Source organism: Cytobacillus sp. Bva_UNVM-123, from assembly GCF_046351715.2.
In the GTDB taxonomy this organism is placed as follows: Bacteria; Bacillota; Bacilli; order Bacillales; family Cytobacillaceae; genus Cytobacillus.
Map to the genome: position 1 here is coordinate 2131344 of NZ_CM177772.1, position 461373 is coordinate 2592716.

Annotated in this window: 468 protein-coding genes, 1 tRNA gene, 21 pseudogenes, 4 riboswitches and 1 other annotated feature (2 of these 495 running past the window's edge); of the genes and pseudogenes, 347 read left to right on the forward strand and 143 right to left on the reverse strand. The window is 35.3% G+C overall.

The window, feature by feature from the left end; translation table 11 throughout:
- The 66 genes from KDN24_RS10500 to mutL form a co-directional block, all read left to right on the forward strand.
- On the forward strand, positions 1–1407 hold the 3' portion of the coding sequence (locus KDN24_RS10500) for a chemotaxis protein CheA (protein WP_409974808.1). Its footprint begins 645 nt before the window's first position; the window shows 1407 of its 2052 coding nt (coding positions 646–2052); the start codon falls outside the window, past its left edge; it ends in the stop codon at positions 1405–1407.
- Positions 1408–1431: 24 nt separating this feature from the next.
- Complete coding sequence (locus KDN24_RS10505) at positions 1432–1902, forward strand: chemotaxis protein CheW (RefSeq protein WP_409974809.1); 471 nt, start codon at positions 1432–1434, stop codon at positions 1900–1902.
- 4 nt (positions 1903–1906) lie between these two features.
- The gene (locus tag KDN24_RS10510) at positions 1907–2539 is read left to right on the forward strand and encodes a chemotaxis protein CheC (protein ID WP_491348407.1); all 633 of its coding nucleotides are present in this window, start codon (positions 1907–1909) and stop codon (positions 2537–2539) included.
- A 2-nt stretch (positions 2540–2541) separates the two neighbouring features.
- A complete protein-coding gene (locus tag KDN24_RS10515) occupies positions 2542–3039 on the forward strand; it encodes a chemotaxis protein CheD (protein WP_491348408.1) in 498 nt (165 codons plus the stop codon).
- Positions 3040–3234: 195 nt separating this feature from the next.
- Positions 3235–3996 (forward strand): RNA polymerase sigma-28 factor SigD, encoded by a 762-nt coding sequence (sigD, locus tag KDN24_RS10520; RefSeq protein WP_409974811.1) that lies wholly within the window; start codon positions 3235–3237, stop codon positions 3994–3996.
- A 30-nt stretch (positions 3997–4026) separates the two neighbouring features.
- A complete protein-coding gene (locus tag KDN24_RS10525; protein WP_409974812.1) occupies positions 4027–5382 on the forward strand; it encodes a flagellar assembly protein A in 1356 nt (451 codons plus the stop codon).
- A 42-nt stretch (positions 5383–5424) separates the two neighbouring features.
- Positions 5425–5745, forward strand: coding sequence for a hypothetical protein (locus KDN24_RS10530; RefSeq protein ID WP_409974813.1), 321 nt, complete (start codon positions 5425–5427; stop codon positions 5743–5745).
- 9 nt (positions 5746–5754) lie between these two features.
- Entirely contained in the window at positions 5755–6387 is a 633-nt protein-coding gene (locus KDN24_RS10535; protein WP_409974814.1) for a hypothetical protein, read from the forward strand.
- 149 nt (positions 6388–6536) lie between these two features.
- Complete coding sequence (gene rpsB / locus KDN24_RS10540) at positions 6537–7238, forward strand: 30S ribosomal protein S2 (RefSeq protein ID WP_409974815.1); 702 nt, start codon at positions 6537–6539, stop codon at positions 7236–7238.
- Positions 7239–7450: 212 nt separating this feature from the next.
- Positions 7451–8332 carry a translation elongation factor Ts gene (tsf, locus tag KDN24_RS10545; RefSeq protein WP_409974816.1) on the forward strand — a complete coding sequence of 294 codons (882 nt, stop codon included), beginning with the start codon at positions 7451–7453 and terminating at the stop codon, positions 8330–8332.
- Positions 8333–8435: 103 nt separating this feature from the next.
- Positions 8436–9161 (forward strand): UMP kinase, encoded by a 726-nt coding sequence (gene pyrH, locus KDN24_RS10550; protein ID WP_409974817.1) that lies wholly within the window; start codon positions 8436–8438, stop codon positions 9159–9161.
- Positions 9161–9718: a ribosome recycling factor gene (gene frr, locus KDN24_RS10555; RefSeq protein ID WP_409974818.1), complete on the forward strand. Its 558-nt coding sequence runs from the start codon at positions 9161–9163 to the stop codon at positions 9716–9718. The genes pyrH and frr overlap by 1 nt, the downstream gene beginning before the upstream one ends.
- Before the next feature lie 364 nt (positions 9719–10082).
- Positions 10083–10859 carry an undecaprenyl pyrophosphate synthase gene (gene uppS / locus KDN24_RS10560; protein ID WP_409974819.1) on the forward strand — a complete coding sequence of 259 codons (777 nt, stop codon included), beginning with the start codon at positions 10083–10085 and terminating at the stop codon, positions 10857–10859.
- A gap of 206 nt (positions 10860–11065) precedes the next feature.
- Positions 11066–11854, forward strand: a complete 789-nt coding sequence (locus tag KDN24_RS10565; RefSeq protein WP_409974820.1) for a phosphatidate cytidylyltransferase — start codon at positions 11066–11068, stop codon at positions 11852–11854.
- Positions 11855–11887: 33 nt separating this feature from the next.
- Positions 11888–13030, forward strand: coding sequence for a 1-deoxy-D-xylulose-5-phosphate reductoisomerase (locus KDN24_RS10570; protein WP_491348409.1), 1143 nt, complete (start codon positions 11888–11890; stop codon positions 13028–13030).
- Positions 13031–13204: 174 nt separating this feature from the next.
- Entirely contained in the window at positions 13205–14467 is a 1263-nt protein-coding gene (gene rseP / locus KDN24_RS10575; protein ID WP_409974822.1) for an RIP metalloprotease RseP, read from the forward strand.
- 166 nt (positions 14468–14633) lie between these two features.
- Positions 14634–16337 (forward strand): proline--tRNA ligase, encoded by a 1704-nt coding sequence (locus KDN24_RS10580; protein ID WP_409974823.1) that lies wholly within the window; start codon positions 14634–14636, stop codon positions 16335–16337.
- 102 nt (positions 16338–16439) lie between these two features.
- Positions 16440–20759, forward strand: coding sequence for a PolC-type DNA polymerase III (locus KDN24_RS10585; RefSeq protein ID WP_491348410.1), 4320 nt, complete (start codon positions 16440–16442; stop codon positions 20757–20759).
- A gap of 198 nt (positions 20760–20957) precedes the next feature.
- Complete coding sequence (rimP, locus tag KDN24_RS10590; RefSeq protein WP_409974824.1) at positions 20958–21428, forward strand: ribosome maturation factor RimP; 471 nt, start codon at positions 20958–20960, stop codon at positions 21426–21428.
- A gap of 152 nt (positions 21429–21580) precedes the next feature.
- Entirely contained in the window at positions 21581–22705 is a 1125-nt protein-coding gene (gene nusA / locus KDN24_RS10595; protein ID WP_409974825.1) for a transcription termination factor NusA, read from the forward strand.
- A gap of 15 nt (positions 22706–22720) precedes the next feature.
- Entirely contained in the window at positions 22721–23005 is a 285-nt protein-coding gene (gene rnpM / locus KDN24_RS10600) for an RNase P modulator RnpM (RefSeq protein WP_409974826.1), read from the forward strand.
- Positions 23002–23304, forward strand: a complete 303-nt coding sequence (locus KDN24_RS10605) for a YlxQ family RNA-binding protein (RefSeq protein ID WP_409974827.1) — start codon at positions 23002–23004, stop codon at positions 23302–23304. The genes rnpM and KDN24_RS10605 overlap by 4 nt, the downstream gene beginning before the upstream one ends.
- Positions 23305–23323: 19 nt before the next feature.
- Positions 23324–25549: a translation initiation factor IF-2 gene (gene infB / locus KDN24_RS10610; protein ID WP_409974828.1), complete on the forward strand. Its 2226-nt coding sequence runs from the start codon at positions 23324–23326 to the stop codon at positions 25547–25549.
- The gene (locus KDN24_RS10615) at positions 25546–25827 is read left to right on the forward strand and encodes a DUF503 domain-containing protein (protein WP_409974829.1); all 282 of its coding nucleotides are present in this window, start codon (positions 25546–25548) and stop codon (positions 25825–25827) included. The genes infB and KDN24_RS10615 overlap by 4 nt, the downstream gene beginning before the upstream one ends.
- A 15-nt stretch (positions 25828–25842) precedes the next feature.
- The gene (gene rbfA / locus KDN24_RS10620; RefSeq protein WP_409974830.1) at positions 25843–26211 is read left to right on the forward strand and encodes a 30S ribosome-binding factor RbfA; all 369 of its coding nucleotides are present in this window, start codon (positions 25843–25845) and stop codon (positions 26209–26211) included.
- A gap of 83 nt (positions 26212–26294) precedes the next feature.
- A complete protein-coding gene (gene truB, locus KDN24_RS10625; protein ID WP_409974831.1) occupies positions 26295–27218 on the forward strand; it encodes a tRNA pseudouridine(55) synthase TruB in 924 nt (307 codons plus the stop codon).
- A 29-nt stretch (positions 27219–27247) separates the two neighbouring features.
- Positions 27248–28195: a bifunctional riboflavin kinase/FAD synthetase gene (gene ribF / locus KDN24_RS10630; RefSeq protein ID WP_409974832.1), complete on the forward strand. Its 948-nt coding sequence runs from the start codon at positions 27248–27250 to the stop codon at positions 28193–28195.
- Between the two features lie 165 nt (positions 28196–28360).
- A complete protein-coding gene (gene rpsO / locus KDN24_RS10635) occupies positions 28361–28630 on the forward strand; it encodes a 30S ribosomal protein S15 (protein WP_409974833.1) in 270 nt (89 codons plus the stop codon).
- 250 nt (positions 28631–28880) lie between these two features.
- Positions 28881–31001 carry a polyribonucleotide nucleotidyltransferase gene (gene pnp, locus KDN24_RS10640; RefSeq protein WP_409974834.1) on the forward strand — a complete coding sequence of 707 codons (2121 nt, stop codon included), beginning with the start codon at positions 28881–28883 and terminating at the stop codon, positions 30999–31001.
- 223 nt (positions 31002–31224) lie between these two features.
- Entirely contained in the window at positions 31225–32172 is a 948-nt protein-coding gene (locus KDN24_RS10645; RefSeq protein ID WP_409974835.1) for a polysaccharide deacetylase family protein, read from the forward strand.
- Positions 32173–32258: 86 nt separating this feature from the next.
- A complete protein-coding gene (locus KDN24_RS10650) occupies positions 32259–33494 on the forward strand; it encodes a M16 family metallopeptidase (protein WP_409974836.1) in 1236 nt (411 codons plus the stop codon).
- A gap of 110 nt (positions 33495–33604) precedes the next feature.
- Positions 33605–33853: a YlmC/YmxH family sporulation protein gene (locus KDN24_RS10655; RefSeq protein ID WP_409974837.1), complete on the forward strand. Its 249-nt coding sequence runs from the start codon at positions 33605–33607 to the stop codon at positions 33851–33853.
- Between the two features lie 175 nt (positions 33854–34028).
- Positions 34029–34925: a dipicolinic acid synthetase subunit A gene (gene dpaA, locus KDN24_RS10660; protein WP_409974838.1), complete on the forward strand. Its 897-nt coding sequence runs from the start codon at positions 34029–34031 to the stop codon at positions 34923–34925.
- A gap of 1 nt (position 34926) precedes the next feature.
- Positions 34927–35526, forward strand: coding sequence for a dipicolinate synthase subunit B (dpaB, locus tag KDN24_RS10665; protein ID WP_409974839.1), 600 nt, complete (start codon positions 34927–34929; stop codon positions 35524–35526).
- A gap of 179 nt (positions 35527–35705) precedes the next feature.
- Positions 35706–36755 (forward strand): aspartate-semialdehyde dehydrogenase, encoded by a 1050-nt coding sequence (locus KDN24_RS10670; protein WP_409974840.1) that lies wholly within the window; start codon positions 35706–35708, stop codon positions 36753–36755.
- 41 nt (positions 36756–36796) lie between these two features.
- Positions 36797–38041: an aspartate kinase gene (dapG, locus tag KDN24_RS10675; RefSeq protein ID WP_409974841.1), complete on the forward strand. Its 1245-nt coding sequence runs from the start codon at positions 36797–36799 to the stop codon at positions 38039–38041.
- Positions 38042–38170: 129 nt separating this feature from the next.
- Positions 38171–39046, forward strand: coding sequence for a 4-hydroxy-tetrahydrodipicolinate synthase (gene dapA, locus KDN24_RS10680; RefSeq protein ID WP_409974842.1), 876 nt, complete (start codon positions 38171–38173; stop codon positions 39044–39046).
- A 121-nt stretch (positions 39047–39167) separates the two neighbouring features.
- A complete protein-coding gene (locus KDN24_RS10685; protein ID WP_409974843.1) occupies positions 39168–40835 on the forward strand; it encodes a ribonuclease J in 1668 nt (555 codons plus the stop codon).
- Positions 40836–40960: 125 nt separating this feature from the next.
- A complete protein-coding gene (locus KDN24_RS10690; protein WP_409974844.1) occupies positions 40961–41713 on the forward strand; it encodes a ClpP family protease in 753 nt (250 codons plus the stop codon).
- Entirely contained in the window at positions 41710–41922 is a 213-nt protein-coding gene (locus KDN24_RS10695; RefSeq protein ID WP_409974845.1) for a YlzJ-like family protein, read from the forward strand. Before KDN24_RS10690 ends, KDN24_RS10695 begins: the two co-directional genes overlap by 4 nt.
- Positions 41923–42068: 146 nt before the next feature.
- Positions 42069–44408 (forward strand): DNA translocase FtsK, encoded by a 2340-nt coding sequence (locus KDN24_RS10700; RefSeq protein WP_409974846.1) that lies wholly within the window; start codon positions 42069–42071, stop codon positions 44406–44408.
- 319 nt (positions 44409–44727) lie between these two features.
- Positions 44728–45453 (forward strand): GntR family transcriptional regulator, encoded by a 726-nt coding sequence (locus tag KDN24_RS10705; RefSeq protein WP_409974847.1) that lies wholly within the window; start codon positions 44728–44730, stop codon positions 45451–45453.
- Positions 45454–45511: 58 nt separating this feature from the next.
- Positions 45512–46624, forward strand: a complete 1113-nt coding sequence (locus KDN24_RS10710; protein ID WP_409974848.1) for a BMP family lipoprotein — start codon at positions 45512–45514, stop codon at positions 46622–46624.
- A gap of 315 nt (positions 46625–46939) precedes the next feature.
- Positions 46940–48475, forward strand: coding sequence for a guanosine ABC transporter ATP-binding protein NupO (nupO, locus tag KDN24_RS10715; protein ID WP_409974849.1), 1536 nt, complete (start codon positions 46940–46942; stop codon positions 48473–48475).
- Complete coding sequence (locus KDN24_RS10720; RefSeq protein WP_409974850.1) at positions 48468–49514, forward strand: ABC transporter permease; 1047 nt, start codon at positions 48468–48470, stop codon at positions 49512–49514. Before nupO ends, KDN24_RS10720 begins: the two co-directional genes overlap by 8 nt.
- Positions 49515–50474 (forward strand): ABC transporter permease, encoded by a 960-nt coding sequence (locus KDN24_RS10725; protein WP_409974851.1) that lies wholly within the window; start codon positions 49515–49517, stop codon positions 50472–50474.
- A 222-nt stretch (positions 50475–50696) separates the two neighbouring features.
- The gene (gene yfmF, locus KDN24_RS10730; protein WP_491348411.1) at positions 50697–51974 is read left to right on the forward strand and encodes an EF-P 5-aminopentanol modification-associated protein YfmF; all 1278 of its coding nucleotides are present in this window, start codon (positions 50697–50699) and stop codon (positions 51972–51974) included.
- Between the two features lie 2 nt (positions 51975–51976).
- On the forward strand, positions 51977–53269 hold the full coding sequence (gene yfmH / locus KDN24_RS10735; protein WP_409974853.1) for an EF-P 5-aminopentanol modification-associated protein YfmH: 1293 nt from the start codon (positions 51977–51979) through the stop codon (positions 53267–53269).
- Positions 53270–53491: 222 nt separating this feature from the next.
- Positions 53492–54214 (forward strand): elongation factor P 5-aminopentanone reductase, encoded by a 723-nt coding sequence (gene ymfI / locus KDN24_RS10740; protein ID WP_409974854.1) that lies wholly within the window; start codon positions 53492–53494, stop codon positions 54212–54214.
- Positions 54215–54301: 87 nt separating this feature from the next.
- Complete coding sequence (locus KDN24_RS10745; RefSeq protein WP_409974855.1) at positions 54302–54559, forward strand: DUF3243 domain-containing protein; 258 nt, start codon at positions 54302–54304, stop codon at positions 54557–54559.
- Between the two features lie 168 nt (positions 54560–54727).
- Positions 54728–55522: a DUF3388 domain-containing protein gene (locus tag KDN24_RS10750; protein ID WP_409974856.1), complete on the forward strand. Its 795-nt coding sequence runs from the start codon at positions 54728–54730 to the stop codon at positions 55520–55522.
- Positions 55523–55539: 17 nt separating this feature from the next.
- Positions 55540–56442 (forward strand): helix-turn-helix domain-containing protein, encoded by a 903-nt coding sequence (locus KDN24_RS10755; RefSeq protein ID WP_409974857.1) that lies wholly within the window; start codon positions 55540–55542, stop codon positions 56440–56442.
- Positions 56443–56494: 52 nt separating this feature from the next.
- Positions 56495–57073: a CDP-diacylglycerol--glycerol-3-phosphate 3-phosphatidyltransferase gene (pgsA, locus tag KDN24_RS10760; RefSeq protein ID WP_409974858.1), complete on the forward strand. Its 579-nt coding sequence runs from the start codon at positions 56495–56497 to the stop codon at positions 57071–57073.
- A gap of 12 nt (positions 57074–57085) precedes the next feature.
- Positions 57086–58339 (forward strand): competence/damage-inducible protein A, encoded by a 1254-nt coding sequence (locus KDN24_RS10765; protein ID WP_409974859.1) that lies wholly within the window; start codon positions 57086–57088, stop codon positions 58337–58339.
- Positions 58340–58613: 274 nt separating this feature from the next.
- Complete coding sequence (recA, locus tag KDN24_RS10770) at positions 58614–59654, forward strand: recombinase RecA (RefSeq protein WP_409974860.1); 1041 nt, start codon at positions 58614–58616, stop codon at positions 59652–59654.
- A 252-nt stretch (positions 59655–59906) separates the two neighbouring features.
- A complete protein-coding gene (gene rny / locus KDN24_RS10775; protein ID WP_409974900.1) occupies positions 59907–61472 on the forward strand; it encodes a ribonuclease Y in 1566 nt (521 codons plus the stop codon).
- 108 nt (positions 61473–61580) lie between these two features.
- Positions 61581–62378: a 2',3'-cyclic-nucleotide 2'-phosphodiesterase gene (gene ymdB, locus KDN24_RS10780; RefSeq protein WP_409974861.1), complete on the forward strand. Its 798-nt coding sequence runs from the start codon at positions 61581–61583 to the stop codon at positions 62376–62378.
- A gap of 252 nt (positions 62379–62630) precedes the next feature.
- Positions 62631–62891 (forward strand): stage V sporulation protein SpoVS, encoded by a 261-nt coding sequence (gene spoVS / locus KDN24_RS10785; RefSeq protein WP_409974862.1) that lies wholly within the window; start codon positions 62631–62633, stop codon positions 62889–62891.
- A gap of 320 nt (positions 62892–63211) precedes the next feature.
- Positions 63212–64948, forward strand: a complete 1737-nt coding sequence (locus KDN24_RS10790) for a 2-oxoacid:acceptor oxidoreductase subunit alpha (protein WP_409974863.1) — start codon at positions 63212–63214, stop codon at positions 64946–64948.
- Positions 64949–65815, forward strand: coding sequence for a 2-oxoacid:ferredoxin oxidoreductase subunit beta (locus KDN24_RS10795; RefSeq protein WP_409974864.1), 867 nt, complete (start codon positions 64949–64951; stop codon positions 65813–65815). It begins immediately after the preceding gene.
- A 253-nt stretch (positions 65816–66068) separates the two neighbouring features.
- Positions 66069–67613 carry a tRNA (N6-isopentenyl adenosine(37)-C2)-methylthiotransferase MiaB gene (gene miaB / locus KDN24_RS10800; protein ID WP_409974865.1) on the forward strand — a complete coding sequence of 515 codons (1545 nt, stop codon included), beginning with the start codon at positions 66069–66071 and terminating at the stop codon, positions 67611–67613.
- A gap of 1 nt (position 67614) precedes the next feature.
- Entirely contained in the window at positions 67615–68046 is a 432-nt protein-coding gene (locus KDN24_RS10805) for a YlbF/YmcA family competence regulator (protein ID WP_409974866.1), read from the forward strand.
- A gap of 276 nt (positions 68047–68322) precedes the next feature.
- Positions 68323–68871: an outer spore coat protein CotE gene (gene cotE, locus KDN24_RS10810; protein ID WP_409974867.1), complete on the forward strand. Its 549-nt coding sequence runs from the start codon at positions 68323–68325 to the stop codon at positions 68869–68871.
- A 130-nt stretch (positions 68872–69001) separates the two neighbouring features.
- Positions 69002–69604, forward strand: coding sequence for a LysE family translocator (locus KDN24_RS10815; RefSeq protein ID WP_409974901.1), 603 nt, complete (start codon positions 69002–69004; stop codon positions 69602–69604).
- A 153-nt stretch (positions 69605–69757) separates the two neighbouring features.
- Positions 69758–72343 carry a DNA mismatch repair protein MutS gene (mutS, locus tag KDN24_RS10820; protein WP_409974868.1) on the forward strand — a complete coding sequence of 862 codons (2586 nt, stop codon included), beginning with the start codon at positions 69758–69760 and terminating at the stop codon, positions 72341–72343.
- Positions 72344–72395: 52 nt separating this feature from the next.
- Positions 72396–74267: a DNA mismatch repair endonuclease MutL gene (gene mutL, locus KDN24_RS10825; protein WP_409974869.1), complete on the forward strand. Its 1872-nt coding sequence runs from the start codon at positions 72396–72398 to the stop codon at positions 74265–74267.
- A 38-nt stretch (positions 74268–74305) separates the two neighbouring features.
- Here mutL and KDN24_RS10830 read toward each other — a convergent pair whose 3' ends face one another.
- The gene (locus tag KDN24_RS10830) at positions 74306–74575 is read right to left on the reverse strand and encodes a tyrosine-type recombinase/integrase (RefSeq protein ID WP_409974870.1); all 270 of its coding nucleotides are present in this window, start codon (positions 74573–74575) and stop codon (positions 74306–74308) included.
- 89 nt (positions 74576–74664) lie between these two features.
- Between KDN24_RS10830 and KDN24_RS10835 the strand changes: the two genes are divergently transcribed.
- From KDN24_RS10835 to KDN24_RS10845, 3 genes are all read left to right on the forward strand, one after another.
- Positions 74665–74874 carry a hypothetical protein gene (locus KDN24_RS10835; RefSeq protein ID WP_409974871.1) on the forward strand — a complete coding sequence of 70 codons (210 nt, stop codon included), beginning with the start codon at positions 74665–74667 and terminating at the stop codon, positions 74872–74874.
- A gap of 370 nt (positions 74875–75244) precedes the next feature.
- Positions 75245–75769 carry an MT-A70 family methyltransferase gene (locus KDN24_RS10840; RefSeq protein WP_486303962.1) on the forward strand — a complete coding sequence of 175 codons (525 nt, stop codon included), beginning with the start codon at positions 75245–75247 and terminating at the stop codon, positions 75767–75769.
- Positions 75770–75797: 28 nt separating this feature from the next.
- The gene (locus KDN24_RS10845; RefSeq protein ID WP_409974872.1) at positions 75798–75929 is read left to right on the forward strand and encodes a hypothetical protein; all 132 of its coding nucleotides are present in this window, start codon (positions 75798–75800) and stop codon (positions 75927–75929) included.
- Between the two features lie 408 nt (positions 75930–76337).
- Here KDN24_RS10845 and KDN24_RS10850 read toward each other — a convergent pair whose 3' ends face one another.
- From KDN24_RS10850 to KDN24_RS10875, 6 genes are all read right to left on the reverse strand, one after another.
- Positions 76338–76523, reverse strand: coding sequence for a hypothetical protein (locus tag KDN24_RS10850; RefSeq protein WP_409974873.1), 186 nt, complete (start codon positions 76521–76523; stop codon positions 76338–76340).
- 145 nt (positions 76524–76668) lie between these two features.
- Entirely contained in the window at positions 76669–77091 is a 423-nt protein-coding gene (locus tag KDN24_RS10855; protein ID WP_409974874.1) for a VOC family protein, read from the reverse strand.
- A gap of 165 nt (positions 77092–77256) precedes the next feature.
- On the reverse strand, positions 77257–77709 hold the full coding sequence (locus tag KDN24_RS10860) for a hypothetical protein (protein ID WP_409974875.1): 453 nt from the start codon (positions 77707–77709) through the stop codon (positions 77257–77259).
- A gap of 274 nt (positions 77710–77983) precedes the next feature.
- A complete protein-coding gene (locus KDN24_RS10865; RefSeq protein WP_409974876.1) occupies positions 77984–78469 on the reverse strand; it encodes an FUSC family protein in 486 nt (161 codons plus the stop codon).
- A 116-nt stretch (positions 78470–78585) separates the two neighbouring features.
- A complete protein-coding gene (locus KDN24_RS10870) occupies positions 78586–78978 on the reverse strand; it encodes a DUF1259 domain-containing protein (RefSeq protein WP_409974877.1) in 393 nt (130 codons plus the stop codon).
- A gap of 311 nt (positions 78979–79289) precedes the next feature.
- Complete coding sequence (locus KDN24_RS10875) at positions 79290–79424, reverse strand: hypothetical protein (protein ID WP_409974878.1); 135 nt, start codon at positions 79422–79424, stop codon at positions 79290–79292.
- Between the two features lie 328 nt (positions 79425–79752).
- On the opposite strand from KDN24_RS10875, the gene KDN24_RS10880 reads away from it, so the two are divergent.
- The 3 genes and pseudogenes from KDN24_RS10880 to KDN24_RS10890 form a co-directional block, all read left to right on the forward strand.
- On the forward strand, positions 79753–80007 hold the full coding sequence (locus tag KDN24_RS10880) for a hemolysin XhlA family protein (RefSeq protein WP_409974879.1): 255 nt from the start codon (positions 79753–79755) through the stop codon (positions 80005–80007).
- A gap of 59 nt (positions 80008–80066) precedes the next feature.
- A pseudogene (locus KDN24_RS10885) lies at positions 80067–80393 on the forward strand (glycoside hydrolase family 73 protein); the annotation flags it as partial.
- A gap of 87 nt (positions 80394–80480) precedes the next feature.
- A pseudogene (locus tag KDN24_RS10890) lies at positions 80481–81017 on the forward strand (N-acetylmuramoyl-L-alanine amidase family protein); the annotation flags it as partial.
- A 322-nt stretch (positions 81018–81339) separates the two neighbouring features.
- Here KDN24_RS10890 and mreBH read toward each other — a convergent pair.
- Complete coding sequence (gene mreBH / locus KDN24_RS10895) at positions 81340–82347, reverse strand: rod-share determining protein MreBH (RefSeq protein WP_409974881.1); 1008 nt, start codon at positions 82345–82347, stop codon at positions 81340–81342.
- 368 nt (positions 82348–82715) lie between these two features.
- Between mreBH and miaA the strand changes: the two genes are divergently transcribed.
- The 9 genes from miaA to glnA all read left to right on the forward strand — a co-directional run bounded on the left by miaA (position 82716) and on the right by glnA (position 91657).
- Positions 82716–83678, forward strand: a complete 963-nt coding sequence (miaA, locus tag KDN24_RS10900; RefSeq protein ID WP_409974882.1) for a tRNA (adenosine(37)-N6)-dimethylallyltransferase MiaA — start codon at positions 82716–82718, stop codon at positions 83676–83678.
- 29 nt (positions 83679–83707) lie between these two features.
- Positions 83708–83941 (forward strand): RNA chaperone Hfq, encoded by a 234-nt coding sequence (gene hfq, locus KDN24_RS10905; RefSeq protein WP_409974883.1) that lies wholly within the window; start codon positions 83708–83710, stop codon positions 83939–83941.
- Between the two features lie 415 nt (positions 83942–84356).
- The gene (locus KDN24_RS10910; protein ID WP_409970504.1) at positions 84357–84611 is read left to right on the forward strand and encodes a hypothetical protein; all 255 of its coding nucleotides are present in this window, start codon (positions 84357–84359) and stop codon (positions 84609–84611) included.
- On the forward strand, positions 84553–85815 hold the full coding sequence (gene ltrA / locus KDN24_RS10915) for a group II intron reverse transcriptase/maturase (RefSeq protein WP_491348469.1): 1263 nt from the start codon (positions 84553–84555) through the stop codon (positions 85813–85815). Before KDN24_RS10910 ends, ltrA begins: the two co-directional genes overlap by 59 nt.
- 209 nt (positions 85816–86024) lie before the next feature.
- Complete coding sequence (gene spoVK / locus KDN24_RS10920; protein WP_409970524.1) at positions 86025–86972, forward strand: stage V sporulation protein K; 948 nt, start codon at positions 86025–86027, stop codon at positions 86970–86972.
- Positions 86973–87179: 207 nt separating this feature from the next.
- Positions 87180–88436, forward strand: coding sequence for a GTPase HflX (hflX, locus tag KDN24_RS10925; protein ID WP_409970525.1), 1257 nt, complete (start codon positions 87180–87182; stop codon positions 88434–88436).
- A gap of 20 nt (positions 88437–88456) precedes the next feature.
- Positions 88457–89725: a methionine gamma-lyase family protein gene (locus KDN24_RS10930; RefSeq protein ID WP_409970526.1), complete on the forward strand. Its 1269-nt coding sequence runs from the start codon at positions 88457–88459 to the stop codon at positions 89723–89725.
- Positions 89726–89872: 147 nt separating this feature from the next.
- Positions 89873–90271, forward strand: coding sequence for a MerR family transcriptional regulator (locus KDN24_RS10935; protein WP_491348412.1), 399 nt, complete (start codon positions 89873–89875; stop codon positions 90269–90271).
- Positions 90272–90322: 51 nt separating this feature from the next.
- Positions 90323–91657 (forward strand): type I glutamate--ammonia ligase, encoded by a 1335-nt coding sequence (gene glnA, locus KDN24_RS10940; RefSeq protein WP_409970528.1) that lies wholly within the window; start codon positions 90323–90325, stop codon positions 91655–91657.
- Positions 91658–91772: 115 nt separating this feature from the next.
- On the opposite strand, the pseudogene KDN24_RS10945 reads toward glnA, so the two are convergent.
- The 3 genes and pseudogenes from KDN24_RS10945 to KDN24_RS10955 form a co-directional block, all read right to left on the reverse strand.
- Positions 91773–92928: pseudogene (locus KDN24_RS10945) on the reverse strand (tyrosine-type recombinase/integrase).
- 90 nt (positions 92929–93018) lie between these two features.
- A complete protein-coding gene (locus tag KDN24_RS10950) occupies positions 93019–93477 on the reverse strand; it encodes an ImmA/IrrE family metallo-endopeptidase (protein WP_409970529.1) in 459 nt (152 codons plus the stop codon).
- 1 nt (position 93478) lies between these two features.
- On the reverse strand, positions 93479–93793 hold the full coding sequence (locus KDN24_RS10955; RefSeq protein WP_409970530.1) for a helix-turn-helix domain-containing protein: 315 nt from the start codon (positions 93791–93793) through the stop codon (positions 93479–93481).
- Between the two features lie 128 nt (positions 93794–93921).
- Between KDN24_RS10955 and KDN24_RS10960 the strand changes: the two genes are divergently transcribed.
- Complete coding sequence (locus KDN24_RS10960) at positions 93922–94950, forward strand: helicase-related protein (protein ID WP_409970531.1); 1029 nt, start codon at positions 93922–93924, stop codon at positions 94948–94950.
- Positions 94951–95225: 275 nt separating this feature from the next.
- Positions 95226–95327 (forward strand): DUF3983 domain-containing protein, encoded by a 102-nt coding sequence (locus KDN24_RS10965; RefSeq protein ID WP_409970532.1) that lies wholly within the window; start codon positions 95226–95228, stop codon positions 95325–95327.
- Between the two features lie 21 nt (positions 95328–95348).
- Here KDN24_RS10965 and KDN24_RS10970 read toward each other — a convergent pair whose 3' ends face one another.
- Positions 95349–95552: a hypothetical protein gene (locus tag KDN24_RS10970; RefSeq protein ID WP_409970533.1), complete on the reverse strand. Its 204-nt coding sequence runs from the start codon at positions 95550–95552 to the stop codon at positions 95349–95351.
- A gap of 148 nt (positions 95553–95700) precedes the next feature.
- On the opposite strand from KDN24_RS10970, the gene KDN24_RS10975 reads away from it, so the two are divergent.
- Positions 95701–96516 carry a DNA adenine methylase gene (locus KDN24_RS10975; RefSeq protein ID WP_409970534.1) on the forward strand — a complete coding sequence of 272 codons (816 nt, stop codon included), beginning with the start codon at positions 95701–95703 and terminating at the stop codon, positions 96514–96516.
- Positions 96517–96552: 36 nt separating this feature from the next.
- Here KDN24_RS10975 and KDN24_RS10980 read toward each other — a convergent pair whose 3' ends face one another.
- Complete coding sequence (locus KDN24_RS10980; protein WP_409970535.1) at positions 96553–96945, reverse strand: hypothetical protein; 393 nt, start codon at positions 96943–96945, stop codon at positions 96553–96555.
- Between the two features lie 152 nt (positions 96946–97097).
- Here KDN24_RS10980 and KDN24_RS10985 point away from each other — a divergent pair, with 152 nt between their 5' ends.
- Positions 97098–97253 (forward strand): hypothetical protein, encoded by a 156-nt coding sequence (locus KDN24_RS10985; protein WP_409970536.1) that lies wholly within the window; start codon positions 97098–97100, stop codon positions 97251–97253.
- 181 nt (positions 97254–97434) lie between these two features.
- Here KDN24_RS10985 and KDN24_RS10990 read toward each other — a convergent pair whose 3' ends face one another.
- Entirely contained in the window at positions 97435–97560 is a 126-nt protein-coding gene (locus KDN24_RS10990; RefSeq protein WP_491348413.1) for a hypothetical protein, read from the reverse strand.
- A gap of 40 nt (positions 97561–97600) precedes the next feature.
- Here KDN24_RS10990 and KDN24_RS10995 point away from each other — a divergent pair.
- Positions 97601–98959: pseudogene (locus KDN24_RS10995) on the forward strand (IS3 family transposase).
- Positions 98960–99120: 161 nt separating this feature from the next.
- Here KDN24_RS10995 and KDN24_RS11000 read toward each other — a convergent pair.
- The 5 genes from KDN24_RS11000 to KDN24_RS11020 all read right to left on the reverse strand — a co-directional run bounded on the left by KDN24_RS11000 (position 99121) and on the right by KDN24_RS11020 (position 102154).
- The gene (locus KDN24_RS11000) at positions 99121–99414 is read right to left on the reverse strand and encodes a hypothetical protein (protein WP_409972494.1); all 294 of its coding nucleotides are present in this window, start codon (positions 99412–99414) and stop codon (positions 99121–99123) included.
- A 131-nt stretch (positions 99415–99545) separates the two neighbouring features.
- Positions 99546–99731 (reverse strand): hypothetical protein, encoded by a 186-nt coding sequence (locus KDN24_RS11005; protein ID WP_409972495.1) that lies wholly within the window; start codon positions 99729–99731, stop codon positions 99546–99548.
- Between the two features lie 86 nt (positions 99732–99817).
- Complete coding sequence (locus tag KDN24_RS11010) at positions 99818–100177, reverse strand: YhjD family protein (RefSeq protein ID WP_409972496.1); 360 nt, start codon at positions 100175–100177, stop codon at positions 99818–99820.
- Positions 100178–100305: 128 nt separating this feature from the next.
- Positions 100306–100980, reverse strand: a complete 675-nt coding sequence (locus tag KDN24_RS11015; protein WP_409972497.1) for an Ltp family lipoprotein — start codon at positions 100978–100980, stop codon at positions 100306–100308.
- Positions 100981–101950: 970 nt separating this feature from the next.
- Positions 101951–102154, reverse strand: a complete 204-nt coding sequence (locus KDN24_RS11020) for an integrase (protein WP_409972498.1) — start codon at positions 102152–102154, stop codon at positions 101951–101953.
- A gap of 12 nt (positions 102155–102166) precedes the next feature.
- Here KDN24_RS11020 and KDN24_RS11025 point away from each other — a divergent pair, with 12 nt between their 5' ends.
- On the forward strand, positions 102167–102421 hold the full coding sequence (locus KDN24_RS11025) for a DnaB-like helicase C-terminal domain-containing protein (protein ID WP_409972499.1): 255 nt from the start codon (positions 102167–102169) through the stop codon (positions 102419–102421).
- 832 nt (positions 102422–103253) lie between these two features.
- Here the strand turns inward: KDN24_RS11025 and KDN24_RS11030 are convergent.
- Entirely contained in the window at positions 103254–103718 is a 465-nt protein-coding gene (locus KDN24_RS11030; RefSeq protein WP_409972500.1) for an aminoacyl-tRNA deacylase, read from the reverse strand.
- 137 nt (positions 103719–103855) lie between these two features.
- Between KDN24_RS11030 and KDN24_RS11035 the strand changes: the two genes are divergently transcribed.
- Complete coding sequence (locus tag KDN24_RS11035; protein WP_409972501.1) at positions 103856–104068, forward strand: hypothetical protein; 213 nt, start codon at positions 103856–103858, stop codon at positions 104066–104068.
- A gap of 1115 nt (positions 104069–105183) precedes the next feature.
- Here the strand turns inward: KDN24_RS11035 and KDN24_RS11040 are convergent.
- Complete coding sequence (locus KDN24_RS11040) at positions 105184–105672, reverse strand: hypothetical protein (protein WP_409972502.1); 489 nt, start codon at positions 105670–105672, stop codon at positions 105184–105186.
- Positions 105673–106194: 522 nt separating this feature from the next.
- Between KDN24_RS11040 and KDN24_RS11045 the strand changes: the two genes are divergently transcribed.
- Positions 106195–106395, forward strand: a complete 201-nt coding sequence (locus KDN24_RS11045; protein ID WP_491348414.1) for a hypothetical protein — start codon at positions 106195–106197, stop codon at positions 106393–106395.
- 241 nt (positions 106396–106636) lie between these two features.
- On the opposite strand, the gene KDN24_RS11050 is transcribed toward KDN24_RS11045, so the two are convergent.
- Entirely contained in the window at positions 106637–107086 is a 450-nt protein-coding gene (locus tag KDN24_RS11050) for a DinB family protein (protein WP_409972504.1), read from the reverse strand.
- Between the two features lie 458 nt (positions 107087–107544).
- Between KDN24_RS11050 and KDN24_RS11055 the strand changes: the two genes are divergently transcribed.
- The 5 genes from KDN24_RS11055 to KDN24_RS11075 all read left to right on the forward strand — a co-directional run bounded on the left by KDN24_RS11055 (position 107545) and on the right by KDN24_RS11075 (position 113625).
- Entirely contained in the window at positions 107545–109011 is a 1467-nt protein-coding gene (locus KDN24_RS11055) for a WD40/YVTN/BNR-like repeat-containing protein (protein ID WP_409972505.1), read from the forward strand.
- A gap of 439 nt (positions 109012–109450) precedes the next feature.
- On the forward strand, positions 109451–109741 hold the full coding sequence (locus KDN24_RS11060) for a magnetosome magnetite crystal formation protein family (protein WP_491348477.1): 291 nt from the start codon (positions 109451–109453) through the stop codon (positions 109739–109741).
- A gap of 51 nt (positions 109742–109792) precedes the next feature.
- A complete protein-coding gene (locus tag KDN24_RS11065; RefSeq protein ID WP_491348415.1) occupies positions 109793–110545 on the forward strand; it encodes a MerR family transcriptional regulator in 753 nt (250 codons plus the stop codon).
- A 615-nt stretch (positions 110546–111160) separates the two neighbouring features.
- The gene (locus tag KDN24_RS11070; protein ID WP_409972508.1) at positions 111161–112609 is read left to right on the forward strand and encodes a DEAD/DEAH box helicase; all 1449 of its coding nucleotides are present in this window, start codon (positions 111161–111163) and stop codon (positions 112607–112609) included.
- 335 nt (positions 112610–112944) lie between these two features.
- Entirely contained in the window at positions 112945–113625 is a 681-nt protein-coding gene (locus KDN24_RS11075) for a hypothetical protein (RefSeq protein WP_409972509.1), read from the forward strand.
- Between the two features lie 357 nt (positions 113626–113982).
- On the opposite strand, the gene KDN24_RS11080 is transcribed toward KDN24_RS11075, so the two are convergent.
- Positions 113983–114294, reverse strand: coding sequence for an SDR family oxidoreductase (locus KDN24_RS11080; protein ID WP_409972510.1), 312 nt, complete (start codon positions 114292–114294; stop codon positions 113983–113985).
- Positions 114227–114613 carry an SDR family NAD(P)-dependent oxidoreductase gene (locus KDN24_RS11085; protein WP_491348478.1) on the reverse strand — a complete coding sequence of 129 codons (387 nt, stop codon included), beginning with the start codon at positions 114611–114613 and terminating at the stop codon, positions 114227–114229. The genes KDN24_RS11080 and KDN24_RS11085 overlap by 68 nt, the downstream gene beginning before the upstream one ends.
- A 109-nt stretch (positions 114614–114722) precedes the next feature.
- On the opposite strand from KDN24_RS11085, the gene KDN24_RS11090 reads away from it, so the two are divergent.
- From KDN24_RS11090 to alr, 6 genes are all read left to right on the forward strand, one after another.
- The gene (locus KDN24_RS11090) at positions 114723–114875 is read left to right on the forward strand and encodes a hypothetical protein (RefSeq protein WP_409972511.1); all 153 of its coding nucleotides are present in this window, start codon (positions 114723–114725) and stop codon (positions 114873–114875) included.
- Between the two features lie 284 nt (positions 114876–115159).
- Positions 115160–116821 carry an ABC-F family ATP-binding cassette domain-containing protein gene (locus KDN24_RS11095; RefSeq protein ID WP_409972512.1) on the forward strand — a complete coding sequence of 554 codons (1662 nt, stop codon included), beginning with the start codon at positions 115160–115162 and terminating at the stop codon, positions 116819–116821.
- A gap of 110 nt (positions 116822–116931) precedes the next feature.
- Positions 116932–117690 carry an SDR family NAD(P)-dependent oxidoreductase gene (locus tag KDN24_RS11100; RefSeq protein ID WP_409972513.1) on the forward strand — a complete coding sequence of 253 codons (759 nt, stop codon included), beginning with the start codon at positions 116932–116934 and terminating at the stop codon, positions 117688–117690.
- 368 nt (positions 117691–118058) lie between these two features.
- Positions 118059–119507 carry a MocR-like pyridoxine biosynthesis transcription factor PdxR gene (gene pdxR / locus KDN24_RS11105; protein ID WP_491348416.1) on the forward strand — a complete coding sequence of 483 codons (1449 nt, stop codon included), beginning with the start codon at positions 118059–118061 and terminating at the stop codon, positions 119505–119507.
- Between the two features lie 4 nt (positions 119508–119511).
- Complete coding sequence (locus tag KDN24_RS11110; RefSeq protein ID WP_409972515.1) at positions 119512–120423, forward strand: D-alanine--D-alanine ligase; 912 nt, start codon at positions 119512–119514, stop codon at positions 120421–120423.
- Positions 120416–121531 (forward strand): alanine racemase, encoded by a 1116-nt coding sequence (gene alr, locus KDN24_RS11115; RefSeq protein ID WP_409972516.1) that lies wholly within the window; start codon positions 120416–120418, stop codon positions 121529–121531. The genes KDN24_RS11110 and alr overlap by 8 nt, the downstream gene beginning before the upstream one ends.
- Before the next feature lie 352 nt (positions 121532–121883).
- Here the strand turns inward: alr and KDN24_RS11120 are convergent, their stop codons facing one another.
- Positions 121884–122474 (reverse strand): TetR/AcrR family transcriptional regulator, encoded by a 591-nt coding sequence (locus KDN24_RS11120; RefSeq protein WP_491348417.1) that lies wholly within the window; start codon positions 122472–122474, stop codon positions 121884–121886.
- Between the two features lie 225 nt (positions 122475–122699).
- On the opposite strand from KDN24_RS11120, the gene KDN24_RS11125 reads away from it, so the two are divergent.
- Positions 122700–123299, forward strand: a complete 600-nt coding sequence (locus tag KDN24_RS11125; protein WP_409972518.1) for an HD domain-containing protein — start codon at positions 122700–122702, stop codon at positions 123297–123299.
- A 174-nt stretch (positions 123300–123473) separates the two neighbouring features.
- Positions 123474–124097 (forward strand): DUF2306 domain-containing protein, encoded by a 624-nt coding sequence (locus KDN24_RS11130; protein ID WP_409972519.1) that lies wholly within the window; start codon positions 123474–123476, stop codon positions 124095–124097.
- 162 nt (positions 124098–124259) lie between these two features.
- Here the strand turns inward: KDN24_RS11130 and KDN24_RS11135 are convergent.
- A pseudogene (locus KDN24_RS11135) lies at positions 124260–124544 on the reverse strand (reverse transcriptase domain-containing protein); the annotation flags it as partial.
- A 183-nt stretch (positions 124545–124727) separates the two neighbouring features.
- On the opposite strand from KDN24_RS11135, the gene KDN24_RS11140 reads away from it, so the two are divergent.
- Positions 124728–124919, forward strand: a complete 192-nt coding sequence (locus KDN24_RS11140) for a hypothetical protein (protein ID WP_409972520.1) — start codon at positions 124728–124730, stop codon at positions 124917–124919.
- Between the two features lie 426 nt (positions 124920–125345).
- Here KDN24_RS11140 and KDN24_RS11145 read toward each other — a convergent pair whose 3' ends face one another.
- On the reverse strand, positions 125346–125477 hold the full coding sequence (locus KDN24_RS11145; protein ID WP_491348418.1) for a hypothetical protein: 132 nt from the start codon (positions 125475–125477) through the stop codon (positions 125346–125348).
- A gap of 520 nt (positions 125478–125997) precedes the next feature.
- Between KDN24_RS11145 and KDN24_RS11150 the strand changes: the two genes are divergently transcribed.
- Entirely contained in the window at positions 125998–126345 is a 348-nt protein-coding gene (locus tag KDN24_RS11150) for a hypothetical protein (RefSeq protein ID WP_491348479.1), read from the forward strand.
- On the opposite strand, the gene KDN24_RS11155 is transcribed toward KDN24_RS11150, so the two are convergent.
- Entirely contained in the window at positions 126302–126661 is a 360-nt protein-coding gene (locus KDN24_RS11155; RefSeq protein ID WP_409972521.1) for a hypothetical protein, read from the reverse strand. The two genes, KDN24_RS11150 and KDN24_RS11155, sit on opposite strands and share 44 nt — an antisense overlap.
- A 176-nt stretch (positions 126662–126837) precedes the next feature.
- Here KDN24_RS11155 and KDN24_RS11160 point away from each other — a divergent pair, with 176 nt between their 5' ends.
- Both KDN24_RS11160 and KDN24_RS11165 read left to right on the forward strand, forming a co-directional pair.
- Positions 126838–127323 (forward strand): hypothetical protein, encoded by a 486-nt coding sequence (locus KDN24_RS11160; RefSeq protein ID WP_409972522.1) that lies wholly within the window; start codon positions 126838–126840, stop codon positions 127321–127323.
- A gap of 241 nt (positions 127324–127564) precedes the next feature.
- Positions 127565–127732 (forward strand): LexA family protein, encoded by a 168-nt coding sequence (locus KDN24_RS11165; protein WP_491348480.1) that lies wholly within the window; start codon positions 127565–127567, stop codon positions 127730–127732.
- 20 nt (positions 127733–127752) lie between these two features.
- Here KDN24_RS11165 and KDN24_RS11170 read toward each other — a convergent pair whose 3' ends face one another.
- Both KDN24_RS11170 and KDN24_RS11175 read right to left on the reverse strand, forming a co-directional pair.
- Positions 127753–128172, reverse strand: a complete 420-nt coding sequence (locus tag KDN24_RS11170) for a putative periplasmic lipoprotein (protein ID WP_409972523.1) — start codon at positions 128170–128172, stop codon at positions 127753–127755.
- 420 nt (positions 128173–128592) lie between these two features.
- Positions 128593–129018, reverse strand: a complete 426-nt coding sequence (locus KDN24_RS11175) for a ferritin-like domain-containing protein (protein WP_409972524.1) — start codon at positions 129016–129018, stop codon at positions 128593–128595.
- Between the two features lie 50 nt (positions 129019–129068).
- Here KDN24_RS11175 and KDN24_RS11180 point away from each other — a divergent pair, with 50 nt between their 5' ends.
- Entirely contained in the window at positions 129069–129332 is a 264-nt protein-coding gene (locus tag KDN24_RS11180) for a DNA cytosine methyltransferase (protein ID WP_409972525.1), read from the forward strand.
- A gap of 46 nt (positions 129333–129378) precedes the next feature.
- Here the strand turns inward: KDN24_RS11180 and KDN24_RS11185 are convergent, their stop codons facing one another.
- Both KDN24_RS11185 and KDN24_RS11190 read right to left on the reverse strand, forming a co-directional pair.
- Positions 129379–129861 (reverse strand): hypothetical protein, encoded by a 483-nt coding sequence (locus KDN24_RS11185; protein WP_409972526.1) that lies wholly within the window; start codon positions 129859–129861, stop codon positions 129379–129381.
- A gap of 260 nt (positions 129862–130121) precedes the next feature.
- Positions 130122–130256 (reverse strand): hypothetical protein, encoded by a 135-nt coding sequence (locus KDN24_RS11190; protein WP_409972527.1) that lies wholly within the window; start codon positions 130254–130256, stop codon positions 130122–130124.
- A 1136-nt stretch (positions 130257–131392) separates the two neighbouring features.
- Here KDN24_RS11190 and KDN24_RS11195 point away from each other — a divergent pair.
- Positions 131393–131713: a YqfO family protein gene (locus KDN24_RS11195; protein ID WP_409972528.1), complete on the forward strand. Its 321-nt coding sequence runs from the start codon at positions 131393–131395 to the stop codon at positions 131711–131713.
- A gap of 165 nt (positions 131714–131878) precedes the next feature.
- On the opposite strand, the gene KDN24_RS11200 is transcribed toward KDN24_RS11195, so the two are convergent.
- On the reverse strand, positions 131879–132013 hold the full coding sequence (locus tag KDN24_RS11200) for a hypothetical protein (RefSeq protein WP_409972529.1): 135 nt from the start codon (positions 132011–132013) through the stop codon (positions 131879–131881).
- A 128-nt stretch (positions 132014–132141) separates the two neighbouring features.
- On the opposite strand from KDN24_RS11200, the pseudogene KDN24_RS11205 reads away from it, so the two are divergent.
- The 3 genes and pseudogenes from KDN24_RS11205 to KDN24_RS11215 all read left to right on the forward strand — a co-directional run.
- Positions 132142–132333, forward strand: a pseudogene (locus KDN24_RS11205) (2-oxo acid dehydrogenase subunit E2); the annotation flags it as partial.
- A 198-nt stretch (positions 132334–132531) separates the two neighbouring features.
- Positions 132532–133209, forward strand: a complete 678-nt coding sequence (locus KDN24_RS11210) for a response regulator transcription factor (protein ID WP_409972530.1) — start codon at positions 132532–132534, stop codon at positions 133207–133209.
- The gene (locus KDN24_RS11215; RefSeq protein ID WP_409972531.1) at positions 133202–134437 is read left to right on the forward strand and encodes a sensor histidine kinase; all 1236 of its coding nucleotides are present in this window, start codon (positions 133202–133204) and stop codon (positions 134435–134437) included. Before KDN24_RS11210 ends, KDN24_RS11215 begins: the two co-directional genes overlap by 8 nt.
- 37 nt (positions 134438–134474) lie before the next feature.
- Here the strand turns inward: KDN24_RS11215 and KDN24_RS11220 are convergent, their stop codons facing one another.
- The 5 genes from KDN24_RS11220 to KDN24_RS11240 form a co-directional block, all read right to left on the reverse strand.
- Positions 134475–135023, reverse strand: coding sequence for a ferric reductase-like transmembrane domain-containing protein (locus KDN24_RS11220; RefSeq protein WP_409972532.1), 549 nt, complete (start codon positions 135021–135023; stop codon positions 134475–134477).
- Between the two features lie 8 nt (positions 135024–135031).
- Positions 135032–135952, reverse strand: a complete 921-nt coding sequence (locus KDN24_RS11225) for an FAD:protein FMN transferase (protein ID WP_409972533.1) — start codon at positions 135950–135952, stop codon at positions 135032–135034.
- Entirely contained in the window at positions 135927–136169 is a 243-nt protein-coding gene (locus tag KDN24_RS11230) for a hypothetical protein (protein WP_409972534.1), read from the reverse strand. Before KDN24_RS11230 ends, KDN24_RS11225 begins: the two co-directional genes overlap by 26 nt.
- A 16-nt stretch (positions 136170–136185) precedes the next feature.
- Positions 136186–136845, reverse strand: a complete 660-nt coding sequence (locus tag KDN24_RS11235; protein WP_409972535.1) for a copper amine oxidase N-terminal domain-containing protein — start codon at positions 136843–136845, stop codon at positions 136186–136188.
- Positions 136846–137739: 894 nt separating this feature from the next.
- Positions 137740–137931 (reverse strand): hypothetical protein, encoded by a 192-nt coding sequence (locus KDN24_RS11240; RefSeq protein ID WP_409972536.1) that lies wholly within the window; start codon positions 137929–137931, stop codon positions 137740–137742.
- A 265-nt stretch (positions 137932–138196) separates the two neighbouring features.
- Here KDN24_RS11240 and KDN24_RS11245 point away from each other — a divergent pair, with 265 nt between their 5' ends.
- Complete coding sequence (locus KDN24_RS11245) at positions 138197–138775, forward strand: rhomboid family intramembrane serine protease (RefSeq protein ID WP_409972537.1); 579 nt, start codon at positions 138197–138199, stop codon at positions 138773–138775.
- Between the two features lie 212 nt (positions 138776–138987).
- Here the strand turns inward: KDN24_RS11245 and KDN24_RS11250 are convergent, their stop codons facing one another.
- Positions 138988–139233, reverse strand: a complete 246-nt coding sequence (locus tag KDN24_RS11250) for a hypothetical protein (protein WP_409972538.1) — start codon at positions 139231–139233, stop codon at positions 138988–138990.
- 220 nt (positions 139234–139453) lie between these two features.
- Between KDN24_RS11250 and KDN24_RS11255 the strand changes: the two genes are divergently transcribed.
- Positions 139454–139987: a hypothetical protein gene (locus KDN24_RS11255; protein WP_409972539.1), complete on the forward strand. Its 534-nt coding sequence runs from the start codon at positions 139454–139456 to the stop codon at positions 139985–139987.
- Positions 139988–140538: 551 nt separating this feature from the next.
- Here the strand turns inward: KDN24_RS11255 and KDN24_RS11260 are convergent.
- From KDN24_RS11260 to KDN24_RS11270, 3 genes are all read right to left on the reverse strand, one after another.
- Complete coding sequence (locus KDN24_RS11260; RefSeq protein ID WP_409972540.1) at positions 140539–140691, reverse strand: hypothetical protein; 153 nt, start codon at positions 140689–140691, stop codon at positions 140539–140541.
- 393 nt (positions 140692–141084) lie between these two features.
- On the reverse strand, positions 141085–141243 hold the full coding sequence (locus tag KDN24_RS11265) for a hypothetical protein (RefSeq protein ID WP_409972541.1): 159 nt from the start codon (positions 141241–141243) through the stop codon (positions 141085–141087).
- Positions 141244–141537: 294 nt separating this feature from the next.
- Positions 141538–141852: a VOC family protein gene (locus tag KDN24_RS11270; RefSeq protein ID WP_409972803.1), complete on the reverse strand. Its 315-nt coding sequence runs from the start codon at positions 141850–141852 to the stop codon at positions 141538–141540.
- A gap of 563 nt (positions 141853–142415) precedes the next feature.
- Here KDN24_RS11270 and KDN24_RS11275 point away from each other — a divergent pair.
- Positions 142416–142700: a DUF4183 domain-containing protein gene (locus KDN24_RS11275; protein WP_409972542.1), complete on the forward strand. Its 285-nt coding sequence runs from the start codon at positions 142416–142418 to the stop codon at positions 142698–142700.
- Positions 142701–142781: 81 nt separating this feature from the next.
- Here KDN24_RS11275 and KDN24_RS11280 read toward each other — a convergent pair whose 3' ends face one another.
- Positions 142782–143159, reverse strand: a complete 378-nt coding sequence (locus tag KDN24_RS11280) for a DUF4183 domain-containing protein (RefSeq protein WP_409972543.1) — start codon at positions 143157–143159, stop codon at positions 142782–142784.
- A 516-nt stretch (positions 143160–143675) separates the two neighbouring features.
- Here KDN24_RS11280 and KDN24_RS11285 point away from each other — a divergent pair.
- The 4 genes from KDN24_RS11285 (at position 143676) to KDN24_RS11300 (ending at position 146796) form a co-directional block, all read left to right on the forward strand.
- Entirely contained in the window at positions 143676–144005 is a 330-nt protein-coding gene (locus KDN24_RS11285) for a hypothetical protein (RefSeq protein WP_409972544.1), read from the forward strand.
- A 48-nt stretch (positions 144006–144053) separates the two neighbouring features.
- Positions 144054–144392, forward strand: coding sequence for a hypothetical protein (locus KDN24_RS11290; RefSeq protein ID WP_409972545.1), 339 nt, complete (start codon positions 144054–144056; stop codon positions 144390–144392).
- A 514-nt stretch (positions 144393–144906) separates the two neighbouring features.
- The gene (locus KDN24_RS11295) at positions 144907–146097 is read left to right on the forward strand and encodes an RtcB family protein (RefSeq protein WP_409972546.1); all 1191 of its coding nucleotides are present in this window, start codon (positions 144907–144909) and stop codon (positions 146095–146097) included.
- Positions 146098–146271: 174 nt separating this feature from the next.
- Positions 146272–146796, forward strand: coding sequence for a hypothetical protein (locus KDN24_RS11300; RefSeq protein ID WP_409972547.1), 525 nt, complete (start codon positions 146272–146274; stop codon positions 146794–146796).
- A 187-nt stretch (positions 146797–146983) separates the two neighbouring features.
- On the opposite strand, the gene KDN24_RS11305 is transcribed toward KDN24_RS11300, so the two are convergent.
- Positions 146984–147721 carry a polysaccharide deacetylase family protein gene (locus tag KDN24_RS11305; protein WP_491348419.1) on the reverse strand — a complete coding sequence of 246 codons (738 nt, stop codon included), beginning with the start codon at positions 147719–147721 and terminating at the stop codon, positions 146984–146986.
- Positions 147722–147924: 203 nt separating this feature from the next.
- Between KDN24_RS11305 and KDN24_RS11310 the strand changes: the two genes are divergently transcribed.
- The gene (locus KDN24_RS11310; RefSeq protein ID WP_409972550.1) at positions 147925–148200 is read left to right on the forward strand and encodes a hypothetical protein; all 276 of its coding nucleotides are present in this window, start codon (positions 147925–147927) and stop codon (positions 148198–148200) included.
- Positions 148201–148298: 98 nt separating this feature from the next.
- On the opposite strand, the gene KDN24_RS11315 is transcribed toward KDN24_RS11310, so the two are convergent.
- Positions 148299–148931, reverse strand: a complete 633-nt coding sequence (locus KDN24_RS11315; RefSeq protein WP_409972551.1) for a LexA family protein — start codon at positions 148929–148931, stop codon at positions 148299–148301.
- Between the two features lie 155 nt (positions 148932–149086).
- Here KDN24_RS11315 and KDN24_RS11320 point away from each other — a divergent pair, with 155 nt between their 5' ends.
- Together KDN24_RS11320 and KDN24_RS11325 are read left to right on the forward strand one after the other, a co-directional pair.
- A complete protein-coding gene (locus tag KDN24_RS11320) occupies positions 149087–149335 on the forward strand; it encodes a helix-turn-helix domain-containing protein (protein ID WP_409972552.1) in 249 nt (82 codons plus the stop codon).
- A 297-nt stretch (positions 149336–149632) separates the two neighbouring features.
- On the forward strand, positions 149633–149797 hold the full coding sequence (locus KDN24_RS11325) for a hypothetical protein (RefSeq protein WP_409972553.1): 165 nt from the start codon (positions 149633–149635) through the stop codon (positions 149795–149797).
- A gap of 368 nt (positions 149798–150165) precedes the next feature.
- Here the strand turns inward: KDN24_RS11325 and lexA are convergent, their stop codons facing one another.
- The gene (lexA, locus tag KDN24_RS11330) at positions 150166–150786 is read right to left on the reverse strand and encodes a transcriptional repressor LexA (RefSeq protein ID WP_409972554.1); all 621 of its coding nucleotides are present in this window, start codon (positions 150784–150786) and stop codon (positions 150166–150168) included.
- A gap of 155 nt (positions 150787–150941) precedes the next feature.
- Between lexA and yneA the strand changes: the two genes are divergently transcribed.
- From yneA to KDN24_RS11370, 8 genes are all read left to right on the forward strand, one after another.
- The gene (gene yneA / locus KDN24_RS11335; protein WP_409972555.1) at positions 150942–151262 is read left to right on the forward strand and encodes a cell division suppressor protein YneA; all 321 of its coding nucleotides are present in this window, start codon (positions 150942–150944) and stop codon (positions 151260–151262) included.
- A 66-nt stretch (positions 151263–151328) separates the two neighbouring features.
- On the forward strand, positions 151329–151979 hold the full coding sequence (locus tag KDN24_RS11340) for a YneB family resolvase-like protein (RefSeq protein WP_409972556.1): 651 nt from the start codon (positions 151329–151331) through the stop codon (positions 151977–151979).
- A 209-nt stretch (positions 151980–152188) separates the two neighbouring features.
- The gene (locus tag KDN24_RS11345) at positions 152189–152422 is read left to right on the forward strand and encodes a DUF896 domain-containing protein (RefSeq protein WP_409972557.1); all 234 of its coding nucleotides are present in this window, start codon (positions 152189–152191) and stop codon (positions 152420–152422) included.
- Between the two features lie 221 nt (positions 152423–152643).
- Positions 152644–154644, forward strand: a complete 2001-nt coding sequence (gene tkt / locus KDN24_RS11350) for a transketolase (protein ID WP_409972558.1) — start codon at positions 152644–152646, stop codon at positions 154642–154644.
- A 170-nt stretch (positions 154645–154814) separates the two neighbouring features.
- Complete coding sequence (gene sirA / locus KDN24_RS11355) at positions 154815–155252, forward strand: sporulation inhibitor of replication protein SirA (RefSeq protein WP_491348420.1); 438 nt, start codon at positions 154815–154817, stop codon at positions 155250–155252.
- An 88-nt stretch (positions 155253–155340) separates the two neighbouring features.
- Positions 155341–155553 (forward strand): YneF family protein, encoded by a 213-nt coding sequence (locus tag KDN24_RS11360; RefSeq protein ID WP_525931277.1) that lies wholly within the window; start codon positions 155341–155343, stop codon positions 155551–155553.
- Positions 155554–155682: 129 nt separating this feature from the next.
- A complete protein-coding gene (locus KDN24_RS11365; protein ID WP_409972561.1) occupies positions 155683–157431 on the forward strand; it encodes an ABC transporter transmembrane domain-containing protein in 1749 nt (582 codons plus the stop codon).
- 4 nt (positions 157432–157435) lie between these two features.
- Entirely contained in the window at positions 157436–159226 is a 1791-nt protein-coding gene (locus KDN24_RS11370; RefSeq protein ID WP_409972562.1) for an ABC transporter ATP-binding protein, read from the forward strand.
- Positions 159227–159288: 62 nt separating this feature from the next.
- Here KDN24_RS11370 and KDN24_RS11375 read toward each other — a convergent pair whose 3' ends face one another.
- Positions 159289–159459, reverse strand: coding sequence for a Spo0E family sporulation regulatory protein-aspartic acid phosphatase (locus tag KDN24_RS11375; RefSeq protein WP_409972563.1), 171 nt, complete (start codon positions 159457–159459; stop codon positions 159289–159291).
- 324 nt (positions 159460–159783) lie between these two features.
- On the opposite strand from KDN24_RS11375, the gene KDN24_RS11380 reads away from it, so the two are divergent.
- From KDN24_RS11380 to KDN24_RS11390, 3 genes are all read left to right on the forward strand, one after another.
- Complete coding sequence (locus tag KDN24_RS11380) at positions 159784–160491, forward strand: cytochrome c biogenesis CcdA family protein (protein ID WP_409972564.1); 708 nt, start codon at positions 159784–159786, stop codon at positions 160489–160491.
- Between the two features lie 182 nt (positions 160492–160673).
- Positions 160674–161033: a response regulator gene (locus tag KDN24_RS11385; protein ID WP_409972565.1), complete on the forward strand. Its 360-nt coding sequence runs from the start codon at positions 160674–160676 to the stop codon at positions 161031–161033.
- Positions 161034–161188: 155 nt separating this feature from the next.
- Entirely contained in the window at positions 161189–161653 is a 465-nt protein-coding gene (locus tag KDN24_RS11390) for a CcdC family protein (protein ID WP_409972566.1), read from the forward strand.
- A 100-nt stretch (positions 161654–161753) separates the two neighbouring features.
- On the opposite strand, the gene KDN24_RS11395 is transcribed toward KDN24_RS11390, so the two are convergent.
- Both KDN24_RS11395 and KDN24_RS11400 read right to left on the reverse strand, forming a co-directional pair.
- Positions 161754–162191, reverse strand: a complete 438-nt coding sequence (locus KDN24_RS11395; RefSeq protein WP_409972804.1) for a GNAT family N-acetyltransferase — start codon at positions 162189–162191, stop codon at positions 161754–161756.
- Positions 162192–162377: 186 nt separating this feature from the next.
- Positions 162378–162803 (reverse strand): DUF2621 family protein, encoded by a 426-nt coding sequence (locus tag KDN24_RS11400; protein ID WP_409972567.1) that lies wholly within the window; start codon positions 162801–162803, stop codon positions 162378–162380.
- A 142-nt stretch (positions 162804–162945) separates the two neighbouring features.
- On the opposite strand from KDN24_RS11400, the gene KDN24_RS11405 reads away from it, so the two are divergent.
- From KDN24_RS11405 to KDN24_RS11420, 4 genes are all read left to right on the forward strand, one after another.
- Positions 162946–163042, forward strand: a tRNA-Sec gene (locus tag KDN24_RS11405).
- A 140-nt stretch (positions 163043–163182) separates the two neighbouring features.
- Complete coding sequence (locus tag KDN24_RS11410; protein WP_409972568.1) at positions 163183–164610, forward strand: tetratricopeptide repeat protein; 1428 nt, start codon at positions 163183–163185, stop codon at positions 164608–164610.
- A gap of 105 nt (positions 164611–164715) precedes the next feature.
- Positions 164716–165942 (forward strand): diaminopropionate ammonia-lyase, encoded by a 1227-nt coding sequence (gene ygeX, locus KDN24_RS11415; RefSeq protein WP_409972569.1) that lies wholly within the window; start codon positions 164716–164718, stop codon positions 165940–165942.
- Positions 165943–165981: 39 nt separating this feature from the next.
- Entirely contained in the window at positions 165982–166440 is a 459-nt protein-coding gene (locus tag KDN24_RS11420; RefSeq protein ID WP_409972570.1) for a nucleoside deaminase, read from the forward strand.
- Between the two features lie 82 nt (positions 166441–166522).
- On the opposite strand, the gene KDN24_RS11425 is transcribed toward KDN24_RS11420, so the two are convergent.
- On the reverse strand, positions 166523–167869 hold the full coding sequence (locus KDN24_RS11425) for a uracil-xanthine permease family protein (protein WP_409972571.1): 1347 nt from the start codon (positions 167867–167869) through the stop codon (positions 166523–166525).
- 186 nt (positions 167870–168055) lie between these two features.
- On the opposite strand from KDN24_RS11425, the gene KDN24_RS11430 reads away from it, so the two are divergent.
- Both KDN24_RS11430 and KDN24_RS11435 read left to right on the forward strand, forming a co-directional pair.
- Positions 168056–169030 carry a Rieske 2Fe-2S domain-containing protein gene (locus KDN24_RS11430; RefSeq protein ID WP_409972572.1) on the forward strand — a complete coding sequence of 325 codons (975 nt, stop codon included), beginning with the start codon at positions 168056–168058 and terminating at the stop codon, positions 169028–169030.
- 217 nt (positions 169031–169247) lie between these two features.
- Positions 169248–170501 carry a methyl-accepting chemotaxis protein gene (locus KDN24_RS11435; RefSeq protein ID WP_409972573.1) on the forward strand — a complete coding sequence of 418 codons (1254 nt, stop codon included), beginning with the start codon at positions 169248–169250 and terminating at the stop codon, positions 170499–170501.
- 81 nt (positions 170502–170582) lie between these two features.
- Here the strand turns inward: KDN24_RS11435 and KDN24_RS11440 are convergent, their stop codons facing one another.
- From KDN24_RS11440 to KDN24_RS11455, 4 genes are read right to left on the reverse strand one after another with little or no spacing between them, the layout of a single operon-like run.
- A complete protein-coding gene (locus tag KDN24_RS11440) occupies positions 170583–170741 on the reverse strand; it encodes a hypothetical protein (RefSeq protein WP_409972574.1) in 159 nt (52 codons plus the stop codon).
- On the reverse strand, positions 170741–171994 hold the full coding sequence (locus KDN24_RS11445; RefSeq protein ID WP_491348421.1) for a Ger(x)C family spore germination protein: 1254 nt from the start codon (positions 171992–171994) through the stop codon (positions 170741–170743). The genes KDN24_RS11440 and KDN24_RS11445 overlap by 1 nt, the downstream gene beginning before the upstream one ends.
- Positions 171972–173078: a GerAB/ArcD/ProY family transporter gene (locus KDN24_RS11450; protein WP_409972576.1), complete on the reverse strand. Its 1107-nt coding sequence runs from the start codon at positions 173076–173078 to the stop codon at positions 171972–171974. Before KDN24_RS11450 ends, KDN24_RS11445 begins: the two co-directional genes overlap by 23 nt.
- Positions 173079–173088: 10 nt before the next feature.
- Entirely contained in the window at positions 173089–174618 is a 1530-nt protein-coding gene (locus tag KDN24_RS11455) for a spore germination protein (protein ID WP_409972577.1), read from the reverse strand.
- Positions 174619–174785: 167 nt separating this feature from the next.
- On the opposite strand from KDN24_RS11455, the gene KDN24_RS11460 reads away from it, so the two are divergent.
- Complete coding sequence (locus KDN24_RS11460) at positions 174786–176156, forward strand: aldehyde dehydrogenase (protein WP_409972578.1); 1371 nt, start codon at positions 174786–174788, stop codon at positions 176154–176156.
- A 53-nt stretch (positions 176157–176209) separates the two neighbouring features.
- Here the strand turns inward: KDN24_RS11460 and trhA are convergent, their stop codons facing one another.
- Positions 176210–176857, reverse strand: coding sequence for a PAQR family membrane homeostasis protein TrhA (gene trhA / locus KDN24_RS11465; protein WP_409972579.1), 648 nt, complete (start codon positions 176855–176857; stop codon positions 176210–176212).
- A gap of 143 nt (positions 176858–177000) precedes the next feature.
- On the opposite strand from trhA, the gene KDN24_RS11470 reads away from it, so the two are divergent.
- Positions 177001–177597, forward strand: coding sequence for a DUF1836 domain-containing protein (locus KDN24_RS11470; protein WP_409972580.1), 597 nt, complete (start codon positions 177001–177003; stop codon positions 177595–177597).
- 310 nt (positions 177598–177907) lie between these two features.
- Here KDN24_RS11470 and KDN24_RS11475 read toward each other — a convergent pair whose 3' ends face one another.
- From KDN24_RS11475 to KDN24_RS11495, 5 genes and pseudogenes are all read right to left on the reverse strand, one after another.
- Positions 177908–178738: an undecaprenyl-diphosphate phosphatase gene (locus KDN24_RS11475; RefSeq protein ID WP_409972805.1), complete on the reverse strand. Its 831-nt coding sequence runs from the start codon at positions 178736–178738 to the stop codon at positions 177908–177910.
- Between the two features lie 331 nt (positions 178739–179069).
- A complete protein-coding gene (locus tag KDN24_RS11480) occupies positions 179070–180203 on the reverse strand; it encodes a CAP domain-containing protein (RefSeq protein WP_409972581.1) in 1134 nt (377 codons plus the stop codon).
- Positions 180204–180336: 133 nt separating this feature from the next.
- Positions 180337–181212, reverse strand: coding sequence for a MerR family transcriptional regulator (locus tag KDN24_RS11485; RefSeq protein WP_491348422.1), 876 nt, complete (start codon positions 181210–181212; stop codon positions 180337–180339).
- A gap of 193 nt (positions 181213–181405) precedes the next feature.
- Positions 181406–181900 (reverse strand): annotated as a pseudogene (locus KDN24_RS11490) (MFS transporter); the annotation flags it as partial.
- A gap of 149 nt (positions 181901–182049) precedes the next feature.
- Entirely contained in the window at positions 182050–182478 is a 429-nt protein-coding gene (locus KDN24_RS11495) for a cell wall hydrolase (RefSeq protein ID WP_409972583.1), read from the reverse strand.
- 145 nt (positions 182479–182623) lie between these two features.
- On the opposite strand from KDN24_RS11495, the gene KDN24_RS11500 reads away from it, so the two are divergent.
- On the forward strand, positions 182624–183391 hold the full coding sequence (locus KDN24_RS11500; protein WP_409972584.1) for an exodeoxyribonuclease III: 768 nt from the start codon (positions 182624–182626) through the stop codon (positions 183389–183391).
- Between the two features lie 53 nt (positions 183392–183444).
- On the opposite strand, the gene KDN24_RS11505 is transcribed toward KDN24_RS11500, so the two are convergent.
- From KDN24_RS11505 to KDN24_RS11520, 4 genes are all read right to left on the reverse strand, one after another.
- Positions 183445–184140, reverse strand: a complete 696-nt coding sequence (locus KDN24_RS11505) for a Crp/Fnr family transcriptional regulator (RefSeq protein ID WP_409972585.1) — start codon at positions 184138–184140, stop codon at positions 183445–183447.
- 4 nt (positions 184141–184144) lie between these two features.
- Positions 184145–186043 carry a heavy metal translocating P-type ATPase gene (locus KDN24_RS11510; RefSeq protein WP_409972586.1) on the reverse strand — a complete coding sequence of 633 codons (1899 nt, stop codon included), beginning with the start codon at positions 186041–186043 and terminating at the stop codon, positions 184145–184147.
- Between the two features lie 20 nt (positions 186044–186063).
- The gene (locus tag KDN24_RS11515) at positions 186064–186288 is read right to left on the reverse strand and encodes a heavy-metal-associated domain-containing protein (RefSeq protein ID WP_409972587.1); all 225 of its coding nucleotides are present in this window, start codon (positions 186286–186288) and stop codon (positions 186064–186066) included.
- A gap of 164 nt (positions 186289–186452) precedes the next feature.
- On the reverse strand, positions 186453–188042 hold the full coding sequence (locus KDN24_RS11520) for an aminotransferase class V-fold PLP-dependent enzyme (RefSeq protein WP_409972588.1): 1590 nt from the start codon (positions 188040–188042) through the stop codon (positions 186453–186455).
- 245 nt (positions 188043–188287) lie between these two features.
- Between KDN24_RS11520 and KDN24_RS11525 the strand changes: the two genes are divergently transcribed.
- The 8 genes from KDN24_RS11525 to KDN24_RS11560 all read left to right on the forward strand — a co-directional run bounded on the left by KDN24_RS11525 (position 188288) and on the right by KDN24_RS11560 (position 192339).
- A complete protein-coding gene (locus KDN24_RS11525; RefSeq protein WP_409972589.1) occupies positions 188288–188917 on the forward strand; it encodes a hypothetical protein in 630 nt (209 codons plus the stop codon).
- A 71-nt stretch (positions 188918–188988) separates the two neighbouring features.
- A riboswitch (guanidine-I (ykkC/yxkD leader) is annotated at positions 188989–189088 on the forward strand.
- A gap of 70 nt (positions 189089–189158) precedes the next feature.
- Positions 189159–189497: a DMT family transporter gene (locus KDN24_RS11530; RefSeq protein WP_409972590.1), complete on the forward strand. Its 339-nt coding sequence runs from the start codon at positions 189159–189161 to the stop codon at positions 189495–189497.
- Positions 189497–189811, forward strand: a complete 315-nt coding sequence (locus KDN24_RS11535; RefSeq protein WP_409972591.1) for a DMT family transporter — start codon at positions 189497–189499, stop codon at positions 189809–189811. Before KDN24_RS11530 ends, KDN24_RS11535 begins: the two co-directional genes overlap by 1 nt.
- Before the next feature lie 99 nt (positions 189812–189910).
- Positions 189911–190348, forward strand: a complete 438-nt coding sequence (locus KDN24_RS11540; RefSeq protein ID WP_409972592.1) for a VOC family protein — start codon at positions 189911–189913, stop codon at positions 190346–190348.
- Entirely contained in the window at positions 190341–190532 is a 192-nt protein-coding gene (locus KDN24_RS11545) for a hypothetical protein (protein ID WP_409972593.1), read from the forward strand. Before KDN24_RS11540 ends, KDN24_RS11545 begins: the two co-directional genes overlap by 8 nt.
- Entirely contained in the window at positions 190495–190992 is a 498-nt protein-coding gene (locus tag KDN24_RS11550) for an ankyrin repeat domain-containing protein (RefSeq protein WP_409972594.1), read from the forward strand. Before KDN24_RS11545 ends, KDN24_RS11550 begins: the two co-directional genes overlap by 38 nt.
- Position 190993: 1 nt before the next feature.
- Positions 190994–191866: a M48 family metallopeptidase gene (locus KDN24_RS11555; protein WP_409972595.1), complete on the forward strand. Its 873-nt coding sequence runs from the start codon at positions 190994–190996 to the stop codon at positions 191864–191866.
- A 134-nt stretch (positions 191867–192000) separates the two neighbouring features.
- Positions 192001–192339: a YmaF family protein gene (locus tag KDN24_RS11560; protein WP_409972596.1), complete on the forward strand. Its 339-nt coding sequence runs from the start codon at positions 192001–192003 to the stop codon at positions 192337–192339.
- A 97-nt stretch (positions 192340–192436) separates the two neighbouring features.
- Here the strand turns inward: KDN24_RS11560 and KDN24_RS11565 are convergent, their stop codons facing one another.
- Positions 192437–193633, reverse strand: coding sequence for a DUF418 domain-containing protein (locus KDN24_RS11565; RefSeq protein WP_409972597.1), 1197 nt, complete (start codon positions 193631–193633; stop codon positions 192437–192439).
- A 153-nt stretch (positions 193634–193786) separates the two neighbouring features.
- On the opposite strand from KDN24_RS11565, the gene KDN24_RS11570 reads away from it, so the two are divergent.
- From KDN24_RS11570 to corA, 5 genes are all read left to right on the forward strand, one after another.
- The gene (locus tag KDN24_RS11570) at positions 193787–194506 is read left to right on the forward strand and encodes a response regulator transcription factor (protein WP_409972598.1); all 720 of its coding nucleotides are present in this window, start codon (positions 193787–193789) and stop codon (positions 194504–194506) included.
- Complete coding sequence (locus KDN24_RS11575) at positions 194503–196248, forward strand: HAMP domain-containing sensor histidine kinase (RefSeq protein ID WP_409972599.1); 1746 nt, start codon at positions 194503–194505, stop codon at positions 196246–196248. Before KDN24_RS11570 ends, KDN24_RS11575 begins: the two co-directional genes overlap by 4 nt.
- A gap of 44 nt (positions 196249–196292) precedes the next feature.
- Positions 196293–196847 (forward strand): GNAT family N-acetyltransferase, encoded by a 555-nt coding sequence (locus KDN24_RS11580; protein ID WP_409972600.1) that lies wholly within the window; start codon positions 196293–196295, stop codon positions 196845–196847.
- Positions 196848–196886: 39 nt separating this feature from the next.
- Positions 196887–197312 carry an NUDIX hydrolase gene (locus KDN24_RS11585; protein WP_409972601.1) on the forward strand — a complete coding sequence of 142 codons (426 nt, stop codon included), beginning with the start codon at positions 196887–196889 and terminating at the stop codon, positions 197310–197312.
- A gap of 77 nt (positions 197313–197389) precedes the next feature.
- Complete coding sequence (corA, locus tag KDN24_RS11590) at positions 197390–198331, forward strand: magnesium/cobalt transporter CorA (protein ID WP_491348423.1); 942 nt, start codon at positions 197390–197392, stop codon at positions 198329–198331.
- Between the two features lie 83 nt (positions 198332–198414).
- Here corA and KDN24_RS11595 read toward each other — a convergent pair whose 3' ends face one another.
- A complete protein-coding gene (locus tag KDN24_RS11595) occupies positions 198415–199119 on the reverse strand; it encodes an NAD-dependent protein deacylase (RefSeq protein WP_409972603.1) in 705 nt (234 codons plus the stop codon).
- A gap of 254 nt (positions 199120–199373) precedes the next feature.
- On the opposite strand from KDN24_RS11595, the gene pepF reads away from it, so the two are divergent.
- Together pepF and htpG are read left to right on the forward strand one after the other, a co-directional pair.
- Positions 199374–201185 carry an oligoendopeptidase F gene (gene pepF / locus KDN24_RS11600; RefSeq protein WP_409972604.1) on the forward strand — a complete coding sequence of 604 codons (1812 nt, stop codon included), beginning with the start codon at positions 199374–199376 and terminating at the stop codon, positions 201183–201185.
- Positions 201186–201376: 191 nt separating this feature from the next.
- On the forward strand, positions 201377–203257 hold the full coding sequence (gene htpG, locus KDN24_RS11605; protein ID WP_409972605.1) for a molecular chaperone HtpG: 1881 nt from the start codon (positions 201377–201379) through the stop codon (positions 203255–203257).
- Between the two features lie 109 nt (positions 203258–203366).
- Here the strand turns inward: htpG and KDN24_RS11610 are convergent, their stop codons facing one another.
- Complete coding sequence (locus KDN24_RS11610; protein WP_409972606.1) at positions 203367–203954, reverse strand: pyridoxamine 5'-phosphate oxidase family protein; 588 nt, start codon at positions 203952–203954, stop codon at positions 203367–203369.
- Positions 203955–204129: 175 nt separating this feature from the next.
- Here KDN24_RS11610 and KDN24_RS11615 point away from each other — a divergent pair, with 175 nt between their 5' ends.
- From KDN24_RS11615 to KDN24_RS11625, 3 genes are read left to right on the forward strand one after another with little or no spacing between them, the layout of a single operon-like run.
- Positions 204130–204645, forward strand: a complete 516-nt coding sequence (locus tag KDN24_RS11615; protein WP_409972607.1) for a sigma-70 family RNA polymerase sigma factor — start codon at positions 204130–204132, stop codon at positions 204643–204645.
- Positions 204629–205648, forward strand: a complete 1020-nt coding sequence (locus KDN24_RS11620; RefSeq protein ID WP_409972608.1) for an anti-sigma factor — start codon at positions 204629–204631, stop codon at positions 205646–205648. Before KDN24_RS11615 ends, KDN24_RS11620 begins: the two co-directional genes overlap by 17 nt.
- Positions 205639–205953, forward strand: coding sequence for a hypothetical protein (locus tag KDN24_RS11625; RefSeq protein WP_409972609.1), 315 nt, complete (start codon positions 205639–205641; stop codon positions 205951–205953). Before KDN24_RS11620 ends, KDN24_RS11625 begins: the two co-directional genes overlap by 10 nt.
- A 40-nt stretch (positions 205954–205993) precedes the next feature.
- Here the strand turns inward: KDN24_RS11625 and KDN24_RS11630 are convergent, their stop codons facing one another.
- Entirely contained in the window at positions 205994–207004 is a 1011-nt protein-coding gene (locus tag KDN24_RS11630) for an AI-2E family transporter (RefSeq protein WP_491348424.1), read from the reverse strand.
- 297 nt (positions 207005–207301) lie between these two features.
- On the opposite strand from KDN24_RS11630, the gene KDN24_RS11635 reads away from it, so the two are divergent.
- The 5 genes from KDN24_RS11635 to menC (KDN24_RS11655) all read left to right on the forward strand — a co-directional run bounded on the left by KDN24_RS11635 (position 207302) and on the right by menC (KDN24_RS11655) (position 212428).
- Positions 207302–208408, forward strand: a complete 1107-nt coding sequence (locus tag KDN24_RS11635) for an ABC transporter ATP-binding protein (RefSeq protein WP_409972611.1) — start codon at positions 207302–207304, stop codon at positions 208406–208408.
- Entirely contained in the window at positions 208398–209201 is an 804-nt protein-coding gene (locus KDN24_RS11640) for an ABC transporter permease (RefSeq protein ID WP_491348425.1), read from the forward strand. The genes KDN24_RS11635 and KDN24_RS11640 overlap by 11 nt, the downstream gene beginning before the upstream one ends.
- Positions 209198–210001, forward strand: coding sequence for an ABC transporter permease (locus KDN24_RS11645; protein WP_409972612.1), 804 nt, complete (start codon positions 209198–209200; stop codon positions 209999–210001). Before KDN24_RS11640 ends, KDN24_RS11645 begins: the two co-directional genes overlap by 4 nt.
- Positions 209998–211071 (forward strand): ABC transporter substrate-binding protein, encoded by a 1074-nt coding sequence (locus KDN24_RS11650; RefSeq protein WP_409972613.1) that lies wholly within the window; start codon positions 209998–210000, stop codon positions 211069–211071. The genes KDN24_RS11645 and KDN24_RS11650 overlap by 4 nt, the downstream gene beginning before the upstream one ends.
- 250 nt (positions 211072–211321) lie before the next feature.
- The gene (gene menC / locus KDN24_RS11655) at positions 211322–212428 is read left to right on the forward strand and encodes an o-succinylbenzoate synthase (protein ID WP_409972614.1); all 1107 of its coding nucleotides are present in this window, start codon (positions 211322–211324) and stop codon (positions 212426–212428) included.
- A gap of 123 nt (positions 212429–212551) precedes the next feature.
- Here the strand turns inward: menC (KDN24_RS11655) and KDN24_RS11660 are convergent, their stop codons facing one another.
- The gene (locus KDN24_RS11660) at positions 212552–214294 is read right to left on the reverse strand and encodes an AAA family ATPase (RefSeq protein ID WP_409972615.1); all 1743 of its coding nucleotides are present in this window, start codon (positions 214292–214294) and stop codon (positions 212552–212554) included.
- 178 nt (positions 214295–214472) lie between these two features.
- Positions 214473–214576, forward strand: a riboswitch (TPP riboswitch).
- A gap of 80 nt (positions 214577–214656) precedes the next feature.
- On the opposite strand from KDN24_RS11660, the gene thiT reads away from it, so the two are divergent.
- A complete protein-coding gene (gene thiT, locus KDN24_RS11665) occupies positions 214657–215253 on the forward strand; it encodes an energy-coupled thiamine transporter ThiT (protein WP_409972616.1) in 597 nt (198 codons plus the stop codon).
- 54 nt (positions 215254–215307) lie between these two features.
- Here the strand turns inward: thiT and qoxD are convergent, their stop codons facing one another.
- The 6 genes from qoxD to KDN24_RS11695 form a co-directional block, all read right to left on the reverse strand.
- Positions 215308–215655 (reverse strand): cytochrome aa3 quinol oxidase subunit IV, encoded by a 348-nt coding sequence (gene qoxD / locus KDN24_RS11670; protein WP_491348426.1) that lies wholly within the window; start codon positions 215653–215655, stop codon positions 215308–215310.
- Positions 215656–216261 carry a cytochrome aa3 quinol oxidase subunit III gene (gene qoxC, locus KDN24_RS11675; protein WP_409972618.1) on the reverse strand — a complete coding sequence of 202 codons (606 nt, stop codon included), beginning with the start codon at positions 216259–216261 and terminating at the stop codon, positions 215656–215658. It lies immediately after the preceding gene.
- Positions 216251–218227: a cytochrome aa3 quinol oxidase subunit I gene (gene qoxB, locus KDN24_RS11680; protein WP_409972619.1), complete on the reverse strand. Its 1977-nt coding sequence runs from the start codon at positions 218225–218227 to the stop codon at positions 216251–216253. Before qoxB ends, qoxC begins: the two co-directional genes overlap by 11 nt.
- Positions 218217–219176 carry a cytochrome aa3 quinol oxidase subunit II gene (qoxA, locus tag KDN24_RS11685; RefSeq protein WP_409972620.1) on the reverse strand — a complete coding sequence of 320 codons (960 nt, stop codon included), beginning with the start codon at positions 219174–219176 and terminating at the stop codon, positions 218217–218219. Before qoxA ends, qoxB begins: the two co-directional genes overlap by 11 nt.
- 395 nt (positions 219177–219571) lie before the next feature.
- Complete coding sequence (locus KDN24_RS11690) at positions 219572–220501, reverse strand: thermonuclease family protein (protein WP_409972621.1); 930 nt, start codon at positions 220499–220501, stop codon at positions 219572–219574.
- Positions 220502–220654: 153 nt separating this feature from the next.
- Entirely contained in the window at positions 220655–220795 is a 141-nt protein-coding gene (locus tag KDN24_RS11695) for a YwzD family small protein (RefSeq protein WP_409972622.1), read from the reverse strand.
- A 251-nt stretch (positions 220796–221046) separates the two neighbouring features.
- Between KDN24_RS11695 and KDN24_RS11700 the strand changes: the two genes are divergently transcribed.
- The 3 genes from KDN24_RS11700 to KDN24_RS11710 all read left to right on the forward strand — a co-directional run bounded on the left by KDN24_RS11700 (position 221047) and on the right by KDN24_RS11710 (position 224161).
- Entirely contained in the window at positions 221047–221175 is a 129-nt protein-coding gene (locus KDN24_RS11700; protein ID WP_409972623.1) for a hypothetical protein, read from the forward strand.
- 115 nt (positions 221176–221290) lie between these two features.
- Positions 221291–223447, forward strand: a complete 2157-nt coding sequence (locus tag KDN24_RS11705; protein ID WP_409972624.1) for a beta-propeller domain-containing protein — start codon at positions 221291–221293, stop codon at positions 223445–223447.
- 144 nt (positions 223448–223591) lie between these two features.
- Positions 223592–224161 (forward strand): glycerol-3-phosphate acyltransferase, encoded by a 570-nt coding sequence (locus KDN24_RS11710; RefSeq protein WP_409972625.1) that lies wholly within the window; start codon positions 223592–223594, stop codon positions 224159–224161.
- Between the two features lie 82 nt (positions 224162–224243).
- Here KDN24_RS11710 and KDN24_RS11715 read toward each other — a convergent pair whose 3' ends face one another.
- The gene (locus KDN24_RS11715) at positions 224244–224636 is read right to left on the reverse strand and encodes a globin domain-containing protein (RefSeq protein WP_409972626.1); all 393 of its coding nucleotides are present in this window, start codon (positions 224634–224636) and stop codon (positions 224244–224246) included.
- A gap of 187 nt (positions 224637–224823) precedes the next feature.
- Between KDN24_RS11715 and KDN24_RS11720 the strand changes: the two genes are divergently transcribed.
- On the forward strand, positions 224824–224973 hold the full coding sequence (locus tag KDN24_RS11720; protein ID WP_409972627.1) for a hypothetical protein: 150 nt from the start codon (positions 224824–224826) through the stop codon (positions 224971–224973).
- Positions 224970–225293, forward strand: a complete 324-nt coding sequence (locus tag KDN24_RS11725; protein ID WP_409972628.1) for a DUF3889 domain-containing protein — start codon at positions 224970–224972, stop codon at positions 225291–225293. The genes KDN24_RS11720 and KDN24_RS11725 overlap by 4 nt, the downstream gene beginning before the upstream one ends.
- Before the next feature lie 76 nt (positions 225294–225369).
- Here the strand turns inward: KDN24_RS11725 and metH are convergent, their stop codons facing one another.
- Genes metH through KDN24_RS11740 form a run of 3 tightly spaced genes read right to left on the reverse strand, consistent with a single transcriptional unit; the run spans position 225370 to position 231774 of the window.
- Positions 225370–228774: a methionine synthase gene (metH, locus tag KDN24_RS11730; RefSeq protein WP_409972806.1), complete on the reverse strand. Its 3405-nt coding sequence runs from the start codon at positions 228772–228774 to the stop codon at positions 225370–225372.
- Positions 228775–228799: 25 nt separating this feature from the next.
- On the reverse strand, positions 228800–230665 hold the full coding sequence (locus tag KDN24_RS11735; RefSeq protein WP_409972629.1) for a bifunctional homocysteine S-methyltransferase/methylenetetrahydrofolate reductase: 1866 nt from the start codon (positions 230663–230665) through the stop codon (positions 228800–228802).
- Positions 230662–231774, reverse strand: coding sequence for a methionine biosynthesis PLP-dependent protein (locus KDN24_RS11740; RefSeq protein WP_409972630.1), 1113 nt, complete (start codon positions 231772–231774; stop codon positions 230662–230664). Before KDN24_RS11740 ends, KDN24_RS11735 begins: the two co-directional genes overlap by 4 nt.
- 80 nt (positions 231775–231854) lie before the next feature.
- Positions 231855–231971, reverse strand: a riboswitch (SAM riboswitch).
- A gap of 313 nt (positions 231972–232284) precedes the next feature.
- Between KDN24_RS11740 and sucA the strand changes: the two genes are divergently transcribed.
- Both sucA and odhB read left to right on the forward strand, forming a co-directional pair.
- Positions 232285–235110 carry a 2-oxoglutarate dehydrogenase E1 component gene (gene sucA / locus KDN24_RS11745; protein ID WP_491348427.1) on the forward strand — a complete coding sequence of 942 codons (2826 nt, stop codon included), beginning with the start codon at positions 232285–232287 and terminating at the stop codon, positions 235108–235110.
- 16 nt (positions 235111–235126) lie between these two features.
- Positions 235127–236365 carry a 2-oxoglutarate dehydrogenase complex dihydrolipoyllysine-residue succinyltransferase gene (odhB, locus tag KDN24_RS11750; RefSeq protein WP_409972631.1) on the forward strand — a complete coding sequence of 413 codons (1239 nt, stop codon included), beginning with the start codon at positions 235127–235129 and terminating at the stop codon, positions 236363–236365.
- Positions 236366–236445: 80 nt separating this feature from the next.
- On the opposite strand, the gene sda is transcribed toward odhB, so the two are convergent.
- Positions 236446–236577, reverse strand: coding sequence for a sporulation histidine kinase inhibitor Sda (gene sda / locus KDN24_RS11755; protein WP_409972632.1), 132 nt, complete (start codon positions 236575–236577; stop codon positions 236446–236448).
- Positions 236578–236758: 181 nt separating this feature from the next.
- Here sda and KDN24_RS11760 point away from each other — a divergent pair, with 181 nt between their 5' ends.
- From KDN24_RS11760 to KDN24_RS11770, 3 genes are all read left to right on the forward strand, one after another.
- On the forward strand, positions 236759–237556 hold the full coding sequence (locus KDN24_RS11760) for a VOC family protein (RefSeq protein WP_409972633.1): 798 nt from the start codon (positions 236759–236761) through the stop codon (positions 237554–237556).
- Between the two features lie 371 nt (positions 237557–237927).
- Entirely contained in the window at positions 237928–238131 is a 204-nt protein-coding gene (locus KDN24_RS11765) for a DUF6501 family protein (RefSeq protein ID WP_409972634.1), read from the forward strand.
- A gap of 126 nt (positions 238132–238257) precedes the next feature.
- Entirely contained in the window at positions 238258–239730 is a 1473-nt protein-coding gene (locus KDN24_RS11770; RefSeq protein WP_409972635.1) for a pyruvate kinase, read from the forward strand.
- 55 nt (positions 239731–239785) lie between these two features.
- On the opposite strand, the gene KDN24_RS11775 is transcribed toward KDN24_RS11770, so the two are convergent.
- On the reverse strand, positions 239786–240418 hold the full coding sequence (locus KDN24_RS11775) for a YhcN/YlaJ family sporulation lipoprotein (RefSeq protein ID WP_409972636.1): 633 nt from the start codon (positions 240416–240418) through the stop codon (positions 239786–239788).
- 153 nt (positions 240419–240571) lie between these two features.
- On the opposite strand from KDN24_RS11775, the gene crcB (KDN24_RS11780) reads away from it, so the two are divergent.
- Positions 240572–240955: a fluoride efflux transporter CrcB gene (gene crcB, locus KDN24_RS11780; protein WP_409972637.1), complete on the forward strand. Its 384-nt coding sequence runs from the start codon at positions 240572–240574 to the stop codon at positions 240953–240955.
- On the forward strand, positions 240952–241308 hold the full coding sequence (crcB, locus tag KDN24_RS11785; RefSeq protein WP_409972638.1) for a fluoride efflux transporter CrcB: 357 nt from the start codon (positions 240952–240954) through the stop codon (positions 241306–241308). The genes crcB (KDN24_RS11780) and crcB (KDN24_RS11785) overlap by 4 nt, the downstream gene beginning before the upstream one ends.
- A gap of 40 nt (positions 241309–241348) precedes the next feature.
- Here the strand turns inward: crcB (KDN24_RS11785) and KDN24_RS11790 are convergent, their stop codons facing one another.
- Both KDN24_RS11790 and KDN24_RS11795 read right to left on the reverse strand, forming a co-directional pair.
- Positions 241349–242134 (reverse strand): membrane protein insertase YidC, encoded by a 786-nt coding sequence (locus KDN24_RS11790; protein ID WP_409972639.1) that lies wholly within the window; start codon positions 242132–242134, stop codon positions 241349–241351.
- Complete coding sequence (locus KDN24_RS11795) at positions 242043–242450, reverse strand: hypothetical protein (protein WP_409972640.1); 408 nt, start codon at positions 242448–242450, stop codon at positions 242043–242045. The genes KDN24_RS11790 and KDN24_RS11795 overlap by 92 nt, the downstream gene beginning before the upstream one ends.
- 161 nt (positions 242451–242611) lie before the next feature.
- On the opposite strand from KDN24_RS11795, the gene KDN24_RS11800 reads away from it, so the two are divergent.
- Positions 242612–243535 (forward strand): lysylphosphatidylglycerol synthase domain-containing protein, encoded by a 924-nt coding sequence (locus KDN24_RS11800; protein WP_409972641.1) that lies wholly within the window; start codon positions 242612–242614, stop codon positions 243533–243535.
- 29 nt (positions 243536–243564) lie between these two features.
- Here KDN24_RS11800 and KDN24_RS11805 read toward each other — a convergent pair whose 3' ends face one another.
- The gene (locus KDN24_RS11805; protein WP_409972642.1) at positions 243565–244134 is read right to left on the reverse strand and encodes a biotin transporter BioY; all 570 of its coding nucleotides are present in this window, start codon (positions 244132–244134) and stop codon (positions 243565–243567) included.
- A 202-nt stretch (positions 244135–244336) separates the two neighbouring features.
- Here KDN24_RS11805 and KDN24_RS11810 point away from each other — a divergent pair, with 202 nt between their 5' ends.
- Both KDN24_RS11810 and nadE read left to right on the forward strand, forming a co-directional pair.
- Positions 244337–245800 carry a nicotinate phosphoribosyltransferase gene (locus KDN24_RS11810; protein WP_409972643.1) on the forward strand — a complete coding sequence of 488 codons (1464 nt, stop codon included), beginning with the start codon at positions 244337–244339 and terminating at the stop codon, positions 245798–245800.
- 22 nt (positions 245801–245822) lie between these two features.
- Positions 245823–246647, forward strand: coding sequence for an NAD(+) synthase (nadE, locus tag KDN24_RS11815; RefSeq protein ID WP_409972644.1), 825 nt, complete (start codon positions 245823–245825; stop codon positions 246645–246647).
- A 53-nt stretch (positions 246648–246700) separates the two neighbouring features.
- Here the strand turns inward: nadE and KDN24_RS11820 are convergent, their stop codons facing one another.
- From KDN24_RS11820 to modA, 3 genes are all read right to left on the reverse strand, one after another.
- Positions 246701–247153: a cupredoxin domain-containing protein gene (locus tag KDN24_RS11820; protein ID WP_491348428.1), complete on the reverse strand. Its 453-nt coding sequence runs from the start codon at positions 247151–247153 to the stop codon at positions 246701–246703.
- Positions 247154–247264: 111 nt separating this feature from the next.
- Entirely contained in the window at positions 247265–247918 is a 654-nt protein-coding gene (modB, locus tag KDN24_RS11825) for a molybdate ABC transporter permease subunit (protein ID WP_409972645.1), read from the reverse strand.
- A gap of 5 nt (positions 247919–247923) precedes the next feature.
- Positions 247924–248772, reverse strand: coding sequence for a molybdate ABC transporter substrate-binding protein (gene modA / locus KDN24_RS11830; protein ID WP_409972646.1), 849 nt, complete (start codon positions 248770–248772; stop codon positions 247924–247926).
- Between the two features lie 121 nt (positions 248773–248893).
- Between modA and KDN24_RS11835 the strand changes: the two genes are divergently transcribed.
- A complete protein-coding gene (locus KDN24_RS11835; RefSeq protein ID WP_491348429.1) occupies positions 248894–249829 on the forward strand; it encodes a substrate-binding domain-containing protein in 936 nt (311 codons plus the stop codon).
- Between the two features lie 232 nt (positions 249830–250061).
- Positions 250062–250244: an ATP-binding cassette domain-containing protein gene (locus KDN24_RS11840; RefSeq protein ID WP_409972647.1), complete on the forward strand. Its 183-nt coding sequence runs from the start codon at positions 250062–250064 to the stop codon at positions 250242–250244.
- Positions 250245–250315: 71 nt separating this feature from the next.
- On the opposite strand, the gene KDN24_RS11845 is transcribed toward KDN24_RS11840, so the two are convergent.
- Positions 250316–250570 carry a YkuS family protein gene (locus KDN24_RS11845; protein WP_409972648.1) on the reverse strand — a complete coding sequence of 85 codons (255 nt, stop codon included), beginning with the start codon at positions 250568–250570 and terminating at the stop codon, positions 250316–250318.
- A 112-nt stretch (positions 250571–250682) separates the two neighbouring features.
- Between KDN24_RS11845 and KDN24_RS11850 the strand changes: the two genes are divergently transcribed.
- The gene (locus tag KDN24_RS11850; RefSeq protein WP_409972649.1) at positions 250683–250811 is read left to right on the forward strand and encodes a YuzL family protein; all 129 of its coding nucleotides are present in this window, start codon (positions 250683–250685) and stop codon (positions 250809–250811) included.
- A 66-nt stretch (positions 250812–250877) separates the two neighbouring features.
- Here the strand turns inward: KDN24_RS11850 and KDN24_RS11855 are convergent, their stop codons facing one another.
- The 3 genes from KDN24_RS11855 to KDN24_RS11865 all read right to left on the reverse strand — a co-directional run bounded on the left by KDN24_RS11855 (position 250878) and on the right by KDN24_RS11865 (position 255261).
- A complete protein-coding gene (locus tag KDN24_RS11855; protein ID WP_409972650.1) occupies positions 250878–252497 on the reverse strand; it encodes an ABC-F family ATP-binding cassette domain-containing protein in 1620 nt (539 codons plus the stop codon).
- 504 nt (positions 252498–253001) lie between these two features.
- Positions 253002–253604, reverse strand: a complete 603-nt coding sequence (locus KDN24_RS11860) for an SCO family protein (protein ID WP_409972651.1) — start codon at positions 253602–253604, stop codon at positions 253002–253004.
- Between the two features lie 172 nt (positions 253605–253776).
- Positions 253777–255261: an aldehyde dehydrogenase family protein gene (locus tag KDN24_RS11865; RefSeq protein WP_409972652.1), complete on the reverse strand. Its 1485-nt coding sequence runs from the start codon at positions 255259–255261 to the stop codon at positions 253777–253779.
- Positions 255262–255704: 443 nt separating this feature from the next.
- On the opposite strand from KDN24_RS11865, the gene KDN24_RS11870 reads away from it, so the two are divergent.
- From KDN24_RS11870 to KDN24_RS11920, 11 genes are all read left to right on the forward strand, one after another.
- Positions 255705–256301 (forward strand): 4Fe-4S dicluster domain-containing protein, encoded by a 597-nt coding sequence (locus tag KDN24_RS11870; protein ID WP_409972653.1) that lies wholly within the window; start codon positions 255705–255707, stop codon positions 256299–256301.
- Positions 256302–256429: 128 nt separating this feature from the next.
- Positions 256430–258970 (forward strand): nitrate reductase catalytic subunit NapA, encoded by a 2541-nt coding sequence (gene napA / locus KDN24_RS11875; RefSeq protein WP_491348430.1) that lies wholly within the window; start codon positions 256430–256432, stop codon positions 258968–258970.
- Between the two features lie 16 nt (positions 258971–258986).
- On the forward strand, positions 258987–259406 hold the full coding sequence (locus tag KDN24_RS11880) for a nitrate reductase cytochrome c-type subunit (RefSeq protein ID WP_409972656.1): 420 nt from the start codon (positions 258987–258989) through the stop codon (positions 259404–259406).
- A gap of 90 nt (positions 259407–259496) precedes the next feature.
- Complete coding sequence (locus KDN24_RS11885) at positions 259497–259757, forward strand: chaperone NapD (protein WP_409972657.1); 261 nt, start codon at positions 259497–259499, stop codon at positions 259755–259757.
- A complete protein-coding gene (locus KDN24_RS11890) occupies positions 259757–260311 on the forward strand; it encodes a 4Fe-4S dicluster domain-containing protein (RefSeq protein WP_409972658.1) in 555 nt (184 codons plus the stop codon). Before KDN24_RS11885 ends, KDN24_RS11890 begins: the two co-directional genes overlap by 1 nt.
- A 34-nt stretch (positions 260312–260345) precedes the next feature.
- Complete coding sequence (locus tag KDN24_RS11895) at positions 260346–261209, forward strand: NapH/MauN family ferredoxin-type protein (protein ID WP_409972659.1); 864 nt, start codon at positions 260346–260348, stop codon at positions 261207–261209.
- Between the two features lie 129 nt (positions 261210–261338).
- On the forward strand, positions 261339–261692 hold the full coding sequence (locus tag KDN24_RS11900) for an ATP-binding cassette domain-containing protein (RefSeq protein ID WP_409972660.1): 354 nt from the start codon (positions 261339–261341) through the stop codon (positions 261690–261692).
- Positions 261641–262132: an ABC transporter ATP-binding protein gene (locus KDN24_RS11905; protein WP_409972807.1), complete on the forward strand. Its 492-nt coding sequence runs from the start codon at positions 261641–261643 to the stop codon at positions 262130–262132. The genes KDN24_RS11900 and KDN24_RS11905 overlap by 52 nt, the downstream gene beginning before the upstream one ends.
- Positions 262129–263835, forward strand: a complete 1707-nt coding sequence (locus KDN24_RS11910; RefSeq protein WP_409972661.1) for a putative ABC transporter permease subunit — start codon at positions 262129–262131, stop codon at positions 263833–263835. Before KDN24_RS11905 ends, KDN24_RS11910 begins: the two co-directional genes overlap by 4 nt.
- A gap of 30 nt (positions 263836–263865) precedes the next feature.
- Positions 263866–265044, forward strand: a complete 1179-nt coding sequence (locus KDN24_RS11915; protein ID WP_409972662.1) for an MFS transporter — start codon at positions 263866–263868, stop codon at positions 265042–265044.
- Between the two features lie 13 nt (positions 265045–265057).
- Complete coding sequence (locus KDN24_RS11920; protein ID WP_409972663.1) at positions 265058–265294, forward strand: cold-inducible protein YdjO-related protein; 237 nt, start codon at positions 265058–265060, stop codon at positions 265292–265294.
- Positions 265295–265371: 77 nt separating this feature from the next.
- On the opposite strand, the gene yhfH is transcribed toward KDN24_RS11920, so the two are convergent.
- Positions 265372–265497 (reverse strand): protein YhfH, encoded by a 126-nt coding sequence (gene yhfH, locus KDN24_RS11925; protein WP_409972664.1) that lies wholly within the window; start codon positions 265495–265497, stop codon positions 265372–265374.
- 301 nt (positions 265498–265798) lie between these two features.
- Between yhfH and KDN24_RS11930 the strand changes: the two genes are divergently transcribed.
- From KDN24_RS11930 to KDN24_RS11955, 6 genes are all read left to right on the forward strand, one after another.
- A complete protein-coding gene (locus tag KDN24_RS11930; protein ID WP_409972808.1) occupies positions 265799–267946 on the forward strand; it encodes a PAS domain-containing protein in 2148 nt (715 codons plus the stop codon).
- Positions 267947–268182: 236 nt separating this feature from the next.
- Positions 268183–268764 (forward strand): TerD family protein, encoded by a 582-nt coding sequence (locus KDN24_RS11935; protein WP_409972665.1) that lies wholly within the window; start codon positions 268183–268185, stop codon positions 268762–268764.
- Positions 268765–268800: 36 nt separating this feature from the next.
- On the forward strand, positions 268801–269379 hold the full coding sequence (locus tag KDN24_RS11940; protein ID WP_409972666.1) for a TerD family protein: 579 nt from the start codon (positions 268801–268803) through the stop codon (positions 269377–269379).
- 263 nt (positions 269380–269642) lie between these two features.
- Positions 269643–271712, forward strand: a complete 2070-nt coding sequence (locus KDN24_RS11945) for a transglycosylase domain-containing protein (RefSeq protein ID WP_409972667.1) — start codon at positions 269643–269645, stop codon at positions 271710–271712.
- Positions 271713–271808: 96 nt separating this feature from the next.
- Positions 271809–271937 (forward strand): hypothetical protein, encoded by a 129-nt coding sequence (locus tag KDN24_RS11950; protein WP_409972668.1) that lies wholly within the window; start codon positions 271809–271811, stop codon positions 271935–271937.
- A gap of 84 nt (positions 271938–272021) precedes the next feature.
- Positions 272022–272459 (forward strand): peptidylprolyl isomerase, encoded by a 438-nt coding sequence (locus KDN24_RS11955; protein WP_409972669.1) that lies wholly within the window; start codon positions 272022–272024, stop codon positions 272457–272459.
- 45 nt (positions 272460–272504) lie between these two features.
- Here the strand turns inward: KDN24_RS11955 and KDN24_RS11960 are convergent, their stop codons facing one another.
- Positions 272505–272765 carry a YpbS family protein gene (locus KDN24_RS11960; RefSeq protein ID WP_409972670.1) on the reverse strand — a complete coding sequence of 87 codons (261 nt, stop codon included), beginning with the start codon at positions 272763–272765 and terminating at the stop codon, positions 272505–272507.
- A 118-nt stretch (positions 272766–272883) separates the two neighbouring features.
- Positions 272884–273417 (reverse strand): YceI family protein, encoded by a 534-nt coding sequence (locus KDN24_RS11965; RefSeq protein WP_409972671.1) that lies wholly within the window; start codon positions 273415–273417, stop codon positions 272884–272886.
- Between the two features lie 218 nt (positions 273418–273635).
- Here KDN24_RS11965 and KDN24_RS11970 point away from each other — a divergent pair, with 218 nt between their 5' ends.
- From KDN24_RS11970 to KDN24_RS12040, 15 genes are all read left to right on the forward strand, one after another.
- A complete protein-coding gene (locus KDN24_RS11970; RefSeq protein WP_491348431.1) occupies positions 273636–274280 on the forward strand; it encodes a spore coat protein in 645 nt (214 codons plus the stop codon).
- 158 nt (positions 274281–274438) lie between these two features.
- Complete coding sequence (locus KDN24_RS11975) at positions 274439–274942, forward strand: branched-chain amino acid aminotransferase (RefSeq protein WP_409972672.1); 504 nt, start codon at positions 274439–274441, stop codon at positions 274940–274942.
- Between the two features lie 17 nt (positions 274943–274959).
- Positions 274960–275883 (forward strand): DUF1002 domain-containing protein, encoded by a 924-nt coding sequence (locus tag KDN24_RS11980; RefSeq protein WP_409972673.1) that lies wholly within the window; start codon positions 274960–274962, stop codon positions 275881–275883.
- A gap of 172 nt (positions 275884–276055) precedes the next feature.
- Complete coding sequence (desA, locus tag KDN24_RS11985) at positions 276056–277099, forward strand: Delta(5) desaturase DesA (RefSeq protein ID WP_409972674.1); 1044 nt, start codon at positions 276056–276058, stop codon at positions 277097–277099.
- A gap of 132 nt (positions 277100–277231) precedes the next feature.
- A complete protein-coding gene (locus KDN24_RS11990) occupies positions 277232–278368 on the forward strand; it encodes a sensor histidine kinase (protein WP_409972675.1) in 1137 nt (378 codons plus the stop codon).
- On the forward strand, positions 278365–278964 hold the full coding sequence (locus KDN24_RS11995) for a response regulator transcription factor (protein ID WP_409972676.1): 600 nt from the start codon (positions 278365–278367) through the stop codon (positions 278962–278964). The genes KDN24_RS11990 and KDN24_RS11995 overlap by 4 nt, the downstream gene beginning before the upstream one ends.
- Positions 278965–279056: 92 nt before the next feature.
- A complete protein-coding gene (locus KDN24_RS12000; RefSeq protein WP_409972677.1) occupies positions 279057–279404 on the forward strand; it encodes a metal-sensitive transcriptional regulator in 348 nt (115 codons plus the stop codon).
- Positions 279405–279419: 15 nt separating this feature from the next.
- Positions 279420–279626, forward strand: coding sequence for a copper chaperone CopZ (gene copZ / locus KDN24_RS12005; RefSeq protein WP_409972678.1), 207 nt, complete (start codon positions 279420–279422; stop codon positions 279624–279626).
- Between the two features lie 144 nt (positions 279627–279770).
- Positions 279771–282182, forward strand: a complete 2412-nt coding sequence (locus KDN24_RS12010) for a heavy metal translocating P-type ATPase (RefSeq protein WP_409972679.1) — start codon at positions 279771–279773, stop codon at positions 282180–282182.
- A gap of 180 nt (positions 282183–282362) precedes the next feature.
- Positions 282363–283436 (forward strand): branched-chain amino acid aminotransferase, encoded by a 1074-nt coding sequence (locus tag KDN24_RS12015; RefSeq protein WP_409972680.1) that lies wholly within the window; start codon positions 282363–282365, stop codon positions 283434–283436.
- 399 nt (positions 283437–283835) lie between these two features.
- The gene (locus KDN24_RS12020) at positions 283836–284417 is read left to right on the forward strand and encodes a molybdopterin-dependent oxidoreductase (protein WP_486303958.1); all 582 of its coding nucleotides are present in this window, start codon (positions 283836–283838) and stop codon (positions 284415–284417) included.
- 48 nt (positions 284418–284465) lie between these two features.
- Positions 284466–286904 (forward strand): molybdopterin-dependent oxidoreductase, encoded by a 2439-nt coding sequence (locus KDN24_RS12025; RefSeq protein ID WP_486303959.1) that lies wholly within the window; start codon positions 284466–284468, stop codon positions 286902–286904.
- A 2-nt stretch (positions 286905–286906) separates the two neighbouring features.
- Positions 286907–287749 (forward strand): 4Fe-4S dicluster domain-containing protein, encoded by an 843-nt coding sequence (locus KDN24_RS12030; protein WP_409972682.1) that lies wholly within the window; start codon positions 286907–286909, stop codon positions 287747–287749.
- On the forward strand, positions 287742–288434 hold the full coding sequence (locus tag KDN24_RS12035) for a formate dehydrogenase subunit gamma (RefSeq protein WP_409972683.1): 693 nt from the start codon (positions 287742–287744) through the stop codon (positions 288432–288434). Before KDN24_RS12030 ends, KDN24_RS12035 begins: the two co-directional genes overlap by 8 nt.
- Positions 288435–288497: 63 nt before the next feature.
- Positions 288498–289997 carry an aminotransferase class V-fold PLP-dependent enzyme gene (locus KDN24_RS12040; protein ID WP_409972684.1) on the forward strand — a complete coding sequence of 500 codons (1500 nt, stop codon included), beginning with the start codon at positions 288498–288500 and terminating at the stop codon, positions 289995–289997.
- Positions 289998–290018: 21 nt separating this feature from the next.
- Here KDN24_RS12040 and KDN24_RS12045 read toward each other — a convergent pair whose 3' ends face one another.
- From KDN24_RS12045 to KDN24_RS12055, 3 genes are all read right to left on the reverse strand, one after another.
- Positions 290019–290405, reverse strand: a complete 387-nt coding sequence (locus KDN24_RS12045) for a winged helix-turn-helix domain-containing protein (protein WP_409972685.1) — start codon at positions 290403–290405, stop codon at positions 290019–290021.
- A gap of 76 nt (positions 290406–290481) precedes the next feature.
- Positions 290482–290934, reverse strand: coding sequence for a CBO0543 family protein (locus tag KDN24_RS12050; RefSeq protein ID WP_491348432.1), 453 nt, complete (start codon positions 290932–290934; stop codon positions 290482–290484).
- Positions 290861–291880: a DUF2515 domain-containing protein gene (locus tag KDN24_RS12055; protein ID WP_409972687.1), complete on the reverse strand. Its 1020-nt coding sequence runs from the start codon at positions 291878–291880 to the stop codon at positions 290861–290863. Before KDN24_RS12055 ends, KDN24_RS12050 begins: the two co-directional genes overlap by 74 nt.
- A gap of 213 nt (positions 291881–292093) precedes the next feature.
- On the opposite strand from KDN24_RS12055, the gene shc reads away from it, so the two are divergent.
- From shc to KDN24_RS12085, 6 genes are all read left to right on the forward strand, one after another.
- Entirely contained in the window at positions 292094–293992 is a 1899-nt protein-coding gene (gene shc, locus KDN24_RS12060; RefSeq protein WP_409972688.1) for a squalene--hopene cyclase, read from the forward strand.
- Positions 293993–294109: 117 nt separating this feature from the next.
- Positions 294110–295024, forward strand: a complete 915-nt coding sequence (locus KDN24_RS12065) for a DUF7847 domain-containing protein (RefSeq protein WP_409972689.1) — start codon at positions 294110–294112, stop codon at positions 295022–295024.
- A gap of 184 nt (positions 295025–295208) precedes the next feature.
- Positions 295209–295865, forward strand: coding sequence for a DUF4129 domain-containing protein (locus KDN24_RS12070; protein ID WP_409972690.1), 657 nt, complete (start codon positions 295209–295211; stop codon positions 295863–295865).
- A 3-nt stretch (positions 295866–295868) separates the two neighbouring features.
- Positions 295869–296999 carry a DUF4350 domain-containing protein gene (locus KDN24_RS12075; RefSeq protein WP_409972691.1) on the forward strand — a complete coding sequence of 377 codons (1131 nt, stop codon included), beginning with the start codon at positions 295869–295871 and terminating at the stop codon, positions 296997–296999.
- Positions 296996–297925, forward strand: a complete 930-nt coding sequence (locus tag KDN24_RS12080; RefSeq protein WP_409972692.1) for an AAA family ATPase — start codon at positions 296996–296998, stop codon at positions 297923–297925. The genes KDN24_RS12075 and KDN24_RS12080 overlap by 4 nt, the downstream gene beginning before the upstream one ends.
- The gene (locus KDN24_RS12085; RefSeq protein WP_491348433.1) at positions 297876–299234 is read left to right on the forward strand and encodes a DUF58 domain-containing protein; all 1359 of its coding nucleotides are present in this window, start codon (positions 297876–297878) and stop codon (positions 299232–299234) included. Before KDN24_RS12080 ends, KDN24_RS12085 begins: the two co-directional genes overlap by 50 nt.
- Here KDN24_RS12085 and KDN24_RS12090 read toward each other — a convergent pair.
- Positions 299212–300195, reverse strand: a complete 984-nt coding sequence (locus KDN24_RS12090) for a stage II sporulation protein M (protein ID WP_409972695.1) — start codon at positions 300193–300195, stop codon at positions 299212–299214. The two genes, KDN24_RS12085 and KDN24_RS12090, sit on opposite strands and share 23 nt — an antisense overlap.
- A 115-nt stretch (positions 300196–300310) precedes the next feature.
- Here KDN24_RS12090 and KDN24_RS12095 point away from each other — a divergent pair, with 115 nt between their 5' ends.
- The 5 genes from KDN24_RS12095 to KDN24_RS12115 all read left to right on the forward strand — a co-directional run bounded on the left by KDN24_RS12095 (position 300311) and on the right by KDN24_RS12115 (position 306749).
- Positions 300311–301123 (forward strand): RDD family protein, encoded by an 813-nt coding sequence (locus KDN24_RS12095; RefSeq protein ID WP_409972696.1) that lies wholly within the window; start codon positions 300311–300313, stop codon positions 301121–301123.
- A 218-nt stretch (positions 301124–301341) separates the two neighbouring features.
- A complete protein-coding gene (ilvD, locus tag KDN24_RS12100) occupies positions 301342–303018 on the forward strand; it encodes a dihydroxy-acid dehydratase (protein ID WP_409972697.1) in 1677 nt (558 codons plus the stop codon).
- Positions 303019–303121: 103 nt separating this feature from the next.
- Complete coding sequence (locus tag KDN24_RS12105) at positions 303122–305461, forward strand: xanthine dehydrogenase family protein molybdopterin-binding subunit (RefSeq protein ID WP_409972698.1); 2340 nt, start codon at positions 303122–303124, stop codon at positions 305459–305461.
- On the forward strand, positions 305442–306275 hold the full coding sequence (locus KDN24_RS12110; RefSeq protein WP_409972809.1) for an FAD binding domain-containing protein: 834 nt from the start codon (positions 305442–305444) through the stop codon (positions 306273–306275). The genes KDN24_RS12105 and KDN24_RS12110 overlap by 20 nt, the downstream gene beginning before the upstream one ends.
- Positions 306276–306749, forward strand: coding sequence for a (2Fe-2S)-binding protein (locus KDN24_RS12115; RefSeq protein ID WP_409972699.1), 474 nt, complete (start codon positions 306276–306278; stop codon positions 306747–306749).
- A 49-nt stretch (positions 306750–306798) separates the two neighbouring features.
- Here KDN24_RS12115 and KDN24_RS12120 read toward each other — a convergent pair whose 3' ends face one another.
- Positions 306799–308214 (reverse strand): glycoside hydrolase family 18 protein, encoded by a 1416-nt coding sequence (locus tag KDN24_RS12120; protein ID WP_409972700.1) that lies wholly within the window; start codon positions 308212–308214, stop codon positions 306799–306801.
- 180 nt (positions 308215–308394) lie between these two features.
- Here KDN24_RS12120 and KDN24_RS12125 point away from each other — a divergent pair, with 180 nt between their 5' ends.
- The 4 genes from KDN24_RS12125 (at position 308395) to KDN24_RS12140 (ending at position 312471) form a co-directional block, all read left to right on the forward strand.
- Positions 308395–309609, forward strand: coding sequence for a DUF438 domain-containing protein (locus tag KDN24_RS12125; RefSeq protein WP_409972701.1), 1215 nt, complete (start codon positions 308395–308397; stop codon positions 309607–309609).
- Positions 309610–309879: 270 nt separating this feature from the next.
- Positions 309880–310920 (forward strand): PP2C family protein-serine/threonine phosphatase, encoded by a 1041-nt coding sequence (locus KDN24_RS12130; protein ID WP_409972702.1) that lies wholly within the window; start codon positions 309880–309882, stop codon positions 310918–310920.
- Positions 310921–310945: 25 nt separating this feature from the next.
- Complete coding sequence (locus KDN24_RS12135; protein ID WP_409972703.1) at positions 310946–311563, forward strand: FHA domain-containing protein; 618 nt, start codon at positions 310946–310948, stop codon at positions 311561–311563.
- Positions 311564–311682: 119 nt separating this feature from the next.
- Entirely contained in the window at positions 311683–312471 is a 789-nt protein-coding gene (locus tag KDN24_RS12140; RefSeq protein ID WP_409972704.1) for an HAD family hydrolase, read from the forward strand.
- Between the two features lie 54 nt (positions 312472–312525).
- Here the strand turns inward: KDN24_RS12140 and KDN24_RS12145 are convergent, their stop codons facing one another.
- The gene (locus KDN24_RS12145; protein WP_409972705.1) at positions 312526–312744 is read right to left on the reverse strand and encodes a hypothetical protein; all 219 of its coding nucleotides are present in this window, start codon (positions 312742–312744) and stop codon (positions 312526–312528) included.
- 258 nt (positions 312745–313002) lie between these two features.
- On the opposite strand from KDN24_RS12145, the gene KDN24_RS12150 reads away from it, so the two are divergent.
- The 3 genes from KDN24_RS12150 to KDN24_RS12160 all read left to right on the forward strand — a co-directional run bounded on the left by KDN24_RS12150 (position 313003) and on the right by KDN24_RS12160 (position 315327).
- Complete coding sequence (locus KDN24_RS12150; protein ID WP_409972706.1) at positions 313003–313794, forward strand: GNAT family N-acetyltransferase; 792 nt, start codon at positions 313003–313005, stop codon at positions 313792–313794.
- A gap of 270 nt (positions 313795–314064) precedes the next feature.
- Complete coding sequence (locus KDN24_RS12155) at positions 314065–314373, forward strand: MazG nucleotide pyrophosphohydrolase domain-containing protein (protein ID WP_409972707.1); 309 nt, start codon at positions 314065–314067, stop codon at positions 314371–314373.
- Between the two features lie 195 nt (positions 314374–314568).
- Positions 314569–315327, forward strand: a complete 759-nt coding sequence (locus tag KDN24_RS12160; protein ID WP_491348434.1) for a YggS family pyridoxal phosphate-dependent enzyme — start codon at positions 314569–314571, stop codon at positions 315325–315327.
- A 101-nt stretch (positions 315328–315428) separates the two neighbouring features.
- On the opposite strand, the gene pdxR (KDN24_RS12165) is transcribed toward KDN24_RS12160, so the two are convergent.
- Positions 315429–316859 (reverse strand): MocR-like pyridoxine biosynthesis transcription factor PdxR, encoded by a 1431-nt coding sequence (gene pdxR, locus KDN24_RS12165; protein WP_409972709.1) that lies wholly within the window; start codon positions 316857–316859, stop codon positions 315429–315431.
- Positions 316860–317053: 194 nt separating this feature from the next.
- Positions 317054–317818, reverse strand: coding sequence for an alpha/beta fold hydrolase (locus KDN24_RS12170; protein WP_409972710.1), 765 nt, complete (start codon positions 317816–317818; stop codon positions 317054–317056).
- A 203-nt stretch (positions 317819–318021) separates the two neighbouring features.
- Between KDN24_RS12170 and KDN24_RS12175 the strand changes: the two genes are divergently transcribed.
- The 3 genes from KDN24_RS12175 to KDN24_RS12185 all read left to right on the forward strand — a co-directional run bounded on the left by KDN24_RS12175 (position 318022) and on the right by KDN24_RS12185 (position 320780).
- The gene (locus KDN24_RS12175; protein WP_409972711.1) at positions 318022–319236 is read left to right on the forward strand and encodes a helix-turn-helix domain-containing protein; all 1215 of its coding nucleotides are present in this window, start codon (positions 318022–318024) and stop codon (positions 319234–319236) included.
- 183 nt (positions 319237–319419) lie between these two features.
- A complete protein-coding gene (locus tag KDN24_RS12180) occupies positions 319420–320241 on the forward strand; it encodes an aminoglycoside adenylyltransferase domain-containing protein (RefSeq protein WP_409972712.1) in 822 nt (273 codons plus the stop codon).
- A gap of 236 nt (positions 320242–320477) precedes the next feature.
- Positions 320478–320780 carry a hypothetical protein gene (locus KDN24_RS12185; protein WP_409972713.1) on the forward strand — a complete coding sequence of 101 codons (303 nt, stop codon included), beginning with the start codon at positions 320478–320480 and terminating at the stop codon, positions 320778–320780.
- A gap of 488 nt (positions 320781–321268) precedes the next feature.
- Here the strand turns inward: KDN24_RS12185 and KDN24_RS12190 are convergent, their stop codons facing one another.
- Positions 321269–321577 (reverse strand): hypothetical protein, encoded by a 309-nt coding sequence (locus KDN24_RS12190; RefSeq protein WP_409972714.1) that lies wholly within the window; start codon positions 321575–321577, stop codon positions 321269–321271.
- A gap of 459 nt (positions 321578–322036) precedes the next feature.
- Here KDN24_RS12190 and KDN24_RS12195 point away from each other — a divergent pair.
- The 13 genes and pseudogenes from KDN24_RS12195 to KDN24_RS12255 all read left to right on the forward strand — a co-directional run.
- Positions 322037–322270 (forward strand): annotated as a pseudogene (locus KDN24_RS12195) (DUF1259 domain-containing protein); the annotation flags it as partial.
- 128 nt (positions 322271–322398) lie between these two features.
- Positions 322399–323025, forward strand: coding sequence for a class I SAM-dependent methyltransferase (locus KDN24_RS12200; RefSeq protein WP_409972715.1), 627 nt, complete (start codon positions 322399–322401; stop codon positions 323023–323025).
- Positions 323026–323141: 116 nt separating this feature from the next.
- Entirely contained in the window at positions 323142–323576 is a 435-nt protein-coding gene (aac(6'), locus tag KDN24_RS12205) for an aminoglycoside 6'-N-acetyltransferase (RefSeq protein WP_409972716.1), read from the forward strand.
- 229 nt (positions 323577–323805) lie between these two features.
- Positions 323806–324585 carry an alpha/beta fold hydrolase gene (locus KDN24_RS12210; RefSeq protein ID WP_409972717.1) on the forward strand — a complete coding sequence of 260 codons (780 nt, stop codon included), beginning with the start codon at positions 323806–323808 and terminating at the stop codon, positions 324583–324585.
- 267 nt (positions 324586–324852) lie between these two features.
- Positions 324853–325049: riboswitch (cobalamin riboswitch) on the forward strand.
- A 171-nt stretch (positions 325050–325220) separates the two neighbouring features.
- Positions 325221–325454, forward strand: a complete 234-nt coding sequence (locus KDN24_RS12215) for a hypothetical protein (RefSeq protein ID WP_409972718.1) — start codon at positions 325221–325223, stop codon at positions 325452–325454.
- Positions 325439–326551 carry a citrate synthase gene (gene mmgD, locus KDN24_RS12220; RefSeq protein ID WP_409972719.1) on the forward strand — a complete coding sequence of 371 codons (1113 nt, stop codon included), beginning with the start codon at positions 325439–325441 and terminating at the stop codon, positions 326549–326551. The genes KDN24_RS12215 and mmgD overlap by 16 nt, the downstream gene beginning before the upstream one ends.
- A gap of 51 nt (positions 326552–326602) precedes the next feature.
- Positions 326603–328039: a 2-methylcitrate dehydratase gene (prpD, locus tag KDN24_RS12225; protein ID WP_491348435.1), complete on the forward strand. Its 1437-nt coding sequence runs from the start codon at positions 326603–326605 to the stop codon at positions 328037–328039.
- A 15-nt stretch (positions 328040–328054) separates the two neighbouring features.
- Positions 328055–328972 carry a methylisocitrate lyase gene (prpB, locus tag KDN24_RS12230; protein ID WP_409972721.1) on the forward strand — a complete coding sequence of 306 codons (918 nt, stop codon included), beginning with the start codon at positions 328055–328057 and terminating at the stop codon, positions 328970–328972.
- 187 nt (positions 328973–329159) lie between these two features.
- Entirely contained in the window at positions 329160–330878 is a 1719-nt protein-coding gene (locus KDN24_RS12235) for an acyl-CoA dehydrogenase FadE (RefSeq protein WP_409972722.1), read from the forward strand.
- A 15-nt stretch (positions 330879–330893) separates the two neighbouring features.
- Positions 330894–331796 (forward strand): NAD(P)-dependent oxidoreductase, encoded by a 903-nt coding sequence (locus tag KDN24_RS12240; protein WP_409972723.1) that lies wholly within the window; start codon positions 330894–330896, stop codon positions 331794–331796.
- A gap of 52 nt (positions 331797–331848) precedes the next feature.
- A complete protein-coding gene (locus KDN24_RS12245; RefSeq protein ID WP_409972724.1) occupies positions 331849–333306 on the forward strand; it encodes a CoA-acylating methylmalonate-semialdehyde dehydrogenase in 1458 nt (485 codons plus the stop codon).
- A gap of 26 nt (positions 333307–333332) precedes the next feature.
- Positions 333333–334118 carry an enoyl-CoA hydratase-related protein gene (locus tag KDN24_RS12250; RefSeq protein ID WP_409972725.1) on the forward strand — a complete coding sequence of 262 codons (786 nt, stop codon included), beginning with the start codon at positions 333333–333335 and terminating at the stop codon, positions 334116–334118.
- A 14-nt stretch (positions 334119–334132) separates the two neighbouring features.
- Complete coding sequence (locus KDN24_RS12255; protein WP_409972726.1) at positions 334133–335194, forward strand: enoyl-CoA hydratase/isomerase family protein; 1062 nt, start codon at positions 334133–334135, stop codon at positions 335192–335194.
- Between the two features lie 93 nt (positions 335195–335287).
- On the opposite strand, the gene KDN24_RS12260 is transcribed toward KDN24_RS12255, so the two are convergent.
- The gene (locus tag KDN24_RS12260; protein WP_491348436.1) at positions 335288–335938 is read right to left on the reverse strand and encodes a glycoside hydrolase domain-containing protein; all 651 of its coding nucleotides are present in this window, start codon (positions 335936–335938) and stop codon (positions 335288–335290) included.
- A gap of 61 nt (positions 335939–335999) precedes the next feature.
- Positions 336000–337322: an FAD-binding oxidoreductase gene (locus KDN24_RS12265; protein ID WP_491348437.1), complete on the reverse strand. Its 1323-nt coding sequence runs from the start codon at positions 337320–337322 to the stop codon at positions 336000–336002.
- A gap of 264 nt (positions 337323–337586) precedes the next feature.
- Here KDN24_RS12265 and KDN24_RS12270 point away from each other — a divergent pair, with 264 nt between their 5' ends.
- From KDN24_RS12270 to KDN24_RS12320, 11 genes and pseudogenes are all read left to right on the forward strand, one after another.
- The gene (locus KDN24_RS12270; protein ID WP_409972729.1) at positions 337587–338558 is read left to right on the forward strand and encodes an arsenic resistance protein; all 972 of its coding nucleotides are present in this window, start codon (positions 337587–337589) and stop codon (positions 338556–338558) included.
- A 218-nt stretch (positions 338559–338776) separates the two neighbouring features.
- Positions 338777–339655, forward strand: coding sequence for an AraC family transcriptional regulator (locus tag KDN24_RS12275; protein ID WP_409972730.1), 879 nt, complete (start codon positions 338777–338779; stop codon positions 339653–339655).
- 149 nt (positions 339656–339804) lie between these two features.
- A complete protein-coding gene (locus tag KDN24_RS12280; RefSeq protein ID WP_409972731.1) occupies positions 339805–340209 on the forward strand; it encodes a GNAT family N-acetyltransferase in 405 nt (134 codons plus the stop codon).
- Positions 340210–340441: 232 nt separating this feature from the next.
- Complete coding sequence (locus KDN24_RS12285) at positions 340442–340786, forward strand: ArsR/SmtB family transcription factor (RefSeq protein WP_409972732.1); 345 nt, start codon at positions 340442–340444, stop codon at positions 340784–340786.
- Positions 340787–340815: 29 nt separating this feature from the next.
- On the forward strand, positions 340816–341331 hold the full coding sequence (locus KDN24_RS12290; protein WP_409972733.1) for an SRPBCC domain-containing protein: 516 nt from the start codon (positions 340816–340818) through the stop codon (positions 341329–341331).
- Between the two features lie 111 nt (positions 341332–341442).
- Positions 341443–341553, forward strand: a pseudogene (locus tag KDN24_RS12295) (VOC family protein); the annotation flags it as partial.
- Between the two features lie 310 nt (positions 341554–341863).
- Positions 341864–342541: a GNAT family N-acetyltransferase gene (locus KDN24_RS12300; RefSeq protein ID WP_409972734.1), complete on the forward strand. Its 678-nt coding sequence runs from the start codon at positions 341864–341866 to the stop codon at positions 342539–342541.
- 291 nt (positions 342542–342832) lie between these two features.
- Positions 342833–344068, forward strand: a complete 1236-nt coding sequence (locus KDN24_RS12305) for an IS110 family RNA-guided transposase (protein ID WP_491348481.1) — start codon at positions 342833–342835, stop codon at positions 344066–344068.
- A 188-nt stretch (positions 344069–344256) separates the two neighbouring features.
- Positions 344257–344967, forward strand: a complete 711-nt coding sequence (locus KDN24_RS12310) for a hypothetical protein (RefSeq protein WP_409972735.1) — start codon at positions 344257–344259, stop codon at positions 344965–344967.
- 312 nt (positions 344968–345279) lie between these two features.
- Positions 345280–346483: pseudogene (locus tag KDN24_RS12315) on the forward strand (IS110 family RNA-guided transposase).
- 343 nt (positions 346484–346826) lie between these two features.
- Entirely contained in the window at positions 346827–347381 is a 555-nt protein-coding gene (locus tag KDN24_RS12320; protein ID WP_409972736.1) for a hypothetical protein, read from the forward strand.
- Between the two features lie 109 nt (positions 347382–347490).
- On the opposite strand, the gene arr is transcribed toward KDN24_RS12320, so the two are convergent.
- Positions 347491–347907, reverse strand: coding sequence for an NAD(+)--rifampin ADP-ribosyltransferase (gene arr, locus KDN24_RS12325; RefSeq protein ID WP_491348438.1), 417 nt, complete (start codon positions 347905–347907; stop codon positions 347491–347493).
- 261 nt (positions 347908–348168) lie between these two features.
- Between arr and KDN24_RS12330 the strand changes: the two genes are divergently transcribed.
- Positions 348169–348684: a DinB family protein gene (locus tag KDN24_RS12330; protein WP_409972738.1), complete on the forward strand. Its 516-nt coding sequence runs from the start codon at positions 348169–348171 to the stop codon at positions 348682–348684.
- A gap of 151 nt (positions 348685–348835) precedes the next feature.
- Here KDN24_RS12330 and KDN24_RS12335 read toward each other — a convergent pair.
- Positions 348836–348952: pseudogene (locus KDN24_RS12335) on the reverse strand (CatA-like O-acetyltransferase); the annotation flags it as partial.
- A gap of 617 nt (positions 348953–349569) precedes the next feature.
- Here KDN24_RS12335 and murB point away from each other — a divergent pair.
- The 3 genes from murB to KDN24_RS12350 all read left to right on the forward strand — a co-directional run bounded on the left by murB (position 349570) and on the right by KDN24_RS12350 (position 351520).
- A complete protein-coding gene (murB, locus tag KDN24_RS12340) occupies positions 349570–350481 on the forward strand; it encodes a UDP-N-acetylmuramate dehydrogenase (protein ID WP_409972739.1) in 912 nt (303 codons plus the stop codon).
- A 35-nt stretch (positions 350482–350516) separates the two neighbouring features.
- Entirely contained in the window at positions 350517–351020 is a 504-nt protein-coding gene (locus KDN24_RS12345; protein ID WP_409972740.1) for a flavin reductase family protein, read from the forward strand.
- A gap of 188 nt (positions 351021–351208) precedes the next feature.
- Positions 351209–351520 (forward strand): hypothetical protein, encoded by a 312-nt coding sequence (locus tag KDN24_RS12350; protein ID WP_409972741.1) that lies wholly within the window; start codon positions 351209–351211, stop codon positions 351518–351520.
- A gap of 159 nt (positions 351521–351679) precedes the next feature.
- Here KDN24_RS12350 and KDN24_RS12355 read toward each other — a convergent pair whose 3' ends face one another.
- On the reverse strand, positions 351680–352603 hold the full coding sequence (locus KDN24_RS12355) for an alpha/beta hydrolase fold domain-containing protein (protein ID WP_409972742.1): 924 nt from the start codon (positions 352601–352603) through the stop codon (positions 351680–351682).
- A gap of 413 nt (positions 352604–353016) precedes the next feature.
- On the opposite strand from KDN24_RS12355, the gene KDN24_RS12360 reads away from it, so the two are divergent.
- The 5 genes and pseudogenes from KDN24_RS12360 to KDN24_RS12380 all read left to right on the forward strand — a co-directional run bounded on the left by KDN24_RS12360 (position 353017) and on the right by KDN24_RS12380 (position 356525).
- Positions 353017–353898 (forward strand): aminoglycoside 6-adenylyltransferase, encoded by an 882-nt coding sequence (locus tag KDN24_RS12360; protein WP_409972743.1) that lies wholly within the window; start codon positions 353017–353019, stop codon positions 353896–353898.
- Between the two features lie 122 nt (positions 353899–354020).
- Positions 354021–354755 (forward strand): GNAT family N-acetyltransferase, encoded by a 735-nt coding sequence (locus KDN24_RS12365; protein ID WP_409972744.1) that lies wholly within the window; start codon positions 354021–354023, stop codon positions 354753–354755.
- A gap of 50 nt (positions 354756–354805) precedes the next feature.
- A pseudogene (locus KDN24_RS12370) lies at positions 354806–354994 on the forward strand (MarR family transcriptional regulator); the annotation flags it as partial.
- A gap of 25 nt (positions 354995–355019) precedes the next feature.
- Positions 355020–355538: a spermidine/spermine N(1)-acetyltransferase gene (paiA, locus tag KDN24_RS12375; protein WP_409972745.1), complete on the forward strand. Its 519-nt coding sequence runs from the start codon at positions 355020–355022 to the stop codon at positions 355536–355538.
- A gap of 129 nt (positions 355539–355667) precedes the next feature.
- Positions 355668–355894 (forward strand) — a binding site (T-box leader).
- Positions 355895–355955: 61 nt separating this feature from the next.
- On the forward strand, positions 355956–356525 hold the full coding sequence (locus tag KDN24_RS12380; RefSeq protein WP_409972746.1) for a GNAT family N-acetyltransferase: 570 nt from the start codon (positions 355956–355958) through the stop codon (positions 356523–356525).
- Between the two features lie 252 nt (positions 356526–356777).
- Here KDN24_RS12380 and KDN24_RS12385 read toward each other — a convergent pair whose 3' ends face one another.
- Positions 356778–357719 carry a helix-turn-helix transcriptional regulator gene (locus KDN24_RS12385; protein WP_409972747.1) on the reverse strand — a complete coding sequence of 314 codons (942 nt, stop codon included), beginning with the start codon at positions 357717–357719 and terminating at the stop codon, positions 356778–356780.
- 118 nt (positions 357720–357837) lie between these two features.
- Here KDN24_RS12385 and KDN24_RS12390 point away from each other — a divergent pair, with 118 nt between their 5' ends.
- A complete protein-coding gene (locus KDN24_RS12390) occupies positions 357838–358368 on the forward strand; it encodes a dihydrofolate reductase family protein (RefSeq protein WP_409972748.1) in 531 nt (176 codons plus the stop codon).
- Positions 358369–358640: 272 nt separating this feature from the next.
- Here KDN24_RS12390 and KDN24_RS12395 read toward each other — a convergent pair.
- Positions 358641–360068, reverse strand: a pseudogene (locus tag KDN24_RS12395) (MDR family MFS transporter).
- A gap of 157 nt (positions 360069–360225) precedes the next feature.
- On the opposite strand from KDN24_RS12395, the gene KDN24_RS12400 reads away from it, so the two are divergent.
- From KDN24_RS12400 to KDN24_RS12425, 6 genes are all read left to right on the forward strand, one after another.
- Entirely contained in the window at positions 360226–360513 is a 288-nt protein-coding gene (locus KDN24_RS12400) for a TetR/AcrR family transcriptional regulator (protein ID WP_409972749.1), read from the forward strand.
- Complete coding sequence (locus KDN24_RS12405; RefSeq protein ID WP_409972750.1) at positions 360429–360788, forward strand: hypothetical protein; 360 nt, start codon at positions 360429–360431, stop codon at positions 360786–360788. The genes KDN24_RS12400 and KDN24_RS12405 overlap by 85 nt, the downstream gene beginning before the upstream one ends.
- Positions 360789–361009: 221 nt before the next feature.
- Entirely contained in the window at positions 361010–361633 is a 624-nt protein-coding gene (locus KDN24_RS12410) for a TetR/AcrR family transcriptional regulator (protein ID WP_409972751.1), read from the forward strand.
- 12 nt (positions 361634–361645) lie between these two features.
- A complete protein-coding gene (locus KDN24_RS12415) occupies positions 361646–362197 on the forward strand; it encodes a GNAT family N-acetyltransferase (RefSeq protein ID WP_409972752.1) in 552 nt (183 codons plus the stop codon).
- A gap of 98 nt (positions 362198–362295) precedes the next feature.
- Positions 362296–362448: a hypothetical protein gene (locus KDN24_RS12420; RefSeq protein ID WP_409972753.1), complete on the forward strand. Its 153-nt coding sequence runs from the start codon at positions 362296–362298 to the stop codon at positions 362446–362448.
- Positions 362449–362672: 224 nt separating this feature from the next.
- Complete coding sequence (locus tag KDN24_RS12425; RefSeq protein WP_491348439.1) at positions 362673–364109, forward strand: MFS transporter; 1437 nt, start codon at positions 362673–362675, stop codon at positions 364107–364109.
- 435 nt (positions 364110–364544) lie between these two features.
- Here KDN24_RS12425 and KDN24_RS12430 read toward each other — a convergent pair whose 3' ends face one another.
- Positions 364545–365417, reverse strand: coding sequence for a LysR family transcriptional regulator (locus KDN24_RS12430; RefSeq protein WP_409972755.1), 873 nt, complete (start codon positions 365415–365417; stop codon positions 364545–364547).
- Between the two features lie 202 nt (positions 365418–365619).
- Here KDN24_RS12430 and KDN24_RS12435 point away from each other — a divergent pair, with 202 nt between their 5' ends.
- The 3 genes from KDN24_RS12435 to KDN24_RS12445 all read left to right on the forward strand — a co-directional run bounded on the left by KDN24_RS12435 (position 365620) and on the right by KDN24_RS12445 (position 368417).
- Positions 365620–366513, forward strand: coding sequence for a DMT family transporter (locus KDN24_RS12435; RefSeq protein ID WP_491348440.1), 894 nt, complete (start codon positions 365620–365622; stop codon positions 366511–366513).
- Between the two features lie 219 nt (positions 366514–366732).
- Positions 366733–367167: a MarR family winged helix-turn-helix transcriptional regulator gene (locus KDN24_RS12440; protein WP_409972757.1), complete on the forward strand. Its 435-nt coding sequence runs from the start codon at positions 366733–366735 to the stop codon at positions 367165–367167.
- 53 nt (positions 367168–367220) lie between these two features.
- Positions 367221–368417, forward strand: coding sequence for a serine hydrolase domain-containing protein (locus tag KDN24_RS12445; RefSeq protein ID WP_491348441.1), 1197 nt, complete (start codon positions 367221–367223; stop codon positions 368415–368417).
- Positions 368418–368904: 487 nt separating this feature from the next.
- Here KDN24_RS12445 and KDN24_RS12450 read toward each other — a convergent pair whose 3' ends face one another.
- Positions 368905–369423: a GrpB family protein gene (locus tag KDN24_RS12450; protein WP_409972759.1), complete on the reverse strand. Its 519-nt coding sequence runs from the start codon at positions 369421–369423 to the stop codon at positions 368905–368907.
- 839 nt (positions 369424–370262) lie between these two features.
- On the opposite strand from KDN24_RS12450, the gene trxA reads away from it, so the two are divergent.
- The 7 genes from trxA (at position 370263) to KDN24_RS12485 (ending at position 374170) form a co-directional block, all read left to right on the forward strand.
- Positions 370263–370583 carry a thioredoxin gene (gene trxA, locus KDN24_RS12455; protein ID WP_409972760.1) on the forward strand — a complete coding sequence of 107 codons (321 nt, stop codon included), beginning with the start codon at positions 370263–370265 and terminating at the stop codon, positions 370581–370583.
- Positions 370584–370920: 337 nt separating this feature from the next.
- A complete protein-coding gene (locus KDN24_RS12460; RefSeq protein ID WP_409972761.1) occupies positions 370921–371307 on the forward strand; it encodes an Rrf2 family transcriptional regulator in 387 nt (128 codons plus the stop codon).
- A gap of 182 nt (positions 371308–371489) precedes the next feature.
- Entirely contained in the window at positions 371490–372119 is a 630-nt protein-coding gene (locus KDN24_RS12465; RefSeq protein ID WP_409972762.1) for a DUF1349 domain-containing protein, read from the forward strand.
- 82 nt (positions 372120–372201) lie between these two features.
- Positions 372202–372600: a cytidine deaminase family protein gene (locus KDN24_RS12470; protein ID WP_409972763.1), complete on the forward strand. Its 399-nt coding sequence runs from the start codon at positions 372202–372204 to the stop codon at positions 372598–372600.
- 60 nt (positions 372601–372660) lie between these two features.
- Positions 372661–372903 (forward strand): hypothetical protein, encoded by a 243-nt coding sequence (locus KDN24_RS12475; RefSeq protein ID WP_409972764.1) that lies wholly within the window; start codon positions 372661–372663, stop codon positions 372901–372903.
- 268 nt (positions 372904–373171) lie between these two features.
- Complete coding sequence (locus KDN24_RS12480) at positions 373172–373426, forward strand: hypothetical protein (RefSeq protein ID WP_409972765.1); 255 nt, start codon at positions 373172–373174, stop codon at positions 373424–373426.
- Between the two features lie 324 nt (positions 373427–373750).
- Positions 373751–374170 carry a GNAT family N-acetyltransferase gene (locus KDN24_RS12485; RefSeq protein ID WP_409972766.1) on the forward strand — a complete coding sequence of 140 codons (420 nt, stop codon included), beginning with the start codon at positions 373751–373753 and terminating at the stop codon, positions 374168–374170.
- 234 nt (positions 374171–374404) lie between these two features.
- Here the strand turns inward: KDN24_RS12485 and KDN24_RS12490 are convergent, their stop codons facing one another.
- Positions 374405–374890 (reverse strand): DinB family protein, encoded by a 486-nt coding sequence (locus KDN24_RS12490; RefSeq protein ID WP_409972767.1) that lies wholly within the window; start codon positions 374888–374890, stop codon positions 374405–374407.
- 131 nt (positions 374891–375021) lie between these two features.
- Here KDN24_RS12490 and KDN24_RS12495 point away from each other — a divergent pair.
- The 3 genes and pseudogenes from KDN24_RS12495 to KDN24_RS12505 all read left to right on the forward strand — a co-directional run.
- Positions 375022–375350: pseudogene (locus KDN24_RS12495) on the forward strand (insertion element protein); the annotation flags it as partial.
- 145 nt (positions 375351–375495) lie between these two features.
- A complete protein-coding gene (locus tag KDN24_RS12500) occupies positions 375496–375693 on the forward strand; it encodes a helix-turn-helix transcriptional regulator (protein ID WP_409972768.1) in 198 nt (65 codons plus the stop codon).
- Between the two features lie 52 nt (positions 375694–375745).
- Entirely contained in the window at positions 375746–376150 is a 405-nt protein-coding gene (locus tag KDN24_RS12505) for a hypothetical protein (protein WP_491348442.1), read from the forward strand.
- A gap of 166 nt (positions 376151–376316) precedes the next feature.
- On the opposite strand, the gene KDN24_RS12510 is transcribed toward KDN24_RS12505, so the two are convergent.
- The 3 genes from KDN24_RS12510 to KDN24_RS12520 form a co-directional block, all read right to left on the reverse strand.
- A complete protein-coding gene (locus tag KDN24_RS12510; protein WP_409972769.1) occupies positions 376317–377213 on the reverse strand; it encodes a DMT family transporter in 897 nt (298 codons plus the stop codon).
- A 61-nt stretch (positions 377214–377274) separates the two neighbouring features.
- Positions 377275–378087, reverse strand: coding sequence for a TrmB family transcriptional regulator (locus KDN24_RS12515; RefSeq protein ID WP_409972770.1), 813 nt, complete (start codon positions 378085–378087; stop codon positions 377275–377277).
- Positions 378088–378556: 469 nt separating this feature from the next.
- Positions 378557–379204, reverse strand: coding sequence for a flavin reductase family protein (locus tag KDN24_RS12520; RefSeq protein ID WP_491348443.1), 648 nt, complete (start codon positions 379202–379204; stop codon positions 378557–378559).
- Between the two features lie 168 nt (positions 379205–379372).
- On the opposite strand from KDN24_RS12520, the gene KDN24_RS12525 reads away from it, so the two are divergent.
- From KDN24_RS12525 to KDN24_RS12540, 4 genes are all read left to right on the forward strand, one after another.
- On the forward strand, positions 379373–379690 hold the full coding sequence (locus KDN24_RS12525) for a winged helix-turn-helix transcriptional regulator (RefSeq protein WP_409972772.1): 318 nt from the start codon (positions 379373–379375) through the stop codon (positions 379688–379690).
- Positions 379691–380031: 341 nt separating this feature from the next.
- Positions 380032–380499 carry a DUF2691 family protein gene (locus tag KDN24_RS12530; RefSeq protein ID WP_409972773.1) on the forward strand — a complete coding sequence of 156 codons (468 nt, stop codon included), beginning with the start codon at positions 380032–380034 and terminating at the stop codon, positions 380497–380499.
- Between the two features lie 433 nt (positions 380500–380932).
- Positions 380933–381811, forward strand: a complete 879-nt coding sequence (locus KDN24_RS12535; protein WP_409972774.1) for a LysR family transcriptional regulator — start codon at positions 380933–380935, stop codon at positions 381809–381811.
- The gene (locus KDN24_RS12540) at positions 381798–382103 is read left to right on the forward strand and encodes a hypothetical protein (protein ID WP_409972775.1); all 306 of its coding nucleotides are present in this window, start codon (positions 381798–381800) and stop codon (positions 382101–382103) included. Before KDN24_RS12535 ends, KDN24_RS12540 begins: the two co-directional genes overlap by 14 nt.
- A 461-nt stretch (positions 382104–382564) precedes the next feature.
- Here the strand turns inward: KDN24_RS12540 and KDN24_RS12545 are convergent, their stop codons facing one another.
- A complete protein-coding gene (locus KDN24_RS12545) occupies positions 382565–383020 on the reverse strand; it encodes an effector binding domain-containing protein (RefSeq protein WP_409972776.1) in 456 nt (151 codons plus the stop codon).
- An 88-nt stretch (positions 383021–383108) separates the two neighbouring features.
- On the opposite strand from KDN24_RS12545, the gene KDN24_RS12550 reads away from it, so the two are divergent.
- The 6 genes and pseudogenes from KDN24_RS12550 (at position 383109) to KDN24_RS12575 (ending at position 387826) form a co-directional block, all read left to right on the forward strand.
- Positions 383109–384017, forward strand: a complete 909-nt coding sequence (locus KDN24_RS12550) for a helix-turn-helix transcriptional regulator (RefSeq protein WP_409972777.1) — start codon at positions 383109–383111, stop codon at positions 384015–384017.
- A 392-nt stretch (positions 384018–384409) separates the two neighbouring features.
- Positions 384410–384829: pseudogene (locus KDN24_RS12555) on the forward strand (Rrf2 family transcriptional regulator).
- Between the two features lie 114 nt (positions 384830–384943).
- The gene (locus KDN24_RS12560) at positions 384944–385885 is read left to right on the forward strand and encodes a DMT family transporter (RefSeq protein ID WP_409972778.1); all 942 of its coding nucleotides are present in this window, start codon (positions 384944–384946) and stop codon (positions 385883–385885) included.
- Between the two features lie 484 nt (positions 385886–386369).
- Positions 386370–386936, forward strand: coding sequence for an LOG family protein (locus tag KDN24_RS12565; RefSeq protein WP_409972779.1), 567 nt, complete (start codon positions 386370–386372; stop codon positions 386934–386936).
- Between the two features lie 47 nt (positions 386937–386983).
- Positions 386984–387277 carry a MazG-like family protein gene (locus KDN24_RS12570; protein WP_409972780.1) on the forward strand — a complete coding sequence of 98 codons (294 nt, stop codon included), beginning with the start codon at positions 386984–386986 and terminating at the stop codon, positions 387275–387277.
- A 261-nt stretch (positions 387278–387538) separates the two neighbouring features.
- A complete protein-coding gene (locus tag KDN24_RS12575) occupies positions 387539–387826 on the forward strand; it encodes a MerR family transcriptional regulator (protein WP_409972781.1) in 288 nt (95 codons plus the stop codon).
- A gap of 231 nt (positions 387827–388057) precedes the next feature.
- Here KDN24_RS12575 and KDN24_RS12580 read toward each other — a convergent pair whose 3' ends face one another.
- Positions 388058–388549, reverse strand: a complete 492-nt coding sequence (locus KDN24_RS12580) for an RrF2 family transcriptional regulator (protein ID WP_409972782.1) — start codon at positions 388547–388549, stop codon at positions 388058–388060.
- Between the two features lie 297 nt (positions 388550–388846).
- Here KDN24_RS12580 and KDN24_RS12585 point away from each other — a divergent pair, with 297 nt between their 5' ends.
- The gene (locus tag KDN24_RS12585) at positions 388847–389290 is read left to right on the forward strand and encodes a carboxymuconolactone decarboxylase family protein (protein WP_409972783.1); all 444 of its coding nucleotides are present in this window, start codon (positions 388847–388849) and stop codon (positions 389288–389290) included.
- Between the two features lie 259 nt (positions 389291–389549).
- Here KDN24_RS12585 and KDN24_RS12590 read toward each other — a convergent pair whose 3' ends face one another.
- On the reverse strand, positions 389550–389723 hold the full coding sequence (locus tag KDN24_RS12590) for a hypothetical protein (RefSeq protein ID WP_491348444.1): 174 nt from the start codon (positions 389721–389723) through the stop codon (positions 389550–389552).
- A gap of 97 nt (positions 389724–389820) precedes the next feature.
- Positions 389821–390078 (reverse strand): DUF1871 family protein, encoded by a 258-nt coding sequence (locus KDN24_RS12595; protein ID WP_409972784.1) that lies wholly within the window; start codon positions 390076–390078, stop codon positions 389821–389823.
- Between the two features lie 676 nt (positions 390079–390754).
- Between KDN24_RS12595 and KDN24_RS12600 the strand changes: the two genes are divergently transcribed.
- From KDN24_RS12600 to KDN24_RS12620, 5 genes are all read left to right on the forward strand, one after another.
- Complete coding sequence (locus KDN24_RS12600) at positions 390755–391012, forward strand: DUF1292 domain-containing protein (protein ID WP_409972785.1); 258 nt, start codon at positions 390755–390757, stop codon at positions 391010–391012.
- A gap of 220 nt (positions 391013–391232) precedes the next feature.
- Positions 391233–391859, forward strand: a complete 627-nt coding sequence (locus KDN24_RS12605) for a spore coat protein (RefSeq protein WP_409972786.1) — start codon at positions 391233–391235, stop codon at positions 391857–391859.
- Positions 391860–392525: 666 nt separating this feature from the next.
- Positions 392526–393365, forward strand: a complete 840-nt coding sequence (locus KDN24_RS12610) for a beta/alpha barrel domain-containing protein (protein ID WP_409972787.1) — start codon at positions 392526–392528, stop codon at positions 393363–393365.
- 136 nt (positions 393366–393501) lie between these two features.
- Positions 393502–395088 carry a PTS sugar transporter subunit IIABC family protein gene (locus KDN24_RS12615; RefSeq protein WP_409972788.1) on the forward strand — a complete coding sequence of 529 codons (1587 nt, stop codon included), beginning with the start codon at positions 393502–393504 and terminating at the stop codon, positions 395086–395088.
- 174 nt (positions 395089–395262) lie between these two features.
- Positions 395263–396015 carry a GntR family transcriptional regulator gene (locus KDN24_RS12620; RefSeq protein ID WP_409972789.1) on the forward strand — a complete coding sequence of 251 codons (753 nt, stop codon included), beginning with the start codon at positions 395263–395265 and terminating at the stop codon, positions 396013–396015.
- A gap of 215 nt (positions 396016–396230) precedes the next feature.
- On the opposite strand, the gene KDN24_RS12625 is transcribed toward KDN24_RS12620, so the two are convergent.
- Both KDN24_RS12625 and KDN24_RS12630 read right to left on the reverse strand, forming a co-directional pair.
- Positions 396231–398219: an iron ABC transporter permease gene (locus KDN24_RS12625; protein ID WP_409972790.1), complete on the reverse strand. Its 1989-nt coding sequence runs from the start codon at positions 398217–398219 to the stop codon at positions 396231–396233.
- 10 nt (positions 398220–398229) lie between these two features.
- On the reverse strand, positions 398230–399201 hold the full coding sequence (locus KDN24_RS12630) for an ABC transporter substrate-binding protein (protein ID WP_409972791.1): 972 nt from the start codon (positions 399199–399201) through the stop codon (positions 398230–398232).
- Positions 399202–399504: 303 nt separating this feature from the next.
- Between KDN24_RS12630 and KDN24_RS12635 the strand changes: the two genes are divergently transcribed.
- From KDN24_RS12635 to KDN24_RS12710, 16 genes and pseudogenes are all read left to right on the forward strand, one after another.
- Positions 399505–399645: a M28 family peptidase gene (locus KDN24_RS12635; RefSeq protein WP_491348445.1), complete on the forward strand. Its 141-nt coding sequence runs from the start codon at positions 399505–399507 to the stop codon at positions 399643–399645.
- Between the two features lie 171 nt (positions 399646–399816).
- Positions 399817–400326, forward strand: a pseudogene (locus KDN24_RS12640) (alpha/beta hydrolase family protein); the annotation flags it as partial.
- A gap of 216 nt (positions 400327–400542) precedes the next feature.
- Positions 400543–401460 carry a DUF3885 domain-containing protein gene (locus KDN24_RS12645; RefSeq protein WP_409972792.1) on the forward strand — a complete coding sequence of 306 codons (918 nt, stop codon included), beginning with the start codon at positions 400543–400545 and terminating at the stop codon, positions 401458–401460.
- Positions 401461–401839: 379 nt separating this feature from the next.
- A complete protein-coding gene (locus tag KDN24_RS12650) occupies positions 401840–402898 on the forward strand; it encodes a phosphotransferase enzyme family protein (protein WP_409972793.1) in 1059 nt (352 codons plus the stop codon).
- A gap of 396 nt (positions 402899–403294) precedes the next feature.
- Positions 403295–403438: a hypothetical protein gene (locus KDN24_RS12655; RefSeq protein ID WP_409972794.1), complete on the forward strand. Its 144-nt coding sequence runs from the start codon at positions 403295–403297 to the stop codon at positions 403436–403438.
- Between the two features lie 181 nt (positions 403439–403619).
- Positions 403620–404045: pseudogene (locus KDN24_RS12660) on the forward strand (agmatine deiminase family protein); the annotation flags it as partial.
- A gap of 13 nt (positions 404046–404058) precedes the next feature.
- Positions 404059–404685 (forward strand): GNAT family N-acetyltransferase, encoded by a 627-nt coding sequence (locus KDN24_RS12665; protein ID WP_409972795.1) that lies wholly within the window; start codon positions 404059–404061, stop codon positions 404683–404685.
- Positions 404686–404755: 70 nt separating this feature from the next.
- Positions 404756–405505: a class I SAM-dependent DNA methyltransferase gene (locus KDN24_RS12670; RefSeq protein ID WP_409972796.1), complete on the forward strand. Its 750-nt coding sequence runs from the start codon at positions 404756–404758 to the stop codon at positions 405503–405505.
- Positions 405506–406122: 617 nt separating this feature from the next.
- Positions 406123–406815, forward strand: coding sequence for a FadR/GntR family transcriptional regulator (locus tag KDN24_RS12675; RefSeq protein ID WP_409972797.1), 693 nt, complete (start codon positions 406123–406125; stop codon positions 406813–406815).
- A 103-nt stretch (positions 406816–406918) separates the two neighbouring features.
- Positions 406919–408082 (forward strand): CynX/NimT family MFS transporter, encoded by a 1164-nt coding sequence (locus KDN24_RS12680; protein ID WP_409972811.1) that lies wholly within the window; start codon positions 406919–406921, stop codon positions 408080–408082.
- Positions 408083–408368: 286 nt separating this feature from the next.
- Positions 408369–408842 (forward strand): RNA polymerase sigma factor, encoded by a 474-nt coding sequence (locus KDN24_RS12685; RefSeq protein ID WP_409972798.1) that lies wholly within the window; start codon positions 408369–408371, stop codon positions 408840–408842.
- A 5-nt stretch (positions 408843–408847) separates the two neighbouring features.
- Entirely contained in the window at positions 408848–409363 is a 516-nt protein-coding gene (locus tag KDN24_RS12690; protein ID WP_409972799.1) for a hypothetical protein, read from the forward strand.
- 362 nt (positions 409364–409725) lie between these two features.
- Positions 409726–410049, forward strand: coding sequence for a hypothetical protein (locus KDN24_RS12695; protein WP_409972800.1), 324 nt, complete (start codon positions 409726–409728; stop codon positions 410047–410049).
- 43 nt (positions 410050–410092) lie between these two features.
- Complete coding sequence (locus KDN24_RS12700) at positions 410093–410344, forward strand: DUF1292 domain-containing protein (protein WP_409972801.1); 252 nt, start codon at positions 410093–410095, stop codon at positions 410342–410344.
- 285 nt (positions 410345–410629) lie between these two features.
- Positions 410630–410817: pseudogene (locus KDN24_RS12705) on the forward strand (Rrf2 family transcriptional regulator); the annotation flags it as partial.
- Positions 410818–410968: 151 nt separating this feature from the next.
- On the forward strand, positions 410969–411874 hold the full coding sequence (locus KDN24_RS12710) for an NAD(P)/FAD-dependent oxidoreductase (protein ID WP_409972802.1): 906 nt from the start codon (positions 410969–410971) through the stop codon (positions 411872–411874).
- A gap of 219 nt (positions 411875–412093) precedes the next feature.
- Here KDN24_RS12710 and KDN24_RS12715 read toward each other — a convergent pair whose 3' ends face one another.
- Entirely contained in the window at positions 412094–413329 is a 1236-nt protein-coding gene (locus KDN24_RS12715; protein ID WP_491348258.1) for an IS110 family RNA-guided transposase, read from the reverse strand.
- Positions 413330–413706: 377 nt separating this feature from the next.
- A complete protein-coding gene (locus KDN24_RS12720) occupies positions 413707–414663 on the reverse strand; it encodes a DMT family transporter (RefSeq protein WP_409973886.1) in 957 nt (318 codons plus the stop codon).
- A 113-nt stretch (positions 414664–414776) separates the two neighbouring features.
- Here KDN24_RS12720 and KDN24_RS12725 point away from each other — a divergent pair, with 113 nt between their 5' ends.
- The 7 genes and pseudogenes from KDN24_RS12725 to KDN24_RS12755 all read left to right on the forward strand — a co-directional run bounded on the left by KDN24_RS12725 (position 414777) and on the right by KDN24_RS12755 (position 422320).
- Positions 414777–416189: an aminotransferase-like domain-containing protein gene (locus KDN24_RS12725; RefSeq protein ID WP_409973885.1), complete on the forward strand. Its 1413-nt coding sequence runs from the start codon at positions 414777–414779 to the stop codon at positions 416187–416189.
- A gap of 389 nt (positions 416190–416578) precedes the next feature.
- Positions 416579–418009 carry a serine hydrolase domain-containing protein gene (locus KDN24_RS12730; protein ID WP_409973884.1) on the forward strand — a complete coding sequence of 477 codons (1431 nt, stop codon included), beginning with the start codon at positions 416579–416581 and terminating at the stop codon, positions 418007–418009.
- 232 nt (positions 418010–418241) lie between these two features.
- Positions 418242–418573: pseudogene (locus tag KDN24_RS12735) on the forward strand (metal-sensitive transcriptional regulator).
- A gap of 74 nt (positions 418574–418647) precedes the next feature.
- Positions 418648–418854, forward strand: coding sequence for a copper chaperone CopZ (gene copZ / locus KDN24_RS12740; protein ID WP_491348446.1), 207 nt, complete (start codon positions 418648–418650; stop codon positions 418852–418854).
- Between the two features lie 72 nt (positions 418855–418926).
- On the forward strand, positions 418927–421359 hold the full coding sequence (locus KDN24_RS12745) for a heavy metal translocating P-type ATPase (RefSeq protein WP_409973882.1): 2433 nt from the start codon (positions 418927–418929) through the stop codon (positions 421357–421359).
- 47 nt (positions 421360–421406) lie between these two features.
- Complete coding sequence (locus tag KDN24_RS12750) at positions 421407–422024, forward strand: nitrite reductase (protein ID WP_409973881.1); 618 nt, start codon at positions 421407–421409, stop codon at positions 422022–422024.
- Positions 422025–422092: 68 nt separating this feature from the next.
- Positions 422093–422320 carry a hypothetical protein gene (locus tag KDN24_RS12755; RefSeq protein ID WP_491348482.1) on the forward strand — a complete coding sequence of 76 codons (228 nt, stop codon included), beginning with the start codon at positions 422093–422095 and terminating at the stop codon, positions 422318–422320.
- Here KDN24_RS12755 and KDN24_RS12760 read toward each other — a convergent pair.
- From KDN24_RS12760 to KDN24_RS12770, 3 genes are read right to left on the reverse strand one after another with little or no spacing between them, the layout of a single operon-like run.
- Entirely contained in the window at positions 422250–423263 is a 1014-nt protein-coding gene (locus tag KDN24_RS12760) for an alpha/beta hydrolase family protein (protein ID WP_409973880.1), read from the reverse strand. The two genes, KDN24_RS12755 and KDN24_RS12760, sit on opposite strands and share 71 nt — an antisense overlap.
- Positions 423264–423293: 30 nt before the next feature.
- Positions 423294–423929 carry a GNAT family N-acetyltransferase gene (locus KDN24_RS12765; RefSeq protein WP_491348447.1) on the reverse strand — a complete coding sequence of 212 codons (636 nt, stop codon included), beginning with the start codon at positions 423927–423929 and terminating at the stop codon, positions 423294–423296.
- Entirely contained in the window at positions 423904–424716 is an 813-nt protein-coding gene (locus KDN24_RS12770) for a helix-turn-helix domain-containing protein (RefSeq protein ID WP_409973878.1), read from the reverse strand. Before KDN24_RS12770 ends, KDN24_RS12765 begins: the two co-directional genes overlap by 26 nt.
- A gap of 315 nt (positions 424717–425031) precedes the next feature.
- Between KDN24_RS12770 and KDN24_RS12775 the strand changes: the two genes are divergently transcribed.
- The 9 genes from KDN24_RS12775 to KDN24_RS12815 all read left to right on the forward strand — a co-directional run bounded on the left by KDN24_RS12775 (position 425032) and on the right by KDN24_RS12815 (position 433164).
- Positions 425032–425181: a hypothetical protein gene (locus tag KDN24_RS12775; RefSeq protein WP_409973877.1), complete on the forward strand. Its 150-nt coding sequence runs from the start codon at positions 425032–425034 to the stop codon at positions 425179–425181.
- Positions 425182–425260: 79 nt separating this feature from the next.
- On the forward strand, positions 425261–426061 hold the full coding sequence (locus tag KDN24_RS12780) for an aminoglycoside nucleotidyltransferase ANT(9) (RefSeq protein ID WP_409973876.1): 801 nt from the start codon (positions 425261–425263) through the stop codon (positions 426059–426061).
- A gap of 591 nt (positions 426062–426652) precedes the next feature.
- Complete coding sequence (gene speD, locus KDN24_RS12785) at positions 426653–428185, forward strand: adenosylmethionine decarboxylase (protein WP_409973875.1); 1533 nt, start codon at positions 426653–426655, stop codon at positions 428183–428185.
- Between the two features lie 591 nt (positions 428186–428776).
- Positions 428777–429079: an ArsR/SmtB family transcription factor gene (locus KDN24_RS12790; RefSeq protein WP_409970499.1), complete on the forward strand. Its 303-nt coding sequence runs from the start codon at positions 428777–428779 to the stop codon at positions 429077–429079.
- Between the two features lie 20 nt (positions 429080–429099).
- The gene (gene arsB, locus KDN24_RS12795; RefSeq protein WP_491348448.1) at positions 429100–430158 is read left to right on the forward strand and encodes an ACR3 family arsenite efflux transporter; all 1059 of its coding nucleotides are present in this window, start codon (positions 429100–429102) and stop codon (positions 430156–430158) included.
- Positions 430159–430185: 27 nt separating this feature from the next.
- On the forward strand, positions 430186–430608 hold the full coding sequence (gene arsC / locus KDN24_RS12800) for an arsenate reductase (thioredoxin) (protein WP_491348449.1): 423 nt from the start codon (positions 430186–430188) through the stop codon (positions 430606–430608).
- A 107-nt stretch (positions 430609–430715) separates the two neighbouring features.
- Complete coding sequence (arsD, locus tag KDN24_RS12805) at positions 430716–431084, forward strand: arsenite efflux transporter metallochaperone ArsD (protein WP_491348450.1); 369 nt, start codon at positions 430716–430718, stop codon at positions 431082–431084.
- Position 431085: 1 nt separating this feature from the next.
- Positions 431086–432861: an arsenical pump-driving ATPase gene (gene arsA / locus KDN24_RS12810; RefSeq protein WP_491348451.1), complete on the forward strand. Its 1776-nt coding sequence runs from the start codon at positions 431086–431088 to the stop codon at positions 432859–432861.
- 18 nt (positions 432862–432879) lie between these two features.
- The gene (locus tag KDN24_RS12815; protein ID WP_409973869.1) at positions 432880–433164 is read left to right on the forward strand and encodes an iron-sulfur cluster assembly accessory protein; all 285 of its coding nucleotides are present in this window, start codon (positions 432880–432882) and stop codon (positions 433162–433164) included.
- An 830-nt stretch (positions 433165–433994) separates the two neighbouring features.
- Here KDN24_RS12815 and dsdA read toward each other — a convergent pair.
- The gene (dsdA, locus tag KDN24_RS12820; RefSeq protein WP_409973868.1) at positions 433995–435383 is read right to left on the reverse strand and encodes a D-serine ammonia-lyase; all 1389 of its coding nucleotides are present in this window, start codon (positions 435381–435383) and stop codon (positions 433995–433997) included.
- 426 nt (positions 435384–435809) lie between these two features.
- Between dsdA and KDN24_RS12825 the strand changes: the two genes are divergently transcribed.
- The 7 genes from KDN24_RS12825 (at position 435810) to KDN24_RS12855 (ending at position 442996) form a co-directional block, all read left to right on the forward strand.
- Positions 435810–436667 (forward strand): MurR/RpiR family transcriptional regulator, encoded by an 858-nt coding sequence (locus KDN24_RS12825; RefSeq protein ID WP_409973867.1) that lies wholly within the window; start codon positions 435810–435812, stop codon positions 436665–436667.
- A gap of 27 nt (positions 436668–436694) precedes the next feature.
- Positions 436695–437804, forward strand: coding sequence for an o-succinylbenzoate synthase (gene menC / locus KDN24_RS12830; protein ID WP_409973866.1), 1110 nt, complete (start codon positions 436695–436697; stop codon positions 437802–437804).
- Positions 437805–438045: 241 nt separating this feature from the next.
- Positions 438046–438270 carry an ABC transporter permease subunit gene (locus tag KDN24_RS12835; RefSeq protein WP_409973865.1) on the forward strand — a complete coding sequence of 75 codons (225 nt, stop codon included), beginning with the start codon at positions 438046–438048 and terminating at the stop codon, positions 438268–438270.
- A gap of 76 nt (positions 438271–438346) precedes the next feature.
- Entirely contained in the window at positions 438347–439234 is an 888-nt protein-coding gene (locus KDN24_RS12840; RefSeq protein WP_409973864.1) for a serine hydrolase, read from the forward strand.
- 203 nt (positions 439235–439437) lie between these two features.
- Positions 439438–440592, forward strand: a complete 1155-nt coding sequence (locus KDN24_RS12845) for a M20 family metallopeptidase (protein WP_409973863.1) — start codon at positions 439438–439440, stop codon at positions 440590–440592.
- A 6-nt stretch (positions 440593–440598) separates the two neighbouring features.
- A complete protein-coding gene (locus KDN24_RS12850) occupies positions 440599–442374 on the forward strand; it encodes a M3 family oligoendopeptidase (RefSeq protein ID WP_491348452.1) in 1776 nt (591 codons plus the stop codon).
- Between the two features lie 484 nt (positions 442375–442858).
- Positions 442859–442996: a hypothetical protein gene (locus KDN24_RS12855; protein ID WP_409973861.1), complete on the forward strand. Its 138-nt coding sequence runs from the start codon at positions 442859–442861 to the stop codon at positions 442994–442996.
- Between the two features lie 906 nt (positions 442997–443902).
- Here the strand turns inward: KDN24_RS12855 and KDN24_RS12860 are convergent.
- On the reverse strand, positions 443903–444646 hold the full coding sequence (locus KDN24_RS12860) for a polysaccharide deacetylase family protein (protein ID WP_409973860.1): 744 nt from the start codon (positions 444644–444646) through the stop codon (positions 443903–443905).
- A gap of 555 nt (positions 444647–445201) precedes the next feature.
- Positions 445202–446185 (reverse strand): glycosyltransferase, encoded by a 984-nt coding sequence (locus KDN24_RS12865; protein ID WP_409973859.1) that lies wholly within the window; start codon positions 446183–446185, stop codon positions 445202–445204.
- 270 nt (positions 446186–446455) lie between these two features.
- Between KDN24_RS12865 and KDN24_RS12870 the strand changes: the two genes are divergently transcribed.
- Complete coding sequence (locus KDN24_RS12870; protein WP_409973858.1) at positions 446456–447460, forward strand: DUF4855 domain-containing protein; 1005 nt, start codon at positions 446456–446458, stop codon at positions 447458–447460.
- A 73-nt stretch (positions 447461–447533) separates the two neighbouring features.
- On the opposite strand, the gene KDN24_RS12875 is transcribed toward KDN24_RS12870, so the two are convergent.
- Both KDN24_RS12875 and KDN24_RS12880 read right to left on the reverse strand, forming a co-directional pair.
- Positions 447534–448523 (reverse strand): glycosyltransferase family 4 protein, encoded by a 990-nt coding sequence (locus KDN24_RS12875; protein ID WP_409973857.1) that lies wholly within the window; start codon positions 448521–448523, stop codon positions 447534–447536.
- Positions 448498–449469 carry an NAD-dependent epimerase/dehydratase family protein gene (locus KDN24_RS12880; RefSeq protein ID WP_409973856.1) on the reverse strand — a complete coding sequence of 324 codons (972 nt, stop codon included), beginning with the start codon at positions 449467–449469 and terminating at the stop codon, positions 448498–448500. The genes KDN24_RS12875 and KDN24_RS12880 overlap by 26 nt, the downstream gene beginning before the upstream one ends.
- 337 nt (positions 449470–449806) lie before the next feature.
- On the opposite strand from KDN24_RS12880, the gene KDN24_RS12885 reads away from it, so the two are divergent.
- Complete coding sequence (locus KDN24_RS12885) at positions 449807–451117, forward strand: nucleotide sugar dehydrogenase (RefSeq protein WP_409973855.1); 1311 nt, start codon at positions 449807–449809, stop codon at positions 451115–451117.
- A gap of 143 nt (positions 451118–451260) precedes the next feature.
- Here the strand turns inward: KDN24_RS12885 and KDN24_RS12890 are convergent, their stop codons facing one another.
- The 11 genes and pseudogenes from KDN24_RS12890 to KDN24_RS12940 all read right to left on the reverse strand — a co-directional run bounded on the left by KDN24_RS12890 (position 451261) and on the right by KDN24_RS12940 (position 460825).
- Complete coding sequence (locus KDN24_RS12890) at positions 451261–451788, reverse strand: thiol-disulfide oxidoreductase ResA (protein WP_409973854.1); 528 nt, start codon at positions 451786–451788, stop codon at positions 451261–451263.
- 89 nt (positions 451789–451877) lie between these two features.
- Positions 451878–451991, reverse strand: a pseudogene (locus KDN24_RS12895) (cytochrome c biogenesis protein CcdA); the annotation flags it as partial.
- A 284-nt stretch (positions 451992–452275) separates the two neighbouring features.
- Complete coding sequence (locus KDN24_RS12900; protein WP_409973853.1) at positions 452276–454630, reverse strand: heavy metal translocating P-type ATPase; 2355 nt, start codon at positions 454628–454630, stop codon at positions 452276–452278.
- A gap of 323 nt (positions 454631–454953) precedes the next feature.
- Positions 454954–455292: an ArsR/SmtB family transcription factor gene (locus tag KDN24_RS12905; RefSeq protein ID WP_409973852.1), complete on the reverse strand. Its 339-nt coding sequence runs from the start codon at positions 455290–455292 to the stop codon at positions 454954–454956.
- Positions 455293–455677: 385 nt separating this feature from the next.
- Positions 455678–455878, reverse strand: coding sequence for a hypothetical protein (locus KDN24_RS12910; protein ID WP_409973851.1), 201 nt, complete (start codon positions 455876–455878; stop codon positions 455678–455680).
- A 77-nt stretch (positions 455879–455955) separates the two neighbouring features.
- Positions 455956–456399, reverse strand: a complete 444-nt coding sequence (locus KDN24_RS12915) for a GNAT family N-acetyltransferase (protein WP_409973850.1) — start codon at positions 456397–456399, stop codon at positions 455956–455958.
- Positions 456400–456448: 49 nt separating this feature from the next.
- Positions 456449–457360 carry a GNAT family N-acetyltransferase gene (locus KDN24_RS12920; RefSeq protein ID WP_409973849.1) on the reverse strand — a complete coding sequence of 304 codons (912 nt, stop codon included), beginning with the start codon at positions 457358–457360 and terminating at the stop codon, positions 456449–456451.
- Between the two features lie 86 nt (positions 457361–457446).
- Positions 457447–458430 (reverse strand): phosphotransferase enzyme family protein, encoded by a 984-nt coding sequence (locus KDN24_RS12925; RefSeq protein ID WP_409973848.1) that lies wholly within the window; start codon positions 458428–458430, stop codon positions 457447–457449.
- A gap of 452 nt (positions 458431–458882) precedes the next feature.
- Entirely contained in the window at positions 458883–459455 is a 573-nt protein-coding gene (locus tag KDN24_RS12930) for a GNAT family N-acetyltransferase (RefSeq protein WP_491348453.1), read from the reverse strand.
- An 18-nt stretch (positions 459456–459473) separates the two neighbouring features.
- Positions 459474–459611, reverse strand: a pseudogene (locus KDN24_RS12935) (GyrI-like domain-containing protein); the annotation flags it as partial.
- Between the two features lie 98 nt (positions 459612–459709).
- Positions 459710–460825 (reverse strand): DegT/DnrJ/EryC1/StrS family aminotransferase, encoded by a 1116-nt coding sequence (locus tag KDN24_RS12940; RefSeq protein WP_409973846.1) that lies wholly within the window; start codon positions 460823–460825, stop codon positions 459710–459712.
- Between the two features lie 283 nt (positions 460826–461108).
- Between KDN24_RS12940 and KDN24_RS12945 the strand changes: the two genes are divergently transcribed.
- Positions 461109–461373 carry the 5' end (the start) of a LysR family transcriptional regulator gene (locus KDN24_RS12945; protein WP_409973907.1) on the forward strand. Its footprint extends 605 nt past the window's final position, so 265 of the gene's 870 nt are visible here — the first part of the coding sequence; its start codon is at positions 461109–461111; its stop codon lies off the right edge, out of view.

The window sequence follows — 461373 nt, forward strand, 5'->3', positions numbered from 1 at the left end:
CAATTTGATCAGGAATTTACGGTCACAATTGTTTCAAAGGAATCTAGAGAAGATATTCAGAAGAAAGTAATGAAAGTTTCCGAAGTTGATAGAGTTGATGTGACCAATTTATCATTAGAGGATCTACGCCATTCTGAAAATGAGGACGTAGAAAAAATGGTTTCAAATGATCATGTTGTAACGGAAACGATAGAAATTGATAAAGATAAGGATAATGAGCAAGGAGAAAAGAAATCAGCAACTTCGACAAAACACTCAAGCAGTAAGACAATACGTGTCAATATTGAAAGATTAGATATTCTTATGAATTTATTCGAAGAATTAGTCATAGACCGCGGTAGACTTGAACAAATTTCAAGAGATTTGAATAATCAAGAGCTACACGAAACGGTAGAGAGAATGTCAAGAGTAACTGGTGACTTGCAAAATATTATTTTGAATATGCGCATGGTCCCAATTGAAACTGTCTTTAATCGCTTCCCACGGATGGTCCGTCAATTAGCTCGTGATTTAAATAAGAAGATTAATCTCGAAATCGTCGGTGCAGAAACAGAATTAGACCGGACGGTTATTGATGAAATTGGTGATCCTCTTGTCCATCTAATTAGAAATGCGTTAGACCATGGGGTTGAAACACCAGAAATAAGGAAAGCAAACGGGAAGAATGAAGAAGGAACAGTCATTCTGACAGCTTATCATAGCGGAAATCATGTATTTATTGAAATTGAAGATGATGGTGCTGGAATTAATAGGGAAAAGGTACTTGCCAAGGCTTTAAGTAAAGGTATTGTCACAGAGCAAGCTGCTGCAACAATGACAGATAAACAAGTGTACGAGTTGATCCTTGCATCTGGTTTTTCAACGGCAGATAAAATTTCCGATGTGTCTGGCCGTGGAGTAGGCCTAGATGTTGTAAAGAGCACGATTGAATCGCTAGGCGGATCAATCTCCATTGATTCTAAACTTGGTCATGGCTCTATTTTCTCGATTCAATTGCCACTGACATTATCAATTATTTCTGTCATGCTTACTGAAATTCATCAGGAAAAATTTGCAATACCGCTTTCATCTATTATTGAAACGGCTATTGTAAAGAGACAGGATATTTTAAATGCACATAATCAAAGAGTAATAGATTTTAGAGGTAAGGTTGTTCCACTTTTATTCTTAAATGAAATTTTTGAAGTACCAGGAATAGTTGAAGAAGATGAATTTTACTCCGTTGTTATTGTCAGAAAAGGGGATAAAATGGCAGGGCTTGTTGTCGATTCCTTTATTGGTCAGCAAGAAGTTGTATTAAAGTCATTGGGGAATTACTTAACAAATGTTTTTGCAATCTCCGGTGCGACAATCCTAGGTGATGGCCAAGTAGCGTTGATTGTGGACTGCAACGCTTTAATCAATTGATAATGCTAAAAGGAGTGTTTCAGCATGACTGATACAATTGCTTCAAATATTAAATTTATTGTTTTCCAATTAGTGAATAAAGAATATGCTATTCCGGTTCATCAAGTTCAAGGAATTGAGAAAGTTGAACATATTACGAGAGTTCCTCGCACAGAAAAGTTTGTAAAAGGAGTTATCAATTTACGTGGGGTCATTACTCCTATCATTGATCTTAGGAGCAGATTTAATCTTGAGGAAGAAGTGTATTCTGAAAGCACTCGCGTGATTATCGTTGGATTTAATGATTTAGAAGTGGGATTTATTGTTGATTCAGCAAATGATGTTATCGATATTCCTTCCAATGCGATTGAACCTACTCCAGAAGTTGTTGGTGTTGAAGAAGCTGAATATATTAAAGGTGTAGCCAAAATTGGAAAAAGATTGTTGATTTTAATTGATCTTGAAATGATTCTAAATACTGAGGAACAACTTAGTAAACTAGGAATTGAAGGGTAAACGAATGGATTTTTTTAATAGAATTTCATCGATTCATCTTGATATTTTGAAGGAAATTGGCAATATCGGTGCAGGAAATGCTGCAACGGCCCTATCAAAATTATTAAATAAAAAAATAGATATGAAAGTTCCAGATGTGAGAATTGTTTCATTTGATGAAATGATGAATATAACAGGTGGCGCTGAAAATGTTGTTGCAGGTGTGTTTTTAAGAATTGAAGGAGAGGCACCTGGAAGTATGTTTTTTGTATTGCCAATTGAACAGGCCACAAAGTTTATCCAAGAAATGATTGGGGATGAGAGCTTTAACTTAGAATCTCCTCCCTATAATGAAATGGGTTTATCAGCTTTGCAGGAATTAGGAAATATTCTTTCCGGTTCTTACCTGTCATCATTATCTGACTTTACGAATCTTTCGTTATATCCGTCAGTCCCTGAGATAAGTATTGACATGGTAGGCGCTATCATTAGCTATGGTTTAATTGAACTTTCACATGTAAGTGATTATGCAATTGTTATCGATACTGCTTTGAATGAAGGCGAAATTATTAATAAAGAGAGTGTTAAGGGACATTTCTTCCTTTTGCCTGATCCAGAGTCGTTTGATACTATTTTCAAAGCCTTAGGGGTTATTTAGTAATGATCGATGTTAAAGATGTCATTAAAGTCGGAATTGCTGATATGAATATTGTCAAAACACCGAATACGATTAGAACCTCTGGATTAGGTTCATGTGTAGGCGTCGTTGTTTATGATCAAGGAAAGGAATTAGCAGGTTTAGCGCATGTAATGCTTCCTGACTCATCATTAGCAAAAGCAGGTATGATTAATATCGCAAAATATGCTGACACGGCCATCAAGGATTTAGTAGCTAGATTGATTCAACATGGTGCAAGATCTTACTGTTTGAAGGCAAAAATTGCTGGAGGAGCTCAAATGTTTCAGTTTTCTAGTACGAATGATATGATGCGTATCGGTCCGAGAAACGTTGAGGCTGTTAAGGCTGAGCTTGCCCTATTAAAGATTGCAATTATTTCAGAAGATGTAGGTGGAAATAGTGGAAGAACTATCGAATTTAACCCACAAACCTCCATTTTGCAAATTCGTACAGTTAATAAAGGAATTCAAGAAATTTAATATCATTTAGTAGAATGCTTGCATTATAATAAATGGCAATAGAATGAAATTTTGGATTTAATTGAATACGGTTTAAAGGCACAGGAAGAAATGAAATTTAGCCTTTCGCGAATGCCTCAGATTTTTTCATTTGTTAAAAATAAAATCTGAGTGCAGTTTCGCTAAGGCAAATTCAAGATTTTGAGGGGGATGGCAATGGCACAGCAAACGCTTGAGGAACAATTGTATTGGCAAAATTGGGTCGACTCTCGCGAGGCTCAAGCGGGTAACTATCTTGTGAAAAAGTACATGCCTCTCGTTAGTTATCATGTCCAGCGCATCGCAGTCAATCTTCCACGAAATGTGTCAAGAGATGATTTACGTAGTCTCGGATTGATCGGACTGTATGATGCATTGGAAAAATTCGATCCTAATCGCGATCTGAAATTTGATACTTATGCTTCATTTCGTATTCGTGGTGCCATTTTGGATGGTTTAAGAAAGGAAGATTGGTTACCGCGAAACACACGTGAAAAAGCAAAAAAAATAGAAGTAGTGATTGAAAAACTAGAACAGCGTTTAATGAGAAACGCCACCATTCAAGAAATTTCTCACGAGTTAAATATGAGCGAAGAGGAAGTTCAATCTATTATGAATGAACATTTCTTTGCTAATATTCTTTCTATCGATGAAAAACAAAATGAGCAGGATGATAAAGAGGGACACTCATTTATTATTAAGGACGATCGAGCGGAAATTCCTGATGAAAAAATTGCGAAGGATGAATTAATTCGCGAAATGGTAGAACTGATTTCTCTATTAAATGAAAAAGAGCAGCTTGTTATTAGTTTATTTTATAAAGAAGAATTAACACTTACTGAAATTGGACAAGTTATGAACCTTTCAACCTCTAGAATCTCACAAATTCATTCTAAAGCCATTTTCAAGCTAAGACATGCTTTGGAAAAGATCGTTTAGAAGTTCTCAAACTGAAAGAGGGGATTAAAGATGGAGGAGCATTTTCGAATCAGTATTTCTCAAGATCGTTTATCTGCAAAAATAGATTTAATTAAAAAAATTGAGCCGGAATTTTCATTTACGGTCAATGAATTAAATGAATTCCTCAAGAAGGAAAAGATTACTTTCGGGCTTAAAGAAAATCGATTGGCAGAAATTTGTGAGAATCCTAATTCTAATGCGTATCCAGTTATTATTGCTGAAGGATCTGCAGTAAAAAATGGGGTAGACGCTTATTTAGTAAATGAAGTTCGTTTTGATAAAACAGAAAAAAGAGAGAAGTTTAATTTTCGCAATGTATTAAAAATCCCATCGGTCAAAAGCGGCCAACTACTTGCTTCTATAATTCCTCCAACTCCAGGAACAGATGGTACCGATGTGACTGGGAGAAAGATTCCTGCCAAAAACGGTAAACAACTAAAAATTCGTCCAGGTAAAAATGTTATTGTAAATGGAGAAAATTTTTATTCAACATCTGACGGACAACTAAGTGTAACGAACAAGATGGTTTCTGTAAATCCAGTCTTTGAGGTAAATGGAGATATTGATTTAAAAACAGGGAATATCGATTTTATCGGAAATGTAGAAATTAGAGGTAATGTCCCAAGCGGCTATGAAATAAAAGCCGGAGGTGACATAAAGATTTTCGGTTTAGTTGAAAGCGCAACCATTCATGCTGATGGTAATATTGTAATTTCTGGTGGGGTAACAGGTGGTAATAAAGGAAGTGTAACAGCTGGTGGAAATATACAGGCTACCTATTTAAACCAAGCTATTGTTCGGGCAGGCCAAGATATCATCGTAGCTAGTTCGATTTTGCATAGCAAAGTCGAGGCTGGTGGTTCAATTTACTGCAATAATGCGCTTGTAATTGGTGGTGTATTATTAGCAAACGGTAATTTACACATAAAAGATGTAGGGAATCATTTGTTTACAAAAACTGAATTGAAAGCTGGATCCGACACAACATTAACTGAAAAAGAACATGAGCTGAAAAAACAAAAAGCTATTCTTTCTGATAATGTATCAAAACTAACTGGTATTGAGCAAAAGATATTACAAATAGGGAAATCTACTGGGAAATTAACAGAAGAACAGAGAACTCTCATTCTGAAACAGCAAAAAACAAAGAGACATCTCCTTGAACAAATCCAAGATATAGAGGACGAACTTGAAGAAATTGAAGCTGAAGTAAATGAAAAGCAAGATACTTCCATTTATATATACAATATTATTTATCCGAATTCATCCATTCAATATGGGAAATACACGAGACAAATTCAGAAGGAATTTTCGAATGTGCGTTTTTATTTTTCAAATGGAGAAATTCTCTTTTCTCCAATTTAATATTATTATGAATTTCTGCATTGGATAAAGGATGTGAAAGTGATGAGTTTGAAATCGATTGAAATGCAAGTTGCTTTACCAAGGACGATGGATGTTGGGAAGATTCAAGAACAACTGCAGCAGCGTGGGCAAAATATGAATGATTTTGCGACAATGCGCAACCAAAAGGAAGACGAACAAAAAAGAACATCAGTCATAAAGCATGAGCAAAAATCGAACGTAAAGCTTTCGCAAGAGGAAAGAAATAATAATAAGAAAGAGCAAGAAGAGCGAGAAAATAAACAAATGAAAAAAACAAAGGATATCAATGACATGAAAGAGAAGCACCCTTATAAAGGCAATGTTATTGATTATAGTGGATAGAGGGATTTTATGACCACTTTTCTAGTCGGAATAAGTATACTATTAAATATTTTAGCTTTATTTGCTATTGTCGTTTTATTTTTAAGACAAAACAGGCTTATTCAGGTTGAACAAAAACAGGAAAAACTGATTACCGAAATGGAAGAAATTATTTCGAACTATTTAGTTCAAATGAAAGAAGAAAATGAAGATTTCATTAATCGCATAAAAAAAATAGATGCAGAACCAAAACGAACAGAAGCCAGGGTTGACAATGGTGGAGAAATGAAAGGAGTAAATCCAAATCCCCAATCAAACGAGACTGGTCTGAATATTCGAACTGGAAAAGTACACGTACACAAAGCAGTTCATGCTTATAAGCAAAATGTACGTGCTGCAAATACGCAGCCACTTGAAGAGGAAAGTATTGAGCTGCCTCCACTTGAAAATAGGATTGAAAAAACAACACACTCACCTTTATCCGAAGAAAAAAATAATGATATTAATCGTAATGAAACAATTGGACGGCTTGAAGAGCAATCTTTATTAAGCCAAGTACTTAACTTAAGGAAACAAGGTTTATCAGAAGAACTAATTGCTCGAAAGTTAAACAAAGGAAAAACAGAAATTGCACTTTTATTGAAATTCAACCAAAATAAATAGAAACCGCTTGAATGTCAGGTGGGATTATGTTATATTAACAAATGGTGTTATTACACACGCTTATTGATTTAGTCGGATGGTGCTGAATGACTCAGTCCCGATTGAAAATGATATAAGCGGAGGAAATCAAACCATTAGGAGGAAAAATCATGTCAGTCATTTCAATGAAACAATTACTTGAAGCTGGTGTACATTTCGGTCACCAAACTCGCCGTTGGAACCCTAAGATGAAAAAATATATTTTCACTGAGCGTAACGGCATTTACATTATTGACCTTCAAAAAACAGTTAAGAAGGTTGAGGAAGCTTATAACTTCGTAAAGGAGCTTGCTGGTAACGGTGGGACGATCCTTTTCGTAGGTACGAAGAAACAAGCACAAGATTCTGTTAAGGAAGAAGCAATCCGTTCAGGAATGTACTATGTAAACCAACGTTGGTTAGGTGGTACTTTAACAAACTTTGAAACAATTCAAAAGCGTATTGCACGTCTAAAAGATATTGAAAGAATGTCAGAAGACGGAACATTTGAAGTACTTCCGAAAAAAGAAGTTGTACAACTTAAAAAAGAACAAGAACGCTTAGAAAAGTTCTTAGGTGGAATTAAGGAAATGAAGAGTCTTCCTGACGCTTTATTCATCATTGATCCACGTAAAGAGCGTATTGCTGTAGCGGAAGCACATAAATTAAACATTCCAATCGTAGGTATCGTTGATACAAACTGTGATCCAGATGAAATCGATGTTGTGATTCCTGCAAACGACGACGCAATTCGTGCTGTAAAACTATTAACAGCAAAAATGGCAGATGCGATACTTGAAGCAAAACAAGGTGAAGAAGTAACAACTGCTTAATAAAAAGCGAAAACGCCTTCGGAACAATCAAAGGATCATTGTTCCTGCGATGACGTTCGCAGAAATATCCTTTGTGTGACGGTTTTCTAAATACTTTTTCAATAAAGAAGGTGATAAGAGGGAGCACCCTTTATCACCTTTTTTTAAAGGTTTGCTTGCAACGATACAGGGAAAGATAAAAATACATAGTTCAATACAAGGAGGATTTCAAAATGGCAGTTACTGCACAAATGGTTAAAGAACTTCGTGAAAAAACGGGTGCTGGGATGATGGATTGTAAAAAAGCACTTCAAGAAACAAATGGTGATATGGAAAAAGCAATCGACTTCCTTCGCGAAAAAGGGATTGCTAAAGCTGCTAAAAAAGGCGATCGTATCGCTGCTGAAGGTCTTACTTCCGTTAAAGTTGATGGAAATGAAGCGGTAATACTTGAAGTAAACTCTGAAACAGACTTTGTTGCTAAAAATGAAGGGTTCCAAACGCTTGTTAAAGAATTAGAGGACCATTTACTTTCTAATAAGCCTGCTTCTGTTGAGGATGCTATGGGTCAAACGATGGCAAACGGCACTACAGTTGAAACATATATTAATTCAGCTATTGCAAAAATCGGAGAAAAGCTTACTTTACGTCGTTTTGAAATTAAAACAAAAACGGATAACGATGCATTTGGTGCGTACTTACACATGGGTGGACGTATTGGTGTGTTAACCGTAATTGAAGGAAGCACTGATTCTGAAGCTGCAAAAGACGTAGCTATGCACGTTGCTGCTTTAAACCCTAAATATGTTTCACGTGATCAAGTTTCTGCAGAGGAAGTTGAGCGTGAGCGTGAAGTATTAACTCAACAAGCTCTTAATGAAGGAAAGCCTGAAAATATCGTGGCTAAAATGGTTGAAGGACGTTTAAGCAAGTATTTCGAAGATGTTTGTGTGAATGATCAGCCATTTGTTAAAAATCCTGATCAAAAGGTTGGAAAGTTTGTTGAATCTAAAGGTGGAAAAATTCGTGAATTTGTCCGTTTCGAAGTAGGAGAAGGTATTGAGAAACGTGAAGATAACTTTGCAGAAGAAGTAATGAGCCAAGTTAAGAAATAATTAGAAATTTATTGTCTTTTATTCAGGGAACACAATGTGTTCCCTGTTTTTCAAAGACTTTTTATCGTGTCTACTTTTTTCGAAAATACATATGGAGGTTTTTATGAGCAGCCCTAAATACAAACGTGTTGTCTTAAAGTTAAGTGGAGAAGCTTTAGCAGGAGATAAAGGCTTCGGTATTAATCCAGCTGTAATTAAATCTGTAGCTGAACAGGTAAAAGACTTAGCCGAACTAGATGTTGAAGTTGCCGTTGTAGTCGGCGGCGGCAATATTTGGAGAGGAAAAATCGGCGAAGAGATGGGCATGGATCGTGCTACTGCAGACTATATGGGCATGCTTGCGACTGTCATGAATTCGTTGGCGCTTCAAGATAGTTTGGAGCAACTAGGAATTGAGACAAGAGTACAGACTTCTATTGAAATGAGACAAGTAGCAGAGCCTTATATACGCAGAAAAGCGATTCGTCATCTTGAGAAGAAGCGTGTCGTCATTTTTGCAGCAGGCACTGGAAATCCTTATTTTTCAACAGATACAACAGCCGCTTTACGTGCTGCTGAAATTGAAGCGGATGTCATTTTAATGGCAAAAAACAATGTTGACGGCGTGTATTCAGCAGACCCTCGTGTTGATAAGGATGCGAAAAAATATGACGAGCTTTCATATTTAGATGTGTTGAAAGAAGGGTTAGCCGTTATGGACTCGACAGCCTCGTCTTTATGTATGGATAATGATATACCATTAATTGTATTTTCAATCATGGAAAAAGGAAATATTAATCGTGCTGTAATGGGTGAAACAATCGGAACCATTGTGAGGGGGAAAAAATAATGCCAAAACAAGTTATTGCAAATGCAAAGGACAGAATGACGAAAGCAATTCAAAGCTATACACGTGAACTAGCTGGAATCCGAGCAGGCAGAGCAAATGCATCTTTACTTGATCGAATTTCAGTCGAATATTATGGTGCTCCTACACCAATTAACCAATTAGCCGGAGTTTCTGTGCCAGAAGCGCGTCTTCTTGTTATTCAACCATATGATAAATCTATTCTTGGAGAAATTGAAAAGGCTATTCTTAAATCTGATCTTGGCTTAACTCCATCAAATGATGGGAACATTATTAGACTTTCAATTCCTCAGCTTACTGAAGAGCGTCGAAAAGACCTTGTTAAGCTTGTTAAAAAAGAGTCGGAAGAAGCAAAAATTGCTATTCGCAACATACGTAGAGATGCGAATGATGATTTAAAGAAACTTGAGAAAAATGGTGAAATTACTGAGGATGACTTGCGTGGTTACACAGAAGATATTCAGAAGCTAACGGATGAACAAATTACTAAAATTGATTCAATTACGAAAGATAAAGAAAAAGAAATACTAGAAGTTTAATTATGATTTAAGGAAGTAAATAAGGAATGTGGATATTGACCCTCTATGAATAGGGGGTTTTTTAGTTAAAGTTGTAATACAAACTGATTGTCTATTCTTATTTTTCTAGTATTCACATATTCTTTTATAGAGATATATTGGAATGTTTTTGGTATGATAATATCATGCGGAATTTGGAAAGTCATCACAGCTTTTCTGTTGTCTAGCTTCGGCGGCTAGGAGCTCGATGTCTTTAGCCATGCTGTCAAGAAGGCTAAAGAACAGTATTCTCGTCAGCCTGTCTTAAGCTTGTCGCCCCTTAGCAAGCCGCTTCAGCTTATCTTATAATCGGAGGTAAGATTACCTATTCTAAAGGAGCAGTCTTATGTTAAATAAATTGAAACGATGGAAGAATGGAATTAGCTCTTCCGATCTCCGAGAAAAAATATTAAAGATTAAAGAACAAGAAATTCCTTCACACATTGCAATTATTATGGATGGTAATGGTAGATGGGCAAAAAAAAGAGCATTGCCAAGAGTAGCTGGACACCATGAAGGAATGAAAATTGTTCGAAAAATAACGACTTTGGCAAATGATTTAGGTGTTAAAACATTAACGCTATATGCTTTCTCGACTGAAAATTGGAAAAGGCCGAAAGTGGAAGTAGATTTTTTAATGAAACTTCCTGAAGAATTTTTAGGAACTTTCCTTCCTGAATTAGTAGAGGAAAATGTGAAGGTGCAAATGATGGGCTATAAAGAAATGCTTCCATCACATACGAGAAATGCAATCGAAAAAGCGATGTCAGACACACAAAATAATACTGGTCTTGTTTTGAACTTTGCGCTTAACTATGGAAGTAGAGCAGAAATTATCGAAGGGATCAAACGTGTCTTAAATGATTGTAAAAGTGGTATAATGAATGAAAATGATTTAGATGAAGGAACTTTTTCCTCTTATTTAATGACAGATGGACTTAAGGATCCTGATTTATTAATCCGGACAAGCGGTGAAATTCGCTTAAGCAACTTTATGTTATGGCAGCTAGCTTATACAGAATTTTGGTTTACCGATGTATTATGGCCTGATTTTAGTGAAGAACATTTTGTTGAAGCGATAGAAGAATTCCAGCACCGCCAAAGACGGTTCGGAGGAGTTTAACTTCATCCAGCTGAAGTTTTGCACTTTTATAAGTGGTAAGATGAATGTAAGCATGCAAACAATTCAGATGGGTTCAAACCTCGGCTGAATAAAGTTAAAGCCTCCGGCGGATGTCACAGATTTTGAATAAAGCCTTTTAACAGGCGAAAGAAAAATCTGGGCGCAAATTCGCCAAGTCGAATTTGATCAAAGGTGATGAAAACTAAATGAAACAAAGAATTATTTCAGCGATCGTATTCGGTGCAATTTTTCTACCTATATCCATTTATGGTGGGATTCCTGTAATCATACTAGGTTATTTAATAGCCTCAATTGCACTTTATGAACTATTGAAAATGCGCAAGCTAAGCCTTTTTTCTGTTCCAGGGTTTATTTCCTTATTATTATTATGGATATTTTTACTGCCTAGACAGTTTCAAGCAGTGCTAGAAACCCTTCATTTTACGAAAATCGAATTCGTTTTGCTAGCAGTATTATTATTTTTAACATACACTGTGGCGACAAAGAATAGATTTGATTTTGATGATGTTGCGTTTTCTGTATTATCGATTTTATATGTTGGGATTGGCTTTTACTATTTCATCGAAACAAGAGAAGCGGGTTTAGTTTATCTTTTTTATTCAATCTTTATTATTTGGGCAACAGATTCTGGGGCCTATTTTATCGGTCGTGCGATAGGAAAAAGAAAGCTTTGGCCAGAAATAAGCCCGAACAAAACGATAGAAGGTTCTTTAGGTGGAGTTGTTTGTGCTCTTATTGTAGCTTTTCTATTTAGTACATTTACAGATATTGAAGCTTCTTTCCTGCAATTAGCCATTATCACAGTGATCCTTTCTATTTTTGGACAAATTGGCGATTTGGTTGAATCAGCGTTAAAGCGTCATTATGATGTGAAAGATTCAGGAAATATTATGCCAGGTCACGGTGGAATGTTAGATCGTTTTGATAGCTTATTATTTGTTTGGCCACTATTGCATTTTATTTATTTATTATAAGTAAACTGTTTTTTTCAACAGGAGTTGAATGTAATGAAATATATTAGTTTAATGGGTGCTACTGGTTCGATTGGAACCCAAACACTTGACATTATAAAGCAACATCCTTCTGAGTTTAAGCTTGTTGCTTTATCAGTTGGTCAAAATATTGAGCTTACGAGAAAAATAATCCATGATTTCCAACCAGAGCTCGTCTCAATTGCAGAAAAATCACTAGCAGATAAACTTAAAGTTGAATTTCCACGGATTCAATTTATGGATGGAAATGATGGATTAATTGAAGTAGCTGTCTATCATAAGGCAGATATATTAGTAAATGCAGTAACTGGCAGCATTGGTCTTATTCCGACCTTACAGGCGATAAAAGAGGGGAAGACGATCGCTATTGCGAATAAAGAAACTTTGGTAACAGCGGGTCATCTTGTTATTGAGGAAGCAAAACGCCATAAAGTCTCTTTACTTCCAGTTGATAGTGAACATTCAGCTATTTTCCAAGCATTACAAGGAGAAAAGCAAAAGAATATTGATAAGCTAATATTAACAGCTTCAGGTGGCAGCTTTAGAGATCGAAGCCGCAAAGAATTAGAAAATGTGACAATTGAAGAAGCCCTAAACCATCCAAATTGGTCAATGGGTGCAAAGATCACAATTGATTCTGCGACCATGATGAATAAAGGGCTAGAAGTTATTGAAGCACATTGGCTTTTTGCTGTTGATTATGAAAAAATTGATGTATTATTGCATAAAGAAAGCATTATTCATTCGATGATTGAGTTTCATGACAGCAGTATGATTGCTCAACTCGGAACACCAGATATGAGAGTACCGATTCAATATGCTTTGTCATATCCTGATCGGCTTCCATTACCATCAGCAAATCATTTGAATTTAGCACAAATAGGTACACTTCACTTTCAAGAAATGGACCTTGAACGTTTTCGTTGCTTAAAGCTTGCTTATGAAGCAGGGAAAGCAGGCGGGACGATGACGACTGTCCTAAATGCTGCAAATGAAGCTGCTGTTGCCGCTTTTTTAAAAGGAAAAATTAGTTTCCTGCAAATTGAAGAACTAATTGAGCGAGCATTGAGTGTTCACACAAACATCATTAGTCCAAGTTTATTTGACATTCAAGAAGTAGATATTGAAACGAGATCATTTATTCATTCACTTGTTTAAATGCTTTTCAGTAATGAACTAAGTGAAATAGGTTAGCTTTCATCTCGCTCTTCGTTCGCACTGAAAAAAAGTTAAGACCCTTGGCATTCCCTATAGATATTTGTAGGAAAGCTAATAAAATCAGGACACTCACATGCCAAGCTTGATATTAGTGTTCAAAAAGGTGGTTATATTTTGAGTACAGTCATTGCGTTTATCATAATATTTGGTGCCCTCGTATTTTTTCATGAATTAGGACATTTTATATTTGCAAAAAGGGCTGGCATTCTATGTCGTGAATTTGCAATTGGCTTCGGTCCTAAAGTTTTTAATCATAAAAAAGGGGAAACTGTATATACAATTCGACTATTGCCAATAGGCGGCTTTGTTCGAATGGCTGGTGAGGACCCTGAAATGGTTGAAATTAAACCAGGTTTTCGCGTTGGCTTACTATTCAATGAGAAAAATGAAGTAAATAAAATAATTATAAACCAAAAGGATAAGTTTCCTGATGCAAGAGTGATTGAAGTTGAACATGCTGATATTGAACATGATTTAATTATGAAAGGGTATGTAGAAGGGGAAGATGAAGAAAAACTACAAACCTTTAAGATTAGTCCGAGTGCAGAATTTGTTGAAGATGGAGTCGAAACACTCATTGCTCCATATGATAGGCAGTTTGCTTCGAAAACACTTGGTCAAAGAGCAATGGCCATTTTTGCAGGGCCAATGATGAACTTTATCCTTGCATTTGTCGTGTTTGTGCTCATTGGCTTACTGCAAGGAATTCCTTCGAACTCACCTGTTTTAGGCAAATTGACTCCTGATGGAGCTGCCATTAATGCAGGATTAAAAGAAGGGGATATTGTTCAAAGTGTGAATAATGCTGAAATATCAACCTGGCCAGATGTTGTAGAAATTATTCGCCAAAACCCAAACAAAGAATTACAATTTTTCATTGAAAGAAATGGAGAAGATTTGACCGTCCCGATTACTCCAAATATGCAAATGGTTGATGGAAAAGAAACTGGCATAATTGGTGTTTATCAACCGACAGAGAAATCACCTTTAAAATCCATTACACAAGGTGCGAAAGAAACATATCTTTGGACAAAAGAGATATTCGTTATGCTCGGAAAATTATTAACTGGTCAATTTTCGATTGATGCATTGTCTGGACCTGTAGGGATTTATGTTTCAACAGACACTGTTGCAAAATCAGGAATTTTTTATTTAATGAAATGGGCAGCCATCTTAAGTATAAACCTTGGTATAATGAATTTGCTTCCTATTCCTGCTTTAGACGGTGGAAGACTAATGTTTTTTGCTGTTGAAGCTGTCAGAGGAAAACCGATTGATCGCCATAAAGAAGGTATGGTACATTTTATCGGCTTTGCATTATTAATGTTATTAATGCTCGTTGTAACATGGAACGATATTCAAAGATTTTTCTTATAAGTTATCTTTAGTTTTTAATTTGATATTTCATAGAAACGGGTCAATTTATCTTATGAGAGCCTTTATGTAAAAAGCAGCTTGAAAGATAAAGGTCCCGTTTTCTACTAAATCATATTATTTATACATAACGGCGAAATAAAAGTGATATTAAAAGAGGTGCTACTAGATGAAACAAAGCATGATGCTTATTCCTACATTAAGAGAAGTACCAGCAGACGCTGAAATTAAAAGTCATAAATTATTGTTAAGAGCTGGATTTATTCGTCAAAGTGCAAGTGGAATTTATAGTTATTTACCATTAGCGCAAAAGGTATTGCGTAAAATCGAAAACATTGTTCGTGAAGAAATGGATGCCGCTGGGGCAGTTGAATTGTTAATGCCAGCTATGCAAGCTGCAGAACTATGGCAGGAATCAGGTCGTTGGTATACATATGGTCCAGAGCTTATGAGAATGAAGGATCGTCATCAACGTGATTTCGTTATGGGGCCAACTCATGAAGAAGTTATTACAAGTTTAGTTCGTGATGAAATTAAATCCTATAAAAAACTACCGTTAACATTATATCAAATTCAAACTAAATTTCGTGACGAACAACGTCCTCGATTCGGGATTCTTCGCGGCCGTGAGTTTATTATGAAGGATGCTTATTCTTTCAGCACGACACAAACATGTCTCGATGAAATATATGAAAAAGTATATAATGCCTACTCCAATATTTTTACTCGCTGTGGATTAAATTTCAGAGCAGTTATTGCTGATTCAGGAGCAATGGGAGGAAAGGATACGCATGAATTCATGGTTTTATCTGAAATAGGAGAAGATACAATTGCCTATTCTGATACATCCAACTATGCTGCAAATATTGAAATGGCTCCCGTGATAACGAATCATGAGCAAAGTGATGAAGAGCTTAAAGAAATTGAAAAAGTTAAAACAGAGAATCAAAAAACAATTAATGATATCGCCTCATTTTTTAATATTACGGCAGAAAAATGTCTCAAATCTTTACTGTTCAAAATTGATGATAAATATGTATTAGTGTTAGTTCGTGGGGATCATGAGGTCAATGATGTTAAGTTAAAAAACTTATATGATGCAGATATAGTTGAATTAGCTAGCGCTGATGTTACGAAGGAAATTTTACATTGTTCAGTGGGTTCTTTAGGTCCAGTACATGTTGAGAATATTGATATTATCGCAGATGAGGCTGTTAAGTCATTAGTAAACGTTGTATGTGGTGCAAATGAAGAACATTATCATTATATAAATGTCAATCCAGAACGTGATTTTAATGTTAATCAATATGCGGACCTTCGTTTTATTCAAGAGGGGGATCTTTCTCCAGATGGAAATGGATCCATTCTTTTTGCGAAAGGAATTGAGGTTGGGCATGTATTTAAATTAGGAACTCGTTACAGTGAGGCTATGCAAGCGACATTCTTGGATGAGAATGGTAAAAGTCAGCCAATGATTATGGGCTGTTACGGGATTGGTGTATCACGTACGATGGCGGCTGTAGCAGAACAATTTAATGATGAGAACGGGTTAGTTTGGCCGAAAAATATCGCTCCACTCGATCTTCATTTAATTGCCGTTAATATGAAAGACGAAGCTCAAGCTGCTCTTGCAATGGAATTATATACAACATTAAAGCAAAAAAATTATGATGTGTTGCTCGATGATCGTCAAGAGCGACCTGGGGTTAAATTTGCTGATTCAGACTTAATTGGTTTGCCAATTCGCATAACGGTTGGAAAGAGAGCACAAGAAGGTATTGTTGAAGTGAAAGTTCGGAAAACCGGTGAAATGCAAGAAGTTCATAAAGATGAACTTGAAAATGTGATTTCAGCGTTATTCGCTTCACTTTAAAAAAAATGGATTCCCCTTTTGGGAATCCATTTTTGATAAATAAATAATATGCTATAATTAACATCGTCTGTAATTAAATATTAATAGATAGGAGAGAGAACAATGGAGGAACCTTTAGGAAATAAAGAGCGATTCCAACTCTTGCTCCAACAGTTGCAATTAACTGATGATGCGATTGTTAACCATTTTCACTATGCAGAAATTAAAAAAGTTGTCATCGAAAAACGAGAAAAAAAATGGCACTTTCACTTTATATTCAATCGAATTTTGCCATACGATATCTATCAGCTTTTTTCTGCACAATTAATAAAAACTTTTTCTCATATTGCTAAAATAAGCTATACGATCGAAGTGAATGACCAGTCATATAATGAAAAACTTATATTAGAATATTGGCATTATTGTATTCAGGAAATGGAAGGAATTGCTCCACCTTTATTAAAACGATTAAATGAGCAAGTTCCTGTCATTCAAGGAAATAAAATTATCGTACATGTTCAAAATGAAACAGAAGGTCTCTCGATAAAAAGAAAGTATGCTGAAATGATCGCGAATACTTATCAAACAATGGGTTTTCCGATGCTAACCATTGACACCGAGATATCATTAGAATCATCCAATCAAGAATACGAGAAATTTCTTGCAGCTAAACAAAAAGAAGATGCAGAAAGAGGTCTTCAAGCATTATTAGATATGCAAAAGAAAGAGGCTGAAGCAGAATCTTCTAGTGTTGTTGCTGAAGGTCCTCTCACAATTGGGTTGACCATCAAAGATGATGCAGATTATCGAAAACTGATTGATATCGTTGATGAAGAACGTCGTGTGGCGGTTGAAGGGTACGTATTTTCAGCAGAAACGAAGGAGCTTCGCAGCGGAAGGACTCTATTAACCTTCAAAATTACTGATTATACAAGTTCCATTATTGTTAAGATGTTTTCTAGAGATAAAGAAGATGCAGCTCTCTTTGAACGAGTCCAAAAAGGAATGTGGTTAAAAGTACGAGGAAGCGTACAAAATGATACATTTGTCCGTGACCTCGTCATGATTGGAAATGATATAAACGAAATTAAGCCTCTTGAGAGAAAGGATACAGCTCCAGAAGATGAGAAACGAGTTGAGCTTCATCTTCATACGCCGATGAGTCAGATGGATGCTGTTTCTTCTGTAAATGCACTTGTTAGTCAGGCGAAGAAATGGGGACACAAAGCTATTGCCATAACTGATCATGCTGTTGTCCAATCATTCCCGGAAGCTTTTAGCAGTGGGAAAAAGAATGATATTAAAATTTTGTATGGTGTGGAAGTAAATTTAGTAGATGATGGTGTTCCAATTGCGTATAACGATGCACATCGGTGTCTTGTAGATGATACGTTTGTCGTATTTGACGTTGAAACGACTGGATTATCGGCTGTTTATGATACAATCATCGAACTTGCAGCAGTTAAAATTAAAGACGGAGAAATTATTGATCGGTTTGAATCATTTGCAAATCCGCATCACCCACTTTCTGCAACTACGATTAACTTAACAGGCATTACGGATGATCTAGTCGAAAATGCTCCTGAAGTGGAAGAGGTATTGCGAAACTTCCACGATTGGATAGGGGACGCTGTATTAGTTGCGCACAATGCTTCTTTTGATATGGGCTTTTTGAATGTCGGCTATAAAAAGCTAAATTTTGAAAAGGCTCCAAACCCTGTTATCGATACTTTAGAACTGGCGCGTTTTTTATATCCCGAAATGAAAAACCACCGTTTAAATACACTTGCGAAAAAATTTGATGTTGAACTAACTCAACATCACCGAGCAATTTACGATGCTGAAGCAACTGGATATTTACTCTTAAAAATGCTTAAGGATGCCCATGCAAAAGGAATAGAATATCATGACCAGTTTAATGAGCATATGGGTGAAGGCAATGCATATCAACGTGCGCGCCCGTATCATTGTACATTGCTCGTTCAAACTGAAGCTGGTTTGAAAAATTTATTTAAACTAGTCTCGATTTCCCATATTAACTATTTTTATCGTGTACCTCGTATTCCAAGATCACAGCTCCAAAAATATCGCGAAGGGATTCTCGTCGGTTCTGGGTGTGACAAAGGGGAAGTTTTTGAGGGAATGATGCAAAAATCACCGGATGAAGTCGAGGCAGTAGCGAGTTTTTATGATTATATTGAAGTGCTTCCAAAAGAAGTGTATGCTCACCTCTTAGAACTCGAACTCATCAAAGATGAGAGAGCACTTGAAGAGATTATTAGTAATATTATTAAATTAGGAGAGAAATTGGGGCTGCCAGTTGTTGCGACGGGAAATGTACATTATTTAAATCCAAATGATAGCATCTACCGGAAAATTCTTATTAACTCACAAGGCGGTGCAAACCCGCTCAATCGTCATAAGCTACCAGAAGTACATTTTAGAACGACAAATGAGATGCTCGAATCCTTTGCCTTTTTAGGAAAAGAAAAAGCAAAAGAAATTGTCGTTCATAATACAAATAAAGTTGCTGATATGATTGAATCGGTCAAACCAATTAAAGATGATTTATATACACCAAAAATTGAAGGTGCAGATGAGGAAATGCGCCAAATGAGCTATGATATGGCGAGAAAAATATATGGCGACCCCTTGCCTGAAATTGTTGAGGCCCGCCTAGAAAAAGAGTTAAAAAGTATCATAGGACATGGTTTTGCCGTTATTTATTTAATATCTCATAAGCTAGTAAAAAAATCTTTAGATGATGGCTATTTAGTAGGATCACGTGGCTCAGTTGGTTCATCTTTAGTAGCGACGATGACAGAAATAACAGAGGTAAATCCGCTTCCACCTCATTATGTTTGTCCGGAATGTAAGAATTCTGAGTTTTTTAATGACGGGTCTGTTGGTTCTGGTTTTGATTTGCCTGATAAAAATTGTCCTAATTGTGGTGCGACTTACAAAAAGGATGGGCATGATATCCCGTTTGAAACTTTCCTCGGATTTAAAGGAGATAAAGTTCCTGACATAGACTTAAACTTTTCAGGAGAATATCAGCCTCGGGCTCATAATTATACGAAAGTGCTTTTTGGTGAAGAGTATGTTTACCGGGCTGGAACAATTGGCACAGTTGCCGATAAAACAGCTTTCGGTTATGTGAAAGCATATCAACAGGATAATAATCTTCAAATACGAGGGGCAGAAATAGAAAGGCTAGCTACAGGCTGTACAGGTGTAAAAAGAACGACAGGACAGCATCCAGGTGGTATCATTGTTGTTCCAGATTATATGGATATTTATGATTTTTCACCCATCCAGTTTCCTGCAGATGATAAAAATTCAGAATGGAAGACCACACATTTTGATTTTCACTCAATTCATGATAACGTATTGAAATTAGACATTCTTGGACATGATGATCCAACTGTTATTCGGATGCTACAGGACTTGAGCGGAATCGACCCGAAAACAATTCCAACTGATGACCCCGAAGTGATGAAGATTTTTAGCAGCACAGAATCACTAGGGGTTACAGAGGAACAAATAATGTGTAAAACGGGTACATTAGGAATTCCTGAATTTGGGACAAGGTTTGTTCGCCAAATGCTTGAAGAAACGAAACCGACAACTTTTTCCGAGTTAGTCCAAATATCAGGATTATCACATGGAACAGATGTATGGTTAGGAAACGCACAAGAATTGATTCAAAATAAAACTTGTAACTTAAGTGAAGTAATTGGATGTCGTGATGACATAATGGTGTACTTAATCTATCAAGGACTAGAGCCTGCATTTGCATTTAAAATTATGGAATCTGTCCGTAAAGGAAAAGGTTTAAACGATGAGATGGAAACAGAAATGCGCCGCAACGAAGTTCCTGAATGGTATATAGATTCTTGCAAAAAAATTAAATATATGTTCCCGAAAGCGCATGCTGCAGCATATGTTTTAATGGCAGTTCGCATTTCCTATTTTAAAGTTCATCACCCGCTTTTCTATTACGCAGCTTATTTCACTGTTCGTGCAGAAGATTTTGATGTAAATGCAATGGTGAAAGGTTCTCAATCAATTCGTGCTTTAATTGAAGAAATAAATGCGAAAGGTTTAGACGCTTCTACGAAAGAAAAGAACTTACAAACTGTTATGGAATTAGCATTAGAAATGACTGAGCGTGGATTCTCATTCAAAAAAGTAGACTTATATCGATCGAGTGCAAATGAATTCATTATTGATGGGAACTCATTAATCCCTCCGTTTAATTCGATCCCAGGACTTGGGACGAATGCGGCTATCAATATTGTGAAAGCAAGGGAGGAAGGAGAATTCCTTTCGAAGGAGGATCTCCAACAACGCGGTAAAATTTCCAAGACAGTTATTGAGTATCTAGATAATCAAGGCTGTCTAGATTCTTTGCCAGAGCAAAATCAACTTTCTCTCTTTTAATATTATCTTGTAAAATGTACGATAAACCCTTGTGTTTACAGCTATTCCATTTGCATAAAGAATTTGGTTATGGTATAGTTTTAGTGGAAATACTATTTATAACTCTCGTTTAAGAAGAGTGGGGCAACCCACTCTTTCGTGTTTTTTTATTCATTCTAAAGTAAACAATGTTAAGCATGCTAGTAAAGGAGGGAAAGTATGAGTCAAGTGACTGAAACGGTCGAAAAATTAGTCACTCCTATATTAGAAGAATTAAATTTAGAATTGGTCGATATTGAATATGTAAAGGAAGGAAGAGACTGGTTCCTTCGAGTATTTATCGACAAGGAGAATGGAGTCGACATCGAGGATTGTGGACTCGTTAGTGAACAATTAAGTGTTAAACTCGATGAGATAGATCCGATTCCTTATAACTATTTTCTAGAAGTATCATCTCCTGGAGCAGAGCGTCCTTTGAAAAATGATAAAGATTTTCAAAAAGCTGTCGGGAAAAATGTGTTTATTAAAACTTATGAGCCGATCGATGGTGAAAAAACATTTGAAGGCATATTAACAAGTTTCGATTCGAAAACAGTAACAGTTGAAATTAAAATAAAAACGAGAAAGAAAAGTATTGAAATACCATATGAAAAAGTGGCCAATGCTCGTTTAGCAGTGGTTTTTTCTTAATAATAATATGACGAGCTTCAGCGCTTCGAGGCTCTCGGGTCTAAGCAAATCCGCCAAGAAGGTTAAAAAACATTCTTCCTGTCGATTTGACTAATGTTTGTTGCCCGAGTCAATGCGCTTACGCTTTAAGATCAAAGGGGGATAAAAATCTCATGAGCAGCGAATTATTAGATGCTCTTGTTTTGCTAGAAAAAGAAAAAGGAATTTCGCGCGATATTATTATAGAAGCGATTGAAGCAGCGCTTATATCTGCATATCGCAGAAATTTTAATCAGGCTCAAAATGTTAGGATTGATCTGAACCTTGCGAGTGGGACTATGCGAGTATTTGCGAGAAAAGAAGTTGTTGATGAAGTATTTGATCCCCGATTAGAAATTTCACTCGAGGACTCTCAGAGAATTAATCCAAATTATCAAATTGAAGATATCGTCGAGCTTGAAGTAACACCGAAGGATTTTGGACGAATTGCGGCTCAAACTGCGAAGCAAGTTGTTACACAACGTGTTCGTGAGGCTGAAAGAGATATTATTTATTCTGAATTTATTGATCGTGAAGAAGATATTATGACTGGTATTGTTCAGCGACAAGACTCAAAGTTCATCTATGTAAGTTTAGGAAAAATTGAAGCCATTCTTCCAGCAAATGAGCAAATGCCGAATGAGCAATACAAGCCACATGATCGAATAAAAGTGTTCATCACAAAAGTTGAGAAAACAACAAAAGGACCTCAAATTTATGTTTCAAGAACTCATCCTGGATTATTAAAAAGGCTTTTCGAAATTGAAGTGCCTGAAATTTATGATGGTACAGTTGAAATTAAATCGGTCGCTCGCGAAGCTGGAGATCGTTCGAAAATTTCTGTTCATTCTGCAAACGAAGAGGTCGATCCAGTAGGTTCTTGTGTTGGTCCTAAAGGAACACGTGTTCAAGCGATTGTTAACGAATTAAAAGGTGAGAAGATAGACATTGTTAAATGGTCTGCAGATCCGATAGTTTTCGTTGCGAATGCTTTAAGTCCTTCGAAAGTGCTGGATGTTATTGTGAATGAAAATGATAAGGCGACAACTGTTGTTGTTCCTGATTATCAACTTTCTTTAGCAATTGGAAAACGTGGTCAAAATGCGAGGTTAGCCGCCAAATTAACCGGCTGGAAAATAGATATTAAATCAGAGACGGAAGCACGTGAACAGGATATTTATCCTCGTGAAGAATCATTATTAACATTTAAAAATGATGATTATGAAGAAAATTTCGATCTTGAAGATGAAATGGAATAAATGAGGTGGATGAGCGTGAACAATCGAAGAAAAGTTCCGTTGCGTAAATGCATCGCTACAGGTGAAATGAGGCCAAAAAAAGAACTCGTTCGCATCGTTCGCTCGAAAGAAGGAGAAGTATCTGTTGATCCGACTGGGAAAAAATCAGGTCGCGGTGCCTACCTTTCGAAAGATAAAGAAGCAGTGCTTCTTGCAAAAAAGAAAAATATACTAGCCAATCATTTAGAAGTTTCAATCGCTGATTCTATATACGATGAGCTTTTAGAACTAATTGAGAGGGAGAAACGACTATCTAAATGAATTCGAATCAATGGATGTCATTGCTTGGCTTAGCAAATCGAGCACGTAAAATTACTTCAGGTGAAGAGCTGACGATTAAAGAAATTAGAAATGGTAAAGCAAAGCTAATTCTTCTTTCAGCTGACGCTTCTGAAAATACAGCTAAAAAAATTACTGATAAATGTACCTCTTATCAAGTTCCTTATAAAATTGTTGAAAATCGGCAAATTCTCGGAGCTGCGATAGGAAAAGAGGCCCGCGTAGTTGTAGCTGTATTAGATAATGGATTCGCAAAAAAATTGCAGTCGATGCTCGATTAATTCTAGCGGGGGTGAAAATATGAGTAAAATGCGCGTTTACGAATATGCTAAAAAGCAGAACGTATCTAGCAAAGACGTAATAACAAAATTAAAAGACTTAAATATTGAGGTTTCTAATCATATGACAACAATCGAAGCGGCAGCCATTCAAAAACTGGACGGAGTTTATAACAAGAAAGAAGATAAGCTGCCGCCAAAACAAAATAATAAGCAACAAGCGTCAAGTCACCAAAAGCCACAACAACAAGCCAAACCAAAACAAACGGTTGACTCTGCTATTAATGAAGATGACAATGTAGCACCTAACAAAAAAGGCAGTAATCATGATCCAAAAGCAAGAGACGGAAAAAAACCTAACCAAGAAAATTATGGAAAAGAGAATAAGCCTATTAATAAAAACAACAAAAATAAATCAAATAACAATAAAAATCGAACTAACAAAGGAAAGAACCAGCAAACCTCAGCACCAGCTCCTAAAAAAGTAAAAGAACTTCCTACAAAGATAACTTTCAGTGAATCTTTAACAGTTGCTGAGCTTGCGAAAAAGCTGCACCGCGAGCCATCGGAAATAATCAAAAAGTTGTTTATGCTTGGTGTAATGGCAACGATTAATCAGGATCTGGATAAGGATGCCATTGAACTAATTGCTAGTGATTTCGGAGTAGAAGTTGAAGAAGAAGTGAAAATAGATATTACAGATTTAGAAGCTTATTTCACAAATAGTGACGATGAAAAATTAGTTGAACGTCCAGCTGTTGTGACAATTATGGGGCACGTTGACCATGGTAAAACAACAACTTTAGATTCGATTCGTAATACGAAAGTGACTGCAGGAGAAGCAGGTGGGATTACTCAACATATTGGTGCTTACCAAGTTGAAGAAAATGGAAAGAAAATTACTTTTTTAGATACACCAGGTCACGCTGCATTTACAACAATGCGTGCTCGTGGTGCTCAAATTACCGATATTACCATATTAGTTGTTGCAGCTGATGACGGTGTTATGCCTCAAACAGTCGAAGCAATTAATCATGCAAAAGCAGCTGAAGTACCAATCATTGTAGCTGTTAATAAAATGGATAAAGAATCGGCAAATCCTGATCGTGTTATGCAAGAATTGACTGAGTATGGTTTAATTCCCGAGGCGTGGGGTGGCGATACGATTTTTGTTCCGATTGCAGCTTTAAAAGGAGAAGGAATTGACAATCTTCTTGAAATGATTCTTCTTGTAAGTGAAGTTGAAGAATATAAAGCGAACCCGGACAGACATGCTGTCGGTACAGTTATTGAAGCTCAGCTTGATAAAGGCCGTGGCTCTGTTGCAACTTTACTTGTCCAAAATGGAACACTAAAAGTAGGAGATCCAATTGTTGTTGGGAACACATATGGTCGTGTCCGAGCAATGGTTAATGACTTGGGTCGCCGTGTAAAAACTGCTGGGCCATCAACACCGGTTGAAATTACTGGTCTTAACGATGTTCCTCAAGCAGGCGATAGATTCGTCGTCTTACCAGACGAAAAAACAGCAAGACAAGTCGGTGAGTCACGTGCCCAACAAGCTTTACAAGCTCAACGAAGCGAGAAGACGCGTGTAAGCCTAGATAATTTATTCGAACATATGAAAAAAGGTGAAATGAAAGAATTAAACATCGTTGTCAAAGCAGATGTCCAAGGTTCTGCAGAAGCACTTACAACAGCTTTACAAAAAATTGATGTTGAAGGTGTAAATGTTCGAATTCTTCACACTGGTGCAGGGGCGATTAATGAATCAGATATTACGCTTGCTGCTGCATTTAATGCCATTGTAATTGGTTTCAACGTTCGACCGGATAATAATGCAAAACGGGCTGCAGAGGCAGAAGGCGTTGAAATTCGTTTACACAGAATTATTTATAAGGCGATAGAAGAAATAGAGTTAGCGATGAAAGGTATGCTTGATCCTGAATTTGAAGAAAAAGTGATTGGGCAAGCTGAAGTTCGTCAAACCTTTAAAGTATCAAAAATTGGTACAATTGCTGGTTCATACGTAACGGATGGGAAAATTACTCGTGATAGTGGTGTTCGCTTAATTCGTGATGGAATCGTCATTTTTGAAGGTGAAATAGATGCTTTAAAACGTTTTAAAGATGATGCGAAAGAAGTTAGCCAAGGCTATGAGTGTGGAATTACCATTAAGAACTTTAATGATGTGAAAGAAGCTGACGTCATTGAAGCGTTCATTATGCAGGAAATTGAACGCAAATGATAATCGGACTTGCAGCTTGTGAATGTATCATTTATGACACACATTCCTTAAAGGAAAAACGAGCTGTTTTACAACGGATTCTTTCAAGGCTGAAGCAAAAATATAATGCTTCTGTATCAGAGGTGGAGTTTCAAGATTTATGGCAGCGAACGAAAATTGCCATTGTTGTTGTCTCCTCCTCTCGAGCCTCGACAGAGAAAGAATTACAAAATGCATTAAAGCTAATCGATTCATTTCCAGAAATCGAACGAACAGTAACAGATATTGAATGGCTTTAAAAAGAGGTGAATAGAATGAGCCTTCGAGCAAATAAAGTTGGAGAACAAATGAAAAAAGAACTTGGAGAAATTATTGGTCGTAAACTTAAAGACCCACGTGTTGGTTTCGTTACGGTCACAGATGTTCAAGTTACAGGCGATCTTCAACAAGCGACCGTATTTATTTCAGTTCTTGGAAATGAGGAGCAGAAAGAAAATACACTTAAAGGACTTGCGAAAGCAAAAGGATTTATTCGTTCTGAAATCGGTCAACGCATCCGGTTACGGAAAACACCAGAAATTTTCTTTGAATTTGATGAATCCATTGATTATGGTAATCGTATTGAAACATTACTTAATCAAATTCAAAGCGAGGACAGCACGAAAGATAAAGAGGACGAATAAATAGCAAAAATGAATTAATTTTTAGTTTGGATAGACACGAGTCTATCCATTTTTTTCGAAAATGACGAAAAGAGGGAAAAACAATGGAAGGGATATTACCTCTTTATAAGCCAAAAGGGATGACATCACATGACTGCGTGTTTAAGCTTAGAAAAATATTAAAAATGAAAAAAATTGGTCACACTGGAACTTTAGATCCGGATGTAACGGGTGTACTTCCTATTTGTTTAGGGAGAGCAACAAAAGTGGCTGAATACATCACAGAAGCTGGTAAAGCATATGAGGGAGAAGTGACGATTGGATTTTCAACAACGACTGAAGATTCATCAGGTGAGCTTGTTGAAAGGAAGAAAATAAATGGTTCGATTTCGCGTAAGCAGCTAATAGAAGTGTTAACGAAATTAACAGGCGAAATTACTCAAACCCCTCCTATGTATTCAGCGGTTAAAGTAAATGGTAAACGGCTATATGAATATGCAAGACAGGGAATTGAAGTAGAAAGGCCTTCGCGAGTAGTGAATATTTATTCAATTGAACTTCTTGATGATAGAGATAGCTTTAATGGAGAAACAATTAGCTTTCGGTTTCGTGTTTCATGCAGTAAAGGAACGTATATTCGCACTTTGGCTGTGATGATTGGAGCAGAGCTAGGCTATCCAGCACATATGTCGGAACTAATTAGAATTCAGTCTGCTTCCTATTTTTTAGATGATTGTTTAACCTTTGAGGAAATTGAAAAAAGAGTAGAAGCGGGAATACTTGAAGAAAAGATAAGACCGTTAGAGTCTGCGCTTTCTCATTTGCCGAAATATACGATTAATGATACAGTAGCAAAGAAAGTACAAAATGGAGCGGTCCTTCCGACCGCACATCATTTATTAAACATAAATGGTCCTTTCGTTTTTGAAACAATTGATCATATTGCATTGGCAATCTATGATCATCATCAGCAAAAGCAAGGACTGTTGAAGCCTGTTAAAGTATTAAGAAATGAACAATTAGGCTAATGCTCTATATAGGAAAAAGGTGAATCATCATGGAAGTTATTTCATTGCATCATCCACATGATATGAGTAGAGATGTCAAACCTCAACTCGTCATGGCACTAGGATATTTTGATGGTGTCCATTTAGGGCATCAAAAGGTCATCTTAACCGCAAAAGAAATGGCTGAACAAAAAGGAATGAAGAGTGCAGTAATGACCTTTGATCCTCATCCATCTGTCGTGCTTAGCAAAGATGTTAAACACGTTGAATACATTACACCTCTGAAGGATAAAATTGAATTGATCTCAAGTTTAGGGATTGATTATTTATTTATCATTAACTTTACTCGTGAGTTTGCCAATTTGTTACCACAGGAATTTGTTGATCGTTATTTAATTGAACTTAATGTTCAGCATGTTGTGGCAGGGTTTGATTATACATATGGACGTATGGGCAAAGGAACAATGGAGACATTACCCTTTCATTCACGTGAACAATTTGGGTTTACAGTTATTCCAAAAGTAACAAAAAGTGAAGATAAGGTCAGCTCAACTTTAATTCGATCTCATCTTCGTGTTGGAAATTTGGAGGAACTTCCATCCCTTCTCGGTCGTTTTTATACAACAAAAGGCATCGTTATCCACGGTGACAAAAGAGGCCGTACAATCGGATTCCCAACCGCAAATGTTGGGTTAGAAGAAGACTATATTATCCCTCCACTTGGCGTTTATTGTGTTCGTTTTTATGTTCATGATAAATGGTATGAAGGGGTTTGTAATGTAGGATTTAAACCTACATTTCATAAGGAAGCTTCATTGAAACCCTCGATTGAAGTTCATATTTTTGATTTTGACCAAGATATTTATGGTGAAGAAGTTGCGGTTGAATGGCATCAATACTTAAGAAAAGAACAGAAATTTTCTAGTATAACAGAACTCATTGCCCAAATTGAAAAAGATAAGGCTGAAGCATTAAACTATTTTGCTAAAATGAAATAATACCTTTTAGTTTCGTTATCATTTTAGTTTTTCTCTTTATAAGTCTTGCTTTTTTTCATAAAAAGAGGTATTCTTATTAACGTATTAAATGAACCTTTGCTTGGCAAGTCGACTCACCGACGCTTGCTCGGTAACAGGGGATTTATCATTTAGGAGGTGAAATGGATGGCTATCACAAAAGAACGCAAAAACGAACTTATTAATGAGTATAAAACTCATGAAAATGACACTGGTTCTCCAGAGGTTCAAATTGCTGTCCTTACAGAAGACATCAACAAATTGAATGAACATTTACGTACACATAAGAAGGATCACCATTCACGTCGTGGTCTTATGAAAATGGTAGGTAAACGTCGTAACCTATTAACTTACTTACGTAACAAAGATGTTCAACGTTATCGTGTGTTAATCAATAAACTTGGCTTACGTCGATAATTGAAAAAAGCGGGATTTATCCCGCTTTTTTACTGTTTACTAGAAAGTCCACTTTTCAATAGGTGGTTTAGCTAAATCGTTCGTTTACTTAAAATGTTATAATTACTTTTATAAAAAAGCTATACTTGAAATATACATATTTTATTTTAATCAGTAATTATTCTGTGCATACTAAGTTTATGATATAAACAAAAGTAAAGTAAGATTTTTCGTAAAACCTTATAGGGAATTGGTAGAGAGGGGTACAAAGATGGGACAAGAAAAGCACATCTACTCGATAGATTGGGCTGGACGCAAGCTGTCTGTTGAAATTGGTCAGCTAGCGAAACAAGCAAACGGCGCAGTATTAGTCCGTTATGAAGATACAGCTGTACTAAGTACTGCTACAGCATCAAAAGAACCGAAGAATTTGGACTTTTTTCCATTAACAGTAAATTATGAAGAGCGTTTATATGCTGTTGGAAAAATTCCTGGAGGTTTTATTAAAAGGGAAGGACGCCCAAGCGAAAAAGCTATTTTAGCAAGTCGTTTAATTGATAGACCAATTCGTCCATTGTTTGCAGATGGATTTCGTAATGAAGTACAAGTAGTAAGCATGGTTATGAGTGTTGATCAAGATTGCTCATCAGAAATGGCAGCTATGTTCGGTTCTTCATTAGCACTATGTGTTTCCGATATTCCTTTCGGTGGACCAATTGCTGGAGTCAGTGTAGGAAGAATTGATGGTGAATTTATCATTAATCCAACAGTCGCGCAATCAGAAAAAAGCGACATCCATTTAGTTGTAGCAGGAACAAAGGATGCCATTAACATGGTGGAAGCTGGAGCGGAAGAAGTTCCCGAAGAAACAATGCTTGAAGCAATCATGTTTGGCCATGAAGAAATAAAGCGTTTGATTGCTTTTCAAGAGGAAATTGTTGCGGAAATAGGGAAGGACAAGCTTGAAATCACTCTTTATGAATTAGATAAAGAGCTAGAAGACAAGGTTCGTTCACTTTGTGAAAAAGATATGATTACGGCCATTCAAGTACAAGAAAAACATGCTCGAGAAGATGCGATAAAAGCTGTAAAAAAAGAAGTGATCGAAAAGTTTGTTGAAATGGAAGCAACAGATGATGACTTGAAACATGTTACGCAAATTCTAGATAAGATCGTTAAAGGTGAAGTACGAAGATTGATAACAGAGGACAAAGTTCGACCAGATGGTCGTGGCCTAGATGTCATCCGCCCACTTTCTTCTGAGGTTGGCATTCTTCCGCGAACACATGGTTCAGGATTGTTTACACGTGGACAAACTCAAGCATTAAGTGTATGTACTTTAGGTGCTCTTGGTGATGTCCAAATTCTTGATGGATTAGGCATTGAAGAAGAGAAACGCTTTATGCACCATTATAATTTTCCTAACTTTAGCGTCGGAGAAACTGGTCCAATGAGAGGCCCAGGCCGTCGGGAAATTGGCCATGGTGCATTAGGAGAACGTGCTTTAGAGCCTGTCATTCCGTCTGAAAAGGATTTTCCTTACACAGTGCGTCTCGTTTCTGAAGTTCTTGAATCTAACGGTTCCACTTCCCAAGCAAGTATTTGTGCAAGTACGCTTGCGATGATGGATGCTGGGGTTCCAATTAAAGCTCCAGTTGCTGGGATTGCAATGGGTTTAATTAAAACAGGGGAGCACTACTCCATATTAACGGATATTCAAGGAATGGAAGATCATCTTGGTGATATGGACTTTAAAGTTGCAGGTACGGCTAAAGGTGTAACGGCATTGCAAATGGATATTAAAATTGAAGGTCTCTCTCGCGAAATACTTGAAGAAGCACTTCAACAAGCTAAAAAAGGCAGGATGCAAATTCTTGATTCAATGCTTAGCACGCTTGCCCAACCTCGTCAACAACTTTCAGAGTACGCACCGAAGATATTGATGATGACAATCAATCCGGAAAAAATTCGTGATGTCATTGGACCGAGCGGTAAGCAAATTAATAAAATTATTGAAGAAACTGGCGTGAAAATTGACATTGAACAAGATGGTACGGTGTTTATTTCTTCTGTTGATGAAGCAATGAATCAGAAGGCGAAGAAAATTATTGAAGACATCGTTCGTGAAGTTGAAGTTGGCCAAATGTATTTAGGAAAAGTAAAGCGAATTGAAAAATTCGGAGCATTTGTAGAAATCTTCAATGGAAAAGATGGTCTTGTTCATATTTCTGAACTTGCTGAAGAGCGTGTTGGCAAAGTAGAAGATGTCGTGTCCATTGGGGACGAAATACTTGTGAAAGTTACTGAGATTGATAAGCAAGGTCGAGTGAATCTATCTCGAAAAGCTGTTCTTCGTGAACAACGTGAACAAAAAGAAAAAGCCCAGCAGTAAAATTTACCTTAAAATTGAAAATACATTCATCTAGTCAGGGAAGCCCCTGGCTTTTTTAATTTTTAGAAAAGTTAAGAGACGCTTGTACAATGGTACAGAAAAGTTCGTAATAGCGAAAGGAAATATATTTATTAAAACTATTTAAATAATCCATACTAATAAGTGAGGCCTCGTTCTAGCTTGTTCTTACTAATCATACTGTTTAGTGAAGGAGGCGAAGGATATGAGGAAGTTTATTCATTTAGTTATTATTTTTTTATTTGCTTTATTTATTGTGAATAATCCCTTTACAACGAACTATGTATCCGGATTGAAAAAAGATTCATTTTATGTGACAAAGCAAAGGGATGCGTTGTACAAAGAAATTGAGCAGCAAGCGAAGGAATACTATATCCCACCAATTGACGCAAAGATTGATCGTGTGTGGAAGGCAATACCTGGACTTAATGGGTTACAAGTAGATGTTGAGGCCTCTTATAAAAAAATGAAAGCGGATAGTCAGTTTAGTAAAGAGAAACTCGTTTATAATCAAATAAAGCCGCAAATCCAATTAAGCGATCTCCCACCTAGCGTCATTTATAAAGGGCATCCAGATAAGCAAATGGTAAGTTTTTTAATTAATGTAGCCTGGGGAAATGAATACTTGCCAAAGATGCTATCGATATTGAAAAAATATAATGTTCATGCAAGCTTTTTTTTGGAAGGAAGATGGGTGCAAAATAATCCGGAATTTGCAAAGATGATTATTGATGCCGGTCATGAAATTGGCAATCATTCATATTCACATCCAAATATGGAACAAATCTCCGCTGGCAAAACAAGGGAAGAAATTCAAAAAACGAATGAAGTAATCCAAGCGATAACAGATAAGCCTGTTCAATGGTTTGCACCACCAAGTGGAAGCTATCGTGAAGAAACAGTACAAATTGCAGCAGAGATGAAGCTTGGTACAATTATGTGGACCGTTGACACAGTTGATTGGAAAAAGCCTACTCCAGAACAATTACTTCAACGTGTCATAAGTAAAGTCCATAATGGCGCAATGATATTAATGCATCCGACAGATTCTACAGCAAATTCCCTTGAGCAATTAATTATTCAACTGCACCAGAAAAATTTGCAAATTGGCACAGTTTCTGAACTTTTAAGCTCAGATAGGCCAATAAATTAAATAAGTTATGATAAACTTTGGTAAAATTTATCGTAATGCTATATGATTAGAAAGTCAGCAAAGTTTTTGGAACAGGAGGAAGTTAATTGATAAGAAAATACACATGTCAAAACGGAGTAAGAGTCGTACTTGAAAATATTCCAACCGTTCGGTCTGTCGCAATCGGAGTTTGGATTGGGACAGGCTCAAGAGATGAAAATATAAAAAATAATGGGATTTCTCATTTTTTAGAACACATGTTCTTTAAAGGGACAGAAACAAGATCGGCAAGAGAAATTGCAGAGTCATTTGATAGTATTGGTGGACAAGTAAATGCCTTTACTTCGAAGGAATATACTTGTTACTACGCAAAGGTTCTTGATACACATGCAGATTTTGCTCTAGAAGTACTTGCAGATATGTTTTTTAATTCCACATTTGTCACAGAAGAATTGAATAAAGAAAAAAATGTCGTTTATGAAGAAATAAAAATGTATGAAGATACGCCTGATGATATTGTCCATGATTTATTAAGCAAAGCCATTTATGAGACTCATCCACTAGGTTTTCCGATTTTAGGAACAGAAGAGACGTTAGCTACATTTAATGGAGAGACTTTAAAACAATATGTACATAATATGTATACACCTGAAAATGTTGTTATTTCTATTGCAGGGAATATTACCGAGTCTTTCATTAAAAATGTGGAGCAGTTTTTTGGATCATATAAAGGTGGAAATCGAGAAGGAGTAAATGATAAACCTCATTTTCATACAAATCAAGTTTCTCGAAAAAAAGATACAGAACAGGCTCACTTATGTATAGGTTTTGAAGGATTGCCAGTTGGACATGACGATATGTATAATTTAATTATTTTAAATAATATACTTGGCGGCAGTATGAGTAGTCGTTTATTTCAAGATGTTCGTGAACAAAAAGGTTTGGCCTATTCTGTATTCTCTTACCATTCGGCTTTTCAAGATAGTGGAATCGTGACTTTATATGGGGGAACAGGTGCAAAACAGTTAGATGTACTGTTTGATACGATGCAAGAAACATTGAAAAAGCTAAAGCAGGAAGGGATTACAGAAAAGGAATTGAATAACAGTAAAGAACAGTTAAAAGGAAGTTTAATGTTAAGCTTAGAAAGTACGAATAGTCGTATGAGCCGAAACGGTAAAAATGAATTACTTCTTGGCCGTCATCGTACATTAGATGAGATCCTTGAGCAAATTGATGCTGTTTCTAAACAAAAAGTAGATGAGATGGCTAGAACTATATTTACTGACAACTACTCAGTTGCTCTAATCAGTCCGACTGGTGAATTACCAAAAAATATATGATAAAGGAAGGACAGTCTGTTTTTGACAGGCTGTTTTTTTATGGGCGATAACTTAGTCTAAAAACGGCGACGAGCATATAGATTATATAAAGAAGGAAAAGGGGGATGACAATGAGGTTGAGTGAGTTGAGTGGGAAAGAAATAGTTGACGTTAAAAGAGCAGAAAGATTAGGAGTGTTAGGGCAAACAGATCTTGAAATAAACGAAAAAAATGGACAAATCCAATCGCTCGTAATTCCATCAGTCAAATGGTTTGGGTTAAAAAGGCAGGGAGAAGAAATTAGAGTACCATGGAGTCATATTAAGAAAATCGGAAATGATATGATCATTTTGGACATTCCAAATGATGACGAGCAATAAATTATAAAAAAATGTAACGGCAATATTTCACAATGATGTAGATTAGAAGCTCTCTAGCTAATCTGCATTTTTTTGTTTTGGCTTCTTATTCAAGTCAACTCACCGTTTTTTAAATAAGTACATATGATGTGGAAGTAGTTGTAAAAATATTTCCGTTAGAAGAAGGTGGAGGTTCATGCTAACAGGAGTACAAATTGCAGTAATCGGCGGTGATGCAAGGCAGCTAGAAATCATTCGGAAATTGACAGAACTAGATGCCAAGCTTTCATTGATTGGTTTTGAACAATTAGATTATGCCTTTACCGGAGCCGTAAAGGAAAAAATAGATGAAGTAGAGTTTGAAAATAAAGATGCACTCATCTTGCCAGTTCCAGGAACAAGTCTGGATGGTCAAATTGAAACGATTTTTTCGAATGAAAAGGTTTTTTTACGAAAAGAGATGCTTTTAGAAACACCTGCTCATTGTACGATTTACTCAGGTATCACAAATTCTTACTTAGATAGTATTACGAAGCAAACAAATCGTAATCTTGTGAAATTATTTGAACGGGATGACGTTGCCATTTACAACTCCATTCCAACGGTTGAAGGAACCATTATGATGGCTATCCAACATACTGATATAACCATTCATGGCTCAACTGTCACAATACTTGGTTTAGGGAGAGTCGGGATGAGTGTTGCTAGAACTTTCGCAGCTCTTGGTGCAAAAGTAAAAGTTGGTGCAAGAAGAAGCGAACATCTTGCTCGAATTACCGAAATGGGCTTAATTCCATTTCATTTAGATCAATTAGAAAATGAAATAAAAGATGCAGACATTTGTATTAATACAATCCCTTCTCTTATCGTCACAGCGTCTGTCATTTCCAAAATGCCGATTTCCACATTAATAATTGATTTAGCATCTAAGCCAGGTGGTACAGATTTTAGATATGCAGAGAAAAGAGGTGTGAAAGCTTTGCTTGCACCTGGACTCCCAGGTATTGTCGCTCCAAAAACAGCTGGACAAATTTTGGCAAATGTTCTTTCACAATTAATTAAAGAAAATACGAAAAGTGAAAGGGGAAAGTAAGATGAGCTTAACAGGCAAACGAATTGGCTTCGGCTTAACAGGTTCCCATTGCACATATGATGCGGTATTCCCTGAAATAAGAAAACTTGTAAATGCAGGTGCTGAAGTGCTGCCAGTCGTAACGTTTACAGTGAAAAATACAGAAACTAGGTTTGGCAAAGGGGAAGACTGGATTGAGCGGATTGAAGAGTTAACAGGAAAAAAAGTAATTGACTCGATCGTTAAAGCAGAGCCACTCGGTCCGAAAATCCCACTTGATTGTATGATTATTGCCCCATTAACCGGGAATTCTTTAAGTAAGTTTGCGAATGCAATGACCGATTCTCCAGTGCTAATGGCAGCAAAAGCAACATTACGAAATGGAAAGCCAGTTGTTCTAGGAATTTCAACTAATGATGCGCTTGGCTTAAATGGTGTCAATTTAATGAGGTTAATGGCGACAAAAAATATCTATTTTATTCCTTATGGTCAGGATGATCCAATCAAGAAGCCGAATTCAATGGTTGCTAGAATGACTTCTCTTTCAGAAACCGTAGAGGCCGCATTAGTAGGAAAACAGTTACAACCAGTTATTATTGAAAAATATAAAGATGATCATTAATTTTCTTCCTTTTCTAGATAAATGAGAATGTGAAAGTTTAGATCGAACAAATACACAGCTTAAAATTCACCTAAAAAGTTTATTTCTTTAATGAATGAATATGTTAAAATGAACATTATTATAAGAAAATTCTTTCACATTAATAGAAAAATTATTTTTCTTGGAAGGGGAGCATAAAATTGAATCAACAAAAAGGTTTTCATGTAGCCATATTAGGAGCAACTGGGGCAGTCGGGCAGCAAATGTTAAATACTTTAGAAAAGAAGAATTTCCCAATTTCCCAACTCACGTTATTGTCATCAGCACGTTCAGCAGGTAAAAAAGTGCATTATAAAGGGGAGGAATATATCGTACAAGAAGCAACAGCCAATAGCTTTAAAGATGTTGATATCGCTTTATTTAGTGCTGGGGGAAGTGTATCAAAATCACTTGCAGCTCATGCGGTTGAACAAGGAGCAATTGTTGTTGATAATACAAGTGCCTTCCGAATGGATGCAAATGTTCCACTCGTTGTTCCTGAAGTGAATGAAATAGATCTCACTACTCATCAAGGAGTCATTGCTAATCCAAACTGTTCTACGATTCAAATGGTTGTTGCGCTTGAGCCCATTCGTAAAAAGTATGGACTGACTAAAGTGATTGTCTCTACTTATCAAGCTGTATCAGGCTCTGGTGCAGCCGCAGTAGAAGAGTTAAATGAGCAAACAAGGTTGATTATCAATAATGAACCTTTTGAGGCAAAAATTCTACCTGTAAAAGGGGATCAAAAGCATTACCAAATCGCTTTCAATGCCATTCCACAAATTGATAAATTTGAAGATAATGGATTTACTTTCGAAGAAATGAAAATGATTAATGAAACAAAAAAAATTATGCATTTACCGGAGTTACAAGTTGCCGCTACTTGTGTTCGTCTACCTGTTGCAACCGGACATTCTGAATCTATTTATTTTGAAGTAGAAGAGCAAGGAGTAAGTGTACAAGATATAAAAACATTACTAGAAACGGCTCCAGGAATAGTTTTGCAAGATGATCCCGACAATCAAATTTATCCGATGCCTGCAAATTGTGTTGGTAAAAGTGATGTTTTTGTTGGGAGAATTAGGAAAGATTTAGATGTACCAACAGGATTTCATATGTGGGTTGTTTCAGATAACTTGCTTAAAGGTGCTGCATGGAATTCTGTGCAGATTGCAGAAAGTTTAATTAAGCTTGGAATTGTAAAATAATAGGTGCCATTTTAAAGTTATGACTACCCCGAGGTGTAGCAATGAAAATTATTATACAAAAATACGGAGGAACATCGGTTCGTGATGAAGCGAGTCGTCTTCATGCGCTTAAACATATTAAAAAAGCATTATCTGAAGGATATAAAGTGATCGTTGTTGTTTCAGCAATGGGGCGTAAAGGTGAGCCATATGCGACAGACACATTACTATCCTTAGTTGAAAAAAATGGTTCATTTATTAATCGAAGAGAACATGATCTTCTTTTATCCTGTGGTGAAATTATCTCTAGTATCGTCTTTACTAATTTGCTTTTAGAGAAAGGAATTCGGGCTACTGCCTTAACTGGTGCTCAGGCTGGGATTCGAACAAATAATGACCATTCAAATGCAAAAATAATGGATATTAGAAGAGAAAGAATTTTAAGAGAACTTGAAGCTTATGACGTTTTAGTCGTTGCAGGCTTCCAAGGTGCTGCCAAAAATGGTGATATCACTACTTTAGGTAGAGGTGGAAGTGATACGACTGCCGCTGCTTTAGGGGTAGCTCTTAATGCAGAATGGATTGATATTTTTACAGATGTAGAAGGAGTAATGACTGCTGATCCTAGACTAGTAAAAAATGCTCGCCCATTAATCGTTGTTACGTACAATGAAGTTTGTAATATGGCTCATCAAGGAGCAAAAATAATCCATCCTCGTGCAGTTGAAATTGTTATGCAGGCAAAGATTCCGATTCGAATTCGTTCGAACTATTCAGATAGCGTGGGAACGCTCGTAACGACAATAAATAATAACGCCCAAGGGATTGAGATTAAGGAGAGATTAGTAACCGGAATTGCACATCTCTCTAATCTCACTCAAATAAAAGTTTTAGCTAAAAAGAATCAATATAATTTGCAAGCCGAAGTTTTTCAAGCGATGGCGAACGAAGGAATAAGTGTTGATTTTATTAATATTTATCCGAATGGGGTTACGTATACCGTTACAGATGATATGGCAGAAAAAGCGATTACGATTTTAAATAGATTAGGTCATAATCCGAAAGTAGAGCGAGAATGTGCTAAGGTTTCTGTGATTGGGGCAGGTATGCAAGGTGTACCCGGGGTTGCTTCGAAAATTGTTACTGCCTTATCAGAAAATGAAATCCATATATTGCAATCGGCAGATAGTCATACAACCATTTGGGTGTTAGTGAAACAATTTGATTTAGTAAAAGCAGTAAATGCTCTTCATCATGCTTTTCACTTAGAAAAAGAAAACATTCTTTTGCCTGAACATATATGTTAATAACCTCTATCGTGTGAAAGGTAAGCGGTTGTTATCAGTTGTCAAAAGACATATAATGGTTATTTATTTACTTGTAAAGCAAAAATCAAGTAGAATAGTTTTAAATACTAGAGTTAGAGGAGTGTAAGTATGATTCAATTTGGCCGTGTATCAACTGCAATGGTAACACCATTTGATAAAAATGGTCATATCGATTTTCCGAAAACAACACAACTTATTAATCATCTAATAGAAAATGGAACAGATTCCCTTGTCGTCGCTGGCTCAACAGGTGAATCATCTACATTAACGAAAGAGGAAAAAATTGCTTTATTCCAACATGTTGTAAAAATCGTTAATAAAAGAGTTCCAGTCATTGCTGGCACAGGGGGAAATGATACGTATGCTTCAATTGACTTAACGAAAAAGGCTGAGAAAGCTGGAGTAGATGCCATTATGGTTGTTGCTCCTTATTATAATAAACCTAATCAAGAGGGGCTTTATCAGCATTTTAAGGCGATAGCAGAAAATACGAGTCTTCCTATTATGTTATACAATATTCCTGGGCGTTCAGCTATAAACATCACGCCAGAAACGATTATTCGCCTGTCCAAAATATCTAATATTGTTGCGGTTAAGGAAGCGAGTGGTGACTTAAATGCAATGACAAAAATAATAGCAGGGACGGATGAAGAATTCATCCTTTATAGTGGGGATGACAGTTTAACTCTCCCGGTGTTAGCTATTGGAGGTCAAGGGATCGTGTCGGTTGCATCTCATGTGATCGGAAATGAAATGCAAGAGATGGTACAATCATTTTTAAGTGGAAACTATAAAGAGGCAGCAAGACAACATCAGCAGCTATTGCCAATTATGGAAGGCCTTTTTACTGCGCCAAATCCAACACCTGTAAAAACAGCTTTACAACTAAAAGGGCTTGACGTTGGTTCGGTTCGTCTTCCATTAGTTCCATTAACTGAATATGAAAGAAATTCACTTTCAGCCTTATTTAGAATAGAAGCTTAATTAATATCGCGGATTATCATTTGAAGTTTTTTTATATAGGTTGTCATGCTTTTCCTCCTTCAAGTATAATATTGGTAACTGATCTAAGGTCGGCCCAGCAGATTATAGGAGGAAAAGTAAATTGAACATGAGAAAGAATGAAAGCATCAAGCTAATGGCTTTAGGAGGGGTTGGAGAATTCGGCAAAAATATGTACCTTGTGGAAGTAGATGGGGACATATTCGTTTTAGATGCCGGGTTAATGATCCCAGAGAATGAAATGCTCGGAATTGATATTGTGATTCCAGATATCACATATCTCACTCAAAACAAAGAAAGGGTTCAGGGAATATTTTTGACTCACGGACATGAGGACCATATTGGAGCCCTTTCTTATGTGCTTAAAGAATTAAATATTCCAGTCTACGGTACGAAATTAACACTGGCCATTGCGAAAGCAAAAATGAAAGAACAAGAGTTTAAGGGGAAAACGAACTTTATCGAAGTTCATTCTCATTCAATCATCGAATTTGAAACGGCAAAAGTATCATTTTTCCATACGACACATAGTATTCCTGATAGTGTCGGCATTTGTATTCATACTTCAGAGGGAAGCATTGTTTATACTGGTGATTTTAAATTTGATCAAGCAGCATCAGATAAGTATAAGACCGAAATTGGGAAAATGGCCAAAATCGGTGAGGAAGGAACACTATGCTTGTTGTCTGATAGTACGGAAGCAGAAAAACCTGGTTATACTCAATCTGAATCAAAAGTTGTTCAGCAAGTGATCGATGCATTTTATAATGCACCTGGTAGAATAATTGCCGCATCGTTTGCTTCAGATATTATTAGAATCCAACATATTTTCGACGCTGCTTATGAAAGTAAAAGAAAAGTAGCTGTTGTTGGAAAAATCCCTCAAACCGCATATGATATTGCACTACAGCTAGACTATTTGCATGCCCATGATGAGTTAATTATTCCAATTTCTGAAATTAGCACTTATCCAGATGATGAGATTGTTATTTTGACTTTAGGCGTACAAGGTGAACCGATCGAAGTATTGCAAAAAATGGTGAAGCAAACACATAAGCAGGTAAATATTCAGAAGGGTGATACGGTCTTATTTGCAGCTTCACCACTTAGAGGTAGTGAAGTACTGATTTTTAAAACAGTTGATATGATATACAGAGCTGGGGCAACAGTGATCTCTGGCAAAGGTTCATTTAATACATCGAGTCATGGCAGTCAAGAAGAACTTAAATTCATGATAAATTTAATTAAGCCGAAATTTTTTATTCCTGTCCATGGTGAATATCGAATGTTAAAAGCTCATGCTAAAGTGGCAAAGGAGACAGGTTTAACAGACGCTCAAATTTATATTCCTGACAAAGGAGAAATTGTTGAAATTAAAGAGGGTCAAATTCGTCCTAGCGGTCGTATTCCTGCAGGAAATGTTTTAATTGATGGCAGTGGTGTTGGGGATGTCGGTAATATTGTTTTAAGAGATAGAAAGCTTCTTTCCCAAGATGGAATATTGCTCGTCGTCGTCACATTAAACAAAAAAGAAAAGAAAATTGCTGCTGGTCCAGAAATCATTTCTAGAGGTTTTGTATATGTAAGGGAATCAGAAGAACTTCTCGTGGAAGCGACAAATAGAGTAAGAGATATTGTTGAAAAAAGCATTACAAAAGATGCCTTTGATTGGTCAGGAATTAAGCAAGATATGCGTGATGAATTAAATCAATATTTATTTGAGAAAACAAAACGTAGACCGATGATCCTGCCGATCATTATGGAAGTATAGTTAAAAATGGAAAGCACAGCATATGCTGTGCTTTTTCACATGATTAGAAAGTATTAAAAAACCATCATCGCTCATACTAAGCGCATATAGTATCTAAAAAATTATCGCGTGAAGGGAGAAAAATGATGGATAATGATAAGAAACAAAATGATTCGGGGAATAATGAAGCAGAGCAGCAGCCAAAAGAAGAACAATCATCAAGCCTGATCGAAAAAATCCAGCAGCTCGGACAAACGAATGTCCCACAGCTTTCACAAGATTCGAAAATACATTGCTTAGCGATTGTTGGACAAATTGAAGGCCATTTACAGCTACCTCCGCAAAATAAAACGACGAAATATGAGCACCTCATTCCACAAATTGTCGCAATTGAACAAAATCCTCAAATAGAAGGATTATTAGTTATATTAAATACGGTTGGTGGTGATGTGGAAGCAGGGTTGGCTATTTCAGAAATGCTCGCTTCGTTATCAAAACCAACTGTGTCGCTCGTCCTTGGTGGAGGCCATTCAATTGGCGTACCAATTGCCGTTTCATGTAATTCTTCTTTTATCGCTGAAACGGCTACAATGACGATACACCCAATAAGATTGACCGGGTTAGTGATCGGTGTACCGCAAACATTTGAGTATTTGGATAAGATGCAAGAAAGGGTTGTCAATTTCGTTACGAAGCATTCGAATATAACAGAAGAAAAGTTTAAAGACTTAATGTTTGCAAAAGGGAATTTGACAAGAGATATCGGAACGAATGTGATTGGAAATGATGCGGTTGAATACGGACTAATTGACAGTGTTGGTGGGATTGGACCAGCGATGAAAAAATTGAACGAATTAATTGACTTAAAAAAACAAAAGAATGAGGGGATTATTCAATGATTCTCTATACGATGATGCCTGAGCAATTAATTTTTCCAACCGAACTGAATGAATTTGAAAAGAAAAAAATAATCTCGTATGAAGGGATTCCGTTGCTCGTAAATATGGATGAGGGGCAAGCATGTACGGTTATTCGAGTAATGAGCAGTAATCCCAATGATTTTTTGAATCATAAATTTTCGCCAGGCACAAAAATTACTTTAACTTAACAGGGAGTAAGGGCAATATGCTATAATTAAAGTAAACTTCAGGCAGCCAAAATCTGGCTGCTTTCTTCGTTCAGAACATGGATGAAGAAAGCAAATATTTTTAAAGGAAAGTAGTAATAGAGAAAGAAATAATAAAAGGTGATGAAATGGCCAAACGAAAGAGAAGAAATACAAGAAAGAAAAAAAATTTACAGGCAACTATAAAATATGAGCTTTCGGCACTTATCCTGTTAGCTTTTGTGGCAATTGCGATGGCAAATCTTGGTGCTGTAGGGAAAGCGTCTGTGCTATTCTTCCGCTTTTTTATGGGTGAGTGGTACATGGTTAGCCTAATCGGACTTATAATATTTGCAGTTTACTTAATGTGGAAAAGAACGATCCCATTCTTTTTTCATAGTAAATTAATAGGCATTTATCTCATCATTTCTTCGCTTCTATTACTTAGCCATGTTGGACTTTTTCAGCTAATGTCAAACGGAGGGAAATTCCAAGATCCGAGTGTTATTGCAAACACTTGGGATATATTTTGGATGGAAGCAAAAGGAGAAACGAGTACAACGAATTTAGGCGGTGGAATGATCGGTGCGATATTCTTCGCCCTCTTTTATTATTTATTTGATGAAGCAGGTACAAAAATTTTCGCGATAATCCTTATTATCATTGGAATCATTCTTCTAACAGGGAAAACATTCGGAGAATCACTAGCTAAATTTATTTCAGCTTGTTGGACTTTTATTCACAATCAATGGAAAGCTTTTAAAGCAGATATCATGGAGTGGAAGGAAGGTAGGAAAGAGAAGAAGGTAGCTAGAAAAGCTCAAGTGAATGATCATACAAGTGAAAGGAAAGACGTGGAAAGTGAACAAGAACCTGTCATTAAAATTAACAGTGCTCAAGAATTGAAAGAAGAGAAAGCTTCAGAACCGATTATTTCTAGCTTTACAGAGAGAGCCCAATTTGAGAAGAATAATGAATTAAAATCAACTGGAAGGAAACCAGCTGAGAACGATTCAAATATAGAAGCAGCTCAACCGATTTCGTTTATTGAAGTTGAAAATTTGGATTATGAGCTACCACCGATACATTTATTAAAACTCCCTCGTCAAACGGATCAAAGTGGGGAGTATGAATTGATTCATGCGAATGCCGCAAAGCTTGAAAGAACGTTTCAAAGCTTTGGTGTTAAAGCCAGAGTTACCCAAGTACATCTTGGGCCAGCAGTAACAAAATATGAGGTTCACCCAGATGTTGGCGTAAAGGTTAGTAAAATTGTAAGTTTACATGATGATTTAGCATTGGCTTTAGCTGCGAAGGATATAAGAATTGAAGCACCAATTCCAGGGAAATCGGCAATAGGGATTGAAGTTCCGAATTCGGAAGTGGCAATGGTTTCGCTAAGAGAAGTCATTGAAGCGAATCAGCATGACAAACCAGATTCCAAATTACTAATTGGGCTTGGGCGAGATATTACGGGTCAATCCGTCCTTGCGGAACTGAATAAAATGCCTCATCTTCTTGTTGCTGGGGCTACAGGAAGTGGAAAAAGTGTATGTATAAACGGTATAATTACGAGTATTCTGATGAGGGCTAAGCCTCATGAGGTCAAAATGATGATGATAGATCCGAAAATGGTAGAGTTGAATGTATATAATGGAATTCCGCATTTACTAGCACCTGTTGTAACCGATGCGAAAAAGGCATCACAAGCATTAAAAAAAGTAGTGAGTGAAATGGAAAGAAGATATGAGTTGTTTTCCCATACTGGAACACGGAATATTGAAGGATACAATGAATATGTAAAAAAACATAATGCTGAAGATTTGGGGAAACAACCATTATTGCCATATATTGTTGTAATCGTGGACGAGCTTGCAGATTTAATGATGGTTGCTTCATCTGATGTTGAAGATGCGATAACAAGATTGGCTCAGATGGCAAGAGCAGCAGGCATCCATTTGATTATTGCTACACAGCGTCCATCCGTTGATGTTATAACAGGTGTAATTAAAGCAAATATTCCATCAAGAATTGCCTTTGCAGTCTCTTCAAGCACAGACTCTAGAACGATCCTTGATATGGGCGGAGCTGAAAAGCTGCTTGGCAGGGGCGATATGCTATTCCTTCCGGTTGGAGCGTCTAAGCCTGTCCGAATTCAAGGGGCGTTTTTATCAGATGAAGAAGTTGAAGAAGTTGTCGATTTTGTAATCGAACAGCAAAAAGCACAATATCAAGAAGAAATGATTCCTGAAGATATTCCTGAGATGACGTCAGAAGTAGATGATGAATTATATGATGAAGCGGTTGAACTTATATTGGAAATGCAAACTGCTTCTGTTTCAATGCTCCAGCGGAGATTTAGAATCGGATATACGAGAGCTGCAAGATTAATTGATGAAATGGAAGCTAGAGGGATTGTTGGGCCATACGAGGGTAGTAAGCCTAGAGCCGTTTTACTAGGGAAGCCTTCCGATGAAGCAAGTTCCTAATTGAAAAATGAAGGATCCTCATGAAAGAGGGTCTTTTCTCATTTAATGATAGGAAATATATAAATAATAAAAAAAAATAGTAACTTCAGGAAATAAATATATGATGTGAGAGGGAAAAAATTACGAAAAAACTGAATAACGTTATACTAATAATGAATTTTTATCGAATCGTCAAGCTTTATTTAACAGTGTGTCTAAAATATTTTCGAATAATACTATTTCATTATTGGGTAAAAAGTGTTATAGTATTTTCGATTAGTAGGAATGATTAAACATCAGAGGTCTGATGTCTTTAAGAAAATGGCTGGAGGAACCTTGCATGTCAATTAAGTCAGATAACCGACATCTTTATTTACAAGTGATCGATCGTTTAAAGCAAGATATTGAGGAAGGGATATATAAAGAAAAGGAAAAATTACCTTCTGAATTTGAGCTTGCGAAACAACTAGGGGTATCAAGAGCGACTCTCAGGGAGGCCCTTCGGATCCTAGAAGAAGAAAACGTTATCATCCGCCGTCATGGAGTGGGGACATTTGTAAATGCCAAGCCTTTATTTACATCAGGCATTGAGCAGCTAAACAGTGTGACTGATATGATCTTGCAAGCAGGGATGAAACCAGGTACGATTTTTTTAAGCTCAGCTACAATGGGACCAACTGAAGAGGATATTCGCCGTTTTTCGTGTTCTGAGGATGAAGACATTCTTATGATTGAGCGGGTCAGAACAGCAAATGGGGAGCCGGTCGTTTATTGCATCGATAAGTTGCGTGGAGAAATTCTTTCTGAAACGTTTTCTTATGAGCGAGAATCAATTTTTGAGTTGATTGAAGACGTGGCTAGCCGAAAGATTACATATGCTGTTGCCCAAATATTGCCAATTGGCTATCATGAGAAGGTTTCTCCCATTCTTGAATGCGATCCTGAAACAGCATTGCTTGTTTTAAAGCAGATGCATTTCGATGAAGCGGATGAGCCGATCCTCTATTCGGTAAACTACTTTAGAGCCGATAAATTTAGTTTTCACGTCCTTAGAAAAAGAGTATAGCGTCAGACACATTCAAGAAATTTTCTACTATCATTAATAAAAATTAGGGGGTCATACCTTGAAGAAGCGTAAATTTGGTTTAGCGCTGTCACTTGTACTAGCTGCTGGAACGATTTTAGGTGCTTGTGGGAAGGCTGAAGAGAAAAAAGAAGAAGGTACTGCAAACGGTGGAGAAGCTACTGAAAGCACATTCTCTGTTGCAATGGTAACGGATGTCGGTGGGGTAGATGATAAATCATTTAACCAATCTGCATGGGAAGGCCTTAAAGAATTCGGTAGCAACAACGGCTTAAAAGAAGGTAAGGGTGGATATGATTACCTTCAATCTAAATCAGATGCTGACTATTCAACAAACTTAAATAAACTTTCTCGTGAAGGTTTTAATTTAGTATTCGGTGTTGGATACTTAATGGAAAACGACATTAATGAAATTGCTGGTCAACAAAAAGATACTCATTTCGGAATTATTGATGGTGTCGTTGAACAGCCAAACGTTGTAAGTGTATTATTTAAAGAGCAAGAAGCAGCTTTCCTAGCAGGTGTTGCAGCTGCAAAAGCAACAAAAACGAATAAAATTGGCTTCATTGGCGGAATGGAAATTCCAGTTATTGAACGATTTGAGTCTGGTTTCCTAGCAGGTGTTCAAGCAGTAAATCCTGATATTAAAGTAGAAGTAAAATATACTGGTGCATTTGATAAAGCTGAACTTGGTAAAACAACAGCAGCTTCTATGTATTCTTCTGGTATTGACGTTATTTTCCATGCTGCTGGTGGTACTGGTAACGGATTATTCACAGAAGCAAAAGATCTTAAGAAGAAAGATCCTTCAAAAGAAATCTGGGCAATTGGTGTAGATTCAGATCAATCTGCTGAAGGTATTGTTAAAATTGATGATAAAGAACACAATGTAATTATGACTTCTGCCATGAAGGGTGTACACCATGCAGTAGTTGATATTTCTGAAAAATCAAAAGCTGGAAACTTCCCAGGCGGAACAACAATGGTTTATGGTTTAGCCGAAGATGGAGTTAGCTTAGCTCCAATTAATGACGAAGTTTCTGCTAAAGCTGATATTGAAGCAGCTGTTAAAGAGTGGACAGAAAAAATCAAGAATGGTGATATTGAGGTTCCTGGTACTTTAGATGAACTTGCTGATTTTAAAGCTGAATAATGCTTGAATCAATAAAAGGAATAAGCGGGGATGTAACCGCCCCCTTATTCCTTTTTGACTAATAATAAGGGAGTTTCATGATTTATGCTTAAGTTTTCTTGAATAAAAATCTAATTGAAGTGCAGAATGATCTTTTCTACATTTCATTTAGATTTTTATTAGTCAAGTTTCATCATTTATTTTTTATTGAAGGTCTGACATCTTACTACTAGTAAGTTTCTTATTTTTTAAGTTAAAAGTATAAAATTTTAAAGTTAGATAAGTGTCTAGCCCCATTAAGGTGCTTGCTCTTTTCTACGCTAGGAGTGAAAAAATATGGAGTATGTCATTGAAATGCTCAATATCCGAAAAGAATTCCCAGGAATTGTTGCGAACGATAACATTACCCTGCAACTGAAAAAAGGTGAAATTCATGCACTGCTAGGGGAGAATGGTGCAGGAAAATCAACGTTAATGAACGTTCTATTTGGTTTGTATCAGCCAGAGAAAGGCGAAATTCGCGTAAAAGGTAACCCCGTAAACATTACAAATCCGAACATTGCCAATGATCTCGGAATTGGAATGGTACATCAGCATTTCATGCTTGTTGATCCTTTCACCGTAACAGAAAATATCATTCTAGGAAAAGAAATAACAGCAGGCGGGAGAATTGATATTAAAAAGGCAGAAAGAAAAGTAAGGGAAATTTCTGAGAAATATGGATTAGCTGTTGATCCGAGCGCGAAAATTGCTGATATATCTGTTGGGATGCAACAACGTGTTGAGATTCTCAAAACGTTATACCGTGGTGCAGACATTCTTATTTTTGATGAACCGACAGCTGTATTAACGCCGCAGGAAATCAATGAGTTAATCCAAATCATGAAGGCGTTAATTAAAGAAGGAAAATCCATCATTCTGATTACACATAAATTAAAGGAAATTATGGAAGTTTGTGATCGAGTAACAGTCATTCGTAAAGGTGTCGGGATCGGTACATTAGATGTTAGTGAAACGAATCCAAACGAACTTGCTAGTTTAATGGTTGGAAGGGAAGTTACCTTTAAAACAGAAAAAACCGATGCAAATCCACAACAGGAAGTTTTAGAGATAAGCAATCTTCATGTGAAAGATGCTCGTGGACTAAAGGCTATCAATGGCTTGAATTTAACGGTTAAAGCTGGAGAGATCGTTGGGATAGCTGGAGTTGATGGGAATGGGCAAACCGAATTGCTTGAGGCCATCACAGGGCTCGTAAAGTCTGAGAGTGGTTCAGTGAAACTGAATGGAAAGGAAATTCTCAGTCTTTCACCTCGAAAAGTAACGGAATCGGGAATTGGTCATATCCCACAAGACCGTCATAAACATGGCCTTGTTCTTGATTTTCCAATTGCAGAAAATATGGTTTTGCAAACGTATTATCAAAAACCATACTCAAAAAATGGTGTCTTAAATTATAAGAAAATTTACACGAAGGCAAAAAGCTTAATAAAAGAATTTGATGTTCGTACACCAAGTGAATCGACATTGGCTAGAGCATTATCAGGTGGAAATCAACAAAAAGCGATTATCGGCCGTGAAGTTGATCGTAATCCTGACTTGCTAATTGCTGCTCAGCCAACACGTGGACTTGATGTTGGGGCAATTGAGTTTATTCATAAACGTCTAATTGAACAGCGTGATAATGGAAAAGCAGTTTTGCTTATTTCATTTGAATTAGATGAAATTATGAATGTAAGCGACAGAATTGCTGTTATTTATGAAGGAGAAATCGTAGCCATTGTTGATCCGAAGCAAACGACTGAACAAGAATTAGGATTATTAATGGCTGGCTCGAAACAGAAGGAAGCAGGTGAACAAGCAAATGTCTAGTCGTCTTAAAAATATGATAGTTCCTATTTTGGCCGTTTTACTAGGAATGATTGTTGGAACAATTATTATGCTTGTTACAGGCTATAATCCGATTGATGCTTTTATCGCACTTTGGAATGGAGCTTTTGGGGAAATATATTATGCAGGTGAAGTGGTTAGACAAGTTACACCGTTAATTCTTGCTGGTTTAGCTGTAGCATTTGCATTTAGGACAGGCCTTTTTAATATCGGAGTAGAGGGACAATTAATTGTCGGCTGGTTAGCAGCTGTTTGGGTTGGGGTTGCCTTCGAATTACCGAAAATCATCCATTTACCTTTAGCCATTTTGGCAGCAGCAGCTGCAGGGGCGTTATGGGCATTTATCCCCGGATTTTTAAAAGCAAGATTTCGTGTGCACGAAGTTATTGTAACAATTATGATGAACTATGTCGCATTACATGTTACGAACTATATTGTAAGAACTGTTCTATCTGAAAAGAGTGATCGAACTGATAAAATTTTTGAATCTGCTTCACTTCGCTCTTCATTTTTGGAAAGTATAACTGATTATTCTCGATTGCACTGGGGAATAATTATTGCACTCTTCTGTGTATTTATTATGTGGTTTATTTTAGAGAAAACATCTCGAGGGTATGAATTGCGCTCAGTCGGTTTTAACCAACATGCTTCAGAATATGCAGGCATGAATGTCCGCTCTAATATTATTTTATCGATGGTCATTTCAGGTGCTTTTGCTGGACTTGCAGGGGCGATGGAGGGTCTTGGTACGTTTGGTTATTCAGCCATAAGGGGTGGCTTTACAGGTGTTGGGTTTGACGGGATCGCAGTTGCACTCCTAGGAGCAAATGGACCGATTGGAATCATTTTAGCAGCATTGCTATTTGGTGCATTAAAGGTTGGGGCCTTAAACATGCCTCTTGAAGCTGGTGTTCCTAATGAACTTGTTGACATTATTATTGCTCTAATTGTATTCTTTGTTGCAGCAAGCTATATGATTCGTGTCTTTATTGAACGTATTAGCAAAAAGGGGGTGAAGTAAGTGGGCATAATGGATATGTTGTTAATTATCATACCTTCTACACTTCTTTGGGCAGCACCACTTATTTTCACTGCATTAGGCGGAACGTTTTCAGAACGCTCAGGCGTTGTAAATATTGGTTTAGAAGGATTAATGGTTATTGGCGCATTTACCGCAATTGTTTTTAACTTAACTTTTGTAGATGTATTTGGAAATATGACTCCTTGGGTATCTTTATTAGCTGCGATGATTGTTGGTGCATTATTATCAGTATTTCATGCTGTTGCTTCCATTACTTTTAGAGCTGACCAAGTAGTGTCTGGAGTAGCGATCAATTTATTAGCAGTTGGTGCAGCACTATTCCTTGTTAAATTTATTTATGGAAAAGGTCAAACTGATATTATCCAAAAAGGGTTCCATAAAGTAGATATTCCTTTACTAAGTGATATTCCGATATTAGGAAAGCTGTTTTTCACTAACACTTACTATACTTCGTTTGTAGCGATTATCGCGGCATTTATTGCTTGGTATGTGATTTTTAAAACACCATTCGGTTTAAGACTTCGTGCCGTAGGAGAACATCCGATGGCTGCAGATACGATGGGAATAAATGTAACGAAAATTCGTTATATTGCTGTTATTTTATCAGGTGCACTAGGAGGAATAGGTGGAGGAATTTATGCGCAATCCATTACTTCTGATTTTGGCCATGCAACAATTAGTGGACAAGGATTTATGGCACTTGCAGCAATGATCTTTGGGAAATGGCATCCACTAGGTGCGATGGGTGCAGCATTGTTCTTTGGTTTTGCACAAAGCTTAAGTATTATTGGATCAAGCTTACCGTTCTTAGAGAATATTCCAAATGTTTATTTGTTAATTGCTCCGTACGTACTAACAATCCTTGCCTTGACAGGTTTTATCGGTCGTGCAGATGCACCTAAAGCTTCAGGAGAACCATATATTAAAGGAAGCCGTTAGGAACCATTTTCAAAATTAATTTTATTTATGAACCGTAATATAGCCCTCAATTCTATTTAGATAGAATGAGGGCTTTATTTGTTTGTTATTTGTCAGTGATAAATGGTCTTATTTCCTTTTCTTATTGAAAATAAGAAATAGGGCAAGTTATAGTAAGAATATGATTTAATTTAAGGAAGAATGTAGAAAATAACTTCATAATAGTTAACAGGAGGATATTAAATGGAAGTTATCTCTGAAACGATTAAACAAATGAATGGTTATTCGCTTCACATCATTAAAACCGATAAATATAAGACAAATACATTCGTGTGGAAAATGAAGGCTCCCTTAAATAAAGATGTTGTGACAAAACGTGCATTATTACCATATGTTTTGCAGAGTAATAGTGAAAACTATTCGACAACTGGAAAGTTGCGGTCTTATTTAGATGAGCTTTATGGAGCAACACTTTTTGTCGACTTAGCAAAAAAAGGTGAATATCACGTCATTACCGTTTCGATGGAAATTGCGAATGAAAAGTTTTTAGCTGATAACACACCTTTATTGAAAAAAGCACTTCAGTTTCTAGCAGACATATTAACAAAGCCAAATGCGAATGGACATTCATTTGATCCAGAAACAGTTGAGAAGGAAAAAAGAACATTAAAACAAAGAATTCAATCAGTCTATGATGATAAAATGCGTTATTCAAGCTTCAGATTAGTTGAAGAGATGTGTAGAGAAGAACCATACTCCTTACATGTACATGGACAGAAGGAGGAGGTTGATCACATTACGCCTGAAAATCTATATGAATATTTTGTAACTGCTTTTAATGAGGATGAGCTTGATTTATATGTAGTTGGAGATGTAGATGAGCAAGAGGTGTATGAGTATGCTCATGAAATACTTCAATTGAAAGAACGTACGCCAATGTCGGTTAACTCTGTAAGATATCCCAAAAAGGAAAATCCTCATATCGTCCGTGAAGAGCAAGATGTGAAGCAAGGGAAGTTAAATATCGGTTATCGAACAAATATTAAATACGGCGATCCTGATTATTATGCCCTTCAAGTTTTTAATGGAATTTTCGGCGGATTCTCACATTCAAAACTATTTATAAATGTTAGAGAAAAAGCCAGTCTTGCCTACTATGTTGCAAGCAGACTTGAAAGCCATAAAGGACTTATGATGATCATGTCAGGAATCGATAATAAAAACTATGATCAAGCCATTAACATTATCAATGCTCAAATGGAAGCAATGAAAAATGGCGATTTTTCAGACGAAGAGCTAATTCAAACAAAAGCGGTCATCAAAAATCAATTGCTTGAAACGATTGATACATCACGAGGAGTGATCGAAGTCCTTTATCATAATGTCGTTTCACATAAAGACGTTTCCCTTAAAGAGTGGCTAGATAAGATGGATCACGTCTCGAAGGAAGAAATTATTGCAATTGCTCACAAAATTCATCTTGATACGATCTATTTCTTAACGGGAAAGGGGGAGAAATGATAATGGAAAAGATTATGTATGATCAGTTACAAGAAGAAATGTATTATGAAAAATTAAACAATGGATTAGACGTATACGTTTTACCGAAAAAAGGCTTTAACAAAACATTTGCTACTTTTACAACAAAATATGGCTCAATCGATAATCATTTTCAACAAATTGGGACTAATCAATTTGTTCAAGTACCAGATGGAATTGCCCATTTTTTGGAGCACAAGCTATTTGAAAAGGAAGATGGAGATGTTTTCCAACAGTTTAGCAAACAAGGTGCTTCTGCAAATGCTTTTACGTCTTTTACAAGAACGGCCTATTTGTTTTCTAGCACATCAGATGTTGAAAAAAACCTTGAAACATTAATTAATTTCGTTCAAGAGCCTTATTTTACCGAAAAAACTGTTGAAAAGGAAAAAGGGATTATTGGCCAAGAAATTACGATGTATGATGATAATCCAGATTGGCGATTGTATTTCGGGCTTATTCAAAATATGTATCACAACCATCCCGTGAAAATTGATATTGCAGGGACGATCGAGTCGATTGCTCCAATAACGAAAGATATGCTTTATGATTGTTACAACACATTTTATCATCCGAGCAATATGCTGTTATTTATTGTGGGTCCAGTTGATCCTCAAAAAATAATGAAGCAAGTAAAAGATAATCAAGCCAGCAAAAAATACGAAGACATGCCAGATATCAAGCGTAAGTTTGAAAGTGAACCAGAAGAGGTTGCAAAGAAAAAGCAAGTTTTACAAATGAATGTACAAACATCGAAATGTTTAGTTGGGGTAAAAACACTAAATGTAACTCAATCTGGCCAAGAAATGCTAAAGACCGAGTTAAGCATTAACCTTATGCTGGATATCATGTTTGGAAAAAGCTCTGAGCACTATAATTCACTATATAATGATGGATTGATTGACGATACATTTTCCTATGACTATACACAGGAAAAAGGCTTTGGCTTCGCTATGGTTGGTGGAGATACGAGCGACCCAGACAAATTAGCTCAAACATTGATTGCATTGCTATTAAAGGCGAAAGAAGATGGAAGTATTACGGTTGAAGCTCTTGAACGTTCGAAGAAGAAAAAGATAGGTGGATTTCTGCGCGCTATTAATTCACCTGAATATATCGCGAATCAATTCACGAGATATGCATTTAATGAAATGAATTTATTTGAGGTTGTCTCAATGCTTGAAAGTATTACCATAGATGATATCAAAAAAATGGTTCATGAGTTTGTTTCTGAAGAACGGATAACTGTATGTCAAATTATCCCGAAAAATAAGTAACAGAAAAGCGCCATTTGGCGCTTTCTTAAAGATAAGAAAGTATAAAATATTTGAAGTTTGAGAACTGTCTAGCTTCAGCGCCTAGCGAACTTCCTTCCCTCTCCTTACGATAAGTTAACATCGCTCGTTTCACTCATCGTGTTTCCTTTATCTTGTCGAGGTCAGTCCAGTTTGTACGTCGTTAACCAAGGCGCTTACGCTTTTCTAATTGGAGTTGGATGAATGAAAAAATTTGTTTTAATTACAGGCGCAAGTGGTGGAATTGGTGGGGCAATCGTACTTAAATTAGCAGAGGAAGGCTACTCTCTATATTTACATTACAATAAAAATAAGCGTGCAATTGACCAGCTTTTGGATGGAATACAATCATATGGGGGTGAATATATTCCAATTCAAGCAGACCTCTCCACAAACAATGGCTATAAAAAATTAGCTAAAAATATTTTTTCCATTGATGGGATCATCCACAATAGTGGAACGAGCTACTCTGGGCTCCTATATGATGTAAAAGATGAGGAGGTCGAAAATTTACTAAATGTTCATGTGAAAGCACCCATCCTATTAACAAGGGAGCTACTTCCAAAATTATTGGCAAAAGGACATGGGAATATCGTCGTCATTTCGTCTATTTGGGGTCAAATAGGTGCTGCATGTGAAGTAGCCTATTCAACTGTTAAAGGGGCGCAAATCGCATTTGTGAAAGCATTAAGCAAGGAATTAGCTTTCAATGGAATAAGAGTTAACGGGGTTGCACCAGGAGCAGTTCAAACTGCAATGATGGAAGGTTTTTCATTTGAAGAACTTGAAGAAATCAAAAATGAAATTCCGATGGGAAGGTTGGCAACACCTGAAAATATTGCAGATTCTGTTTCCTTTCTCTTATCAGAGAAGTCATCCTATATGACTGGACAAATACTAGCAGTTAATGGCGGGTGGCATACATAAAAATCCTTTCATTTTATATGCATATTTTGTCTCCTTTTTATTCAAAATAACAATGTACTAAAGCTTTGACAAAAGGAGGATATTAATATGTCTGTACTTGAAAACTGGCAGCAGTGGAAGGATTTTCTCGGTGATCGACTTGACCACGGACAAGACCAAGGAATGAATAAAGATACAATCAATGATCTCGCCTATCAAATCGGTGATTATTTAGCTAAACAAGTTGATCCGAAAAATGAGCAGCAAAGAGTACTATCTGATCTTTGGTCTGTTGCAAGCAAAGAAGAGCAGCAAGCCATTGCGAATGTTATGGTGAAATTAGTCGAGAATAATGGGACACAATAATAATAATTTTTTACAAAAAAAAGAGGGGGAAACCTCTCTTTTTATTCTTTTTCAGTTTTTCAATTTTCTTCTCAATGCTTTTGTTTTCACTTTCATCTTTATGTGAAATCATTTATGATAAAAGAGGTAGTAAATATCACTTGGCAAAGGTATTGAGGGGGTATTTAAATGTGCAAAACAGAATGGTATTTAGAATATGAAATCCAAAAGGATCGACCTGGTTTGCTCGGTGATATTTCATCCTTGCTCGGCATGTTATCTATTAATATCGTGACAATCAACGGTGTCGAACAAGGGCGAAGGGGATTATTAATTTTAGCTGAGAATAATGAACAAATTGTTCGGTTAGAATCTATTTTACATACTATGGATACAATTAAACTAATCAAGCTCCGTTTACCTAAGCTAAGAGATCGCTTAGCAGTACGACATGGGAGATATATCCAGCAAGATGCGGATGATAAAAAAACCTTTCGATTTGTAAGGGACGAGCTTGGACTATTAGTTGATTTTATGGCAGAATTGTATAAGCAAGAGGGGCACAAACTAATAGGAATAAGAGGAATGCCTCGTGTAGGAAAAACGGAATCCATCGTAGCAGCAAGTGTTTGTGCAAATAAACGCTGGCTATTTGTTTCCTCTACTCTCTTAAAGCAAACGATTCGTAATCAGCTGATTCATGATGAATACAATGAAAATAATTTATTTATTATTGACGGGATAGTCTCTTCTAGGCGTGCAAATGAACGTCATTGGCAGCTCGTTCGTGAGATTATGAATATGCCCGCTATTAAAGTAGTAGAGCACCCTGATATTTTTGTGGAAAACACAGAGTATTCAATCGAAGACTTTGATTATATTATTGAACTAAGACATGATTCTGAAGAAGAAATTACATATGATATTGTAGATAAAACGAAAATGTTTTCTGAAACTGATTTTGGAGGCTTTGATTTTTCGTGAGTTGGAAGGTGTTGTAATTGACAGAAATTGGTAGCGTTTTAAAAGAAGCTCGGTTAGCAAAAGGAATGAGTCTTGATGAGCTACAAGATGCAACAAAAATTCAAAAGCGTTATTTAATAGGCATCGAAGAAGGAAATTATAGTATGATGCCTGGGCAATTTTATGTAAGAGCTTTTATTAAACAATATGCAGAGGCAGTAGGTTTGCTGCCTGAAGAGCTTTTTGAACAATTTAAATCAGAAATCCCATCTCCTTTAAACGAAGATATTCCTGAAAAGCTTTCAAGAGTTCAGTCACGAAAAAATATTGCACCAGGCAATTCTAAGCTTTTTGATATTCTTCCGAAGATTTTGATCATTGTATTCATTATAGGAGCTTTTGCAGTCTTTTATTATTTTTTTCAGCAAAAGGACAGTGGAAAGAGTCCTCAACAAACAGATGATCAAATCCAAAATGAACAAGTGAATGTAGAGGAATCTGAAAATTTCACGAAGGATAATGAAAAAGATTCTGACAAAAATACTGAGGACATCGATGAAGAAGAAAATAAAGAAGAAGAAGTAGTGCCAGAAACGAAAAAGCAGGAGATTACTGTTGCTGAGTCAGGTGGTACTAAAACCGTTTATGAGTTGAAAAATGCTGATAAGTTTGAATTGAAAGTCGTCTCAACTGGTGAGACATGGGTTAATGTGAAAAATGGAAAAGGTGTTTCATTGTTTCAAGGTACTTTAAAATCAAAGCAACCTGATAATGACAGCCAAACGTTTGACTTTTCAAATGAAACTGAAGCCGTTATAAGAATAGGCAGATCTACTGAAACTGAAATATATGTAAATGATGAAAAAATAGATTTTGCTATTTCACCAGCTCAAGCTGTCCGGCAGGATATTACCATTCGCTACTTTCCGAACAATGAATAGTCATCTATTTGATGACTATTTTTCGATGTATATACAAAATTGGAGGTAAATCATGAATCTGCCAAATAAAATTACAATCTCAAGAATCTTTTTAATTCCTATCTTTGTCATTATTATGCTCGTTCCATTGGAATGGGGAGATGTGTCTCTTTTAGGGGCTACCCTACCTGTGACACATCTAGTAGGGGCGTTCATATTCATCATAGCTTCAGCAACCGACTGGATTGATGGTCATTATGCGAGAAAGTATAATCTTGTCACAAATTTAGGTAAGTTTCTTGATCCACTTGCAGATAAATTACTTGTTTCTGCTGCTTTAATCGTTCTTGTAGAACTGAATTTTGCGCCATCATGGATCGTCATCATCATTATTAGTAGAGAATTTGCTGTCACTGGTTTACGTCTTTTACTAGCTGAGGGTGGAGAGGTAGTAGCAGCAAAAACGTTAGGAAAAATAAAAATGTGGACACAAATTGTTGCGATATCAGCTTTACTTTTACATAATATCATTTTTGCGATGTTTTCAATTCCATTTGCAGATTTTGCGCTTTGGGTAGCGATGTTTTTTACCATTTGGTCTGGTTGGGATTATTTTGCGAAAAACTTACATGTCTTTCTTAATTCAAAATAAGGTGGCGTTTTAATGAATGCAGAAATAATCGCGGTTGGCTCAGAATTATTGCTTGGCCAAATCGTCAATTCAAATGCCCGCTTTTTATCAGAACAATTAGCAGGATTAGGGGTTAATGTTTTTTATCATACGGTAGTCGGCGATAATCCCGTTCGCCTTAAATCGACGATTGAAATTGCTGAGACCCGTTCAGATCTCATAATTTTTACTGGGGGACTTGGACCAACAAAAGATGATTTAACGAAGGAAACGATAGCGAGGCATTTAAATAAGCAGCTTATTATGGATGAGCAAGCTTTGAAAACCATCGAGCTTTTTTTTGAGCGTACAAATCGGATAATGACTGAAAATAATAAAAAACAAGCACTTGTATTAGAAGGGTCTCATATTTTACAAAATGAACACGGCATGGCTCCTGGTATGCTGCTTGATTATGGCAAACATAAGTACATGCTTCTTCCTGGTCCGCCACATGAAATGGAACCGATGTTTTTATCATTCGGGCTTCCTGCTCTTCGCTCGAAGCAACAAGATGATGGTGTAATCGTTTCTCGAGTATTACGCTTCTTTGGAATTGGTGAAGCAATGCTTGAAACAGAAGTTGAGGATTTAATTGATAAGCAAAATAATCCAACTATTGCTCCTCTTGCTTCAAATGGAGAAATTACACTCAGACTAACAGCGAAACATCAGCAAATAAAAACAGCTATGCAGCTATTGGATGAGACTGAAAAGGATGTTCTTAAACGTGTTGGTACGTATTTTTACGGTTATGATCGTACTTCCTTAATGCATGAACTTACGAAACTAATTAGTAAACATCATTTGACTATTTCTTGTGCGGAAAGCTTGACTGGTGGTATGTTTCAAGAGAGGCTTACAGCTATTCCTGGTGCAGGCAATTTACTGAAAGGTGGAGTTGTTTGCTACACAAATGAAGTGAAGTCAAATGTGTTAAATGTTAAAAAAGAAACCATTTCTGAAAATGGGGCTGTTAGCGCTCGATGTGCAGAAGAGTTAGCTACAAATATTGCGGAAATGATGAACACGGAAATTGGAATCAGTTTTACAGGAGTTGCTGGCCCAGATGAATTAGAAGGAAATCCTGTCGGTACAGTATTTATTGGTATTTTTCTAAAAGGCCAGCCCATCCAAGTTGAAAAATTGAATCTCGGTGGTTCTAGAGAATCTATCCGTGAAAGAAGTGTTAAGTACGGATGCTATTTTTTAATTAAAAGGTTAAAAGAGATTCAGAATGCCATTTGATGCATTCTGATTTTTTTCATAGCACCACAAATGTTATTCATTAAGGGCTCTAATTATTTGATTATTTACTATTTTTCTATTTTCTAAGTTAAAAGACTTTGAAAATTCGATTTTTTCCTAGCAATTTTCTCATTTTCTTCTAGAATTGTACCTTGAAAAAAGACGAATGAATGTTCGAATTTTTGCTCGACAAACAGAATGAAAACGTTTATAGTAAAGATAGGCATTAATAAGAGACTAAAACTAGCAAGGCTTAATAAAGGAGGAAAAATTCGTGAGTGATCGTCAAGCAGCCCTTGAGCAGGCGTTAAAACAAATAGAAAAGCAGTTTGGTAAAGGTTCAATAATGAAGCTAGGTGAACAGACTGACCGGAAGATTTCTACTGTTCCTAGTGGATCTTTAGCTTTAGATGCTGCCCTTGGAGTAGGCGGATACCCGAGAGGAAGAATTATTGAAGTATATGGACCAGAGAGCTCTGGTAAAACAACTGTTGCATTACATGCTATTGCGGAAGTGCAGGCTGCAGGTGGTCAAGCTGCCTTTATTGATGCAGAGCATGCACTTGATCCTACTTATGCACAAAATTTAGGGGTCAATATTGATGAATTATTGCTTTCACAGCCTGATACAGGGGAACAAGCATTAGAAATCGCAGAGGCTTTAGTAAGAAGTGGTGCTGTTGATATTCTCGTAATTGACTCTGTTGCCGCGCTTGTACCGAAGGCAGAGATTGAAGGAGAAATGGGTGATTCCCATGTTGGACTTCAAGCACGACTCATGTCCCAAGCACTGCGTAAGCTATCAGGTGCAATTAATAAATCAAAAACAATTGCTGTGTTTATCAACCAGATTCGTGAAAAGGTTGGTGTTATGTTTGGGAATCCAGAGACAACACCAGGTGGAAGAGCTCTTAAGTTCTATTCAACGATTCGTCTAGAAGTTCGCCGTGCAGAAACATTAAAGCAAGGTACAGAAATGGTCGGGAATAAAACGAAGATCAAAGTTGTTAAAAATAAAGTGGCTCCTCCGTTCCGCGTAGCTGAAGTTGATATTATGTATGGTGAAGGGATTTCAAAAGAAGGAGAAATTATTGATTTAGGCTCGGAACTGGATATTGTTCAAAAGAGTGGCTCTTGGTATTCCTATAATGAGGAGCGTTTAGGCCAAGGACGAGAAAATGCAAAGCTATTTCTTAAGGAAAATCCTGATATTCGATTGCAAATTCAAACACAAATTCGTGAGCATTACGGTCTAGATGCTAGTACTGCAAATAGTGGTGATGAAGAACAAGAGGAATTTCAATTGATTGAATAAATATGTGTAGAGAGCAAAGCTGTTTATATGCAAGCTTTGCTTTTTTACTATTTTCTATTGAATTTATCATGCAAACCCACTAAACCTTGACAATGAAATTCCACACCTTTACAATTAAAAATGTATATTTTGCATTTTATGATGATTGAAAACGTTGAAAAGCCTTTGTGCTGTATATTGAATGGACAATGTACATGCCGACACTTTAGAAACGTAACACAAAAAAAGTTCATAGCAAGAGGAGGTGAAATGATGGAAGATTTACCTGTTATCATCATCTCCAGTTTGCTTGGCCTATTCGTCGGTGCAGTTGTTAGCTATTTTGTTTGTAAGTCCATTGCTCGGGCTAAAGTTGCAGGAGCTAGAGATGCTTCTGAGCAGATTTTGGAAGATGCGAAGCGAGAAGCAGAAGCATTAAAGAAAGAAGCTCTTTTAGAAGCAAAGGATGAGATTCACAAGCTTCGGACAGAAGCTGAGCGTGAAATTCGTGACCGAAGAAATGAATTCCAAAAACAAGAAAATCGTTTACTGCAAAGAGAAGAAAATCTAGATCGAAAAGATGAAACGTTAGATAAACGTGAAAGCCAATTAGAGAAGAGGGACGATTCTCTTAACAAAAGACAACAGCATATTGAAGAGATGGAAAGCAAAGTGGACGAGATGGTGCGAGCACAACAAGCTGAACTAGAACGCATCTCGGGCTTAACTCGTGAAGAAGCAAAGTCCATCATTCTAGAGCAAGTGGAGCAGGAAGTTGCTTACGAAACTGCAATCATGATTAAAGAGAGCGAAACTAGAGCAAAAGAAGAAGCAGATAAAAAGGCGCGAGATATTTTATCTTTAGCAATCCAACGCTGTGCAGCAGACCATGTGGCTGAAACGACAGTCTCTGTTGTAAACCTTCCAAATGATGAAATGAAAGGAAGGATTATTGGGCGTGAAGGACGAAATATTCGAACGCTTGAAACACTTACAGGTATCGATCTTATTATCGATGACACACCTGAAGCAGTTATCTTATCAGGCTTTGATCCAATCCGTCGTGAGACAGCTCGCTTAGCTTTAGATAAGCTTGTACAGGATGGCCGAATTCATCCTGCTCGGATTGAGGAAATGGTTGACAAGGCCCGCAGAGAAGTTGACGAGCATATCCGTGAAATTGGTGAGCAAACAACATTTGAAGTGGGTGTTCATGGACTCCATCCGGATCTAATCAAAATTCTTGGCAGACTTAAATTCCGGACAAGCTACGGTCAGAATGTATTAAAGCATTCAATCGAAGTTGCACAGTTATCCGGAATGTTGGCAGCTGAGCTTGGCCAGGATGAAACATTAGCACGTCGCGCTGGTTTGCTTCATGATATTGGAAAGGCAATTGACCATGAAGTAGAAGGAAGCCATGTTGAAATTGGGGTTGAGTTAGCAACAAAGTATAAAGAACATCCAATTGTTATTAACAGCATTGCTTCTCACCATGGAGATACTGAACCTACATCGATTATTGCCGTTTTAGTTGCTGCTGCTGATGCATTATCAGCTGCAAGACCTGGTGCAAGAAGAGAAACACTTGAAAACTATATTCGTCGACTTGAAAAGCTTGAAGAGATCTCTGAGTCTTATGATGGTGTTGAGAAATCTTTCGCAATTCAAGCTGGACGTGAAGTTCGAATATTAGTGAAGCCAGACCAAATTGATGATCTCGAAGCACATCGATTAGCTAGGGACATCCGTAAGAAGATTGAAGAAGAGCTTGACTATCCAGGCCATATTAAAGTAACGGTTATCCGTGAAACAAGGGCTGTGGAGTATGCAAAATAAGGCGGTGCATAAGCATCGCTTTATTTTTTTTGAATATTTTTAATGAATAAAGCAAGTTAAAATTGTGTTAGACTGAAAAAGAGACAATCTATAAGGAAGGACCTGTTCATGAAAATTTTATTTATTGGTGATGTCGTCGGCTCAATCGGTCGTGACATGGTAAAAGAATATGTTCCAAAGCTAAAGGATAAATACCGCCCGCAAATTACGATTATAAATGGTGAAAATGCTGCAGGTGGAAAAGGAATCACCGAGAAGATTTACCGAGGATTTTTAGAAGTTGGTGCTCAAGCAATCACTTTAGGCAACCATACGTGGGATAATAAAGAAATCTTCGAATTTATCGATGATGCGAAATATTTAGTGCGGCCTGCTAATTTCCCCGAAGGAAATCCTGGTAGTGGAATTGTTTATTTAAGATATAATCTCGTTGAAGTTGCAGTAATAAACCTTCAAGGTAGAACGTTTATGCCGGCGATTGATTGTCCATTTAGAAAAGCGGATGAATTAATTAAGGAAGCTAGTAAAAGAACGCCCATTATTTTTGTCGACTTCCATGCAGAAGCGACGAGTGAAAAACAGGCAATAGGCTGGTTTTTAGATGGGAAGGTGTCAGCTGTAGTTGGAACACATACCCATGTACAAACAGCTGATAATCGTATTTTACCTGGGGGAACTGCCTACATATCTGATGTAGGAATGACCGGTCCATATGATGGGATACTAGGTGTTGAAAGAGAAGCAGTGTTGAAAAGGTTTTTAACAAACTTGCCTGTTCGCTTTGAAGTTCCAAAAGAGGGACGCCACCAGCTAAGTGCTGTATTAATGGAGATCGATCCTAAAACAGGGAAAGCGAAGAAGATAGACAGAATTATGATAAATGATGATCACCCATTTTATTCTTAATAATAATACGGCTGTATTCTTTTAAAAAAATTTAAAAGGATGCAGCTTTTTTATGCTTGTCACTCTTGGTCAAGCCGCTTCCGCTTTTCTATGTCTAGCTTCCGCTTTTCTAATTTATTTCGTCCAAGCCGGAATATGTGATTTATTAGCTGAATATAGTAGCAATGGAATGATTTATTCCTGAACTATTCATACGAATTAGCAAGGGTAGAGTTTGCTCGTTCATAGGGGTAAAACAAGGAGGAGCTAGGAATGGAAATATTAAAAGTTTCAGCAAAATCTAATCCTAATTCTGTAGCTGGTGCACTTGCTGGAGTTCTGCGTGAAAGAGGCGGAGCAGAAATCCAAGCGATTGGGGCAGGGGCATTAAACCAGGCCGTGAAGGCAGTAGCAATCGCAAGAGGATTTGTGGCGCCTAGCGGTGTGGATTTGATTTGTATCCCTGCATTTACAGATATAAAAATTGATGGGGAAGAACGTACAGCAATAAAGCTCATTATTGAACCAAGATAGGGAGATAACGCACGAAAATATTTAGTAATGTAGTAGTCTCGTTGTACAGTTTGACCTGCTTGCTTACATACGCAAGCAGGTTGTTTTTTTGGATAAAAATCAATTTAAAGATATAATTTTAATATAAAATAAAATTATTCATATTTTAGACAAAATTAGGCTCAAAGGGTTGCTTTTTTTAAGACTTAGGTCTAGAATTGAAAGCGTTTAGTACCCATTCAAAACATAGTATAGTATTTACCACTAGGTTGAAGAAGTACTTAATAATTTTTTGAAAACGTTTTTACATATTTTTTAACGTATCCAAAGGGGTGTACGAAATGATCAATCAACTTTCATGGAAAGTTGGCGGGCAACAAGGGGAAGGTATAGAAAGTACTGGAGAGATATTTTCAATCGCATTGAATCGTCTAGGCTATTACTTGTATGGTTACCGCCATTTCTCATCACGTATTAAGGGTGGTCATACTAATAACAAGATTCGTGTGAGCACTACACAAGTTCGTTCTATTTCAGACGATCTTGATATTTTGGTAGCATTTGATCAAGAGACGATCGATTTAAACTACAAAGAGCTACATGAAAAAGGAATTATCATTGCAGACGCAAAGTTTAATCCTACAAAGCCTGAAGATACAAAGGCAGCATTATATGCAGTTCCATTTACAGAAATGGCAGCTGAACTAGGAACATCCCTAATGAAAAACATGGTTGCGGTTGGAGCAACTTGTGCAGTACTAAACTTAGATATTAATGTATTTGAAGAAGTAGTACAAGAGATTTTTGGAAGAAAAGGCCAACAAGTTGTTGATAAAAATATGGAAGCCATTAAAGCTGGCTTTGACTTCATGAAAGATAATCTTAGCGAAACGACAGAGTTAATGGAATTAGAAAAAGCAGATGGCAAAAAACGTTTATTTATGATCGGAAACGATGCCATTGCCCTTGGAGCACTTGCAGGAGGTTGTCGCTTTATGGCGGCTTATCCAATCACACCTGCTTCTGAAATTATGGAATATTTAATTCAAAAACTTCCTCCTCTTGGTGGAGCTGTCATTCAAACGGAAGATGAGATTGCCGCTGTTACAATGGCAATTGGTGCAAACTATGGTGGTGTACGTACTATAACTGCTTCTGCAGGTCCTGGACTTTCATTAAAAATGGAAGCGATTGGATTATCTGGCATGACGGAGATTCCTTTAGTAATTGTTGATACTCAACGTGGGGGACCATCTACAGGTCTACCAACAAAGCAAGAGCAATCTGATTTAATGGCAATGATTTATGGTACACATGGGGAAATTCCGAAGATTGTTATGGCTCCAAGTACTGTACAAGAAGCTTTCTATGATACTGCGGAAGCGTTTAATCTTGCTGAAGAATACCAATGTCCTGTTATTATCCTTTCAGACTTACAGCTTTCTTTAGGTAAACAAACAGTTGAACCGTTAGAATTTGATAAAATTGAAATTCGCAGAGGGAAGCTGCTTACTGAAGAATTACCAGAAATCGAAAACAATGGCTATTTTAAACGCTATGAAGTAACTGAAGATGGAATATCTCCACGAGTTATTCCAGGTATGAAACATGGGATTCACCATGTTACAGGTGTTGAGCATGATGAGACTGGAAAGCCATCTGAATCAGCTCTTAACCGTAAAGCACAAATGGATAAGCGTTTCCGTAAAGTCGAAAATATTAAATTTGATACACCTGTTTATAAAAATGCTCCACATGAAGAAGCAGATTTATTAATTGTCGGCTTCAATTCAACTCGTGGAGTCATTGAAGAGGCTATAGGCCGTTTAGAAAAAGATGGTTTAAAAGTGAATCATGCACATATTCGTTTAATCCATCCATTCCCGACTGATGAAATGTTGCCGCTCGTTAAATCTGCGAAGAAGATCGTTGTGATTGAAAACAATGCAACTGGGCAACTGGCAAATATTATGTTGATGAACGTCGGAAATCAAGAAAAAACTCATAAGCTATTAAAGTACGACGGAAATCCATTCTTGCCACATGAAATTCATACAAGATGCAAGGAGTTGTTCTAAATGGCAACATTTAAAGATTTTCGAAATAATGTAAAACCCAACTGGTGCCCTGGATGCGGAGATTTCTCTGTACAAGCAGCTATCCAGCGTGCTGCAGCTAATGTAGGGCTTGAGCCACATAATTTAGCAGTTATTTCAGGAATCGGATGTTCAGGACGTATTTCTGGTTATATAAATTCTTATGGTTTACATGGTATTCATGGCCGTTCTTTGCCAATCGCACAAGGTGTTAAGATGGCTAACCGTGATTTAACAGTTATCGCTTCCGGTGGTGACGGAGATGGTTACGCTATTGGGATGAGCCATACTATCCATTCGATTCGTCGTAATGTAAATATTACGTATATTGTAATGGATAATCAAATTTATGGATTAACAAAAGGACAAACATCACCAAGATCTGCTGCGGGCTTTAAAACAAAATCTACACCTGAAGGATCAGTTGAACAGGCTATTTCACCTATGGAAATGGCATTAACTGCTGGTGCAACTTTTGTAGCTCAAAGCTTTTCTACAGATTTAAAAGACTTAACTTCATTAATAGAAGCTGGGATTAAGCATGATGGCTTCTCATTGATTAACGTTTTTAGCCCATGTGTTACGTATAATAAAGTAAACACATATGACTGGTTTAAAGAAAATTTAACGAAATTAAGTGAGATTGAAGGCTATAATTCCTCAGATCGTGAAATGGCTATGCAAACGCTAATGAAGCATAATGGTCTAGTAACTGGTTTAATTTATCAAAATACTGAACGTAAATCTTATCAAGAGTTATTGAAAGGCTATTCAGAAACTCCTCTAACTGAGGCAGATTTGAATTTAGAGCAAGAGCATTTTGATAAATTAGTAGCAGAATTTATGTAATGTATTGTTTAATTCGAGAGAGACAATAGAAAAAATAGAAGTCTGGGGAAATGTTCCACAGACTTCTATTTTTTTTCAAATACTGTGACTGTCATCACGTCAAATGGACGGAGAATTTTTATACTATTATCATGGGATATTAATTGCCTGAAACTTGTTAAACATGGGTTTTCTATTGTTTTCAGACGATAAAAACTATATACTATACTAATGTGTGTATGTTTTTGTAGAGACCGTGAAAGGAGTTAAAAATATGAATGAAAAACAACGTATAGAAGGACAACAAGTGCAAACGGTTAATCCATCGGACAAAAAATCCGAGAAGGATTACAGTAAGTACTTTGAGGCAGTATATACCCCACCATCCTTAAAAGAAGCAAAGAAACGCGGAAAAGAAGAAGTGAAATATCATAAAGACTTTGATATTCCGGAAGAATTTCTTGAAATGGGAAGAGGCCGTAAATTTTACATCCGAACTTATGGGTGTCAGATGAATGAACATGACACTGAAGTAATGGCTGGGATTTTCCTTGGGCTTGGTTACGAACCGACAGATACAGTTGAGGATGCAAATGTCATTTTATTAAATACTTGTGCAATCCGTGAAAATGCTGAAAATAAAGTTTTTGGAGAACTTGGCCATTTAAAACATTTAAAAACGGCAAGGCCTGATTTATTATTAGGTGTTTGCGGATGTATGTCTCAGGAAGAATCGGTTGTCAATAAAATTTTGAAAACATATAATCATGTAGATATGATTTTCGGGACGCATAATATCCACCGTCTTCCAAATATTTTGCATGAGGCATATATGTCAAAAGAAATGGTTGTTGAAGTCTGGTCTAAAGAAGGTGACGTAATTGAGAACCTTCCTAAAGTTCGGAGAGGTAATATTAAAGCATGGGTTAACATTATGTACGGCTGTGATAAGTTTTGCACATACTGTATTGTCCCATATACAAGAGGAAAAGAGCGTAGCCGCAGACCAGATGACATCATTCAAGAAGTAAGACAGCTTGCTGCACAAGGTTATCAAGAAATTACTCTTCTTGGTCAAAATGTGAATGCATATGGAAAAGACTTTGAAGATATCCAATATGGCTTAGGTGATTTGATGGAGGAAATTCGAAAAATCGATATCCCTCGTATCCGTTTTACAACTAGCCACCCTCGTGATTTCGATGACAGATTGATTGAGGTATTAGCTACAGGTGGAAATCTTGTAGAACATATTCACTTGCCAGTTCAATCTGGTTCAACTGAAGTGTTAAAAATTATGGCACGTAAATATACTAGAGAGCAATATTTAGAGCTTGTTCGTAAGATTAAGGAAGCTATTCCGGGTGTGACTTTTACAACTGATATTATCGTTGGATACCCAAATGAGACAGAAGAACAATTCGAAGAGACATTATCTTTGTATCGTGAAGTTGGATATGAATCTGCATATACGTTCATCTATTCACCTCGCGAGGGAACACCAGCAGCAAAAATGGTGGATAATGTTCCGATGGAAGTGAAAAAGGAACGATTACAGCGATTAAATGCGGTTGTTAATGAGCTTTCAGCTAAAGCAATGAAAACCTATCAAGGTAAAATCGTTAATGTACTTGTTGAAGGAGAAAGTAAAAATAATCCTGATGTATTAGCCGGTTACACAGAAAAAAATAAACTAGTTAATTTTACAGGACCAAAAACCGCAATTGGGAAAATTGTAAAGGTGAAAATCACTGATGCGAAGACATGGTCGTTAAACGGAGAAATGGTTGAAGAACTTGACGTTGTTGAGGTGGAGTAGAATGGCAAAGTTTACGAAAGATGAAATTGTTGCTCGTGCAAATGAACTAGCTCAAATGATTGCAGAGACGGAAGAAGTGGACTTTTTTAAACGTGCAGAAGCACAAATAAATGAAAATGAAAAAGTTCGAGCAACAATCTCTAACATTAAAGGATTGCAGAAGCAAGCAGTGAATTTGCAGCATTTTGGAAAAAAAGAAGCTTTGAAAAAAACAGAGGATAAAATTACTGCACTTGAAACAGAATTAGATGAACTTCCGATTGTCCAAGAATTTAAGCAATCTCAGATTGAGGTTAATGAATTGCTGCAACTCGTTGCAAATACAATCTCAAATAAAGTCACAGATGAAATAATCACTTCAACAGGTGGTAATTTATTAAGTGGAGAAACAGGCTCTCAAATTAAAAATAGTGACTGTTCCCATCATCACTAAATAGCCATTAAGTGTCTCAACTTGATGCGCCACTTTGTTAGATTTTCTTAACTGAATGAATGTTTATGAATTTTCCTTTCAAAAAACCTTGAGCATAAAAGCTCGAGGTTTTTTTACTTTAATTTTAGAAAATAATGGGTGATAGCACATCTGTTAAGAGGAAACATATGATGAATTATGCCAATACTTTTACCTAACATTCATCAAGAAATATCGCACACTAGTCTAATATCTCGCATAGGATGAAATGAAAATGAATGAGGAGGTTCGCTCGCAATGGGAGAATATAGAGAGATTATAACGAAAGCGGTCGTAGCGAAAGGACGTAAATTTACACAGTCCAACCATACGATTAGCCCAAAACATAATCCGACAAGCATACTCGGTTGCTGGATTATAAACCATAAGTACGAAGCGAAAAAGGTCAATAAAACAGTCGAAATAACCGGCTACTATGACATTAATGTTTGGTATTCATTTAATGATAATACAAAAACGGAAGTCGTTACCGAACGTGTTGAATATAAAGATGTCATTAGATTAAAATACCGTGACCCTGATTGTTTTGATGACAATGAAGTTGTCGCTCGCGTCCTGCAACAGCCTAACTGCTGTGAATGTGTAATCTCCCCTAATGGCACAAAAATCATCGTCCATGTGGAAAGGGAATTCCTTGTTGAAGTTATCGGTGAAACGAAAGTTTGTGTTGCCGTACACCCTGATAGATGCGAATGTGATGATGATGATGAAATTTGGGGATTGGACGTCGATGATGAAGAGTTTGAGGAAATAAATCCAAATTTTAGTGAAAGTGTAGAAAAGTAATGAACTAGGAGGGTTTTACTTCCTAGTTTTTCTTTTTAAAATATTCTAAATATTATATAATAAGAAAAAGTTTTATTTGTAACGATGATAGGGGAGATAAAATGTGGAAAATTATTTGCTTTTCTTGTTCATGGCATTTATGCTTATTATTTTACCAGGTCCAGATACGGCTGTTATAACGAAAAATACGATTTCCAAAGGGAAATTAGCTGGATTTAATACAACCTTTGGGACATTGACTGCATTGCTAATCCATACACTAGGAGCGGTTTTCGGTCTTTCTGCACTCATTGTTAAGTCTGCATTTCTGTTTTCAATTCTAAAATATATTGGAGCAGTTTATCTCATTTACTTAGGATTGAAATCAATTCTAGTTATTATCAAAAAACAGCAAAAGTTGACGGAAAAATCGAGTTTACATAATCAATATGATGGAGAATCGAACTTTCGCCAAGGGTTTTTAACAAATCTTCTTAATCCGAAAGTAGCTGTTTTCTTTTTAACATTTTTACCTCAATTTGCTGGAAAGGGCAATCATCACGCTTTTTCAGAATTTCTTGTACTAGGGTTCACTTATACTGTTTTAACTTTGATTTGGTTCTGCTTTTATATTTATTTAATTCATTATGTGAGTGAATTTATGAAGAAGCCAACTACGATAAAAGCTGTAGAGGGAATGACAGGAGCCATTCTTATTATATTTGGAATTAAGCTGGCTTTTGAGAAGGTTTAACGATAGGAGAGAAGAATATGCTCAATTGATAAGCAGCTTTCAGTTTTGAGAGCTGTTTTTGTTTTTCTTGATAAATGGAATATAGTAGATATATGCTATAATATAGTGGGTACTTTCTATGAAGAATAAGATTTTGATAGGTTGGAGGATAATATGGCAGCTTATACGCCAATGATACAGCAATATTTAAGAGTAAAGGCAGATTATACGGATGCCTTTTTATTTTTTCGTCTTGGAGATTTTTATGAAATGTTTTTTGAAGATGCCATTAAAGCATCACAGGAATTAGAGATTACTTTAACGAGTAGAGAGGGTGGCTCAGAGGACCGTATCCCGATGTGTGGGGTTCCATATCATTCCGCTGCTCAATATATTGAGCAGTTGATTGCTCGTGGCTATAAGGTGGCAATTTGTGAGCAAACAGAAGACCCTAAGCAAGCGAAAGGGGTTGTCCGTCGAGAAGTCGTTCAGTTAATTACTCCTGGAACGATGATGGAAGGAAAAGTTCTTCAGGAAAAAGAGAATAATTATATTGCTTCCATTTCACATTTTGAAGATGACACATTTGGGTTTGCTTACAATGATCTTTCAACTGGTGAAACAAAGGTGACACTTATTAGTACAAGCTTTGAAGAGGTGTTAAACGAGTTATCTATTTTAGGTGCTAAGGAATTAATTTTAGCTTCTAGCTTTAATAGTGAATGGCAAAGGAAAATTAATGAGCGTTCTATATTGACGCTATCTTTTGAAGACGATAGTAAGCAATTGGAACAGTATCGTCCACTATTAGTAGATATTAATCAAGATAAATTGCAGCATACGGTTTCAAGATTATTTAACTACTTATTTCGCACTCAGAAACGAAGCTTAGACCATTTGCAAAAAGTAACGACATATGAGACGAATCAATATATGAAAATTGATTTCTTCTCGAAACGAAATCTTGAGTTGACGGAAACGATTCGTTCAAAAGGAAAAAAAGGCTCTCTACTTTGGCTCCTTGATGAAACGAAAACAGCAATGGGAGGCAGACTTTTAAAGCAATGGATAGAGCGCCCACTTGTTAATGAAAAGGAAATTAATCGACGTCAAAGCTTAGTTGAAATTTTTATTTCTTCCTATTTTGAACGAGTAGAATTAAGAGAAAAACTAAAGGAAGTATATGATCTTGAAAGACTTGCTGGGCGAGTAGCATTTGGGAATGTAAATGCACGTGACTTAGTCCAGCTAAAGCGCTCCTTACAACAAATACCATTATTACAAAACCAATTAAAGCTTCTTCAAACCTTAGAAATTGAACAGCTTGTTGAAGGAATCGATCCGTGTGGGGAAGTAGCTGCTCTATTAGAGAAGGCAATCGTTGAAAACCCTCCCATCTCCCTTAAAGATGGCAATATGATTAATGATGGGTATAATGAAGAACTCGATAAATATCGAGATGCTACAAGGAATGGAAAAACATGGATTGCAATGCTGGAAAAACAAGAACGGGAAAAAACAGGGATTAAATCATTGAAGGTCGGCTATAATCGTGTATTCGGCTACTATATTGAAGTAACAAGAGCGAATTTACATCTACTTACAGAAGGTCAATATGAAAGAAAACAAACATTAACAAATGCAGAAAGATTTATAACCCCTGAATTAAAGGAAAAAGAATCACTTATTCTCGCTGCAGAAGAAAAAAGCATCGATTTAGAATATGAAATCTTTACTTCGATCCGCGAGCAAGTGAAGGAATATATTCCAAGATTACAAGCGTTAGCGAAATCAATTAGTGAATTAGATGTTCTTCTTTCCTTTGCGACAGTTAGTGAAGAAAGGCAATATGTAAAGCCTGTTTTTTCAAAAGATCGTCGAATTGTTATTAAAGATGGAAGACATCCAGTCGTTGAAAAAGTAATGAATACACAAGAATACGTTCCAAATGATTGTGATATGGATAATGAAAGAGAAATACTCCTTGTGACAGGGCCTAATATGTCTGGGAAGAGTACATATATGAGGCAAATTGCTTTGACAGCTATTTTAGCGCAAATTGGCTGTTACGTACCAGCAAGAGAGGCAATTCTTCCTTTGTTTGATAAGGTATTTACGAGAATTGGGGCGGCTGATGATTTAATTTCAGGTCAAAGTACATTTATGGTTGAAATGCTTGAAGCTCGGAATGCAATTGTGAACGCAACCCAAAATAGCCTTATTTTATTTGATGAAATTGGCAGAGGTACATCAACATATGATGGAATGGCATTGGCACAAGCGATTATTGAATATATTCATGATCGAATCGGAGCAAAAACACTGTTTTCTACTCATTATCATGAATTAACTATTTTAGAATCACAGCTTTTAAAAGTGAAAAACATTCATGTACGTGCACTAGAGCAAAATGGCAAAGTTGTGTTTTTACACAAAATTAAAGAGGGTGCTGCTGATAAAAGCTATGGGATTCATGTAGCCCAACTTGCTGAATTACCTCATGAGCTTATTATTAGAGCGAATGAAATTTTGAACCGGCTTGAACAAAAAGATGATGCGCCTGAAAAAATAGTGACGGAGTCAGCTCAACCATCTGACCAACTCTCTTTCTTTACTGAACCTATTGAAGTGAAGGAGCCAGTATTAAGTTCGAAGGAAAAAAGAATGATTGAGAAAGTGAAATCACTAGATATATTAGAAATGACCCCTATCCAGGCTTTAAATATTCTTTATGATCTTCATAAAAAACTAAAGAATTAACTGTATTCATGGAAAAGGAGATCTTAATAATACGATGGGTGGTGAATAACACGTGCGTAAAATAATTCAACTAGATGATGCCTTATCAAATAAAATAGCGGCAGGGGAAGTTGTTGAAAGACCTGCTTCAGTCGTAAAAGAGCTTGTGGAAAATTCAATTGATGCGGGTAGTACGATTATTGATATTGAAGTAGAGGAAGCAGGATTAACAAAAATCAGAATTGTTGATAATGGTGAAGGAATAGATGAGGACGATGTTCTCACTGCATTTCAGCGGCATGCAACAAGCAAAATAAAAGATGAAACTGATCTTTTCCGTATTCGGACGCTCGGATTTCGTGGAGAAGCCTTGCCTAGTATTGCCTCAGTCTCAAAGATTGAACTAAAAACAAGCACTGGTGAGATTGGCACTCGTATTGTTGTAGAAGGTGGAAAAGTTGAATCCCTTGAAAAAGATACGGCAAGAAGAGGAACGGATTTAACTGTATCAGACTTATTCTACAATACCCCAGCTCGTTTGAAATATATGAAAACAATCCACACAGAGCTTGGAAATATTTCTGATGTCGTAAATCGGCTTGCGCTTGCTCACCCTGAGGTTTCGATTCGTCTCATTCATAATGAACGTAAGCTTCTGCATACGAACGGGAATGGCGATGTCCGCCAAGTATTAGCAGCAATTTACGGAATGAATATCGTCAAAAAAATGATCCCGATTGAAGCGAAATCCCTTGATTTTCAGCTCTTCGGTTTTGCTGCTTTACCTGAGGTTACAAGAGCCTCAAGAAATTATATATCGACGATGATAAATGGCCGATTTATTAAAAACTATGCACTCGCGAAAGCGATTCAAGAAGGCTATCATACACTGTTACCAATTGGACGTTATCCGATTGTATTATTAAATATTGAAATGGACCCGCTACTTGTCGATGTAAATGTTCATCCTGCGAAAATGGAAGTTCGATTAAGCAAAGAGAGCGAATTAAATGTACTAGTAACAGAAACTTTAAAAAGAGTTTTTAAGGCACAGCAATTAATCCCAACTGAGAACTTACAGCCTAAACCAGTTCAACAAAAGCCAGTTCAGACTTATCTTGAATTGGATCATGTGATTGAAAAGGGGGATTCTCAGAAAGCTAGCACAAAATGGTCTGATTCTCTTCCAGCGTTTACAAATAGTACTTTCTCATTTGCGGAGACGAAAAATCCTTCTTTACAAGATGAAGCAGAAAAAATAAATGAACAAATTCAAGAAGAATCAATGAAATTTCCTCAAAAGGAGGAACAGAGTTACCATATCGAACATGTATTAGAAGAAACAGCCCATTTTGAACAATGTCGGGTCCCGCCATTATATCCAATTGGGCAAATGCATGGTACTTATATTTTCGCTCAAAATGAAAAAGGGCTTTACATCATTGATCAACACGCAGCTCAAGAGCGAATTAAGTATGAATATTTTAAAGAAAAAGTCAGCTATATAGAAAGCGAGCTTCAAGAAATGCTTATCCCTCTAACATTTGAGTATTCTACTGATGATTATATTAAAATTGAAGAATACAAAAATGAACTAGAGAAAGTCGGTGTTTTCCTTGAGCCATTTGGCCACAATAGCTATATTATCCGCTCGCATCCACAATGGTTGCCAAAAGGTGAGGAGCAGGAAATCATCGAAGATATGATCGAACAACTTCTTTCTATGAAACGAGTAGATATTAGAAAGTTAAGAGAAGAAGCTGCCATTATGATGAGCTGCAAAGCTTCCATTAAAGCAAATCGCCACCTAAGAAATGATGAGATTCAAGCGTTGCTTGATGAGCTTAGACAAACATCTGACCCATTTACATGTCCACATGGACGACCGATTATTATTCATTATTCAGCGTATGATATGGAAAAGATGTTTAAACGTGTACAGTAGATGGGTTTCGAGGGTAACTATAATGGTCTTGCCCACCGTTATAAATTACTAAGATAAGCTTCGAATTTTAAAACGCTCGCTTCTTCGTGTTTTTTTGTAATATGTAGATAAACATCTGCAGTCATATTAATCGTAGAATGTCCTAAGCGATCGCTTACTGTTTTGATATCTACACCACTTTCTAATAACAAAATTGCGTGAGTGTGACGCAACCCGTGTGGAGTAATGTGGTGTAGATTTGTCTTTTTCAGAATGGAATCAATTACCTTGTTTACTCCGAAAAGTCCATTTCTGCTCCATTGGGGCATTTGACCATAAATTCATTGTGTTGGTAACGTTCCCCGTATTTCATCTGATTTTTTTCTGCAAACAAGTAATAGATATCGGATTAAGGATGATGAAACCACACGAATTATATGCAGCCCAAGGATTTCCAAAAAATTATCTGTTCCAATATTATCCTAATGGGAAAAAGATTCGACATGATGAGCAAATAAAACGAGTAGGAAATTCATTTCCACCTGATTTACCCGATGCCTTGGTTCGAGCGAATCTGCCAGAAATGTATGTTGAGTATAACAGATATAAACCAGCAGTTTCTTATTAAACAAAAGAGTAAAGGAAGTTACTACACAAAAAAAGAGCCTTTTTAGGCTCAGAAGCAAACTGGTTAGGCAAAGGATATTCGGTTCGATTTATTATTTACATCTCATAATCGGCAGCTTTTATTACTTCAACTTTTTTATCAGCATGAGCAAGTGAGGAAATACCAAAAATAAGTGCAGAAGTTAAAAATGCTGTAGCAATCCATTTTTTCATTTTTTCACCTCCATTTGTATGTATTAGTTAGGATATTAACACAATGAATAAAGTAATAACGTCGAAATATGAAAAATCAGATAATTTTTTTAGCAAATAGTTATGTTGATAAGGAGTGAAGCAAAATAACACCATTTCCTAATCGAAAATATCAAATTATATATGCTGATCCACCATGGCATTATAGGCAATCAGGCAGTACTAAAAATAGCAGGGGTATGGCAAAACAACACTACGACACTATGTCGACAGATGATACTTGCGAGCTGCCAATTAGAGACATAGCAACTGACACCTCCATCTGTTTTATGTGGGCAATGTTCCCGAATGTTGATCAAGCTTTAAAAGTCCTAAAGGCATGGGGCTTTGAGTATAAGACTGCTGCATTCGTGTGGATTAAGAAAAACAAGAAAAATACTGATTCAAATTTTGGGGGCATGGGAGCTTATACACGAGCCAGTGCAGAAGTTTGTTTACTAGGTATCAGTAAAGACACTAAAGCTAAACAGCATGTCAAAAACAATGGGGTACATCAGATTATTGAAATTCCTATAGAAAGACATAGCCAAAAACCAGCTATTGTCTGTGAAAGAATAATTGAATTACTTGGAGATGTGCCTCGTATTGAATTATTCGCTAGGCAAAAAATAGATAGCTGGGATTTCTGGGGGAATGAAGTTTAAACAATAAGCCAGTTAAAGGATGATTCTAATGAATATCGAAACTGAAATCTTAAATAATGAAGTCCTTAAAAGAGTAAAAAATTTACTAGAAACACAAACGATTAAAGGTATTGAGAAGTTTGGGGATTGGCTAAGGAGTGGCAAGATGTTTTTTTACTAGAAGGTGACCATGAGCCTGTTGAAATTATTTTAGAAAGAATAGAAAAGAACGGAACTCTGTGGAGCATTAAGGAAAAAGAGTACAAAGGGTAGTTAAAATAACAAGTTTTGCTAAAAACCCGAGCATTGATTTCAGCTCCTTTTGAAATTAAGTTTTTTATTAACCTAATCATAAAGGTTTATTATTTCTTCAATATATATTTATTGTTAATTTATTGTTAATTAGTATGAGTATGTTTGGAAAAATAGTGGATTCAGGAGGAGGGAAAAAGGATAAAACTATTAATCAGGAAAATTATAATATCTAGAAAAGAGAATTGAGGCTTAAGCAAGTGAGGATGATATACGAGAAGATTTGTGTAAAACAAAGTTAGTTGCAGAGAATAAGAACATATGGTAGCTTAGTTGCTTATTTATTTTTCGTTTTAAGTTTATTGGCAAGAGGACTATTGGCTATTAGAGTACCTAATACTATAACGGTAAAATTTATCCCAACAAGTATCCAATCAATATTTTCACCAGTTACAGTATAAATAATGAATATAGTTGCAGCTACAACTAGAAAAGAAGAGGATAGACGTTTAATTAACTGCATGTATAACACCACCATAAAAAAATTAACAATATTAATCTTACTTTAATACAAAGGGAATTTTTTGTAAACAAAAGGTAGGTTTTACTAAATAATGGATACACAATGTGTACAAAAGCTGGCATTCACCAGCTTGTATTATCACAAACTATTCTATGGTATCCCATTGAGGATTCCAAACTACTTCCCAAAGGTGACCATCTGGGTCTTGAAAGTGGCCTGAGTATCCGCCCCAAAAAGTTTCGTGAGCTGGATCAGTTATAGTTGCACCAGCTTGTTTAGCTTGTTCCATGACTAAATCGACTTCGGCTTTACTATTAACATTGTGCCCTAATGTAAATTCAGTTGGACTTGGCTTAGACAAAGCAACATTTGTCTCATATGCAATGTCTTTACGATTCCAAATGGCTAGTTTTAATCCTAGCTGTAGTTCAAAAAAGGCAACAGCACCATGTTCAAATTCTTGCCCAACTATCCCTTCAGTAGGGAGCCCAAGACCATCACGATAAAAATGTAGTGATTTTTCTAAATTATCTACACCTAAAGTAATAACTGTTACACGTGGTTTCATCAAATGGAACCTCCAATTAATTTTAAAAAGATTATATCATCCAGTTGCTGTGAAAGAAATAAAGCACTTGAAAAGCAAGTGAAGTAATAAAAAGCCCCTACTCAATTAGTCGAGTAAGGGTGAATTCCTTGTGATTTTCAATTTATGATGAACGAATATCCTTTTTTATTGTTTTTCAATCACAGTTGATGTGATTTCGGGCATACCTAAATTATTTTTTCCTTTAAATGTTCCATAAATCTTGACAATGTCTCCTTCTTGATATTCTTCATCTTCTAGTATATCGACAATTGAGTAAATACCAAAACCATCCCCTTGATTAGTGGTTAAATTAAAAGTCTTAAAGGGACCAGTTTCCGAAATTACACTTACTTCTCCTTCAGCAAAAACCTTTTTATTTTCTTCAGCTGCTGGATCATTCAACTCTACAAAGTTGGCTTGAACAGCCTCGCTTTTAAGTTTTTCATTCAGTTCTTCTTGTGTAGCTTCCACTTTATTCGTTTCCTCATTCTTGCTATCTTCTTGAGTGGGCTCCTCTTTCTTTTGTTTAGTAGTTTCTTCTGAACTACATCCAAATAAAAACATAGTGCTCAGAAAAACAAACAGTAACTTTTTCAAAACTATACCTCCTAAGAAAATATTTACTATTTAATTTTACCAATAATGGAAGAGTTCTGGAAGGGGTTAAGTTCAAAAAGAATTAGAAGGGGATGTAAGAAGAAAGCAAGTGCTATGTTGGATGAGTTAATAAATAGAAGTAAATGTTGAATACAAAAGGCATTCATTGTACCACACCCCAAAAATCAGATTTTACTCTAACTTTTGAAGTGCAGTACACTTTCAAGTCGGGTGAAGCTATTGGACATGTTGAACTTTAAGATGAACAAAAAAATTATTGTTTTTTTCGTGAGATTAGACGAGACCACGTCACTTGGATTATCGCTACAATGGCAACGCCAATAAGTGTATCAATCATTCTATCCATGGCATAGTGTTTTTCTTTATGTCCAAGAGCAAAGACAAACAATATTGTGAGGGCAACTTGATGAACGACAACTTTGTCGAATTTTAAAAATTTAGTAATAAAACATCCAAATAATATTATTAATCCTAAAGTACCTCCATTTACAGGTATAAAGCTGGCAACTAGTACGGTAATAAATATACCAATAACAGTTCCGGTTACACGTTGAATAGAAATTTTGACGGTTTTGCTGTTTGTTGATTGCTGGCAAAGTATAACGGATATAGGGGCTAAGTAGGGATGTTCAGAGCCAAATAGTTTTGCCAATTCCCAAGATAATGCAGTGCCGATTGCTATTTTCCAAATTAGTTCGGAAAAATGATCATTTGAAATAGTAAAATTCTTAGTCTTCATTTTTGCACCTCGGTTAAAATACAGCATTCTTTTTAGTTATTTGTCAATATAGGTATTTTATGTATAAAAAAATGAGCCTTTAAGGCTCAGAAGCAAACCGATTAGCAATAAGAGAATTACATATGATTTATTGCTCTAAAAGCCTTTGCAACTTTTTGGACAAAGTTCAATGGTGGTTCAACTGATTGAAAATGAACATATAAAATATTTGGATTAGTGAATATCCAATGGTTATGAATTGCACTAACGATAAGATGATTTCTTACTAGAACATTTACAAAAGGAAAAATCTCTTTTTCAAGAAGGACAACCTCGCCAAGATTAAGTGTACTACCATCTCGATCCATAGATTCAAAGGTCACGCCCGCATGTAACTCAGCACGACTTGGACGCCCTTGTATGGTAACCTGAAGATTACGAGTTAATCCAATTGAACAAACACCATGTTCCACACTCGCTTTTCCATTAAGAATTTGAGCGCATTGTTGACAAAGATGATGAAATTCCAAATAATAGACACCTCTTCATTTTTTTATAGTTTATGAGATATGGTCGGAGTTTAGAACAGGATGTGATTGCAATTGTTTATACCAAAAAAGGTTGAATTAATCAGCAGCAAGGATGATAAGAGGAATCATTTCGAGGATGATCGTGAAAAATTATGTAAAGTTAAGGTGCTGATTGGTGTTCAATAATTGCCTAAAAGACTAAAAAAGGGAATTTTATCAAATATGGTTTATCCTCTATCATAACAATAGAAAATGCCACTAATAAGTGGCAAAAATATGCTTAAGTATAAAAGTTTTTTTCTTGCTATTTTTTAGTATTCACACATCCAGACACCGCCAACCCAATAACACTTCGGCCCAGCAGGTTTAATATCAGATGCAGCAGATGCTGATGTTGCCCCGAAAAGTGCTGCAGCAAAAAGAAGAATACCTATTCTTTTTTTCATCCTCATCACCTCCTCAATATGTATTTTATAGTAAATTATGGTAATTAATAACTATTTAATTGATAATTGTGAATGTTTACTTAATATATTCATTGATATTTATGAAATGACAAAACCATTCCCCATTTCTAACGACAATCATACAAACAAAAGATTCAAGCAAAGAATATACTAGCTTAAACATTACTTTATGGATCATTCAATTTTTAGGACAGGCATATGAGTGCTTGAAAATGTCAAATTGATTGCTAATGCCAAAAATAATTTGTGACTTGTTGACATGAAAATTAAAATTTATAAATCGAATACGTTTTTTGGGAGGGTAGAAATGGATGATATTAATAAATTAGAGGAGAAATTGGATGATATTAAAGATAGACTCATTGTCATAGAAACAAAAATGGAAATGATAAAAGGGGTTGAGAAGGATGCGAATGAAGCGTTACAAAGTAGTAAAGGTGCGCATAAAAGACTTGATAAATTAGAAAGTAATCATACATGGTTATGGCGTACCGTAATAGCTACACTATTAGTTGGTGCAATAAATCTTTTTATACAGTATATAAAATCTGGAGGATTGTAAAATGGAGGTGACATAAAATGAGCTTTATTGAAGATATTTCTTTTTTGGCTATTAAATATATGAAACAGGAAGGAATTCTTGCCTCATTAACAATTGCTCAAGCTATTTTAGAAAGCAATTCTGGTAAATCTGAATTAGCAGTTAAAGCAAATAATTTATTTGGGATAAAAGCGATCGCAAGTTGGACAGGGGCTATTTATAAAAAAATGACAACAGAATTTGTCAAAGGTAAGGAACTGAAAGTGCTTGCTACCTTTTGTAAATTTCAAAATATCGAAGAATGCTTTGAATATAGGAGCAAAGTTTTTTTAAAGCGTGATAGATATAAACGGATATGGGGAGTTACTGATTATAGGGAGGCAGCTAGAATCATCTATGAGTGTGGTTATGCAACAGATCCTAATTATCCCCAGAGGCTGATTGAACTCATTGAAAGGAATGAACTTTATAAATATGACAAGGAGGAAGTAGGAATGGTCAAAATATTTATTGATCCAGGGCATGGCGGATCAGATTCTGGTAGTAATGGAAATGGTTTAAAAGAAAAAGATATAACTTTATCAATATCATTAAAAATTCGTGATTTTTTACAGAATTATGAGAATGTCCAAATAAAACTTAGTCGCGAGAAGGACGAGACAATCAGCCTTGCGCAAAGGACAAATCTTGCTAATGCATGGGGAGCTAATTTCTTATTATCTGTGCATATTAATGCAGGAGGCGGTACTGGGTATGAGGACTATATTTATCTAACTGCAAACAATTTGACTCAATCATATCAGAACATTTTGCATGGTGAAATAATTAAAGTATTGGATTTGAGAGACAGAGGTAAAAAAAGAGCTGATTTTCACATGCTGCGTGAGTCTAACATGCCTGCTTTTTTATCAGAAAATGGTTTTATTGATCATACATCTGATTCAGCAAAGCTTAAGCAAATTAGCTATATAGAGAAAATAGCAGAAGGTCATGTAAATGGTATTGCCAAAGCATTTGGTTTAAAGAAAAAAGAAGGAGGAAGCAATGTGGAAGAACAAAAATTGACTGAAAGTCAGGAGAAAATTAGACAGGAAGCCATGCGCTTAGGAATTACGGACGGAAAAAATCCATTTCGCGAAGTCAATCAATTTTATACATGGGCCGTAACCGTCCCTTTAGCAAAAAGAATAGAAGAGCTCGAAAAGAAAATAAAATCCCTTGAAGATCGTTAATTTTCCTACATTCCAACTCTCCTTTCAAAAGTTATATAGATAAATGCTTCCTTTTACCTAAAAATAGAATCATAAATTGAAAACGAGGGGCTACCGCACACCTCGTTTTGCTATGCTGATTTTACTTTAATGCGGTTTGCAGCTTTCCAATATATTTCAACGCCTGACCTGTTCCGATTGCAACTGATTCAAGAGGATTCGGTGCTAAATGTACAGGTACGAAAATTTCAGTTGAAATCCAATCTTGTAAGCCATTGATTAGAGCGCCACCACCACTTAAAATAACTCCTCTATCAACGATATCTCCGCTTAATTCTGCTGGACTATCCTCTAATGTTGAACGAATAGCTTCAAGGATTTGTAATAATGATTCTTTCATCGCATTTCGAATTTGATACGAGGACAAATTGATGGTTTTTGGAAGGCCAGTAACAAGATCACGGCCACGAACATCCATTTTCAATTCAGTGTGGTCAATGAGAGCATAGCCGATTTCTATCTTAATTTGCTCGGCTGTTCTTTCTCCAATTAACACATTAAACTCTTTGCGTACGAATTGAATAATATCATCGTCAAGCTTGTCTCCACCAATCCGGATGGAATGGCACGCAACTACTCCACCATATGAAATAATCGCAACTTCTGTGGAACCACCACCTATATCTACGATTACATTAGCAATCGGCTCATCAACAGGCAAGCCTGCGCCAATGGCAGCGGCAACAGGTTCTTCGATTAAATGAACTTGTTTTGCACCAGCATTACGGACTGCATCATGAATGGCTCGTCTTTCTACACTTGTAGAACCTGATGAAGTACAAATGACAACATTCGGTTTTCTAAAAGAAATATTTGCTTTTTTCGTTGCTTTTCCCATTACATATCGCAGCATTTCTGTTGTTGTTTGGTAATCCGCAATTACGCCGTCTTTCAGTGGACGGATAGCAACGATTGTACCAGGTGTTTTTCCGATCATTTCTTTAGCTTCTTTTCCTACAGCAAGCACCTTTTGAGTGACTGTATCTATGGCTACAACAGATGGCTCATTAAAAGTTATGCCTTTATTTTTGCAATAAACTAGAATATTTGCTGTTCCAAGATCAATTCCTATTTCAGAATTTGACATCATGTTCTCTCACCTAATTCCCTTTAATTCATACTCATTTATAATCTTCTAACACGTTAACATGATTATGGGGGCTAATCCGAATTGTTATCAAAACGTTAATAAACTGTAATGATTTTTGAAAAATAATCCAATAAACTTTATTTAAAATGGGACAATAGTATGTATTAAATGGATGAATTTGAATAGGTTATTGAAATTCTGTTAATAATGCTTAAATGTTGGATCATACACTAAATTTTTATAGCAGATTAACGAATGAAGCTCCCTATAAATTGAAGTTTCACTTTATAATGGCTATTCGCTGAAAGTAATTCCACTTTATGATAGGATAGAGGGGAAGTATCCGCAGAAAAGGCAGTGAGTACAGTTTGAAAAATAAAGAAAAGCTGGTGGTGCTAATAGGTCCTACTGCGGTAGGAAAAACGAAATTAAGTATTGAACTAGCAAAGAAGTTTAATGGTGAGATCATAAGTGGAGATTCGATGCAAGTCTATAAAGGAATGGATATTGGTACGGCGAAAATCAAATCGAATGAAATGAAGGGCATTCCCCATCATTTAATCGATATTAAAGAACCTGAAGAATCATTTTCCGTTGCTGAGTTTCAAGAACTTGTTAGAATGAAAATTTCTGAAATTAATCAACGTAAGAAATTGCCCATTATTGTTGGTGGGACTGGATTATATATTCAATCTGTTATTTATGATTACCAATTTTCCGAAGCACCTTCTGATGAAGATTTTCGACGAAAACTCGAAAAAAGGGTTGAAATAGAAGGTAATGAGAAATTACACTTAGAGCTGCAGCAAATTGATTTTGAGAGTGCGGAAAGAATTCATCCGAATAATATTCGTAGAGTCATTCGAGCTTTAGAAGTTTATCATTGTACTGGCAAAACGATGAGCGAACTTCAGAAAAATCAACATCCGGAGTTAGTTTATGATGCTTCAGTGATAGGATTGACGATGGATAGAGAAGCATTATACAAACGAATTAATATGCGAGTAGACATCATGCTTGAAGAGGGATTAATATTTGAGGTTGAGAAATTTTATAAACGTGGTCTGAGGAATTGTCAATCAATTCAAGCAATCGGATATAAGGAACTGTACGATTATTTTGATAATCGCTCAACCCTTGCAGAAGCCATTGAACAATTAAAGCAAAATTCTAGGCGTTATGCAAAGAGACAATTAACTTGGTTTCGAAATAAAATGACGGTTAATTGGTATGACATGTCGAAAGTAGACGAATCAACCATATTTGAAAAAAAACTTGCGGAAATTTCAGCACATATTGAAGGAAAGCTAAAAATAAAATCGAATACATAAGTAGTAGAGATAAAAGAGGAGGATTTAGAATGAGAACTTCAATTAATATTCAAGACCAATTTCTTAACCAGCTTCGTAAGGATAATACAAACGTAACTGTGTTTCTGTTGAATGGATTCCAAATTAGAGGTCAAATTAAGGGATTCGATAATTTTACCGTTCTTTTTGAATCAGAAGGAAAGCAGCAGCTTGTGTATAAACATGCGATCTCTACTTTTGCTCCACAGCGAAATGTTCAATTAGACCTTGATGCTCAAGCTTAATGGTTAGTTTGATTTATATAGAATGATGTTAACCCGCTCTTTTTTAGGAGCGGGTTATTTCGTGCGCCCAGCATGGGTGCAATCTATAGGGTGAAAGTCCCGAACTGTGAAGGCAGAAGTAGCAGTAGCTTAACGCAAGGGTGTCTGTGGTGACGCAGAATCTGAAGGAAGCGGGCGGCAAACCTCCGGTCTGAGGAACACGAACTTCATATGAGGCTAGGTATCATTGGACGAGTTTGCGAAACAAAACAAAGTCCTTTCTGTCGAAGGTGATACAGAGTAAATGAAGCAGATAGGTGGAGGGAAAGATTGCACTCTTACCTGGGGAGGTCTGATGAGAACATGAAGTACCCTTCATAACCTACTTGGCGACAAGTAGCTGAATCATCAGAAGTCAGCAGAGGTCATAGTACAAATGGGTCTAGAACCATTTGGAAGGACTGAACAATTAAGAGAGAATAGCCCTTGGCATGCCGTTCTGGATGATGGAACACAGAAAACAGAGAAACCTCACATGATGAAGGTAGTGGTGAATCCCATGAGGTGCTTCATGGAGGGTGTAGTTCAGGCGGTTATAAGAAGACAAGTTATTCACGGAAAGGAACGAAATGGTGAAATTGAATCAAATTTTAGCACGACTGAATATGATACAAGCACTCAAGCGAGTTGAGGCGAATAAAGGAAGCCATGGAGTAGACATGATGCCCGTAAAATCCTTACGAGAGCACATCCTCGAAAATTGGGAATCCATTAAATCGCAGATTCTAGCGGGAACCTATGAACCGCAACCGGTGCGTCGTGTCGAAATCCCGAAACCAGACGGCGGTGTGCGTTTACTAGGTATCCCCACCGTGACAGACCGTTTGATTCAACAAGCTATATCGCAGATATTATCAGAGGAATATGATCCAATATTTTCGGATAATAGTTATGGATTTCGACCAAATCGGAGTGCCCATGACGCTGTCCGAAAAGCGAAAGGTTATTTGAAAGAAGGATATCGATGGGTTGTCGATATGGACTTAGAAAAGTTCTTTGACAAAGTCAATCATGACCGCTTAATGAGTACATTAGCAAAAAGAATTCAAGATAAGCCATTACTCAAACTCATCCGAAAATATCTCCAAGCCGGTGTCATGATAAATGGAGTGATTTCAAGTACAGAAGAAGGAACACCACAAGGTGGTCCACTCAGCCCGTTACTTTCAAACATCGTGTTAGATGAGCTCGATAAAGAATTAGAGAGACGAGGTCATAAATTCGTTCGGTACGCAGATGACTGTAATATTTACGTGAAAAGTAAACGTGCAGGCGAACGTACGATGGCAAGTGTACAGCGATTTATTGAAGGAAAACTACGACTTAAAGTAAATGAACAAAAGTCAGCAGTAGACCGACCGTGGAATCGGAAGTTCTTAGGGTTTAGTTTTACCTACCATAAAGAACCGAAGGTTCGTATTGCGAAAACAAGCCTACACCGAATGAAGAAAAAAATACGAGAAATTACCTCAAGAAAGATGCCATTTCCAATGGAATATCGCATTGAAAAACTAAATCAATATCTAACTGGCTGGTGTGGTTACTTCGCGCTCGCAGAGACACCAACAATATTTAAATCTTTAGACAGCTGGATTAAAAGAAGATTGCGAATGTGCCTTTGGAAGAATTGGAAGAGCCCACGAACAAGAGTCAGAAATCTCGCTCGCTTTAACATTCCTTATGGAAAAGCATATGAGTGGGGAAACAGTCGAAAAGGCTACTGGCGAATTTCAAATAGCCCCATATTACACAGAACCCTCGGCATTTCCTACTGGGAAAAGCAAGGGTTAAGAAGTCTGCAAGTTCGTTACGAATCTTTGCGTTACTCATCTTAATTGAACCGCCGTATACGGAACCGTACGTACGGTGGTGTGAGAGGTCGGGGGTTAATCACCCCCTCCTACTCGATTGTTTTGGAAAAACTTTAATGAAATCAACATAATTTGAATACATATAGAGTGAACCTTTTTTCAAAAAAATAGGCATTTGTCACAATCAGAACTTTCTTACGTATACTGTTCATGAGAACGAGAGGTGAATGCTTTTGGACCAACCGATCCGCTTAAAAAATAATGGACAAATAAGTATTGTCCTAAATTCGCAGAAACGAAAAACAGTCGAGAAAGAATTACCAGATTCTCATACCATTGAAAAAGAGATCCCTGCTGAACACGCAGCGCTGAAGGATATAGAAAATGAATTGAGCGCACTTATCGGGATGGAAGAAATGAAAAGAATGATTAAAGAAATATATGCCTGGATTTATGTGAATAAAAAACGTGAGGAATTAGGCCTTAAGGCAGGTAAGCAAGCATTGCATATGATGTTTAAAGGTAATCCAGGGACTGGAAAAACGACAGTCGCTCGCTTAATTGGCCAGCTTTTTCAAAAAATGAATGTTTTATCAAAAGGACATTTAATTGAAGCGGAACGAGCAGATCTTGTCGGAGAATATATTGGTCATACAGCACAAAAAACACGTGATTTAATAAAAAAAGCTATTGGCGGAATTTTATTTATTGATGAAGCGTATTCTCTAGGAAGAGGGGGAGAAAAGGACTTCGGAAAAGAGGCAATTGATACACTTGTAAAACATATGGAGGATAAGCAGCATGAGTTCATCCTTATATTAGCAGGATATTCAAGAGAAATGGATTACTTCTTATCATTAAATCCAGGTCTTCACTCAAGATTTCCACTCGTAATTGATTTTCCTGATTATTCAATTTCACAACTTATGGAGATTAGCGGGAAAATGCTGAAAGAAAAAGAGTATATATTAAGTCACGAAGCGGAGAGAAAGCTCCGTGAACACTTATTATGGGTCAAAACAGTGATCAATCCTCCGAGCTTTTCAAATGGTCGCTATATTAGAAATGTGCTAGAGAAGTCAATTCGTACCCAAGCCATGAGACTATTGATGCAAAATAACTTTGACCGCTACGAATTAATAACGATAAGAAGCAATGACCTCGTCTTTGAAGAGGATTAAGTGGTTGGTGTAGTAAGTGTTATATGGAGTCTTGTGAGCAAGCATATCTCGCAGACTCTTTTTATTTTATTTTGTTAAATGAGTTACATTTGTAAAAGATGCAAACGATGTTTAAACGAAAATTAGAGTTTAGCCCTCGTTTTTGCTATGATGTAAGAGGATGAATATACTTCGTGATAAAGTATTAAGAGGAAAGAAGGATTTTGATTGGAACAAAAACCAAACTTTGAAAGAGTCATTATCGTTGGGTGTCAAACAGCTGAAGATGATGCCCGTTTTAGCTATTCGATGGAAGAGCTAGAATCTTTAACGAATACAGCTAGAGGAAAAGTGCTTGCTTCGTTAATCCAAAAAAGAGATCGCATTCATTCAGCTACATATATTGGAAAAGGAAAAGTTGAAGAATTGACTGCATTACAAGCTGAGCTTGAGGCAGATATTATTATCTTTAATGATGAATTATCGCCAAGCCAAGTCCGTAATCTTTCAGCTAACCTTGATGCGAAAATTATTGATCGAACACAATTAATCTTGGATATATTTGCGCAAAGAGCTCGTTCGAAAGAAGGAAAACTACAAGTTGAATTGGCGCAACTTCAGTATTTACTTCCTCGACTGACTGGACAAGGAACCCAATTATCAAGGCTTGGCGGCGGAATTGGCACAAGAGGTCCAGGTGAAACGAAATTAGAATCTGACCGTCGTCATATTCGAAATAGAATAAATGAAATTAAAACACAGCTTTCAACAATCGTTAGCCACCGTGAACGTTATCGTGAGAGAAGAAAAAAGAACAAAGCTTTTCAAATTGCTATTGTGGGTTACACGAATGCGGGAAAATCAACATTGTTTAACCGTTTGACAGAGGCAGGAACCCTAGAAGAAAATTTATTATTCGCTACCCTTGACCCAATGACGAGAAAGTTGATTTTACCGAGTGGATTTTTGACTTTATTAACAGATACGGTTGGCTTTATTCAAGATTTACCGACAAGTCTTATTGCTGCATTTCGTTCAACACTTGAGGAGGTCAAGGAAGCCGATTTATTATTACATCTTGTTGATAGTTCAAATCCTGATTATTTTCAGCATGAGCAAACAGTCAATCAGTTACTTGTTGAGTTAGAAATAGAAAAAATCCCTCAAATTACTGTTTATAATAAAATTGATCATCAGCATCCTGACTTTGTACCAACTGCTAAAACAAAGGCCATTCAAATCAGTGCCTTAGATGAAAAGGATCGAAACGAATTAAAAAGATTTATTGAGGAAACGGTTCTCGAACAAATGACTCAATATCATGTAGAAATCCCATCTTCGGAAGGAAAATTGCTTTCTCAACTGAAAAATGAAACGATCCTACGTGAGTTGTTATTTTTAGAGGAAAAACAATTATATGAATGCAGCGGCTACTTTTTACCAGATCATCATATTGCAGGAAAATTAAATAAATATACAGTTTAGATAGGAGAATAAAGAACATCATGCTTCAACAATTAACATATGGAGAAAAATTACAGCCGATTGTAAACACGGTTGAGCAGCAAATTGCTAACGTCATAAATCAAATTGATCATCAAATTGATGAGAACCAATTCCGCGTATTGAAAAGCTTTCAAAATCATAAGGTAAGTGATTCTCACTTTATTCCAACAACAGGCTATGGATATGATGATGCTGGCAGAGATACACTTGAAAAAATCTATGCCGAAGTATTTGGAGGGGATTCAGCTCTTGTTCGTCCTCAAATTATTTCTGGTACTCATGCGATTTCGATCGCATTATTTGGCGTCTTGCGACCAGGGGATGAATTACTTTATATAACTGGAAAGCCATATGATACACTTGAAGAAATAGTCGGGATCAGGGGAAATGGCGTCGGATCCTTACAGGAATTCGGAATTACTTACAATAGTGTGGCATTAACAAATGAGGGAAAGATTGATTATTCTGCTGTTGCTAACGCCATTAAACCAAATACAAAGCTCATTGGAATTCAACGATCAAAGGGTTATGCAACACGACCATCTTTTATGATAGCGGAAATTCAAGAGATGATTAAGTTTGTAAAGGAAATCAAGCCTGATGTTGTCGTGTTCGTTGACAATTGCTATGGCGAGTTTGTTGAAGGGCTGGAACCATGTCATGTAGGTGCGGATTTAATGGCCGGCTCATTAATCAAAAACCCTGGAGGAGGACTTGCAAAGACAGGGGGATATATAGTAGGGAAAGAAAAATGGGTAGAGGCTTGTTCTTATCGATTAACTTCACCTGGTATAGGTGCTGAAGCAGGAGCCTCATTATATAGTTTGTTAGAAATGTATCAAGGGTTTTTTATGGCTCCACATATCGTCGGTCAAGCCTTAAAAGGTGCTGTATTTACAGCTGCTATTTTAGAACATCTCGGGATGAATTCGTCGCCAAAATGGAATGCAAAAAGAACAGACTTAATCCAGTCAGTCCAATTTGATGATCGTGAAAAAATGATTGCATTTTGCCAAGCAATTCAGTATGCAGCTCCAATTAACTCTCATTTCACGCCCTATCCAAGTGCTATGCCAGGGTATGAGGATGAGGTGATTATGGCAGCAGGGGCATTTATTCAAGGAGCAAGCATAGAATTGTCTGCGGACGGACCAATTAGGCCTCCATATGCCGCGTATGTACAAGGTGGGTTAACATATTCTCATGTAAAAATTGCCGTGTGTATCGCCTTAAACAGATTGTCAGAAATGGATCTTATCCAACTTTAAATAAAGTCTCAATGTTAGAGAAAAAAAGTAGCAAATTAATGCTGCTTTTTTTGTGATTTTTCAATGTGAGGAAACCTAACATCTTATTGACAACAAAGCTTACATCGATTATATTTATTTTCATAAAAAGAAAAGGAGGAGAAAAGGGTGACTGGAAGCAAGATTCGTCGTTCCATGCCGCTTTTTCCAATTGGTCCTGTCATGCAATTAACTGAATTAACAGCAAGGCAGATTAGGTATTATGAAGAGCACCAATTGATTTCTCCAGCAAGAACTGAAGGAAATCGAAGAATGTTTTCCCTTAATGATATTGATAAGCTTCTCGAAATAAAAGATTTAATTGATCAAGGCATTAATATGGCGGGGATAAAACGGATTTTCGCCACATACACGAATGAAATGCCAACAGATACACAAAAAGAGAAACAAGAGAAGGAATTATCAAATGATGAAATAAGAAGAATTTTGCGCAAGGAAATTGTCCGTGCTGGGAGGTTCAACTTATCTTCTTCACAACAGGGAAGCATGAATCGTTTTTTTCATTAATGGATGAGATTTAAGGATCGTTTTACTCAAAAAATTAGGAGGAACCTTTTTATGGCGAAATTCACCAAAGAAGATATTAAAAGAATCTCAGAAGAAGAAAACGTAAAGTTTATTCGATTACAATTTACAGATATTTTAGGAACGATTAAAAACGTCGAAATTCCGATTAGCCAGCTTGAAAAAGCGCTAGAGAACAAAATGATGTTTGACGGATCGTCCATAGAAGGTTTCGTTCGAATTGAAGAGTCTGATATGTACTTATTTCCAGATTTAGACACATGGGTTGTTTTCCCATGGACAGCTGAAAAAGGCAAGGTGGCTAGGCTAATTTGTGATATTTACAATGCAGATGGTACACCATTTCAAGGCGATCCTCGCAATAATTTAAAGCGTGTGTTAAAGGAAATGGAAGAAATGGGCTTTACCGATTTTAACTTAGGACCTGAACCTGAATTCTTCTTGTTCAAGCTAGATCAATTCGGAAATCCATCTCTAGAGCTTAATGACAATGGAGGATATTTCGATTTAGCTCCTACGGATTTAGGTGAAAACTGTCGTCGTGATATCGTGCTCGAATTAGAGGAAATGGGCTTTGAGATCGAAGCATCTCACCACGAAGTTGCCCCTGGTCAGCATGAAATTGACTTTAAATATGCAGATGCCCTTACGGCATGTGACCAAATCCAAACATTTAAATTAGTTGTAAAAACGATTGCCCGTAAGCATGGCTTACATGCGACATTCATGCCAAAACCGTTGTTTGGCGTAGCAGGCTCAGGAATGCACTGTAATGTATCACTCTTTAAAAATGGCGAAAATGCATTTTTTGATAAAATGGGCGAACTGCAATTGAGTAATGATGCACGTCAATTTATTGCCGGTATCTTAAAACATTCACCAAGCTTTACAGCTGTCACAAATCCGACTGTGAACTCATACAAACGTTTAGTTCCTGGTTACGAAGCACCATGCTATGTCGCTTGGTCTGCTCAAAACCGTTCTCCACTCGTTCGTATTCCTTCTTCAAGAGGAGTGAGTACACGAATCGAAGTGCGCAGTGTAGATCCAGCAGCAAATCCATATTTAGCCATGGCGGTATTATTAAAAGCGGGTCTTGATGGAATTAAAAATAATCTTATTCCCCCTGCTTCCGTAGATCGCAATATTTACGTAATGAGCAAAGAAGAGCGGATTGCTGAAGGCATAGCTGACTTACCATCAACATTGGCAGAAGCGCTAGAAAAACTGAAACAAAGCGAAGTCATCGTATCTGCTTTAGGTGAACACATTTTCGAACACTTTGTGGAAGCAAAGGAAATTGAATGGGATATGTTCCGTACGCAAGTCCATCCATGGGAGCGGGAGCAGTATATGAGTATGTATTAATCGGGGAAAGCCTTGATGCCTTTGGTGTCGGGGCTTTTTTATTTGTGGGCACTTTTCCTGTGAAAGGGCTCTGAAATGAACTGCCCACAAAATGCCCACATTTATTTCATTAAAATTATTCGAGTACATTTTTCATATGCTCCTCGAATTTATTTGATCTGTCTGTTTCAATTTTTTTGCTAATATGAGAATAAACATCCGATGTAATTTGCATGCTACCATGCCCAAGTCGTTCTTGAATATATTTCATGTCAGCTCCAGCTTCTAATTGCAAAACAGCATGTGTATGTCTTAAAGAATGTATCGGAAAGTTTGTAGTCCAGCTTTTTTTAAAATTCTCGTAAATGAATTAAATAAACTCGATTTCGGCATATAGTTACCATCTTCTCGACAAAGGACTAAGTTTAAATCAAAATGATAGACATCATTAAGAGCAGTCTTATTTTGATTTTGATAAATTTGGTGAAATCGTAAGTCGTTAGTAAGTGATTGAGTTAAAGTGATGGTCCGCTTAGAACGATATGTTTTTACATCTCCAAACATTTTATCTCTGTCTTTGCTTGCTTCTTTGAAATCAAGTGACTTATTTACATTTATCGTTTTTTCTTTTAGATCGATGTCAGTCCATTGAAGAGCAGCTGCTTCACCTTTTCGTAATCCAGTTTCTAAAGAACTTTATAGAATATCCAGTAGACGTAACCATACTTGTATGCCTCCTGAAGAAATTTTGAGATTTGTTCAGACTCAATAAATTTGATATTCTCATTTTTATCTTCACCCTTAATAGTAACGCCAACACATGGATTCTTATCTATTTTCTGAAGGATGAGAGCTTTTTCATAAGCGTTATTCATAGTGCTGTGAATTATTTCTACGGTCCTTTTACTATATTCTTTATCGTGCAAGTGGTTGATAAACTTTTGATACATTAGCGGCTTAACATCTTTTAACAGGATATTCTTGAAGTAAGGAATAATGTGATTTTTTACGTTTCTTTCATGTAGCTCAAAGGTATTTTTCCTTACTGAGCCTTTTTTATGTTCTTCAAGCCATGTTTCTAGGTATACTTTTAGGGAAATATCAGTTTCTTCATAGCCTTCACGAATTAAACGTTCTGCCTCCTCAGCTGCTAATTTTGCCTCAGGTTTACCTGTAAAACCTTTCTTGGATTTTTCTTTAAATTCATGAGTAATAGGATCCTTATAACGTATGCGGTATTCCCAAAAATCTTTATTCGAACCTTTCTTTTTATACTTGTGGAATGAAGCCATTTTATTTCTCCTTTCATTTAGTTTTGTATGTAGTAATTATTATCATTTACATTACTATCACCGCCTTAGGAGGTTAAAAGATAAATTTTTTCAGACAATCATTTCTAATGTTCCTAGAGGGTCGAAGTATAAAGCGATCCCATTTACGATAGTAAATAAACCATACTTTTCTTTATACCTTTTTAGTGCTTCTTCTAAAAACTCCTCAGTAATACCAAAATAATCGGCTAATTCGAACCGATTGCGTATCCCTTCCTTTTGGGCCTGTACAATTTTATGGAGAGGCACTAGCTTTTCATGAGCCCAGTAGCGCGCTCTCAATTCTTGTTTCCGATTTTCAACTTTCGTTTGGTCTAAAATATTGCCTACTGTCGTGTGATAGTGTCCAAGCTCTTCAGCAAGAATACAAGTTCTTTCTGCGGCAGAGGGGATACACTTGTTAATCCAGATGATATTGTCACTGTACAATCCCCTTATGGTCTGTTTCATGGGCTTTTCATAAATTTCTACATTCTGATCATATGCTTCTCTTAGAAGTGCTTCATACATGTCATTCTCCTTTTTGCTTTCTCTTTAATCTAACAAATTCCTTAAAACGTTCAATTTCTTCCAACTCATCTTCAGTCCAATCTTCTCCGTTATAGTGAGCTGCGATCGTATCGATATCTTGTTCTTTCGTCCTACCTAAAAGATAATCGACAGATACATTAAAGTAGTCTGCAACTTTTTCTAACCTATCGGTACTGGGAGTTCTTGTTTTCCATTGATAGATAGTATTATTGGGGAGATCTAGCTTTTCTTCTAAAATACTCACAGTGATACTACGTTCTTTACATAGTTTTTTAATACGTTCTAACGTTGCCATATCAACCATCCTTAACGATGAACAAATAAACCTAACAAAAATGTTAGCTTATTATGTTGACAACTAATTACGCTTCCAAAAGCAATTAAGTCAGGATATTTAAGCCCCATTAAGCGTTAACGATCCCTTTGAAATTAGACTTGTCTTCTGTTGGGCAGCAAGCTGGGGATTTTAAAACAAGTGATTTAGGTACAGCTTTAGAGCCTTACCTTGAATCTATCGCTGAAGAAATGTGGAAGAATGCAAATGACAGAAAGATTGTCGTGTTCCTCCCATTAGTTAAAACAAGTCAAAAGTTTACTGAACTATTAAACTCAAAAGGCTTTAAGGCAGCAGAGGTTAACGGAGAGTCGAAAGACCGAGCTGAAATATTGGAAGATTTCGATAAAGGTAAATATAACGTATTATGCAATTCTATGCTTTTAACGGAAGGATGGGATTGTCCATCAGTCGATTGTGTCGTAGTTTTGCGGCCAACAAAAGTTAGAAGCTTATATAGCCAAATGGTGGGGCGCGGTACCCGACTATTTGAAGGTAAAACAGAATTATTATTGCTAGATTTTCTTTGGCATACAGATCGACATGAGCTATGTCATCCGGCGCACTTGATTGCTGAAAATGAAGAAGTGGCAAAAGCGATGACGAAGCAGATTGAAGAAGCTGGCATTCCTCTAGATTTGGAGATTGTTGAACAACAAGCAGTCGAGGACGTTGTTGCGCAGCGTGAAGAAGCTCTTGCCAAACAGTTAGCAGAAATGAAGAAACGTAAACGTAAACTTGTCGATCCTCTCCAATTTGAAATGAGTATCCAAGCTGAGGACTTAGCAAACTATGTTCCAGCGTTCGGTTGGGAAATGGGGCCGCCAAGTGAGAAGCAAGTTAAAACACTAGAAAAGCTAGGAATCTTGCCTGATGAAATAGACAACGCTGGTAAAGCTACAAAGCTATTAGAACGTTTAGATAAACGTCGTGAAGAAGGCTTGACTACCCCTAAACAGATTCGTTTTCTTGAGGGCAGAGGTTTTGACCATGTTGGCACATGGTCATTTGATAATGCTAAGAAGCTTATTGACCGAATTGCGGCGAACGGATGGAGAATACCAGCAGGCATTAATCCTAGTGAATATCGTGGGGATCAGGAGGAACGAGTGGGATGAAAAGAGACATATGTTTTAAATCACCGATTTTTAGCGAAGAAATCAAGATTGGGATCAAATTAATATTATCTATAGGAACAGAAAAGGGAAAGTTTTATATCAAGGTTTAGGGATAGTTGATAAAAACTTAGTTGACTCCATTATTATTGTGAAATACACAGGATCAGAAGAATTGCCAGACTATCCTTTATGGATTAAGGCAAAAGATGTTTATTACGGTAAACATTCCTTGGAATTGATAGGGAAACAGTAAAAAGGATGATGCACAACGGCGGTTGAGCAAATCACTCGCTCGCCGTTGTAAAGAAATCAATCGGATGAAGGATGAAACAGCTTGGAGAAATATTTTCGTTAAGCCTGGGAAATTGAAAGATTAATTGACTCGGTTTGTATTATGTTTACTTTAAATTATCTTGTTTCTTAAGTAAATCTATTATCTTCAGCAAATATCCAATTACGAAGGATAGGAGCAAAATAATAACAAGACCAACAATCATGATTAATGAAATAGCATCCGCTTCACCCATAATTGGAGCCAAAACGAAGAAACCTACAATACAGGAAAAAGTAATCAATAAAGAAATAGCTGTGTATTTACTCATTTTTGACCTCCATCAAATATACAGATATTCCTTATTATAGCAAATGTAATCAACTAATGAATTATTAAGTTTACAAGGAACAGGGTGGACCTCCATTTCCGGTAGGAATGGGGCTACCACGACAAGTTTACTAGAAAGGGGCAGCATGATGGCTATTCCGAGAATATTGAACTACCCAGGCTCAAAATGGTCTCTAGCTAACTGGATAATTAGCCATATGCCTGAGCACCACACATATATTGAGCCATATTTCGGAAGTGGGGCAGTTTTCTTTACGAAAACCCCAAGTCCAATCGAAACAATAAATGATATTGATGACAATATTTATAACCTTTTTAAAGTTGTAAGGGAAGCTCCAGAAGAACTGGCCAGAGTTATTGAATGCACTCCTTATTCTAGACTTGAATACGATTTAACCTTTGAAAATGAAGCTCCGGCTGATGAAGTTGAAAAGGCTCGAAGGTTCCTTGTCCAATGTTGGCAGGGTCATGGTTTTAGAACAAATGGTTATAAGGTAGGTTGGAAAAACGATGTTCAAGGTAGAGAAAGAGCGTATGCATTGTTCAACTGGTACCGTCTCCCTCAATGGGTACTTCAAGTCCAAGAAAGATTAAAAATGGCACAGATTGAAAAACGACCAGGTGTTGAAGTGATTCAACGTCATAACTATAAAAATGTTTGTATCTATGCAGACCCTCCATATTTGTTAGAAACAAGGACAGCTAAGCAGTACAAACATGAAATGAACGATGAAGATCACATCGAATTATTGGAAGCTTTGTTGCAACATAAAGGACCTGTTTTGCTCTCTGGGTACCGGAATGATTTATATGACAGCTACTTGAAAGATTGGAGAAAAGAAGAGACTCCTGCTTTAGCTGAATATGGCCTTAAGAGAAAAGAAGTCCTTTGGATTAACCCATATGCTGCAGAGTACGGATATAAGCAACAGTCGTTATTTTAATAAAAAAGAGTAAAAAAGAACCCATTAGGGTTCCTATTAAAAAGAATATTCCTTATCGTTAATCCCTAGAATCTTGGCAATTAGATTAATACTAGCTGCTTCCAATTCTTTTGCATTAAGATCATTATTTGCATTATCCATTGCATCGGTATCCATTTTCTTTTCTAAATCAGTTTGACAGGGCTCATTTTCATTATCATTGTTTTTGTTAATAGACTCTTTATCAGTTTTTGGTATTTTTGCATCGCTATTACCTAAAGCTTGCATTATTTTTTTTTCATTATTTAATTTTATCATTAACAAAAGCATATCTTTAAAATCATTCTTCTCATCTATATTAAAGTCATTTTGTTTTTGGATACTAGCTTTACTTACAGATCGATTTAGATTAGTGGGTAAAACAGCAAAACTATTTCTTTGAATATTCATAAATATCACCCTATCGATAGATTATTATAATACCTATAAGTAAATAATAACACAAAACTATTAAGTAAACATAAGAGTAATAATGATGCCTAAATAGCAAGAGAGCGAATGATTCGCTCTCCCTTAGACTTTAATAGAATTCCCAACAATAAATGTTTGGGGTACTACATGCATTAGGTTTAATTATAGAAGAAGTAGTTGTAGAAGCAGAAACAGTAGATGAGAATGATACAAGAAGAACCATTGCTAGACCAATTTTAATTAATCCTTTTTTCACAATATCACCACCTTTTATCTGTTTGACATAATATTAGCAAAATTACAAAACCAAGGATACGTTATTTTGTGATTTTTTATAAAATTAGTTAATTGTTACTAATGACGATGAAGAAATGAGTTAAGCAAGGAAGTTACTACACACCAAAAAAAGAGCCTTTTTAGGCTCTGAAGCAAACTGGTTAGGCAAAGGATATTCGGTTCGATTTATATTTAAATCTCATAATCGGCAGCTTTTATTACTTCAACTTTTTTATCAGCATGTGCAATTGAGGAAATACCTAAAATAAGTGCAGAAGTTAAAAATGCTGTAGCAATCCATTTTGAACTGCACCCCAATTGTTAGACACCAACTAACAATTGGAGGTGTAGTTTTTATATGGCTAAATTTACTTCAGAAGACAAAGTACAAGCAGTTAGTCGTTACTTAAATGGAAATGAGAGTTCATATGAAATAGCCAAATCATTAGGAACTAATCATAAGGCAATTCTTAAATGGGTTAAACAATACGAATACAATGGTGTTGATGCATTTATAAAGCGATATACAAATTACACACAACAGTTTAGACTAGACGTACTAAATTATATGATTGAACACGGTACGTCCTTTGTTGAAACAGCTGCTATCTTTAATATAGCGGGCACCGTCCACAATTCTTGTTTGGAAAAAGCAATTTGAAACACAAGGATTAGATGCCCTTCAATCCAAGAAGAAAGGGTGTCTATCCATGAAAAAAGAGTCTATGAAACAAACAAATCAATTACCAGCCGAAGGATCTGTCGAAGCCCTGGAAGCACGTATTAAGCAGCTTGAAATGGAAAATGCGTATTTAAAAAAGTTGAATGCCTTAGTTCAAAACAAGGAAAAATCACCAAACAAGACAAAGCGCAAGTAGTCTATGAATTAAGGCATGAGTTTCCGGTGATAGAATTAGTGAAGCTAGCGGGGATCCATAGAAGCACATACTATTATTATGTAAAACAAATGGATAAACCCGATCCAGATGCCGATTTAAAAATCGAAATAAAAGCTATTTATGACGAACATGAAGGTCGTTATGGATACCGTCGAATTCGTGATGAATTAGCGAATCGTGGTAAAAAAGTGAATCATAAAAAAGTACAAAGAATCATGAAGGATTTAGGTTTAAAATGCCTTGTACGCATGAAAAAATATAAATCTTATAAAGGGGCAGTAGGTAAAATTGCGCCCAATATTTTAGATCGTCAATTTAGAGCGGATCATTCGAATGAGAAATGGGTAACGGATATTACAGAGTTTAAATTATTTGGAGAGAAGCTTTACTTTTCACCTGTATTAGATTTATTCAATGGGGAGATTATCACATACACGATTGGCTCTAGACCAACGTACTCTCTCGTATCAACGATGCTGGAACAAGCACTAGAACGGTTGCCGGAAGATCACCAGCCTCTTATGCACTCAGATCAAGGTTGGCAGTATCAAATGAAGAAATATCGTCAGGCTTTACAAAAAAGAGGAATCACCCAGAGTATGTCCCGTAAGGGAAACTGTTATGATAATTCCGTTATGGAGAATTTCTTTGGTATCATGAAATCAGAGTTTCTCTATTTGAAAGAATTTGAAAGTGTAGAACATTTTAAACTAGAACTAGAAAAATATATCGAGTACTATAACAACAAACGAATTAAGGCAAAATTAAAAGGCATGAGTCCGATACAATATCGGACTCATACCCAATCCGCTGCCTAATGAGATAACCGTGTCTAACTTTTAGGGGTCACTTCAATGAGTAGGGGCTTTTTTATCTTCAAAATGGAAATTATGTTTATTTTAATGTGTGTAATTTTTGTGTTTTATTGATTTGTAGTCATTATATCATGAATTCACGTTACGAATTATTTGACTTGAATTTACTTATCTTCAAATTTTAAAGCATCAACGTACTGTTTTCCTTCTAATAGTGAAAGTCCTAATGTTTCTCTAACCTTTTTTACTGCTTTAACATCATTGCCTTCATTAAGAAGTTTTAGTAATTCGTTATTTAGTAATTCGTTATTTATTGGTTTTTCAGGGGTATCCAGATGTTTAGAAATCTGATCTAAAGTGTATTTCATACCTTTAATACGACTATCAAGTTTAATAACCGCAAAAAACAAATAAACACCAATGAATAAAATCAATACTTCTATAGGATTATATTCCAATTAAATCCCTCCTACTAAGTTAATAGAAAGGCAAGAAGCCAATCTCCAAAAAACGTTATACATTACACACATTATAACATACAATGTCTTTGAGTAGAGCAGTAACAATAGATTACACACACTTAGGTTTGTTAAAAAGGTAAATCAACCACAGGTTCAGCAAATTCTTTAACTGCCTTTTTAGCATCCGCAATAGCTGCTTTAAATGTTTTACTTTTAACTTTTAGAGCAAACTCATCTGTATTAGCAATGACGGTTACCTCATCCTTGGTTGCAAAAATACTGTATGTTACACCGTTCTCGATAAATGCAATCATACAATCACCGCCTTACATTAATAATTAGACATTTAGGCAGAAAGTCCCTGTGAAAAATTTGTAAAAAAACCACTCATTGAGAGTGGCTAATCAAATCGTTTATATAAATAATGCTCTAACAATTCTTGGGTTCTATTACGTAGGCGAGGTTTAAAAAAATCCCGTTGCTCGTCATATCCTCTGTAATAAAACACATACTGTGTAAAGTTTTCATTTTGTCCAATTTTTAGAACCTTAATGCTGTCTTTTTTTATTTTGAACTTAACTTCTTTTAAATCCTTTTCCACAGCTTTTATAGTTTCTTCTATTAAAGTGAGATAAGGTTGTTTAAGTTTAAATGGAGCTTTTTCAAATATTGATCTGTCACGATCCAAAATTGTTAATACCATTGGAAGATACATAGCTTTATCAATTACTTCTAGTGCTTCAGAAGGTATAACTGCCATAGTCACCATCCTTTTATATAACTCTTTAGTAAGAGTATATACAAACATTCGTTCGATAATCAATGTAAAAAAATAACCGCCTCGTGATGAGACGGATTTGTAGTTGGATAAACCCTTATAGTTAGGGTTTATCTTAAATTCTCAATAGCATATTTTGCTTCTTCTGGAGTAAATTTCTCCCCGTATTCTGAAACCAATTGTTCGTAAATAGCAGAATTCGACATACTCATTATTTCCGCGTATGATTGTGCTTTTTTCAATGCATTTTCTTTCCAATTATGAACAATATTATCAATTGCATATTGAGCAGCTTTCGCAGGGAAATTCTCACCGTACTCAGATGTTAATTGGTCGTAAATACCTGCTTTTGACATGTGCATAGTTTTAGCATATGCTTCTGCTTTTTTTAATGCCGCCTTATATTCTCTAGGGACATTTTCCTCTTTAGTAGATCCCTGCTGTAATAGAGCTAGTTTTGATTTAGATGGAGTTTCATATTTTATTTTTGTGGACTTTTGAACATAACTTCCACCACCTACACCATATAAACCACCATGGTCATTTTTGTAGCTGTAAACCCGATATTCTTCGCCTTTTTTCATCGAACGAACAGTAGACAATGACCCGTCACTCTCCGTTTTGACCAAGTTTGTATCAGATAGGATAGTAACTTTACCTATTTGCCCTAGTTTTAGTTCCGTTTTCCCCCACATAACTTTAGCAGCACTTGCACTCTTTCCATTAAAAGATACCATTCCTACTACTAACATTAGCACAACAATTGATTTAAATAATTTAGACAACAATACCCATTCCCTCCTATATTTTTATAGTACAAGTATACTATTAATTCCAAATTTGGAAAGGGTATTGTTAACAAAAAATATTTTTAATAGGAGAGTTACAAGTTGTTTCCGTCAATATGCTCGAAACTCTCTTAATATATTCATATGAACTGCCCACAAAATGCCCACAAAAGTTTTAGCTAATATGATTCATTTTGATTTACGACTTTTACAAAAGCTGTAGACTGGTCATTTTCAGCCAACTTTGATTTGCTTTTCTCCCATAGTATATGTTCCGTACACAAGTCCATCCGTGGGAGCGAGAGCAGTATATGAGTATGTATTAATCGGGGAAAGCCTTGATACGTTTGGTGTCGGGGCTTTTTGTTTATCGGGCAATATGGTTATAAAACATTGAATTTTATAACTGCCCGATAATTGCCCGATTTTATTTTATAAAAATTATTCGAGGACATTCTTCATATACTCCTCGAATTTTCTGTTTCTATCTATTTCAATTTTTTACTAATGTGCGAATATACATCTGAAGTAATTTGCATGCTCCCATGACTTAATCGTTCTTGAAGGTATTTCGCGTATCTGTACCAGCCTCTAGCTGAAGCACAGCATGTGTATGCCTTAGTGAATGAATAGGTAGTGAAGGGAGCCCTGCTCTTTTTAATATTCTGGAAAAAGAATTAAATTGGCTTGATTTAGGCATATAGTTCCCATCGTTTCGGCAAAGAACTAGTTTAAATCGAAATGATAATTGTCATTTAATGCAATTTTATTTTGGTTCTGATATTTTTTTGTGGAAGTGTAAATCGTTAGCAAGGGGGATTGGCTTATTGAGATAATATGTTTTCGGATCACCAAACATTTCATCTGGATTTTTTGATGCCTCTTTAAAATCTAGTGTCTTATTTATGTTAATTGTTTTTTCTTTCAAATCAACATCAGTCCACTGAGGAGCAGCTGCCCCACCTTTTCACAATCCAGTTTCAATAAGGAGCTTATAAAATAGCCAATAAATATAACCATATTCGTATGCTGACTTTAAAAATTTAGCAATGTTCTCAGATTCAATAAATTCGATTGTCTTTTCTGCGACTTTGCCTTTTATCGTTACGCCAGCACACAGATTCTTTTCAACCTTTTGTAATGTAACTGCCTTTTCAATAGAGTTATACATGATACCTTTATGATGTTGAATCAATTATCAAGAGGATTTGAAGCAGCACAAAAACCACAATTTTCTCATCTTAAGGAATCGGGTTCAATCGAGCAAGATGCCGATTTCATTGAATTTCTTTGGCACGATCCGAATGATACAACACCAGGAGGAAAAGTAATTCAACAAACCATAGCCAAAGGTAGAAATATTGGATTAAATGAATTTCGCCTTTTGTTTCAAGGTTGGATTATGCATTTTAAAGAGTTACCAAGAGGGAAAAAATAAGTAACTTATTTTGTTTTATGTTTCATAAAAAAACACAGAAATTACTGTGGTTAGAAATTCAACAAAAGCACAAGAATCGTATGTTTTACGGAGATGGTAAATGAAACTCAACAATGCTTATTAATAGTTCTCTGAGTATTCATAACTTGGTGTAAAAGGAAAGTTAGTCCAAGAATTAATGATGTAATACCAGGAGCGAGTGCAGTAGCTACTCTATAAAAATTTATCCAAAGTGATGAACCCTTCTCAATAAAGTCATTTTTATAGTTTTCAAAATACTCAATGCCATCACTATCTTATATTGCTGTCAAAATGGCTCCATTAAAACCTGAATATACACTTTTGAATTCTGAATGACTTTTATCTAGATTTACAAAATTAATACACATAGTAACGCCTATGGAAATGAGAAGAGCGGATAATAAAAAACTCCAGCATTTCACATGTAACGCCTTCATTTACTGTAATTAATTAAGCTATATTTTAAAGAGGAGTTCGAAAATAGAATCTCCATACTTTGCGGCCAAATAAAGCAACGCTATGCCACTAATTAGTGAGACAGTTGGAAGGATTACATTTTTAAAAAAGAAATCTTGTAGAACATTAAGCATACAAATCAGCCCTTCCATTATTAGAAAATATCTCCTAAGTAAATTCTATCAATAATGGAATGTTGTATATGTCAAAACTATTAAAAAACATTTGATTTATAATGTTGCATTTGGACGTACTAGAAAAAGAATTTTTCAACATTTGTAAATGGGTAATTGATAAAAAATGTACAAATTAAAATACAAAAAACAACAGCATTTTATACGGTTGATAAGAATCGCTATTTACTTATTTTAACAATAGTTCCTTTGTTGAGTTCTAATAAATCTTTCACATTAATTTTAACTAATGAGTTCTCAGAACCACCACCAGTGTATACGTACTCCATATTTGTCACCTTTGGATCAACTAAAAATTTTGCTTGAAAACCAAAAGAAGGAACTCCACCTGGAGGAAAACCTGTACGTACAATAATTTCGTTTCCATTAGCAAGTCTAGGCCTTTCTATATTTAATGATTTTGCAACACGAGTTGTACTAGCTCTATTGTTTCCTTTTACAATAGCCACTATTAATTCATTATTTGAGTTAATCATACAAATGTTTTTGACGAAATCATCTGCTGAACCATTTACTGCTTCGGCAGCTTCTTGTACAGAATGGCAAGATTGCTTAAATACGAAGTGTTCAGCATTTACATTATTAGATTCTAAAAATTCCTTTACTTTAGTTTCATACGATTTCATAAAGGTATCCTCCTAGTATTTTTATTTATGTAAATATTAGCACAATAATGCAAATCTTAAAAACGACTATTGAACAATAAGAAATTAAATCACATGAAGAATTACCAGCCGGTGCGGTTATCGCAACAGTAGATATAGTGGAGTGCCATAAGGTTACAGCGGATTATATGTCTATGTACGATGAAGAAAAAGCAGGAATGGAAAATGGTTTACTCATTGAAGGTGATGAATGGTGGTTTGGGGACTACTCAGAAGGTCGCTATGCATGGGAACTTATGAATCTATATGTATTGCCCGAGCCAATACCAGCAAAAGGGCTGTTATGTTTGTGGGAGTGGGAAAAAGATTAATACCACATTCCGTTAATGTAATGAACTAAATGATAGGGAAGATAATTACGAAGAACCTTCCCCTTAATGTGAATCTAGAGCGTAATTACACCTATGTTAATACTAAATCAGTTTACGCTTTTTTACTTCTGATTCAAGTATCATTAATAGAGATTCAGTTTCGTGTCGATTAGTATTTTTACTAGATTCCCGATATCTAAGAACGCTTCTATACATGTTAAGAACAACTATATCTGAATATTCTTTGATATATTCACTAATCTTCATATTTAAACTACCTCCTTCCTTACGGGGAAGATTCCTCGAAGTTCATTATAAAGGTAGTGGAAGTCTAAAAAATGAAGTAGGAGACTATTTAAAATCAGACTAGTTGGAGGCGTTAGACGGATTTGTTGAAGAGCATTTAAATTTGGTTACACCGAAATATTATGTTTTCTATAAATAGAAAAACCCCTTCAAATCAATTAAGGGGGTCCTCATTAGTGCTTGAATGATGATAAGGGGATGAAATCATCTTAATTAAGTCTACTAAATTTTATTCAATTTTATCGGATATTTTCAATTTTTTTTATCATTTTTTAACCATGGTCCAACAACATATTATGTGTACAGAATGGAATAAAAGAAAAAAGCCCCCATTGAGGGACTTTACTACTTAATATCCAAAAGGTCGTCCTAGTGTGCAGCGAGGTTTATAAGGTGCTCCGCACATAATATGTTGTTCCTTGCATACGTTTACGACAGATTCAGTGTGAGGGAAATAGTGCTTATGGGTAATAAATGTTGATTTACCGTAGTGTTATGAGATGGATGAACATGTGACACTACTTCATTTGATAGGACTGGGCTGCATATTGTTTTGTTGGCGAAATTTGTCCTGGATCGTATTGAGTGGGTAGTGTTTTAGGTGGACAAATTTGAGGAGGACATTGTTGTCCCCAATTTTTATAATACATTTTATCTCCTTCATTATTAAAATAGTATTAATTTAGATTATGAAATAAACCTACTATTTGTCCTAATGAAATTACCTATTTATTAATTAATAAAAAAGTAATGGAAGTACCTAAATAAAAAAGAGCCCTTTAGGCTCAAAAGCAATCTGGTTTAGCATTTTATTTTTTTAATAGTGTGTGAGACAAATTGGTATTTGAATAGTGCATTTTTACAGATGGGAGTAGAGTAATTGCCATAATTAAAAGACCAAGGAATATATAAAATACATGTATAAATTCAATTAATTGAGTCAAATAAATTTGAACCGTAATCCAAATAATTAAGATAAAACTAATGTAAAGAGAACTACTCCATGACCAATGTGTGTCTTTATAGATACTAAGCTTTTCAGCGATAAATGGTTTTTCTGAGATAAGAAAGATTGCGGTGATAGATGGTACAATTCCAAGTCCAATAAATAGGATAAGGCCTGGAATAAGAAAACTTTGAAACGGTGTGTGCTCTAATATATTGAGTGGCAGCTGCAAAATCGAGCCATCAGGAAATAGAATCAAAGCTGCTCCACTAAAAAGCGCCCCTATCCCTAGAAAAAAATGCAGAGTAATCAATAAATAACAAGCGAAGGACTTTGGGTGTCTTGAATTCATTGGATTCAGCTCCTTAGGAATGTTTATACTATCACAATAATTTTACTACCCTAAAAATTAGATATAAGTGTGACATATGACAAATATATGAATTGTGTCTTTGGATTGGTGAATGAAGCTTATGAGTTTATGAAATTTTAAAACATCGTGATAATTAAATATGAAACTCGCTGATAGTTTAGTTGATTATTTATTTTTCGATTTAAGTTTTTTTCCAAGCTTACCATTACCTAATAAAATAGTTAATATTACAACGATAAGATTTACTCCAAAAAGGTGCAATAAGCAACCAATCAACACTTTCACCAGTAAAAAGATAATAAATGATGAAACCAATTAATAAACCCAGGAGATTAGAGGCTAGACGTTTAATTAACTGCATATATCACACCACCATGAAAATATTGACAATATTAATCTAACATTAATACAAAAGGCATTTTTTGTAAACAAAAGGTGAGTTTAGTTTAGCCTCACGCCTCACTCTAATAAAATATATACTGACCATAAAGGAGTGAGGTTATGAAATTGTTGGCAGTAGCAGTTGTTGTCACAATATTTTTTCTAATAAATCATAAAGAAAGGGAGAAAGTTCTTGAAACTTTTACCTTGTCTGATTTTATTCGAAAATCGAATGGCAAAGAAGATAATACAATTTACAGTATGAATGAAAGTAAATACGAAATTAACGAAGTTCTAGATTGTGATGATGGAGGAGAGTAGGAAACAAAAGAGTAAAAATGTATATCACAACACAATACAGGCACTAACAATAGTGCCTGCGTGTTGATTGCTTGTGGAGGTATCTTCTTGTAGTGGCGTGTTATATCCTATTCAATTTTTAAAAACTTGTCCGTGTTCTTTAAAAAATGTGCAATTGACTAAATAGATTAAGCATTTTATTTAGTACGTTTAGATGTATAAAACGTAAAAAAAGGGGAAATTTTCCCCTCCTGTTACAATCTTAAAATAAAGGCTTTTGAAAACCGTTAATTTTTGCAATAACTGCAATTTGTCCAATATGGTATTTTTCATGTGAATAAACATGATCAAACAGCCAGTTTAGAGTAGGCACTGTAGGTGGCTTCCATCCGTCTGAAAACTTAGGGACTTCAACTAATTTATTTAATTGAGAATCTTCTAATTGGTGTAGGATATCATCTGAATATATTCTGATCTGAATGTAGCTTTCTAAGATTTCTTTAGGGGAACAGTATTCATTAACATTTAAAATACAATTTTTATTTAGAGCAACTTCATTAATCCAATAATCTTCACTGCTAGTTATATGAGAAATTATCCAAGCAAGATTATTTGGATAAACATCTGATTTCAAAGTCCAATATTTTTCATCAAGATTGGTTAGGTAGGGGATTAAAGTTTTTCTAGGATCATTTCGAAATGGAAAAAGCAAGAAAAACATCCTTTTTGTTTATATTATGTTTTAGTTCATTATAAACAAAAAAACGTTAGCGATGTTATAAGATTCCGCGTAGACCTAAACTTAGGATGGGGTCTACAAATATGGGAGAAGTTATAATGGATGAAGGACCAAGAAATGATTACAAGTAGGCTGGAGTTTACAGTTGAAATGTATAGATTGTATAAGTTAAGAAATCAAATAATATAGACTGAAATTTAATAAGCGTTTAGAATTATTTGAGGAAGGACAAGCATAAAATAAGCTTGTTCTTTTTTGTAAAGATAAAACCGTAGGCTAGGCCTAGGGTTCTAAAAAGCTTTCAGCGTGGTATAAAAAACTCTTCTGCGGTACTAAAATATTTTTGATTCGCCGACCAAAATATCAGCGGACGGAGGAGTTTTCTTGTCATAATACAGGATGGGAACTTAATAATGATTTATTGATTAGGGGTGATTTTCATATTTAGGAAAAACATAAAAAGGATAGTTAGATCATTATTAACAAATCCAATAATAATAATTGGATACTGGATTTTTTGCTATGAGTTAGCTTCATTATGTAAGTATGGGAGAATGAATAATAATATTTATATTCTATTGTTATCTATCGTATTTTTAATATCTATCATTGCATTTACTACTATTAGAATGATAAAAGATAGAGAATATGGCTCAAAAAAATCAAATACATGGCGATATATTTCTATAATTATTATTTTGGCAATAACATTATTTTATGGAGTAGAGATTTATAAAAGTGCAACAAATTATGGTGGCAAACTTGCGTGGATTATTGAAAGATTAAAAAATGAAAGAACAGTTCAATTTGAACATAATAATATAAATGAATCTGGAGTAGAAGGTATTTTTGAAGATATAAATAAGGAGTATACTCTGCCAAAGAAACTATATATGGCAACTGATTTTATGCTTACATTTAATTCAGATGGAACAATCACGGCTTTTGATACATTTGTTTATGGGAAAAATGAGGATGGGAAAGAGGAAACTTACTTAATATCTTATGATGTAAATAAATCACAGGATATTACTGTATGGCTAAATGGATATGCAGGTGCCGATTATGATGAGGATAAACTAGTAGAACCCCTAATTAAAACGGTTAACGCTATTCCAGTTCAGCAAACCGTTAGTAAGTGGAATGAGAGTAAGTATGGATTGGTCTATTATGGAAAACGAAATTGGGGATATAACACTGAGGGGATTATTAATATTGATGATGAAGGTAAGGAGCATCATCTTGAAGTAGCAACTTCTGAAATAATTGGACATACGGTATCTATATTTGTCCCTGGAAAAGAGAAAGAGATCATACCTGCTAGATATCACTTAATAGGTGACCCAAGTTGGAGTAAACCAAAGACTACGCAAAATAAAGATAGTTCTAAAGAGAAGCAACAAGAGTTAACTAATAACAACGAACAGTTTTTCCTATCAAAAGAAGTTGGTTATCAACTAAATTTTACAGATAAAGCATTAGGAAGTAGTTTTTATACACTAAGCAAGACTATTGATGGGGGTAAAACATGGGAGGTTATAAATGAAGATCCATTCATCGGAGGAATTGGTAGTGTGTCAGGAATAACTTTTATAAATGATAAACTTGGATTTATAGGAGCAATCCGTCCTTCTGGCACGAACGGAGAGTTATATCGCACAGATGATGGAGGCATAATTTTTAAAAAGGTAAATTATTTACCTCATGAAGTTAAATTAGATAGTGGACAGACTATAAGTCCTTTCGATTCTCCAGGTATGCCTTATGAGAAAGATGGGGTTTTTAATCTGTTAGTCGGGCAAGGAGCAGATGGAGATTATAATGGTAATAGTAGTGCACTTTATCAATCAAAAGATAATGGAGAAACATGGGAATATGTAAAAGAAGTTAAAAAGTAGTTAGTATTAAATAAATAAATATATAGTGAAAAACCTCCGTTTCAGGTGTAACGGAGAGTCGTACCACAAGTGAGAGGCAAACAAGTAGTGCTGAAGCTTACAAAGGAACTTTCAAACAAGTACAATTTGGCATAATAATTCGATAAAATTTGAATAGGAGTGGAAATCCCCTGAATATGGGGGAGGGGATTAGAAAAGCTCTTTCCAGAAACTCTATTTATCAATATTCTAACTTCCTTTGACGAGATTTGAATGGTTGTTATTAGTCTTTGATAAAACTTAGTTTGGTTAATTTAAATTTTGAACTTGAATCTCCAGTTGCGTCACCTTTTATGATTAATTTAGTTACCTAGTATTAGGTAACTAATAAAAATTATGCAATTGGAGGAGCTGTAGTATGAAAAAGGAAAGTTTATTGAATAGGGTATTGGCAAGTTTAATGCATTTGTTTTCACTTTTGCTTACCTTTGTTTTACCTATTTTTGTATACTTAGTATCAAGGGGAAGAAATGATTATTTTACTAATCATGCAAAGGAAGGAATGAATCTCCATTTTACTTTCTTTCCAGTTTTTTTGACCTTAACTCTTATATCTAAGAAGTTTAATATTGCTTCAACTCTATCCTATGTACTTATAATTCTCGAAACAATATTGATACTAACAGCAACTATTTATACCCTAAAGGGAAAAAAGTTCTCTTACCCCGTTATCAAATACTTAAAAGTATAAAAATAAAACATCTAAAGAGTTAATTATAGGAACAAGAGGTGGGATAAATCGGTGGAAAAGAGTATATTTACTATCGGGGAATTTGCACATGAGTCTGGAGTAAGCGTTAGAACTCTCCGATATTATGACAGCATAGGATTGTTAATTCCAAGTGATTATTCTGAGGGTGGACATCGATTATATTCAAAGGACGATTTAACATTACTAAAAAAAATAAAAGTATTACAGTTTCTTGGTTTCCCTTTAAAGGATGTCAAAGATATGCTTGAAAAAAATATTGTTGAAGGTGGAATTTTATTAAAGTCTTTAAACTTTCAGAGGAATTTATTTGAAGCGAGAAGACTTGAAATCATAAATATTTTATCTGATTTAAGCCATATGATTGATGTTGTGAAATCGGAAAAGCTAGTTAATATAGAAGTGTTTTGTGCTATGCTTCAAAAATTAATGTTTGAAGAAGATACAGAGAAGTGGTTTAAAGAGCATTTTTCTATAAATATAGTGGATACGATATTTAATGTAAATAAATCAGAAGAAATTAATTTAGACAAAAGATGGACTAAAGTTCTATCTGAAATTAAACAGTTATCGTTCAATGAAGTATCACCATATTCAAATGAATCTCAAGAAACAATTGAAGTGCTTTTAAAACTTATGGATGAAACCGTGAAAGGGAAACTTGAATTAATTGAAGAGAAGTTGCCAACTTCAGAGCCATTGGCATTTTCAAATCCTTTTACAGAGAAAGAGCAAGAATTTTTAAAAATAGCTATGGAGATTTATAAGAATAATAATTTAAAATAATTAGGTTGATTGAAATGACACTACTCCAAAATAATAAGATATAATTGTTCAATACAACATAAAAAGTAACATTAGCACGAGATGTAACTGGGGTCTTCATACAGTATTCCTCGTGTTTTTTTATTTTCTATTGATTTAATTGAACCAGGTGTGTCCATACATTTTTACTCATCCCAAAACCAAACTTATTCTGTAAAAGAAATTAAGCAAAGAGTACACAATTAATCCGACAATCGCTTTGTTTCGTTTTGCTTTTATATTCGTTTGAATATAGCGTTTGCCATTAACGATAAGTTGAACTTTACCATAAGTAAATGAGGTTTTTAAAAAATAAATAGAGAGGATTACTCCCTCCTTATTTATTAAAAAAATCAACTTCAATAATTAATTTGATTTCATCTATTTCAATTAATTCAAATAGGGCTTGAAGATTTCTATGCTTGGAGTAATTTCCATACCGAGCACTTGACTTGCCCAAAAGGCAGGTCACTTTTTTATTAATTCAAGCACTAACTCATTTAAAAGGTGAAGTTCGCGTATAATGGTAGTTTGTATAAGGTAATGATTTTTACGGGAATAATAAGGTAAATAATCCAAAATAAAAGAGGCTTAGTTATGTGCAAAGAAAGTTTTAAAGATTATCAATTAAGTAATGAAATAGTAAACGCGCTGGATAGCTTAGAATATATAAATCCAACAGCCGTTCAAAGTAAGGTTATACCTCTTGTGTTAGAGAAAATGGATCTTGTCGTGAAATCACAAACAGGAAGTGGGAAAACTGCCTCATACGGGATTCCAATTTGTGAATTAATTGATTGGGAGGAAAATAAGCCTCAAGCGTTAATCTTGACACCAACTAGAGAACTTGCAGTACAAGTGAAAGAGGATTTCATAAACATAGGCAGATTTAAACGGATAAAAGCAACAGCTGTTTATGGAAAACAACCTTTTGCCATCCAAAAAACAGAATTAAAGCAAAAAACACATGTAGTAGTTGGTACACCGGGCCGTGTGTTAGATCATATTGAAAGAGGTACTCTTGCCTTAAATCGCATTAACTATCTTGTTATCGATGAAGCAGATGAAATGTTAAACATGGGATTTATTGAACAAGTAGAAGCCATCATTAAAGAGTTACCTCGAAAACGAGTGACAATGCTATTTTCAGCTACTCTACCAGAAGCGGTCAAAAACCTTGCACTTAACTATATGAAAACACCTATCGATATTGAAATTAAGGCGACGGGACTCACGACTGATAAAATTGATCATTCTCTTTTTAAAGTGGCAGAAGACGATAAATTTTCTATGCTTAAAGATGTAACGATTGTTGAAAATCCAGATAGTTGCATCATCTTCTGTCGAACAAAAGATCGAGTAGATACTTTGTGTGATCAGTTAGAGGATTTGGATTATAGCTGTGATAAAATCCACGGCGGCATGATACAAGAGGATCGGCTTGACGTGATGAATGACTTTAGAAGAGGAGAATTTCGCTATTTAATTGCTACGGATGTAGCTGCTAGAGGGATAGATATTGATAATATCACACATGTCATCAACTATGACCTCCCGTTAGAGAAAGAAAGCTATGTCCATCGTACGGGAAGAACAGGACGAGCGGATCAAAAAGGGAAAGCCATCACTTTTGTTACACCATTTGAAGATCGGTTTTTAAGTGAAATTGAAGAATACGTTGGTTTTGAGATTCCGAAAATGGCCGCTCCTTCAAAAGAGGAAGTTTTAGATAAGAAACCTGCTTTTGATGCAAAAATGGATGTGGAACCAACGATTAAACAAGCAAAAAGTGAAAAATTAAACAAGCAAATCATGAAGTTGTACTTTAATGGTGGGAAGAAAAAGAAGCTTAGAGCGGTAGATTTTGTTGGAACGATTGCAAAAATTGATGGAGTAACAGTGGAGGATATTGGTATCATTACAATTTTAGATACTGTTTCTTATGTTGAAATATTAAATGATAAAGGTCCGATTGTGTTGAAAAAGATGAAGAACACAACAATCAAAGGGAAGCAGTTGAAAGTACATGAAGCTAATAAGAAGTGATACTTTAGTGTTGGTAGTAGGTAGGGGGAATAAGACAAACTGGACATTTTTCTTGTTAGAAACATTAGTAGGTAACAAACTGAAAACCTCATTTAGATATAACACGGAGAACCGTATCATAAGTAAATGATGTTTTTTTAGTAAAAAATGTAAGTAAGCCTATTCAAGATTGTTTCTTGAATAGGTTTTGCATTTAGTAAAAAAAGTGAAATTTATATAACATACAGGCTATTAATAGAACTAACAGGAATTTATCACATCTTGTTGAATAATTAACAAGGTAAAAAAGTCTATAGAAGATTTTAGGTCTAGCTTTGAATTGGAGGCTAATTTTGATGATTAAATTAACCACATTTACTCAGTTTGAATGGATTCAAGAGGAGACGAATCGAAACAAAGTTGGATTCATATCAAATGTTATACCTAACCGATATCATTATTTTTGCAAAATCTTACATCCCATTTATCGTGATAAGAATATTAAGGATGAAAGACTTTTATGGAGCCAATGTGATCCGGATGAAGAAGTTCAATTCAATATAGGAGAAAGATTATGGTTTAAAGATTTAGCAAAAAAATATAACATTGAATATACAAACTCTATTAGTTCAAGGGACTTCTTCCGCTCGTTAGGAGGGTATCCAAGATATATGGTATTTCCAGATGAAGGAAGTATGGAACTTAATGAGGTTGGAAAAATTGTTTCCGTATTACAACCGTTTACCCAAGGGGAAAAATGTTATTTTTATTATGATTTATTAAAAACTGTAAACATAGATCCTGTTGCAAACGGGTATTTGTATTTCGGTGACTTAAAAGATTTAATCGATCTTTCCAAACAGCCACACGGCTCAGCGACTTATTGGTGGAATCAAAGTAAAACATGGTGTCTATATACTGATTATGATTTGGATTATTCAATTGTAGGCGGAAAAAAAGAAGTTATTGAAAGTTTATTATCTGATGACTCATTAGAATGTATTGAAATTGGCAGTGTTTCAATCCTAGGAAACTGATTCTCGCTATTTATCATTTAAATAAACAAAAACTATGATAAAAGTAAATTGACGGATGAATAGCATTTCTTTTTTAATATGCTTTTTATTTTGTGCATCCTTTTGATTCTTGATTATTTGTTGATGATGAAAGTGTTAGGTAACGAAAATAAACCGCACTTAGACTAGTAAAGGAGAACCTTATCATAAGTAAATGAGGTTTAAAATTTTTTAGGAAAGAAATATTTCTTTCCTTTTTTTATTTGAATTTTTGTTCAACTTTTTATTTCTATTTTATGCCATGTTAATGGACGGTGGCAACGTAAATAAATTAGAATCGTTTATATCAAGTGGAGGTTGAAAATATTTCGCTATATTTTATATCATAAAAGGGCGACATGTATGTTGGGTCAGGTAGGAGATGCCTTCTGGTTCGCCCAACTCACCATTATTTAGAAGAGCTACAGATGGTCTGGGTTGTTGGAAATTATTTTTTGTCATAGATGAAATTGTTGAATCAGTTAACGGTGTAACAATACCACCTGGACAAACTGCATTAATTCTAATATTATTTGGCCCATATTCAATTGCTCCATCTTGTACTAAACCTAATACGGCTCTTTTAGATGCAGAGTATACACCAAAGCCGGTTTTTGAACGAATAGCTGATGAAGAGGAAATAATGGTCATATTTTTCTGAGCTTTGTTTTAAAAACTGTTTTATTACATGCTTCATACCAAAAAATGCACCCTTAACATTAACGCTAAATACTTTGTCAACGTCTGCTTCGGGAGTATCCGCAAACATTTTTGGTTCGTAAATAACACCTTGGTTTCCTAAATAATAATCAATTTTTCCGTATTTTTTTATAGCAAAATCAACAAAATTCATAACAGCTTTCTCAATACTCATATCAGTTTTGACAAAATCGACTTTAACATCCATTACCTTTATTTCGTCAACTAATTGCTTCCCTTTTTCTTCTCCCCGGGCAGCTAAAAGGTGTATCCCTTTTTGAGCTGATTCCTGTCAAGTAGACACAAGGAGAAGCGCTTTGTTTTTTTATCAGCATATGTTAAAATAGGTAAGACTATTAAGTAATAAGGAGGAAAAAGTGATGAAAACTGTTTTCGCAAATGTAGCATTGGAAAAAGAAGTAAAGTCACATATGCTACTTGGGGATTTGCTTGCAACGGGACCAGTCTGCCCTTTTTTAAGCAAACTTCATATGGAAAACAGCTACCGGAAGCTTTTTGCATTCTTATTTTAGGATTTGTAAAATATCTTTAAATGACTGACTTTGAGTTGTGATTAAATATATGCAATTACTAGGCGCCGGTTTCGGTGTCTTTTTGTGTTTTAAAGCAAAATTTGCAGGATATTAAATAATTTTGTACTTGTTAAAGGATTACGCAATCTTTAGGCGCCGGTTTATTCGGCGCTTTTTTTGCGTTCTAAAGGAGAAAAATTGAAATGAATATGTTTTTGTGGCTTCCTGTTTGATGAAATTCATGAAACAGGCTGCTCAATATTTATAAGGAAAGAGTGATATAAATGTTACTTCAATTAAACAGTATTAGTAAAAGTTATTCAGGTGATCCAATACTTTCAAATATATCAATGAAAATTGAAGCAGGTGATCGGATTGGCCTTGTTGGAGTGAATGGTGCTGGAAAATCAACCTTATTAAAAATTATTGTTGGGGATATCCCTAACGATAATGGGGAAATTTATATTGGAAAAGAAACAAAGATTGGTTATTTGCGCCAAAATAGTGGACTAGAGATGGAGAATACGATTTGGAATGAAATGATGAATGTTTTCTCTAATCTTCTTGAGGTTGAAAAAGAACTTCGAGAGTTAGAAAGAACAATGGGTGAACCTGCTTTAATAGCAGATCCCGTAAAATATGAAAAAGTGATGAATCGTTATGCAGCAAAATCAGAATGGTTTATGGAGCATGGTGGTTATGAAATAGAAGCAAAAATTCGTGGTGTTCTGCACGGAATGGGCTTTGGAAATTTTCCTAATGACACACTCATTCACACGTTAAGTGGAGGTCAGAAAACGAGACTTGCTTTAGCTAAATTACTGTTGGAACAGCCAGATTTGCTTATTCTAGATGAGCCGACAAATCATTTGGATCTTACTACTTTAGCTTGGTTAGAAGGTTATTTACGCTCATATCCTGGTACTATCCTTGTTGTTTCACATGATCGTTACTTTTTGGATTCGCTTGTAACTATTATTTATGAAATTGAGCGAACCGAAGCACGACGATATGTAGGCAACTATTCGAAATATGTTGAGAGCAAAGAGAAAAACCGTGAAATTCTAGCTAAGAAATATTCAATGCAGCAAGAACAAATTGCGAAGATGGAAGATTACATTCAACGGAACATCACCATGGCTACGTCGTCTAAAAGTGCAAAAAACAAACGAAAGCAGCTTAAGAGAATTGAACGTATAGATAAACCTATCAAAGACTTAAAACGTGCACAGATGTCGTTTTCAATAGAAAAAACGTCTTATAAAGAGGTGTTACAAGTTCGAGATATTGATATCTATGTCGGAGTAGGTACTGAACGAAAGCCTCTATTAAAGAATATTAGTTTCCAGCTACGACGAGGTGAAAGGGTGGCATTAATTGGGCCAAATGGTGTTGGAAAGTCAACATTACTTAAGACGTTACTCGATGATTATAAACCAGAAAGTGGCGTAATAACTTGGGGAAATGGAGTTACTATTGGTTACTACGATCAAGAGCAATCGACTTTACATCCCAATAATTCGATATTAGATGAGGTATGGAATACGTTTCCTCATATTGAAGAGGGTAGAATTCGTACTGTACTTGGGAATTTCTTGTTTACCGGTGAAGATGTGTTTAAGAAAATATCTGCTCTTAGTGGTGGTGAAAAAGCACGTGTTGCGCTATCAAAGCTTAAGTTACAAAAAGCTAATGTTCTTATTATAGACGAGCCGACAAATCATTTGGATTTATTCAGTAAAGGGGTGCTGGAATCTGCACTTATGAATTATGAGGGTACATTGTTCTTTATTTCTCATGACCGTTATTTTTTGAATAAGCTAGCTGACAAAATGTTGGAACTCTCTCCAACAGGAGCCATTGTATATGACGGCAACTATGATGACTATGTTGAAGCTAAATCGCAAAAAGAGAAAGAAGTAGCGGGTCACTTGACTAGAGGATAAAACAATGATGAATAAGCAAGGTTTAAGAAGAGGGCCACCAACTACTTAAAAATCAAATTATAATAAATTAGTCCCACAATGAAAAATAACAAAGAAAAGAGGAAATATATATGTCTAATGAAAATCAAATTGCTATCGTAACAGGAGCAGGTAGTGGGATCGGTAGAGCTACAAGTATAAAATTCGCTGAAAACGGGTATAAAGTGGTTCTAGTTGATTTTAACGAAGCTACAGGTGAAGAGACGCTTAAGCTTGTTCAAAATATAGGTGGAGAAGGTATTTTTATAAAAGCAGATGTTTCGAAAGAGGAAGATGTTCAAAACTATGTGAAACAAGCTATTGATAAATATGATCGTATTGATGTCTTTTTTAATAATGCGGGTATTATTCAAAAGTTTGCTCCATTTACAACTGTGGAAACAAAAGAATACGAACGAATTATGGACATAAATGTAAAGGGCATTTTTCTCGGAATGAAATACGTAATCCAAGTGATGGAGAAGCAAGGCAAAGGATCTATTATCAATACGGCTTCATCAGCAGGAATTCGCCCAGAGCATAGCATTGCTGTTTATTCTGCAAGTAAACATGCCGTAATAGGTATGACTAAAGGGGCTGCAATTGAATACGCCAATAAAGGTATTCGAATCAATGCCGTTTGTCCAGGGGGAATCGTTACACCACTATTTAAAAGTGTTGAGGAAACTATGGAAAAAACAGGATACGTACCAGAAGAAATGTCACGTGTTAGAATGGGGCGTCATGGTGAACCTGAAGAGGTTGCAGAAGCAGTTTTGTTCCTAGCTTCCGATAAATCAAGTTTCATGGCCGGTTCGATTGTGACAGTAGATGGTAGTTTGACCGTGTAAAGAAACTTTCCTTTAAGGGGTACCACCAGCAAAACGAGGATTTACAACGTTAAGGATATTCGATTATTAAAAATCCCAATTTCTCACTTATATGACTGAGAGATTGGGATTTAATTATTTCAACAATTGTACCCGATTATATTTATTTATATTCAGAATAAAGTTCAGTTAACAACTCATTAAGTTGTTAACATTTTACATAAGTGATAAATAGTCATTGTCTTTTTCGAAACTATAATTTTTCAGGATTTTTCATTAGACTATTTTTATAGTTCCACACCCTACCACAAGACAGTAAAAATACATATTGTGTGGACCTTTTAGAATAGGTGTAGATATGTAAAAATGTCAACAAGGGGATGAATGCAGTGTTTAACGATTTTAAGCTTACGGAAGGCCGTCCTGTATATATTCAACTTAAGGAATATTTTAAAAAAATGATAACCAACGGGCATTTGCTAGAGCATCAAAAGCTTCCATCTACTCGTGAACTTAGTTCTTTATTATCAATCAGCCGCAACACCGTTCTAACTGCCTATGCGGATCTAGAACAAGAAGGCCTTATCTATGCGGTAAAAGGGAAAGGAAACTTTGTAAGTCATGTTGAGACCTTCAAATCCCAATCCCTCCAGTTAAATTGGACTGAAAAAATCAATGAGCAAACCTTTTTGGCAGATGAATTGGACCTCATGAAGCATGGAGTGCGCTGGAATAAGGAAATGATTTCATTTAATAGCATTGCACCCGATGAAAAGCTTTTTGACGTAGAAAATTTTAAAAGGGCTTTTTTAAATCGGATGTCCATTGAAGGAGACATCGTTCTTAACTATGGATATGCAAAAGGCTATAAACCACTTATCGAATACCTGCTTCACTACATGGAAATTAAAGGAGTAGACATTAGAAATAAAGATGTTTTAATTACCAATGGATTCACGGAAGGTCTGGATATCCTTTTATCCTCTCTAAATAAAAAGAACGGCCGTGTTATTTGTGAAAATCCAACCGATGATTCTGCACTTAAGCTCTTTCGATTACATGGCTTCGAAATCGATGGAATTGAAATGGATAATGACGGTATCAATGTTAGTCAGCTAGAAACATTCTTATCAAAGAAAGAATATGATTTTGCGTACTTAATTCCGTCTTATCATAATCCAACTGGAATCGTAACGTCCTCTAAAAAAAGGAAAGAAATCATGGATCTGTTTTCCGCATATCAGCTTCCTATAGTTGAAAATGGATTTAATGAAGAATTACGTTACTCAGGGTCACATCTTGCATCGTTGGCAGCCTTCGCCGGACTAGGCAATAATGTTATTTATATTAGCAGCTTCTCTAAAATTCTTTTTCCTGGCTTACGGGTTGGGTGGATCTTAGCAGACAAAGATTTGATTTATTACTTAGAAAGTATGAAAAGAGCTCGAACTATTCACACGTCTACATTAGATCAAGCTGTGTTATATCAATATTTGAATGATGGATACTTTGAGAAGTATATAAAAAAAGCTAAATCAGTCTATAAGAAAAAGTATGAATTAGCTGTTCATTATTGTAAGAAATTTATTCCTTTTAAACGAATAACTGGTGACGGCGGACTCCACCTTTTTATAGAACTAGAAAGCAACATCGATTCACGAAAGCTGTTAGAAAAATGTTATCAAAGGGGAGTTGTTTTTTTTCCAGGCAATGTTTTTTACACTGACAGTAGTGGAAAACATACTTTACGTTTAGGATTTTCTAGGCTGAAAGAAAGAGAGATTATTCAGGGAATTAGTATTATAGGTGAAACGTTAAAAAATAATTATGGAGGCTAAAAAAATGAGAGTTGGCGTAATTATGGGAGGGTTTTCTTCTGAAAAACAAGTTTCGCTCATGACAGGTGAGGAAATGATTGCGAATTTAGATAAAAATAAATATGAAATTGTACCGATCCAACTAGATAACAAAGAAGATTTAGTTGAAAAGGCGAAAAATCTTGACGCTGCTCTACTGGCGCTACATGGCAGGTATGGAGAGGATGGCACCATTCAAGGTACCCTTGAAACTATCGGAGTTCCTTATACAGGGAGTAGCGTACTGTCTAGCAGTTTATGTATGGATAAGAATATCTCGAAAAAAATCATCCGTTATGAAGGTGTGCAAACACCGGATTGGATTCACCTTACTAACATGGAAGAACTTAAAATGGATGAAATAGATAAGATGGGTTATCCAGTAGTTGTGAAACCTAATTCAGGAGGTTCGAGTGTAGGGGTAAAAATTGTTTATGACCAAGACACGATTAAGTCTTCGATTGCTGAAGTATTCAAATGGGATTCCGAAGTGATAATCGAAAAGTATATAAAAGGCGAGGAAATCACTTGTTCTATATTGGATGGAAAGCTTTTACCTGTGGTTTCCATTCGTCATCAGGGAGAGTTTTTTGATTATACCTCCAAATATAATGATGCAGATACCATTGAAGAGGTGGTCCAACTCTCTTCAGAAACACTTAACCGCGTCTCTTGTGCTGCAATGACTTGCTATAAATCATTGAAATGTAGTGTTTATGCCCGAATCGACATGATGATTAAAAACGGTATCCCTTATGTGTTAGAAGTTAATTCATTACCTGGGATGACGAAAAATAGCCTGCTGCCAAAAAGCGCACAATCAGCGGGTATTCCTTATAATAAGCTACTTGACTTGATCATTGAAAATTCACTTAAAGCGAGGGGGAATAATGTATAGACCAATATGGGCTGAAATTAACCTTAGCAATATTTCACATAATATTAGTGAATTTCGAAGAATTATTCCTAACTCAACAAAAATAATGGCTGCAGTAAAAGCGAATGGTTATGGACACGGTAGTGTCGAGGTTTCCAAAAAAGCGATTGATAGTGGAGTGGATTATTTAGCGGTGGCCAGTTTAGAAGAAGCTATTGAACTACGAAAATCAGATATTCAAGCACCTATACTTATACTTGGATACACACCTCCTTCAGCTTCGAATCATGTTGTTCATTGGGATTTAACACAATCAATTTTTAATATGGAACATGCAGAATCTTTATCAAAGTCTGGACAGATCTTAGGAAAAAAGGCAAAAGTTCACGTAAAGGTCGATACAGGAATAGGACGATTGGGACTGATAGCAGAAGAAGCAAATGATTTTATCGATATCGTTTCAAAAATGGATGGGCTCTATCTAGAAGGAGTGTATTCACATTTTGCTACCGCAGATGAAGCCGACAAATGGTATGCAGAAAAACAAAAGAATCGATGGAAAAGGTTATTGGAAGAATTGGAGAAACGAAAAGTTTCTATTCCCCTATTTCATATTGCGAATAGTGCTGCAACAATAGAAATGCCAGATATGACCTACGATATGGTTCGTATCGGAATATCAATGTATGGTCTTTATCCATCTAAAGAGGTAAATAAGTCAAAAGTTAATCTAAAACAAGCAATGCAGTTAAAAACCAAAGTCATCCATATTCAAACACTCGAAAAAGGGGATGGTGTATCATATGGAGCAACTAAAATTGAAAGAGATAAAGCAGTTATTGCAACTATTCCGATTGGGTATGCTGATGGATATTCGAGACGCTTATCTGGAATGGCTTACGTTCTAATAAACGGACAAAAATCTCCTGTTTTCGGTAGAATATGTATGGATTTTTGTATGATTGATGTTACTGATATTAAGGGTGTAAATATTGGTGATGAGGTTGTAGTCTATGGAGGTCAAGGAAATCATTTGATATCATTAGATGAAGTGGCAAATATGTTAGGAACCATATCGTTTGAAGTTGCTTGTAACTTGGGTCAAAGAGTTACTCGAGTTTACAAATAACAAGCTTAAGGTAGCATTCATAATTATCTTGATCTTCGGCAATCGGGCGCTATTCTGGAGTAATGAAAAAAATTCCAATTTCTCAAATTTAATAATAAGAAATTGGAATTTTTAAAATTTTTTTCCTTAACGTTGTATATCCGCATTTATCATAACCATCCATAACGGATGACTTTACAGTATTCAATGTAAAGTTATCCGTTTTTTTATTTCTTTAAAGACTATTTAACCACACTAATTTTTATAGTATTCATAGTAAATAAAGAAAGGAGACAGATTATCTTTCTATTTCGGATACAATCTCATCACCATTAAGTCAAAAAGCTCGTTGTTTCTCAAAATAAAAAATAAGTTAATTTTGTAGCATAAACAAATAACGCAGCACGTGTTGCTTACTATAAGTAACGTGTTTATTATCCCTTTCTAGTTTACTAGCCATAATACTTCCCTCGAGGGTTGCAACAATAAAGGAAGCTATCGCCTTTGTATCGATATCCGGTTTTAACTCCTCGTTTTGAATACCTTCTTCTACAATTCCTTCAACCATATTGAGAAATGTATAGAAAACTCCAAGTGCCTTTTCTCTTAACAGTAGATTCGTATCATCACTGTCTACAGCAGTATTCAGCAAAGGACATCCCCCTTTTATTGGTGGATTATTTATTACATCTTCGTATACATTAAAAAAAGCACCAACCTTTTCTAATGTTGTATTAGCATTGCGTATCGCCTCAGAAAAATGTTGATAGACAGTATCAATGGCGTATTCAAATGCCTCTAAAGCAATCTCATCTTTACTTTTAAAATTACGGTAAATTCCACCTTTTTGTAGCCCTGTAGCCTCCATAATGTCATTCATTGAACAGCCAGCATAGCCTTTTTGATTAAACAATTCTGCCGATTTTAAAACAATGTGTCTCCGTGTTTGTTCACCTTTTTGCATAATATCCTCCATTATTATTGTTGAAAAATTGTAACATGTTTTAGTTGTACATTAACATATAATAAGTTATCTTAAAAGAGACCGAACGGTCTCTTTTAAGATAAGAATAGAATTTCTAAAATGAGGTTGTGAGAATTAGTATTTGATTAGCACGTAATGTTCATATCATGCTATTGATATCCGACATGAATTTATTGAAAAACAATTAAAACTTAGGAGGAAATTATGCATAACATTATTATTCCAGATAGTAAGGTAGCAAAAGAAGCTACCCAATTGGTTTACGAGATTTCTCCAAAATTTCTTTATAATCATTGTTTACGGACATATGCTTTTGGTGATGCATTGGGGAAAAAATATGGATTTAAATATGATCAGGAGTTATTTTATCTTGCTTCAGTCTTACATGATATTGGTCTTACAGAGCATGTTTGTTGTAAACATTCATTTGAATATGAAGGTGCTGATCATGCAGAAAAATTCCTTCATTCTCATGGTTTTTCACAAGATAAAATTGATGTAGTACGTGAAGCTATTATTCTACATACCTCGGAAATTGCTGAAGAAAAACAACCAGAGATTGCTTTAGTTCATTTCGGGGCGGGAATGGATATAGTTGGTTTACGTATAGAAGATATTCCGGAGGAAACATTTAATTTTATAATTGAGGTTTATCCTCGATTAGGTTTCAAAAAATCTATGATTGAACTTATTAAATATGATTCCGATTTAAAAAATGCACAGCAACAGCCAAATAATTTGAGTTCTTCTATGCTTCGTATGGGGTTTGTAGATTGGGTGATGAATGCTCCTTTTAAAGATTAGAGAATAAAGAATTAGAATGCCATGGAGCTTAGGAATAAATCATTTCATTAAGAAAGAAAAACGCTACTCTTTCAGCCTCCATTTAAAATGAAAGGGTAGCGCTTCCTATCGAATTAAAATGAATTTTACTTATTAGATAAAGGCCTACAGTAATCTTCAAAAAGGATGGAAAAAATGGATCGAGTAAAAAAAGTGACAAATATTCTTATTATAATCATCCCTATAATGTGGGTACTACATACGCTTTCAAAAAACTTTATAATTGACCCGTTGTTTCAACGGTTTCTTTCCAATAAAGATCAATTCCTAATGAACCAGTCATTATGGACTGTGATGATTCGTATTCACATTCTTCTCTCTATAGCAGCTCTCATGACAGGACCCTTAGGTTTGATTAAACGAATTCGCTTGAAATCGTTGCAGTTTCACCGTTGGAATGGACGTATTTATGTTTTGTCGATTATTTTGAACTACATTCCTGGATTCTATGTATCTTTCTTTGCAACAGGGGGATGGCTTAGCACAATTGGGTTTCTCATTTTAAACACCTTATGGATTTTGACAACACTCAAGGGGTATTTATTTATTAAAAAGAAACAAATAATTCCCCACAAACATTGGATAATTCGTAGTTTTTTCCTTTCTTTTGCAAATATGACCATTTACGTTATTGTCACAATTATTCACCATGGTGTAAACCTTTCCTACGTTACGTCATACACCATTGCGGTGTGGCTTTGTTGGATTCTCAATTTATGTTTGGCGGAAATCTTTATTAGAAGGAAAATGTTTGTCTAAGCATTTGATGTATATAAAAGAGAATGACTTGTCTCGATAAATTGCTGTTAGTTTAGAGAGCATTCCTTCATAATTTTCTTTATATTTTAACATTAATGTCTAATTTATATAGAACCATTTATCGATTTACAAGCGATCAGTTCTCTTCTTTCTATGCAAAAGTTTCGCAATACGAACCTTCGGTTCTTTATGGCAGGTAAAACTTAAACCCTAAGAACTTCCGATTCCACGGTCGGTCTACTGCTGACTTTTGTTCATTTACTTTAAGTCGTAGTTTTCCTTCAATAAATCGCTGTACACTTGCCATCGTACATTCGCCTGCACGTTTACTTTTCACGTAAATATTACAGTCATCTGCGTACCGAACGAATTTATGACCTCTCTCTCTAATTCTTTATCGAGCTCATCTAACACGATGTTTGAAAGTAACGGGCTGAGTGGACCACCATAATCCTGTTACTGCACCTAGAACAGAAAAGGACAAACGTTTAATTAATTTCATATATCACACCACCATGGAAAAATTAACATTATTACCATTACATTAATATAGAGGAAATTTTTCGTAAATAAAAAGTACTGTTGGCTATAATTAAGATGTTAATTTTATGAAAAAAGGCGGAGCACGCTATGAATCTATTGAAACTAAATACAAAACAGTCAATATTTGCAGTGTTTTTTACGTTGATTGTAGTAGGCATTGTAAGTTATTTAACACCATGGAATGAAATTAAAATGTATTATATGACATTTGTCTCTGCTTTTGCTGCTTTAATTGGAAGTCTAATTGCTAAGAAAGTTATAAAAGTTCCTAAACAGTAAGTAATATCGTTTATTAAGGAAACACAAGAGTAAAGGAATTTCTTAAGAATGGATGAAATGTGGAAGGTCAATGGACATATTCGCCATTAGAAATCGAGTAGGGATATTCGGCTTTTGATACCAAAGAAGAAGCGATTGAACAGGCTAAAGCTACGTTTGATGATGGTTGTTGTATTATCGGACAAATAGAACATGTTCAGGGTGTTAATTATCGTGTTGTTAATCAAGAGAAGATTTTATTTTTTAAGAAGCAGCGAGTTTCATAGAAAATATGAGGAGTGAAAAAAAATGAATTTGATTAAGAAATGAGAAGGAAGTGAAATATAAAAGTGAGTGCGAAGAAGTTTAATTAAAATATCTTTGTTGTGCAAAAAAATAACCACAAAATAGTGGTTAATAGTCTAAAATATTATATTTTTGTTTATTTTACCATTCACAAATAGGTAGTCCACCAGGCACTTTAATACAAATAGGCTCTCTATCTGGAGGAGCTGCTGATACAGATGATACTGTGATTACTGAAAATACAAATAATAGCATTGCTATTTTCTTTTTCAATATTATCACCTCCCAAAGAGATTATATAATATAAACAAGCGAATTAACATAATATTTTGAAAGAATTCAAAAAACAGTATTTATTACCTATAATTGTAAAAAACTTGTTGTAAAACACAAATCTGGGCCAGTTTGATAGATCAGTTGATTAGGAGGGAAAGAGGATGTTGAAAAAACACAAGTTGAAAACATTGCCTGAATCCTTTTCATTTGTTGCGACAAGGGAGAAAAGTTTGAAATCCGTAAGAATGATGGTGATTTTCTGGTTGGTTATACAATGATTCTTCAAGAAGGTTGTATAGCGGTGCCAAGAAACTGCTTGAAAAGGGTGATAAATAATGAGTATTATCAAAGACCACATTCCATTTAGCACTCCTTATAATCGTAGACCGAATTTAACAATGGTACCGGATACTATCACCATCCACAGCACGGCAAATATGAAGTCTACAGCAAAAATGAGCGCTCTTGGCTTACAGATAGCCCTTTGATTAAAAGAACAGCATCTTGTCATTATGTTGTGGATGAAAACCACATTATCGAAGCTATCCCGCCGAATCATGTAGCTTGGCATGCAACGGATGGGAATGGTCCAGGTAACAAAAAATCAATATCGATAGAAATGTGCGAAATTGGTAACCGAGTAAAGGTAATTGAGAGAACTCCTTATTTAAGGAAAAAACATAATATTAGAATTGTTAAACGGTATTATGATTTTTATAAAGCCAAAAATTACCCTCGAATCTTGAATACTGATGGTAAATGGACTTTGTGGTTTCTTTCAAGAGGGCTTTTATTACATATATTAAATATTCATTATAAATTCAATGTGCATTTTTATTTATTGCTTCATTATAAAAATTATTAGCATCATTAATGTCAGATGTTTCATAGATAATTCCTTTACTATCAAGAAAAATATAATATGGTGCACTTTTAACATCTAGCTTCGGATAAATATTATCAAGCTTACTATAATAAACTTGTATTACTTTATAAATATTATTTTCTAAAAGATTGGATATGAATTCTGGTTTTTCCATATCATCATCTTCAGAGTGAATAATTATTATTGAATATCCGCCTTTATCGGGTAAATCATTTGGATAGGGGTAGCTGTTTGTACAACCAAATAAAGAAGCAATTACAACCAACAAACTAAAATAAATAAATATTCTTGGCAATATAAACTCCTCCTGTAAGTAAACTTAATTACAATTATAAGTTTTTTTTGGAAAATAATTAAATAGAAATAACAAAGATTATAGATAGCTCATACAGACCAGGTAGTCTTGCTCAAACGTATCAGGGTAATGATATATATCATTGGAGAACGTATAAAGAGTTTAATTATAATGGGATGCTAGCATATGGATGGACTTATAGAGTAACAGCTCCATTAGATTATAATTATTATAATTGGAGTAGTAATATTTATCACAGCACTGCTGGGTATATGACTACAGATTACATAATGAAGCAAGCATTAGATAATATTAGAGTAAGTGGTTTTAGGGTTCAACCAAATCCTTCAAACCATAATTTAAATTTTGCAGACAATATTCTAGATGGTGATTTTCCGGAAACAGTTTGGCAATATATATCACTTGAAACTATTGAAGAAGCAAAAATTAAATCTTTTGAGATTAATGATAAGAGCAATAACGATTCAGAAAACATTGCGGATATAGCACAAGAGATGAAAATAGAGTTAACTAATGGTGCAAACAATGAAGTTATTTCTACAGTAAGTTTAGAAGATTATCTAAGAAATACTGAATTTTATAAGTCCTTATTAAAAAATGAGTATGATAAGGCTATGTTTGATAATCCAATTATTGAATAATAATATTATTACATTTAGATGATTTTTTTATAAAAAGCAGGTACTCAGACTAGATCTTAGTCTTAGTATCTGCTTTTTTTGATATAGATTTCAGAATCAATTAATGTAATTAGATGACTGTAATAAACAGCAGCTGAGGACAGTTTACAAATTATCAGTTGTCAAACAACGGAGAAAAAGATGATTAAATTATGCAAAATTAACCAAAGACAAGAAGAGTTTAGAGGCATTAAAAATTTATATACATGAACATGGTTATCCACCTTCATATCGAGATCTTTGTGAAGTATTATATGTGAAGTCACCATCGATGATAAGTGATTTTCTTCATAAATTGAGTGACAGGGGATATATAAATTGGCTGGTAGGACAACCCAGAACCCTTAGAATAATTAAAACCGCCTCATAAGAGACGGTTTTATGGGTTTATTAAAATCCTTCTAAAACTTCTTTGTATTTGTTATATTCATCTTCTGGTAAGTCTCCATTTAACTGTACGAGAATATTTTTGTGTTTAATAGTCCAGGAGAACAACATTGCACTTTCCTTGCCTAATTCGTCATAATAAGCTTTCATTTGGTCTAAATCTTTTTCTTTTTCATAATTAAAAACACGTGCATTACAATCGTCACACAATGACGGTAGCTTTACGATCTGAGCATCTTTCGCTTTCATTGGCGCCATTCCATAATCATCTTTTGTCATTTGTTTAGGTTCTTCTGCTTCTAATCCAGCTTCTTTAAAAGCTTCTATAACTTTTGCTGTTGAAAGTTCTTCTTTTCCTCCTGTACTGTTACTACAAGCTGTCAGTAAAAATACCCCTAACAATAAAACTATTATTTTTTTCAATACTCTTCCTCCTTCGGTTAATTATATACGACTTAATATTACCAATAATAGAAATTAGAGGGAATATATTTTATAAAAGAAAAAAGAGCTCGAGCAATGACGCTCGAAACTCCGAGTGATTACATATAAAAATTGCCTGATTAAACCTTGAAATTTGCCCGATAACTGCCCGATTTTACTAGATGTGTTTAGAGTTATTTTGAAGTTCTTGTTTTTATAAACGTTTTATGAGGATGACCATGAAGGAATTGAATCCAGCGTTGATAGAGAAGGTAATGTTTCTGTAGCTACTGGACAACTTTCTATTGATGATGAAAACGAGGAAGGACCAAAGCTACAGAGGATTAAATAGTAGGAATGAAAGATTAATTGACTCAGTTTGTATTATGTTTCTTTTAAAAAAATAGAGGCATTGAACCTCTATTTTAAAAGATATAAGAACCATACAGCATGATTTTGTTCATCTGCTGCAGCTCGAGTAAATGCATGTTTAATAGTAGAATTTGTTGTTTTGTCCGCAATTTCAAGATAAAAATCTACAGTTTTCTGTTCATCATTAAATGCAAAATCAAGTCCAGAATTGTAGTCATTAGGACATTGCTCGGTGATTTTAGGGGAGTGTTTCATACCAGTAAGTTGGGTATAGATTTGAGAAAAGGTTTCGAAATGTTTTTTCTCATCATTTCGAATTTCAGTTATTCTGTTCTTTACTTTTTGTGTAGGTGCAATGTTTGCTAATTTTTTGTAGCAAGCAATTGCTGAATACTCACCATCAATTGCTCTGGCGATATCAGAAACAAGAGCGTTGTTAATCCTTTGATCGTTTGAGGATAATTGGTAATACATTTTATCAACTCCTTAGTTCATTACAATCATTTTATGAACATTGGCTACAAATGAAATTTGTACACTTAAATATATTAATCACAAGAATTATTATGTTTCGCAAGGAAGTGATCGGTATTATATTTCTAGATTTGTTTGCAGGAATTGGAGGTTTTCGTTTAGAAATGGAATTGGCCGGTCATGAATGTATCGGTCATATAGAAAAAGATAAATTTGGAAGAGTTTGTTACTCTTCTATACACGGTACGGATTTAATCAATTTTATGTATGGGCATGAGCTGCCATTGGCACGGAAAATTGCGGAATTAGAATAGAAAGTGATGTAAGAAAAAAAGCCCTTCGTTTAGAGGGGCACTTGCTCTATTCATTCATATCAATTTCAACATTATTTTCATTTGCAAGCTTTTTAAGGTTCTGTTCATAAGCGCGAATTCTTTTTCTAGCTTCGTCAAGCTTTTCGTTTGCTTCTGTTATAAGTCCAGGATCCCCTTTTTCTAACGCATCTAAAATAGTTAAAAATGCAGAGTGTTGAAGATTAGCAGCATCGATGTATTGTTCATGCAATTTTGATACTTCATTTGTATCTGGCATAATTGCCTCTAATTTATCAATGAACTCACTGTATTTTGGAACTACTTCATCTATCAAGGTATAATAAGTAGTCTCATCATCTGTGTAATTAGCACCAGTAACACTATCAAAAGCATTCATTGTTTCTAATTCTAAATAAGCTAGAGGCGTAAAATCATCATTTATGTATGATAACAAATCATCCTTTATTGGGTTACCACAAGCAGTTAATAAAATTAAAGCAAAAAATATACTTATAAGAGTCTTTTTCATTTTACTTCCCCAATCATCTGTTAATTTTCTACATTATTACATACTTTCTAATAATTAACCATATGTTTTCGGGTAAATAATCCTAGGTATTTATCTTTATTGCTGAATAAGTTATCAATATTTAGATTCTTTGAGAAGGATATATTCTTGAAGTTAAGGAATAATGTGATTTTTTACATTTCTTTTGTGTATTTGTGTTTAATAAACATCAAAAAAAGCGCTATAATATAGCGCTAAAAAACTATAAGCTTTTATATGTATTAAGGTTGAATGCAGGATCCTAATGGAGGCGGCTTAGTACAAATATGACTTGGAGTAGTTGAAGCTGTTGCACTTAAGGAAAAAGTAAAAATTGTTAGCACAGTAATGATACTTGTAATGAATTTCCTTTTCATCAGTTCACCTCCTTCCATATATAAACCTATTATAACAAATATTGGTATTTTATAAATTGGTAATATTCAGGCAATAATTGATATTAATCGACAAAAGAATTATTATGTTTCCAATTTATTTAATAAAAAAACAGACTAAAATAGTCTGTTTACAAAAAAGTACTCCATATTGCTTTAAAAAATATTCCTAGTCCACCTAAGAATACACCTAAACAAGCTAAACTTAATGGGGATCCCCACTTAATTTCTGGCATCGATAAAACCTCATTTCCTTGTAGTCTTAGAAAATTATACCATAGTTTTTGACCTAGGTATTTGGTTTCGAAAAAATATTTAGTTTACTAGAAAGGAACAAAAGTATTGGAAACAGTAAATGTTGCAGTAAGGGTGAAACGGCCACATAGTTACACCTCACATCAAGTATTTTGCAACATGTAGCAAAAATATTATCAAAAACAAAGAAAACCAAGAGTAAAAAGTAATTCACACAACACCATACAGGCACTAATAATTGTGCCTGTATGGTAATTGCTTGTGGAGGTATCTTCATGTAGTGGCGTGTTATATAGTATTCAATTTTTTAAAACTTGTCCGTATTTATAAATAAATGTGCAATTGACTAAATAGGTTTATGGCAAGAAACCATGTTGCTAGTATAACAAATATAAACCAATAGCCCATTAATCTTAGGAAAATTTTAATAATGGGATTATCAAAAAAATTATTTGAAAATCAGTTTCCATTTTTCGGTTTTTTCAACAACTTATAAGAACCCATACCGAAAATTAAAGATTTGGGGGGAAAGAGGAAGAATTCGGATGAATCTTGTTGAGTCGTTGTTGGAAAGATGGGCAATTGGGTGAAGGAGGCTGGAAACATGTAAGCGACATTTATTAAACACAAGGTAGGAGTGAAGAAGTTTGGAATGGAATAAAGAGACTGAGATATTTATTATATTCTTTTATTATGTAATGCCTGCAGTAATAATTGGCCTGGTTTCTATTGGGGTTCTTTTATTATCGAGGAATTTAAAAAGGTCTAGAAATAGTAAGAAAAAAAATCAAAGAAACAAAAGGTAGGGTTTGTTTCATTTTAAAATGCTATTATTTTTATAGCTTGAGAAAAGGGGATATAAAATGGACATTCATTTTGTTAAAGTTGAAGTTTTATTACCAAAAGAGTTTATTGTGCAGCTAAGGAATAAATTAAATGAAATTGGTGTTTTAACAGAAGGGAAATATGACAATGTTATTTCCTATACAATAGTTAATGGTTATTGGAGACCATTAGAAGGATCAACTCCATTTGATGGAGAAGTAGGAGAAATTTCTTTTGGTACAGAATGTAAAATGGAATTTAGGTGCTCGTATAGGGATATAGAACTTGTGAAGAAAATAATCAAGGATGTACATCCATATGAGGTGCCAATAATTAATATATTACCATTATTGTATTAGGATTTAAGGAAACAAAAAATAGCGCCAGTTAAATAATGTATTTGACGAGTGGGCAATTATTGTCCTTCGTGGTGGATAGGTTAATTGACACAGTTTGTATTTTGTTTACTAGATTATCTCAGACTATCAAAAAAAGCGCTAAGAAACTTAGCGCTTCGAACAGTATTAAGCTTGACAAGGTCTCGGTTTATATTTGTCATCACCAATACAAACACTAGCTTCAGCAGTAGTAGCTGGAGTTGCAGTAACAGCTATTGCAAAACCAAAAGCCATAACTATGTATAGAAGTTTCTTTTTCATAGTTTGTTTCACCCCTTTCCATTTACAAACCTATTATAACAAATATTGGTATTTTTTAGTTGGTAATATTCAGACAATTAATGATATTAATCGACAAAAGAATTACTTTGTTTACTAGATTTGAGAGAGGAAGTCTAGGCATGCATTCTATTTAAAATCGTCCTGTTGCAGTTGATAATGAAAAAATCAAAATTAGACCGATGATGTATATTGCTCTTTCATATGATCACAGCATTGTTGATGGAAGTGAAGCGGTTAGCTTTTTAGTACGAGTGAAGCAGCTTTTAGAGGACCCAGAAAAATTATTTTTGGAAGCTTAGAAAGGCTAAGATTGTTTGCCTGTTCAATAATCATGGACAAATTTTTATGCTTTGATTTTTTAGACTGCTACAAAGGAAATTTATAATCACCCTTTAAATTGAAAAAATATTAAACTTATCAGTTTTTTTCATATTCTTATCAGATTTATTTGCTATTGTATAGATAAAGTACTGTCATTTTAAGGGTGAGTGGTTTTTATGAATATTCTATTTGCGGAAGATGACGAACGATTGGGGAAAATGATTTTTCATTTACTTGAGAAAGAATTTAATCGTGTTGATTGGGTGAAAAATGGAAAAGATGCTTTTGATTACAGTTTATATACTGAATATGATGTAGTTGTACTTGATTGGATGATGCCTAAGCTAAATGGAATAGAAACATGTCAAAAATTACGAAAAAAAGGATATAAAGGCGGAATTCTATTTCTTACTGCAAAAGATTCAGTGGAGGATGTTGTCACTGGTCTAGATTCTGGTGCAGATGATTATCTCGTGAAGCCTTTTAAATTCGAGGAGTTGGCAGCGAGACTACGGGCGTTATCAAGAAGAACGGAAAAACCATTTGAAGAGTTAATAACTTGTAATGGTCTAGAATTAAATCTTAATACACACGAGGTAAAAAGGGATGGGGAAATAATTGAATTATCAAAGAAGGAATATGAATTGCTCAGACTTCTTCTACGTAATAAGCATCAAGTGATGACGAGGGAGCTTCTTCTCGAAAGAATTTGGGGCTTTGATGTTGATGTTTCCCAAAATGCACTCGATGCCTTAGTTAAACTTGTTCGAAAAAAAATTGATTGTATTGGGGAAGCCTCATATATTCAGAATATTCGTGGTGTCGGTTATAAATTGAGGAATCGCGATGTTTAAAACGCTTAAAGCTAGGCTGACCATTTTGTTTACAGCATCACTATTATTTATTTTGGTCATTTTTATTATCATTTTATATTTTACTATTTCATCAATGATTGAGAAAGAGCAAGTAAAAGAATTAGATTCCTTTTTTTACAAGGAATCACATGATTTTTTCGAGGAAATTAAAGAACATAAAAAAGGAAAATTAAAATATAAACCAGAGAAAAGTATATTTTACTATTTATATGACGCTAAGCAAAATTTTGTAGAGGGAGAAGAAACCATTCGCGGTTTGTCTAAAGAGCTTATAGAGTTAAACGTACGTAATGAAGCGTTAAAGGTAAAAAAAGAGCTAGAGTGGGAGACAGGACATTTACTTGTCATTAAATATCCATTAGAACATGAAGGGATGATCTATGGAAATGTGCTAATCGGAAAAGACATTACGAATGAAAAGCACCTAATTGAAAATATTGTCTGGGTTCTGCTTCTGTTAACTTTCATATTTAGTATATTATTTGCCTTAGCTGGTTATTTTTTTGCGGGTCAAGCGATGAAACCGATAGAAAAATCGTATAAAAAGCAAAAAAAGTTTGTCTCTGATGCTTCCCATGAACTGAGAACACCATTAAGCATTTTTTATAGTTCAATTGATTTGTTAGAACGGGAGGAGAAGGAACGTTTAAGTCCCTTTGGCAGAGAAATCGTTGCAGATGTTAAAATTGAAGCGGAAATAATGGAAAATCTTCTCAGAGACTTGCTTTTTTTAGCAAGAAATGATCAAGAACAGATGAAAATAGAAAAAAAGAAATTAAATTTATCAACTCTTCTTAGTAAACTCATTCATAGGGTTTCAAGAATTGCTTCAGATGAAGTCATTTTTAAACAGGAGATTCAAGAGAATGTTATGATGATTGGAGATGCTGTTCGACTTCAGCAATTAATGTATATTTTATTAGACAATGCGATTTGTTATACGGAAAAAGGGGAGATTAACTGTCTCTTAACCTCTAGTGAAAAAAGAATCTCCATTATGATTCGAGACACTGGTTCAGGCATTCCTTCTAAAAATCTCCCTTATATTTTCGACAGGTTTTATAGAGTGGATTCAACAAGAAATCGAGAAGGCTCTGGTCTTGGTTTGGCAATTGCCAAAACAATCGTAGATGCTCATGGTGGAAAAATAGAAGTTAAAAGTGAGATTAATGTTGGAACAATGTTTACGATTCACTTTAATAAATGAGATCGGCGTACTGACCGATCTCATTTGCTTTTTCTACTTATCTTTTCTTTTGTGCTTCTATTTTTCCTTCGAGGTTGCGAAATATGATTAAAGTCATTACTAGTACAATCCCGCTGCTATATAAGAAAGCTGCCCAAGTAAGATTTGAATCTGTACCAATCATAATGCCATGCAGGAGCATTAATGTCCATGCTGGTATAACAAGGAGATGGAGCTTCCTCCAAAACTGAACTCCTAAACGTCTTTTTAAAAAGTCTGAGCTTGCGATGACGATTAAGAAAAGAAAAAAGGAAATTGTCCCAAAAGCAGAAGAAATTGGGGCATTTTCTGCCATTAAAGGGATAAATATTTCCTTCAGTTTATAAGGGGCATAGTGATCAACTGTAAGAACAGTTAGATGAAATACGGTTGTCACTAATCCTGTCCATCCACTCGTTTCGTGCAGTTCGATCAGGAAAGGCTTTTTCTTTTGAAAAGCTAATAGTTTACTCATTAATCCGGCAGAGATTGCTAATGTAAAGAGAAAATAAGCAAGGAAGCCCGAAATGCGGATTAAATTCCAAGTCGAGAAATATGCACTAATCATTTACGATTTCACCTCATTTCCAGTTGCCCATTTGAATTTACAAGAATGTAATTGAATGGATTCGAAAGAATGCTTAAAATAGATTTTACTGGCAAACCATCATTCATAAAGCAAATTTTTGCCCCAATTTCAGCATCAAGGCAATTCTGCATGATGACTGTAGCCTGGATGATTGTATTCACAATAGGCATCCCAGTTCGTCCATCTAGAAGATGATGTTTTTTTGTTTTTCCTTGCACCCAGCTTCGATGAATAGTATTAGAAGTGGCAATTCCCCCATTTTGAATGGAGAAAACGCCCATTTCTTTATTGTCTTCAAATGGGTTCATAACGCCAATTGTCCATGTCTTTTCTCCGTTCGACCAAACAGTAATGTCACCTCCGCCATCGACAATTCCATATTTGCTTTTTGCATATCTTTTTAACCAGCCTGCTGTAGCTTCTACGGCATATCCTTTTGCGATTCCACCGAGGTCGATCTTTGCATTCGTTTTTTTCGTTATTCGTGAGTCATGTTGGAAAATGATTGGCTCTTTTTCATATTCTTTTATTGGCAAGATCCATTTTTCGGGAGCAGTTTTAAATGGGAAGCTTCGATTATATCCATGTGCTTCTAATTGTTTAAGCATATATGGTGAGAACCGCCCTCCCGTTTTTATGCGATATTTTTCCGCTTTTAATAGAATGTCATAAAGGAGCGGAGATAAAGTTAGTTCTTGATTACAACTTGCTTCGTTTAATTTCCATAACTCATTATTCTTCAAAAAACGAGATATCATTTTTTCAAACTGTCGAAGCCATGAAGTAATCTTGCTTTTCCAATTCATCACTTCACTATTTGATACAGCGATATAGAAAGTTGTGTTCATGATCTTTATTTCAATGGAATCTAATTTCGCTTGGTTAAGATCTTTTTGAAGTTCGATCACTTTTTTTTGTCCTTTCAGAATTATCGTTCAGAACGGAGAAATTGCTCCAATCCAGTTTTGCTAATTCGATTTCTCGCTCACTCATAGACTTTGTTATTTCAATCTTTGGTACGTCAGAGTTGCCTGCTGTTCCTTCATTTATTTGTCCAAGTACAAATGCAGAAAAAGCAGCCCCAGATATGCCTACAATCCATTTTGCTTTTACTTTGGCTTTCAAGACACACACCCCATTTTTAGTTGATTGTCTGTAATAAAATCGTTTCTTTCTCCGTATCCCAGCTCACTCTATAATTAAATGCATTAGCGATTACTGAAATCGGTAAATAGATTGAGTTTTCGTAGTTGACTGCTTGTGCTGGCATTGGTGTTTTAACCATATTTTCATACACTGCATTCGTTCCTGCTCGAATAATTAACTCATTTTTCTTGTTTGAAATGACAAGAATTTCACTCTGCGGGAAAAAATCTACTTCTACTCCGAGAAAGTTTGCTATTTTTTCACTAGAAATAAGCAATTGTCCATTTTGTGGCACGATAAAAAATTTCGCACTCTGCTGATCTAATTCAAGGTTTACTTCTTTTGCATCTTGGAAGGGCAAGTCATTATTTGTATAGTTGCTAGCCTCTCTCGTCCAGGCATTCCAAAATGAATTTGCAGAAAAAGGATTACTCTCCTGATAAATTTCATCATCCTTCCTATTTTCAAACTCATATTTTTCATCATCGTCGTCATCGTCATCATCATCGTCATGTTTTTCGTATCGATACTTTTCTTTATGCTCTTTTTTGTATTCCTTCTTTTCCTTATGATCCGCATTCACTATCGGACTAAATGGACTTGCTGCAAATAATAAGAAGAAAACTAACGTAAACTTAACCATTTTCCTTATCATTTCATTTACCTCCTTTGTTACTTGCTACTTTATACACGTTTTCTGAAAAATAACTGAAACTTTAAATAAAAAACATACTAAAATTAGTAGCATAAACCAAGGACATGGTTTGTGCTACTATGTTAGTATGTTTTCATTTTTTTGATTGTTACGCATTTTTTTACACCTTAGCTTCTTCATTTAAATGAACCATCTAAATAACTGCCCACAAAAGTTTCAGTTAATATGATTTATTTTGATGAATGATTTCTGATGATTGACGGATCTAATGAGGATGACCATGAAGGAGTTGAATATACGTTGATGGTGAAGGTAATGTTTTTGTACCTAATGGTAAACTTTCAATCGATGATGAAAACACGGGAAAATCTTACTACAGAGAGTAAAATAGCTGAAAAAATGAAATGTATTAAGCGGGTGGCAATTTATTGTTCTCTGTAGTTGATAGGTTGATTGATATAGTTTGTATTATCTTTTAAAAAAAGACCTATTGTTTAGGTCCAACGCTTGAAGAATTTTGCTTTTTAAGACTACTAATAATTAATTCCAGTTGGCAAGCAATGATAACAAGAATTCCGAATATGGCTCCAAGAAGAATACCAAGAGGTCCATAAAGAAATAGACCCAAAAGTACACCTGAAATTAAACAAATTATATATAGCATTATGTCACCTCAATACTATTCTAGCTTTTATAGTAAATATTGGATAGTTGAATGTAAATAGATAATCAAGTGAAGTTTTGAAATATAGAAGCCCAAAAAAGTAAGGAGTGTATGGGGCTTTGAATAGAAAACAGCTGCCTCTGTGTGGATTAAGAAAAACAAGAAAAATACATTGGTGAATACTCCTGCAAGTACAGATTGCACATAAGTAACGAAGGAGAAGTTTGCATTTATTTTTGTTTTAAAATGAACATTTCTCGAATGAATGCTCCAGTACATGCCGAAACAAAAATAATAAGAATCGTATTTATTAATCTAACCAATAGGAGTGGGGAAAGAACTACTTGAATGGCTGCTAAAATAATCATTCCTGTAAAAATAATAGACATAGCAGTCAAGTATTTTCGTGTAGCTTTTTTCAAGTAAATCACCCCTTGTTTATAATTAAACTTTTACTATATTATCACATAAAATACAGCACTTTACATTAAGGAATATTCACTAAATTGATAGTCCAGTTGAATAGGAGGTTCAGAATGATGATACAATTCTATGAAGAAGTAACAAGAATTGAAAAAGTGTTTTCTTTAATTCGGTGGTGATGTGTAGAATAAAATTTTACCATGAACAAAAAGACTAGTTAGACGAGTACTTGTAAAAGTTTTTATAAATAGGGAGACTTATACAATGAAAAATTATTTTCCTAAAGCAGCTATATTTATTATCAGCGTATTTTCCATCTTTTTTATCTTGGACACTTTCGTTCTAGATGGACGTGTATATGAATGGGGAGCATTAACGCAATATGGGATATCAACAAATCAATGGTGGAGATTCATAATCTCTAGCCTTCTACATGGGGGATTCATTCACTTTTTAGTCAATAGTCTTTCTCTTTATTTCGCAGGTGTTATCATCGAGAAAAAAATCGGAAGCCAATGGTTCTTAATTGCATTTTTTGTTTGTAATTTAATTGAACGTTTAATCTCAGGATTTCTCTTTTCTTACGATTACTCAATCGGTAGTTCTCCTGGAATCTATGGAATAATGGGGATTATCCTCATAAATTGCATAAAAGAGAAAGAATTGTTTGCTAAACATAAAAACACGTGGGAAATGAATTGGGTAATCGGATGTTTTATTATCGGAAATTTGCTTGGCTTGGATACTTTTTATGTCCATATGGTTGGTTTTATTATGGGGATCATATTAGCTATAGGACTTTTAAGTGATAAATACCGTAAAAAAATGAAGATCAATGTTTAATATTAATCGGAAAAATTGCTATCCACACACTCGTGAAGAATGGAACGTGGTAACATCGAAAGAACATCATGCGGTGCGTTAGGCATATAGCTTAGAAGCATTCATAAACTTTGTATATGACCATGATTACTCCCAAACTGCCCTATTTGAAAATATTTAAATAAAAATAAAAAACCGATGAATTATCACCGATTTTTTTATTTGAATGACTATTATTGTTCCATATCACAGCATTCTATTCCATTAGGATTAACGTTGTCGCCTCTGCATTCTGTACAATGGCTTTGAATACCGTCGTGGTTATTAGGTGTAATACGATGCGTAGTTGTACCAAAATCACTTTCAGGATAGAAAATATGTACATGCTTCGGATTATTTTGCGAGCAACGCGGACATGATTTAAATCCACCAGTACGGATTGAGTCTTTCAATGGTTTATTACAGCAAGTGCAATTCATATGGCTAACCACCTTCGGCAACATAAAATATAGTAATATATTACTATAAATAATTAGTAAATACTACCTATATCATTATAAATGGAAAAGGAACAATTTAGCTACAGAGTGCCATCTCCAAGGAAAAAATACTTGCAAACATGTTAGCAAGGGGATGTTTAAAGTTCATTAGAGGAAAATATTATCTTTTATCGAAAAGAGTAGGCGAGGAGGAGATAGTATGTCCATTTATGATTACCTAAATAAATTAGAGGTTAAAGGTAAGAAACATGTATTATTAATAGCAACACCTAAAGATAAGTATCCAAATCAATACGATGCAGAATACTATAAACTTGAAAATGCAATTTTAGCTGAACCGAAATCATATCTTGGCATCTATGAAGAAAATGAAGATGAAATTATGCAATATGTAGCATTTAGAATATTTTTAAAACCAATTATTTGTGATTATTATAGTGTTAGTAACAGAACTACAACGAAAGTTAAACGATTCGAAAGGGATGAAATCATTAGCTTTATTGTTGCAAAACATTATTATGATACTGTTCCTGTTGGTGTGAAAACTGAAGTAGAAGCTATCGAAGATGGGAATTTGCAAGCTGAAGTTTTTTTAAAACAATATCCAATTGAGAAATTTGAATTCGCTTCTGTACAATTAAGGAAAGATCGCGATGAAACAAATATATTACTTAAGTTAAACTTCAAAAAAGAAAGTGATAATTATTATTTTGATCATATATATAGGAACTAAATAATGTATCTAGAGCATCCAAATGATTGGATGCTTATTATTTTTAGATAAATAGTAGAATGTACTGGTTTTCCTAAACGCTGTTAATTAGCCATTTTCATCTAACTTTGATTCTATTTTCTTCTATAACATGTGTTCCGTATACAAGTCAATCCGTGAGAGCGGGAGCAGTTACTCCCCTTGTAGAACAGCTTTTGTGGCAGTACCCACTGAGGTTAATCGGTACATGCCAAGTATAACTGGATTAGCCTGTACCAACCCCTCATACATTAAGTCTTTAATGAGATGATTTACATAGGATAGATCCACATTTGCTTTTTTAAGCCGGCCAGTGATCTGTATTGGTGTCCACCACTCAGTGGTTAATACAAATAATACAGATTATTGATTTGGGTCAAGTTCATACTTTATATCTCCTTGCTTCTTACGGTTATCATCTGAGAATCGATAAGAATAGATGTTACCATTTTTACAAAAAATCATATCTTATTTCGACTAAAAAAACGAGCATAAGGATAATAGTAAGAAATGGCCCTTCTATTAGATGGGCCTTAAGTGTTTAACAACCTATTATATGTCTGATAACCCACAAAAACGGCAATAAATGAACCAATTAAAAAAAGTATTGAACCTCCCAAAGTAAATAATCTTCCGATTAGAGTATTTTTTGCTTCTTCAATTTCACCTGCAATAGTGTTATTCATTAAAATGTATACCTCCGTAGTAATTTAAATTGGGTTAATACCCATGTTTTTCTACAGTGTACTCATTCTAACCAAAAAAGTGCTTGATTAAAGCTCATTAAGAAAAGCCCTCTCAATGGGGTGGAGCTAATTTATCGTTTATTCAAATACCCCACATTAATTCTTGTACCTTGTTACTTAGTTGAAGAATGTAAAAATTATGTTGCTCCTTATAACTCCCTTTAAATAACTATCTCGTGAATCCTTCGTCAGAGAAATTTGTTTGTGCTTCAAATTAAATATGCTTCGATGTGAAATCATCAGCAACATTAACGAAGAAATATAATTTATTAATTTTTGAATGATGAAGTTACTAAAAAAAAGGGCACTCACAGTGCCCAACAAATCATATGGTCAATTACGCTCGCAGTCAGTAAATGATGTTATGTCATTTATCATTTTGCCAACAGAAGTAAAAGTTTCATTTACTGCTTTGTTGATTTCTTCTGATTGAGGATGGTTTTTGTCAATTTTACCAATGATGATATTTTTCCATTGAAAATATGTTTTCATTATTATCGCCTCCTAATTAGGAGTATAAAATATGACACTACGTGAGTTTCAACAGTTTCATAAAAAAATGCCTTCTAATGAAGAGATTAGGGATTCTTATTCTTTGTATGTAGATAGATCAAAAACATAAGAGTAAAAAAGTACATCTCAACGCAATAAAGGCATTATCAATAGTACCTCATGGTGTAAGGGGGTACTTGTCCGTTTATTTTAGTAAATGTGCGATTGACAAAATAGATTAAACATATAGGATTGCAATGGACAAGTATAGTGTCGCAATTAGTTTTTAAGTATTTAAATCCCTTTGTTATCCCGAAGTTCTACTATAGTTCCTTCAGGCGCTTTAATTTTGCACAGGCGGCCGTTCTCTACGTGATAGATGTATTCGTTATTTTTAAATATAAACTCTGTACCTAATTCTTGTAGACGGGTGACCTCTGCATTTAAGTCCTGAACCCATAAACAAAAATGCGAAAGACCTTGACTATTTATATTTCCATCGGTAAGTACTTCATTGTGTTTTCCAGTCTGAAGTTCAATATAAAAGTTTCCTAACTGAATCCATGTATTAAAATTTCGACCATGGAAATCAGGTGATTCTTGGACAATCTTAAACCCTAGTCATTCAGTGTAAAATCGTAATGTTTCTAAATATGTATTAGTTTGTATACATAAATGATGTACGAAACTTTTTGTCATGAAAACTTCCTCGTTTCTGGTGATAAATGTTTAATTCTATTATACCAAATTGATCATTTAATTAAGTCAATAGCAAGTAACGATACAAAAAGTGATCGTTTGTTTTACTCCTTAAAAGTATTAAGAAGTTGGTTTATTGTGATTCTGTTGAGATTTTTTAAACCCCTTTAATGAAGTGAGTTTAATGAAATTATTGGCTATGACACATTTTTGAAAGCTGCAGAAGTATGTATATAAAAATAGTCCTTCTCAATCGAGAGGGGCTACAATCACTTGCTGACGGTCATTGGATTCATATGTAATTCTTTTGCGGCAATTTATACTGTCAGTTGAACTCTATGTGAGTAAATAGATCGCAATTGCTCTAATACATAAATGTGCTAACAAAATAGTCTGTTTACCGTTACTCAATTAGAAAAACAAAATAAAATGAGAATGTAAGAAAATTATTAGTAAAGTGAGGTGAATATAGATTGGCTATCCAAAAACCTTTTTTAGCTTCCAGAAAATTCACAGCAACAATTGGAGATGGGACAGGCACAGGTGCGACATTTGCTATTGCTGCAACCGCATTTACAGATGATACTGGAGCAGCTGTAGCTGCATTTCCGGGATCGTTTGCTTATTATTCTTTGTATATAAATGCACAAATTCAGACAGCAGATACTTCAACAGTTACGACTACTACAATTACTATTCCAGACGGTGATGTACTTGATCCTGCGACACCAGTTGTGGTTGAATTTGTCGTTAACTAAGTAGTTCTTATAAAATATGCAAAAAATACCTTAATGGTCAAAGGTATTTTTTGCATAAATACATATTTAATTAATTCTAGTTCAAAGGTAAATCTTTACAAATTGAAGAGTAATTGGGCTTCCTGCAAAAGGTACATCATTCGAAATAAATGTCAGTTTTCCTGTTTCAACTATATACTGGTTTTGTGCTTGTAGTATACCATTTACAAAAAGGTTAATAAATGAGACAGTTTCTGGATTTAGTATTCCTTTATTTCCGTACTCAATTAACTCATCTTCATTTGTATAAACCGACTTTACCCCGTCTGATATAGCATGGTATTGATAAGTATCTACTTTGGCGATTCCATTATTAGTACATGGTAGCAGGACTTCCATATTAATTGTTGATGCTGATTGCACCCAGTCATATACCCTATAAGTAGATATGATCTGCTTTTTTTTATTATTGGACTTCAATTAAAATCACCTAAATTTAAAAGATATGTCATTTATGTTAACCTTCTTTCTTTTTAATTTGTTAACAGTAAATGCTGATTGGCAGTATAAGAGAACGGCTAAAGTTTAAAAGTAATACTATTACGAAAGAATCCTTTTTGTAAAACCGGTGAAAACGGACTTGTTGTAGATGGTGATAATTGCAAGGACGGGTATGCTTCATTAGGTACAGGTTTTTATTTCTTTAAAAACTCCACATATAAAAAGAACTCGGGTACTTGCACTTGAAACTTTAATTATGTATTAAATGGGAAAGTCTTGATAGCTTTGGTGTCAGGGCTTTTTGTTTATCGGTTTAATAAAGCCATAAGGACTATAGAGTATTATGTTTTGCTTTATGGAATAGGTGATAATAGCCCTTTATAAGGTAATCAAATAAAATTGTCCTTAAAAGGGCTAATTTAGTAGGGGTATTGTCTATACTAATGAATTACATCTGAATAGATTAACATTAAGTCACCGAAAGGAGGAAAATTAATGAGTAGTTCAAGGTTTGATAGAAATGGAAATCAAAATTTTTTTAGAGGGACTTCAAGAAGAAGGCGAAACAATAATAATACAAATGTAGATGTAAATTTTGATAGCGATTTTGAAACTGATATTCGAAACATAACAGACGTTGATTCTGAGGCTGAAGCAAACGTCCGCAATACAGATAAAAATACAAATATAGCGCGTTCTAATATTTCAAATTCTGGTAACTCTAAAGTGGATATACGATTAAACAGCAAAAGCAATGCGCGTGTAAGAGCTGATCAAGATCAAGAAAATGATCAAGATCAAAATACAGATGTAGATATTTTCTAATGGAGCGGTGGGGTTATTATATCCCACCTTTATATAAAGGGTGAGTATATGAGGAGAAGAAGGGTATTTAACCAGAATGAAGCAGAATTAAGCGCTGATGTAAAAGCAATTGAAAAGAGCATTAATGAAAATGAAAACGATTTGATAAATTCTATTGGGCATAGTGGAAATTCAGATGTTGATTTGAAGGTGGATGTCCACGTTGACACAACATCAATTGGATTTGCTATATTATGTTCCCTTCTTGCAACAGGTCAAATGAACAAAGAAGAATTTCAGGTTGCTGTCAAAAAATTAGAAGAACTGACAAATAGAAAGAGTGGAAACTTTTTAGGTCGAGATGATAATAGTATAACAAATGTTCGACTTTTTCAACCAAGAAAGTAGAGTAGAAGTTGAAGTTATTTCTGCTCTACGCTTTTACATAATGGATAGTCTCTTTATATCTATTTTACCTGAAAGGATGTTTCTTTAGAATTAAGTTAAAAGTAGCAGGCAATTAAGGAGAGGTTAATATACCTCTCCTTTTGTAAACGTATATCTCTTTATCTTTCGCTAACAGTACTCTTGAGGACGTTTCAAATTTAATATTCTCAGGCATTATTGTTACCCACATTCCTATCCCAACATCAAATGACAACTAATTTATCACTTAACCATAAACTCAATTTTCCTTCCGTATGAAGTAAAATCCCTTCCATTTTTAGTTTTTCCCGATCTTCCTCTTTCAAAGACCGTTTTCCTCAAATAAGCGTTACTGGTGTAGTGGCGGAGGAGAAATAAGTTTATAAAAAAGTAAGATTTGTAAATTAAAAGAAGCATAATATGTACATAAGACTGGACGAAAATGTAAAATTTAGTTAGATTGTCTTTAATATAAATATAGAGAGTAGGTAATGTAATGTTGGAGTTAAATGGAAAATATAATACAGCAAAAGTATTTACTCATAATGTTGAACATACAGCAATGTCTCAAATAATTGAGCTTTGTAACCAAGATTTTGTAAAAGGTTCTAAGATTCGGATTATGCCTGATACTCATGCTGGAGCTGGTTGTACGATTGGAACAACAATGACGATTCAAGATAAAATTGTTCCAAATTTAGTAGGTGTTGATATTGGTTGTGGGATGGAGGTTGCAATTATTGATAAAAACAAAACAGAGGTTAATTTCGATCAACTTGATGAAACAATACGAAAGTATGTGCCAAGTGGATTTTCTGTCCGTTCTAATAACAATCGCCATCCTTTCTCAAAGCGTGTAAATTTTAGAGATGTTCGTGCTCCATTTAATTTGAAACGTGCAAAAGATTCGATTGGTACATTGGGGGGTGGAAATCACTTTATTGAGTTAAATGAGATGGATGATAAAGTAGTTTTAGTTATTCATTCTGGTTCACGTAATCTCGGTAAGCAAATTGCTGAGTATTATCAGAAACGTGCTTATGATGAACTAACTAGCATGAGAGATGAAAAGCAAGAGTTGATAGAGCAGCTTACAAAAGAAGGTCGCCAATCTGAAATTCAAGAAGCTCTACATGGATTCAAGAAGCCTAAAATTCAAAAGGACTTAGCTTATCTTCAAGGACAAGGCTTTGATGACTACATGAATGATATGAAAATTGCTCAAGAATATGCTTTGCTTAACCGTAAGGCAATGGTGGATGAAATTGTTTCCCATATGGGATGGCAAATTGAAGATAGTTTTACTACTATACACAACTACATCGATATTGAAAATATGATCCTCCGCAAAGGCGCTATTTCTGCACAATCACAGGAAAGAGTTATTATTCCAATCAATATGAGAGATGGTTCGATTATTGCAATAGGGAAAGGAAATGCTGACTGGAATTTCTCTGGACCACATGGAGCTGGTCGAATCATGTCTCGTTCTAAGGCTAAACAAACTTTATTGTTACATGATTTCGAGGATTCTATGAATGGGATATGGACTACATCGGTTGGAGAAGGCACGCTTGATGAAGCTCCAATGGTTTATAAGCCGATAGATGAAATTATGAATAATATTAAAGAGTCCTTAACCATTGAACAGGTTATTAAGCCTTTGTACAACTTTAAAGCTAACTAATTAATACTGTAGTACTTGTACTTCGATTTAATAAAAGTAAAAAGAGTCATCTTTCGGGATGGCTTTTTTATCTAACTTATAATGTACAGAAACCGTATCATTTTAAATATTTTCCATTAGACCGATAATAAAATGGAAGAAGATTAACATTCATAGATTGTGAGGGGAAATAAGTTGTATACTGAATTATTGTTGCAAGGGAATATTTCAAAAGTAGGAAAATTCCTGCAAGAGGTTCAAAATAATAAAAAGCTAAATTTAACAGACGAACAAAAAATCTCATTTAAAGAAGTATTAGTAGAAACACTTTATGGTGGAAGCGAAGTAAAAAGTGTAAACAATATTCAAAAACAGTTATTGTTAAGTGGTCTGACAGAATTAAATCATGGGAATGACTATCGTAATTTGTTACTTACAAACTTAGATGAAAATAGCAATTTATCTATTTTCCAAAAACAATTACTAAACAGTATAAGTAATACGAAAAAGGACGCTGTATTAAATTCGAATATTTTAACGAATGCACTATCTGATTTGACATTGCATAAAAATACGGAAAATAGCAGCTCTCTAGTAGATAACAACATGATAAAGTCAAAAGCGAAATCATCATACCAACAACAGATGGCAATGAAATTAAGTTCAGGCTACCAAGCGATGGCTTCAAGAATTGAACAAATCAACTCTCATTTTGCTTAACTCCCTTTCTCTGGATAAGTTTGAGGAAAATCGAAGTTTTGAACATCTTCTTCCAATCAAAGAGGCGGGTAAAACTGCCTCTTTAATTGCATAAAATAATGTCTTCTCGAATAAAAAGGGAATATGATTTAAATGATCTATGTCATTATCGATCATGTATTTGGAAATAATCTTCGTTTTATGGAGGTTAAGGGAACTCTGGTAATCCCTCACTTAACATGATCATTTCTGAAACAGTTACACATTTATATTCGTTCATAGCTAAAAAGCCTAATATTGATTCAAGAGCTTTTACAGTTTTAGCACGATCTCCCCCAGAATCATGAAGTAAAACGATGTCTCCAGGTCTTGCTGATGAAGTGATATGGTTAGCAATTTTTTTAGCGTTCGTGCCATTCCAGTCTTTAGGATCTTGATGCCATGACCACATCACAACAAGATAGTCTTGATCAACCGCTGTGTTAATAATAAGATCGTTATAATATCCTCCAACTGGTCGATAAAGAGTCGGTTTTTTTCCAGTAATCCGTTTTATACTATCTTCAGTTGATTTCAATTCGTTTTTTAACTTTTTTGAGTCTATTTTATTACCACGCATATGATTGTACGTATGATTTCCCACTTCATGTCCTTCTTTAACTATTCTTTTAATAAGTTCGGGGTATGTATCTGCTTTATGTCCAGTTACGAAAAAAGTAGCTTTCGCATTGAATTTATCTAATAAATCTAAGATTTGTGGAGTGTATACAGGATCAGGCCCATCATCAAAGGTAATGGATATTAATTTTTCATCTGTTTTTATTTCCCAAATGACGTGACCCGTTTTCTCATACTCTGCTCGGCTTCGTGTGAGAGCTTCTGTAGGTACACTGGATAAGAAAAATGTAAGGAATAGAAAGAATGATACGACAAAATATTTAAACATTTTAGCTCACCTCATTTTTATATTCATTAGCATATGCCATTTTTTTAGAACTATTTATTAATTTCTTAATGAAAAGCATTATTAGGAAGGAGTTGTTCGATTCCCAATTTATTATTATTCATTTTTGGATATTTTAGAGCAAGGAGGAAATTGGACGTGTTTATTGAATAGATAGTAAAAGCTTGGAAAAATGAGGTGCTTTTTTGCATAATTTATTTGTTTGTATCGTTTTAATTGGAGGTATCGCTATTGCTGGAATGCTCTGGGCAATTATTCTTAAAACCCTTTTCAAAAAGGATAAGTTCAAGGGATTAGCTTTTGTAAGTATCATTTGCAGTGCCGTTTTCTCGTTACCCACGAATTTATTAACCATTAATTCTAAAAATATATTATCCATTTTAAGTTGGATTTCTCTTTGTCTTGGAGTATTCTTTATCATCATTTCGATTATTCAAAATAAGAGAAGGAAGCATATTTAACATTTTTGCTATTTAAATATATGATCCATTTATTCTTAGTGGATCTTTCCTATAAGTAAAAAGGCGGGTATGAATCCGCCATTTTTTTTTAGAATTCTTTATAGGTTTTGTGTAAAACGAATTGCTTTTCCAATAATTCGTGCTGGATGATCTTTTGTTACGATAATTGGCTCGTGTTCGGGGTTATCTGGCATTAATAGGATGGTTTTACTTTGTTTTTTTACTCTTTTCAAGGTGGCTTCTGAATCGCCTCTTACAAGTACAGCGGCAATTTCACCATACTCTACTTCAGCTTGTTCTCGAATAAGTACTAGTGAACCATTCGGTATTGTTGGCTCCATGGAGTCTCCCTTTGCTTCAAGATAAACTAAATTTCCACTAGGTAAATTATCAGGTGATTCATAACGATAACCGCTGAAGTTTTCCTCAATATGAATGGGGTTGCCACATGCTATTGTTCCAAGAATTGGGACACGTACGGTTTGAGGAGATACTGGATGTAGGTTTAAGGGGGCTTCTTCCGTTAAGGCTGACCTCGGTATACCGAAATAATCTGCTAGCATTTGAATTTTGTCGATTCTTGGATAGGTTTTTGCTTTTAGCCAATTAGACATTGTCATTTCAGGAATATTTAAATCTTTTGCAAGGTCTGTTTGTGTTACCCCTTTTTGATTAATATACTTCCTCAAATTCTTTGCCATAATATTTTTTAGTTCTTGGGTATCGATCATTCGTATCGCCTCACTTTCATATTCAATATTACCGTTTTTCGGTATCGTTGTAAACAAAAGAATACTTTTAAAAGGTGAATATTTGATTAAAGTATTGATACTAACTTTAAATGGTAGTATATTAAAGTCAAAGCTTGTCGAAAGGAGGTAGATTCATGTTTCAAATTACGCTTGCAGCAGCTCGGGTAAATGCAGGCTTAAAGCAAGACGTAGCTGCGGAAAAGATAGGGGTTACCGCTAAAACACTTAGAAATTACGAGCGTGGAATCTCTGTGATACCAAGCCATCTTCTTAAGAAAGCAGCAGATTTATATGAAATACCAGCTGATTATATTCGATTACCCGTGATAGACGATGGAGAACATGACGAAGAGGACTTTTCTTCACCTTCCACTACCGTTTAAAGTTACTGAATTTGTGCAACCTAAAATGGATAAAAGATCAAAATGGACTAAAATGCTGCTAAATTGAAGAAATACTTTTCTTTGTTGTAAGACTAGATTTTTTTTTATATTTATTTGGATAAAAAATCAAATTATAGGGAATCGTTCCAATTAAAAATTGAAAATATAAATTGTACTTTGAGTTTTTGAATGTAACGAATTAAATAAAGCTATCTTAGCTAGATTTTGGGTTTATAGCTAATTAGTATTAGTTGAATATTTACAAACTTGTAATGAGCATGAAAGGTGATGGGGAAATTGGAAATCTGCAAAGTGCTGTTAAATTATGTTGCTGATGCAGACTTGCATACAAAACTTAGCAGCGTTGATTACTCTACTAACGTACGAGAAATCGTAACTGTGGGATATATGATTGATAATTTTAAAATGAACATCTTGAAAAAGGTTGAAATGGTTGAATAGTGATAGCTCAATAAGTTTCGCAATACTACTTAAATTAATTATTTTAATAATAATAATGAGGATCATAAGGATTTCTTGCTGCCTCATTTGAACATAAATCATATTCAGCAAATTATGCACGAAATGGAAAGTTATTTTCAAAATGTAAGACATCGAGAAATTTAACTAGTTTACTCCACATACTACAACTTCAAGATTTACCTCTGATGATTTCGCTATAATTTTAAGCTTTCATGTAATGATAAATAAATACTCATAGCTGCTTATTTTCTTAAATTAACAAGATTTTAAAAAACTGCACTCCTATTGTTTATATTTAACAATAGGAGTGCAGCTAAAAAGCTAGATTCGCTTTATATTCGTATATTCTAGTGAATATTTCGATAAACACCAATAACTTTTCCTAAAATGGAGACATTGCGAAGAATAATTGGCTCCATTGTGGAGTTTTCTGGTTGAAGTCTTATCCAATCTTTTTCTTTAAAAAATCTCTTTACAGTTGCTTCATCGTCTTCCGTCATCGCGACAATAATTTCTCCATTATTAGCAGTGTTTTGCTGCTTTACAATAACATAGTCTCCATCCAAAATTCCGGCCTCTATCATACTTTCACCCATAATTTCGAGCATAAAAATATTTTCATCTGAATGTGCGAATCTTTCAGGAAGAGGAAAGTAATCTTCGACATTTTCAATTGCGGTAATTGGAAGACCAGCAGTTACTTTTCCGACGATAGGAACATTCACAATTTTATAATCAGGTGTTTGTGTACTATCTAAATCTAGTATTTCAATTGCACGAGGTTTAGTTGGGTCTCGACGAATTAATCCCTTGCTTTCTAATCTAGCGAGATGACCATGAACAGTAGAGCTTGAAGCAAGTCCAACAGCTAATCCAATCTCTCTAACGGATGGTGGATAGCCTTTTGCCCGTACTTCTTCTTTAATAAAATTTAAAATATCTTGCTGCCTTTTTGATAATTTTACCATCATAATCACACCTTTTATGATTTTCTTACCATTAGTATAGCATCTTAAAATTAAGAGAGCAAACATAAGTTCGAATTTTAGTTGACAAGAAACAAACGTTCGCATTATAATAAAAATCAAATACCGAACATACATTCTAATCGAGGTGTGAGCTAATGATGAAAAAATTGTGGGATTTATATTCATATGCTATTATTCTATTTATTTTAAGCTTGATAATTACAATCATAATCGCATTTCGGTTTGGGGATTCAAATAACGAACAATATATGGTCATTACAGTAAATGAAGGGGATTCATTATGGGAAATTGCAGAAAACTTATCATCGAACCATACTATGACTTCTCAAGAGTTTGTAAATTGGGTAGAAAAAAACAATAATATTTACGGGAATAGAATTTATCCCGGAGATGAACTTATGATTCCGGTAGTCGTTAATAATACCGCAGTAATCCAATATGCTAGTGTCAAATGATTTTCTCTCACTATTCATAATGAAAGCATGAAGTCAAATTTTATATAAGTGTAGGTACGGAAGTTTATGAAAACAGTCATTTATTGTCGTGTCAGTACAACGAAAGAAACACAGGAAACATCGCTATCAAGGCAAGAAGAGGAGTTGACCTTATTAGCGAAAAAGAAAGAGCTTGAAGTCGTAAAAGTAATAAGTGAACAGGCAAGTGGCTATGATTTAGAAAGAGAAGGCATTCTTGAACTTCTTTCCGTAATAAAAGAGAAGGAAATAGAGGCAATTCTAATACAAGATGAGACTAGAATCGGCAGAGGTAATGCAAAGATTGCCATTCTTCATTGTATTTTAAAAGAAGGAATTAAACTTTACAGTATTGCTCATAATGGAGAGCTGCAATTATCAGATTCAGACACGATGGTTTTGAATATTGTTAGTATGGTAGAAGAATATCAAAGGAAACTTCATAATATAAAAATTAAACGCGGTATGAAGCGCGCAGTGAAGCATGGCTATAGACCTGAAAGGAATTTGCGCAACTTGGATATTCGCTCAGGCAGACAGAAAATCGAAGTGCCTATAACTGAAATTGTTCGATTGAGAAATAATGAGTTAACTTTTTCTGAGATAGCTGCTACTTTAAGAGGTTTTGGCTATAATATTTCTAAGGCTACCGTTCATCGGCGATATCAAGAATATATCGATTCTCTTTCGAGTGAGTGAACAATTCTTGTCAAACTAGCTCATTTTTAGTATGATGGCAGTTGAGATTTAAAGTGCAAGCACCTTTCTTACATCTGGATTAATCTTCTCATTTCCAGAGGAGTGCTTAAGAACTTATTAATAAGTAGAGTGGCACTAAAAACACTCATTCGAACAAGCGTGTGTAACTCGATTATTTCTTATACTTTCTAGAATAAAGGAGCTTAAATATGCTGCCAAAAGAAAAATTAGACAGGATTAACGTTCTTGCTAACAAAGCGAAAACAACTGGATTAACTGAAGCAGAAGCGAAAGAGCAATCTGTTCTTCGTAGAGAATATTTAGAAACATTTCGTTCTTCCATGTTTAATACATTAAAGGGAGTAACGATTATTGATCCGAAGGGAAACGATGTGACCCCCGAAAAGTTGAAAAAGGTTCAAGGAAAGAATGAACTTCATTAATGGAAGGAATACATGGAATTGTATTCCTTCTTTATATATGTAAATTGTCTAGTTGATTTCATATTCTTACAATGATATTCTTCATTATTTATATTGTCGTTCGATCTAAGTAGATCATGCTTTTGTGACAAAATACAGGCTTTTTTATCAATTTGTTGTATAAAGAAGTTACTAACTATATTATTAACTTGTAATGATTATTTGAAGAAGGGATGAATCTAATGTTTGATCAAAATGATGCTTTAGCAATTAGTTCTATTCGAACTTTATCAATTGATGCGATTGAAAAGGCAAATTCCGGCCATCCAGGAATGCCGATGGGTGCTGCACCAATGGCATATACTCTTTGGACGCGTTATATGAACCATAATCCCAAAAATCCAAATTGGTTTAATCGTGACCGCTTTGTCCTTTCAGCAGGACATGGTTCCATGCTTCTATATAGTCTTCTTCACTTGTCTGGTTATGATTTATCAATGGAGGATATTAAAGAATTTAGACAATGGGGAAGCAAAACTCCTGGGCATCCAGAGTATGGACATACGCCTGGTGTTGATGCAACAACTGGTCCATTAGGACAAGGAATCTCGATGGCAGTCGGTATGGCAATGGCTGAGCGTCATTTAGCTGCTGTCTATAATAAAGAAGATTTTAACGTGATTGATCATTATACATACAGCATTTGCGGTGATGGCGATTTAATGGAAGGCGTTTCAGCAGAAGCAGCTTCATTGGCAGGCCATTTAAAGCTAGGTAGATTAGTTGTCCTGTATGATTCTAATGATATTTCATTAGATGGAGATTTACATAAATCCTTCTCTGAAAGTGTTGAGCAACGTTATAAGGCTTATGGATGGCAATATTTGCGTGTTGAAGATGGAAATGATCTTACTGAAATCGCAAAAGCCATTGAAGAAGCAAAACTTGATGAGACACGCCCTACATTAATTGAAGTTAAAACGGTGATCGGATATGGTTCTCCAAATAAATCTGGTAAATCTGATGTACACGGTGCGCCTCTTGGTGCAGAAGAATTAAAATTGACGAAGGAAGCTTATCAATGGACATTTGAGGAAGATTTTCATATTCCTTCAGAAGTATACACTCATTTTAAAACGCAAGTAGTAGAACTTGGTGAAAAGAAAGAACAAGAATGGAATGAATTATTAGCACAATATAAAACGAAATATCCAGAATTAGCTAATGACTTAAATATAGCAATAAAAGGCGAGCTTCATGAAGGCTGGGATAAAGATATTCCTGTATATGAGGAAGGAAAGAGTGTTGCAAGCCGTGCCTCATCTGGGGAAGTAATAAATGCCATTGCTCAAAACCTGCCTTCATTTATTGGTGGCTCTGCGGACTTAGCAGGTTCTAACAAAACAACAATTAAAGGAACAACTGACTACAGTTCTGAATCATTTGAAGGGAAAAATATTTGGTTCGGTGTCCGTGAATTTGCAATGGGAGCTGCTCTAAATGGAATGGCTTTGCACGGAGGACTTAAAGTATTCGGTGGAACATTCTTCGTATTCTCAGATTATTTACGCCCAGCTATTCGCCTGGCGGCACTAATGAAGCTGCCAGTAACATATGTGTTCACACATGATAGCATTGCTGTTGGAGAAGATGGACCAACACATGAACCAATTGAGCAATTAGCCGCTTTACGGGCGATGCCGAATTTATCTGTTATTCGGCCAGCAGATGGCAATGAAACGGCTGCTGCTTGGAAATTAGCAGTAGAATCAACAGATAAACCGACTGCATTAGTATTAACACGTCAAAACTTACCAACATTAAAAGGAACGAATGACATTGCTTATGAAGGTGTCGCAAAAGGTGGATATGTAGTTTCTCCTGCTCGTAAGGAAAAGGCAGATGTATTATTACTTGCTGCCGGCTCAGAAGTGAGCTTAGCAATTGAAGCTCAACAAGCTTTAGATAAAGAAGGAATTTCAGCCGCTGTTATTAGTATGCCTTCTTGGGATCGCTTTGAAGCACAATCTAAAGAATACAAAGAAAGCGTCATTCCAAAAGATGTTAAGAAAAGATTGGCTATTGAAATGGGTGCTTCACTTGGTTGGCACCGCTATGCAGGTGATGAAGGAGAAGTATTGGCCATCGACCAATTCGGTGCTTCAGCTCCTGGAGAGAAAGTGATGGAAGAATACGGGTTTACTGTTCAAAATGTTGTAGCCCGAGTTAAATCATTCATATAAGCATAGTAGAAGAAGGGCAAATGCTCTTCTTCTTTTTTTATATTCATATGAATCCTTAAATTCGACAAAACAAGTGAAAGTTTTCAACACTGTTAGACAGAACGTTAAATGAATTTTCTGTATACTAAAAAGAAAGGAGTTGTCCAGTTCCTTAAAGGAGAGATCTATGGATGAGAGCCTATCAATTATATTTAATTGAAGAAGAATTCGCTACCCATTATTTTGGGAGAGAAAGATTGTTTTTTCAGCTTTTCTCTGAATATGAGTTTTTATCAGGTGAGCTGAAAACAATTGTGACAAAGCAAATTCAATTTATTACGAAACCAATTCCAAGTTTAAAGATTCATCAATATATTAATCAACAAATGCATAGAAAGAAAGATTTTCAAGTACATAATGGTACGTACTTTATTAAAATCGGTAAAAGAAGTAGAGCGAAGCTTGAAATATATGACCGATGTTTACTACTTGAAGCTAGTGGAAATTATGATGCTGAAACGGCATTTTTTGAAGTGTTACGCAAAAATGAAGGTTCGTTTTTAGCGATTGACCTGAAACATCATCGTTATGGATGGTTAAAACCAATAAAAGAAAGAAAATTGATCTAAAAAATATGAGAAATAAGCAAGCAAATATTGTATAATAACCTTTGGTCTAGTACACTGTATGATAGACAACATGAAGGAGGAAGTTTGGATGGGGCTATATATTCTAGTTGGTACTCTAGCGTTGCTTGCTGGTGTAGCACTAGGATTTTTCATTGCTCGTAAATATATGATGAGCTATTTAAAGAAAAATCCGCCAATCAATGAACAAATGTTAAAAATGATGATGATGCAAATGGGCATGAAGCCATCGCAGAAGAAAATCAATCAAATGATGAACGCCATGAATAAACAAACAAAATAATGGTGAACAAAGCACTCGACATAGCGGGTGCTTCTTTCTTTTTGAGAAAACAAAAATCTTCCTTATTTTTTAAATATTTGATAAAATATTTGGGCTATGTATTTTTGAACTAGCACGGAGGACAGAAGAATGAAGGTTTTTTTAGATTTAATGTGGTTTTTTAAACAGGAGAAAAAAGCTTATCTGATTGGAATTGTAACGCTATTATTTGTTGCGCTGTTACAGCTAATTCCACCGAAAATTATTGGTATCTTTGTCGATTATTTAACAGATTCAACATTGAACGGGACGACTCTTATCATTCTTGTGGCTATCTTAATCATAACAGCTGTTCTAATGTATGTTTTACGATACTATTGGAGAATTATGATTTTTGGTTCATCTTTAAAGCTTGCGAACCAACTAAGAAAAGAATTGTTCCAGCAATTTACAAAGATGTCCCAATCCTTTTATCAAAAAAAGCGAGTCGGAGATCTTATGGCACATGCGACAAATGATCTTCAGGCCATCCAACAAACGGCGGGATTAGGTGTCCTCACATTTGTCGATTCCTTAGCAACAGGCGGCTTTGTAATTATTGCGATGGCTGCAACGATTAGCTGGAAGCTTACATTAATCAGTTTGATTCCGTTACCGTTCATGGCCATTTTAACGAACTGGTATGGCTCTTTGCTTCATAAGCGATTTCATAAAGCTCAAGAAGCGTTTTCCTCGCTAAATGATAAAACACAAGAGAGTGTAACAGGTGTAAAGGTTATTAAAACGTTCGGACAGGAAAAGGAAGATGTTGAAGATTTTCGAAAACTTTCAGAAGATGTTGTTCAAAAAAATATCGCTGTATCAAAAATTGATGCTTTGTTCGATCCAACGATATCTTTAATAATCGGAATCTCTTTTTTTCTTTCTATTTCTTTTGGGGCAAAATATGTATTAAATGATGAATTGACAATTGGACAATTAGTTTCATTTACGACGTATTTAGGCTTGCTTATTTGGCCAATGTTAGCGTTCGGGATGTTGTTCAATATTATTGAAAGAGGACGTGCGTCAAATGAACGTGTGACCGCTATTTTAAGAGAGAAATCTGACATAATAGATGACCCGAATGCGCTAGATGATGTTCCAAACGGAAATATTCATTTTGCCATTTCTCGCTTTACATATCCTGGAGAGAAAGAGCCGGTTTTAACAGATATTCATTTTACGTTAAATAGAGGTGAAACGTTAGGAATCGTTGGGAAAACAGGAGCAGGGAAGACGACGTTGTTAAAATTGCTTACACGCGAATTTGACGGGATAGACGGGACGATCAAGATTGCAGGATATCCATTGCAACAGTATAAAATTGGAAAGTTAAGAGAAGCAATCGGTTATGTCCCACAGGAACATTTTTTGTTTTCTGCAACTGTGAGTGAAAATATTGCTTTTGCAAATCCAGATGTGAATGTTGAGAGCATCTATGATTCTGCTAAATTAGCGAATATACATGAGGATATTCTTCAGTTTACAGAAGGTTATCATACTGTCGTGGGCGAGAGAGGGGTTTCCCTTTCCGGTGGACAAAAACAGAGAATTTCAATTGCAAGAGCTTTAATGATGGAGCCTGAAGTGCTATTGCTTGATGATTCATTATCAGCTGTCGATGCGAAGACGGAAGAACTGATTTTAACATCTTTACGACAAAATAGAGCAGGGAAAACAACGATTATTTCTGCTCATCGATTAAGTGCCATCGAGCATGCAGATTTAATTCTTGTATTAGATGAAGGGAAAATTATTCAAAGAGGGACCCATGAGCAGTTGATGAATGAAGAAGGATGGTACAAAGATATGTACTTGCACCAGCAGCTAGAAGAACTTGTTGAGCTTGGAGGGTAGGCTGATGGAAAAAACACTTGTAATGAATGGAAAGGAACAACGTAATGTGCTATTTCGTCTTCTTTCCTATACGAAGCCACATAAGAAAACAATTATACTTGCATTCAGTTTACTTTTATTAACAACGCTTGGAGAAATACTCGGACCGATTATTATAAAAATCTTTATTGATGACTATTTACGGCCAAAAAATATGGTTTTCGAACCCATTTTTATGCTTGGGGCAGCTTATATTGTCATTCAAATTCTGAATGTGCTAGTGTCTTATTTTCAACTGCTTAAATTTCAAGAAATCGCCTTAAAAATTATTCAACAGCTGCGTGTTGATGTATATACGAAAGTTCAAAAATTAGGATTAAAGTATTTTGATAAAACACCAGCTGGAAGTATCGTTTCTAGAGTAACGAATGATACAGAAGCGATTAAAGAAATGTTTGTCAGTGTGTTAGTAACCTTTATTCAAGGCGGTTTTATGCTAACAGGTATGTTTATTGCTATGTTTATCTTAAATGCTAAAATGGCGTTGATTTGTTTAGTTACACTGCCTCTCATTTTTCTTATTATGCGAATATATCGGAATTACAGTTCCGTTTTTTATCAAGATATGAGAGAAAGACTTAGTGAATTAAATGCGAAGCTAAGTGAGTCTATTCAAGGAATGAATATCATTCAAGTGTTTCGACAAGAAAAGCGTTTTCGAACAGAATTTGGCCATATTAATAACCGTCACTATAATGCAGGGATGAAAAATATAAAAATCGATGCCTTATTGCTAGGACCTGCTGTTGATCTTATTTATTTCACTGCCTTAATTCTCGTTTTAAGCTATTTCGGTGTTATTTCGTTTAATAGTTCTGTTGAGGTTGGTGTACTTTATGCATTTGTCAGCTATTTAAACCGCTTATTCGAACCTATTTTTCAAATAATGCAAAGATTATCATTATTTCAGCAGGCCATTGTCGCGTCATCAAGAGTTTTTGCTTTACTTGACGAAACTGAGCTTGCGCCAAAACAGCAAGCTACTAATAATGAAATTAAAAATGGCGAAATAGAGTTTCGTAATGTCAGCTTTTCCTATGATGGGAAGCGCGATGTCCTTAAAAATATATCCTTTACTGCTAAACCAGGGGAAACGGTTGCTCTTGTCGGACATACTGGTAGTGGAAAAAGCTCGATCATTAATTTAATGATGCGTTTTTATGAATTTGAAAGAGGCGATATTTATATTGACGGACAATCGATTAAATCTTTCCGTGAAGATGAATTACGAAAGAAAACAGGGTTAGTTTTACAAGATCCGTTTCTCTTTTATGGAACGATTAAGGATAATATTCGTCTCTTTAACCAGCAATTAACTGATGAAGAGCTGGAAGCTGCTGCTCAATTTGTTCAAGCTAATTTATTTATTGAAAAATTAGAAGATGGATACAATCATAAAGTAGTAGAACGTGGATCAACTTTTTCAAGTGGACAACGGCAACTGCTTGCTTTTGCAAGAACCATTGCCACAAATCCACAAATATTAGTTCTCGATGAAGCAACGGCAAATATTGATACAGAAACGGAAGAGGCGATTCAATTAGCGTTAGCAAAAATGAGGAAGGGACGGACAACTATTGCGATCGCCCATCGTTTATCAACGATTCAAGATGCCGAGCAGATACTTGTATTGCATAAGGGAGAAATCGTCGAAAGAGGTAATCATCAAGAACTGCTCGCAATGCGTGGTCTTTACCATAAAATGTATTTATTGCAAAACAGTTCATCTGAAAAAGTAGAGAATGTAGTTGGATAAAATAACAAGACCAGTTTGGTGTATATTCCACCAAAGCTGGTCTTATTATTTTCATAAATTGTTTAATGTGTTCGGACTTTTTTTATGAAAACTCGATTGTACTCGTTCAAAAGTTTATCTAAGTCTTGACTATATTTAATCGCTGCTGCAGAATTAAATCCATTTTTCTTGGCCACTTGAATTAATTCAAATCTTTTCTGTTCGATTAAACTAATCAATTCTTGTTTACACATGGCCCTTTGCCCCTTCGACTTGAAAATTAGCTTTACTTTCATCAAGAAAAGTAGTGTAAAATATGAAATAATATCACAATTTTTGTTAATATATTGTCTAGTATAGCGAATTATGGGAATTAATTCAAAAGAAATCGCTTGATACTCCAAAAAATTTACAGTAAACTTCATGAAAAGTTAATAATCTCTCGAAAAATATGATTTTATTCATTTTTTAATTGACAGTCACTTTTATGACATAAAATGTTCAAAACAATTTATTATCTTTTCACGAATTGTTTTGATAGAATGAATGATGAATCGTTTTGAACAGGAGTTGTTAAAATGTCAGATTTGAATGTGTTCATTGCGTTAGGAGCAGGGTTTTTAAGCTTTATTTCACCTTGCTGTTTGCCTTTGTATCCCGCTTTTTTATCGTATATTACTGGGATGTCAGTTAGTGAACTGAAGGATGAAAATGCCATGCTGCAAAGACGAAGCATGATGCATACATTATTTTTCTTAATCGGCTTTTCGCTTGTCTTCATTGCTCTAGGATATGGGACTTCTTTCTTAGGCAGCTTCTTCACTGATTATGCTGATTTAATTAGACAAATTGGCGCAATTTTTATCTTTTTCTTTGGTTTAATTGTTGTTGGGTTTATTAAGCCGGAGTTTTTAATGAAGGAGAGAAGATTTGAGTTTAAAAATCGACCTACAGGATTGCTTGGTTCAGTTTTAATCGGAACGGCTTTTGCAGCGGGCTGGACACCTTGTACTGGTCCGATTTTAGGTGCAGTTCTCGCACTTGCAGTTGAGAATCCAAATTCGGCCATGCTTTATATGATCGCTTATATATTAGGTTTTGCCGTACCGTTTTTCATTTTATCCTTCTTTATTGGGAAGCTTAAATGGATTCGGAAAAATAGCAAGCTCATCATGCAAATTGGTGGGTATATTATGATGGTAATGGGAATTGTTTTATTTTTTGATTGGATGACGAAAATTATAGCAGTATTTTCAGGTTTATTTGGTGGGTTTACAGGGTTTTAATTATAGTGAATAGATCTTGTAGGAATGTTAAACCCTTGACTAATTTTTACAAAATGACTAAAATTACTGACGGAAATTGTCGCTTTGTTTGCATTGAATTTTCACGAAATTTTCGGTATATTCATATATGTGTTGTTTGTACGGATAATTATTTCCGTTGTATTAATCAAGGGGGAACGGCGATGGCAAGAATTTTGATAGTCGATGATGCAAAATTTATGAGGATGACTCTATCTAGTATTTTACATAAAGCGAATCATGAGATTGTAGGAGAAGGAGAAAACGGGATAGATGCCATCCGACTTTATGGTGAATTGAATCCTGATTTAGTTACAATGGATATTACAATGCCTGAGATGAGCGGGCTTGAAGCGGTAAAAGAAATAAAAAAAGCATACCCAAACGCAAAAGTCATTATGTGCTCTGCGATGGGGCAACAAAAAATGGTAGTAGAAGCGATTGAAGCAGGAGCTAAGGATTTTATTGTGAAGCCATTTGACGAAGGTCGTGTACTAGAAGCAGTAAATCGAGTATTAAGTTAAAAAACTAGGCTGAGCTTAATTGATAATAAGGTTAGTACCTTTCATTTATCAATCAAGAGTAGCCTTTTATTTTTTGCGCGAGTTTTTCTAATTAACTTCAAACGATGAATTAGTATATAATGGGTAGGTAAATTCATAAAAAAGGACGAAGAATTATGGACATTGTAATTATTTCATCGGTTGGAGCCGTTTTTATGGCAGTTTTCGTCATGTTTATCCGAATGAAGGCATCAACAAAACCAACATCTGCAAAAAAAATTATTTTACCGCCAATCTTTATGAGTACAGGTGCATTGATGTTTATTTTTCCGACATTTCGTGTTACCCCACTTGAAATCATTGAAGCTGTTGGTGTCGGAATGCTTTTTTCAATCTTGCTTATTAAAACATCAAAATTTGAAATTAGAGATAATCAAATTTATTTAAAACGTTCAAAGGCATTTGTCTTTATTTTAATCGGCCTCTTGGTAGTTCGAATTATCGCAAAGCTTATTTTAAGCTCCTCTATTGATGTTGGTCAGCTTAGTGGGATGTTTTGGATCCTTGCCTTTGGCATGATCGTACCATGGCGGATTGCCATGTATCGGGATTTTCGGAAACTGGAGCAACAGCTTGGTTAAATAAAGAAATAAATATGATTATGTAGGCCACCACTTATTGTGGTGGTTGCATAATAAGAAGCCACTTCCGTTAAGAAAGGAAGTGACCCATAATCATTTCTTATAATTGTAAACTCATAGTAACGGTTCTAATGCTAAATCCCAATTTTTCATACAATTTAATTGCGTGATTCCCTGCAAATGCACTAAGGCGGATTTCCGAATAGCCAGCTTGTTTTAAATGATCAACACCAGCTTTCATTAGCAGCTTGGAAATCCCATTCCCTCTAAATTCTTCTATCACAAATAGTTCGTAAATAAATCCATTTATTATATCTGTAAATTGGTCTTTACTTGTTCCTATAAGAATCCAGCCCATTAATTTTTCGTTTTCTGTTGCTACTAAATAATAGCTTCCCTTTTCCAAAAGTGGTTTAACAAGGTCGTCAATTTTTTCTTTTGTTGGTTCTACTTGTCCTAATGTGCCATCAAAAACAGCTTGTGGAGAAAGTGATAAGATCTTTTTCAGTTCATAATCGTTAGGTTTTCTAATATCCATCATTTCATTCACTCCTTTAATATCCTTTTCTTTAGTTTAGCACAATACTCTATTAATTCTCTTCCAAAGGCAGCAATCATTTTTGGGGGGATATGGTTATGAAGCTTTTATTTTTTCTCCTGGGGAAAAGTTTTATATAAAAAAGCTGCACCCCAGATTGAAGTGCAGTTCATTAGTTTGAAGCGGCTAAAAAAGGTGCTCATAAGGAGTAATATTTATTTTTTTCTCTGTTAGTCTTTTTCGTAAAAATTTATGATCTCTCTTTGGTGTTGCTAGAATATACCCTCTAATGATTAAATCTTCATTGATAGAAGTGACTTTTTCCTTTAGAGCAAGCTCACCAATCTTTCCAGCGATTTTATGCCTTGCGACATCACGGAATAGTTCTGGGACTGGACTGACAAGTTCTTCAAGTAATTCTTTCTCTTCCTGCTGCCAAAAATCTCTTGATTTATTTACATAATATTCTTCCCAATCCATATCAGACTTTCCGTCTTCTTTAGGCATTTTTTTAAGAAACTTGCGGAACATGAAGAAACCGCCAATTGCCATTGAACCCGTCAAGATAACAACCCAGAATAGGATAAACCATAAAAACCAGCCATCAAGCATTTTATTCACCTACATCATAATATTCCTTCATTTATTATAATCGTAAATTGAAAACGAGACAAGATCATCGGTTTCACATAATGTTCAGAAATACCCCTTGTCTCTTCGATACTTCAATACTATAATTAATATGTCTGATTGAGGGGTCGAATGGGGTACTGGTGTCCTCCACGGTCTTCAAAACCGCTTGTGACCTGCGTGCCAGGTTAGCTGGGTTCGATTCCCAGGCGGTCCCGCCAATATACATATGATAATCAAACTGCTCAAGTGAGCGGTTTTTTTAATTAGTTCACTTAGAGATTTTAATGGGGGCAAATAGGACAAGGAGAATACGATTTCATATGTTATAATGAACATATACAAGAGGGAGGTTATCAATGTGAAAAAAGAACGTATTATGCCGACCGAAATGATGATAAAAGATCAGAAAAGGTCCCTAATAGGAAATGTGGTTAAAGTCGCCATATTTGCCGGAAGTAAAATCATTCATGTTAAAATCGCAGATAAAGAAGACTTTTATTTAATATTTTTTCGAGACTCATTTGTTTATGGCGATTATTTGGAAGTAGTGGAAGAAGGTTCATTTATTTCTAAAGGATTTCAAGAAGGATTCGTTATCGACGCGTCAAACCCCTTTTTATCGGCACTTATTCCTAAAAAAAGTGTTTCTATACTTAATCGTGGTAAGCTTTTCTCCCATCTTAAGCTTCATTTTTCCCCACAGGAAATTGCATATATCGCAACAACTCTTGATTCATTCTTCCAAAAAGATATTCTTATTAAAATAATTGAGCAAATTTACTTTGAGTATAGAAGAAGCGGAAAGTTTATGAGGGCTTATCAAATATTAATTATATTGACTGAATTCATGCCTGAATTACAATCTGCAAAAGAACGTTTGGCTTCAATAGAATACACGTCTTACGATGATTTTTATCATTCCTCCAGTTTACAAACCATTTTTAAGAAAGATCCCCTTTTTATCGAAATACATTGTTTTAAAAACCGTTCACATCCAAAAAAACATCAATTTTTAGAGGAAATGTTGACATTAAAAAACCGCTTCCCTGAAATAATCCTGCTTTGGTTAGAAAAAACTAGAAAAGTACAAGAGCTAGAATCAATTCGAGTCTATACACAGATTGCATTAAAATGTGTTTCGATGGAAGATTGGATCATAACTTTAGTTCATGAAAAAATAAATCCTTATATCCATTTGCCAGAGGCAAAGCCAATAATAGATGGCATGATTAGTGAGGGAGAATATGAAAAAGCTGCTAAACTATTATTACATTTCATGGATGAACTACCTGCAGCTTATGATTCAGCTTTAATGAAACTATGGGAAAATGTAGATGTTGAGTTTGTTATATCTCATTTTGCACTCTATCAGGCTGTTTTAGAAAAACAAATAAATAAAAAAAGCGAAGAACATCTAGAAGAACAAATGAATCAGCTTATTACGAACTTGTTTAAGAGATATGACTTAAAAACAATATGTGAGAAAATGTTGCCTTTTATGGAAATAATGCCTCATTCAAAGATTTTAAATCAGCTTCGTCAAATAGGAGAGATTGCAGAGGATCCTGATCGGATGCTTGAACTAGGAGACTTCTATTTCGAGTATAAGCAGTATGATCTCGCCATAGAATGTTATTCTTGGGAGATGGAACTAAGCCCTCAATCACCTGAACCTGTAGCGAAGATTTCTAAAGTATACCAACATAAAGGGATGGGTCAAGAAGCTGCTGCCTATCAAAAAGTATATACGCAAATGAAGGAGCGTGAGATAACAGAAAGATTTTGACGAAAAAATCATGAACGACTTTTTTATAATATGATAATATAAATAGTAGTTGTATGAAAATTTTGAATTATTAGCTCTCACTCAATTATTGAAAAGGAGGTTTCCATGCAGAAAGCAGTTGAAAATAATGTTAGATGGGTAAAGAATAAATTTTATTCAAGTGATTATAACCTTGCTGAGCTCCGTTTTTTTCAAGAAAAAGAAGTTGAGAAAATACATAGCTTTCAAAAAACGCATCGCTTATTTACAACAACACCGCTTTATCATTTAAAGCAATTAGCGGAATATTTAAATGTAGCCGATATAAGAATAAAGGATGAGTCGCACCGCTTTGCTTTAAATGCATTTAAAGTATTGGGAAGCATTTATGCGATGGCTAAGTTTATCGCAAATCGAATAGGTGAGGATGTAGAAAGTTTATCCTTTGATATATTACAATCTGAGGATATCAAAAAAAGACTTGGTGAACTTACCTTCATATCAGCAACAGACGGAAATCACGGGCGTGGAGTAGCATGGGCAGCTCGGGAATTAGGACATCAGTCTGTCATTTTATTACCGAAAGGATCATCGCTGGAACGGCTAAATGCAATCCGAAATGAAGGCGCCAAAGCGAAAATAACGGATCTAAATTATGATCATACTGTGAGAATGTGTGCGAAACTGGCGAATGAAAATGGCTGGATTTTAGTACAGGACACAGCGTGGCAAGGGTATGAAGAAATTCCACTTTGGATTATGCAAGGATATGCAACGATCGCAAGGGAAACGGCTATGCAATTAAAGGAATCTAATGCAGAACCACCAACACATGTATTTTTACAAGCTGGTGTTGGCTCTTTTCCGGCAGCTATTGCTGCTTGTATGATTGAGTATTTTCATGAAAGACCACCACACATCGTTATTGTTGAACCGAATCAAGCAGATTGCTTTTATCGTTCATTTTCAAATGATGAAGGCAAGCGAGAAATTGTAGAAGGGGAAATGAATACAATCATGGCCGGCCTTGCTTGTGGTGAACCAAACACGATAGCCTATCACATATTGCGTCAATATGCGATAGGGTCTATTTCCTGTGATGATTCTATCGCTGCACTTGGAATGCGCATGTATGGCAATCCACTTAAAAATGATCCCCGTATTATCGCGGGTGAATCAGGAGCTGTCTCTCTTGGATTACTACATTCTTTAAGAATGGACCAGAAGGTTGAAAATATTTGTTATGAGCTGGGATTGAATGCCAATTCCCGCGTTTTGCTCATTAATACAGAAGGTGATACTGACCCGGCATTTTATCGAAAAATTGTATGGGAGGGTGCTTACCCAAAATAATAAAAAAGCTTACACATCATAACGGAGAGGAGAATTCGAATGGATCCATTTATGAAAAAAGCTGTCCAGCTGGCTGTTGAAAATGTTGAACAAGGAGGGCAGCCATTCGGGGCTGTCCTTGTAAGGAATAATGAAATAATCGCCGAAGGAGTAAATGAGCTTCATATTAAATATGATGTTAGTGGACATGCAGAATTATTAGCAATCAGAAGAGCTCAAGAAAAACTCCAAACAAATGATTTAAATGATTGTATTATGTATGCAAGTGGCGAGCCATGTGCAATGTGTTTAACAGCGATGTATTTTGCTGGGATTAAAACGGTTTATTATAGTGCTTCAGTAGATGATGCTGAAGCAGTTGGTCTTGGAAAGTCGAAAATGATTTATGAGGATTTAAAGAAAAATAAGAATGAACGAGAAATAAACATGAAGCAAATGATGATGGATTCTTCCATTATGGATCCTATGAAATTATGGCTAGAAAAAAATAATGGGTAATCGCTAAAAAATCAAATGATAAGATGCCACTCCTACTTATAAAGGAGTGGCATTTTACGTAAAAGACTGCAAAAAAAAGACTCTAATTATTCGGCAGTTCTTTTTCATGGTTGGTGACATTTTTTTCTTTCCCAATGGGAATTGCCAAATTCAATAATACTGTTGCTAAAGCACCGACTGTAATTCCGGAGGATAAAATATAAGTTGCCCAATCTGGAGCACTGTATAAAACATCCTTTGGCAAAACTGTCACAGCAATTGTTAATAAAATTGGAATTCCAATAACCATCATATTACGGTCATCAATGATGATTGGTTGAATAACCTTCATCCCATTCGTGACGATGGCAACACAAACGATCCCAAAGATCCCGTTAATGACCGGCTCTGGAATGCAAGTAATCGCCGTTGAAAGTTTTGGAACAAGTCCAAGACAAACAAGAATGACACCACTCGCCATTATGGCTAATCTACTGGCCACTCCTGTTATGGCTAGTAATCCTGCATTAGAGGAATAACCTGTCATTGGTGTACTTCCAAATAGTGCTCCAACAAAGCAACCAAGGCCCTCACCAACAGAAGCTCGGTTTAGACGTTTTTCGTCAAGCTCTTTGCCAGTGACAGTTGAAACAACAAACCAAGTGCCTGTTGTTTCGATGAGGATAATGAAATAGACAAATACCATTGTAATAATGGCACTAATATTAAAAATAGGCTTTCCGAAAGGCAGAAAAGAAGGTAAAGAAAACCAGGCTGCTTGGCTAACTGGTGAAAAATCAACACTACCAAAAAAGCTTGCAATTACAGTACCAGAAATAATCGCAATCATAACAGAAACTAAACGAAAAAAAGTTCCGATACCATGCATTCTTCTTCCAATAAGCATGCATATCATGAGCACTCCTGCAGATACTGCAGCAACAATGATGTTTTCTCCTATATTTCCTGGAGCACTATAAATATTATTCAGTCCAATGGGCATAAGTGCGATCCCGACAATAATAATAACTGTTCCACCTACAAGAGGAGGAATGATTCTGCTGACAACTTTTGCGAACCATTTTAAAGGATATCCTAGGAGGGCAATAATAATTGCTCCAGGTATTAAACTACCTGCAATGGCTCCTAACCCAAGCTTTCCTCCAATTGCTGCAATAGCCCCAATTGGTACATACGATGGTCCTTGGACGACTGGAAGTTTAATTCCTACTCCGGTTTGGATTAATGTCGCAAGGCCAGTTGCTAAAAAACACATCTGAATAAAGAAAGAAGTATTTTCTGTTCCTAAGGCTAAAAGACCTGCGATAACGATGGGTGCAATATACAAATCCATTGCTAAAACATGTTGTGCTCCAAGAAGAAGAGCTTTTCCGTAACTAATCTTATCGTCTACTCCTATGATAATTCCACTATCTGGTCTCTTTTCCAACGAGGATTCCTCCCTGAATGTTTGGTTATTAATGTTTTCATGAGGATTATATTAAAAAAATAATCGTTTGTATATAAAAAACGAACATTTTTATAAAAAAATATAAATTCGTTCGTATTTAGGGTTGACCATTCATAATAACTATGAGTAAAATAAAAACGTAAAAATTAGATGGGGGAGAACAAGATGATTCAAGATAAAGTTTTACTAGAGGATTGGATTGTTGCCTGCCGCTCTGAAGATGTTGAAGAAAAGCCAATTCAGGTTATCGTCATGGGTGAGCGCTTAGTCGTATTTAGAAATAGTGAAGGTGTGCATGTATTTAAAGATCTATGTATTCATAGAGGAGCTGCTCTTTCACTTGGCGAAGTAAAAAATGATTGTCTTGTCTGTCCATATCATGCATGGGAATATAATCATGAAGGGGCTTGTGTAAAAATTCCTCAGCTGCCTGAAGGGAGAGCGATTCCTTCTAAAGCTAAAGCTGAAGCATATAATTGCATTGAAAAATATGGATTTGTCTGGGTAAATTTAGCGAATAACGAGCCTGAATTATTCAATTATAAAGAAATGGAAACAGCTGGGTTTCGTAATGTTATTTGGGGTCCACAAGAAGTGAATGCAAAACCACCACGTATTATTGAAAATTTTCTTGATGTTGGGCATTTAGCAGTTGTGCATGTCGGATTTTTAGGAACTGAAAGCCATCGTATGATTGAGGACTATAAAGTTAATAAAGAAAATAACCGAATTTATTCGGATGAAATTGCCATCTTTCAACCAGATCCAGACGGTTCTGGAAAACCAAAATATGTTTATTACACATACGAAATTATTCGTCCGTTGACAGTAAAATTCACAAAAAGAGATCGAGAAAATAATTCAGAGATGACTATCTTACTAACGGTTCGCCCAGTTGATAATGATAAATCAGTCGCTTATGGAATACTTTCTTTTAATTATGATACGGGAACAACTGATGAAGAAATTGTGCAATTCCAGAATGAAATTTTTGCTCAAGATAAACCTGTAGTTGAAAATCAAAAACCAGAAGAATTGCCACTTGATTTACAAATTGAACTCTCACTCGTATGTGACCGCATGAGTATCGCATATCGACAGTATTTGAAGGAGCTTGGTGTTGTTTTAGGAACTGCATAAAAAAATCAACCCATCGTGATGGTGGGTTGATTTTTTTATGTCAATTTGATCGATAAGCTATATTGTTATAATTTTGAGAAAGTATTATATTTATTTCATAAAATGTAGTATATTAGGATAATAAAGGAAAAAGCATCGGTGATGGAAAAAATACGGAAATGTTTTTTCGGAATTACTAGATAAGAATAATAATATGTTCGTAAGGAGTTATTGTTTTATGAGTCAGTTTAGCTATATGTTTCGGACGCTAATTGTAGTCATTCCTGGTGTTTTATTAATTGGATTAGGGGTATCCTTTGGGAATAACTTGGAAGGACTGCATTTTTGGTTAACGATGGGCTCAATCTTATTTTTAGGCTCTTTAATTGGCATTCTTTCTTCTATCATGAATTATCGTAAATTTATAAAGCCGATTGCAAAGATTAATCATTACTTAGAAGAGCTTGCAGATGGAGTTATGATTAATCGAATGGATGAAAATGAAGTAGGGCAATTGAAATCGATAGCCAATATGATAAATCATACTGTTGATACTTGGAAAAACGTATTAAACAATGTTCTTCAAGCTTCAAATGATGTTTCATTAAATGCACAGCGGTTATCATCCGGTGCCAAACAGTCCAATTTGGCTACCCGCCATATTGCTGAAATTATCGAAGAGGTTGCTGTTGGGGCTGAGCGCCAAGTAAAAGACGTACATATTTCTTCTGATGTCATGTCTCAAATGGTAGAAAATTTGAATCGTGTTGTCGAAAATACGGCATATGTAAAGGAAAATATTTTTGAGTCACTCGAAAAAGCGAATCGAGGCTCTGAATCTATAACAAAAGCAAATAAGCAAATGCAATCCATCCACATGAATGTTAAAGAATTATCAACTGTTGTGAAAGGTTTAGGGGAACGCTCGCAAGAAATTGGCAATATAATTGAAATCATTTCAGCCATTGCCGCCCAAACAAATTTATTAGCTTTAAATGCTGCTATTGAAGCGGCAAGAGCAGGCGAACAAGGAAAAGGCTTTGCTGTTGTTGCCGATGAAGTTAGAAAACTTGCCGAACAATCAGCAAACTCTACTTTGCAAATTAGCGAGTTAATTCTACAAATTCAGAAGGAAACATCTCATGTTGTACAAACCATGACAATTGTAAATGGTGAAGTGAAAGAGGGAATCCAAGTAGTTAATGAGTCTGGAATAACATTTAGAGAAATTCACAAAGCAGTTGATTATGTGACACAACAGATGAATCGAGCGATTGAAGCGATACAGAAAGTTTCTTCAGGATCAGAACAAATGGCTCAGGCAATGAATGAAATAACGAATATTGCGCATGAATCAGCAATGAGTACTCAAAGTGTTTTAGCCTCAACGGAACAGCAATCAGCTTCAATGGAGGAAATTTCTTCTGCAACCGTTAAACTTTCGAATATGGCTGAAGATTTGAAGAAATTGCTGGCGAAATTTAAATTATAAAGATTTCAAAGGAATAGTTGGAATCTATCCGATCTAAATAATTGGATAGATTCCATGAAAAAGGAATGAAATCGCATTTATTCATTTAAGTACACTAAAAAAAGAACATACAATTGTTGCGATTGCTAATAGAAAAACAGCAATGGAACCAGTTTTATTTTTATTATTCCAAAGTGAAATGGAGAAGCCGAACGTATATATAAATAAGATAATCAGGCTAACCCAGATAATAATCGTCATTAATCTCTAACTTCCTTTAATTTAGGTAATTTGCTTTGTCTACCAAATTCGCCAAACTCCACAATCACAGCTATATTAATTTCCATATTCGGGTATGTTTTCATCCATTTTATTTTCTTATATTCAGGAATAGTTAAAAAATGCTTTCTAGCAATTAATGACCAGCCAAATGGCTGTCCTTTAAATTCTTCTTGCGTTTTTTTTATAAACTTATCGAATTTAATTGTAAGTTGCTCTTCAAGATGCTTTTTTAATTCTTCTCTTTTTTGAACATTTTTTGCATAATTTTCTATACCAAAATCTGTTAATACATCTATTTTTAATGGGACGATGAGATTTATTTTCCACTTTCCTTGTTCGGTTCGTTCCATTTTGAAGTCATTTTTTTTATATTTTTTGATTCTAATGGCATTTTTTACTTTACTTTGAAAAGGATCCGAAATCGTTGTAATGATCGAGGGCGCTGTCACAATATTATTTAATAAATAATATAACCTTGTTTCCTCACCGTTTAATTTTCCGATCATCGTTCCTTCTTTAAAAATGGCTGAGCCGAGAAACTGAGTGTTATTCGTTTCCCCATTTGAAGGCAGCTCACCCGCAAGGAAAAGATCTCCTTTATTTGCACTTTCGTTATTTTCCTCTTCATGTATTGTTGTTGCAAAAGCGGCTAAAAATAAATCGGCATCAGCTTCTGTGACCCGTAGAAAAGTATGAAGTTCAGATCTCGGAATTAAGCCAATATCTCTCCCACGGCTTATAATTTGTTCGAAATATTTATGAGGAGCGGTCTCTAATTTTGGTGAATTGTTTAGTATGAACTGACTAGCTTTTTCTTTAACGACAATTAGGAATGAGTCTCTTCTTATTTCTCTATCTTTTGTCGCGTCATACATCCACTTAATAAAGTCTTTGTCTTTGGCAAGATTTTCAGAAATAATAAAGTATCTCAAAAGATCATAAGAAATATCTTTTGCAACAACAGTATTTGCTAAACTTTTTGCAGATATGAGGTCATTCGCCTGAAAGGTTATAACCTCTCTTGGGACGGAATTCCCCCCTCCTTGCTGTTGTGTAGCATAGTTTGGATTGGCAATTAAGTATGTAATAGTTAGACTATTGTCGTTCCCTTTATCCATACCAACCGCAACAACGAAAGCATTCTTTTCGATTTCTTTTTTATCCCAACATCCTTCTAACATTAGGATCAAGAAGGATAAACAAATGATTTTAGCCAGTCTTTGAGTTGTCATGGTTTAAAACTCCTTTAAATTTGGCGATGAGCCATATAATAAAAGGAAGAATTATAAAGAATGGTGTTACTATATTAATAAATTTTTCTCTTAAATAAAAAATAATGTTCGTTGAATTTTCTGGAATCATTCCTAATGACAGAACGAGAGTCGCGATTATTGGAATTAAATAATCGAAATGCTTAATTTTAAAAAGGCTGCCAAAAAGGATTGCAGATAAATATAGATAAAAAGAAAAACGGACAAAGGAAGAAACGATCCAAAACGGAAAAAAGAACGTTTCCACATTAGGGAGAAACCCTAAGTGAATATACCGAATCGCTTCATGGAAAGGAAAGTTCATATTTTTAATCCCATGAAAATCAAAAAGCATCATGTAACCAATTAAAGAAAAAACATGTTCAAGAATAATGAAGATAAGTGCAAACCAAGTACCTTTTGAATATGCACTTTTGCTTGCAACTAAAGGGTAAATTAAACCAATAAACAGCATGTCTGCGTAAATAGAAGTTTTATAAGCGCTTTCTTTTAATACCTCCCATTTTCCTGGTCCGAAAAGTGGAAAGAGGAATTCGATTTCACCTTGAAAAATAATGATGAATAAAACACTAAATAAAGAAATTTTCACCCAAAATAAAGTAATCCAAGCAACAGAGCCAATTTGCTCGATTCCCTTTTTGGCACCATATGCACAAATGAGCATTAAAATGGCGTAAATAGCTAATACAGGTGTTTCGGAAAAGTACATGATTGTAACAATATCTGTATAAATTGCGGTATCAAACGTCAAGGCTGTAATACTAATAAGCCATAATATTGCTAATAACAAAAATCCGAATATTTTCCCGAATAAATGTTCAATGACATCTGATAAGCCTTTATTTTCAAAGCTGCTTAAAACTTTAATTAGCAAATATATTGGTATAACGGTAATGAATCCGATGATAAGCGGTGCCATCCATGCAGCTGTATCTAGATTTTTGTATAGGATAGCTGGTGTATCATCTCCATATTTTGGTCCAATTGTCATTGCTAGAATAGCAAAAAACTCCCTAACTCCAATCTTTCCCTTATGTTCCACCATTAGCTGACTCCTAATTTTTTTTAATATCCTTTTGTTTCAAATAACCTGGACGAAACATTTCTTTTGTTAAGCGGATTCTAAAAAGTGTATCCTTAGAAGAGATATAATTTGGAGTCATGGGAGATAAATATGGGACTCCAAAGGATTTAATTGAAACTAAATAAAAAACACCTGCCGTAAAGGTAGCAGCCATTCCATAAAAGCCAAAAAGGGCTGATGAAAGAAGAAATAAAAAACGGCATAGCCGTACGGCAAAATTCATACTAATATCACCGATTACAAATGAACTTAAGCCACTTAATGCAACGACAATCACGACGATTGGACTGACAATGTTTGCTTGAACTGCAGCTTGTCCCAAAATGAGGGCACCAACAATGCCGATTGTAGGTCCAATGGGGGTGGGGACTCGTAATCCTCCTTCGCGAATCAGTTCAAAGGCAATCTCCATTAGAAACACTTCAACAAACGCTGGAAAAGGAACCTTATCTCTAGTGGAAGCGACTGCTAGCAATAAATCAGGAGGAATCATTTCTGTATGATAATTTGTAAGACCTACATATATTGCCCCTGTGAACAGAGTGATAAAGATAGCTAATATACGCAATGCTCTTGTGAAAATCGCATAGATGTACCTCATATAATGATCTTCAGGTGCGTGAAAAAACGACCAAAACGTTGCTGGTAAAACAAGAGAAGCTGGAGAATTTTCCATCAATAATACGATATAACCATCCTCTAGGAAAGAAACGGCACGATCTGGTCTCTCCGTATATAAAATGGTTGGAAAAATAGATACTTGTCTATCTTCAATAAGCTGTTCTAACAATGGAATATTTTGAATAGAATCCACGTCTAAATTGTTTATTCTTGTCTTTATGTTAGTAAGTAGTTGCTTGTTTACTAAATCCTTTATATAGACGACATGTATTTTATTGTGAGATCTTTTTGAGATGAGGGTCGACTCAATAACTAATTTTTCATTTCTAATTCTTTTTCTAATTAAAGAAATATTAGCTGTAAGATTTTCAGTAAATGCTTCTTTAGGACCTTTTATTACAATTTCATTTTCGGAACTCGCAATATCTCTATTTTGAAAATCAGAGACACTAACACAATAGGCTGATGTAAGGCCATCTACAAAAAGTACAGCATTGCCATCATTAATTTTATTAATGATATCTTCAATAATATGGAAAGTGGATACATCAGAGATTTCAAGGATGTCCACTATATTTTTGGAAGAATCTTTGTTCGTAAGAAGCGGAACTAAAACATATTTATCAATGGCATTTGAATCTGTTATTGATGTGATCGCTAGGATCGCCGCTTTCTTATTTAACGAGCTTATATTAAATTCTCTAATGTTAACATCATTATTATTTGGAATGGAATAAATTTCTTCAAAAATACTAATTGTATGATGAATGTTTGAACCAATCTGCTGTTTTTTTATTTCGATTTCCTTTGCATTAGACTTTTCATCGTAATGATAGAGATCTTTTTGTTTTAATTTTTTTCTTAACAAATCCAAAAACATGATTACACTTCCTCTCATATATAAAAGCTTTCCGCAAATATTCGAATTTATGTAAAAAACTGCTCTTCGTTCATTCAGAACAGTTTAAACTCGCTTCTTCATCTAGCTTTTATGATAGGATGAGGATAATAAATATATTGAAAAATAGAATATAAGGGAGAAAACGAATGGAGAATTATGAAGAACTGATAACGAGGCAACGTAAGTTCTTTCTTCAAGGAAAGACGATGGACTTCACTTTCCGAATTACTATGCTTAAGAAATTACAAAGTATCATTCGTACTCATGAACAAGAAATCATGTCTGCATTAAAAGCAGATTTAAATAAAAGTGAATTTGATTCGTATTTAACTGAAATTGGGTTTGTTTTAGAGGAAATTAGGTTTACTTTGAAGCATTTACGAAAATGGGTGAAACCTAAGAAGGTAAAGTCCACTTTAGCTACCTTCGGCTCGAAAGGATATATTTATTCTGAACCTTACGGGGTTGCACTAATCATTGCCCCGTGGAACTATCCGTTTCAATTAGCTGTTGCCCCACTAATTGGTGCGATTGCGGCTGGCAATTGTGCCATTATAAAACCATCTGAATTAACTCCAAATACTTCAGCGGTCTTACAGAAGTTAATGAATGAAAATTTTCCTTCAGAGTATATAGAAGTAGTTGAAGGTGGAATAGAAACAAGCACCGCATTATTGAAAGAGAAGTTTGATTATATTTTTTTTACAGGAAGTGTGAGTGTCGGAAAGATCATTATGGAAGCGGCAGCAAAAAATTTAACTCCCGTCACATTAGAATTAGGTGGAAAAAGTCCATGTATAGTCCATGAAGATGCGCATTTGAAGCTCGCTGCCAAGAGAATTGCATGGGGTAAATTTGTAAATGCTGGTCAAACCTGTGTGGCCCCTGATTATTTATTTGTACACAAAAAAATTAAAAATAAATTTTTGCAACTTTTAAAAGAAGCCATCTATGAACTATACAGTGAGGATGTAAGTGTGAGAGGGGAGTTCACAAAAATTGTCAGTAAGAAGCATTTTGAGCGGCTTGTCACGTTTCTTCATCATGATAAAATGTTTCTCGGAGGAAAATATGATTCAAAAACGTTCATTATTGAACCTACCATATTACATAATAGTAGCTTTGATGATCCGATTATGAAGGAGGAAATTTTTGGTCCAATCCTTCCAGTTATCGAGTATGAGCAGTTATCAAAAATGATTGATATCATAAAGAGCAAACCTAAACCATTATCTCTTTATCTTTTTTCAGAAAGTAAAGAAGTGCAGCAAATGGTGTTGAACAATGTTTCATTTGGAGGCGGCTGCTTGAATGATACAGTGTACCATCTTAGTTCCCCTTATTTACCCTTTGGTGGAGTTGGTGAAAGTGGTATGGGGACATATCATGGGAAGGGAAGCTTTAAAGTTTTCTCTCATCAAAAAAGCATCTTAAGCCAAACGACATTATTTGACTTGCCATTTAGATATTCTACAACAAAAAATGCATTAAAAAAGGTCAAAATGTTTCTAAAATAAAAGCGAATCCGTTCTACGAAATGTAGAGCGGATTCGTTTTCATTGAAGCAATTTTAGATTACATATAAAAAGACACATTGAAAATGAGCAATACTGCCAAGCATAATGAAAATATGAAAAATTTCGTGGAAGCCGAGATGCTTGAACTCCAGAAACTTCGGTTTAATCGCGTATATTACACCACCGATTGTATACAATATCCCACCCAATAGGAGTAAAAAGAGACCTGTTGAGCTTAAAGCTTTAGAAAGAGGGGAAAAAGCAAAGATTATGATCCATCCCATTGCAATATAAAGAACTGTAGATAGCCATCTTGGACAATTAAACCAAATCATCTTAAAGAGAATACCTGCAACAGCTACTGTAGTAACAATTGCAAATAGGATCCAGCCAGTTACACCTTTTAAGGTGATAAGGCAAAATGGAGTATAAGAACCTGCTATTAAAACGAATATCATTGAATGATCAAGTCTTCTTAAAAACGCAATGACCTTATCTTTAGCAATTACCATATGGTAAGTAGCAGAAGCAGAGTATAGTAGAATCATGCTAATGCCAAAAACGATGACAGCAGAAATGACAATTGCTGATGAATGAAAAATCGAAGCTTTAATGACAAGAGCAAGTAGTCCAACAAAAGATAAAATGGCTCCTGCAAGGTGGGTAAGTCCGTTAATTGGCTCGCGGATATAAGATGTCATAAGGGTTCCTCCCAATGTTATTGTATGTAGTTTTGGTAACTACTTAATATAATATACTGATAATGATATGTAGTCAATATTTACATATTACTTTTTTTTGAGTAAACTTATGAATAAAGAATAAATTAATAGAGGTTAAATAAATGGAAAAAATGAATGAACTCATCAATGAGCTTGGACTTAATAATCAAATTACATTAGATGAAATTCCGCAAATTGATTTATATATGGATCAAGTTATTCAGCTATTTGAAAATAAATTTAATAGCTCAAAGCGCAATGAAGAAGAAAAAGTATTAACGAAAACAATGATTAATAATTATGCGAAAGGGAAGCTTTTATTTCCAATCAAAAATAAAAAATATTCTAAGGAGCATCTTCTTTTAATTAGCTTCATCTATCAATTAAAAGGAGCACTTTCGATAAACGATATAAAAGAGACTCTTTCTATCGTAAACAAAAAAATAACAGATGAAGAGTTTGATATTAATCAGTTTTATGAAAGCTTTCTTCATCTTTCCGAAAAAAATTTTGCTAGCTTTAATGAGGACATTGAAAAAAAGATGGAAAATGTGAAGGAAGAGGTAGAGCAACTGAACGATAAAGATGCAAATGATTTAGAAAAAGTTCTTCTGATCACAACACTGGTGAACATGAGCAATCTATATCGGAGAGTAGCGGAAAAACTTGTAGATGATTTAGAGGATAAAAAGAAAGAGGCTGACCCAAAAGATCGTTGAAAACGACCTTTTAGAGTCAGTCTTTTTCTTTAAAATGATACTTTTGAATATTTTTGGATAATTTCAAATGAAAATTAATTAATCAAAGTTGATACTAATTTTTGGCACTAAGTTGATTGTAGTGGAAGACGCGAAGACTCCTGCGGGAAAAGCGGACAGGTGAGACCCCACAGGAGCGCTCTTCGACGAGGAGGCTTACCGTTTGCCCCACGGAAAGCGAAGCGTCTGGAACGGAAATCAACGGACAAGATAATAGGATCATACAAAAGGGGTCTCCCTAAAAGTCATACTTTTGGGAAACCCTCTTCGATTAGAAATATAAAAGATAGATGACACCAGCCAAAATAATTCGGTAAATAGCAAATGGGATAAGCTTTATTTTATTAATTAGTTTTAAGAAGAAACGAATAGAAATTAGCGCAAATACAAAGGCACTAATAAAACCAGCAATGAAAAATGGCAATGCATCAGGAGTGAAATATTGCCAGTTTTTCACTAAAGAAATTAAGCTTGCTCCTGCCATAATAGGAACAGCCATAATAAAAGTAAAATCTGAAGCAGCCCGGTGGCTAAGTCCTAGCAAAACACCTCCAGAGATAGTTGAACCTGAACGTGAAAAGCCTGGCCATAATGAAAAACATTGGATCAATCCGATAGAAAAGGCTTGTTTGTATGTGATCTGGTCTACCGTATCAATCTTTTGCCTTTTATCTCCGAAAAGGTCAGCAACAATCATAAAGAGAGCACCGATGACTAAACCAATTAAAACCGTTTCAGTTGAGAATAAATACTCATCAATATAATCCTCAAATAACACTCCTAGTATGCCTGCAGGAACTAATCCAACAATAATATGTGTAAGCTTTAAGCGTCTACCATTAACAGTATCTTGAGAGGCTTTTCGTTTAAGTCCAAGCATTTCAAAGAAACGGTCTTTAAAGACGATAGCCGCTGCTAAGACAGAGCCTAATTGAATAACAACCTTAAATGTATTGGCAGTTGATTTTGAGAGAAAATCCTCAGAATGAAGCCACATTTCGTCAACAATAATCATATGTCCAGTTGAGGATACAGGGGCAAATTCTGTTAAGCCCTCAACGAGACCAAGTATAATCGCTTTAATAATCATGATGAAATCTATTAGCATTTAAAAGAGTTCTCCTTTTTTTATTGAAAAAAAAATTACCTTTAATATTTTAATACATAATGTTTAAAAATGCTATCCTAAGTAAATCTATCAATTTATGAAGGTGAATGTTTAGTTTTGTTTAGAGGAAACGAGGCAGGTAAAAGTAAAAAAACGAAAGAAAACAGTTAATGTTAGCGGCCACATTATGAGAGATGTTAAGAAAAGGCAGATAAAGTGTTAGTCTTCTTTGCTTTGAATCAGTTGTTTAATTGACACTCAATTGCAATTCGTTAATGGGAGAGAGCTTTGTTTTCACTCCCATTAACGAACGAATAAATTGACATTATTTAGCGAAAAAATTCTCTGTATAATAGGGCTGAGCTTCTGAATTAAATGCTACACCAACACCTAAAAATTGAAACTCTGGCCTTAAAATATTTTCTCGATGACCAAGTGAATTCATTAATCCTTCATGGGCAAAAATACTACTGAATTGCCCGGTAGCTAAATTTTCTCCGGCAAGTGTAAAAATAATCTCATCCTTTCCCATACGATCAAAGGGAGATTGACCATTTAGGTTCGTATGGGAAAAGTAATTATTTACAGCCATGTCTTTACTATGGTTGCGAGCTGTTTCCTTTACATGTTCATCCCATTTCAAAACTTGTAAATGATGATTTACCCGTTCCGCATTCGTTAAATCAAATAATTGATATTCAAAGCCTTCTTTCAAAGATCCACTAGCCTTTGTGTATAAATCTTTTTTATTTTGTTCTAGCTCCTCGTTCATTATGAGCAATGACGTGACATGATTCTTATTGTGTTTATCGTAAAAAATAGTTAAGTAACTTCCATCAATATGAAAGATATCATAGTCACGATCGTCTTGAAGCACAAAAAACTTCATCCCTTTTCGAATTTGTTTTAAAGGTTCACCTAACTGCTGAAGTACGGTTTCTTTCGGAGTTCCAAACTTTACTCCTTTCGTAGAGGCGATTAAATCTTGATTTGTAAATAAACCTGAAACTTCATTGTTTTCATCATAAGCGACCATTAAAAAGTTTTGATAATTGTCATGATAAGTGTGCCAGTTCGTACCATATTCATTCATGGAAGAGCGTTTCTCTACACCGAGTTTTTGTTCAACAGCTCCCTTTTTTTCGCCAAGAACAACATTATGAATCGAGAAGGCATGTTCAGTCGGAATAGTTAGCTGTGGCTTATTCGTCTGGTTCGTTTGATCGTTATCATTGGAGAGAAACTCAATGTTCTTAAGCTTTCCTGTAAGCTGATAATAAGCTTCGGAAATTGTATTTGTGACAATTTGAACGTATTGATTATTTTTCATTGTATTTAATTCAGCCTTAATATTTTCAATAACAGGATAAAAGCTTGTGTTTTCTATTTGCTTATCAATAAAAGGCCAGGATTTAAATAATAAGAATATCAATAACAATGAAAGAAGAAGCCTTTTCATTGTTCATCCTCCTTTCTGAAAGCAAACAACAGTCTATTGAAGAAAAGTTGTTTTTATTCCTATTCATTATATTAAGTCGAAGCTGAATAATACAGCAATAAACATTATCTTTTTTGGGAAATTAACCATATTTTTATTTCCAAATTTTCCACCAGGGCTTCTTCTTTTCCTCTGAAGCAGCTGCAGTTCGGAAATTCTCAAGTAAATCATGAAACATGAGCTCTCTTCGATTGATATCTTTCCAATATTCCTCGCGCTCACGATTTATCGTTTCGATATATATTTCTCTGTCTGTATTCAAAGTTTCAATTAAAGCACTTATTTCTGTGTGAGTGACTTCAGCCGAGCTAGATATGTAATGAATCATCGTTTTAAATTCTTCTGAAGCTGCCTCAGATGAATCTGCAATACGACTTGACAAGTCACGAATATCTTCGGTTAACCCTTCAATTTCTGCCTTTGTTTTTTCCGTTGATTTATAAATTGAATCGGAAAGACTTTTAACGATATGTACCGATCCTTTGGAGATTTCGTTTTTCACATTATCTAACACCTCTTTGCGAATATTTGTTTGGATTTCAATCTTTATATCATTTAATAATTGGTTTTTTATCATCTCCATCGAAGCTATGACTTTCTCTATTTCTTGCCGATTATCAACCAACTGTAGAGAAGAGGACTCATGTAAACAAGCTTCTTTTTTTAATTGGAAATTATTCTCCAATAAGGACCGTATCATATCTTTACTTAAGTTTTTATCTCTCATTTGTTTAATCGTTTCAAGCAAACTTATTTCATCATCTGTATAATAACGTGCTCCTTGTTTGGAGCGAGGAATAACAAGTATACCGTTAAGCTCTTTTTCCCATTGCCTAAGTGTACCTGGTGAAACATCGAGCGTTTTTGCAACTTCTTTAACTGAGTAAGTTTTAATCGCATGACTTGCCATTTTCCACAATCCCTTCTTCGAAAAATTAAAGTGGATGACCTTTCTAAAAAGATAATTCAAGAGAGACATCCCTTTTTTCCTGCTACAAGACAAAAGCTTTCAAAACAAGACGGATTTCTGCAGAAATAGGCAAAATGCTGAATCTTGACACGTGTTTCTTCGGCCTTTCCGAAAATAGCCAAGAGAAGAATAACTTATCCATTCCTTGTAAATATTAGAAATGTTATTGATGGAAAGGATGAGACTAGTGGAAAACATAAAACTGGATTGTCAATCTCCATCCAAAGGAATTTGCTAACACCGGTGCGAAGAATGAAGTGAAGGCTGTTCCAATATTTCCAGCGCCATAAATGCCATTCACAAAGCCGTGTTTTTCTTTCGGATAATATTTTGGCAGTGATGTAACGCCAACCGAGAAGATGGCTCCACCAATACCTAGCAACAAACCGCCTACGATTAATATGGAAAATGAATGAGCTGAGCTAATGACAAAAACAGGTAGGATGAGGAGGATGAAACTAATTGAGAAAATGACTCTCGCCCCATACCGATTTGTCCAAAAACCAATAGGAATTCGCAAAAGTGAGCCTAGGATGACAGGACAAGCTGTGACCCAGGAAATTTGGCTAGCGGTAAGCGGAATATCAGCTTTGATAAAAGGCATTAATGAAGAGAGGATAACCCAAACCATAAAGCCAAGGACTAAACTAACTGTTTGTAATAATAATTGAAAACCTTTGCTAGGCATAAAGTTCTCCTTTCTCTAGTGCTAATAAGTAAGAACGAACACTATTTTCTTACTTTATTAGCATTTCACAGGAAGGAATTTGTATGCTATTCACATAAAATGAAAAACATGCTAAATCCGTTTATAAAACGAATTTAACATGTTCAAATTTAAAACGTATTATAAATATTTTCACATGTTTCTGGAGTAGGTTCATAAAAGCAATGCCGCTTAAAACGTGCAACTAATGGCTGATTATACCAAGTCGGAGGGCAATCACCTGGTGGTCGAAAATACCACAAGCTAAATTTAGCTGGCCACTGTCTTTCACCTTTAACTGCACGACGAGCTAAGCGTCTCTCAACTTCTCTTGCCCTTTGGTAAAAATATCCTTTCGTTGTTGCTTCAAATGCATGTGGCTGGAAGACCATTTGTGGAACTGTCCGCAATCCTTTAAAGTCAGAGCAATTTGCTCGAATTCGGTTGATGCCAACGTTTCCAACGAGCATCATTCCTTTTTCGCCTTCACCCTCAGCTTCTGCTCTCAGTAATCTTGCTAACAAATCAATATCTGAAGCTCGAGTTGCTACAACTGCCATTCGATCACCACCATATTAGTTATATTGTTATCATATTGATTTTTCTTCATAAAGATGACTATGTGAATTTTTCGTTTTTTATGCGCAAATATGTGTTCTATGTTACTCTAGAAATCTAGAGATACGTAAAAGGGGATATGAAAATATGAAGCTTGTTTCTTGGAATGTAAATGGCATTAGAGCATGTGTGAAAAAGGGTTTTTTAGATTATTTTAATGAAGTAAATGCTGATATTTTCTGTATCCAAGAGTCAAAACTCCAGGAAGGGCAGATAGAGCTTGATTTACCAGGTTATTATCAGTATTGGAATTATGCATTGAAGAAAGGGTATTCTGGTACGGCTGTTTTTACAAAAAAACAACCACTTTCTGTAAAGTATGGAGTCGGAGAAAACGAATCAGAACCAGAAGGACGAATTATTACACTTGAATATGATTCTTTTTATTTAGTAAATGTCTATACACCGAATTCACAGAGAGATTTAGCAAGACTTCCATATCGGTTACAGTGGGAAGAGGAACTTCTTTCCTATATTATAGAGTTGAATAAGGCAAAACCAGTAATTTACTGTGGAGATTTAAATGTTGCCTACAGTGAGATAGATTTAAAGAATCCAAAATCAAATGAGGGAAACTCGGGTTTTACAATTGAAGAGCGTGGAAAAATGACAACTCTATTAGCCTCAGGGTTTGTTGATTCATTTCGATATGTATATCCTGATGCGGAAGGTGCTTATACTTGGTGGTCCTATATGGCCAAAGTAAGAGAGCGGAATATCGGATGGCGTATTGATTATTTCATACTATCTGAACAATTGAAAAGTTCGATAACAGCTGCACAAATACATTCTGAAGTAATGGGGAGCGATCATTGCCCTATTTTTTTGGAAATGGATCTGAGCAAGGAAGCCTAATATTAAAAACGAAATAGGGTAGAGAACTCCATTTAACTCATACCCTATTTTTTCTAAATTTGTTTAAGTGCTTCAAGATTCAGTAGTTCAATTTCTTTTTGTCTCTTTTGAATGAGCAGGCCTCGTTCTTCGAAATCAGCCAGTTTACGACTAACACTTTCAGGGGTAGTACCGAGGAATGAGGCAAGATCTTTTTTACTTAAAGGAAGGGTAAGGCTAAGCTTGTTTTCGTGTTCTGCGATATTGACAAGATAGGAGGCTATTCGCTTCTCCACATCCTCTGAAGTAAGGCTGCTAACAAGCTGTTCAATCGTTCTAAGCCGTTTACTAAATTCATCAAGTAGCTTTATGGAAATGGAAGGCCATTTCAATAGAAAAGCTTGTAAATCTTTTTGTCTCATAAAGCAAATTTCTGTGCTCTCCATCGTTTCTGCATAGTGATCAAAAGTTGTCAGTGAAAATAGTGAAAGTTCACCCATAAAGTCTCCTGGTTCCATTATTCGGATAAGCTGTTCTTTCCCGGATTCAGCTAGTCGATAAATTTTTACTCGACCACGGCGAACAATGTACAAATAATCGGATGTTTCATCAGCTTCATAAATGATTTCTCCCCGTGAAAATTTCTCCATTCGTGTTGTTTTCGCAATTTCAGCCATTTCTTCAGTTTTTAAATGATTGAAGAATGGGACAGAAGAGATGCAGTGTTGATTTATAATCCCATCTATTTCAGTATGATTACATCTACTCAAAACTTCATACACCCTTTTCCGATAGAATGTGAGGAATCACTTCGTTTCGCTCCATGCCCTTTTTATGATTATATCGCACAAGTCTTATGGCGTTAATAATAACAATCAGAACACTTAATTCATGAATGAGCATTCCAGCTGAAAGAAATACTTTCTTCATTAATACACCGATAAGGAGTAGGAATACAGTTCCGACAGCTATAAATGTATTCTGTTTCATATTTCTTACTGTTGCTTTAGCCAGCTTATGAGCGTGTGTTAGTTTATCAAGTTTGTCTGCCATTAATACGACATCAGCAGTTTCCATTGCAACATCTGTGCCAGCTCCACCCATTGCTACGCCTATGTCTGCGGCAGCGATTGCAGGTGCATCATTAATCCCATCACCAACCATTGCTACTCGATAACCTTCGTTTTGAACTAATTTTACTTTTTCTATTTTATCTTCAGGAAGCATTTCAGCAAATACATGGTCAATTCCTAATTGTTTTGCTACAAGGTTTGCAGTGTGACGATTATCTCCAGTAAGCATATACACCTTTTTAATCCCGTTTTTCTTTAGGTTCGTAATCATATTGCCAGCTTCAGGCCGGATTTTATCAGCGATCGAAATAATTCCAGCAATTTTATGATCATAAACGACTAAAATTGTGGTATTTCCTTCTTTTTCACTTTTTTCAACTGTATGTTGGACATGCTCATCGAGAAAGATATTCTTTTCAACCATGAGTTTACAGTTTCCAATTACAAATGGTTTTTCATTTAATAATCCTGTTATTCCAAGTCCTTTTATGATTTCAAATTTCCTTGGCTTAGAAATAAAAGCAAGATTTCGTTTTTTTGCTTCAAGAATAATCGCTTGACCGAGATGATGCTCTGAAATCATCTCTGCTTGAGCAACGAGCTGTAGTAATTCATTTTCTTCCATTGAATAAGCATGAATAGAAGTGATTTCTGGCCTTCCAATCGTCAATGTTCCTGTTTTATCAAACATAACAGCATTGACGCGAGCAAATTGTTCTATCATTTCTCCGCCCTTTATGAGCACACCATTTTTTGCGCCGTTTCCTATACCTGCAACGATTGAAACAGGTGCAGAAATGACAAGTGCACCAGGACAGGCAATTACAAGGAATGTGAGTGTGAGTTCGATATCTTTCGTCATGAAATAAACTAAACTTGAGAATATCACAATTCCGGGTGTATATAGATTGGCGAATTTTTCTACGAATTTCTGCGTTTTTGCTTTCGCTTCCTGGGCTTCTTCAACGAGCTCAATAATTTTTGCAAACGTTGTGTCATCGCCAACCTTTTCAGCTATTACCTCAATATAGCCAGTATCAATGATGGTTCCACTGTAAACGCGATCACCGATTTTTTTATGTGCTCGTATAGACTCTCCAGTAATCGCAGCTTCATTAATATAAGCACTTCCAGCTGTGATTTTTCCATCAATCGCTACTCTTTCTCCAGATTGAATAAGAATGTGGTCACCTCCGTTGAGTTCTTCAACAGGAACGATGAATGACTGCTCATTTCGTATGACCTTAGCTTCAACTGGAGCCATGTCCATTAAGGATTTTAGCGAGGATCTTGTTTTGGCTAATGTCCTAGCTTCTAGGTAAGCACCGAAAAGAAATAAAAACGTTACGACTGCAGATTCAACATACTCTCCAATAAACAATGCCCCAATGACTGCAATTGTAACGAGAAGCTCAATACTGAATGCCTTCATACGAGCGGATTGAAATGCTTTCATCATAATCGGAAATCCGGCAATGACAGTACTAGTAATAAGCATAGTCGTTTTTAAACTGGAAAAGTTCATGATATGAAAAATGACTGCTCCTACTAGTAAAATGGCCGTAATCCAAACAATAATGGAATTCCTTTTTTCTTTCATCTGAAATCACATCCTTTTATTCACCCGACTATTTTGCTTGCTAAAACAGGGTAGCCTAGTTTAAAGACTATTTGCTGTAAATGCATTTCAGTTATCATTGATTCGTCATAATCGATCTTCACTTTACTAGAGTGAAAAAGTACTCTAGCTTTTAATACACCAGACTGTCTGTTTAAAGTACTTTCAATTTTTTTTATACATGATGGACAAGTTAGCGGTTCAAGCTGAAAATTTGCTGTTTTCATTTTTCATTCCTCCTATGATGATCTGTTGTTTTATCTTTCTAGCTTAATTTTAAAGGGTGGAAACATGGTTTACCTTGATGCAGGTCAATTTCGAAAACAAAAATGATCTCAAAAAAAACACCACCCAAAAAATTGGACGGTGTGTTAATATATTGCGAAATAAACTAGTTCAAAACAGATACTTCACTTTGTCTTCGTTCATAGTTTTTATATTGTACATACCATTTGTAGAATTTGCCCCACGCCTTTTCGAAATCAGGTTGGATAATTGAGAGTTGAACCCAATTCCTTTCAGCTAAATAAGCACTATTATAGTGTAAATTAAAGCCTGATAATGCGGCATCTTCTGCGAGGTTAGGTAAGCCTCCTTTGCCAATTAAAGTCACAATCATTGGGTATCCGCTAGAAGTAAAAAATGACATGTCCTTATTTTTCTCGGCTGTAAGTAGAAGTTCAAATCGGTTTTGTAAGAGCGTATATCGTTCATTGTTAATATACGCTGTTAATGCGTTTTCCAAACTTTTTATTAATTGGGAAGCGTATGTAAAAGGAATATTTCCTTTAGCATATAAACCTAGATCAAGATAAGAAGGAAGATGATGATCTTCTTCAATTTCATTATTAGAAAAAACAATAGCAATTCCACTTTGGGATCCGATTGCTTTACCACTTACTGCGGTTGCTAAGTAAACATTTGATAAAGAAAAAGGGAGGGCCCCAAAAGAACTCACACAATCTAAACATAATTTTACATTATAAGTAAGACAAAGCTTTTGAATGGATTGCAAGTCGTTTAGCATACCTGTTGAAGTTTCACCATGTGCCATTAAGAGCCAATCATATTCATTTGTTGCCAGTTTTTTTGATATTTGCTTTTCATCCATTTGCTCGCCCCAGGTGAACTGCAGCCAGTCATACCGGAGTCCCCATCTCTTGGCTTGCCCTTGTAAACGCTCACCGAATGCCCCGTTTGTTATTATTAAGCCTTTACTTTGAAGGCGACTTAATTGGGCGATCATCGCTTCGTTTGCGAGTGTTCCACTTCCAAATAATAGATGAACATATTTCGTCTTGCTCATAACCAACAATCTCTTCTTCACATTATCCATTGAAAGAGAAAAATCATATGAACGGTGTGAGATTGGATCTTGCGCTAAAATTTCCTTCAATTTATTCGTTGGATTGACAGGTCCAGGGAGAAATGAATAGTTTTTATGTTTTAATCTAGCTGCAATTGAATTTTCGAATTTTTCTCTTGTTAGCACCATTGGAATAAATTGAGCATCACTTGTTCCGACTGGATGAGCAAATTCTGCAAACCCCATTTGCCGATATAATTTTTCTTCGCGAACTGTTCCAGAAATGACAGCTGCACGATATCCTTTTTGATAAGCATAATCGGAAAGGGCACCTGCAAGCATGAAGAATACCCGACCATTTCGATGCTCCTTTTTAACAGCTAACAGTCGGATTTCGCATAATTTCCCACTTTTCGCTTCATCAGGTAACCTATTTTCAACTGGACCGATTTTCCTATCTAATGAAAAAGGGCGTTGATCGCGAATAGCAATCATGCCAATAAGTTCATCATTTTTTAAGACAATAATATATAAATTTTCTGCATGAAAAGGATCTATCCTTACACCTTGTTCATTCGTCTCATGTTGAGGGATTTCCTCAACAAAAGTTTGATAATTTAATTTAGCAATTTCAGTAAACTCTTTTTCAGAACGTGCAATTTTACACCAATACATGTTGATTAACCTCTCTTTAATATCCTGATTAAGAAAATCTATAACTATTTTCGCACAATTTAAGATTTAAAGAAATAGCTTTCTCCTAAATATGGAAAATGAAACGCTCCTATTTAGATAGAAAGTTTTGTCAGTTTTGTAGAAAATACAAATGAATTTTAAATATTTAGTTTTGAGAATATGTTAAAATATTGAAAATATGTTATATTTAATGAATTGAATCTCTGCTAAAGGAGTTTTTTTCTGTGGATCAATTGATGCTCTATTTCATCATAATTTCTGGATTTATTGCTGGATGTTTATCGATTTTTGATGGATTTAGAATACAAATATATAGAGGGATTACTACTGAATCTAGAGTTGCGCTACTATTTACGCTAATCATTTTTTTTATCCAGACTTTTCTTCAAAGCTATGATCTTTTTGAAGAACATTTTTTATCCATTTTCATTATTACTCTTCTGTTGTGTATGATAATCCTTATGATTAGACTCTATATAAATGGAAGAATCATTGTGATTTACAGAACATCGAAAAGCACGGTTGTTGAGAGAGTAAGAAGGGAATTAAAGTTTTTTAATATTCCTTTTACGGAAGAGCAACGAGATCATTCAGACGATCATTATTTTCATTTAGATGAAAATATGCTAATTCAAATAAGCTCAAACGGAAAAGAAAAGGAATTGGATAAATATCGTTTAAGTTTTAAGAAATGGTGGAGACAAAAACATTATCGCGAAATGAAGGAAAATATGATTGAACAATATCGCAAGGAAAGGGATGGAGAGATCTTTTGGAAGGAGATCTTCTTAAATATTGGTCTTGGACTTATCATCTTTGCTTTTATTATTTCTATGAATATATATTTTCAATAATAGTTTTTGTTTTTAGTCATTTATTTCCCTTGATTTTAAATTCGTAGTATGTATAATAAAATGAATCATATAAAAATGTTTTCTAGGGTTCCGCAGCAAATCGGCTGGTCTGGTCCGAGAGAAAACTCACAGTATTATGCTGTGCCACGGAAGGATAAAAGCCTGGGAGATAACTGTTAATCAGCTATCTCTCAGGCTTTTTTGTTTTGGGTATAATAAATATGATGAGGAGTGGGTTTACATGAATTGGTTGAAAGTATTTATTGCAGCATTTTTTGAAGTGTTCTGGGTAATTGGGCTTAAGCATGCATATGATTTTTGGACATGGACAGGAACGATCATTGCCATCATCATTAGCTTTTACTTAATGATAATGGCAGGGAAAAAGCTTCCTGTTGGAACGGTATATGCAGTATTTGTTGGGATGGGCACAGTTGGCACTGTACTTTCTGAAATTATTTTCTTCAGTGAGCCGATTAAAATTTCGAAAATGCTCCTTGTATTTTTATTATTATGTGGGGTAATAGGTTTGAAACTAGTAACGAACGAAAAGGAAACGAACAGAGAGGAGAATGCGTAATGAGTTGGATATATTTAGTTTTAGCAGGGATTTTTGAAATGATTGGTGTGACCATGATCAATAGTCTGCATAAAAATCGTAATTGGCAATCTCTGTTCATGCTATTAGGAGGGTTTGGTGCAAGCTTTCTATTTCTTGCACTGGCAATGGAAAAGTTGCCAATGGGCACAGCCTATGCTGTTTGGACAGGAATTGGTGCTTCTGGTGGTGCCATTTTAGGGATGATTTTATATGGGGAGGCAAAGGATTGGAAAAGAATATTATTTATCATGATGATATTATGTTCGGCAATAGGACTTAAGCTTATTTCCTAACGGTCTGGGAAAGTTGCTAAACTTCCCCTCACTTGGTAAAATTGAGGAAAATGTGATAGGAGGAAAAGGGATGATCTAATTTTCCCTTGACACCATTATATGAAAATACAAAGGGTAGAAATTGTTACTTCGAACTTTGAAAAGACGATACAGTTTTATCATGAAACTTTAGGGTTTTCATTATTAAATAAAAATGATGTGTTGGCAGAATTGGAAATTGGCAAAAGTATTCTTGTTTTTAGGAATGAAATAGAAGCTAATGGACATTTTTATCATTTTGCTTTTAATATTTATGTGAATATGTTTCAGAAGGCAAAGCAATGGCTTAGTCAAAGAGTGTGTTTGTTGAGGGAAGATGAGCAGGATGAAATTGATTTTGGTGGAAGAACGCAGGCAAATTCTTGTTATTTCGAAGATCCGTCAGGTAATATTGTCGAATTCATTTCAAGAAGACAAACGTCTCCTTATGCGGATGATTCCGAATTTACAATAAAACATATTATTGAAATAAGTGCATTATTTGAATTTTATGGGTAATTATGAGGATGGGTCATTTATATTATTAGGACCACCAGGTAGAAGATGGTTGTTTTCAACAAAAGAAGCTGTAGTGTCACCCGTCACCATTTATACGAATCAAGGAATTATTAGTAATCAAGACAAAAAAGGGGGACGGAAGTCTGATGATAAACACTCTGTTTCAAGCAGTACAAACGAATGATATGGAAGTATTAAAGAATTTGCTAAGTAAAGACGCTGATTTAGCAAATAACGAAAATGAAGAGGGGCTAACTCCTCTAGGTTACGCGGCTCATTTCGGTCACAAAGGGGCTGTCCAATTATTATTAGATTATGGTGCTAATGTGAATGCGATTTCTCACTCTAAAATAAATTATATTCCATCTAATACTGCTTTGCACGCAGCTATTGCAGGGGAACGCAATCTCGATGTTATTTCTCTTTTATTAGCGCATCAAGCAAAGACAGATATATTTGATAGCAATGGGCAAACATGTTTGCATACTGCAGCATATCATTCTCATAATCAGGAAATCATTAAGCTTTTAATTGATTATGGTGCACAACTAAATGCTAAAACGAAAGATGGAAAAACTGCCTTTGAAATTGCGATGGAGCAAGATCATTATCAAATTGCGCAGATATTAAAGGATGGGAAATAGAGTGAACGATAGAGGTACTGTGAAAATCATTAATACTGTTCCATATTTCACGGATAACTATGAATCTTCTATTCTCTTTTTACGAAGCTACTACCGGAAATACCCGGCAATTTTCACCGAATATTTTGCTTATCATTGCAAGGATTCAGAAGAGCGGCATCTTCAATCAATTGCTAAGTATCCACTGTTTTTCGGGACGATAGAAGAAGTTCACCGTAAAATAGTTCCGATCATTCAAGAAATAAGCGAACAATATAACCAAATCTATCAAATTAATTTTCCAATTGAAGTCAATTTAATAGTTGGTGGGTTTGGCTCTAATGCGTATACATACAGACAAATAATTCCGAATATTACATTTTCATTAGAAAAATTACTCCCTGAGCTTGACTCTTTAAGAACAATTGTTGCCCATGAATTTGGTCATGCTGCTCATAATATTATTTCAAATAATGCTCAAATTGACTGGGGAACAATTCAATGGGAGAACCCACTTATTTGGCTTTATCGAGAAGGAGCGGCCGTCCATTTTTCTCGCAAAATAGTTCCGAACTTAAAGCCTTCTATTTATTTTTCATTTGACAATGAGGGAGAAGAGTGGCTCGAGTTTTGTACTAAAAATATAGAAACGATAAAAAACGCTTTTTTTCATGATTATAACGTTTCAACCCCAGACATTATATTTAAAGAATGGTTTTCAATTAATGGTGGAACAACATTTGGTCATAGCCGTTTAGCCTATTTTATTGGTGATTTATTATTCCAAGATCAAGTTCAACTGTTCGGGGAAGATAAAGCAATCACCGCTTGGAATGATGAAAAGTTCATTGACCATGTTCAAGAATGGTTATGTGAAGGTAAAAATTTAAAATGAGTTGCATCATTATTTCTAATTGCCATTATATATAAAGCTTATCATTCACTTTATTTGAACGGGCATATAGACTTGCTCAATGAGAATACTCTGAATAAAGGGGGTTTTCAGTCAACGAAAGGGAGATGAGTTTGATGAAAAGAGTAGGGCACGATGATTTTGTTTCAGGCTTTGTCCCGAATCATAATCATGGGTCAATTGATTATACTTCTATTAATGATGGGCATGTTCATCAATGCCTTGATGTGACTTCACCTGCCATTTTAAGAGATGATGGAAGTCATATCCATTATACGGAAGGCTATGTACTTTTTGAAAATGGACATATTCATCATTATCGAGCCTATTCAGGACCAGCTATTCCTGTTGGAAATGGTATGCATGCACATTATTATGACTTCTATACAACAGAAAATGATGGGCACAGACACCATATTAAAGGAGTCGATAAACCAGCTCCTGGTTCAAAATAAAATTAGAAGTTGATTGACTATTTATATTTCGTTTTTTCGAATATCAGTGAGAAAAAGAAAGGAAGAACCATTCACTAGTTGCTCTTCCTTACTCTTTTTATATATTCATATAGGTTTCTTCAGTCTTTTTTTTCTTTTTCTCGCGTTCATTTAATCTTAAATACGTACAAACTCTCATTATTTTTTCGAATGGTCCGATTTTGAAAGATTTTAAATAATAGTAGCTTATTATCAGCTGACAGCTATAAATGACGAATGATAATAGGATTCCGCTTATAACACCCATTTTTCCGAAGTAACCAAAACCATAGCCATAAAAAATAGTTGTACAGATAATCGTTTGCATTAAATAATTTGTTAATGAAAGCTTGCCAACACTTTCAAACGCTTTAATGATAAAAGATTTATTCGTAAATGAATAAAGATAGGTAAACAAACAGATATACCCTAAAGATAGAATATTTGCACCAAGCGCTCCAATAATTCCTACCCAGCTTATGGACGGAAGCCAATAAATCGCACTTTTCATCATTAATCCAAGCACGGTAAGAATAGTTCCTGTAATTATATACCTTTTTCGTCGACCATTTATTTCTTGAAACTCTGCGCTTTTTGCAGCATACATTCCGAGTAAAAACAATGGTGCGGTGATGACTGGCATTAAAAAAAATAAAATCAAGTAAACATATTCAGGCATTTCTAATGGATCTACATTATTGCGATGATATTTAATTTCTCCATAAGTTCCATTCCCATAAACAGCTATCGTGTCATTTACATATTCAGCAAATCTATTTTTTTCCTCCACTTCAACTGGCTGATTCATTCCAAAACCCATTAAAGATGTCAACAATAAGAGAGTGATCCCCCAAATGAAAATGGTTTTTTTCTTGCGATTAACAAATAATAAGAGGAAAAAACCAGTTAGTCCATAGGATAGTAAAATATCCCCTTCCCATAACAACACCCCATGTAAAGCCCCAAATATGATTAAGACGATAAATCTGCGAGCGAGATGTCGTTTCGGCTTTAGTCCTTTTCTTACTAGGCTTTCATTCATCTTAATAAGTGAATAGCCAAAAAGAAAAGTAAAGATAGGCATAAAACTCCCTTCAATCGCAATTTTCATAAAAAGATGAGCGGCATTATCGGCTGTAGAAATTGAGAATAAATGCAGTTCGTCCTTTCCCATTATCCCATATTGAAAAATAAGCATATTAGCCATTAAAATTCCCAATAGACTAAATCCTCTAATCGCATCAATCACATGAACCCGCTGTTTTTTTATTTCCATTAGATTTCTCCTTTATAAAAGTTACTTCTCATCCATAATAAAAAATATAGATTTCAGTAAGTTTAACTTTTGCTTACCAATGGATAAATTTTTTAGCAATTTCGTAATATTTTGGTAAGGTTATTGTGCTAGCATATAAATGAGGTGTACGATATGGAAAATAAAAAAATACTCATTGTTGATGACGAAAAATCAATTGTTAAATTACTCGAAACAGTGTTAATGAAAGAAGGCTTCAAGGATTTGTTGAAAGCATATACAGCTGAGGAGGCTCTACAGTGCATTTCCGAAAATCATGTCGATATTATTCTCCTTGATGTCATGCTCCCTGATCAAAGCGGATTTGACCTTTGTCCGAAAATTAGAGAGAAAACAGATGCCTATATTTTGTTTTTAACAGCAAAAGTTTCTGATTTAGATGTGTTGACTGGTTTTGCAATAGGTGGCGATGATTACATCACAAAGCCTTTTAATCCCTTAGAAATAGCAGCAAGAATAAAAGCGCGACTCAGAAGAGGTGAAAAAACAAACGGTTCTATAATCATAAAGCAGGAGCAGCAGCTAAAGTATGATTTTGGCCGATTTATCCTCGATGAAGAAGCAGGAGAGTTGCTTGTCAATGGAACTCATATCCCTTGTCCTGCACAAGTCTTTTTACTCCTCCAATATTTCTGTAAACATCCGAATATCGTTTTCTCAAAAACTCAGCTTCTTGAGGCAGTATGGGGATTTGATAGTTATGTTGACGATAATACTGTTACCGTACACATTAGAAGAATAAGAGAGCGAATTGAAGTAGATCCAAGCAGACCGCAATATTTACAAACGGTAAGAGGACTTGGATATAAGCTAGTTAAGGAGAAAACAAATTGAAATCGTTAAAACGTAGATTAGCCATTCACTTTTCAATGCAATTCATCCTTCTATCAGTACTTATAGGGATTTTATTAATTGTCCTGCTATTCATTTTAGTCCAATTTTTAATGAATGAAGAAAGGAAGCGAAATTTTCCTCTAGGAACACTTGATGCCATCTATACAGCTACGAATATTGAAGGCGGGGAAGCGAAATTACATGAGGATGTAAAAAAGCAGCTTGATGACGATAATTTCTGGCTCCAAATTCTAAATAAGAAAGGAGATGTCATAACCTCTCATAACGCACCAAGTCAGCTGCCAAATCATTATAATCTCAACGAATTAATATTGATAGAAGAGACGCGGCAATTTCGAGGATTTTATATTTACTCACAAATGGATAGCATTTATAATGATGAGCCGTACCTTTTTTTATTAGGTTTTGAAAATAACTATTTAGATAATTTAGAAGAATGGTTTTCTTCATATGGTGAAGAAGGAGCAATTGCTGAAAACAAGCTGGAACAACTTCAAAAGGAGTTAATCGCTATTCAAGGTTCAATTCAAGTTCTAGATAAAAATGGCAGGGTTGAGCAAACGATTGGATCAAAAGTTGAACAAGATCATTATGACCCTTTGGAAATATTAATGAGAAGACAAGCACCGGGTAATTATGAGAATGAAAGTGTGATTTATCATGATTCTCATTCAGGGAAGACATGGATTATGCACATCCCAAGAGCAGGAGAAAATCTTGTCGTATCTGGTTCAATTCTTACAGATATTATCAAAATATTTGTCATTATCGGGCTCACTTTTTTAGTAGTTACGATTAGCATGTCTGTTTGGCATGGCTTTCGTTATGGTAAGCCTTTGCTCCTTTTTACTGGTTGGCTTGAAAGAATGGGCTATGGCAAATATGATGAAGTATTAACCGAAAAGGAACGAAAGAAAATTTTTCGAAAAAACGGGAATGTTCGATTAAGATATCGTTTATATAAGGAAGTTATTAATGCTTTTTATGATATGGCAGAAAAGCTAGCCTCAGCAGAGAAGGAAAGAAAACAATTAGAAAAAACGAGGGAAGAGTGGATGACAGGCATTTCTCATGACCTGCGGACCCCACTTTCAACTATAGAAGGATATGGGCATTTACTAGAGTCTGGTCAATATGCTTGGACAGAAGATGAACTGAAAGACATGGGAAAAATGATTCGCGAAAAAGGGGACTATATGACAGATCTACTTGAAGACTTTAACTTAGCCTTTCAATTAAAAAATAATTCCCTTCCACATTCATTCATCAAAATGGATGTAAATGAGCTTACCCGTAGAATTGTTTTAAAATTTGTAAATGATAAAACGCTTCAAGAAATAGCCTTTTCCTTTTTAGGATTAGATGGAGAAATTAATATTATGGTGGATCCGCGTTGGTTTGAACGAATGATTGATAATTTAATATTTAATGCGATTAAACATAATCCAAGAGGAACAGAAATAACCATTTCGTTAAAAACAAAAGGGACATTTACCTCAATCATTATTAAAGATAATGGGAAAGGCATGGATGATCAAACAATTGAACGTTTATTTGATCGTTATTATCGCGGAACAAATACCGAAAAAAGCTCTGAAGGAGTAGGGTTAGGGATGAGTATTGCGAAAGCAATCGCGGAGCTTCATCATGGAAAAATTTCTGTTGAATCGAAACTAAATAGCGGAACGACCATTGAGCTTTCGTTTCCTATTATAGAATAGTATGAATCGAGTATGTTGCTCAATCCATGAGAAAGGTGAACGTTATGAGTAAGGTAGAAAAAAGGTTTTTCGTTACAAAAAGCAATAACCATTTCACTATTCGAACTGCTTTACCGAATGATGCAGACCGCATTATTTCTTTTACGCGGAATATTATGGCTGAAGCTCCTTTTCTTTTGACAACTGAAGCTGAATTTAAAGTGACAAGTGAACAGCAGAAGCAATTCTTGCAAGATGTATTTGATAGCCGTGGTAAATTAGCATTAGCAGCAGAAATGGAAGATGAAATAATTGGATTTTTAGATTTCCATAATGGTCATAAGCAGCGAATTCAACATCAAGGTTCCTTTGGGATGAGTGTGAATCAACATTATCGTAACAAAGGAGTTGGAAAAGCATTACTAACTGTTCTATTAGACTGGGCAAAAGAAAATCCTTTGATAGAGAAAGTTTGTTTAGAAGTATTTGCAGACAATCAACATGCTATTGAACTATATAAAAAATTTGGGTTTGTTGAAGAAGGACGAAAAAGAAAGGCGATTAAGATAGATGAACAAACTTATCATGATGTACTCATCATGGCTAATTTTGTAAAATGAATAATTGATTTTTGTGAAGAAATTGAGAAAGGTGCCAAAATGAATAATCAAAATAAGTTAATTGTTGGGGTTAAAGCAGTTATTTTACACAATGGAAAGGTTTTATTAATAAAGCGGGCACATAAAGCTCACATCGATGGGGGCACATGGGAACCTGTTGGAGGGAAGCTAGAGTTTGGAGAGGATATTGAGTCTGCTCTACGGAGGGAAATTAGAGAAGAGGTCGGATTACATGTGAAAATAGAGCGCATTTTGTATGCGACTACATTTAAAACAGATCCGTCAAGGCAAGTGGTCATTCTTACATACTTGTGTGAAAGTGATAAAAATGATGTCCTTTTATCGAATGAGCATGAAGATTTTCAATGGTCCACTAAGGCTCAATTAAAACAATTACTTCCACAAAAAATAATAGATGACTTCGAGGAAAATGGTGTATTTTCATTAACTGAGATACTAGAATAACAGTTGCAAGTTTGTTTAGAATCGAATGTTGCACTCGTCTAAAGGAAAGACTTTTATTAGAAGGGGGTTGCAATGAAATGATTCGAACTTTTGCAGTGACGACAGATTTACAGCTTTTAGAAAACATCCCTTTGAATCGTTTATTTGATTCAAATATTAAATGGTTTTGGATGGATTATGACACTCCAAGTGAAGAAGAGATATTAATTTTGAAAACACATTTTCACTTTCATCCACTTGCAATTGAGGATTGCTTGCATTTATTGCAGCGGCCTAAACTTGATTATTATGATGGATATGATTTTTTTGTTCTTCATACGTTGAATCAAAGTACTCTCTTACCTGAAGAAGTTGATATTTTTGTTGGGGAAAATTTCATCGTTACTTTCCATCAATCCTCTTTAACAGAAATTGTGATGGTTAGACAGCGACTGTTAGAGGATAAAGAGATTCTAAAAAGAGGAGCTTTATATATTTTTTATCTCTTAATGGATAAAATTATTGATGAATATTTTCCCGCTGTCTATAAAATTGAAGATGAGTTAAGCAATATTGAAACAAAAGAAAGAAATAAATATATTATTGAAGATGTATTTGAAATAAGAGGGTATTTATTAAAATTACGTAAAACGATTTTTCCAATGAGAGAATTATTGTACCGTATTTTAAATTCGGAACGAGTTATCGTACCGAAAGAGGAACGAATGTATTTCATGGATATATACGACCATTTGTTAAAGCTATCTGACATGATTGAGTCGAACCGAGAAATGACAAATGATATAAGAGACAGCTATCTTTCATTAAACTCACACCGGTTAAATAACATTATGAAAACTTTAACTGTGATGTCATCGATCTTCATTCCATTAACATTTATTGCGAGTATATACGGCATGAATTTCGAATACATGCCAGAATTGAATACTCATTGGGGCTATTTCGGTGTATTAGGGACAATGTTCGTAATTGGGTCTAGTCTCCTTTTCTTTTTATGGAAAATGGGCTGGTTTAAATAAAAGGGGATGAAGTATCGGAAAGTTATGTGAACGAAGGAATGATAGTGACAAGCCTGCTCGTTATTGGAACAGGCTTGTCATTTTTATTCATCTAATTCATGTAGCAAGCTGCCAATTTTAATATTATTGATTGCTAGATCAGCGTACATATCAAAATCAGTCTTTTCCATGTTTACAATCACTAATTTTGCGCCCGTTTTCTTTGCGATTAATGGAAATTGGTTTGCAGGTGTTACGGTCAACGATGAACCTAATACAATAAAAAGCTCAGCTTTTTCAGCTTCTTCTAAAGCAAATTGAAATGCTTTTTCAGGCAAGGATTCACCAAATAAGACGACAGATGGGCGTAAAATGCCTCCACACTGACAATAATATTCCTTTTTTACATATTCTTGACTATCATATTCCTGCTTACATGTTTGGCAATGCAGCGTTTGTAATGTTCCATGAAGCTCTGCAATTCGTTTGCTTCCTGCAAGCTGGTGAAAGCCATCCACGTTTTGAGTAATGATTGAATGAATAATACCTTCTTTTTCCCACCTTGCTAAAATATGATGTCCTTTATGGGGCTTATACTCCTTTACACCAACCACTCTTTCTCGATAAAAGTGGATAAACTCATTGACATTTTCATTTAATGCTTCCGTACTTGCAAGCCTGCTTGGATCATTCTTTGTCCATAACCCTTTAGAAGAAGAGCGAAAATCAGGCAAACCGCTTTCTGTTGACATGCCGGCACCAGTGAATACAACAGTGTACTTAGATTCCTTTAACCAATCCTTTAACATTCGAATTCCTCCTTGACTGTATGGCTAAATATTGGTGAATAATATTTAACTTTTTTCTAACATGAAGAAGAGCTTTCTTTAATAGCAAAAACAAATTGATTCCTGAAAAGCGTCGTCTGCAACCGGTGAAACAGGAAAAGGTAAGCCAAACCGATTCCCAACAAACATTTGCATGAGCTTAATTTTTACATTTTTCTAATAATATTATATACTATTAATTAGTTCGAAAACCGTAATAATAAGGAGTGTATGGCATGGTTAAAAGTTTACCCCCACGTTCTCAAGTTACGATTGATGAAACATGGAATTTGAAAGATCTATTTGCGTCAGAATCTGATTATCTAGCTGCTATTGAACAAGTTGAAGCAGAAGTAGAAACTTTTGTAGAACGGTTTGAAGGTAAGATTGATAATGCTAAAACAGTTATAGAGGCGTTGCAGGGTTATGCGGCGATTTATGAAAAAATTGTTCCGATTGGTACGTATGTAAGTTTATCATCAAGCGAAGATCAGACAAATAATGATGCACAAATGCGTGCAAGTAAATTTGGTTCGATTTCTGCAAAGATTGGCAGTAAGTTGTCATTTGTTAATAGTGAATTATCGAATCTTTCTTCTGAAACATTGAAAGAGGCAATGGAACAATCGGTAGATTTTCATAAGTACATAGAAGTGATCATTCGCGAAAAACCGTATAAGCTTCATCCAGAAGTCGAAAAAACATTGGCTGCATTTTCATCTATTTTCGATGCCCCGTACGATTTATATAATATAACAAAATTAGTTGATATGAAGTTTGCTGATTTTGAAGTAGACGGGGAAAAATATCCTCTCAGTTATGTTACATTTGAGGGGGATTGGGAGTCGGAGTCAAATACTGCAAAACGTAGGGCGGCATATGAAGCTTTTTATACGAAACTAAAAGATTATCAGCATACGACTGCTAAAACATATGATACGAATTTACAAATTGAGAAAACAACATCTGATCTACGTGGATATAAATCTGTTTTTGATTATTTGCTGTTTGGTCAAGAGGTAGACCGCTCGATGTATGATCGGCAAATTGATTTAATTATGAAAGAGCTTGCACCTCATATGCGTAAATACGCAAAGCTGCTTCAAAAGGTACATGGTTTAGAAAAAATGACATTTGCTGATTTGAAAGTTCCGCTGGATCCAGCTTACGAACCGAAAATCACAGTTGAAGAGTCAAAAAAGTATATTGTTGATGCACTTTCTATTATGGGTGATGATTATCTACAGATGATCGAGCGCTCCTACAAGGAACGTTGGATCGATTTTGCCCAAAATATCGGGAAATCAACGGGGGCATTCTGTTCTAGTCCTTACGGGGTTCATCCATATATTCTAATTTCTTGGACTGGAAGCATGGAAGATGTTTTTGTGCTTGCACATGAATTAGGTCATGCAGGTCATTTCTATAATGCGCATCAGAAACAAAGCATCTTTAATTCCCGTCCATCACTTTATTTCATTGAAGCCCCATCTACAATGAATGAAATGTTGATGGCAAACCATCTGCTCGCTAATTCAGACAATCCTAAATTCAAGCGATGGGTTATTTCTTCTATTGTTGCACGAACATACTACCATAATTTTGTTACACATTTATTGGAAGCGGCTTACCAACGTAAAGTATATGAAATCGTTGATAATGGCGGTAGTGTGAATGCGAGTGTATTAAATGGCTTGAAACGTGAAGTATTAGAAGAATTCTGGGGAGATACAGTAGAAATTACAGAAGGTGCAGAATTAACATGGATGCGCCAGCCACATTATTACATGGGCTTGTATCCATACACATATAGTGCAGGTTTAACGATTTCTACTCAAGTAGCAAAACGGATTTTAGATGAAGGCAAACCGGCGGTAGATGATTGGTTGACCGTATTACAAGCTGGAGGTACGAAATCCCCTGCAGAACTGGCAAATATGGCAGGCGTCGATATTACGACTGATCAGCCACTGCGGGAAACGATCGCTTATATAGGTGATTTAATTGAACAACTAGTTGTTCTAACGGATGAAATTGAAAAACAATAAATAGGAAGCCCTATATACCGAGTATTATTCGGTTATAGGGTTTTTTCATAGAGAAGTGTATATGTATCTTTTATTGACAAGAAAAAGTGAATATGATATTAAAATATTAGCACTCTAGTGACTAGAGTGCTAAAATAATGATGAGGATTATTCCATCACTGTTTTTATTGATTTTGAAAGGAGTCAATTTCATGGAAAAAAAGCAATTTCAAGCAGAATCGAAACGATTATTAGAAATGATGATTAATTCGATTTACTCTCAGAAAGAGGTTTTTTTAAGAGAGTTAATTTCGAATGCAAGTGATGCCATTGATAAAATTTATTATAAGGCGTTGACGGATGAGAATTTAAGCTTTAATAAAGATAGTTACTACATAAAAGTTGTGACAGAAAAAGAGAACCGCCTATTGAAAATAATCGACACAGGCATCGGAATGACTAAGGATGAGATGGAAGCGAATCTCGGAGTCATCGCTCAAAGTGGTTCATTGGCATTTAAAAAAGAAAATGAATTAAAGGATGGGCATGATATTATAGGCCAATTCGGTGTCGGATTTTATGCTGCTTTTATGGTAGCTGATGTCGTAACGGTTATTAGTAGAGCATTGGGAAGTGATGTAGCATATAAATGGGAATCTAAAGGTGCAGATGGCTATACAATTGAGCCAACAGAGAAAGATACTGTTGGAACAGAAATCATTCTAAAAATTAAAGAAGGCACTGAGGAAGAACATTTTGATGAATATTTAGAAGACTATCGTCTTAAAACGATTATAAAAAAATACTCTGACTTTATCCGTTATCCAATTAAAATGGATGTAACAGAGCAAAAGCCAAAAGACGATACTGAAAATGAATATGTTGAATTTACTGAGGAACAAACGATCAATAGTATGGTTCCGATTTGGCGGAAAAATAAAAATGAATTAACTACTGAGGATTATGAGAATTTTTACAATGAAAAGCACTATGGTTTTGATAAGCCACTTAAACATATTCATATTAGTGTAGATGGTTCTATTCGCTATAATGCCATTTTATATATTCCAGAGAAAATTCCATTCGATTATTACTCAAAGGAATTTGAAAAAGGGTTAGAGCTATATTCAAATGGCGTTCTTATTATGAATAAATGTGGAGACCTATTGCCAGATTACTTTAGTTTTGTTAAAGGAATGGTTGATTCTGAAGATTTATCATTAAACATTTCTCGTGAAATTTTACAGCATGATCGTCAATTGAAATTAATTGCTAAAAATATCAATAAGAAAATTAAAAGTGAATTGTTAAGTTTATTAAAAAATGAACGTGAAAAGTATGAGGAATTTTATAAATCCTTTAGCAGACAGTTAAAGTTTGGTGTGTACAATGATTTTGGCATGCATAAGGAAGAATTACAGGATTTATTAATGTTCTACTCTTCTAAAGAGAAAAAAATGGTTACTTTTGATGAGTATATTTCCAGAATGCCAGAAGAGCAAAAGTATATTTATTATGCTTCTGGTGAGTCATACGACAGAATCGATAAGCTTCCACAAACAGAATTAGTGTCTGATAAAGGCTATGAAATTCTTTACTTTAATGAAGATATCGATGAATTTGCGATTAAGATGATAATGAATTATAAAGAGAAAGAATTTAAATCTGTCTCAAGCAGTGATTTAGGAATTGAAGCGGATGAAAATGATACAACCTCAGAAAAAGAAGCAAATGAACATCAAGAATTATTTGCACACATGAAAGATGTTTTAATTGGAAAAGTGAAAGATGTGAGAGTGTCAAAACGTCTGAAATCTCACCCAGTATGTTTATCAACAGACGGGGAAGTAACAATTGAAATGGAAAAAGTCCTCAGCGCAATGCCTGATAATCAAAATGTTAAGGCAGACAAGGTGTTGGAGATTAACATCCATCATGATGTATTCCAATCCCTAAAGGGTGCTTTTGATCATGATAAAGACAAATTAAGCTTATATACGAACTTGCTTTACAATCAAGCATTACTAATAGAAGGTCTGCCAATTCAAGACCCATTAGAATTTACGAATGATATTTGTAAAGTAATGGTTTGAGTTCATAAAGTGAAACTCAATCAGTGGGGGTCTTACAGTCCATTAATGTGGGATAAATAAAGGAGCTGTCTCATAAGTTGATCTTTCGACTTATGAAACGCTCCTTATTTTATTTCTGTAGAGAAGCTGTTTTCGTTTTAAAGAAGTCACCATGTTTCTTTTCATTAGATGCTTTTTCAATCGTAGTTAGTTTCGGAATCATACGAGAGCAATGAATATATGCCTCATGAACATGAATTTTAACCCAACAACTTGGTTTTTCAATATGATTTGATTGAACGATGTCGGACAAATCTGCTGGAAGGCTATTAATAAACTGCTCGTTTTCAACAATAGCTGCAGCACCATTAACATGCAAACCAATTTGATTTTGAAAAAAATCAATAAAGAGAATTCCGATATGTGGATTTTCCGAGATATTTCCTAAGCTAGCCATCACTCCATTGCCACTATACTCAGGATAGAAAAGTGTGGTCTCATCTAGTACGATAACAAATCCTTTTTTTCCTGCCCTAAATGAATTATCACAGTTGCCTTTTTTGTCTGCTGTTGAAATGAACATCATTTCTTGCTCAGCGATAAATGCTTTCATTTGTTCATTAATATGATCGATCATTTGATTTTCATAAAATGAGTTTGCTTTTCTAACTGTGCCGTACTTATCTTGTAGTATTTTTTCTCCATCAGAACCAAACATATTTTTCTCCTCCTGATAATGCCATGAAAGTTCGTCTAAACCAAAAATACCACATAGTGTAAAAGAAGGTGATAGTATTAGCGATAAGTTCGAAAAGAATACAAAAAAGAAAAGATATAAACTTTGCAACTTTTTGCTTTGTTAAAACGTGGATAGATTGGAAGGGGGAAAATGATTGGATTTAGATGAGGTATACCAATTATATGTGAATGATTTATACCGATATTTATTTTCCCTTTCAAAGGATCACTATACAGCTGAGGATCTTGTTCAAGAGGCTTTTTATCGTGCGTATATTCAATTGGAGGAATATGAAATCAGTAATATTAAAGCGTGGCTTTTTAAGGTCGCTTATCATGCTTTCATTGATTTTACTAGAAAGAATAAACGAATAACGTTGAGTGATGATATTCAGGAAAAAGATCAAGACCTTCGATTTAATGAAAAAACACCTGAGAATCAATTGCTTGAAAAAGAAAGCTTCTTTACACTGATGAATGATATTCACTCCTTAAAGGAAATGGAGAGGCATGCACTTATATTAAGTGATTTGCACCAGCTGACACTAAAGGAAGTAGCTGAGATTCTCGAACTTAACTTAAATACACTGAAGAGCCATTTAAGTAGAGGGCGGAGAAAAGTGATTGAAAGGGTAAAGGAAAGGAGGAAACAAGATGAAGAAAGAAAATAATGGGATGCAAACGGATGAAGAAATCTATAAGTCTTTTATACAAGAATCCATTCAAGACTATGAAGAAAAGTCAGTGATTTCTGAAGAAGAACAAAAACAAATTGTAAAAAAAGGCAGGAATTTTGCTATCAAAACAAACATAATGGTAAGTCTAGCTGTCCTTTTACTTATCGTTCCGGTGATGACATTAAGTTCATATTTATATTATGCCATTGGCGGAAAAGCAAATAATTTGATTGATGTTGCAACAAAAACAATTTATGTTACTGAGCCGAACATTAGCCTAGAAGAAATGGAACTGGAAGAGGATATTAATTTCTTTTCAATGAACATTCATTTTGATGTGTATAAAAGAATTGGGAGAGAAGATTATAAGGCGGGAAACTATCAAATATATTTTGCTTTCGATAAGCCGGGATTCCCGAAAAGAAATATGCTGACAGACCGACCGCTTTCCAAAATAGCTAGTATGGAGACTGACTTTTTAATCCATCCTAAGGCTGCTAAAGGATTTCAAAATGATTGGAGTGTTTTAGAAGGGTTACCTGATGGCACTGTAGGTGAGGTTTATCTTTCATTCAGAAGTATCATTCCTCCGGAAAAATTAGAAAAATTATTGGGGAATCAAGTTGAGGTTCGTTGGGTTGCTGTTGATACTGGGCTTGAATTAAAAGGCGTTGATAAAGTTGGCTATCCAATTGCCCCGATTGGCTACCCAATGCAAATTGATCAAACAACCTGGTCACCTTTTAATGGAAGAGAACAAACGAATCAGGAAGTATTTATGGATATCTTAGAATTTCTTGCAAAAAATGAAGAACCAGCTACGAAAATTGCTCGAGCAAAATCTCTTGCATTAGCAGAACGCATTCCTTATATAAAGGAAAACGGAATAAATATATATGGTGCAGTTGTTACAGGACCGACAACAGAATTAAGAAAGCTACAAGAAAATAAGGAAATCCGCGGAATGAAAATAGGGGAAGTGAAACTATGGAATTGAAAATGACGAATAAGAATAAAACTAAACAGAAAAGAGTGCCAACAATTACTGGTTTTTTATCCTTCCTTATTACTTTAATTGCTTTAGCAGGACTGAATGTATCGTTACTGTTAGAATCTGATGAGTTCCCTGACTTTTTTCTCATAAAGCTGCCATTGATAGGTTTAATCCTTGGATTATTTGGTATAGTTACACAGAAACGATCACGATTATATGCTTTTTGGGGCATCGTATTATCTCTTTTTATCCTTGTATTCACTTTTATGATGTTTGGCCTTTCATGGACAATTAATCCTAAGCCATAAGAAAATTATGAACAAAAAAAGCAGGAGGAATCCTGCTTTTTTACGTTGTTATTTTTTTATCTCTAACCTCTAAAACATCTAGCATAAAGACAAAGACTGGAATCCCAACAATCAAACCCCAAATTCCAAAAAATTGTTCGGAAAAAATCAAGATAATAAACGTGTAAAAAACAGGTAAGTCTGTTTTTGATGACATTAATTTAGGATTTAATATATACGCTTCTACGGCATGAACAACCGCTATGACGATAAGGATATAAACGACCTGCATGATTCCACCTAATGTGTAGGCTATCGTACAAAGTGGAATGAGTGAAATAATTACACCTGCAACTGGAATTAATCCGAGGAAGAAAATCAATATCGATAATCCCATAAGCTGTGGAAAGCCCATGATCCATAAAGCTAGTGTTGTTAATCCACAATTGACAAGTGCGATAATAAATTGAGCCTCAATGACTTTACCGAACGTAGTCACAAACTTCTTCGCAAAAAACTCAATTTCATTATAAAATGGGGCAATTTTGCTTTGTTTAAACTTTGAAGTAAAATCAATTAGCTTCGGTTTTTCTAGCAGGAAGAATAAACTCAAAATAAGGGAAAGCATAATTTGAATACTTACTTTACTCACGCCGCTAAAGTATTTCAATAGGAATGTAAAGCCTTGTTCTAAATAATTGGAAATCTGATTTGTCTCAATCATACTAAGCAAATAATTTAAAATTGGATTATCATGTTTTTGAGTGTAAAAATGCTGCAGTTGGGAAACTAGTTGGGCGATTTCTGTAATGATAATTGGTAAATATTTAATAATCCCGATGGATAAAAGGCTAATAATGGCTAAATAGGAAATTAGCACTGTTATATTTCGATTGATTTTTAATTTAGTTGTAACGAGATTTACTAAGCGATCTAATAAAAAAGAAAAAATAAATGTTAGGAGAATAAGATTTATCATACTTCGCATCATATACAAAACAAATACGAGTATTCCAAAAATTACAACTCTCTTAATACTGTGATTACTAAAAAAAGAACGAATGGTTTCCATTAATTTCATATTCCCCCAATACATGATTACGTAAAAAAAGATCCTTCTCAAAACACTAACTATCTTCTATTTTAATCTATATTGAGAATAATTCATAATTAAAGATCTATAAAAAATACAGGATTTTTGATTTTTGCAATATAGCATTATGAAATTGGCAAATGAAGATAAAATATTTAAAAAGTATCTGCCTGAATGTGTAGGAATGTGATATTATAACGTTTGAATATTTAATTCTAAATTTCGATTTTTTTCGTAATAAGCAAATGTATAAATCGGTGATAAAAGGAGATTGAAATGACAGAAAAAACTATTATTCGTTTTGAGAATGTAACAAAACAATATGATAATGACCCGCCAGTATTAAAAGATGTGAGCTTTGAAATCGAAAAGGGTAAGTTTTATACATTGCTTGGTCCATCAGGCTGTGGGAAAACGACCGTCCTGCGGCTCATTGCTGGCTTTACTGAACCTACTGAAGGGAAAGTATTAATAAATGGGAAAATCGTGAATGAAGTGCCAGCTAATAAACGTCAAGTAAATACTGTGTTTCAAGATTATGCATTGTTTCCTCATTTAAATGTATTTGAAAACGTTGCATTTGGATTAAGAATTAAAAAATTAAAAAATAGCGAAATTGCCCATAAAGTCCAAGAAGCATTGCGATTTGTCAATCTCGCAGGGTATGAAAACCGTGAGATTAAAGAAATGTCTGGGGGACAGCGTCAACGCGTAGCGATTGCACGGGCAATAGTTAATGAGCCAGAGGTAATTCTCCTTGATGAACCATTATCAGCACTTGATTTGAAATTGCGATATGAAATGCAGTATGAACTTCGTGAACTTCAGAGAAGATTAGGAATTACCTTTATCTTTGTCACACATGATCAAGAGGAAGCACTCGCCATGTCAGATGAAATCTTCGTATTAAACAATGGCAAGATTGAACAGAGTGGTACTCCAACTGATATATATGATGAACCGATTAACCGATTTGTTGCCGATTTCATTGGTGAATCAAATATTATTCCTGGTGTTATGATTGAAGATTTCCTCGTTCAATTTGCGGGAAAGACCTTCGAATGTGTGGACGGAGGCTTGAATTCAAATGAAGAGGTTGAAATTGTGATACGCCCAGAGGATTTAGAGATTACAAAGCCTGAGCAAGGAAAACTTCGTGTTCATGTAGATACACAGCTTTTCCGCGGGGTTCATTATGAAATCTGTTGCTATGATCAAGATGGCAACGAGTGGCTAGTGCATTCAACGAAAAAGGCAATTGTTGGTGAGGAGATTGGACTTTATTTTGATCCTGAAGCGATTCACGTTATGAGACATGGTGAAACAGAAGAGGAATTCGATGCACGGTTAGAAGCTTATGAAGAGGGAAGCTATGAGAACTAATTCACGCAACTTATACTTAATTCCTTATATTATTTGGATCGCCCTTTTCGTTGTAACACCTATTCTTCTTGTACTGTATTATTCATTTTTTGATATTGAAGGTCATTTTTCATTAGAGAATTATCAGAAATTCTTTACACCCGTATATTTGAAAATGACATTTAGTTCTTTTTGGTATGCTTTTTTAATTACTCTCTTTACGTTTATAATTTCATATCCGACTGCTTATTTATTGACAAAAACGAAGCATAAGCAATTATGGTTACTATTAATCATCCTGCCTTCATGGATTAATTTACTTTTGAAAGCATATGCATTTATTGGCATATTTGGCACATATGGAGCGGCAAATGGTTTTCTGGAAATTTTAGGGATTGGCAATAAACAAATATTATTCACAGATTTTAGCTTTATTTTTGTATCTGTCTATATATTCTTGCCATTTATGATTCTGCCGATTTTTAATGCGTTAAATGAATTAAATCCGTCGCTAATTGATGCGTCTAATGATCTTGGCGCCTCAAAATGGACGACTTTTAAACGTGTTATTTTTCCTTTGACACTTGATGGTGTTAAGTCGGGGTGTCAAGTTGTGTTTATCCCAGCGTTGTCATTATTTATGCTGACAAGATTAATTGCAGGGAACCGTGTCATTACACTTGGGACAGCAATTGAACAGCATTTCCTTGTCACACAAGATTGGGGAATGGGGTCTACAATTGCAGTATTCCTCATAATTGCGATGGTACTTGTGATGGTTCTTACTGGTAAAAGAAAGCGGGGGATATTATGAAAAAATCATCTAAATTATCAACTGTTTACTTAGTGATAATATTTTTGATTCTATATGCCCCGATCTTTTATTTAATGTTTTACTCATTTAATAGCGGGGGCACAATGTATCATTTTGAAGGGTTTACACTCGATTGGTATCGTGAATTATTTGATGATACAAGACTATTGATTATTGTATTAAATACAGTGATCATTGCCTTATTGTCAGCAGTAATTTCAACCATTATTGGAGTAGCTGGTGCTCTTGCCATATATTATGCTAGAAGAATCAAGGTGAAAAATGCCTTATTATCATTCAATAATGTGTTAATCGTGAGCCCTGATGTAATTATCGGTGCATCGTTCTTAATTTTATTCACAATGATTGGAATAAAGCTTGGATTTGTTTCAGTCCTGCTTGCTCACATCGCTTTTAGTGTACCGATAGTCGTTATTATGGTTCTCCCGAAAGTGGAAGAAATGAGTCCAACAATGATATATGCCGCACTTGATTTAGGAGCATCGCGGTTTGATGTATTAACAAAGGTTATATTGCCATATATAACACCTGGAATTTTCGCAGGGTTTTTTATGGCGTTAACTTATTCTTTAGATGATTTTGCGGTTACATTTTTTGTAACCGGTAATGGATTTTCTACTTTATCAGTAGAAATTTATTCACTTGCTAGAAGAGGGGTATCATTAAACATCAATGCCCTATCTACACTGCTATTTGTGTTCACGATGATTTTAGTTGTTGGTTATTATTTTATTACAATGCGAAATAATCGGTCGAATGGATTGGGGGTAAGGAAATGAAACAACTTACTCGCGCTTTAATGGCAGTTTTAATCATTTCATTCGTTTTGCTGTTTATAACCTTTAGATTAAATTCTTCGCAAGGATATACTGGCGGCAATACGTTGACGATTTTTAACTGGGGTGATTATATTGACCCTGATCTTATTAAAAAATTTGAAGATGAAACCGGTGTAAAAGTCATTTATGAAACATTCGATTCAAATGAAGCGATGCTGACAAAAATAGCTCAAGGTGGAACATCATACGATATTGCTGTTCCTTCTGAATACACTATTGAAAAAATGAAGCAAGAAAATTTATTGTTGCCGATTGACCATAATAAAATTCCAAACTTTAAATATCTCGATTCTCGATTTTTAGATCTTCCATTTGATCATGATAATAAATATTCGATTCCTTATTTTTGGGGAACAGTTGGAATTTTGTATAATCCGAAATTAATTGGAGATCATGAAATTACGAGCTGGAGTGATTTATGGAACCCTGAATTTAAAAATCAAATTTTACTTATTGATAGTGCTCGTGAAGTGATGGGGATGGCTCTAAATAGTTTAGGGTATTCATTAAATGATACAGACAAGAACCATCTTTTGGAAGCGAAAGAAAAGCTTGATTTATTAACTCCTAATGTAAAAGCTATCGTAGGTGATGAAAATCGAATGTTGTTGGCAAACGAAGAAGCAGCAATTGGTCTAGTTTGGTCGGGTACATTCCAAGAAATTTTGTGGGAGAATGAAGATGTTGAATATGTCATACCAGAGGAAGGCTCTAATCTTTGGTTTGATAATATGGTTATTCCAAAAACATCCAAAAACATTGAGGCAGCTCATCAATTTATCAATTTTATGCTTGATCCAGAAAACGCTGCTCAGAATACGGATTATGTAGGGTATTCAACTCCAAACAAAGGTGCTTTAGAATTTTTGGATGAGGAAACAATTAGTGATAAACGCTTCTATCCTGACAAGGAAGTAACTGATAAGCTTGAAGTTTATCAAGACTTAGGAAAAAGAATGGTTTCTTATTATAATGATCTTTTCCTTGAGTTTAAGATGCATAAAAAATAAAAAGCGGTGCCGTTCTAAATTGGGCGGCTCCGCTTTTGTATAAACATTTCATAATATAGAAATGAAAACAATCTTGTTCTTTAATGTATCGCATTTTCATTGACCGCCCACATTCCGATCTGGTTAGTCCCGCAACGAAGCGATGTGAAAAGTGGACGGTCTTAAAAATAGTTTATGTTCTTCGTAGAAAATTGATACGAATATTTTATATTATGGAAGGTGACTAAACCTATCCGACGAGGTGAAAAAGGTGAAAATTAAAGAAATTACGCTGCGCCAGTTAATGATGAGAATGAAGTCACCATTTTCTACTAGTTTTGGTTCGTTCCAAAATAAAGAATTTATTTTACTAGAAGCGAAAGATGAAAATGGTCATATCGGATGGGGAGAATCGGTTGCTTTTACGACTCCATGGTATACTGAGGAAACAATGAAAACAAATTGGCATATGCTTGAAGATTTTATCATTCCTGTATTACTGAATAATGAAATAGAACATCCTGATCAAGTGTCTGAGAAACTCTCATTTATTAGAAAAAACAATATGGCAAAGTCAACGATCGAAGGAGCATATTGGGATTTATATTCACAAGAAAAAGGAATTTCACTCGCAAATGCACTAGGGGGGAATAAAACAAAGATCGAAGTCGGTATTAGTATTGGCATACAAAAATCCGTCCATGAGCTTTTAAATGTAATAGATGGGTATCTTGCAGAAGGGTACAAGCGGATGAAAGTCAAAATTAAACCGGGCTGGGATGTTGAAGTGATTAGAGAAATTCGCAAACATTTTCCGAATGTTCCTCTTATGGCAGATGCGAATTCGGCATATACATTAAATGATATCGAACTTTTAAAGCAATTAGATGAGTATCAATTAATGATGATTGAGCAGCCATTAGCAGCTGACGACTTTATTGATCATGCCATACTTCAAAAGGCAATTTCAACACCTATTTGTTTAGATGAGAGCATTCATTCCTATGAGGATACACGAAAGGCAATCGAGCTTGGAAGCGGTAAGATTATGAATATAAAAATTGGGCGTGTCGGTGGATTAACAGAAGCGAAGAAAATTCATGATCTTTGTGAACAGCGGCAAATACCAGTATGGTGTGGCGGGATGCTTGAAGCAGGAATTGGAAGAGCCCATAATATTGCATTAACAACACTCTCAAATTTTGTTTTGCCAGGTGACACAGCAGGCTCATCTCGATATTGGGATGAAGATATTATTGAACCAGAAGTAATGGTTGAAAAAGGGTATATTGCTGTTTCAGATAAACCGGGTATTGGGTATGAACCAAACCGTGAAACAATTAGAAAATACACTGTCCTAGAGAAAAATTACACGTAAGAATTATTTCTTGGGAAAGCGCAAATTCAGACAATTTCTTTTTTTGCCGTCAAAACTTGGTGAAATGACGTTGAAAACTTTAGAAGATGTCGTTTCATGGAAAAAGGCGTAAGCCATTTATGCTTACGCCATGCAATATTCATTGTTGTTAAGTGAAGGAATAGTGTCGACAATCTGCTGAATTTCCGTACCTTCTACAGTTTCCTTCTTTAATAATGCTTGAACGATGAGTTCATGCTGAGTTCGATAGTTTGTAATGAGATTTTCTGATTTTTGCAAGGCTTTTTGAAATAATTCCTGCATTTTCACTTCTTTTTCAACTTTATTAAATGTTAAGGTGAACCCATCTTCTAACAAGCCTGTATCTACCATTTGTTCAATTATTTGTTTTGCTTGGTGAACATCGCCACTAACTCCGATGCTATGTTCACCAAGAATGATTCTTTCTGCTATACCACCAGCAAGGATCATTGCTACTTGATCCAACATATCAGTAGTTGTTGATAGATGCATTTCTTTCGGAATTGGCGCGACATAGCCAAGTGCTTGTCCACGAGGAATGATCGTAGCTTTTCGAACGGAACCTGGTTTTGTAATGGCTGCAACAAGCGCATGACCTGCCTCATGAATGGCTACCCGCTTTTTAGTGTTGAGTTCTTGAAGAGCACGAGTCGAGCTTCCTAAAATTGTCCGATCGAGCGCAAAGTCTAAATCTTCCTTCGTAATCATTTCTTGCCCGTTTCGAACTGCTCGTCTGCTTGCAGTTTCAAATAGAGAGTGAAGGTCTGCACCTGAAAAACCAGAAGTGCTCTCAGCTAAATGGTCGAGCGACGATAATATGTTATTAGCTAACAAACGTTTTTTCGTATGAATCGCGATTATTTCTTTCCTACCATTCGTATCTGGTAGGGGAATATTAAATGAAAAATCAATTCTTCCTGGACGAAGGAAGGCTTCGTCAAGCATATCTTTTCGATTTGTTGCAGCAATGAAAAGAACTCCATCATTGGAGTGGACGCCATCTAATTGAACAAGCAGCTCTGTTAATGTTTTTTCACTTTCCTCGCCACCATGCTGCTTCCGTTTACCAGCTAGTGCATCGACTTCATCAATAAAAACAACAGCAGGTTTATGCTTTCTTGCATTTTGAAATAACGTTCTCACTCTTAAGGCACCAACTCCAATGAACATTTCATTAAACGCAGCTCCACTTGTAGAGAAAAATGTTGCACCTAATTCTTTTGCGATTGCTTGAGCAAGTAATGTCTTTCCTGTTCCAGGAGGTCCATACAATAGAATTCCTTTCGGCGGCTTCACACCTATTTTTAGGGCTCGTTCAGGACTTTTCAGGATCGATAGTGTTTGCATGATTTCTTCTTTCATTTCACCTTGAATGCCACCAACATCGGCAAGTGAAATTTTTGGAAGTGGACTTGGTTTAGAAAGTGTTTGCTTCATTGTATTTGTTGCGCCAATTCCACCCTTATTGGATTTAAATATATAGAACCCAATGATGGCTAATATAGTAATTAATCCAACAAGTATAATAGAGGTATATGGACTGCTTGATGAGAATGTGTACTGAACATTATAGTTTTCTACTAATTTATCAATGATTTGACTATTTGGAGGAATGTGAGAAACAAATTTACCTTCACTTGTAATAATCGAAAGTTCTCCATCCTTATGTTCATTTATGCTAACTAATTCACCATTTTGTGCAGCAATTAAGCTTTCAACTGATGAAAAGGGGATTTTAACTGAATTATTTATAGAATGAAAAGCCCAAAATGAGGCTGTAATGATAATGAAGAGAGCAACAATTAAGACTATATACGTGGAAGCTTTTTTAAATGGAAATTTCAACAATATCCCTCCTTATCGTATAGTTTCATTATAAATAAAATAAAGGGGTTAGAATAGGTTATGGTTTTTGTAAAATGATGAAAATAATGGCGCAACTTCTAATAATAATGAATATTATCATTTAAACCCTTCACAAATATTGGTAAGTAGGCTATACTTACAGTGACAATATGATAAACGTAACCACAAGGGGAGCGAATTCGCTGAGAGTGAACATTTTATTGTTCTGACCCTTCGAACCTGTTAGTTAATTCTAGCGTAGGAATGTGGCTTGAATAGATTGAGCATCTATTTTTATTTGCTCTTTTATCTTTCTATTCTCCCCTTGAGGTCGCGTATCAAATCAAAGGGGAGATTTTATTTTGAAAAAATTAAGTTTACTTGCATTAATCGAGGTTTCTTTTTTTGCGGCATTTGCACTTATTTTGGATTTATTGCCTTCCTTTAAGCCAATCCCAAATATGTCGATTTCCTTCGCGATGATTCCGATTTTTATTCTTGCTTTTCGCTGGGGTTTTCGAGCAAGCTTAGTTGCAGGACTGCTATGGGGCCTTCTTCAAATTGTGTTTGATGCATGGATTGTCCATCCAGTACAAGCGGTTTTTGATTATTTATTTGCCTTTACTTTCATAGGTTTTGCTGGTTTATTATATAACCCAATTCAAAAAGAATTACGTTCAAAAAACAAGAAAAAAGCATTAGCTTTTGTCGTTGCCGCCATATTTATAGGTAGTGTTGCTCGATATTTTTGGCATTTTCTTTCAGGTGTCATTTTTATTAAATACTTTGCACCTGAAGTGACAAGCCCAATTTTTTATTCATTCGCAATAAACGGAACGACAATGCTCGGAGCTTTCATTGTTTGCTCTATCATTCTAGTTCTCATTTTAGCATCAGCACCACAGTTAGTGATACGCAAGGATCATTTGTCTGCAATGTCTGGGAAGAAAGCTTCATAAGTAAGAAAAGCAAAGTAAAAAACTGGCCACTTCGTAGTGAGCCAGTTTTTTAGCTTATTCATGCATATGATTCATTTGTTCCTCATTCATCATATGGTTTGTATGTTTCATATGTCCTGAGGACATTACCCATATAGAACCCGCGACAATAACGACGGCCATAAATACGGCATAAGCCATATTGACGACATTTGCCGAGCCATCTTCTCCTTCACGTAAGTGCATGAACATGAAGAGCTGAATTCCTGCTTGTAAAAACGCTAACGTTCCAATTATCCACATAATAATGGATGGAGAAAGGTCTGTTTTTAAGGCAATTGCTGCCGCCCCAAAGGTTAGTACGAGAGAAAATATAAAACCAATGATGTGACTAAGCGGAAAGCTTTTTTTATTTTTTTCCATTTAGCCCACCAATCCTTTCAAATAGACAAACGTGAAGATAAAGATCCAGACAACATCTAGAAAATGCCAATAAAGACCAATAATAAATGCTTTACGAGCAGTTACAGGTGTTAATCCTCTTTTTAGAAGCTGGATTATGACAATTGTTGCCCAGCCAATTCCTACTGTCACATGGGCACCATGCGTTCCAAGCAAAACAAATAGGATAGAAAGGAATGCGCTTGTTTGCATTGTCGCCCCTTCATGAACATAATGAGTGAATTCCGTAACCTCCATGAACAAGAAGCCAGCTCCTAGCGCTAAAGTTATGATAAACCAAGCAATTAATCCTTTAAGATTGTGCCGGCGCATTTCGAAAATGGCAAGTCCCATCGTAAAGCTGCTAGTTAAAAGCAACAGTGTCTGAATGATTACATCTTTGATTTCAAATAAATCCTGTTGTGTTGGTCCACCAGCGAAACGTTGATTAAGTACACCATATACGCTGAAGAGGGTTGCAAATAGAATAATCTCGGCTCCAAGGAAAACCCAAAAACCAAGTATATTCATTCGGTCTTGCTCGGTTTGGTATTCGAGCGGCAATGATGTATTGACATTAGCTGACATGATTATGCACCTCTCCATCTTTCGTGCGCCATGATTTTTCAATTGCTTTTATATCCTTTATTTTTACGTGATAGCCGTTGTTATAATCAAAGGAACGAATGATTAAACCTGCGAATATACCAATTGTTGCGATGGCAGCAGCAATATGCCATTCAAATACTAGGAAGAAACCTGCCACAAAGAATACTCCACCCATAAATACAGGTAAGCCAGAGTTATTAGGCATATGGATTTCTTCTAGTTCACTGTCTTTCAGTGTTAAACCATGTTTTTCTTTTTTCATATACCAGAATTCATCAAGCCGATTAACTTCAGGAGTTTTTGCGAAATTATAAAATTGAACAGGTGTTGCTGTTGACCATTCAAGAGTTCTAGCGTCCCAAGGGTCACTTGGTATATTTCGATCTGCATGGCGATAACTCCAATAAATGTTATAGCAGAAGATCGCAAAACCAGCTGCTAAAATGACGGAACCGATTGCTGAAACTAAGAATAGTGGGGCAAACCCTGATTCTGCTGAATACGTATAAGCTCTTCTTACTGCACCATTTAATCCGAGGAAGAACATAGGCATGAACGTAACATTGAAGCCTATGACAAATAACCAGAAATGCCATTTTCCAAGTTTTTCATTAAGCATAAAGCCGAACATTTTTGGCCACCAATAGTAAAGTCCAGCGAACACAGCAAAAACGACTGCCGGAATTAATACATAGTGGAAGTGAGCAACTAAAAATAATGTGTTATGATATTGGAAATCAGCTGCTGCCATTGCAAGCATTACTCCAGTAATCCCACCAATTAAAAAGTTTGGAATAAAGGCTAAGGCCCAAAGCATAGATGTCGTCATTTTAATCCGACCTTTTCGCATGGTAAATAACCAGTTAAACATTTTTACTCCAGTAGGGATGGCAATTGCCATTGTTGTAATGGAGAAAACAGAATTCACAGCTGGACCAGAGCCCATTGTAAAAAAGTGATGAACCCACACGAGCATACTTAGAAATGCAATCCCAATAATCGAACCGACCATAGCTTTATATCCGAATAATGTTTTCCGTGAGAAGGTAGCAATGACTTCTGAGAAAATGCCAAATGCAGGTAGGGCAACAATATATACTTCAGGATGTCCCCATAACCAGAATAGGTTTGCCCAAAGCATATCAAGTCCGCCACCAGACAATGTAAAGAAATGTGTTCCATATAGGCGATCAAATGTCATTAGGGCAAGTGCGACAGTAAAGATCGGAAATGCTGCAACGATAATGATTGATGTAATGAGAGTTGTCCAAGGGAACATCGGCATTTTCATTAATGTCATGCCTTTCGTTCTCATTTTCAAAATGGTTACAATAAAGTTAATCCCTGAAATTAAAGTCCCAATACCAGCTATTTGAATAGCAACTGCATAGAAGTTATTTCCGATACCTGGACTAAATTCTTTCCCTGCAAGCGGAAAATAAGCAGTCCATCCAGCATCAGGAGAGCCCCCAACGACGAATGAAATATTAAAGAGCATTGCCCCGCTGAAGAAAAGCCAAAAACTTAGAGCGTTCAATTGAGGGAAGGCAACATCCCTTGCTCCAATTTGTAATGGCACAATAAAGTTCATTAATCCAATAAGGAAAGGCATAGCCATAAATAAAATCATGATAACGCCATGGGTTGTAAATACCTCATTATAATGCTGTGCATCCAAAAAGTCCATTTCTGGTCCGGCTGTTTGCGCCTTCATCATGAGGCCATCCATTCCACCACGGAAAAACATAATGACGGCTGCTAAAATATACATTATTCCAATTTTTTTATGATCGACTGTTGTTAACCATTCCCGCCAAAGCCATTTCCATTTTTTAAAATAAGTAAGTCCACCTATGATGGCGAGCGTTGTTACGAGAATAGCAATCTGTGAGCCGAGAATTAACGGGTCACCAGTAATAAATATTTTATCCCATTTAATGTCCATGTTGCTCATCTCCGTGTTCTGTATGGTTGCCATTTTCCAAGTTTTGTTGTTGATCTTTATTTTCAAAGATTTTTCCTGGATAATCATGGCCACGATATAATTCTGGGTTTGTAAATGTTTTAGAATTATGATCAGCATGGTTAACCCATTCTAAATGAGTATTAGAGTATGTTGATCGTCCAAGGACAGTAGGTTTTAGAAGCTCTTCATATTGTTTTTCTGTCAGTTTTGGTGCCTTTGTTTGTGCTTCTTTAACCCATTTTTGAAAATCCTTTTCTGTTTGGGAAAGCACTTCAAATTCCATGTCAGCATATCCACGGCCATTAAAGTTTGTATTTTTACCTACATATGAACCAGGGTGGTCCGCAACAATATACAATTCAGTTTCCATCTTATTCATCGTATATTTTTGCCCACTTAATGCCGGTATCCAAAACGACTGCATCGTTCCTGAAGATGTAAGCTTGAAATGAACGGGACGATCTTCCGGAATGTTTACATAGTTAACGGTTTCAATTCCTTGTTCAGGATAGCTAAAGATCCATTTCCAATCAGCAGATGTAACATTAATCGTAATAGGTTCTTTATTTTCATAGCCATCAGGAATCTTTTCTAAGGAATATAAGGTTTTTACAGTGGGAATTGTTAAAGCGATAACAATGATAATTGGAATACCTGTCCAGATAACTTCAAGCAAAGTGTGACCGTGCTCCTCTGGAGGCTCATAATCCATATTTTCTGGTTTTTCTCGATACTTCCAAATAATGACGATAAATAATGTTATTACTACAATAACAATTAGGAGCATCCATAAAAGTGACCAGTTGATGAGGTTTGTAATGCTCCGTGCCGAAGGACCTTGTGGTTGAAATACGACTAAATCGCATCCACTTAGCAGCATCGCTGTAAAAAGTCCTACAACAGCCAGCATAACCTTTTTTGATTTCATGCAATTTCCATCCCTTTCCATAAAAGAAAAACTATTGTTAAATAATTCACAAATTAAATCTAGCAAAAATAACTTTTGCTAGATTTAAATGAATGGCTTGAAACATAATCACATTTCCACTGTGTAGATGATAATAACATAGGTCAATTTATGATTTTGTGACAAAAAAAGTAAGGAAATAATTTACATGTTGATGAAAGTAGGGCGAAGGAGAATAAAAGTTGATATATAAACGTTTTCAGGACTGTTGTATTTTTGACAAACTAGTGAATGATATATTTTGAAGTTTTTCCAATATAATAATCAATTAATGGATATTACCATAAATAAAAACACCTTCCTAAATTTCAAGAAAAAAACCACTCTCTAGTTGATAACAGAAAGTGGCTCATCCTTCATCGTTTTCCTTTTTTCCTCTTCAAAATTGAAAGCAAGAGACTGATGACAATCAAAATGATAATCCCAGATCCAATTGATTGATAGTCTTTCCCATTTGAGTTTGTATTTGTCTCTGTCTCCTTATTTTTTTGTTTTTCAGTACGTTCAGTTGATGACTTGTCCTTTTGCTCGGTAGCATACATTCCTCGTCCTGAGCTTTTCGCTTCCTCCATCGCTGAAATAATTCTTTCCTCATATAAATAATTTCCATAATCATAAAAACCTTTCACTAAACCAGCTTTCGTAATTTCCTCTTGTTGAAGTTTCCCATCTACCCAAACCCAAGCAAGCAACCGATCATATTTATCAAATAAAGCATTTCCATCTGTTTCAAGAATAATTTCTCCTTGTTTTAAAAATGAGCATGTATATTCACTAGCTTCTTTTCCATATGGTTCGATTCGATTCGTACTTTCGGGTGTATCGATATAAAGAAATCTTGTTTTATATGTTTTTCCCTTAATATTAAAATGTGCGGTATCCCCGTCAACACATTTCAATAGCTCAGCAGGATATTGCTGTCCTAGCTTCAAGTTGCCCTCAGGATTTGTCTGCTTAGTGTTTTTGTTGGAACTCACAGGGGTTTCCTGTTTTGTTTGTTGGCTATCTGTTGGAAAAGAATAACCTTCTAAGTCAATCTGGTCTTCATTTAATCGGGAAGAACAGCCAGAATTATTATTGTATTTTTTTATAAGTTCAATTAATTCGGGCATATTTTTGGCCTTTTTAGCAAGCTCTGTTGGATTATGTAAATGGTAAACACAATCTGATCGTTGAAAATGGCCGCCTAACTCATCACGTGCACCAGGATGTGCTTCGGAATTAGATGGGAAGAGGAAGATAAATCCTATTAAAAGAATAAGGAACCGCTGTCTTAAATAATGCAAATGAATCCCTCCTATGAAACAATCATTCGGTTACATATCATATCATAATTAATAGAATAATTTAACAAAGCAATTAAATAAATGCAAAAAGAAATCGGAAGTTCCGATTTCTTTTTGTTAGATTGTACCTTTCATCATATTTTTGCTGTCATGTTAATTTTTAATAATGGGCTCTAATTGCCTGACAATTTCTTTAAGAAGTTCGTTTACGGTTAAGTGTTGCTCGTTTTGTCCTCGTAAAAGTGCAGCGTGTAATAGCTTTGCAAATTCATAAGAATATACTTTTGTACCCATCCGTTTTAACACCTTCTAATGATTTCATTCTATTCAGTTTCTGATCAATTATAGTATATTTATTTGTTGTTAGATTGTGCCTATCTAATTAATTGCCTTATTGCTTTACAGATATTGGATTAAATTGTAAAATAAATTAAAATAAAATGTTCGTTATAAAGTACATAACCCCCAAAAAGAAAAAGAACCATCCGAACAGTTTAATAAATCATAGCTATTCTTTTCATTCCTTGATAAAAAGGAGGATCATGATGATTTTAAAAAAAGCTGATATTGATCAACTATTAGAAAAGACAACAGAATTGGCAGATGACGATTATAACTATTTGGTGAAGTATATAGAGATTGATACATTACTTGAAAAAACGGCAGATTGGTAAGATGAGCATTAGAATCCTCCCGAAATAAGGGAGGTTTTTTTCTGGATAATTATTGTAAAGAAAATGTAACAAAAATTGGTTCTCTTCCGTCAATTGCAATAAAGGAGTGAAGCTGATGAAGAAAAAATGGTTTTTCTTTAGTACAACAATATCATTTATTGTTATTTTGCTAACCGTTTTCCTGAGTACACAATTGAAGGTTGTAAGTGAAGTAGACGATAAAAAGTCTGTTTTAAAGAACAAAATATGGATGATTCAATTTACAAATAAGCTCGATCCAACAAGTATTAATGAAAAAACAGTGTATGTTTTAAATGAAAAGGGTGAAAAAGAAAATGTCGCCATTACATTAAATGATGATAAAACAGCCATTATAATTATTCCTCCAGAAGATGGGTATAACACCCACAATCCCAATTATACGTTGTATGTCACAAATGAGGTTAAATCAAATCTTGGACGAAATTTAGCCAAAGCTGAAAAAATAAGCTTTACAGTTAAAGAATCTTTGCCAAAAGCAGAATCAAAAAGTAATTTAAATGCGTATTTATTAAAAAGGTTAAAAGAAGAAGAAAAAACGTTTTTCGCTACCGGAAAAAGCAAGGAATCTTCAAAATCGGATTCTGCCTCTGGCAATGCATACTCCGAAACAAATGTGCAAGTTCAAGGAATCGATGAAGGAGATATGGTGAAATCTGATGGCACATATATTTATCAAGTAAAGGATGGGAAGCTCCATATTGTGAATGCACTCCCAGCAAATAATATGTCATTAGAAACGCTTATTTCATTTAATGAATCATTTTATCCGAATGAACTTTTTTTACACAAAGACCAATTGATTGTCATGGGATACAGCTACGAGAAAACAAATGATACATCTAGGAAAATGAAAGGGGATTTTAAGATTGCGCCCATTCAAGAAACAACGAAAGTCATTATTTATGATGTAAAAAATAAAAAAGCACCAAAGAAAATAAGAGAGATAGATATTGAAGGTTATTTAGTTGCTTCACGCTTAATGGAAGGGAAAGCATATTTGATCGTAAATAAATATCCGGAAATATGGCTCTTAAAAGAAAATCCTGAAATTGATATTCGTCCTAAATATTATGATTCCGCCAAGAATGGTGAGGTGCAGGCAGTTGAATATGATGACATTCAATTATTTCCTGATTCTAATGAAGCCAATTTCACGAATATTGCGGTAATAGACTTAGAAAAGCCAGGAACAGAATTTAAATTATCAACTTATTTGGGAAGTGGAAATCAAATTTATATGTCAAAAAACAATCTTTATCTTGCCATTACGAATTATATTCCTTTAGACAAAGAAGGTAGTCAATCGTATAGTCCAAACACAACGGTATATAAATATGCAGTTAATGGGATGGCAGTCGATTTTCTAAATTCAAATGAAGTACCTGGGACCGTGTTGAATCAATTTTCGATGGATGAATATAAAGGGTTTTTTCGTATAGCAACGACAAAAGGCCAAGTATGGGATGATAATCGACCTTCTGCTAATAATCTTTATATACTTGATGAAAACTTAAAGCAAGTTGGCAAACTAGAAGATTTAGCTAGAGGAGAACGAATTTATTCAGCTCGTTTCATGAATGACCGTATTTATCTTGTCACCTTCAAGGAAACCGATCCATTATTCGTTATTGATGGTTCGAATCCTCGGCAGCCGAAGGTTTTAGGAGAGTTAAAGATACCCGGCTTCAGTAATTACCTTCATCCTTATGATGAAAATCATTTAATCGGCTTCGGATATGACACGAAAGTATTGGCTGGAAAAGGTCAAGGAAATCAGCCAATTATTATTACAAACGGGGTTAAAATTTCTTTATTTGATGTAAGTGATATGAAAAATCCAAAGGAAAAGTTCACAGAAATTATTGGGGGAAGAGGAACGTATTCACCATTAAACTATGACCATAAAGCTTTACTTTTTGATAAGAACAAAAATATCTTTGCTTTTCCAATAACCGTCTATGAAAATAATAAGACTAAAAATGAATTGGAACAAGAATCTACTTTTACATTTCAAGGTGCATATGTTTATCGGATAAATTTAGATAAAGGGTTTTCATTACAGACAAAAATAACCCATCATGATGGGAAAGCCCCATATGAAGAGTGGGAAAATAATATTGACCGTATTTTGTATATCGATGATGCTTTATATATGATGTCACCAAATACAATTACTTCATATGATCTAGGCTCATATAAGCAGTTAGGAAAATTAAAGTTGACTCCTTAATTAAGTTAAGTTTTGCTGCCCCGAAAAGGATGAAACCTTTTTGGGGCTTTAAACCGTTATTGAAACTAGTCCATCTTTCGATCATAATATAGTTAAAGCATGTGTTAATAAGAGAAATTGAATTTGAACGACTGGAGTTTACTTATGATGGCAATCCTTTATTATATTGGTTCTTATTTTATCGGAAATGTATTAACTGGTTATTTATTTGTGAAGATCTTTCATCATTCAAATCTTCAAATCAGTGGTTCAGGTAATCCTGGAGCAAGAAATGCAGGACGTTTATATGGTAAAAAGGCGTTTATTGTGACGTTTCTTGGCGATGCTTTTAAAGGAAGTCTTATTATTATAATCGGAAGATTGCTCGTTCTTACAGAAGTGGAGCAATTAATTGGATTAACATTAGCTGTAATTGGTCATATTAAACCGATTCTTTTCCGTTTCAAAGGAGGTAAGGGGATTTCTACGTTTATTGGAGGAGTTATTACGTTTGAACCTTTCGTCATTCCAGCTATCATCATTGTGTTTCTTCTTGTATATCCGTTTACAAAAAGCTTCACTTTATCTGGATTGGCATCACTCTGTTTTATCCCATTCGCAATCTATTTTTTTCAAAACGCAATTTCTCCTATATGGGTGCTTGCTTTATTAATCATTATTATCATTCTTGCACATGCAGAAAATCTAAAGAAAAGAATAAAACATACTTCATAATTTGCTAGTATGAATAAGATATCCATGCAGTGAAGAAGGTATATCGTTCTCATATAACTTCTCCACCTGATTAAGTTATTGTCTATTCATGATCGGGGGAATTTACCATAATACCAGCGACCTGTGTTAATCGATCGAAAAAGGCTTTTCCGGCAGGCTGTTCATCAAGACCAATTTCCTGAAAGGCTTCCTTCATACAACGAAGCCAACATTTAGCTCTTTTTGGTGTTACTTCAAATGGCAAATGACGTTCCCTCATTGCAGGTGGTCCGAATTCCTGGCTATAAAGTGGAGGGCCACCAGTGAACTGGGAGAGAAACATTCGTTGTTTTCGTTTAATTTCTTCCATATCTCCTTCAAATAGTGGGCTTAAATCCTTATCTGCATATACACGAGGATAAAAAGCATTCACGAGCTTTTCAATTGTTTCCGCCCCACCAATTTCAGAAAATAGCGTATGAATTTTGTAATCCATTTTTATCACCTACTACTAATATTCCTATTATGATGTCAATTATAAAGATAAACAAATAAAAGTTTTGTGATGTATATCACGCTATCAAAACTATTCAAAAAATTTCCTATCATCCATCTACATGAAATGTCTTTTTAATCCCATAATAATACGTAACTTTCACAATGTTTGGAGGAATTTCGGCAGGATGAAAAAAGAAAATAAATTTGATATTGAAGAGGATAAAGATCTACTGCATCATTTGTTACAAGAACAAATTACATATATTTCTGTTCAAGAAGAAGAGGAACGAATCCGAGATGAGGTCATAGATGATTATGAAATGGGTGAAAAATGAAGACTAAATTATGTGGGAAAATGTTTATGTTGATTATTATCTTTTTTAATTTCACGTCTTTTACCGAAGCAAAGTCTGCTGGCTCATCCTATGCAAAATGGGGTCAATTAGCTATGAAAACAGCAAAGGAGAAATATCCAACAGCAAAAATCGTTGATTATCAACATATTGGGAGACAAGATAAAGAAAATTTATCAATAGAGAAATTTAAGCTTTTGTTAGTTGAAAGTGGAGAGGAGTTTAGTCTTTATATTCATATCGAATTTAATCCAGGAAATGACAGTGTAATAAGTGTGAGTGCTAAAAAATCACCCCACTAATAAATCATATAAGAAAGACGAAGCATTCGCCACTAGTAATGGCGAATGCTAATTTTATGATATTCAAAATATTGGATTAAGCCTTTAATACATTAAAATATCTTGCTTGTGGGTGAGCAAAAACGATCCCAGAAACAGAGGCTTCTGGTTCCATCATACAGCCTTCTGTTAATCGCACACCAATATCCTCAGGAGCTATTAACTTGAAAAGCTTTCGCTGGTCCTCTAAGTCAGGACAAGCAGGGTAACCAAACGAATAGCGCTGTCCAACATATTTAGCAGCAAACCGATCTTTCATGGTCATATCAATTGGATCAGGGAAGCCCCAGCGATCTCTAATTTGTCGATGAATGAATTCGGCAAAGCCTTCAGCACTTTCTAATGCAAGTGATTGTAAGGCATGACATTCGAGAAATCTCCCTTGTTCCTTTAACTCATCGGCGATCCGACGAATCCCTTTTCCAGCAGTAACGGTGAAGAAAGCGATATAATCCATTTGCCCGCTATCTTTTGATTTTAAGTAATCTGCTAAGCAAAGATAGGGTTCAACCTCTTGTCGAGGGAATTCAAATGTTTCAATAATTTCTGTTTGCTGAGCATTATAGATTAATATCTTATCTCCATCAGATTGAGCAGGGAAAAATTGATAAATGCCTGCTGGCTGAATCCAGCCGTTTGTTTTAGAATCAATAATTAATTGATCGATCATTTCATTTATCTTAATTGCTTTCACATCTTTTAGGGCAAGAAGATTCTCTAACTTGCCTTTTAAGCCCAGATGATGGCCAATGAGCATTTGCTTATTTATATAAGGCTCAATATGATCTAGTGAATATGATTTCAATATACGCCGTTTTAAATCTTGGGGTACTTTGACTGTCACATTCGTATCAAGCTTAGGTCTCGGTTTTACTGCAGTTGCTATTGCTACATTGCTTCTGTCAAAAGGGATTACATTCATAGCTGCTGACTGTTTTTTTACGTGATGAGTTTTTAATATTTCATATTCTGTCGGATCTTGTAGTTGGTTTGCAAGGGATAATCCGTTCATCGCGTCCTTGGCATATAACACAAGACCATCATATTCCTTCGCAATTTTCGTATCAGTAAACTTGCGGGAAAGTGCTGCTCCACCAACAAGGATAGGAATATTAATCCCAGCTTGTTTTAAATCATGTGCGGTTATGACCATTTGTTGTGCTGATTTTACGAGTAAGCCTGATAAGCCTACCATATCAGGTTTTTCTCTTTTAATTGTTTCAACGAGCTCTGCAGGTGTAACCTTAATCCCAAGATCAATAACTTCATAGCCATTATTGCTTAAAATGATATCCACTAAATTTTTCCCAATATCATGAACATCTCCTTTAACAGTCGCTAGAACAATTTTTCCTTTCCCAGCTGTTGCGTCATCCTTTTCCATATGTGGTTCTAAAAATGAGACGGAGGCTTTCATCACTTCAGCACTTTGGAGCACCTCCGCGACAATTAATTGGTTATCATTAAATAGTCGACCAACTTCCTTCATTCCATTCATTAATGGTCCATTAATAATGTCTAAGGGAGCAGGATATTGTCGAAGTGCTTCTTCCAAATCTGGAATGAGTCCTTCTTTTGTACCCTCGACAATATAGTAGGCAAGCCGTTCTTCCAGTGTCATGTCTGGCATTATGCTTTTTTGCTCTTTTTTCTTATCACGATAAAAATCAGTAAATACAGCTAATGATTCATCACTTGTTTCAAAAAGCAGCTTTTCTGCTAACATTACTTCTTCCTTAGGAATTGAAGCAAACCGTTCGAGTTTTTCTGTATTTACAATTGCATAATCTAGACCAGCGAGAGTGCAATGGTATAAAAACACTGAGTTTAACACTTCACGGCCAACAGGAGGCAGACCGAAAGAAACGTTGCTTATCCCAAGGATTGTTTGGGCTTTAGGTAATGCTTCTTTAATTAACCGAATTCCATCAACTGTCGCTTTAGCACTCCCGATATATTGTTCGTCACCTGTACCGACAGGGAAGACGAGAGGGTCAAAAATGATATCCTCTGGCTGAAATCCATATTTATTTACAAGTAGTTCATATGAGCGCCTAGCAATTTCTAGCTTCTTCTCAGCTGTTACACCCATGCCTTTTTCATCAATTGTGCCTACAACAACCGCAGCACCATATTTGTGAACGAGGGGAGCCGTAACTGCAAATCTTTCTTCTCCATCCTCAAGATTAATCGAATTTATGATTGCCTTTCCTTGAGAATATGTAAGAGCTTTATCAATTACTTTCTCATCTGTTGAATCGATGACAAGGGGAGCTTTTACTTTCTTTACTAACTCTTTCATGAAATTTTCGACGTCATTTATTTCCTCGCGATCTGGGTCAGCAAGACAAACGTCAATAACATGAGCACCGTTCTTTATTTGAGCACGGGCAATTTCTGCTGCTTCCTCGAATTTTCCTTCCTTGATTAATCGTTTAAATTTTCGGGAACCAATGACATTCGTTCGTTCACCTACCATGATTGGTCTGAGGGTAGGGTCATCGTAAATAAAAGGATCTATGCCTGATACTTTATGAATTGAGTTTTTTTCATATATACGAGGTGAATAGTTCTTCATTTCATTCGCAATAGCTTTAATATGTTCTGGTGTTGTTCCACAACACCCCCCAACAATATTTAACCATCCTTCCGAAGCGAAGCCTGCCAGTTTTTTTGCTAGAGATTCAGGTGTTTCGTGATACTGTCCTTCCTCATCAGGCAAACCTGCGTTTGGATAACAGCTAACAGCAGTTGTAGCAAGTCCAGCTAACGAACGAATATGATCCTGCATGAATTCTGGTCCAGTTGCACAATTTAATCCGACAGCTAATGGCTTCATATGCTCTAAAGATATATAAAAGGCTTCAATTGTTTGTCCAGCCAATGTCGTTCCCATCGGCTCGATTGTTCCAGATATGATTAGTGGTAAGCTCTTTCCAACTTGTTTGAATGCATTCTGAATTCCAATAAATCCAGCTTTCACATTTAGCATATCTTGACTTGTTTCAAGTAGAAGGAGATCTACATTGCCATCAATCAGCCCTAATGCTTGTTCTTCATATGAGCTTATGAGTGCTTCAAATGTTGTTCCACCTGTAACACTTAATGTTTTTGTTGTTGGACCTAATGCCCCTGCAACAAAACGTGGCCATAATGAAGTTGAAAGTCGATTACATGCATCTCTGGCTAATAGTGCGGCTTTTTTATTAAGCTCATATGCTTTATGAGCAAGCCCATAATCCGCTAAAACGATGCTTGTTGCCCCAAACGTATTCGTTTCGATAATATCTGCTCCTGCATATAAATATTCCAGATGAATTTTTGTAATAACATCAGGGGCGGTTACATTTAAGTATTCATTACAGCCTTCATATTCTTCACCACCAAAATCTTCAGGAGTTAAATTAGCGTTTTGAAGCATCGTACCCATTGCGCCATCCATTATGAGAATTTTTTTCTGTAGTTGTTCAGCCAATTGTAATTTCTGCACTTTGTTTCCTCCTCAAAATTTTTGCGCTTACTTCTTGGGCATAAGTTGATAATTCAACAGTCAGCTCATAACGCATAAACGGAGTAATGAAGTAAATTCCATTAAATAGATCCGCAGCAGCATCAATTAATGATTTAGTGATGGCAACACCTTCACGGGCAGCCTGTATGGGATTGTCATGAAAAGATGCCATTTGATTGCGAATTTTATCAGATATTTTAATGCCAGGAACTTCGTTATGCAGAAATTCTGCATTTTTACTGCTTGTTAAGGGCATAAGACCAATATAAATTGGTGTTTTTAAATGTTTAACAGATTGATAAACTTCGGTTAATTTTTCTTCAGAAAATACAGGTTGACTAATAAAATAATCAGCTCCAAATGAAATCTTTTTTTCTAAACGTTGAACTGCTTTTTCAAGGGATCTTACATTTGGGTTAAAGGCAGCTCCAACAGAAAATGCTGCTTTCTGGGCTAGCTCCTTACCTGAGATTGATAATCCATCATTTAATTGTTTAATCATTTGTATAAGTTCAAATGAAGATAGGTCATAAACTGAAGAGGCGCCTGGAAAGTCCCCAACTCTTGCTGGATCTCCCGTTACGGCTAATACATCATGTAACCCGAGAGTGTGAAGACCCATTAAATGAGATTGCAAACCTATAATGTTTCTGTCACGACATGTAATATGAACTAAAGGTCTTATATTAATCTCTTTTTTGACGCGATAACCAAGAGCGGAATTACATATTCTTGGTGTAGCAAGAGAATTATCTGCCAATGTAATGGCATCAATACCAGCGTTTTTTAATGCTTTTGCACCCTCGAAAAATTTATGAGTATTTAAGCTTCTTGGTGGATCGAGTTCAACGATAATGGATGCTCTTTCTTTGACAATCTCCTCAAGTGGAGGATGTTCCCTTCTTGGGTTATCAAATGTTGAAATTTGAATTTGTTTTCGATGTTTAATCTTCTTTTCCAAAATCGGCGGCAATCCTTTAAGCTCTTTCGAAAATGCGCGAATATGTTCGGGTGTTGTTCCACAGCAGCCCCCGAGTAATCGCACACCTTGACCTCGAAAAGCTTTTGCAGATTGCCTAAAGTATTCTGAATCTCCTTTATAATGGAATTTACCATCTGTATATGCAGGCATGCTTGCATTCGGATATGCTGATAAATAGGCTTTTTTAGGAATAAGTACATCTTCAAGCGTCATTAGCATATGGTGGGGACCAAGACGACAATTAATGCCAACAACATCAGCCCCAAGTGCTTCAAGTTTGTTAAATGCTTCTGTCAAGGGTGTTTGATTTTGCAGAATTCCGATTTCATGAAGCGAGACTTGAGCAATTATTGGTAATGTAGTCTCTTTTCGCGCAATTGTTAATACATGCTCAAGCTCTTCCAAGTCGTAAAACGTTTCAAAGAGAAGGATATCAACCCCTTCAAGTAAGAGGCAGTATAACTGTTCACGAAAGCTTCGTTTAATTTCATCAATTGCAACCATATTTGGTTTAATGCCACGAACACCACCAATTGTTCCTGCAACAAATGTTGATCCTTTAACAGCTTTTCGCGCATTTTTTACGGCAGCAGTATTAATTTCCTTCACACTATCTTCAAGTCCATATCTTTGTAGCTTTAAATAATTGGCTGCATAAGTATTTGTTTGAATGATATCCGCACCAGCTTCTATATAAGCTTCATGAATTTGTTGAATTTGTTCAGCATGTGAAAGATTTAATTGTTCAAAACAGCTGCCTGTTCCATAAGAATAGAGAAGGGTACCCATTGCACCATCAGCAATTAATATTTCATTTTTTAGTCTATCCAAGAAATTCATTGATGGACCTCCTTCAATGCCGCTGCAAAAGCATATTGTAAGTCATGAATGATATCCTCGCTATTTTCAATCCCAACCGAAAAACGTAATAATCGATTACAAACACCTGTTTCAATTCGAATATGCTCTGGAATATCAGCATGTGTTTGTGTAGCAGGGTATGTAATAAAGCTTTCTACACCGCCGAGGCTTTCGGCGAAAGTGATAAGGGAAAGGCTCTGCAAAAATTTATTTACCCAACTTTCATGTTTTATTCGAAAAGAAATCATTCCGCCGCGACCAGGATATAAAACATCTGTAACGGCCTCATGGTTCGTTAAAAATGTTACAATTTCCTTCGCATTTTTCTCATGACGTTCCATCCGTAGCGAGAGGGTTTTCATCCCCCTAATAAGGAGCCATGAATCGAATGGACTTAAAACAGCACCAGAAGAATTATGATGGAGCGCTATACAATCACATAATTCTTTTCCTTTCGCAACGATTAAACCGGCTAACACATCATTATGGCCACCTAAATATTTCGTTGCACTATGGACGACGATATCTGCTCCAAGCTTTAATGGCTGTTGCAGCAGTGGGGTATAAAATGTATTATCAACGATTAGCAAAAGATTGTATTGCTTCGCGATTTTCGCTACTTCTGCAATATTTGTTTGTTCCATTAATGGATTAGTAGGGGTTTCAATGAAAATAGCCTTTGTTTGAGGGGAAATTTCCTTTTCCAATCTTTCAGCTGACAGGGATTGAATGTATCTACAATGTAGCCCCCATTTTTTAAAGCCTTGTTCGAAAAGTCGATATGTCCCTCCATATAAATCTTTCGAAACTAAAAATTCATCCCCTGATTGGAAGAGTGATAGAACAGTAAGGATAGCCGCCATTCCAGAACTGCAGGCATAGCCTTGATCCCCAGCCTCAAGTTCAGCTATGGCATTTTCAAGTAAAAGTCTTGTAGGATTTCCTGTTCGGATATAATCAAAACCAGTGGATCTGCCAATCCCTTCATGGCGATAGGCAGTTGAAAAATAGACTGGTGGATTGACAGATCCTGTTTTAGTTTCACTTCGATTTCCAATTTGAGTAAGAATCGTGTCTATTTTATGCATTATTTGCACCCCTTTAATTATTTTTGCCAACAAAAAAAGCCTTCTATAAGAAGAAGACTTTCACCATTAATTAGTCATTCTTCTTATCTTTCAAGTTTTTAAGTAAACTTGTAGGAATTAGCACCTTTTCAATCTAATTTCGATTGATGGTTGCTGAGGCGTCATAGGGCCTAACCCTCGACCTCTCTTGATAAGAAAGCTTTTCAATTTTTCTCTAAACTTTACACTAATATATGTTTAAAAGTCAATGATTTTTAACATTATTCAAATAATTTTAAGAAATACAAGTATTGAGTTGAACATAAAAATATTATGTAAACTAAATTAGGGTAAATAAATTAATTTTCACTATGAACATAGTTAAAACCTTTAACATCTTACTTGAACATGATAGAATGGCAGTGAAAAAATTTTTTAACCTAATTTATTATTCCAAAATAAGATTTATGAATGTAATGATTTTGGAGAGGATAATGAATAAGTAATACTAATAATGATGGGGGTTTTTCGATGAAAAAGCCGAAGATTTTCGAGAAGTCTTATACGCAAGGCTTTCATGGCCCGAACCTTGGCTATGTCATTGAATTATATGAAAACTTTTTAGCTGATCCTGATTCAATCGATCCGGAAATTAGAGCGTATTTCGAAGCAACTGGTTCTCCTTTGATGGAAACGGAAAATAGCCGTACTGCGGTTCGTGAACCTGTGACAAATTCTAATCATTTAGAAAAGATTTTAGCAGCCATTCGCTATGCTGATAATATTCGTGCATATGGTCATTTATCAGCTAATATTTATCCATTAGGAAATGTTAAACAAGAGCAGAAGTTATTTGATTTAACAAGTTATCGCTTAACAGTGGAGGATCTATTGGCTGTACCGGCCGAATTTATTTGTAAAAATGCCCATGTTCCATTAAGAAATGGTCTAGAGGCAATTGAACATTTAAAAAAGGTCTATATGGGTACCATTGCTTTTGAATTTCATCATGTTTATGACGAGCAAGAAAAAGAATGGCTTAGAAGGAAAATCGAATCAGGTAATCTTCATCTTTCTTTAAAAAATGAAGAAAAGAAAATGCTCTTTCAAAGACTAACAGAAGTAGAGGGCTTTGAAAAATTTCTTCATCGAACATTTGTTGGGCAAAAACGATTTTCGATTGAAGGTCTCGATTCGATGGTTCCAATGCTTGATGAAATTATTTCAAATTCAGTTGCAAATGGGGCAAAAACGATAAATATTGGAATGGCTCATCGCGGCCGTTTAAATGTACTTGCCCATGTGCTTAGTAAACCATATGAGATGATTTTTTCTGAATTTCAGCATGCACCTAATAAAGAGCTTGTTCCATCTGAGGGCTCTATTGGAATTAATTATGGGTGGACAGGAGACGTGAAATATCATCTTGGTCTTGACAAACAAATTAAAGACAAAAATACGACGATAACTCGTTTAACCCTTGCAAATAATCCTAGTCATCTTGAATTTGTTAGTCCAGTTGTGGAAGGATTTACGAGAGCTGCCCAAGATACTCGAAATGAAAAAGGGTATCCGGAAAGAAGTCCTGATTCTGCCCTTTCAATCTTAATACATGGGGATGCGGCATTTCCAGGGCAAGGAATAGTAGCTGAAACATTAAATCTTGGCCAATTAGAAGGGTATAATACAGGTGGATCGATTCATATTATTGCGAATAATACGATTGGTTTCACGACGGAATCATTTGATTCTCGTTCTACAAGATATTCAAGCGATCTAGCAAAAGGGTATGAAATTCCGATTTTGCATGTGAATGCGGATGATCCTGAAGCATGTATCGCTGCAGCAAGATTAGCATGTGAATATAGATCGAAGTATAAAAAGGATTTTCTTATCGATCTAATTGGCTACCGTAGATTTGGTCATAATGAAATGGATGAACCGATGACTACTAATCCATTAATGTACAAGATTATTCATGAACATAAAACAGTAAAGGATTTGTACGGGCGAAAATTAATAAGTGCATCCATATTATCGGATGATGATTTAGAAGAAGTTGACGCATTTGTAAATGAAAAACTTAAAAGCTCTTATGAAAAGGTTGTAAACCATAAAAAGAATATTGAATTATTAGGTCCACCTGAATTTATCGAAAAAGGCTTTCAAAAAATAAAAACGGCTGTACCAATGGAGAGATTAAAAGCAATCAATGAAGAGCTTTTACAATGGCCAGATGATTTTAATGTTTTTACTAAGCTTGAAAAAATTTTAAAACGAAGATTGTCTGCTTTTGAGGAAGATGGAAGAATTGATTGGGGATTGGCTGAGACGATAGCATTTGCATCGATCTTATCAGACGGAACACCTATCCGTTTAACGGGTCAAGATTCTGAAAGGGGGACATTTGCACAGCGGAATATTGTTCTTCATGATAGTCATACTGGAAAATCATATTCACCCTTGCATATACTTTCATCTGCAAAAGCCTCGTTTGCTATCCATAATAGTCCTTTATCTGAAGCCGCTGTTCTTGGATTTGAATATGGATATAATGTATTTGCTCCAGAAACATTGGTCATTTGGGAAGCGCAATATGGAGATTTTGCAAACTCTGCTCAAGTAATATTTGATCAATTTATTAGTGCAGGTAGGGCGAAATGGGGACAAAAGTCGGGTCTAGTCATGCTGCTACCACATGGTTATGAAGGTCAAGGTCCAGAGCATTCAAGCGCGCGACTTGAAAGATTTTTAAGCTTAGCAGCAGAAAACAACTGGACAGTAGCTAATTTATCATCATCTGCACAGTATTTTCATATTTTACGAAGACAGGCAGCCATTCTTAATCATGAAGAAGTGCGCCCACTTATTATCATGTCACCGAAAAGTTTATTGCGCCATCCACTTGTCGCTTCGGCTGGAATGGAATTAAGTGAAGGTGAGTTTCAACCCGTTATAGAACAAAGTGGACTAGGTCTAGCAACTGAAAAAGTAACCCGGATCATTTTAGCTACTGGAAAAATGACAATTGATTTAGCTGAAAGTCTAAAAAATATTGAAAACAAAGATTGGTTTCACATATTACGAGTTGAAGAAATTTATCCATTTCCATTAGAGGTTATTTCGCAAATTGTTCGACGTTTTCCAAACTTACAGGAAATAATATGGGTACAAGAGGAACCGAAAAACATGGGTGCTTGGAATTTTGTTGAACCAAGGCTGAAACATATTGCACCAGCAGGTGTAGAAGTTCTTTATAGTGGAAGACGTCGTCGCTCGAGCCCTGCTGAAGGAGATCCGAACGTTCATAAGAAAGAACAAGCACGTATTATTGAAGAAGTTTTTACGATTAAGTAAGATGGAGGAAATGAATATGGCTGAAATAAAAGTGCCTGAGCTTGCAGAATCGATAACTGAAGGAACAATTGCTAAATGGCTTAAAAATAAAGGTGATCAAATTAATAAAGGTGATTATCTTGTTGAGCTTGAGACAGATAAGGTAAATGTGGAGATTATCTCTGAATACAGTGGTGTTTTAAATGAAATAATGGTGCAGGAAGGCGATACTGTAAATGTTGGAGAAAGCATTGCTGTCATTGATGAAAATGCACAGCAAGTTAGCACTCCTACCATTGATGAATCGATTGTTGTAGAAGAGGAACCTAAAGTAGTTGAGCAACAAGTACCTTTAAAAGTTGAAAATGCACAAAAGCAACAGCGCCCAATTGCTTCACCAGCAGCAAGAAAAATTGCGAGAGAAAAAGGAATAAACTTAACCGAAGTCCCGACAAATGATCCGCTTGGTAGAGTGCGCGCACAAGATGTTTCATTATATAATCCAGAGAAGAAAGCTGTTAACTTACCAAATGCAAATGCCCCTTTAGTAGGAGAGCCAGCTAAACAAGATAATGAAATGGTAGAGCGTATACGAATGTCACGTCGGCGCCAAACGATTGCAAATCGCTTGCTTGAAGTGAAGCAAACAACAGCAATGTTAACAACGTTCAATGAAGTTGATATGACAAACGTGATGAATCTTCGGAAACGTAGAAAGGACAAATTTTTTGAAGAAAATGATGTTAAGCTTGGATTTATGTCATTTTTCACAAAGGCTGTTGTTGCGGCATTGAAAAGATCCCCGTTATTAAATGCTGAAATTCAAGGTGATGAAATTGTCATTAAAAAGTTTTATGATATTGGGATTGCCGTATCTGCTCATGAAGGTCTAGTCGTACCAGTCGTGAGAGGTGCGGATCGCAAAAACTTTGCTGAAATCGAAAAAGATATTTTAGAGCTCGCAAATAAAGCAAGAAATAATAAACTTTCCTTACAAGACTTACAGGGCGGAACGTTTACGATTACAAATGGTGGTGTTTTCGGTTCATTATTATCTACGCCTATTTTGAATGGACCACAAGTCGGGATACTTGGGATGCATTCGATAAAAATTCGCCCGATTGCCATCGATGAAGATAAAATTGAAAATCGACCAATGATGTATATTGCACTATCATATGATCATCGAATTGTTGACGGAAAAGAAGCTGTTACATTTCTTAGCCACATAAAAGAATTAATAGAAGACCCAGAATCTTTATTATTCGAAGCATAAAATAAAAAGTGCGGAGTGATCGAATCACTCCGCATTTAATCATTCATTTTAATCATTCATATTTAGTTACGACGTTATTACTACTTTTTAAAAGGCTTTAATCCACGTTTGGTAATTTCTGTTTTCAATATCCTAATCCATTCTTTCTCCGAACCAGACTTTAATGCATCACGATACGAGACGACCAACTGTTCATTACTCATGATTTTCATGTAGCATTCCTCCTAGTAATGGATTGAATATTCTCTTTATTCATTCCATTTTAAACGTTTTTACTCATTTTGAAAACCCTAATTTAAAAAAAGTCGTGAATAATAGACGAAATTAAATTGAATTTGTATGATAATGATATGGATATTTACTTATTTTGGGATAGGTAAGGAGTGGAGGTAAATGGAAGTAAAGTTAGACCATGTTGTTCATTTTATGAATAATCATCCAATAGAAGCGGTAAATATGTGGAAAACATTTGGCTATAAAGCTGTAATGGGTGGGAATCATGAGCAATGGGGTACATTCAATAGCTTGCTCTATTTCCATTCATCCTACATTGAATTTTTAAGCATCAACGATATGATGTCTGCAAATAATTCTGATAATCCGCTTGTTTCACAATTAGTTTCTGATTTACCTAAGGGAGAAGGTATTGCACAAATATGCTTTAGAACAACAGATATTGTGGAAGTTAAAAGGAATCTTGAGGAGAAAGGTTGTAAGACTTTACCAATCTTTAATGGCAGCAGAAAAAGAGAGGATGGCTCTGTGCTAAAATGGAAAATGTTATTTGTAAGACAATCGATCCCATTGCTGTATCCTTTTTTTATTGAGTGGGAGCAGAATGATGTCGAAAGATATGCAGAAATGAAAGCAAAAGGAATGATTGATCGGAAATTAGAAAATAATGATCTCAAAGCCATTTATTTTGCTGCTAAAAATTGTGAGAATACAGCGGAAGATTGGTCACGGCTGTTTAATTTAGACAGTATTCATGCTCCGATTAACAATAGTTTAATGTCAAAAATGGCAGGGGTTCGTATTGGAAATACAAACATTTTCTTTTGTGAGCCTTTATCCGAAAAAGGAATTGTTTATCATACTCTCAATACAAGAGGAGAACGGCCTTTTCAAGTACAATTTCAGCATCCGATTTATCATGAACCTATTTCGCTCTATGGTTCAGAGTATGTTTAAATTGATTCATTTATAAATCTCAATGGAACTGTAGGCAAATGTCCTTCAAAGTAAAGCTGAAGGACAAAATTCCGTAGAACTGCAGACAAAATGTCCTTCAAAGTGAAGTTGAAGGACAAAATTCCGAGAAATTGCAGTCAAAATGTCCTTCAAAGTGTTGTTGAAGGACAAAATTCCGAGAAACTGCAGTCAAAATGTCTTTCAAATTTTTCCCTGAGGGGAAAATTTCGGGAATGGCGAAGAGAGATGTCCCTCATATATATTCGTTGTTATTTTTTTATAAAAAAACGACGCTGAAGCTTGCGACAGAAAGTCATAATTCTATATACTATTATGAGGAAATCTTATATAGATAGTGAGGAGTAATTACGATGATTCATAAAAACTGGCATGATCGACAAACATTGAAAAAAGTGAAATGTATACATACTGATGCTGCAAAATATATTGTGAACAGAGCACTTACAGTTGGGAAAGTATACGAAGTTAAAAATGAAACAGAAGAATTTTATTTTATTATCGATAATACTGAAAAAATCGGTGGGTATTATAAGGACTATTTCCAAAATGCATAAAAGGAATTAAACTGCTAGCTAAATTTTTAGCTGGCTTTTTTTGTAATGTTTCTGTTCTCACATGACATGAAATAAATTCATATACTGTTATCTATATTCGATACATGTCTAGAAGGTGATTTGTTGATGAGCAATGATACATCATTGGACTTAGATAATCAAACTTTAACAATGTGGCTTTTAAAAATGAAAGAAGAATTAGAGAAATTAACAGTTGAAATAGAATATGAAGATTTAAGTAAGTATCATAGTATTCATAATCTTTATTCTTATCTTTGTTTGAGAAAGTGGAATGAGAAACAAATCGATCAACTCCTTTTACAAGAAGGGTTTACATCTTTTCACCATATGAAAGCACATATTCACTATTCGATACTTAAAATGCTTTGTCATTTAAATCATAATGAAGAAAAGGCTAATTTAAATCCTAAGCTCGCAACGCTAATAAAAGAGAAGCGTACCAAAGAAATATTCGGTAAAAAAAATAACTCGGTTATGGTAACAATTGACTCAAAAATACTTAAAGAACAAATAGTAATAAAAAAACTACTATTACATGGTATGAATATTGCCAGAATTAATTGTGCACATGACACTCCAAATGAATGGAGAGCAATTGTAAAGGCAATAAGGGCAGCGGAAAAGGAGATAGGTTGTGAAGAACCAAAATGTAAAATTCAAATGGAATTAGCTGGTCCCAAAATAAGAGTACAGAAAATTCATTCCCCATTTAGTCATAAAAATGGAAGAGCTTTTATTAAAGTAAGTAATGGCGACCAAATTACGATAATGAAACAGAAAAATTCAATAAAAAGTCAAGAAGACTTACCTAATATCATTTCCATAAATGAAGTAAATGCACTTCTTAATGCTCGTCTAAAAGATAAAGTTTATATTGATGACGGGAAAATAATCGGTGAAATCAATTCCATCTCAGATGATTGGCTTCAAATCAAAATCTTGCAAACGAAAGGTCGGGCAGTAAAAATGAGTGAAGAAAATGGGCTCAATTTCCCTGATTCTCTTGTTCATTTCATTTTGCCTTCAGTAACAGATGAAGATATAAAGCAACTTCCGCTCGTACATGAACTTGCGGATATTATTGGACTTTCATTTGTTCATCATCCAAGAGATTTAGAAAAGTTCAGGATGCGTATTCAATCGATGCCAACGAAGAAGATAAGTGTCATAGCGAAAATCGAAACGAAGGAAGCGGTCCGTTATTTAGCTAAAATTATTCATGAGGGCCTTCATTTTGATTCCTTTGGAATTATGATTGCGAGAGGGGATCTAGCTGTAGAATTAGGATTTACCGAATTAGCTTTCGTTCAGGAAGAAATTTTGAATATATGTGAAGCAAGCCACACACCAGTAATTTGGGCGACAGGTGTTCTTGAAAAACAAGCGAAAACAGGTCTGCCAGTAAGAACAGAATTAACAGATGCTTATATGGGTTTACGGGCTGACTGCCTTATGCTGAATAAAGGTGTTTTTATAATTGAGGCCTTAAAAAATGTATATAAAATAATTGAAATGAAAGAAGAAGGTGCATTTCAAACCCGTTTTGGCAGTTCTTCTTTTATGCAATACGGATTTTAGTGCATGAAAAGAGGATCAAACGAAAAATGAACGTAAGATCCTCTTTGTTTGGAATTTATTTATTTATATGTGTAGGGAATACACGTTTAATGGTATTTGTGAATTCATCAAAAAAACCTTCAATTGGCTTTCCATTCCGAATATCATTTGAGTAGTTCGTTACTCTATCGTAAAAATCTGGGTTTACGGATATATACACATCATTAATATCTCGATCGGCAGACTTTACTTGATCGGCAATTTTTCGCTCAAGATTTCGAGATAAATTCTTTCCATTAGCTAGGCGAGCACCAACATAAGCATTATTGTCAGTTACAATTACATTTGCGGAATCTACTTCAGGCATGGAAGCGATTTTATCTGCTGCCCTGTCAGCCACACGCATTCTAGATGTTGCATTATGAGTATTGTTCGACAGATTATTTCCGATATTCGTATTTCGAACACCATCATTCATTCGACCATTGATCGTATCGTTATTAACATCCCTAATGCCATTATAACGATTCCCTGCACCGTTGTAATAACCTGCATTGTTGTAATTACCAGGGTAATTTACTCTCGTTGGTTCATTCATATCTCGATTTCGGTAAGCTGTATTTTTTACGCCATTCCCATCATTATTAACTCCACATGCAGATAGAAGAACTGCAGCTAATCCTATAGAAAGAAACGTTTTGCTTCTCATTTAACCACCCCTTTTTAAAATGAATCATTATTATATTTCCTAAAATTAAACCGAGTTACTCAAGAACTTTTTGCCATTCTATTTGAATGCATTTTTTTTTACACATATTTACGCTAAAATAAGAAAGTATTGGAATAGAAAGAAGGGGATGTTTTGACATACCTATTGATTGGCATAGGTGGAGGAATCGGCAGCTTATTAAGATATTTTGTCTCTATTTTATTTACTCATAATGGGAGCAACTCATTTCCCTATAGTACATTGTGTGCCAATCTTGTTGGTGCCTTTTTTCTTGGTTTATTGATGAGAATGGCTAAGAAGTATGGAAGAAGCGAATCCAAACTTGTATTAGCTATCGGTACAGGAATTATCGGCTCATTTACAACGATGTCTACATTTAGTATAGAAACAGTTCAATTTATTTATTTTGGGCATTATTTTAATGCTTTCATTTACATAATGCTAAGTGTGTTTGGAGGGATAATTGCAGCTTATTTAGGCTATTATCATCGAAAAGAAGTTGGTGAACAGCGATGATTCACATCCTTTTCGTTGTGATTGGTGGTTTTTTTGGCGCAGTTTGTCGTTATTCATGTACAAAATTATTTAATGCGAAATATACAAGTAAATTCCCGATAGCCACTTTTATCGTTAATGTACTTGGCTCGTTTGTTTTAGGATTTGTATTGGGTAATGTAGAAAATAGTAACGTTCATTTATTTGTTGGTACCGGATTTTTAGGTGCATTCACAACGTTTTCAACTTTTAATTTAGAAGCCATACAGCTTTTTGAACGGAAAGAAAAAATCCTGGCAATCATGTATATTTGTTTAACTTATTTAAGCGGAATAATATTTGCCTTTAGCGGGTTTTTATTAGGAAAAATGTAAAAACGAGCATGCTCACAGCATGCTCGTTTTTATGATTCCATTAATTTGTTTTTACCTTTGAATTATCCATTTGTGCAGGGGGATATAGCTTCCTGCCTACAAAAGTTTGAATTGTTAAGAAAATCCCCCCAACAGTCCAATAAAGCGGAAGTGCTGCTGGAGCGTTTAATGAAACCATCACAATCATAATCGGTGACAATAAGCCCATAAATTTCATTTGATTTTGTTGTTGAGCTGGCATGTTTGATAAAGAAACCTTAAATTGGAGAAAATAAACAATACCCGCAATTGCCGTAATCCATATATCTGATTGACCAAGGTTAAACCATAAAAACGAATGAGAGGCAATTTCCTCTGAGCCTCTTATCGCATAGTAAAAACCCATTAAGATCGGCATTTGTATTAATATTGGCAAACAACCCATATTCAGTGGGTTAACCCCATGTTTTTGATATAAGCCCATCATTTCCTGCTGGAGCTTTTGTTGCTCAGCTTTATCTTTCGTAGCTTTTAATTTTTTTTGTATAGCATCCATTTCAGGTTTGAGTTTATCCATTTTTTCCTTCATGTTTTGCTGGTTTTTGTACTGCTTAAGCATAAACGGCATTAGAAGCAGACGAATTAATAAAGTAATGATAATGATGGAAATACCGTAATTGTCATGAAACAATCCGGCTACCCAATGTATTAATGATGCGAAAGGCTCAACAAAATAGTTATGGAAAAATCCATCATTACTTTGACCTGGTTGACCCTGACATGCTGATAGAAGCAATGTTACAGCAGATAGCATTGCAAAAAGATAAATATTTTTCTTTCTTTTCATTAAAGATTCCTCCTATTAATTTATCCGTTTTCAAATTAATAGAAGCAATTCCATCAGCATCATCATTAGAACCTTCTTTTTTACGAATACACTTTATAAACCAAGATAAAAATGTATTTACGATAACATAATATTTCATTCTCTGTAAAGATTGATTAACAGGAGAAGCAATATTATGAGGATCCGTCATCGAATTAGTAAAATGATATTCTATATTCCAAATCCACAAAAATTTTACAATTAAACCAAGTAAAAAAGTCACATAAATTGTATATTCTGCTGGGATATTAGAGATGTCATTAAAAAAATCTGTCATTTTCTCACCTCAAAAAGGGCAATAGGTAAATTATAATTTAATTTTGCATTGGAGGCAATCATTAACTTTCCGTTAATTTTTTCATGTAAAGGTTGTACACAGTAATAGGAAGTAATAAAATATAATAATGTGGACTAAAATTGATTGAATGGAGAGGTATCTTGTCTTTTTTAAAACAAAAATCAATATTGATATTTTTAAAAATATTGATTCCAATTCTTATTATTTTACTACTTAGCTATGAGGCGAAAGAATTATTTAAAGATTTTAATTGGGACTTGCTTAACGTATATTTGGACAGACTTTCTTTCCAAAAAATAATCATTATTATCATTCTTGGCTTAGTTACATTAATTCCGATGTTTTTTTATGATATAATTTTGCTCAAAATATTCAAAATTCACGTTCCGAAAAGAAATCTTGTTTTTTATTCATTGTCAGCAAATGCCTATTCAAATTTAATTGGATTTGGTGGTGTGGCAGGAGCGACATTAAGATCTTATTACTACAGTAATTACATACATGATCGTACACCTTACATACGTATTATTGCGAAGCTTGCTTTATTTTTTTTAACTGGTTTATCAATTCTAACATGGATTATCGTTTTTTCAGATTTCCATGTGTATTCAGAAATAAAATTTATTAAATTCGCCGTTTGGGCAATTGCCCTATATACACCCGTATTTATGATTATTTTTTTCTTTAGAAAATCTTTTTGGAATTTGGGAGATTTAAATCGTGGATATATTAGTGAATTAATAATCATATCTGTTTTTGAATGGCTGTTTGTTGTTATATGTATATGGGGAATATCAAACTTATTAGGAGTTTCTATTCCTATTTTGGCCATTTTTCCAATTGTAATTATTTCAGCATGTGCTGGAATCATTAGTTTAATACCTGGGGGAATCGGTTCATTTGATCTCGTTTTTCTAATAGGGATGGAAACAAAAGGGATTCCAACAGAACTAAGCCTTCTTATTATTATGTTTTATCGATTGAGCTACTATTTAATACCCGTCTTACTTAGTACACCTTTCGTCATCTACCAGTTTATAAGAAAAAGAAAACAAAAAATATAAGGGCTACCTTTTTGGTAGCCCTTATATTTTTACATAGATTCTTCCTTCAATGAAAATAAAAGCCTGGCTGAAAGCAGTCTTCTTCTAATAATTATACCAACCCAAGAAGCGAGTGCAGCTTTGATCAATCCAACTATAATAAAAGGTGTCATGCCACTAGCAATGGCAGCAGTCCATGAAAGCTCTGCAGCAATTTTTAACCAAACAGTTCCAAATACTAAGGTGATAATCATTCCGAGCGTATTTGCAATCATCGCATTTACAAAAGTAAAACTTGTCTTTTCCATGTAATAGCCGATTATGAACGCTGCTGGAATAAAGCCGACTATATATCCACCAGTAGGACCAATTAACTTGGAAATTCCTCCAGAAAGTTCTGCAAAGACGGGAACACCAGTTGCTCCAATGGCTATATATAATAGTATAGAAATCGTGCCATATCGTGAACCAAGAATAGTCGATGCCAGGCCAATTGCTAATGTTTGCCCGGTAATGGGAACGAGCGGTAATGGAATGATTAATTGTGCCATTACACTAATGATAGCTGCAAACAATGCAGTAGTAATTAATGATCTTAGTTTTATTTGTCCATTTGTCATTTTATTAACCCCTTTTCTATATGTAAACCAATTGTCTTTAATGGTTAACATATTAAATTTATATCGATCTTATATAATTGTCAATGATTTTTTCATTAAAAGGATTCCCAGTCTTTTTTCGGGTAATCATTGACATATGAGGGTAAAATGAGATTATAGGAAATATATATAAAGTCTAAATAGGAAAAATGGGGGATAAAAAATGAACAATGAATATTTAGATGATAGCCTTTCATTACATACGGATTTATATCAAATAAATATGGCAGAGACATATTGGGAAGATAAAATTCATGAGAGAAAAGCTGTTTTTGAAGTTTATTTTCGTAAGAATCCATTTGGAAATGGCTTTGCTATATTTGCAGGATTAGAAAGAGTTATTGAATTTATTGAACAGTTTCGCTTTACGGATAGTGACATAGCCTATTTAAGAAATGAGCTTCAATATAAAGATGATTTTCTTGATTATTTAGCTTCGTTAACATTTACTGGCACAATAAAGTCTATGCAAGAAGGGGAGCTAGTATTTGGAAATGAACCATTGGTCAGAATAGAGGCACCCTTAGCACAAGCACAAATTATCGAAACCGCTATTTTGAATATCATCAATTATCAAACATTAATTGCCACGAAAGCGACTCGAATTAAAGAAGTAATTGGAGAAGATACAGTGATGGAATTCGGAACAAGAAGAGCACAAGAAATGGATGCAGCCATTTGGGGAACGAGAGCTGCGTTTATTGGCGGATTTAATGCTACGTCAAATGTACGTGCAGGGAAGAAATTTGGCATCCCAGTAGCGGGAACACATGCGCATTCACTCGTTCAAGCATATCAAGATGATTATACAGCCTTTCATAAATATGCAAGAAGACATCGGAATTGTGTTTTTCTCGTTGATACATATAACACATTAAAGTCTGGAGTCCCAACTGCAATAAAAGTGGCAAAGGAGCTTGGTGATAAAATAAATTTCATCGGCATTCGAATAGATAGTGGAGACATTGCTTACCTTTCAAAAGAAGCTAGAAAAATGCTTGATGCGGCGGGTTTTCATGAGGCAAAAATTTTTGCATCAAATGATCTGGATGAATATACGATTTTACACTTAAAAGGCCAAGGAGCAAAAATTGATTCATGGGGTATTGGTACAAAATTAATTACTGCTTATGATCAAGCTGCTCTAGGTGCAGTATACAAGCTTGTTTCCATAGAAGATGAAAATGGCGATATGGTTGATACGATAAAAATAAGCGGTAATCCAGAAAAAGTAACAACGCCTGGTTTAAAGAGAGTATATCGAATTATTAATCGTGAAACGCAAAAATCTGAAGGGGATTATATTGCTTTAGAACATGAAAATCCGCAAGATGAAGTACGGTTAAAAATGTTTCATCCAGTCCACACATACTTGAAGAAATACGTTACGAATTTCGATGCAATAGAGTTACATAAAGATATTTTTGTGAACGGAGAACTCGTCTATAAACAGCCAAGTTTACTTGAGATTCAGCAGTTTGTTCGTAAAAATTTGAACTTATTATGGGAAGAATACCGCCGTTCTCTGAATCCAGCTGAATATCCAGTTGATCTTAGTCAAAAGTGCTGGGGAAATAAAATGCAGCATATTCAAAATGTAAAAGAAAAAGTGAAGCATTCAAATTAACTAGAAGGTGGGGGAGAGCAAGATGAACTTACAAAACGAAATTATTCAGAAGCTACATGTTAGCTCAACCATTGATCCGAAAATAGAAATTAGGAAACGAATTAACTTTTTAAAAGACTATTTAATAAAAACAAAAGCGAATGGATATGTATTAGGAGTTAGTGGTGGACAAGATTCTACTCTAGCAGGCAGGCTTGCACAGCTGGCTGTGGAAGAGTTGAGAGAAGCAGGCCATGAAAATGCCACTTTCGTTGCTATCAGACTTCCATATGGTGCACAAATTGATGAAGCAGATGCAAATTTAGCATTATCCTTCATTAAAGCGGATGAGGAGTTTGTCTTTAATATTAAAAAAGCTGTAGATGAAATGCAGGAAGAATATGACAAGCTTCTTCAAAGCAAGCCTTTAAGTGACTACCAAAAAGGGAATGTAAAAGCAAGAATGCGAATGATTGCCCAATATATCTTTGGAGGAGAAAAGGGTCTATTAGTTATTGGCACAGATCATGCAGCTGAAGCACTTACAGGATTTTATACGAAATTTGGGGATGGGGGTGCTGATGTAACACCACTGACCGGTTTAACCAAAAGACAAGGGAAGGCGCTTCTACAGCAATTAGGTGCAGATGAACGGTTATATTTAAAAATACCGACAGCTGATTTACTCGACCAAAAACCAGGACAAGCTGATGAAACAGAGCTAGGAATTTCTTACGATGATTTAGATGATTATCTTGAAGGAAAACAAGTAACTAAAGCTGTAGCTGATAAAATTGAAAACCGCTACCTAAATTCAGAGCATAAAAGAAGGGTTCCAGCAACACTGTATGATCAATGGTGGAGATAATAAAAACAATGGATCCATTATGGTGAAAAGCACCGGCTAGCCGGTGCTTTTCACTAATCAACGATAATATAAGCAATCATGGGACCGTTATCTTCTCTTGAAGAATGAGTATGGCAAATTAAACGATAATATCCTTCACGATCAAATTGCAACGGGACAATCGTATCTTCACCTTTTTTGACAATTCCTTTTATGTTTGTCCCCTCTATGGAAAATGGATGCTCGGCTCCATTAATACCTGAAATCACTAGATTAACTTTTTCACCTTTTGAGAGCACAATGGTGCCTGGATCCCAGCGATAAGCCTCCATTTCTTTCCCGTTAGGCAACTTTGATTTAAATTCACCTGTTACCATATGAATTTCTCGAACCGTTTCATCATTTTGTAACTGAAAGACAGCTTCAGATTTTGTACTGACGAATAGCCAAACAGAGCCAGTTGCAACAGCAATAACGATCAGAAGAAACATAATAATTGAACTCTTTTTTAAAACAAGAAATGGCATTTGTTATCTCTCCTTTAATAAAAGATTGTCCATTATTATTGTTATGCTGTTATGGGAGGAAACTTGTCTTAAAACTAGATTGAAAGCATAAAAAAACGGGCAAGAGCCCGTTTATTTAATAAATGAAACCGCTAATAGCATAATAAATGATATCGCAATCATCGTAATGACAAGCATCCAAGCGAGTCCCATATTACTAGATTCAATTGACATATAAATCGCAGTAGACATTGTTTGGGTTCTGCCCGGAATATTTCCAGCAAACATTAACGTTGCTCCAAACTCACCTAAAGCTCTTGCGAAGCTTAAAATAGCTCCTGATATGAGAGATTTATAAGCAACGGGCATAGAAACAAATAAGAACACATACCATTCACTTGCACCATCAACTCTTGCTGCTTCCTCAATGCCAATGTCCACTTCGGAAAAGCCTGTTTTTGCAGATTGATACATTAGTGGAAGTGCAACAACTGTAGAAGCGATAACTGCTGCCCACCAAGTGAACATGACTGGGTGATCAAATATTGATTGAATCCATTTACCAATAGGACTTGAATTGCCAAACACCACAATTAATAAAAAGCCTATTACAGTTGGTGGTAATACGAGAGGAAGCATAAAAATAGTTTCCATAATCGTTTTACCTTTAAAATTCTTCCGTGACATGAATTTAGCTAACAAAGTTCCAATAATGAAAACAACTACTAATGTGACGAATGAAACTTTTAAGGAAAGTTGAACAGGTGAAATGAATAAATCACTCATTCAAATCAATCCAATACAGTAAATCCATATTTCACTAAAATATCAGTAGCTTCAGATTCTTGAAGATATTGATAAAATGATTCAGCTTGTTCAGGATGTTTAGTTTCTTTAATAATGCCAACAGGGTAAATGATTGGGTCATGAGTACTAGAATCAGCCTCAGCAATGATTTCAACTTTATCCGATGTTTGTGCATCTGTTTTATAAACTAGTCCAGCTGCAACATCACCAGTTTCGACATATGTTAATACTTGTCTTACATCTTTCGTATAGACGATATTATTTTGCATTTTTTCCCAAACACCTAACGCTTCAAGAGTCTGCTGTCCATACTTACCAGCGGGAACAGCTTCTGGAGTTCCAAGAGCGAATTTACTGTTACCAAGATTTGCGAGATCCTCAAAACTTGCTATCGAATTTTGAGCATCTTTTGGTATGATAAGAACAAGGGTGTTTTTTAACATGTCTTTACCTTGATTTTCATCAATGATTCCTTGTTCAACAAGTTCATCATATTTATCTTCTGCCGCTGAGAAGAAAATATCGACAGGTGCACCTTGAATAATTTGTTTTTGCAATGCGCCTGAACCACCAAAATTAAATAATAGTTTAATATTTTTATGTTTCTCTTCAAATAGAGGTTTTAGTTCGTTAAAAGCATATTCTAGACTAGCAGCAGCTGATATCGTAAGCTCTACAGATTCTTCAGGCACTGCTTCCGTTTTAGGGGTTGCTGATGACTCTTGTTGTTCATTGTTGTTCTCTGCCGGTTTTGAAGTTTCCTTATCTGAGCTACAGCCTCCTAGGATGAGCATAAATAAAAGCGTGAAAATCGCAGAAAATCTTAATTTCATTTTTTTCTTCCTCTCTCAAAATATGTTTATCTTTAACAAGATATAACTAATTATAACTAAATATAACAAAGCATAACAGTAATATTTATCACATAATGAAAAAAGATAGGGTGAAATGTAAATGTCTGTTCATAATGAGTCATATACAATCGAAGAGGTTGCTTCACTATTAAAGGTATCGAAATTAACAGTTTATGATCTAATTAAAAAAGATGAACTACCTGCATATCGTGTAGGGAGGCAAATGCGAGTCGATGCTAGTGATTTAGATGCATATAAGGAGAAAAGCAAAAATCGAGCATATGCACCGAATCAGAAAACAATCCAAAGTGTAAATAATGATGAGCAATTACGGACATTTGTGATTAGCGGGCAGGATATTGCATTAGATATCCTTGCCAAGCAGCTTGAAAAGGATTCAACTGGAATTAGACCGCTGCGTCTTTATACAGGCAGCTTAAACAGTTTAATCTCGATGTACCAAAATCAATGCGATTTAGTGAGCATGCACCTGTTTGATGGAGATACGGGAACATATAATATTCCTTACGTAAAAAAAATATTAACGGGCTTTCCTTTCATTGTTATTAACTTTTTATCAAGATGGGCCGGTCTTTATGTTCAAAATGGGAATCCAAAGAATATTACGGGATGGACAGATTTATATCGTGATGATGTAAAGATTGTAAACCGTGAAAAAGGCTCAGGAGCCAGAATTCTTCTCGATGAACAATTAAGAATTCATGGAATTCGTTCAAAAGATGTAAATGGTTATCAAGTTGAAGAAACGAGCCATTTAACAGTCGCTTCTGCAATTGCTGCAGAAACAGCTGACGTTGGGGTGGGAATTGAAAAGACAGCAAAAATTGTCAATGTAGATTTTATTCCACTGATCAAGGAAAGGTATGATTTAGTACTCTTAAAATCAGATGAAAATAAAGAGATAATAGAAAAAATAAAAGAGATCCTCAAGTCAGATGAAATAAAGCAAGATATTCACTCAATGGGTGATTATGATATTACAGAAACAGGGAAAGTGATGTTTGAAACATTTTAAGATTATATTTTGATAAATAAATCCCAGCAGTTAAAAAAATAGAAATTGAAGGACAGAAAAATACATTTAACCGTCTCTTATGAGGCGGTTTTCTTTATATTTTGAAGGAATCATATCAAATTGGCTTCGTTATTCAAAACATTATTTTATTTTCTTGTACTTTATTAGATAATATAAGTATGGTAAATTATCCTATATTTAGTTATTTTCTAGAAATATGGGGGTGATCTAATTGTTGGAAATTAATAATGTTTGTAAAAGTTATAGCACTAATCACCTTGTTTTAGACAAATTAACTTTAACATTGGAACCTGGTGGAGTCTTTGGATTATTAGGTCCAAATGGTTCAGGAAAATCGACATTAATTAAAAATATTTTTCAACGATTGAATCAATACTCTTTCAAACATAAATAAAGGAAGTGGAGAAAAACGAATTGTTTTTCTCCACTTCCTTTATTTAAGAACTTATCAGTCGGCAACAATTTTTAATATTGCAATCTTTGCTCCACTTCCTGACAAACTTCATCAGCTGACATGCCACTTGCTTCGATAATAGGTGCGTTCGTCGATACTTCCTGTATTCCCATTATGTTCGAATCTAGCCCACTTACAACATAGGCAGAGCAATTTGTTGTTTCAACATCAGCACTTGATTTTATATCAATCACTTCAAACCCTTTATCTCGTAGTGCCTCAGAAACATTTGATAATGATTGCTCAACTGCCACTTTTTTCGCCATTTGTCACACCTCCTCCATCGATATATTGCCTGATTAATCTTGTTTTTATTCTGAATTATGCCATGAATAAAACGAATGTGAACATGAAATAGTAAATGAGGAGGTGATAGAAATGACAAAGCGAAAAAAAGACCCATCAAAGGCTGGATTAAGTTCACCTGAAGTAAAAGGGCAGGGGACAACAAATATTGAGACCGGAGAGAGAATGTCCTCTTCAGCTCGTCATAAAAAGAAGAAGTAGATAGCTATTGAACATTTAATACCTAAAAAGAAAAAGCAGGAAGGGAGGACCCTCCTGCTAATTGATTTACTTATACATATCTGCCACTTGTTTTTGTAATTCTGTATTTTCTAAGTACTCATCATATGTCATTTGTTTATCAACAATACCACTCGGAGTCAATTCAATAATGCGGTTAGCAATTGTTTGGATGAATTGATGGTCATGAGAAGCAAAAATCATAGAGCCTTTAAAGTTAATTAAGCCATTATTCAATGCGGTAATGGACTCTAAATCTAAATGGTTTGTAGGTTCATCAAGCAGCAATACGTTGGATCCGCTTAACATCATTTTTGATAGCATACAGCGAACCTTTTCTCCACCTGATAAAACCGATGCTTTTTTTAATACTTCTTCACCAGAGAATAGCATTCTTCCAAGGAAGCCTCGCAAGAAGCTTTCTGTTTGATCATTTGGTGAGAATTGACGCAGCCAATCAACTAAATTTAACTCACTGTTTTCAAAATACTCGGAGTTATCTTTCGGGAAGTAAGCTTGTGAAGTTGTAATTCCCCATTTAAATGAGCCGCTATCTGCTTCTAATTCTCCCATTAATATTTTAAAAAGAGTTGTTTTCGCGATTTCATTTGTGCCAACAAGAGCAATTTTATCATCTTTATTCATTATAAAATGAATATTATCAAGTACTTTAACCCCATCGATTGTTTTGCTTATACCTTCAACACGAAGAAGATCATTTCCGATTTCACGCTCTGGGGTAAATCCAACATATGGATATCTTCTTGATGAAGGTTTTATATCATCAAGTGAAATTTTTTCCAACAGTTTTTTCCGTGATGTAGCTTGCTTTGACTTCGAAGCATTCGCACTAAAACGGGCAATAAAGCTTTGAAGTTCTTTTATCTTTTCTTCTTTTTTCTTGTTTGTGTCTTGAGCCATACGTAGAGCCAGTTGGCTTGATTCATACCAAAAATCATAGTTTCCAACATAAATTTGAATCTTTCCAAAATCTAGATCAGCAATATGTGTACAAACAATATTTAAGAAATGGCGGTCATGGGATACGACAATAACAGTATTTTCAAAGTTAATTAAAAATTCTTCAAGCCATTGAATCGCTTTTAAATCTAGATGGTTTGTCGGCTCGTCTAAGAGAAGTACGTCAGGCTTACCAAATAAAGCTTGAGCAAGTAAAACCTTTACTTTTTCAGAACCAGATAGGTCAGCCATTTTTTTCGAATGTAAATCTTCACTAATTCCTAAGCCCTTTAATAAGATCGCAGCTTCGGATTCAGCTTCCCATCCGTTTAACTCTGCAAATTCACCTTCAAGCTCAGCTGCTTTCATGCCATCTTCATCTGTAAAATCAGCTTTCATATAAATAGCATCTTTTTCCTGCATGACTTCATAAAGGCGGGCATGCCCCATGATTACAACCTTAAGTACTTCGAACTCTTCAAATTCAAAATGGTTCTGCTTCAGTACAGCAAGGCGTTCACCAGGACCTAAACTTACATTTCCAGTTTGTGATTCAAGTTCTCCTGACAAAATTCTTAAGAAGGTTGATTTACCAGCACCATTTGCGCCAATTAATCCATAGCAATTTCCGGGTGTAAATTTAATATTCACGTCTTCAAACAGTTTCCGGTCACCGAAACGAAGACTAACATTACTAACAGTTAACATGTATATTAATTCCTCCATCAAACATTATCCATAAAATTATAACACTTTCCTAGCTTAATCGCGAATTAGATTTTGAGCATCAAGGGTAATGTATATTTTTTTGAGAAAAAGCAGGAAGATAACTGAATTAATCGAATATTATATCTATAAATAAATACAAAATATTTTAAAAAAGAATGTTAAATCCAATAAAAAAACTTTCATTGTTCATAGTTTCTTCATAATTATCGTGTACAATAAAATTATATAGGCAGGATAAAGGGGTTTTTATTGTGGCCAAAAAACAGATCGTCGAACTAGTTAACCGTTTAAAAAAAGCCGGAATTAATGTTAGCTTCACAAAACCGAGATCGAAGATGCTCATTTCATTTCCGCAAAACAAACGATTATCTTCGACTACAAACTAGAGTAATGTGTAAGCACAAAGACACGCAGTTCTTGAAATTCAGCGAAACGAATGCAAACACAAAACCGTTGAACGATTACTCATTCAACGGTTTTGTGTTATTTAATTTCCGACATAATCTTTTTAAAAACAGCATCCTTATCAAATTTTTCACCCATCGGGAATTTTTTAATAAATTTATTGTTTTCATTGACTAAAAATACGAAAGTGCTATGTACATAAAAGCCATCACCAGGGTCTCTGTACTGAAATTGAAAAGTATTAGCGATTCTACGTATCTCCTCTTGATCCTCTTTAATATTATTTTGATCACCTGTTAAAAGAATCCAATTTCCATCATCTTCAATATCAAAGGTATCCATATATTTACGGAGTTTTTCTGGTGTATCACGATAAGGGTCAATGCTTATGGTTAAAAATTCAATATCCTTTCCAAATACCCCTTCTTTTTCTAAATCACTTCTTAATAAATTCATCCTTTGTGTTGTGACAGGACAAATATCTGGACAAAACGTATAAATAAATTCTACAAGCTTAAGTTTTTTTTCTGATTTTGAAAAATCATAAACTTCATCATGCATCGTGACAAGTGATATATCATCTGGAATTTTAGAGGATAAATCACGAATGACAAAAAAAGAAATTCCTGCAGTTATTCCTAGTGCGATAACAATTATGCTAATGATATATATTTTTTTCATTATTTCCCCTCCCCATATAAGGATAAAGAAAAGTGTTCGAAAATCCTATGGACAATGTGTGACATATTTAACTTAAATATGATTCTATACAATGATAATATGGATTGACAAAAAAGAAAAGGAGCTCATATGAGCCCCTTATGAAAATAATGCAATGAAATAGCATAAGTTTTTATTTCATTGAAATCCAAACACTTTTTACCTCTGTATAGTTGTTCAATGCATAGGAACCCATTTCCCTACCAATTCCAGAATTTTTATATCCACCAAATGGGGAAGCGGCATCAAATGCATTATAGCAATTAACCCATACTGTGCCTGCTCGAAGTTTATTAGCGATATAATGAGCATTCGAAATATCTTTTGTCCAAACTCCTGCTGCAAGTCCGTAATCGCTATCGTTTGCACGGTTAATGAGTTCATCTAAATCCTCGTAAGGTAAAGCCGAAATAACAGGACCGAAAATCTCCTCTTTAGCAATCGTCATTTCATCTCTAACATCTGCAAAAATGGTAGGGGTTACAAAGTAGCCTTGTTCTTGTGCCTTTTCGCCTCCAATAACAAGTTGTGCACCTTCATTTACACCTTTTTCAATATAGCTTAAAACACGGTTTTGCTGCTCAGTTGAAACAAGCGGCCCAATTTCGGTATCTGCATGAATTCCTGCCCCTTGTTTAATGTTTTTAGCATGACTAGCCATGTCTGCAACAACATTATCGAATTGCTTCTTTTGAATAAATACACGAGAGCCCGCACAGCAAACCTGCCCTTGATTAAACATTACACCATTTAACGCTCCTGGAATTGCTTTAGATAAGTCAGCATCTGGAAGGATGATATTTGGAGATTTACCTCCTAATTCAAGTGTTACACGCTTTAATGTTTTTGCCGCTTTTTCCATTATCATCTTTCCAACTTCAGTTGAACCTGTAAAGGCAATTTTATCTACAAGAGGGTGTTCGACGAGCGGTTGTCCAGCCGTTTCACCAAAACCTGGTACGATATTTATGACGCCAGGTGGAAATCCAGCTTCTTCGATTAATTCTGCTAAATATAAAGCAGATAATGGTGTTTGCTCAGCAGGCTTCAACACAATCGTACAGCCTGTTGCTAATGCTGCCCCTAATTTCCACATAGCCATTAGAAGAGGGAAGTTCCAAGGAATGATCTGTCCAACGACACCGACTGCCTCATGGCGTGTATAATTAAAAAATGGCCCGCTAACCGGAATCGTTTGACCAACAATTTTTGTTGACCATCCAGCATAATAACGCATGTGCTCAATGGCTAATGGAATATCCGCATTAGTTGTTTCACGAATTGGTTTTCCGTTATCTAATGTTTCTAATTGGGCCAATTCAGCTGCATTTTCTTCCATTAGATCTGCAAGCTTATACATTAAACGACTTCTTTTTGCTGCACTCATCTTAGACCATGGACCCTCATCAAAAGCTTTTCTTGCGGCTTTTACCGCCAGATCAATATCTTCTGGGCCAGCCTCAAATACGTGTGCTAACACTTCTCCAGTAGCTGGGTTATATGTTTCAAAAGTTTTTTGTGACTTGCTTTCCACAAACTCTCCATTAATATAAAGCTGCTTTTTGCCATTTAGAAATTTTTCTACCTTTTCTTTTAAATCTACAGTTAATTGGCTCATCATACTCCTCCTTCATAATATTCTCTTAAACTATGTAATTCATGTTGTGAAAAAAGATAGTTCTCTTCATTGTGAACGCTTACAATTCTATCGTATCACTGAAAGGAATTAAGTTTCAATACTAAATATATAAAATATTCTGATAAGTATCGACAATATTCTCTAATCTTTATCAAACTCTTAATTGTTACTATTTTGTGTCATAAATATGAAGAGATTGTGAAATCAAATATGAATAAATGGATGAATTTAGCTAGAAAAGTCAATCTTTTCAACGTTTTCTACTATATATGAACATTCTGTGTTGTGTGGCATATGTCACAGAATCAGCGTCTGGATAAATAATACCATTAATAGGAGAAAGAGTTTGCAATATAAACAAATTCAGGAAGTTGAATTTAAATAGAAAAAGAGGAAGTGCGATACAGGGGAGGTCCATTTTAATGAAGGGATCTGGCTTTATTAAATTACTAATCGGAGGAATTGCAGCATATGAGCTTCTTGGGATGATGAAAGCTGGGAACAAAACAGTGTTACGTCCACCTGGAGCAGCAGATGAAGATGAATTTCTTGCGCTATGTGTCCGTTGTGGAAAATGCAACCAGGCCTGCCCATATGACTCGATCAAGATGGGGAAGGAAAACCTCGGTCTTGGGATTGGTACTCCTTTTATTGAGGCAAGAGAGAATTCTTGTAGACTATGTGATGATTTCCCATGTGTTAAAGCATGCCCAACTGATGCGTTAACGGGAATTAACAATGTTTATGATGTTGAAATGGGAACAGCTGTTATAGATACAGTTGCCTGTATTGCATACCAAGGAATGCGCTGTGAAGTGTGTTATCGGGAATGCCCGTTAATAGATGAAGCTATTACGTTAAATATATATGTGAAACCTGATGATCCAACACATGCCGTATTTGCTCCGATTATCAATACTGAGAAGTGTGTGGGCTGTGGCATTTGTGAAGAAAGGTGTGTAGTGGACAATCCGGTAGCAATCCGAGTTAAGCCTAGAGAAATAAAAGGTCTATTCTAATTTCAGGTTTATCGTGGCAAAAGCTGTAAATAGAAAAATGTAATGATAACTTTATTCGAGCTTCCAAGCCACTTTAAATAAATAAATCGAAAAATATCTCTTCATTTTAAAAGGGAGGAAAGTAAGCTATGGAAATAACAAGAAGAAGCTTGCTGAAAGCTACTGCTATTTCAATGACAATGGCAGTTGCTGGTTGTAAAAAGAAAGAAACGAAACCAGCTAGTACGGAAGTAGCAAATGCAGTTGAAACTGCAGAGCCAGATGAATGGAAATCTACCGTTTGTCGTTTCTGTGGTACTGGTTGCGGAGTGCTAGTCGGAATAAAGGATGGAAAAGTTGTCGCAACAAAAGGGGATCCAGATAACCGCTCAAGTAGAGGTCTTAACTGTATTAAGGGGTTTTATGTTGGAAAAATCCTATTTGGAAAAGATCGTTTAACGAAGCCATTAATCCGTGAGGATAAATCAAAAAAAGGTACGATGGAAGGCTTTAGAGAAGCTTCATGGGAAGAAGCTCTAGATCTCGTGGCTGGCAAATTAAAAGAAAATCTTGAAAAAGATCCGAAGTCGGTAGCTTTTTGGGGTTCAGGCCAACAAACGATCATGGATGGATATGTGTCAGTTAAGCTTTGGAAAGCTGGACTATTAAACAATAATATCGACCCAAATGCAAGACTTTGTATGGCAAGTGCAGTAACTGGTTTTATGACGACATTCCAATCAGATGAACCGATGGGATCATATCGTGATATAGATGAAGCTGATGTATTTGTCACATGGGGTGCAAACATGGCAGAAATGCACCCTGTATTATATTCTCGCCTAACTGCAAGGAAGCTGGCAAATGCACATGTTAAACATTATGATTTAACAACAAGACATTCTCGTACTTCAGAAACTGCTGATACAGTAATGATATTTAGACCTCAATCAGATTTAGCGATTGCAAATGCCATTGCCAACTATTTAATTCAAAATAATTTATATGATCAAAAGTTTGTGGATGAACATGTCAAGTTTAAAGCTGGAACAGAAAATCTAGGTCACTCATTTAAAGATGATTATGATGTAACTGACGGTAAAGATGCAGATTTAGCATGGGAAATCACATTTGAAGAATTTAAGCAAAGTGTAAGTGAATACACTTTGGAAAAAGCGGAAGAAATATCAAAAGTTCCTGCGGCGGATATAGAAGCATTGGCTAAGGAATTTGGTGATCCAAAGAAAAAGATCATGTCACTTTGGACGATGGGAATGAATCAGCATACTAGAGGAACATGGATAAATAACTTAGTTTATAATATTCATTTATTAACAGGTAAAATAAGTAAGCCTGGAAGTGGACCATTCTCATTAACAGGTCAACCGAGTGCTTGTGGTACAGCAAGGGAAGTAGGGGTATTCTCACATCGACTTCCAGCAGATATGGTTGTAGCAAATCCGGAACATAGACGTTACACAGAGATGATTTGGAAATTACCTAAAGGATATTTAGATCCAATTGAAAAACCTGGTTATCATACGGTGAAAATGTTTAGAGAACTTGGAAATGGAAATGTTAAGTTCCTTTGGAGTATGTCTAATAACTGGGGACAAACAATGCCGAAGCTTAACCGCTATAGAGGGAAGGATGCCGATGGAAAAGGTGTTATCGACGGATTTATCGTCGTTTCAGAGGTTTATCCTACGAAATCGACTGAAATGGCTGATGTCGTTTTCCCAGCTGCTATGTGGGTTGAGAGAGAAGGTCAATTTGGTAATGCTGAAAGACGTACATCTGTATTTGAAAAATGTACAGAGCCGCCAGGAGAAGCAAAATGGGATATTTGGACACTTATCCAAGTGGCGAAGAGAGTGCTCGATGGGAAGAAAATTGGTGATAAACCTGCATTTGATGTCCTTTTTGGAGAAGTTTGGGATTATGAGAAAAATGATTTACTTGAAGACGGTCATGAAGTGAATAGTCGTCTTTGGGCAGAATATCGTTCATTCTCCAACCCACATGAGAGCGATAATCCAGAAATTCAAGAATTAGGGAAGAAGCTGAAATTAAAAGCGAAGCAAATGGCTCCATATGAAGAATACTTCAAACAACATGGAATTTGTTGGCCAGTTCGTGAGGTTGATGGCAAATGGCTTGAGACGAATTGGCGCTATGCTCACGGTAAACAAGAGGATGGATTTGATCAATATGGAGTAGAAGAGTTTGGAACAGTAGGAAAATACGATAATATCGATTTCTATAAATCAGATGACCATCGTCCGAGTGTTTTCTTCAGACCATTTGAAGATGCAGCTGAAATTCCTGACGAAGAATACCCTCTATGGCTATGTACTGGTCGTGTTCTTGAACATTGGCATAGCGGCTCAATGACAAGAAGGGTTCCAGAACTTCATCGTGCAGTACCTGAAGCGCTTTGCGAAATTCACCCAGAAGATGCAGAAGCATTGGGCATTAAAAACGGTGATTTAGTAAAAGTAATCTCTAGACGTGGGGAATGCGAAGTTAAAGCAACAACAAAAGGAAGAGGAAATCCACCAAAAGGACTCGTTTATGTACCTTTCTTCGCTGAGGAAACATTAATAAATCTCGTAACATTAGATTGTTATTGCCCAATTTCCAAGCAGCCAGATTATAAAAAATGTGCTGTTAAAATTGTAAAAGCATAGGGGAAGAGGTGGAATCATGAAAAGCAAACAAATCATTTATGTTCTCATTTTTGTATTGGTAGTTGCTGTCGCGATTGGCGCAGAAAAAATAAGAACATCACTGTCTGAGTCAGCAAGTACGAATTCAGAAGCACCTAAGACGGAAGCAACAACTGTTATTCCACAGCTAACAACTGAAAGAGAAGAATCTGCGACAATGGTTCTGTTAGGGGCACCACCAATGCAGCCTGCTGATCATATTGATCGTTGGAATCCTCAAATTCATCATGAAAGCTGTATGACGTGCCATGCAGTTCCAGCAACTGGTGCACCAACTCCTCCTGCAAACCATTATTATGATGAAGATGTAACAGCAGGAAAGGTTTTTAGAGATAATTGTATTCAATGTCACGCGACACAAAATGATACAAAATCCGCATTTAATGATGAAGAATAAATAATTACTCTCATTCTCTATTTAAAGCTTTGTTAAACATATTATTATGTTTAACAAAGCGAATTTATAAAGGAAGTTAGGGGGATAAACATGGTAATATCAGGCATCTATATAGAAACGATTCCAGGTGAAGCAGACAATGTGTCAAAGGCTCTCGAAAAAATTCAAGGGGTAGAGGTGCATCATCTTGAAGATGGTTTCAAAGTAATCTTAACAGTTGAGTCTGATACAGTTGATGGCAGTTATAAAATTGCTGAAAAGTTTAAACAAATTGATGGGGTTCTAACAATATGTTTAGCTTACAGTAATTTTGAAGGTGAGCCTTTTTATCAAGAGGGAACGATTTCCTAATGGATGAAAGGGTCAACAGACGACAATTTTTAACCATCAATTGGGGAGCGACTGTTGGATTTTTAAGTAATTTTATCGGGACTCAACTTGAAGAGGAAAGAGATTTTTTCAGGCCACCAGGAGCAAGAGGTGAACTTGATTTTTTAACCTCTTGCAATCGTTGTGGGAATTGTAAAGATAGCTGTCCGGAAGGAATTATCAAGCTGTTTACGTTATCTGATGGTGCAAAGTTGTTGAATACCCCTTATTTAAAACCTAATGAGAGTCCTTGTACATTTTGCCGAACTTGTATAGACGTTTGTCCAACTAAAGCATTATCGATTGCTGGGCTTGTCGAAAAACCAGCGATTGGAAGTGCTGTCGTTATCAATCATAATTGTTTGACGTTTCAAGATGTCATGTGTGATTATTGTGTTCGTTCTTGTCCTGAAAGCGGGGCTATCGAATTAATTGATGGCAAACCTTCTATTAATATTGCAAACTGTACAGGTTGTGGCTTATGTGTAGAGAATTGTATATCAGAAAATAAAGGAATACAAATTAAACCACTTTAAATAAAATCAACTCAGTACGTAAGGAATGAGTGTGATGAGTAAAATGAAATCTTTTCGAAAGTGGACGATAGCAAGAAGAATTGTCCAATTCTCAATCATTGCCCTTTTTATCTCGCCATTATTTTTGGTCGAAGTAGAGGGTGATAATTTTTTCTTTGGCTCGCTTGCATCGTCTACTTTTGTTGGAATTATTCTTTCTGATCCCTATGCTGCATTACAAATTATGTTCGCCTCAAAAAAGATAAGCTTAATGTATATGTCAGGCGCCTTTATCATCTTTGTCTTTTATTTGATCATTAGAGGTAGAGTATTTTGTAGTTGGGTTTGTCCAGTTAATACAATGCTTGAGTTTACTGACAAGCTACGAAGGTTAATTAAAGTTAAAGATAAAACATATAATCGCCAGGCAAAAAAATATATTGCACTTCTCGTTCTTATCCTTTCCTTTATTATTGGTGTCCCAGTATTTGAAATCGTTTCACCAATTGGATTTACAATGAGAAATGCATTGTTTACGTTCGGGATAGGCATATGGATTGTGGTTGCTATCGTCTTATTTGAATTACTTATTTCAAAACGAGGATGGTGCCGATATTTTTGCCCGTTAGGCGGATTTTACCAATCAATTGGTAAAGCAGGAATCTTTAAAATAGAATTTGACCATGAGGCCTGTGTAGGATGTGATAGGTGCCGTTCTGTTTGTTTTGCTGAACCTGTTATATTAGAACCAGGTATTTTTAGAGAAAGTAAATATGTTGAGGCAGGAGATTGTAGTCTTTGTGGTGCTTGTATTGATCATTGTCCTTTTAATGCACTAAAAGTCGCGGCAAAGCTACCTAGTACTTTAAATAGTAATCCCTTTTGGAAAAAGAATAGTAAGAAACGAGAAGTAGCATAATGTGTAAAGCAAAATCTTATAGGTTTTGCTTTTTATTTTGCTTAATTTCCATTAGAATCTTAAGTCAAGGAACCTTTTACCAATTTTATCGTATTGTTAAGATATTAGATTTTAAAAGAGGTGTTCGTTTTGAAAAAGGAAATTTCAATTAAAGTAAACCATCTTTCTAAAAAATTTGGAACGTTTCAAGCTGTAAAAAATATAAATTTAGAGATTAATAAAGGGGAATTATTTTGTTTTTTAGGTCCAAATGGAGCAGGTAAAACAACGACTATTAAAATGATGACAGGCTTACTCGAACCTAATAATGGTCAAATTGAAATAGCGGGAATCGACATATGGAAGTCACCAGTTGAAGCAAAAAAGAAAATGGCCTATATACCTGACCAGCCAATTCTTTATCCCAAACTTTCTGGTAGAGAGTTTTTACGATTTATTGGCAGTGTCTATCAAATGGAACAACATATTTTGAAGAAAGGGTAGAAAAATATCTTTCTCTCTTTCAATTATCTGATAGGGCAGACGAATTAATAGAATCCTACTCTCATGGAATGAAACAAAAAATTAATTTATGTAGTGCTTTTATTCATCAGCCTGATGTATTATTTCTCGATGAACCGACAGTTGGTCTTGATCCGAAAGCAGCCAAAACATTAAAAAATTTATTACAGTCACTTTGTAGACAAGGAATGACGGTCTTTATGACAACTCATATTCTTGAAATTGCTGAACAAATGTGTGATAGAGTTGGAATTATTCAAAATGGGGACATTATCGCAATCGGAACGATGGATGATTTGAGGCAGCAGGAAGGAAAATCACATTCATCACTGGAGGATATATTTTTAGAATTAACAGGAGATATTGATATGTTGCCTATCATTCAGGAGCTAGAAGAAGATGATGAGCAGGTGATTAAATGACAAAAATATTGTTACAATTATTTTGGCAGATGGGAAAAAATCAATTTCGGACCGCTCCCGATAGTACAAAAATAGCCATTGTTTTATCTTTAATTGGAGGTTTCTTAGTTACAGTTTTTCTCAGTTTTATGACTGCAATGGTAGCTTTGACAGTTCCACAACAAACTTTACTCCCTTTTTTTGGCTATGCTTTTTCCGTATTGCTTGCTTTTAATATTTTATTCGGCGTTCCACAAGTGTTTAAAAATTTATATGGGACAAATGATTTAGCATTATTATTTACTCTGCCTATTAAAACTCGAAGTATTTATTGGGTAAAATTTATTCAAAGTTTTCTAGGGATTCATGGAATCCTTTGGCTTCTGTCATGTATTTTATTAACTGTTTTTGGAATCGCAGGGAGAGCAGGTTTTTCATTTTTCCTAGTTTCTTATACTGTTTCTTTATTGATCACATTAATTGGTATGAGTATAGCCTATTTATTAAATCTCCTTCTTATACAAATAATTCCAGTCCATCGAGCAAAGGAATTAATGACAGTAATGAGTACACTTGCAGGAATTATTGTATATATTCTTTTTCAATTACCGAATTTTCTTTCAAAGAATCAAGCTGATGAAAAACTAATGACAGAGCTGCCGCCAATGTCGAGATGGATACCTATGGAATGGGGTGGACGTAGCCTTGCAGAGGCATTTTCAAATGCAACCGGATTTATTTTTCCAACGCTATTGTTATTCATTTTGTCAATCTTTTTCCTTTCTCTATCTGCAGCCCTTGTCGAAAAAGGCTTTAGAACCGGATGGATAAAAATGAATGAAGGAAACCGACGAAAGAAAAAAAGAAAAGACTTCAAAACAAATAGTAAACTTTTTCATCCTATTATTATGATTGGAGTAAAGGAATGGAGAGCTATACAAAGGGATATGCGCGAATGGATTGCATTTTTGCCATTTATCTTTTTTATGTTTTTTCCGATCATTACTTTAGCTAATAATGAAGGTGGATTCGAATTTATTATTAATAATCCTACTATTTCTTGGGTGATAGCCCAAGGACTATTTTTATTTATGTTTACTTTTTTGACCGGTGGTTTTGCTTCCGCTGCCATTGCAAGAGAAGGTTATTCTATTAATCTATTGCGAATTCTTCCACTTTCAAGCTGGTATATTGTTTTAGGTAAATTTTGGATAAATTGGCTCATTCCAACTGTTTTCTTATGTAGTTTAGAGATTATTATAGGGATCTTTTTGAAATGGGGTTTGTTTAATATTGTTCTTGGAATGGTTGTATTAGCTATTATGTCACTTGGCATAACAGGAATCGGATTGTGGATAGGTTCAATCGGTGCAAAATACAATCCAAATAATCCGCAAAATCGACTTGAAACAGGAACTTCTTTTCTTTTAATGTTTTTATGTTTTTCATATTTATTTATCGCAATATTACCAACACTACTCGTTTTAATTCCAACAGATATTTCAATCATTTCTCATGCGAATGGCCAGCATCCAGATGGTATTTTTGGATTATTTATTACTTTACTAGAATGGAAAGCTGCAAATCATGTATTATTATTTTTGATAAGTAGTTTATTTGCCATTTTAATTTCAGTTGGAACCGCATATTTGACTTTACTTTTTAGTACAAAAAAAATAGATAAAGGAATAAAGATTCATTTCGTCATACCAAATAATAAATAAAGGAATGGATCATTTTTAGGAGACACAACAATGAATAAACAAGTCAATAAAAAGATTATGACAATGCAAAGTTTTTATTTACTGACTTTTTTTGGGGTTGGTAGCTTATATCCATTACTAAGTGTCTATTTAAGTGAAGTAGAACAGCTTAATGGTTACCAAATTGGAACAATTATGTCCATAAGTCCGATTGTCATGATTTTTTTCCAGCCTTTATGGGGTTTGATAGCCGATAGAACAAATGCTCCAATAAAGATTCTTACAATGGCAACAATGGTTGCTGCGATTTTCGCTCTAGGGTTTTTAACGTTTAACGGATATTACTGGGTATTTTTGATAGCTGTTTGTGTCTCTATCTTTCAAAGTGCAATTATTCCAATATCTGATAGTTTGTCGATTAAATATACGAGTAAAGTGAAGGCGAATTATGGAAATATTCGTTTATTTGGCTCACTTGGCTTTGGATTAGCGGTTTTTTTAATGGGAAGATTATCAGAAATGAATCCAAAAATAATTTTTTTATCTTTTACGGTATCATTATTATTTGCGAGTATTCTTGCCATTAGGATGCCCTCAGAAAAAGGGGCGGGGAATCGGAATCTTCTTAGTGGTGTGAAAGAGATATTTACACATAAAAAATTTCTTATCTTTCTCGTCATTACGTTTCTCATTTTTGGACCTAATTTAGCGAACAATAATTATTTCGGCCTTTTTATTGAGCATCGTGGAGGTACATATACAGGAATTGGAGTTGCGTTTCTAATTGCCGTATTATCTGAAATTCCTTTTATGAGAGTGGCAAGTAACTGGATGAATCGAATCGGGTTGCTTCAAGTGGCAGCATTAGCAGGTGTAGTTTCGATTGGGAGATGGCTGCTTTATTTTACTGAGCCAAGCATATGGCTAATTTATAGTACGGCCATTTTGCAAGGATTTTCAATCGGGTTATTCATTCCAGCTGGATTGCAGTATATAAGAGAAATTACACCACTTCATATTACCGTAACTGGAATTACGCTCTATTCTGCAATAGGCAATGGGCTAGGCAACTGGTTCTTTACTTTTTTTGGCGGCATTATTTATGAGGAGTATAATATTTATATTTTGTATTTATTTTTTAGTATTTTAAGCGGTATTGGCTTATTACTTTGTTTATGGTTAGTAAAGGAAGAGAAGAAGAAACAAAACGAAATAGCTTACCTTTCTTAACGAATCTCTTGTAATGAAACGTTCCCATATTGCCCATACTAAAGAAAAGGGGGCGTTTACGATTTTTTTCAATCGAAGAGGTCAAGATGATAAGCCAGAAGTCGTAATGCTGAACACGGATGTTTTTGCGTGTAGCGATGATAGCTGTAATGGTTGGATGCGGAGGGAGTTTGCATCGGCTGATTTATTATGTCCATTATGTGGAAATGAAACAAATCTTGAGGTACGTGAACTGCCACAAATTGATTAAATATTTCGAAGTGAAAATGACGGGTATCCGAGACCCGTCATTTTTTCATTATGAAATGTGTATTTTAACAGAACGAATTATTCCACTTTTTTAGAAAGGCAGCGTTCACATTCCATTATATAGGAATCTGTGTGTTCTTTAACCGCTTGCCCACACTCTGGGCAAACTTTATGTGGCATTGTTTTTACTGGATTTTTTATCATTTTAATTCCTCCTTTTTATAATACAGTTATATAAATATGTTATTGTTATAGTACAGTATACACAAAAACAGATTGGATGTGTAGTATTTTCAACTGAATTTTTAAATAATTACAATAAAAAATTTCTACAAAAGAAAGTAGATTTTTGTCGATAAATGATAGAAACTGTCTTCCAACAATAAGGAATATCGATTACAATAATATTGTTGTCACAAAATATTCATAATTACATGATTAAATTGTTGCAACATCATTTTTCAAGAAGTTATGGATAAAAGGATGCTGATAATAATTGATTGAAATGATAAATTTATTTAATCCTATTCTTACTTTTATTGCGATGGTATTAACATTTATCGCTTCATATACTGGTTTAGATTTATATACACTTTCGAGAACAGCAGAAAGAGATAAAAGATTTTTGTTTTGGGGAGGCACTTTTTCATTAGGAGTAGGCATATGGATCATGAATTTTATTGGCATGATTGCCATTAATTTAAATGGAGCTGCCACATACCATATTCCTTTAACTATTTTGTCATTCGTCTTAGGGATTATTTTTACTGGTTTAGGTTTTTATTGGGTAATAGGAAGGGAGCTTACCCTTCGATATTTACTTACTGCTAGCTTCTTTATGACGATAGCAGTTCTGTCGATCCATATTACAGGCATGTATGCGATAAAAATGAATATTAACTACAACCTTAGCTTATTTACAATTTCAAGCCTTATTATTTTCGGTTCTTTTGTTTTGTCACTATGGTTTTTATTTTATTCAAAAACTCTTTCACGATTTAATGAAATTTGGATTAAGCCAATTAGTGCGCTCGTTATCACTGGGGCTATTATCGAAGGTTATTTTCTTTTGCTGCAAGCCTCACCTTCTTTTTCGAAGGTAGTCACTGGTCGAGCTGATTCCTTTGAAACCTTTTTACTTTATTTAGTGTTTTTTGTATCAATATTAATTTTGAGTGGGGTAGTAGGTTCACGCTCGGTTGTGGGTAAACAGCTAGCTGTTAGCAACACGAATTTAAAAGATATAAAAGCGGCACTTGATGAGTCTTCGATCGTTACCATTACAGATCAAAATGGGATTATCACTTATGTGAATGATAAATTTGTTGAGATCTCTAAGTTTGAAGAACATGACATAGTAGGAAAGAGTCACCGCCTATTAAATTCTGGCTACCATTCTAAAGAGTTTTTTAGAAATTTGTGGAATACGATTACTTCTGGAGAAATATGGCGAGGTGAAATTCGCAATAAACGGAAAGACGGAAAATTTTATTGGGTTGAAACGACGATAGTTCCTTTTTTGAATCGTGATGGCACCCCATACCAGTATATTTCTATTCGTTCAGATATTACAGCTTTAAAAACAACTGAAGAACATTTAAAAGAAACAATAAAAGAAGTTAGTGATATAAAGTTTGCACTTGACCAATCATCTATCGTTGCCATTACAAATGAAAAGGGAATTATTACGAGTGTAAATGATAAATTTTGTGAGATTTCAAAATTCAGTAGGGAAGAGCTGATAGGGCAAACTCATTCAATCCTAAACTCCGGTTACCATACGAAGGATTTTTTTCAAGAGCTTTGGATTACGATTGCGAGTGGCAAAGTTTGGTCAGGAGAAATTTGTAATCGGGCGAAAGATGGAACTATTTATTGGGTAGACACAACAATAGTTCCGTTTTTAAATGAAATGGGAAAGCCTTATCAATATTTAGCGATTCGCAATGATATTACAGAGAGAAAGAAAACGGAAGAAATCTTGCATAGGCAGGATAAGCTTGCAACAGTTGGCCAATTAGCAGCTGGTGTAGCACATGAAATTCGCAATCCACTAACATCGATTAGAGGCTATACAGAGTTTTTGCAAATGGATGAGACGAATACGGAAAGACTAGAATATTTTGATATTATTTTAGATGAAATCGATCGAGTGAACAATATCGTTGAGGATTTCATGATGCTTGCAAAGCCTAATGCATTCCATCTGGAAGAAAAAAATATTGTTGATATTATAAGGAATGTGCTTTCACTATTTGAATTTGAAGCGAAGAAGAAAAACATTGTTATTAAATTTGACTATCGTGTAGACCATTTAATCATTGACTGTGATGAAAATCGTTTGAAGCAAGTGTTTATTAATTTTGTGAAAAATGGAATCGAAGCTATGCCAAATGGTGGAGAAATGATCGTTCGTATTACTGAGAGTATGAAAACGATTCACATTTATGTTGAAGATACAGGAATAGGAATTCCACAAGAGAAACTAAAGAGAATTGGTGAACCTTTTTACACGACAAAGAAAAATGGTAATGGTTTAGGATTAATGGTTACTTTTCATATAATTGAGGGCCATGATGGGAAAGTAAGTGTTGAAAGTGAACTAAATAAAGGGACAATCTTTCATATTCAATTACCGAGAAAGGTTGGATAAGGGAAGGAGCTGTAAGCTCCTTTTTTATATTGAAAGCTAATCTTTTTTAAAAGACCCTGTAATTTAACATGTTTGGCAAATATTTTTACATATAAGTGGCAACTAGCTTTCTTCTTTAGTAAAATAAAAATATAATCTCTTAAAGATTATATTTATAATAGTGAAGATTTTCATGTTTGGTACTCCTAGTAATTTAGGAGATCTAATAAAAAAATTTTGAAAGGATGTAATTTTGCGTGGCTATTTCATTATCTAAAGGGCAAAAAGTTGACTTAACTAAAACAAATCCTGGCTTAACAAAAGTCATTGTTGGACTAGGGTGGGACACAAATAAATATGACGGAGGACAATCATTTGATTTAGATGCAAGCGTTTTTTTACTTGACGCATCAAGCAAATGTGCTTCTGATAAAGATTTCATCTTCTATAATCAACTTGAAGGTGGCAATGGTTCTGTTGTACATACTGGTGATAACCGTACTGGAGAAGGTGACGGTGATGATGAGCAAGTAAAAATTAATTTAAGTGCTGTTCCAGCAAATATTGAGAAAATTTCTTTTGTCATTACGATTCATGATGCAGAGGCTCGTGGACAAAACTTTGGCCAAGTTTCTAATGCATTTGTGCGCATCGTAAATGAAGATACGAATGAGGAAGTTATCCGTTATGACTTAGGAGAAGATTTCTCGATTGAAACGGCATTGATTGTCGGTGAATTATATCGTCATGCAGGTGAATGGAAGTTCTCTGCAATTGGCTCAGGCTACCAAGGTGGATTAGCTAGAATCGCAACAGACTTCGGATTACAAGTAGGATAAACAAGAAAATGACTTTTAAGAATGGAGGAGTTTATGATGGGAATTCAGTTGGCGAAGGGTCAAAGGATTGACCTAACAAAAACAAATCCTGGATTGACTAAGGCCATTATCGGACTTGGTTGGGATACGAATAAGTATCAGGGTGGCCATGATTTTGATTTAGATGCATCTGCATTTTTAGTTGATGCCAATAATAAATGTCAAAATGATCATGACTTTGTTTTCTATAACAACCTTCAACATCCAAGTGGCTCGGTCGTTCATACAGGTGACAATCGAACTGGTGAAGGGGATGGCGATGATGAGCAGTTGATCGTTGATTTCACGAAAATTCCTTCCTCTATTCATCGAATTGGCATTACTGTAACAATTCATGATGCAGAAGCACGTGGACAAAACTTTGGTCAAGTGTCAAATGCATTTGTTCGATTAGTAGATAATGCGAATAACCAAGAATTATTACGATTTGATCTTGGTGAAGATTTTTCAATTGAGACAGCCGTTGTAGTCTGCGAATTGTATCGACATGAAAATGATTGGAAGTTCAATGCGATTGGCAGTGGATTTTCTGGCGGATTGGCATCATTATGTAGAAACTATGGCTTGCAAGTTTAGTTTGAATAATGAAACAAAAAAAGGATGCTATTATAGCATCCTTTTTGACGTATTGCGGCGATTAATTGCACGCCACATTCGTGCATTCCATTGAAGGTTATTAATCGTCTTACGCAATTAGCTCATCGCAAGAAATAATATACCATAGACTTCATGAAAGGACAATCATCTTTTTGTCATCATTGATAAAATGAAACTTTTTTCTCTCTAAAGCAGTTAATGTATAATAGGAGATACTTCTTAATCATGGGAAGGGAGATCATATGGAAAAAGTTCATCCTTATATAGAAGCAGTCAGACGGTTCTGGCGCAATAAACATATCACAAAAATTATCCTTCTTCTTTTATTAACATGTCTGTTGTTAACCATCCTATTTTTTGCTTTTTTAGCATCAACAGCAAATGTGGAATCATTAAAAGAAGGTTTAAAGCAATCAACGATCATTTATGATAAAGATGAAGAAGTAGCCACAAAGCTTGCAACAAATCGCTCAGAGGGACTATCAATTGAAGAAATACCTGACTATGTAAAAAATGCAGTTGTCGCCATTGAGGATGAGAGATTTTTTCAACATAATGGTTTTGACGTAAAAGGGATAGCACGTGCTTTTTTCAAAAATTTATTTTCTGGTCGAATAACAGGCGGTGGGAGTACAATTACTCAGCAGCTGACGAAGAACGCCTTGCTTTCTCCAGAACAAACATATAAACGTAAGATTGAGGAACTATTTCTAGCAGTTGAAATTGAAAAAAAATATAAGAAAAATGAAATTTTACAAATGTATTTAAATCAAGTTTATTTCGGAAGTGGTGCTTGGGGCATCGAACAAGCGGCCAATAAATATTTTAACAAACACGCTCAACAGTTATCCATTAGTGAATCTGCATTAATAGCAGGTTTATTAAAAGCTCCGTCTGCTCTTGATCCGTATCGAAACTATGATGGAGCTGTAAAAAGACGGGATGTCGTTTTAGGTAAAATGAAAGAGCTGAAGATGATCAATGATTCTGAATACGAAACAGCTACTGCTGAAAAAATTCAATTACAGGAGGGAAAAGGAAATTTCATTGAGAGAAAATATCCTTATTATGTTGACGCAGTTCTTGATGAAGCCATAAATAAATATGGTTTAACACAGGAGGAAATTTTCACAAGAGGATATCGAATTTATACTGAAATGGATCAAAATCTACAAGCGGGTTTAGAACGAGTATATAATCAAAACTCATTATTTCCAAAAGGGAGGAATGGTGTTTTAGTTCAAAGTGGAGCCGTGTTATTAGACCCGCAATCAGGTGGTGTACGGGGACTTATTGGTGGAAGAGGAGAGCATGTATTTCGTGGCTTTAACAGGGCAACTCATATTAAAGCTCAACCTGGTTCCACATTGAAGCCTTTAGCGGTGTATACACCTGCTTTGGAGGAAGGTTATCAAGTAACATCCATTTTGAAAGACGAACCGATGTCCTTCGGAAACTATCAACCTGAAAATGCGTCGAAGAAGTATGGTGGAGACGTGGAAATGTATAAAGCGGTTGAAGAGTCTTTGAATATTCCAGCTGTATGGCTGTTAGATAAAATTGGTTTAGAAAAAGGGATAGATTCATTAAATCGATTTGGGATCCCCCTTGAAAAGGAAGATGAATATTTAGGAATTGCATTAGGTGGTATGCATAAAGGAATCTCTCCACTCAAATTGGCAGAAGCATATACAACCTTTCCAAATGGCGGGAAAAGGCATGATGCACATTTAATTACAAAAATCGTTGGTCCAACTGGTAACATTATTGCAAAAAGAAAGAAAAAAACTGTAAATGTCACCTCAAAGATGACCGCTAATCAGATGACATCTATGCTTCTGAATGTTGTCGAATCAGGAACAGGAGAGGGGACGAAAATTAAAGGTGTCCAGCTTGCAGGTAAAACAGGATCAACTCAACTACCATACAAAGACATTAACGGGACAAAAGACCAGTGGTTTGTCGGTTACACACCTAATTTAGTAGGTGCTGTATGGTTAGGCTATGATAAAACTGATCGCGAACACTATTTAGCGAAGAGTAGCTCACAAACGGTTGTTCCATTGTTCAAAGCAATCATTGAACAGTCTCTTCCATATGTGGAACAAGAGGAATTTTCAACAAAATCAGTTGATGAAATGCTTGTACAAAAGGACTTTCAAGAAGAAATTGAACAAACGATTAAAGAATCTACCGAAAAAATAAAAAAAGAACTCCCGATTTGGAAAGAAAAATTGAATAAAGGCGTTGATGAGCTCGAGAAATTTGGTGAGTATCTTCAGGAAAAATGGCGAAAATTCATCAATGAATAATATGTTAATCTGAAATTCTCTTAGCAATCCTATTTTTTATGGTAGAATATTGTTAAAATAGTTGGAATTGCCATAGAGAAAGGTGATATGTTGCGAATGAGAATCCGTAAAAGAAGCATGGGCATTGAAGATGTTAAATTTGGATTAACGACCATTTTTTTGCATGTATCATTTTATTGTTTTATTATTATTATCTTAATTTTATTTATTGAATTATTTAGTTAAGACAAATTCAGTCAATTACTTTTATTCTTGACCAAAATAATGTTATTATTAAGATTGATTTTTTATATGAAGGAGATGATTAATATGGCGAAAAAAGGATACATATTAATGCAAAGCGGAGAAAAAATTGAGTTTGAATTATACCCTGATGTAGCACCAGGTACTGTAGCCAACTTTGCGAAATTAGCGAATGAAGGGTTTTATAATGGACTTACTTTCCATCGCGTCATTCCAGGATTTGTTAGTCAAGGCGGCTGTCCTCATGGAACTGGAACTGGTGGTCCAGGATATACAATAAATTGTGAAACAGAAGGGAATCCTCATAAGCATGTAGCTGGTTCATTATCAATGGCACATGCTGGACGTGACACTGGTGGGAGTCAATTTTTTATCGTACATGAACCACAACCACATTTAAATGGCGTTCATACTGTATTTGGAAAAGTAACTTCTGGACTCGATACTGTTTTAGCAATGACAAACGGCGATGTCATGGAAAAGGTTGAAGTGACAGAAGCTTAATAACATATTGTAAATGAAAAGAGAGCAGATAAGCTCTCTTTTCATTTACGATTTTATTTTTTCAGTATACTCCTTAATCATCTCTTCCGTTACGAATTTCCTTGTAGGAACAATCCCTTTTTTAGCTAATTCATTTATTTGAGCTGTTACTCCATTTATTTTATCAGCAGAAAAAGCCATTCCCGATTGGCAATTCGAAACAGCTTCTTCGATAAAATGTTCTCGTTCCTTATCTAAAGCTAAAAAATCAGTAATCATTTTATTTTGCTTATTTACGTGTGCAGAAATCGCTTTATGTACGCTCATATTATCACTCCTTCATTACATGTATGTAATATCATAACATAAATGAAAATCAATAATGAAAAAAAGCTTTATAAAGGAAACTTCCTTTATAAAGCTCGATCAAATTTAAATAATTTATTTATTCAGCTTTTGCTGCTTGAATATCAAGACTAATTTTAACTTTATCTCCTACAAGTACGCCACCTGTCTCCAATGCAGAGTTCCAAGTTAAACCATAATCACTGCGTTTAATCGCACCTTCAACAGTAAAACCAGCCTTTTCATTACCCCAAGGATCTTTTCCTGAACCTTCATAAGTTACGGTAAATGTTTCTTTTTGTGTAACACCGTGAAGTGATAAATCACCTTTTACATCATATTCGCCATCACCCTTGCTTTCAATGCTTGTTGCATTAAAAGTCATCGTCGGGTTATTTTCTACGTCAAAAAAATCAGCTGAACGTAGGTGATTATCACGATCAACATTTCGAGTATCAATACTTGAAAGATCAACTTTAAATTCAATAGAAGCTGAAGTTAAATCTTCAGGATTCGCCTCAATTTGTGCATCAAAGCTGTTAAAAGTACCTTTAACATTAGCGATCATCATGTGTTTAATTGAAAAGTCTACACTACTATGTGTTGGATCTATTGCCCATTTTGTTTTTGTCATTTTTTTCTTCCTCCAATTGTTTTAATTAATTTATTTTGAAGTTGAGATAATTTAAATATAGATAAATTATATGAAGATGTTTTCAGTTTGTCAATGGAAAAATGAAAATAAATAATTTTTTTACTATTATGTCCCCAAAAAAGTATTTTAAAAATAGATGAATAATTACTGTGATCCGTTGCAAAATAACTTTGATTTTAAAAAAGGGAGGAATCAATATGCTAAACCAACAAAATCAAGGTCAGACACATCAAAATATGCAAACTGGAATGGTTAGTCCTCAACTTAATCATGGTGGTCATGAAGTTTTTGATGTTCATGAAATATTAACAGGTACAATTGGAACGCTAAATGAATATACTCTTTTGCGTTCACATGTAAAAGATCAAGAATTGCTCAATATTCTTGATCGGCAATACCAATTTATTCAAACGGAATATAATACGACAGTTGATTGTTTTAAAACTGGTAAAGACCCTGCTATTCCAACACAAAGCTACAAAATGACACAAGGTAATGATTTTATTTATGGGATGAAGCCATCTCAACCGAAGAAGCCACTTCAAGCTGTATCAGAGATTACAGACGAATGTGTTTCAGGATTAATGTTAGGTTCGATCAAGGCAGGTGCCGGCTCAAAAGCAATGGCAGCACTTGAAATTACCAATCCAGTCGTTCGCCGTGTCGTAGCAGATTCCATTCCTAATTGGATTGAAATGGCTTATGAGCTATCCATTTATCAAAACAAACATCATTATTATCAGGTACCTCAGCTTGCTACTCAGGATATGCAGCAGTTATTAAATGCTTTTGCACCGACGCAAACAAATGGGCAAATGCCAAATCCAAACACAACTCATTAATGAGAAATCCAATGTAAAAATAAATTAGTTCATCTAGACTCCGAATAAGGTTCGGGGTCTATTTTTTGCTTTAGATGATTATGTATTATTTGCTATTTTATATGAAAAGAGGCAAAATAATTGAATAAGAAACATCTTGAAATGGAGAGAAGATAGAAATGATACATAAAGAAAATGCAAAAGAGGGAATAAATACGGATATTGATCACGTTTCTAGTTTTGCAGTCTCATATATTGAACGATGCAATAAAGAAACAGAAGTGATGATTGCTGTTGAAGGAGCGCATTTTTTAGATGAAAAAATAAGTTATTTAAATAGTCATATTGATGAATTCATTTATATTGAATCAGATTCATTTGCAGTGATTGGTGTAGATTCGATTTGTATCGAGGTTGATGATGTTTTTCATACATATGAAGCGATGTTAGGTTTAAAGCTTCCAAAAAAGTTAGAAGGAAAAATCAAGCAGAAGCTTAATAAATTATTAGAAAAAGAAGTTAAATATAGTGTTCTCTTTAATCAAGGGGATGGTTTATGGGAGCTTAACTTCGCATTAAACGGAGTTGAAAGCTTTAGTGAAAATATGTCCATAGGCGATGTTTGCAAGCTAATCTATCGTTTTCTTTTCGAATTAGCAGCCGAAGTTAAAGAAGATAGATAATTGGGGGGAAACAAAGGATGAAGAAATTTAAAGATCTATTGAAAGTTGTCATCATTGCTGCAATTTTCACCTTAACTTTCAGCTTGGGCAATAATGTTCTCGCATCAAATGGAGATAGTGATGATGATAGTGTAAACGAGAAGTTTGGAATGCCGATTGTCGTTTACGGTGCTGCATTATCTCCTTCGCAGAAAGAAGAAGTGCGAAAATTATTAGGAGTAAAAGACACAAGCAAGGTAACTGAAATAACGGTAACTGGGGATGATCTTGTCACATATATTAAAGGTGACGCCCGCGCAAATATGTATTCATCTGCAAAAATCACGAGGAAAGAAGCGGGTGAAGGTCTAAAGATAAATCAAGTTACACCTAATAATATTACAGAAGTAACAGATGAAATGTACGCAAATGCCCTATTAACCGCAGGGATTAAAGATGCGATTGTAGATGTTGCCTCACCTGTAAAGGTAAGCGGTCATTCCGCATTAGTTGGCATTTACAAAGCTTATGATGAAGGAAACGGAAATGAATTAAATAAGGAGCATACTGAGGTTGCGAATCAGGAATTGAGTCTTGCAACACAATTAGCTAAAAAAGATGGATTAGATCAAGATAAAATAACGGAGCTTTTAACAGAAATAAAAAAGGACATCGCATCACAGAAACCAGCTACGAAAGAGGATATTGAAAAAATTATTAACGAGCAAGTAAAAGCATTAGAGATTAATTTAAGCGACCAAGATAAGCAATTACTCATTGATTTATTTGAGAAAATGCGTGGTCTTAACATTAACTTTGATAATGTACAATCCCAGCTTGATGATATTTCAAAAGATATAAAACAACGAATAGAAGAGGCGGTTGGAGATAAAGGCTTTCTTCAAGCAGTTTCAGATTTCTTTAAAAATTTGTTTGAAAGCATAAAAAATATATTTTCTTAAGTGGGAGGGAAATTACCTCCTGCTTTTTTTATTGTTATAAGAATGATAAGTAACTTGAATATGATGTTAACCATGACATTTATCATTGTTTATACATGACACGTATGTCTTAACATACATGCACCCTTTCTATATTCTTAAAATAAAAATGATAGAAGGGTATAGTGATGATATGACAAAAGAAAAACAATTAAAATTAAGAAAACAGATGGCTCCGTATGAAAAAGCAAATACGAAAGATAGTATCATACAGTTATTCAATACGATTGTGCCTTTTATCGTAATTTGGTTTTTAGCATATAAAAGCTTGGCCATTTCCTATTTGTTAACTTTGGCTTTAGCCCTTATTGCTGCAGGTTTTTTAGTACGCATATTTATTATTTTTCATGATTGTTGTCACTATTCCTTTTTGAAAAATCGACTAGCTAACAAAATAATTGGTACCATTACTGGTGTCATCACAATCTTTCCGTTTAGTCAATGGCAGCACGATCATTCTGTTCATCACGCAACAAGTAGTAATTTAGATAAGCGAGGAACAGGTGATATTTGGATGTTAACCGTTGAAGAGTATGTGGCTGCAACACGAATACAGCGTCTTGCATATCGTTTGTATCGGAACCCATTCATAATGTTTGGACTAGGTCCAATGTATAATTTTTTAATAAAAAATCGTTTTAACAGAAAAGGAGCACGCTTGAATGAGCGTTTAAATACTTATTTAACGAATATTTGTATTGTTGCACTATATAGTTTACTGTGCTGGTTAATTGGTTGGGAGGCATTCCTTCTTGTTCAAGCACCAATCTTTCTAATTTCTGGAGCAGCTGGTATCTGGTTATTTTATGTGCAGCATACTTTTGAAGATTCATACTTCGAGGCTGATGAAAATTGGGAATATGTGAAAGCGGCAGTAGAAGGGAGTTCTTTTTATAAACTTCCAAAACCGTTGCAATGGATTACGGGTAATATTGGCTATCATCATGTACATCACTTAAGTCCAAGAGTGCCAAACTATAAGCTTGAAGAGGCTCATAATAATTCAGACCCTTTAAAGAATGTTCCAACTGTTACATTAGCGACTAGTTTACAATCGCTTAAATTTCGCCTTTGGGATGAACAAAATAATAAATTTGTTGGTTATAAAGAGGCTTTAGCTTATTTGCGCCAAAATAATAAGGCTGATTTAACGTCAAAGCAAAGCATTGTACGTTGATTTAGTAACATTTATTATGAGATTGTGGTAAAATTAGCACCAAGTTCAATACAATAATTCTCATAGAGGAAGTACAGTAAGGAGCAATCTGTTGCCACTTCTTGTACTTCCTTCCTAAAGAGGTTTTTTAAGATGCTAAAAAGTAAATTAGCCATATTAAAAAGTTCTGGTATATCTCCATATATATGGAGTGTTGTTAGTATTTTACCGTTCTATTTCATATTTCAATCTTCTTCCACAATTGAAGTAATTGTCGGCATTGTTCTGACAATTTTATTTTTTATATCCTACCGTTTTGCCTTTATTTCGAAAAAATGGGCGGTCTATTTATGGACGGGGATTCTTATCGCCATTTCGATGGCCATGACGATTCTTTTTCAATTTGTCTATTTTGCTTTTTATATTGCTTATTATAATGGGAATATAAAAAATCGAATTGCTTTCCTCATCTTATATATTATTCACTTAGTGTGTACGACCATTTCAATTAATTATAACTTTGTTCTTAAGGATGAGTTATTTTTAAAGCAATTGCCGTTTATTATCATTATTTGGATTAGTATTATTCTTCTCCCTTTTAACCTTTATAATAAGAAAAAACAAGAAAAGCTCGAAGCCCAGCTTGAGGTTGCAAATAAAAGAATAGCAGAGCTTGTAAAGCAGGAGGAGAGACAACGAATTGCACGCGACCTACACGATACACTAGGTCAGAAGCTTTCTCTGATAGGACTTAAAAGTGACTTAGCAAGAAAGTTAGTTGTCAAAGATCCAGAACAAGCTCGTAGTGAAATGAAAGATGTACAACAAACAGCTAGGACAGCTTTAAATGAAGTTAGAAAAATGGTCTCGCAAATGCGTGGAATTCGTGTGAAGGAAGAGCTTGTACGAATTAAACAAATTTTAAAAGCAGCTGAGATACAATATAAATTTGATGGTGAAATGAAATTGACAAATGTTTCAGTTTTTCTTGAAAATATCCTTAGTATGTGTTTAAAAGAAGCTGTAACGAATATTGTCAAGCATAGTCGTGCCACAATATGTGAAATAAAAATTGAGCAAACACCTAATGCGATTAGTATGGTTATTAGTGATAATGGAATAGGGATAACCGAAGACGATGATTTGTCAAAAGGGAATGGGATTAAAGGAATGAAGGAACGCCTCGAATTTGTAAATGGAACCTTAAATATTTCTTCAAATAGTGGAACGACTATTAAGATGAAAATACCAAGTGTAGTAAGGCAGATAGAAAAGGAGGAGCTTCAATGATTCGAATTGTCATTGCTGAAGATCAGCGAATGATGTTGGGAGCATTAGGTTCATTACTTAATTTGGAAGAGGATATGGAGGTTGTAGGGAAAGCGAGTAATGGTGAAGAAGCCATTTCTTTAGTAAAAAAGCTGCAACCAGATATTTGTATGATGGACATAGAAATGCCAGAAAAAAGTGGGTTGGAAGCAGCTGAAGAACTACAAAATTATGATTGTAAAGTAATTATTTTAACTACATTTGCGCGCTCAGGCTATTTTCAAAGAGCAATTAAAGCCGGGGTAAAAGGGTATTTGTTAAAAGATAGTCCAAGTGAAGAGCTAGCAGGCTCCATTCGAACCGTTATGACTGGCAGGCGAGTGTATGCTCCTGAACTGATGGATGATGTATATAGTGAGGAAAATCCGTTAACAGAGCGTGAAAAAGCTGTTTTGGGATTAGTTGCTGATGGGAAGAATACGAAGGAAATTGCTGATGAGCTTCGTATAAAAACAGGAACTGTAAGAAACTATATTTCTCAAATACTAGACAAGCTTGAAGTAAAAAACAGAATTGAAGCCATCACTCAATCAAAAGAAAAAGGATGGTTTAAGTAAAGAGTTCACAAAAAAGTCATATGATAATGATTTTCTTCTCTTTACATACCATACAGGGGTATAATATAATGAAAATTGAGGAGGGGGACCATATGGGAACCGAATCAGAAAATAACACAAACTTTATCGAGGAAGAAAGCTGTTGTTTATCTGGAAGTGGCAGAAAAAGCCATCATTCTGAAAAAGTGAAGAAAAATCTTGTTACCCGTTTAAATCGAATTGAAGGACAAATCCGCGGGATAAAAGGAATGATTGAAAGAGATACTTATTGTGATGATGTGATTACCCAAATTTCTGCTACTCAATCCGCATTAAACAGTGTGGCTAAAATTCTTCTCGAAGGTCATTTTAAAGGTTGTGTTGTTGATCGACTTCAAGAAGGCGATACAGAAGTATTAGATGAGTTTTTAGTGACGATACAAAAATTAATGAAAAAATAAGGAGATGGATAAATAATGGAAAAGGCAACATTAAAAGTAGCAGGAATGTCTTGCGGTCATTGTGTAAAAGCAGTTGAAGGTAGTGTTGGTGAATTGCGAGGAGTTGCAAGTGTACAGGTTCATTTAAATAATGGCACAGTAGACGTTGAATACAACGCTTCTGAAGTTTCTTTAGATAAAATTAAAGAAACAATAGATGATCAAGGATATGATGTAAATTAATCCGGCGTAGAAAGCCAATGGTATTTGAAGTTAGTTTGTATTTTAATCGCAATAAAATAATAATAAGGATCGTGCTTATGCTATTGCTAGCACGCTCTTTTTTAAAATAAAATATACCCACTATAGGTATAAGGGGTTTTTAATATGAGTGAAAAGATCATTGAAACTCAATTTCAAGTGACAGGGATGACATGTGCGGCTTGCTCTGCTCGAATTGAAAAAGCTTTGAATAAAATGGAAGGGATAGAGGAAGCCAATGTCAATCTAGCTCTTGAAAAAGCTGCAGTCAAATTTAATTCAGCTACAATCGAAGCAGCAGATATTCAAACAAAAATTAGAAATTTAGGCTATGATGTTGTTACAGATAAAACCGAACTCGTTCTTACAGGGATGACATGTGCTGCTTGTTCAACAAGGATCGAAAAAGGACTTAACAAAATGAAAGGTGTCAATCACGCAACCGTTAATTTAGCACTAGAAAAAGCTACTATCGAATACAATCCTTTAGCCATTTCACAGAAAGATATGATTGAAAAGATAAAGCAGCTCGGTTATGGTGCGAGCATAGTAAATGAAGATAAAGACAAAACGGCCGATCATCGTTTACAAGAAATAAAATCTCAGCAAAGGAAGTTTATGATTTCCTTAATTTTATCGCTTCCTTTACTCTGGACAATGGTTGCGCACTTTAGTTTTACATCCTTTTTGTATGTTCCAGATGTGCTGATGAACCCGTGGGTTCAAATGGCGCTTGCAACACCTGTCCAATTTTATGTTGGGAAGCAATTTTATGTCGGAGCATATAAAGCATTGAAAAATAAAAGTGCGAATATGGATGTTCTAGTCGCGCTTGGGACGTCAGCAGCTTATTTTTATAGTGTGTATTTAGCATTTGAAACAATTAGGGACAATACACATTCAGTTGGTCTTTACTTCGAAACAAGTGCCGTTCTAATCACATTAATTATTCTTGGTAAACTCTTTGAAGCGAAAGCAAAGGGACGTTCATCTGAAGCTATTAAGAAGCTGATGGGATTGCAAGCAAAAACGGCTTTAATCATGCGTGATGAAGTGGAAATGGAAGTTCCGCTAGAAGAAGTGCTAGCAGGTGATATCGTCTTAATAAAACCTGGTGAGAAAATACCTGTTGACGGAATCATTCTAGAAGGTTTATCTGCTATAGATGAATCGATGATCACGGGTGAAAGTGTTCCAGTAGACAAGACGGTTGGTGATGAAGTTATCGGGTCAACCATTAATAAAAATGGCTTTTTAAAAGTAAAAGCGACAAAGGTTGGGAAAGATACCGCCCTTGCACAAATTATTAAAGTTGTTGAAGAAGCACAAGGTTCGAAAGCACCAATTCAAAGGATGGCTGATTATATTTCAGGTATTTTCGTTCCTATTGTTGTTACGATTGCAGTCATCACTTTTGTTATTTGGTACATGTTTGTTTCTCCAGGTGATTTCGCAGAAGCACTTGAAAAACTAATTGCTGTGCTTGTCATAGCCTGTCCATGTGCATTAGGACTCGCCACTCCGACATCGATCATGGCAGGGTCTGGTCGTGCTGCAGAATTCGGAATTCTATTCAAAGGCGGAGAACATCTTGAAATGACACATCAAATTGACACGGTTGTCCTTGACAAAACAGGAACGATTACAAATGGAGCTCCTATTTTAACAGATGTAATAACAGACCTTGAAAAAGCAGAATTTTTATCATTGATTGGTTCTGCAGAGAAGCAGTCTGAGCATCCTCTTGCACAAGCAATAGTTGACGGTGTAAAAGAAAAGCAAATTCCATTTAAGGATATTAGTCATTTTGAAGCAATTCCAGGTCATGGTATAAAGGCAGCTATTCAAGGTAGAGAAGTCCTGATCGGAACACGTCGTTTAATGAAGAAATTTAATATTAACGTAGATAATGTGCTAGAAGAGATGACTTATCTTGAAAAACAAGGGAAAACAGCCATGCTTACAGCAATAGATGGGAAATATTCTGGAATTGTTGCGGTGGCTGATACAATTAAAGATACATCACAACATGCAATTAAACGTTTAAAAGATATGGGACTTGATGTCATTATGATAACTGGCGATAATGAGCTAACTGCAAAAGCAATTGCAAATCAAGCTGGGATTGATCATATCATTGCTGAGGTGCTACCAGAAGGAAAGGCACTTGAGATTAAGAAAATTCAAGAAAAAGGGAAGAAGGTTGCGATGGTCGGTGATGGCATTAACGACGCACCTGCTTTAGCCCTTGCGGATATCGGGATGGCAATTGGTACTGGGACAGATGTTGCGATGGAGGCAGCAGATATTACGCTAATTAGAGGAGACTTAAATAGTATTGCAGATGCGATTTATATGAGCAAACAAACGATTCGTAATATTAAGCAAAACTTATTTTGGGCATTTGGATATAATACAATCGGAATTCCGGTCGCAGCAATAGGGTTTCTTGCGCCATGGCTTGCAGGAGCCGCAATGGCATTTAGTTCCGTTTCGGTTGTTCTTAACGCACTGCGTCTTCAAAGGGTTAAATTATAATGCAAAACACTTTATCATAATGAAGCAATTGGCCATTCACCAATTGCTTTTTATATGACCGATTATTTTAAAAAAAATTGAAAATTCACTCGACAAAGACTATTAGTTGGCGGATAATAACTATTACATTCATTATTTGAAAATTATATAAATATCAAAAGTAGACAGGGAGCAAGTAAGATGAAAGACTATCAAATTGAAGTTACATTAACAACATCCAAAAAACAAAAACCGGCATTTAATAAACTTGAGTTTGGAAGAACCTTCACAGACCATATGTTTATCATGGATTATACAGAGGGAAAAGGTTGGCATGATGCTCGAATTGTACCATATCAGTCTTTAACTTTAGACCCTGCTGCAGTCATTTTTCATTATGGTCAAACAGTATTTGAAGGTCTTAAAGCTTATTTAACGAAAGATGAGCAAGTTTTTCTTTTCAGACCGAATAAGAATTTCGAACGTATGAATCGTTCAAGTGAACGCTTATGCATGCCGGGAATTGATGAAGATTTCGCGTTAGAAGCACTCAAGAAATTAATTTCAATTGATAGAGATTGGATCCCTAATATTGAAGGAACATCACTTTATGTTCGTCCATTTATTATTTCGACTGAGGCTCATTTAGGCGTGTCACCCTCTTTAACCTATTCATTTATCATCATTTTGTCTCCTGTTGGAGCCTATTATAAAGAAGGAATTAATCCTGTAAAGATCGCAGTTGAGACTGAATACGTTCGTGCTGTCGCTGGTGGAACAGGTAATGCTAAAACAGCTGGAAACTATGCCGCAGGTCTGAAGGCGCAAGAAGTTTCTAATGAAATAGGGTATTCTCAAGTATTATGGCTAGATGGGAAAGAAAGGAAATATATTGAAGAAGTTGGCAGTATGAATATATTCTTCAAAATAAATGGTGAGATTATTACACCTGCATTAAATGGAAGCATTCTTGAAGGGGTAACGAGAGATTCAATTATTAATCTACTAAAACATTGGAATATGCCGATCATTGAACGAAAAATATCAATGGATGAAATATTTGAGGCGTATAAATCAGGACTATTGGAAGAAGCATTTGGAACTGGTACCGCAGCTGTTATTTCTCCAGTCGGTGAGCTTTTTTGGAGAAATGAAAAGTTATCAATTAACAATGGGGAAACCGGCGTTATTTCAAAGAAATTGTATGAAACATTAACAGGAATTCAAAACGGAACCTTGCCTGATCCATTTGGCTGGCGTGTAATTGTTGAATAAATATGAATGATTAGTGACATTTTAACTATCTATGAATCGAAAAAGAGCTGTTTTATAGCTCTTTTTTTCTTTTGTATATAATAGTTCGTAAATTAGTCACAATTAATGTGACAAAACTAACATCTAAAAATGTAGTTTATTAGTAATATCATTATGTTTAATATGTCTTTTGATTAATATATGTCTTGTGTGACATATATTAGTTTTACGCTAGGCTATGATTTTTATCGCTATCCCCTTAATTACTTAGAACCCCAATTTTATTGTAATTTAAGAAGCGATATGAATCAGAATCTAGCTTAACAGGAGCTTTGTTTATCCTATTAATCAATATATGCCTGAAAAGACATATTAATATTTTTTAAGGCTTAAAGCTTTTGTAAGAGGGGGAATTGTAATATGCCAAAACTAACAAGGCGTAGTTTTATGAAGTTCACTGCAGCTTCTGTAGCTGCAACAGCCTTGGCAGAAAAGAAGGCTAGTGCTAAGTCGGAGGATGTTGAGAAAGCGTTTCCACTAATGACTGCTGGTGCTACGTCTGCTTATGGGATCTGCCACTTTTGTTCCGTGGGTTGTGGAATAGAAGTAAAGGTGAAAAATAATCGTGTTATTTCTACGGAGGGTTTAAAAGACCATCCAATTAATGAGGGAGCATTATGTCCAAAAGGACGTTCGCTTAAAGAAATGCCAAACTCAGAGTTGCGTTTAACGCATCCTCTCGTTAGAAAACCAGGAAGCGATAAATGGGAGCCGATTTCTTGGGAAGAAGCGATTGACAAAATTGCAAATAAAGTCAAAGAGGTTCGTGAAGAAACGATCACTAAAACTGTTAACATCAATGGAAAAGAAGTAACGGTTAATCGTGTAGACGGTATTTTCAGCCTAGGAAGTGCTGAAATAGATAATGAAGAAGCTTATCTTTATACGAAATTTAACCGAGCTTTAGGGATACATAATTATACTCACCAGGCCGAAGTTTGACACGCTCCTACGGTGGCTAGTTTAGCCCCTTCATTTGGTAGTGGTGCAATGACGAATAGCTTTACAGATATGAAAAATGCAAATGTCATTTTAATTGGTGGGAATAACACAGCTGAATGTCATCCTTTTGCAATGCGCTGGGTTTTAGAAGCACAAAAACGTGGTGCAAAATTAATCGTGGTTGACCCAAGATTTAATCGTACAGTAAAAGTAGCTGATATTTATGCACCTGTTCGTCCGGGTACAGATATTGGATACTTAGGTGCGATTGTGAAATACATTCTAGATAATAAGTTGTATGACGAAGATTATCTTTTAGAGCATACAAATGCCCAATATAAAGTAAATCCAGACTTTAGTTTCCATGATGGATTGTTCTCAGGATATACAGAGGGAGCTCCATACAACAAAGAAACTTGGACCTATCAACTTGATGAAAAGGGATTTCCGCTTAAGGCAGATTCTCTAAGTGATCCGAATAGCGTCTTAACGAAATTGAAGGAACATTTTAAAGATTATACGTTTGAAAAAGCTTTTGAAATTACAGGAATGCCAGTTGAAACAGTGAAACTTGTTGCTGAGACGTTTGTTCACAATCGTCCAGGAACGATTCTATACGCACTTGGCATGACGCAAAAATCAGTAGGTGTACAAGGAATCAGAATGTATGCGATTATTCAAATGCTACTTGGTAACATGGGTAAAGCAGGCGGCGGTATTAATGCGAACCGTGGGGAGCCGAATGTTCAAGGTTCAACAGATATGGCTTGCTTGGCACATATTTTACCAGGATATTTACCTATTCCAACAGATGGGCTTCCAACGTTAAATGATTATGTAAAAGCAGTCGGAACATCGAAGAGTAAGCAATTGATTTCATTATTAAAAGCTTGGTATGGAGATAAAGCCACACCGGAAAACGAATTTGGCTATCATAATATTCCAAAGCGTAGTTCCAAAAATTCAGCTGCTAACTATGTACCGATTTTTGAAAAGCTGAATCAAAAGGCATTTAAGATGGGCTTCATTTTTGCACAGAATCCAGCTGTTAGTACGCCAAACTTAGATATGGTTTGGAATGGTTTAAGCAATTTAGACTTGTTAGTTGTTGGGGAAATTTTTGAAACGGAGACGTCTTCATTCTGGCAGCACCCAGACCTTGATCCGAAAGATGTTAAAACAGAAGTTCTTCTATTGCCAGCTGCGATGGCCTTCGAAAAAGACGGAACGATGACAAACTCTGCTCGTTGGGTTCAAGGGAAACATGCATGCGTTCCAGCTCCAGGAGAAGCATTGCCAGATGCTGATATTCTCTATGAAATAATGAATAAAGTAAGAGAATTATATGCAAACAGCAGCGATCCGAAAGATAAACCAATTCTTGACTTAACATGGGATTATCCAGCTAAAGGTCATGGAATCGACATGGAAGCAGTCCTTAAAGAAATGAATGGCTATGATTTAACAACTGGAAAATTATTAAATACGAGTGGGCAAATTCAGAAAGCAGAACCAGGAACGGTGTCTTCTGGTTTAGCTGGTTTATACACAGGGGTTATTACGGAAGAAGGAAATCACTCTTTACGTCATGATAATTCTGATCCAAGTGGTTTAGGTATTCATCCTAATTGGACATTTGCTTGGCCGGGTAATACTCGTGTTCTATGGAATCGTGGTTCCGTAAATAAAAATGGACAGCCCCTGGACAAGGACAGAGCACTAGTCTGGTGGGATGGCACGAGCTGGGTTGGAAACGATATTTTGCACGTTGCTGCGAAAGACAAAGCACCAGATACACCAGAAGGCAGTAAAGTATTTTCAACCGGTGAAGGAAAAGCTGCACTATTCCGTACCGTGTATAAACATCTGCAAAAAGATGCACCTGAAATTGAGCTTAACCCAGGATATGATCCAAATATTTTTAAAGTGGCTCCTGTTATTACAGAAGGTGGGATTGGCGATGGACCTCTACCTGTTCACTATGAGCCAATCGAATCACCAGTGAAGAATCCGATGTTTACACAGCAATCTAATCCAATGATGCGTACATTGGAGGTACCAGAGTTCCAAAAAACTGGTGAAGCAAAGGATTATCCATATGTATTGACGACTTACATGGTGACGGAGCAATTCCTATCAGGTGGTGTAACACGTAATACACCTCAATTAAATGAGCTGATGCCATCTAATTTCGCCGAAATCAGTAAAAACCTTGCAAAAAAAATTGGTGTAAAATCAGGAGATCCTGTTACAATTTCAACTGCTCGGGGTGAAGTTACGATCGACGCGATGGTAACGGATCGGATCCAAACCTTGAAGGTTGACGGCAGGGATGTTGAAGTTGTTGGTGTGCCATGGGGTTGGGGTTATAAAGGATTAGTCCACGGTGAGTCTATTAATAAAGTAACGAACTCAGCTGCTGATCCAAATACAGGTACTCCAGAATATAAAGCATGCAGCTGTAATGTCACAAAGGGAGGTAAATAACCATGGCTAGAGGAAATGATAAAGCGATCTTGGTTGATACTTCACTTTGTACAGGCTGTAAAGCTTGTCAACTAGCTTGTAAGGAATGGCATAATCTCCCGGCGACTGAATTTACTAAAGTCCCGGGGACTTATCAAAATCCAGCAGACCGTTCAGTCAACACGCTTATGTTGATGAAATTTACGGAGCAATATGATGAGTCAACAGGTATTATGGATTGGTTAATTCGCAAAGACCAATGTATGCATTGCTCAGAAGCACCATGTGTAGAGGTTTGTCCATCACATGCCTTATTTACTCATAGTGATGGTTTTGTAGGGTTTGAAAACGAGAAGTGCATCGGCTGTACGTACTGTTCAAAAGCCTGCCCATTTGATATTCCACGGTATGAGACGGATTCATTAACTGGGAATAAGCGCATGAATAAATGTGATTTCTGTCAGGACCGAGTGACAAATGGGGAAATGCCAGCTTGTGTTCAGACTTGTCCGACGAATTGCTTAGAATTTGATACATGGGATGCCGCTGTTAAGAAAGCTCATGACCGTGTAGCTAGAATTAAAGATAGATTTCCGAAAGCGAATGTTTACGGGGATAAATTGATGGGTGGAACACACTACATCTATGTGTTAACAGAAGACCCTGAAACGTACGGTTTGCCTGCTCAACCTAAAACAAATGAGTTAATTGGTTTCCGTAAAGATGTTTTAAAACCTGTAACGCAATTATTTATGGGAGCAACAGCTGTAGGACTATTGGCGAACTTTATTGTTTCATCTGCAACGTACAATAAAGATGAAAACCAGCAAGATCATTCACAAAATGGAGGCGAAGGGGATGAGTAAGCAAGGAAAAAAATTAGTAAAACGTTATAACCGTTCAGACATGATTATGCACTGGACGGTGGCCGTGGGCTTTGTAATGGCTTTGCTTACAGGGTATGCAGTTTTCTTCGAAGGTACATCTGCATTATTAGTGAATGAAGCTGGGTATGTTGTCAGACTTATGCATCGCATTGGTGCCGTTATGTTTGTGGTAGCACCTATTATTTACTTTATCTTTTCAAAGAAACGATTTGGTTTTTTGGGCGCTTTTAAATGGAAAAAGAGGGATCTTGGTTGGCTAAAAGTAGCACCAAAGCACTACTTTGTCGGAGGCGGTGATATGCCTCCACAAGAAAAGTATAATTCTGGTCAAAAGATGTACTATTTATTTGCTGTCATCTGTGGTATTCTTTTAGCCGTTTCTGGCTTTGCTTTGTGGTTTGGCTGGTTTACTGCAACAGCAGGTTTATATATGATTTTTATTCATGACCTTTCTGCCGTGTTATTAACTTTGTTCTTCTTTGTTCATATTTATTTGACTGTATTCCATCCACATGAGCGAGCTTCCTTCAATGCCATGGCTTCAGGATATATGGATAAAGAGTACGCAGAACATCATCATGAACTTTGGTATAAAGAATTAAAAGAACAAGAAGAAAAGAAAAACGAAAAGTATAGTGGAAATTCCCACAAGTTGAACGCTTAACAATATAAAGAGCGAATCGTTATGTTCTTGCGATTCGCTTTTTTAAGTTGAGAGGATGAGAACATGATCAATTTAGACAAGCATTTTCAATTTTTTCGAGAACAAGTTATTGGCTGCGATCAAGTATTTCACACTCCATATGGAAAAAAGAAAATTTATTACGCGGACTGGACGGCTAGTGGCAGACTTTATAAAGCAATAGAAGAGAAGCTTATGCACCAATTCGGTCCATTTGTTGCAAATACACATACAGAAACAAATATAACAGGAAAAAGCATGACAAGAGTTTACGAAGAAGCAAAACAGATTATCAAACTTCATGTCAATGCTTCTGATAATGATGTTCTATTTTTTGAAGGCTCAGGAATGACTGGAGCCGTCTGTAAAATTCAAAGAATTTTGGGTTTAACTCTTCATGAAAGATATCGAAATCTAAAGGAGATTTTAACTTTTCCTAAACCAGTTGTCTTTATTACTCACATGGAGCATCATTCTAATCATGTAAGCTGGGAAGAGACGATTGCTGATGTTGTCGTATTGCCTCCGAATGAGTCTGGAGACGTATGCCCTGCCATATTGGAAAAAACGATCCAAAAATATAAGGATAGACCGTTGAAAATTGGCGCTTTCACTGCTTGTTCAAATGTAACAGGCATTCAAACGCCCTATTATCAATTAGCAGAAGTCATGCATCGATATGGAGGCATTTGCTTTATTGATTTTTCAGCCTCAGCTCCTTATGTAAAAATGAATATGCACCCAGAAAACCCATTAGAAAAATTGGATGGAATCTTTTTCTCCCCTCATAAATTTTTAGGCGGACCAGGTACAATGGGGGTAGCCATTATGGATAAAAATCTATATGAAAACGCTGTCCCTGACAGACCCGGCGGAGGTACAGTAAACTGGACAAATCCATGGGGAGAGAAATCGTATTTATTCAATATAGAAGAACGGGAAGATGGGGGAACCCCAGGTTTTTTACAGGCGATTAAAACCGCGTTATCGATTCGGCTTAAAGAGGAAATGGGCATTGAATATATGAAAGCCCAAGACAATAAGCTTCTACATCTGTTTTTTGATCAAGTAAATAAAAACAGGAAAATAATTCTTTTTGAGAAGCAGAAAAAAGATCGTCTTCCGATTATTTCATTTTATGTTGATGGTCTGTCTTACCAATTAATAGTGAAATTATTAAATGATGTTCATGGAATTCAAGTAAGGGGCGGCTGTTCATGCGCAGGTACGTACGGTCATTATTTGTTAAATATTAATAAATCTAACTCCCGTTTGATTACGAATGAAATTGATAAAGGCAATTATTACGTCAAACCAGGATGGGTTCGGGTTTCACTACACCCAACAATGACAGAAAAAGAAGTGCTATATATTGCTAAAGGGATATGCGATATCGTAGATAATGCTGAGCATTATAAGGCTGATTATCGAAATATCCCAATGTCAAATGAGTTTAAGCATTTAAAGGAATTTGAGATGAATTATGATGATTGGTTTGAATTAACACCCACAATGAAATCAGCCATAAATTCATATCCAAGCTGAATATTCATTCATCCGACTAAGTTACTTATTAGCAACATCTGAGTTTTTTAAATTCTGAAATAGATCACCTAAATGTTTTTCAAATAAATAATCGAGCTGAATGTATGCTTCATTCTGAAATTCAGAATAACGTAAGAGCAGCTCTTTTCCCGCAGGTGTTAAGGTTGTTCCTTGCCTGCGGTTTCCTTGCTGTCTTTCAACGAGTGAAAGTTGTAAGCGTTCCTCTGTAGCCTTCACCTTTCCCCATGCAGCACGATATGACATTCCAAGCATTGCAGCAGCTTGACTCATTGAACCTGTTTTTTCAATAGCTTCAAATAACCGAATCCGTCCAAGTCCAAAAATAACTTCATCTTCAAGTGATATCCAAAGCTTAGATTTTATTTTAAGAGACGGTTCCTTTTGCATGTTCATTTCTCCTATCGATTTATTAACGAACGACATATAATGCTATTATATCGATTCTTGCAATCTCTTACAAATATCATGAACACTTATTTATTCGATTAAAGAAATAAATGAATGTAAAAAAAGTAAAATAGCCAAATAGTGAGTATATATGCTTCCACGAATCGTCATGGACAAAATATCCAAGAGATTCAGAGAACTTTTCGAAAACCGCCATACTTAAGCTTATGAATAAGATGAACATAAGTTTTTTCCACCCATTTATTTTTTCACAAACGATAAGAAATAAAATGATTAATAATGGAAGTCCAATTAGCAGAAAGATTATGTTAATCGAAAAAATGGACGGCAGTGGCCGATGTGGAAAATAATACATGCCTTTACCAATAAAATATAAATCTAGATAAGTAGAGATAAGTGAGCCTAGAAGAATAGAAGGAATATATTTTTTAATGTCAATCCCGTAACGTAATCGCTTTTTTCGTGATACAGGCAAGTTCGAGTCTTTCGAGTGTTTTACAATAGTCATTTTCAATCTTCCCATCTTGCTTTTCTTTTTGTTCGGATAAGTAATGAATGACTGACCAATTTGTATACCAGTCTCCAATTTCAGCTCTTTCTTGTTCAATATTTTTCCATACAGCCTTAAGATGAGGACTATATATTCTTGGCGAGCCTGGCAGTAACTGACAGGCTCTAATTGTTGGTTTCAATATCCTTCCTGGAACACCCTCATTAATATGATGAAAAAAATGAGGCCAATAATCTTTTCGGGATCCTGTATGGGGATTTTCTGCTGCCCACTTTTCCACTAACTTTAAAAGACTTAGATCATTATATAAAATGGCATATAATCGTTTACCTAATAAGATTCGCTCATGTAAACTCTTAAAATGGTGCAGTGTTTCTCCGATAAGCTTTATTCTTCCGTTTTCAACATAAGGAAAAAGAATATGATTCATTGATAAAATATCTTGTACTTTGAACTCAAATGTGTTGAAAACTTCCTTGATAAATAAAGGATTTTGCAACACCCTTGTTTCTAAATAATTTTGTTCATTTATGACAAGTGCCATTGTGAGTATATATCGATCATCCTCCTGTAAGAAGTAGTTCCAAATAATCTCCATAAATTTAGATACATGTAAATAGGGCAATAGATAAAATAAATTTTTGCCAATCCTTTTACTTTCTTCATATAGCAAAAACTGTGGATAGGCATCTTGAAAAATAAGCCAATTTCCACGTTCTAAAAACGTAAAAAATGAGTTGCTTTCTTTCCGTGTTAATAATTTCGAATGCAGCCCACCTTTCAAATCAGTCATATTCCATCCACCATTTCTGGATACCATATGTCCTAAAAAGGCCCAATGAACTTCAGGATGAGAGTGATAAAAATCTAAGTAAGCTTTTGTTCTTGTAATATTATTTAAATTAAGTAAACTTGTCCGTGTTTTTATTTTTTCTATGATCAATGATTCATTCCTTGAAAGCTTTTCTAATGCCGTAAATTTATTTTGTTTTTTCTTTAATTCTTTTTTTAATTTAATTTGTGTGTTGGAGAGCGGTCTTCGTTCTTTCTTGTTAAAAAATTTATTGAATATGTGAATGACCTCCTCCGATGAATGGTCTTGTTTTTAAGTGAATATGTATAGATTAAACATTTATTCAACACGAAAGGACTGATAATGAAGATGAAACACATTCCTGATGGAATAAATCAGATCATTGAAAAACTAAGAAGAGACCAATCTTCAGACGGATCGTGGAACTATCCATTTGACACTGGAATATCGACTGATAGTTATATGATCATCTTATTAAGAACTTTAAAAATTGATGATGAAAATTTAATAAAGCAGCTGACAGAAAGACTGCTGAGCAAACAAGAGGAAAATGGGGCATGGAAGCTTTTTTATGATGAAGGTAACGGAAATTTATCCATAACAATTGAGGCATACTCTGCTCTGCGTTATTCTGGATATATGGACGAAAGGGACGTGAGACTAGAAAGAGCCAAACACTTTATATTAACGAATGGCGGCCTTGAAAATAGTCATATGTTTACGAAAATGATGCTGGCGATTACAGGACATATGAAATGGCCAGACTTTTTCCCTTTACCAGTCGAATTAATATTGCTTCCTACCATGTTGCCGATAAATTTTTATAGCTTTTCTGTTTTTGGCAGAGCTAATTTAACTCCGCTAATGATTCTCGCAGATCGCAAATTTGCATTAAAAACAGATAAAAGCCCAAATTTATCAGATTTATTTCTTCATAATGAAGAAGTACATATTGAAAATTCGTTTGGTTTTAGTGGGTCTAGCGGCTGGCGATCTTTATTTTCTGTAATAGAAAATGGGATTAATAGTTTAATAGGCTTGCCAATTCAGCTTCATAAGCTTGCATTGGAAAAAGCAAAGCAATATATGTTAGACCGAATAGAACCTGATGGAACATTTTATAACTACTTTAGTTCCACTTTCCTCATGATTTTTTCCTTACTATCTTTAGGGTATTCAAAGTCACATCCGGTTATCATAAAAGCCATTAGCGGATTGAAGTCGATGAAATGTGAAATAAATGGCTTCTCACATATTCAATATACGAATGCTTCAGTGTGGAATACTTCTTTAATAAATTATTCATTGCAGGAGGCAGGTATTTCTCATGTAGATCCGATGATAAAGAAGGCAAATGATTATTTAGTGAAACATCAGCAACAAAAATATGGAGATTGGGCAGTTCACAATCCTCATGCATTACCAGGGGGTTGGGGTTTTCAAGATCAAAATACGATTCAACCAGATGTGGATGATACGACTGCAACCTTAAGATCTATCATAAATAACGTTCAAGATGATATTCACTTTCGTACATCATGGGAAAGAGGAGTCCATTGGGTGTTATCGATGCAAAATGATGATGGTGGGTGGCCGGCCTTTGAACGAAATACAAATAGTAAACTTTTGGAGCAACTGCCGATCGAAAAAGCGAAATTTATTGTGCTTGATCCTTCATCAGCCGATCTTACGGGTAGGACATTGCAGTTTCTTGGTGATTATACGAATATAGACAAAAATCATTCACTCATTCGCGCTGGGGCGAATTGGCTAATGGAAAATCAAGAAAAGGATGGCTCTTGGTATGGACGATGGGGGATTTGTTATGTATATGGGACTTGGGCAGCAATTACAGGACTAACAGCCATTAGTAAGCAGAAGATGAATCCTTCGATATTTAGAGCAGTCAAATGGTTAGACGATATTCAAAATGCTGATGGAGGATGGGGAGAATCATGTAGAAGCGATACTCATAATACGTATATTCCATTACATGTGAGTACTTTAACCCATACTGCATGGGCAGTCGACGCATTAATATCAGTGAATAATGCCCCGACATCAGCTATTAAAAATGGAATAAAATATTTATTAGAAAACATTTTAAAGAAGGATTGGACAACAGAATATCCAGCAGGGCAAGGAATGGGAGGGGACTTTTATGTTCATTACCATAGCTATCGCTATATTTTTCCACTATTAGCCTTAGCTCATTATGAACGTAAATATTCTGACTATTAATCTTATCATTACTCTTATGAAATGCTATACTATTATTTTAGTATTAACGATCAAAATATGTCAGATTAATGGTAAAATAAGCGGTATGACTATTCTATATATTAGGAGGATTACTATTTGGATACAAAATTTAATAAACCAAAAAGATTCGGAGAAATTCTTGATCATACGTTTAGTTTAAGCAAAAATCGCTTTTCAGATTTTTTCTTAATCCTGCTCATTTTTATGGGACCGGTATATTTATTACAAGCTATCATCGATCTTTTTGCAGGCGCTAGCTTTTTCAGAGCACTTGGAAGTGGTGAGATGTGGTATGAACAAATAGTAAATGGTTTCGCTGAACCGGAAGAATTTTATGGTATGGCACCATTAGTTGGAATTGGTGGCGGTTTTATTACTGGTATTCTTGGTATTATTCTTTTTCCAATTGGTAAAGCAGCGATTCTTTTTGCCATTAATCATCTTCGCAATAATGAAGATTATACGGTTGGCTCAGTTATTAAAGAAGCTTTTTCTCGCTTTTGGCCGATATTAGGAAGTACGATTTTATTCTCACTTATAATATTTGGGATTATTGTTATTCCATTATACATGATCATATTAATAGGTTTTTTCGGTGCGATTTCCAGCCCAACACTTGCAATCATTATTAGTATTCTTTTATTTCTTGGCTTCGCAGTATTAATTGGCTATTTATTAACACGATGGAGCTTTTATTTTGGATCTGTTGTACTAGATCGAGAATCACCTGGTTTTACGAGAAGCTGGGGATTAACACGAAATCGTACTTGGGTTTTGATGGGATTATATATTATTTTCTATTTAATCATAACCAGCATAAGTACTGCTGTTGAATTTACCTTTGGCATGTTCCTAGGAAACAGTGTATTATTTGCTGTTATTGTCAACATTATCTCATTATTTACAACTTTGTTTTTCAATGTAGGATATGCAGTTATATACCTTGACTTAAAAACAAGAAATGATGCGGAAGACTTAAAAGAGATGATTCAAGACTATAAATCTATTTAACTTATTAATTTACTCTGTGAAGTGACATATTGATAGATATGAAATTTAATTATGATGAATTGACTAGCAAATAAAAGTACCCTCAAAAATGGAAGGTTCAGATATTATCGTGTAAATCCGATAATATCTGAACAGCTATTGATGAGGTGAAAGTGAGCTTGTTTTTAAGGTAGGTGATGGATAAGTGCAAGATGCGAATAAAACGAAGGAAAAACTACAGGAAATTTTAAATGGAAAAGAATATCAAGCATATTACAATGAACCAACAAATATTTTTGCGATTTGGTGGGAAAAGGCAAAAAAATGGATTGCTGAGCAATTAGCTAATTTATTTCCCTCAATGGAATCGGCTGGAAATGCTTCTGGGCCATTGTTAATAATCATGATCCTTATCATCATAGTGCTGTTAGGATTCGTTATAATATTTTTAATTCGAAATAGTAAAATGAAACGACAATTTCGAGATCAACAGCCATTGCAATCTGTAAATGAGATGAATTGGTCATACGAAAGTCATCTGTCTGAAGCAAGAAGACTAGAATTACTAGAAGATTACACGCAATCTACGCGCCATTTATTTTTGGCACTGCTTCTTTTTTTCCATGAAAAAGAATGGCTAGAGGCAAGAATATGGAAAACAAATTGGGAGTATTATGATGAACTAAGAAAAATAAACAAACAATGGGCCAACCAATTCTATCATCATGCATTACTATTTGATGGAGCTACATATGGGAAGTACATAGTTCAGAAAGATGAATACGATAAATTCCAAACAGAAGCGATGCGATGGTTAAATGAAATGAATGAATTAGGCAATGAGAAGAAAGGGGGCGAATAAATCTTGCAAAAATTACGATCAACTAGACAAACATGGATTTGGCTTGCCCTACTTCTTATTGTCTTTATGCTTACGAGTTATTTTTTCCTTTCCCAAGCACCAAAGCAATATCCAAATTATGTTTCGGATTCGCCCTCTCCAACTGGTGTTAAGGCTTTTTATACATATTTGCAGCAAGAAGAAGAGGTGGAAAGATGGACACATTCACCTAATCTTTTAAGAAATACGACGAAAAACCAAATACTTATCATGATCGAGCCTTTTTTTATGCCTAATAGTGAAGAAATGGCTGACTATGAGAGCTTCATGGAAGCAGGCAACACCATTCTTTTATTGAAGAAAAATCCGCAAGAAATGTTTGACTTACAAGTAGAAATGGTTGAGCAAACGGATGAATCCTTGAAAGTATACGCTCAAGAAGGAACTTCATATCATGCGAAACTCAGCTCACCATTTAGACTTCAGACTAAGAATAATAGTGAAATCTTATTAAAGGATGAAGGTGGAACGATCGCATTAAAGCAACATTTTGGCAAGGGACAATTAATTGTAGCTGTTGCTCCCGAATGGGTAATAAACAGCAATATTGTAAAACATGATCATATTCCACTCATCTTTTCATTTTTGCCTGAAGAAAATGGTCAATTATTTTTGTTTGATGAATACATACACAAAGGCCAAAATGCACCTGCTGTGGTCACACTTTACCCGCAATGGTTTCTCCTCATGCTGCTGCAAGGTTGCATTCTTATCATTCTATTACTTCTATATCGTGGGAAACGTTTTGGACCAATCTATATTCCCAGAGAAGAAACAGTAAGGTTTAGTGATGAAGGGATAAAGGCGATTGCTGCATGGTTCATAAGAGGAAAACGTTATCAAGATTCTTTAATCATCCAAGTTGAATACATTAAGTCTATCATGCAGGAACGTTGGGGACTGCCTGTAAAAAGTGATTGGAAGATAATATCTGCTTTTGTTGAACGAAAATTGACTTGGCAGAATCCAATGGAAATTCAAACTTTTATTAATGAATTGAAAAATGTTTTAGAAAAAGACAAGCTAAGCAAACATGAATATTTACTATGGTCGAAAAAACTTGATCGGTTAAGGAAAGAGGTGGAGGAAGGATGAGAGAAAAATTAACATCCTTATTAGAAAAATATGAAGAACGCATTTTAGGACAAAGCATGAATGTAAGACTTCTGTTATCTGCTATTTTAGCTGGTGGACATGTACTATTAGAAGGGGTTCCTGGTACTGGGAAGACGCAAATGGTGCGAACGCTCGCAGCTTTATTTGGTGGAAGTTTTAACCGCATTCAGTTTACGCCAGATTTACTTCCAAGTGATATTACAGGAAGTACTATTTTCAACATGAAGGACAGTTCGTTCCAGACACTTAAAGGGCCTGTTTTTACGAATATTCTCTTAGCAGATGAAATAAACCGAACACCTGCCAAGACACAAGCTGCACTTCTTGAGGCAATGGAAGAAAAACAAGTGACCATTCAAGGTGAAACATATCCATTGCCAGAAGTATTTTTTGTTGTTGCAACTCAAAACCCACTGGAGTTTGAAGGTACATATACTTTACCAGAAGCACAACAAGATCGTTTCTTATTTAAATTGCAGATTGACTTTCCAACCTTCGATGACGAAAAAAATGTTTTGAAAAATGTAATTGACAATACATTTACCTCGATGTTTACGACACCAGAGCTGGATATAAATCAATTTTTATTAATAAAAAAGGAAATTGAACAAGTTACCGTTGGCGAGAATGTGTTGGATTATATTATGAAAATTGTGAGAAAAACCCGTGATTCTGAAACAATTCGATTTGGGGCAAGTACGAGAGCAGGAATTTCAATTGGGAAGGCTGGTCAAGCATGGGCATATATTACGGGACGCGATTATGTCACGCCAGATGATATTAAAATGGTTGCCAAACCTGCTCTTAGACACCGGATTCAATTATCTCCGCATGTAGAATTGGAGGGAGTAACTGTTGACCAAATCATTGAAGAACTTGTGGGGTCTATTCCTGTTCCAAGATAGAGGGATTTTACCGACTCGTAGATTATTAATCCTTTATTTGATTCTATCCATCAGTCTTATGTTAGGCGTTTTTATCGACATTTCATGGGGATTCATAATGATCATGAATGTAATCATTTTATTAGTGAGTTTCGGAGATTTACTCATTTCACCAAAAAAGAGTGATCTTTCCTTTAAGAGAACGATACAAGCAGAAATGGAAAGAGGAATTTCATATTTTGTCAAAATAGAAGTGACAAATCGTTCGCCATATGCATTGTCATACAAATTCATTGATGGAATTCCACAAACTTTTATGAAATGCTTTCCATTGACTGGACTCGTTGAAAAACATTCTTCTATGCAAATTACTTATGAAACGAAAGCAAAGGTTAGAGGGAAGTTTGAGATAAAAAAGCTGTATGTTCGCTATACTAGTTTATTCGGTTTTTGGGAAAAACAGATGGCAGTTGAATTAGTTGACGAAGTGAAGGTAATTCCAGATTTAACAGAGACAAAGCAATATTTAGAGAATGCACAAAATTTTTTATTACATGAAGGATTGAAAATTCGCAAACAAAAAAACGGAGTCGGCGACTTTGCCAAAATTAGAACGTATGTTGTTGGTGATGATCCAAGGAAAATAAATTGGCGGCAAACCGCAAAGCTGCAAGAGGTAATGACAAATGAATATGAACCGGAGCATGGGAAGTATATCACGATATTAATAGATTGTGGGAGAATGATGGGGGCAGAATTAAGAAAAGGAAATCGCCTTGAAAAGGTTTTAGAAGCAGCACTTACTGTTACCGCTGCTGCATTGAAAAAAGGGGATTATGTATCTGTTCTTGCTTTTTCAAAGGAAGTGAAGGTTTTTGTTCCTCCGGCTAAAGGATTGCCACACTTACAGACCATTCTTCAAGCAATTTACAATCTGAAAGTTGATGCGGTTGAGTCTAATTATGCTGCCGTTCTTACTTATTTAGAAACAATGCAAAAAAAACGGAGTCTTCTAATATTGTTCAGTGATATTGGTACATTTCTTCATGAGGAAGGTGCGCTTATTTATTTAAAGAGGCTTAGACAAAGACATTTATTTCTTATGATCGGGATTGAGGATGAGACTCTGCAAAAAAGAATAAATGAAGAACCTTACGATATCCAAAATACGATGATCAAAAGCGTAGCACAGCAACAAATGCTCGTTAAAAAAAGGGAAAAAATAAAATGGGAGAAACAAGGCCTCCAAATGATTGAGGCCCGTGAAGAAAAGTTAACGATTTCAGCTGTTTCTTATTATATTGAAATTATGAATCGTAACCTAATATAGATTGTTTCTTTTTTAAAAGTAAAAGTTTCCCAATGATTAAATAAAATATTAATCCGATAACGGTTAAGAAAGCAACGAAGTATTTTGCTTCTAAGGAAATGGCTGCTGGTGTAATAAAGCCTTCAATCAAACCAGCAATGACAAATAATGGTATTGTCCCTAACAGCAGTTGAACAGACCGCTTTGCTTGCTGTTTTAATTGATATCCTCGTGAATAATGCCCAGGAACGAAGAGCTTATAACCCATTAATAACCCAGCACCACCTGCGATAAAGATGGCTGTAAGCTCGATCATTCCATGGGGAACGATGTATGCCCAAAAATCATAGGATTTATCATAATGCCAAAATAATGCTGCAAGTGCTCCGATAATCATACCATTATAAATTAATAAATAGACAGTTAATAAACCGAACGTGATCCCGCCAGCAAAAGCTAAAATGGCAACTTGGATATTGTTTGTCATAATACTTGCTGACATGAGGGGGGAATCAACCGCTCCATCGCTGCTCCCTAGTTGATTAGGGTCAACCGATTGAGAAATGTCAGCTGGCAAAATAGAATACAGGTGAAGTGGATCATGAGCAACTGAAATGAAGCTTCCTAAAGCACCTATAATAAATAGGATCATTGCCACAATAATGAATTTCCATTGTTCTAATAATAGTCCGATGAATTTCGTACTGAAAAAATAGCGGATTTGCTTCAAACTTGAAACTTGGTCTTTATACAATAAATTATGGGATTTCGAAACAAGTCCATTTAAATATTGAGTTACCTCTTCATTTGGAAAGAATGTTTGGCTGTATGAAAGATTTTGAGCAGCTTTTTGATATAACCGATTAAATTGATTAATATTAGACCTAGTCATATTGCTTTTTCTTTTATTTAGGAGTGTTACTAAATTTTCAAGCTCCTTCCATTCTTCTCGATGCTGCTTTACAAATTGTTTTATATCCATTATGTCACCTACTTGTTCTAATCAATGTAAAAATTACGATTATCCTTATTATAGTAATTTTGTAGTTAAATAGAAATGTTTTGAGCAAAATCAACAAGGAAATGGGGTTAATTTTTTGAATCAAGACAATGTCGGAATAAAAACTCCCGAATATGTTTCCCTTCAGTTTCAAATAGCTGGATTAGGAAGTCGAACTGCAGCTTTTATTATTGACCAAATCATTTTAGCAATCATAAATATCGTCATATTAATCGCTTATTTCGTCATCATGATAGGAAGTCCAAGCAATTTTTTTATAAGCACTGATATTGAATCTTTCACACTAGCTATTATTATTATAGCGATATTCATTATTAATTGGGGATACTTTTTTGCTTATGAGTATTTTTCGGGTGGAAGAACAATCGGTAAGAAAATGATTGGGATTCGGGTCATTCAAGACAATGGACATAGTATTACGCTCCTTTCTAGCTTTATTCGAAATCTCTTGCGAATTATTGATTCTTTACCAGTTAATTATTTCGTAGGTATTTTAATGGTCTTTTTCCATTCGAAGCATAAACGATTAGGGGATCTTGTTGCAGGCACGATTGTCGTTCATGAACGTAAGGCGAAAAAAAACAACAAAAAGAAACTGAATGATTTTGATAAGGAACTCATGAAAAGAGGGATTTCGAAAGATGATCTTGTTTTAGAGGAATGGGCTTTAAAATCATTAGGTATAAGAGACTGGAATTTACTTAATACGTATAGCCATCGATTTCTCCAATTGCATGATGCTGAAAGGAAACAAATAACGAAGGAGATCGCAGAAATGATCTTTCCAAAAATCAACATACAATTTCATGGAAAAAATGAATATGAGCTTGAAAACTTAGTACTTGCCCTCTATTTGAATGCTAAAGAGGAATGGGAATATGAATTATAATGAATGAGGATAATTCATTATAAATAGCTTTAATGGATCGTGTAGCCAGTTCTTAACACATAAATGTGATAGGGCTGGCTATTTAAAATATTCTTCCATACCCCTTTACATAAAGTGAAAAAAGGAGTTAAATGAAATAATATTATATCAAATAATGCTATAATTACTAACAATGATAATTTTCAGTTTATTATTTTTTAAAAATGGAGGGATTTATCGTGGAAAATCTACGAAGTAATATGATAAAAAAAGGATTTGATCGTGCACCTCATAGAAGTTTACTTCGTGCGGCAGGTGTTAAAGAAGAAGACTTCGATAAGCCTTTCATTGCTGTCGTAAACTCGTATATTGATATTGTTCCAGGACATATTCATTTACAGGAATTCGGAAAAATAGTGAAAGAAGCCATTCGTGAAGCAGGTGGAGTGCCGTTTGAAATGAACACAATTGGCGTTGATGATGGGATTGCAATGGGGCATATCGGTATGAGATATTCATTGCCGAGTCGAGAAATTATTGCGGACTCGGTTGAAACAGTTGTCGCAGCTCATTGGTTTGATGGGATGGTTTGTATTCCAAACTGTGACAAAATTACCCCTGGAATGATGATGGCAGCGATGCGATTAAATATCCCAACGATTTTTGTTAGTGGAGGACCAATGAAAGCAGGAGTTACGAGTGATGGAAGGAAAATTTCCTTATCTTCTGTATTTGAAGGAGTAGGTGCTTATCAAGCAGGAACTTTAGACGATAACGGGTTAAAGGAGCTTGAACAATTTGGCTGTCCTACATGTGGTTCATGCTCTGGAATGTTTACAGCAAATTCGATGAATTGTCTATGTGAAGCACTTGGTCTTTCATTGCCTGGAAATGGGACGATATTAGCGATTTCTCCAGAACGGAAAGAATTTGTTAAAAAGTCTGCAAAGCAATTAATGAATTTAATTAAAGATGATATTAAACCTCGAGATATCGTCACTGAAAAAGCTATCGATAATGCCTTTGCACTTGATATGGCACTTGGTGGTTCAACAAATACGGTTCTTCATACACTTGCCCTTGCAAATGAGGCTGGAATTGATTATCCGATCGAGAGAATTAACGAGGTTGCTGCTCGTGTACCACATTTAGCAAAATTAGCACCAGCTTCTGATCACCATATTGAAGATTTACATGAAGCTGGAGGAGTATCTGCTGCATTGTATGAGCTATCAAAAAAGCGTGATGCTCTCCATCTAGATACTTTAACGGTAACGGGAAAAACACTCGGGGAAAATATTGCTGGCTGTGAAGTGAAAAATTATGAGGTTATCCATCCAATCGATCATCCTTATTCAGAAAAAGGTGGGCTTGCTGTATTATTTGGGAATTTAGCTCCAGATGGTGCCATCATCAAAACTGGAGGCGTGCAAAATGGCATTACCAGACATGAAGGTCCTGCGATCGTCTTCAATTCACAGGAAGAGGCGTTAGAGGGCATTTCTAAAGGAGAAGTTAAAGCAGGTCATGTCGTGGTCATTCGCTATGAAGGACCAAAAGGTGGACCAGGTATGCCTGAAATGCTTGCGCCAACTTCACAAATAGTTGGAATGGGACTAGGTCCGAAGGTTGCACTTGTAACGGATGGCCGCTTCTCGGGCGCTTCCCGTGGTCTATCCATTGGACATGCTTCACCAGAGGCTGCTGAAGGTGGGCCACTTGCCTTTGTTGAAAATGAGGATCATATCGTTATTGATATTGAGAACCGAACGATGGATGTTCATGTAGCTGAAGATATATGGGAAAAGCGAAAAGCAAATTGGAAGGGCTTCGAACCAAAAGTAAAAACTGGATATTTAGCCCGTTATTCTAAGCTTGTTACTTCTGCGAGTACAGGTGGAATTATGAAAATTTAATCAAAATATTAACAATACAAAGATCAGCTGAAGAATCCTTCACTGGTCTTTTTTTTATGCTAGATTCATATTCTAATATAGCGGGCAAAGGAGTAGATGATAGATGAGTATAATCGGAAAAAGTGTATACAGGAAAGAGTCTTATGACAAAGTTACAGGGAAAGCTAAATATACAGACGATTATGAAACAAATGGAATGTTGCATGCTAGTATCGTTATTAGCCCATATGCACATGCATTAATTCTATCAATTGACGACACTGAAGCTCGTAAAATACCTGGAATTCGGGCGATTATTTATGGGAATAATCTTCCACTAACAGGAGAAGATTTACGTGATCGACCCCCGATAGCATTTGATCGTGTGCGTTACCATGGAGAAGTGGTCGCACTTATTGTTGCTGATTCACCTATTATCGCAAAGCGTGGAGCAGCTTTAATTAAAATTCAGTATGAGCAACTTCCAGTTGTAAACTCACCAAGTGAAGCACTTAAAGAAGGGACCCCATTAGTTCATGAAAATTTAATTAACTATCAGAGGAATGCTAGCGTTTATCCTGAGCCTGGAACGAATATTGCTCACCGTGTGAAAATTAGGAAGGGAAACTATAAGGAAGGTTTTTTGAATAGTGACGCAGTCGTAGAAGAAGTATTTGCTTTTAGACCGTCAGATCACGTTGCAATGGAAACGAGATGCTCATTTGCAGAGATTCGTGCAGATGGTACGATTGAAATTACAACTTCCTCACAAGCTCCTTTCAGGATTAAATACTTATTAGGTGAATATTTCGATATCGATCCAGGGAAAGTCATAGTTAATACACCGTTAGTTGGCGGAGCATATGGGGGAAAAGCTTCTATGCAATTAGAAATATTAGCCTATTTGGCTTCAAAAGCTGTAAATGGAAAACTTGTGAAAATTTACAATCAAAGAGAAGAGGACATGATCACCTCTCCTGGTCATATTGGTTTAGAAGCAAAAGTTAAACTAGGTGCAACGAAGGATGGGTATTTACGTGCTGCTGAAATACTCTATTTATTTGATGGTGGAGCATACTCAGATAAAGCGATTGACCTTAGCAGGGCAGCTGCAGTCGATTGTACTGGCCCTTATCGCCTTAATGATGTTTGGTGTGACTCATTATGTGTTTATACGAACCATCCTTATGCTGCGCCATTCCGAGGATTTAGTCATTCCGAGCTATTGTTTGCTATTGAAAGAACGATGGATGTTCTTGCAGATAAACTTGAAATGGATCCTCTTGAATTCAGATTAAGAAATGCTATTCTTCCTGGTGATACTACCCCAACACAAGTTCAACTCAATTCAAGCAATGTTGGTAATTTGCCTAAATGTATAAATCGATTAAAAGAGTTAATCGCATGGGATGAAGGACAAATCGTCAAAGTAAATGACGATATAGTGAGAGCGAAAGGGATTAGCTGTATTTGGAAAACTTCAACCGTTGATACTGATGCAAGCTCAGGGGTCATTTTGACCTTTAATGCAAATGGAAGCATTAATCTCATTTCAGGTGTTATTGAGATTGGTACTGGATCAAAAACCGTCTTGGCACAAATGTTAGCAGAAAAAATGAGGATGGATGTGAATGAAATTTATGTTCAAATGAGTGTAAACACTCAAAGTACACCTGAACATTGGAAAACTGTTGCTAGCAGAGGAACGTTTATGGCAGGTAGAGCATTACTAAATGCAGCAGATGATGTGATCGACCAGTTAAAAAGCATCGCTTCGGTTGTTCTTCGTGCTCCAAAAGAAGATCTTGAAGTCGGATATGGCAAAGCGTTTTTGAGAGATGACCCTACGATACAAATTGATATTAAAGAAATATGCTATGGCTATACGTATCCGGATGGAACAACAATTGGAGGACAAATCATTGGAAGAGGAACATACACATTAAGGCATCTGACGTATTTAGATAAGAATACAGGTTTCGGAAAGCCTGGACCTGAATGGACTGTAGGCGCACAAGGTGTAGAGATTGAGATAAATAGTAGAGATTTTACTTATAAGATATTAAAAGCTGTCTCTGTTATAGACATTGGAAAAGTATTGAACCGAAAAGCTGCAATAGGTCAAGTTATTGGGGCGATGAGCATGGGGTTATCTTTTGCGGCACGAGAAACATTTTATTTTGATGCAGAAGGAATTGTGTTAAATCACCAACTAAGAACATACCGCCCGATAAGATACGGAGAGCAGCCGGCATACGTTGCTGATTTTGTTGAAACACCACAGATTGATGCACCTTTTGGAGCTAGAGGAGTTGGGGAACACGGATTGCTTGGAATGCCAGCAGCTTTAGGCAATAGTCTTTCAGTTGCACTATCATCAAAAATAAACTATTTGCCGCTCATTCCAGAACTGCTTTGGAGGGTTAAGAATGGAGGGGTGAATGATGATTTCACCCGAGCTTGAATATTATAAACCATTACATATCGATGAAGCCATTGAACTATTTTTTTCATTAAAGCAGAGGAAGAAACAACCAATGTATTATGCTGGAGGAACTGAAATAATAACACTAGGTCGACTAAATATGGCAAAACCTGATGCAATCATTGATATTAAGGAGATAGATGAGTGTAGAATCTTTGATTATTATGAAAATTATTTACTTACAGGTTCTTCTGTCCCGTTGACTTTTATCGAGGATAAAAACCTTTTCCCACTCTTAACGAAAACCTCCAGCGAAATAGCTGATCATACTTCACGAAATAAAATTACTTTAGGTGGAAATCTCTGCGGGCGAATTTTTTATCGTGAAGCAGTCTTACCCTTTCTTTTGACTGATAGTTATGCCCTTGTCGGTGGATTACATGGCTTGCAAACCGTACAAATTCATTCTCTGTTTAATAAAGAACTTCAGCTTGAGGAAGGTCAGCTGCTTATTCAATTAATAACTGAAAAAGAATACTTGCAACACCCATTTGTAAGTATTAAAAAAAGACAACAGTGGAAAACTGGCTACCCTTTATTAACCGTTGCCGCGATTAAACGAAATGAGCAAATAAGGTTTGCTTTTAGCGGGTTATGTCCGTTTCCATTTCGCTCACTTCAAATCGAAAATGAGTTAAATAATGCAAATGTTTCATATAAGGAAAGAATTATTAATGCAATTAAACATATCCCCGCTCCCATCCTCGATGATGTTGAAGGCTCAAAAGAATACCGATTATTTGTTTTCAGTCATACAGTAATGGATGTCTTGTTGGAAATGGAGGGAAAATAATTGCATCATAATCAAAATCTATTTGAAATTTCATTAGAGGTTAACGATGAAATTCATACTGTTTTGATCAGAGCTTCTGAGACACTGCTGCAAGTTCTCCGAAATAAGCTTTCCCTAACTGGTGCTAAACCAGGTTGTTTGAACGGTGACTGTGGAGCATGTACCATTATGGCGGATCAAATGCCTTATAAGTCATGTATTTTCCTAGCTATTGAAGCAAGTGGGAAAAAGATAACTACGATAGAAGGATTAGTCGATACCCCCATTCAAAAAGCTTTTATTGAATATTTTGCTTTTCAGTGTGGCTACTGCACACCTGGATTTCTAATGAATATTCATGCATTGTTACAAAAATATAAAAATCCTTCTGATAAAATAATTGAAGAATGGTTATCTTCTAATATATGCAGATGTACTAGTTATCAAGAGATTGAAAATGCCGTTAAATCTGTTTTACAAAGTAATAACCAATAATAAAAAAGTCCCAAAACTTGTATATTAGTGTTGGGACTTCATCATTTACTCAAATAATCTTTTTCGTTCGAAAGTTCCAATCTTGAACAAGCCAAACTTGTGGAAAAGGATTGCCTAGCACCCAATAGCTTGCTCCGCGCAAACCATATTGATTTATGGTATCAAATTTTGCTTGCACACTTCTTGCATCCTCGAACCATACTTCATGCTGCTGACCAGATTCATCCGTATAGCGGAAAAACGGAGATTGATATATGTCATTATATTGAATGTTTACACCATATTTAGCAGCAAGCTGGAGAGCTCTTTGTGGACTTACTGTCGTTGCAAAAGTACCTTGTTTCCAAGGGATTTTCCAATCCCGTCCGTATAGTGGCATTCCCATCATAATTTTATTTCGCGGGATAACGGTCACAGCATAATCCAGTACCTTCTTGACTTCATTAATTGGGGCAATCGCCCATGGACTGCCGCCAGCCCATCCCCATTCATATGTCATTAAGACGACAAAGTCAACAATCTCGCCATGTGCCTGATAATCATGCGCTTCATATAATATCCCTTTTTGATCTCCAGTAATCTTTGGAGCTAAGGCTGTTGATACTAAGTAGCCTTGTGGATGCAACCTTGCGACAACACGGCGTAAAAATGTATTATAGTTCTCCCGATCTTCTGGGTATACATATTCAAAATCAATGTTTAATCCTTTATATCCTTTTGTTTTCATTGTATTTAGGATGTTTGTGATGACTGTTTCTCGTAATGAAGGACTTCGCAAAATTGTCGCGGCAAGATCCGAACTAAATTTATTACCTGAAAAATTTGTTAATACGAGTAGGGGGGCTACTCTTTCTTCCCATGCAGCAACTAATAAAGGGCTTTCTTTCATTTCAGTTAAACTGCCATCCGCTTTAATGGCATAAGTAAATGGAGAAAGAAAAGTTAAATATCGGCCGATACTCCTTGTTTCCTGAATGGCTTGTTGTCCTACACCAGTAATATAAGAATTAATTTCTTTAACAGGTCGTACTTTAATCGGAATTCTAATAACTTGACCAATTGTTAAATTATTTGGATTTATCGACTCATTTAATTGCATAAGAGCAGGAACCGTTGTTGCGAATTGGGTTGCAATTTTCCATAATGTATCACCAGCTTGAATGGTATAGAAAGAAATTGGAATTTTTAATACTTGCCCAACAAATATTGTGGATGCATTAGCCAATTGGTTTTCATCAACTAACATTTGAACGGTTACACCATATTGAAAGGCGATTTGTCCAAGTGTTTCACCTCGTTGTACGATATGAGTATATACAGGTGTAGGAATGACAAGTGCCTGCCCGACAACAAGTACATTCGGATTTGCCAATTGATTAGCTGATGCAATTTCATCAGCATTACTATTATACTGCTGCGCAATTTTCCACAATGTATCCCCTTTTTGAACAACATAAATGTTCATATTTATCACTCCAGCCCAAATAGAATTCGTCTGTAAGCAATATATGTAAAGATGAACGCTTTGTGCTTCCTAATAGAATATTGATGATTTGAATCACATCATAATAGTTACTGAAATGGTATTTTGTATATGATAAGAATTATCAATTAAAGAATGAATGATAAATGAAGGAGATTTAGCATGAGTGAGATAATAAATAATCGTGAACAACATACACTCCCAAATATAGAAAGACATAAAGCTTTACAACAAATCTTTATCGATCTACGTAATGGAAAAAATATCGAAGAAGTGAAAGCTCATTTTAAAGCCTTTATTGGAAAAGTAACAATCGATGAGATCTCTAAGCTTCAACATGATGAAATGCAAGGGATTACAAAAGCAGAGATGGTGAGTTTATACAATAAGCATACAGAATTATTTAGAGATTGTATTGAAGAAGCAAGCATACGAGAAGAAATGCCTGGCCATCCAATTCACACATTTAAATTAGAAAATGAACAACTTGATAAACTTGTTAAATTAAATTTGCAAGTACATTTGATGGCATTTGCAAAAGAGGATACAGATGAAAATATATTAAGTTTGCTCGAAGATTGTAATCTTTTACTTGATATTGATAAACATTACAGTCGGAAGGAGAATCTTGTATTCCCCTACTTGGAGAAATACGGAATATTCGGGCCGACAAATCATATGTGGCGGATTGATGACTTCATTCGTGATTCTATTAAAGATGCAAAGAAGAAATTAACGAATTATCATGGAGAGAAGGAAGAAATCATAAACATCGTCAATTTTATTAGTAAAGAAGTTGTCGATATGATCTATCGTGAAGAACATATTCTCTTTCCAATGGCTTTGAAAAACTTAACAGAAGATGAGTGGATGAAAATTGCTCACGAAAGTGATGAAATCGGATTTTGTTTAATAAACTCTGTAGCGGAATGGAAGCCAGAAAGAAAGACATTAAGTGAAAAGGCCATAAGCGAAGGTTATATTAAAATGGAGACAGGAATTCTTTCGTTAAAACAACTAGAATTATTATTAAACCATTTACCTGTTGATATAACCTTCATTGATCAAGATGATGTCGTCCGCTATTTTTCACATGGAAAAGAAAGAATTTTCGCTAGAACAAAAGCTGTGATTGGACGCACTGTTCAAAATTGTCATCCGCCAAGAAGTGTCCATGTGGTTGAGGAGTTATTGGCAGATTTTAAATCGGGGAAAAAGGACAGTGAAGATTTTTGGATTAAATTTCGTGATAAATATGTATACATTCGCTATTTTGCTGTCAGAGATGAGAATAAAGATTATATCGGAACATTAGAATTTACCCAAAACATCGATCCGATTCAAGCGATTAGTGGAGAAAAAAGAATCTTAGAATAAGCTTCAACATCTGGATAAACGCGGTAATATCGCTTTTAGCTTTTTTACATTTTCATATACTTTTAATATGAATAAGCATGATAATGAGGAGATTGTCCATATTTACAGAATACTTTATTTATAAACAAGCAATTTTATGATATTTAGTCATACATATATGACTAGAGGTTTACAATAAACCATAACATGCCACTCACTTATTTACATGTCAAAATACAGTCCTCTTTCGTTCATCATATGATTTTGCCAAAGTAGAAGGGGTGAAACATCATGTCATATGCATATACAGCAAGTTTTTGCTTTCTACTTCTCCTAATGTCGATTACGATTTTTGCACCGTTAGTAATGATTCAAATAAAAGGCTCCATCAATATGAATAAAATTGAAACCATGCTTCATACTTTATCTTTATGGGAATCCTTACTTATCTTTACTTTTATAATCTTTATTTCTATGTTCATCTATCAGAAAGTGTCTAAGCAAAAAATAACAAAAAATGATCTTAGCCATTCACATGTTACGAATAAATCCAAACCTATTGAAAATTCAAAAAGAAGAATTGTAACTGGAAATGCACAGCATATTGGTTGGCGATTAGAACAACAAGATACTGTTGGATTCTCTAACCTACATGATGAAGCTTTCATTTATCAATTCGGGGCATTAGCAGTTTTAGCTGACGGAATAGGGCATCTTTTGCGTGGCAAAGACGTAAGTCAAATAGCTGTTCAAACTTTTATTGAGCACTATCTTCATACCCCATACATCCATACTATCCCAGAAAAACTAGCATCTTCTGTTGAAGCGGCAAATGATGCCGTGCTTCATTTTGCAAGAGAAAATGGTCTGGAAGGACGTGTTGGAACAACGATTGCGGCTGCTGTTGTGTATAAAGCGAATTTATATTGGTTATCTGTGGGAGATAGTCGAATATATTTATGTCAAGAAAGTTCGATTACACAATTAACAACCGATCATATTTATGCGAAGGAGTTGGATGAGAAAGCAGCGAATGGGAGCATCACGTTTGAAGAAGCAATAAATGATCCGCAAAGAGAAAATATAGTTAGTTATCTAGGGATAGAGCGATTAGAAGAGATTGATATTTCGCTAGAACCTATTCACTTAAATAAGGGAGAGTCGATACTTCTTTGTAGTGACGGACTTTATCAATCAATCACAATCGATGAGATCTTGATGACTTTCCGCTCTTTTCCAACACAAGATGCTGCAGAAAGATTAATCGAAATAGCGTTAAGTAAACAAAAGCCAAACCAAGATAACGTAACAGCTGTTATTTTTTCTATTTGAATTTCAAGAAAAGAGGGAAGGAATCATGCATTGTTTTTTTAAGAGTAGAAGTAGTTTCATTGTAAAATTATTCATAGCTTTCCTTTCAGTAATTTTATTTTTTCATTATAGTAATGTTACAAATGCAGAAACCAAATCCATTGATAAAGGGAATATAATTGATAACGATTTAAATTTGTTCCTATGGATATTTGAACTTTCTGGAATCGGAGCATTATTGTTACTATTCATTTCAATTTCATTAATAATTGTAATTAAGAAGAAAAAAGCCAACAAAAATTCATCCATAAGTGAAGAAGCAACTGTATATCATTATCCAAATCCAATTTTAATCGGGCTTTCTGGCTATTTTATTGGACAAACGATACAGATAGATCGAAACTATGTAAATATTGGTCGAGATGTTTTGCAATGTCAACTCGTATTTCCAACTTCAAACGAAGAAATTAGCCGTCGGCATTGTACAATTCATTTTAATACAATCAGTAAAACATTTGCCATTGAGGATTTCTCCGTAAATGGAACATTTCTCCAAACAGGTGAACGGATTCCACAAGGAAAAGTGGTTCAGCTGCATGCAAGGGATCGATTTTATTTAGGATCAAAGGAAAATATGTTTGAAGTTAATTGGGAAAAGAAATAAATTTACAGTTTGTTAAAGTAAATGTATAGCATGCTTTCATAAAATTATTTATTTTCATATAATTGTAGTTTAATATGATAAACTACAACTATATAATTGCAGAAAAAGAGAGGTTCACAATGATTAAAGCTATTTTTTTCGATTTAGATGACACATTATTATGGGATCAAAAAAGTGTAAAAGAAGCTTTTGTTGCAACATGTAACTATGCACAAGCAAAATATGGAGTGAACCCAGATCAGTTAGAGGCAACCGTTCGTGAAGCGGCTAGAAATCTTTATACATCTTATGATACATACGCCTTTACACAAATGATTGGTATTAATCCTTTTGAAGGGCTGTGGGGAGATTTTTTAGATGCTCAAGATGATTTTCAAAAAATGAGGGATATTGTGCCACTATACAGGCGGAATGCTTGGACAGCTGGTTTAAAGGCATTAGGGATTGATGATCAGGATTTTGCAGCAGAATTGGCTGATTATTATCCTCAACAACGTCGAAAAATTCAATTTGTATATGAAGATACTTTTGCCGTATTAGATAAATTAAAGGAAAAATATCGGCTGCTATTATTGACAAACGGTTCACCAGATTTGCAAAATACGAAGCTGACAATCACACCTGATCTTGTCCCATACTTTGAGCAAATTGTCATTTCTGGCGACTTCGGAAAAGGGAAGCCTGATCCGACAATTTTTGAGCATTCATTAAACTTGATGGCATTAGAGAAAGAAGAAGTAATCATGGTCGGAGATAATTTATTAACTGATATTTTAGGTGCTAATCGTGCAGGATTAACATCAGTTTGGATTAATCGACATGAAAAAGAACAAAATGAAGTAAAGCCAACATATGAAATAGCCCATCTAGGAGAGCTATTTCACCTATTGGAAAAGTTACATAAATGATAAAAAAACCAAATTTTTCATTTGTTGTATGAAAAATTTGGTTTTTTATGATTGCTACCTTTTTTTCTTTTTTGCATCTTTCACATTTTGTGGAGCTTGTTTAACCTTCTCAAATACGACATGAACTAGAACGGCGTTTTCGTCTTTTGGTTTCACACTTAATACAGTTCCTTTCCGCCCTTTAATCTTTACTGGTTCATCCACCGAAGGAATAGTGCTTCTAAGCTGACTTAATACGACGGTGTTATTTTCTAAAAAATGAACGACTACCATTATAAATACCTCCTTAAAATTTCAAGTAATTTACTCTTAAGAAAAAGTCAATGTCTAATAAATAGAATATTAGGTAATCAAAAATTTTAGACCAAATTGAAATCTAGTAATTTTTGTTTGCCTATATAAGCAACATGTCCATGGAGGAAAAATTACACTAAATTTACAAATTCCCGATAAACGATCCTTTTCGTTTAGAGTTTTTATTGTATAATGGTGAGAACTATCATTCGGACCATGTTGTAAGGAGAGAGAAATATGATAAGAAGACTAAATAAAAGTGATCATGAGGTGTGCTTTAATTTATTGAAAACAAATAGTGCTGAAAATTTATTTATCATTGGTGATATTGAGGCATACGGATATGAACAGGAGTTCCAAAAAATTTGGGGTGAGTTTAATGAGAATGGAGAACTAATAGCAGTTTTGTTAAAGTACGAAGAAAATTATATTCCATTTGCTATAGAGCCTTTTGATGCAAAAGGATTTGCTGAAATTATGTCTAATGACCCTGATTTTAAGATGATGTCTGGACTAAGGGAGATTACTGAAAAAATTGAGCCACATGTAAGTATACAATATAAAAGAAAAAGACAGACGTATTATGCGAAGTGTACTAGCTTAAAAACAACTGATAATGTCGATTGTTCAAATGTACAACAAGCTGTTCCTCACGATGCAGAAGCACTTGTTGAATTGCTAAATTCAATTCCAGAGTTTAGTGACTCAACCATTACTGTAGAAAGAAAACGTCGAGGATTAAAAGATGGAACTTCCCGTTCATTTTATATAATGGAAGACGGGAAAATGGTATCAACTGCTTCAACAACAGCAGAAAATTCTTTATCTGCAATGGTTGTAGGGGTCGCTTCATTAGAAAACTATAAGAAAAAGGGACTTGCAACTAAGTGCATGCTTAAGCTTTGCAATCAACTTCTACTAGAAGGAAAAGAACTATGTTTGTTTTATGATAATCCTGAAGCTGGTGTAATTTATAAGCGTATTGGTTTTGAAGACATTGGATTCTGGATGATGTATACATATAAATAAAATTCTATGAATTAGTTAAAGTCTAATTTCACGCTTATAAAAGTGAGAAATTAGACTTTTTAATTTCTTTATAATGATAAATTTGGATTATTTAATGCTAGATTACGATATGAAGTTATTAACAGCTTCTTAGAATAGGAGTTATTTTTGGATTGGAATAAATCTTAAGTTTGGATAGTGTAAGTCTATTCTCTCACTGCTATACTCACATTAATATTTCTACGGAATGCAATTCTACATTATACTAAAGAGCAAGTCGAGGAGAAACCAATGGATATTTCAAGTATGCAAAAATATGTCAAACAGTTTAGTGAAGAAAAGGGATTTAATGTCAATACAATCCAGACTCGAACACTATATTTAATGACTGAAGTTGGAGAACTGGCAAAAGAAATATTAAGCATTTCTTTCAATCCAACAGAGGAAAAAGTCCAACAAGTTAAGGAAAATATAGGTTTGGAAATGTACGATGTCATTTACAACGTATTAGATCTTGCCAACCAAATGGAAATAGAGTTGGAAGAAGCATGTCGGAAAAAAATAGAGATCAATAAGCATAGAATATGGTATGAAAGATAAACGAACACCAGCATAACGACGAGCCGGTAATCTTGGTTATAAGATTACCGGCTCTTTCATGACTTCTAAAGAATTAGAGTTAATTATGGACTGGTAAAAGTGAAGTTTTTGGATATTTTTTAAAATCCATAATACGTTATGATTAGGGAGCTCATAAACAAATGAAACAGATAAAGGCCAGAAAGGGAGGAAAATATGGACAATTTAGTCGAAGAAAATCTCAAAACTGTGAGGAAACAAATGGAACTAGTTTGCGAAGCTTCAGGACGCAAGAAAGAAGACGTGAAATTATTGTTGGCAACAAAAACGGTACCGCTTGAAAAATTGAAAATGGCGATGAAGGCGGGGGAGACTTTATTTGGGGAAAATAAAGCCCAGGAACTTCGAGATAAATTTCCACTTATGGAGCAATACAATCAAGTAGATTGGCACTTTATCGGCCATCTGCAAACAAATAAAGTGAAGCATGTTGTCAAATATGTCACGCTCATTCATTCAGTGGACCGTTTAAAATTGGGGCAAGCATTACATGATCAACTTGTAAAGATGAATAAATCCATGGATATTCTTGTCCAAATCAATACGTCCTACGAAGAAAGTAAATTTGGTGCTTCACCAGAAACGGCACTAAAATTGGTGGAACAATTGTCCAAGTTCGAAACATTAAATGTGAAAGGATTAATGACAATTGGAAAATTGAATGCTACAAATGACGAGACTAGACATTGCTTCCAACTATTGAAATCTATTCAAAAACAAATTATTGCGCAAAAGTTTCCGCGTGTAGAAATGGATATTCTCTCAATGGGAATGTCTGGTGATTTTCAAGTGGCTATCGAAGAAGGAGCGACTATCATCCGCGTAGGAACAAATGTTTTCGGCCAACGTTATTTGCCGAATGGTCATTACTGGGATGAAAAAGCGGTCAAGGACGAACAGGTGAAAGGCAGGTAAACAAAAATGAATAGAAAATAGAAAAGTAGGTGGTTTAAGTCCCGTGTATAGGAATAGTAGATTTCCATCGGAATGCGAGTAGTTTTGCGGAGTAGCTCATATTATAAAAGCATCTCCGCAAGACGACAAATACCTTCTTCAATAGCTGTTTCATCAACTTTAGCAAAGCCAAGAACCCATCCTTTTCGTTCGCTATTCATACAATAAGCACTTAGCGGATAAACTCGAATTCCTCTTTTGAGCGCTTCGAACGTCACAGCTTCTTCATCAAACGATTCTTCAGCTTCTAGAAGCATATGCAAGCCCGTTTCTATGCCACTTAGTTTGAAACGTTTTCCTAGTCCAGTATCGTTGATAGTCTTTGTCATAGCTTCGTGTCTGTGGCGATATATATTTCTTAGTCTTCTCATATGGCGCATAAAATGACCATGTTCGATAAAGTGAGCAAGCGTCAATTGCTCCATAATTGGAAGATGGCGATAGGTCAATTCATGTACTTGGACAAGTTGGCGAATGGCCGCCTTCGGACCAACAATTGCCGATATTCGAATCCCAGGAGCAACCATTTTGGAAAAACTTATCATATACAATGTATTTTGGGGTTGTTGGCTAAACAAGGTTGGAAGTGGACCACCACGATATCTAAATTCGCCATCATAATCGTCCTCAACAATCCAAAATTGATGCTGCGCAGCCATGTGTAATAATTGTTGTCTGCGTGGTTCTGACATAACGACTCCAATTGCACATTGATGCGAAGGAGTAACAAAGGCAAGTTTGGATTGTGAATGAATGTGCTCAACTAGCAGTCCATACTCATCGACAGGGACAGGAACAACATTCATGCGCCGATATTTCATCGTCATCCAAGCAGCAGGAAAGCCAGGATCTTCAACAGAAACCGTTTCTCCTTCATATAATAGTGCTTGAGCGATTAAATCTATACTATGCTGTGCTCCTGATGTTAATAGGATTTGGTCGATATCCACGTGAATGCCCCGCTCAAATTTGAGGTAACGTTGAATCTGTTCACGCAACGGCACGAAGCCATAAGCATTACCGTAACCCCAACTGGTCAGGTCTGCTTTAACTGAAGCCTGTAGAAATGATTGTTTCCAATTTTTTCGAAAATGCTCGTCCACATACGGCTCATGTGGAGAGAAATCGATTTCGATGTTTTGATTTTCTTTCCCTCTTAACCAACTGTGTAACTGGTCGACTTCAGCGTTTAGCAATGGTAATTCTGGTGTAGACTTTCCCCTAGATCTCATTTCCTCTGAATTGCTGGTATTATAGCCCCATTCACTTACCCTAGTCCCCCCTCGTCTATTTGTCACAGTGTATCCACGACTGAATAATTCTTCATAAACAATTTGTATCGTTGAGCGAGAGACACCGACTAACAAAGCAAGCTCGCGAGATGGAGGGAGAAGCTCACCTGGTGGCCATTTCCCTGTCGTAATATTATGGATTGCTTGATCAAGTAATTGCTGCCATATCGAAGATTTGTCGTCTCTGTTTACTTTTAGCATTCCATTCACTCCAATGAATTTATGTTTAAAATATGGATTGTTCAAATATACATAAAAATGTGATTTACCATACTCCATTAATTGATAAACTATCATAATTATGGTTACATTTGCAATTTAAATAATAGAACAAAAGGGAGCGTTGAACTTGAAAAGTTTGACGATCCCTTTTGTAGTATGATGAAAAAAGTATGTTATTTTATATTCTGTATATTCTTTACTATATTTAACATATTCTTAATTATCCCAATCACAACCTGTGGTTGATCAAGATGTATTAAATGCCCAGCATCATTGACAATAATATGTTGTTTATTCGTTGATAAATCACTAAGTTCTCCTTGAAATCTCATCCAAGCAGCCATCGATTGCTCTGTATGAAAAGGTTGTTGACCACCTGTAACCACGATTAAAGGAATATCTCCAAGTGATGTAGACATACGGACTTGTTCCAAACTTTCTTCAACCTCATTTAGTGTTCCTTCCAGAGTAAACTGATTATAATACGATTCCTGAACTTCTTTCGTAAATAAAGAGGGTAATATTTTATTTTGATCTTCATGAGCCGAGTCTAAGAGGATTACTCCTACAACATCCTCTGGATATGTACTTGCAAATAATCGAGTATTCAATCCTCCTAAAGAGTGACCCACTAATACATATGGAGGTTTTACACCAGCTTTTTTTAGCAATATACGTAAATTCTCTACACTTTGTTGACTATGGCGTGGTCTGTCATCCATTCCACTTTTACCAATACCTGCTCTATCATAAATAAACATTTTTGAGAACTTTGAAACTTCATCTTTTATCGGATCCCAGTTCTCTAAATTGACGCCATAGCCAGAATCAAAAACGAGAGTAGGGCCTTCATGATTTTCTCCTAACATTTCATAGTACAATTCGATACCACCTATATCTAGTTTTTGTCCTTTTTTATTTTCAATAAATTCACCCATATGCAACCCTCCATTTTTTATAATTATGTGAAAAGGAAAGTTCGCCTTCCAATGAAGAATGAACGATCAAACCTCTCATCTGAAAATTTCAAGTTTTAAAAAGTTCAATTTAATTGAACTCATCTTAACATGTATTGATTTTATTCTCAAGCTAAAGTTTAATATAATTGAACTATTACTTTGGTTAACAAAGGATGTTGAAAATGAATGAATTAGGAAAGAGAATAAAAAAGTTGAGAATAGAAAGAGGATTGACTATTGTAGAACTAGCTGATAATAGGATGTCAAAAAGTATGTTAAGTATGATCGAAAATGGGCGTGCGAATCCTTCGATGGATAGTTTGAAATTTATTGCGCATCAGTTAGGCTGTGATCCGCAATATTTACTAGGAAACGCTATATCAGATGAACAAAAGTCCTTGTTTAATAAATTGGAAAAAGCGTTTGAAGAACATAATGAGGAAGAAATCATTCATTTAACACAGGGTATTTTTGATCAACAGTTTCCGATTTCTTTTGAAGCAGCAAGGATTTTGGAGATCTCTGGAAGGACATTTATAAATTTCGATCAGAAACGTGGAAAATTATTAATAGAACGGGCAATAACCATTTATGAACGACTATCCCTCTATAGCCATTGCGTGGCAGCTAAAGTATTTTTAGTTGAATTCCGTGCAAAAGAAGGAAAGTACACTGATGCGCTGAAAATGTTACAAAATGTGAGAAAAGAATATGGTGAAAAAGCAACAGTGTTTGATATGCTCGTGGAAATAGAAACGAACTTCGTTGAAATGGTCATACTCTTCGGGATAGGTGACTATGAATTAGGAAAGAGAAAACTCAATCAATTAATTGAAATTTCAAAGCGTAAAATGGTTTTTTATAAAATGGATAATATTTACCGGATTGCAGCGTTCCAAGCCCTTCTATACAACAACGAAAATGATTATACCTATTTTATTAAGAAGTCTGAGCAGTTTGCGATTTTTACTGATAATGATCGCTCCTTGGCTTTTACACTGTTGCTTCAAGCTCATTATTACAATCAAATACCTAAAGATTATGAACAAGCCCTTTTTCATTTAGATAAGTTTGCTAACTTAGTAAAAGGGAATGTTGGCACCGATTATTACTATCTAGAAAAAGGGAAAGCACTAATAGGAAAAGGACAAGTGGAAGAAGCACTTGAAGAATTTGTGCAATTCAAGATGCCAAATAATATTAATTACCCACTTGAACTATGCATTCTTTATACTGCTGAAGCATATAGGGCGAATTGTCTTTTGCAGCTAGGGAAAGCAGAAGAAGCACTATTTTATGCTGAGAGAGCAGCTAGTCAGATCGATTCATTACCAAAAACACCATATCAGGATTTTATTAAACATACTTTAAAATTAGTACACAGCAAAATAAAATAGTTTACGAAGGTATACAGCAAGCATAATCAGATCCTTATCTTCCACAACAGGGCGCAATTCAGCAGCAAGAATCACGCTCTTTCTTTATTATAAGAGCCAGATTATGTAATAACAGAAATGATAACATGTTTCTATAGCATTAATCGATTGAAACAATAGTCTTTCTTTGAAAGGAGAAATTAAATGAATGTAAAAGTCCCTATTGTCGTCCAAAAAATTCTTAGTGAGTATATGGCAATATTTAATACACAAATTCCCAATACCCTGGAAGGTCTATATTTACATGGTTCAATTGCCCTTAATGCTTATCATAATGGCTCAAGCGATATTGATTTCATTGCATTTGTAAACCGTCATTTAACGGATAGAGAGGTAAAAATATTATCCAAAATTCATAAACAATTAAATAATAAATATAAAAAAACAGGAATGGACGGATGCTATCTTCATTGGGAAGACATAGGTAAGAAAAAGACAGAAACAAAAAAGTGTTTATACGTAAACGAAGGCAAGGTAGGTAGGAGTAATCATGTTATTAATCCGATTACATGGTGGATTCTAAGAGACAAAGGGATCAGCATTATTGGTCCGGAGATAAGTTCATTTCACTTTGAAGTTGATGAAACGGATCTAGTGGAGTATGTACTAAACAATATGAACACCTATTGGGTGAATCGTTTAAACACAATTGAAAGATTTAAAAGAATAGTACTTTTATTACCAAACAAACTAGTGGATTGGGAAGTACAATGGATTATTACTGGAATATTACGTCAATTCTATACACTTAGAGAACATGAAATCATTTCAAAAGTAGATGCATGTAAATACGCTATAAACTATATGCCAGAAAGTTGGCATAACATCACTAAAGAAGCGATAAGTATTCGAGAAGGATTAAACATACGTTACTGTGATTCCAAGAAACAAAGGGTTCATGACACAATACAATGTATGAACTACATTATTGATTATTGTAATAATATGTATAAAACTCAAGCTTAATAAAGACAAGTTAATTAATAGATAAATTTTTATTCAATTAAAAGTTTTTCGAGGAAAAAAAGAAATTAGATAATTTATATACATTTGGGAATAAAAAATGTAATAGCCGAGATAGAACAATTTTAAGTAGTGTGTTCTACGTTCATTCGGATATTTTTCTGCAATCAAGCGCTATTCTTTAGCATGAATGATAAGATAAGTAAAATTCATACAAACGTAAATGGAGGTGAGAGGCATTGTTAAGGGTCCTTTTAGAGTTAATTCGAATTATAGTCATTTTTGTTTTTTTCTATGGAATTTTAGGTTCCCTTTTATATAATGTATACTCAAAAATTGGCATTACTATTGAAAAATATGGCTGGCTGGGTTATATAGCAATTCTGCTTTTATTTATTCTTCTGTATAGGAATAAATTGCAGTTCAGCGGTTGGTATACCGGTAAAGGTAGAGAAAAACTTCCTAAAAAAGTATCAATAATCCTTGTTTCAATTTCAATCTTATTATTGGTGTTACCAATGATTTTAAATTTCTTAAGCTAAACGCGGGTAGTGTTCGTCTATCAAGCTATGTATTTAACTGACCAATTAAAAAAGGAATTAAATGTTGAATTACCAGAAGACTTAGCAAATTTATTAAATGAAACAAATGGTGTTTTCGATAATTGGAATTGCCCTTTGATTTGGTCTACTTCTCAAATGGAATCACGAGGATGATAGTCGGAAATGGGTTGCGGCTACATTAAAACATTTTATTAAAGAATGGATTACTGGTAAGATTAGTGTTTAAACACGAACTCTATTACTTGGCACTAGTATAAAAAGTAAGGTACTTTTATGTAAGTAGATGGGAGGTAGATAAAGCGCATGCTGTTAAGAGCGTCAGTGATTGGAATGGGAGGACATCCTCTCCTCGGATTTGATTCGAAAACATGTGACAAGATTTACGAGATAGATTCAAAAGGAAAAAAGTCTTACTTTATTTTAGTGAAGGTGGGATCATCATACCATCCCACCTTTTTGTTCAATTATTAACGACGACGGCGACGTCTTCTTCTTTCTTCTTCAAGATCTATATTTATGTTTAAATCTTGATCTTGGTCATTTTCCTGATCTTGTTCTGCTCTCACTTTAGCATTACTACGGCTATTAAGATTGATATCAACCCTAGAATTACCTGAATTCGTAATATTAGCACGTGCAACGTTTGTATTTTTATCGGTATTTCGAACATCTGCCTCTGCTTCTGTGTTCGTTCTATTTCTTATCTCCGATTCAAAATCTGTATCAAAATCCACATTTACATTTGTATTTCTATTTCTATTATTTCTTCTTGACATATTTATCGACTCCTTCGTTACTGAAGTTTTTGAAAGCATTTCTAGCTTTAAATTCAGATATACATTATCTTTGTGTCTGTTTGGTATCAATAATTACCTTTATAAATCCAATCCTTTTCCTGTTTTCTCTCGCTTAGATGTCTCCTCCTTCTTAATTGTATTTTTCTTTTAAGCCATAAAACTCTCTTTTTAGTTTCCACAGTAATACAGTATTCCTTTCGTATTCATGTTGTATAGACTAATCCCATAGATACGTTTATTTTTTTCACCTTTTTGTTTAAAAAAGCATTTCGGAGTAAACACTCTCATTGCAAAATTCGAAAGAAAAAAATAATTTACTTGCTCCTAAACCCTTGTCCATTTCACATTCCTAAAAAATTCATATTTCTATTATGAAGGAGGTAACTCTTTTTTTATGGGTACCCTTCGATACGAATATAGAAAGATAAGGGTTGCATAATGAATTGGGAAAATCGAAGAAGCTTATGTCAGGAATTTGCCAGAATTCTTGGGGGTGCGGGGAGTTTAGATGAGAATGGTGTATGTCTAGTACAAAAATTCCGTACATTGGATTTTACGATTCTTGGGCGACCAAGTAAATCTCCATTAGTTATTCCACAATTTTTTTCGTTTGAAGATGTTGATCGAAACGGCAGGGCATTAAATTTAGGTGAAACGGTGCTATTACAACAGGTTTTAAAGTTTACAAAATGATATCGACCAAATATAGTTTTAATTAGAATTACATCTTTAAGAAAATATTAACGTTAAACAATATAGCATCCCAATTCAAGCAAAACACAAAGGAGATAGAAAATTTTATGGAATTCTGGGAATCAAGTTTTATAGAAAAACAAACGATGTGGGGATTTGAAGCTACAGACTCCGCAATTATAACAAAAGACTTTTTTCTTAAAAGGAATGTTAAGGAAATTCTAGTACCAGGTATTGGATATGGTAGAAATGCAAAAGTTTTCATTGACAGTGGAATAAATGTTACAGGAATTGAAATTTCCAAAACAGCAATTGATTTGTCGAGGCAAAATGGTCTTGATATGAACATTTTTCATGGTTCAGTAACTGATATGCCTTTTGATAATAAACTCTATGACGGTATTTTCTGCTATGCACTTATTCACTTATTGAATAATCGTGAGAGAGCTAAGTTTATTAAAGATTGCTATAATCAGTTAAAGCCTAATGGATATATGATATTTACAACTGTTTCAAAAAAAGCTCCCATGTTTGGTAAGGGCAAACAATTGGATGAAAACTATTTCGAGATAATGGAAGGCGTAAAAATGTTCTTTTTTGATTCTGACACTATAAAACAAGAATTTGGAAAATATGGTCTAGTAGAGTTTTCAGAAATGGACGAGCCAAGTAAGGACATGAAAAATAAGCCTCCAATAAATTTTATAATGGTAAAATGTAAGAAAGAATTATAAGGAATCATACAGATTTAGTTTAATAAGAATAAAGTGATTTTTAGGAGAACTTCATACTATAGGTTTCCCATTAAAAAAATGCAAAAGAAGAATTGAAGAGATTCGGAGGTTTTTTTATGCTAAAAGAGGCTACGTTACAAGATTCAAAAGAAGCTGCACACCTAGCTTTATTACTTTGGCCTGATCACACGTTAGAGGAATTTATTCAAGAAATGACACATCTTATAGCCCAGCCAGATGCGAAGGTTTTTTTAGCTTTTCATGACAACGAAACGGTTGGGTTTGCGCAATGCCAACTTCGATATGATTATGTTGAAGGGACAAGCTCAAGTCCAGCAGGATATTTAGAGGGACTTTATGTAAAAGAGGACTTTCGTAAACAAGGCTTAGCTAAGAAATTAGTGAATGCTTGTGAGAATTGGGCTAAGAATAGAGGATGTCATGAATTTGCTAGTGACTGTGAATTAGATAATGAAGAAAGCTTAGCAGTGCATCTTAATTTGGGATTTAGTGAAGTAAACCGTATTATTTGTTTTAAAAAAGACTTATAGGATTGACGAAATTTTGGATCTGATACGATTGAAAAAAACGAATAACACTTTCGGCAATCAGGCGTGATTCTACAGCAAGAATGACGCTCTTTTTTATGTTAAAGGACAAGAAATTTCAATAAACACCATCCTTTTCACTTCTCTAGCCTACAACTGGAATAGGTACTCATCTTTGTTATTCAAAATGAATATGTATTGTTGAAACCATATTAACTAGGGAGGAATCTTCATGGGATACTTTGTGAATATAGAGCCAGGTGTTAATTTATATGTAGAAGATGTTAACCAGGGGGGAAATAAGACCATCGTATTTTTACATGGCTGGCCGCTAAGCCATAAACAGTTTGAATATCAGTTTAATGTTCTTCCTGCTATGGGCTATCGTTGTATTGGTATAGACTGGAGGGGCTTTGGCAAATCGGATAAACCAATGGGAGGCTATACTTTTAATAGACTTGCAGATGATATTCGCACAGTTGTTGGTACACTTCAAATAAACAATTTTACACTTGTAGGTCACTCAACCGGTGGGGCTATCGCAATTCGATATATGTCTCGTCACAACGGTTTTGGTGTATCAAAGCTTGTTCTTATTGATGCTGCTGCTCCAACTGGATTTACCGCAGAAGTCGCTCATCACTTTCTTAAAGAAACTTTAAATGACCGGCCCAAAATGATGCAGGACGTAACAGATGGATTTTTCTTTCAATATATAACTAAACCATTTTCAGACTGGTTTTTACAAATGGGATTACAAGCAGCAAGTTGGTCGACAGCTGCTATTATAACCACATTAAGAGATGAAAAGCTACATGCGGATCTTCCAAAAATTAATGTCCCTACTTTAATCACTCACGGTATTCATGACAAAGTTATTCCATATGCACAGGCTAAGGAACTAAATGAAAACATAAAAAATTCACAGCTTGTTCCGTTTCAATATAGTGGTCATGGCCTTTTTTGGGAAGAACGTGAGAAGTTTAACCAACTAATAACGCAATTTATTTAGTGAAACAATGGCTCTTTTTCCAATGTGTTATGGATGAAATAAGAGATAGAATTAAGAGATTTAGTGAAATTGAGGAATAACATAATTTTGTAATCTATGAAAAAGGGTTTTGTCTGCAACTGAAGCACCTCTCGTATATTGAAAAATATTTGTGCCAACTCTATTGTCGTACTCCAACGAAGGGTAAATTAGTCAGGCTTTCTTCTACTTAATCTTATAAAATTATTGTAAATTTTCCGAAAAATTGATATGTTTAATATGTAAAATTAAATAGGTGTAGAAACAGGTGAAGTAAAATTATGTGTTTTACCTCTTAAAAGGGAAGTCGGTTAGAGTCCGGCGCTGTCCCGCAACTGTAATTGGGAGCAATTCGAAAATGCCACTGTTTCCTGTAAAACGGAAATGGGAAGGATCGAAAAGCGATGATCATAAGCCAGGAGACCTGCCTGTTTTAGCAAACATCAATACCTACGCGGATAGGGGGTGTTAAGTGCGGAATAGTGGAGCATGTTTTCTATTTTATAATAGACATGTTTATTTAGGTATTCGTTCGTAACTTAACAACTTCTTTAGGAAGTTGTTTTTTTATTGGACTAATTTTTATGAAGACCTCATTTTGGAGGAGGACAGCTTTGTTGGGATCAGTAAACGACTTTATTAATTCTTTTAAAACGTGCATTATGGATAATTACAATTTAGCCGAATCTTGTACAATTCAAGAAAAATATGCGCAGCTAGTAAGAGAAATAACAGACCGTAAAGAGGGACTAGAAGAAACAAAAATTCTTATGCAAAATGTTGAAAAGGCTTACATGATCATAAAACAGGATCTATTTGGAGGAGAGGAAGAAGAATGGAGACTGAAATAAACTATTTTCCGGGACTTGAAGGGGTTGTGGCGTCAGAAACGAACATATCTTTTCTAGATACTGTTGCTAGCCAGATCATTATTAAAGGGTACGACCTTATCCAATTATCCCAAACGAAAGAGTATCTGGACATTGTCCATCTTTTGCTTGAAGACGAATTGCCACTTGATACAGAAAAGGCCTCGACTGCAGAAATACTTAAAAGTGAATATGAAATCCCTGAAGAGATATTAAATGTTTTTAAATTACTTCCTAAAGAAACGCATCCAATGGACGGACTTCGGACAGGGATATCCTCAATTGCAGGCTTTGATGTCCAAATTGATGACCGTTCTATTTCTGCTAATAAAAATCGTGCATATGGGTTGTTAGGAAAAGTCCCTAATATTGTGGCCAATAGCTACCGCATTATTAATGGCAAAGAACCGATTGAGCCACTCAATGAATTATCCTACAGTGCCAACTTTTTTTATATGCTAACAGGGAGAAAGCCTTCTCCAATGGAAGAGAAAATATTTGACCTTTCGCTCGTTTTATACAGTGAGCATGAAATGCCCAACTCAACTTTCACAGCCAGAGTGATCGCTTCAACACAATCCGATTTGTATGGTGCCCTGACTGGTGCAGTTGCATCTTTAAAAGGAAATTTGCATGGCGGAGCGAATGAAGCAGTCATGTATATGTTAAATGAGGCAAAGACAGTTGCAGGCTACGAAAAAATGCTAGAGAAAAAACTACTGAATAAAGAAAAAATTATGGGATTCGGACACCGTGTATACATGAAGAAGATGGACCCTAGAGCACTTATGATGAAAGAAGCGCTCAAGCAGCTTTCGGATATGAAAGGGGATGACCTTCTTCTACGAATGTGTGAAGCTGGGGAGAAAATGATGGAACGGGAGAAAGTGCTCTACCCGAACCTGGATTATTACGCGGCACCTGTTTACTGGATGCTTGGCATTGAGATTCCTTTATATACACCTATTTTCTTCAGTTCCAGAACAGTTGGATTATGTGCTCACGTCATAGAGCAACATGCCAATAATCGACTTTACCGGCCGCGTGTGCACTATACTGGAGCTCGTCCAGCCAATTAAAGTAATAGAGAATTATTTATTCTACAAAGCTGAAAAGAAAGGAAGATCCAAATGAATAAGACGAAGGAACAGACGAAAGTAGATGTATTACTGCAGGAAATTGCCGATTATGTGCTCGATAAAGAAATCACAAGCTCTGAAGCGTTTGAGACAGCGCGCTATGTATTGCTCGATACCCTTGGGTGCGGAATCCTTGCATTAAACTATCCTGAATGTACAAAGTTACTTGGACCGATTGTACCTGGGACAACCGTTGAAAATGGCTGTCGGGTGCCAGGGACGTCGTATGTGCTGGATCCAGTCCGTGGAGCCTTTAATATTGGCTGTATGGTTCGTTGGCTAGATTTTAATGATACATGGCTAGCTGCAGAATGGGGTCATCCTTCAGATAATCTTGGCGGCATATTAGCGGTAGCAGATTATTTAAGTCGTGTACACTTAGCAGAAGGGAAAGAGCCTTTAACTGTCCGTGAAGTATTAGAGATGATGATCAAAGCACATGAAATTCAAGGTGTACTGGCACTTGAAAACAGCTTGAACCGTGTCGGACTGGACCACGTGTTATTTGTCAAAATTGCTACTACTGCGGTTGTTGCAAAAATGCTGGGTGGAACACGTAAGGAGATCATCAATGCATTATCCAACGCTTGGATAGACAATTCCAGCCTTCGCACGTATCGACATGCGCCAAATACCGGATCACGAAAGTCATGGGCTGCGGGGGATGCGACAAGCAGAGGAGTCCATCTGGCTATGATGGCCCTTAAAGGAGAAATGGGCTATCCACAAGCCCTATCAGCTCCAGGATGGGGCTTCCAGGATGTTTTGTTCAAGCAGAAGGAACTGAAACTTGGCCGAAAGCTTGATTCCTACGTAATGGAAAATGTGCTATTCAAAGTATCTTATCCGGCAGAATTTCATGCCCAAACGGCAGCAGAATGTGCGATTAAGCTGCATCCGCAGATGAAGGACCAACTTGATGAGATTGATTGCATTACCATTGAAACCCATGAATCAGCAATCCGAATTATCGATAAAAAAGGCCCTCTTCATAATCCAGCTGATCGTGACCACTGCTTGCAGTATATTACAGCGATCGGCCTGATCAAAGGAGATATCAAAGCAGAGCATTATGAAAAAGAAACGGCATCAGATCCGCTAATTGACAGTTTAAGAGAAAAGATGATAGTCGTTGAAAACAAGCAATATAGCTTTGATTACCTCGATCCGAGCAAGCGCTCAATCGCTAATGCGGTTCAGGTGCATTTTAAAGATGGGACTTCTACTGAAAAAATTGAATGCGAATATCCATTGGGACACCGCTTCCGCAGAGAAGAAGCCATTCCAAAAATTATTGATAAGTTCTCTAGCAACCTGAAAACTCATTATCCGAGCAAGCATCAAGGAAAAATTGAAGCAGTCTGCTTTGAGCAGGAAACCCTTGAAAAAATGCAAGTAAATCAATTTGTAGAGTTGTTTTTGCTCTAAAAGGAGGACCTTTAGATGGCTTGGATTGTCGATCAGGCGGCGACTCAAAAAGAGCTCGCCAATCAATTTCGTAAACTTATTTCATCCAAAGACATTTTGCAAATACCGGGAGCTCATGATGCGATGGCGGCACTTGTCGCAAAAAAGGCAGGTTTTTCTGCCCTGTATTTATCTGGTGCCGCGTATACAGCAAGCAGAGGACTTCCAGACTTAGGAATTGTCACATCAACTGAAATGGCTGATAGGGCGAGAGATTTAGTGCGTGCGACGAATTTGCCTGTATTGGTTGATATTGATACTGGTTTTGGCGGCGTTCTTAATGTAGCGCGTACGGCAAGGGAAATGGCTGAAGCTAATGTTGCTGCCGTTCAAATTGAAGACCAACAACTGCCAAAGAAGTGTGGACATTTGAATGGAAAGCAGCTAGTTTCAATTGAAGAAATGGTACAGAAAATTAAAATTATCAAAGAAACAGCGCCGACCCTGTTTGTTGTGGCACGTACAGATGCCCGGTCAGTAGAAGGGCTGGAAGCGTCTTTAGCGAGAGCATCTGCCTACATTGCCGCAGGAGCAGATGTTATTTTTCCAGAAGCATTACAGTCTGAGGATGAATTCAAATTATTTACAGAAAAATTAACAGTGCCAGTACTTGCTAATATGACTGAATTCGGGAAAACACCTTATTATGCGGTAGAGGAATTTGCAGAGATGGGGATCCAAATGGTGATCTATCCTGTCACCTCCCTTAGAGTTGCTGCTAAGGCGTATGAAAATATTTTTAAGGTGATAAAGGAGAATGGCACACAGAAAGATAGTCTTCCATCTATGCAAACGAGAAAGGAATTGTATGAAACAATTTCCTATTATAAATTTGAGGATTTAGATAGTAAGATGGCCAAAACCGTCTTGCCCGAAGAAGAAATAAAGGGATAATGCCCCTTATGGGAGAAAAGGGAATGCCCTTTTCTTCCCTCAATGACTAGCACAACTTGAATAGCACAAAAGAAGGCGATCACATGTATCATCAGCAAAATAGCAAACTAGATACGAAAGGAAGATCGTCTTTACTTGTTCTAAGTTAGACTGAGAACGATAAATTTGCCATGCAGGGAGGTTAGGTATGGAAAAAGCAGAGTGCAAGTTTACGAATAAAACTTCTTTACAACACGTTGATTGGATAGATAAACTCTTTACACCTGAAGACTTTCATTTTGAGGAAGTGCTCATTGCTAAAACGGCGGAGCTGTTCATTAAGCAGGATGTCTCCCCTAAAATCACAGCCATTGAGAAGCACCAGTATGAAGCAACTCGAAAATTATTTGAGAAAGCAGGCGAACTGGGTCTACTTTCCATTGAGGTACCAGAAGTTTACGGAGGGTTTGACCTCAATAAAAAAATTTCGGGGCTTGTTGCAGAAAGAATGGGTTTTGGCGGCTCATTTAGTGTCTCCTTTAATATTCATGTTGGAGTCGGAACTTTGCCTTATGTGTATTTTGGGGACGAGAAGCAGAAACAAGAATATCTGCCAAAGCTGGCCTCAGGAGAATGGGTAGGAGCTTATGCCCTTACGGAATCAGATGCAGGTTCAGATGCGCTTCGTCCAAAAACAAGTGCTATTTTAAATGAGGATGAAGTGGCTTGGGTGTTAAACGGAGAAAAGCAATGGATTACGAATGCTCATCTAGCTGATGTCTTTGTCGTCTTTGCCAAAACAGGGGAGGGAATGACAGCATTCATTGTAGAACGTTCTTTTAAGGGTGTGTCTGTTGGACCAGAAGAGGAGAAGATGGGCATTCAAGGATCTTCGACAGCGACTCTCATTTTAGAGGACGTAGTGGTTCCAAAGCAAAATGTGCTTGGAGAAATTGGGAAAGGCCATAAGGTTGCGATGAATATCCTAAATATGGCGCGCCTTAAACTAGCTTTTTCAAATATCGGGACATCAAAACAAGCTCTGCAACTAGCATTAGATTACGGGAAGGAACGAAAACAATTCGACAATTTATTAGTCAATTTCACGATGATTCAGGAAAAGCTGGCCAATATGGCCGTTGCGATTTATGGTGCTGAAAGTGCCGCCTATCGCACAGCAGGGGAATTGGATGATGTTATTGATTCAGCAGATAATAAGGAACATATGATAAAAGGAATATCGGACTTCGCTTTGGAGTGTGCACTAAATAAAGTTAATTGCTCGGAAATACTGGGGAAAATTGTTGATGAAGCGGTTCAAATTCATGGCGGATATGGATACATGCAGGATTATGAAGTAGAACGATTATACCGTGATGCAAGAATTAGCCGCATTTTTGAAGGAACAAATGAAATTAACCGATTAACGATTGCGAAAATCCTCTTAAAGAGATATTCACAAGATGCATTCCAAGGTAGTTTTCATATGAAGTGCAAGCGATCAGAAAGAAATCATCAATACTTTAAGCTATCTAGGCATTTAGTAAACATATCTTTGAAAGCGATTTCAAATTCGGGTATAAATTTGGAACTTGAGCAGGAATACATGCGTCTTCTGGCTGATATGGCAAAGGATATCTATGTGATGGAATCTGCTTTATTGAGAACGGAAAAGGCCAGCAAAAAGAATGGTATAGAAAATGAAAAGATGAAGCTTTTGATGACAGATGTATTGTGTGAAGAAGGCTACCGCCAAGTGGAGGAATCTGCAATTGAATTCATTTCAGCTGCTGAAGCAGATGAACAAAAGCGAAAAACTCGGATAAATGAAATCAATAACCTGGACATTCCGATTTATCAGAATCTCTTAATGAAAAAAAGAGAGATTGCAAAATATATGATAAACAATCCGAAGTCAATGAAATGAAAGGAGTGAAATAGGATGAAAAAAAATATCGGTTTTATTGGTCTGGGGAATATGGGTTTTCCCATGTCCAAGAACCTACTTCAGGCGGGCTTCACCGTTTATGGGTTAGATCTAAATAAAAAAGCAGAAGCTAATTTTGAAAGTTTAGGGGGCATTATTGGCATTTCCTCTTCAAATCTAGTGAGTCTTTGTGACACCATTTTCACGAGCCTACCATCTACCCATGCAGTCGAAGCGATTTATTTTGGAAAAGAGGGACTGCTTGAAAACAGTCAGCCAGGCACCATGTTAATTGATACAAGTACCGTTGCCCCCGAAGTTAATCAAAAAATTGAGGAGGCTGCAATGAATAAAGGGATGCACTTCTTAGCGGCTCCTGTCAGCGGAGGGGTAATAGGGGCAGAGAATAAAACCTTAACCTTTATGGTAGGCGGCTCAAAAGCAGCATTCAAACGTTCATTGCCGCTGTTTAATGTCCTTGGAGAAAACATTTTTCATGTGAATGAAAGCATTGAGAGTGGTACCGTTGTAAAACTGATAAACAATCTGCTGATTGGATTTTATACAGTTGGGGTCGGTGAAGCACTGAACCTAGCTAAAAAAAGCAATCTTGATTTGGAAAAATTATTCGATATGTTAAATGTTAGCTATGGTCAAAGCCGAATCTATGAAAGAAATTATAAGAGTTTCATAGCAAGTGATAACTATGAACCGGGTTTTGCCTTAAAGCTATTACGAAAAGATTTAGGATTTGCTTTAGATCTTGCTGAAAAAAAACAACTGGATTTACCAATCAGTAAAGTCCTGTTTGGTTTGTATGAAGAGGCGGAAAAGAGTGGTCTTGGGGAAAAGGATATGGCGATTGTTTACAAAAAAATCAGTGAACAAAAGACATCTACCTCAGGTTTTAACGGGTAGTAAGACCCCTACTGATTGAGTTTCACTTTATTAGAAAAAGGAGATAGGGAATATGATTAAGACTAATATTCGAAAAATTCAGAATCACATTAATGGTGAATGGGTAAATTCGTCTAGTTCAGAAATAGAATCTGTACCAAATCCGGCTAACGAAGAAATTATTGCATATGTCCCTTTATCCAGTAAAGAAGATGTTGACCTTGCTGTACAGGCAGCTGAGCAGGCTTATTCACAGTGGGCTGAAACGCCAGTCCCAAACCGTTCACGCTTATTATATAAATATTTGCAGCTTTTGCAGGAAGAAAAAGAAAATCTTGCTCACATCATTACAATGGAAAACGGCAAGACATTAAAGGATGCCCGTGGAGAGGTACAGCGAGGAATTGAAGTCGTGGAGCTTGCGACCTCGACGCCAAATCTAATGATGGGAGAAGCGCTGCCAAATATTGCGGATGGTATTGATGGATCTATTTGGCGTTATCCGCTTGGAGTTGTTGCAGGCATTACGCCATTTAATTTTCCGTTGATGGTACCGCTATGGATGTTCCCCCTTGCAATTGCTTGCGGAAACACTTTTGTCCTAAAAGCATCGGAGAGAACTCCAATTTTAGCAGGTAAGCTTGTGGAGCTTTTCTATAAGTCTGGTTTTCCTAAAGGTGTTCTAAATTTAGTACATGGCAGCAAAGACGTAGTTAATCGATTGCTCGAACATCCTGAAATCAAAGCCATCTCCTTTGTAGGTTCAGAGCCTGTTGCAAGACATGTTTACAAAACAGGCACCGCTTATGGGAAGAGGGTTCAGGCTCTAGCGGGTGCGAAAAATCATGCCGTTGTGATGGCTGACTGCAATCTGGAAAAAACTGTGCAAGGTGTAATCGGGGCAGCATTCGGCAGCAGTGGTGAACGCTGTATGGCTTGTTCGGTCGTGGCAGTAGTGGAAGGAATTGCGGATGAATTTATCGAAACTCTTGTCAAGGAAACCCGCAAATTAAAAGTGGGGGATGGGCTTTCTGAAGAAAACTTTGTTGGACCCTTAATCCGTGATGTCCATAAGAGCCGAGTCTTGCAATACATTGCTAGTGGTGTAACAGAAGGTGCATCTTTATTGGTGGATGGAAGGGACACTCAAACAGATGAAGTGGGTTATTATGTTGGAGCAACGATCTTTGACCATGTAAAGCCGGATATGAAAATTTGGCAAGATGAAATATTTGCACCTGTACTAAGTGTGGTAAGAGTCAAAAATCTGGAAGAAGGCATCAAGCTTACGAATCAATCTAGATATGCAAATGGAGCAGTGATCTATACGGAGAGCGGTAAAAATGCTCAGACTTTCCGTGAGAAAATTGATGCGGGCATGATCGGTGTCAATGTAAATGTTCCAGCTCCAATGGCCTTTTTCTCCTTTGCAGGGAATAAAGCTTCATTCTTCGGTGATCTTGGAGCAAATGGAAAAGATGGCGTCCAGTTTTACACACGTAAAAAAGTCGTGACAGAACGTTGGTTTTAATATCTACGAATAGGAGGGTAAGGCATATGACAGATACATTTGCAAATGTTAAAAAAGAAGGTTCAATCTCGATCGTCAATATAGATAATCCCCCAGCAAATACTTTATCATCAGAATGTATTAATAATCTGCGTTCTATTTTTCAGGAGCTGGCGGAAGACGAGGAGACAAGCGCCATTATCCTTACCGGTTCCGGCAGATTTTTTGTAGCTGGAGCCGATATTAAGGAATTTGTTTCTTCTTTCGGACAGCAGGAGAAAGCATTGAAAATGGCTGAAGCAGGGCAGGCAATTTGTAATGAAATTGAAGAAATGAAAAAGCCAGTTATAGCGGCAATTAATGGTCCTGCCCTTGGTGGAGGACTGGAACTTGCATTGGGCTGTCATTTCAGGATTGCATCAAATAAAGCAATTCTCGGCTTGCCGGAATTAAAGCTTGGCCTGCTTCCAACTTTCGGAGGCACACAGCGGCTTAGCAGAATCACAAATACAGCAACTGCATTAAACTTAATATTAACAAGTAAACAATTAAGCCCAGACGAGGCACTGAATTTGGGCATTATTCAAATGATTACGGAACCGGATGATCTTCTGCCGACGGCAAAAGCTATTGCTCAATCATTTATTGAGGGAAAAAGTATGACAAGTATTTCACGCACAATCGAATGCGTGATAAAGGGAACGAAAGAAGATCTTCAGGCAGGACTTGAAAGGGAACGGGTGCGATTTGCCGAATTGTTTTTAACAGAAGATGCAAAAGAAGGAGTTCAGGCATTCATTGAAAAAAGACAGCCGGAATTTAAACATGTATAAGGGAGGAATTCAGCTTGGAGAATGAAGTATTATTTTCGGTCACTGATGGCGGAACGGCATTTATTACGCTTAATCGCCCAAAAGCCTTAAATTCTCTTTCTTACGAGATGCTGAAGCCGATTGGCGCGAAATTAAAAGAATGGGAAGCCGATGATCAAATCAATGTCATTGTCTTAAAAGGAGAAGGAAAGAAAGGATTTTGTGCAGGAGGTGATATTAAAACGCTTTATAAAGCCCGTTCCAGCCAGGAAGCATTAGAAAAAGCCGAAATCTTTTTTGAAGTGGAGTATGAAGTTGACATGGCGATTTATTCATACTCAAAACCAATTATTGCCTGCCTGGATGGCATTGTCATGGGAGGTGGAGTAGGTCTGACTTATGGAGCTAGATATCGGATCGTTACTGAACGTACGAAATGGGCTATGCCGGAAATGAACATCGGATTCTTTCCGGATGTTGGAGCAGCCTATTTCTTAAATAAAGCACCGGGATTTGTTGGACGCTACTTAGCATTAACAGCAACGGTCATCCCGTTTGCGGATGTCCTGTTTGCGAATGCTGCAGATCGTTACATGGATAGTGGAAAGCTGTCTGAATTCCTCACACGCATAGAACAGACAGAATGGCATGGGCAAGATGTAAATGTGGCCTTAGTCCAGCTAATCGATAAATATGCAACTCGTTCATCAGAAAATGGGCAACTTGCTACCCTTCAAACCGATATTGATAAACATTTTTCTTATAGCTCTATGGAAGGTATCCTCGCATCATTAGAGAAGGATCCGAGCGAATTTGCATCAAAAACAAAAGAGATTCTTCTATCCAAATCTCCATCATCATTAAAAATTACGTTAAAACAGCTAATCGATGGAGAAGAAAAAACAGCAGAAGAATGTTTTGCCACTGATCTTATCCTCGCGAAGAACTTTCTGAGACATGAAGATTTCTTTGAAGGTGTACGGTCCGTCGTGATTGATAAAGATCGAAATCCTCAGTATATCTATAAAACACTATCCGATTTTTCAAATGAAGAAATGGAGAAGTTTTTTCAGGAAAGCAGTGTTACTTTAAATTGACACCACTATTAAAGACCTTTCTATTTTCAGATAGAAAGGTCTTTAATGTTAATTTCTATGTCATTGGCTAAGTTAAACCAACTTCATAATTTATTACCATAGACTATTTACTAAGCTATTGTTGGCTAAATTAGTATCAATTGGACACTGAGTTACCTTTCTGCTGTATTGACATGCCCATACGTTTCCACCACAATCTGGGGCCTTCGGTTTATAATTTGGTGGATTACGCGGCCCACTAGGTTCCAGCTCTGGTTCGGCACTCCATAATATATTTTGTATTTTTACCTTTTCGTTCACTTTTGCAGCATGACAAAACGCTTTATTAAAACCACCAACAACTGGATCATTGTAAATACCACTTTTATATCCACTTGTAAACATTGCTTCCGTCCAACCTTGTATCCATTCTTCATCAACTTGAAAAAAGCGTTCAACATTCGCAAATAATGGAACACCTTTTGGAATTCCGAGTCTTCGAGCATTAAACACTGCATTATTTGCAGCTATTCTTCCTTGTCTGTATCCTTTTGCCTCTTGAAAATAATTATATATAGGTAATAATTTTATTCCTTTACTTCGAATAAATGAGATTTCCTGCTTTGTTAATCCTTCCGATGCACCAGGAACTCTTACCATGTATCTGCCCCAAAATTTCGGATAGCCAAAATTACGCATAACACATTGAAATAAGTCTTCTGTTACACTCTGAGCGGAGTCAACTCCCCATAGGTAAGTTGCCAATTTCAATACCTCCCCTATATGTTGTATTGAGTACACCATCATCATCACTTATTAAATTTTTTTATTTTGGAATGCTTTGTTCGAAGCGGAATAAATTCTCGGGATCGTACATTTGTTTGACCTTCTTTAATCTAACTAAGTTTTCTTCGAAGTAGGCAGTTGCCCAATTAGGAATCATAGTGTCGCAGTAGTCGCGAAATGCGCCACGAGTATAGGGAAGCATGGAATTACGGAATTGTTCGATCCATTGAATATTTTTCTTTTCATCCTCATCCTGCACCCAATACGATTGATATTGGATCACGAACAAGGCATTGCGGTGAGCAAATGCCGTTGCATCGATGGGTACTTGACTAATCGCACCTCCATAGGCGTCAAATGCGATCACATTAATTGGACCTGGGGCATTTTGCAAGTATTGGGTCAGTACGCCAAGTGCAGCATCTGACAGCGGTTCGTAGACATAGGCGGAAGAATGTTTAAATTTTTCTTGCTTTACCGGCCGTCCGGCAAACAGGCGGGCAGCTTCTATCCAAGTAGTGGACTGAAACTCAACGGTCTTGGGCCGAGTCGCTTTTTGTAAAGGACGAATAATTTGCCTAAGCTCTTGTTCTGAGCCGACAAATACGCCGTTGGCACGAAGATCGCCTAGCTTTTGTGCTGGAAATAATAGCAGGGATGCCAAACGGGCATCAGCATGGGGAGCCCAAGTCTGCCAATAACGCATTACTTTTTCGAGATCAGCAAAGTCCCATGTTATTCTGTAACGAGTAACTTTCTCGATCGGATGCACACGAAAAATAAAGGAAGTAATTACACCAAAGCTGCCGTCTCCTCCGCCCCGACAAGCCCAAAATAGGTTGCTGTGCTGACTATCATTGGCGCGGATAATCTTGCCTTGCGCTGTCACCATTTCTACCTCGAGTACATTATCACAGGTCATTCCCAATAGCCTGGACAACAAACCGTATCCTCCTCCAAGCGTTATTCCGGATACACCGATCGTCGGACAAGTCCCGAATGGGATAGTCACTCTTTGATTCCAAAGCGCTTCGTACAAAGGTAATAAACGAAACCCCGCACCAATCTGCGCAGTACCATTCTCTTTATTGATTTGCAGCTTTATAAGCCCGCTAACGTCAATGATGAGACCGTCATCGACGAGGGAAAATGCTTCATAGCTATGTCCACCACTGCGTACGCGAAAAGGAAGCTGCTGCTTCCGTGCCCATAGGATCGCATTGACAACATCCTCTGTGACCTCGCAGTAAACGATTACTTTCGGAAATTTGTTAAAGCGGCCGTTATAATTTTTTCTTGCTTCGTCATAGTCGGGTGAGCTTTGAAGGAGCACACGCCCAGTTAGTTCTTCAATCCTTACCATGGGACGATACCTCCAAACGTAAGAAGCAGAGAGATTTATAAAATCCATATGCAAAACAAGATGAAACAGACCTGATAGACGAATAATTTCTGATGTTGATCAGATTAATCCCCTTCAATGTAAGTTGGTAAAGATAAATAGATTGTGAGGATACTCATTTAAGCGCAAAAGGCAAGTTATTGTAATAAATATGAATGTGATTGAATTATTTTGTATAATTAGTTATATATTTCGGATGGATGATTATTTTTAAAGGAGTTTCATATGATTACAAGAGAAAAACTTGAAGAGAAGCAAGTTTCGTTATATTTCGCTGTACTTATAGCCGCCACTTTATTTGGTTTTGCATGGCCAAGCTTTGGAGAGAGGCTAGAAGCAATTATTTCGTTCGTTATCGCCTTTTTAATGTATAGTATGTTTTCACAGATTCCATTTATGTCGCTAAAAAATGCTTTTAAAAATTCTAGATTTATCAGTGCTTTATTAGTTACTAATTTTATTGTGGTTCCGATTGTAGTATGGATTTTATCCAAATTTTTACCTGATAATCCCTCTCTATTAATAGGTGTTTATTTAGTATTATTAACACCTTGCATTGATTATGTAATTGTGTTTACTTCTTTAGGGAAGGGCGACGAAGAGCTTATATTAATTTCTACACCTTTATTATTTGTAACACAGATGCTGCTATTGCCTTTATATCTATGGATTTTTATTGGAAGTGAAGTGGCAATGATTGTTGAACCAGGACCTTTTATTGAAGCATTCCTCGAATTGATTGTATTACCGCTTGGTATAGCTATACTGATACAAATCATTTCTCGAAGATCTTTAAAAGGCGAAAGAGTTTTACATATTTCAGCTTGGCTTCCAGTACCATTAATGGCTGTTACCCTTTTTGTAGTTGTTTTTTCTCAAATAGGTAAGCTCCCTGATTTTAAAGATCAGGTCATTAAAGTGGTGCCTATCTACATTGCTTTCATGGTCATTATGCCTATGATCGCAAAATATATAGGTAAATTATTTACATTAGATGTTGCTGCAGGAAGAACCCTTATTTTCAGTAGTGCTACCCGAAATTCCTTATTAGTACTTCCTCTTGGACTAGCTTTCCCTGATATTAGTACTCTAGTTGCTGCTGTAATTGTTACTCAAACTATTGTTGAACTTATTAGTGAGCTTATTTATATACGTGTTGTACCGAATGTTCTATTACAGGACAAGAAATTAATCTAAGCGTCTAACATTAAGTAGTTCTGTTTTTGTAGAGAAACATTGTAAATAGATATGGGCGAGCATATCAATTAACATCGTAATTGATATGCTTTTTTTCATTGGTATATTAACTTACATAAAGAAATGACGGAAGACGCTTTCCGATAAATTCCGTATAAAAAATATCGAGTGAATCATACATTTTAACGATAATATGTACTTGTAAAGGAGGGAAATGAATGTTACAAGAATTCAATAATGTAATGGATTACATCGAGGAACATTTAACGGAAGAAATCTCTGGAAAAGATATAGCTAAAATTGTAGGACTATCTGATTATCACTTTAAAAGAATGTTTTCGTATATGGCTGGTATGTCATTGAATGAGTATATCAAGAATAGGAGATTATCGGTTGCGAATGTTGAATTAATTAACGGTGCAAAAGTAACAGATATTTTCTATAAATATGGCTATCAATCATTAGAAGGATTTTCAAGAGCTTTTCGTGAATGGAGTGGTTTTTTACCTTCAGAGGTAACTAAAAACAAAATTCAAAAATCATTTCCCAAATTTTCATTCTATATCGATATAAAAGGAGGAAAATCTATGGAATTCAAAATTGAAAAGAAAGGGAAATTTAATATCGTAGGTGTATCGAAAAGAGTGCCAATTCAATTCGAAGGTGAAAATAAAGCTATCTTAGCACTAGCCCAATCTATTACCGAACAACAAAGAAATGAAATGCATCAATTAGCTGATTTATATCCTCATCAAGTCTTGAATGTTTCTATTGATTTTGATGATGGCTACCTAGAGGAAAAAGGATGTTTAACTCATATGATTGGTTTTGCAACTACAAAAGAAAATCCATTCGATCATTTAGAGCAAATTTCTATTGAAGAAAGTTTATGGGCCATTTTCCCTAATCAAGGACCATTTCCTGCTACACTTCAAGAAACTACCGCAAAAATTTACTCTGAATGGTTGCCATCTTCAGATTATGAACTAGTAGAACTACCTGGAATTTCGTTTACAGAGTATAATGGTGTATCGGAAAATGTATATAGTGAAATTTGGATGGCAGTAAAGAAAAAAGGTAGCGATACACTTCGATAATAATTATTTTTACAAAGGTGCGGTTCCGAAAATCACATATTCAATAATAAAAGGAAAATCAGTTGCTCAAGCATGCAGCCATTTTCCTTAGCAGTAGTTAAAAAGATTTTAAATGCTCAGTCCTTAACATATGAATAGGAGGCAAAACCGTGGACACTATAAATTTTACAAAAGAACCCCCAAAAGATTTTGTGCAATTATTTTCCCTCTATGAATCATTAGGTTGGAATTCACTTGAATTATCCGTAGACGATTTGAAACAAATGTGCAATCAAAGTTGGTACGCAATTTATGCTTTTGATAATCAAAAATTGGTGGGGATGGGACGAATTATATCGGATGGAGTCATTACTGGAATTATATGTGGACTATGTGTACTTCCGAGTTATCAGTCCAAAGGGATCGGTAAAGAAATGCTGAATCGATTGATTGCCCAATGTGAACAAAATCAAGTAATCCCCCAACTTTTGTGTACAGAAAGCTTAGAGTCCTATTATGAGTCTTTTGGATTCAGAAAATTTTCTGTTGGAATGACAAGGAAGCTAATTCGATAGTGACCTCTTTTAATCGTTATAGTAAATTCGAATTATCGTGAATGGGTATAATATGTTGATAGATCATTCATCATAATATGGAAGAATATCGAAACCTGATATTACTTCATTTCTCAAATATTCCTTGACAGGAATATTCCTCTTTAGGCATAATGGATTCAACAGAACGATAATACAAGTAATTATGTAGATGTGCTTTAACCGGAGGCCATCACTTGACGAGGTGAGCAACATGTCAGGAAAGATTCCGGGCGTGAACATGATGACGCTGAGTGCTTTGTCTGAACCAAATCGTATGGATATCGTCGAACTTTTGCGTAATGGTCCCCTGACCGTGGGGGAGATCGCCGACCAGCTGGGATTAAGGCAGCCACAAACTTCGAAGCATCTAAAAGTGCTTAGTAACAACGGGATTGTGGAAGTGAAGGCTGAAGCTAATCGCCGCATCTATAAGCTCCGTCCCGAGCCGTTCCAAGAGCTTGATTCTTGGATACAGTCCTTCCAGCGAGTCATGCAAGAAAGATTCGACAATCTAGATGATTATTTGAAGGAATTACAGAAAAAAGAAAAATCATAAAAACTTTTCATGATCAAGGAGGAAATACAATGTCAAATCATGCAATGGTATCAAGAGTAGAGAACGATCGGGTATTGGTACTGGAGCGGGTTTTCGATGCTCCACGCGATCTCGTATTCAGGATGTTTAAAGAGTCGGAGCATTTGAAACGCTGGTGGGGGCCGAGGGGCTGGGAGATTCCGGTCTGTACCGTCGATTTCCGTCCGGGAGGCGTTTGGCACTATTGTATGAAATGCGTCGATCAGAATCAGGGTCAATTTTTTGGTATGGAATCTTGGGGCAAAGGGGTTTATAAGGAGATTATCGAGCCGGAGAAGATTGTCTACACCGATTACTTTTCGGATGCCGAAGGCAAAGTAAATGACTCTATGCCGTCGACCGAAATGACATTGGATTTCATCGATTTGGGTGGAAAGACGAAGCTGATAAACCGTGCTGAATATGTTTCTGCTGAGGCCCTTAAGACCGTCATGGACATGGGCATGCTACAGGGAATTACTGAAACTTGGGACCGTTTGAGCGAGATTGTGGAGTCGCTGAAGTAGAGTTACCGTAATGCTGAATTTAGCGTTAGAAAGTATTGAATCATTAAGTTTTGTCATAAAGTAAAGGAAGGAGTGGAAATATCAATGATTCATAATATTGGGCAAATCATGTTAACAAACAAAAACATTAAAGTCGGTGAAATTGTAAATATGCCTTCAGGTAGAGTATTTAACTTTGCAGATAGTGAAAATAATTACTTTGCAGTAATGGAAAAAAAGTGAATGTCTAATCCATTTATGAGTGCGATGCTTGAATAAAGCATCGCCTTTTTGATTATTTGATTCACAAAACAGGTTGTGAAGATTTACACTTAAAGCAATTTGGATTTTAGTACACAAAGCTATGTGCGATTAAAAGACTTAGTCCATGTTTTGTTGTTCCATTAAGGGCCATTTATGGAATAAGACTTTAAATAAAACTGGATATTTATGTGAGGTTGTGAAGAAATGTAGAAACTAAAGATGCAGGATAATATAGCAAAAGATAAAAACGAAGCTTAGATTGATACGTTAAAATTATGGAGGAATGTTTATGTTATCTGATTTAGAATTGATGGAACATCATGTGAATGTGTTATTTAAACACGATACTGAAAATCGAGTAACAGTCGTAAATGAACCACCGTATGATAAGGCACCTAGAATTTTCGTTGGTGTCACCAACCTGGGAAGTGTTATAAGGTATTCAAATGCGCTGGATGAGAGTCTTGTAGAGAAGCTAGAACAGGTTATAGGTACAGAGCCTGGTGCTAATCTAGGAGAAGTAATCAATGTTTTAAGCATATACCGTCCATTAAGTAATTTTTGGATTGGACTTGCGTATGTGTTTCCTAATGAAAGGGATACGGCTCATACACAAGCAATACAAGTAACTCATGAAAATAAAGAACTTTTAAAGCCCTATTATCCATATACATTTAAGGATTTTGAGTATAAGCAACCTTGTTTTGTAATGGTTGAAGATAATTTTCCTGTTTCAATTTGTTGTAGTGCAAGGAAGACTACAAATGCAGACGAAGCAAGTTTATTTACACATGAAGATTACCGTGGAAGAGGATACGGTATAGATGTTACAAATGCTTGGGCAGCAGCAGTACAAAAACAAGGACGAATTGCTCTATATAGTACTTCGTGGGATAATTTCGCATCCCAATCTGTGGCAAAAAAACTAAAATTGCTTCAGTATGGAACAGTCATTCACATGAGTTAAGTAACCGTAAAGCGTAAGAATCTTTATTCAGCTAACGGGGTGCATTCGTATTATAAGGTCAGCCAGATATTTCTGGTTGATCATTTTTTATATCGATATATGATAACCGTAGCCGGGGTAGAACGTAAGCACCCGTGGGACTTGATCCCGTCAACTAAACAGTTCACCCCCTACTTGTAGAAACATGATTGAGGCTGGTTGGGACAATGATCTCGTATAACAAGCGAAGCTATGAAACTACATGGAGGAATAGGGGTTACCGGTTAATTGAACATCAGGAGGAGATAAATGATGAATCCGGTCATCGGTCTGGATGTTGCAAAAGGCGAAAGTCAGGTTCAAGCATTCTTGGATAAAAAGCAGCCGTACAAAAAAAGCTTTAAAGTAGCACATACTCTTGAAGGGTTAGCTAGTCTTTTAGATTTTATTAATGAAGTAGAAGATGTATCCGGTGGACGACCTCCCATAGTATTAGAATCCACTGGACATTATCATACACCGGTTGTCCAGTATTTCGAGGACAGAGGGTACTTATTGATTATCGTGAATCCTCTCATATCCTATCGAGCTAAGAGTTCTAGTTTACGCAAGGTAAAGACTGATATCATTGATGCTCATCATCTCTGCGAGCTGTATTATAAGGAGGACTTAGAGCCTTATAAACAACGAGGAATCCAGCTTTTAAATCTACGTAATCTTACAAGACAACATGAAAATATTACTGGCATGTTTGTCCAAACTAAACTGCAATTTCAGGCAATTCTCGATCAAGTGTTTCCTCAATACTGTGGAGTTTTTGGGACCTTATATTCCGATGTTTCATTACTAACTTTACAAGAATTTCCTACTTCAAAAGAAGCCTTGGAAGCAGGCGAAGAAACCATCGCTAACAAAATAAAAGAGCTATGTAAAAGTCGTTCACAAGAATGGGCAAACAGTCAGGCAAACAAACTGATAGCTGCCGCAATGCAAAACCCCTTTGAGGAAACATTATATTGTAGCCTTATTCTAAGCCTAAATATGTATATTATTATGCTTCTTGAATACAAAAAACATCTATCTAAGCTTGAAGATGAGATAGATGTTTTAGCGAAAAGTATTGAAGAATATAAGATTATCCAATCCATCCCCGGTATCGGTGAAAAAATCGAGGCAACGATTATTTCTGAAATAGGGGAGATTGATCGGTTTAATCACCCAAAGAAACTTGTCGCATTTGCAGGACTTGATCCAAGCATCTTTGAATCTGGAACATTCAAAGGTACTCAAAATCGAATTACTAAAAGAGGCTCCAGTAGGTTACGACATGCCTTGTATATGGCCGTTAAATGCGCCATTCGTGATTGTCGTAAGCAGAAAACGACAGATGAAATAATTCCTCGTAACATGAGATTACGAGAGTTTTATGATAAGAAACGTGAAGAAGGAAAACCCTTCAAAGTAGCTGTGATCGCATGTGCCAATAAACTCTTACATTGGATTTATGCGCTTTTAAAAAGTAAATCGACTTTCCAAGATCTAGTCTAGTATAAAAATATAACTAAACAGTCTAAAACTTTCCAACCACAGAACCTTGGAAGGTTATTTGGTATGCGCAAATTTAGTATAGCATGAAGTATTTTAAGTTTTTATTGAAAAATATTGACAAACTATTAGCTGGTTTAGTTGAATTAGTTCTGTATTCAAGTATAATCCCTATTATTAAAGGAGAAAAAATGAAATTAAAGTTTTTTTCAACTACATTATCTCATCTTGATAAAAATATAAGAATACTTAAACCCGAAGTAGAATTGAAGCATACTTATGTCTTAGAAACAGCACCAAGAGTGTACATTATATTTGGGACAGAGGAGGAGTTAAATATACTTGCCCACATAATTTATTTAGCAAATTTTCATAAAAACTATTTATTTTATTTACCCCTTAGGAAAAACGTTCTAACTCCTTATTTAAAAAATTGGTCACATTACGTACGCAATCATGATCTGGTATTACTTCACCACTCTGTTCAATTTCAAACGAAGCAATGGAAGACAATAAGAAACAGTATTAACAAATCTTTGAATGAAACAACATTAGAAGTGGACTTACCAAAAACAGATAAAGTAAATCGATTAGAGGATTTTATGACGTTTTATCATAATCAAAATAAAGATTATTTGGATTTGAAAAATTATGCAGAAACATTATTTTTGGTTGGAAGTAAGAAAGTCTTTTATCATATTACCATCGATGTTAAGGAAATTTCGGATAATGGAAAACAATTATATGAAAAGCATCCTGGTTGGCACGAGCATGAACATTTGGACTCTTATATTAGATTCAAGTATCTTTCAAACAAAGGGAATGGTTATTCTCTAACTGTTGATTTTTATGATGAAGATTTATGGGGGGCGAATAAAGTTAATTCACTTAAAGAGCAGTAATCCTGTAATAATGAAATAGAAAATGAATGAGATTGTGAAATGTACTTAAAGTAACGGTGTGCTTTCGTATTATAAGGTTAACCAGTTTTTACTGGTTGATCTTTTTTTAATAGAATCTATTATATCAGTAGCCAGGGTAGGACGTACGGGTGCGTGGGACAATGATCCCGTCAACTAAACTGTCCGCCCCCTACTTGGAGAAACATGTTTGAGGCTGGTTGGGACAATGATCTCGTATAACAAGCGAAGCTATGATACTGCATGGAGGAATAGGGGTTACTGGCAAATAAAATGGAGAGGAAGAGATAAAAAATGAATCCAGTAGTTGGTCTGGATGTTTCAAAAGGGGAAAGTCAGGTTCAAGCATTTTTAGATAAAGGAAAGCCATATGGAAAAAGCTTTACTGTTTCGCATACTACTGAGGAATTAACAAATTTACTTCGCTTTTTGGAGGTGGTGGAGAAGGAGACTAAGGTTGAGCCAACAATAATATTAGAATCAACGGGGCATTATCATACACCTGTAATTCAATTTTTAGATGAGCAGAATTACATGTATATTCTGGTTAATCCGTTACTTTCTTATAAATGCGAAAAAGTCAAGTTTACGAAAAGTAAAGACGGATGAAATTGATGCTTTTCGTTTGTGTGAACTGTTTTACAAAGAAGACTTTGAGCCATATAAGAAAAGGGGAATCCAACTTTTAAACCTTCGTAATCTTACAAGACAGCATGAAACAATTACTGGTCTATATGTTCAAGCAAAATTACAGTTCCATGCGATTCTTGATCAGGTATTTCCTGAATACAAAGGGGTATTTGGAGATACCTATTCTAAAGTGTCCTTAAATTTACTGTTGGAATTTAGTACATCAGAATCTGTGTTACGGGCTGGAGAAACTAGATTAACGGAAAAGATTTCAGGCTTATGTTTGAGTCGTTCAGAGCGTTGGGCAAGGAACAGAGCAAAGAAGCTCCTTGAAGCAGCGAACCGCAATCCATTTAAGAGAACATTGTATCAGAGTCATTTGATAAGTCTTGAGATGTATATTCAAATGCTTCTCCAATACCAAGAGCATCTAGCAAAGTTAGATGCTCGAATAGATGCCCTTGCAGGAGAAATAGAAGAATATAAGATTATCCAGTCAATCCCTGGTATCGGAGAAAAAATTGCGGCAACGATTATTTCCGAAATTGGAGAGATTGAACGGTTTAAACATCCTAAAAAACTGGTTGCCTTCTCTGGGATTGATCCAAGTGTACATTCGTCAGGTAAATTTACAGCGACGATAAACCGGATTACCAAGAGAGGTTCAAGCAGATTGCGTCATGTTTTATATATGGCTGTTCTCTGTGGGATAAGAGGTTCTCGCAATAAGAAACTTAAAGCGTTCTATGATAAAAAGCGAGAAGAAGGAAAACCCTTTAAAGTAGCTATGATTGCTTGTACAAACAAACTAGTTCATTGGATTTTTGCATTACTAAAAAGCAAAGAAACTTTCCTCGATTTGGCTTAAAAGATACAATTAAGAAAGTGATGAAAAGCCTTCCAATAGTAAGGTGGAAGGTCATTTGGCATGAGCATTTTTAGTATAGCATTTATTATTTAGATTTTTAATGAAAAATATTGACATCCTATTAGCTGGTTTAGTTGAATAAGAATCCAACAACATTATTATTGATTTTTAAGTACAAACACATTTAAAAGGATAGAAATTAAACAACTTTAAAGAGTCTTACTACAATAAAATATTTCATATTAAAATTAAATAACTTTATTATTTCTATACATTTATAATATAAAATAAATTTAAAATCCATCTAAAGTTTCTTATTATATTTTTCAAATAGGGGGTCGTTATGAATACTCTAAAAAATACGGTCTTTATTTCAGTATTCACTATGTTACTATCCTCCTGTAGCAACTTCAGTTCAATAAGAGGTTGTCCTGATGGTGAAATTGAATGGATTGATATGATAATGGTACATGATATAAAATACCAACATCATTTTCCAGATTCTGCTGATGAGAATATTCCTATTGATATTGAAAAAGGAAGAGAGCTTGGTAGAGTAACCTATAAAATGGCTGATCGTGCATGTAGTTATCATAAGATGAAGAATGGTGATGCTGCATTTTTAGAAGAGGGTACACCAATTTATGAAATAAAAGGGTATCCAACTGCTTTGGTTGTTGCTGCAAATGATAAGGTATATGTAGCAGACACAAACATAAAGGCAAAAACGGCTGGTGAACTCTACCCAATGGATAAGTTGGTGAAAAATATATACATTGAAAGCACTGAGGATGGAAGTCGAATTCATACATTCTCCCAACCTTCTAAAAATAAATTCCTAGATGCTTGGTATAAATTAAAATTAGAAGATATTCAGTCATTAAATAAAGTTAGTTGAAAGGGATTAGACTAGGACATAGCTAATACAATTAGCTTAAAAAAACCCGCAGGACGGCAGTCCAAGGAGACTCACCCGCCGACTACGGAAACTTTATAGATTATAAGGATTAATCGTCTATTACAGCTTTTCCTTGTTCACGTAACTTTTTTAAAGATGTAATCATATGATTTATTTCTTCATCGGAATGTCTTTCCCATGAACCTAATTCAGCTATTATTTTCAAAGGAGACTTAGACCTATAGGAACGTGTTGGATTTCCAGAAAATCTTTTGTCAGTTAAGTTCGGATCATTTTCAAATTCACCTAATGGTTCTACAATATAAATTCTTTCTTTTGATTTAGATGTTGCTAATTCAGCACCCCATTTAGCAGCATCTAATGTTGCAGTAAAATATATATAGTTAGATTTTTTATCTTGGTAATTTGATAAGTGCTGTGGTTCTAATAAATCTCCAATTTTTAGTTCTGCCTTAGTACCATGAAAAAAAGGACCATTATCTAAGACATCTTTTTTGTCATTCATACTGATACACCTCTTATATTTTTAGATTTGTATATAACATTGTAGTATAGGAATTACAAAAAGAGTACTCTATAAATAATTTATAAATAATAGTATAATTTTAAATAGAGAGAATGATATCGCACGACAATTATCTATTCAAATTTGATTACTGGTTGGCCTATTTTTTATGGGTTTTTTCAGAGTTATTATTTAAATAGGGATTTTGAAGTCTTTTGGTGAATATTAAATTTTAATCTATAAAAGATGGAGGTTGTTGTGATGCTGAAACTGTTTCAATATAACTGGCAAGTTCGTGATGATTGGTTTACATTGTGCGAAGACATATCGGATGAAGAACTATTAAAGAAACGGGTCGGTGGGTTGGGCAGTATCCTACATACCCTATTTCACATTGTAGATGTGGAATATATGTGGATCTTAGGTTTGCGAGGTGAACCAGTGCCTGAAGAGCCATTGTTTGAGGATTATGCTAGCTTACAAAAAGTGAAGAATCTTTCAGCTCAATACCATGAGAAAGTGAAGCCATTTGTGACATCTTGGACAAATAAAATGGATTCTCGGAAACTCTCAGAAACTGATTTCAAAGAAGAACCAATTAGCTCTAGAGACGCACCAATCAGGCGCCGAGTCATTGAATGTACACACGGAGAGATCATACGTCATGTCATTGTCCACGAAATCCACCATATCGGCCAGTTATCAATATGGGCACGTGAAATAGGAAAGGAGCCTGTTTCCGCAAATCTGAGAGGAAGAGGGCTATTCGATAATTAGACTGCCTTTGCAATCGGGCTCGATTCTCAATAACGAAGATCGTTTTTTCTTTTCAAGTAACGACGCAGTTTAGTAATAAACACCGACTAAATGAAGTAGTCGGTGTTTCGCTTCCATTTACCCAAGCAACCCTCGGGGTTTATCTATTAGGGTCTGAGACAGAATGATGAACCTGTAGAAATAAAGGTAAACCAGTAAAGGAAGTCCATGGAATCATAGAAATGTTAACGACATTTTCAGGTATGGGTGTTTTAGGAAACATTTTTCCTTTAAGAATGTGGTTTTGGATTATTTGCCATGGAAGTAAAAAAGGATTCATTTTGATTTGGGTATTCAAAATGAATCCTTTTTGCATTATTGAATGCGTGATGTAATCCACCAAATTTTTCTACTGTTTGTTTAACAAGTGACTTCAATTGCTATGAGCTTGTTACATCTGTCATAAAGAACTATTAAAACTTTTCATTTAAATGGGATCAATAGAGCTTATTTGAAAAATGGAACAATCGTGATTATATGTTAGTGGACAAGCGAACAGTCATTATGGCTGTTGTGATTTACGGGTTTTTCATTTACATTTGTTCTTTTTGGCGTCGAACTCACAAGTGATGTTGCAGCTGGTTACGTTTTTGGTGGAGTTTGGTTAGGGTTAAATATTCTTTCACTTGAAATATTTCGCTTGTTAAAGAGCCTCGAGGCACACTAGAAAACATAATAGAGATTTATAATTTCGGCAAGAAAGAATTTAAAGAATGCATATAAATTGCTGCTATTTAATTTTTGATGTATTCTTTGAGAGAATTAAACATACCTTTTTGTAACAAAAGTTTACTTATTTATTTTTTAAATTTTGGATTAGTTACTTGAAAGGAATTACTGACTATCATGAATGATTCTCAAGTTTTTGATGATATTAAAGAAATTTGCCCACATGCCTTTTTAGGACTAAATGAATCGATGGCAAATCATACATTTATCCAAATGGGAGGGAATGCGGATATCTATATCATGCCAAAAAATTTAGGAGAAGCTCAAAAAATAACGAGATACTCTTTTTTAAATAAAATACCTTTAACCATACTTGGTTATGGAACAAATGTGATTATTCGCGATAAGGGAATTCGCGGAATTGTCATGAATTTGAACAATCTAAATAAAATAACGGTGTCTGGAAATGAAATTAAAGCTGAGAGTGGTGCCAGCATCATTGATGTGTCCCAAACTGCTCTCAAACATCATTTATCAGGGATGGAATTTGCATGTGGAATACCAGGTAGTGTCGGAGGAGCTTTAATTATGAATGCTGGGGCATATGGCGGGGAAATTTCATTTGTCCTAAAAAGGGCCAAAGTAATGACTAGGTCTGGAAAAATTCTAATTCTTAGTAAATCAGAATTCCAATTTGGATATAGAAAAAGTGTTTTTGAAAAAGAAAAGTATATTGTTCTAGAAGCCATTCTCACCCTTGAGAAAGCAGATCATGTAGAAATACAAGAAAGAATGGAGAGATTTACATCTCTAAGAAACAAAAAACAGCCCTTGGAATATCCTTCTTGTGGTAGTGTTTTTAAGCGTCCGCTCGGTCATTTTGCGGGAAAATTGATTTCTGATAGCGGTTTACAAGGCATAAGGATTGGTGGTGCGGAAGTTTCAACAAAACATGCTGGCTTTATTGTAAATGTAAATCACGCATCATCAACAGATTATTTGGAATTAATCCAGTATATTCAAGAAACTGTGAAAAGAAAATTCAATGTTGAGATGGAAACAGAAGTGAAAATTGTTGGTGAGGAGTAACTGTTTTATCATTTTATGAAAGGTGGTTTTTAAATATGGAAAATAGCATGAATATATCACTTTTTAAAGAGGTAATGGGCAATTATCCTACTGGTGTAACCGTTGTAACAACAGTAGATGAACATCTCACTCCACTAGGACTTACAGTTAATTCGTTCGCTTCAGTATCAATAAGTCCTTTACTTATCTTATGGTCTATTGATAAAAGTGTATCATCTTACGAGGCTTTTATCAAAACTGATAAATTTGCGGTACATGTATTATCAAGTGAACAGAGTGAAATTTGTAATTTGTTTGCAAGTAAAGGGATCGACCGATTTAAAAATTGCGAATGGACGACATCAGAACACAATCTGCCTATTATTTCTGGAGTTGCGGGAGTATTACAATGTAAAACTGTAAAGGCTATTGAAGCTGGTGATCATACCATTTTAATTGGTGAAGTTGTAGATATTCAAAATGAAAACAAAGAACCACTGTTATATCATCGGAGAAACATAGGGAAAATCCCTGAAGGTTTTTACAATAATAGTAAGTAGTAATTAATCTACTAGGAAATAATAAGATAATAACATTGAAAGGACCCAGGTACACTCGGTCCTTTTTTGTTAAAATCAATCAAAAATCAATCTATGTATAGTGGTTTGAATTTTTTTGTCATTGTACAAGTACGGTACGTTGAATCAAAATTAGGTACAAAAATAATCACAATGAGGGGGGATGCGTGATGGAAGGTTTAGAAATATATGATTGGTCAAGATTAATTTTTATTACGTTTATTATTTGTTTAATTGGTCTTTCTATTATTTTATTATTCCAGGGAAAACGAACAAATCTAGTAAATGGATTTACTATTACGTTTATTTCAATAGTCTCTATATTTATCTCGGGAATTCAATTAGTTATAACGGGATATATTGCGGATGAATTAGGTATAGGAGGAGACATTTACTCTTCATATATGTTCCTAACAATTTTAGGTTTAACAATCGTAAATTCGATTATTTATTTTAAAAAGAAAGAGAAGCAGAATAAATAGTTATACTATTCATTAGAGATATTGGTCCTTAAAGTAACAATTGCAAGAGACTTGAAAGGAGCAACGTCGTAAATCTAAATTCACGTTGCTCATAATATTATAAATTCTTTTGATAACTAATAAGCCAACCACTCTTTAAATCCGTTGTAAAGACAGTGCTTAGTTGTTAATGATGTCAACAATTTTATGTTGAGCATCTTTGGCTTCGGGGATTGGCATAACAACAAACACATGGTTCATTTTGGGATAAACAAATGTATTGATTTCAATGCCTTGACTTGTGAGTATTTCATCGAATTTCATAGCGTCTGGATACAAACCTTCGTGTGTTCCAATAAAATGAGTGATTTTCCCAAATCCTTTAAAGTCATTGTAGATCGGACTTATTAATGGGTCATCTAATTTTTTATCATCTGCCCAGATTTTTGTAATCACTTCCATTCCCCCCACAGACAACATCGGATCATTATTTTCATATTCAGTTATTTGAGGATTATCTAACACCATATCAACACAAGCGGATAATAAAATGATGTTTTTAGGTTGAGGTATATCATTCATCTTTAAGAGATGAGCCAGACCTAGTGATATATTTCCACCTGCAGAATCTCCCATAATGGTCAGTTGATTGGGATTTTCAACGGATGATAGGATTTCTTTATATAAGTTTATGAGTTTTGGATAGGTATGCTTATAGTTAAAATTAGGCACCTTTGGATAAATGGGAGCAATAACTTTTGCATGTAATAATTGAGCCATTTTATCCATGAACTTCCAATGGAAAATTAAAGGCTGATTTGCCCAAGCACCTCCATGTATATAGAGAATTACTTTTTGTTTCAAAGATTTTTGGTCATTTAATGTAAAAATCTTTATATCCTCAAATATTTCTTCCTTGATATCGCTGTAAATTTTAACATCCCCTATAACATATGGTTTTACATTTTCAGTTCCGACTTGTTTTAGAAACTGTGAGGTATTTTCAACACTGACAAAATTCTTTTTTGTTTTTCGCAATCTTAAATATTTTTCAAATAAGTAACTTTGTAGCGAACGTCTTTTTCTATAAACTTGTACACTCATTTTTCTCTCTCCTTTTTTTATCAATTTGGATTTTCAATCTGTTTTAACTCCTTGCTATAATTCTTATATAAAGTTAATACATAAGTATTTAGAAAAACTTAAATTTAACACAAACCAAACAAGGACTTTAGATAAAAAATAAGGAATTATTACATAGGAATGAAAATGAAAAAGGAGTTACTTTTAAATAAAACTTTTGACCATACTTAAAGAAGGAATTGGAGTGCAAATGTTGAAATAACTTGGATAAGAGATATCTCTAAAATACAAGAAAGGAAGCCAAAAATGAAAAAAAGATTCAATAAATTATAACCTTTATTTCACAGATTAGGCTTACATCTTTCACGAGCCCCTCCATTTTGTGAATCAACTTTCCAGTCAAAACTTATTCTAACATGCGGAGGGATATTTAAATGAGAAATGAAAAAGAAATGATGGACATAATAATAAACATTGCCAAGGAAGATGAACGTATTAGGGCCGTATATATGAATGGATCTAGAACCAATCCGAATGTCCCAAAAGATATTTTTCAGGATTATGATATTGTTTATGTGGTATCAGAAACTTCTACCTTCGTAAATGATGAGAACTGGATTAATAAATTTGGAAATTTGCTGATGGTTCAAGAACCAGATAAGCTTGATCACGGTATTGGATTTGATATGAATTTCAAACAAAGATATGCATATTTAATGTTATTTACGGATGGCAATCGGATTGACCTGACACTTCAAACAAAAGAAACAATGCTTGAAGTGTATGGAAAAGATAAACTTACGATTCCGTTAATGGATAAAGATGATTTTTTACCACCAATCCCTTCCCCAACAGATATAGACTATCATGTAAAGAAGCCATCCGAAGGCCAATTCGAAAGTTGTACAAATAACTTTTGGTGGTGCTTACAAAACATTGCGAAAGGCATATGGCGTGATGAGCTGCCATATGCAAAGCAAATGTTTGAATATACAACAAGAGAGTCATTGAATGAAATGGTCAATTGGTGGATTGGAATTGAATATGATTTTCAAGTATCAACGGGGAAGATGGGAAAGTACTTCAAAGGTTTTCTTCCCGAATCATACTGGAAAATGTATCAAGCAACATATTCCGATAGCAGTTACAATAATATTTGGGATTCTGTATTTATTAGCTGTGAATTGTTTCGGACGTTAGCAAGAGATGTGGCAGAATCACTTTCTTATACTTATCCAGCTGATGACGATAAGAACATGATGGAATATCTGCAATATGTAAGAAGATTACCTGCAGATGCAAAACCAATCTATTAATAAATGGAGCACCCTGCAAAATTAGTAGGGTGCTCTATGAAACAATCAGGACCTTTTATTTAAAGATAAGGTGATTATTGAATAAAAGTCTTAAACAATTTTGGGGTTATTAGGGTGAGATAATGTTACATTCATTTGATAGTAAAGTAATAAATGGATCTCCACATTACTTTATAATAGAGGAATTAGGTGACTTGAAAGAAATCGAAGATTTTAAAACACTATTAGCCGAGACAATGAAAACTGTTTCAAATGAAAATATCAAAATGGTATCTGTTGTCTTAAATCAACAGGAATCTTTAAACTCGAGTTATACTAAATATCTTAAGGACTTAAAATTTATTCAACACGAAATTCAGTATTTTTATCATCTAGATTTAACAAGTATCCATGATTTTCATAATCATTCGCCATTTACATTAAAATCACTTGAGCATACAAGCAAGGATTTATTTAAAGAGGTATGGCGACAATCCATGGCTTTATCATTAAACGCACCTTCCCAAACAACAATAGACCAACATTTTGAGGGAATGGAATCTGAGATTGGGGATAATTATACTAAAAGTTGTTTGATTGTGTTTAAAGAAAATGAACCAGTTGGCATCACCATGCCACATATTGAACAAGGTACAGTGGATGAAGGACGACTTTTTTATTTTGGGTTCATTCCAGAATATAGGGGAAAAGGTCATGGAGCTTTAATCCATAGACAATCGCTGCAATACCTTAAGCAAATTGGAGCAAAGCATTATATTGGCGCAACTGGATACAAAAACCTTCCGATGCAGAAAATTTTTATTGCAAACAATTGTCATCTTTTTGATAAGAGGGTAACTTATAGACGTTTAATTTGAGCCTATTAAGTAGTAAAAGCTTGTTTATCCTACGCTAAGGATAAACAAGCTTTTATATTGCGCAAGGGAAAAATGTTTATCCTTTTATAAAAAGGGAAAATGATTATTCCAATATCGTTGCATTAGGGGGATTTACCGAAAGAGAAGTAGAAACCATTTACAATCTTCTTCAAAGAGTAAGAAAAAATATTGGAAAAGACTGGGAATTTGTTAAAAAGGGAAACAAAAGAGATTATTGATTATCTAAAGGAGGAACATATTTACATGACGATAAATATAAAAAAGTGCACCCTTGAAGATTTACGCAAACTACAAGAAATAAGTTATGAAACATTTAATGAGACATTTCGGGATCAAAATACACCCGAAAATATGAATGCCTATATGGAAGAGGCATTTAACATAAAACAATTAGAAAAAGAATTATCCAATATTTCTTCCCAATTCTTTTTTGTTTATTTTAATAATGAAGTCGCTGGATATTTGAAGGTAAATACCAATGATGCTCAGTCTGAAGAAATAGGAGATGAGTCACTTGAGATCGAGAGGATTTATGTAAAGAACAAATTTCAAAAAAATGGGCTTGGTAAATGTCTGCTAAAAAAGGCGCTGGAAATTGCGATCGAACACAATAAAAAGCATATCTGGCTAGGTGTATGGGAAAAAAATGAAAATGCTACTGCTTTTTATAAGAAAATGGGATTTGTTCAAACGGGAGCCCATTCTTTTTCTATGGGGGATGAAGAACAAATGGACTTTATAATGACCAAAACACTTATATAATTTTTTATATTCGGGACAGCATAGCTACTGTACAGGAAAATAAAGTTGTTATTTACAATAGATTCGTTTAAAACATAATAAATATTATTGACAATCACTTTTAATAAGATATAATATTTTAAAAATAATGAAAACACTTTGAATAAGAGTAGTAAGGAGTCAAAGTTGTTCAGAGAGCTATCGGTTGCTGAGAAGGTAGTCAACAAAACTCCCAAAGTCGCTTATGAGTGGTCAGACTGAAATGAAGTAGGTTTGATCGGATAGATTCCGTTAACATGTAATAAGATAATTTGTTATGAACAATGAACAAATTAATTAGAGTGGTACCATGTTAGGTTAAGCCTATCGTCTCTATGGAGATGATAGGCTTTTTTTATTTATTAAAAAGTACATTGACTAAAACAGGAGTGATAAATGATGAAATTCGATAAAATGAATTATTCAATTTATATGGACAGATTATATTTGAGGCTTTTTGAAAGGAACGATGCAGACACAGTTAGAAAATTATGTAATAATTTCAATATTTATAAAAGTACACTTAACTTACCATATCCGTATAGTTTAAACGATGCATTGGAATGGATGGAATACCATAAGAAAAACTTCGATGAAGATCGTTCATATGAATTTGCTATCACCGATAAAGATAATGGAGATTTATTTGGAGCAATTTCATTATCTAATAATCAAAAGTTTAAAAATGGCGAAATCGCATATTGGATTGGTGAAGAGTATTGGGGTAAGGGTTATGGTACGGAAGCTGCGAAAGCATTAATAGATTTTGCATTTAAAGAAAAGAAATTACATAAGGTATTCGCACGCTATTTTAAGACCAATCCAGCATCAGGTAGAGTTATGGAAAAGATCGGTATGGTGCAGGAGGGGTTATTGAAAGATCAGGTAGTAAAAGACGGAAAGTATGAAGATTTGATTTATTTCGGAATAATTAACCCACATGAAAGTGAACAGGAACAATCAAAATAGATATGTTTATAATATAACAAAGAGTCGTTTTATAAAAAACAATGTAAATATAAATAGATTTTGAATTAGTTTAACTAGACATGTACTTATGATCTTCCATTAAAGAGCGCAATTCTGATGTTGGTATGCTCCCCCCCTAGTAGACATTAATCTATCTACTAGGAGGGGGATTTTTTTATGGAGAAGGAGAAAAAAGCAGTGAATTTATATCATAAAAAGAAGAATTTTGCAGCCGTGAAAGTGGGTAATACTTTAACTCTCATCTTGATACATAGTTAAAATTTCTTCGGCTTGTTTACGTAATCCATCAATTAATTCCATTGGTTCTATAATTCGTGCATGACTTCCAAGTCTAAAAAATAAAGATGTTATAAAACCAAGCTCACCTTTATCAATGATTGTATCTATGTATCCACTTTCATCTTCTTTTGTGACTACAAAACCGTCAAAATAAGGAACGCTTTTACACTGACGTACGCCTTCCATTGTTAGGTGTACATGTAATCGAATTGGTTTTTTTACTTCATGAAAGTCGAACCAATCTTCTAAATTCATGAATCCACCTTCACTTTTTTCGGTTGATAAGATTGAAAGAATGCGATCTACACGATACAGTAAAATTTTTTCCTTATCATAATCGTAAGCAGGCAAATACCATAATCCATCATGAGCATATACACCGATAGGACGAATGTGTTTTGTTTTCCTACCTGATTTAGATTCATATTGAATGTGTAAATTTCTATTCTCAATAGAATGCTCTAAAACTTCTTTTAAAAATGGGGTATCAATCGTCCTTTTGGGGTTCCAAAAAGCTATATAGGAACGGATTTTATCCACTTTTATTTTAGCTTCACTCTGAAGTGAACGATATAATTTATGTGCAACCGAGGTAATTTCAGTATCAAAAGGCAAGCTGCGATAATAATTTAGAGATTGAAAAGCAAAGAAGATTGAAACGGCTTCTTCTTCTGTAAATAAAATAGGGGGAAGAAGTCTGCTTGTTAATACTGTATATCCCCCATTCCGTCCTTGTTCAGCATAAATTGGTAGTCCCATATCGCATAAATCTAATATGTATCTATGGACGGTACGAATAGATATATGGAATTCATCTGCTATTTCTTGCGCTGTAAACTTTCTTTTTGTTGTAACAAACATAAGAATATCTAATAAACGCTTGGCTTTTGACATTATTCTCACCTTTTTTATTTAATCATGCCATTACTTGTCATGTTTTACGGTTAGTATAGTTTATACCTTATGATTTAATCAACAAGGAATTTCTATAAGTAAAAGGAGAGATTAAAGTATGTCACGTGAAATTGTTTTATACATTGCCTCAAGCTTAGATGGATTTATTGCTAAAGAAGATGATGATTTACAATGGTTAGATGATACAGAAGGGGAAGGGGACGCTGGATATACAGAAATGTATCAATCTATTGATACAGTGATTATGGGGAAAAAAACTTATGATTATGTAATAAAACATACAGAAACATTTCCGTATCCTGATAAAAAATGCTATGTCTTCACCTCTTCTGAAAAAGGTTCAAATGAATATGTGGATTTTGTGAATGAAGATGTAATCAAGTTTACAAAAAAGTTAAAAGAACAAGAAGGCTCTAAAATATGGATGGTTGGTGGAGCAAGTATACTTGATGCTTTTATGAAAGAAAATTTAATTGACGAGTATATTATAACTGTCACCCCCCATATATTAGGTTCTGGTATTCCTTTATTTAAAGAAAAGAATCCACAAATAGATTTAATTTTAATTGATACAAAACGGTTTGGACAGTTTGTACAACTAAATTATAAGGTGAAACGAGGACATTAGTTTCGTAATCGGACGCTATTATGGAATAAAAATTAGATATTAAACGATATTAATGTTCTTTTTTAAGTTTGGTGAAGTGCTTTTTATCAAAATTAAACACGCCTAACCCTCCTAATTTTAGGACAGGGTGAGGCGTGTTTAAGGATTTAAAATTAATTAACTTTATTATCTACCTTGGTATCTCTGCTCTCATGTCCTTTGCTTTGGATAGAAAAAAGAACTGCTCTGAGTGTTACGATAGAGTAGTCCAATAACTAGCGTAAGGGGAGCGTTTAACCCTCTTGTGTTACTTTTTTGTTTTTTCTTAAGAAAAGAGATACAACCACCGCAATGATTGAAATGATAAAGCCAAGCATGAACGTGTCACTGTAGCCTGCAACAGATGCCGTTAATTGTTCAGTTACATCATCAGGACTAGATGACTGGGCCAAATGACTATTGGAGCGCGCGGTCATGGTTGCGATGAACAATGCTGAGCCAATCGCACCGGCAACTTGCTGCAATGTACTGAAAATAGCAGAGCCATGCGCATAGTATTCAGGCGTAATCTGATTCAGTCCATATGTTTGAACTGGGACCAGAATGAGAGCAACACCTAGCATTAAAAGACAGTGCGTTAAGATAATTTGTAGGCTCGTTGACTCTAATGTGAATCCGGTAAAGAGGTACAGCGCAATGCATAAGATCAATAAACCTGGAATAATAATAACCCTAGCACCAAATCGATCAAATAGTTTTCCTGTAATAGGAGACATTAGACCATTAACGACTCCTCCAGGTAGCATGATGAGTCCTGATTGAAATGCCGTCACCAACAGCACGCTTTGTAAAAACATAGGTAATAATGTGATTGTTGCGAACATTGACATCATAACAATAATTAATAGTATGATCGAAAGTGAGAACAACGGAAAGCGGAAAGTCCGCAATTCCAAAATCGGGTTTGATATACGCAGTTGCCGTACTGCGAATAAAATTAAGGACAAGCTACCAATGATAATTGACCAATAAACTTACGGATCTGACCAGCCTTCATTTCCTGAAGCGCTGAATCCATATACAATACCGCCAAAACCTAATGTCGAAATAATAATAGACAGCACATCAACTTTGGGTTTTGTGATTGTGGTTACATTTACAAGATAGTAATACCCGATGATGATGGAAATGATAGCAATGGGAATAATCGTATAGAATAGCCAGCGCCAATCCATTGCATCAACAATAATGCCCGAAAGTGTAGGACCGATAGCGGGGGCAAAGGTAAATATTAAGAAGAGTACCCCCATAATCGAACCTCGTTTTTCCGCTAGATAAATATTTAACAACGTATTCATCAACAGCGGAATAATTAGACCCGTAGCAATGGCTTGAATCACTCGACCAACTAATAACGGTGTAAAAGCAGGAGCCGTTGCAGCTACGAGCGTACCTATTAAAAAGGTGATCATTGCGGTTAAAAATATTTGTCTTGTCGTAAACCATTGTTGAATTAAAGCTGTTACAGGAATGAGTGCACCGACAACGAGCAAGTAAGCCGCAGTTAGCCACTGAATTGTGGTAGCGCCGACCTGGAACTCCTTCATCAGTACAGGCAGAGCATTGCCTAGCAATGTTTCGTTTAATGTCGCTACAAACGCTCCCATTATGAGAGCGACCATAATTGGCATTCGTTTTACTTTCTGTAAATCTAGATCCATGTAAGTGTCTTCCCTTCGTATAATATAGGTGAATCGCTTCCCATTATAGTGATGATTTGTGCCTCAAAATATATTCAATCCATCTATTTTGGGCAGTTAGGAGATAGTATGAATAAAATGTCTGAGAAATTGAGTGGTATAAAAGGGGGAGATATGAATGGATTTGAGAAAACGTCGTTCCATGCAATTGTTATGGAAAGCTCTTTTTGATTTAATGACAGTAGAAAAGATAGGGTTTTCCAAAATTACTATCGATCAAATTTGTGAAAAAGCCATGGTTCATCGTTCCACGCTTTATAAGCATTTCGATGACAAATTCAGATTGCTGGAGTACGGTCTGCATCAGTTGATGGAGGAATATTGGGAAATCCCATTAGAAAAAAGGATTTTAAGGCCTTTTTTTGGTCTAATCATTTTTTTGAAGGCTCCGATCCCCATAAGTTAGTTCGTTCGCAGCAAAGCGATGAACTATTTTTAAATTGTATGATGACTTACTCCATGCGATTATTGAAAAAAGACGCCTTAACGTTTATCCGGCATTCCAAAACGATCGATATTCCTCATGACTTGTTAGCAGAATTCCATGTTGCTGCAATGGTTATTTTAAGTACATGGTGGCATAAAAACCCTAATCTGGCAGACTTGGGTCAGATAGATCAATATTTTCAAAGATTGGTGAATGAGAATATTTTTGATTTTAACGAAGAGAAAGAAATATAAGAGTCTACTGGTGTTGTTGATGAAAATCATAACCTCACTCAAATGAATGCTAACTTAACCACATTCTTTTTCATAAGAATGTGGATTTTTTTGACTGATTGCCCATTTTATTAATAAAAAGGGTTGAAACTATACAATGGTGTCGGTATAATATACTTATAAAACGACAATAGTGTATAGTTTATTACATGCATTTTGTCATTCATTATGGAGGTGGCTTTATGGCACCAAAAGTTAGTGAAGAATATAAAAAAGAGAGAGAAAGAGAGTTGATAGTAGCAGCCAAGAAGGTATTTATCGAGAAAGGATTTGTTCGTACATCTATGCAAGATATTATGGACAAAGCGGGAATATCGAGAGGTGCATTGTATAGTTATTTCAATAATATTGATCATGTTTTTATCGAAGTCTTAAAATTTGATGACCAAAAAGACATACACTATTTTGTGCCATCTGATGAAGGTCCACTATGGCCACAAATAAAAAACTGGGTTGAAGAACAGCAAGTTTATATTGAGGCGATAGACCAAACATTGCTCTATGCAAAGGCAGAATTTTTTTTATCATCAAATTACGCAAATAATAAGGACAATTTCCCTTACATTTTCGAACGCTACAATCGAACTACTGAAGCTATAGAAGAAGTATTAAATGAAGGTATGCGTAAAGGAGAATTTACCACTCAACAATCTACTCGTTCTATTGCGAGGTATATCCTATCATTTATAAACGGTTTAATGCTGGACACGTTTCAATTGGGACATGAACAAACAAAAGTAAAGGATCAATTATCGATCTTACTTTTCTCTTTAGAAAAATTAATTAATCCAAAATCCGCAAAATAAGGAGTGCTCGTTATGTTATTTGAATCATCAAGGGTGAAACTAAGAAAGATGACAAAGGAAGATACGGAACTTTATCATAAGTGGAGAAATGAGATCGAAGTTATGTATTCCACTAACCCATCTTTAGATGTTTATCCGATGGAAGCAACGAAAGAATTTGTAGATCATGTTATTTTAGGATCTCATTCGGGCAAAAGCTATATCATGGTTGAAAAAGGAAATGAGATACCAATTGGCATTGTATCATTAATCAACATTGATTATAAAAATAGAAATGCTGAATGTATTATTGACATCGGGGAAAAGGAATATTGGGGAAAAGGATATGGTTCAGAGGGATTGAAATTACTGCTGGATTATGTTTTTTACGAAATGAATCTTCATCGAGTTTACCTTAAAGTATTTTCATTTAATGATAGAGCTGTTCGTTTGTACAATAAAATTGGTTTTCAACAGGAAGGAAGCAGTAGACAAAGTCTATTTAGAGATGGTGAATGGCATGACATCATTCATATGGGTCTTCTGCAAAAAGAGTACTTTGAGAAACAAGTAAAGAATGTATAAAGTATGAGTTTTTTTAAATTAATTTTATTTATTGCATATTGTTTCATTTTCAATTATGATTTCAATATTATACAAATTGAGAAAGGAGGCAAAAAGCTATGGGAACTGAATCTTTTAAGGTAGAGTTTAGAAAGCATGTAGAAGTTTCGGGAGATTTAGGTACAATGGGATTAGTCTGCCCTTTTTTAGAAAAAATGAATAGTAAACAACTACCAATAGCTTTTTGCCACCTGATATATTTAATTGAGTAAGAAAACTTTTGAATCTATTTCATGCGAATGACAAAGCACTGGTTGTTGATCCAGTGCTTTTTTGTATTGTCATTATATTTGGTTGGAGAACCATTTTTACAAAGCTAAAATATCGTTTTGTAGATTGGTTTTACAAATAAAATTAATTACGAGGTGAGGATTGTGGTAGAAAAAGCAGTTGATTTATCCTCCTAAGATTAAAAACATATTTTAGGAGGATAAAAATGAATACGAATAGTAATAAGACTAAGGAAATGACTCAATATGCAAAAAAGGGTTCTACAAAGCTATTAATGATAGTACTATCTCTATCTGTACTTGTTGCTGCAATTACAGTAGATTTAGTCAATCCAGTTCTTCCACTAATCAGCAAAGATTTAGAAGCTTCAGAAGCTGAAGTGAGTTGGGTTGTAAGTGGGATTGCGCTTATTCTCGCGATAGGCGTACCGATTTATGGTCGTATATCAGACTTTTTGGAGTTACGTAGGCTGTATACCTTTGCCATCATGATCTTGGCAAGTGGCAGTCTTTTATGTGCAACGGCCCCTAAGCTTCCTTTGTTGGTTTTGGGACGAATGGTTCAAGGTGCTGGGATGTCAGCCATTCCTGTTCTTTCAATCATAGTGATTACGAAAGTATTTCCACAAGGAAAACGTGGTGGAGCTTTAGGTATCATCGCAGGGAGTATTGGTATAGGAACCGCTGCAGGTCCAATTTTTGGGGGAGTCATTGGACAATTTTTAGGGTGGAACGCACTGTTTTGGTTCACGTTTTTGTTAACGTTTATCATACTAATTGGTGCATTTTACGTATTACCAACTATTACACCAACAGAAATTGACGGCGACAAAAGAAAATTTGATCTCATAGGCGGGATATTGCTTGGTCTAACAGTAGGTTTATTTCTGTTAGGCATTACTCAAGGGGGAGCGACTGGATTTGCTTCGTTTTCCTCGTTAATGAGCTTTATCGGCTCTCTGGTGGCTTTGATAGGATTTATTTTGCGTATTGTTACCATAGATTATCCCTTTATACCACCTGTCCTGTTCAAGAATAAGAATTATGTAAATACAGTGATTGTCGCATTCTTTTCGATGTTTGCATATTTCGCAGTTATTGTTTTCGTACCATTATTAGTTGTAGACATAAATGGTCTCACTTCTGGACAAGCGGGACTGATATTGTTGCCTGCAGGCATAGCTGTGGCAATTCTTTCTCCTTTAGTTGGTCGTCTTTCCGACCGATTTGGGGATAAACGTTTGATTATTACTGGTATGAGCTTGATGATGGTTTCAACGCTATTTTTGTCAACCATTGCTTCTGGTGCTTCACCCATTTGGGTTTCCATTGGAGCCCTTGGAGCAGGGATTGCCTATGCCTTTACGAATTCTCCCACAAATAATGCAGCTGTAGGCTTTCTAAAAGCAGAGCAAGTGGGTATAGGAGCAGGGATTTTCCAAGGTGCTTTGTTTCTTGGTGCAGGAACTGGAACAGGTATCATTGGCGCCTTATTATCCGCTCGACGAAACGCTGACCAGTCATTTAACCCGTTCTATATGCTAGAAGCAATATCGTACTCAGACGCATTTCTAGCAGCAACGATTGCTGTCCTCATCGCCTTAATAGCGGGACTAGGAATTCGGAGCAATCGACAGAAGTAGAATAGATGTTTAATGTCTAAGTATTGCATTCGTTATGTTTCCGAAAATGTCTAAAATACAAATGAGTTATTAAATAAAATTAATGGGCTATTAACCTTTAATAGAAAATGTATTTTGTGGATAAGTTTAAATGATTGATTTAGTTTTATAACTAACTAACATAAAGCCTAGTTGTTCGAATTATTACGAAAAACTAGGCTTTTATAATTATTTTTTTAGATGTATGGACTTTTACTAGCTAGCTAAATGGTTGTAATGTTAAATATTTCTGATATCGATAAGTAGCATTTAACGGTTCATGCTGATTCCCAGCTTTTGTTGTTAAATTTAGACGAAAATATTCATGGTTCAAAATAGAAGAGAGCGGTTTAATTAATTGGAAACAGATGTCGGGATTAAAATGATGTAGTATTGTAAAATTTTCTTACATCATATTTATTCACACCTGTTCCTGTATGATAAATATTCTAAAAATCTCTTGGACGCAAGGGAAAGTGATTTTCGCTCTCTCATAGCTATACCAATATTTCTAAAAGCAGGAATTTCAAGCTCTTTCGCTATAATCTTGTGAGGAACACGCTTCAGTATCAACTCTGGTAATATACTGATTCCTAGCCCATTCTCCACCATAGACATAATTGCATAGTCATCCCATGTTGTAAAATTAACTTGCGGTGTAATATGATGCAACTCAAAAATTTCAGAGATTTCTGCTTTTGCTCCCTTTTCCAATAGCATAAAAGGGCTATTCAGTAAGTCGTTGATCGGGAACTTTTCACAATTAGCAAGAGGGTGATTTTGCGGAATCACTACCAGCAAACGGTCTTTCTCCAAAAAGATAGTTTCTAATTCCGCTTTTGACGGTAGCCGCACAAATCCGAAATCAACACGTCCATTTAGAATCCAGCTTTCAATTTCTGAATAATCACCAAGCAGAAGTTCAAAATCTATCTTTGGGTAATCTTTCTTAAAAATTCTAATAATGTTAGGAAGCCAATGGCTTGCTACGCTGGAAAAAGTCCCAATACGAATCATCCCAGACTGCATATCATTTAATTCTTCGATCTGTGTCATTAAGGTTTCATACTCATTACAGATTCGCTTTAATTGGGGTAATAACTTTAAGCCATCCGAGGTTAAACTGATACCGGCACGTCCTCTTTCGAAAAGGAAAACCCCCCATTCCGTTTCTAAATCGTTAATCATACGGCTAATCCCAGACTGTGTATAGTCCAACGCTTCGGCAGCTTTTGTAAAGCTACCAAATTCTACTGCTTTGACAAATGCCATATATTTTTGGATATTCATACCTATCTCCTCATTTGATTTTGTTATACAGATCATGAAAAACATTCGTTTTTGTAATATATGTGAATATGATATGTTATTACTATTAAAAATTCAAGTTATGAAAGGGTAAGGTTTTTAAAGATGTTTTTTGTGAGTGACATTAAAAACAATTTAAGAATCTGCGAATTTAAGTTGTTTCACAGATTCGTAGGAGTAGACGATGAAATCAAAAATTCAGTTTATATTATCAATGATCATTTTCGGCACAATTGGTTTAGTTGTTCGAAACATTGATCTATCATCGAGCGAAAGAGCTTTACTAAGCAGTTTCCTAGGATGCGTATTTTTACTGCTAATATTCTCATTGATTAAGAAAAAAATATCATGGTATCTAGTTAAATCTAATGCTTTATTTTTGATTCTTTCAGGAATTGCATTGGGGGGAAATTGGATTTTTCTTTATCAATCGTATGATCATACTACAATTGCAAATGCAACGCTTGGTTATTACTTTGCACCTGTATTTGTGATGATTCTATCTCCCTTTGTACTTCGAGAACAATTATCCATTAAAAAAATTGTGTGTATTGGAGTAGCGATCATAGGTATGTTAATGATTGTAGGAGAAGGGGTAAGTGCATTCAGATCAGATGATATACTTGGACTTTTCTTCGGATTAGTAGCAGCTGCATTTTATGCTTCGTTACTGCTTTTAAATAAATTTATTAAAGATATGGGAAAGTTAGAGCTGACCATTATTCAACTTGGAATAACCACTTTACTTCTAACGCCATATGTTTTCCTTACGGAAGGCTTTGGTATCTTTGAAGTATCGAGTTCTTCCATTCCATTTATTCTAATTTTAGGGGTCATCAATACAGGGATTGGATTTTGGTTATTTTTTTCTGGTATGGAAAAATTAAAGGGACAGAGTATAGCCATGCTAAGCTATGTAGATCCGTTTGTAGCAATATTGATTTCCGCCATTATCCTACAAGAACAAATGACAATTATTCAAATGCTAGGTGGTGTATTGCTATTTGGCTCTACATTGGTTAGTGAAATCACCGCAATCAACTTTTCAAAACAACTAAAGAAAACATCAGCTGAATAATATTAAAAACAGTGGGAAGCAATTCTCTCTCACCAAGTGATCTAGGTTGTGTTAATTGATTTTTTACTCTTGTTTGCGGATTACAAAAAATTGTAGTTAAATAATCAAAGCCTCACTTTGAGCAAACTTTTTTCAAAATGACATTTTTTTATATAAGATTGACGTTTGACAAATCACTTGCTAATATATTAGATATCTAACATATTAGCAGGTGATCTTTTGTCCTTATATGAACAGGTTAAGCGCATTAATGAAGCAGAGTATACGATAAACCGTTTGATATATAAACATTATAAGCAATATTTAAATAGCGGCATTACAACACAACAAGCGGTTGTATTAGATATTGTATACTTATCAAAACGTATTACGGTTGGTGAAATTGCGATTGAAATGAATATTAGCTCTAGTGCAGTTAGCCAATTAATATCAAAGTTAGAAAAGAATGGATATATTAAACGGGAAATTAATCTACAAAATCGACGTGAAGTATTAATAACGTTAGACCAAAATGGAGTGGAGTATTTTTCTAAGCAAGATTATGTTGAACAGCAAATCGCAGATAAAATTTACAGCAAACTTTCATCAAATGAGTTAGACGAATTAGAACGCATTGTTAAAAAATTAAGGGTTATCGCTATGAAGGAATTTTAATATTTCTTCATATACAATATGTTAGATAACTAATTTATTTAGGGGGTTAACAAGTGGGGGATTTACTTAAAAATATCTCGTTTAATGGTGCAGTGTATTGTGAGAAACATGGACAAATCAAGCAGTATTATCATGGTTATCAAGATATTTCAAAGCAACAATCTATTAATGAAAATACACAATTTAATCTTGCGTCGTTAAGTAAAATGTATACAGCGGTAATGACATTTCAGCTAATTGAAAAAGGTCAGCTACAATTAGAAGATAAAATAACAAATTGGTTTAACGTACCTCATTTTACAAATGTGACAGTTGCACACTTACTTACACACACATCTGGTATCCCAGAGTATATTGCAGAAGATTTTACGATAAGTGTTGAAACATTTGTCGAGATGGCATTGCCACAACATATGCCGAATGAGCATTGGTCTTATAGCAATACGAATTATGTTTTACTTGCAAAAATTATTGAAGAAGTAAGCGGCTTATCGTATGAAATATATTTACAACAATATATTGCAAGACCATTAAATCTCACAAGTACAACAACACAGCCTACAAAACAATACGAAGCGCAAGATCATACGTATGATTATGAGAAGCAAAGATATCAAAAGGCAAATAAAGACCCGTATTTAAACAAAATTGAAAAATATAATAATGTTTTCGGTGACGGTGGCATTTATTCAACAGTTGCAGAAGTTGCAAAGTTTTTAAAAGCATTTTTGCAAGATCGATACATTAGCAAAGAATTTGTGCAATCCATGTTAACACCAACAGAAGTCGCTGAGCATTATAGTTATGGATTTATCATTCAAGATGACTGGGTTGGTCATACAGGTGGATGGATCGGTTGCTCAGCACAGGCTTTTATTAATACATCCACAAAGGATATGATTGTTTTAGCAACGAATCAAGAAGTGTTTCCGCAATATGAACAAGAAATTATGAATTACTTTATGGGAATACAATATTCTGTAGAAGCACCAAAACATATAGAAATTTTATCGCTCACTAATAAGGATGATATTACAGGTCAATATGAATTAGTAGATGGACTTAGCACAAGATTTACGATCATAAAGGATATACAATTTATGATTTTATTTGAACATCAGTTGTCTGTGCCACTTTATAAAATAGATGAGTCGTATTATTGGGTACGCAATACGATGAGTTATGTAGATGTTGAGAATCAATTATTTATCGATGAAGGTATTGAAATACCTTATCAAAAAGTCAATTGATATAGTCAGAAAAGTTATGCCTGTATAGAAATCCAATAAAGATCATGTTATAGAGCCTTTAAACAATTTTAACAATGGTTTAAGTATTGAGATCTAGGATATAGCAGTTTTGACTACAAGATACTTACTAATATTGGAACAGTACTATTATTGGTGTGGATATAAAATCTGGTGTCCCTTCCTTAATATAAAAATTAATAGAAATGCTTCTAAAAATTTATGGAGTAGAACCTTTTCCATATATATGAACTGAACATGACATTTACGAAGGATCTAGAAGAATAATACTAGAATACTTCAAAGGTTAGCCAAATATCAAAAGACTCCTCTAATGTACAATTGAAAGTGTACTAGAGGAGTTTGTTTGGTAAATGCGTTAGCATAGAGTGGTAAATATTTTTCAATGACTGGAATGAAAAATGGCAGAGGTGGTAAAAATAGTCGGCCGTAATCAGTTTCCATAGACCGGAAATGTTTATCATGATTTTTAGCGACTAGTCCAATGCCATTTAAGGGCTTCTTTTTCTATTTTTTTAACAAATTTGTCTTTACCGTCACAATAGCCATCAATGTCAGTTGGATATTGGTCAGCCAACTTACTTTTTAACTCTCCGTATTCCTTACATATTTCCGGAATTTGGCGAAGATAATCTCGGAACAAAAGATGTCTTTCAATTTCTTGAATATTATCAAACTGGAAAGCATGAATTTGGTGAGTGCGATTATCTCCACCTTTCCTGAAATATCTTCTTCCAATTATCCCGTATTCCCCCATAACTTCATATCCAATATCTTGAAATTGGGTAGAAAACGAGTCTAATTTATTAATATCATTGACTACAAGTAAAATATCAATAATAGGTTTTGCTTTCAGACCTGGAACCGATGTACTTCCAATATGAAAACTATTCACCCATTCTTCTTCAAGGATAGTCCTAATAGACTTTTCTTCTTTTAGATATTCGCTGCTCCAATTCTGATTATAATCTACAACTTTTATAATCATTAGATACACCCCATTCTTTGAATTTTTTTCCTCTTGGAAAGCTCTATATATTATTATAAATTATAAAAAATTTAATAAATAGTCAGTAATATATTAATTTAGAAAGCAGGAAGAAGACACCGAACTTTTTATGATTTCTATTAGGAAGTGACTTTAAAATGAAATGTTATGTAAATAACGTTGGAAGCTGTCGAAAAATACAGTGTTAATAGTAGAATTGTTGAACCTAGTATTATTTACTAAGGAAGATGATGTCTTGAGTTACAGAAGGATTTTATGAAAAAGATCAACTTGACATATTTATAAGTTCAAGGATATTATAGATATTGTAAGTCTCTAAAGGAGAGGATGCCTTTAGGCTTACAAAAGCATCGAATTATGCTTGGGACACTATGCTCGTGCTTATTGACGTTATTCCGGTTAAACTGACAGATTCGAGCAGAAAAGTCATCTTTAAAACACGTAGTTGACAGATTTTGTACAAAAGTAGATATAGGTTTAAGGTTGAGCCATTATATGTTAAAAAGGAGGAATATAGCTCACTACATATGAAAAATTTTTTTATGCATATTATAGACATAATGAATCTTCAATATCGTTATAAAAGGAAATGAGTGTGATGATTTACGATCGCGTCATTATTGGAGGAGGACTAGCTGGATTAAATACTGCTTATCTTTTATTGAAATTAATCAAAGTTTTATGTAAGTCCCAATGAGTTTTGTTGTGCTGATATAAGGAGGTGATGAACATCCAGTCAATAATTCGGCTTTCTGAATTCGAATTCAGATAAGTGTTGTTTAAATATGTGAATAATTATGAAATGGAGGAAGATACAAATGACTATTTGTCAATCTACAGATACAACATTTAAAAGTGATTTGAAAATTGAAGGTTTTACTTTAGTAAATTTTTGGGCACCTTGGTGCGGGGCATGTCGATTTTTTGAACCTACACTTGAAACTTTTGATCAGGAATATAACAAAGAGGTTAGGGTTCTCAAAGTCAATGCAGATGAACATCCCAACACTTGTGCTCAATATGGAATTATGAGCCTTCCAACTACGATTCTATTTAAAGACGGTAATCCGATCAACAAAATAGTAGGTGCTGTTAATATCGATATATTGAAACAGTTCATATTAGATAATACAAATTAATACAACCTAAAGAACAAAATTGTCTTAGATGTTACGAGCCGATGCTCCCAACCAAAGCCACCGATCTAATCGACCGGCGGCTTTCCCTATTTTGAGTATTTAAATTTTTGGATTGATTAAATGAATGATTCGAAGTTAAAAACAAAAGAACAACGTTATTCGTTAATCATATTGATATTGTTTTTTGCAGGATTGACAATTATGTCCAGTTTCTATGTTACAATACCTTTAATCTCCGAAGTATCTGGTTATAGAAACACTGACCCAAGCATTGAAATAAACTAAATTCAATGCTATTATAGATATTCAAAGTCTCTTATTAGGGTGAAAAACGATTATGAAATATTCTAAAGCTACCAATTATGCTCTACACACAATGCTTTTTCTTGCAATGGAAACGCCAAATAAGCCAGTTGGTGTACAACAATTAGCTGAAATGCAAAATGTTTCTCCTACGTATTTATCGAAAATATTAACGAAGTTGGTAAAGGAAGGAATGATAAATTCTATATCAGGTGCCAATGGAGGATATACACTTAGCAAGAATTGGGAAGATATTTCATTCCTAGATATTATACATGCGATTGAAGGGAAATCGTCTTTGTTTGATTGTTGTCTGTACTCCAATCCAGAATGTGTAATAAAAGAGGTAATGCTATCTGCAGAGGAAAAACTGGAGAATGAGTTAAGAAATAAAAAAATATCGGATCTTGTGAAAAAATAATAGTGGATTTTTGGTCCACTATTATTTTTTATTTTCACTGGGGATACATACATATTCGTGCCATTTCAATTATTGATACTCTATATGATGAAAAACAATTAGAAACTAGCACAGGCATTTCTATGAGTCCGAAAGGATAACCAAAATTAAAATGAAGATAACAGGTAATGGGGGATAGGACTATGAACAGTAACAACATACTAATAGAAGAATTCAAAAATGCAAAATTAGAAAAAAATTTAAAGTGGTTCTCTCCTCCTAAAAAATGGGGGATTAATGGCGAGAAATCGAAATTAATAATAAAAACTGATAAAGAGACAGATTTCTGGCAAAAAACACATTATGAATTTCAAACTGATAATGGACATTTTTTATATTATGAACTAAACGGAGACTTTAGATTGATTACTAAAGTAAATTCTAAACCAAAGAATAGATATGACCAAGCTGGTTTAATGGTTCGCTTTTCAAAAGATACTTGGTTAAAAACATCAGTTGAATATATACCTGATGGTAACAGTAAATTAGGAGTTGTTGTAACAAAGTACGGCTATTCTGATTGGTCTAGTCAGGAATATGTAGAAGATTTGAATTCGCTTTACTATCGAATTACAAGAAAAGGAAATAATTACTATGTTGATTATTCATTAGACGCTATCTCATGGAAACAAATAAGAATCGCCCACCTCTTTGAAGAGAAGGATTGTATTAAAGTTGGTATTTATGCTTGCAGTCCACAAGGAGAGGACTACGAAGCTGAGTTTGACTTTATAAAAATTGAAAAAATAGATAACAATACAAAAGTTTATTAAAAACTCAAGAATTTTTATTCTTATAGGACCTGGAGAATTCGTAACTTGTCATTGAATATACCAGAAATGGAGGTTGATACTTATGAACCATAAAGACTTAAAAAAGATTGCAGCTGCAGTTACTTCACCTAAAGTATTAAATGATTTTGTTGAGTACGGAGGTGTTGGTGCAGCCATTGAAACTGTAGATGGTAATATCTATACAGGGATTAGCATAGATACAGCTTGTTCCTTGGGTTTTTGTGCAGAGCATGCAGCAGTTGCAGAAATGCTAAAACATGGCGAATATCGAATAAAAGCTTTTGTAGCAGTTGACGCGCAAGGAAATGCTGTTCCACCATGTGGACGATGCCGTGAGTTGATCAGTCAGCTATCAAAAGAAAATTTAGAAGCTATTGTAGAAGTTGAAAATGACTCGTTTGTTTTATTGAAAGAAATTTTGCCGTATGACTGGAAATCCAATCGAGGCAGAAAGTGGTAATAGGTCACTAAGTATTTATTGGATTTAAAATATATACTGTAATATTACCCAATAAGGGGGATGGTTTTGGTGGGGCTTAAGAAGTTAATTCATTTCCTTAATAAATTAGAAGAAAGTAATATATTTTACAAGTTAAATAAAGTTAGAAATGAAGCAATTATGGTCGAAATTGCTGTGCCAGGTCAACGTTGGGAAGTTGAGTTTATGGAGGATGGTACAGTAGAAATTGAAAAATTCATCAGCGATGGGGACTTATATGATGTTAAAGAAATAGAAACGCTTTTTAAAGACTTTAGTGATTAGTTCAAAATGTTATTAAGCTAACGGGTTTGAATCCAAATACTAATAAAAAAATTTTAAGAATTAAATATAACAACTTCTTTGTTATCCATTTTTCACATAATAGTTCTTCCGCAATCAGGCGCTTTCCTAATAAGGATCAGCGCTTATTTTCTGCACTATTTATTCGTATTCTATTAAGTGTTCCTATAATTTTCCTTTATGCTAGTGCTCTATAGGAAAAATTTTTTTATTTAATTAGCTTTATTAGTTATAATGAGGTAAAAATGGAATGTGGTGGAAATCTAGTGATAGAGAGCAAAAAAAAATTAATATAAAACCTTCTCAAGAGCAGATTGATAATTGGATAAAAAAATATGTACCAGATAAGGATTATTATTTTCTTGAGGAAAAAGATATATTTAGCTTTAAAAGTTACTTGGAAAAAAACAAAAGGAATCCTGACCACTACTTTGATAGAGATAACTTCATTAATTACTGTTATTATAATGCTCATTTATATTTTGGAATAAAAGCATTAAATTAGTAGGGTAAGGTATTGCTGGCATATCTATGAATCTAATTCCAATATTTACAGCTATTATTGCGTTTCAATTAGGGCAAGGATTGGTAACATCACAAATTATTGGAGGAATCATTGTAATTGGAGGTATGTTGTTAACTTTGATGAAGAGGAAACAAGTTGATATTGTTTCTTTGGCGAACACCTAGTTAGCTGTGATTATGATTATAGTTAAACTTTCAAGGATTCCCCTTATGATAATGATATAATAGTCTAGATAACATTTATTATTATACCTTCAGGGCCAATAGTATTAATGTAATTTAAGTATGGAAAGAGAGTGAATTCATGGAAATTAGAGTGGCAAATGAGTTAGATTATCCGCAATTAAGAAATGTGTATTTGCAATCACGTCGTAAAAACTTTTTTTGGGAAAATGCCGAAGAGATGGTTTTGGAAGATTTTGATGAGCATACTGTAGGAGAGTACATCATAGTAGCGGAAGAGAACAATCACATCCTTGGTTTCGCTTCATTGTACTTACCCGATAATTTTATCCATAATTTATTTGTTCACCCAGACTTTTTTGGTAAGGGTGTTGGTGGACGGTTGCTTAATGCTTCTATAGAGAAAATGAATCGACCATTGAAATTAAAGTGCGTATCTAAGAATCAGAAAGCGATGGAGTTCTATGAAAGGAATGGTTGGAAAAAGGTTGTTGAAGAGGGCGATCCAAATGATAAATATTGGGTTATGATATACGAATGAACATGTCAATACTCTAGGATTATCATGGAAACTTACGTTGCAGTTTAATAAGAAATTTATAAGAATGATTTACCTTTTTTTATAAAGAAGTTAATCGTTCACAATAAAAAAGAGCATGTTTTGATCCATCTTTTTTCAAAATATGCTCTTCGTATTTTCTATAATATCAAGGTTAAAAGCTTTAATTTAAAGTTTATTTAAAAGTTACATTATGTCCAAAGCTCGTTCATAAAATCATAATGTTTTAACTTGCTCAATTTTTAATCCGAAAATTTGAGGAGGTTCAATTTTATTCACTTGTAAATATGTAGAGATTTGTCCACGATGATGGATTTCATGTTCAGGAATTGCCATAAGTATTCTCCACACACTAACTTCATGACCATGAAGGGTTATAACCTTTTTTGTTAACACATCGTTTCCAACTTTTAATAAACCCTCTGTTAGTTTAATCTGACATTCTTCTAAATAATTGGAAATATCCTTAAGAGATGCCCCTTTACCAGTATCATGTCCTGTGTATGTCCACGAACCATGTTCAAATATACCAAGAAACATCAATCGAGATGATGCGATATGTCGCAATAAATCACCTGTAGAAAATTTATCTTCAGAAGGCTTCCGATCTAGGAGTTCATTAGGTATTACTTTCACATATTGCATCGTTCGTTTATGGATCCCATCTAAATATTTTACATATTCCTTTATATCATGAATCATGTCGCCACTCTCCAGTTTTCTGACTTTTATTACTTTATATTCTTTATTCTGTGGAAATAATCTTTTAAAGGCATTGCTGTTAAATAAAACTTCGGTCAGAAGAACGTGTGATATGTTGGAAATCGGCATAATGCCAAACAGATGTAAGCGGTTTGGATGCTCATGAATTAGCTTCTGCCATTATGAATGTGAATAACCATGCCACGAACAGCTTTATTCAACAGATACGCAGACGAATTTCCATACTTGAACGACCTTTAGTAACCGCTACTGGACAAGGAAAAAGCTACATTTACGCAAATTTTAATCCGAAGTATGCACAATACGCTTTAACGATATTAAGAACGTATTACAACTTCTGCCTCCCGTTCGGTAGAGGCGATAATAAGGAAACTCCTGCACAGAGAATTGGTTTAACCGATAAGTCTTTGACATGAAGGATATTATTTATATGAGATAGAGATAAATCGGACTTAATTAGCATGGAATACTTACAGTATTTCATGTTTTTCTTTTAGATAATAAGTAATATATAATTGACATTTGTATATTATATATTACAATGAAATGAAGAAACAGAGGTGAAAATATTGAAGGAGATTCCAGTGAAAAATAAAGTAAAAATCACAAGAATAGAAAAAGGTAATCTTACACAAATGGAATTAGCGAATTTGGTAGGTGTAACCCGACAGACAATGAATCTAATTGAAGCCCAAAAATATAATCCTTCTATTCGTGTCTGTCTTCTAATTGCACGATTCTTAGAAAAACCTTTAGACGAGCTATTTTGGATTGAAGAATAATAAAAATCATTTTTAATTGAAATCAAATTTATAAAAAGAAGGGGAATATCAAATGCGTTTACCAAAATGGGGTTTATTAATATTCAACATTCTGTTGTGTGTGGCGTTTGCATATGTGAGTATTTCATCATTTTCTAACGGTGCTACTGTCTGGTGGTTATGGGGGCTAATCTCTATTCTATATGGTTACACCACTATAACCCGATTTGTAAAAGGTTATAAGGAAGGATGGTCTTCAACTGAAATTGTAGAGGATGAACGCACTTGGAATGTTAGACTCATATCGTGCTTCATCGCCTTTGTTTATATTCTGTTATTCTTATCTATTGGAATTGTAACATTTTACATGGGGTATCTTTCCTTCGACCCTGTTGTTTATATGGTTCTGGCGGTTAGCACAAGTATTGCTGTGTTTGCCATATCACAAATCGTACAGTTTATTTCAAAAAAATATTAGTTGATTATACAATAAAAAGCATGAGCCATTCATAAGGTGAATGACTATGCTTTTTATTGCTTAATTGGCATGTTTTTTTCTGCTTTGTGATTCAAAAGAGAACTTCTTAGTATATACTAGCGGTGGAACAATTAATAGCTTATTTATTTTATCTTAAACTGCATTGTTAGTTTGAGCTAATAAATTTAGGCTTTTCTAAATTTCTTTCTTTTTTGGGAGAATAACTAATTCCCACAAACACTAGAAATATTCCGAGAAGCTGGTAGACATCAGGACGATAGTTCAAAATAGTTACATCCAATAAGATTGCAATAACCGGATCAACAAAAACTAAAATAGCAATTGTTTGTGCTGTTAAATCACGCAAACTACTGAAAAATAAATAAAACACAAATCCTGTATGAATAAATCCTGTAACAAGGATATAGAGCCAGTTTTCAATGGTAAGATGCATAAAGTTTGACCATTCCACTAATGGTATCAACAATAAAATACCCAGACTTGTTTGTATAACGGTTGTTAACATAGGACTAAGCATTTGAATTCCTTTTCCCGTAATAGAAGTTAGAGCGTAGAAGAATGCTGCTGCAAACGCCCATAAAACACCCGTGGATAAAAATCCGGTCATCGTTGTATGTTGATGAATTCCTCCAACTAGCAATGTTCCTACAAAGCAAATAAAGAAAAAGACTAATCCTATTTCTGTTATTTTTTCTTTAAAAATAACAGAGCCTAAGAGAAGTACAATAACTGGTGCTAAATGATAAATGGATACCGCCACAGTGATAGGCATTACTTCTAAAGAACGGAAGAAAAAAATCCAATTTACGATAAGAAATACACCACATAATAAGGCAAGTAAATACTCCTTACGAGGAATAGAAACTTTCTTCGGTTGTTGTGTTTTTAATGTGCTAACGCCCCATATTGTACCTAAAAGAATACTTGCACAGAGGCAACGCACAAAAACTAGTTCAATCGAGTGTAGACCTGTTTTTTCTGAAAATAGACCGACTGAACCAAATATGGCCATCGAGATGGCAAACTTTAATTTAGCATGCATTTAATAACCTCCAAAGTCGTTGTTGTTATAACTACTATTGATTTGGTAGAAAAAAACAGCTTTATGTTAAGCTGTTTTTTCCTGTCATTACATAGATTAAATCTTCTCGAGCTTTCCATAGCTCATCTAGCTTTTCAGGACCGAATGCATTTGTAATTTCTTCTACCATAATGTCGTGCCTAATATATTCAGTAGCTATAAGAACAAGAGCAGGATCTGTTGACTTCACAGCCCACTCAGAACCTCTATCACTAAACTTAGCAATAAGGGCTTCTTCTTCATCTCGCACAAGAATAGTCAAATATCCACCCATTCGTTTACTCACAATGTCTGGGGCCATGTAATTGTGATGATAGGTATATCCCAATGTCTCATTTTCAGCTCCAAATAAAACCGTGAAAATCGGTATAGAACCTTCTTTCTCCCGAACAGCCTTTTCAATATCTTTCACCGCAGGAGCCCAGATTGATAACCATATCTCTTTTTCTGCGGATCGAATCATCGAGAGCATTTCTTGAACAATATGCTCGTATTGGACAATTCTCGTCACGACGTCAACTTTTTGATCACTTTCTAAAACGAGAAGAGATGACTCTAACAATCCAAATGACGTATTCATTTCTTCTTTAAGACGAGATAGTAACTGTTTTGGATCAATAGGTTTATAGACAATAGGATCAGAGGGAACTGTTTGAATGGCTCCTTTATGAAGTAATTTGCCCAATACCTCATAAATCATTGACCTTGGGACGCCAGAACGCTTACTTAATTCATAGCCAGTAATCGCAGGTGATTTCAATAAACCAATATAGGCCTTACACTCGTATTTTGAAAATCCATGTTTTTGCAATTCAATAATGGCCTTGTCTTCCATAAACCCACCTACTTAGTAGTTAATGTACCAACTACTATAAATCATTCATACTAAAAAGTCTACAACAATCTCAGACAAATACTTAAAGTTTTCCAAAACGGTACAACTTCTTTATATGGTGCCTTATTTAACTGGGCTCATACAAATGGATATTGTTTAAAGGGTCCTTTTATAGAAAAATATTATACAGATGAATTTATTACAGTAGACAAAGATGAATATGTACTGAAGTTAGTATTGCGATAAAAATTAGCTGGTATTATGAAAAAACTTTGGATTTTTAAACGGATTTATTGTTATTTTTTCGTTTGGTGAAGTTTTTTTATAAAAAATTAAGCAACTTTGTTTTACCCCCGTCCTAATTTTAGGTCGGGGGAGTGCATGCATGTTGGATGTATTAAAATTAAATAACTTTATTATTATTCTACATAATGATACTTTCCTAGAACTAAGAAAAAACCTCTCTTAATTAAGGAATTTCATGAGAGGTTTCTTTTATATGCTTCTTTTCATATGAAAATGAAGGCATTAGTCCAGCAAAGTCTCCTGCTAAACTAGCAAGAGGCTTCCATTCATCAATAGCTATTTTATAGTTACCTGCATAGGTTGTTCTATCTATTTGGACGCATTCAACTCTTCCAAGCACTAGATGATCTCCACCTACTGGAATAATCCGGTCTAACTTCAGTTCAATTGAGATCGGCGCTTCTAGCACTGCTGGAACATTCACAAGTTTACCAATCTGATCTGTAACTCCTGCCAGCTCAAACTCATTTTTCTGCGGTTCTACACTAGCCGATGAACGGTACATTGCTTCCCCAAGCGACTCTGGTACCATATTAATTATATATTCCTTCACTTCACGAATGTTCGTTAGCGTATCCTTAATACTTCCGATTCGTTCATTAGTACCTGGTCCTATTGAAATCAAAAGTGTTGGTGGATTTCGAGAAGCCACAGTAAAAAAACTGAATGGCGCCAAATTTAATATACCATCCTGACTTTTTGATGAAACCCATGCAATCGGTCTTGGTATTACAGAGCCAATTAACAATTTATACATCTCATCTTCGGTCAAATCACTCGTATTAAATGTGAGTTTTCGTTCCTTGGACATATTCATTCTCCTTCAACTATATTTGATTGAGTAATATATCGATTCTATAATGGAATTATGATAGACTTCTAAAATACTCATGAATCCATCCCAAATTATAAACTCAAATGCAAATAAAACTAGTATGCACTTTTTTGTTAGATGCTTACTTAAAGGAGAGTGATTTTATTGCCAGAATTAAGGGGCGACAAACAAAGACCTTTTGACTTCACATTATCGTTAATCGGTGGCAAGTGGAAAATGAAAATAATGTATGAATTATCTTCCAATACGATTTTACGTTATGGAGAGTTAAAGCGACAAATTCCTGCTATCACTCACAAAATGTTAAGTTCTCAGTTAAGTGAACTAGAGAGCTCTGGAATTGTTCACAGAAAAGAATACCCCCAAATTCCTCCAAAAGTGGAATACTCTTTAACACCCAAAGGAAAGAGTTTAATGCCAATCTTGGAGGAAATGTGTAAATGGGGCGTAGCAAATCAATGATAAGTTTAATTTTTTAGGGGAGTTAAACGGTGGACATTCCTCACATCGAACATATAATTGTGAAAACAACATATTAAAATCAACTGATTGGAATTTCTTGTTTAATAATTTGCGTTGACGACTATGATTACTTTCCAAATATTTAAATGATGAAAACCAGAAATCCCTACTATATAGGGGTCCTGCCGACAAAACACGTATATTATGTGCTAAGGAACCGACATTTTAATTGGCTTTTTATGCTAACAAGTGCTGTACTTTAAAAACTTGCTGCCATGTTCGGCGGCTTTTTTACTCTACGACTGATCGTACTGGAAAATTAAATAAAGGAATGGATAAAAATGAAACGAGGAATCTGCTTTGAAATTCCCAATAAGTACGGAAGTTTTCTTGGGGAAATATTAAAACCCTATGAAATTACCGAATTCATTTGGCGTAGTGGGGGCGAAGAGTCCTATTTAGTGGAGGATGATGAGTTAGGAGAACTTCTTTTTCCAGATGAGGTAAACTGGATGAATGGCTTGATCCTTAAGGATCTATTAGAAGGCAATAAGTATTATCTCATTTTTGTAGATTTAAAAGCCTACTCAAAAGGTAAGAATCCAGCAGATATTGAGTCATATGAAGATTTTTTAAATAGTGATTGTCAGCTCGTACTATTAGTTGTTGACTCTACGTATGTCACAATTTATTGTAAGGACAGAGTAAAACTCGAAAGCTTATATCATAATGCAAAGATAAAAGGTTTTGATAATATCCGATACATTACGGACAAAAATGACGCAAGAACAAAGTTATCAGTATGGTAAAAGTTGAATTATTACTAATATTTCCTTTTTCAATTTCCTAGTAGCGTAGTTAAAAAAGCTTAAGGTAAGCAATCATAATCTACCTATTGATTTTCCAAAATTGGGCGCAATTGTGGAGCAGCATAGGTTGAAAATGATCAAATATTTTTATAAAAATTAAACTAAAATCTACTAAGATTCTTTTTATTTATCATAAAATGAAATGAGCATTTTATTAACTTAGTAGCAATAAGAGCTTTAATAATTTCATTCCAGTAGTCTTTAAAAGTTTTTTTCTTTTAGTTTCTATCTGTTTTGAATGAATAATCTTGTTCTTTTTGGCGTTTTTTACTAGGCTCTTCACAGAAAATCCTCCTTTAAAAGTACATGTTTGTCATTAGCACAGCGAATAATTATAATGAAGTACATGAAAAAAATTCTTGGGCTGTCAACGATGAGTTTAGTTAAGTATGAAATTTTTAGTAAAGCAGCTGAACTAAATAGCTTTACAAAAACTGCGGAAGAATTAAGATTAACGCAATCTGCTGTGAGTCATGCCATTACAAGTTTGGAAAAAGAGTTTAACTTTCCTTTATTTATTCGTAATAACTCTGCAATTAAGCTAACTCAGAATGGGAAGGATTTATTAGTCACTATTCGAGAGATCCTATATTTTAACGATATGTTAAAGCAGGAAGTAAACGCTATTAATGGATTGAATAAAGAAATTGTAAAAGTAGGGGTATTAAGTAGCATATCTACAAACTGGATTCCTTATATTATCAAGGAAATGGAAAAAAAATATCCTAATATTGAAATACAGCTAATAGAAGGAAATTATGCTGAGATAGAAAAATGGTTACTAAATAGTGAGTTAGATTGTGGTTTTGTTAATAACAAAACTACCTCTTTACATTCATTTGATATTGTAAAGTTAAAGACTGAACCACTTTTATGTGTAGTTTCACAGCAATCACCTTTACATTGCAACAAACATCTATCGGTTGAAGATATAGAAAATGCTCCTTTCATCATGCCAACCTATCAATGCTTTGATGATATACAATTATTTTTTAAAGAGAACAATATCCAGCCAAATATTCGATTTGAGAATATGAACGAAAATTCTATTTTTTCCATGGTTGAGAATAATTTAGGTATTAGCATTTTACCGGAAATGATCATCCCTAAAGGATTGGATACCATAAAGGTTATACCACTTGAAATAGAGCAAACACGAACGATTGGATTAGCTATCAGAACACCTATTTCACCTGCAGTAAAAAAATTCTCTGAGATTACAGAGAGTTGGGTAAAAAATGCGGGGTTTTAATTTATTAAATAATTTTATAAGTTTTGTTACATTAAATAATGAACCGAGTACCATTGAACAGTTCTTTACTATGCGACAGTATATGGGAACAGGCGTAGGTAAAATTGCTGCAAAAAAAGTTTTTGATTTGTTTCCTGGAAAATGGAAAGTAATACAGATTAGAAATATCTATGCAGCGCAAGCCTTTTGGAGAAAAGTAATTTCAGAGTATACACACGATAATTTTTATGAGAAATATGATATTGAGGATGATAGATGTTCCGTCCAGGAATTTGAATCTCAAAGAAATTAATGAGATATGAATTATAAAAGGGCAACTGTTCAGGAATCTTATTGTACTATCCGGTTAGAATGTTCAACTAACATAACTAAAATAATCAATCTTTTTTATAAAGCTTCCATCTGTTTAAAACTTTAGAATCTATTTTGATCGATCTTTTTCAAAATGGATTCTTTTTATTTGCTATTAAATAAGACTCTTAGTCTAAAGAAACACAAACTTCATAGAAGACCAGATATCATTGGATGAGTTTGCAAGTCAAAACAAAGTCCTATCAGCCGAAGGTGATACAGAGTAAATGAAGCAGATAGATGGTGGGAGAGAATGTGCCACTTACCTCGGGAGGTCTGACTGATATGCCAAGCCCTTATGGTTGTGTGAGAGGTCGGGGGTCAATCCCCCCCTTACCCAATTTTGGAAGGAACCCAAAAATATTGGGATTATCCAATAATATACAAAGTCAAGTCTGAAACCTAATTTTTAATTGGCACCCACAATTCAACTTCAGCATTCGTTGGATTTCCATTCAAAAGAACTTCAAAAATTTCTTTGCCGTTATATTTTGAAGCATTGTCTTCATTTGTAAAAAACTCATGTTCAAGTTTATCAAATAAGAGTCTTGAAACTCCTTCATTCTTAGTAAGTACTGTATAAGATTGTGAAGATATTTTTAAACTTTCATATCCGTTTTTATAATTATCTGACACCACACCCGCAAAGTATTTTATCCCGTTTTCTATTGGAATAATAACTGCATATCCTTTTTTATCAGTTGAGATAGGCATAAGTTCTTTCATCATGCCTTGATTAAACAATTCCTTATAGAACTCTGTTTTTTCTTTCGAGTATTTTTCATCATGTACTCCTTGCCCTTGTATCTCAATACTCTTACCAATTAATTTAAATGTTTCTCTGCTTTTAACTTTCATAGTTATTAACCTCCTTTAATTTATGTCATAATGTTATCATTGATAATATGGCAACTATATGTCATATTAAAAAATTAGGAGGGAATTTATGAAAATAGATAGGCTTATGGGAATAATTTCTTACCTAATAGATCATAAAAAAACAACGGCTAAAGAGTTATCTGAAAAATTCAGTGTAAACATAAGAACAATTATGAGAGATATAGATGACCTTACTTTGTCCGGAATACCTCTGTATTGTGTAAAGGGTAAAAATGGAGGTATATATTTAATGGATTCAGTTGAGTTAAATAAACCTCCTTTGTCGAAAACGGAGTTGATGTCAATTGAAACAAGTTTAAAAAGCAGGCTACAAGTACTAGACGATAACTCAACGTTTAATGCAATATTAAAGTTAAATAAAATTGGAGAAACTCCTGATTTTGAAATAGACTTGTCTCTCTCAAAAGGAAATACAGAGTTAAGAAAACTTGTTTTAGATTTACTTTCAGCTATACGAAATAATGAATTGATATGTTTTAACTATATAAATTCTCAAGGTAAAGAATCAAAAAAGACTACTGAACCATATAGAGTTGTATATAAAGATAGGAGCTGGTACATGGACGCTTACTGTCATTCCACAGAACGATTCAATATCTATAAACTTGCAAAAATATCAAACCTAAGCATCGTAGGTACTTTCTCAAAAAGAGAATATCGACCACTCTCCTATAGTGGCGGTGAATGGATGGAAAAAGATAAAGTTCCAGTTACTCTATTAGTAAATAAATTAGTTATTGATAAATTCTTAGAATTACTAGGAAGAGAAAACATTAAGAATGTAGATGATACATGGTATTCTGTAATCTACCCACTAAATGATAATGTATTCGGATATAATACTCTGCTTAGTTATGGTAAATTCGTAAAAGTTATATCTCCCGCTTCATTTTTTAATAATTTTACGAAATATTTGGATGAGGTAAGAAATTTATATAGTGATGGCTATGAATAATTTAAGTCAATCTTTTTAAACCATTCATTCTATAATTAAGGTGATTACACGGCGAGCAACGGAAGCACGTTGTTTATTGTATTGATTGCTTTTTTACTTGGGATCATATATGTATTTTCCGATGTGAGTTATTGCGCATCCATTCCCTTAATGTTTGGTGAAGAATATTTTACAAAAATTAATATTCTTCTTCTAACGTCTTGGAGCAATCATTAGCAGTGGCGCTTACCGTTTGTACACATGGTCATCAGCCGATAAAGTTCAAGTCAAAGGCAATTCGGATCATCTGATGATCTCCGACGCCAATAAAATATTTGACAAAATAGTACGATTAAACCTATTATGGTTATTGCAGATATATTAAGTCTATTATCGGAGGTGATTTAAACATCATGAAATTTTCAAAAGCAACAAATTATTCTCTTCACACTATGCTTTTTCTTGAAATGGACACATCAAACAAGCTTGTTGGTGTACTGGAGTTAGCAGAAAAACAAAAGTTTCTCCGACGTACCTGTCCAAGATATTGACTAAGTTGGCTAAGGAAGGAATGATTATTTCTTCTTCAGGTATCAACGGAGGTTATTTGCTTAGCCGAAATTTGGGAGATATTTCATTTTTGTACATTAAACATGCTATGAAGGTAAATCATCTTTATTTGATTGCTGTTTAGAGTCTCTTTCAGAATGTGCTTTAAAAAATAATACTTTCGGTAGAAAATAATGGAGGAACAGTTAAGGAATCAAAAAATATCAGACTTTGTTAAAAAAATCTGTGGAATTATAATCCACTTTTATTTTTTTAATAAATAATAGATATAAAGAGTCTTTAAAATCCTCAATTACAGTTTCAAATTAGTATAGGAAAATATCAAATTTAATTGGGCTAAATATTTTTTATCAATTTTTTTGAAAAAGGAGAAATTTATGCAAATCATACTTTTTTTAATTATGGGGATAATTATGGGAATGCTTTTCCCTATTCAGGCATCTATAAGTGCTCGTTTAAGCTCTTATTCAAAAACACCTTTAACAGCTTCGTTCATCGCATTTTCTTTTGGATCAGTGATACTACTCATTATTAATTTAATAGTAAATCCTAGAGGAATCAGTGTTGGGATTGATTTTTCATATCCATTGTATGTTTTTATCGGTGGAGCAATAGCTGGTATTGGCTTTCATGTGGCTAATATCATTCTTTTTTTAAAACTAGGCGCTTCAGTTACAACAATAATAACTGTAACTGGGCAAATGATTGTAGGAGTTTTAATCGATCACTTTGAGTGGTTTGGTGTACCAGCTAATCCTATTAGTACTACTAGAATAATCGGGACTATCATTATGATTTTAGCTATTTCATTGGTTCAATCTAAGAAGCAAAAAGATTTAACTGTGTCGTCAGAAGAGAAAAAGGATAGTAAAATCACTTGGATAATTTTAGGCGTTTTAGCTGGATTTTTACCACCATTGCAAACCGCTATTAATGGAGAACTTCGCGTTGCAACGGGTTCTCTTTTAGGAGCTACTTTTATTTCTTTTTTTGTTGGTGCGATTATCTTGCTAATTTTGATTTTGATTACTCAACGTCGCTTAGAGATTCCTTTGTATGACACTCAAAAAAAACGTATTCCTGTTTGGGTATATATGGCGGGTATATTTGGCATATTTATTGTAGCAGGTAACATTGTCTTATTACCTAAGCTTGGATCAGTTCTAACTACGATGGTTTTTCTATTGGGACAAATGATTATGGCTGTAATAATCGATCAGTTTGGAATATTTAATTTACAAAAAAGGAAAGTTGATAGTAGAAGAATTGCCGCTCTAGTATTGACTATTATTGGAATAGTATTTGTTAAGTTCTTGTAATTTTTTGTGTGACTAGGCGCATATTCAATAGTTCAAAACAAAGAATAAGTTTTATCAAGTGAATAAAACATTGTGATAGATTTGTTGTGTGCTTATAAAGGCAAAATAAGAAATCTCTGCTGGCAACAGAGTATTCAGTGCTTCCTTTTATGGTCCGGTAATTTGTAATTGTCAGCGATCGTTGAAAAACCTGCGAATGATAAGATTCTCCTAGAACATAATAGAATCTAGTTTAATTAATTCAAAAAGTAGGAGAGTAAAAAGATAATGTTATTATCATAAGCAAGGAAAAACTACCAATTAAAATAAAAAATAGAATGATATTCTCCTCCTACTCTAAAAACATATTGTTTTTTTAATATAAAATTAATGGTATTTTTCGACTTCATATGTAGCTTTTTTCTTTAGTTTGTGGAAAATGATGTTAGAATAAATAATGTTGTATACATAGTCTTTATTTTATTTTTTTTGGGGGAGTATAGATATGAAAACAATTGCAGTTTTCTGTGGTTCTAGTACGGGAAATGATCCCATCTATATGAAGGAAGCTAGGAACTTAGGGAAGATCTTGGTGGATAATGGATTAAACCTTGTTTATGGGGGAGCAACAGTTGGTTGCATGGGTGCAGTTGCTGATGCTGTGATGGAAGCAGGTGGTAAGGTAATTGGTGTCATACCTGAGAAGTTAAAAAATGTTGAAATCGCACATCAACAACTATCTGAACTTCATGTCGTTAACACTATGCATGAAAGAAAAGCATTAATGGCAGAGTATGCTGATGGGTTTATTGCATTGCCTGGTGGTTCTGGGACTTTAGAGGAATGGTTTGAAGTATTTACCTGGGCTCAACTAGGATACCATAATAAACCTTGTGCATTACTCAATATCAACAATTACTACACACCAATTCTATCTCTTTTTGACCATATGATCGACCAAGGATTTATAAAATCGGAGTATAAAGATTTAATAGTCATTGACAATAATTCAAAAGAGTTAGTAAAAAAACTTAAGGATAACAAAAGTACCTATATCCATAAATGGCAATAATAAAATTAAAAAAACTTCAGAAATAATTAAAGAAAGAGGAAGCAATCTTGGAACAGCTGATAAAAGAAATTAAATTACTCAGTAAAAGAGAACCAAAAACGTTAGAGCAAATGGCATTAAAGCTATCAGAGGAAGTTGGTGAAACCTCACAAGCCGTACTATCTTACATAAAAGCAAGCGGAAGTGAGTACAAACAATTAGGAATCGAAAATGTAAAAGAAGAATGTATTGATGTTATTTTAGTAGCCTTAGCTATGTTTTACAAATTATCCGAGAACGATAAAGAATTACACGAGTTAATAAGTAAAAAGTTGGATAAGTGGGAAAGCAAAATCAGTTAACGAATTTTCGTTCGTTTAATAAAAGAGTTAAAAAGTTTAGTTTACCTTCTTTAACTAACGGAAGTATTTATTCAACAAGGCTTTGCAATAATCTTCTACAATCGGTCGAGATTTTGCAATGAAAATTGGTCCTTCTTTATGTTAAAAATGTGTATAAGGTTACCAAGCACAGCAAAACGTCAAATAAGGAGGTAGCCTGTAATAAGGGTTAACGTACTTGTCATGAGCTAATCGAGCATGTATAGATAGTAGGTGTTACTGTTGTATAAAATCGGGGAACTTTCGAAGATTGTTAAAATATCTCAAAGAATGCTGAGGTATTACGATGAGAAGGCTCTATTAAAACCAAGAAAAGATGAAATGAACGGTTATCGATATTATACTAACGATGATATTGCAACAATTAATAAAATAAAATCATTGCGCAAATACCATTTTTCAATTGATGAAATAAAAAGTGTAATAGAAATGGATGCGACAGCGATCAAAATCATATACCAACAAAAGATTGCCGAATTGTATGAAAAAAAATCGAATATCATGGTGTAATCGAGGAAATGAAACCCCATATTGAACCAAAGAATACCACAGATAAGGTGAACACCTATAACGTGTTTTGGGGGATAAGTTATACAGATGATTTTATTACAGTAGACAAAGATGAATATGTAACTGAAGTTAGTATTGCGATACAAACTGGCTAAAGAAAGATACTTTCCTAGAACAAGAAAAATCCTCTCTAAATTCCTATTAATTAAGGAATTTCATGAGAGGTTTTTTTTATATGCTATTTTTCGTAAAATATTTCTGGGTATCTTCACGTATTTCTTTGGGCAAGACACGATCAAGCTCTTCATTTAACCATGAAAGTGTTTTACTACGTAAATATTCACGCATTTTTTCTTCAGCAGAGAGCATTACTAAATTGATGGTGCAAAAGGAGGGAGCCGAACAGCAGCCTTCTCTATACAAATAACCATTATCTTTAATATTTTTACATTGAAAAATAGGCTTAGGACCTTCAACTGCCTCAACTACATCCCAAAAGGAGATGTTTTCTGGAGATTTAGATAACCTATATCCTCCCTTTACACCTGGGACAGAACTTACAATACCTGCCTTAGATAATTTAGCAAAAACTTTTGAAAGAAATGTCTCAGAAAGCCCTTGAAATTCTGCTAAATCCTTTATTCCAACACTTTCTTTGGAAGGAACATCAATTAAATAAACCAGACAATGTAAAGCATATTCAACTCCTACACTATATTGCATATAAATTCACCTACTTTTGATTATGGATTATCAAATTGTATCTTAGGTGTATTTAGAGTTCTAGTCAAATAATAGAAATCTTTTTTGATAAATTTTATTCATTTGACAAAAATAATGATAGTGTATATTATTGATAATATTAATCGACGATTAACTTAGTCTCTAATTAGCGTCTAAAATTCATTTTGACAAATGACAAAACCCTTATCATTAACACACATCCAATGAAGAAGCTGCTTCCAGATTAACATCTGAATTAATACTGTCTTAAAAAAAGAAACATTAGGAGGAATTAAATTGGAACAACGAATTGATTATTACAAAGTAGCACCAGAAGCACTTAACATAATGACGGAAATGGAGAAGTATACGAAAACTACAGGTATAGACCGTAAACTTCGTGAGCTTATAAAAATTCGGGCTTCTCTAATAAATGGTTGTGCATATTGTATTAACTTGCATACAGCTGATGCTAGAAAAATAGGAGAAACAGAACAACGTTTATATTGTATAAGTGCTTGGAGAGAGTGTACATTTTACACTGATGCAGAAAAAGTAGCTCTTGAGTTGACAGAGTACGTAACTTTAATTCCGACGAAACGTGTGCCAGATGAGCTTTATCAACGAGTACGTGAACATTATGATGAGAAACAATATGTTGATCTAGTTCTAATAATCAATCAAATCAATAGTTGGAATAGAATTTCTATAGCAATGGGAAATACAGCAACTGAAAAATAATGATTGTCTACGAAATCTTATAGTGTTCGCATTTAATTGAGGCACTATTTTATTTTTGAACCAGTTCTAAAATCGGGCAAATCGTTAAGATTCCTTTATCAACCGTATCACCAAGAGACTCTTTTACCGAGCATTTTTTTCGGGATTTTGATTCTTGACTAGACGGCCAAATATGCCCGAATGCAAAACAAGGTATAGTTTTTCTTTATTTTGGATTAAAAAGTGAGGAAGATTGGGACTTCCAATCTCTTCTTCCCTTTCAATACAAAATCATTCCAATGCTATTTAATTTGTCGGAAATCCATGAAGCTGCATTTTGCATGTCCTCTTTATGTTCAGATAAGGAGCTAATGCTTGGAATACAGAGCAATTCTTTTATTTCCTCGACATTTATATCATAATTAATGAATAAAAGCTCGGATAGTTGACTCATAATCACCTATTCTATTTTTATACAAAAAACAAGAAAATCCACTATTGACAATGAAAATGTTAAAGTAAATTGGCACACAATAAAATCTTTGAGAAATTTAACTGTTATTGATTTTGTTCCAAATTTTTAACGCACTTGGATAACAATTATTAATCGAGTAAACTTCATCAACCGAAAACATTTTTACAAAGACCTCATGTATCACAACGGCTAATTTTTCAACAGAAGTTGCTGTTGGTAATAGTTCTACAATAAGCCTTATTTCAGGGTCATATTCATCGTCAGGCGTATGATGTAAAAATTGCTTTGGATCCCAATCATCAATTACTTCTTTTACAATTTGATAGTGTTTCATATTATCCCTCTTTTAAAATATTGTTTTATTGATTTATTCAATGTCCTTCATTAGTGGAATAAGGATGTTTAAATGTAGTTTAGTGTTTTTAAATTTTTTCTGAACCGAACAATGAGGACACTAAAACCCTTCTTTGAAGTGACTTTCTCTCATTTCATTAATTAATCGACCACCAGCAGAGGAAGAAGGTTCAACATAGCGTTTAACCCTATTGATAGATTTGTTCTTATGTAGATTATATCAGGATTTCGGACAAATTGTGCAGTTGTACCAAAATGGAAAGCCAAGAAAAGAGATCATTCGTGAATAAGACCTTACTCCTTCCCAAATTGGCCACTGACAATCTTGTAGTTTCATAGCTTCGCTTTTTATTCGGGGTCAAAGCCGCTCCAACCAGCCTCAAACATATTTGTTCAAGCATATTGTACATATTTAAATTTACATTTCTAAATAGCATTTTGTTTTAATAGGATGCTTTTATTCTTCTTAAAGTAACGGGGCAAGTTAGTGGTACTTCGAACTTTCAGGTAATTTTGTTGTATATTAATAATTTTATTTTTAATGTTTAAATCTAAATTTTCTACATGAATCTAATCTTCTTTGGAAATATTTGATTATGAATCCTTCTAAACGATTATTCGTTCAAGGCAATTTTAAAAAGGAGAGGGGCTATCTCATGGTAAACATTGAAGTAGGCGAAATCTTTACAAATGATCAGGGCGAGGAAATTGAAGTGCTGGCAGTCTTAAAAATGGAAGGGACAAAATATGTGGCAGTCGGCTTTGTGGAGGATCTTCTAGAAGAAATGGAAGGAGACATTGATATTTTCTTTTTAAAGGTCAACCAGGATGGAGATTTCACAGATATTGAAAGCGATGAGGAATTCGACAGAGTTTCTTCAGCCTTTGATGAAATAATACAAGAAGACAAATAATACATGACAGAAAAGGGCATAAAAAAACCATGCTAATGGGGCTGTTGATAAAGTGGAAAGGAACTCATCTCTTTTCCCATTTTGTTTTTTGTTCGTTCTTAATGGATTGTTAAATCTTTTTTCCCTTCTATGAACTAATGTGAAATTTCTTTCGCTATGAATAAAAAAAATCACTTATATCCATCATAAAAGGGATAACAAATAGGGAGGGTGTTATATAGTGAAACTAGCAGCACACGAACTTCATGATTTACAGGAATTAACGATGAGTTGTGTTAATTCTATTACAAACATGGGATATATGGTACAACATGTACAGGATCATGAATTTAAAAGCATTTTGGAAAGGCACTTCCCTTTTCATGTTCGTGACTATAACATGAAGGTAGAATTTCTCAATCAAATGGATGGGGCCAAAAGAGAGTTATCGCTTTTAAAGGAAAATGGAGAACTTAGTGATTTTACAAAGTCTCCCGTTAATCAATATCCACCTGTCCAACCCCGAACCATGGTTGATAATATGAATGATCGCGAAATGGCAACTGCTTATTTACTTACATTAAAACGTTCTGGTCGGGAATACGCCTATTCTGCCATGGAAGCCGCGAATCCTGAAATACGGTCCTTTTTGCAAACCTGTTTTATGATGAGTTGTTCACATGCCTATGATATGTGGCAATACATGGTTAAAAAGGGATACTACCCATTAGAACCAGCAGATCAAAACATGACGGCTAAAATTGGAGCTGTTTATAAGATAGTTCCTGAAGATCAAGAACAAATTCACCAATATGCAAAACAGTACCAAGATCCTACACATGGTTCAAGTGAGCAACTATATCAGTAAAATAACGATAAAGAGTAACAGTAAAAGCGATCTTCTAATTCAATAATCGGGCGCGAGTTCTGTACAAAAATTACATTAATTGGAAAATAAGTATGTAACTTTTATTTTAAAAAATGGACTAGAAAACCTCACTGACATCAATAAAGACCAATTGGAGAAATTGATTGTTTTGAGTCATTAAATCCATCTATCTCTGACTCTAGAAGACGGGGAGGAGGTTTGTGGTATAGTGGTGGCGACGTGGTAGGATTATTTAATCCTACTGGCGTTATTTTAGTATGGCAAAGTTAAAAAGCATAAGTCCGATACGATACTAGTTATGTAATAAAATGGGGCTGTATCAAAGAGATAATATTTCCTTTGATACAGCCCCAATTTTATTGTGAAACTATTTAAAAAAAGAGAAATGATATTAATTGTTTTTCTAAATGGAAAAATATATTAACATTTTATCCAATTGCTTAAGTCCTTAATGAGGAATCTTTATTTGCTCGGGAAATTTTATAATTTTGTGTTTTGTTCATAAGTGAAATTCTTCTTATCCGGTAAAAAATCAATTAAATATTAATCGTTGACAAAATAAAAAAATGGTTATATATTTTAGATATTAATTGTACGTACAATTAATGTACGCACAATTCCAGAAGACTAAGGAGGGTTTTTCACATGTTTTATGGAGATATGAACAAAAAAAGAAAAAATGCAATGGCTAGGGTATGGAAAGCAATAGAAGAGCATGGTGGCCAAACTATTTTAAGTACAGGTATTACAGGAGATGATGCCCGACTTGCTAGAGCTGCTGTAGCTGGAGGGGCTAAATTACTTGAACCAAATCATCCAGCAATGGCGTTAGCACGGGGATATAAAGGTGTTACTTCTATGCATGCAGCCGAAAACTTACGTCACGAAATTGATATTTTAGAAATGGCAAAGGCAACACAAGGTGTACGAAATGTTGTAGGACCTGAACCCTTTATAACAGTAGGTGTTCCAGGAGGATTTACAGAGATAATGCCAGTTGAATTAGGTGAAAAGGAATTTTTATTAATGGCTAATCATGGTGCTGATGGTATGCATATTCATAAGTCAGATTTTAAAGACTTGGAGGAAGTTGTAAATCTAGCGCATAAATATGGCTTAACTGTAGATGCTTACATCGGACATCCGGATGATTTACATACATTTGGAATTCCAGCTGAAACTCCTGAAGAGGTAGCTGAAGTTGCAAGGAGAATGGAAGACATAGGTGTAGATATGATCGGATTAATGACAGGGATGAGCTATGAAGGTGTAGCAGCAGGGGAAATTCCTCAGGTTATTAAAGAAAGATTGAATGCACTTGTTACTAGTGTTAAAGTTCCGACACTTGCAGAAGGTGGAATTAATCTGGAAAACTGTAAAGCTTTTAAAAACACAGGGGTAAATATTTTGGTTGTTGGAACTGCTATTGATAATGTTGTGGAAAATGCAGCAAAAGAAATGATCCAAAAATTCTTAGGAGTTTAAATATTTTTTCATCCTTTTGAGAGAATTATCAAAACGGTGGGAATTTATTTCTCACCGTTTCGCTTAAAAGAAATTAATACAATTTCTTTATAATAATTTAAGGTTTTTTCCTTATAAAAGATCGGGAGGGATAAATGTGAAGAATATTGCTATTCTTGGAAGTAGTGGAGGGAATTTATATAATTTAGGAGGAAAAGACCCGAAAAAACTTTTGGGAGAAATATTTAATCAATGTGATTCTGCTGGGATAAATGTAAGCGCTGTACAATTTATAGGTGCAGATGTATCAATGGATGCTGCAAAAGATACCACAAAAGCTTCACTATATGTATTAAGAGATGATGAAATTCAAGTTCTTCAAAGAGATACGCTTAAGAATATTAATGAAGCCGCAGTACCGGAAGATCAAAAGTTAGCAGATGAAATTAAGAGTGGGCTTATAGATGGATTGATATTAATGAGTATTGACCCTAATAATGCAAATAAAAATGCGATTTTAGCAGCAATAGAGAAAAAAATTCCGATAGTTGGAACAGGCGGAACAGCTATGGCTACAGTTAGTTCAAAAGGAGCTAACGTGATCTCTACCTCTGGTACTACTGGAACTACAAATCGAACTAGGGCAATTTCATTTGTTTCAGCTTTGGCAAAACACTGGGACATAAAATTTCGACCTAGCTTTACAAAAAAGTCAGGAGAAGCCGAACCCCCATCTGATTCAAATCCGCTTAAAAGAATAAATTTAAAAGGTATTATGACTGCTTCTCTACCTGCATTTATTGCACTCGCCTTAATTTTAGCTTTAAGTAAAATTCCAGGATTGGAAGGCTTGGGAGATGTTTTTGGAATCATTCTGAAAGCGCTACCGGTTGTACTTGCTGTGGTTGCTACCAAACAAGTATCGGATTTAGATGAAGTATCTATAGTTGCAGGAGTTATTGCAGGAAGTCTATCGGTTGAGGGGGGAATTATTGGAGGAATTATTGGGGGTATACTTGCTGGGTTACTTGTACAGTATTTCTTTGCTAAATTTATACAACTCCGTTTTCCAATGACAACAGTTAATATTTTTGCTGCTGGATTGGCTGGTATTATATCAGGACTGATTATTTACTTTGTTTTAGGACCAATCGCTCTGTGGGCAGGAGAGTCCATTAAATTTATAATCGAACAGGCAATCAATTTCAACCCTATTTTTGCTGGTGCATTGGCTGGCTTACTAATATGGCCAGCTATTCTAGGTGGGGTTTATCATGCAGCTATTTTACCAATTGTTCTATTTGAAATGGAAAGAACAGGAGTTAGTTTTTTAGGGGCAATAGATATAACATCGCTTGTGATGGTAGCAGCAGGAATAAATTTAGCTAATATTATATTTCCAAAAGATAAAGGCTCCGCAGCCATAGCTACACCAGGCTTTTTAGTAAATATGGGGTTTGGTACTTTTGTAGAATCAGCGTATCCCTTTATGTTTTCAAATAAAGTTATCTTTGGTGGAGCAATCTTTTCTGCGGGACTCGGCGGTGCCATAGTAGGTTACTTTAATATTAGAGGGACTGCATACGTGCCAACATTTGTAGCACCATTTACTTCTAACCATTCGATTGGATTAATTATATCAATGAGTGTCGCATTAGTAAGTGCATTCATAATTACTACATTAGCAAATAAAGCGTTTTCTTCTAAGGTGAAAGGTGCGAATAAAATTAATCATGAAATTTAATGATTATCTTGTGAGGTGGTTACTAACTTACCACCTCATTTTCATTGTTTCTTTCGAATTCAAGATAAGTAACAGATAGCTTGGAGTCAATTAAAGGATTTTCTCTAGTTGTTTATTGTGCTAGAATAATACATATTATATACAATAACAAATAATAATTGTGAAGGTGAATTTATGGAGGAATTTATTTTTGATAAAAACGGTGGTCCTCTATATAAACAGGTTTATTCATGGTTGAAAAAAATGATTGCAAATGGAGAATTGAAACCAGGCGATCAGGTGCCTCCAGAAATTTTATTAAGTAAAGATCTAAATGTTAGTAGACACACAGTTAGAAAAGTTTTAGATATACTTACAAGTGAAGGATATTTGTATAGGCAGCCAGGGAAAGGTACATTTATAAATTACAGCAAATCAAACTATAAGTTGGCCTTCCTTAATAGTTTCACGGAACAAATGATAGAGTTAAACAAAGTTCCTTCTTCAAGAGTAATAGAAATCGAAGAAAATATTAGCCCTAGCCAATCCATAAAAGAAATATTAAATTTGTCTCAATTTGAACGAGTAACCAAGATACTCCGCCTAAGGCTAGCCGATGGAAAGCCAATGTCATTGGAAGAAGTTTATATAAGTAGCAATATAGCACCGGGATTAAATAAAACGAACCTGGCAAATAAATCTCTATATACAATATTGGAAAGTGAATATAAATTAACCATAACACATGGTGACATTAAATTAGGGGCTGCTGCAGCAAATAATGAGCAGGCTGATCTTCTTGGGGTGGAGTTAAATAGTCCCTTAGTTTTTATGGAAAGCTTAGCATTTTTGGATAATCAAAGACCTGCATTTGTAACTTTCGCTAGATATCCATCGGATCGATATATTTTTACGTTAAGCCTTCCAAGAGAAAATAGTAAGTCATGATTCAATATCAACTTCAAATGTGTTCACCATTTTTTGTGATTTTACCACTTTTTCACCAAATTTTGACCTCTCATCATTTGTGGGAGGCTTTTTTATGTGCCAGTCATGTTAATAGCACAAACCATGACCGTGGTTTGTGCTATTAATGTTAGTATGTTTTTTTGAATTTACTTGATACGAAAGAAAGAAATTTTATAACGCTCCTTGCAGTTAGCCTATTTCATTGTAACTTTTCCAGTTTTGCTTAATAAGTAAAGTAAATAAGGTGAGCCAACGAGTGATACTAATAACCCAGCAGGGACGTCATTCGGGGCTAATACATATCTTCCTAAAAAGTCCCCGATCGTTAATAAAACGCCTCCCAGTAAAACACTGACGGGAAAGACAAATTCATGCTTAATTCCGACTAAGCGTCGTGCAGCATGAGGAGCTAATAGCCCGATAAAGCCAATTGTTCCGACGATAGCAACACTTATTGCAGATAGAAGGACCCCGGTAATAAGCATCATGAGTCGTACCTTTGTTGTTTTCAATCCAAAGCCAATGGCTATTTCTTCCCCGAAAATAAGAACGTCGTATGCTTTAGAGAAATGGTAAATAATTGGGAAGGAGATGATAATCACAATGAATGCAAAGTATACGTCCCCCCATGTTGTTCCGTACGTGCTTCCTGATAACCATGTCAATACTTGAGATGCATGGAACTTTGATTTAACGATGAGAATTTGAATAACAGCAGAACAGATTGCTGAAATAGCCACACCGATTAGGACGACCATAACAGGCTGGAACCCATTACGGAAACTGGTTAATAAGATCATTCCCATTACAAGAAAAGCACCGATAACCGCACCAATTGGGACAAAAATATAAGACAGCCCTGGGAAGACAAGCAAACAGAGCATAGCCATCATTCCAGCACCAGATGTGACCCCTAGAACTGAGGCATCAGCAAGCGGGTTGCGAAGAACTGCCTGTAAAATCACTCCGCCTGCAGCCATTAACATCCCTACTAAGAAGCTCGTAATAACTCGTGGTACCCTAAAGTCCCAAACGTATGCGTTATAAGCAAGCTCATTAATGATTTCGTTCAATGGTGTAAAGGAAGTTCCCCCAAACAAAATTCCGACAATAAGTGAGCCAATAGAAACGATAGAGATGAGTATAATAACAGTTCCCTTTCGTTTAAATGCTTCATTTCCGTTTAACGTTGAAGGCTTGCTTCGAACATTTTTGCTCATTTTGATTGCTAAATAGACGAGCCAAGGACCTCCAATCATAGCGGTCATAGCCCCAACAGGCAGCTCAGATGTTTGTGAAACAAGACGGACAAGAATATCTGCTCCAATGAGCAGCAATGCACCCATTATTATATTTCCTAGAATCATCGAAAAATGGAGACGAAACCCCATTAGGCGAACAATATGTGGTGCTATAATTCCGACAAAGCCGATTGGTCCGACAACAGCTACTGTAGTGGCAGCAAGTAGGATAGCAATAATCCAGCCAATCACTTTCATCGTCCCGACTTTTTCGCCGAGACCTATCGCTGCTTCGTCTCCCAATAATAAAATATCTAATTTTCGACTTGAAGCAAGCGCGAGAATGAGAACGACTAGAATCCACGGAAATGCAAATTGGACACCTGACCAATCTAATTGCAGCAGTGTGCCCGAGCCCCATAAAAATAGTCCTGAAACTTCATTTGCAAACAATAGTTGAAGTGCCGCAGTAAAGGATGAAAATAATAAGCTTACAATCATTCCTGTTAATGCAATTCTTACAGGGTCAAGAGCTTTTCCAACTAAAAACCATACGAGTGATGCCGCTGCGATGCCACCTAGAAAGGCTAGGATTAACGGATAGCCCCAGCTTACTTGCGGAAGGAAAATCGCCCCAGCAATAATAAAGAAGTAGGCTCCCGAATGGATACCTAATGTCCCGGCACTTGCAAGTGGATTTTTTGTAATGGTTTGCATAAGCATTCCTGCTACTGCAAGTGCAGAACCTGCAATACAGCCAATGACAAAGCGTGGCAACCGATTATAAAGAAAGAAATTTTGCTGCTGTTGATCGTTAAATAGCTCTCTCCAAAACGAAATATATCCACTAGAGGATTGTCCCTGACTTAGATGAATGGAGGCAAGTAGGATAAATAATCCTATGCCTCCAATGATATATAGAATTACTTTTCCTTTTGTCACTTGTTTCATCTTACTTCTTTAATGCCTGTAATAAATTATCTACTAAAGTTTCGGCAGATAAGACGCCACCAAATGTCCATGTATCGCCACCGATATCATAAAGTTGGTTGTTCTTAACAAAGGATAATTCATTCCATGCCTTATTATTTTTCATGTTGTCAAAGAGAGGGTCATCCTTCTGAACAACGTGAAGGAATATAGCATTTTGGTAATTTGAAACACCTTCTACATTAGCTTCAAAAAATCCCCATTCAGCTTCTGTTTGATCTTTAATCACATTTTCTAATCCAACTTGTTCAAGCACATGGCTGACCATTGAGTTTTTGGTAAACAAGCGGAAGATAGGAGCCTGATTCATAGTATAAGCTTGTGTGAAAAGAAATTCTTTTGTAGGAAGATTTAATTGCTCGATTTCCTTTTTCGCTTCACTATATTTTTGCTCTAACTGCTGAATTGTAGTTTCTGCTTCTTTTTCCTTATTTAATAGCTTTGCAGTACGTTCGAAAGAGTTTATAGTATCTGCATATAAATCCTTCGTTGCTTCTTCAGTAGTCGTATTAAAAAAAACTGTTGGTGCGATTTTTTCTAACTCGGCTTTAATATTTTCATGATTGACGAGCGAAAGAATTACATCAGGCTTTAGCTTAGCAATTTCTTCTAGGTTTGGCTCTTGTCTAGTGCCCACATCTACAGCATTTAGATCTAAGCTTTTCCTAATTTTCACCCATTTATTAAATCCTTCAATATCAGCAACACCTACTGGTTGAACATCTAAAGCTAACAGTTCCTCTACTAAATTCCATTCCAAAGCAACAACGCGTTTAGGTGCTTCCTTAAATGTTGACGTTCCTAAAGCATGCTCTATCACAATCTCTTGGCCATTGTCAGCTGACTGTCCTTCTTCTTTTGTACTTTCTTTTTTTTGTGCACATGCAGTAAGTAAGAGAAGCAATGCACATCCTAGAAAGAATAACTTCTTCATTCCTGTTCCTCCTAAAAAATGTTTTATATCTTAATAGATAATGATAATCAATTTCATTAGCATTATATGATAAATGAAATTGATTATCAATATCAATATTGTTAAGTATTTAAGAAACTATTAAATTTTTTCAAAAATAATACCCATCATACTCAGCTATTTGTAGCCATTACAAAGATGCTAAATCAATATATGCAAAGCGAAAAAAAAACATTTTAAAACCAAAAAAAGATGAAATGAACGGTTGATGGGTTGCTAAACTTTATCTTTCTTGTATTGATAATACAAAAGACTGCCCGGATTATGAGCCGGTTACCACCACCTAAAAACACATTGTATTTTATTTTTATTGATGGTGAAGAAGATGGTGTACTAGGAGCAACAGCATTACAAGATCGTAAAGATATATTTGATAATACACGAATTATGATTAATTTCTGGTAAGCTTTATTGTAGTTGCTGCAGCACTTTAGGGTTTAGTAAAAATACTTGCTATAGTATTTGATAGTGTCATTGATGATAATCGTTTTAGGTGACTATGATTATGTAGCCTTTAAAGTGCTTATTCTTATCACGATAGTTTTAAGTGCCTTTATTAGTCATGTTGATGAAATTGCAGAAGGTTTAGAGAAAGCTTTTTCTATCCCTGCTTTTACCTTTAAACATTTAGGCTTAGTCAAAACACATGCTATAGCAGATGCTACTTTATCTGATGAAGAAAATACTTATCCAGTATTATTGTTCTCGCATGGTTTAACAGGCTTTAGAAACCAAAACACTTTTGAAGTAGAAGAATTAGCAAGCCACGGATATATTGTCGTAGGTATCGATCACGCTTATAATGCAGTTGCTACAGTGTATCCAGATGGGCGCACTGCTTATTTAAAGTCTCCTAATTTAACCGAATCTGAATGGGATGATCATATTCAGTTGTGGATGGTTGATGTTGACTTTGTACTCAATCAAATAGAGAAATTAAATCAAGAAGATGAAAAAGGTCTTTCCACAAGACATTTGAATACTTCTCGTATAGGAATGTTTGGGCATTCTTATGGGGGGGCTACTGCTACACAAATGTTAGCTAAAGATGCTCGTATTAAAGCAGCGATTAATATGTATGGCACATAATATGGGGATTTATTACCAGAATCAGGAATAGGGAAGCCTTTCTTATTAATGAGTCATTTGAAAAACTTGCAAAAAAATATTCAAACAGTGAACTTCACTATACCTGATCCAATTAAATAAGTAGATTCTTATGATTAAACCCAACGGTCTGCTTATATCTATACTTCAATAATTATCGAGAGAGATGGTTGAAGAGAACTAAAGGAGAATATTATGGAATTATTTAATCAGTTGATAAAAGGCTCCACAAATTGGATACGATTTGAGTTAGGGCTAGTCGAGTTGGATGGTAGTGACTATAATAAAGAGATGCACTATCGAGCCAAATCTATTTTAAAATTTCTTTTTAAAGATAATGATACCATTTGGTTAATTGCATCTGTTAGTAATCATATTGATTATAAGGGAATTGATTTACCTAATATTAAACGTTTTCTTAGAAACAAAAAATTAATCTATGACGTCAAGTGTAAAACTGTGCCCTTTGAATATGATGAAGAGGATACAGAAATGAGAACTATTCAATATAGCTTAAAAGTTAATAAAGAGGATATACGTTTAGACTATCTTATTAGAGCAATTGGTAATAAAGATTTCCTTCGAAAACCTAGAATAAACGGTAATCTTTATATTGTAAATGAAACAAAAGGCGTTCTATTTCACATGTATGATGATCGTGGATGTGATGTTTTTAGTTTAGATGAAGATACTCTACTGCCTTTATACCATAAGTTTAGAAAGTGGATTTTAGATTATGATCGTGTTGAAATCGATCGTGCTTTTAAAGAAGGTTTATTCAATTGTTATGAAACTACTGAAGAAAAGGAAAAAAGACTTAAAACAAACCGAAGAAAAATAAAGGAAACTAAAATTAACTTATTTCAGGTCAATACATGTCACATTACTCATACCCTTGAAATACCAAATGAATGTGCAAAAGAATTTATTAGTGAAATAGATGAAACAGGATTTAATATCACTATCGAAGATAAAAATAGTGATTATACTACTATTAAAATAACAAAAACAGAGGCTTTGGCACTTGTTGATTATCAAAGTGAACTCATGTTTTTGTATTCAAAAAAATATAAAGGTGAGTATAAAGGATGGTCAGTGAAAAAAGCTTTTTAATTAGAAGAGTTTGAGTATCAGCTATAATCCTTCTTCAACAAACCAGTCAATACGCTTCGTTTCTTCATTCCAATCAAATTTTGGGGTGAGAGAAATTCCTTAGCAAACATTAGATACAGGTACTCTTGTTCAGAATATTACCTATTTTGAAATTGAATAAATATCTTTGTATTTTAACATGACGAAAACTTATTGAGGAGGCAATAAATTAGTGTGGAAGTACAATAGATAGTGTGACATAATATGATTCATATAAGGTAAACTTATATATTATTAATTTTGATAAAAGGTGATTTTATGAAAAATACAGTATTGTTTAATCTTAAAACAAATAGGAGGGGGACTATACTTTAACCCTCCTAGAAACAAGGAGGAAAATATGACTCGGAATGAAGTTATTAAAATCTGTGATGAATTTTTGCTTTCAACCATTTCAAAATTATATGGATTGGAAGAATATCGAATTGGACTGATTTCCCCACACGTGGGAGGGCGAAATATAGTTTATATTTGTGAAAAAGAAGGATCAAAAACAAAAATACTTAGGATTTCTTACTTAAACGACAGGCACCTAGAGGATTATCTCGGTGAATTAGAATATATAAAATACCTATTCAATCATGGTGGCAGTGTTTCAAATGTAATCAGTTCATTAAAGGGGAATATTCTAGAAAAAATTTCCTGTAACGGCAATACGTTTTTTGTCAGCTTATTTGAAAAAGCTAAAGGAAAAATGCTTGTGGAAAACAATTATAAATACCGAGAAGGTGTTGAAATAACTGAATATTATTATAATTGCGGCAAAGTCCTTGGTAAACTGCATCAATTATCAAAAGAATATACTCCTGTTCATAGCAGATATAATTTTTTCGACAAATATAATGAAAACTACATCGATGAGTTGATACCCGATACTCTGTCTTTACTTAAAACAAAACTGAAAATACTTATTAAAACACTGAAAAACTTCAATAGAAGTAGAGCAAATTTCGGTATGATTCATTTTGATTACAATGACGGGAATTATTCGATAGACTTTGATAATGGGCAAATTACGGTGTATGATTTTGATAATTCTTGTTTTGGCTATTATATGTATGACCTTGCTGATCTCTGGACACAAGGGGTTGGGTGGATTCAATTCGATCCAGATCCTAAAAAACGTAGAAAGTTTATGAAAGATTACTTTAATATCATTCTTGATGGTTATAGGTCCGAAACCGAAATTGCTGATAATATGCTAAATAAATTACCAGTATTTATTAACGCGACTATTATGGAAAATATCGTAGACAAGTATGAGGTAATGAAGAATAATGAAAACGCTCCAGTGTGTGACGAGGAGTTAATGTATCTTATAAAGTGTTTGGAGGACGACATTCCGTACAAGGGATTCTTCCATGAAATGTATTCAAGTGATGCACCATTTGAATTTTAAGTAACATAAACCTCTTGAAAGAGCAGATCTCATTGTTAATGGGAGTAGATAAATATTTTTTCACCTAACGAGTAGCTTTTCTTGAATAAGTATTCATTTCCCTAAGTCCAATAAAATGCCAAAAATCCCTACACCTTGATAGAAAATCAGGGATTTTTTCAATGTCTAATGATTGTAGTTTATTTTGAAAACACTACACTACATTCGACATAATATTTTCTAAAATAAATGATTTCTGTAGAGACAAGTCAGTTGATTTTTTACTCTTGTTTGCAGATAACCCCAAATTGTGCTTAAAGGAAATTTTCGTATTGTAAGTTCATCAGAATTTGATATTATCCCTCTTATGTAGACAGTTGTAAAAAAGCCAATACTGTCATACAGGAGGGATTTTCTATGAGAAAAACGAGTCAATATGTAAAAAATAATCCGTTTGAATTTAAGTTGAAAGTAGTATATAAGTTAACAAAGTTAAAAGGGTGTAGAACAGATATGTCAAAAAGCTATCAAGTTACCTGCCTTTTATTAGGAGTGAAGTGATAAAGAAGTTTGTAATCGCAAACTTTTGATCGTTATTAAAAGGGTTGTTCTATTTATATCATAAGTGATAACTTGAGCTTCACACTGTGTGAAGCTTTATAATAGGGGAGGAAAACACAGTATTCTTGTCACGCTAAGATATTTAATTCATCGTACTAGTGGATTAGTCGATTATATGGAATTAGCCATTACTGATTTTCATATTGATAGATTTGCAAAGTTTTACGACGAAAAGACAATCGTCACATTTTTAGAAAACGGTTTGGTCGAATGGGGATTGTTAACTAAGGATATTAAAACACTGTTAAATGCCAAAAATGCTTTAGGTGAGCCTTACACGTATGTATGTTTGCCACTTAGTAAGAATAATGTCACTCTAGAAAATGAAGAAGTATTGGATGAAAAAGGTTCGTATGTGAATTTTTATATAGGGAATAAAGTCGTGTTGGTACCAAACTATAAAGATCCTAATGATAAAATAGCAAACAATATTATCCAAAAACTTTATCATGGGCGTAAAGTGGTTGGTATTGATGTTAGAACGCTTTATCAGCATAATGGGATGATTCATTGTGTGACACAACAACAACCAGTTAGTTTAAAGTGAAAGAGGAATAGTCATGATAATTACGCCAATAACGATTGAACCAACACATTCTAAGTACAATTCTCAGATTAGCCGATTGTATGTTCACGGTTTTCACGGGAAATTTCAAACTCTAACAAACATGAATGAAGACGAGCTTGCTCTTTTTTTCGAAAAGTATTTTGATCAATATTCCACTAATGGAGCAAGCCAAAGAATGATCGCATTACAAGATGGAGAGGTCATCGGAATGATATCTATTATAAGGAAGATCGAGACTACTATAAAGAACAAAAAAAGTAAATTTTCTTGGAGGAGCTTCAAAAGCTTTGGAAAATGGAAAGTATTTAAAATATCCATAGGACTATATTTATTTGACTATAAACCTGAGGAAGGAGAATGCTATATTGCAGACGTTGTGGTGCATCCAGACCATCGAAGCAAAGGAGTAGGAAAATTGCTAATACAGTGGGCGCAGGATTTTGTACTAGCAGACCCAAACCTTGATAGGCTCAGTTTACATGTTTCGGGTAAAAATCCAAGGGCTAGGCATCTATATGAAGGATTATCATTCCATACCCATTTACAGGAGAATAGTATCATCTGGCACTTACTATTTAATGAAAAGGAATGGTATTATATGGTGATGAAAATAAAATAAGTGACCTCTTTTTAAGACAGAGATGATGAATGGTTAAAAGAAATTCGAATAATCGTGAATAGGTGATAAAATGTTGATAGATCACAATAATCTTGAAGAATATCGAGACCCGATAAATTATGATCTTGAATTTGGCGGCGAGATAGAGAAGTACAATTTTTATCTTGAACTTGTTAAATTGAGCCCGGGCGAAGTATTAGAACTTGCATGTGGTACAGGATTAACAACAATACCTTTATCAAAATCAGGGATTAATATTACTGGTGTTGATATTTCTTCTGAGATGCTTGAATATGCGCGGGTTAAAGCTAATGGTTTGCCTGTTTCTTTTATTGAAGCTGATGCTCGCACATTTGATTCTGAAAAGCGTTTTTCAATGATATATTTAACTGGAAATGCATTTCAGGCATTTTTGAGTGATGAAGATCAAATTGCCTTACTAGGAACAGTTTACAAGCATTTAGAACCAAATGGAATATTTGTTTTTGAAACACGTAACCCCATGGGAACTGATTTATCAAGCCAAGAAGAAACAATTTGGGGAGAATTTATCGATAAGGATGGAAATAACGTCAAGGTTTCTGGAATACAATCATATGATGCAAGAAATCATATAATGCACTGGGTCACTTACCGTGATTGTGGATTTAAGAAAACTACTTCTCGAATTGCATGTCGTTTTACCAATAATGATACTCTTAAGTCTTTGTTAACTAGCCATGGCTTTTTTATTGAAAACCAATATTCAGACTGGGATAAAAATCCGTTCTCATCTTTATCCTCATCTATAATCAGTGTTTGCAAAAAAAACGTAAGGTGATTAGTTTTGAACGGAAGAGGAGTCCAGTTCCGTAAATTTGAAGTTAAACTTATGTTTGCCTGAGATAAAAGTTGAAATAGAGATTTGGGCATCTAAATTATAAAATTCAAATACGCTACCTCAAAGCCATGGAAAGTCTAAATTAGATAATTCCATGGTTTTTAATTTCTAAACAATCGGTCCGATTCTGGAGGATCAAAGTTAAAAAATGAGCAAGATTTTTTAATAAAAATGTAAATGCTTCACAAGAAGAACATGTATACCTAATAAAGTGTCAATTAGTGTCCGCGGACTTCAGGCCTAAAACTGCTGAGTAAAATAAGAACATGCTTCCGAATATCCAGCCAACAGAATAAAAGAGGTATGGGAAAACAAAGTCTGTATGTGCTGCCGGTAGAAATTGTATAAAAACTTATATCTAGCTGAAATATAAAACGTTCATTTTGATCATTCTTTTTTTCAAATTGAGCGTTTCTTTTTGTTATACAATCAATGTTTGTAGCTATTTTTTAATCAAACTTTATTCTAAATCAAAATAAATTGCTTGACCAGATCGAAGGGAACATAATATAATCACATAATCCAATCATCCTACGTTTAAAAAGGAGTAAATTAATATGGCGATTGAAAAAGCGAGCCGTTTAACCCTTGTGGAACAAGTAGCGGCACAGATGGAACAAATGATAGAAAGTGGTCAATGGAGAGTCGGAGACAAAATCCCCGCAGAGCCGCAATTGATGGATATGTTTGAAGTAAGCAGAAATACATTGAGAGAAGGGGTCCGATCCTTAGTTCATGTTGGTTTACTTGAAACTCGTCAAGGTATTGGTACCACGGTAAAATCCAACAGTAATTTAGCACTTGCATTGGATAAGAAGATCCGGAAGAGTGATCTTTTGGAATCGTTAGAGGTACGTTTAGGACTTGAACGTGAAGCGGCCCAACTTGCGTGCAATAGAAGAACAGCAGAAGATTTAATACAAATTGAAATTTGTCTTGATGATTGTAAAAAGGCTGCTAAAAGTAATGATCCTTTTCACTTTGCACAGATGGATATTGCTTTTCATAAATCAATTGCTAAAGCCACACACAATAAGATGTTCATTGAGCTGTATGAACATATCACAGATTCTTTGCAAAATTCTATTGATCGAATTATGCGGATCAAAAAACCAGTGAATTTTGAAAATGAAATCCATACAGAGCTTTTTCAAGCAATTAAGGAAAGGAACTCCCAGGCAGCCTTAGAATGTGTTAATCATTATCTGAACGATGCAATAGAAACTCTAAGTACAATGATGAATGAATAAAAGGGTGCATATAACATTCCAAGGAGAAAATATACGAATGAATCAATTAAGCAACAAAAACAGAAAAAACATAAATCTATATTCACAAGGAACTGTACCCATAATGCTGATAATAGGAATTGTATTTATTTCAGCAAATCTGCGAGCACCTTTAACTTCGGTTGGACCTCTAGTTGGCCTTATTAGGGATGATATGAATATTTCAAATACATTGGCAGGTATGGTTACTACGTTACCACTATTAGCCTTCGCGCTTTTTTCACCTTTTGTACCTAAATTAGGACAAAAATTGGGGGTTGAACGAATTATTTTCGTTTCCATCATCTTTCTGACTGTTGGTATTATTATACGTTCCCTATCAGGTGTTGCTGCTTTATATATTGGTACTGCTATTCTTGGTTTAGCTATTTCCGTCGGTAATGTATTGTTGCCTGGCCTTATTAAACGTGAATTTCCTACACGCATTGGCTTTATGACGGGTGTGTATTCCATTTCGATGAACTTATTTGGAGCGATAGCTTCTGGTGTTAGTGTTCCTATTGCAATAGGATTAGGTTTTGGATGGAAAGGCGCATTGGGAATTTGGGGTATTTTAAGCTTTATATCTATTTTATTTTGGTTACCTCAAATGAAATACCGTACAGTGGAAGGAAATACTGTTCATCAAAAAACGGATAGCAGTCATGTGAATTTATGGCGTTCCTCACTAGCTTGGCAAGTAACCTTATTTATGGGACTGCAGTCCATGATATTTTATGTACTTGTCGCATGGCTGCCAGAAATCCTTAAGCAGCAGGGATTAAATTCAAGTCAATCTGGCTGGTTACTTTCAATTATGCTATTGGCTTTACTTCCATTTACCTTTATCGTTCCAGTCATCGCAGGGCGCATGTCCGATCAACGTTCCTTAGTTTCCATTACATCGATTTTGCTTTTAATCGGGACACTTGGGTTACTTTACGGAAGTGCTAACCTAACTGTTATGTGGATCATCGCAATAGGTACAGGGGGAGGCTTCGCATTTAGCCTATCCATGATGTTTTTTGGCTTACGTACAAGTAATGCCGGACAGGCCGCAGAACTGTCTGGAATGGCACAATCAGTTGGGTATCTGCTTGCAGCTATTGGTCCAACCCTTTTTGGATTTATACATGATGCAACCAATAGCTGGACTACTCCACTTTTAATATTAGTCGGTGCATCAGTTCTACTCTTTATATTTGGTCTTGGTGCAGCTAAAGAGCGATATATAGGTTCAACCAAATAGTAAAACTCTTCCTGAACATAATAGAATCTTGAGAAACTAAAAGGGTATCTAATACAGGCTGGAGATTAGTTAAAGCCATCAAGATGCAAGATGGAGACAATATAAAAACAAAAAACACTTCACCTTTAAAAGGAGAGAGGATTTATCTATTACTGATGAGTTCTCACTCTTTTTTTATTAATCTTTGTTATAAATGAATAACAAATCTATTGAATTCTGGGAAAAAATTTTTCTGTTGCACGAATAAACGAAAATGAATCGTATTATGAAGTGAAGGAGGTTGTTTATGAAAACGTTCGCCGGCTTACGTGTTCATGAGATTGTTCAAACTTATAGCGACACCTTAATACGAATTGCTGTGCAGCAGACAAAAAATATGTCTGAGGCAGAGGATATTGTTCAAGAGGTCTATATGACACTTATGAGACAGAAAAAGCCCTTCGATAATGAAGCCCATTTAAAGGCTTGGCTCATCAAAGTGACTTTTAATAAATGTAAGGATTACTTTAAGTCTTCTCGTGTCAAGAGGGCAGTACCGATAACAGAAGAGATGACCTTTATCGCAAAAGAAGAACAGATTGTTCTCCCTGAGATTTTTGAGCTAGATCACAAAGAGAGGGCCATTGTTTATTTACATTATTACGAAGGCTATACGACTGCAGAAATTGCTAATCTATTAGAGATGAAAGTAAACACGGTGGGCTCAAAGCTGAGAAGGGTACGAATGAAGTTGAAAAATATTTTAGAAGAAGGGAGTTAAGTGTGATGAATGCTTATAAGAAAGTGATGAAGCAGATTCATGCTTCTGAAGAATTTAAGAGCAAAGTGCAAAAAGAGATGATGGAATATGAACAAAAAGATAAGAGAGTTTTTATGAAAAATATTAGATTATTGGCTGGAAGTTTAATAGCTTGTACCGTGATTGCTGTAGTTGCTTTAATAAATATAAACAACGATAAAGCGATAGATTTGACGGAAAGAATTGTGGTGGATAATTCAGGCCCTGCTGCAAGTGCAATGCTTAATATAGAAGGAATCATAACGGAAGTTGGAGATGATGGACTGAGCTTTACGTTGGATAACGGCATGGAAGTAGTGGTTACAGATGAAACAAAATTGGGGATAGATGGTCCAACAGCGCCACCTAAGGAAGAACAGTTATTTGAGCCAACATTTAGAGTGGGCAATTTAATTGGCGGTTTTACAGAAGATACGTCCGCAGATCCTGTTACTGCAGCAGTAATTTATACTAACTGGAACTTTGAGAATCCTATTCGATAAGGTTCTGACCTTCGTGAAGTAAAGAAAATAAAAAGTATTTTTGTTCAATAAGGCTTTGTAATGATCTTCTGCAAAAGCGCGCTTTATTTGAATAGGGATTACAAAAATTATCAAATGTAATTATATAAGGAATATTCATTTGAATTTAGAAAAAGCGTATTTTGATCAATCTTTTTTTCAAAACACGCTTTTTCTATTTTACTCCTGTCAGTTCTTTACTGATCTTCTTATAATTTCATCCCATTGAGATAAATTCCATTAATCAAAATAAAGTTGTTTACCTATTCGAAGTAAAATAAGTGATTAATTTTTAATGGTTATACTCAAACTATAAATGATTAAGATAAGTAAGGAGCGACAAGATGCCACGGAAATCTGCACAAACAAATGAAGGGGCGGATAAGGAAAATATTGTTCATTTGCCAAGTAATCAACAAAACAAAGATGAAGTTGGTAACCTTTCTCGTATGTTGGCAGCAGTGTTGGATTATCTGTCAGATGAAGAAGTAGATGAGATTGATGTCCAGTACATTTTGGAAAAAACGGAAGGGCTCCAAGAATGGTGGACTCAATATCGAGAAAGCACCAGGAAACTAATTGAGGAAGAAATTAGAAAATCCTTAGGTGAACTTTCTTTGGAAGAACTACAAAGGATCCGTGAACAGATAAAAGAAAAACAGGATTGAATGTACAGCAGATAAATTAACTGAATCAAAGAGGGGGTTCCTCATGAAAAACATTGAAGTAGGAGAAATCTTTACAAATGACCAAGGCGAGGATATTGAAGTACTGGCAGTCGTAAATATGGAAGGGACAGATTACGTTGCAGTCAGCTTTGTTGAGGATCTTCAAGAAGAAATAGAGGAAGACATTGATATTTTCTTTTTGAAGGTCGATCAGGATGGAGATTTCATAGCCATTGAAAGCGACGAGGAATTTGACAGAGTTTCTTTAGCCTTTGATGAAATAATACAAGAATAAAACTTTACTGTAGTCGGTTCTAGACAGATTCTTTTTTAACTAAAGGGGCAATAGTAAAAGAAGAATTAGTTAATTTTAAGATATGAGTTCATATTTATGTTGTTCTATTAAAGGGCGCAATTCCTGAAGAAGAATTGCGCCTTATTCAGTAATAGGTCCAGAATAGAGCTTTATATATGATAGTTAGAAAATGCAATTTGCTTGACTTAAAATAAATAAGTAGATATAGTGGATTCGCATTATCTTTAATTGAAGTGAACTATTTGGATGTAATATTCAAAAGTGATGAATTATGCACTTCACACGATGTTATTTCTAACAGTTGCTTCTGAGAGACATGTAGGTGTGCATCAACTTGCTGAACGTCAAGAGGTTTTTCTACGTATTTGTCCAAAATATTGACTAAGCTTGTTAAGGATGGAATGGTAGAATCAAATTCCGTTGCTAATGGTGGGTATAAGTTAAGACCTAATTGAATGAATTAAAACATCAAAAAATACTTGATGTAGCAAAACAAATGGCAGTGGCTCCATAAGTCACGCTTTTTACCTCTATTATAGATATTAGAGAGTAATAAAGTTGTTAATTAGTCGATAATAATTTAAAAGTAAAGGGTGGAGAGATATGAATATTTATGATTGTATTATTGTTGGAGCAGGACCAGCTGGATTAAGCTCAAGTTTAACTTTAGGAAGAGCTAGAAGGAAAATTGCTGTATTTGACAATGGCACAAATAGGAATAGAGTTACACATGAGTCACATGGATTTATTACTCGAGATGGTATTAAACCACGGGAGTTTAAAGAGATTGGATTAAATGAGTTGAAAAATTATCCATCTGTGTCCTACTTTAAAAAAACGGTTACTGAAATAACTAAAGATTTCAGTAATGAACTATTTATCGCCAAAACCACGGATGGTCGAGAATTTGTTGCTGAAAAGATTATATTAGCCACTGGTATTCAAGAGGTATTTTCTATTCCAAATGTAAGACATTATTATGGAAAAAGCCTATTTAGCTGCCCGTATTGTGACGGTTGGGAACTAAGGGATAAGCCATTAATTGTTATGGCGGAAACAGAAGAGCATGTACTGCATATGGCTAAAATAATTTATAACTGGTCGAAGGATTTAGTGGTTATAACAAATGGAGTTGAACTATCTAAAGAAGGAGTTCAAGAGTTACACAAACGTAGTATCAAAATAAAATCGGAGCCGATCAAAAACTTAATAGGTGATGACGGTCATCTACAAAAAATTGAATTTGTATCAGGAGAAACTATCATAAGATCAGGTGGGTTTGTTGTTCCATCTTTTTATCGCCCCAATCAATTTGCTGAGAAGCTTGGGTGTGAAGTACATGAAAATGGAACAATTGTAACAGATGGTGTTGGTAGAACAACACAAAAAAATATATATATTGCTGGAGAAACTGAAAAATCCGGACCTTCCTCATTAATGATCTCTGCTGCCGATGGTAATAAAGCTGCAGTTTCCGTAAATACTGATTTAACTATGGAACGTTTTTGATTATAGTAATAATAATTTTGCTTATTCGACATCTAGTTAGAAAGTTAAAAAATACGCCAGCTTCAACGGACTTTGATCTTCCACAAAACCAGCCAATAGTTGTCAACATTTTTTAATAAAAAAATTAAAAATATCATGTTATACTAAATTTGTGTATACCAAATAACCGTCCAAATACTGTGTTTGGAAAGTTCCGGTTAACTCGGTTAAATTGTTAAATCAAGCTAAATCTTGGAAAGAAGTTTTGCTTTTTAAAAGTGCATAAATCCAATGTAGGAGTTTGTTTGCACAAGCTATCACAGCTACTCTAAAAGGTTTTCCTTCTTCCCGTTTTTTATCATAAAACGCTCGTAATCTCTTATTACGAGGAAGGATTTCATCCGTTGTTTTCTGTTTGCGACAGTCACGAATAGCACATTTAACAGCCATATACAAAGCTTGACGTAGTCTGCTAGAGCCTCTTTTGGTAATTCGATTGTAAGTACCTTTGAATGTGCCAGATTCAAAGACACTTGGATCAAGACCGGCAAATGCGACTAGTTTCTTAGGATGATTAAACCTTTCAATTTCCCCAACTTCAGAAATAATCGTGGCTGCGATTTTTTCACCGATACCGGGAATTGATCGGATAATCTTAGATTCTTCAATACTTTTTGCTAAAACATCTATCTCATTTTCAAGCATGGATAGATGTTTTTTGTATTCAAAGAGCATATTAATAAACATATCTAAGCTCAGGGCAAGACTAGAGTATAAAACCTTCTGAAAAGGGTTTTGAGCTGCGGCAGTCATTAGCTTTTCAGCCTGTTTGTTTGCCCATTGTAGTGAACGAGTATTACAGAATTCTTTTATTTTAGCTGTTAATGTTTCAGTATCACCTTTCAAGACATCTTCTGAAGTAGGAAATGCTTGTAATGTCTTTAAAGAAACGTCCGAATATAAATCTCCAAAAACCTTACTATATCCAGGAAAAACTTGATCCAAAACTGCTTGAAATTGTAGTTTGGTTTGTACAAACATGCCTGTGATATTATCGTGCTGTCTCGTAAGATGACGTAAGTTCATAAGTTGGATACCACGCTTTTTATAAGGCTCTAAATCCTCTTTATAATACAGCTCGCAGAGGTGATTGGCATCAATGATATCTGTTTTTACCTTTCGCAAACTAGAACTTTTTGCTTTATAGGAGATGAGTGGATTTACGATAATAATTAAATAGCCTTTGTCCTCAAAATATTGAACAACCGGTGTATGATAATGACCCGTTGATTCCATTACAAGAGGGGGACGTTCTCCTGAAATATCTTCTATCTCTTTAATAAAATCTAATAAACTAGCTAACCCATCAAGATCATGTTTTACTTTGAAACTTTTTTTGTAGGGTTTCTTTCTCTCCAAGTATGCTTGAATCTGACTTTCACCTTTTGCCACATCCAGACCAATGACTGGATTCATTATAAACTTCCTCCTCCAAATATAATTACCGGTACCCCTAATCCTTCTTGTAGTGTCATAGCTTCGCTTGTTATACGAGATCATTGTCCCAACCAGCCTCAAACATGTTTCTACAAGTAGGGGGCGAACTGTTTTGCGGACGGGGTCTTAGCCCCACGGGCGCGAACGTTCTACCCCGGCTACCGTTATCATATATCGATATAAAAAATGGTCAACCAGAAATATTTTCTGGCTGACCTAATAATACGATCGGCGCGATTGTGGAAGAAGGAATGTCTCCAAAAATTGAGACATTCCTTTAGATTTTTAGAGTAAAACTTATTTTTAATTTGACTATCGACATGAAAGTGCCTACAAATTTGCGATTTTGTATTTAATTAGTACTTATTAGTACTTTGCAGGATATTTTCTTTTTTTTTAACATCCTGAAGAACAGTCTCCTTCCCCCAAAGCAGCTTCCGTAATGTTTCGAAATTGACTAAAATCGTTCCTACAATAATCGTCAAAGTACCTATGCCTGTTAGCCAAGAAATATATTCATGATAGAAGGTAACACCTAGTATAACGGCAATTACTGGTGAGATATACAGCCATGTAGATGGAAAAACAGGATTTGTTCTTGAGACAAGCCAATAATAAATGGTATGGCCGATCATTGAACCAAAAATAGTTAAGTAAAGAAGAGAGCCCATTGAAGCTGGACTTACTAAATATTCAAACTGAATGTTCTCGGTAAAAAATGATAAAACGATTAATAAAATCCCTCCATGCATCATTTGTGCTGCATTTAAAACAATTGGTGATGTCGTTTCAAAGATTCGAATGACATGCTTCGCATAAATCGTCCCAGATGCGTAAAAAACTTGACCGATTATAATGACGAAACAACCAACCGTCCATTTGGGACTAATATCAATTGAAAAACTAGGTAAGATTAAGAACGTGACACCAATGACTCCTACAACACAACCAATCAATGATTTTCGATTTCCCTTTTGCTTCAATATAAATGTCTGAATAACGATGATCATCATCGGAGCGGTGGCAGATAGAACAGCTGCTATCCCCGATGTTACATACTGTTCTGCCCAATATAAAGTCGCAAATGTCCCAAAGGTTAAACATACTCCTGTAAAAAACATCTCTTTTCGAATTAACAACCCTATTGTCGCTTTTTCTCTCCATACCATAAAACTAAATAGCAGCAAACCAGCAAGGAAAAAACGAAGACCAGCTGATAAAAATGGCGGCACTCCTGCATCAACACCAATTTTAATTGCTAAAAATGTTGTTCCAAAAATCAAACACATAAAGAAATAATTAATAATGACCATTTAAAACTCCTCCTCTTTTTCTATTATAAAAGGAAGGAAATAGAACAGATTGAAAAAGATAGAACAGTTTAGAATGGATCGTGGTAAAATTGTTTTGAATAGGAGGAATCGATGTGAGCAAAGCGATTCAAAATAGAGATTATCTTTTTAAGAAAGTATATGATTATGTATTGCACCGAATAGAGCGTAAAGAATGGCAAGAACATGAAAAGCTTCCCTCCGTCCGGAAATTAGCATTAGAAATGAATGTTCATCGATTAACTGTTTTAAAGGCTTATCAATTACTGAAACAACATAACTGGGTTTATGTTAAAGATAAAGCGGGCTATTTTGTCCAATCAAATGCGACGAAACATGTTGCCTATTTAGACAATCCAATTGTTTCTGCATATGTACAAAAAAATCATTTATCTGAAATCCATCAATCACCAGTTTCCTATCGTTTTTCTCAGGCGTTAATTGATCCGAATCTTTTGCCCAATCATTATTTTTCTGATTACGTGAAGAAAGTGTTTGATCTTTATCCAAAAGTACTTGCAACCTACTCAACTGTGCAAGGTGATTTAGAGCTGCGTGAAATGCTCGTTCAATATTTTATCAACCAATATAAAACTCATCTCAATGTGGATGATCTATTAATCACTTCTGGCTCACAGCAAGCGATTCACTTAATTGCTCAAACTTTTATTAAGCCAAGAGATGTTGTTTTATTTGAACGTCCAAGCTACAGTGCTGCAATTGATAGTTTTAGAGCACAAGGAGCACAGATAATAACGGTTGATATTCATCCAGATGGATACGATTTAAAGCAAGTTGAATTATATATGAAACAATATAAACCACGCCTATTTTATCTCAACCCAACATTTCATAACCCGACTGGCTATACTGTTTCAGTAGAGCAGCGCAAAAAATTAGTAGAATTGGCTGAACAATATCGCTGTCTATTAATTGAGGACGATGCCTATCACGACATCTATTTTGATCATGCCCCACCGTCTCCAATTTACACATTTGATACTGCTGGGGCAGTCATTTATATTCGAAGCTTTAGCAAATATATCTCACCTGGTTTACGAATTGCGTCTGTTATTTGTCAGTCATCATTAATGAATTCACTTATAACAGTAAAGTCGTTAGCTGATAATGGTTCACCACTTCTTAATCAAAAAGTTTTTCTCCATTACTTTTCATCACTAAGAATGCACCAGCACATGGAGAAAATCCGTATCGCTCTACAAATCCGAAAGGAAATCATGGAGGAAGAGCTAGCGGTAACTGGTTGGAAATGGACCAGTCCAAAAGGCGGTCTTAATTTATGGGTGCAGCTCCCAGATAAACTTCCAACTGAATTATTATTAACCAAAAGTATCGAACAATCTATATCCTTTGTGCCAGGTCAAGTATGTGATCCATTAAAACAACTATCATCCTGGATACGTTTAAGCTATTCTTACGCAAATGAAAAACAACTAAGTGAAGGGGTAAAAAGGTTTGTTGCAGTGGCACAATCTCTTCCTGAGTGAAGGGAGTGGCTTGGATAAAAGGTTTGCAGAGCTATCAGGACCGCTGGAACAAAGGCAGGTATTCGTGTAGAAAAAGGGTTTAACTGTATAATGATAATAAAGTTATTGAATTTTGATTAATAAAAGCTAAGAGCCTTACTACATTCTACGTAGCAAGGCTCTTTAAAGTTGTTTCAAATTACATCCATCTGTTTATATAATACTTAAAAAATGAATAATAAAGTTGTTTACTTCTTATTGAACTAACGCATCTGTTCGTTTAAGTGTAACTCTTCACAATTACTTGATATTATATAGGTGAATAGAAAGATAAATTAAAATTTAGTTTAGTAGTTGTAAAAGTAGGTTATTTATATTATTCTTTTATAATTTTTCAAAAAGGAGAGTTTATGAAAAAGACTATTGCTTTTGTATTAACGATATTCATATTATTCTCAGGGTTCGCAACACAAAGTTATGCGTTGTCAGATTCGAAATCTGCGGCAATACAAGCGTTGCTAGATGATGCCTGTCGTATATCAGGTGTGCCGGGAATGTCAATCTCAATACTTGCTGATGATGAAGTGTTCTACTTTTCTTCAGGGTATGCAGACCGTGAAAAGGGGTTGTCTGCAAGTGAAAATACACTCTATGAGTTGGCCTCGGTCAGTAAAGCTTTTACCGGTATGGGTATTATGCTATTGGAAGAGCAAGGGCTGCTCTCAATGACTGACCCTGTCCAAAAATATTTACCTTGGTTTACGTTAAAGTATCAAGGGAAACCTGTTGATATGCAAAGCCTTACATTAAATAACTTTCTTCACCATACCAGTGGTCTAACAAATATTAGGCATAAGGTTCAAAATATTCCACAAGGCAATACGCCGGATATGTTGCAAAAGACTGTGGAAATGCTCGTAGATGCTGAATTGGCGTTCCCTCCCGGTGAACAGTATAACTATGGAACCGTTAATTATGACGTATTGGGTTTGGTTATTGAGATTGTGTCGCGACAAAGCTATGAAGACTTTATGAGGGAACAGGTATTTCAGCCGTTAGGTCTTCACCAGACGTATGTTTATAAAGAAGATGCTCAAGCCACTGGACAGTTGGCACAGGGCTACCGTTCTTCCTTTTTTATGACAACTCCATTTAAAGCTCCGGATTATGCTGGGAATAAACCCGCAGGCTACATCATTTCTAATACAAAAGATATGGCGCGTTGGATGGGCATACAGATGGGTATCGTGCAGGACATACCCGAAATATTTCACACGGTTATCGAAAAATCACATAGGGGTGATATGTCTGTTTCGGCTGTCAACGATATGTATTATGCGGCAGGCTGGTTGGTAAACGCCGACCAAACGATTATAGAACACACTGGGGGCAATCCAAATTTCAGAACCGAAGTAGCCATACTGCTAAATGAACGAACAGCCATCAGCTTGCTGAGCAACGGCGCAAATACCAATATAAACCTGGTACTAAAAGTTAAAGATATATTAGACGGCAATCTAACTCAGTCATATGAAATAAGTGGCACACAGCTTTTGGATATCATTTTGTCGTCTATCACAATTATTCTTTGCCTATTGGCCGTTCTGCTATTTCTCTTAGGATTACGCAGAAGGAAAACGAATGAGTGGCAGCCAATGACAAAAAAGAGAATAATCGTAACAGTTATTTTCCTGATCGCTACGATTGCCCTGGGTATACTGTGCTGTGCTTTCGATTGGTCAACGATACTTATTTGGCAAACATATAGTGTTCTTACAGCTTTGATTTCGTCAGCATTATTAACAGCAAGCATTACATGGTTTGTATACACTCACCGATAAAATACCTCGCTCCCAAGATAAGCATAATGTTAAGTAATTAAATTTCAATTTATCGGTATGCTTAATTTGAAAAACATAAGACACTTCGGTGTCTTTTTTAATATCATCGACAATTTTCCCAGTCAAACCTAATTACTATTGCTTCACTAACCTGCTCCGAAAAAAATTATTTTGTCTATTTACATACCCAACAGGGGTATGGTAATATGTAATCAATATAGGAGGTGAGCCAATGGAAACCACAGTGAAAGAAGGAGCTTGCCATACAGAGGATGTTACTTCTTGCCGTAAAAGCCATCATCCAGAAAGTGTAAAGAAAGATTTAACCACTCGATTAAATCGTATTGAAGGCCAAATTCGAGGCATCAAAGGAATGATAGATAAAGACGTTTACTGTGATGATGTGTTACACAAATTTCTGCCACACAATCTGCCTTAAATAGTGTAGCAAAAATTCTTTTAGAAGGTCATCTTAAAGGGTGTGTCGTAGATCGCCTTTCAGAGGGTGATGTAGAAATTTTAAATGAATTAGTTTTAACCATTCATAAGTTAATTAAAAAATAAATTTTTTCAAATTACATATACCCCTACGGCGTATATGTAGCTAAATAATATTTTATTTAAAGGAGAGAAAAAATTTGAAAAATCTAACCTTAAACGTAAAAGGGATGTCATGTGGGCATTGTGTAAATTCAATTGAAGGTAGCGTTGGCCAATTAGAAGGTGTTAGTCAGGTAAATGTAAAAATAGAGGTTGCTCAAGTTGAAGTAACATTTAATGAATCGCAAGTATCCCTTGATAAAATTAAGGAAACGATTGAAGACCAAGGATATGAGGTAGATTAAGAGTGCTATAGTAGCACTCTCTCATTTTCAAATAAATATACCCCTTATGGGTATTTGAAAGGTGGAAAGTTCATGAGTTCAGCAGCAAAAAGTACAGTTTCCAAAGAAGCGAGTATTGGAATTACCGGAATGACTTGTGCAGCGTGTGCAACACGTATTGAAAAAGGGCTAAACAAAATGGAGGGTGTCGAACAAGCAGTTGTTAACTTAGCTCTTGAAAAGTCATCAATTAAATATGACCCTTCGAAACTAAGTGAAGCTGATTTTGAAAAGAAAATCGAAGCACTAGGATACGGTGTTGTCAAACAAAAAGCGGAATTTGAAATTACCGGAATGACATGTGCCGCATGTGCTACGCGCATAGAAAAAGGATTAAAAAGGATGGAAGGTGTTGCAAATGCGAACGTCAATTTAGCACTTGAAAAAGCAACGATTGAATTTAATCCTTCAGAGGTAGCGATTGCAGACATCATTGCAAAGGTAGAAAAGCTAGGTTACGGTGCACATCAAAAACAAGATGAAAAAGAACAAGTCGACCACCGTGAAAAGCACATTAAAGATCAACAACGTAAATTCATTATTTCAGCGATTTTATCGTTACCGTTATTGTGGACGATGGTCGGACACTTTTCCTTTACATCGTTTTTATATGTACCAGACATCTTAATGAATCCATGGTTCCAAATGTTATTGGCGACTCCAGTACAATTTATTATTGGGAAACAATTTTATGTAGGCGCCTATAAAGCACTACGCAATGGTAGTGCAAACATGGATGTGCTCGTTGCTATGGGTACTTCAGCAGCCTATTTTTATAGTGTATATCAAGCGATTGTTACAGCTGGAACACACCATGGTCCACATCTATATTTTGAAACCAGTGCGGTGCTGATTACACTTATTCTTTTAGGTAAATTATTTGAAGTAAGAGCAAAAGGTCGTTCATCTGAAGCGATAAAAAAATTAATGGGGCTTCAGGCAAAAACAGCTATCGTCGTACGTGATGGTGTTGAAAAAGAAGTACCGTTAGAAGAAGTAATAATAGGTGACACGATTTTAGTGAGACCAGGTGAGAAAATACCTGTTGATGGTGAAGTAGTAGATGGAACAACGTCTGTTGATGAATCGATGTTAACAGGTGAAAGTTTACCAGTGGATAAAACAGCAGGTGATGTATTATACGGCTCAACCATTAACAAAAATGGTTTCATCAAAATGACAGCAACAAAGGTTGGACGTGACACAGCGTTAGCCCAAATTATTAAAGTAGTAGAAGATGCACAAGGCTCAAAAGCACCGATCCAACGGATGGCGGATCAAATTTCAGGCATTTTTGTACCTATCGTAGTAGGGATTGCTATCATTGCCTTCCTAGTATGGATAATATTTGTTCAACCAGGTGAGTTTACACCAGCACTTGAAGTGTTAATTGCCATACTTGTGATTGCTTGTCCATGTGCACTTGGTTTAGCGACACCAACTTCCATTATGGCAGGGAGCGGTCGTGCTGCAGAATTTGGTATTTTGTTCAAAGGTGGCGAACACTTAGAACAAACTCAAGGTATTGACACAGTAGTAGTCGATAAAACAGGTACTGTCACACATGGTAAACCTGTCCTAACGGATGTTTTAGCAGTAGCTGGTCAAGACGAAACGAAATTTTTATCACTGATCGGTGCGGCGGAAAAACAATCAGAGCACCCATTAGCAGAAGCTATCGTTCAAGGCATTCAAGGCAAAGGCATTGAACTAGGTGATGTCCAATTCTTCGAAGCGATCCCAGGTTATGGGGTGCAAGCGACAGTTTCTGGTCAAGGGGTTGTCATTGGAACACGGAAACTCATGCAGCAATATGGGATCGATATACAATCTGTTCTTCCAGTGATGGAAGAATTAGAGCGCAATGGCAAAACAGCAATGCTAACAGGGATTAACGGACATTATGCAGGGCTTGTCGCTGTAGCAGATACCATTAAAGATACTTCTAAGGAAGCTGTACACCGATTACAAGAAATGGGCATTAAAGTGATTATGATGACAGGTGATAATGAACGTACAGCCCAAGCAATTGGTAAAGAGGTAGGCGTTGATGACGTTATTGCGGAAGTGCTTCCTGAAGGGAAAGCAGAAGAAGTGAAAAAACTGCAACAACAGGGTAAAAAAGTGGCAATGGTCGGAGACGGGATTAATGACGCACCGGCATTAGCTACAGCAGATATTGGGATGGCCATTGGTACAGGGACAGATGTTGCCATGGAAGCTGCGGATATTACACTGATTCGAGGGGACCTAAACAGTATTGCCGATGCGATTTTAATGAGTCGCAAAACGATGCGTAATATTAAACAAAACTTATTCTGGGCATTTGCCTATAATACGATTGGAATTCCAATTGCTGCAATAGGATTACTTGCACCATGGGTAGCTGGCGCAGCAATGGCATTTAGTTCCGTGTCGGTCGTGTTGAACGCTTTGCGTTTACAAAGAGTGAAATTAGAAAAATAAGGTAAATTAAATCGATATAAAATGATGAGAAGGATGTGAAACTTGATATGAATCAAAATGAAAGAATGGTAAAACTCGCTATTAACGGTGGAATATCATTTGGTTCAAGACTAAATGCCAAACAATTGGCCGTCATTGCAGAGCACTTGAATGATGGTGATGAACTTGAGTTAACCACCTTCCAACAACTCTATATAGAAATCCCAGAAGCCAAAAAAGAAGATATTATAGAAGAATTTCAAAATGTTGGATTAGCATGTTATCCAGTTGGAAACTTCGTAAAAAGCTTGAGAACCTGTAATTTTTGCAAAGGAGAAGAAGAGGAAGGAATGCCGGTAGCAAAAGAATTAAATCGCCGTATTGCTGGAAGAGCTGTTCCCTTTACCTTAAAAGTTGCCTATACAGGTTGTCCCATTGGTTGCGGTGAACCCATGTTAAGCGACATAGGTGTTATGAAAATTAGAGACCATTATAATTTATATGTTGGTGGAAAAGCGAAAGGGAAAGACGCCGAGGTTGGTACTTTGCTAAAGGAGAATTTAACGCCAGAAGAATTGTTTGAAACTGTAGAAAAGATAATCGAAGCCTATTCACAAATGGGTAAAAAGCGCGAAACATTTTATAAATTTTTAAAACGGATAGGTAGAGATGATTTAATAAGTTAATATAAATCTAAATCTCTGTATATTGATGAAGAAATTATCTTAAAAAGCATGACATCTCACTTGTATTGATGGATAAAAAGCAATGGGTGTTATTAGATAATGATGAGAAAGAACTTTTTCGTTGTAAGCAGGAGCTTCATAAAAGCAAAGTAAGTGTTGCGTTTATAAAACATAAAAGTCGGTTTTTCTACAGGAAGAATAACCGACTTTTTATCATTCATTTCACTAGCGATTATGGGTGTTTAGGAAGATTCTTAAAAATTGTTCCATTTCATCTAAATATTCTGGTACCGTAATCTTCCTAGGCTTGAAAATACTTATCATCAAAGATCGAAACTCTGAATCTGCCGTTTTCGTGCTCATCATCCTATGTTCCGTGTCAGGGAAGACGGTTACTGTCAATAATTCCGGAGGTACGATACGGCGGTAAACTTGCTCCGTCTCTTTCGAATCCACATTTATATCTTTGTCTCCTAAAAGCAACAGCACAGGAGAACGGAAAAGGGGAAGATCATCGGTTACATCTGACAAAAAGTTTTTGTTGACAAAAATCCACCGTTCTTTTGACATCGCTTCTTTTTCGCCAACTAGTTTCAAATATTCGTCATAAGACGCATTTTTCCTTAAAAGTTTCCTTACTTCTCTGCCATTTTCCACTGTTTGCTCAATGTCTACTTCTGCATAACCATCATGTTGCATTTGCATACGCGTGTTGTACTCCCCTTGACGCAACCAGTTAATGGCAGGTCCTACGAGTATACTAAATGCAAGCGGTTCTTTTCCCGCCAGTTTTGGAATAACCCATCCAGCTTGGCTTGCTCCCCACGTTCCTATTTTTGTCGTGTCAATCATCGGCTGCGCTTTTGCCCAAGCGATTGCTTGGCGCGCTTCCTCCACGCGATCATCGATACTCTGATTCAGCCAACTTCCTTCCGAACCGTTAATGCCTCGCTTGTTTAGCGATAAGGAAGCATATCCAGCAGAAGCTATCCGTTCCCAGATGTGTCTGTAACCACCATCAAGAGTCGAATCTACGGGGCCGTCTCCATGTATGAACAACACTAACCCCACTTTTCCTGTGTAATTTTTAGGAAGTATCAATGTACCGGTCAATTTGCCTTCAGCCGTCTGGATTTCAACAGCTTTCTCAACCATGTCATAGCTGTGTTGCTTAAAAATATAAAGTCCAGTACCGCTAAATAGGATGATCATAATGGCAATCGTTATTTTCTTTTTCATCTTATTTCTCCTCGTGAGTACGATTTTCGTTTATTTTAATCTCTGGACCATAAAGTACCAATTCAATTCATTGAATAGAAAATGATGTATTATACTATTTTTTTTGGAATAAGTACGGAATGATAACTTCTCGTACAAATGCTTGGCCCGTTGGTTTTTACCTGAGACATGCAAGCTTAGTATATCTAGGCTTGGCTCTCCTTGAACAAACTGCTTCGCCCATTCAAACAGCAATTTTCCGACACCCTTACTTCGATGATCTGGATGGACAACAGCGTCAGCAATATAACATTCCCCAGCTCGCGGTTTACGGTCTAAAAAAGATAACCCGATTAACATTTTAAGAAAATTCCATTTTCCAAAGTTGCTAGAGCTTTTCCAATTCCATGGAAGAAGACTTTGCTTTTCTCTTTTCGTGTTTGATTTTTCATTCCATATAATAGACAAAGTTCCTATCACTTCTCCCTCTTGCAGGGCGACCATTCTTTGGTTTCCCGCTTTGGTGGGGAAATGGTCGAACAACCGTTCAAAAAAGAGAGCAAGATCGTCATCCTTCATGTTCGTAAGGTGTTGAAATTTCCCGCGAAAACCGTGAACAAGCAATCGACCAACTTGCGGGTTGTACTTTGCTTGCATTGGTTCAACCGTTATGGGTGCCGTAGTCATGATTATTACCTCCTTCAGAAGTTACATCCGTCTCAATTAAGGCTTGTAGCTCGTAATGCAGCTTGTTGTTGCTAAATAGGGATAAATACGATTTCTCAATGAGAATGAGTGGGCCAGAAATGACATAAGACTGTGTAGCAGCATAGTCATAAAACTGTTCAATAAGATGTTCAAGCTCATTTTCTTCATTGATTAGGCTTTGCATAGAAAGGTAACTCCCTTCAGGTAAGGAAAAGTCGCTAGGCACTTGCGTTTCTGTGTATAATCTAATGGTGCCTGAACCATCGTAAATATAATGAATGTCCGATTCGAATAAGTTTGGAACACGTTTCGCCTGTTTAACCAACAGCTTTGCATCAAGCTTCGTACTCGAATCCATTTCAATCCAACATGCAAAATGGGTGATGTCTCGACGCTTTATTTGATATTGTCGGGGTTGTATGCTCAAGTTCTGTTGTTCAAGCAATATTTTTTTAATGAACTGCTGAAGCTGTTTGAGTCGCATCAAATCCTCTTCTATTTCTCGTAAAGAACGCTGAAAAAGCTGTCGATATTGGTCTGCAGAGAAAGAAGTCATACATCCTTTAATGGAATGAACAGGGACTCCAAGTTTTCGAAGCATCAGAATCTGTGCTAGCTGGTATACTTGCTCGATGCCGTACATTCTATACTGATTGTTATCTGTGTAAGCAGGCTCAAGTACACCTTTCTCTTCAAAATAACGAATTTGGTGAACAGACACGTTCATAAGCTTAGCTAATTCGCTAATTGTAATTTCACTCTTCATAACATTCACTCCTAAGGATAAAGTGGGAATATCTCAAAGATATACCTTTGGTCAGACCTAGGGTCAAGTGTTTTGTAAAAAAATTTTGGTTAAACTAGATTATTTAATTGTTATGATAGGTAAGTGCGGTTGAACTGTCACGGTAATAGAAGTGATACAATATTTTCAAATTGACACTGTTCCTAAACTGATTGCCAGGTGAAAAGTGATACTCCTAAACTATCACCGTAGATAGATTAGTAAGTAGTAAGCACTAATACGGTGACTTTTGAGTGATTATGGTAAAATTGTATAAATTTGTTGGGAGGATATTGCATGACTATTAAATGGGATGAAATTACATTTGATAATGTAAGTAATTTAGAAAATGCTCTAAAAATTTTTGATCGAGCATTTCCTGTTGAAGTAAGAGAATCACATGATATTTTCTTAAAAAGCTTAACAAATGGCGTTGACTTATCATAAAAAAATAAAGAAACTAAAAAATCGTACAACGCTAATATTATAGTTATATTTAGATTTGTGAGGAGAGGAGTTTTAGTTGATGAGCGATTTGAGTAACGAAAAAATACAAAAGCAAGCGATGCAAGCATTAAAAATCGTAGAGGAGTTGCTTGGAAGTTCGATAGTCGGGGTATATCTATTTGGTTCTGCAGTAAATGGTGGCTTACGCATTAACAGTGACGTAGATGTTCTAGTGGTCGTGAATCATAGTTTACCTGAAATATCTCGAAAAAAACTAACGGACAGACTCATGCTTATATCTGGAAAGATAGGAAATACAGATTCTGTGAGACCACTTGAAGTCACGGTTATAAACCATTGCGATGTTGTACCTTGGCGATATCCACCAAGAATTGAATTTATCTATGGTGAGTGGCTCAGGAGTGAGTTTGAGAAAGGACAAATCCAAGAACCAACCTCTGATCCTGATTTGGCTATTGTTTTAGCGCAAGCGAGAAAGAATAGCATTTCTCTATTCGGTCCTGAGGCTTCAGATATACTTGACCCCGTTCCGATGACAGATATTCGAAGAGCGATTAAGGAGTCTTTGCAAGGATTGATTGAGGGTATCAAGGGTGATGAGCGTAATGTAATTTTAACCTTGGCTCGAATGTGGCAGACAGTGTCTATCGGTGAAATTTCTCCAAAAGATGTGGCTGCAAAATGGGCTTTACCTCGGTTGCCCAAAGAATACTCGACTTTACTAGATTTAGCAAGAAAAGCCTATCGAGGAGAGTATATTGATAAGTGGGAAGGACTGGATTCCGAGGTAACAGCACTCGTTAATCATATGAAAAACGCTATAGAATCTTGTCTTAACCAAACCCAGGTAAAGCCATAACAATACAATGGAAATTTTGTACACATTTTATAGAACTATATATCATTAATGAGATATTTCAGAATCCTCAAACGGAAATAAAGGGAAAGGTGTTTTAATGAACGGATGAAACCACCTACTAAGTGATCCAGGTTGCATAATACATATAGGGTATACTACTTAATTTAATAAACGTACCCGTTTGCTAGATTTTTTCATAAAACAAGCACTAAATGGTCATTTATTCGCTTGAAATAATTGTCTGTTATTCTGGATCGCCAATTAATACATTTTCGAGCAAATATTACACTATCAACTTAAGATTTCCGAAATACTTGACAAACTTTTATACTAATTATATAGTAGGAGTAATATTTTATTAAAGGGTGAACTTTTTGTTAATTGTAGAATTCTAATCTAATCAACGTTATAGCCTAATTTTGTTAAACAAACCACCTATATAGTGGTGTTATTTGTTATGCAAAAAAAGCAAGATTAGAATTAGTTAGCTTCTTATACTTTTGGCGCGACTAATTTTAGTCGCGCTTTTTCTATTCGTTGATTTAGACAATTTTAATTTTTACTTATTAAAATTGAAAGGACGAATCTACAATGCAAAAACAATTACAACAAATGACAGCTGATATGCAGCTTGAAGAACATTATCACACATTAGAAAAGGCTCTACTTGATTTATATTTCCATAAAAATTGCACAACTAAATCTTTAGCTCATACGACAGACTTACCAATACCTATCGTTTCAGCAATGAAGAAAGAATTTGCCAAGCGAGGATGGGGCAAACATAGCTTAACGAAAAAGGGTCAACTTGCTATCTCGCAATATTTTCAACTCTCAGGTGCTGATACTAAACTCTACCTTCAATTAACGACTGATGATGCATTTCGTACGGAATGGATTACACAAAATATAAGCGAATTAAGCACGATTTATGACGCTAGACCTACAGCTGACGTAGCAATTGATCAAGCAAAATGTACAGTTGAGACAGCCTTAAAACGTGCATTGCTCGCACTAGACTATACGATGCTACTCAATAAGCGCATTTTGTGTTTAGGCGATGATGATTTCATCAGTATTGCACTAGCGTTTTTACTAAAGAAAATCGCTCCTCATTCCACAACTAAAATTGTTGTGTTAGATATTGATAGGCGAATTTTATATACGATTAACAAAATAGCTGAGGACTATGAGCTTCCGATTAAAACAGATTATTATAACGTTCAGGAGCCTTTGCCTAAAACATACGCCCATCAGTTTGATTGCGTATACACAGATACACCGTATACCTTGATTGGCGCACAGCTTTTTTTATCACGTGCAATTAACTCACTTAAGCCAGAAGCAATGCGGCATGTGTTTTTTTCCTACGCTAAACGTAGCTATCAAAAGCAGTGGCAACTACAACAAAGCTTATCTGCTATGGGCTTCGTTATTGACAGTATTAAATACGACATAAACACCTATGAAGGTGCGCAGATTTTAGGCGCTACCAGTCAATTATTCGTATTACAAACAACAGAGCAAATGACTCCCTATATTCCTAATCAACGTAAATTTACGCAACCAATTTACACAGGAGAAATTGAGCGGAAATCTGTCGTTTATCAGTGTACCGATTGTCAGCACTCCATTACAGTCGGCGTTGGACATCAATACACCACGATTGCTCAACTTCAATCCAGTGGTTGCCCGAGTTGTAAAAATAAAAAGTTTTCACAAATTAAGAGAACAGTAGAAAAGTCACAATCCCAGCATACATTAGGGCATCATATTTTATTAGAGTTGCATGATTGCGATGTTGAATTACTTAATGACGTGCAACAAATTAAAACGATTATGTGTCAAGCTGCCCTTAAAGCAAAGGCAACGATTGTGACCGAACATTTCCATCATTTTTCACCCTACGGGGTTAGCGGTGTAGTCATTATTCAAGAATCACATTTAACGATTCATTCGTGGCCAGAGTACGGTTATGCGGCAATAGATGTTTTCACTTGTAACAGTAAATTAGCTCTACAAGAGGCTGTTCAATATATTATTGAGCAATTTAATGCAGAAAATGTCACACAGCATTACATGCGTCGGGGTAAAAAAAATGGAGGGGCTCACATAAGTCCTTAAAATGAAACAGGAAAAGAAAAACAACTTATTTTCTTTTCCTGTTTTTGTATATTTACTTGATTGAAACGAAAGTATCTAGGGTATTTGAGCTAATTTAGTTTGTGGGCGAATGCCAAAATCAGAACTCTACGTGGACTTTTCAATCGGATATACGCATTATCAATGTTGTTTTTTGAAAAAAATAGAATATTTTACTATAGTGAAGAATTAAAATCATTTTTTTCAAAGATAAGGAGGTCAATAAACTGGAATTTCTTGCTGTACTGTGATTATCGGGTTGCACTTTATTATTTCTTGAAGAGTGGTATTGTTATGTGTAACTTAAAGCATATGTTTTGCTACTTAAGTAAACTTATGCCTTAATTTCCCCGAATGGCATAGTTATTTTATTACTCAATTGTAATTGGAGACTTGAAACTTAAATATAAGTGTTTTATTATATAATCAAATGATTATGTTAGGAGGGTGTGATATTTTTTCTTGTAAGTGATTATAGTGAGACAGTATCATTTGCTACTCTTAGTCACATCATTTAAATATAAGTAATATGTAATATAAGTATTTAATAATGTTTTAGAAGGAGGGTAATGAATGGATAAGTTGGAGCGTATGGCTAATCAATTAAAGGCTGTAAGTGATGTAAATAGGTTGAAGCTTCTTGCTTGTATAAAGCAAGGGGAGGTATGTGTTTGTGACCTTGTGGAGGTCTTACAAATATCACAACCCGGTGTAAGTCAACAATTAAAAAAACTAAAAGAAGCGGAAATTATCCTTGAGCGAAAAAAAGGTACATGGAAACATTTTAGATTGAATGAAATACAAGAGCCTTACATTCAATCGCTCCTTGATGAATTAGAGCCTTATTCAATCACCAAATGTTCTTCCCAATGCTAATATACTAGGAGGAAATAAGAATGGCAGAAAAAAGTTTGACAAAAAAGCTTTCGTTTCTAGATCGATACTTGACGCTATGGATTTTTGTCGCAATGGGTTTAGGTATTTTACTAGGATTTGCTGTTCCAAGTTTTAAAGATATCTTGGATAAATTCTCTGTAGGTACAACATCAATTCCGATTGCTATTGGGTTGATCATCATGATGTATCCGCCACTGGCAAAAGTAAAGTATGAGGAAATGTGGCGTGTCTTTAAAGATTGGAAAGTGTTATTACTTTCATTATTTCAAAATTGGTTAATAGGACCTTTCTTAATGTTCTTTTTGGCCATAATATTTTTACACGATTATCCTGAATATATGGCTGGACTAATTTTGATTGGGTTAGCACGCTGTATTGCGATGGTCATCGTTTGGAATGATTTGGCTCGTGGTGACCGCGAATATGTTGCTGGATTAGTTGCATTCAACTCAATCTTTCAGATTGTGTTTTATTCGGTATTTGCATATTTCTTCTTAAATGTATTGCCAGGTGTCTTTGGGCTAGAGAACATGACAGTTTTTATTTCCATGTGGGAAATTACAAAAAGTGTACTGATCTATTTAGGAATACCATTTGCTGCAGGTATTCTTACACGAATGATTGGACTACGAACAAAAGGGAAGGAATGGTATGAACAAAAATTCTTACCGAAAATTTCCCCTCTTACACTTATTGCACTATTGTTTACCATTATCATGATGTTCTCTTTAAAAGGTGACAAAATTATAGCCTTGCCAATGGATGTCATTCGAATTGCGATTCCGTTACTAATATATTTCCTAATCATGTTTGTGATTTCATTCTTTTCATCTAAGAAAGCAGGGGCATCTTATCCTGTAACAGCTTCCTTATCCTTTACAGCGGCAAGTAATAACTTTGAACTTGCGATTGCCGTGGCAGTGGCAGTCTTTGGTATTAACAGTGGAGAAGCTTTTGCTGCTGTTATCGGTCCGTTAGTAGAAGTACCTGTATTAATTGCACTAGTGAGTGTTGCGTTAAGATGGGAGAAGAAATATTTTAGGGCAATTAAATTGTAAGAAAATTTATTTGGGGGAGTTGACATTATGGGGCAGCAAAAAACAATTTACTTTCTTTGTACAGGGAATTCGTGTCGCAGCCAAATGGCTGAAGGCTGGGCAAAAAAATATTTAGGTGATAAGTGGAATGTATATAGCGCAGGGATAGAAGCTCATGGATTAAATCCAAATGCAGTAAAAGCTATGAAAGAAATAGGAATTGATATTTCAAATCAAACATCTGATATTATCAAACCCGAGATATTAAATAGTGCAGATTTAGTGGTTACATTATGTGGAGATGCAGCTGATAAATGTCCTATGACTCCCCCTCATGTGAAGCGTGAACATTGGGGATTTGATGATCCAGCAAAAGCAGATGGCTCAGAAGAAGAAAAATGGTCATTCTTCCTACGTGTTCGAAATGAAATTGGCGAACGTATCAAACACTTTGCGCGTTCGGGAGAATAAATAAACATATGGCCAAGGTACTCTTTTGGCTATTTTTTTAACAGGATATATAAGTATTTGCTTATTTCTACAATTAACATGCAAATATTAATAAGGAGAGGTTTTACATGAAACAAATTCAAATTTTTGATCCAGCTATGTGCTGCTCAACAGGCGTTTGTGGTCCATCCATTGATCCTGAATTATTACGTGTTTCCTTTATTGTCAGTAACTTATCCAAAAAACAGTATCCGATTGAGCGCTTCAATTTAGCGACTGATACAGAGCATTTCATGAAGAATACCAATATCAATAAACTGTTGAATGAAAAAGGTCCTTCTGTCTTGCCGATTATACTGGTGGATGGTCAGATCGAGTTAACAGGAAATTATCCTTCAAATAATGAGTTTGAGCAGTGGACAGGATTTTCAGCAGAAGAATTGACGCAAAAACCAAAGGTACGCGTATCGCTTAAGACGCAGAAAGAAGGGAACTAGGTTGAAACGTTTCACTAAAGAGCATTTTCCTACCACAAAGTTTCTATTTTTCACAGGTAAAGGAGGCGTTGGTAAAACATCTGTCGCTAGTTCCCTTTCTTTGACACTATCCAAACAAGGAAAGAATGTTCTATTGATCAGTACAGATCCTGCTTCTAATCTGCAAGATGTCTTTAATCAAGTATTGACCAATCATCCTAGCTTGATTAAAGGCACCAATCATCTGTATGCACTGAACTTAGATCCTGTTCAGGCAGCTGCCGAGTATAAGGAGCGAGTTGTATCCCCATATAAAGGAAAGTTACCTGATACGGTCTTATTTTCGATGGAAGAGCAACTGTCAGGTGCGTGCACGGTTGAGATTGCAGCTTTCAACCAATTTTCGTCTCTTTTGACTGACAAGAAGATTACTGACGAATATGATGTCATTGTGTTTGATACAGCACCGACAGGTCATACCCTTCGCTTGTTACAATTACCGAGGGCTTGGTCGGGATTTCTTGAGGACAATCCGAATGGTGCCTCCTGTTTAGGACCACTGGCAGGTCTTGAAAGTCAAAAACAGATGTATAGCGAAGCCGTTACTGTCTTATCTGATCCTAAGTTAACTACTCTTTTGTTGGTTAGCCGTCCCGAAGAAGCTCCCTTACGAGAAGCAGCAAGGGCTTCAAGTGAACTAAAAGAAATTGGAATTGGTAATCAGCAAGTAATTATTAATGGGGTTTTTGAGCAAGTAGCTGTAAGTGATCATTATGCAAAAACGATGTTTGAAAGACAGCAGATTGCATTGAAGGAGATGCCAACGGAATTAAAGATGTATCCAATGTATTATTTGCCATTGGCTCCATTTTCCATTACGGGCATCGAACAAATGGAAAATTGGTTCAGTCTTAAATTAGAGGCTATATCGCACATTGAAAGGGAAAAGGAACATTTCTCTTACCAATCGATCCAAGACTTACTGGATTTTTATGAAGAACATCAACAACGAGTTATTTTCACTATGGGTAAAGGTGGCGTAGGCAAAACGACGATAGCATCCCTTATAGCACTAGGGTTAGCAGAAAGAGGGAAAAAAGTTCATCTAACAACAACAGACCCAGCTGCTCATATCGCTTGGACATTTGGTGAAAATGGATTGCATGAAAACTTAACAATCAGCTCCATTGACCCTAAAAAGGTAGTACAGGAATACAAGGATGAAGTACTCTCCAAGGCTAGCGAGACCATGGATGAAGATGGACTATCTTACATCAAAGAGGATCTTGAATCACCATGTACAGAAGAGATTGCAGTGTTCAAGGCATTTGCCAATGTGATTGACGAATCCAAGGATCAAATCGTGGTGATTGATACAGCTCCAACGGGCCATACACTTTTGTTATTAGATGCATCCGAAGCGTATCATAAAGAGATTTCTCGTTCTTCAGGCGAAATTCCTGATTCTGTAAGGAACTTATTACCGAAGTTGCGTGATGATTCTTACACTAGCATCATTATTACTACTTTACCAGAGGCGACACCTGTATTTGAAGCCACTCGATTGGAAGAGGACTTAAAACGAGCCGATATCACTATCCATTGGTGGGTTATGAATCAAAGCTTCTATATAACGGATACAGAGGATCCGATATTGACTCAAAAAGCACAGGCTGAAATCAATTGGATTCAACGAGTAGATGACTTATCGCATGGACAAATGGTCATTATTCCTTGGAGTATACATGAACCAAAAGGAATTGATGGACTGAAATACCTTTTACAAATCAAATACTGATCAATTGGAGGAATAACGATGAATATTTCAGATCAAGCAAAAAGCTATATACAACAAGCCATGAAGGATAATAATGTCTCAACATTACGCTTTTATGGAATCGCTGGATGTTGCGGCGTTAATTTAGGTGTAGCACTTCAAGAGGCAGAAGAGAACGACTCAATTAAACAAATAAACGGCTTACAAATAGCCATTCATCCTGATGTGAAAAATCAGTTATTAGGCGTTACTGTTAATGTGGAGGAAGAGAATGGGGAATTAGGCATCGTCTTAGATGGCTATAATAATAATTCTTGTTGTTAAACCTTCGAGGTGTAAGTAGTTATATAAATACCACATAAACAGTCAAAAGAAGCCTGACTGTTTATGTGGGGTGTACTCTTTGCATTTTCAATTCATCTTGAGAAGGCAGGGCTTTACGGGTTGATGATAACCTTTTGAACTAATGTGATTCATAGCTATCTTTTATAATAAAAATGAGATTTATTTATAAGTAAATCTTTATCAAAGTATTTTTCGAACTAATATGAGCACTTTTATGTCAAAAGTGACAACTATCGAAATACCTACTATTATGCGAAATGACATAAAAGTGCCTACAAACTTGCAATTTTGTATCTAATTAGATCTTCGCAGGATTTGTATTTTATTGTTAAAGAGATTAGGTTGGTACTTCCCTTGCCTAAATCCCTTTTAGTGTGAAATTAGCAAAACCATTGGTTGTTCAAATTTCCACGATGGCAGAATGCGTAGAAGTTGTAGTTGGGCAGATTATTAACCCTTAAACCTACAAACTGCATTGTTCCATTAAAGGGCCATATTGCAATTATTGAGGATCACAGTTAGAAAGTGATTAAACTTTTTTACAAAAAATGTATACTGCTTCACAAGAAGAACATCCATTTTGAGCTTTATTCAAAATGGATTCTTTTAATTTATCGTAAAATGTGGGTTGGGGAGGTTGGTTTTGATCAAACTTTATTTTAAAGCTACAAAAGCAGGGAACTATTCATCAAGATTAGCAAGGTAGGAGGAGTAATGATAACCGCTGCATAGCCCCTGCTATGATGGGATTAATTACAAAAAGCGGTTCAGACTGTGTTGTTCACAGCCTGAACCGCTTTTTCTTTTATTCAACTATCGTATTCAGTAAGTGAATCTTTCAGTGTTGATAAATGTAAGCCTTTGTTATAATAACCTTCCATTATTTTTTTTGGAACCAAGCTTCCGCCAGTTGCCCAAACAATATGTGTACCATTTTCCAACCTTTCTTCTAATGCATTTTCAGATAAATACTCCTGACCGACTCTTGTATTATGCAGTTTGACGGTTCCTAGCATTCCAGCTAATGCAGAGGGTTCAAGGTCAATATTTTCGCTGTTACTCAGAGCATGTAGTAAAATATATAATTCTTCATCATCAATTGTAAAAATTCCACTCAATAAGCTTTCGATTACTTTACCTACAAATCGAGAAGGCCTCCCTACTGCAAGACCGTCTGCGTCAGTCTTGTTATCTATCCCAAAATCCTGAACAGATACTTGATCATGTAATTCTGTTAACAACCCAAGCAGCATGCATGGAGAGTGGGTTGGTTCAGCAAAGAAGCAGTGCACATGTTCCCTGTAAATCAATTTTAAACCAAAAGCAACGCCTCCCGGACCACCACCAACACCGCACGGAAGATATACAAATAAAGGATGGTCTCTATCGACAATAACGCCTGCTGCATCTAATTGATTTTTTAAACGAATAGCTGCTACTGCGTACCCTAAAAATAAGTGCTTTGAATTTTCATCATCAATAAAGTAGCAATGTGGATCTGTTTCTGCTTGTTTTCTTCCTTCCTCAACTGCTTTGCTATAATCTGAACGATGCTCAATTACAGTAACGCCTTTTTTTCTGAGCAAGTCCTTTTTCCAATGTTTTGCGTCTTCTGACATATGAACAGTCACGTTAAAACCCATTTTTGCACTCATTACTCCAATACTCAGTCCTAGGTTACCGGTAGATCCTACAGCGATTGAATATTGCGAAAAAAAATCCTTGAACTTCTTAGAATCTAAAATAGAGTAATCATCCTGAGGTGTTAACAGTTTATGCTTAAACAAAAGATCCTCTGCATACTTTAGAACCTCATATATCCCACCTCTCGCTTTAATCGATCCCGAAATAGGGAGGTGGCTATCGCATTTTAACCATAGTTTCCCAGGAAGTGCTTTCTGATACTTTTTTTCAAGATAACGATGCATATGGGGAATAGGTACGAAAGGAGATTCGATTATACCGTTCATGCTTTGGGTTTCTTCAAATACCTTAGCAAGGTAAGGTGCAAAGCGTTTCCATCTTTCCTCGGCATGATTCACATCTTTTTCATCAATGGTAAGAGTATCAATACTTGATGCCTTATACTTAGCATTTGTCCAAAGAACTTCTTTTAATGACACTACATCTTGTAATATCGGGTATTCTTGTTGCCATTGCAAAATCGATTTCCCTGCTACTGTCTGATTCATTGGCATCGGTAACTTCCTCTCTTCTTTTGAATGGTTTCTGGAGTACGCTTATATATAAATGTAGTTGTTATATTCGTAGTTACACCACCCTCATCTAAGTAAATATAATTTGGAAAAGGTGCTTGAATTTGACTGAAGCAGCTTTTGTTTTTTAAAGAGCCCGATCATATCAACCTGATTCTAGTTACTGGTCTAAATTGTATGAGAAGATACCAAGACCCTTTATTTCTGTAATTAGTAAGTAAGTCTAAAGAAGAAAAGATTGATTATTCTATGAAGAATCTAGATGATTGGCATAATGTTAGAGTCTATAAAAATGAAAGAAAAAGACTTGATATTTTACCCTGCTTTATTTAGAATAGCATAAAGAAGTGAAACTTCAAAACGAAATAAAAAAGGTAGCAAAACTTCATAGGAGGATTTAGACGAATAATGGTTACGATGCGAGAAAAAATTCGAACACACTATGCTCAGTTAACTAAGCAACAAAAAAAGGTGGCAGAACATCTTCTGGAAAACCCAGAACTGTTTATAAATAATATTGCATCGAGTGTAGGGGAACAGATCGGTGTTAGCGAGACAACTATTATACGGTTCTGCTACGCATTGGAGTATAGCGGTTTCAGTCAATTACAAAAAGAAGTGTTTGCCGAGCAGCTACGAAATGAAAAGAATGCGCTTACGCATCATCAGGAAACCGCCAAACGTTTTAAAAATAATCAGCATTTTTTTATCGAAGTGGTAAAAGAAAGTTTGAACCGAATCGAGAGGATGCTTGGAACTATTTCAGAAACAGCATTTGAGAAAGTTTTGCAAAGCATTAGCAAATCAAAAAAAGTCCTTACAGTAGGCTTGCGGTCATCATATGCACCGGCACATTGGCTGGCATTCAGCTTACGTATGCTCTGTGAAGATGCCCAAGTGTATAACCAGAATACGGATGATATTGTCCAATTATCATCACGAATGGATAAACAATGGGTACTGATCGCCTTTTCATTCAAAAGATATAGCAAAGAAACACTGGATATTGTAAGGATAGCTAAAAACAAGGGAGCATATATAGTTGCTATTACCGATGATGTTCTAGCACCAGTCAGCCAAAACGCTGATATCGTGCTGCAAGTTCCAAGTACGGATTCCTCTACACTCGATGTTACTCCGCCACTTTTTGTGTTGCTTCATGCAATTGTTGCTGGTATGTCTGTGATTGATTCAGAGCAAGCTAGGCAACGAATATTAGAATATGAACACAATTTCGAGATTTACAGAACGATAATCGAAGAATAAATTTTTGGATGAAAGGGGTTACTAGTGATGCAAATAAAGAGAGTTATCTTACACTACATGAAATTGCAATTGAAACAACCTTTTACGGCAAGCTTTGGAACGGTAACAGATAAGGAATTTATTTTAGTCAAAATAATGGATGAGAATGGAGTAATAGGATGGGGGGAATCAGTGGCGATGGTCCTTCCTTGGTACAGTGAAGAGACAGTAAAAGGAAACTGGCAAATGCTTAAAGAACACCTCATTCCCATGCTGATAGGTAAACACCTAGAAGACCCATCCGATGTGTCCACTATTTTCCAAAAAGTACGGCGGAATAACATGGCAAAATCCGCATTGGAAGGGGCTGTTTGGGACTTGTTTGCCAAGCGCAAAGGAGTCAGTTTGGCACAAGCGCTTGGAGGGACGAAGAAGGAAGTAGAGGTGGGGGTAAGTATTGGGATCGAAGCCTCCATTCCTAAACTTTTGGATGTCATTCACAAAAACCTCGATTTAGGCTACAAGAGGATAAAAGTGAAGATAAAACCTGGATGGGATATTGCAGTAATGGAGGCTATCCGAAATAAATTTCCAAATATTCAGCTAATGGCAGATGCAAACTCCGCTTATTCACTGGCACATAGCGACCTACTGCAAGAATTGGATCAATTTGACTTGACGATGATTGAGCAACCACTCGCACATGATGATATCATCGATCATTCTGCTCTTCAAAAAAGACTAAAAACACCTATTTGTCTCGACGAAAGTATTCATTCTGTAGAAGATGCCAGAAAAGCGATTGAGTTGGGAAGTTGCAAGATCATCAACATCAAAATCGGACGTGTTGGAGGATTGACCGAAGCTAAGAGAATTCACGACCTTTGCAAGCAACAGAATGTTCCAGTCTGGTGTGGCGGTATGATGGAGTCGGGAATTGGACGAGCACATAACATTGCCATTACTACTTTGGACAATTTTATCTTCCCCGGTGATACTGCCGGATCAAAAAACTATTGGGAGGAAGACATTATAGACCCGGAGGTAACACCTCACAATGGAGTTATTACATTACTTGAAAAACCGGGGATTGGATACGAGCCTAACTATGAAAAAATTGAGAAGAATTCTCTCTATTCAGAGGTTTTCCGCCCATAACAAAGCTTCCCAGCCATAAAACAGACTGAGAGGATGGGACAAGTGAAAGACAGTCAGTTAAGGCATCTATGGAACGGTTCATCAAGGATGAAAACACATGAATGCTTGAATTTAATCAAGAAAATATTCAAATCATGCTAGATGTCTTTGGATCTTGAAAGAGTGGTTTGTCATTTTTGATTGCTAAATAGGTAAGACCATTGTCAAGAAAACATTGAAGCACGTGCCTTGGGTGTGAGAGATGCGAAAATCATTTCCAAATATTCTTTCACCAGTAATCGTACTATCGACACTGCAAATCGGTAACAGTATTCTAATTACCGCTGAATTAAGCTTTCTCGGTTTAGGGGCACAGCCTTCGTCGCCTGAGTGGGGATCAATGATTTTTGTTGGTCGATCTTTTCTAGCCATGGTGGATGTCTTTGTTTCCCGGATTGGCCATCATCATAACGGTCTTGGCTTTTAATTTGCTTGGTGACGGGGTTGCGTACGCACTTAATCCACGAGTGAAAAAATAATAACTGGTAGAGGATGAGTTAAACATGGACTTGCAAAAAAAAATCGAAGAACTAGTTGGACAAGCAACAGCAACATTCGGGATTGTCATCAAACATTTGGAGACAGATGAAGAGGTGAAGATTAATGAAGGGCATCTTTTTCAGATGGCAAGCTGTTATAAAGTACCGATTCTAGCGACTTTATTTCGTGAAGTGGAGGCAGGGACAATCGATTTAAATACGAGAGTCCGTCTTTCATTGACAGATCGAGTTCCAGGCTCGGGGATATTAAAAGAATTCGATCCTGGATCTGAGGTTTCGCTGAAGGATTTGGCAACTCTGATGATTATTGTTAGCGATAACGTCGGAACAGACAAAATACTTGAGCTGGTAGGTGTGAACCGTACTGACCAATATATGAAGAGTATCGGATTACAGGATACCTATGTGAATCTGACATGCTGGCAGTTATTAAGTTTGGTTGTAAACCTAGACCCTGAATTGCATAGCAACGAGCAGTATGAAGAAGTGTCGCTTCGTCTGTTCCAGGCAAAACATGATAAAAGAAGCATCGTGTTTACCAAGAGTATAGAGAATAATGTGTCAACCCCAGCTGATATGGCATTATTGTTGGAGAAAATAGCTAGAAAAGAGTTGATTTCAAAGAAAGCGTGCGAGCAGATGATTGACATTTTGAAAAGACAGCAATTCCGCGATCGGATTCCAAATTTGTTGCCTGCCGGAACCCCAGTAGCTTGTAAATCGGGTTCAGTCGGTGGTGTTCATAATGATATTGGCATCATTTATTTACCTGAAGAAAAAGGTACCGTCATTGTTTCGGCTTTCTCTGAAAATAACAGCTCACAACAGGAAGCTGCACAAATGATCGCGAGAGTAGCAAAATCCGCTTACGACTATTTTGTTACCAGGTAATCAGACACAAACGAAAGGGGGAAATGTATCAAATGCAACTAGAATTACTACACTATTGCGAAAGTAACCGGAAGTGTTTTTTACCGTGGGAAACAAATTAACACATTGCAGGAGAATGAAATGTCAAATATTCGGGGAAAAGATGCGGTTAAACATATCATCTATATTTGTAAGAACAAAAATGATTGAAGAAAGGAGAAAATATGGGCGACTTATTAAAATATTTGAAGAGTCAACAAAATGAAATGCTTAATACGTTACAAACACTGGTGGAAATAGAATCTCCTTCTCTCGAGAAAGAAATGAATGATTTATTAGGTAAAAAGATAGCGGAGATTTATCTTTCTCTTACTGGAGGAACGATGGAGGTCATTCCTAATCAAACGTATGGGAACCACCTCCGTGGAAGATGGGGACAGGGAGATCATCAGATTCTTCTACTCGCACATCGAGACACTGTATGGCAAAGCGGCGATTTGCAAAAAAACCCTTTCCGTATTGAAGGTGATAAAGCCTATGGACCGGGAATTTTCGATATGAAGGGAGGAATTGTTCAAGGAATATATGCGTTACACTCATTACTGCACTTTGAAACTAATCCAAATTGTCAAGTTGTTTTTTTAATCACTTCAGATGAAGAAATAGGAAGTCCATCTTCTCGTCAAATCATTGAGAAAGAAGCTAAAAAAAGTGATTACGTCCTCGTCCTTGAGCCCCCCATGTTCGATTACGGTGCTTTAAAAACGGCCCGTAAAGGAGTTGGGATGTACAAACTAAAAGTAACAGGGCAAGCCGCACATTCAGGAATTGATCATCAAAAAGGGAAAAGCGCCATTGAAGAATTAGCCCATCAAACCCTATACCTTCATAAACTTACTGATTACACAATCGGTACAACGGTAAATATTGGAACTGTTAATGGAGGAACGCGGGGGAATGTAGTAGCTGCGGAAGCAGAGGCAGAAGTCGATATACGAGTGAGGACACAAGCTGAATTTGATCGGATTATTCCCCTCATTGAAAATATCGTTCCTGTGATTGAAGGAACTAGGATAGAGGTAGAAGGTGGAATAAATCGTCCGCCACTGGAACGTACGAAGGAAGTTGGAAAAATGTTTGAACTGGCTAGAAAAATTGGGAAGGAAAAATTGGGAATTGACTTGGTCGAAATTGAGACTGGAGGGGCTAGTGATGGGAATTTTACAGCTCCTCTAGCGCCTACGCTTGATGGACTTGGTCCTGTTGGAGATGGAGCTCACGCAGTGCACGAGCATGTATTGATTCAGGACATCCCCGTAAGAAGTGCGTTGCTTGGGTACCTGATTGAGGAGTTAGGAAGACAAAAAAGACATTCATAAGGGGAGATGATTGTAATCATGAGGTGGAAGCTGGATGTTTTATATACCTTCTTTGACTCACACGAATTCTGTGTTGACATGAAAAAATGTAAGGAAGATCTGAAGTCCATAGAAAAGTGGGTAGAAACAAATGCGCACAGTGATTTTGACGCAAGTAACAAAATAGAGACTTATCTTAATATGTTAAATAGTTTTTACGATCGGTTTAATCGGTTATACCAATTCGCTGAATTGACTTTCTATGAAGACAATGAAAACCAAAAGTCGTTGGAAGCAATTGCTGATTTACAGCGAATAAAAGCTCGAAGTGTGAAACCACTTGTAACTTTTCAAAAGTGGATCAGTACTTTGGAAAATCTAAATGAACTGATTCAGTCATCTGCATCTTTAAAAGAGCATAAGTTTTATCTAACGGAATTAGTAGAAAATAATGAATATGTATTAACTGAGAAAAGCGAAGAATTTATTGCTGAAATGGAAAATATGGGTTCAAACATATGGACGAGAATGCACAACGAATTAACCTCTAACCTTATGGTAAATGTGACAATAAATGATGAACAAAAGTTAATCCCTTTATCGATGGCAAGGAATATGGCCTATGATAAAAATTTTACAGTAAGAAAAAATGCTTATGAAGCTGAAATGAATGCATATTCAGAAATAGAAAATGCTTGCGCCGCTTGTTTAAACGGAATTAAAGGGGAAGTGATTACTTTATCTGAGATGAGAGGCTACTCATCTCCTCTAAAAAAAACATTATTGGATCAGAAAATGAGCGAAGCGGCTTTAGATACGATGATTAGTGCCATTCAAGAGAAGTTACCATCATTTCATGCTTTTTATAGGAGAAAAGCAGAATTATTAGACGCAAAGAATGGTTTGCCTTTTTTTGAACTATTCGCCCCCTTGGATACAGACTCGCTAACCTTCACTTTTGAGCAAGCGAAAGATCTGATTATAGAAAATTTCGGAGCTTTTAGTGATTCCATGGGGTGCTTTGCTAAAAAGGCATTTCAAGAGTCCTGGATTGATGCTGAGCCACGGAAAGGAAAGCGGGGAGGGGCTCTTTGCGTTAACCTCTACAGTGTGAGAGAGAGCAGGATATTGTGTAATTTCACTGGGAGTTTAAGTGATGTAGTAACTCTAGCGCATGAGTTAGGTCATGGTTATCATAATGAATGTCTTAGAAATCAAAGTTATGTAAATAGTAAACCTCCACTACCGATCGCAGAAACAGCTTCAATTTTTAGCGAAATAATTGTAAAACAGGCAGAGCTCCAGAAGAGAGAGGGAAGGGAAAAATACATTATACTTGAAAATGATGTTTCCCAATCAAGCAAAGCAATAGTTGATGTTTATAGTCGTTTCTTATTTGAAACTGAATTGTTTAAGAGAAGACGAAACAAAGTTTTATCCCCGATCGATTTGAAAAATATGATGGAGAAAAGCCAAATGGACTCATACGGCACTAGCCTCGATCATGATTTTTTACATCCATATATGTGGATATGTAAAGCTCAATACTATTATGCTGATAATAATTTTTATAATTTTCCGTATACGTTCGGCTTGTTGTTTTCAAAAGTGCTTTATGAGAAATACGTTGAGAATAAATCTTCGTTTGTCAAATTGTTTGATCAGTTTCTTTCCGTGAGTGGACAAATGAGTATTAGAACATTGGCAAAGAAGTTAGACATAGGTGTTGAATCAATAGATTTCTGGAGAGATTCTCTACGTATAGTTGAGAAAGATATCTATCGTTTTCTACTCTATAAATAGAAAATAAAGGATAAAAACAAAAAGGAGATATGTGATGAAAAAGGTATCATTGAAAAATATCCAAGCGATTGATGCCCACTTCATCCATTCATCGCTAATCAGGAGCCATATAGTCCAGAGGAATTTGTTCAGAGATTGTCGTTATCTGTTGCTCCAACTCAATTAGTTGAAGGCTATACAAAAAAAGGAAACCGACCCTTTCCAGGTATGAATATGTGGGTTCAGATTTTGGTTAAGCGGTTTACATGTCAAAAGTTCTTATAAATAAGAGTGATAACGATTATACCAGCTAAAAATAACCTTGAAGGATTAATTAATAAATTAAATGACATTACTTGCATAAATAAAGATACTAAGAAAAGGAGGAGCAGAATAAAATGTAGATCTAAATATGTTAAGTCTGATCCAATAAGAGAATTTTTAAACCATCTGCATAAAAAATATAATTTTGTCCTTACTGATAATAAAAAAGTGAGGATTTTTTATGATTACATGGAGGGAAGATTGGATTGATAAATATGAATCATCATGGAATATTAATGAGAAATTTAAGTACTTAAACCAAATATCAGGAAAGAATAAGGTATCTGATCAAAATCTTGACATTGATGATTATATTTAAAAAAAGATTGGAGGATTACTGAAAAATAGAGCAAGTTTATCGCTGAAGGATCTTTCTTATCTTGGAATTAACATTATACACCTATTGTTAATAATGTTGTAAAATGGATAGAACATATTATTAAATGAATGGACTTAAACGTATAAGTTAAAGGGCTTATTTCAACGCTCTATGTAAAAATGGATTGCATGAAAACTTAACTATCAGTTCCATTAACCCTAAAAAGTTATAAAAAGGCACTAGTTGTCATTTTTGTGTCATCCGTCATCACTTGAATTTGAGGGGAGAAACTTAATCTTACAACTTTTGTTTCTAGTTTACATAATATATATTATAGGAACTCATTTAAATAAATCGAATTTAAATCTCATAAACCAAGTATACTTAAGATAGTGAGACAAAATACATTGAAACAAAGTTTATACATACTAGAACCAAATTATTTACAGAAATAAACTATTTATATGAAATTCTGTATAGCATAAAAATTTGTTCAAATTGGTATACATTCATTCCTCAAGATTTAAACTTTTTAATTTTCAACTTTAACAATAATCTTCGATCATCTTAATTTACTCTTTAAAGAATTATCAGAATACTATTTTTTCTATCCGATATGGGGATAATTTACAATCCAAAAACTATTTTAGCTTCTTTTTAATTATTTACGTTTTCCACTAATCTATTTAAACCATCTAAATTTTGAATATCATTATGCTCGTTTACTACTTAATCAATGTTATTTGTTCTACATCCCGTGCTCCGATAGTTATATGATAGTTAATAGAAAAAGCGATCCTTCATTATTATTGAAGAATCACCATCCATTATATATCATCCAATATTATCCAATTATATACATGCATTTTCTAATACCGTCCACTCCCTTTCTAGTTTAATTGATACCTATAATTGATTATTTGACAAAAAATTGCATGGAAAATGGGCATCATCGCTATAAACACCAAAGCTGTATCCCTCATTTTTAAAAAATGTGATAATCTCAGGAAGAAGTTTCAAAGTTGTTTCCTTCTCATGTAAAAGAACTACTTCTATATTATTCTTCGTACCATCTTCAATATTTTTCATAATCATTTTTGGATCATTTTGATACTTCCAATCTAGTGATTCAATTGTCCAGTCCCATACTTTCATTTCCTCTTCAATTATTTGTTGCAGAATATCATCATCTTTTAAACCTGGTATAGATCCATATGGGGGGCGTATAAGCTGTGGGCTTGTTCCAGTAATATCGTGGATTAGCTTTAGCGTTTCTTTCATTTCAGGCACAAACTGTTTATTTTTATACAGTATGGTATTATCATGTGTCATACTATGTGCCCCAACGTAATTTCCTTCCTCTGTTGCACGGATTACATCCGCTTGGTAAGCAGCTTGTTCCAAATGGATTCCCTGCATAAAAAATGTCCCTTGGATTTCATACTCTTTTAATACATCGAGAATGTCTTTCGTCCATTTACTTGGACCATCATCAAATGTCAAATATACGACCTTTTGATTTTCTTTCTTCTTAACCTTCTTCTCCACTTTATTTTCCTTTTGGGAAAGATGATTTTCTACATTTTTTTCGATTGGATCCTCTGGTATCCTTTGGGAGAGAGATGGGCTTCTCATAAATTGATCTATCATCAAAAAGCCAGATATCATCATAAATAGCACAATCATTATCTTAATTTTTTTTTTAGTTTCCTTTTCCTCAAACGGTTAAGTTGTATACTTTCCATATTACATCATGTCCTCACTTTAAAACATCTTAAGAGCAGGAGGTAAAGATACCTACTCGTACTTCTTCACTTTCTACATAGATCAACACAATCTGTGCTACACACTCTACATATTTTCACATAGGCTAATAGATTCTCGGAATTCCCCCTGTTTTGTGGAAATGTATTCTTTAATTCCCTCTACAATCGACGTGGCAACGCGGTTTTCATGCTTCTTCCCTCTTTCTATAGTCGTTCGTTCCCTTCTATTTCAAAGTATCTTTGTACTGTTTACAGATTATTAGAGAGAGGTAAAGATGAGGTGAAGACAATGTCAATATTATTTAAAGAAATATGGATTAATATGCTCTATGAATAAGGCAAACACAAAAGCCACCCGTTCAATAACCGGGTAAAGGTCATTGAACGGATAGCTCGAAACTACAGTCAATAAATAATATTTTTATTTGAAATAAGCCTTTTATAGCTGATAATAGATCTTAATTAGCTCGTTCGTTACCCGTTTAGCTGAATGATACTCTTCCACATACCTTCTGCCTGCTATTCCGAGTTCATGACGTTCCTTCGGGTTTTGAATCAACTTTAATAGGACATCAGCAAGAGTTTCTGGAGTTGCTTGTACGATTGGCAGAGAAGCGGGGAACTTTTTACGGACATCATCTCTAATAAATGCAACAACCGGTTTGCCCATGGCCATCGCTTCGACACTGAACATTCCATATGTTCCACAAAGCAGCTGATCAATAATGATATCTGCTTTCTTATAAATCTCGAGCGCCTTTTCATGACTCATTTTTTCAACGATCTGATACGTAAACTCAGCTTTGCCTTGTATTTTCTTAATAGCCTCTTTTACATGGATTGACCCTTTAAATGAACGATTTGTTGGGGCGTGGATAATGGTAGGCTTATGATTGGATTCGGATGGATAAGAAACCTCAAAGTTCTCAACATTACATGCAAGCGGCAAGACAAATACCTTTTTGTAATAGTCTTTTACGTAAGGGTAAGCTTCATAATCCTGAACGATTGCTGTATCAATATAATTCGCTAGTTGTTTAAGCTGCCTATCAATTTGTAAATCCGTAAAATACGTAGGTGGAAGCTGATAGGGATTCAGCTTTCTTACCATTTTCACACTACGGACATCACTACCCCAGTGATGCATTACCATTTTCTTCCCCATTTCCTTTAATAACGGTAGATCAGAGAAATCCTGTAGAAACGTGTTGGCATTATGAAAATGGAAAATCTCAGCATTATTAATGAGGAATTCCAGCTCCCTCATTACCTCAAATGCGTCTGTGTTAAGAATATCTCCTTTATAATTTAAATACGTGTGAAAGCCGTTATATCCAGCAGCGTGATGCCCTTTCTTCCGTAATTCTTTACAGATAATTCCCATCTGTCCAGCAATTTCAGTTGGGGCATGGACAATTTTCATACAAATCACTCCTTCCTCTATAGTATATTCGCTTTGTCCAAGTTGGTTATTTACAGATAATAAAATGGGGACATGCTTACTCACCATTTATCCGAGAGGCTCATACGCTGTAGTAGGACAATAAGAAATACTCAAGCGCTTCACCCACCCCCATAAGCATAAGAACAAAGCAGGTGTTAGTTGCTTTATTAACCTTCATGATGGACAGGCTATCGACCTGTGAAGGGTAGGCGCTTGAGCTAGACAACTACAGGAAGGAGTAGTAATCTCTTGTCAACAAATGAATATATGTCAGCAGAAGAGCTCGGTGTACAAAATCACCTTTGCCTGCTTCCCTATAGAGGGGACACTAAATATGGGATTCCCAATTGGACAGCTAAAGAATTAAAGCCATATCAATCATATATAGTTAATGGCGTCCCTGTTGATTCAATGTTTGGAGGATTGATCTTCAATCCAATTAGTGGCAGGAAAAATCATTTTATCAACCCGATTTATGCCGATTTCGGGACATTACCGAAAAAAGAGGATTGGAAACTGGTATTAAAAGAGCTTTTCAAAAAATATTACAATTTGGATGCAGCAGCTTACAATTCGTTAAAAGGCAAGAAAACAGATATTTGGGTGACAATACCTTATCCTATTCTTACGCAAACAAATTTTGGGATGTTAGACGGTAGAAGAATAAATTTTAAAAAAGAAAAAGACCGGTATGCAGCGATGATATGGTGGATTTATCAGTTTTTGAGTACTTGGAAAAAGAAAGCTACTCTCAAAAACAAATTAACCTTTCGGGGATTTGTTTGGCCTCGGGCATCTATTGACAGCCGTGATGAAAATCTTGTTAAAAATGTGACCGCTTATATTCGCCAAAAAGGACTGTTGTCATTATGGCTGCAGCAGTATGGTTCTGCAGGATGTCTGGAGTGGAAGAAGTTTGGATTTGATGCTGCCTGCACTCATCCAAACTATTATGGAGCTACAGGACCGGATTATACATGGATTGCCAACTCTACTGTATTTGCAAAATATTACCGCACCGGCATGCAAATCACTTTTGGGAAAGGGCTTCTCTATAAGGAAAACCATTTGCTTGATTATTTAAATTACGGAGTTTACAACGAATATATGAAAAAAAGCCTTCTAGTTTTTCAATTTCCTAATCAATCCATTCACAAGATTTATAAACATCATCCTCAAGAGTATGCTTACCTCTATTCCTTCATAAAAAAAACCTATACACCTGTTTATCCAACTGCAGCATTTCCAGTATAAGAAAAGCGCAAACTGGTTTCAATTCCTTGAAACCAGTTTTTTTTGCATAATAATAGCATTGTTATGTTTTTCCTTAACCCCTTAAATTCGAATAAATAGTGAGCAATTGATCAGCGACTAGATCATGTGAATGGACCTTTTCCACATACTTGCGACCTCTGACGCCAAGCTCCCTGCCAAGCTCCGGGTTATCAAGCAGCCGTTTAACCTGTTCGAATAAATTTGAAGGATTGGCATTTACTATCGGCAAATCCGGAGGGAACGAGGAAATGAGATCCGGACGAATAAACGTCAACACAGGCTTACCAAGGGCCATCGACTCCACACTAAGCAAGCCATAGGAGCCGCATAAAACTTGGTCAATTATGATATCCGCATCCCTATATTGTTTAATGACCTCCTCATGATTCATTTTTTCAATCCGCCGATAGTCAAAATCGAATTCTTCTTTTAATCTGTCAATCGTCTTTTCAATATAGCAGGTACCCTTGAATTTAGGATTCGTCGGTGCATGAAGGATGAGCGGCCGATCTTTATCCACGGAAGGAAAGTGGGGCTGAAAATGTGTAAGATCAATGGCAATAGGAACTACGTGCACCTTATCATAATAATCTTTGATATAATCATACACTTCATAGTCCTGAACAATGGCTTCTTTGATATATTGCGTAATTTTCATTAATTTAGCATGAATATCTTCATTAGGCGGCGAGTCGCCCGTATAAACATACGGGTTGTGAATTCTGGCCTGCTCATGAAACCGGACATCATTCCCCCAGTGGTGCATGATCATTTTTTTATTTCGTTTTTTGATTTCCGGTAAATCGGTAAAATCCGGGGAGAGAGTCGTACCATAATGAAAATGGAACAGATCATAATCTTCGAGAATTTGTGGAACCTTTTCCACAAGTCCCCTCTGATCGGTATTCACGAGAAAGTCTTTATAGCCCAGGTAAGAGTGAAAGGTATTATAACCAACTGAACAATGCCCTTTTTTGGTCAAGGCGTTGCTCAAAATCCCCATTTGGCCAGCAATTTCAGTTGTTCCGTGGAAGATTTTCATTTTCCTCCACTCCTTTAAGCCATGCATAGGTTTTTCTAATCCCTTCTGCAATAGAATGTTGGTTTTTCCAATTTATTTCAGTTTGAATTTTCTTCGCTAAAATACTCCTTCGGTGCACGACATCCACTTTTCGTTTCGGCATAAACTTAAGTGTAAGATCCTTTTGCCCACAAGCCTTCTGAATTTCTTTTGCTAGTTCGAGTACGCTAGTTTCCATCCCTGTTCCAACGTTATAAACTTCTCCAACTGCTTTTTCTTGGGCAACTGCCAATAACACAGCATCTATCGCGTCTTCCACATACGTATAATCACGCGTTTGGCTACCATCTCCATAAATTATCATTGGCTGCTGATTTTGTGCTGCTTCAAAGAATTTCGCTACAACCCCGCAATATGGGTTCGAGGCTAGCTGTCCTGGACCATATACATTGGAAAACCGTAAAATCGTGAAAGGCAATTGATACATTTGATAATAAACATGACAATAGTGTTCCATCGAGAACTTACTAGCTGCATAAGGAAGATTAATATTATAATAAGATTCTGGTGTCGGAAGGATGTCAGCATCACTGTAAATCGAGGTGGTAGAGGCATAGACAAATCGCTTTAACCTCCTGCAGCATTCTTGTGCTTTTTGAAGCAGCAAATAGCCGCCGTATAAATTCGTTTCAAAATCATTATTCATATTTTCAACAGATAAGACAAGATTTTTACAGGCAAAATGAAAGATATAATCCACATGGGGCAACACCTCTTCCAGCACCTTTACATTTGTGATGCTTTCTTCATAAAAGGTTACCCGTTCGGACAGTGGGATGGCCGCCTTGTTACCGGTCGATAAATCATCAATAATATAAATATGGTCACACAAAGGCAAAAGCCTCTTCACAAGCTGTGACCCTAAAAATCCCGCACCGCCTGTTACAGCTACTTTTCCGAGATTCATATTCAATCTCCTTTCTTTCTACACATGTCAGTTAAAAGGGGTAGTAATGACTTCATCGCTCGCGAACTTTTGAGCCTAAAATATACTGACCATTGTTTGCTCCCCGCTAATCTATGATCTACATGTGCAAAGTGAAACGGCTTGTAACCAGCGGCACTCATTTTTCTTTCATTCAATGAGGATGCACCTTATCCGGGTTTATTGGATCTCAAACAAATTTCCTAAAAAATAACACCTAATTTTAATAGGTTTAGTTGCTTGTCCAGTTCCATCTCTTTTACTGCACATATTTTAATATGGTAAATATTTTTAATAACGACGAGAGGAGTATAGATGGTTGGACAAGCATGATTCACAAAGGATAAAAGATAAAATTGCTGTTATTGGCTTAGGGTATGTAGGACTTCCTTTATCTGTCTTTCTCGCGAAAAAAGGGTTTCTTGTAACGGGAATTGATAAGGATGTTAGTAAAATCACTATGCTTCAAAATTCAAAAAGCTATATTGGAGATATCGATGATCTGACGTTAAAGAAGGTAATAGACTGTGGACATTTCCATGCAACAACAAACTTTGAGGATATAAAAGACGCTTCCACTATTATTATTTGTGTACCTACACCACTTTCAAAAAGAAAAACACCTGATTTAAGCTTTGTCATGAGCGCAGGAAAGGAAATTCAAAAGCAGCTGCAAAAAGGGCAGCTTGTTATTTTAGAAAGTTCAACTTTTCCAGGGACTACAAAGGAAGTATTATTGCCTATTCTTGAACAAAGTGGACTGCATGCAGGCATAGATTTTTTCCTAGCAAATTCTCCTGAAAGAATTGATCCTGGTAATGATAAATATCGAATTGAAGATATTCCGAAGGTTATCGGGGGGGTGACAAAGAAGTGCACGGAGAAGGCAGAGTCTCTTTACGGGAAAGTATATCGAGAGGTCATTCCCGTTTCCTCAACGGAAGCAGCTGAATTAACCAAGCTCCTTGAAAACACCTTCCGTTTTGTTAATATTTCATTTGTCAATGAGATGGCCATTCTATGTGATCAATTAAAGATTGATTTCTGGGAAGTAGTCGATGCTGCTTCTACAAAGCCTTATGGATTTAGCCCGTTTTATCCAGGTCCTGGGATAGGAGGGCATTGTATTCCAGTTGATCCTTTATATCTACAATGGAAACTGCAGCAAATGGAGATGAGCAGTGAATTTATCACCTTATCCGATCGTACAAACGAAAAAATGATTGACTATATCGTTGGTCGTACTGAAGAGCTTTTACATTCTATGCAATCCATTTCATCGGCAAAGATTCTTATATACGGAATCACATATAAAAGAGATGTAGCGGATACACGCGATTCTCCTGCCGTAAAGATAATAAATAAGTTCAAACAAAAGGGGGCCTACGTCATCTATCATGACCCCTATATTCCATCCATAACTATTGAAGACCATATATTTACAAATACAGAATTGACAGAACAAGTGTTAAATGAGATGGATTGTGTGATTATATTAACAGACCATTCTATCATTCCACTAGACAAAATCCTACGACATGCCACTCTTGTTTTTGACACAAGAAATGTCACAAAAAGACAGCAAGGTACCTCCCGAGTAGTTCGCCTCGGTGAAGGAACAGATTTATAAAATTAATTTTACTATCTTGGTTTCCAGCGTAATGTAGAAAATATCCAGAAACAGACCTTACAAAAAAACTAGTAACATCCTTTTAAGTTGTTACTAGTTTTTTGTAATACTATGAAAGTTGCAGTTGCCACTCCATATCCCTACTATTGAGGTTTAATGCTCTCCATCATTTTTATAATTCGCTCCTCAGAAAGCTCGCCTGTTTCTATAGCTATAATCGTTCCTGAAGGATCGATCAACATCGTCGTTGGCAAAGGGTTAATATTGTATAAGGTCATTACATCTCTATTGGTGTCTTTAAGGATAGGAAAAACAAGCTTATGTTTTTCAACAAATTTATTTATAGAAAAGTCCGGCTCCCCTACATTTATGGCCAAAATTTCCACACCTTGATCCTTATATCCTTTATACTGATTATTCATATAGGGCATCTCCCTTTCGCACGGCTTACACCATGTTCCCCAAAAGTTCAAGAACACTCCCTTGCCTTCATATTCTGATAGCTGATGTTTGTTGCCATTTATATCAGAAAGGAGAAAATCCGGTGCTTTATCTCCAATCGCTAAATTACCTACTTTATCCTTTGTAAAATTGGCATATAGTGTATAGCTGATTGCAGCAATCATTATAACCAAAATCACACTTCTGATGATAAGTCGTTTCTTCTTCATATTCCTTCCTCCAAATAAAAGTAAATATATGTATCCTAGTATTAAAATCCAGTGAATCCTCCAAACAATGGGATTAATATAGAAATAAGAATTGTCATCCCAGTTATATAGGAGAGAAAGACAGGATAAAGTGGTAGAGCACAAGGTGAGATAAATGATAAAAAGCCTGCTCCAAATGCTAACAAAAGATTAATCTGCTCCAAATATTGCACCTACTCTTATAGTGTTTTAAATATACGTACTGTAAATATAGGAAATGATTGTCAAGAAACTATGCAGTTTTGGATAAATCTCACAAAAGACACAAAGTATTCATAAATTCATCATAAAAAATAGATTGAGAAAGGAATCATTTTTGTTCAAAGGGTTAAAATATGCATAAAAATAAAGAGAAAGAGAGAATCTAATAAAATAAGATTCTCCCCTTCTCTTATCATCCTGGAATCACAAAACACTGCACCAATTCATAAGTTGAAAGCATCATGCCTTAAGATAAACGATCAACTTTTAATACACGCATTGCATTTAGTACTGCAATTAAGGTCACACCAACATCCGAAATAATGGCTTCCCACATGGTTGCAAGACCATATGCACCTAATATTAAGACAACCCCTTTAATAGAAAGGGAAAATATAATATTTTGCCAAACAATTCTACGCGTGCGTTTTGCGATTTTAATAGCTGTGACAATTTTTGAAGGTTCATCAGTCATAATGACAACATCTGCTGCTTCAATGGCTGCATCTGAACCTAATCCCCCCATTGCAATACCAATATCCGCTCTTGCTAATACAGGTGTATCATTAATCCCATCACCGACAAAGATAAGCTTTTCATTTTTCAACTTATGACTGTCCAGCCGCTCTATTTGCTCCACTTTTTCGTGCGGCAGCAATTCGGCACAAACTTCATCTAATCCCAATGTATGCCCGACTTTTTCTCCTACCTGTTTCGCATCACCTGTCAGCATAACGGTCTTTTTTATACCTATTGCCTTTAATTCTTCAATCGCCTTTTTAGAGTCTTCCTTTACTTCATCCGCAATAACAATATACCCCGCATATTTTCCATCTACTGCTAGATGCACCACTGTTCCGATGACATCTTCTTCTTTAAAGGAAATAGCTTCTTTGTTCATTAACTTTTTGTTTCCGGCTAGAATCGTTTTTCCGTTAGCTTTGATTTTGATTCCATGACCAGCGATTTCATCATATTGGTCAATTTTTTCTTTTTCAATCTCTTTTCCATACGCTGCTAAAATCGATTGAGCAATAGGATGGTTCGAGTAACTTTCAGCAAGTGCTGCGTATTCCAACAAGCTTTCCTTCGTTACATCCCCTTCAGGAGAAATGTCTGTCACTTTAAAAACACCTTTTGTTAATGTTCCCGTTTTATCAAATACCACATATTTCACACTATTTAAAGCTTCTAAATAATTGCTGCCTTTTACGAGAATTCCACTTCTAGATGCACCGCCAATTCCACCAAAAAATCCAAGAGGAATAGAAACAACCAGTGCACACGGACAAGAAATAACTAAGAAAACAAGCGCTCGATATACCCAGTCAGAAAATAATGCACCTTCAATCATAAGTGGCGGAATGATTGCAAGCATAGCTGCAATCATAACTACAACAGGAGTGTAGTAACGGGCGAATTTTGTAATAAAGTTCTCTGTCGGCGCTTTACGGCTGCTTGCGTTTTGAACTAAGTCTAGAATTTTGGCTACAGTTGATTCACTATATGCTTTAGTGACCTGAATGGACAAAACACCATTCGAATTCACAAAGCCGCTTAAAACTTCACTACCTGCCTCAACCTCTCTTGGAACTGACTCACCTGTCAAAGCAGAAGTATCAACCATCGAATTTCCTTCAGTAACCATCCCATCGAGCGGTATTTTCTCTCCAGGTTTTACTATAATAAGATCGCCTACATTAACTTCCTCTGGTGAAACTTTCTTCGTTTCATTCCCAACTTTTAAGGTAGCATACTCTGGACGAATATCCATTAAATCACTAATTGATTTTCGTGAACGATTAACGGCTATACTTTGAAATAATTCTCCAACCTGGTAAAATAGCATAACAGCAATTCCTTCAGGATATTGCCCGATAGCAAATGCACCAATTGTTGCTATGGACATTAAGAAGTTTTCATCAAATACCTGTCCGCGTACAATATTCTTCCCTGCTCTTATTAAAATATCACCACCAACTAATAAGTAAGAAATTAAAAAGAGAGGAATTTCAATAGCCGCCCCAAGATTAAAAATTAACGCGATTGCTCCTAAAATGAAACCCACTGAGAGCCTAGTAATCAACTTTTTCAAGCCTAAGCCTTGTTTTTCGTCCACTATCGAATTTTGTTCTAGTATAACTTCAATGTCTGGTTCAATCTTTGGAATGCTAATGGATACTTCCCTTACAATTTTTTGAAGTGTATTTGAGTTTGACGCTTCAATCATAAGCTTTTTTGAAACAAAATCTACAGATGCTACAGTCACACCGTCCACGCTATTTACATGCTTTTCAATTTTTGCTGCACAATTAGCGCAATCAAGTCCTTGTAAAAATAATACCTGTTTCGTACTGGAACCATTTGCTTTATCATTAATCCGAATATCTGGTTCCAATTTATTAATTAGTGATTTTGCTTCATCGACAATTGACTCGTTTTTTGTACTTGCAGTTTCTATTGTTAATGTTTTTGTTACAAAGTTAACTGAACATGCCTCAACTCCATTTATTGTCTTGACATTGTTTTCAATTTTAGCTGCACATGAGGCACAATCAAGACCTTCAAGTACAAGTTCTTTTCTTATCGCTTTTGCTCCCATCTTATCACCTGGTTTTCTTGATATTTTTAAATATCCTTTCTTGTTATTTTCCAAACAAGTTCAAGCAAGCATGAAAATCATATATATGAACATCTACACATATATATTTTATCATATGCTGCTTCCGCCATGATGTACCTCATAGAAGTAAAAAATTTCATTAAGCTTTTCAATAATATGAATATGTGCTCATATAAAGATTATATACTCAACCTAGTTTTCTGTCAATTTCAATTTTCTAATTCTCTTATTTGCATAATATCTTTTTACATAAAATAGACATAAAAAAAGAAGCTTGTTATTATAAGCTCCTACAAAAAATATTAATGATGTCTTGCATGGTCAATCGTTTGTTTTAGAATATCCATCACATGATCATCATCACATGAATAGATCATGGTTGTCCCTTCACGACGGAATTTAACGAGTCGCAAGTTTTTTAAAAATCTTAATTGGTGTGAAACAGTAGATTGGAGCATATGCAAGTTTTCAGCTATTTCATTAACAGAGTGCTGTTTTTGAGATAATAAATAAAGAATTCTAATTCTTGTTGGGTCTGATAAAGCCTTAAAGGTTTGCGACACAATAAAAAGCGTTTCTTCGTCCAATGAACTTATTTGCTTATTTATCTTGCTCATCTCTTGTTCTTCATTATATTCCATAAGTCACCTCGGATTAAATTATTCTCCTTCATTATTATAACATGGAAAACCGACCTCAATTTGGATTTAGGTAGGTTAAATATCATAATGGTATATAAGAAAGATAGGGCATTATCTATAATATTTCTCTATTCGAATAGTCAAACCATACCCATCGAACAGGAGAAACGGTAATGGAGTCAGGTCATTATATAGATGCAGATGGTGAACATGTAGCTCTTCAGCAAGGAGAGAAGTTTCCGAGTTGCCCTAAAACAGGGGAATCAATCACTTGGTCCCATGAGCAGTAAGATTGGAAAGTCCTTTTAGCAAAAATGGCTTAGAGTAAGCAGCTAAGCCATTTTTTAAATATAAGAAGTAACTACTCCTTTTTCGATGGCATTTGTCAGCCACCTTCTATACAAGTTGCAGTGGAACTACCCACAACCAAATTTAATTCTCGAAGCAATGATGGTAATTGTTCGTTTCCAATTAAGGTTTCCAATGATTGTTTAATAAGAGGTACATTATACTTTTTGAAAACAGCTGCAGTTTCGACCCATACATCGACAATTGCTTCTGGAGACATATTAGATTGTATGACCATTTTCAGTCCTCCTTCTAAAGGCGTGGTACAAATACTATCACCGAAACGCCAATTAGCATCTTTTTTAATAGATTTTTTTAAATTAGAGTCTTCACCATCGTATAATAGCTGCTTCCAGGAGGATAATCCTTGATTTCGCCTACGACTTTATAGCCTTTTAATTCATAAAAAGTACGTGCTTGAAATTCAAAGGTAGTTAATAGTGCCTTCTTTGCTCCTTTTTCTCGCGCAATTTTCTCAGTTTTATCAAGTAAAAGTCCACCTAAACCATGACCTCTTAATTCATTACAAATCCAAAAATCATTTATTTCAACCCAATCCCAATATACGTCTGCATTTATTCCACCGATCCATGTTTCATTTTCATCAGTTATGATAATATTTATAGGTTGAATATACCCTTTTTCTCTCGCATTTTTATGGTGAATGGAATGCTCATTGTTAAATTCTTTTATCTTTGTATTCAAAAAGGTAGCAAATTTATCATTACTCTCTAATAAAACTATAATATTATAATTCATGCTCTTTCCCCCTGCTTAATATGAATGGAAACCCCTTGCCTTAACTCCATTAAAATTCAGATGTTAATGGCATCATGAAGAAGCCTTTTTCTAATTGAAATAAACCTCTTGCCATTAACGTGTTTTCAGTTTTAAATTCTATTGCCATTATATCGTCGAGAGCAAATGAATCTGGATTAAAATAAAATTCTATTGAATGGAAGTTGTATGGAATACAAGAACACACTTCTTCTAATGAAGGTATTGATTCCCCTATGACATCATACATCCGTAAAATTCCATCCTGAACTTCAAATACAATAATTAATTTTAACTCCTCAATAAAGTAAAGTCTTTCATATATCCAAGGATCATATAAATTAAAGTAAAGACACTCCAAATAAGAAAGTGGAGCAAAAACAGTTGATAAATGTTGTCTTTTTTTAAATACATCAGCTAACATTTTTAAATGAATTGAGTCAGTTAAAGGTTCTAACTTTCTTAAAGAATATTTTTGTTTAATAGATTGTTGATTAAATTCCTTTTTAAAGTAATATTGTTTAACTTCCTTAAAGCCGAATGGTGTATATAGTTGAGGGCTGCTTGTAAATAAAAAAGCACCTTCAGACGTATGATCAATATCATTCAACATCTTTTGGACCAATACTTTCATTAGGCCATTTTTTCGATAATCAGGATCTGTCATGACTGATTGAATCCCCATACAATTCTTTAACTCTCCATTTATAATCATAGCGAGTGGAAAAGCAGAAACGTTTGCTACAGCCTTGTCACCATTAAAGTACGTATATGGAATATAATTGTCGTTCCAAAGGCCCTTGTTGGAAAAATCCCGAAGTGTGCCTGAGTGAATGCCAAACACGCTTTCAAATAGATGATATAATTTTTCACGCTCCGTCACATCACTAGAGTAATTAGTTTTATATGATAGATTATTTAAATCTATTCTTTTAATTGTCATCACCTTCTCCTTCCCTAGTGTCTTCAATCGTATTTATTTTCAACTTCTGTAAGCAATCTTCTTTTCAAATTTCGCTGAAAGCTTTCTTATAATTCCATTCCAAAGGAAGAAGATTCATTTTTCATTGCCACAATTAAATTCTTTCTCAAATCTACTAGCCATTGTGGCTCATGGTCCCATATATCTTCTACTGATCTTAATACGCGTACATACCCGTACAAATTTGCAAATCGCCTACAAGCTGGTATTAATGACATCATATCATCGGAGAACTCAAATTCAGTGTGATATCCGTTCAAAAAGCATTGTTTTTTCTGCTGAAACATTTCAGGCAGAATACAATCTTGCAAACTATTTAATGCTTGTTCTATATCCATCACATACCAGTGATACATGGCATCGTCAAAATCAATAATGTTACAAGATTTAGACTCTTCATCATAAAATACATTATCGTATTCAAAATCATAATGAATCAGTCCAAATTTGTTTTTTGCCATAGGAATAGAGTTAAAATAATCTTGTAATAACTTCGTTTCCATCAAAGCTGATTTTTCATGTGGAAAATCAACTAGAATATGATGAATCCAATTTAACACGTCATTATATGACCACCGCTTGTTTTTCGTAGGATTGTACTCACTAGAAAACTGATGAAGCCTTCCTAGTGCTTTTCCATAACTGAAAATAACGACATCACTTAAATCAGTCTGATTGAGCTGTACACCTTTTACACGTTTAAAAACAGAAGCAAAGTACTCTCCCCAGGGCGTTTGTATTTCGACAAGTTCTTCTCCTTTCTTTGACGCAACTGTTTCTAAAACTCCATAATTCTTAGACTGCAAGTATGATATAAATTCAAGCTCTGCCAAAATGTTTTCACGACATTTTTCAGACTTTGGCGAAAATCTTAATAGCTGTGTCTTGCCTTGCGTTTGAAATGGATAAATAGCATTTGAAGAGATTCTGTAATACTTAAACATATCAAGCGATTGTTTATCAAATGCCCAATTGTTTAATAACATTTCTGCTAAATCTACATTGTTAAAGAGATATTTTAATTTCAACAAAACCCGACAACTCCTTATTTACTTTTTTATTAATTTTCACTCGTATTTAAACTTACCTCCAGTCATAAATATGAGAAGACTGCCGGAATTTATATTTAAACTAGAGCATTTATCTTCCAAATAAAAAAGCCACAAGGTAAATAAAATAACCTTGTGGCTCCACATTCCGTTCTTTTTTAGAAAGTCAATGCTCCATTGCCCAACTTTTTTAATCATGAATTCAAATACATTAATTTTTTCTTCCGCTTGAGTGAGAGGCAATAAATATAAATTCCAAGGTTATCTTCATTAAATTAGTCATTGCTTATTCTCACTCCCTTCCTTAATCGTAAGAAAATTATACCATAAAATAGTAATAAATCAATAGATTGACAGAAACATAAAGCAGTTTTTTGGAAATACTGTCCTTTATCGTTATATTTTATGTCTCCATTCAATTAAAAGTTTTTATTTTATTCGTATATATAATCCTTTTTAAGAATACCGTATATTTCTAAATCGACGATTCCTTTACCAGACCAAAGAGTCGCTTGTCTTAACAAGCCTTCTTTGCAAAAACCATTCTTTAAGAGGACTTTTTTGGATACATCATTCGCAGGCATGACCTCCGCTTGAATTCGGTTTACATGTACTTCTAGAAATAAAAATTTTACGAGTAGACGAACAGATTCCGTTGCAAGGCCCTTGCCCCAATAGTCTTCTGCTAAAAAATATCCGATCGTAACCATATCCACTTTTTGGTTAAAATCCATTGCTTCAATCATTCCTACTAATTTATCACTTTGATTTTTTTGAAAGATTCCCCACTTAATTCTACTTTTTTTACGGAAATCCCTATCAAAATGACCGATCATTTTGCTTACTGTTTGTATATTATGTTTAGGAATGATCCCGCAATATTCAAATACATTTTCGTTATCATAGATTGTATAAACGTCCTGCAAATGTACTTCTTCAATTTTTTTTAAGAGAATGGTCGTAGATTCTAATATTGGGAAATCGCTAAAGACCTTTTCGTGATTCATTGCTATTCTCTCCTTTTGTTATACTTTAATGGGTATATAGAGCTTCATTTTCATTTCATTTGGAAATGTTGAATTTAACACATCCGTTACCTCAAAATCCAAACCGTCTGTTCTCTCATAATTTGAATTAGGCAGCCATGTTCCATAAATATACCTCTCATGAAAGTTTATACTACATGAGAACAATAAGAAAGACGGCTTTCATTGAATGTGAATGAAGCCGTCTATTCGTATATACATTGTTATTTTCTTAACTAATTCTTATGATAAAATTCTTTTAGTTTGCTTACAACATAATATTGCTCTTCCTCTGTTAACTCAGGGAACATTGGAAGTGAAATGGCTTCCTTTGCTGCTTTTTCGGTTTCAGGCAAATCTCCTTCTTTGTAGCCTAAGTCCTTAAAAACAGGCTGTAAGTGAAGAGGCATAGGATAATAAACGATCGTTTCGATGCCGTTTTCTTTTAAAAATTGGTGAAGTTCATCACGTTTTTGTACACGTATTGTGTATTGATGAAAGATATGAGAGCAATCATTACTTATAAAAGGAGTAACAATTTTCTCTCCTAGTTCTTCATTTAAAAGTTGAGTGTAGTTCATTGCTTTTTCACAGCGTTTTCTTGTCCATTCTTCCAAATATCGAAATTTCACATTTAAGATCGCTGCTTGAAGTTCATCAAGGCGACTATTATAACCTAGTACATGGTGGAAATACTTCGGTTTACTTCCGTGCGTGCGGAACATTGTCATTTTTTCTGCCAGCTCTGCATTGTCTGTTACGATCATTCCAGCGTCGCCATAAGCACCAAGATTTTTCGTTGGGAAGAAACTAAATGTAGTTGCTGTTCCTAGTTCTCCTGCCCTTTTTCCCTTGTACTCTGCGCCTATAGCTTGTGCAGCATCTTCGATAACAAATAATCCATATTTTTGGGCAATCTTATTAATGGGATCCATATTAGCCATTTGACCATATAAGTGGACCGGGATAATTGCTTTCGTCTTTTCTGTTACTGCTTCCTCTATTTTATTCGGATCAATATTAAATGTTTTTGGATCAATATCAACAAACACTGGCGTTGCACCAGCGCGAGCTACTGCTCCAGCAGTAGCAAAAAATGTGAACGAAGGTACAATCACTTCGTCGCCAGCCCCTACTCCACAAGCTTCTAGCGCAATATGAATGGCATCACTGCCATTTGCAACACCGACTCCATGTTTAACATTACAATAAGCAGCTACATCTTGTTCAATTTTTTTTACATTTGGTCCAAGGATATAATGAGCATTTAACATAACCATTTCTAGCGCTTCGTTTATTTCCTTTTTTATATTCAAATATTGTTCTTTTAGAGCAAACATAGGTACGTTCATTTTAACAGCCTCACTATCTGATTCATACTTAAGAATCAATCTTTTTTTATTCAAAATGTTCATACTCAAAAAATTCCATTCAATTTTAAAACCTACGCTTTTATTTTCAATTTTCGTTGTTATTCCCCCTGTAATGTACTATATTTCTTGTTTCCTTTACATTAATCAAGTATACTAACTAATACTTATTGTTCAATCTAATTATTAATATAATAATAATAGTTATTAACTATGGAATGAACTAGGGGGGACTTAATTGGAACTTAGACACTTAGAATATTTTATGGCCGTGTGTAAAGAATTACATTTTACAAGGGCTGCTGAAAGTTTAAATATTTCACAGCCATCATTAAGCCAACAAATCAAATTATTAGAGCATGAAGTTGGTATGCCACTTTTTGATCGCATAGGCAAAAAAACCGCCCTTACAGAAGCAGGACGGTTATTGCTCGTTTATGCCCATCGGATCTTTCACGAAATAGAACAAGCTCAAGCAGCTCTTAATGATTTAAATGGACTACAGCGAGGAAAACTCACCATTGGTTCTC

What these genes read in the sequence shown, in the direction of transcription:
- KDN24_RS10505 (WP_409974809.1), top strand. Translation starts at nt 1,432, where the DNA reads ATGACTGATACAATTGCTTCAAATATTAAATTTATTGTTTTCCAATTA.
- KDN24_RS10510 (WP_491348407.1), top strand. Translation starts at nt 1,907, where the DNA reads ATGGATTTTTTTAATAGAATTTCATCGATTCATCTTGATATTTTGAAG.
- KDN24_RS10515 (WP_491348408.1), top strand. Translation starts at nt 2,542, where the DNA reads ATGATCGATGTTAAAGATGTCATTAAAGTCGGAATTGCTGATATGAAT.
- sigD (WP_409974811.1), top strand. Translation starts at nt 3,235, where the DNA reads ATGGCACAGCAAACGCTTGAGGAACAATTGTATTGGCAAAATTGGGTC.
- KDN24_RS10525 (WP_409974812.1), top strand. Translation starts at nt 4,027, where the DNA reads ATGGAGGAGCATTTTCGAATCAGTATTTCTCAAGATCGTTTATCTGCA.
- KDN24_RS10530 (WP_409974813.1), top strand. Translation starts at nt 5,425, where the DNA reads ATGAGTTTGAAATCGATTGAAATGCAAGTTGCTTTACCAAGGACGATG.
- KDN24_RS10535 (WP_409974814.1), top strand. Translation starts at nt 5,755, where the DNA reads ATGACCACTTTTCTAGTCGGAATAAGTATACTATTAAATATTTTAGCT.
- rpsB (WP_409974815.1), top strand. Translation starts at nt 6,537, where the DNA reads ATGTCAGTCATTTCAATGAAACAATTACTTGAAGCTGGTGTACATTTC.
- tsf (WP_409974816.1), top strand. Translation starts at nt 7,451, where the DNA reads ATGGCAGTTACTGCACAAATGGTTAAAGAACTTCGTGAAAAAACGGGT.
- pyrH (WP_409974817.1), top strand. Translation starts at nt 8,436, where the DNA reads ATGAGCAGCCCTAAATACAAACGTGTTGTCTTAAAGTTAAGTGGAGAA.
- frr (WP_409974818.1), top strand. Translation starts at nt 9,161, where the DNA reads ATGCCAAAACAAGTTATTGCAAATGCAAAGGACAGAATGACGAAAGCA.
- uppS (WP_409974819.1), top strand. Translation starts at nt 10,083, where the DNA reads ATGTTAAATAAATTGAAACGATGGAAGAATGGAATTAGCTCTTCCGAT.
- KDN24_RS10565 (WP_409974820.1), top strand. Translation starts at nt 11,066, where the DNA reads ATGAAACAAAGAATTATTTCAGCGATCGTATTCGGTGCAATTTTTCTA.
- KDN24_RS10570 (WP_491348409.1), top strand. Translation starts at nt 11,888, where the DNA reads ATGAAATATATTAGTTTAATGGGTGCTACTGGTTCGATTGGAACCCAA.
- KDN24_RS10580 (WP_409974823.1), top strand. Translation starts at nt 14,634, where the DNA reads ATGAAACAAAGCATGATGCTTATTCCTACATTAAGAGAAGTACCAGCA.
- KDN24_RS10585 (WP_491348410.1), top strand. Translation starts at nt 16,440, where the DNA reads ATGGAGGAACCTTTAGGAAATAAAGAGCGATTCCAACTCTTGCTCCAA.
- rimP (WP_409974824.1), top strand. Translation starts at nt 20,958, where the DNA reads ATGAGTCAAGTGACTGAAACGGTCGAAAAATTAGTCACTCCTATATTA.
- nusA (WP_409974825.1), top strand. Translation starts at nt 21,581, where the DNA reads ATGAGCAGCGAATTATTAGATGCTCTTGTTTTGCTAGAAAAAGAAAAA.
- KDN24_RS10605 (WP_409974827.1), top strand. Translation starts at nt 23,002, where the DNA reads ATGAATTCGAATCAATGGATGTCATTGCTTGGCTTAGCAAATCGAGCA.
- infB (WP_409974828.1), top strand. Translation starts at nt 23,324, where the DNA reads ATGAGTAAAATGCGCGTTTACGAATATGCTAAAAAGCAGAACGTATCT.
- KDN24_RS10615 (WP_409974829.1), top strand. Translation starts at nt 25,546, where the DNA reads ATGATAATCGGACTTGCAGCTTGTGAATGTATCATTTATGACACACAT.
- rbfA (WP_409974830.1), top strand. Translation starts at nt 25,843, where the DNA reads ATGAGCCTTCGAGCAAATAAAGTTGGAGAACAAATGAAAAAAGAACTT.
- truB (WP_409974831.1), top strand. Translation starts at nt 26,295, where the DNA reads ATGGAAGGGATATTACCTCTTTATAAGCCAAAAGGGATGACATCACAT.
- ribF (WP_409974832.1), top strand. Translation starts at nt 27,248, where the DNA reads ATGGAAGTTATTTCATTGCATCATCCACATGATATGAGTAGAGATGTC.
- rpsO (WP_409974833.1), top strand. Translation starts at nt 28,361, where the DNA reads ATGGCTATCACAAAAGAACGCAAAAACGAACTTATTAATGAGTATAAA.
- pnp (WP_409974834.1), top strand. Translation starts at nt 28,881, where the DNA reads ATGGGACAAGAAAAGCACATCTACTCGATAGATTGGGCTGGACGCAAG.
- KDN24_RS10645 (WP_409974835.1), top strand. Translation starts at nt 31,225, where the DNA reads ATGAGGAAGTTTATTCATTTAGTTATTATTTTTTTATTTGCTTTATTT.
- KDN24_RS10655 (WP_409974837.1), top strand. Translation starts at nt 33,605, where the DNA reads ATGAGGTTGAGTGAGTTGAGTGGGAAAGAAATAGTTGACGTTAAAAGA.
- dpaA (WP_409974838.1), top strand. Translation starts at nt 34,029, where the DNA reads ATGCTAACAGGAGTACAAATTGCAGTAATCGGCGGTGATGCAAGGCAG.
- dpaB (WP_409974839.1), top strand. Translation starts at nt 34,927, where the DNA reads ATGAGCTTAACAGGCAAACGAATTGGCTTCGGCTTAACAGGTTCCCAT.
- dapG (WP_409974841.1), top strand. Translation starts at nt 36,797, where the DNA reads ATGAAAATTATTATACAAAAATACGGAGGAACATCGGTTCGTGATGAA.
- dapA (WP_409974842.1), top strand. Translation starts at nt 38,171, where the DNA reads ATGATTCAATTTGGCCGTGTATCAACTGCAATGGTAACACCATTTGAT.
- KDN24_RS10690 (WP_409974844.1), top strand. Translation starts at nt 40,961, where the DNA reads ATGGATAATGATAAGAAACAAAATGATTCGGGGAATAATGAAGCAGAG.
- KDN24_RS10695 (WP_409974845.1), top strand. Translation starts at nt 41,710, where the DNA reads ATGATTCTCTATACGATGATGCCTGAGCAATTAATTTTTCCAACCGAA.
- KDN24_RS10700 (WP_409974846.1), top strand. Translation starts at nt 42,069, where the DNA reads ATGGCCAAACGAAAGAGAAGAAATACAAGAAAGAAAAAAAATTTACAG.
- KDN24_RS10705 (WP_409974847.1), top strand. Translation starts at nt 44,728, where the DNA reads ATGTCAATTAAGTCAGATAACCGACATCTTTATTTACAAGTGATCGAT.
- nupO (WP_409974849.1), top strand. Translation starts at nt 46,940, where the DNA reads ATGGAGTATGTCATTGAAATGCTCAATATCCGAAAAGAATTCCCAGGA.
- KDN24_RS10720 (WP_409974850.1), top strand. Translation starts at nt 48,468, where the DNA reads ATGTCTAGTCGTCTTAAAAATATGATAGTTCCTATTTTGGCCGTTTTA.
- yfmF (WP_491348411.1), top strand. Translation starts at nt 50,697, where the DNA reads ATGGAAGTTATCTCTGAAACGATTAAACAAATGAATGGTTATTCGCTT.
- yfmH (WP_409974853.1), top strand. Translation starts at nt 51,977, where the DNA reads ATGGAAAAGATTATGTATGATCAGTTACAAGAAGAAATGTATTATGAA.
- ymfI (WP_409974854.1), top strand. Translation starts at nt 53,492, where the DNA reads ATGAAAAAATTTGTTTTAATTACAGGCGCAAGTGGTGGAATTGGTGGG.
- KDN24_RS10745 (WP_409974855.1), top strand. Translation starts at nt 54,302, where the DNA reads ATGTCTGTACTTGAAAACTGGCAGCAGTGGAAGGATTTTCTCGGTGAT.
- KDN24_RS10750 (WP_409974856.1), top strand. Translation starts at nt 54,728, where the DNA reads ATGTGCAAAACAGAATGGTATTTAGAATATGAAATCCAAAAGGATCGA.
- pgsA (WP_409974858.1), top strand. Translation starts at nt 56,495, where the DNA reads ATGAATCTGCCAAATAAAATTACAATCTCAAGAATCTTTTTAATTCCT.
- KDN24_RS10765 (WP_409974859.1), top strand. Translation starts at nt 57,086, where the DNA reads ATGAATGCAGAAATAATCGCGGTTGGCTCAGAATTATTGCTTGGCCAA.
- rny (WP_409974900.1), top strand. Translation starts at nt 59,907, where the DNA reads ATGGAAGATTTACCTGTTATCATCATCTCCAGTTTGCTTGGCCTATTC.
- ymdB (WP_409974861.1), top strand. Translation starts at nt 61,581, where the DNA reads ATGAAAATTTTATTTATTGGTGATGTCGTCGGCTCAATCGGTCGTGAC.
- spoVS (WP_409974862.1), top strand. Translation starts at nt 62,631, where the DNA reads ATGGAAATATTAAAAGTTTCAGCAAAATCTAATCCTAATTCTGTAGCT.
- KDN24_RS10790 (WP_409974863.1), top strand. Translation starts at nt 63,212, where the DNA reads ATGATCAATCAACTTTCATGGAAAGTTGGCGGGCAACAAGGGGAAGGT.
- KDN24_RS10795 (WP_409974864.1), top strand. Translation starts at nt 64,949, where the DNA reads ATGGCAACATTTAAAGATTTTCGAAATAATGTAAAACCCAACTGGTGC.
- miaB (WP_409974865.1), top strand. Translation starts at nt 66,069, where the DNA reads ATGAATGAAAAACAACGTATAGAAGGACAACAAGTGCAAACGGTTAAT.
- KDN24_RS10805 (WP_409974866.1), top strand. Translation starts at nt 67,615, where the DNA reads ATGGCAAAGTTTACGAAAGATGAAATTGTTGCTCGTGCAAATGAACTA.
- cotE (WP_409974867.1), top strand. Translation starts at nt 68,323, where the DNA reads ATGGGAGAATATAGAGAGATTATAACGAAAGCGGTCGTAGCGAAAGGA.
- KDN24_RS10815 (WP_409974901.1), top strand. Translation starts at nt 69,002, where the DNA reads ATGGCATTTATGCTTATTATTTTACCAGGTCCAGATACGGCTGTTATA.
- mutS (WP_409974868.1), top strand. Translation starts at nt 69,758, where the DNA reads ATGGCAGCTTATACGCCAATGATACAGCAATATTTAAGAGTAAAGGCA.
- KDN24_RS10830 (WP_409974870.1), bottom strand. Translation starts at nt 74,575, where the DNA reads ATGCCCCAATGGAGCAGAAATGGACTTTTCGGAGTAAACAAGGTAATT.
- KDN24_RS10835 (WP_409974871.1), top strand. Translation starts at nt 74,665, where the DNA reads ATGAAACCACACGAATTATATGCAGCCCAAGGATTTCCAAAAAATTAT.
- KDN24_RS10845 (WP_409974872.1), top strand. Translation starts at nt 75,798, where the DNA reads ATGAATATCGAAACTGAAATCTTAAATAATGAAGTCCTTAAAAGAGTA.
- KDN24_RS10850 (WP_409974873.1), bottom strand. Translation starts at nt 76,523, where the DNA reads ATGCAGTTAATTAAACGTCTATCCTCTTCTTTTCTAGTTGTAGCTGCA.
- KDN24_RS10855 (WP_409974874.1), bottom strand. Translation starts at nt 77,091, where the DNA reads ATGAAACCACGTGTAACAGTTATTACTTTAGGTGTAGATAATTTAGAA.
- KDN24_RS10865 (WP_409974876.1), bottom strand. Translation starts at nt 78,469, where the DNA reads ATGAAGACTAAGAATTTTACTATTTCAAATGATCATTTTTCCGAACTA.
- KDN24_RS10875 (WP_409974878.1), bottom strand. Translation starts at nt 79,424, where the DNA reads ATGAAAAAAAGAATAGGTATTCTTCTTTTTGCTGCAGCACTTTTCGGG.
- KDN24_RS10880 (WP_409974879.1), top strand. Translation starts at nt 79,753, where the DNA reads ATGGATGATATTAATAAATTAGAGGAGAAATTGGATGATATTAAAGAT.
- mreBH (WP_409974881.1), bottom strand. Translation starts at nt 82,347, where the DNA reads ATGATGTCAAATTCTGAAATAGGAATTGATCTTGGAACAGCAAATATT.
- hfq (WP_409974883.1), top strand. Translation starts at nt 83,708, where the DNA reads ATGAGAACTTCAATTAATATTCAAGACCAATTTCTTAACCAGCTTCGT.
- KDN24_RS10910 (WP_409970504.1), top strand. Translation starts at nt 84,357, where the DNA reads ATGGGTCTAGAACCATTTGGAAGGACTGAACAATTAAGAGAGAATAGC.
- KDN24_RS10930 (WP_409970526.1), top strand. Translation starts at nt 88,457, where the DNA reads ATGCTTCAACAATTAACATATGGAGAAAAATTACAGCCGATTGTAAAC.
- glnA (WP_409970528.1), top strand. Translation starts at nt 90,323, where the DNA reads ATGGCGAAATTCACCAAAGAAGATATTAAAAGAATCTCAGAAGAAGAA.
- KDN24_RS10950 (WP_409970529.1), bottom strand. Translation starts at nt 93,477, where the DNA reads ATGTATGAAGCACTTCTAAGAGAAGCATATGATCAGAATGTAGAAATT.
- KDN24_RS10955 (WP_409970530.1), bottom strand. Translation starts at nt 93,793, where the DNA reads ATGGCAACGTTAGAACGTATTAAAAAACTATGTAAAGAACGTAGTATC.
- KDN24_RS10970 (WP_409970533.1), bottom strand. Translation starts at nt 95,552, where the DNA reads ATGAGTAAATACACAGCTATTTCTTTATTGATTACTTTTTCCTGTATT.
- KDN24_RS10975 (WP_409970534.1), top strand. Translation starts at nt 95,701, where the DNA reads ATGGCTATTCCGAGAATATTGAACTACCCAGGCTCAAAATGGTCTCTA.
- KDN24_RS10980 (WP_409970535.1), bottom strand. Translation starts at nt 96,945, where the DNA reads ATGAATATTCAAAGAAATAGTTTTGCTGTTTTACCCACTAATCTAAAT.
- KDN24_RS10985 (WP_409970536.1), top strand. Translation starts at nt 97,098, where the DNA reads ATGTTTGGGGTACTACATGCATTAGGTTTAATTATAGAAGAAGTAGTT.
- KDN24_RS11005 (WP_409972495.1), bottom strand. Translation starts at nt 99,731, where the DNA reads ATGATTGCATTTATCGAGAACGGTGTAACATACAGTATTTTTGCAACC.
- KDN24_RS11010 (WP_409972496.1), bottom strand. Translation starts at nt 100,177, where the DNA reads ATGGCAGTTATACCTTCTGAAGCACTAGAAGTAATTGATAAAGCTATG.
- KDN24_RS11020 (WP_409972498.1), bottom strand. Translation starts at nt 102,154, where the DNA reads ATGTATAACTCTATTGAAAAGGCAGTTACATTACAAAAGGTTGAAAAG.
- KDN24_RS11025 (WP_409972499.1), top strand. Translation starts at nt 102,167, where the DNA reads ATGTTGAATCAATTATCAAGAGGATTTGAAGCAGCACAAAAACCACAA.
- KDN24_RS11030 (WP_409972500.1), bottom strand. Translation starts at nt 103,718, where the DNA reads ATGAAATCGTATGAAACTAAAGTAAAGGAATTTTTAGAATCTAATAAT.
- KDN24_RS11040 (WP_409972502.1), bottom strand. Translation starts at nt 105,672, where the DNA reads ATGAATTCAAGACACCCAAAGTCCTTCGCTTGTTATTTATTGATTACT.
- KDN24_RS11045 (WP_491348414.1), top strand. Translation starts at nt 106,195, where the DNA reads ATGAAATTGTTGGCAGTAGCAGTTGTTGTCACAATATTTTTTCTAATA.
- KDN24_RS11060 (WP_491348477.1), top strand. Translation starts at nt 109,451, where the DNA reads ATGCATTTGTTTTCACTTTTGCTTACCTTTGTTTTACCTATTTTTGTA.
- KDN24_RS11070 (WP_409972508.1), top strand. Translation starts at nt 111,161, where the DNA reads ATGTGCAAAGAAAGTTTTAAAGATTATCAATTAAGTAATGAAATAGTA.
- KDN24_RS11075 (WP_409972509.1), top strand. Translation starts at nt 112,945, where the DNA reads ATGATTAAATTAACCACATTTACTCAGTTTGAATGGATTCAAGAGGAG.
- KDN24_RS11080 (WP_409972510.1), bottom strand. Translation starts at nt 114,294, where the DNA reads ATGACCATTATTTCCTCTTCATCAGCTATTCGTTCAAAAACCGGCTTT.
- KDN24_RS11090 (WP_409972511.1), top strand. Translation starts at nt 114,723, where the DNA reads ATGAAAACTGTTTTCGCAAATGTAGCATTGGAAAAAGAAGTAAAGTCA.
- KDN24_RS11095 (WP_409972512.1), top strand. Translation starts at nt 115,160, where the DNA reads ATGTTACTTCAATTAAACAGTATTAGTAAAAGTTATTCAGGTGATCCA.
- KDN24_RS11100 (WP_409972513.1), top strand. Translation starts at nt 116,932, where the DNA reads ATGTCTAATGAAAATCAAATTGCTATCGTAACAGGAGCAGGTAGTGGG.
- KDN24_RS11110 (WP_409972515.1), top strand. Translation starts at nt 119,512, where the DNA reads ATGAGAGTTGGCGTAATTATGGGAGGGTTTTCTTCTGAAAAACAAGTT.
- alr (WP_409972516.1), top strand. Translation starts at nt 120,416, where the DNA reads ATGTATAGACCAATATGGGCTGAAATTAACCTTAGCAATATTTCACAT.
- KDN24_RS11120 (WP_491348417.1), bottom strand. Translation starts at nt 122,474, where the DNA reads ATGCAAAAAGGTGAACAAACACGGAGACACATTGTTTTAAAATCGGCA.
- KDN24_RS11125 (WP_409972518.1), top strand. Translation starts at nt 122,700, where the DNA reads ATGCATAACATTATTATTCCAGATAGTAAGGTAGCAAAAGAAGCTACC.
- KDN24_RS11130 (WP_409972519.1), top strand. Translation starts at nt 123,474, where the DNA reads ATGGATCGAGTAAAAAAAGTGACAAATATTCTTATTATAATCATCCCT.
- KDN24_RS11140 (WP_409972520.1), top strand. Translation starts at nt 124,728, where the DNA reads ATGAATCTATTGAAACTAAATACAAAACAGTCAATATTTGCAGTGTTT.
- KDN24_RS11160 (WP_409972522.1), top strand. Translation starts at nt 126,838, where the DNA reads ATGCTAGCATATGGATGGACTTATAGAGTAACAGCTCCATTAGATTAT.
- KDN24_RS11175 (WP_409972524.1), bottom strand. Translation starts at nt 129,018, where the DNA reads ATGTATTACCAATTATCCTCAAACGATCAAAGGATTAACAACGCTCTT.
- KDN24_RS11180 (WP_409972525.1), top strand. Translation starts at nt 129,069, where the DNA reads ATGAAATTTGTACACTTAAATATATTAATCACAAGAATTATTATGTTT.
- KDN24_RS11185 (WP_409972526.1), bottom strand. Translation starts at nt 129,861, where the DNA reads ATGAAAAAGACTCTTATAAGTATATTTTTTGCTTTAATTTTATTAACT.
- KDN24_RS11190 (WP_409972527.1), bottom strand. Translation starts at nt 130,256, where the DNA reads ATGAAAAGGAAATTCATTACAAGTATCATTACTGTGCTAACAATTTTT.
- KDN24_RS11195 (WP_409972528.1), top strand. Translation starts at nt 131,393, where the DNA reads ATGGACATTCATTTTGTTAAAGTTGAAGTTTTATTACCAAAAGAGTTT.
- KDN24_RS11200 (WP_409972529.1), bottom strand. Translation starts at nt 132,013, where the DNA reads ATGAAAAAGAAACTTCTATACATAGTTATGGCTTTTGGTTTTGCAATA.
- KDN24_RS11210 (WP_409972530.1), top strand. Translation starts at nt 132,532, where the DNA reads ATGAATATTCTATTTGCGGAAGATGACGAACGATTGGGGAAAATGATT.
- KDN24_RS11215 (WP_409972531.1), top strand. Translation starts at nt 133,202, where the DNA reads ATGTTTAAAACGCTTAAAGCTAGGCTGACCATTTTGTTTACAGCATCA.
- KDN24_RS11220 (WP_409972532.1), bottom strand. Translation starts at nt 135,023, where the DNA reads ATGATTAGTGCATATTTCTCGACTTGGAATTTAATCCGCATTTCGGGC.
- KDN24_RS11235 (WP_409972535.1), bottom strand. Translation starts at nt 136,845, where the DNA reads ATGATAAGGAAAATGGTTAAGTTTACGTTAGTTTTCTTCTTATTATTT.
- KDN24_RS11245 (WP_409972537.1), top strand. Translation starts at nt 138,197, where the DNA reads ATGAAAAATTATTTTCCTAAAGCAGCTATATTTATTATCAGCGTATTT.
- KDN24_RS11250 (WP_409972538.1), bottom strand. Translation starts at nt 139,233, where the DNA reads ATGAATTGCACTTGCTGTAATAAACCATTGAAAGACTCAATCCGTACT.
- KDN24_RS11255 (WP_409972539.1), top strand. Translation starts at nt 139,454, where the DNA reads ATGTCCATTTATGATTACCTAAATAAATTAGAGGTTAAAGGTAAGAAA.
- KDN24_RS11260 (WP_409972540.1), bottom strand. Translation starts at nt 140,691, where the DNA reads ATGAATAACACTATTGCAGGTGAAATTGAAGAAGCAAAAAATACTCTA.
- KDN24_RS11265 (WP_409972541.1), bottom strand. Translation starts at nt 141,243, where the DNA reads ATGAAAACATATTTTCAATGGAAAAATATCATCATTGGTAAAATTGAC.
- KDN24_RS11285 (WP_409972544.1), top strand. Translation starts at nt 143,676, where the DNA reads ATGAGTAGTTCAAGGTTTGATAGAAATGGAAATCAAAATTTTTTTAGA.
- KDN24_RS11290 (WP_409972545.1), top strand. Translation starts at nt 144,054, where the DNA reads ATGAGGAGAAGAAGGGTATTTAACCAGAATGAAGCAGAATTAAGCGCT.
- KDN24_RS11295 (WP_409972546.1), top strand. Translation starts at nt 144,907, where the DNA reads ATGTTGGAGTTAAATGGAAAATATAATACAGCAAAAGTATTTACTCAT.
- KDN24_RS11305 (WP_491348419.1), bottom strand. Translation starts at nt 147,721, where the DNA reads ATGTTTAAATATTTTGTCGTATCATTCTTTCTATTCCTTACATTTTTC.
- KDN24_RS11315 (WP_409972551.1), bottom strand. Translation starts at nt 148,931, where the DNA reads ATGATCGATACCCAAGAACTAAAAAATATTATGGCAAAGAATTTGAGG.
- KDN24_RS11320 (WP_409972552.1), top strand. Translation starts at nt 149,087, where the DNA reads ATGTTTCAAATTACGCTTGCAGCAGCTCGGGTAAATGCAGGCTTAAAG.
- lexA (WP_409972554.1), bottom strand. Translation starts at nt 150,786, where the DNA reads ATGGTAAAATTATCAAAAAGGCAGCAAGATATTTTAAATTTTATTAAA.
- yneA (WP_409972555.1), top strand. Translation starts at nt 150,942, where the DNA reads ATGATGAAAAAATTGTGGGATTTATATTCATATGCTATTATTCTATTT.
- KDN24_RS11340 (WP_409972556.1), top strand. Translation starts at nt 151,329, where the DNA reads ATGAAAACAGTCATTTATTGTCGTGTCAGTACAACGAAAGAAACACAG.
- KDN24_RS11345 (WP_409972557.1), top strand. Translation starts at nt 152,189, where the DNA reads ATGCTGCCAAAAGAAAAATTAGACAGGATTAACGTTCTTGCTAACAAA.
- tkt (WP_409972558.1), top strand. Translation starts at nt 152,644, where the DNA reads ATGTTTGATCAAAATGATGCTTTAGCAATTAGTTCTATTCGAACTTTA.
- sirA (WP_491348420.1), top strand. Translation starts at nt 154,815, where the DNA reads ATGAGAGCCTATCAATTATATTTAATTGAAGAAGAATTCGCTACCCAT.
- KDN24_RS11360 (WP_525931277.1), top strand. Translation starts at nt 155,341, where the DNA reads ATGGGGCTATATATTCTAGTTGGTACTCTAGCGTTGCTTGCTGGTGTA.
- KDN24_RS11365 (WP_409972561.1), top strand. Translation starts at nt 155,683, where the DNA reads ATGAAGGTTTTTTTAGATTTAATGTGGTTTTTTAAACAGGAGAAAAAA.
- KDN24_RS11370 (WP_409972562.1), top strand. Translation starts at nt 157,436, where the DNA reads ATGGAAAAAACACTTGTAATGAATGGAAAGGAACAACGTAATGTGCTA.
- KDN24_RS11375 (WP_409972563.1), bottom strand. Translation starts at nt 159,459, where the DNA reads ATGTGTAAACAAGAATTGATTAGTTTAATCGAACAGAAAAGATTTGAA.
- KDN24_RS11380 (WP_409972564.1), top strand. Translation starts at nt 159,784, where the DNA reads ATGTCAGATTTGAATGTGTTCATTGCGTTAGGAGCAGGGTTTTTAAGC.
- KDN24_RS11385 (WP_409972565.1), top strand. Translation starts at nt 160,674, where the DNA reads ATGGCAAGAATTTTGATAGTCGATGATGCAAAATTTATGAGGATGACT.
- KDN24_RS11390 (WP_409972566.1), top strand. Translation starts at nt 161,189, where the DNA reads ATGGACATTGTAATTATTTCATCGGTTGGAGCCGTTTTTATGGCAGTT.
- KDN24_RS11395 (WP_409972804.1), bottom strand. Translation starts at nt 162,191, where the DNA reads ATGGATATTAGAAAACCTAACGATTATGAACTGAAAAAGATCTTATCA.
- KDN24_RS11400 (WP_409972567.1), bottom strand. Translation starts at nt 162,803, where the DNA reads ATGCTTGATGGCTGGTTTTTATGGTTTATCCTATTCTGGGTTGTTATC.
- ygeX (WP_409972569.1), top strand. Translation starts at nt 164,716, where the DNA reads ATGCAGAAAGCAGTTGAAAATAATGTTAGATGGGTAAAGAATAAATTT.
- KDN24_RS11420 (WP_409972570.1), top strand. Translation starts at nt 165,982, where the DNA reads ATGGATCCATTTATGAAAAAAGCTGTCCAGCTGGCTGTTGAAAATGTT.
- KDN24_RS11430 (WP_409972572.1), top strand. Translation starts at nt 168,056, where the DNA reads ATGATTCAAGATAAAGTTTTACTAGAGGATTGGATTGTTGCCTGCCGC.
- KDN24_RS11435 (WP_409972573.1), top strand. Translation starts at nt 169,248, where the DNA reads ATGAGTCAGTTTAGCTATATGTTTCGGACGCTAATTGTAGTCATTCCT.
- KDN24_RS11440 (WP_409972574.1), bottom strand. Translation starts at nt 170,741, where the DNA reads ATGACGATTATTATCTGGGTTAGCCTGATTATCTTATTTATATATACG.
- KDN24_RS11445 (WP_491348421.1), bottom strand. Translation starts at nt 171,994, where the DNA reads ATGACAACTCAAAGACTGGCTAAAATCATTTGTTTATCCTTCTTGATC.
- KDN24_RS11450 (WP_409972576.1), bottom strand. Translation starts at nt 173,078, where the DNA reads ATGGTGGAACATAAGGGAAAGATTGGAGTTAGGGAGTTTTTTGCTATT.
- KDN24_RS11455 (WP_409972577.1), bottom strand. Translation starts at nt 174,618, where the DNA reads ATGTTTTTGGATTTGTTAAGAAAAAAATTAAAACAAAAAGATCTCTAT.
- KDN24_RS11460 (WP_409972578.1), top strand. Translation starts at nt 174,786, where the DNA reads ATGGAGAATTATGAAGAACTGATAACGAGGCAACGTAAGTTCTTTCTT.
- trhA (WP_409972579.1), bottom strand. Translation starts at nt 176,857, where the DNA reads ATGACATCTTATATCCGCGAGCCAATTAACGGACTTACCCACCTTGCA.
- KDN24_RS11470 (WP_409972580.1), top strand. Translation starts at nt 177,001, where the DNA reads ATGGAAAAAATGAATGAACTCATCAATGAGCTTGGACTTAATAATCAA.
- KDN24_RS11480 (WP_409972581.1), bottom strand. Translation starts at nt 180,203, where the DNA reads ATGAAAAGGCTTCTTCTTTCATTGTTATTGATATTCTTATTATTTAAA.
- KDN24_RS11495 (WP_409972583.1), bottom strand. Translation starts at nt 182,478, where the DNA reads ATGGCAGTTGTAGCAACTCGAGCTTCAGATATTGATTTGTTAGCAAGA.
- KDN24_RS11500 (WP_409972584.1), top strand. Translation starts at nt 182,624, where the DNA reads ATGAAGCTTGTTTCTTGGAATGTAAATGGCATTAGAGCATGTGTGAAA.
- KDN24_RS11510 (WP_409972586.1), bottom strand. Translation starts at nt 186,043, where the DNA reads ATGAAAGAAAAAAGGAATTCCATTATTGTTTGGATTACGGCCATTTTA.
- KDN24_RS11515 (WP_409972587.1), bottom strand. Translation starts at nt 186,288, where the DNA reads ATGAAAACAGCAAATTTTCAGCTTGAACCGCTAACTTGTCCATCATGT.
- KDN24_RS11520 (WP_409972588.1), bottom strand. Translation starts at nt 188,042, where the DNA reads ATGTATTGGTGTAAAATTGCACGTTCTGAAAAAGAGTTTACTGAAATT.
- KDN24_RS11530 (WP_409972590.1), top strand. Translation starts at nt 189,159, where the DNA reads ATGAATTGGTTGAAAGTATTTATTGCAGCATTTTTTGAAGTGTTCTGG.
- KDN24_RS11535 (WP_409972591.1), top strand. Translation starts at nt 189,497, where the DNA reads ATGAGTTGGATATATTTAGTTTTAGCAGGGATTTTTGAAATGATTGGT.
- KDN24_RS11540 (WP_409972592.1), top strand. Translation starts at nt 189,911, where the DNA reads ATGAAAATACAAAGGGTAGAAATTGTTACTTCGAACTTTGAAAAGACG.
- KDN24_RS11545 (WP_409972593.1), top strand. Translation starts at nt 190,341, where the DNA reads ATGGGTAATTATGAGGATGGGTCATTTATATTATTAGGACCACCAGGT.
- KDN24_RS11550 (WP_409972594.1), top strand. Translation starts at nt 190,495, where the DNA reads ATGATAAACACTCTGTTTCAAGCAGTACAAACGAATGATATGGAAGTA.
- KDN24_RS11560 (WP_409972596.1), top strand. Translation starts at nt 192,001, where the DNA reads ATGAAAAGAGTAGGGCACGATGATTTTGTTTCAGGCTTTGTCCCGAAT.
- KDN24_RS11565 (WP_409972597.1), bottom strand. Translation starts at nt 193,633, where the DNA reads ATGGAAATAAAAAAACAGCGGGTTCATGTGATTGATGCGATTAGAGGA.
- KDN24_RS11570 (WP_409972598.1), top strand. Translation starts at nt 193,787, where the DNA reads ATGGAAAATAAAAAAATACTCATTGTTGATGACGAAAAATCAATTGTT.
- KDN24_RS11580 (WP_409972600.1), top strand. Translation starts at nt 196,293, where the DNA reads ATGAGTAAGGTAGAAAAAAGGTTTTTCGTTACAAAAAGCAATAACCAT.
- KDN24_RS11585 (WP_409972601.1), top strand. Translation starts at nt 196,887, where the DNA reads ATGAATAATCAAAATAAGTTAATTGTTGGGGTTAAAGCAGTTATTTTA.
- corA (WP_491348423.1), top strand. Translation starts at nt 197,390, where the DNA reads ATGATTCGAACTTTTGCAGTGACGACAGATTTACAGCTTTTAGAAAAC.
- KDN24_RS11595 (WP_409972603.1), bottom strand. Translation starts at nt 199,119, where the DNA reads ATGTTAAAGGATTGGTTAAAGGAATCTAAGTACACTGTTGTATTCACT.
- pepF (WP_409972604.1), top strand. Translation starts at nt 199,374, where the DNA reads ATGGTTAAAAGTTTACCCCCACGTTCTCAAGTTACGATTGATGAAACA.
- htpG (WP_409972605.1), top strand. Translation starts at nt 201,377, where the DNA reads ATGGAAAAAAAGCAATTTCAAGCAGAATCGAAACGATTATTAGAAATG.
- KDN24_RS11610 (WP_409972606.1), bottom strand. Translation starts at nt 203,954, where the DNA reads ATGTTTGGTTCTGATGGAGAAAAAATACTACAAGATAAGTACGGCACA.
- KDN24_RS11620 (WP_409972608.1), top strand. Translation starts at nt 204,629, where the DNA reads ATGAAGAAAGAAAATAATGGGATGCAAACGGATGAAGAAATCTATAAG.
- KDN24_RS11625 (WP_409972609.1), top strand. Translation starts at nt 205,639, where the DNA reads ATGGAATTGAAAATGACGAATAAGAATAAAACTAAACAGAAAAGAGTG.
- KDN24_RS11630 (WP_491348424.1), bottom strand. Translation starts at nt 207,004, where the DNA reads ATGGAAACCATTCGTTCTTTTTTTAGTAATCACAGTATTAAGAGAGTT.
- KDN24_RS11635 (WP_409972611.1), top strand. Translation starts at nt 207,302, where the DNA reads ATGACAGAAAAAACTATTATTCGTTTTGAGAATGTAACAAAACAATAT.
- KDN24_RS11640 (WP_491348425.1), top strand. Translation starts at nt 208,398, where the DNA reads ATGAGAACTAATTCACGCAACTTATACTTAATTCCTTATATTATTTGG.
- KDN24_RS11645 (WP_409972612.1), top strand. Translation starts at nt 209,198, where the DNA reads ATGAAAAAATCATCTAAATTATCAACTGTTTACTTAGTGATAATATTT.
- KDN24_RS11650 (WP_409972613.1), top strand. Translation starts at nt 209,998, where the DNA reads ATGAAACAACTTACTCGCGCTTTAATGGCAGTTTTAATCATTTCATTC.
- qoxD (WP_491348426.1), bottom strand. Translation starts at nt 215,655, where the DNA reads ATGGAAAAAAATAAAAAAAGCTTTCCGCTTAGTCACATCATTGGTTTT.
- qoxC (WP_409972618.1), bottom strand. Translation starts at nt 216,261, where the DNA reads ATGTCAGCTAATGTCAATACATCATTGCCGCTCGAATACCAAACCGAG.
- qoxB (WP_409972619.1), bottom strand. Translation starts at nt 218,227, where the DNA reads ATGGACATTAAATGGGATAAAATATTTATTACTGGTGACCCGTTAATT.
- qoxA (WP_409972620.1), bottom strand. Translation starts at nt 219,176, where the DNA reads ATGAAATCAAAAAAGGTTATGCTGGCTGTTGTAGGACTTTTTACAGCG.
- KDN24_RS11695 (WP_409972622.1), bottom strand. Translation starts at nt 220,795, where the DNA reads ATGGGTACAAAAGTATATTCTTATGAATTTGCAAAGCTATTACACGCT.
- KDN24_RS11700 (WP_409972623.1), top strand. Translation starts at nt 221,047, where the DNA reads ATGATTTTAAAAAAAGCTGATATTGATCAACTATTAGAAAAGACAACA.
- KDN24_RS11705 (WP_409972624.1), top strand. Translation starts at nt 221,291, where the DNA reads ATGAAGAAAAAATGGTTTTTCTTTAGTACAACAATATCATTTATTGTT.
- KDN24_RS11710 (WP_409972625.1), top strand. Translation starts at nt 223,592, where the DNA reads ATGATGGCAATCCTTTATTATATTGGTTCTTATTTTATCGGAAATGTA.
- KDN24_RS11715 (WP_409972626.1), bottom strand. Translation starts at nt 224,636, where the DNA reads ATGGATTACAAAATTCATACGCTATTTTCTGAAATTGGTGGGGCGGAA.
- KDN24_RS11720 (WP_409972627.1), top strand. Translation starts at nt 224,824, where the DNA reads ATGAAAAAAGAAAATAAATTTGATATTGAAGAGGATAAAGATCTACTG.
- KDN24_RS11725 (WP_409972628.1), top strand. Translation starts at nt 224,970, where the DNA reads ATGAAGACTAAATTATGTGGGAAAATGTTTATGTTGATTATTATCTTT.
- metH (WP_409972806.1), bottom strand. Translation starts at nt 228,774, where the DNA reads ATGGATGGCGCAATGGGTACGATGCTTCAAAACGCTAATTTAACTCCT.
- KDN24_RS11735 (WP_409972629.1), bottom strand. Translation starts at nt 230,665, where the DNA reads ATGAATTTCTTGGATAGACTAAAAAATGAAATATTAATTGCTGATGGT.
- KDN24_RS11740 (WP_409972630.1), bottom strand. Translation starts at nt 231,774, where the DNA reads ATGCATAAAATAGACACGATTCTTACTCAAATTGGAAATCGAAGTGAA.
- sucA (WP_491348427.1), top strand. Translation starts at nt 232,285, where the DNA reads ATGAAAAAGCCGAAGATTTTCGAGAAGTCTTATACGCAAGGCTTTCAT.
- odhB (WP_409972631.1), top strand. Translation starts at nt 235,127, where the DNA reads ATGGCTGAAATAAAAGTGCCTGAGCTTGCAGAATCGATAACTGAAGGA.
- sda (WP_409972632.1), bottom strand. Translation starts at nt 236,577, where the DNA reads ATGAAAATCATGAGTAATGAACAGTTGGTCGTCTCGTATCGTGATGCA.
- KDN24_RS11760 (WP_409972633.1), top strand. Translation starts at nt 236,759, where the DNA reads ATGGAAGTAAAGTTAGACCATGTTGTTCATTTTATGAATAATCATCCA.
- KDN24_RS11765 (WP_409972634.1), top strand. Translation starts at nt 237,928, where the DNA reads ATGATTCATAAAAACTGGCATGATCGACAAACATTGAAAAAAGTGAAA.
- KDN24_RS11770 (WP_409972635.1), top strand. Translation starts at nt 238,258, where the DNA reads ATGAGCAATGATACATCATTGGACTTAGATAATCAAACTTTAACAATG.
- KDN24_RS11775 (WP_409972636.1), bottom strand. Translation starts at nt 240,418, where the DNA reads ATGAGAAGCAAAACGTTTCTTTCTATAGGATTAGCTGCAGTTCTTCTA.
- crcB (WP_409972638.1), top strand. Translation starts at nt 240,952, where the DNA reads ATGATTCACATCCTTTTCGTTGTGATTGGTGGTTTTTTTGGCGCAGTT.
- KDN24_RS11790 (WP_409972639.1), bottom strand. Translation starts at nt 242,134, where the DNA reads ATGAAAAGAAAGAAAAATATTTATCTTTTTGCAATGCTATCTGCTGTA.
- KDN24_RS11795 (WP_409972640.1), bottom strand. Translation starts at nt 242,450, where the DNA reads ATGACAGATTTTTTTAATGACATCTCTAATATCCCAGCAGAATATACA.
- KDN24_RS11805 (WP_409972642.1), bottom strand. Translation starts at nt 244,134, where the DNA reads ATGACAAATGGACAAATAAAACTAAGATCATTAATTACTACTGCATTG.
- KDN24_RS11810 (WP_409972643.1), top strand. Translation starts at nt 244,337, where the DNA reads ATGAACAATGAATATTTAGATGATAGCCTTTCATTACATACGGATTTA.
- nadE (WP_409972644.1), top strand. Translation starts at nt 245,823, where the DNA reads ATGAACTTACAAAACGAAATTATTCAGAAGCTACATGTTAGCTCAACC.
- KDN24_RS11820 (WP_491348428.1), bottom strand. Translation starts at nt 247,153, where the DNA reads ATGCCATTTCTTGTTTTAAAAAAGAGTTCAATTATTATGTTTCTTCTG.
- modB (WP_409972645.1), bottom strand. Translation starts at nt 247,918, where the DNA reads ATGAGTGATTTATTCATTTCACCTGTTCAACTTTCCTTAAAAGTTTCA.
- modA (WP_409972646.1), bottom strand. Translation starts at nt 248,772, where the DNA reads ATGAAATTAAGATTTTCTGCGATTTTCACGCTTTTATTTATGCTCATC.
- KDN24_RS11835 (WP_491348429.1), top strand. Translation starts at nt 248,894, where the DNA reads ATGTCTGTTCATAATGAGTCATATACAATCGAAGAGGTTGCTTCACTA.
- KDN24_RS11845 (WP_409972648.1), bottom strand. Translation starts at nt 250,570, where the DNA reads ATGGCGAAAAAAGTGGCAGTTGAGCAATCATTATCAAATGTTTCTGAG.
- KDN24_RS11850 (WP_409972649.1), top strand. Translation starts at nt 250,683, where the DNA reads ATGACAAAGCGAAAAAAAGACCCATCAAAGGCTGGATTAAGTTCACCT.
- KDN24_RS11855 (WP_409972650.1), bottom strand. Translation starts at nt 252,497, where the DNA reads ATGTTAACTGTTAGTAATGTTAGTCTTCGTTTCGGTGACCGGAAACTG.
- KDN24_RS11860 (WP_409972651.1), bottom strand. Translation starts at nt 253,604, where the DNA reads ATGAAAAAAATATATATCATTAGCATAATTGTTATCGCACTAGGAATA.
- KDN24_RS11865 (WP_409972652.1), bottom strand. Translation starts at nt 255,261, where the DNA reads ATGAGCCAATTAACTGTAGATTTAAAAGAAAAGGTAGAAAAATTTCTA.
- KDN24_RS11870 (WP_409972653.1), top strand. Translation starts at nt 255,705, where the DNA reads ATGAAGGGATCTGGCTTTATTAAATTACTAATCGGAGGAATTGCAGCA.
- napA (WP_491348430.1), top strand. Translation starts at nt 256,430, where the DNA reads ATGGAAATAACAAGAAGAAGCTTGCTGAAAGCTACTGCTATTTCAATG.
- KDN24_RS11880 (WP_409972656.1), top strand. Translation starts at nt 258,987, where the DNA reads ATGAAAAGCAAACAAATCATTTATGTTCTCATTTTTGTATTGGTAGTT.
- KDN24_RS11885 (WP_409972657.1), top strand. Translation starts at nt 259,497, where the DNA reads ATGGTAATATCAGGCATCTATATAGAAACGATTCCAGGTGAAGCAGAC.
- KDN24_RS11890 (WP_409972658.1), top strand. Translation starts at nt 259,757, where the DNA reads ATGGATGAAAGGGTCAACAGACGACAATTTTTAACCATCAATTGGGGA.
- KDN24_RS11895 (WP_409972659.1), top strand. Translation starts at nt 260,346, where the DNA reads ATGAGTAAAATGAAATCTTTTCGAAAGTGGACGATAGCAAGAAGAATT.
- KDN24_RS11910 (WP_409972661.1), top strand. Translation starts at nt 262,129, where the DNA reads ATGACAAAAATATTGTTACAATTATTTTGGCAGATGGGAAAAAATCAA.
- KDN24_RS11915 (WP_409972662.1), top strand. Translation starts at nt 263,866, where the DNA reads ATGAATAAACAAGTCAATAAAAAGATTATGACAATGCAAAGTTTTTAT.
- KDN24_RS11920 (WP_409972663.1), top strand. Translation starts at nt 265,058, where the DNA reads ATGAAACGTTCCCATATTGCCCATACTAAAGAAAAGGGGGCGTTTACG.
- yhfH (WP_409972664.1), bottom strand. Translation starts at nt 265,497, where the DNA reads ATGATAAAAAATCCAGTAAAAACAATGCCACATAAAGTTTGCCCAGAG.
- KDN24_RS11930 (WP_409972808.1), top strand. Translation starts at nt 265,799, where the DNA reads ATGATAAATTTATTTAATCCTATTCTTACTTTTATTGCGATGGTATTA.
- KDN24_RS11940 (WP_409972666.1), top strand. Translation starts at nt 268,801, where the DNA reads ATGGGAATTCAGTTGGCGAAGGGTCAAAGGATTGACCTAACAAAAACA.
- KDN24_RS11945 (WP_409972667.1), top strand. Translation starts at nt 269,643, where the DNA reads ATGGAAAAAGTTCATCCTTATATAGAAGCAGTCAGACGGTTCTGGCGC.
- KDN24_RS11950 (WP_409972668.1), top strand. Translation starts at nt 271,809, where the DNA reads ATGAGAATCCGTAAAAGAAGCATGGGCATTGAAGATGTTAAATTTGGA.
- KDN24_RS11955 (WP_409972669.1), top strand. Translation starts at nt 272,022, where the DNA reads ATGGCGAAAAAAGGATACATATTAATGCAAAGCGGAGAAAAAATTGAG.
- KDN24_RS11960 (WP_409972670.1), bottom strand. Translation starts at nt 272,765, where the DNA reads ATGAGCGTACATAAAGCGATTTCTGCACACGTAAATAAGCAAAATAAA.
- KDN24_RS11965 (WP_409972671.1), bottom strand. Translation starts at nt 273,417, where the DNA reads ATGACAAAAACAAAATGGGCAATAGATCCAACACATAGTAGTGTAGAC.
- KDN24_RS11970 (WP_491348431.1), top strand. Translation starts at nt 273,636, where the DNA reads ATGCTAAACCAACAAAATCAAGGTCAGACACATCAAAATATGCAAACT.
- KDN24_RS11975 (WP_409972672.1), top strand. Translation starts at nt 274,439, where the DNA reads ATGATACATAAAGAAAATGCAAAAGAGGGAATAAATACGGATATTGAT.
- KDN24_RS11980 (WP_409972673.1), top strand. Translation starts at nt 274,960, where the DNA reads ATGAAGAAATTTAAAGATCTATTGAAAGTTGTCATCATTGCTGCAATT.
- desA (WP_409972674.1), top strand. Translation starts at nt 276,056, where the DNA reads ATGACAAAAGAAAAACAATTAAAATTAAGAAAACAGATGGCTCCGTAT.
- KDN24_RS11990 (WP_409972675.1), top strand. Translation starts at nt 277,232, where the DNA reads ATGCTAAAAAGTAAATTAGCCATATTAAAAAGTTCTGGTATATCTCCA.
- KDN24_RS11995 (WP_409972676.1), top strand. Translation starts at nt 278,365, where the DNA reads ATGATTCGAATTGTCATTGCTGAAGATCAGCGAATGATGTTGGGAGCA.
- KDN24_RS12000 (WP_409972677.1), top strand. Translation starts at nt 279,057, where the DNA reads ATGGGAACCGAATCAGAAAATAACACAAACTTTATCGAGGAAGAAAGC.
- copZ (WP_409972678.1), top strand. Translation starts at nt 279,420, where the DNA reads ATGGAAAAGGCAACATTAAAAGTAGCAGGAATGTCTTGCGGTCATTGT.
- KDN24_RS12010 (WP_409972679.1), top strand. Translation starts at nt 279,771, where the DNA reads ATGAGTGAAAAGATCATTGAAACTCAATTTCAAGTGACAGGGATGACA.
- KDN24_RS12015 (WP_409972680.1), top strand. Translation starts at nt 282,363, where the DNA reads ATGAAAGACTATCAAATTGAAGTTACATTAACAACATCCAAAAAACAA.
- KDN24_RS12020 (WP_486303958.1), top strand. Translation starts at nt 283,836, where the DNA reads ATGCCAAAACTAACAAGGCGTAGTTTTATGAAGTTCACTGCAGCTTCT.
- KDN24_RS12025 (WP_486303959.1), top strand. Translation starts at nt 284,466, where the DNA reads ATGACGAATAGCTTTACAGATATGAAAAATGCAAATGTCATTTTAATT.
- KDN24_RS12030 (WP_409972682.1), top strand. Translation starts at nt 286,907, where the DNA reads ATGGCTAGAGGAAATGATAAAGCGATCTTGGTTGATACTTCACTTTGT.
- KDN24_RS12035 (WP_409972683.1), top strand. Translation starts at nt 287,742, where the DNA reads ATGAGTAAGCAAGGAAAAAAATTAGTAAAACGTTATAACCGTTCAGAC.
- KDN24_RS12040 (WP_409972684.1), top strand. Translation starts at nt 288,498, where the DNA reads ATGATCAATTTAGACAAGCATTTTCAATTTTTTCGAGAACAAGTTATT.
- KDN24_RS12045 (WP_409972685.1), bottom strand. Translation starts at nt 290,405, where the DNA reads ATGCAAAAGGAACCGTCTCTTAAAATAAAATCTAAGCTTTGGATATCA.
- KDN24_RS12050 (WP_491348432.1), bottom strand. Translation starts at nt 290,934, where the DNA reads ATGACTATTGTAAAACACTCGAAAGACTCGAACTTGCCTGTATCACGA.
- shc (WP_409972688.1), top strand. Translation starts at nt 292,094, where the DNA reads ATGAAGATGAAACACATTCCTGATGGAATAAATCAGATCATTGAAAAA.
- KDN24_RS12080 (WP_409972692.1), top strand. Translation starts at nt 296,996, where the DNA reads ATGAGAGAAAAATTAACATCCTTATTAGAAAAATATGAAGAACGCATT.
- KDN24_RS12090 (WP_409972695.1), bottom strand. Translation starts at nt 300,195, where the DNA reads ATGGATATAAAACAATTTGTAAAGCAGCATCGAGAAGAATGGAAGGAG.
- KDN24_RS12105 (WP_409972698.1), top strand. Translation starts at nt 303,122, where the DNA reads ATGAGTATAATCGGAAAAAGTGTATACAGGAAAGAGTCTTATGACAAA.
- KDN24_RS12110 (WP_409972809.1), top strand. Translation starts at nt 305,442, where the DNA reads ATGATTTCACCCGAGCTTGAATATTATAAACCATTACATATCGATGAA.
- KDN24_RS12120 (WP_409972700.1), bottom strand. Translation starts at nt 308,214, where the DNA reads ATGAACATTTATGTTGTTCAAAAAGGGGATACATTGTGGAAAATTGCG.
- KDN24_RS12125 (WP_409972701.1), top strand. Translation starts at nt 308,395, where the DNA reads ATGAGTGAGATAATAAATAATCGTGAACAACATACACTCCCAAATATA.
- KDN24_RS12130 (WP_409972702.1), top strand. Translation starts at nt 309,880, where the DNA reads ATGTCATATGCATATACAGCAAGTTTTTGCTTTCTACTTCTCCTAATG.
- KDN24_RS12135 (WP_409972703.1), top strand. Translation starts at nt 310,946, where the DNA reads ATGCATTGTTTTTTTAAGAGTAGAAGTAGTTTCATTGTAAAATTATTC.
- KDN24_RS12140 (WP_409972704.1), top strand. Translation starts at nt 311,683, where the DNA reads ATGATTAAAGCTATTTTTTTCGATTTAGATGACACATTATTATGGGAT.
- KDN24_RS12145 (WP_409972705.1), bottom strand. Translation starts at nt 312,744, where the DNA reads ATGGTAGTCGTTCATTTTTTAGAAAATAACACCGTCGTATTAAGTCAG.
- KDN24_RS12150 (WP_409972706.1), top strand. Translation starts at nt 313,003, where the DNA reads ATGATAAGAAGACTAAATAAAAGTGATCATGAGGTGTGCTTTAATTTA.
- KDN24_RS12155 (WP_409972707.1), top strand. Translation starts at nt 314,065, where the DNA reads ATGGATATTTCAAGTATGCAAAAATATGTCAAACAGTTTAGTGAAGAA.
- KDN24_RS12160 (WP_491348434.1), top strand. Translation starts at nt 314,569, where the DNA reads ATGGACAATTTAGTCGAAGAAAATCTCAAAACTGTGAGGAAACAAATG.
- pdxR (WP_409972709.1), bottom strand. Translation starts at nt 316,859, where the DNA reads ATGCTAAAAGTAAACAGAGACGACAAATCTTCGATATGGCAGCAATTA.
- KDN24_RS12170 (WP_409972710.1), bottom strand. Translation starts at nt 317,818, where the DNA reads ATGGGTGAATTTATTGAAAATAAAAAAGGACAAAAACTAGATATAGGT.
- KDN24_RS12175 (WP_409972711.1), top strand. Translation starts at nt 318,022, where the DNA reads ATGAATGAATTAGGAAAGAGAATAAAAAAGTTGAGAATAGAAAGAGGA.
- KDN24_RS12180 (WP_409972712.1), top strand. Translation starts at nt 319,420, where the DNA reads ATGAATGTAAAAGTCCCTATTGTCGTCCAAAAAATTCTTAGTGAGTAT.
- KDN24_RS12190 (WP_409972714.1), bottom strand. Translation starts at nt 321,577, where the DNA reads ATGTCAAGAAGAAATAATAGAAATAGAAATACAAATGTAAATGTGGAT.
- KDN24_RS12200 (WP_409972715.1), top strand. Translation starts at nt 322,399, where the DNA reads ATGGAATTCTGGGAATCAAGTTTTATAGAAAAACAAACGATGTGGGGA.
- KDN24_RS12210 (WP_409972717.1), top strand. Translation starts at nt 323,806, where the DNA reads ATGGGATACTTTGTGAATATAGAGCCAGGTGTTAATTTATATGTAGAA.
- mmgD (WP_409972719.1), top strand. Translation starts at nt 325,439, where the DNA reads ATGGAGACTGAAATAAACTATTTTCCGGGACTTGAAGGGGTTGTGGCG.
- prpD (WP_491348435.1), top strand. Translation starts at nt 326,603, where the DNA reads ATGAATAAGACGAAGGAACAGACGAAAGTAGATGTATTACTGCAGGAA.
- prpB (WP_409972721.1), top strand. Translation starts at nt 328,055, where the DNA reads ATGGCTTGGATTGTCGATCAGGCGGCGACTCAAAAAGAGCTCGCCAAT.
- KDN24_RS12235 (WP_409972722.1), top strand. Translation starts at nt 329,160, where the DNA reads ATGGAAAAAGCAGAGTGCAAGTTTACGAATAAAACTTCTTTACAACAC.
- KDN24_RS12240 (WP_409972723.1), top strand. Translation starts at nt 330,894, where the DNA reads ATGAAAAAAAATATCGGTTTTATTGGTCTGGGGAATATGGGTTTTCCC.
- KDN24_RS12245 (WP_409972724.1), top strand. Translation starts at nt 331,849, where the DNA reads ATGATTAAGACTAATATTCGAAAAATTCAGAATCACATTAATGGTGAA.
- KDN24_RS12250 (WP_409972725.1), top strand. Translation starts at nt 333,333, where the DNA reads ATGACAGATACATTTGCAAATGTTAAAAAAGAAGGTTCAATCTCGATC.
- KDN24_RS12265 (WP_491348437.1), bottom strand. Translation starts at nt 337,322, where the DNA reads ATGGTAAGGATTGAAGAACTAACTGGGCGTGTGCTCCTTCAAAGCTCA.
- KDN24_RS12270 (WP_409972729.1), top strand. Translation starts at nt 337,587, where the DNA reads ATGATTACAAGAGAAAAACTTGAAGAGAAGCAAGTTTCGTTATATTTC.
- KDN24_RS12275 (WP_409972730.1), top strand. Translation starts at nt 338,777, where the DNA reads ATGTTACAAGAATTCAATAATGTAATGGATTACATCGAGGAACATTTA.
- KDN24_RS12285 (WP_409972732.1), top strand. Translation starts at nt 340,442, where the DNA reads ATGTCAGGAAAGATTCCGGGCGTGAACATGATGACGCTGAGTGCTTTG.
- KDN24_RS12290 (WP_409972733.1), top strand. Translation starts at nt 340,816, where the DNA reads ATGTCAAATCATGCAATGGTATCAAGAGTAGAGAACGATCGGGTATTG.
- KDN24_RS12300 (WP_409972734.1), top strand. Translation starts at nt 341,864, where the DNA reads ATGTTATCTGATTTAGAATTGATGGAACATCATGTGAATGTGTTATTT.
- KDN24_RS12305 (WP_491348481.1), top strand. Translation starts at nt 342,833, where the DNA reads ATGAATCCGGTCATCGGTCTGGATGTTGCAAAAGGCGAAAGTCAGGTT.
- KDN24_RS12310 (WP_409972735.1), top strand. Translation starts at nt 344,257, where the DNA reads ATGAAATTAAAGTTTTTTTCAACTACATTATCTCATCTTGATAAAAAT.
- KDN24_RS12320 (WP_409972736.1), top strand. Translation starts at nt 346,827, where the DNA reads ATGAATACTCTAAAAAATACGGTCTTTATTTCAGTATTCACTATGTTA.
- arr (WP_491348438.1), bottom strand. Translation starts at nt 347,907, where the DNA reads ATGAATGACAAAAAAGATGTCTTAGATAATGGTCCTTTTTTTCATGGT.
- KDN24_RS12330 (WP_409972738.1), top strand. Translation starts at nt 348,169, where the DNA reads ATGCTGAAACTGTTTCAATATAACTGGCAAGTTCGTGATGATTGGTTT.
- murB (WP_409972739.1), top strand. Translation starts at nt 349,570, where the DNA reads ATGAATGATTCTCAAGTTTTTGATGATATTAAAGAAATTTGCCCACAT.
- KDN24_RS12345 (WP_409972740.1), top strand. Translation starts at nt 350,517, where the DNA reads ATGGAAAATAGCATGAATATATCACTTTTTAAAGAGGTAATGGGCAAT.
- KDN24_RS12350 (WP_409972741.1), top strand. Translation starts at nt 351,209, where the DNA reads ATGGAAGGTTTAGAAATATATGATTGGTCAAGATTAATTTTTATTACG.
- KDN24_RS12355 (WP_409972742.1), bottom strand. Translation starts at nt 352,603, where the DNA reads ATGAGTGTACAAGTTTATAGAAAAAGACGTTCGCTACAAAGTTACTTA.
- KDN24_RS12360 (WP_409972743.1), top strand. Translation starts at nt 353,017, where the DNA reads ATGAGAAATGAAAAAGAAATGATGGACATAATAATAAACATTGCCAAG.
- KDN24_RS12365 (WP_409972744.1), top strand. Translation starts at nt 354,021, where the DNA reads ATGTTACATTCATTTGATAGTAAAGTAATAAATGGATCTCCACATTAC.
- paiA (WP_409972745.1), top strand. Translation starts at nt 355,020, where the DNA reads ATGACGATAAATATAAAAAAGTGCACCCTTGAAGATTTACGCAAACTA.
- KDN24_RS12380 (WP_409972746.1), top strand. Translation starts at nt 355,956, where the DNA reads ATGAAATTCGATAAAATGAATTATTCAATTTATATGGACAGATTATAT.
- KDN24_RS12385 (WP_409972747.1), bottom strand. Translation starts at nt 357,719, where the DNA reads ATGTCAAAAGCCAAGCGTTTATTAGATATTCTTATGTTTGTTACAACA.
- KDN24_RS12390 (WP_409972748.1), top strand. Translation starts at nt 357,838, where the DNA reads ATGTCACGTGAAATTGTTTTATACATTGCCTCAAGCTTAGATGGATTT.
- KDN24_RS12400 (WP_409972749.1), top strand. Translation starts at nt 360,226, where the DNA reads ATGGATTTGAGAAAACGTCGTTCCATGCAATTGTTATGGAAAGCTCTT.
- KDN24_RS12410 (WP_409972751.1), top strand. Translation starts at nt 361,010, where the DNA reads ATGGCACCAAAAGTTAGTGAAGAATATAAAAAAGAGAGAGAAAGAGAG.
- KDN24_RS12415 (WP_409972752.1), top strand. Translation starts at nt 361,646, where the DNA reads ATGTTATTTGAATCATCAAGGGTGAAACTAAGAAAGATGACAAAGGAA.
- KDN24_RS12420 (WP_409972753.1), top strand. Translation starts at nt 362,296, where the DNA reads ATGGGAACTGAATCTTTTAAGGTAGAGTTTAGAAAGCATGTAGAAGTT.
- KDN24_RS12425 (WP_491348439.1), top strand. Translation starts at nt 362,673, where the DNA reads ATGAATACGAATAGTAATAAGACTAAGGAAATGACTCAATATGCAAAA.
- KDN24_RS12430 (WP_409972755.1), bottom strand. Translation starts at nt 365,417, where the DNA reads ATGAATATCCAAAAATATATGGCATTTGTCAAAGCAGTAGAATTTGGT.
- KDN24_RS12435 (WP_491348440.1), top strand. Translation starts at nt 365,620, where the DNA reads ATGAAATCAAAAATTCAGTTTATATTATCAATGATCATTTTCGGCACA.
- KDN24_RS12450 (WP_409972759.1), bottom strand. Translation starts at nt 369,423, where the DNA reads ATGATTATAAAAGTTGTAGATTATAATCAGAATTGGAGCAGCGAATAT.
- trxA (WP_409972760.1), top strand. Translation starts at nt 370,263, where the DNA reads ATGACTATTTGTCAATCTACAGATACAACATTTAAAAGTGATTTGAAA.
- KDN24_RS12460 (WP_409972761.1), top strand. Translation starts at nt 370,921, where the DNA reads ATGAAATATTCTAAAGCTACCAATTATGCTCTACACACAATGCTTTTT.
- KDN24_RS12465 (WP_409972762.1), top strand. Translation starts at nt 371,490, where the DNA reads ATGAACAGTAACAACATACTAATAGAAGAATTCAAAAATGCAAAATTA.
- KDN24_RS12470 (WP_409972763.1), top strand. Translation starts at nt 372,202, where the DNA reads ATGAACCATAAAGACTTAAAAAAGATTGCAGCTGCAGTTACTTCACCT.
- KDN24_RS12475 (WP_409972764.1), top strand. Translation starts at nt 372,661, where the DNA reads ATGGTTTTGGTGGGGCTTAAGAAGTTAATTCATTTCCTTAATAAATTA.
- KDN24_RS12480 (WP_409972765.1), top strand. Translation starts at nt 373,172, where the DNA reads ATGTGGTGGAAATCTAGTGATAGAGAGCAAAAAAAAATTAATATAAAA.
- KDN24_RS12485 (WP_409972766.1), top strand. Translation starts at nt 373,751, where the DNA reads ATGGAAATTAGAGTGGCAAATGAGTTAGATTATCCGCAATTAAGAAAT.
- KDN24_RS12490 (WP_409972767.1), bottom strand. Translation starts at nt 374,890, where the DNA reads ATGATTCATGATATAAAGGAATATGTAAAATATTTAGATGGGATCCAT.
- KDN24_RS12505 (WP_491348442.1), top strand. Translation starts at nt 375,746, where the DNA reads ATGCGTTTACCAAAATGGGGTTTATTAATATTCAACATTCTGTTGTGT.
- KDN24_RS12510 (WP_409972769.1), bottom strand. Translation starts at nt 377,213, where the DNA reads ATGCATGCTAAATTAAAGTTTGCCATCTCGATGGCCATATTTGGTTCA.
- KDN24_RS12515 (WP_409972770.1), bottom strand. Translation starts at nt 378,087, where the DNA reads ATGGAAGACAAGGCCATTATTGAATTGCAAAAACATGGATTTTCAAAA.
- KDN24_RS12520 (WP_491348443.1), bottom strand. Translation starts at nt 379,204, where the DNA reads ATGTCCAAGGAACGAAAACTCACATTTAATACGAGTGATTTGACCGAA.
- KDN24_RS12530 (WP_409972773.1), top strand. Translation starts at nt 380,032, where the DNA reads ATGAAACGAGGAATCTGCTTTGAAATTCCCAATAAGTACGGAAGTTTT.
- KDN24_RS12535 (WP_409972774.1), top strand. Translation starts at nt 380,933, where the DNA reads ATGAGTTTAGTTAAGTATGAAATTTTTAGTAAAGCAGCTGAACTAAAT.
- KDN24_RS12540 (WP_409972775.1), top strand. Translation starts at nt 381,798, where the DNA reads ATGCGGGGTTTTAATTTATTAAATAATTTTATAAGTTTTGTTACATTA.
- KDN24_RS12545 (WP_409972776.1), bottom strand. Translation starts at nt 383,020, where the DNA reads ATGAAAGTTAAAAGCAGAGAAACATTTAAATTAATTGGTAAGAGTATT.
- KDN24_RS12550 (WP_409972777.1), top strand. Translation starts at nt 383,109, where the DNA reads ATGAAAATAGATAGGCTTATGGGAATAATTTCTTACCTAATAGATCAT.
- KDN24_RS12560 (WP_409972778.1), top strand. Translation starts at nt 384,944, where the DNA reads ATGCAAATCATACTTTTTTTAATTATGGGGATAATTATGGGAATGCTT.
- KDN24_RS12565 (WP_409972779.1), top strand. Translation starts at nt 386,370, where the DNA reads ATGAAAACAATTGCAGTTTTCTGTGGTTCTAGTACGGGAAATGATCCC.
- KDN24_RS12580 (WP_409972782.1), bottom strand. Translation starts at nt 388,549, where the DNA reads ATGCAATATAGTGTAGGAGTTGAATATGCTTTACATTGTCTGGTTTAT.
- KDN24_RS12590 (WP_491348444.1), bottom strand. Translation starts at nt 389,723, where the DNA reads ATGAGTCAACTATCCGAGCTTTTATTCATTAATTATGATATAAATGTC.
- KDN24_RS12595 (WP_409972784.1), bottom strand. Translation starts at nt 390,078, where the DNA reads ATGAAACACTATCAAATTGTAAAAGAAGTAATTGATGATTGGGATCCA.
- KDN24_RS12600 (WP_409972785.1), top strand. Translation starts at nt 390,755, where the DNA reads ATGGTAAACATTGAAGTAGGCGAAATCTTTACAAATGATCAGGGCGAG.
- KDN24_RS12610 (WP_409972787.1), top strand. Translation starts at nt 392,526, where the DNA reads ATGTTTTATGGAGATATGAACAAAAAAAGAAAAAATGCAATGGCTAGG.
- KDN24_RS12620 (WP_409972789.1), top strand. Translation starts at nt 395,263, where the DNA reads ATGGAGGAATTTATTTTTGATAAAAACGGTGGTCCTCTATATAAACAG.
- KDN24_RS12630 (WP_409972791.1), bottom strand. Translation starts at nt 399,201, where the DNA reads ATGAAGAAGTTATTCTTTCTAGGATGTGCATTGCTTCTCTTACTTACT.
- KDN24_RS12635 (WP_491348445.1), top strand. Translation starts at nt 399,505, where the DNA reads ATGAGCCGGTTACCACCACCTAAAAACACATTGTATTTTATTTTTATT.
- KDN24_RS12645 (WP_409972792.1), top strand. Translation starts at nt 400,543, where the DNA reads ATGGAATTATTTAATCAGTTGATAAAAGGCTCCACAAATTGGATACGA.
- KDN24_RS12650 (WP_409972793.1), top strand. Translation starts at nt 401,840, where the DNA reads ATGACTCGGAATGAAGTTATTAAAATCTGTGATGAATTTTTGCTTTCA.
- KDN24_RS12655 (WP_409972794.1), top strand. Translation starts at nt 403,295, where the DNA reads ATGAGAAAAACGAGTCAATATGTAAAAAATAATCCGTTTGAATTTAAG.
- KDN24_RS12665 (WP_409972795.1), top strand. Translation starts at nt 404,059, where the DNA reads ATGATAATTACGCCAATAACGATTGAACCAACACATTCTAAGTACAAT.
- KDN24_RS12670 (WP_409972796.1), top strand. Translation starts at nt 404,756, where the DNA reads ATGTTGATAGATCACAATAATCTTGAAGAATATCGAGACCCGATAAAT.
- KDN24_RS12675 (WP_409972797.1), top strand. Translation starts at nt 406,123, where the DNA reads ATGGCGATTGAAAAAGCGAGCCGTTTAACCCTTGTGGAACAAGTAGCG.
- KDN24_RS12680 (WP_409972811.1), top strand. Translation starts at nt 406,919, where the DNA reads ATGCTGATAATAGGAATTGTATTTATTTCAGCAAATCTGCGAGCACCT.
- KDN24_RS12685 (WP_409972798.1), top strand. Translation starts at nt 408,369, where the DNA reads ATGAAAACGTTCGCCGGCTTACGTGTTCATGAGATTGTTCAAACTTAT.
- KDN24_RS12690 (WP_409972799.1), top strand. Translation starts at nt 408,848, where the DNA reads ATGAATGCTTATAAGAAAGTGATGAAGCAGATTCATGCTTCTGAAGAA.
- KDN24_RS12695 (WP_409972800.1), top strand. Translation starts at nt 409,726, where the DNA reads ATGCCACGGAAATCTGCACAAACAAATGAAGGGGCGGATAAGGAAAAT.
- KDN24_RS12700 (WP_409972801.1), top strand. Translation starts at nt 410,093, where the DNA reads ATGAAAAACATTGAAGTAGGAGAAATCTTTACAAATGACCAAGGCGAG.
- KDN24_RS12710 (WP_409972802.1), top strand. Translation starts at nt 410,969, where the DNA reads ATGAATATTTATGATTGTATTATTGTTGGAGCAGGACCAGCTGGATTA.
- KDN24_RS12715 (WP_491348258.1), bottom strand. Translation starts at nt 413,329, where the DNA reads ATGAATCCAGTCATTGGTCTGGATGTGGCAAAAGGTGAAAGTCAGATT.
- KDN24_RS12720 (WP_409973886.1), bottom strand. Translation starts at nt 414,663, where the DNA reads ATGGTCATTATTAATTATTTCTTTATGTGTTTGATTTTTGGAACAACA.
- KDN24_RS12730 (WP_409973884.1), top strand. Translation starts at nt 416,579, where the DNA reads ATGAAAAAGACTATTGCTTTTGTATTAACGATATTCATATTATTCTCA.
- KDN24_RS12745 (WP_409973882.1), top strand. Translation starts at nt 418,927, where the DNA reads ATGAGTTCAGCAGCAAAAAGTACAGTTTCCAAAGAAGCGAGTATTGGA.
- KDN24_RS12750 (WP_409973881.1), top strand. Translation starts at nt 421,407, where the DNA reads ATGAATCAAAATGAAAGAATGGTAAAACTCGCTATTAACGGTGGAATA.
- KDN24_RS12755 (WP_491348482.1), top strand. Translation starts at nt 422,093, where the DNA reads ATGGATAAAAAGCAATGGGTGTTATTAGATAATGATGAGAAAGAACTT.
- KDN24_RS12760 (WP_409973880.1), bottom strand. Translation starts at nt 423,263, where the DNA reads ATGAAAAAGAAAATAACGATTGCCATTATGATCATCCTATTTAGCGGT.
- KDN24_RS12765 (WP_491348447.1), bottom strand. Translation starts at nt 423,929, where the DNA reads ATGACTACGGCACCCATAACGGTTGAACCAATGCAAGCAAAGTACAAC.
- KDN24_RS12770 (WP_409973878.1), bottom strand. Translation starts at nt 424,716, where the DNA reads ATGAAGAGTGAAATTACAATTAGCGAATTAGCTAAGCTTATGAACGTG.
- KDN24_RS12775 (WP_409973877.1), top strand. Translation starts at nt 425,032, where the DNA reads ATGACTATTAAATGGGATGAAATTACATTTGATAATGTAAGTAATTTA.
- KDN24_RS12780 (WP_409973876.1), top strand. Translation starts at nt 425,261, where the DNA reads ATGAGCGATTTGAGTAACGAAAAAATACAAAAGCAAGCGATGCAAGCA.
- speD (WP_409973875.1), top strand. Translation starts at nt 426,653, where the DNA reads ATGCAAAAACAATTACAACAAATGACAGCTGATATGCAGCTTGAAGAA.
- KDN24_RS12790 (WP_409970499.1), top strand. Translation starts at nt 428,777, where the DNA reads ATGGATAAGTTGGAGCGTATGGCTAATCAATTAAAGGCTGTAAGTGAT.
- arsB (WP_491348448.1), top strand. Translation starts at nt 429,100, where the DNA reads ATGGCAGAAAAAAGTTTGACAAAAAAGCTTTCGTTTCTAGATCGATAC.
- arsC (WP_491348449.1), top strand. Translation starts at nt 430,186, where the DNA reads ATGGGGCAGCAAAAAACAATTTACTTTCTTTGTACAGGGAATTCGTGT.
- arsD (WP_491348450.1), top strand. Translation starts at nt 430,716, where the DNA reads ATGAAACAAATTCAAATTTTTGATCCAGCTATGTGCTGCTCAACAGGC.
- KDN24_RS12815 (WP_409973869.1), top strand. Translation starts at nt 432,880, where the DNA reads ATGAATATTTCAGATCAAGCAAAAAGCTATATACAACAAGCCATGAAG.
- dsdA (WP_409973868.1), bottom strand. Translation starts at nt 435,383, where the DNA reads ATGCCAATGAATCAGACAGTAGCAGGGAAATCGATTTTGCAATGGCAA.
- KDN24_RS12825 (WP_409973867.1), top strand. Translation starts at nt 435,810, where the DNA reads ATGGTTACGATGCGAGAAAAAATTCGAACACACTATGCTCAGTTAACT.
- menC (WP_409973866.1), top strand. Translation starts at nt 436,695, where the DNA reads ATGCAAATAAAGAGAGTTATCTTACACTACATGAAATTGCAATTGAAA.
- KDN24_RS12835 (WP_409973865.1), top strand. Translation starts at nt 438,046, where the DNA reads ATGCGAAAATCATTTCCAAATATTCTTTCACCAGTAATCGTACTATCG.
- KDN24_RS12840 (WP_409973864.1), top strand. Translation starts at nt 438,347, where the DNA reads ATGGACTTGCAAAAAAAAATCGAAGAACTAGTTGGACAAGCAACAGCA.
- KDN24_RS12845 (WP_409973863.1), top strand. Translation starts at nt 439,438, where the DNA reads ATGGGCGACTTATTAAAATATTTGAAGAGTCAACAAAATGAAATGCTT.
- KDN24_RS12850 (WP_491348452.1), top strand. Translation starts at nt 440,599, where the DNA reads ATGATTGTAATCATGAGGTGGAAGCTGGATGTTTTATATACCTTCTTT.
- KDN24_RS12855 (WP_409973861.1), top strand. Translation starts at nt 442,859, where the DNA reads ATGATTACATGGAGGGAAGATTGGATTGATAAATATGAATCATCATGG.
- KDN24_RS12860 (WP_409973860.1), bottom strand. Translation starts at nt 444,646, where the DNA reads ATGATAGATCAATTTATGAGAAGCCCATCTCTCTCCCAAAGGATACCA.
- KDN24_RS12865 (WP_409973859.1), bottom strand. Translation starts at nt 446,185, where the DNA reads ATGAAAATTGTCCATGCCCCAACTGAAATTGCTGGACAGATGGGAATT.
- KDN24_RS12875 (WP_409973857.1), bottom strand. Translation starts at nt 448,523, where the DNA reads ATGAAAATCTTCCACGGAACAACTGAAATTGCTGGCCAAATGGGGATT.
- KDN24_RS12880 (WP_409973856.1), bottom strand. Translation starts at nt 449,469, where the DNA reads ATGAATCTCGGAAAAGTAGCTGTAACAGGCGGTGCGGGATTTTTAGGG.
- KDN24_RS12890 (WP_409973854.1), bottom strand. Translation starts at nt 451,788, where the DNA reads ATGAAGAAGAAACGACTTATCATCAGAAGTGTGATTTTGGTTATAATG.
- KDN24_RS12900 (WP_409973853.1), bottom strand. Translation starts at nt 454,630, where the DNA reads ATGGGAGCAAAAGCGATAAGAAAAGAACTTGTACTTGAAGGTCTTGAT.
- KDN24_RS12905 (WP_409973852.1), bottom strand. Translation starts at nt 455,292, where the DNA reads ATGGAATATAATGAAGAACAAGAGATGAGCAAGATAAATAAGCAAATA.
- KDN24_RS12910 (WP_409973851.1), bottom strand. Translation starts at nt 455,878, where the DNA reads ATGGTCATACAATCTAATATGTCTCCAGAAGCAATTGTCGATGTATGG.
- KDN24_RS12915 (WP_409973850.1), bottom strand. Translation starts at nt 456,399, where the DNA reads ATGAATTATAATATTATAGTTTTATTAGAGAGTAATGATAAATTTGCT.
- KDN24_RS12920 (WP_409973849.1), bottom strand. Translation starts at nt 457,360, where the DNA reads ATGACAATTAAAAGAATAGATTTAAATAATCTATCATATAAAACTAAT.
- KDN24_RS12930 (WP_491348453.1), bottom strand. Translation starts at nt 459,455, where the DNA reads ATGAATCACGAAAAGGTCTTTAGCGATTTCCCAATATTAGAATCTACG.
- KDN24_RS12940 (WP_409973846.1), bottom strand. Translation starts at nt 460,825, where the DNA reads ATGAACGTACCTATGTTTGCTCTAAAAGAACAATATTTGAATATAAAA.